428 protein-coding genes, 4 tRNA genes, 2 pseudogenes and 2 riboswitches (2 of these 436 cut by a window edge) are annotated in these 447,071 nt (G+C 69.6%); of the genes and pseudogenes, 181 read left to right on the forward strand and 253 right to left on the reverse strand.

From position 1 onward, the window contains the following. Nucleotides 1-474: the 5' portion of a hydroxyacylglutathione hydrolase gene (gene gloB / locus G537_RS0100590; protein ID WP_026868461.1), read on the reverse strand. It extends 297 nt beyond the left edge of the window; only the first 474 of its 771 coding nucleotides appear in the window; the start codon lies at nt 472-474; its stop codon lies off the left edge, out of view. Between the two features lie 171 nt (nt 475-645). Beyond that, entirely contained in the window at nt 646-2,532 is a 1,887-nt protein-coding gene (locus tag G537_RS35735) for a DNA/RNA non-specific endonuclease (RefSeq protein WP_064742049.1), read from the reverse strand. Nucleotides 2,533-2,641: 109 nt separating this feature from the next. Here G537_RS35735 and G537_RS0100600 point away from each other — a divergent pair, with 109 nt between their 5' ends. The 4 genes from G537_RS0100600 to G537_RS0100615 all read left to right on the forward strand — a co-directional run bounded on the left by G537_RS0100600 (nt 2,642) and on the right by G537_RS0100615 (nt 6,565). Beyond that, nucleotides 2,642-3,400 carry a class I SAM-dependent methyltransferase gene (locus G537_RS0100600; protein ID WP_026868462.1) on the forward strand — a complete coding sequence of 253 codons (759 nt, stop codon included), beginning with the start codon at nt 2,642-2,644 and terminating at the stop codon, nt 3,398-3,400. A gap of 245 nt (nt 3,401-3,645) precedes the next feature. After that, nucleotides 3,646-4,509 carry a chorismate mutase gene (locus tag G537_RS0100605; RefSeq protein ID WP_026868463.1) on the forward strand — a complete coding sequence of 288 codons (864 nt, stop codon included), beginning with the start codon at nt 3,646-3,648 and terminating at the stop codon, nt 4,507-4,509. Nucleotides 4,510-4,517: 8 nt separating this feature from the next. Further along, nucleotides 4,518-5,621: a histidinol-phosphate transaminase gene (gene hisC, locus G537_RS0100610; RefSeq protein ID WP_026868464.1), complete on the forward strand. Its 1,104-nt coding sequence runs from the start codon at nt 4,518-4,520 to the stop codon at nt 5,619-5,621. Beyond that, nucleotides 5,618-6,565, forward strand: a complete 948-nt coding sequence (locus tag G537_RS0100615; protein ID WP_034850306.1) for a prephenate/arogenate dehydrogenase family protein — start codon at nt 5,618-5,620, stop codon at nt 6,563-6,565. The genes hisC and G537_RS0100615 overlap by 4 nt, the downstream gene beginning before the upstream one ends. 169 nt (nt 6,566-6,734) lie before the next feature. Here G537_RS0100615 and G537_RS0100620 read toward each other — a convergent pair whose 3' ends face one another. Then, on the reverse strand, nt 6,735-7,745 hold the full coding sequence (locus tag G537_RS0100620; RefSeq protein WP_026868466.1) for a DUF2125 domain-containing protein: 1,011 nt from the start codon (nt 7,743-7,745) through the stop codon (nt 6,735-6,737). A 126-nt stretch (nt 7,746-7,871) separates the two neighbouring features. Here G537_RS0100620 and G537_RS0100625 point away from each other — a divergent pair, with 126 nt between their 5' ends. Next, complete coding sequence (locus tag G537_RS0100625) at nt 7,872-8,483, forward strand: gamma-glutamylcyclotransferase (protein ID WP_051247592.1); 612 nt, start codon at nt 7,872-7,874, stop codon at nt 8,481-8,483. A gap of 13 nt (nt 8,484-8,496) precedes the next feature. On the opposite strand, the gene G537_RS0100630 is transcribed toward G537_RS0100625, so the two are convergent. The 6 genes from G537_RS0100630 to G537_RS0100655 all read right to left on the reverse strand — a co-directional run bounded on the left by G537_RS0100630 (nt 8,497) and on the right by G537_RS0100655 (nt 15,535). Beyond that, entirely contained in the window at nt 8,497-10,746 is a 2,250-nt protein-coding gene (locus tag G537_RS0100630; RefSeq protein WP_026868468.1) for an adenosylcobalamin-dependent ribonucleoside-diphosphate reductase, read from the reverse strand. Nucleotides 10,747-10,837: 91 nt separating this feature from the next. Continuing rightward, nucleotides 10,838-12,013, reverse strand: a complete 1,176-nt coding sequence (locus G537_RS0100635; protein WP_026868469.1) for a serine hydrolase domain-containing protein — start codon at nt 12,011-12,013, stop codon at nt 10,838-10,840. A 104-nt stretch (nt 12,014-12,117) separates the two neighbouring features. Further along, entirely contained in the window at nt 12,118-12,531 is a 414-nt protein-coding gene (locus G537_RS0100640) for a DoxX family protein (RefSeq protein ID WP_026868470.1), read from the reverse strand. Nucleotides 12,532-12,587: 56 nt separating this feature from the next. Beyond that, nucleotides 12,588-14,144, reverse strand: a complete 1,557-nt coding sequence (locus G537_RS0100645; protein ID WP_026868471.1) for a hypothetical protein — start codon at nt 14,142-14,144, stop codon at nt 12,588-12,590. A gap of 5 nt (nt 14,145-14,149) precedes the next feature. Continuing rightward, nucleotides 14,150-14,905, reverse strand: a complete 756-nt coding sequence (locus tag G537_RS0100650) for a lysophospholipid acyltransferase family protein (protein WP_026868472.1) — start codon at nt 14,903-14,905, stop codon at nt 14,150-14,152. A 6-nt stretch (nt 14,906-14,911) separates the two neighbouring features. Further along, entirely contained in the window at nt 14,912-15,535 is a 624-nt protein-coding gene (locus tag G537_RS0100655; protein WP_245578837.1) for a YdcF family protein, read from the reverse strand. A 194-nt stretch (nt 15,536-15,729) separates the two neighbouring features. Here G537_RS0100655 and G537_RS0100660 point away from each other — a divergent pair, with 194 nt between their 5' ends. After that, complete coding sequence (locus G537_RS0100660) at nt 15,730-16,434, forward strand: DUF3426 domain-containing protein (RefSeq protein WP_026868474.1); 705 nt, start codon at nt 15,730-15,732, stop codon at nt 16,432-16,434. Between the two features lie 3 nt (nt 16,435-16,437). On the opposite strand, the gene G537_RS0100665 is transcribed toward G537_RS0100660, so the two are convergent. The 8 genes from G537_RS0100665 to argH (G537_RS0100700) form a co-directional block, all read right to left on the reverse strand. Further along, entirely contained in the window at nt 16,438-17,397 is a 960-nt protein-coding gene (locus tag G537_RS0100665) for an ABC transporter permease (protein ID WP_026868475.1), read from the reverse strand. Continuing rightward, nucleotides 17,381-18,328, reverse strand: a complete 948-nt coding sequence (locus G537_RS0100670) for an ABC transporter ATP-binding protein (protein ID WP_026868476.1) — start codon at nt 18,326-18,328, stop codon at nt 17,381-17,383. The genes G537_RS0100665 and G537_RS0100670 overlap by 17 nt, the downstream gene beginning before the upstream one ends. Before the next feature lie 7 nt (nt 18,329-18,335). Further along, entirely contained in the window at nt 18,336-19,508 is a 1,173-nt protein-coding gene (locus tag G537_RS0100675; protein WP_064742050.1) for a COG1470 family protein, read from the reverse strand. A gap of 193 nt (nt 19,509-19,701) precedes the next feature. Further along, nucleotides 19,702-20,670: a threonine ammonia-lyase gene (locus G537_RS0100680; RefSeq protein WP_211230253.1), complete on the reverse strand. Its 969-nt coding sequence runs from the start codon at nt 20,668-20,670 to the stop codon at nt 19,702-19,704. A 50-nt stretch (nt 20,671-20,720) separates the two neighbouring features. After that, complete coding sequence (locus tag G537_RS0100685; protein ID WP_051247596.1) at nt 20,721-23,213, reverse strand: TIGR02302 family protein; 2,493 nt, start codon at nt 23,211-23,213, stop codon at nt 20,721-20,723. Nucleotides 23,214-23,236: 23 nt separating this feature from the next. Further along, nucleotides 23,237-24,499: a diaminopimelate decarboxylase gene (lysA, locus tag G537_RS0100690; protein ID WP_026868480.1), complete on the reverse strand. Its 1,263-nt coding sequence runs from the start codon at nt 24,497-24,499 to the stop codon at nt 23,237-23,239. Next, on the reverse strand, nt 24,496-24,624 hold the full coding sequence (locus G537_RS45335) for a hypothetical protein (RefSeq protein ID WP_281171420.1): 129 nt from the start codon (nt 24,622-24,624) through the stop codon (nt 24,496-24,498). Before G537_RS45335 ends, lysA begins: the two co-directional genes overlap by 4 nt. Further along, nucleotides 24,621-26,015 carry an argininosuccinate lyase gene (gene argH, locus G537_RS0100700; RefSeq protein WP_026868481.1) on the reverse strand — a complete coding sequence of 465 codons (1,395 nt, stop codon included), beginning with the start codon at nt 26,013-26,015 and terminating at the stop codon, nt 24,621-24,623. The genes G537_RS45335 and argH (G537_RS0100700) overlap by 4 nt, the downstream gene beginning before the upstream one ends. Nucleotides 26,016-26,074: 59 nt before the next feature. On the opposite strand from argH (G537_RS0100700), the gene G537_RS35745 reads away from it, so the two are divergent. The 9 genes from G537_RS35745 to zapE all read left to right on the forward strand — a co-directional run bounded on the left by G537_RS35745 (nt 26,075) and on the right by zapE (nt 34,991). Then, nucleotides 26,075-26,662 carry a TlpA family protein disulfide reductase gene (locus G537_RS35745; protein ID WP_051247598.1) on the forward strand — a complete coding sequence of 196 codons (588 nt, stop codon included), beginning with the start codon at nt 26,075-26,077 and terminating at the stop codon, nt 26,660-26,662. Nucleotides 26,663-26,989: 327 nt separating this feature from the next. Further along, nucleotides 26,990-27,877 (forward strand): HpcH/HpaI aldolase/citrate lyase family protein, encoded by an 888-nt coding sequence (locus tag G537_RS0100715; protein ID WP_026868482.1) that lies wholly within the window; start codon nt 26,990-26,992, stop codon nt 27,875-27,877. Nucleotides 27,878-28,027: 150 nt separating this feature from the next. Then, nucleotides 28,028-28,435, forward strand: a complete 408-nt coding sequence (gene sdhC / locus G537_RS0100720; protein ID WP_051247600.1) for a succinate dehydrogenase, cytochrome b556 subunit — start codon at nt 28,028-28,030, stop codon at nt 28,433-28,435. After that, nucleotides 28,435-28,830 (forward strand): succinate dehydrogenase, hydrophobic membrane anchor protein, encoded by a 396-nt coding sequence (gene sdhD / locus G537_RS0100725; RefSeq protein WP_026868484.1) that lies wholly within the window; start codon nt 28,435-28,437, stop codon nt 28,828-28,830. The genes sdhC and sdhD overlap by 1 nt, the downstream gene beginning before the upstream one ends. Nucleotides 28,831-28,834: 4 nt before the next feature. After that, entirely contained in the window at nt 28,835-30,625 is a 1,791-nt protein-coding gene (gene sdhA / locus G537_RS0100730; RefSeq protein ID WP_026868485.1) for a succinate dehydrogenase flavoprotein subunit, read from the forward strand. A gap of 7 nt (nt 30,626-30,632) precedes the next feature. Then, the gene (locus tag G537_RS0100735) at nt 30,633-31,415 is read left to right on the forward strand and encodes a succinate dehydrogenase iron-sulfur subunit (protein ID WP_026868486.1); all 783 of its coding nucleotides are present in this window, start codon (nt 30,633-30,635) and stop codon (nt 31,413-31,415) included. A gap of 151 nt (nt 31,416-31,566) precedes the next feature. Next, nucleotides 31,567-32,979: a homospermidine synthase gene (locus tag G537_RS0100740; RefSeq protein WP_026868487.1), complete on the forward strand. Its 1,413-nt coding sequence runs from the start codon at nt 31,567-31,569 to the stop codon at nt 32,977-32,979. After that, nucleotides 32,976-33,749: a GNAT family N-acetyltransferase gene (locus G537_RS41775; RefSeq protein WP_051247602.1), complete on the forward strand. Its 774-nt coding sequence runs from the start codon at nt 32,976-32,978 to the stop codon at nt 33,747-33,749. Before G537_RS0100740 ends, G537_RS41775 begins: the two co-directional genes overlap by 4 nt. 75 nt (nt 33,750-33,824) lie before the next feature. Continuing rightward, entirely contained in the window at nt 33,825-34,991 is a 1,167-nt protein-coding gene (gene zapE / locus G537_RS0100750) for a cell division protein ZapE (RefSeq protein ID WP_026868488.1), read from the forward strand. Nucleotides 34,992-34,995: 4 nt separating this feature from the next. Here zapE and mntR read toward each other — a convergent pair whose 3' ends face one another. Next, the gene (gene mntR, locus G537_RS0100755) at nt 34,996-35,430 is read right to left on the reverse strand and encodes a manganese-binding transcriptional regulator MntR (RefSeq protein ID WP_026868489.1); all 435 of its coding nucleotides are present in this window, start codon (nt 35,428-35,430) and stop codon (nt 34,996-34,998) included. A gap of 246 nt (nt 35,431-35,676) precedes the next feature. Here mntR and G537_RS0100760 point away from each other — a divergent pair, with 246 nt between their 5' ends. Further along, on the forward strand, nt 35,677-37,050 hold the full coding sequence (locus tag G537_RS0100760; protein ID WP_051247604.1) for an Nramp family divalent metal transporter: 1,374 nt from the start codon (nt 35,677-35,679) through the stop codon (nt 37,048-37,050). Here G537_RS0100760 and G537_RS0100765 read toward each other — a convergent pair. Together G537_RS0100765 and cysE are read right to left on the reverse strand one after the other, a co-directional pair. Beyond that, nucleotides 37,037-37,852, reverse strand: a complete 816-nt coding sequence (locus G537_RS0100765) for an arylamine N-acetyltransferase family protein (RefSeq protein WP_026868491.1) — start codon at nt 37,850-37,852, stop codon at nt 37,037-37,039. The genes G537_RS0100760 and G537_RS0100765 overlap by 14 nt on opposite strands. 53 nt (nt 37,853-37,905) lie before the next feature. Beyond that, nucleotides 37,906-38,763, reverse strand: a complete 858-nt coding sequence (cysE, locus tag G537_RS0100770; protein WP_051247606.1) for a serine O-acetyltransferase — start codon at nt 38,761-38,763, stop codon at nt 37,906-37,908. Between the two features lie 244 nt (nt 38,764-39,007). Between cysE and G537_RS0100775 the strand changes: the two genes are divergently transcribed. Continuing rightward, entirely contained in the window at nt 39,008-39,940 is a 933-nt protein-coding gene (locus G537_RS0100775) for a 2-hydroxyacid dehydrogenase (protein WP_026868493.1), read from the forward strand. 11 nt (nt 39,941-39,951) lie between these two features. Here the strand turns inward: G537_RS0100775 and G537_RS35755 are convergent, their stop codons facing one another. Continuing rightward, nucleotides 39,952-41,136 carry an MFS transporter gene (locus G537_RS35755; RefSeq protein ID WP_034850314.1) on the reverse strand — a complete coding sequence of 395 codons (1,185 nt, stop codon included), beginning with the start codon at nt 41,134-41,136 and terminating at the stop codon, nt 39,952-39,954. A gap of 99 nt (nt 41,137-41,235) precedes the next feature. Between G537_RS35755 and G537_RS0100785 the strand changes: the two genes are divergently transcribed. Then, nucleotides 41,236-42,138, forward strand: coding sequence for a LysR family transcriptional regulator (locus G537_RS0100785; protein WP_342665184.1), 903 nt, complete (start codon nt 41,236-41,238; stop codon nt 42,136-42,138). Nucleotides 42,139-42,150: 12 nt separating this feature from the next. Here G537_RS0100785 and G537_RS0100790 read toward each other — a convergent pair whose 3' ends face one another. From G537_RS0100790 to G537_RS0100800, 3 genes are read right to left on the reverse strand one after another with little or no spacing between them, the layout of a single operon-like run. After that, the gene (locus G537_RS0100790) at nt 42,151-43,014 is read right to left on the reverse strand and encodes a C40 family peptidase (protein ID WP_026868495.1); all 864 of its coding nucleotides are present in this window, start codon (nt 43,012-43,014) and stop codon (nt 42,151-42,153) included. After that, nucleotides 43,011-43,367, reverse strand: a complete 357-nt coding sequence (locus tag G537_RS0100795) for a MarR family winged helix-turn-helix transcriptional regulator (protein ID WP_026868496.1) — start codon at nt 43,365-43,367, stop codon at nt 43,011-43,013. Before G537_RS0100795 ends, G537_RS0100790 begins: the two co-directional genes overlap by 4 nt. Nucleotides 43,368-43,407: 40 nt before the next feature. Then, the gene (locus G537_RS0100800; protein ID WP_026868497.1) at nt 43,408-44,793 is read right to left on the reverse strand and encodes a leucyl aminopeptidase family protein; all 1,386 of its coding nucleotides are present in this window, start codon (nt 44,791-44,793) and stop codon (nt 43,408-43,410) included. A gap of 91 nt (nt 44,794-44,884) precedes the next feature. On the opposite strand from G537_RS0100800, the gene G537_RS0100805 reads away from it, so the two are divergent. Further along, nucleotides 44,885-45,529, forward strand: coding sequence for a glutathione S-transferase family protein (locus tag G537_RS0100805; RefSeq protein ID WP_026868498.1), 645 nt, complete (start codon nt 44,885-44,887; stop codon nt 45,527-45,529). Nucleotides 45,530-45,682: 153 nt separating this feature from the next. Here the strand turns inward: G537_RS0100805 and metA are convergent, their stop codons facing one another. The 4 genes from metA to G537_RS0100825 form a co-directional block, all read right to left on the reverse strand. Continuing rightward, nucleotides 45,683-46,603: a homoserine O-acetyltransferase MetA gene (gene metA / locus G537_RS0100810; protein ID WP_026868499.1), complete on the reverse strand. Its 921-nt coding sequence runs from the start codon at nt 46,601-46,603 to the stop codon at nt 45,683-45,685. A gap of 46 nt (nt 46,604-46,649) precedes the next feature. Continuing rightward, a riboswitch (SAM-I-IV-variant riboswitch) is annotated at nt 46,650-46,756 on the reverse strand. 89 nt (nt 46,757-46,845) lie between these two features. Then, nucleotides 46,846-47,898, reverse strand: a complete 1,053-nt coding sequence (locus G537_RS35760) for a TAXI family TRAP transporter solute-binding subunit (protein WP_034850316.1) — start codon at nt 47,896-47,898, stop codon at nt 46,846-46,848. Between the two features lie 10 nt (nt 47,899-47,908). Beyond that, complete coding sequence (locus G537_RS35765) at nt 47,909-49,201, reverse strand: MFS transporter (RefSeq protein ID WP_064742051.1); 1,293 nt, start codon at nt 49,199-49,201, stop codon at nt 47,909-47,911. Between the two features lie 136 nt (nt 49,202-49,337). Further along, on the reverse strand, nt 49,338-50,963 hold the full coding sequence (locus G537_RS0100825) for a cell wall hydrolase (RefSeq protein ID WP_026868500.1): 1,626 nt from the start codon (nt 50,961-50,963) through the stop codon (nt 49,338-49,340). A 218-nt stretch (nt 50,964-51,181) separates the two neighbouring features. Between G537_RS0100825 and G537_RS0100830 the strand changes: the two genes are divergently transcribed. From G537_RS0100830 to G537_RS0100860, 7 genes are all read left to right on the forward strand, one after another. Further along, the gene (locus tag G537_RS0100830) at nt 51,182-51,661 is read left to right on the forward strand and encodes a hypothetical protein (RefSeq protein WP_051247608.1); all 480 of its coding nucleotides are present in this window, start codon (nt 51,182-51,184) and stop codon (nt 51,659-51,661) included. Between the two features lie 13 nt (nt 51,662-51,674). Then, nucleotides 51,675-52,631, forward strand: coding sequence for an alpha/beta hydrolase (locus G537_RS0100835; protein ID WP_026868502.1), 957 nt, complete (start codon nt 51,675-51,677; stop codon nt 52,629-52,631). Then, entirely contained in the window at nt 52,628-53,611 is a 984-nt protein-coding gene (locus tag G537_RS45535; protein WP_081688504.1) for a pseudouridine synthase, read from the forward strand. The genes G537_RS0100835 and G537_RS45535 overlap by 4 nt, the downstream gene beginning before the upstream one ends. 111 nt (nt 53,612-53,722) lie before the next feature. Continuing rightward, nucleotides 53,723-55,468 carry an ABC transporter ATP-binding protein/permease gene (locus G537_RS35775; RefSeq protein ID WP_034850320.1) on the forward strand — a complete coding sequence of 582 codons (1,746 nt, stop codon included), beginning with the start codon at nt 53,723-53,725 and terminating at the stop codon, nt 55,466-55,468. 160 nt (nt 55,469-55,628) lie between these two features. After that, nucleotides 55,629-55,952 carry an ArsR/SmtB family transcription factor gene (locus tag G537_RS0100850; RefSeq protein WP_026868503.1) on the forward strand — a complete coding sequence of 108 codons (324 nt, stop codon included), beginning with the start codon at nt 55,629-55,631 and terminating at the stop codon, nt 55,950-55,952. Next, a complete protein-coding gene (locus tag G537_RS0100855) occupies nt 55,949-56,488 on the forward strand; it encodes an SRPBCC family protein (protein ID WP_026868504.1) in 540 nt (179 codons plus the stop codon). The genes G537_RS0100850 and G537_RS0100855 overlap by 4 nt, the downstream gene beginning before the upstream one ends. A 23-nt stretch (nt 56,489-56,511) precedes the next feature. Beyond that, complete coding sequence (locus G537_RS0100860) at nt 56,512-56,877, forward strand: VOC family protein (protein WP_026868505.1); 366 nt, start codon at nt 56,512-56,514, stop codon at nt 56,875-56,877. Between the two features lie 198 nt (nt 56,878-57,075). On the opposite strand, the gene G537_RS0100865 is transcribed toward G537_RS0100860, so the two are convergent. After that, nucleotides 57,076-57,810 carry a FadR/GntR family transcriptional regulator gene (locus G537_RS0100865; RefSeq protein WP_026868506.1) on the reverse strand — a complete coding sequence of 245 codons (735 nt, stop codon included), beginning with the start codon at nt 57,808-57,810 and terminating at the stop codon, nt 57,076-57,078. 120 nt (nt 57,811-57,930) lie between these two features. Between G537_RS0100865 and G537_RS0100870 the strand changes: the two genes are divergently transcribed. The 7 genes from G537_RS0100870 (at nt 57,931) to G537_RS35780 (ending at nt 65,102) form a co-directional block, all read left to right on the forward strand. Further along, nucleotides 57,931-59,010, forward strand: a complete 1,080-nt coding sequence (locus G537_RS0100870; protein WP_026868507.1) for an ABC transporter ATP-binding protein — start codon at nt 57,931-57,933, stop codon at nt 59,008-59,010. An 8-nt stretch (nt 59,011-59,018) separates the two neighbouring features. Further along, nucleotides 59,019-59,951: a carbohydrate ABC transporter permease gene (locus G537_RS0100875; RefSeq protein WP_155888444.1), complete on the forward strand. Its 933-nt coding sequence runs from the start codon at nt 59,019-59,021 to the stop codon at nt 59,949-59,951. Between the two features lie 5 nt (nt 59,952-59,956). After that, entirely contained in the window at nt 59,957-60,808 is an 852-nt protein-coding gene (locus tag G537_RS0100880; RefSeq protein ID WP_026868509.1) for a carbohydrate ABC transporter permease, read from the forward strand. A 49-nt stretch (nt 60,809-60,857) separates the two neighbouring features. Then, nucleotides 60,858-62,177 (forward strand): extracellular solute-binding protein, encoded by a 1,320-nt coding sequence (locus G537_RS0100885; protein ID WP_051247610.1) that lies wholly within the window; start codon nt 60,858-60,860, stop codon nt 62,175-62,177. A 67-nt stretch (nt 62,178-62,244) separates the two neighbouring features. Further along, nucleotides 62,245-63,765 carry an arabinosylfuranosidase ArfA gene (gene arfA / locus G537_RS0100890; protein ID WP_026868511.1) on the forward strand — a complete coding sequence of 507 codons (1,521 nt, stop codon included), beginning with the start codon at nt 62,245-62,247 and terminating at the stop codon, nt 63,763-63,765. A gap of 255 nt (nt 63,766-64,020) precedes the next feature. Continuing rightward, nucleotides 64,021-64,314, forward strand: coding sequence for a 50S ribosomal protein L28 (gene rpmB / locus G537_RS0100895; RefSeq protein ID WP_026868512.1), 294 nt, complete (start codon nt 64,021-64,023; stop codon nt 64,312-64,314). A gap of 119 nt (nt 64,315-64,433) precedes the next feature. Then, nucleotides 64,434-65,102 (forward strand): glutathione S-transferase family protein, encoded by a 669-nt coding sequence (locus tag G537_RS35780; protein ID WP_034850325.1) that lies wholly within the window; start codon nt 64,434-64,436, stop codon nt 65,100-65,102. 132 nt (nt 65,103-65,234) lie between these two features. On the opposite strand, the gene G537_RS0100905 is transcribed toward G537_RS35780, so the two are convergent. From G537_RS0100905 to G537_RS0100915, 3 genes are all read right to left on the reverse strand, one after another. Continuing rightward, nucleotides 65,235-66,023: a carnitinyl-CoA dehydratase gene (locus tag G537_RS0100905; protein WP_026868513.1), complete on the reverse strand. Its 789-nt coding sequence runs from the start codon at nt 66,021-66,023 to the stop codon at nt 65,235-65,237. After that, on the reverse strand, nt 66,013-68,085 hold the full coding sequence (locus tag G537_RS0100910) for an acetate--CoA ligase family protein (RefSeq protein ID WP_026868514.1): 2,073 nt from the start codon (nt 68,083-68,085) through the stop codon (nt 66,013-66,015). The genes G537_RS0100905 and G537_RS0100910 overlap by 11 nt, the downstream gene beginning before the upstream one ends. Nucleotides 68,086-68,391: 306 nt before the next feature. Beyond that, nucleotides 68,392-69,543: an acyl-CoA dehydrogenase family protein gene (locus tag G537_RS0100915; protein ID WP_026868515.1), complete on the reverse strand. Its 1,152-nt coding sequence runs from the start codon at nt 69,541-69,543 to the stop codon at nt 68,392-68,394. Nucleotides 69,544-69,631: 88 nt separating this feature from the next. On the opposite strand from G537_RS0100915, the gene G537_RS35785 reads away from it, so the two are divergent. After that, nucleotides 69,632-70,621 carry a GlxA family transcriptional regulator gene (locus tag G537_RS35785; RefSeq protein WP_051247612.1) on the forward strand — a complete coding sequence of 330 codons (990 nt, stop codon included), beginning with the start codon at nt 69,632-69,634 and terminating at the stop codon, nt 70,619-70,621. On the opposite strand, the gene G537_RS0100925 is transcribed toward G537_RS35785, so the two are convergent. The 3 genes from G537_RS0100925 to G537_RS0100935 all read right to left on the reverse strand — a co-directional run bounded on the left by G537_RS0100925 (nt 70,545) and on the right by G537_RS0100935 (nt 73,294). Then, entirely contained in the window at nt 70,545-71,768 is a 1,224-nt protein-coding gene (locus G537_RS0100925) for an MFS transporter (RefSeq protein WP_026868516.1), read from the reverse strand. The two genes, G537_RS35785 and G537_RS0100925, sit on opposite strands and share 77 nt — an antisense overlap. A gap of 4 nt (nt 71,769-71,772) precedes the next feature. Next, nucleotides 71,773-72,258: a MarR family winged helix-turn-helix transcriptional regulator gene (locus G537_RS0100930; protein WP_155888445.1), complete on the reverse strand. Its 486-nt coding sequence runs from the start codon at nt 72,256-72,258 to the stop codon at nt 71,773-71,775. A gap of 61 nt (nt 72,259-72,319) precedes the next feature. Further along, on the reverse strand, nt 72,320-73,294 hold the full coding sequence (locus tag G537_RS0100935) for a nitrilase family protein (protein ID WP_034850326.1): 975 nt from the start codon (nt 73,292-73,294) through the stop codon (nt 72,320-72,322). A gap of 54 nt (nt 73,295-73,348) precedes the next feature. Between G537_RS0100935 and G537_RS0100940 the strand changes: the two genes are divergently transcribed. Further along, nucleotides 73,349-74,251, forward strand: coding sequence for a LysR family transcriptional regulator (locus G537_RS0100940; RefSeq protein ID WP_245578840.1), 903 nt, complete (start codon nt 73,349-73,351; stop codon nt 74,249-74,251). Here G537_RS0100940 and G537_RS0100945 read toward each other — a convergent pair. From G537_RS0100945 to G537_RS35790, 5 genes are all read right to left on the reverse strand, one after another. After that, a complete protein-coding gene (locus G537_RS0100945) occupies nt 74,248-75,444 on the reverse strand; it encodes an MFS transporter (protein WP_026868520.1) in 1,197 nt (398 codons plus the stop codon). The genes G537_RS0100940 and G537_RS0100945 overlap by 4 nt on opposite strands. Continuing rightward, a complete protein-coding gene (locus G537_RS0100950) occupies nt 75,441-76,025 on the reverse strand; it encodes an NADPH-dependent FMN reductase (protein WP_026868521.1) in 585 nt (194 codons plus the stop codon). Before G537_RS0100950 ends, G537_RS0100945 begins: the two co-directional genes overlap by 4 nt. Before the next feature lie 120 nt (nt 76,026-76,145). Next, nucleotides 76,146-77,033, reverse strand: a complete 888-nt coding sequence (locus G537_RS0100955; RefSeq protein ID WP_026868522.1) for a LysR family transcriptional regulator — start codon at nt 77,031-77,033, stop codon at nt 76,146-76,148. A gap of 147 nt (nt 77,034-77,180) precedes the next feature. Beyond that, nucleotides 77,181-78,221 carry an aldo/keto reductase gene (locus G537_RS0100960; RefSeq protein ID WP_026868523.1) on the reverse strand — a complete coding sequence of 347 codons (1,041 nt, stop codon included), beginning with the start codon at nt 78,219-78,221 and terminating at the stop codon, nt 77,181-77,183. Between the two features lie 83 nt (nt 78,222-78,304). Further along, on the reverse strand, nt 78,305-78,988 hold the full coding sequence (locus tag G537_RS35790) for an arylesterase (protein ID WP_051247615.1): 684 nt from the start codon (nt 78,986-78,988) through the stop codon (nt 78,305-78,307). Nucleotides 78,989-79,073: 85 nt separating this feature from the next. On the opposite strand from G537_RS35790, the gene G537_RS35795 reads away from it, so the two are divergent. The 6 genes from G537_RS35795 (at nt 79,074) to G537_RS0100995 (ending at nt 84,550) form a co-directional block, all read left to right on the forward strand. Further along, nucleotides 79,074-79,742, forward strand: coding sequence for an ABC transporter ATP-binding protein (locus G537_RS35795; RefSeq protein WP_342665185.1), 669 nt, complete (start codon nt 79,074-79,076; stop codon nt 79,740-79,742). Then, nucleotides 79,739-82,258, forward strand: a complete 2,520-nt coding sequence (locus tag G537_RS0100975) for an ABC transporter permease (protein ID WP_026868524.1) — start codon at nt 79,739-79,741, stop codon at nt 82,256-82,258. The genes G537_RS35795 and G537_RS0100975 overlap by 4 nt, the downstream gene beginning before the upstream one ends. 114 nt (nt 82,259-82,372) lie before the next feature. Next, the gene (locus G537_RS0100980; RefSeq protein ID WP_026868525.1) at nt 82,373-83,125 is read left to right on the forward strand and encodes a Bax inhibitor-1/YccA family protein; all 753 of its coding nucleotides are present in this window, start codon (nt 82,373-82,375) and stop codon (nt 83,123-83,125) included. A gap of 70 nt (nt 83,126-83,195) precedes the next feature. Next, entirely contained in the window at nt 83,196-83,873 is a 678-nt protein-coding gene (locus G537_RS0100985; RefSeq protein ID WP_051247619.1) for a protein tyrosine phosphatase family protein, read from the forward strand. 58 nt (nt 83,874-83,931) lie between these two features. Then, a complete protein-coding gene (locus tag G537_RS0100990) occupies nt 83,932-84,216 on the forward strand; it encodes a type II toxin-antitoxin system Phd/YefM family antitoxin (RefSeq protein ID WP_026868527.1) in 285 nt (94 codons plus the stop codon). Between the two features lie 4 nt (nt 84,217-84,220). Next, a complete protein-coding gene (locus G537_RS0100995) occupies nt 84,221-84,550 on the forward strand; it encodes a type II toxin-antitoxin system RelE/ParE family toxin (protein ID WP_026868528.1) in 330 nt (109 codons plus the stop codon). A gap of 66 nt (nt 84,551-84,616) precedes the next feature. Here G537_RS0100995 and G537_RS0101000 read toward each other — a convergent pair whose 3' ends face one another. Both G537_RS0101000 and G537_RS0101005 read right to left on the reverse strand, forming a co-directional pair. Further along, nucleotides 84,617-85,684, reverse strand: coding sequence for a saccharopine dehydrogenase family protein (locus G537_RS0101000; protein WP_026868529.1), 1,068 nt, complete (start codon nt 85,682-85,684; stop codon nt 84,617-84,619). Between the two features lie 368 nt (nt 85,685-86,052). Then, nucleotides 86,053-86,949: an aldose 1-epimerase gene (locus G537_RS0101005; RefSeq protein ID WP_034850328.1), complete on the reverse strand. Its 897-nt coding sequence runs from the start codon at nt 86,947-86,949 to the stop codon at nt 86,053-86,055. A gap of 143 nt (nt 86,950-87,092) precedes the next feature. Between G537_RS0101005 and G537_RS43380 the strand changes: the two genes are divergently transcribed. The 13 genes from G537_RS43380 to G537_RS0101060 all read left to right on the forward strand — a co-directional run bounded on the left by G537_RS43380 (nt 87,093) and on the right by G537_RS0101060 (nt 99,143). Further along, nucleotides 87,093-87,254 carry a hypothetical protein gene (locus G537_RS43380; RefSeq protein ID WP_155888446.1) on the forward strand — a complete coding sequence of 54 codons (162 nt, stop codon included), beginning with the start codon at nt 87,093-87,095 and terminating at the stop codon, nt 87,252-87,254. A gap of 24 nt (nt 87,255-87,278) precedes the next feature. Continuing rightward, complete coding sequence (locus G537_RS0101010) at nt 87,279-88,160, forward strand: FadR/GntR family transcriptional regulator (protein ID WP_245578841.1); 882 nt, start codon at nt 87,279-87,281, stop codon at nt 88,158-88,160. Nucleotides 88,161-88,191: 31 nt separating this feature from the next. Next, nucleotides 88,192-89,940 (forward strand): IlvD/Edd family dehydratase, encoded by a 1,749-nt coding sequence (locus G537_RS0101015; RefSeq protein ID WP_026868532.1) that lies wholly within the window; start codon nt 88,192-88,194, stop codon nt 89,938-89,940. A 55-nt stretch (nt 89,941-89,995) separates the two neighbouring features. Further along, nucleotides 89,996-90,772, forward strand: a complete 777-nt coding sequence (locus tag G537_RS0101020; RefSeq protein WP_026868533.1) for an SDR family NAD(P)-dependent oxidoreductase — start codon at nt 89,996-89,998, stop codon at nt 90,770-90,772. Nucleotides 90,773-90,779: 7 nt separating this feature from the next. Continuing rightward, nucleotides 90,780-91,781, forward strand: a complete 1,002-nt coding sequence (araD1, locus tag G537_RS0101025) for an AraD1 family protein (protein WP_026868534.1) — start codon at nt 90,780-90,782, stop codon at nt 91,779-91,781. 153 nt (nt 91,782-91,934) lie between these two features. Further along, nucleotides 91,935-92,663, forward strand: coding sequence for an SDR family NAD(P)-dependent oxidoreductase (locus G537_RS0101030; RefSeq protein WP_026868535.1), 729 nt, complete (start codon nt 91,935-91,937; stop codon nt 92,661-92,663). Nucleotides 92,664-92,670: 7 nt separating this feature from the next. Then, nucleotides 92,671-93,669 carry a phosphotransferase family protein gene (locus tag G537_RS0101035; protein WP_026868536.1) on the forward strand — a complete coding sequence of 333 codons (999 nt, stop codon included), beginning with the start codon at nt 92,671-92,673 and terminating at the stop codon, nt 93,667-93,669. 71 nt (nt 93,670-93,740) lie between these two features. Continuing rightward, nucleotides 93,741-93,983 (forward strand): type II toxin-antitoxin system Phd/YefM family antitoxin, encoded by a 243-nt coding sequence (locus G537_RS0101040; RefSeq protein WP_026868537.1) that lies wholly within the window; start codon nt 93,741-93,743, stop codon nt 93,981-93,983. 169 nt (nt 93,984-94,152) lie between these two features. Next, nucleotides 94,153-95,427 (forward strand): phosphopyruvate hydratase, encoded by a 1,275-nt coding sequence (gene eno, locus G537_RS0101045; protein ID WP_026868538.1) that lies wholly within the window; start codon nt 94,153-94,155, stop codon nt 95,425-95,427. 43 nt (nt 95,428-95,470) lie between these two features. Further along, nucleotides 95,471-96,823, forward strand: a complete 1,353-nt coding sequence (gene rmuC / locus G537_RS35800) for a DNA recombination protein RmuC (protein ID WP_051247620.1) — start codon at nt 95,471-95,473, stop codon at nt 96,821-96,823. A 74-nt stretch (nt 96,824-96,897) separates the two neighbouring features. Further along, complete coding sequence (locus G537_RS0101055; RefSeq protein WP_026868539.1) at nt 96,898-98,337, forward strand: aldehyde dehydrogenase family protein; 1,440 nt, start codon at nt 96,898-96,900, stop codon at nt 98,335-98,337. A 154-nt stretch (nt 98,338-98,491) separates the two neighbouring features. Continuing rightward, the gene (locus G537_RS42755) at nt 98,492-98,743 is read left to right on the forward strand and encodes a type II toxin-antitoxin system Phd/YefM family antitoxin (RefSeq protein ID WP_081688564.1); all 252 of its coding nucleotides are present in this window, start codon (nt 98,492-98,494) and stop codon (nt 98,741-98,743) included. Then, nucleotides 98,733-99,143, forward strand: coding sequence for a type II toxin-antitoxin system VapC family toxin (locus tag G537_RS0101060; RefSeq protein ID WP_034850329.1), 411 nt, complete (start codon nt 98,733-98,735; stop codon nt 99,141-99,143). Before G537_RS42755 ends, G537_RS0101060 begins: the two co-directional genes overlap by 11 nt. 12 nt (nt 99,144-99,155) lie before the next feature. Here the strand turns inward: G537_RS0101060 and rtcR are convergent, their stop codons facing one another. Next, nucleotides 99,156-100,757 (reverse strand): RNA repair transcriptional activator RtcR, encoded by a 1,602-nt coding sequence (rtcR, locus tag G537_RS0101065; protein WP_026868541.1) that lies wholly within the window; start codon nt 100,755-100,757, stop codon nt 99,156-99,158. 338 nt (nt 100,758-101,095) lie between these two features. On the opposite strand from rtcR, the gene G537_RS45340 reads away from it, so the two are divergent. The 5 genes from G537_RS45340 to G537_RS35805 all read left to right on the forward strand — a co-directional run bounded on the left by G537_RS45340 (nt 101,096) and on the right by G537_RS35805 (nt 108,819). Then, complete coding sequence (locus G537_RS45340) at nt 101,096-102,655, forward strand: vWA domain-containing protein (RefSeq protein ID WP_026868542.1); 1,560 nt, start codon at nt 101,096-101,098, stop codon at nt 102,653-102,655. A gap of 893 nt (nt 102,656-103,548) precedes the next feature. Next, nucleotides 103,549-104,772 carry an RtcB family protein gene (locus G537_RS0101080; protein ID WP_026868543.1) on the forward strand — a complete coding sequence of 408 codons (1,224 nt, stop codon included), beginning with the start codon at nt 103,549-103,551 and terminating at the stop codon, nt 104,770-104,772. 83 nt (nt 104,773-104,855) lie between these two features. Next, nucleotides 104,856-105,896, forward strand: coding sequence for an RNA 3'-terminal phosphate cyclase (gene rtcA, locus G537_RS0101085; protein WP_026868544.1), 1,041 nt, complete (start codon nt 104,856-104,858; stop codon nt 105,894-105,896). Next, complete coding sequence (locus tag G537_RS0101090) at nt 105,893-106,954, forward strand: ATP-binding protein (protein WP_026868545.1); 1,062 nt, start codon at nt 105,893-105,895, stop codon at nt 106,952-106,954. The genes rtcA and G537_RS0101090 overlap by 4 nt, the downstream gene beginning before the upstream one ends. After that, nucleotides 106,954-108,819, forward strand: coding sequence for a vWA domain-containing protein (locus G537_RS35805; protein WP_051247621.1), 1,866 nt, complete (start codon nt 106,954-106,956; stop codon nt 108,817-108,819). Before G537_RS0101090 ends, G537_RS35805 begins: the two co-directional genes overlap by 1 nt. A gap of 55 nt (nt 108,820-108,874) precedes the next feature. Here G537_RS35805 and G537_RS35810 read toward each other — a convergent pair whose 3' ends face one another. The 4 genes from G537_RS35810 to G537_RS35820 all read right to left on the reverse strand — a co-directional run bounded on the left by G537_RS35810 (nt 108,875) and on the right by G537_RS35820 (nt 113,683). After that, nucleotides 108,875-112,000 carry an efflux RND transporter permease subunit gene (locus G537_RS35810; protein ID WP_081688508.1) on the reverse strand — a complete coding sequence of 1,042 codons (3,126 nt, stop codon included), beginning with the start codon at nt 111,998-112,000 and terminating at the stop codon, nt 108,875-108,877. Further along, the gene (locus G537_RS35815; protein WP_245578842.1) at nt 111,997-112,764 is read right to left on the reverse strand and encodes an efflux RND transporter periplasmic adaptor subunit; all 768 of its coding nucleotides are present in this window, start codon (nt 112,762-112,764) and stop codon (nt 111,997-111,999) included. The genes G537_RS35810 and G537_RS35815 overlap by 4 nt, the downstream gene beginning before the upstream one ends. Before the next feature lie 17 nt (nt 112,765-112,781). Beyond that, nucleotides 112,782-113,108, reverse strand: coding sequence for a hypothetical protein (locus tag G537_RS44870; protein ID WP_245578846.1), 327 nt, complete (start codon nt 113,106-113,108; stop codon nt 112,782-112,784). Nucleotides 113,109-113,221: 113 nt separating this feature from the next. After that, nucleotides 113,222-113,683: a MarR family winged helix-turn-helix transcriptional regulator gene (locus G537_RS35820; RefSeq protein WP_034850330.1), complete on the reverse strand. Its 462-nt coding sequence runs from the start codon at nt 113,681-113,683 to the stop codon at nt 113,222-113,224. A 119-nt stretch (nt 113,684-113,802) separates the two neighbouring features. Beyond that, nucleotides 113,803-113,910, forward strand: a riboswitch (TPP riboswitch). Between the two features lie 58 nt (nt 113,911-113,968). On the opposite strand from G537_RS35820, the gene thiE reads away from it, so the two are divergent. Continuing rightward, the gene (gene thiE, locus G537_RS0101115) at nt 113,969-114,637 is read left to right on the forward strand and encodes a thiamine phosphate synthase (RefSeq protein WP_034850331.1); all 669 of its coding nucleotides are present in this window, start codon (nt 113,969-113,971) and stop codon (nt 114,635-114,637) included. Further along, nucleotides 114,634-115,434 carry a bifunctional hydroxymethylpyrimidine kinase/phosphomethylpyrimidine kinase gene (thiD, locus tag G537_RS0101120; protein WP_026868547.1) on the forward strand — a complete coding sequence of 267 codons (801 nt, stop codon included), beginning with the start codon at nt 114,634-114,636 and terminating at the stop codon, nt 115,432-115,434. Before thiE ends, thiD begins: the two co-directional genes overlap by 4 nt. A 53-nt stretch (nt 115,435-115,487) precedes the next feature. Here thiD and mmsB read toward each other — a convergent pair whose 3' ends face one another. From mmsB to chvE, 3 genes are all read right to left on the reverse strand, one after another. Next, nucleotides 115,488-116,711: a multiple monosaccharide ABC transporter permease gene (mmsB, locus tag G537_RS0101125; protein WP_026868548.1), complete on the reverse strand. Its 1,224-nt coding sequence runs from the start codon at nt 116,709-116,711 to the stop codon at nt 115,488-115,490. After that, nucleotides 116,708-118,240, reverse strand: a complete 1,533-nt coding sequence (mmsA, locus tag G537_RS0101130) for a multiple monosaccharide ABC transporter ATP-binding protein (protein WP_281171422.1) — start codon at nt 118,238-118,240, stop codon at nt 116,708-116,710. Before mmsA ends, mmsB begins: the two co-directional genes overlap by 4 nt. Nucleotides 118,241-118,383: 143 nt before the next feature. After that, a complete protein-coding gene (gene chvE, locus G537_RS0101135) occupies nt 118,384-119,445 on the reverse strand; it encodes a multiple monosaccharide ABC transporter substrate-binding protein (RefSeq protein WP_026868550.1) in 1,062 nt (353 codons plus the stop codon). 453 nt (nt 119,446-119,898) lie between these two features. Between chvE and murJ the strand changes: the two genes are divergently transcribed. The 3 genes from murJ (at nt 119,899) to G537_RS0101150 (ending at nt 122,758) form a co-directional block, all read left to right on the forward strand. Continuing rightward, the gene (gene murJ, locus G537_RS0101140) at nt 119,899-121,434 is read left to right on the forward strand and encodes a murein biosynthesis integral membrane protein MurJ (protein WP_026868551.1); all 1,536 of its coding nucleotides are present in this window, start codon (nt 119,899-119,901) and stop codon (nt 121,432-121,434) included. Nucleotides 121,435-121,496: 62 nt separating this feature from the next. Next, nucleotides 121,497-122,501, forward strand: a complete 1,005-nt coding sequence (trpS, locus tag G537_RS0101145; protein ID WP_026868552.1) for a tryptophan--tRNA ligase — start codon at nt 121,497-121,499, stop codon at nt 122,499-122,501. After that, nucleotides 122,498-122,758: a TfoX/Sxy family protein gene (locus tag G537_RS0101150; protein WP_026868553.1), complete on the forward strand. Its 261-nt coding sequence runs from the start codon at nt 122,498-122,500 to the stop codon at nt 122,756-122,758. Before trpS (G537_RS0101145) ends, G537_RS0101150 begins: the two co-directional genes overlap by 4 nt. A gap of 99 nt (nt 122,759-122,857) precedes the next feature. On the opposite strand, the gene cysC is transcribed toward G537_RS0101150, so the two are convergent. From cysC to G537_RS0101165, 3 genes are read right to left on the reverse strand one after another with little or no spacing between them, the layout of a single operon-like run. Then, a complete protein-coding gene (cysC, locus tag G537_RS0101155; protein WP_245578854.1) occupies nt 122,858-124,741 on the reverse strand; it encodes an adenylyl-sulfate kinase in 1,884 nt (627 codons plus the stop codon). Between the two features lie 13 nt (nt 124,742-124,754). Beyond that, nucleotides 124,755-125,549, reverse strand: coding sequence for a sulfate adenylyltransferase subunit CysD (gene cysD, locus G537_RS0101160; RefSeq protein WP_026868555.1), 795 nt, complete (start codon nt 125,547-125,549; stop codon nt 124,755-124,757). 3 nt (nt 125,550-125,552) lie between these two features. Continuing rightward, complete coding sequence (locus tag G537_RS0101165; RefSeq protein ID WP_026868556.1) at nt 125,553-126,284, reverse strand: phosphoadenylyl-sulfate reductase; 732 nt, start codon at nt 126,282-126,284, stop codon at nt 125,553-125,555. Nucleotides 126,285-126,405: 121 nt separating this feature from the next. On the opposite strand from G537_RS0101165, the gene G537_RS0101170 reads away from it, so the two are divergent. Continuing rightward, complete coding sequence (locus tag G537_RS0101170; protein WP_026868557.1) at nt 126,406-128,115, forward strand: NADPH-dependent assimilatory sulfite reductase hemoprotein subunit; 1,710 nt, start codon at nt 126,406-126,408, stop codon at nt 128,113-128,115. Continuing rightward, entirely contained in the window at nt 128,115-128,684 is a 570-nt protein-coding gene (locus G537_RS0101175; RefSeq protein ID WP_026868558.1) for a precorrin-2 dehydrogenase/sirohydrochlorin ferrochelatase family protein, read from the forward strand. Before G537_RS0101170 ends, G537_RS0101175 begins: the two co-directional genes overlap by 1 nt. 4 nt (nt 128,685-128,688) lie before the next feature. On the opposite strand, the gene G537_RS0101180 is transcribed toward G537_RS0101175, so the two are convergent. Further along, nucleotides 128,689-129,138: a DMT family transporter gene (locus G537_RS0101180; protein ID WP_026868559.1), complete on the reverse strand. Its 450-nt coding sequence runs from the start codon at nt 129,136-129,138 to the stop codon at nt 128,689-128,691. After that, the gene (locus G537_RS0101185) at nt 129,138-129,686 is read right to left on the reverse strand and encodes a GNAT family N-acetyltransferase (protein WP_281171423.1); all 549 of its coding nucleotides are present in this window, start codon (nt 129,684-129,686) and stop codon (nt 129,138-129,140) included. Before G537_RS0101185 ends, G537_RS0101180 begins: the two co-directional genes overlap by 1 nt. Before the next feature lie 84 nt (nt 129,687-129,770). On the opposite strand from G537_RS0101185, the gene G537_RS0101190 reads away from it, so the two are divergent. Then, nucleotides 129,771-130,337 carry a helix-turn-helix domain-containing protein gene (locus G537_RS0101190; protein WP_026868561.1) on the forward strand — a complete coding sequence of 189 codons (567 nt, stop codon included), beginning with the start codon at nt 129,771-129,773 and terminating at the stop codon, nt 130,335-130,337. A 22-nt stretch (nt 130,338-130,359) separates the two neighbouring features. On the opposite strand, the gene G537_RS0101195 is transcribed toward G537_RS0101190, so the two are convergent. Then, entirely contained in the window at nt 130,360-130,833 is a 474-nt protein-coding gene (locus G537_RS0101195) for an Lrp/AsnC family transcriptional regulator (RefSeq protein ID WP_026868562.1), read from the reverse strand. 128 nt (nt 130,834-130,961) lie between these two features. Here G537_RS0101195 and G537_RS0101200 point away from each other — a divergent pair, with 128 nt between their 5' ends. Next, nucleotides 130,962-131,378 carry a DUF2000 domain-containing protein gene (locus G537_RS0101200; protein ID WP_026868563.1) on the forward strand — a complete coding sequence of 139 codons (417 nt, stop codon included), beginning with the start codon at nt 130,962-130,964 and terminating at the stop codon, nt 131,376-131,378. Here G537_RS0101200 and G537_RS0101205 read toward each other — a convergent pair. Next, entirely contained in the window at nt 131,375-131,785 is a 411-nt protein-coding gene (locus G537_RS0101205) for a hypothetical protein (RefSeq protein WP_026868564.1), read from the reverse strand. The two genes, G537_RS0101200 and G537_RS0101205, sit on opposite strands and share 4 nt — an antisense overlap. A gap of 38 nt (nt 131,786-131,823) precedes the next feature. Here G537_RS0101205 and G537_RS44875 point away from each other — a divergent pair, with 38 nt between their 5' ends. Beyond that, complete coding sequence (locus G537_RS44875; protein WP_026868565.1) at nt 131,824-132,099, forward strand: GNAT family protein; 276 nt, start codon at nt 131,824-131,826, stop codon at nt 132,097-132,099. After that, complete coding sequence (locus tag G537_RS45575) at nt 132,063-132,284, forward strand: GNAT family N-acetyltransferase (protein ID WP_425402271.1); 222 nt, start codon at nt 132,063-132,065, stop codon at nt 132,282-132,284. The genes G537_RS44875 and G537_RS45575 overlap by 37 nt, the downstream gene beginning before the upstream one ends. Nucleotides 132,285-132,306: 22 nt before the next feature. Here the strand turns inward: G537_RS45575 and G537_RS0101215 are convergent, their stop codons facing one another. Beyond that, a complete protein-coding gene (locus G537_RS0101215; RefSeq protein WP_026868566.1) occupies nt 132,307-135,411 on the reverse strand; it encodes an efflux RND transporter permease subunit in 3,105 nt (1,034 codons plus the stop codon). A gap of 21 nt (nt 135,412-135,432) precedes the next feature. Then, on the reverse strand, nt 135,433-136,596 hold the full coding sequence (locus G537_RS0101220) for an efflux RND transporter periplasmic adaptor subunit (RefSeq protein WP_026868567.1): 1,164 nt from the start codon (nt 136,594-136,596) through the stop codon (nt 135,433-135,435). Nucleotides 136,597-136,835: 239 nt separating this feature from the next. Between G537_RS0101220 and G537_RS0101225 the strand changes: the two genes are divergently transcribed. The 5 genes from G537_RS0101225 to G537_RS0101245 all read left to right on the forward strand — a co-directional run bounded on the left by G537_RS0101225 (nt 136,836) and on the right by G537_RS0101245 (nt 141,406). Beyond that, nucleotides 136,836-137,756, forward strand: coding sequence for a sulfite exporter TauE/SafE family protein (locus G537_RS0101225; RefSeq protein ID WP_026868568.1), 921 nt, complete (start codon nt 136,836-136,838; stop codon nt 137,754-137,756). A gap of 2 nt (nt 137,757-137,758) precedes the next feature. Continuing rightward, a complete protein-coding gene (locus G537_RS0101230) occupies nt 137,759-138,511 on the forward strand; it encodes a TIGR02186 family protein (RefSeq protein WP_081688509.1) in 753 nt (250 codons plus the stop codon). Nucleotides 138,512-138,535: 24 nt separating this feature from the next. Then, nucleotides 138,536-139,039, forward strand: coding sequence for a universal stress protein (locus G537_RS0101235; protein WP_026868570.1), 504 nt, complete (start codon nt 138,536-138,538; stop codon nt 139,037-139,039). A gap of 273 nt (nt 139,040-139,312) precedes the next feature. Continuing rightward, a complete protein-coding gene (locus tag G537_RS0101240; RefSeq protein ID WP_026868571.1) occupies nt 139,313-140,293 on the forward strand; it encodes a magnesium transporter CorA family protein in 981 nt (326 codons plus the stop codon). A 207-nt stretch (nt 140,294-140,500) separates the two neighbouring features. Continuing rightward, nucleotides 140,501-141,406 (forward strand): LysR family transcriptional regulator, encoded by a 906-nt coding sequence (locus tag G537_RS0101245; protein ID WP_245578857.1) that lies wholly within the window; start codon nt 140,501-140,503, stop codon nt 141,404-141,406. On the opposite strand, the gene G537_RS0101250 is transcribed toward G537_RS0101245, so the two are convergent. Next, the gene (locus G537_RS0101250) at nt 141,403-142,278 is read right to left on the reverse strand and encodes a DMT family transporter (RefSeq protein ID WP_034850333.1); all 876 of its coding nucleotides are present in this window, start codon (nt 142,276-142,278) and stop codon (nt 141,403-141,405) included. The two genes, G537_RS0101245 and G537_RS0101250, sit on opposite strands and share 4 nt — an antisense overlap. 109 nt (nt 142,279-142,387) lie before the next feature. On the opposite strand from G537_RS0101250, the gene G537_RS0101255 reads away from it, so the two are divergent. Continuing rightward, nucleotides 142,388-143,797 carry an aminotransferase-like domain-containing protein gene (locus tag G537_RS0101255; protein ID WP_034850334.1) on the forward strand — a complete coding sequence of 470 codons (1,410 nt, stop codon included), beginning with the start codon at nt 142,388-142,390 and terminating at the stop codon, nt 143,795-143,797. A gap of 85 nt (nt 143,798-143,882) precedes the next feature. On the opposite strand, the gene clpA is transcribed toward G537_RS0101255, so the two are convergent. From clpA to G537_RS0101275, 3 genes are all read right to left on the reverse strand, one after another. After that, the gene (gene clpA, locus G537_RS0101260) at nt 143,883-146,213 is read right to left on the reverse strand and encodes an ATP-dependent Clp protease ATP-binding subunit ClpA (RefSeq protein WP_026868575.1); all 2,331 of its coding nucleotides are present in this window, start codon (nt 146,211-146,213) and stop codon (nt 143,883-143,885) included. 38 nt (nt 146,214-146,251) lie between these two features. Next, nucleotides 146,252-146,590: an ATP-dependent Clp protease adapter ClpS gene (gene clpS / locus G537_RS0101265; RefSeq protein WP_026868576.1), complete on the reverse strand. Its 339-nt coding sequence runs from the start codon at nt 146,588-146,590 to the stop codon at nt 146,252-146,254. A 172-nt stretch (nt 146,591-146,762) separates the two neighbouring features. Continuing rightward, on the reverse strand, nt 146,763-147,296 hold the full coding sequence (locus tag G537_RS0101275) for a phasin family protein (RefSeq protein ID WP_051247625.1): 534 nt from the start codon (nt 147,294-147,296) through the stop codon (nt 146,763-146,765). Nucleotides 147,297-147,645: 349 nt separating this feature from the next. On the opposite strand from G537_RS0101275, the gene G537_RS35825 reads away from it, so the two are divergent. Next, entirely contained in the window at nt 147,646-148,749 is a 1,104-nt protein-coding gene (locus tag G537_RS35825; protein WP_051247627.1) for a D-alanyl-D-alanine carboxypeptidase family protein, read from the forward strand. Between the two features lie 24 nt (nt 148,750-148,773). On the opposite strand, the gene G537_RS44585 is transcribed toward G537_RS35825, so the two are convergent. From G537_RS44585 to rpmI, 6 genes are all read right to left on the reverse strand, one after another. Next, nucleotides 148,774-148,968 (reverse strand): hypothetical protein, encoded by a 195-nt coding sequence (locus G537_RS44585; protein WP_051247629.1) that lies wholly within the window; start codon nt 148,966-148,968, stop codon nt 148,774-148,776. 216 nt (nt 148,969-149,184) lie between these two features. Next, nucleotides 149,185-149,442: a type II toxin-antitoxin system prevent-host-death family antitoxin gene (locus G537_RS0101295; protein ID WP_245578860.1), complete on the reverse strand. Its 258-nt coding sequence runs from the start codon at nt 149,440-149,442 to the stop codon at nt 149,185-149,187. A 63-nt stretch (nt 149,443-149,505) separates the two neighbouring features. Further along, nucleotides 149,506-151,908, reverse strand: a complete 2,403-nt coding sequence (pheT, locus tag G537_RS0101300) for a phenylalanine--tRNA ligase subunit beta (protein ID WP_026868579.1) — start codon at nt 151,906-151,908, stop codon at nt 149,506-149,508. Between the two features lie 28 nt (nt 151,909-151,936). Continuing rightward, nucleotides 151,937-153,013 (reverse strand): phenylalanine--tRNA ligase subunit alpha, encoded by a 1,077-nt coding sequence (gene pheS / locus G537_RS0101305; RefSeq protein WP_026868580.1) that lies wholly within the window; start codon nt 153,011-153,013, stop codon nt 151,937-151,939. A 121-nt stretch (nt 153,014-153,134) separates the two neighbouring features. Next, on the reverse strand, nt 153,135-153,500 hold the full coding sequence (gene rplT, locus G537_RS0101310; protein WP_026868581.1) for a 50S ribosomal protein L20: 366 nt from the start codon (nt 153,498-153,500) through the stop codon (nt 153,135-153,137). An 18-nt stretch (nt 153,501-153,518) separates the two neighbouring features. Then, nucleotides 153,519-153,719, reverse strand: a complete 201-nt coding sequence (gene rpmI, locus G537_RS0101315; RefSeq protein WP_026868582.1) for a 50S ribosomal protein L35 — start codon at nt 153,717-153,719, stop codon at nt 153,519-153,521. A 198-nt stretch (nt 153,720-153,917) separates the two neighbouring features. Between rpmI and G537_RS0101320 the strand changes: the two genes are divergently transcribed. From G537_RS0101320 to pgmG, 7 genes are all read left to right on the forward strand, one after another. Next, on the forward strand, nt 153,918-155,108 hold the full coding sequence (locus G537_RS0101320; RefSeq protein WP_026868583.1) for an aspartate aminotransferase family protein: 1,191 nt from the start codon (nt 153,918-153,920) through the stop codon (nt 155,106-155,108). A 257-nt stretch (nt 155,109-155,365) separates the two neighbouring features. Further along, complete coding sequence (gene argF / locus G537_RS0101325) at nt 155,366-156,286, forward strand: ornithine carbamoyltransferase (RefSeq protein WP_026868584.1); 921 nt, start codon at nt 155,366-155,368, stop codon at nt 156,284-156,286. 2 nt (nt 156,287-156,288) lie between these two features. Then, nucleotides 156,289-157,182 carry an Hsp33 family molecular chaperone HslO gene (gene hslO, locus G537_RS0101330; protein ID WP_034850335.1) on the forward strand — a complete coding sequence of 298 codons (894 nt, stop codon included), beginning with the start codon at nt 156,289-156,291 and terminating at the stop codon, nt 157,180-157,182. 32 nt (nt 157,183-157,214) lie between these two features. Continuing rightward, a complete protein-coding gene (locus tag G537_RS0101335; protein WP_026868586.1) occupies nt 157,215-157,787 on the forward strand; it encodes a hypothetical protein in 573 nt (190 codons plus the stop codon). Nucleotides 157,788-157,921: 134 nt separating this feature from the next. Further along, on the forward strand, nt 157,922-158,791 hold the full coding sequence (galU, locus tag G537_RS0101340; protein ID WP_026868587.1) for a UTP--glucose-1-phosphate uridylyltransferase GalU: 870 nt from the start codon (nt 157,922-157,924) through the stop codon (nt 158,789-158,791). A 42-nt stretch (nt 158,792-158,833) separates the two neighbouring features. Beyond that, nucleotides 158,834-160,156, forward strand: a complete 1,323-nt coding sequence (locus G537_RS0101345; RefSeq protein ID WP_026868588.1) for a UDP-glucose dehydrogenase family protein — start codon at nt 158,834-158,836, stop codon at nt 160,154-160,156. A gap of 35 nt (nt 160,157-160,191) precedes the next feature. Next, complete coding sequence (gene pgmG, locus G537_RS0101350; RefSeq protein ID WP_026868589.1) at nt 160,192-161,583, forward strand: phosphoglucomutase/phosphomannomutase PgmG; 1,392 nt, start codon at nt 160,192-160,194, stop codon at nt 161,581-161,583. A gap of 104 nt (nt 161,584-161,687) precedes the next feature. On the opposite strand, the gene G537_RS0101355 is transcribed toward pgmG, so the two are convergent. The 7 genes from G537_RS0101355 to G537_RS0101385 all read right to left on the reverse strand — a co-directional run bounded on the left by G537_RS0101355 (nt 161,688) and on the right by G537_RS0101385 (nt 167,695). After that, nucleotides 161,688-162,194, reverse strand: a complete 507-nt coding sequence (locus G537_RS0101355; RefSeq protein WP_026868590.1) for a GNAT family N-acetyltransferase — start codon at nt 162,192-162,194, stop codon at nt 161,688-161,690. Continuing rightward, nucleotides 162,191-162,823: a bifunctional 4-hydroxy-2-oxoglutarate aldolase/2-dehydro-3-deoxy-phosphogluconate aldolase gene (eda, locus tag G537_RS0101360; RefSeq protein WP_026868591.1), complete on the reverse strand. Its 633-nt coding sequence runs from the start codon at nt 162,821-162,823 to the stop codon at nt 162,191-162,193. The genes G537_RS0101355 and eda overlap by 4 nt, the downstream gene beginning before the upstream one ends. A gap of 172 nt (nt 162,824-162,995) precedes the next feature. Further along, complete coding sequence (locus G537_RS0101365; RefSeq protein ID WP_026868592.1) at nt 162,996-163,919, reverse strand: sugar kinase; 924 nt, start codon at nt 163,917-163,919, stop codon at nt 162,996-162,998. 36 nt (nt 163,920-163,955) lie between these two features. Continuing rightward, a complete protein-coding gene (locus tag G537_RS0101370) occupies nt 163,956-164,975 on the reverse strand; it encodes an aldo/keto reductase (RefSeq protein WP_026868593.1) in 1,020 nt (339 codons plus the stop codon). A 22-nt stretch (nt 164,976-164,997) separates the two neighbouring features. Next, on the reverse strand, nt 164,998-165,996 hold the full coding sequence (locus G537_RS0101375) for a Bug family tripartite tricarboxylate transporter substrate binding protein (RefSeq protein ID WP_026868594.1): 999 nt from the start codon (nt 165,994-165,996) through the stop codon (nt 164,998-165,000). Nucleotides 165,997-166,119: 123 nt separating this feature from the next. Next, complete coding sequence (locus G537_RS35835) at nt 166,120-166,893, reverse strand: FadR/GntR family transcriptional regulator (RefSeq protein WP_051247630.1); 774 nt, start codon at nt 166,891-166,893, stop codon at nt 166,120-166,122. Between the two features lie 49 nt (nt 166,894-166,942). Further along, complete coding sequence (locus G537_RS0101385) at nt 166,943-167,695, reverse strand: SDR family oxidoreductase (RefSeq protein WP_026868595.1); 753 nt, start codon at nt 167,693-167,695, stop codon at nt 166,943-166,945. Nucleotides 167,696-167,761: 66 nt separating this feature from the next. Between G537_RS0101385 and G537_RS0101390 the strand changes: the two genes are divergently transcribed. After that, complete coding sequence (locus G537_RS0101390; protein WP_026868596.1) at nt 167,762-168,541, forward strand: 2-keto-4-pentenoate hydratase; 780 nt, start codon at nt 167,762-167,764, stop codon at nt 168,539-168,541. A 4-nt stretch (nt 168,542-168,545) separates the two neighbouring features. Here G537_RS0101390 and G537_RS0101395 read toward each other — a convergent pair whose 3' ends face one another. After that, entirely contained in the window at nt 168,546-170,966 is a 2,421-nt protein-coding gene (locus G537_RS0101395) for a transketolase (RefSeq protein WP_081688510.1), read from the reverse strand. A gap of 177 nt (nt 170,967-171,143) precedes the next feature. Between G537_RS0101395 and G537_RS0101400 the strand changes: the two genes are divergently transcribed. Both G537_RS0101400 and G537_RS0101405 read left to right on the forward strand, forming a co-directional pair. Further along, entirely contained in the window at nt 171,144-172,463 is a 1,320-nt protein-coding gene (locus G537_RS0101400; RefSeq protein WP_026868598.1) for a DUF1800 domain-containing protein, read from the forward strand. Between the two features lie 4 nt (nt 172,464-172,467). Beyond that, the gene (locus tag G537_RS0101405) at nt 172,468-173,724 is read left to right on the forward strand and encodes a DUF1501 domain-containing protein (RefSeq protein ID WP_026868599.1); all 1,257 of its coding nucleotides are present in this window, start codon (nt 172,468-172,470) and stop codon (nt 173,722-173,724) included. A gap of 170 nt (nt 173,725-173,894) precedes the next feature. Here the strand turns inward: G537_RS0101405 and G537_RS0101410 are convergent, their stop codons facing one another. The 5 genes from G537_RS0101410 to G537_RS0101430 all read right to left on the reverse strand — a co-directional run bounded on the left by G537_RS0101410 (nt 173,895) and on the right by G537_RS0101430 (nt 178,577). Next, nucleotides 173,895-174,101 carry a hypothetical protein gene (locus G537_RS0101410; protein WP_026868600.1) on the reverse strand — a complete coding sequence of 69 codons (207 nt, stop codon included), beginning with the start codon at nt 174,099-174,101 and terminating at the stop codon, nt 173,895-173,897. A 105-nt stretch (nt 174,102-174,206) separates the two neighbouring features. Continuing rightward, the gene (gene leuA / locus G537_RS0101415; RefSeq protein ID WP_425402272.1) at nt 174,207-175,886 is read right to left on the reverse strand and encodes a 2-isopropylmalate synthase; all 1,680 of its coding nucleotides are present in this window, start codon (nt 175,884-175,886) and stop codon (nt 174,207-174,209) included. A gap of 305 nt (nt 175,887-176,191) precedes the next feature. Further along, entirely contained in the window at nt 176,192-177,094 is a 903-nt protein-coding gene (locus G537_RS41785) for a CE1 family esterase (RefSeq protein ID WP_026868602.1), read from the reverse strand. 5 nt (nt 177,095-177,099) lie between these two features. Beyond that, on the reverse strand, nt 177,100-177,633 hold the full coding sequence (gene moaB, locus G537_RS0101425; RefSeq protein WP_026868603.1) for a molybdenum cofactor biosynthesis protein B: 534 nt from the start codon (nt 177,631-177,633) through the stop codon (nt 177,100-177,102). Between the two features lie 74 nt (nt 177,634-177,707). Next, nucleotides 177,708-178,577, reverse strand: a complete 870-nt coding sequence (locus G537_RS0101430; RefSeq protein WP_051247635.1) for a uracil-DNA glycosylase — start codon at nt 178,575-178,577, stop codon at nt 177,708-177,710. Between the two features lie 174 nt (nt 178,578-178,751). On the opposite strand from G537_RS0101430, the gene G537_RS0101435 reads away from it, so the two are divergent. The 3 genes from G537_RS0101435 to G537_RS0101445 all read left to right on the forward strand — a co-directional run bounded on the left by G537_RS0101435 (nt 178,752) and on the right by G537_RS0101445 (nt 181,327). Further along, the gene (locus G537_RS0101435; protein WP_026868605.1) at nt 178,752-180,398 is read left to right on the forward strand and encodes an electron transfer flavoprotein-ubiquinone oxidoreductase; all 1,647 of its coding nucleotides are present in this window, start codon (nt 178,752-178,754) and stop codon (nt 180,396-180,398) included. Between the two features lie 79 nt (nt 180,399-180,477). After that, a complete protein-coding gene (gene irrA, locus G537_RS0101440) occupies nt 180,478-180,891 on the forward strand; it encodes an iron response transcriptional regulator IrrA (protein WP_026868606.1) in 414 nt (137 codons plus the stop codon). After that, on the forward strand, nt 180,884-181,327 hold the full coding sequence (locus G537_RS0101445; RefSeq protein WP_245578862.1) for a VOC family protein: 444 nt from the start codon (nt 180,884-180,886) through the stop codon (nt 181,325-181,327). The genes irrA and G537_RS0101445 overlap by 8 nt, the downstream gene beginning before the upstream one ends. Nucleotides 181,328-181,330: 3 nt before the next feature. Here G537_RS0101445 and G537_RS41790 read toward each other — a convergent pair whose 3' ends face one another. Beyond that, entirely contained in the window at nt 181,331-181,801 is a 471-nt protein-coding gene (locus G537_RS41790; protein ID WP_026868608.1) for a phosphatase PAP2 family protein, read from the reverse strand. Nucleotides 181,802-181,994: 193 nt separating this feature from the next. On the opposite strand from G537_RS41790, the gene G537_RS0101455 reads away from it, so the two are divergent. Continuing rightward, nucleotides 181,995-184,568, forward strand: a complete 2,574-nt coding sequence (locus G537_RS0101455) for a penicillin-binding protein 1A (protein WP_026868609.1) — start codon at nt 181,995-181,997, stop codon at nt 184,566-184,568. Nucleotides 184,569-184,571: 3 nt separating this feature from the next. On the opposite strand, the gene glcF is transcribed toward G537_RS0101455, so the two are convergent. Next, entirely contained in the window at nt 184,572-185,867 is a 1,296-nt protein-coding gene (gene glcF / locus G537_RS0101460) for a glycolate oxidase subunit GlcF (protein ID WP_026868610.1), read from the reverse strand. Between the two features lie 132 nt (nt 185,868-185,999). Here glcF and G537_RS0101465 point away from each other — a divergent pair, with 132 nt between their 5' ends. After that, nucleotides 186,000-186,662 carry a hypothetical protein gene (locus G537_RS0101465; protein ID WP_026868611.1) on the forward strand — a complete coding sequence of 221 codons (663 nt, stop codon included), beginning with the start codon at nt 186,000-186,002 and terminating at the stop codon, nt 186,660-186,662. Between the two features lie 37 nt (nt 186,663-186,699). Here the strand turns inward: G537_RS0101465 and G537_RS0101470 are convergent, their stop codons facing one another. The 4 genes from G537_RS0101470 to ykgO form a co-directional block, all read right to left on the reverse strand. Then, entirely contained in the window at nt 186,700-186,957 is a 258-nt protein-coding gene (locus tag G537_RS0101470; protein ID WP_026868612.1) for a GlsB/YeaQ/YmgE family stress response membrane protein, read from the reverse strand. Between the two features lie 71 nt (nt 186,958-187,028). Beyond that, nucleotides 187,029-188,210 (reverse strand): glycolate oxidase subunit GlcE, encoded by a 1,182-nt coding sequence (gene glcE / locus G537_RS0101475; protein WP_026868613.1) that lies wholly within the window; start codon nt 188,208-188,210, stop codon nt 187,029-187,031. A gap of 4 nt (nt 188,211-188,214) precedes the next feature. Next, complete coding sequence (locus tag G537_RS0101480) at nt 188,215-189,702, reverse strand: FAD-linked oxidase C-terminal domain-containing protein (RefSeq protein ID WP_026868614.1); 1,488 nt, start codon at nt 189,700-189,702, stop codon at nt 188,215-188,217. A gap of 125 nt (nt 189,703-189,827) precedes the next feature. Then, the gene (gene ykgO / locus G537_RS0101485; RefSeq protein ID WP_026868615.1) at nt 189,828-189,953 is read right to left on the reverse strand and encodes a type B 50S ribosomal protein L36; all 126 of its coding nucleotides are present in this window, start codon (nt 189,951-189,953) and stop codon (nt 189,828-189,830) included. Between the two features lie 248 nt (nt 189,954-190,201). Here ykgO and G537_RS41795 point away from each other — a divergent pair, with 248 nt between their 5' ends. Then, nucleotides 190,202-190,660 (forward strand): c-type cytochrome, encoded by a 459-nt coding sequence (locus tag G537_RS41795; RefSeq protein ID WP_081688512.1) that lies wholly within the window; start codon nt 190,202-190,204, stop codon nt 190,658-190,660. A gap of 101 nt (nt 190,661-190,761) precedes the next feature. On the opposite strand, the gene G537_RS0101495 is transcribed toward G537_RS41795, so the two are convergent. From G537_RS0101495 to G537_RS0101510, 4 genes are all read right to left on the reverse strand, one after another. Then, nucleotides 190,762-191,934 (reverse strand): serine hydrolase domain-containing protein, encoded by a 1,173-nt coding sequence (locus G537_RS0101495; protein WP_034850336.1) that lies wholly within the window; start codon nt 191,932-191,934, stop codon nt 190,762-190,764. Between the two features lie 98 nt (nt 191,935-192,032). Beyond that, the gene (locus G537_RS35855; RefSeq protein WP_051247645.1) at nt 192,033-192,932 is read right to left on the reverse strand and encodes a cytochrome c; all 900 of its coding nucleotides are present in this window, start codon (nt 192,930-192,932) and stop codon (nt 192,033-192,035) included. A gap of 75 nt (nt 192,933-193,007) precedes the next feature. Then, nucleotides 193,008-194,162, reverse strand: coding sequence for an alpha-D-ribose 1-methylphosphonate 5-triphosphate diphosphatase (locus G537_RS0101505; RefSeq protein WP_034850337.1), 1,155 nt, complete (start codon nt 194,160-194,162; stop codon nt 193,008-193,010). A 109-nt stretch (nt 194,163-194,271) separates the two neighbouring features. Then, nucleotides 194,272-195,534 carry a winged helix-turn-helix domain-containing protein gene (locus G537_RS0101510; protein ID WP_026868618.1) on the reverse strand — a complete coding sequence of 421 codons (1,263 nt, stop codon included), beginning with the start codon at nt 195,532-195,534 and terminating at the stop codon, nt 194,272-194,274. Nucleotides 195,535-195,638: 104 nt separating this feature from the next. Between G537_RS0101510 and G537_RS0101515 the strand changes: the two genes are divergently transcribed. Then, nucleotides 195,639-196,100 (forward strand): GNAT family N-acetyltransferase, encoded by a 462-nt coding sequence (locus G537_RS0101515; RefSeq protein WP_026868619.1) that lies wholly within the window; start codon nt 195,639-195,641, stop codon nt 196,098-196,100. A 42-nt stretch (nt 196,101-196,142) separates the two neighbouring features. Here the strand turns inward: G537_RS0101515 and aqpZ are convergent, their stop codons facing one another. Further along, complete coding sequence (gene aqpZ, locus G537_RS0101520; protein ID WP_026868620.1) at nt 196,143-196,868, reverse strand: aquaporin Z; 726 nt, start codon at nt 196,866-196,868, stop codon at nt 196,143-196,145. Nucleotides 196,869-197,496: 628 nt separating this feature from the next. On the opposite strand from aqpZ, the gene G537_RS0101525 reads away from it, so the two are divergent. Next, complete coding sequence (locus G537_RS0101525) at nt 197,497-198,276, forward strand: hypothetical protein (RefSeq protein ID WP_155888448.1); 780 nt, start codon at nt 197,497-197,499, stop codon at nt 198,274-198,276. Between the two features lie 209 nt (nt 198,277-198,485). Here G537_RS0101525 and G537_RS35860 read toward each other — a convergent pair whose 3' ends face one another. Next, on the reverse strand, nt 198,486-198,683 hold the full coding sequence (locus G537_RS35860; RefSeq protein WP_034850338.1) for a DUF4170 domain-containing protein: 198 nt from the start codon (nt 198,681-198,683) through the stop codon (nt 198,486-198,488). A gap of 29 nt (nt 198,684-198,712) precedes the next feature. Continuing rightward, a complete protein-coding gene (gene aceA, locus G537_RS0101535) occupies nt 198,713-199,990 on the reverse strand; it encodes an isocitrate lyase (protein ID WP_026868622.1) in 1,278 nt (425 codons plus the stop codon). Between the two features lie 163 nt (nt 199,991-200,153). Here aceA and G537_RS0101540 point away from each other — a divergent pair, with 163 nt between their 5' ends. From G537_RS0101540 to G537_RS0101550, 3 genes are all read left to right on the forward strand, one after another. Beyond that, complete coding sequence (locus G537_RS0101540) at nt 200,154-201,596, forward strand: helix-turn-helix transcriptional regulator (RefSeq protein WP_026868623.1); 1,443 nt, start codon at nt 200,154-200,156, stop codon at nt 201,594-201,596. Nucleotides 201,597-201,706: 110 nt separating this feature from the next. Continuing rightward, a complete protein-coding gene (locus tag G537_RS0101545; RefSeq protein ID WP_026868624.1) occupies nt 201,707-201,889 on the forward strand; it encodes a YegP family protein in 183 nt (60 codons plus the stop codon). Between the two features lie 114 nt (nt 201,890-202,003). Then, the gene (locus tag G537_RS0101550; RefSeq protein ID WP_026868625.1) at nt 202,004-203,959 is read left to right on the forward strand and encodes a bifunctional 2',3'-cyclic-nucleotide 2'-phosphodiesterase/3'-nucleotidase; all 1,956 of its coding nucleotides are present in this window, start codon (nt 202,004-202,006) and stop codon (nt 203,957-203,959) included. A 110-nt stretch (nt 203,960-204,069) separates the two neighbouring features. Here G537_RS0101550 and G537_RS43390 read toward each other — a convergent pair whose 3' ends face one another. The 16 genes from G537_RS43390 to G537_RS0101620 form a co-directional block, all read right to left on the reverse strand. After that, the gene (locus tag G537_RS43390) at nt 204,070-204,633 is read right to left on the reverse strand and encodes a hypothetical protein (protein ID WP_155888449.1); all 564 of its coding nucleotides are present in this window, start codon (nt 204,631-204,633) and stop codon (nt 204,070-204,072) included. After that, nucleotides 204,630-205,445: a hypothetical protein gene (locus G537_RS0101555; protein ID WP_026868626.1), complete on the reverse strand. Its 816-nt coding sequence runs from the start codon at nt 205,443-205,445 to the stop codon at nt 204,630-204,632. Before G537_RS0101555 ends, G537_RS43390 begins: the two co-directional genes overlap by 4 nt. An 86-nt stretch (nt 205,446-205,531) precedes the next feature. Then, the gene (locus G537_RS0101560; RefSeq protein WP_026868627.1) at nt 205,532-207,061 is read right to left on the reverse strand and encodes a DHA2 family efflux MFS transporter permease subunit; all 1,530 of its coding nucleotides are present in this window, start codon (nt 207,059-207,061) and stop codon (nt 205,532-205,534) included. A gap of 1 nt (nt 207,062) precedes the next feature. Continuing rightward, nucleotides 207,063-208,181 (reverse strand): HlyD family secretion protein, encoded by a 1,119-nt coding sequence (locus G537_RS0101565; protein ID WP_026868628.1) that lies wholly within the window; start codon nt 208,179-208,181, stop codon nt 207,063-207,065. Between the two features lies 1 nt (nt 208,182). Next, the gene (locus tag G537_RS0101570; RefSeq protein WP_026868629.1) at nt 208,183-208,659 is read right to left on the reverse strand and encodes a MarR family winged helix-turn-helix transcriptional regulator; all 477 of its coding nucleotides are present in this window, start codon (nt 208,657-208,659) and stop codon (nt 208,183-208,185) included. Between the two features lie 126 nt (nt 208,660-208,785). Beyond that, nucleotides 208,786-210,903, reverse strand: coding sequence for a penicillin-binding protein 1C (pbpC, locus tag G537_RS0101575; RefSeq protein WP_245578865.1), 2,118 nt, complete (start codon nt 210,901-210,903; stop codon nt 208,786-208,788). Nucleotides 210,904-211,356: 453 nt separating this feature from the next. After that, nucleotides 211,357-212,187, reverse strand: a complete 831-nt coding sequence (locus G537_RS0101580) for a hypothetical protein (protein ID WP_026868631.1) — start codon at nt 212,185-212,187, stop codon at nt 211,357-211,359. Between the two features lie 330 nt (nt 212,188-212,517). Beyond that, nucleotides 212,518-212,889, reverse strand: a complete 372-nt coding sequence (locus G537_RS43395) for a hypothetical protein (RefSeq protein WP_155888450.1) — start codon at nt 212,887-212,889, stop codon at nt 212,518-212,520. A gap of 19 nt (nt 212,890-212,908) precedes the next feature. After that, the gene (locus tag G537_RS43400; protein WP_155888451.1) at nt 212,909-213,385 is read right to left on the reverse strand and encodes a hypothetical protein; all 477 of its coding nucleotides are present in this window, start codon (nt 213,383-213,385) and stop codon (nt 212,909-212,911) included. Continuing rightward, entirely contained in the window at nt 213,385-214,317 is a 933-nt protein-coding gene (locus G537_RS35865; RefSeq protein ID WP_051247648.1) for a DUF4123 domain-containing protein, read from the reverse strand. The genes G537_RS43400 and G537_RS35865 overlap by 1 nt, the downstream gene beginning before the upstream one ends. A 31-nt stretch (nt 214,318-214,348) precedes the next feature. Further along, nucleotides 214,349-215,020 (reverse strand): GAD-like domain-containing protein, encoded by a 672-nt coding sequence (locus G537_RS0101595; RefSeq protein ID WP_026868632.1) that lies wholly within the window; start codon nt 215,018-215,020, stop codon nt 214,349-214,351. 38 nt (nt 215,021-215,058) lie between these two features. After that, nucleotides 215,059-215,730 (reverse strand): GAD-like domain-containing protein, encoded by a 672-nt coding sequence (locus tag G537_RS0101600; protein WP_026868633.1) that lies wholly within the window; start codon nt 215,728-215,730, stop codon nt 215,059-215,061. Between the two features lie 48 nt (nt 215,731-215,778). Further along, nucleotides 215,779-216,591: a polymorphic toxin type 15 domain-containing protein gene (locus G537_RS0101605; RefSeq protein ID WP_026868634.1), complete on the reverse strand. Its 813-nt coding sequence runs from the start codon at nt 216,589-216,591 to the stop codon at nt 215,779-215,781. After that, nucleotides 216,588-217,532, reverse strand: a complete 945-nt coding sequence (locus G537_RS0101610; RefSeq protein ID WP_155888452.1) for a DUF4123 domain-containing protein — start codon at nt 217,530-217,532, stop codon at nt 216,588-216,590. Before G537_RS0101610 ends, G537_RS0101605 begins: the two co-directional genes overlap by 4 nt. 5 nt (nt 217,533-217,537) lie before the next feature. Continuing rightward, nucleotides 217,538-219,958 carry a type VI secretion system Vgr family protein gene (locus G537_RS0101615; protein ID WP_026868636.1) on the reverse strand — a complete coding sequence of 807 codons (2,421 nt, stop codon included), beginning with the start codon at nt 219,956-219,958 and terminating at the stop codon, nt 217,538-217,540. A gap of 185 nt (nt 219,959-220,143) precedes the next feature. Beyond that, the gene (locus tag G537_RS0101620; protein ID WP_034850340.1) at nt 220,144-221,157 is read right to left on the reverse strand and encodes a zinc-dependent alcohol dehydrogenase family protein; all 1,014 of its coding nucleotides are present in this window, start codon (nt 221,155-221,157) and stop codon (nt 220,144-220,146) included. A 113-nt stretch (nt 221,158-221,270) separates the two neighbouring features. On the opposite strand from G537_RS0101620, the gene G537_RS0101625 reads away from it, so the two are divergent. Together G537_RS0101625 and G537_RS0101630 are read left to right on the forward strand one after the other, a co-directional pair. Beyond that, a complete protein-coding gene (locus G537_RS0101625; RefSeq protein ID WP_026868638.1) occupies nt 221,271-222,179 on the forward strand; it encodes a LysR family transcriptional regulator in 909 nt (302 codons plus the stop codon). Nucleotides 222,180-222,483: 304 nt separating this feature from the next. Beyond that, a complete protein-coding gene (locus G537_RS0101630) occupies nt 222,484-224,421 on the forward strand; it encodes a calcium-binding protein (RefSeq protein ID WP_026868639.1) in 1,938 nt (645 codons plus the stop codon). Nucleotides 224,422-224,503: 82 nt separating this feature from the next. Here the strand turns inward: G537_RS0101630 and G537_RS0101635 are convergent, their stop codons facing one another. The 4 genes from G537_RS0101635 to G537_RS41800 all read right to left on the reverse strand — a co-directional run bounded on the left by G537_RS0101635 (nt 224,504) and on the right by G537_RS41800 (nt 230,968). Further along, nucleotides 224,504-227,581, reverse strand: coding sequence for an efflux RND transporter permease subunit (locus G537_RS0101635; RefSeq protein WP_026868640.1), 3,078 nt, complete (start codon nt 227,579-227,581; stop codon nt 224,504-224,506). Between the two features lie 10 nt (nt 227,582-227,591). Further along, the gene (locus tag G537_RS0101640; protein WP_211230255.1) at nt 227,592-228,731 is read right to left on the reverse strand and encodes an efflux RND transporter periplasmic adaptor subunit; all 1,140 of its coding nucleotides are present in this window, start codon (nt 228,729-228,731) and stop codon (nt 227,592-227,594) included. 11 nt (nt 228,732-228,742) lie between these two features. Beyond that, nucleotides 228,743-230,269: an efflux transporter outer membrane subunit gene (locus G537_RS35870; protein ID WP_245578867.1), complete on the reverse strand. Its 1,527-nt coding sequence runs from the start codon at nt 230,267-230,269 to the stop codon at nt 228,743-228,745. Nucleotides 230,270-230,353: 84 nt separating this feature from the next. Next, nucleotides 230,354-230,968: a Spy/CpxP family protein refolding chaperone gene (locus G537_RS41800; RefSeq protein ID WP_051247652.1), complete on the reverse strand. Its 615-nt coding sequence runs from the start codon at nt 230,966-230,968 to the stop codon at nt 230,354-230,356. 215 nt (nt 230,969-231,183) lie between these two features. Between G537_RS41800 and G537_RS0101655 the strand changes: the two genes are divergently transcribed. From G537_RS0101655 to G537_RS35895, 7 genes are all read left to right on the forward strand, one after another. Beyond that, nucleotides 231,184-231,912: a response regulator gene (locus G537_RS0101655; RefSeq protein WP_026868642.1), complete on the forward strand. Its 729-nt coding sequence runs from the start codon at nt 231,184-231,186 to the stop codon at nt 231,910-231,912. Further along, entirely contained in the window at nt 231,909-233,198 is a 1,290-nt protein-coding gene (locus G537_RS0101660; RefSeq protein WP_026868643.1) for an ATP-binding protein, read from the forward strand. Before G537_RS0101655 ends, G537_RS0101660 begins: the two co-directional genes overlap by 4 nt. Before the next feature lie 238 nt (nt 233,199-233,436). Continuing rightward, nucleotides 233,437-234,423, forward strand: coding sequence for an acyl-CoA desaturase (locus tag G537_RS35880; protein ID WP_064742053.1), 987 nt, complete (start codon nt 233,437-233,439; stop codon nt 234,421-234,423). Next, nucleotides 234,420-234,671: an acyl carrier protein gene (locus tag G537_RS35885; protein WP_051247653.1), complete on the forward strand. Its 252-nt coding sequence runs from the start codon at nt 234,420-234,422 to the stop codon at nt 234,669-234,671. Before G537_RS35880 ends, G537_RS35885 begins: the two co-directional genes overlap by 4 nt. Further along, nucleotides 234,668-237,271, forward strand: a complete 2,604-nt coding sequence (locus G537_RS41805) for an AMP-binding protein (RefSeq protein WP_051247654.1) — start codon at nt 234,668-234,670, stop codon at nt 237,269-237,271. The genes G537_RS35885 and G537_RS41805 overlap by 4 nt, the downstream gene beginning before the upstream one ends. A gap of 11 nt (nt 237,272-237,282) precedes the next feature. Then, nucleotides 237,283-238,497 (forward strand): cytochrome P450, encoded by a 1,215-nt coding sequence (locus tag G537_RS0101680; protein WP_026868644.1) that lies wholly within the window; start codon nt 237,283-237,285, stop codon nt 238,495-238,497. Nucleotides 238,498-238,785: 288 nt separating this feature from the next. Continuing rightward, on the forward strand, nt 238,786-240,267 hold the full coding sequence (locus G537_RS35895) for an MDR family MFS transporter (RefSeq protein WP_051247656.1): 1,482 nt from the start codon (nt 238,786-238,788) through the stop codon (nt 240,265-240,267). A 78-nt stretch (nt 240,268-240,345) separates the two neighbouring features. On the opposite strand, the gene G537_RS0101690 is transcribed toward G537_RS35895, so the two are convergent. Then, on the reverse strand, nt 240,346-241,263 hold the full coding sequence (locus G537_RS0101690; protein ID WP_026868645.1) for a LysR family transcriptional regulator: 918 nt from the start codon (nt 241,261-241,263) through the stop codon (nt 240,346-240,348). Nucleotides 241,264-241,538: 275 nt separating this feature from the next. Between G537_RS0101690 and G537_RS0101695 the strand changes: the two genes are divergently transcribed. Next, nucleotides 241,539-242,039, forward strand: a complete 501-nt coding sequence (locus G537_RS0101695) for an Hsp20/alpha crystallin family protein (protein ID WP_034850341.1) — start codon at nt 241,539-241,541, stop codon at nt 242,037-242,039. A gap of 66 nt (nt 242,040-242,105) precedes the next feature. Here the strand turns inward: G537_RS0101695 and G537_RS0101700 are convergent, their stop codons facing one another. Then, entirely contained in the window at nt 242,106-242,990 is an 885-nt protein-coding gene (locus tag G537_RS0101700) for a LysR family transcriptional regulator (RefSeq protein ID WP_026868647.1), read from the reverse strand. A 72-nt stretch (nt 242,991-243,062) separates the two neighbouring features. Between G537_RS0101700 and G537_RS0101705 the strand changes: the two genes are divergently transcribed. Both G537_RS0101705 and G537_RS35900 read left to right on the forward strand, forming a co-directional pair. Then, on the forward strand, nt 243,063-243,854 hold the full coding sequence (locus tag G537_RS0101705; protein WP_211230256.1) for a GNAT family N-acetyltransferase: 792 nt from the start codon (nt 243,063-243,065) through the stop codon (nt 243,852-243,854). Continuing rightward, nucleotides 243,833-245,044 carry an MFS transporter gene (locus G537_RS35900; RefSeq protein WP_211230257.1) on the forward strand — a complete coding sequence of 404 codons (1,212 nt, stop codon included), beginning with the start codon at nt 243,833-243,835 and terminating at the stop codon, nt 245,042-245,044. Before G537_RS0101705 ends, G537_RS35900 begins: the two co-directional genes overlap by 22 nt. On the opposite strand, the gene G537_RS0101715 is transcribed toward G537_RS35900, so the two are convergent. The 4 genes from G537_RS0101715 to G537_RS0101730 all read right to left on the reverse strand — a co-directional run bounded on the left by G537_RS0101715 (nt 245,041) and on the right by G537_RS0101730 (nt 250,377). Beyond that, nucleotides 245,041-245,754, reverse strand: coding sequence for a DUF6683 family protein (locus G537_RS0101715; RefSeq protein WP_026868649.1), 714 nt, complete (start codon nt 245,752-245,754; stop codon nt 245,041-245,043). The two genes, G537_RS35900 and G537_RS0101715, sit on opposite strands and share 4 nt — an antisense overlap. Nucleotides 245,755-245,955: 201 nt before the next feature. Next, nucleotides 245,956-247,086, reverse strand: a complete 1,131-nt coding sequence (locus G537_RS0101720; protein ID WP_026868650.1) for a siderophore-interacting protein — start codon at nt 247,084-247,086, stop codon at nt 245,956-245,958. Nucleotides 247,087-247,096: 10 nt separating this feature from the next. Beyond that, a complete protein-coding gene (locus G537_RS0101725) occupies nt 247,097-248,119 on the reverse strand; it encodes an ABC transporter substrate-binding protein (protein ID WP_245578868.1) in 1,023 nt (340 codons plus the stop codon). Between the two features lie 101 nt (nt 248,120-248,220). Continuing rightward, nucleotides 248,221-250,377: a TonB-dependent siderophore receptor gene (locus tag G537_RS0101730; RefSeq protein ID WP_026868652.1), complete on the reverse strand. Its 2,157-nt coding sequence runs from the start codon at nt 250,375-250,377 to the stop codon at nt 248,221-248,223. Nucleotides 250,378-250,677: 300 nt separating this feature from the next. On the opposite strand from G537_RS0101730, the gene G537_RS0101735 reads away from it, so the two are divergent. Beyond that, the gene (locus G537_RS0101735; RefSeq protein WP_026868653.1) at nt 250,678-251,292 is read left to right on the forward strand and encodes a TetR/AcrR family transcriptional regulator; all 615 of its coding nucleotides are present in this window, start codon (nt 250,678-250,680) and stop codon (nt 251,290-251,292) included. A 290-nt stretch (nt 251,293-251,582) separates the two neighbouring features. Here the strand turns inward: G537_RS0101735 and G537_RS35905 are convergent. From G537_RS35905 to G537_RS0101760, 5 genes and pseudogenes are all read right to left on the reverse strand, one after another. After that, nucleotides 251,583-252,275, reverse strand: a pseudogene (locus G537_RS35905) (LysR family transcriptional regulator); the annotation flags it as partial. 70 nt (nt 252,276-252,345) lie between these two features. After that, complete coding sequence (gene paoC, locus G537_RS0101745) at nt 252,346-254,550, reverse strand: aldehyde oxidoreductase molybdenum-binding subunit PaoC (protein ID WP_026868654.1); 2,205 nt, start codon at nt 254,548-254,550, stop codon at nt 252,346-252,348. A gap of 3 nt (nt 254,551-254,553) precedes the next feature. Beyond that, nucleotides 254,554-255,504, reverse strand: coding sequence for an FAD binding domain-containing protein (locus G537_RS0101750; RefSeq protein ID WP_026868655.1), 951 nt, complete (start codon nt 255,502-255,504; stop codon nt 254,554-254,556). Then, a complete protein-coding gene (gene paoA, locus G537_RS0101755) occupies nt 255,501-256,136 on the reverse strand; it encodes an aldehyde dehydrogenase iron-sulfur subunit PaoA (RefSeq protein WP_026868656.1) in 636 nt (211 codons plus the stop codon). Before paoA ends, G537_RS0101750 begins: the two co-directional genes overlap by 4 nt. Before the next feature lie 166 nt (nt 256,137-256,302). Beyond that, on the reverse strand, nt 256,303-257,505 hold the full coding sequence (locus tag G537_RS0101760; protein ID WP_026868657.1) for an MFS transporter: 1,203 nt from the start codon (nt 257,503-257,505) through the stop codon (nt 256,303-256,305). On the opposite strand from G537_RS0101760, the gene G537_RS44200 reads away from it, so the two are divergent. Continuing rightward, nucleotides 257,393-257,632 carry a hypothetical protein gene (locus tag G537_RS44200; RefSeq protein WP_162146068.1) on the forward strand — a complete coding sequence of 80 codons (240 nt, stop codon included), beginning with the start codon at nt 257,393-257,395 and terminating at the stop codon, nt 257,630-257,632. The two genes, G537_RS0101760 and G537_RS44200, sit on opposite strands and share 113 nt — an antisense overlap. A 90-nt stretch (nt 257,633-257,722) precedes the next feature. Here G537_RS44200 and G537_RS0101765 read toward each other — a convergent pair whose 3' ends face one another. Both G537_RS0101765 and G537_RS0101770 read right to left on the reverse strand, forming a co-directional pair. After that, nucleotides 257,723-258,571 (reverse strand): hypothetical protein, encoded by an 849-nt coding sequence (locus tag G537_RS0101765; protein ID WP_155888453.1) that lies wholly within the window; start codon nt 258,569-258,571, stop codon nt 257,723-257,725. Nucleotides 258,572-258,758: 187 nt separating this feature from the next. Continuing rightward, nucleotides 258,759-259,088 (reverse strand): ArsR/SmtB family transcription factor, encoded by a 330-nt coding sequence (locus G537_RS0101770; protein WP_026868659.1) that lies wholly within the window; start codon nt 259,086-259,088, stop codon nt 258,759-258,761. 123 nt (nt 259,089-259,211) lie between these two features. On the opposite strand from G537_RS0101770, the gene G537_RS0101775 reads away from it, so the two are divergent. Continuing rightward, on the forward strand, nt 259,212-260,384 hold the full coding sequence (locus G537_RS0101775; protein ID WP_026868660.1) for an MFS transporter: 1,173 nt from the start codon (nt 259,212-259,214) through the stop codon (nt 260,382-260,384). A 7-nt stretch (nt 260,385-260,391) separates the two neighbouring features. On the opposite strand, the gene G537_RS0101780 is transcribed toward G537_RS0101775, so the two are convergent. Continuing rightward, complete coding sequence (locus tag G537_RS0101780; RefSeq protein WP_026868661.1) at nt 260,392-260,961, reverse strand: GNAT family N-acetyltransferase; 570 nt, start codon at nt 260,959-260,961, stop codon at nt 260,392-260,394. 141 nt (nt 260,962-261,102) lie between these two features. Here G537_RS0101780 and wrbA point away from each other — a divergent pair, with 141 nt between their 5' ends. Both wrbA and G537_RS0101790 read left to right on the forward strand, forming a co-directional pair. Then, nucleotides 261,103-261,702 (forward strand): NAD(P)H:quinone oxidoreductase, encoded by a 600-nt coding sequence (wrbA, locus tag G537_RS0101785; RefSeq protein WP_026868662.1) that lies wholly within the window; start codon nt 261,103-261,105, stop codon nt 261,700-261,702. Nucleotides 261,703-261,756: 54 nt separating this feature from the next. Then, entirely contained in the window at nt 261,757-262,746 is a 990-nt protein-coding gene (locus G537_RS0101790) for a glutathione S-transferase family protein (RefSeq protein ID WP_026868663.1), read from the forward strand. A gap of 6 nt (nt 262,747-262,752) precedes the next feature. Here the strand turns inward: G537_RS0101790 and G537_RS35910 are convergent, their stop codons facing one another. The 5 genes from G537_RS35910 to argH (G537_RS0101815) form a co-directional block, all read right to left on the reverse strand. Next, a complete protein-coding gene (locus G537_RS35910; RefSeq protein WP_034850342.1) occupies nt 262,753-263,151 on the reverse strand; it encodes a low affinity iron permease family protein in 399 nt (132 codons plus the stop codon). Nucleotides 263,152-263,364: 213 nt separating this feature from the next. Then, complete coding sequence (locus G537_RS0101800) at nt 263,365-264,195, reverse strand: ABC transporter substrate-binding protein (protein WP_034850343.1); 831 nt, start codon at nt 264,193-264,195, stop codon at nt 263,365-263,367. 34 nt (nt 264,196-264,229) lie between these two features. Further along, on the reverse strand, nt 264,230-264,994 hold the full coding sequence (locus tag G537_RS0101805) for an amino acid ABC transporter ATP-binding protein (RefSeq protein WP_026868665.1): 765 nt from the start codon (nt 264,992-264,994) through the stop codon (nt 264,230-264,232). A 3-nt stretch (nt 264,995-264,997) separates the two neighbouring features. Beyond that, nucleotides 264,998-265,870, reverse strand: coding sequence for an amino acid ABC transporter permease (locus G537_RS0101810; RefSeq protein ID WP_026868666.1), 873 nt, complete (start codon nt 265,868-265,870; stop codon nt 264,998-265,000). A gap of 16 nt (nt 265,871-265,886) precedes the next feature. After that, the gene (argH, locus tag G537_RS0101815) at nt 265,887-267,311 is read right to left on the reverse strand and encodes an argininosuccinate lyase (RefSeq protein ID WP_026868667.1); all 1,425 of its coding nucleotides are present in this window, start codon (nt 267,309-267,311) and stop codon (nt 265,887-265,889) included. A 126-nt stretch (nt 267,312-267,437) separates the two neighbouring features. On the opposite strand from argH (G537_RS0101815), the gene G537_RS0101820 reads away from it, so the two are divergent. From G537_RS0101820 to aroA, 3 genes are all read left to right on the forward strand, one after another. After that, on the forward strand, nt 267,438-268,343 hold the full coding sequence (locus G537_RS0101820) for a LysR substrate-binding domain-containing protein (RefSeq protein ID WP_026868668.1): 906 nt from the start codon (nt 267,438-267,440) through the stop codon (nt 268,341-268,343). A 183-nt stretch (nt 268,344-268,526) separates the two neighbouring features. Next, complete coding sequence (locus tag G537_RS0101825) at nt 268,527-268,871, forward strand: cupin domain-containing protein (protein WP_026868669.1); 345 nt, start codon at nt 268,527-268,529, stop codon at nt 268,869-268,871. A gap of 90 nt (nt 268,872-268,961) precedes the next feature. Then, nucleotides 268,962-270,206: a 3-phosphoshikimate 1-carboxyvinyltransferase gene (aroA, locus tag G537_RS0101830; RefSeq protein WP_245578870.1), complete on the forward strand. Its 1,245-nt coding sequence runs from the start codon at nt 268,962-268,964 to the stop codon at nt 270,204-270,206. Here aroA and G537_RS45540 read toward each other — a convergent pair. After that, nucleotides 270,188-270,664 (reverse strand): EamA family transporter, encoded by a 477-nt coding sequence (locus G537_RS45540; RefSeq protein ID WP_342665187.1) that lies wholly within the window; start codon nt 270,662-270,664, stop codon nt 270,188-270,190. The two genes, aroA and G537_RS45540, sit on opposite strands and share 19 nt — an antisense overlap. 91 nt (nt 270,665-270,755) lie before the next feature. Then, a pseudogene (locus G537_RS45545) lies at nt 270,756-271,154 on the reverse strand (EamA family transporter); the annotation flags it as partial. Between the two features lie 148 nt (nt 271,155-271,302). Here G537_RS45545 and G537_RS0101840 point away from each other — a divergent pair. Then, nucleotides 271,303-272,112, forward strand: coding sequence for a hypothetical protein (locus tag G537_RS0101840; RefSeq protein ID WP_026868671.1), 810 nt, complete (start codon nt 271,303-271,305; stop codon nt 272,110-272,112). Here G537_RS0101840 and G537_RS0101845 read toward each other — a convergent pair. The 4 genes from G537_RS0101845 to G537_RS0101860 are packed head-to-tail and all read right to left on the reverse strand — an operon-like array spanning nt 272,090 to nt 274,362. Further along, nucleotides 272,090-273,022, reverse strand: coding sequence for a GNAT family protein (locus G537_RS0101845; RefSeq protein ID WP_051247660.1), 933 nt, complete (start codon nt 273,020-273,022; stop codon nt 272,090-272,092). The genes G537_RS0101840 and G537_RS0101845 overlap by 23 nt on opposite strands. A 7-nt stretch (nt 273,023-273,029) precedes the next feature. Continuing rightward, the gene (locus tag G537_RS0101850; RefSeq protein WP_026868673.1) at nt 273,030-273,434 is read right to left on the reverse strand and encodes a VOC family protein; all 405 of its coding nucleotides are present in this window, start codon (nt 273,432-273,434) and stop codon (nt 273,030-273,032) included. Nucleotides 273,435-273,457: 23 nt separating this feature from the next. Beyond that, nucleotides 273,458-273,772 carry an antibiotic biosynthesis monooxygenase family protein gene (locus G537_RS0101855; protein ID WP_026868674.1) on the reverse strand — a complete coding sequence of 105 codons (315 nt, stop codon included), beginning with the start codon at nt 273,770-273,772 and terminating at the stop codon, nt 273,458-273,460. Next, nucleotides 273,769-274,362, reverse strand: coding sequence for a GNAT family N-acetyltransferase (locus G537_RS0101860; protein ID WP_026868675.1), 594 nt, complete (start codon nt 274,360-274,362; stop codon nt 273,769-273,771). The genes G537_RS0101855 and G537_RS0101860 overlap by 4 nt, the downstream gene beginning before the upstream one ends. Nucleotides 274,363-274,435: 73 nt before the next feature. Here G537_RS0101860 and G537_RS0101865 point away from each other — a divergent pair, with 73 nt between their 5' ends. After that, entirely contained in the window at nt 274,436-275,065 is a 630-nt protein-coding gene (locus tag G537_RS0101865; protein WP_034850344.1) for a CGNR zinc finger domain-containing protein, read from the forward strand. On the opposite strand, the gene G537_RS35920 is transcribed toward G537_RS0101865, so the two are convergent. After that, the gene (locus G537_RS35920; RefSeq protein ID WP_051247662.1) at nt 275,062-275,334 is read right to left on the reverse strand and encodes an I78 family peptidase inhibitor; all 273 of its coding nucleotides are present in this window, start codon (nt 275,332-275,334) and stop codon (nt 275,062-275,064) included. The genes G537_RS0101865 and G537_RS35920 overlap by 4 nt on opposite strands. 132 nt (nt 275,335-275,466) lie before the next feature. Between G537_RS35920 and G537_RS0101880 the strand changes: the two genes are divergently transcribed. Beyond that, a complete protein-coding gene (locus tag G537_RS0101880) occupies nt 275,467-276,972 on the forward strand; it encodes a multicopper oxidase family protein (protein WP_245578872.1) in 1,506 nt (501 codons plus the stop codon). A 138-nt stretch (nt 276,973-277,110) separates the two neighbouring features. Here G537_RS0101880 and gcvA read toward each other — a convergent pair whose 3' ends face one another. Continuing rightward, the gene (gene gcvA, locus G537_RS0101885) at nt 277,111-278,040 is read right to left on the reverse strand and encodes a transcriptional regulator GcvA (protein WP_051247666.1); all 930 of its coding nucleotides are present in this window, start codon (nt 278,038-278,040) and stop codon (nt 277,111-277,113) included. 95 nt (nt 278,041-278,135) lie between these two features. Between gcvA and G537_RS0101890 the strand changes: the two genes are divergently transcribed. Beyond that, nucleotides 278,136-278,567 carry a VOC family protein gene (locus G537_RS0101890; RefSeq protein ID WP_026868679.1) on the forward strand — a complete coding sequence of 144 codons (432 nt, stop codon included), beginning with the start codon at nt 278,136-278,138 and terminating at the stop codon, nt 278,565-278,567. An 8-nt stretch (nt 278,568-278,575) separates the two neighbouring features. On the opposite strand, the gene G537_RS0101895 is transcribed toward G537_RS0101890, so the two are convergent. From G537_RS0101895 to G537_RS0101920, 6 genes are all read right to left on the reverse strand, one after another. Further along, complete coding sequence (locus tag G537_RS0101895; RefSeq protein WP_026868680.1) at nt 278,576-279,253, reverse strand: phosphoribosyltransferase; 678 nt, start codon at nt 279,251-279,253, stop codon at nt 278,576-278,578. Continuing rightward, nucleotides 279,250-279,900 carry a dienelactone hydrolase family protein gene (locus G537_RS0101900; RefSeq protein WP_034850346.1) on the reverse strand — a complete coding sequence of 217 codons (651 nt, stop codon included), beginning with the start codon at nt 279,898-279,900 and terminating at the stop codon, nt 279,250-279,252. Before G537_RS0101900 ends, G537_RS0101895 begins: the two co-directional genes overlap by 4 nt. 2 nt (nt 279,901-279,902) lie before the next feature. After that, a complete protein-coding gene (locus G537_RS0101905; RefSeq protein ID WP_026868682.1) occupies nt 279,903-281,240 on the reverse strand; it encodes an erythromycin esterase family protein in 1,338 nt (445 codons plus the stop codon). Nucleotides 281,241-281,267: 27 nt separating this feature from the next. Beyond that, the gene (locus G537_RS44455; protein ID WP_169516716.1) at nt 281,268-281,432 is read right to left on the reverse strand and encodes a hypothetical protein; all 165 of its coding nucleotides are present in this window, start codon (nt 281,430-281,432) and stop codon (nt 281,268-281,270) included. 75 nt (nt 281,433-281,507) lie between these two features. Beyond that, complete coding sequence (locus tag G537_RS0101915; RefSeq protein WP_155888454.1) at nt 281,508-281,846, reverse strand: hypothetical protein; 339 nt, start codon at nt 281,844-281,846, stop codon at nt 281,508-281,510. 49 nt (nt 281,847-281,895) lie between these two features. Then, the gene (locus G537_RS0101920; RefSeq protein WP_026868684.1) at nt 281,896-282,801 is read right to left on the reverse strand and encodes a DMT family transporter; all 906 of its coding nucleotides are present in this window, start codon (nt 282,799-282,801) and stop codon (nt 281,896-281,898) included. A 102-nt stretch (nt 282,802-282,903) separates the two neighbouring features. Here G537_RS0101920 and G537_RS0101925 point away from each other — a divergent pair, with 102 nt between their 5' ends. Beyond that, complete coding sequence (locus G537_RS0101925) at nt 282,904-283,773, forward strand: LysR substrate-binding domain-containing protein (protein ID WP_026868685.1); 870 nt, start codon at nt 282,904-282,906, stop codon at nt 283,771-283,773. 8 nt (nt 283,774-283,781) lie between these two features. On the opposite strand, the gene G537_RS0101930 is transcribed toward G537_RS0101925, so the two are convergent. Then, on the reverse strand, nt 283,782-284,027 hold the full coding sequence (locus G537_RS0101930; protein ID WP_026868686.1) for a hypothetical protein: 246 nt from the start codon (nt 284,025-284,027) through the stop codon (nt 283,782-283,784). 145 nt (nt 284,028-284,172) lie between these two features. On the opposite strand from G537_RS0101930, the gene G537_RS0101935 reads away from it, so the two are divergent. The 8 genes from G537_RS0101935 to G537_RS0101970 all read left to right on the forward strand — a co-directional run bounded on the left by G537_RS0101935 (nt 284,173) and on the right by G537_RS0101970 (nt 290,622). Continuing rightward, nucleotides 284,173-284,793 (forward strand): LemA family protein, encoded by a 621-nt coding sequence (locus G537_RS0101935; protein WP_026868687.1) that lies wholly within the window; start codon nt 284,173-284,175, stop codon nt 284,791-284,793. Between the two features lie 17 nt (nt 284,794-284,810). Next, the gene (locus G537_RS0101940; RefSeq protein ID WP_034850347.1) at nt 284,811-285,725 is read left to right on the forward strand and encodes a TPM domain-containing protein; all 915 of its coding nucleotides are present in this window, start codon (nt 284,811-284,813) and stop codon (nt 285,723-285,725) included. Nucleotides 285,726-285,729: 4 nt separating this feature from the next. Beyond that, entirely contained in the window at nt 285,730-286,218 is a 489-nt protein-coding gene (locus G537_RS0101945; protein ID WP_051247668.1) for a TPM domain-containing protein, read from the forward strand. Between the two features lie 86 nt (nt 286,219-286,304). Continuing rightward, nucleotides 286,305-286,769 (forward strand): type II 3-dehydroquinate dehydratase, encoded by a 465-nt coding sequence (gene aroQ, locus G537_RS0101950; RefSeq protein WP_026868690.1) that lies wholly within the window; start codon nt 286,305-286,307, stop codon nt 286,767-286,769. 7 nt (nt 286,770-286,776) lie between these two features. After that, complete coding sequence (accB, locus tag G537_RS0101955) at nt 286,777-287,226, forward strand: acetyl-CoA carboxylase biotin carboxyl carrier protein (RefSeq protein ID WP_026868691.1); 450 nt, start codon at nt 286,777-286,779, stop codon at nt 287,224-287,226. Next, entirely contained in the window at nt 287,226-288,563 is a 1,338-nt protein-coding gene (gene accC, locus G537_RS0101960; RefSeq protein ID WP_026868692.1) for an acetyl-CoA carboxylase biotin carboxylase subunit, read from the forward strand. Before accB ends, accC begins: the two co-directional genes overlap by 1 nt. A 160-nt stretch (nt 288,564-288,723) precedes the next feature. Then, nucleotides 288,724-289,632 carry a hypothetical protein gene (locus G537_RS0101965; protein WP_155888455.1) on the forward strand — a complete coding sequence of 303 codons (909 nt, stop codon included), beginning with the start codon at nt 288,724-288,726 and terminating at the stop codon, nt 289,630-289,632. 72 nt (nt 289,633-289,704) lie between these two features. Beyond that, nucleotides 289,705-290,622: a hypothetical protein gene (locus G537_RS0101970; protein WP_155888456.1), complete on the forward strand. Its 918-nt coding sequence runs from the start codon at nt 289,705-289,707 to the stop codon at nt 290,620-290,622. A gap of 9 nt (nt 290,623-290,631) precedes the next feature. Here G537_RS0101970 and trpS (G537_RS35925) read toward each other — a convergent pair whose 3' ends face one another. Continuing rightward, complete coding sequence (trpS, locus tag G537_RS35925) at nt 290,632-291,675, reverse strand: tryptophan--tRNA ligase (RefSeq protein WP_051247670.1); 1,044 nt, start codon at nt 291,673-291,675, stop codon at nt 290,632-290,634. Nucleotides 291,676-291,976: 301 nt separating this feature from the next. Here trpS (G537_RS35925) and aat point away from each other — a divergent pair, with 301 nt between their 5' ends. Genes aat through G537_RS0101990 form a run of 3 tightly spaced genes read left to right on the forward strand, consistent with a single transcriptional unit; the run spans nt 291,977 to nt 293,972 of the window. Then, nucleotides 291,977-292,627, forward strand: coding sequence for a leucyl/phenylalanyl-tRNA--protein transferase (gene aat / locus G537_RS0101980; protein ID WP_026868695.1), 651 nt, complete (start codon nt 291,977-291,979; stop codon nt 292,625-292,627). Further along, entirely contained in the window at nt 292,624-293,538 is a 915-nt protein-coding gene (locus G537_RS41810) for a GNAT family N-acetyltransferase (RefSeq protein ID WP_051247672.1), read from the forward strand. Before aat ends, G537_RS41810 begins: the two co-directional genes overlap by 4 nt. A 59-nt stretch (nt 293,539-293,597) precedes the next feature. Then, the gene (locus G537_RS0101990; RefSeq protein WP_026868696.1) at nt 293,598-293,972 is read left to right on the forward strand and encodes an MAPEG family protein; all 375 of its coding nucleotides are present in this window, start codon (nt 293,598-293,600) and stop codon (nt 293,970-293,972) included. A 3-nt stretch (nt 293,973-293,975) separates the two neighbouring features. Here G537_RS0101990 and G537_RS35935 read toward each other — a convergent pair whose 3' ends face one another. The 4 genes from G537_RS35935 to G537_RS0102010 all read right to left on the reverse strand — a co-directional run bounded on the left by G537_RS35935 (nt 293,976) and on the right by G537_RS0102010 (nt 296,470). Next, entirely contained in the window at nt 293,976-294,470 is a 495-nt protein-coding gene (locus G537_RS35935) for a DUF2155 domain-containing protein (RefSeq protein WP_081688571.1), read from the reverse strand. 8 nt (nt 294,471-294,478) lie between these two features. Continuing rightward, nucleotides 294,479-295,018: an outer membrane lipid asymmetry maintenance protein MlaD gene (mlaD, locus tag G537_RS0102000; protein ID WP_026868697.1), complete on the reverse strand. Its 540-nt coding sequence runs from the start codon at nt 295,016-295,018 to the stop codon at nt 294,479-294,481. A gap of 24 nt (nt 295,019-295,042) precedes the next feature. Continuing rightward, nucleotides 295,043-295,429, reverse strand: coding sequence for an NADH:ubiquinone oxidoreductase subunit NDUFA12 (locus G537_RS0102005; protein ID WP_034850349.1), 387 nt, complete (start codon nt 295,427-295,429; stop codon nt 295,043-295,045). Between the two features lie 108 nt (nt 295,430-295,537). Beyond that, nucleotides 295,538-296,470, reverse strand: coding sequence for a DMT family transporter (locus G537_RS0102010; protein WP_026868699.1), 933 nt, complete (start codon nt 296,468-296,470; stop codon nt 295,538-295,540). 102 nt (nt 296,471-296,572) lie between these two features. Between G537_RS0102010 and G537_RS35940 the strand changes: the two genes are divergently transcribed. Together G537_RS35940 and G537_RS44205 are read left to right on the forward strand one after the other, a co-directional pair. Then, nucleotides 296,573-297,745 (forward strand): LysR family transcriptional regulator, encoded by a 1,173-nt coding sequence (locus tag G537_RS35940; protein WP_211230258.1) that lies wholly within the window; start codon nt 296,573-296,575, stop codon nt 297,743-297,745. Next, a complete protein-coding gene (locus tag G537_RS44205; RefSeq protein ID WP_026868700.1) occupies nt 297,742-297,975 on the forward strand; it encodes a DUF1127 domain-containing protein in 234 nt (77 codons plus the stop codon). The genes G537_RS35940 and G537_RS44205 overlap by 4 nt, the downstream gene beginning before the upstream one ends. 105 nt (nt 297,976-298,080) lie before the next feature. On the opposite strand, the gene G537_RS35945 is transcribed toward G537_RS44205, so the two are convergent. Further along, on the reverse strand, nt 298,081-298,557 hold the full coding sequence (locus tag G537_RS35945; RefSeq protein ID WP_245578874.1) for a winged helix-turn-helix transcriptional regulator: 477 nt from the start codon (nt 298,555-298,557) through the stop codon (nt 298,081-298,083). A 141-nt stretch (nt 298,558-298,698) separates the two neighbouring features. Here G537_RS35945 and G537_RS0102030 point away from each other — a divergent pair, with 141 nt between their 5' ends. After that, the gene (locus tag G537_RS0102030) at nt 298,699-299,319 is read left to right on the forward strand and encodes an FMN-dependent NADH-azoreductase (RefSeq protein WP_026868701.1); all 621 of its coding nucleotides are present in this window, start codon (nt 298,699-298,701) and stop codon (nt 299,317-299,319) included. On the opposite strand, the gene G537_RS44210 is transcribed toward G537_RS0102030, so the two are convergent. Both G537_RS44210 and G537_RS41815 read right to left on the reverse strand, forming a co-directional pair. After that, a complete protein-coding gene (locus G537_RS44210; RefSeq protein ID WP_026868702.1) occupies nt 299,300-299,698 on the reverse strand; it encodes a hypothetical protein in 399 nt (132 codons plus the stop codon). The two genes, G537_RS0102030 and G537_RS44210, sit on opposite strands and share 20 nt — an antisense overlap. After that, the gene (locus G537_RS41815) at nt 299,641-300,495 is read right to left on the reverse strand and encodes a protein-L-isoaspartate O-methyltransferase family protein (protein WP_051247674.1); all 855 of its coding nucleotides are present in this window, start codon (nt 300,493-300,495) and stop codon (nt 299,641-299,643) included. Before G537_RS41815 ends, G537_RS44210 begins: the two co-directional genes overlap by 58 nt. 206 nt (nt 300,496-300,701) lie before the next feature. Between G537_RS41815 and G537_RS35955 the strand changes: the two genes are divergently transcribed. From G537_RS35955 to G537_RS0102055, 3 genes are all read left to right on the forward strand, one after another. Then, nucleotides 300,702-301,283 (forward strand): RNA polymerase sigma factor, encoded by a 582-nt coding sequence (locus G537_RS35955; protein ID WP_211230259.1) that lies wholly within the window; start codon nt 300,702-300,704, stop codon nt 301,281-301,283. Next, nucleotides 301,280-301,513 (forward strand): hypothetical protein, encoded by a 234-nt coding sequence (locus G537_RS43405; protein WP_026868704.1) that lies wholly within the window; start codon nt 301,280-301,282, stop codon nt 301,511-301,513. The genes G537_RS35955 and G537_RS43405 overlap by 4 nt, the downstream gene beginning before the upstream one ends. Nucleotides 301,514-301,648: 135 nt before the next feature. Further along, nucleotides 301,649-302,695 (forward strand): aldo/keto reductase, encoded by a 1,047-nt coding sequence (locus tag G537_RS0102055; protein ID WP_026868705.1) that lies wholly within the window; start codon nt 301,649-301,651, stop codon nt 302,693-302,695. A gap of 144 nt (nt 302,696-302,839) precedes the next feature. Here the strand turns inward: G537_RS0102055 and ssuD are convergent, their stop codons facing one another. The 3 genes from ssuD to G537_RS0102070 form a co-directional block, all read right to left on the reverse strand. Beyond that, the gene (gene ssuD, locus G537_RS0102060; protein ID WP_026868706.1) at nt 302,840-304,003 is read right to left on the reverse strand and encodes an FMNH2-dependent alkanesulfonate monooxygenase; all 1,164 of its coding nucleotides are present in this window, start codon (nt 304,001-304,003) and stop codon (nt 302,840-302,842) included. Nucleotides 304,004-304,031: 28 nt separating this feature from the next. Next, entirely contained in the window at nt 304,032-304,982 is a 951-nt protein-coding gene (locus G537_RS0102065) for an aliphatic sulfonate ABC transporter substrate-binding protein (RefSeq protein ID WP_026868707.1), read from the reverse strand. Between the two features lie 124 nt (nt 304,983-305,106). Next, nucleotides 305,107-305,967, reverse strand: a complete 861-nt coding sequence (locus G537_RS0102070; RefSeq protein WP_026868708.1) for a LysR substrate-binding domain-containing protein — start codon at nt 305,965-305,967, stop codon at nt 305,107-305,109. A gap of 101 nt (nt 305,968-306,068) precedes the next feature. Between G537_RS0102070 and G537_RS0102075 the strand changes: the two genes are divergently transcribed. Beyond that, nucleotides 306,069-306,971 (forward strand): DMT family transporter, encoded by a 903-nt coding sequence (locus tag G537_RS0102075; protein WP_026868709.1) that lies wholly within the window; start codon nt 306,069-306,071, stop codon nt 306,969-306,971. Here the strand turns inward: G537_RS0102075 and G537_RS0102080 are convergent. Continuing rightward, nucleotides 306,968-308,269: an aspartate aminotransferase family protein gene (locus G537_RS0102080; RefSeq protein WP_245578876.1), complete on the reverse strand. Its 1,302-nt coding sequence runs from the start codon at nt 308,267-308,269 to the stop codon at nt 306,968-306,970. The genes G537_RS0102075 and G537_RS0102080 overlap by 4 nt on opposite strands. A gap of 110 nt (nt 308,270-308,379) precedes the next feature. Between G537_RS0102080 and G537_RS35960 the strand changes: the two genes are divergently transcribed. Beyond that, entirely contained in the window at nt 308,380-309,300 is a 921-nt protein-coding gene (locus G537_RS35960; protein ID WP_051247678.1) for a LysR substrate-binding domain-containing protein, read from the forward strand. A gap of 172 nt (nt 309,301-309,472) precedes the next feature. On the opposite strand, the gene melA is transcribed toward G537_RS35960, so the two are convergent. Genes melA through G537_RS0102105 form a run of 4 tightly spaced genes read right to left on the reverse strand, consistent with a single transcriptional unit; the run spans nt 309,473 to nt 314,050 of the window. Beyond that, nucleotides 309,473-310,816: an alpha-glucosidase/alpha-galactosidase gene (melA, locus tag G537_RS0102090; RefSeq protein WP_026868711.1), complete on the reverse strand. Its 1,344-nt coding sequence runs from the start codon at nt 310,814-310,816 to the stop codon at nt 309,473-309,475. 33 nt (nt 310,817-310,849) lie between these two features. Continuing rightward, complete coding sequence (locus tag G537_RS0102095; protein WP_026868712.1) at nt 310,850-312,169, reverse strand: ABC transporter substrate-binding protein; 1,320 nt, start codon at nt 312,167-312,169, stop codon at nt 310,850-310,852. A gap of 38 nt (nt 312,170-312,207) precedes the next feature. Next, nucleotides 312,208-313,104 (reverse strand): carbohydrate ABC transporter permease, encoded by an 897-nt coding sequence (locus tag G537_RS0102100; protein WP_051247680.1) that lies wholly within the window; start codon nt 313,102-313,104, stop codon nt 312,208-312,210. A 10-nt stretch (nt 313,105-313,114) separates the two neighbouring features. Continuing rightward, nucleotides 313,115-314,050: a carbohydrate ABC transporter permease gene (locus tag G537_RS0102105; RefSeq protein WP_026868714.1), complete on the reverse strand. Its 936-nt coding sequence runs from the start codon at nt 314,048-314,050 to the stop codon at nt 313,115-313,117. Nucleotides 314,051-314,250: 200 nt separating this feature from the next. On the opposite strand from G537_RS0102105, the gene G537_RS0102110 reads away from it, so the two are divergent. Next, nucleotides 314,251-315,297 carry a LacI family DNA-binding transcriptional regulator gene (locus G537_RS0102110; RefSeq protein WP_034850350.1) on the forward strand — a complete coding sequence of 349 codons (1,047 nt, stop codon included), beginning with the start codon at nt 314,251-314,253 and terminating at the stop codon, nt 315,295-315,297. On the opposite strand, the gene G537_RS35965 is transcribed toward G537_RS0102110, so the two are convergent. The 5 genes from G537_RS35965 to G537_RS0102135 form a co-directional block, all read right to left on the reverse strand. Next, a complete protein-coding gene (locus tag G537_RS35965; protein ID WP_051247682.1) occupies nt 315,287-316,246 on the reverse strand; it encodes a calcium-binding protein in 960 nt (319 codons plus the stop codon). The two genes, G537_RS0102110 and G537_RS35965, sit on opposite strands and share 11 nt — an antisense overlap. Before the next feature lie 366 nt (nt 316,247-316,612). Then, nucleotides 316,613-317,365, reverse strand: a complete 753-nt coding sequence (locus tag G537_RS0102120) for an SDR family NAD(P)-dependent oxidoreductase (RefSeq protein WP_026868716.1) — start codon at nt 317,363-317,365, stop codon at nt 316,613-316,615. Between the two features lie 219 nt (nt 317,366-317,584). Further along, the gene (locus G537_RS0102125) at nt 317,585-318,502 is read right to left on the reverse strand and encodes an MBL fold metallo-hydrolase (RefSeq protein WP_026868717.1); all 918 of its coding nucleotides are present in this window, start codon (nt 318,500-318,502) and stop codon (nt 317,585-317,587) included. A gap of 106 nt (nt 318,503-318,608) precedes the next feature. Then, nucleotides 318,609-319,049: a hypothetical protein gene (locus tag G537_RS0102130; protein WP_051247684.1), complete on the reverse strand. Its 441-nt coding sequence runs from the start codon at nt 319,047-319,049 to the stop codon at nt 318,609-318,611. Between the two features lie 182 nt (nt 319,050-319,231). Next, nucleotides 319,232-319,987 carry an SDR family oxidoreductase gene (locus tag G537_RS0102135; protein WP_026868719.1) on the reverse strand — a complete coding sequence of 252 codons (756 nt, stop codon included), beginning with the start codon at nt 319,985-319,987 and terminating at the stop codon, nt 319,232-319,234. A 414-nt stretch (nt 319,988-320,401) separates the two neighbouring features. On the opposite strand from G537_RS0102135, the gene G537_RS0102140 reads away from it, so the two are divergent. After that, complete coding sequence (locus tag G537_RS0102140) at nt 320,402-321,985, forward strand: winged helix-turn-helix domain-containing tetratricopeptide repeat protein (RefSeq protein WP_026868720.1); 1,584 nt, start codon at nt 320,402-320,404, stop codon at nt 321,983-321,985. 75 nt (nt 321,986-322,060) lie between these two features. Here G537_RS0102140 and G537_RS0102145 read toward each other — a convergent pair whose 3' ends face one another. From G537_RS0102145 to G537_RS35980, 10 genes are all read right to left on the reverse strand, one after another. Further along, nucleotides 322,061-323,383, reverse strand: coding sequence for a dicarboxylate/amino acid:cation symporter (locus tag G537_RS0102145; protein WP_026868721.1), 1,323 nt, complete (start codon nt 323,381-323,383; stop codon nt 322,061-322,063). 387 nt (nt 323,384-323,770) lie between these two features. Beyond that, nucleotides 323,771-324,091 carry a c-type cytochrome gene (locus G537_RS0102150; RefSeq protein ID WP_026868722.1) on the reverse strand — a complete coding sequence of 107 codons (321 nt, stop codon included), beginning with the start codon at nt 324,089-324,091 and terminating at the stop codon, nt 323,771-323,773. Nucleotides 324,092-324,119: 28 nt separating this feature from the next. Further along, nucleotides 324,120-325,493, reverse strand: a complete 1,374-nt coding sequence (locus tag G537_RS0102155) for a multicopper oxidase family protein (RefSeq protein ID WP_051247686.1) — start codon at nt 325,491-325,493, stop codon at nt 324,120-324,122. Nucleotide 325,494: 1 nt separating this feature from the next. Next, nucleotides 325,495-326,052, reverse strand: a complete 558-nt coding sequence (locus G537_RS41820) for a c-type cytochrome (protein ID WP_051247688.1) — start codon at nt 326,050-326,052, stop codon at nt 325,495-325,497. Between the two features lie 3 nt (nt 326,053-326,055). After that, a complete protein-coding gene (mauA, locus tag G537_RS0102165; protein WP_051247690.1) occupies nt 326,056-326,607 on the reverse strand; it encodes a methylamine dehydrogenase (amicyanin) small subunit in 552 nt (183 codons plus the stop codon). Nucleotides 326,608-326,618: 11 nt separating this feature from the next. Next, on the reverse strand, nt 326,619-327,251 hold the full coding sequence (gene mauD, locus G537_RS0102170) for a methylamine dehydrogenase accessory protein MauD (RefSeq protein ID WP_026868725.1): 633 nt from the start codon (nt 327,249-327,251) through the stop codon (nt 326,619-326,621). 15 nt (nt 327,252-327,266) lie between these two features. Continuing rightward, nucleotides 327,267-327,821, reverse strand: a complete 555-nt coding sequence (locus tag G537_RS35975; protein WP_051247692.1) for a MauE/DoxX family redox-associated membrane protein — start codon at nt 327,819-327,821, stop codon at nt 327,267-327,269. 29 nt (nt 327,822-327,850) lie between these two features. Then, nucleotides 327,851-329,020 (reverse strand): amine dehydrogenase large subunit, encoded by a 1,170-nt coding sequence (locus G537_RS0102180; protein ID WP_026868726.1) that lies wholly within the window; start codon nt 329,018-329,020, stop codon nt 327,851-327,853. 101 nt (nt 329,021-329,121) lie between these two features. Beyond that, nucleotides 329,122-329,517, reverse strand: a complete 396-nt coding sequence (locus tag G537_RS0102185) for a VOC family protein (RefSeq protein WP_026868727.1) — start codon at nt 329,515-329,517, stop codon at nt 329,122-329,124. Between the two features lie 113 nt (nt 329,518-329,630). After that, nucleotides 329,631-329,975 (reverse strand): ribbon-helix-helix domain-containing protein, encoded by a 345-nt coding sequence (locus G537_RS35980; protein WP_064742056.1) that lies wholly within the window; start codon nt 329,973-329,975, stop codon nt 329,631-329,633. Nucleotides 329,976-330,072: 97 nt separating this feature from the next. Here G537_RS35980 and G537_RS0102195 point away from each other — a divergent pair, with 97 nt between their 5' ends. From G537_RS0102195 to G537_RS0102230, 8 genes are all read left to right on the forward strand, one after another. Further along, nucleotides 330,073-331,941, forward strand: a complete 1,869-nt coding sequence (locus G537_RS0102195) for a sensor histidine kinase (protein ID WP_034850351.1) — start codon at nt 330,073-330,075, stop codon at nt 331,939-331,941. Further along, nucleotides 331,938-333,290, forward strand: a complete 1,353-nt coding sequence (locus G537_RS35985; RefSeq protein ID WP_034850352.1) for a sigma-54-dependent transcriptional regulator — start codon at nt 331,938-331,940, stop codon at nt 333,288-333,290. The genes G537_RS0102195 and G537_RS35985 overlap by 4 nt, the downstream gene beginning before the upstream one ends. 190 nt (nt 333,291-333,480) lie before the next feature. Continuing rightward, a complete protein-coding gene (locus G537_RS42775; protein WP_034850353.1) occupies nt 333,481-334,263 on the forward strand; it encodes an adenylyl-sulfate kinase in 783 nt (260 codons plus the stop codon). A 75-nt stretch (nt 334,264-334,338) separates the two neighbouring features. Then, complete coding sequence (locus G537_RS0102210) at nt 334,339-335,745, forward strand: arylsulfotransferase family protein (RefSeq protein WP_026868730.1); 1,407 nt, start codon at nt 334,339-334,341, stop codon at nt 335,743-335,745. Continuing rightward, the gene (locus G537_RS35990; RefSeq protein WP_051247693.1) at nt 335,742-335,981 is read left to right on the forward strand and encodes a hypothetical protein; all 240 of its coding nucleotides are present in this window, start codon (nt 335,742-335,744) and stop codon (nt 335,979-335,981) included. Before G537_RS0102210 ends, G537_RS35990 begins: the two co-directional genes overlap by 4 nt. A gap of 9 nt (nt 335,982-335,990) precedes the next feature. Further along, on the forward strand, nt 335,991-336,713 hold the full coding sequence (locus G537_RS0102220) for a hypothetical protein (RefSeq protein WP_026868731.1): 723 nt from the start codon (nt 335,991-335,993) through the stop codon (nt 336,711-336,713). Between the two features lie 17 nt (nt 336,714-336,730). Continuing rightward, entirely contained in the window at nt 336,731-337,891 is a 1,161-nt protein-coding gene (locus G537_RS35995) for a sulfotransferase family protein (RefSeq protein ID WP_051247695.1), read from the forward strand. A 45-nt stretch (nt 337,892-337,936) separates the two neighbouring features. Further along, nucleotides 337,937-339,463, forward strand: a complete 1,527-nt coding sequence (locus G537_RS0102230; RefSeq protein ID WP_026868732.1) for a sulfatase family protein — start codon at nt 337,937-337,939, stop codon at nt 339,461-339,463. Between the two features lie 13 nt (nt 339,464-339,476). Here the strand turns inward: G537_RS0102230 and G537_RS0102235 are convergent, their stop codons facing one another. The 3 genes from G537_RS0102235 to G537_RS0102245 form a co-directional block, all read right to left on the reverse strand. Continuing rightward, the gene (locus G537_RS0102235; protein ID WP_026868733.1) at nt 339,477-340,055 is read right to left on the reverse strand and encodes a hypothetical protein; all 579 of its coding nucleotides are present in this window, start codon (nt 340,053-340,055) and stop codon (nt 339,477-339,479) included. A 162-nt stretch (nt 340,056-340,217) separates the two neighbouring features. Beyond that, entirely contained in the window at nt 340,218-342,134 is a 1,917-nt protein-coding gene (gene dxs / locus G537_RS0102240) for a 1-deoxy-D-xylulose-5-phosphate synthase (protein WP_026868734.1), read from the reverse strand. 383 nt (nt 342,135-342,517) lie between these two features. Further along, nucleotides 342,518-342,609 (reverse strand) — tRNA-Ser (locus tag G537_RS0102245). 362 nt (nt 342,610-342,971) lie between these two features. Between G537_RS0102245 and G537_RS0102250 the strand changes: the two genes are divergently transcribed. Further along, on the forward strand, nt 342,972-346,019 hold the full coding sequence (locus tag G537_RS0102250; protein WP_026868735.1) for a calcium-binding protein: 3,048 nt from the start codon (nt 342,972-342,974) through the stop codon (nt 346,017-346,019). Nucleotides 346,020-346,073: 54 nt separating this feature from the next. Here G537_RS0102250 and G537_RS36000 read toward each other — a convergent pair whose 3' ends face one another. Continuing rightward, nucleotides 346,074-346,325: a DUF1127 domain-containing protein gene (locus G537_RS36000; protein ID WP_034850354.1), complete on the reverse strand. Its 252-nt coding sequence runs from the start codon at nt 346,323-346,325 to the stop codon at nt 346,074-346,076. 129 nt (nt 346,326-346,454) lie between these two features. Between G537_RS36000 and G537_RS0102260 the strand changes: the two genes are divergently transcribed. Together G537_RS0102260 and G537_RS42780 are read left to right on the forward strand one after the other, a co-directional pair. Beyond that, nucleotides 346,455-346,530 (forward strand) — tRNA-Thr (locus G537_RS0102260). A 95-nt stretch (nt 346,531-346,625) separates the two neighbouring features. Then, a complete protein-coding gene (locus G537_RS42780) occupies nt 346,626-347,867 on the forward strand; it encodes a DNA-methyltransferase (protein WP_211230261.1) in 1,242 nt (413 codons plus the stop codon). Here G537_RS42780 and G537_RS0102265 read toward each other — a convergent pair. Further along, entirely contained in the window at nt 347,765-350,086 is a 2,322-nt protein-coding gene (locus tag G537_RS0102265) for a hypothetical protein (RefSeq protein WP_026868736.1), read from the reverse strand. The genes G537_RS42780 and G537_RS0102265 overlap by 103 nt on opposite strands. A 525-nt stretch (nt 350,087-350,611) precedes the next feature. Here G537_RS0102265 and G537_RS0102270 point away from each other — a divergent pair. Further along, complete coding sequence (locus G537_RS0102270) at nt 350,612-351,781, forward strand: class I SAM-dependent methyltransferase (RefSeq protein WP_026868737.1); 1,170 nt, start codon at nt 350,612-350,614, stop codon at nt 351,779-351,781. A gap of 351 nt (nt 351,782-352,132) precedes the next feature. Further along, complete coding sequence (locus G537_RS36005; protein ID WP_051247697.1) at nt 352,133-352,849, forward strand: Crp/Fnr family transcriptional regulator; 717 nt, start codon at nt 352,133-352,135, stop codon at nt 352,847-352,849. Nucleotides 352,850-352,852: 3 nt separating this feature from the next. Here the strand turns inward: G537_RS36005 and G537_RS0102280 are convergent, their stop codons facing one another. Further along, nucleotides 352,853-353,314 (reverse strand): YaiI/YqxD family protein, encoded by a 462-nt coding sequence (locus G537_RS0102280; protein ID WP_425402273.1) that lies wholly within the window; start codon nt 353,312-353,314, stop codon nt 352,853-352,855. 107 nt (nt 353,315-353,421) lie between these two features. On the opposite strand from G537_RS0102280, the gene G537_RS36010 reads away from it, so the two are divergent. The 3 genes from G537_RS36010 to G537_RS0102295 all read left to right on the forward strand — a co-directional run bounded on the left by G537_RS36010 (nt 353,422) and on the right by G537_RS0102295 (nt 358,034). After that, on the forward strand, nt 353,422-354,492 hold the full coding sequence (locus G537_RS36010) for a DNA topoisomerase IB (RefSeq protein ID WP_081688525.1): 1,071 nt from the start codon (nt 353,422-353,424) through the stop codon (nt 354,490-354,492). Between the two features lie 393 nt (nt 354,493-354,885). Next, on the forward strand, nt 354,886-356,682 hold the full coding sequence (locus G537_RS0102290; protein WP_245578878.1) for an ABC transporter permease: 1,797 nt from the start codon (nt 354,886-354,888) through the stop codon (nt 356,680-356,682). An 11-nt stretch (nt 356,683-356,693) separates the two neighbouring features. Continuing rightward, nucleotides 356,694-358,034, forward strand: a complete 1,341-nt coding sequence (locus tag G537_RS0102295; protein ID WP_051247698.1) for an ABC transporter ATP-binding protein — start codon at nt 356,694-356,696, stop codon at nt 358,032-358,034. Between the two features lie 149 nt (nt 358,035-358,183). On the opposite strand, the gene G537_RS0102300 is transcribed toward G537_RS0102295, so the two are convergent. From G537_RS0102300 to G537_RS0102340, 9 genes are all read right to left on the reverse strand, one after another. Further along, nucleotides 358,184-359,416, reverse strand: coding sequence for an aminotransferase class V-fold PLP-dependent enzyme (locus tag G537_RS0102300; protein ID WP_026868741.1), 1,233 nt, complete (start codon nt 359,414-359,416; stop codon nt 358,184-358,186). Nucleotides 359,417-359,429: 13 nt separating this feature from the next. Beyond that, nucleotides 359,430-359,897, reverse strand: a complete 468-nt coding sequence (locus G537_RS0102305; RefSeq protein ID WP_034850356.1) for a RidA family protein — start codon at nt 359,895-359,897, stop codon at nt 359,430-359,432. Nucleotides 359,898-359,899: 2 nt separating this feature from the next. After that, nucleotides 359,900-360,913 (reverse strand): ABC transporter ATP-binding protein, encoded by a 1,014-nt coding sequence (locus tag G537_RS0102310; RefSeq protein ID WP_026868743.1) that lies wholly within the window; start codon nt 360,911-360,913, stop codon nt 359,900-359,902. Further along, a complete protein-coding gene (locus tag G537_RS0102315; RefSeq protein ID WP_026868744.1) occupies nt 360,910-361,923 on the reverse strand; it encodes an ABC transporter ATP-binding protein in 1,014 nt (337 codons plus the stop codon). The genes G537_RS0102310 and G537_RS0102315 overlap by 4 nt, the downstream gene beginning before the upstream one ends. After that, nucleotides 361,920-363,074, reverse strand: a complete 1,155-nt coding sequence (locus tag G537_RS36015) for an amidohydrolase/deacetylase family metallohydrolase (protein ID WP_034850357.1) — start codon at nt 363,072-363,074, stop codon at nt 361,920-361,922. Before G537_RS36015 ends, G537_RS0102315 begins: the two co-directional genes overlap by 4 nt. Further along, a complete protein-coding gene (locus tag G537_RS0102325) occupies nt 363,074-363,943 on the reverse strand; it encodes an ABC transporter permease (protein ID WP_026868745.1) in 870 nt (289 codons plus the stop codon). The genes G537_RS36015 and G537_RS0102325 overlap by 1 nt, the downstream gene beginning before the upstream one ends. Continuing rightward, nucleotides 363,943-364,884 carry an ABC transporter permease gene (locus G537_RS0102330; RefSeq protein ID WP_026868746.1) on the reverse strand — a complete coding sequence of 314 codons (942 nt, stop codon included), beginning with the start codon at nt 364,882-364,884 and terminating at the stop codon, nt 363,943-363,945. The genes G537_RS0102325 and G537_RS0102330 overlap by 1 nt, the downstream gene beginning before the upstream one ends. Nucleotides 364,885-365,085: 201 nt before the next feature. Further along, nucleotides 365,086-366,609 (reverse strand): ABC transporter substrate-binding protein, encoded by a 1,524-nt coding sequence (locus G537_RS0102335; RefSeq protein WP_026868747.1) that lies wholly within the window; start codon nt 366,607-366,609, stop codon nt 365,086-365,088. A 179-nt stretch (nt 366,610-366,788) separates the two neighbouring features. Then, the gene (locus tag G537_RS0102340) at nt 366,789-368,312 is read right to left on the reverse strand and encodes an ABC transporter substrate-binding protein (protein ID WP_026868748.1); all 1,524 of its coding nucleotides are present in this window, start codon (nt 368,310-368,312) and stop codon (nt 366,789-366,791) included. 226 nt (nt 368,313-368,538) lie between these two features. Between G537_RS0102340 and G537_RS0102345 the strand changes: the two genes are divergently transcribed. Further along, nucleotides 368,539-369,333 carry an IclR family transcriptional regulator gene (locus tag G537_RS0102345; RefSeq protein ID WP_034850358.1) on the forward strand — a complete coding sequence of 265 codons (795 nt, stop codon included), beginning with the start codon at nt 368,539-368,541 and terminating at the stop codon, nt 369,331-369,333. 20 nt (nt 369,334-369,353) lie between these two features. Here the strand turns inward: G537_RS0102345 and G537_RS0102350 are convergent, their stop codons facing one another. Further along, entirely contained in the window at nt 369,354-369,584 is a 231-nt protein-coding gene (locus tag G537_RS0102350) for a hypothetical protein (protein WP_155888457.1), read from the reverse strand. Nucleotides 369,585-370,055: 471 nt separating this feature from the next. Between G537_RS0102350 and G537_RS45345 the strand changes: the two genes are divergently transcribed. From G537_RS45345 to G537_RS0102370, 4 genes are all read left to right on the forward strand, one after another. Then, nucleotides 370,056-372,083: a calcium-binding protein gene (locus tag G537_RS45345; RefSeq protein ID WP_051247699.1), complete on the forward strand. Its 2,028-nt coding sequence runs from the start codon at nt 370,056-370,058 to the stop codon at nt 372,081-372,083. Between the two features lie 134 nt (nt 372,084-372,217). Further along, nucleotides 372,218-372,958 carry a trypsin-like serine peptidase gene (locus tag G537_RS43415; protein ID WP_051247700.1) on the forward strand — a complete coding sequence of 247 codons (741 nt, stop codon included), beginning with the start codon at nt 372,218-372,220 and terminating at the stop codon, nt 372,956-372,958. Nucleotides 372,959-373,008: 50 nt separating this feature from the next. Further along, entirely contained in the window at nt 373,009-374,385 is a 1,377-nt protein-coding gene (locus G537_RS0102365) for a 3' terminal RNA ribose 2'-O-methyltransferase Hen1 (RefSeq protein ID WP_026868751.1), read from the forward strand. Further along, on the forward strand, nt 374,382-376,961 hold the full coding sequence (locus tag G537_RS0102370; RefSeq protein WP_026868752.1) for a polynucleotide kinase-phosphatase: 2,580 nt from the start codon (nt 374,382-374,384) through the stop codon (nt 376,959-376,961). The genes G537_RS0102365 and G537_RS0102370 overlap by 4 nt, the downstream gene beginning before the upstream one ends. Before the next feature lie 18 nt (nt 376,962-376,979). Here G537_RS0102370 and G537_RS0102375 read toward each other — a convergent pair whose 3' ends face one another. After that, nucleotides 376,980-377,204, reverse strand: coding sequence for a hypothetical protein (locus G537_RS0102375; protein ID WP_026868753.1), 225 nt, complete (start codon nt 377,202-377,204; stop codon nt 376,980-376,982). A gap of 395 nt (nt 377,205-377,599) precedes the next feature. Between G537_RS0102375 and G537_RS0102380 the strand changes: the two genes are divergently transcribed. Continuing rightward, nucleotides 377,600-378,286, forward strand: coding sequence for a DUF6683 family protein (locus G537_RS0102380; protein ID WP_155888458.1), 687 nt, complete (start codon nt 377,600-377,602; stop codon nt 378,284-378,286). 18 nt (nt 378,287-378,304) lie between these two features. On the opposite strand, the gene G537_RS0102385 is transcribed toward G537_RS0102380, so the two are convergent. Both G537_RS0102385 and G537_RS0102390 read right to left on the reverse strand, forming a co-directional pair. Then, a complete protein-coding gene (locus tag G537_RS0102385; RefSeq protein WP_026868755.1) occupies nt 378,305-379,159 on the reverse strand; it encodes an NAD-dependent epimerase/dehydratase family protein in 855 nt (284 codons plus the stop codon). A gap of 37 nt (nt 379,160-379,196) precedes the next feature. Further along, a complete protein-coding gene (locus G537_RS0102390) occupies nt 379,197-379,916 on the reverse strand; it encodes a glutathione S-transferase (protein WP_026868756.1) in 720 nt (239 codons plus the stop codon). 280 nt (nt 379,917-380,196) lie between these two features. Here G537_RS0102390 and G537_RS0102395 point away from each other — a divergent pair, with 280 nt between their 5' ends. Continuing rightward, the gene (locus tag G537_RS0102395) at nt 380,197-381,924 is read left to right on the forward strand and encodes a peroxidase family protein (protein ID WP_026868757.1); all 1,728 of its coding nucleotides are present in this window, start codon (nt 380,197-380,199) and stop codon (nt 381,922-381,924) included. 63 nt (nt 381,925-381,987) lie between these two features. Further along, complete coding sequence (locus G537_RS0102400) at nt 381,988-382,383, forward strand: hypothetical protein (protein ID WP_026868758.1); 396 nt, start codon at nt 381,988-381,990, stop codon at nt 382,381-382,383. Here the strand turns inward: G537_RS0102400 and G537_RS0102405 are convergent. Beyond that, nucleotides 382,345-384,381 carry a BTAD domain-containing putative transcriptional regulator gene (locus G537_RS0102405; RefSeq protein ID WP_162146073.1) on the reverse strand — a complete coding sequence of 679 codons (2,037 nt, stop codon included), beginning with the start codon at nt 384,379-384,381 and terminating at the stop codon, nt 382,345-382,347. The genes G537_RS0102400 and G537_RS0102405 overlap by 39 nt on opposite strands. Before the next feature lie 236 nt (nt 384,382-384,617). Further along, complete coding sequence (locus G537_RS0102410) at nt 384,618-385,556, reverse strand: DMT family transporter (protein ID WP_026868760.1); 939 nt, start codon at nt 385,554-385,556, stop codon at nt 384,618-384,620. 173 nt (nt 385,557-385,729) lie between these two features. Here G537_RS0102410 and G537_RS0102415 point away from each other — a divergent pair, with 173 nt between their 5' ends. Further along, on the forward strand, nt 385,730-387,073 hold the full coding sequence (locus G537_RS0102415) for a YcaO-like family protein (protein ID WP_026868761.1): 1,344 nt from the start codon (nt 385,730-385,732) through the stop codon (nt 387,071-387,073). Nucleotides 387,074-387,303: 230 nt separating this feature from the next. Here G537_RS0102415 and G537_RS0102420 read toward each other — a convergent pair whose 3' ends face one another. The 3 genes from G537_RS0102420 to G537_RS0102430 form a co-directional block, all read right to left on the reverse strand. Further along, the gene (locus tag G537_RS0102420; protein WP_211230262.1) at nt 387,304-387,741 is read right to left on the reverse strand and encodes a VOC family protein; all 438 of its coding nucleotides are present in this window, start codon (nt 387,739-387,741) and stop codon (nt 387,304-387,306) included. 174 nt (nt 387,742-387,915) lie between these two features. After that, nucleotides 387,916-391,101, reverse strand: coding sequence for a UvrD-helicase domain-containing protein (locus tag G537_RS0102425; protein ID WP_026868763.1), 3,186 nt, complete (start codon nt 391,099-391,101; stop codon nt 387,916-387,918). Nucleotides 391,102-391,201: 100 nt separating this feature from the next. Next, on the reverse strand, nt 391,202-391,999 hold the full coding sequence (locus G537_RS0102430) for a helix-turn-helix domain-containing protein (protein WP_034850480.1): 798 nt from the start codon (nt 391,997-391,999) through the stop codon (nt 391,202-391,204). Between the two features lie 177 nt (nt 392,000-392,176). Here G537_RS0102430 and G537_RS36030 point away from each other — a divergent pair, with 177 nt between their 5' ends. Both G537_RS36030 and G537_RS36035 read left to right on the forward strand, forming a co-directional pair. Next, nucleotides 392,177-394,378 carry a marine proteobacterial sortase target protein gene (locus tag G537_RS36030; RefSeq protein WP_034850359.1) on the forward strand — a complete coding sequence of 734 codons (2,202 nt, stop codon included), beginning with the start codon at nt 392,177-392,179 and terminating at the stop codon, nt 394,376-394,378. A gap of 185 nt (nt 394,379-394,563) precedes the next feature. Further along, nucleotides 394,564-395,175, forward strand: a complete 612-nt coding sequence (locus G537_RS36035) for a class GN sortase (RefSeq protein WP_051247702.1) — start codon at nt 394,564-394,566, stop codon at nt 395,173-395,175. Here G537_RS36035 and G537_RS0102445 read toward each other — a convergent pair. Further along, nucleotides 395,156-395,881, reverse strand: a complete 726-nt coding sequence (locus tag G537_RS0102445) for a DUF72 domain-containing protein (RefSeq protein ID WP_026868765.1) — start codon at nt 395,879-395,881, stop codon at nt 395,156-395,158. The genes G537_RS36035 and G537_RS0102445 overlap by 20 nt on opposite strands. A gap of 73 nt (nt 395,882-395,954) precedes the next feature. Here G537_RS0102445 and G537_RS36040 point away from each other — a divergent pair, with 73 nt between their 5' ends. Then, nucleotides 395,955-397,805: an adenylate/guanylate cyclase domain-containing protein gene (locus G537_RS36040; protein ID WP_051247704.1), complete on the forward strand. Its 1,851-nt coding sequence runs from the start codon at nt 395,955-395,957 to the stop codon at nt 397,803-397,805. Continuing rightward, nucleotides 397,805-398,200: a VOC family protein gene (locus tag G537_RS0102455; RefSeq protein ID WP_026868766.1), complete on the forward strand. Its 396-nt coding sequence runs from the start codon at nt 397,805-397,807 to the stop codon at nt 398,198-398,200. The genes G537_RS36040 and G537_RS0102455 overlap by 1 nt, the downstream gene beginning before the upstream one ends. On the opposite strand, the gene G537_RS0102460 is transcribed toward G537_RS0102455, so the two are convergent. Together G537_RS0102460 and G537_RS0102465 are read right to left on the reverse strand one after the other, a co-directional pair. Continuing rightward, nucleotides 398,188-398,991 (reverse strand): GNAT family N-acetyltransferase, encoded by an 804-nt coding sequence (locus G537_RS0102460; protein ID WP_026868767.1) that lies wholly within the window; start codon nt 398,989-398,991, stop codon nt 398,188-398,190. The genes G537_RS0102455 and G537_RS0102460 overlap by 13 nt on opposite strands. Nucleotides 398,992-399,026: 35 nt before the next feature. Then, a complete protein-coding gene (locus tag G537_RS0102465) occupies nt 399,027-399,797 on the reverse strand; it encodes an IclR family transcriptional regulator (protein ID WP_026868768.1) in 771 nt (256 codons plus the stop codon). Between the two features lie 113 nt (nt 399,798-399,910). On the opposite strand from G537_RS0102465, the gene G537_RS0102470 reads away from it, so the two are divergent. From G537_RS0102470 to G537_RS43420, 8 genes are all read left to right on the forward strand, one after another. Beyond that, complete coding sequence (locus G537_RS0102470) at nt 399,911-400,753, forward strand: transporter substrate-binding protein (protein WP_026868769.1); 843 nt, start codon at nt 399,911-399,913, stop codon at nt 400,751-400,753. A 126-nt stretch (nt 400,754-400,879) separates the two neighbouring features. After that, nucleotides 400,880-401,539, forward strand: coding sequence for an amino acid ABC transporter permease (locus tag G537_RS0102475; protein WP_026868770.1), 660 nt, complete (start codon nt 400,880-400,882; stop codon nt 401,537-401,539). A 10-nt stretch (nt 401,540-401,549) separates the two neighbouring features. Beyond that, on the forward strand, nt 401,550-402,203 hold the full coding sequence (locus G537_RS0102480) for an amino acid ABC transporter permease (RefSeq protein ID WP_026868771.1): 654 nt from the start codon (nt 401,550-401,552) through the stop codon (nt 402,201-402,203). Nucleotides 402,204-402,559: 356 nt separating this feature from the next. Then, on the forward strand, nt 402,560-403,555 hold the full coding sequence (locus G537_RS45350; protein WP_051247706.1) for a calcium-binding protein: 996 nt from the start codon (nt 402,560-402,562) through the stop codon (nt 403,553-403,555). 89 nt (nt 403,556-403,644) lie between these two features. Continuing rightward, on the forward strand, nt 403,645-403,869 hold the full coding sequence (locus G537_RS0102490; RefSeq protein ID WP_026868772.1) for a hypothetical protein: 225 nt from the start codon (nt 403,645-403,647) through the stop codon (nt 403,867-403,869). Nucleotides 403,870-404,036: 167 nt separating this feature from the next. Beyond that, on the forward strand, nt 404,037-404,381 hold the full coding sequence (locus G537_RS36050) for a hypothetical protein (protein WP_051247708.1): 345 nt from the start codon (nt 404,037-404,039) through the stop codon (nt 404,379-404,381). Between the two features lie 11 nt (nt 404,382-404,392). Further along, a complete protein-coding gene (locus tag G537_RS0102500) occupies nt 404,393-404,617 on the forward strand; it encodes a hypothetical protein (RefSeq protein WP_026868773.1) in 225 nt (74 codons plus the stop codon). A 62-nt stretch (nt 404,618-404,679) separates the two neighbouring features. Then, on the forward strand, nt 404,680-404,850 hold the full coding sequence (locus G537_RS43420; RefSeq protein ID WP_155888459.1) for a hypothetical protein: 171 nt from the start codon (nt 404,680-404,682) through the stop codon (nt 404,848-404,850). A 304-nt stretch (nt 404,851-405,154) separates the two neighbouring features. Here G537_RS43420 and G537_RS0102510 read toward each other — a convergent pair whose 3' ends face one another. The 46 genes from G537_RS0102510 to G537_RS0102780 all read right to left on the reverse strand — a co-directional run. After that, nucleotides 405,155-406,246 carry a tyrosine-type recombinase/integrase gene (locus G537_RS0102510; protein ID WP_155888460.1) on the reverse strand — a complete coding sequence of 364 codons (1,092 nt, stop codon included), beginning with the start codon at nt 406,244-406,246 and terminating at the stop codon, nt 405,155-405,157. A gap of 259 nt (nt 406,247-406,505) precedes the next feature. Continuing rightward, a complete protein-coding gene (locus G537_RS0102515) occupies nt 406,506-406,865 on the reverse strand; it encodes a MarR family winged helix-turn-helix transcriptional regulator (protein ID WP_026868775.1) in 360 nt (119 codons plus the stop codon). A gap of 1,321 nt (nt 406,866-408,186) precedes the next feature. Beyond that, nucleotides 408,187-408,390, reverse strand: coding sequence for a hypothetical protein (locus G537_RS36055; protein ID WP_034850360.1), 204 nt, complete (start codon nt 408,388-408,390; stop codon nt 408,187-408,189). 113 nt (nt 408,391-408,503) lie between these two features. Then, entirely contained in the window at nt 408,504-409,046 is a 543-nt protein-coding gene (locus G537_RS41835) for a BRO-N domain-containing protein (protein ID WP_051247710.1), read from the reverse strand. Between the two features lie 555 nt (nt 409,047-409,601). Beyond that, nucleotides 409,602-409,745, reverse strand: a complete 144-nt coding sequence (locus G537_RS43425; protein ID WP_155888461.1) for a hypothetical protein — start codon at nt 409,743-409,745, stop codon at nt 409,602-409,604. A 444-nt stretch (nt 409,746-410,189) separates the two neighbouring features. Continuing rightward, nucleotides 410,190-410,420 carry a hypothetical protein gene (locus G537_RS0102555; RefSeq protein ID WP_026868777.1) on the reverse strand — a complete coding sequence of 77 codons (231 nt, stop codon included), beginning with the start codon at nt 410,418-410,420 and terminating at the stop codon, nt 410,190-410,192. A 1,328-nt stretch (nt 410,421-411,748) separates the two neighbouring features. Continuing rightward, nucleotides 411,749-413,458: a phage terminase large subunit gene (terL, locus tag G537_RS0102560; protein WP_026868778.1), complete on the reverse strand. Its 1,710-nt coding sequence runs from the start codon at nt 413,456-413,458 to the stop codon at nt 411,749-411,751. Between the two features lie 377 nt (nt 413,459-413,835). Continuing rightward, a complete protein-coding gene (locus G537_RS43430; RefSeq protein ID WP_155888462.1) occupies nt 413,836-414,483 on the reverse strand; it encodes a hypothetical protein in 648 nt (215 codons plus the stop codon). Nucleotide 414,484: 1 nt separating this feature from the next. Beyond that, the gene (locus G537_RS36070) at nt 414,485-414,763 is read right to left on the reverse strand and encodes a hypothetical protein (protein ID WP_051247711.1); all 279 of its coding nucleotides are present in this window, start codon (nt 414,761-414,763) and stop codon (nt 414,485-414,487) included. After that, entirely contained in the window at nt 414,760-414,978 is a 219-nt protein-coding gene (locus G537_RS0102585; protein WP_026868781.1) for a hypothetical protein, read from the reverse strand. The genes G537_RS36070 and G537_RS0102585 overlap by 4 nt, the downstream gene beginning before the upstream one ends. Before the next feature lie 49 nt (nt 414,979-415,027). Continuing rightward, the gene (locus tag G537_RS0102590) at nt 415,028-417,475 is read right to left on the reverse strand and encodes a phage tail fiber domain-containing protein (RefSeq protein ID WP_026868782.1); all 2,448 of its coding nucleotides are present in this window, start codon (nt 417,473-417,475) and stop codon (nt 415,028-415,030) included. 68 nt (nt 417,476-417,543) lie between these two features. Beyond that, complete coding sequence (locus G537_RS0102595; RefSeq protein ID WP_026868783.1) at nt 417,544-421,185, reverse strand: phage tail tip lysozyme; 3,642 nt, start codon at nt 421,183-421,185, stop codon at nt 417,544-417,546. Continuing rightward, nucleotides 421,182-423,284, reverse strand: coding sequence for a hypothetical protein (locus G537_RS0102600; RefSeq protein ID WP_155888463.1), 2,103 nt, complete (start codon nt 423,282-423,284; stop codon nt 421,182-421,184). The genes G537_RS0102595 and G537_RS0102600 overlap by 4 nt, the downstream gene beginning before the upstream one ends. Nucleotides 423,285-423,539: 255 nt before the next feature. Next, on the reverse strand, nt 423,540-424,076 hold the full coding sequence (locus tag G537_RS0102605) for a virion core protein, T7 gp14 family (RefSeq protein WP_155888464.1): 537 nt from the start codon (nt 424,074-424,076) through the stop codon (nt 423,540-423,542). Then, entirely contained in the window at nt 424,066-424,527 is a 462-nt protein-coding gene (locus tag G537_RS0102610; protein WP_026868786.1) for a hypothetical protein, read from the reverse strand. Before G537_RS0102610 ends, G537_RS0102605 begins: the two co-directional genes overlap by 11 nt. After that, the gene (locus G537_RS0102615) at nt 424,527-426,872 is read right to left on the reverse strand and encodes a phage nozzle protein (RefSeq protein WP_026868787.1); all 2,346 of its coding nucleotides are present in this window, start codon (nt 426,870-426,872) and stop codon (nt 424,527-424,529) included. The genes G537_RS0102610 and G537_RS0102615 overlap by 1 nt, the downstream gene beginning before the upstream one ends. Beyond that, nucleotides 426,869-427,459 (reverse strand): hypothetical protein, encoded by a 591-nt coding sequence (locus G537_RS0102620; RefSeq protein WP_026868788.1) that lies wholly within the window; start codon nt 427,457-427,459, stop codon nt 426,869-426,871. The genes G537_RS0102615 and G537_RS0102620 overlap by 4 nt, the downstream gene beginning before the upstream one ends. Nucleotides 427,460-427,540: 81 nt before the next feature. Further along, nucleotides 427,541-428,485, reverse strand: a complete 945-nt coding sequence (locus G537_RS0102625) for a phage capsid protein (protein ID WP_026868789.1) — start codon at nt 428,483-428,485, stop codon at nt 427,541-427,543. Nucleotides 428,486-428,701: 216 nt separating this feature from the next. After that, a tRNA-Trp gene (locus tag G537_RS0102630) sits at nt 428,702-428,778 on the reverse strand. Further along, a tRNA-Asn gene (locus G537_RS0102635) sits at nt 428,775-428,850 on the reverse strand. Before G537_RS0102635 ends, G537_RS0102630 begins: the two co-directional genes overlap by 4 nt. A 44-nt stretch (nt 428,851-428,894) precedes the next feature. Continuing rightward, nucleotides 428,895-429,134 (reverse strand): hypothetical protein, encoded by a 240-nt coding sequence (locus G537_RS0102640; RefSeq protein WP_026868790.1) that lies wholly within the window; start codon nt 429,132-429,134, stop codon nt 428,895-428,897. Between the two features lie 349 nt (nt 429,135-429,483). After that, nucleotides 429,484-429,672, reverse strand: coding sequence for a hypothetical protein (locus G537_RS0102650; RefSeq protein WP_026868791.1), 189 nt, complete (start codon nt 429,670-429,672; stop codon nt 429,484-429,486). A 3-nt stretch (nt 429,673-429,675) separates the two neighbouring features. Beyond that, nucleotides 429,676-430,515, reverse strand: coding sequence for a capsid assembly protein (locus G537_RS0102655; RefSeq protein ID WP_026868792.1), 840 nt, complete (start codon nt 430,513-430,515; stop codon nt 429,676-429,678). After that, nucleotides 430,512-430,760 (reverse strand): hypothetical protein, encoded by a 249-nt coding sequence (locus G537_RS0102660; protein WP_026868793.1) that lies wholly within the window; start codon nt 430,758-430,760, stop codon nt 430,512-430,514. The genes G537_RS0102655 and G537_RS0102660 overlap by 4 nt, the downstream gene beginning before the upstream one ends. Before the next feature lie 23 nt (nt 430,761-430,783). Next, on the reverse strand, nt 430,784-432,340 hold the full coding sequence (locus G537_RS36075; protein ID WP_281171428.1) for a portal protein: 1,557 nt from the start codon (nt 432,338-432,340) through the stop codon (nt 430,784-430,786). Nucleotides 432,341-432,792: 452 nt separating this feature from the next. Next, nucleotides 432,793-433,287, reverse strand: a complete 495-nt coding sequence (locus G537_RS44610) for a DUF3310 domain-containing protein (RefSeq protein WP_245578904.1) — start codon at nt 433,285-433,287, stop codon at nt 432,793-432,795. Continuing rightward, the gene (locus tag G537_RS0102680; RefSeq protein WP_026868796.1) at nt 433,284-434,138 is read right to left on the reverse strand and encodes a hypothetical protein; all 855 of its coding nucleotides are present in this window, start codon (nt 434,136-434,138) and stop codon (nt 433,284-433,286) included. The genes G537_RS44610 and G537_RS0102680 overlap by 4 nt, the downstream gene beginning before the upstream one ends. Further along, nucleotides 434,131-434,298, reverse strand: coding sequence for a hypothetical protein (locus G537_RS43435; RefSeq protein ID WP_155888465.1), 168 nt, complete (start codon nt 434,296-434,298; stop codon nt 434,131-434,133). The genes G537_RS0102680 and G537_RS43435 overlap by 8 nt, the downstream gene beginning before the upstream one ends. Next, nucleotides 434,291-434,518: a hypothetical protein gene (locus tag G537_RS36080; protein ID WP_064742059.1), complete on the reverse strand. Its 228-nt coding sequence runs from the start codon at nt 434,516-434,518 to the stop codon at nt 434,291-434,293. The genes G537_RS43435 and G537_RS36080 overlap by 8 nt, the downstream gene beginning before the upstream one ends. Next, nucleotides 434,505-436,598 carry a DNA polymerase gene (locus G537_RS36085; RefSeq protein ID WP_051247715.1) on the reverse strand — a complete coding sequence of 698 codons (2,094 nt, stop codon included), beginning with the start codon at nt 436,596-436,598 and terminating at the stop codon, nt 434,505-434,507. Before G537_RS36085 ends, G537_RS36080 begins: the two co-directional genes overlap by 14 nt. 272 nt (nt 436,599-436,870) lie before the next feature. After that, nucleotides 436,871-438,445, reverse strand: a complete 1,575-nt coding sequence (locus tag G537_RS0102700; protein ID WP_211230264.1) for a DnaB-like helicase C-terminal domain-containing protein — start codon at nt 438,443-438,445, stop codon at nt 436,871-436,873. 73 nt (nt 438,446-438,518) lie between these two features. Continuing rightward, nucleotides 438,519-438,725 carry a hypothetical protein gene (locus tag G537_RS0102705; protein WP_026868798.1) on the reverse strand — a complete coding sequence of 69 codons (207 nt, stop codon included), beginning with the start codon at nt 438,723-438,725 and terminating at the stop codon, nt 438,519-438,521. Nucleotides 438,726-438,795: 70 nt separating this feature from the next. After that, on the reverse strand, nt 438,796-438,933 hold the full coding sequence (locus G537_RS0102710; protein WP_155888466.1) for a hypothetical protein: 138 nt from the start codon (nt 438,931-438,933) through the stop codon (nt 438,796-438,798). Between the two features lie 53 nt (nt 438,934-438,986). Beyond that, nucleotides 438,987-439,217, reverse strand: a complete 231-nt coding sequence (locus G537_RS36090) for a helix-turn-helix domain-containing protein (RefSeq protein WP_034850366.1) — start codon at nt 439,215-439,217, stop codon at nt 438,987-438,989. A gap of 83 nt (nt 439,218-439,300) precedes the next feature. Beyond that, a complete protein-coding gene (locus tag G537_RS43440; protein WP_155888467.1) occupies nt 439,301-439,468 on the reverse strand; it encodes a hypothetical protein in 168 nt (55 codons plus the stop codon). 119 nt (nt 439,469-439,587) lie between these two features. Further along, nucleotides 439,588-440,079, reverse strand: a complete 492-nt coding sequence (locus G537_RS0102725) for an N-acetylmuramoyl-L-alanine amidase (RefSeq protein ID WP_026868800.1) — start codon at nt 440,077-440,079, stop codon at nt 439,588-439,590. Continuing rightward, nucleotides 440,076-440,549, reverse strand: a complete 474-nt coding sequence (locus G537_RS0102730; protein ID WP_051247721.1) for a PDDEXK family nuclease — start codon at nt 440,547-440,549, stop codon at nt 440,076-440,078. Before G537_RS0102730 ends, G537_RS0102725 begins: the two co-directional genes overlap by 4 nt. 2 nt (nt 440,550-440,551) lie before the next feature. Then, entirely contained in the window at nt 440,552-441,274 is a 723-nt protein-coding gene (locus tag G537_RS36095; protein ID WP_051247723.1) for a hypothetical protein, read from the reverse strand. A gap of 212 nt (nt 441,275-441,486) precedes the next feature. Next, nucleotides 441,487-441,738: a hypothetical protein gene (locus G537_RS0102740; RefSeq protein WP_026868802.1), complete on the reverse strand. Its 252-nt coding sequence runs from the start codon at nt 441,736-441,738 to the stop codon at nt 441,487-441,489. Then, nucleotides 441,738-442,373, reverse strand: a complete 636-nt coding sequence (locus tag G537_RS0102745) for a Gabija anti-defense Gad2 family protein (protein ID WP_026868803.1) — start codon at nt 442,371-442,373, stop codon at nt 441,738-441,740. Before G537_RS0102745 ends, G537_RS0102740 begins: the two co-directional genes overlap by 1 nt. Nucleotides 442,374-442,376: 3 nt before the next feature. Continuing rightward, entirely contained in the window at nt 442,377-442,652 is a 276-nt protein-coding gene (locus G537_RS0102750; protein ID WP_026868804.1) for a hypothetical protein, read from the reverse strand. Nucleotides 442,653-442,893: 241 nt separating this feature from the next. After that, nucleotides 442,894-443,061, reverse strand: coding sequence for a hypothetical protein (locus G537_RS43445; RefSeq protein ID WP_155888469.1), 168 nt, complete (start codon nt 443,059-443,061; stop codon nt 442,894-442,896). Next, a complete protein-coding gene (locus G537_RS41840) occupies nt 443,061-443,492 on the reverse strand; it encodes a hypothetical protein (RefSeq protein WP_026868806.1) in 432 nt (143 codons plus the stop codon). Before G537_RS41840 ends, G537_RS43445 begins: the two co-directional genes overlap by 1 nt. Nucleotides 443,493-443,588: 96 nt before the next feature. Then, a complete protein-coding gene (locus tag G537_RS0102770; RefSeq protein ID WP_026868807.1) occupies nt 443,589-444,689 on the reverse strand; it encodes a hypothetical protein in 1,101 nt (366 codons plus the stop codon). A 105-nt stretch (nt 444,690-444,794) separates the two neighbouring features. After that, a complete protein-coding gene (locus G537_RS0102775) occupies nt 444,795-445,454 on the reverse strand; it encodes a hypothetical protein (RefSeq protein ID WP_026868808.1) in 660 nt (219 codons plus the stop codon). 118 nt (nt 445,455-445,572) lie between these two features. Then, nucleotides 445,573-447,071, reverse strand: the 3' portion of a protein-coding gene (locus G537_RS0102780) for a DNA-directed RNA polymerase (protein ID WP_051247725.1). The gene runs 1,036 nt beyond the window's last position; 1,499 of the gene's 2,535 nt are visible here — the last part of the coding sequence; its start codon lies off the right edge, out of view — the gene reads right to left on this strand; its stop codon occupies nt 445,573-445,575.

Below are 447,071 nucleotides of genomic sequence, written 5' to 3' on the forward strand. Positions count from 1 at the left end.
CTTCAGGAGGCTGGACCACATCTGCTCGGCCGTGCCCTCCAAGAGACGGCCGCAGCCGAGCGCGAACAGGGTATCGCCGCAGAACAGCACGCCGGCCTCCTCGAACCAGAAGGCGATGTGGCCGGCGGTGTGGCCCGGCACCTCCAGCACCGAGCCCCGTGCCGCGCCGACCATGACGTGGTCGCCTTCGGCCACGCCACGGTCGAGATCGGGGATGCGATGCGATTCCGCCGCCGGGCCGACGATCGAGGCGCCGTAGCGCTTCGCCAGCTCGTGGTTGCCGCCGACATGGTCGCCGTGGTGGTGGGTGTTGAGGATCCAGTCCAGCCGGCCGCCCTTGGCCTCCAGCTTCGCCGCGACCGGGTCGGCCTCGCCGGGGTCGACCACGGCGACCATGCCGGTCGACTCGTCCTCCAGCAGATAGGCGTAGTTGTCCTTCAGGACGGGGATCAGCGTGACGCGGAGCGAGGCCATGCGTCCTCCTGGACAGCGGGGTCGGACGGGTCGGGGCAGCATAGCCCCTCCTGCCCGTTCCCAACACCGTCATTGCGAGCGCAGCGAAGCAATCCAGGGCTGTTTGGCGTGGCCCCTGGATTGCTTCGTCGGCTTCGCCTCCTTGCAGTGGCGATTAGGGGCAGGCGATGATCACAGCTCGATATCCGCAAGGCTTTCGATCAGCGTCACCCGCGGCAAGGATTCGATCGCGCCGCGGCGACCGCGCCGGCGAGCCGGCGCTGCCCGGTCATCGGCGGCCTTGAGATCTCCGAAATCGAGACCGGTCCGGCTTTCCAGCTCCGCGATCGGCAGCTGGTAGAGCCGGAATCTCTCCAGCCCCAGCGCCTCGATCCGGTTCAAGAGGTCCTCCTGGGTCAGGAGGAAGGCCTTGGCCTTGAGGGCGCCGGCCTCGACATAGGCCACGATCTTCCAGTAGTCGCGCGGGATGGCGACGCTGCGATAGACCGGGTCGTCGTCGCGGAACACCGGGCCGCCCAGCACCGAGACACGGAGACGCTCGACCTCCGCCTCCTCCAGGATCGCATTCTCCAGGAGGCCCCAGAGGCCGTTCAGCCCGGACTGATTGTAGGCCTCGTGCTGCGGCGCGATGTTGGTGAAGTAGAAGGATTCGCGGTTGGCCCGCGCCGCCTCCTCCGGCGGGCCCCAGACCAGGTCCTGGCGCCGGGCGATATGGCCGCGGTCCAGGCGGTTGTCGGCGTAGAGCGAATCATCGGTCTGCCACTTCGCGTCGACCAGCGGGTCGAGCGCGAATTTCAGCCCGCTGCGGCTGAGCAGCCGGATCTGGCCGCCATCGACGTTCCAGGCCACCCAGCGGGCCAGGCGGCGGGACTTGCTGAGCGCGAGCGAGAAGTGGGTGTGGCGGATGACAGGGGAGCCGCCGACCTTCGCCGCGTCCCTGTCCTGCGCCGGCGACAGCGCCGGCATCGGCACGGCTTTGCCCAGGAACTCGGGGTCGTAGCCGGCGGCGGCCGCCACCGGCTGGGCCAGCGCGGCCTCCGGCGGGGTCGGCTCGATCTCCAGCTTCTTGAACACGGCCTCGGCGGAGCAGGCGAGCGCGTAATCGCCCTCGCTGGCGTCGGCGCCGTCGGCCTCGCCGCCGAAATGCAGGCCGAGCATGACGTCGGTCGGGTCGCCCTTGTCGTCAAGGGCGAGCCAGACCGAGCCGGAATCGCCGCCCTTGCTGATCTCGTCCTCCGCCGCCGGGCGGTCCGGGTCGGGGCCGATCTCGAAGCCGCCGATCCGCTTGGTGCCGATCTCTTCGCCGTAGAACAGCTTCACCGTGGTCTCGATCCGGGTGACGATGCCCCAGGTGACGCCGGTGGTGCGGCCGGACTTCACCACCCGGTCGCCGAGCTCCGGCCGGCCCAGCCGGGCGACCTTGACCCCGAGATCGAGAATCTTCGGATCGACGCCGCGGCCCTCGATCCGGGCGATGGCACAGTCGCCCGCCAGGCCGAGATGGCTGCGCACCAGCACGCCGCACCGGTTGCTGTCGACCCGGTTGTCGTCGAACGGCCCCGGCTGGACGACGGTGTCGCCCAGCCGCCCCTCCTCGCCATGCAGCACATGCCAGTTCGACAGGATGTGCGGCCGGCCGTCCTGCCGGTCGTAGACGATGCAGCCCAGCGTGCCGGCCGTGCCCGAGGGATGGCTGACGCTGATGCCGGGCACCAGCGGGTCATGGCGCAGCTTGCGCGCATCCTTGATCACCTGCGGCACCAGCTGCCAGGACGGCTTGTAGCGCCGCTCGACCACGTCGGTCGGGATCTTGACGCCATCGACCGTAATGCTCTTCGGCAGCGGCGGAATGCCCTCCTCCACCAGCGCCTGGGGCGCGACCTTGCGGCCGACGGTGAACTGGATGCACAGCTCGCCGGTCGGCTTGCCGCCTTCGGTCTTCATGCCGATCCCGACCGAGGTGACGTTCGGATGGTCGAGATAGAGGTCCGCGGCCTCGCGGGCGGCCTGTTTCAGGCGCTCCGGGTCGATCCTGCGAGGCTCGGGCTTGCGGGCCATGAAGCGACTCCTGAATTATCCTGTTGTGCGGAAGCCGACACGGCGATGGGTCAAAGCCGGCCGCCGATGCGTTATCCTATCGTGAGCGAGGCCCTGGGACGACGGCCGGATGTACAGCGACGTCATCGATCTGCGTGAATTTTACGAGACAAGCCTGGGCCTCGTGGTGCGCCGCATGGTGCGCCGCCAGATCCGCACGCTGTGGCCGGACACGCACGGCCAGATCATCCTCGGCCTCGGCTACGCCACGCCGTTCCTGCGCCCCTTCCTGGGCGAGGCGGAGCGGGTGATCGCCTGCATGCCGGCCGAGCAGGGCGTGACCCACTGGCCGCCGGATGGCCGCGGCCTTGTGGCGCTGTGCGAGGAGACCGACCTGCCGCTGCCGGACATGTCGGTCGACCGGGTGCTGCTGGTGCACGGGCTGGAGGCGACCGAGCAGCTGGGCGAGCTGATGCGCGAGATCTGGCGCGTGCTGAACGGCAGTGGCCGGCTTCTGGTGGTGGTGCCGAACCGGCGCAGCCTGTGGGCACGGTCCGACCGCACCCCTTTCGGCCACGGCAAGCCCTATTCCGCCAACCAGCTGAACCAGGTGCTGCGCCAGCACCAGTTCGTGCCGGAGCGGGTGGCCCGCGCCTTGTGGCTGCCGCCGACCCGGTCCCGCTTCCTCCTGTCCACCGCCCCGGTGTGGGAGGAGATCGGCGCCCGCTGGTTCCAGCGCGTCGCCGGCACGGTGATGATCGAGGCGTCGAAGCAGATCTACCAGCTGTCGCGCGGCAAGAAGCTGCGCGCCCGGCGGCCGGTGCTGGTGCCGGTCGGCTCGCCGCAGCCGGTGCTGGGCGTGCAGCGCGAGGGCGAGGAACCGGGCTGAAACCGCTTCCGAACACAATGGTGTTTGGGCTTTGGCCATACCCGAATGAGAACAAAAGAAGAACGAAAGATCAATCAAAATCGCGCCGGCCCGCAAGCCGATCGCTCCATCCACCGCTCCGGGTCCAGGGCCCGAATGCGTCAATCCTACGATGCGTAAAACCCAAGATGTTTCCTTTGCTTTCACCCCTTCGCCGTTCTACATCTGATCGCCCTCGACCCGGCAGGTTCCAGCCCGCTCAGACGATGCCAGACACGCCCCAGACGCTCGACTCGTTGCGCCGGCGGATCGACGAGATCGACGACGCGATCCATGACCTGATCATGCAGCGGGCCGCGCTGGTGCACGACATCGCCGCCGCCAAGAACGGCGACCCGCTGGCGATGCGGCCGGGCCGAGAGGCCGCGATCCTGCGCCGGCTGGCGGCCCGCCACGCCGGTGGCTTTCCGCTGCCCGAGCTGACCCGGATCTGGCGCGAGCTGATCGCCGGCTGCACCCGCATGCAGGCCCCCTTCGCCGTCGCCGTGCACGCGCCGGAGAGCCGGGGCGAGCTGTGGGACCTGGCGCACGACCATTACGGCAGCCACACCCCGATGACCGCGGTGGCCGGGCCGATCCAGGCGATCCGGGCGGTCCATGACGGCAGCGCCGCGGTGGCCGTGGTGCCCTGGCCGGTCGAGTCCGACGCCGATCCCTGGTGGCAGGTGCTGCTGTCGGACGACCCGCGCACGCCGCGGGTCGTCGGCAGCCTGCCCTTCGTGGTCACCGAGCGGCACCGCGACGAGCCGCTGGCCCTGGCCGTCGCCCAGATCGACCCCGAACCGACCGGCGACGACCACGCCCTGATCGCGGTCGAGGTCACGGGCGACATCAGCCGCAGCCGGCTGAAGCAGACCTTCGAGGCCGCCGGCCTGCCGCCGGTGGCGTTCTGGACCCGGCCGGCCCGCACCCCCGAGGACTCCGCGATCCATCTGGTCGACGTCGCCGATTTCGTCGCCGCCGGCGACGGCCGGCTGGCCACCCTGGCCGGGCCGCTGGAGGAGCTGGCTCCCCGCATCCGCCTGATCGGCGGCTTCGCCACCCCGATCACCATCGGCCGCCGGAGCTGAGACTTCCGATGACTGCGATCCAAGCGCCCCGCCCCCGCCCCGGCCTGCTCGACATCGACCCCTATATCGGCGGCGAGGCCAAGACGGTGCCGCATCCGAAGCTGGGCCGGCCAATCCGGCTGGCTTCGAACGAGGGCGCCTTCGGCCCGAGCCCGAAGGCCATGGCGGCCTATCGCGAGCTGAGCGGCGAGATCCACCGCTACCCCGACGGCGGCTGCAGCGCGCTGCGCGAGGGGCTGGCCCGGCGCTACGGCCTGGACGCGGAGCGCATCGTCGCCGGCGCCGGATCGGACGAGCTGATCGCGCTCCTGGCCAAATGCTATGCCGGGCCGGGCGACGAGGTGCTGTACAGCCGGCACGGCTTCCTGATGTATCCGATCGCCGCCAAGGCGGTGGGCGCCACGCCGGTGGCGGCGCCGGAGGCTGACCGGAAGACCGATGTCGACGCGTTGCTGGCGCATGTCACGCCGCGCACCCGCATCCTGTTCCTCGCCAATCCGAACAACCCGACCGGCCATCTGCTGCCGAAGAGCGAGGTCGAGCGGCTGCACGCGGCGCTGCCGCCGGAGACCATCCTGGTGCTGGACGCGGCCTATGCCGAATACATCGACGACCCGGCCTACAGCCCCGGCGCCGATCTGGTCGACCGCGCCCAGAACGTCGTCATGCTGCGCACCTTCTCGAAGATCTACGGCATGGGCGCCCTCAGGCTCGGCTGGGCCTATGCTTCGGCCGCGATCACCGACGTGCTGAACCGGGCCCGCGGCCCGTTCAACGTCAGCGCCGCGGCGCAGGCCGCGGGCGTGGCGGCGCTGGCCGACCAGGAGTTCGTGGAGAAGAGCCGCGCCCACAACGCCGAATGGCGGCGATGGACTGCGGCGGAGCTGGAGGCGCTGGGCCTTTCCTCCCTGCCCTCGGCCGGCAACTTCCTGCTGGTCGATTTCGGCGGGCGCGATGCCGAGGCGGCGCGGCTGTTCCTGAAGGACAAAGGCATCCTGGTCCGCCAGATGGGTGCCTACGGCCTGCCGACCTGCCTGCGCATCACCATCGGCACCGGGGAGGAGATGCGGGCGGTGGTCGACGCCCTGGCCGAGCATCTGCGCGGCCGATGAACGCGGAGACGCCCGCTCCGGCGCCGATCTTTCGGCGCCTGGCGCTGCTGGGTATCGGCCTGATCGGGTCGTCCGTGGCGCGAGCCTGCCGCAAGCACGGGCTGGTCGGCGAGATCGTCGGCCATGCCCGGCGGCAGGAGACCCGCGACGAGGCGATGGCGCTGGGCTTCCTCGACCGGGTCGAGGCCGATCCGGCGGCGGCGGTGGCCGGCGCCGACGTCGTCATGATCTGCGCCCCGATGGGCGCTTACGAGTCGCTGGCACGGGCCATCGCTCCGGCCCTGGCGCCGGGCGCGGTCGTCAGCGATGTCGGCTCGGTCAAGGGGCTGGTGGCGAAGACTGTCGCGCCGCATCTGCCGAAGGGCGTGCATCTCGTGCCCGGCCACCCGATCGCCGGCACCGAGCATTCCGGCCCGTCCGCCGGCTTCGCCGAGCTGTTCATCGACCGCTGGTGCGTGCTGACGCCCGAGCCGGGCACCGATCCCGAGGCCGTCGCCAAGGTCGAGGCGCTGTGGCGCGGCATGGGCATGATGGTCGAGACCATGACCGCCGAGCACCATGACCGGGTGCTGGCCATCACCTCGCATATCCCGCATCTGATCGCCTACACCATCGTCGGCACCGCCTCGGACATGGAGGAGGCGACCAAGGCCGAGGTGATCCGCTTCTCCGCCGGCGGCTTCCGCGACTTCACCCGCATCGCCGGCTCCGACCCGGTGATGTGGCGCGACGTCTTCCTGACCAACCGGGAGGCGGTGCTGGAGGTGCTGCAGCAGTTCACCGAGGATCTGGTGCGGCTGCAGCGCGCCATCCGCCGCGGCGAGGGCGACACGCTGCAATCCTGGTTCACCCGCACCCGCGCCATCCGCCGCGGCGTCGTCGACGCCCATCAGGAGGAGATGGAGCCGGAGAAGGCGGCGCGCCTGACCAAGGAAGAGGACTGAGGGCGCCGCATCCACGAGTTGGATCGTCATCCCGTGCGCGCTGCGATGCGCAGTATCGCAGCGCAGACACGGGATCTCGGCGCAGTTGCCGAAGAGATCCCGGGCGCGGCGCATCACTCCGTGCTGCGCCGCGCCCGGGATGACGGGTCAGTGTTTCGAGCCGCTGCTATTACTGCGCCCAGCGGATCTCCGGCAGCTTCGCCACCTGCAGCGGGCCGAAGGAGACCTTGCCCTTCTCGATCGCGATCGGCGCGGTGACGGTGCGGGTTCCGTCCGCCGCCGGCTGGCCCGCCATGAGGTCGAGGCCGACCTTGGCGAAGCCGGCGTCGCGGTCCTTGACCAGGCCGGCCTTCTGCAGGTCGTCGATCACCGCACCGTAGCCGCGGATCTTCGCCGTCAGCGTGCCCTGGGGCTGCAGCTTGTCGTCGAGGTCGAGGGTGCCGTCGGCGTCGATCGTCAGCGGCCCCCAGCGCAGCGCCAGCCTGTCGACCCGCAGCTTGCCGCCGGCGGCGCGCCAGGCCGCCAGTTCAGGGGCGGTTGCCGCCTTGGGCGGCGTGCCCAGCACCGTCAGCCGCGCCGCCACCAGGTCGACTCGCCGGCCCATGGCTTCCAGGCCGAGATCCGGCGTCTCGATGCCTTCGATGTCCAGCGACGCGGCGGCGCCGGCCCCGGCCTCCTCCGGCGCCCGGTCGACGGAGCCGTTGACCCGGTCGACCGGCAGCGGCGCCTGCAGCAGGCCGCCCGTCAGCTCGACCTGGGACAAGGTCAGCAGGACCCGATTCGGCTTGCCGTCGGTGCCGATGCGGGCGGTGCCGCTGCCCGACCCCTTGACCTCGGCGATCAGGGCCGGGCTGCCCGGCAGGGTGACTCGCTGCGGCGGCGCGATGGTGAAGCCGATGTCCGGCAGGGTCCATGGCTTGGCGGTGGCGACCACCCCGGCGGCGGTCCAGGTGAGGCCGTCGACGCGGCGAAGGCTGGGCGCCTGCGATTCAATGGTGAAGGTGAGGGGGAAGCCCTCGACGCTCAGCGTGCCGGGGTCGACCGTCACCCCCGGCGGCGGATTGGCGGCGAAGGCCTGCGCCTGCGCCTGCACCTTGCCCGCAGCCCAGTACCAGCCGCCGGCCCAGCCGGCGGCGACGAGGACGAGGAGCGTGGCGGGGACGGCAACGATGCGGCGCATGGAGGATCCCGGGCAGTGGCACGAGGAGGGCACGTGGCCGCGACCGGCGCCCGGAGTCAAGCCGAAGCAGCGGAACGCGACACGACGCCCCTCCCCTTCGCAGCTGCGAAACGGTACATCTGGGGGATGGCCGATGGTCACCATGATTGGAAGACGCCGAACCTGAAGCTGACCCCGGGCGAGCCGCTCTGGGTGTTCGGCTACGGCTCGCTGATGTGGAATCCGGGCTTCCCCTTCCTCGAGCGGCAGCCGGCGGTGCTGCATGGCTATCACCGCCGCTTCTGTGTGCTGTCGCACCGCTACCGCGGCACGCCGGAGCGCCCGGGGCTGGTGCTGGGCCTCGACCGCGGCGGGTCCTGCCGCGGCATCGCCTTCAAGGTGGCGGCGGACGACGTCCAGGCGGTGGTCGCCTATCTCTGGGAGCGCGAGATGGTGACCGGTGTCTACCGACCGAGCCTGAAGCAGATCCGGTTGCCCTCCGGCCCCGTCACCGCCTGCTGCTTCCTGGCCGATCGCGGACACCGCCAGTATTGCGGTGCGCTGGACGTGGAGGAGACGCTGGCGATGATCCGCACCGGCGTCGGCAGCAGCGGACCGAACCGCGACTACCTCCTGAACACGGTCGAACATCTGCGCGAGCTCGGCATCCGCGACGGCGCCCTGTTCGCGCTGGCCAAGCGGGTGGCGGAGGCGGCGGAGCACGCCCCGGCATCGCAGCCCGCAGTCGAAGTCGCGTAGGACGCCCCGGCCGCTACCCGCAGCGCGAATAGCCGCAGTTGAGGCAGGTGTCGCAGCCCTCCTGCCGGATCAGGGTCGGATGGCCGCATTTCGGGCAGGATCGGCCCGGCGGCCGGCCCGGGTTGCCCGCCGGCTCGGCCGTCACCTCGACCGCCACCTCCGGCACGATGCCCTCCGGCTTCTTCAGGAAGCCGGTCGCCACCATGTGCCGCTCGATCGTCTCGCCGATCGCGGCCAGGAGCGAGGGCACGTAGCGGCCGCCCATCCACTGCCCGCCGCGCGGATCGAACACGGCCTTCAGCTCCTCGACCACGAAGGCGACGTCGCCGCCGCGCCGGAACACGGCGCTGATCATCCGGGTCAGCGCCACGGTCCAGGCGTAGTGCTCCATGTTCTTCGAGTTGATGAAGATCTCGAAGGGCCGACGCTGGCCGTCGATCATCGTGTCGTTGAGGGTGACATAGATGGCGTGGTCGCTGTCCGGCCAGCGCAGCTTGTAGGTCTCGCCCGGCAGCACCTCCGGCCGCGGCGAAGGCACGCTGAGACCGGGCGCCTCGGCCGCCTTCTGCGGCCGCGCCTCCAGCACCGCGCCGGTGATCGGGTTCGGCCGGTAGGTGGTGCAGCCTTTGCAGCCGAGGGCATAGGCCTGGGCGTAGACGTCCTTGAAGGCATCGAAGGACAGGTCCTCCGGGCAGTTGATGGTCTTGCTGATCGAGCTGTCGATGTGCTTCTGCGCCGCCGCCTGGATCGCCAGATGGTCGGCGGGCGCCAGCGTCTGGGCGTCAACGAAGTAATCCGGCAGCGGCGCGTCGGGGCCGTGGATCTCGCGGAACAGGCGGTAGGCGTGGTTCTCCACCGTCTCCGCCCGCCGGCTGCCGTCGGGCAGCAGCACGTTGCGGGTGTGGGTCCAGGCGAAGACCGGCTCGATGCCCGAGGCGACGTTGTCGGCGAAGAGCGAGATGGTGCCGGTCGGCGCGATCGAGGTCAGGAGCGCGTTGCGGATGCCGTGCCGGGCGATCAGGTCGCGGATCTCCTCCGGCAGCTCGGCGACGCCCGGCGCGGCGAGATACTGATCGCGGTCGAACAGCGGGAACGCCCCCTTCTCCGCCGCGATCTCGGCCGAGGCGCGGTAGGCGTGGCGCTTGATCGCGCCGAGCCAGTCCTCGACCAGCGCGACGGAGTCTGCCGAGCCGTAGCGCACCCCCAGCATCAGGAAGGCGTCGGCCAGGCCGGTGACGCCGAGGCCGATGCGCCGCTTGGCCCAGGCCTCGGCCTGCTGCTCCGGCAATGGGAAGCGCGACACGTCGACCACATTGTCCATCAGCCGGATCGCGACCGGCACGATCTCCGCCAGCGCCTCGTGGTCGAACCGGGCTTCGGGCGTGAACGGATCGACCACCAGCTTGGCCAGATTCACCGAGCCGAGCAGGCAGGCGCCGTAGGGGGGGAGGGGTTGTTCGCCACAGGGGTTAGTGCTTTGAATTTTTTCACAATATCTGAGATTATTCCGGGCGTTGATGCGGTCGATGAAGATCACGCCGGGCTCGGCCGAATCATAGGTCGAGCGCATGATCCGGTCCCACAGCTCGCGCGCCGGCACGGTGCGGAAGACGCGGCCGCCGAACACCAGGTCCCAGGGCGCGTCCGCCTCGACCGCCGCCATGAACGGGTCGGTGACCAGGACCGACAGGTTGAACATGCGCAGCCGCCCGGGGGTGCGCTTGGCTTCGATGAAATCGACGATGTCGGGATGGTCGCAGCGCAAGGTCGCCATCATTGCGCCGCGGCGGGAGCCGGCGGACATGATGGTCCGGCACATCGCGTCCCACACATCCATGAAGGAGAGCGGGCCGGAGGCGTCGGCCCCGACGCCGGCGACAGGCGCGCCCTTCGGCCGGATGGTGGAGAAATCGTAGCCGATGCCACCGCCCTGCTGCAGCGTCAGCGCCGCCTCGCGCAGATGGGCGAAGATGCCGGACATGCTGTCCGGCACCGTGCCCATGACGAAGCAGTTGAACAGGGTGACGTCGCGCCCGGTGCCGGCGCCGGCCAGGATGCGCCCGGCCGGCAGGTAGCGATGGCCGCGCAGGATGCCGAGGAACTTCCCGGTCCACAGCGCCGGGTCCGATTCGGCCGCGGCCACGGCGGTCGCGACGCGGCGCCAGCTGTCCTCGACCGTCTGGTCGACAGGCGTGCCGTCCGGCTGCTTCAGCCGGTACTTCATGTCCCAGATCTGGGTCGCGATATCGCCCGGCTCGGCCACGATGGACCTCCCGCAGACCGCCGCACCCCCAAAGGATGGGGGTGCGGCGGGGGCGGGTCAACCAGGGACAGTGGTTGGGTCCGCGGCCCCGCTATTCCAGCCCAGCATAGATCGCGCGGCGCAGATCGGCGACGAACGCGCCGTTCATGCCCTCGAGCGCGGTGTTGGTGAGGCCGACCACGGCCAGTCGCCGGGCCGGGTCGACGAACCAGGAATGGCCGTAGACGCCGCCCCAGCGCCAGGTGCCGGCCGTCATCGGCACTCCGGCCGCCGCCGGGTCGGTCACGATCACGAAGCCGTAGCCGAAGGTCGTGCCCGGCGTGTCCGGCATCGACAGGCCGGGGATCTGGCTGGTGGCCATGGCCTGCACCGTCTCGGCCTCGAGGATCGGTGCGCCGCCGCGGCGAAGGGCTTCGAGGAACACCAGGAAGTCGCCGGCCGTGCCCGCCATGCCGGCGCCGCCGGAGGGGTAGGAGGCGGGATCGAAGATGCGGCCGGGGGCATAGCTGAGCCCGGCGAAGGGCCGCGGCGCGGGGATGACGTAGCTCTCGCCCATCCGCACCGGCTCCGGCGCCGCATCGGCATAGGCGGCGGCCAGGCGCGCGCGGTCCGGCGGGGCGAAGCCGGTGTCCCGCATGCCGAGCGGATCGGTGACGCGGCGGCGCACGAGGTCCGGCAGGCTTTCGCCCGCCGCCTGCTCCAGCGCCGCGCCGAGCACGTCGAGCGCCACCGAGTAGGCCCAGGCAGAGCCCGGAGCGAAGGCGAGCGGCACCGAGGCGATGCGGCGCAGACCGTCCTCGAAGGACCGGCCCGGCGCGTCCAGCCCGTCGGAGACGCCGGCGCGGTGATAGGGGCCGTCCGCCGGTTCGGTGAAGCCGTAGATCAGGCCCGCGGTGTGGGTCAGCAGGTGACGGATGGTGATCACCGGCTCGCTGCCGTCGGCCAGCTTCGGCCGGAAGTCGGGCAGATACCTCGTGACCGGGTCGGCCAGGGCGATCCGCCCCTCCTCCACCAGCCGCAGGGCGGCGGCGGTGACGATCGGCTTGGTCAGGGAGGCGTAGAGGAACACCGTGTCCTCGCGCACCGGCCGGCCCGCCTCGCGGTCGGCCAGGCCGGCGGCGCGGCGGTAGACCAGTTGCCCGTCCCTCGCGACCAGCACCACGGTGCCGACGATGCGCTTGTCCGCGAGCGCCTTGTCGATCGCGGCGTCGATCCGCGGCGACAGGGCGGGATCGGCCGGCGTGGCATCCGGCAGAGCAATCGTCATCGGGAGGCTCCCTTCTCGAATCGGCATGCCGTCATCCAGGCATGCAGGTGTAGCCGCCGGACGGAGCCGGGCGCAACGCGCTGCCGAAGCCCGCCGGAGGACCGCTAGGCCCGGCCGATCAGCCTCCGCCGCAGCGTCAGGATCCGGCCGGGCCCGTGCGCCGCGGCGAAGAGCAGCCCGGCCAGGAAGGTGAAGTGGTCGACGAAGAAGCCGAACTCTGCCTGGTTCCCCTCCCAGCGCGCCGGACCATGGAAGGCGAAGGCCAGGAACACGACATAGACGCCGGCCAGCAGCGCCGCTTCCGAGAAATAGGCCCCGGTCAGGAAGCAGACCACCAGGAGGCATTCGAAGATCGCGGCCAGCCAGGCCAGGAGAAGCGGCGCCGGGAACCCCGCCATGGCGATGTAGCCGGCGGTGCTGTTCATATCCGTGACCTTGAAGGCGACGGCCATGAGGAAGACCGCGGCGAAGATCAGCCGGCCGACGAGAACGGCCACCAACTGCCAGGTTGTGTCCATCGTTTCCTCCCCCGAACAGGGCGAGCGTAACCGAGGCCGGGCAAGCGCCTCAATCGCTAGTCCGGCAAGGTCACCGGCCTGGCCGCGGCCAGGGGGCGGCGCAGCCGGTCGGGGTCGTGGTAGCGCCACAGCGGAATGCCGGCGCAGCGCTCCACCCGGTCCGGCATGCCGTAGCGGGCGATCACCGCGCGGGGCCTGAGGCCATCCATCAGGATGAACCCGAAGGGCGGCGCCCCGGCGCCGCCGGCCCAGTCCCGCCGGGCCCAGTCCTCATTGATGATCCAGTGATAGGGCGCGCCGTTGCGCGCCACCTGGGCGATCTGGACCCGGCGGCCGGAATGCAGCACCAGCGGCTTGGCCCACCAGTAGCCGGCGAGGCCGGCGACCGGCGCCTCATCCCCGAAGCAGGAGAGCGTTCGCGGCGGCTCGATCCGCCCCGCCAGCTGGTCCGGCCGGGCGCAGAGCGCGGCGCCGGCCACCAGCAGCGCCGCCGCGGCCGCCCCTACGGGCCAGCCGGGGACACGCAGCCGGTCGGCGGCGAGATGGGCGAGCCACAGCGCGGTCAGGAACAGCCAGGGCTGGAAATAGCGCAGGAAGGACTCGTCCCGGAAAATGCCGAACAGCACCACCGCCAGGAGCGTGGCCAGCGAGGACCCGGCGGCGAAGACGGCTATCCGGTCGGCCGGGGCGATCTCCCGCTCCCCGGCGGCGAGGCCGCGCAGCACAATGGCCGCCCGGACGACCGGCAGCAGGGCGAAGGCGATCAGGCCGAGATTGACCGCCAGTTCGGCCGCATCCGCCCGCCACAGCACGCTGCCGAGACGGGACAGGCCGTAGCCGATGCCGAGGTCGAGCTGCCGGCGATAGATCCCGTTCAGCGGGTTCGCCCAGCCCTGCAGCAGGAAGGCGGCCAGAGCCGCGGCGCCGATCGTCGCCGCAGCGGTCAGGGCGGCCGGTCGGATCCGGTGGACGAGGGCGCAGAGCAGCGACACCGCCAGGGCCGGGGCGGCGGCGTAGGGCAGGACGAAACTGTCGGACAGCACCCCGGCCAGGATCAGCCCGGCCAGCCCGATCAGGAATCCGGGGCTCGGCCGTTCCAGCTGGCGCAGCAGCAGGGCCAGGACCGCCGTTGCGATCAGGACCGCGCCGAAATGGAAGGTGACGACGAAGGGATAGACCAGCCAGTTCAGCGCGTAGAAGCCGGCCAACCCCCAGCCGAAGGCGAAGAGCAGCGCCGTCACCGCCGCCAGGGCGGCCACGGCCATGGCGGCGGACCGGCCGCCGGCGGCGCGATGCACCGCGGCGCCGAGCAGGAGGTAGAGCCCGAGCTGCAGCGCGGCGGCGACCGGCAGGGCCTGGCGGAAATCCGCCGTCGCCAGGTCGGCCAGGCCGTAGACCAGCATATCCGAAAAGACATAGGGCCCGGGTGTCAGGTGCCAGCCGCGCAGTGTGTCCAGCCCGCGGTGCAGGTCGTCGAACAGCGCCGGCAGGTAGAGCGCATCGGCATTGCCGATCGGCCCGGCGGCGCCCGGCAGGCGCAGCACCAGCCCCGTCGCCAGCAGCGACAGGCCGGCGACGGCGACGAGGAGCAGGAGCGGCTGGAGCCGACGCAATCCGCTCAGGCCGTGGCGGCGGTCCGGGCGGGACGCGGCGTCGGCGGCCCGCCGGCAGCGACCACCAGCCGCTCGGACGCCGTCTCCAGTTCCTCCTCCAGCCGCACCATCATCTCGTCGCGCGGCAGGCCGGGCGGGATCGGCGGCAGGAATTCGACCGTGATCGTCCCCGGCCGCTTGCGGAAGGCGCGGCGGCCCCAGAACACGCCGGAGTTCAGCGCCATCGGCACCACCGGCACGTTCAGCCCTTCATAGAGGGCGCCGACGCCGATGCGGTAGGGCCGCCAAGTGCCGGGCGCGGTGCGGGTGCCCTGGGGGAAGATCGCGATCGGCCGGCCTTCCGCCACCCGGACCTTGGCGTGGTCGATCATGCTGCGGATCGCCCGGCTGCCGGCGCCGCGGTCGACCGGGATCATGCCGGTCTTCAAGAGGTACTTGCCCCAGACCGGCACCTTCAGCAGCTCGGATTTCAGCACGATCGCCGGGTCGGGCAGCAGCAGGTGCAGCTTCAGCGTCTCCCAGGCCGACTGGTGCTTGGCGGCGACGATGCAGGCGCCGTCGGGCAGGTTCTCGCGCCCGACCACGCGGTAGTCGATGCCGAGGATGGTCTTCTCCAGCCAGTGCACCCCGCGCAGCCAGACGAAGATCCACGCCATCGTCGCGCGGTGCGGCAGGAACAGCGCCGGCAGCAGCGCGAAGCAGCACAGCGTGGTCCAGCCGAAGAACAGCAGGTTGAAGAGGGCCGAGCGCAGGATGGTCATGACGCCCTATATCCTGCCGAGCATGACACGCGCCAGCGCAACCAGGAATTTGTTGTATTCGGAGACGATCAGCCGCGCCGTGCCGGGCCAGGCCCACCAGCGGTCGAGATGCACCGTCCCCGGGTCGACCGGCTGCCGCCGGATCTCGATCTCCGGCATCGCCGCCCGGAACTCCAGCATGCTGCGCGGCATGTGGTAGTTCGAGGTGACGAGGCGCAGGCTGCGAAAGCCATGCGCCCGCATCCAGCCCGCCGCCTCCTGCGCGTTGCCGATGGTGTCGCTGGCAGCATAGCCGAGATCGACGCAGCAGCGCAGCGAATCGTCGGTCGGAGACAGGGCGAACAGCTCGTTCAGCTTGACGTCGCGATGCACGCCGCTGACCAGCAGGCGCTCGGCCGTGCCCCGCGCCAGCAGGTCGAGGCCGACGCGCAGCCTTTCGCTGCCGCCGGTCAGCACGACGATCGCGTCGGTGTGGTCGGGGTCGACCTCGCCGCCGCGCCCGGCCTGGGCCACGAACCACGCCAGGCCCGTTCCCCACGCCACCGCGAGGACGACGAACGCCAGCAACGCCCGACGCAGGCGGCGGCGCCAGGGGCGGGGTTTGGGGGACGGATCGGCGGTCATCGACATGAAGAACTGGTGTTGCGCCGCGGCCGCGGATCACGGCGCCCGGACAGGAAAGGGGCGGATCGTGGCAAGATTATGCGGCCGCGTCACGGCCCCGCTGCGCGACCGCCCGAGCCGCCGCCCCAACCCCTTCGCGCCGTTCACAAAATTGCCTCGGATGATATAGGCAGCGGCGGACCGGCATGCGATAACGCGCCATGATCGTCACCTGCCCCAGCTGTTCGACCCGTTATCTCGTCGACCCGGCGGCGATCGGCCCCGACGGCCGGCGCGTCAAATGCGCGCGCTGCGGCCATATCTGGCGCGAATCGTTGGTCGAGCCGGTGCCGCCGCCCCCGGCGGAGCCGCAGCCGGTGCTGGTGGGACCGGCGGCGACGCAGGCGGCGCCGTCGGCTGTGGGACACATCACCAACCTGCCGGTGGTGATCACACCTCGCCGGCGCGACGGGCCGGCGGTCGGCTTGGCGCTGGCGGTGCTGCTGATCGGCGGCCTGGCCGGGGTGGGGTATTTCGCGCGCGACTCGATCGTCCGCTTCTGGCCGCCGGCGATCCGCCTGTACGACACCATCGGCGTGCCGGTGACGGAACCGATCCAGACCGGCGCCCTGGGCCGCGGCCTGGTGCTGCGCGGGCTGGAGGTGCGGCGCGTCGCCGGCAACGGCGCAGAGCAGGTGGTGGTCACCGGCCGGGTCGAAAACCGGGCGCTGGTGACCCGGCCGGTGCCGCCGATCGAGGTGCGCCTGCTGGACGCCAGCCGCGCCGTGGTGGCCCGCACGCCGCTGGTCGTGACGACCGAGACGCTGGCGCCGGACCAGTCGGTGCAGGTGGCGGCGACGGTCGAAACCCCGCCCGACGCCGCCACGAGGCTGGAGATCGGCGCCCGGACGGGCGCCGCACCGTAGCCCCTATGCTCTGACCTCCTGGCGCAGGAACACCAGATAGGCCAGGACGAACAGCACGATCACCGCCGCGATCAGGGCCGTGAACTGCGGCCAGACCAGGAGGAAGCTCTGGCCCGCCGGCAGCGGCGCGCCGATCAGGGCGCCGTCGAGGTCGCTGTACAGCACCGGGCCGAGCGTCCGGGTGGCGGGGTTCAGAAGCGCCACCGTGATCTCGGCGAACAGGCCGTTCGGCGAGATCCGCGACAACGCCCGGGCGGTCTCGACATGCTCGATGTTCGGGCCCATCGGCCCCATCAGCGGCCCGGAGACGAGATCGGCGATCATCGAGGTGACCGGCGCCCAGAACATGCCCACGACCAGCCAGACCGCCAGCGCCGAGAGCGCCGCCGTGGCCGGCGACCGGAACAGCGTGGAGAACAGGAGGCCGACCGCCAGCCAGACGCCGCCGAAGACGATGGTGGCGAGGAGGAACCCCGCCATGCGCACGATCTCCTCCGTGCTCGGCGGCAGGCCGAGCAGCAGGATGCCGAGCCCGATCACCGCCAGCCACAGCGCCACCAGCGCGATCACCAGGGTCAGCAGGGCCGCGGCGAATTTGCCGAAGATCAGCCCGTCCCGGTAGATCGGCTGGGACAGCAGCCGCCCCAGCGTGCGCCGGCTGAACTCGCCGTTCACCGCGTCGAAGGACAGCGCGATCGCCACCAGCGGCACCAGGAAGCCGAGGATGGCGACGAAGGACGGCAGCGGCGCCTGCGACAGGGTGAAGAGGTTGAGGAACAGGAACGGATCCTGGCCGACCGTGTCGCGGATCGAGCGCAGCGCCGCGTAGGTGGCGCCGAGCGCGGTCAGGAACACCAGCGCCTCCAGGAGGCGCATGCGCACGCTGGTCAGGTGGTCGGCCGTCTCCTTCGCCAGCACCGTGCCGACGCCGGCCCAGGGGGAGCCTTCACGCCGCCGCCACATCGCCCGCCTCCTCGAATGTGCGCCGATAGATCTCGGCCAGACTGGGCTCGGCCAGGCCGAGCCGCTGCAGCGTGCCGCGGGCGCCGAGCACCGCGGCGGCCACGGCGTTGCGGATGTCGGTCCGGGCCTGGATCCGCCAGTGCCCGGGCTCGACCGGCGTGACCGCCTGCACCTCCGGCACGCCGCGCAGCAGCGTCTCTGCCCCCGGCAGGTCGGTCGCGACGTCGATCACCCAGCCGCCGCCCAGCACCCGGGCCGCCAGATCCTGCACCGTTCCGGACAGCACGATCCGGCCCCGATGGAACAGGGCGACGCGGTCGCAGACGCTCTGCACCTGGTCGAGATGATGCGAGGACAGCAGCACGGTGATGCCCGACTCCTTGAGGCCGCGGATCATCTCCAGGAACTCGTGCGTCGCATGCGGGTCGAGTGCCGCGGTCGGCTCGTCCAGGATCGCGATCTCCGCCCGCTTCATCAGGATCTCGGCGAGGCCGAGCCGCTGGCGCATGCCGCGGGAGAAGGTGGCGACCCGGCGGTCGGCGTGCCCAGCGAGGTCGACCTGGGTCAGCGCCTCGTCGATCCGGCCGCGGATCTCGGACCGGGGGATGCCGGCGAGCCGCGCTGTGTAGACCAGGTTGGTCGCGGCCGACAGCCCGTCATAGAAGCCGACCGCGTCGGGCAGGTAGCCGACGGCGCGCTTGACCGACAGCGGGTCGCGCATCGGGTCGCGGCCCAGCACCCGCGCCTCGCCCGAGGTCGCCTCGGTCAGGCCCAGCAGCATCAGGATGGTCGTGGTCTTGCCCGAGCCGTTGGGCCCGAGCAGGCCGACGATCTCGCCGCGCCGGATCTCGAGGTCGATGCCGTCCACGGCGGTGCGGTCGCCGTAGCGCTTGACCAGCCGGCGCGCGGACAGGACGACGTCCTCCGCCATGGCACGCCTACCGGCGCCCGAAGCGGAGGACCGTGGCGACCACGATCAGCACCGCGACGGCGATGATGGCGAGGCCGATCAGCCCCCAGCGGGTCGAGGTCTCGACCGTGATGCGGTAGTCGGCCGAGGCCGAGGCGGCGGGCTTGCCGCCGGCGCGGAAGGTGGCCTGGTAGTCGCCGGCGATCGCCTTCGCCGCCGGCGTGACCACGGCCTGCACCGGCTGCGACGCGCCCGCGGCCAGCGACGGGATCGACTTCGGATCGAACTCGATCTTCCAGCCGGCGGGCGGCGAGGCCGAGAGGTCGACGTCCTGCGCCGCCTCGCTGCCCGTGTTCCGCAGCACCAGGTTGAAGGTGGTGCCCTCGCCGGCGGTGGCGCTGCCGCTCAGCCGCCCGTCGTCGCCGACCAGGGACAGGCGCGGCTGGCCGGTGATGGTGGCGGCGAGGTTCAGCTGCGCCGTCGCCCCGTCGCCGCTGAAGCTGACATTGATCGGGTAGTTGCCGGCGGCGGCGTCGCGCGGCGGCGTGACCGAGAGCTGGACGTCCTTGCTCTTGCCCGCCTGGATCGGAATGGCCGTAATCTGCTGACTGCCATAGGCTTCGGTGAAGGAGGTCTCGAAGCCCTGCGGCGCGTCGGCCTGCAGGCTGACGGTGCTGTCGCGGCCGCTGTCGTTGGCGACGGTGATGCGGTACTGGAACGACGAGGTCGCGGTGCCGCGCAAGGCCGGCAGCTGGGTGGTCGCGGTCAGCTTCGCCGGCAGCTGTTCGCCGATGGTGACGGCGAGCGACAGGATCAGCGGGTCACCCTCGCCCGCCCCCTTCACGGTGATCGGATAGGTGCCCGGCTTGGCATCCGCCGCGGGCTCGAGCTTGAGCTGCAGCGGCACCTCGGCGTCGGGCAGCGCCGTCGCCGCGGCCACCGGTTGGCCGCCGCCCAGCACCGTGGCCTTCCAGCCCGCGGGCAGGCCTTCCACCGACAGCGGGATGGTCTGCGGCGGCCGGCCGTAGTCGTGCAGCGACAGGTCGATCGTGGTGGCTTCGCCCGCCCGGATGGTGAAGGACGGATAGCGTGTGGTCAGAAAGACGCCGGAGACGGGCGGCTTGGCCGTCTCCTGGGCCAGGACGGGAAGGGCGGATCCCGTCAGCAGCAGGAGGGCGGCGAACACAGCAGGGAAACGCATCGATGAAGCTCCGCGAGAGGATCTCGTGACCACTCGCCGGCATCACCGGCCGCGCCGCGCCATACGCCGCGTCGGGCCGGGATCGGACCGAGGCAGATCGATGGTTACGCCGCAGATTCTGTCGGAGATCTTTCCGAAAGATTAAACCGCGTTAAAGGACGGAACACCTATCGAACAGAGGCATTCTGTCCGCTCAGGCTAGGCCGAAGCGCGCCCGCCAGCGCTCGATATCGGCGATGGAGACGTTGCCGCCGCACAGGATCAGCGCCGGCCGGGCATCGCGCGGCAGCCGGTCCTTCAGCCTCAGCGCCGCGGCCAGGGTGCAGCCGGCGGCAGGCTCCGTCACCACCTTCGCCTGCTCGGCCAGGATCTGCACGCCGCGCACCGCCTCGGCGTCCGGCACCACCAGCACCTCCTCCACCGCGTCGCGTACGATCGCGAAGGTGCGCTCGGAGACCGAGGGCGCGCCGAGCGTGGTGGAGATCGAGGTGACGGCCGGCAGGCGCACCGGATGCCCGGCGGCGAACGCCTGGCTCATCGCGTCGGCGCCCTCGGTCTCGACACCCCAGATCCGGATCTCCGGCCGCAGCGCCTTCACCGCGGTGATCACGCCGGAAATCATGCCGCCGCCGCCGATCGAGGCGATGATGTCGGTGACCTCCGGCGCGTCCTCCAGCAGCTCCAGCCCCATCGTGCCCTGGCCGGAGATCACCCGCGGGTCGTCGAAGGGGTGGATCAGGGTGCGGCCGGACGCGGCCTGGCGCTCGGCTTCGGCGAAGGCGGCGGCGATGTCGGAGACCAGCACCACCTCGGCCCCCTCGGCGCGGGTGCCGGCGACGTAGTTCTCCGGCGTCGCATTCGGCATGATCAGCGTGGCCTTCAGCCCCAGCACCCGGGCGGCATAGGCGACGCCGAGCGCGTGGTTGCCGCCGGAGACCGCGACCACCCCGGCCACCCGCTCCGCCTCGCCCAGGCTGAGCATGGCGTTGAAGGCGCCCCGCGCCTTGAACGACCCGCCATGCTGCAGCAGCTCCAGCTTCGTCACCACCGGCAGGCCGAGCAGGCTGCGCAGCAGCTCCCGCGGCACGGTCGGGGTGCGCAGCACGTAAGGGGCGATGCGGGCGCGCGCCGCGCGGATCGTCTCGAGCGTGATCGCGGTCACGGGGGTGGTCCTCGCGTCCTGACGGGATCCGGGCAGGCGCCGGGCTGCGCTCAGAACTGGCGCAGCAGCCTTTCGATATAATCCCGTTCCGGCACCGGGCGCGAGCGGTCGTTCAGGCGCTGGCGCAGCTCGTCGAGGATGGCGCGGGCGCGTTCGGTGTCGAACTTGGTCGGCAGGCCGACATCACCGTCGGTGGTGCCGCCGTTGTTGGTCAGCGGCCGGCCCAGCGGATCCTGGTTCTCGAACATCTGCCCGTTCTGGGCCCGGCCGACCATGCCCGGCTGGCCGGCCATGTTCTCCATCATCTGCTGCGCCAGCCCCTGCAGCCCCTGCTGCAGCTGGTCCAGCGCCTCGGTCTGCGACGGCACGGCGCCGCCGGGATCGCCCTGGGCCAGGGCTTCGCCCGCCTGCTTCATCGACCGTTCGGCCCGGCCGAGCGGCATCGGGATGTCGCCGCTCATGTCGCCGAGCTCGCGCATCAGCTCGCCCAGCGCCCGGCGCAGCGCTTCCTGGGTCTGGGCGTTCTGCTCCGGCGTGCCCTGCGGCTGCTGCGAGGGGTCGCCCTGCTCGCCGCCCTCCTGGGCCTGCTGCTGGCGATAGGTCTGGTCGAGCAGCTGGCGCTGCGCATTGGTCAGATTCTGCAGGTCCTTCAGCAGATTCATGGCGCGCTGCTGGGCCTGGGCCTGCTGCTGGCTCATCATGCCCATGCGCATGTTTTCCATCATGTTCTGCATCTGGGACAGCAGCTGCCGCGCCTGGTCCTTGGCCCCGGATTCCGAGAGCTGCTGCATCCGGTCGATCATGTCCTGCAGCTGCTGCCGGTCCATGACCTGCGCATCGGGCGGGATCGGCGTCTCGGTCAGCTCGCCGCGCTGCATCCTCTCCCGCATCTGCTCGGCCATCGCCTGCAGGTAGCGGTCCATCGCCCGGCGCAGCTCGTCGGTCAGCTGGCGGATCTCCTCGTCGCTGGCGTTTCGCTCCAGCGCGTCGGCCAGGCGCTGCTGCGCCTCGCGCAGCGACCGCTCGGCCAGCGACATGTCGCCGTCCTCGATCCGGAGCGCGGTGTCCCACAGGAGGTCGCGCAGCGGCGCGACATGCGGCTTCGGATCCTGGGCGAAAAACAGCCGCCGGGCGGCGGTGCGCAGCGCCAGGAACACCACCCGGTCGTCATAGTAGCGGTCCGGCCGCTGCGACAGCATGTCCAGCGTCTCGGCCACGCTCTCGGCCTGGTCCGGCTGCAGCGTCAGGATCCGCCGCTGTTCGATGATGGCGCGGGCGACCGGGTGGTGGAACTCCCGCTCCGGCAGCGTCACCCGCTCCGGCGCCGTCCTGGTGGTCTGCCCCGCGGCGTCGGTCGCGGTCAGCACGATGTCGGCCGCCTGCCCGGCCCAGGCATGCGGCGTCAGGTCCTGGTAGGAGCTGGTCTTGACCTCGCGCGGCCAGCGCCCGGGCACCGACAGCGGGATGGTGATCGGCGTCGGGTCCAGCACCGCGGGCGCGGCCGGGGCCAGGGTGACGGTCGCGGTCAGCGTGGCGATGCCGTAGTCGTCGGTCGCGGTGGCGTCGAGCCGCAGCGCTTGGCGCTCGGTCGGCTTCGGCTTGTCGGTGAAGGCGACGGCGGGTGGCGCGTCGGGCAGCACCCTGACCGGCCAGTCGCCCAGCACCGTGCCGTCCTGGCTGACGGTCAGCCGGTCGCCGCCGGTCACCTTGCCCTGAAGCTCGTAGTTGCCGCCTTCGATCAATTTGAACTCGGTCTCGCTGCCGGCGAGGCTGAGGGTGGGGACGGCATCGCCGCCGGCGACCCGGCCGACCAGGGCACTACCGATCGGAATCTCGACCGGCCCAGGGGCCGGCTGGGCGGCGCCGGGATTGGCCATCTGCCCCGCGGTCAGATAGATCGGCGGGCGCCCGGTGTAGGATGGCGGCGTGACGAAGAGGTCGAGCCGCGGCGCCGTGGCCGCGGAGGCGCCGAGCAGCCCGGGCGATAGCGCCCGACCGATCCGCCCGCGCCAGTCGTCGCCGGCGGCGACGACGGCCAGGATCAGCCCGATCACCACCAGGCCGCGCAGGGCGAAGCGATCCGCCTCGGCATTGCGCGGCCGCGGCAGGCTGGGGCGCAGCAGGCGCAGCTGGGCCGCGCGCTGGGCCTGGTGCCGCTGCCACAGGGCGCGGCTGAGCGCGTCGGTGGTGCCGGTGGCCTGGGTGTCGCGCAGCCCGGTCAGCGGCCGGTGGGCGATGCCGCTGTCGCGCTCCAGCCGCCGCCGCGCGGCGAAGCCGTCCGGCAGCCGCAGCCGCCACAGCGGCCGGCTGACGACGACGAGCGCCGCCGCGAAGGCGACCAGGATCAGGGCATGCAGCCAGCCCGGCAGGTCGGGCAGCAGGTCGAAGCCGGCGAGGATGAGGAAGGTGCCGAGCACGGTGGCGACCGGCCAGGTGGCACGCCAGACCGCCTCCCAGGCCGCAGCGGTCCAGGCCAGCGCGATCTTGCCGCGCGGCTCGGCCGGTTCGGCGGGCCGGGGGGCATCGGTCGGGCTGCGGGCCACCTCTCCTCCTTCCTGTGCCTCCGTCAGTCCAGCCAGGGCGGCAGACTCTCCCCGGCAACCATCTCTTCAAATGTGGGCCGTTTTCTGACGATAGCAAATCGATCTTTGTCGACCAGCACCTCCGGCACCAGCGGCCGGGTGTTGTAGGTCGAGGCCATCACCGCGCCATAGGCCCCGGCACCGGTGAAGGCGACCAGGTCACCGGCGGCCAGGGGCGGCAGGGACCGCGCCCTGGCGAAGGTGTCGCTGCTCTCGCACACCGGCCCGACCACGTCGTATTCGGCCTCGGCCGCGCCTTCCGCCGGCTGCCGCAGCGGCACGATGCCGTGCCAGGCGTCGTACATCGCCGGGCGCACGAGGTCGTTCATCGCCGCATCCAGGATCACGAAGTTCCGCGTCCGGCCGGGCTTGATGAAGATCACCCGCGACAATAGGACGCCGGCATCGCCGCAGATCGACCGGCCCGGCTCGACCATCAGCCGGCAGCCGAGATCGCCCACCGTCTCGCGCACGATCAAGGCGTAGTCGGCCAGGGCCGGCGCCGGATCGCCCTTGTAGGAGATGCCGATGCCGCCGCCGAGATCGACCCGTTCGACCGCATGGCCGGCGGCACGCAGGTCGCGCACCAGCTCGGCCAGGCGGCGATAGGCGTCGCGATAGGGCGACAGGTCGAGCAGCTGGCTGCCGATATGGGCGGCGATGCCGACCGGGCGGATCCCCGGAAGCGCCCGCGCCCGCTCATAGGCCAAGGGCGCGTCCTCGAGCTCGATGCCGAACTTGTCGCCCTTGCGGCCCGTCGAGATCTTGGTGTGGGTCTTGGCGTCGACGTCGGGGTTGACCCGGAAGGCGACGACCGCGTCGCGCCGCAGCCGGACCGCCACCTGGGACAGCAGCTCCAGCTCCTGCAGTGACTCGACGTTGATCTGATGGATGCCGGCCAGGAGCGCCGCCTCCAGATCCTCCACCGTCTTGCCGACGCCGGAGAAGACGATGCGGTCGGCCGGGCAGCCGGCGGCCAGCGCCCGCTTCATCTCGCCGGTCGAGACCACGTCGATCCCGGCGCCCTGGCGCACCAGCGTGCGCAGCACCGCGAGGTTGGAGTTGGCCTTGGCGGCGAAGCAGACCGAGATCGGCAGCCCGGCCAGGGCGTCGACATAGGCGCGGTAGTTCGCGACCAGCGCCGCGGTCGAATAGACATAAGCCGGCGTGCCGACCTCCGCGGCCACGGCGGCGAGGTCGACGTCCTCGGCGAACAGGGCGCCGTGGCGGTAGGCGAAGGCGGTCATGAGCTCGGGTAGGCCCGCGGATAGGCGGAGGTCTTGGGGTCGGGCGGGCTGACCGAGGCCGCCTTCTTGCCGCAGGCGACGAGGCCGAAGGCGAGGGTCGCGGCGAGGAGGATGCGGAGAATCACAGGAAACGCTCCTTTGCGGCTTGGACGGCCTCGCGCACCCGGTCGGGGGCGGTGCCGCCGTAGCTCTGGCGGCTGGCGACCGACGCCTCGGCCGTCAGCACGGCGTAGACGGCATCGGTGATGCCGGCATGGACCGCCTGCATCTCGGCCAGCGGCAGGTCGGACAGGCGGCAGCCCTTGTCCTCCGCCAGCTTGACCAGGCGGCCGGTAATGTGATGCGCCTCGCGGAACGGCACGCCGAGCGTGCGCACCAGCCAGTCGGCGAGGTCGGTCGCGGTCGGGAAGCCGGCCTCGGTCGCCCGGCGCATCGCCTCGGCGTCGACCGTCCAGCTCTCGACCATGCCGGTCATGGCGGCGAGGCACAGCATCAGCGTGTCGTCGGCGTCGAAGACCGGCTCCTTATCCTCCTGCATGTCCTTCTGATAGGTCAGAGGCAGGCCCTTCATCATCGTCAGCAGGGCGCCGAGGCTGCCGAACACCCGGCCGGCCTTGCCGCGCACCAGCTCCGCCGCATCCGGGTTGCGCTTCTGCGGCATGATCGAGGAGCCGGTGGAGAAGCTGTCGGACAGGCGGATGAAGCGGAACTGCGGCGTCGACCACAGCACGATCTCCTCGGCCAGCCGCGACAGGTGCATGGCGCAGATGCCGGCGGCGGCGAGATAGTCGAGCGCGAAGTCGCGGTCGGAGACGCTGTCGAGCGAATTGGCGGTCGGCCGGTCGAAGCCCAGCGCCTCGGCGGTCCTGTGCCGGTCGATCGGGAAGGGCGTGCCGGCCAATGCCGCGGCGCCGAGCGGGCATTCATTGGCCCGGGCGCGGGCATCGGCGACGCGGCTGCGGTCGCGGCCCAGCATCTCGACATAGGCCAGGAGGTGGTGGCCGAAGGTGACCGGCTGCGCCACCTGCAGATGGGTGAAGCCGGGCAGGATGGTGTCGACATGCCGCTCGGCCTGGGCGATCAGCGCCGCCTGCAGCGCCTTGAGGCCCTGCTCCAGCCGGTCGAAGGCGTCGCGCACCCACAGGCGGAAATCGGTCGCCACCTGGTCGTTGCGGCTGCGCGCCGTATGCAGGCGCCCGGCGGCCGGCCCGATGATCTCGGCCAGCCGCGCCTCGACATTCATGTGGATGTCTTCGAGCGACGTCTTGAACTCGAACTTGCCCTCGGCGATCTCGCGCTCGACCTGGTCGAGGCCGTGGGTGATGGCCTCGGCGTCCTCGGCCGAGACGATGCCCTGGGCCGCCAGCATTGCGACATGAGCGCGCGATCCGGCGATGTCCTGCGCCCAGAGCTTGCGGTCGAAGCCGATCGAGGCGTTGATCCGCTCCATGATCGCGGCCGGGCCGGCGGCGAAGCGGCCGCCCCACATGGTGTTGGCGCCCCCAGGCTGAACCATTTGGTTCGGTGCGGCGCCGGTGGCAGGCTGGGTCGGATCTGACATGGGGTGCGGACCGGATGAGGAAGAGGGCAAGGATCGCCGCCGGCGTGGCCGGCCTGGTGGCGCTGCTGGCGGCGGGCGCGGCCTGGTGGACGCTGCGGACCCCGGAGGGCCGGCCGCCCTTGGGCGGCACCGTCGCCAGCTTCGTCCTGGCCGACCGGCCGGAGCCGGCACCGGAGATTACCTTCTCCGACGCCGCGGGCAACACCCTTCGTCTCGCCGATTTCCGCGGCAAGGTGGTGCTGGTCAATCTGTGGGCGACCTGGTGCGCCCCCTGCGTCAAGGAGATGCCGGCGCTGGACCGGCTGCAGGCGAAGCTGGGCGGCGCCGACTTCGCCGTGCTGGCGCTGTCGATCGACCGCGAGGGGCTGGCCAAGGTGCAGCCCTTCTTCGCCGCGAACAGGATCACGGCGCTGGCCGCCTATCTCGACCCCGGCGGCCGGTCGCCGGCCGCCTTCGGCGCCCGCGGCCTGCCGACGACGCTGCTGATCGACCGCGACGGCACGGTGGTCGGCCGCCAGGAGGGCGCCGCCGAGTGGGACGACGACAGCGCGGTCGACCTGCTGCGCTTCTATCTCGATCGCGGGAAGGCCGGGTCGGCGTAGGGCTGCGGCTCAGATGGGCATCGAGCCCATGTAAAAGCCGATCAGCACGAGAACGCCGTAAACCCAGATGATGGTGCGGAGCAACATGGTCCTGTCCTCGGGCTCTAGGCCCAGGGACATGTCTACGCCGTCTTCCGTGAATTGAATGTGATGGCGGTCACGGGTGCGATTTCACGCTGCACCGTTCCCGCAAACGGCCCCGTTTTTGGCCCCTTTTTTGTTGTCGTGCCCGGGCTTGACCCGGGCATCCAGAGAGCGTCGAAACCTTCTGGATTGCCGGGTCAAGCCCGGCAATGACAAATAGGGGTCGAGACCACGAGGCCGCCCATGACCATCCGCCCCCGCCGCTCGCTGCTCTACGTCCCCGGCTCGAACCCGCGCGCGCTGGACAAGGCGCGGATATTGGACGCGGACGGGCTGATCCTGGACCTGGAGGATGCGGTCGCGCCCGACGCCAAGATCGAGGCACGGGACCGGGTGGTCGCGGCCGTGCGGGCCGGCGGCTGGGGGCCGCGCGAGGTGCTGATCCGCGCCAACGCCGCCGACACGCCCTGGGGCGCGGACGACCTGGCCGCCATCGCCGGCAGCGGCGCCGACGGCGTCGTCCTGTCCAAGGTCGAGCGGCCCGAGACGGTGCACGCCGCCGAGGCGGCCCTGAAGGCTGCCGGCGCGCCCGGCACCCTGGCGCTGTGGTGCATGATCGAGACGCCGCTCGGCGTGCTCAACGCCGCCTCCATTGCGGGATCCTCACCCCGTCTCGCGGGGCTGATCCTCGGCACCTCGGATCTGGCCAAGGATCTGCGGGCGGCGCACGAACCCGGGCGGCAACCGCTGCTGACCGCGCTGGGCCTCTGCCTCCTGGCCGGCCGCGCCCACGGCCTTGCCGTGATCGACGGGGTGCATCTCGACCTCGAGGACGAGGCCGGCTTCGCCGAGTCGTGCCGCCAGGGCGCGGCGCTGGGCTTTGACGGCAAGTCCCTGATCCACCCAAAGACCATCGCCGCCGCCAACGCCGCCTTCGCCCCCAGCCCGGAGACGGTGGAGACCGCGCTGCGCGTGATCGCCGCCCATGCCGCGGCCATGGCCGCCGGCCGGGGCGTCACCGTCGTCGACGGCCGGCTGGTCGAGGCGCTGCACGTCAGCGAGGCGGAACGGGTGGTGGCGCTGCACCGTGCCATCGCCGAACGCAGCGGTGCGGAGCGGCCACCCGCCTAGTTGCGAATGGCTCTCATCTGCTTGAAATAATTGGCCTGTTCGTTGACTTGCTGCAGTGCGGCGCGTAAGTCACTCACGACCCTTTCAGGCTCGTTCGCGACAGGCCGCGCCCGCGCCTGATGCCCATTTGCGCATCGGAGTAAATTCCGCATGTCCGCCTCCGAGGCAGTTCCTCAGAAACGGCCGAGGCCGCTCTCGCCCCATCTGCAGATCTATCGCCCGCAGATCAGCAGCGCGCTGTCGATCTTCCACCGCGGCACCGGCATCGCCCTCACCATCGGCACCCTGCTGCTGGCCTGGTGGGTGATCGCCGCGGCCGTCGGGCCCGAGGCCTTCGCGGCGGCGCAGTGGTTCCTCGGCTCCTGGCTCGGCCTCCTGATGCTGTTCGGCTGGACAGTGGCGCTGTTCTATCATCTCTGCGCCGGCATCCGGCACCTGGCCTGGGATGCCGGCTGGGGCTACGACCTGCCGACCATGCACAAGACCGGCTACGCCGTGCTGATCGCCACCGCGGTGCTGACCGTGCTGGCCTGGATCATCGGCCTGGTGGTGTGGTGATGACGACCAAGAACACCTCGCTCCGCACTCCGCTGGCGCATGCCCGCGGCCTCGGCTCCGCCAAGTCCGGCTTCGCGCATTGGCGCGGCCTGCGCATGACCGCCCTGGCGCTGATCCCGCTGACCATCTGGTTCGTGATCGCGGTGATCGCCCATCTCGGGTCGCCGCTGCCGGAGCTGCGCGCCTGGCTGGCCCATCCGGTCAACGCCGCCCTGTTCATCCTGTTCGTCGTCCTCGGCCTGCATCACGGCGCCAACGGCATGACCGAGGTCTATGAGGACTACATCCACGGCCACTACACCAAGCTGATCGCCGATCTGGCGACCAAGGGCCTGGCCCTGTTCCTGGGGGCGGCGATGACCGTCTCCGTCCTCAAGATCGCCATCCTGGGGTAACCCCATGCCAGCCTCTTATACGTTCATCGATCACTACTACGACGTCGTCGTGGTGGGCGGCGGCGGCGCGGGCCTGCGCGCCACCTTCGGCATGGCCGAGAAGCGGCTGAAGACCGCCTGCATCACCAAGGTCTTCCCGACCCGCAGCCATACCGTCGCGGCCCAGGGCGGCGTCTCCGCCGCGCTGGGCAACATGGGGCCGGACGACTGGCGCTGGCACATGTACGACACCGTCAAGGGCTCCGACTGGCTCGGCGACCAGGACGCGATCGAGTACATGTGCCGCGAGGCGATCCCGGCGATCATCGAGCTCGAGCATTACGGCATGCCCTTCAGCCGCACAGCCGAGGGCAAGATCTACCAGCGCGCCTTCGGCGGCATGACCACCGAATACGGCAAGGGCCGCGCCTACCGCACCTGCGCCGCGGCCGACCGCACCGGCCACGCCATGCTGCACACCCTGTACCAACAGGCGCTGAAGCACGAGGCGGAGTTCTTCGTCGAGTACTTCGCCATCGACCTGATCATGGACGAGGAAGGCGCCTGCCGCGGCGTCGTCGCCTGGAACCTGGACGACGGCACGATCCACCGCTTCTTCGGCCATCAGACGGTGCTGGCGACCGGCGGCTACGGCCGCGCCTACTTCTCCTGCACCTCGGCCCACACCTGCACCGGCGACGGCGGCGGCATGGTGGCGCGCGCCGGCCTGCCGCTGCAGGATATGGAGTTCGTGCAGTTCCACCCGACCGGCATCTACGGCGCCGGCTGCCTGATCACCGAAGGCGTGCGCGGCGAGGGCGGGTACCTGACCAACAGCGAAGGCGAGCGCTTCATGGAGCGCTATGCCCCCTCGGCCAAGGACCTGGCCTCGCGCGACGTGGTCAGCCGGTCGATGACGATCGAGATCCGCGAGGGCCGCGGCGTCGGCCCGAACAAGGATCACATCCATCTGCATGTCGAGCATCTCGACGCCGACATCATCCACCAGCGCCTGCCCGGCATCGCCGAAAGCGCCAAGATCTTCGCCGGCGTCGACGTGACCAAGGAGCCGATCCCGGTCCTGCCGACGGTGCACTACAACATGGGCGGCGTGCCGACCAACGTGCATTGCGAGGTGGTCAACCCGACCGCGGACGACCCGAACCGCGTGGTGCCTGGGCTGATGGCGATCGGCGAGGCGGCCTGCGTCTCGGTGCACGGCGCCAACCGGCTGGGCTCGAACTCGCTGCTCGACCTCGTGGTCTTCGGCCGCGCCGCCGCGATCCGCTGCGCCGAGATCATCAAGCCCGGCCAGCCGCACAAGCCCGCGCCGGCCGATGCCGGCCAGTTCGCGCTCGACCGGCTCGACCGGCTGCGCCACGCCAAGCAGGAGATCCGCACCGCCGACCTGCGGCTGGAGATGCAGCGCACGATGCAGAACGACGCCGCCGTCTTCCGCACCGGCAAGACGCTGGCCGAGGGCTGCGAGAAGATGGACGTCACCTGGGACAAGCAGAAGGGCCTGGGCGTCGCCGACAAGTCGCTGATCTGGAACTCGGACCTGGTGGAGACGCTGGAGCTCGAGAATCTGATGATCAACGCCGTGACCACGATCCGGTCGGCGGTCAACCGCGAGGAGAGCCGCGGCGCTCATGCCCGCGAGGACTTCACCGAGCGCGACGACGTCAACTGGATGAAGCACAGCGTCATCTGGATCGACGAGGCCGGCAAGACCCGCATCGACTACCGTCCGGTCCATCTCCAGCCGATGACCAACGAAGTCCAGAGCTTCCCGCCGAAGGCGCGGGTGTACTGAGGACGACATGGCCGAATTCACCCTGCCCCGCAATTCCAAGGTCCAGCCCGGCAAGACCGTTCGCGTCACGGGCGAGGTCAAGAAGCCGCGGACCTTCAAGATCTATCGCTGGGATCCCGACACCGGCGAGAACCCGCGTCTCGACACCTATGAGATCGACCTCGCGCGCTGCGGGCCGATGGTCCTGGACGCGCTGATCCACATCAAGAACGACATCGACTCGACCCTGACCTTCCGGCGCTCCTGCCGCGAGGGCATCTGCGGGTCCTGCGCGATGAACATCGACGGCACCAACACGCTGGCCTGCCTCAAGCCGATCGAGGAGGTGCAGGGCGAGGTGAAGATCTACCCGCTGCCGCACATGCCGGTGGTGAAGGACCTGGTGCCGGAGCTGACCCACATCTACGCGCAATACGCGTCGATCAAGCCCTGGCTGCAGGCCGAGAGCCCGCCGCCGCCCGACCGCGAGCGCCGGCAGAGCCCGGAGGAGCGCGAGAAGCTGGACGGCCTCTACGAGTGCATCCTGTGCTTCTGCTGCACCACGAGCTGCCCGAGCTACTGGTGGAACGGCGACAAGTATCTGGGGCCGGCGGTGCTGCTGCAGGCCTATCGCTGGATCGCCGACAGCCGGGACGAGATGACCGGCGAGCGGCTGGACGCGCTGGAGGACCCGTTCCGCCTCTACCGCTGCCACACCATCATGAACTGCACCAAGACCTGCCCGAAGGGGCTGAACCCGGCCAAGGCGATCGGCGAGATCAAGAAGCTGATGCTGGAGCGCGCCGGCTGACCGGCCGGCCCGCTCGGCCCCGCCGAAAACCGTCACAAAAAAGCGCTGGTGACCCCGGCGCTTTTTTCATATCAACCGCGCAGCCTGACGAAGGCTTGCCCACCTCACGGAGCGATCCTGCACGCAACACACTCGAGGAGTGTCCCTGTAAATGGCAAAACCCGCGCGCACACCCTTTGCCGGCCGCATTCTCATGGTCGGCTTCGGCTCCATCGGCCAGGGCGTGCTGCCGCTGCTGCTGCGGCACCTGACCCTGACCTCCGACCGCGTCACCATCGTGACGGCGGAGACGAGAGGCCAGAAGGAGGCGGAGCTCTACGGCGTCCGCTTCATCCTGGAACCGGTGACCCGCAGCAACTTCCGGACACTGCTCGAACCGCTGCTCGGCCCGGGCGACGCCCTGGTCAACCTCTCGGTCGACGTCTCCTCGGTCGAACTGATCAAGCTGGCGCGGGAGCGCGGGGCGCTCTACCTCGACACCTGCATCGAGCCCTGGCTCGGCGGCTACACCGATCCGAATCTCGGCCCGGCCGACCGCTCCAACTACGCGCTGCGCGAGGCGGCGCTGGCGCTCGGCCGCAGCCCCGGCGCGCCGACCGCGGTGCTGACCCACGGCGCCAATCCCGGCCTGGTCTCGCATTTCGTCAAGCGCGCGCTGCTGGACATCGCCGCCGCGACCGGCTTCGAGCCGCCGGTACCGGCCGACCGCGCCGGCTGGGCCGGCCTGGCGAAGACGCTGGGGGTCAAGGTCATCCACATCGCCGAGCGCGACACCCAGGTGGCCCGCTTCCCGAAGAAGCCGGGCGAGTTCGTCAACACCTGGTCGATCGACGGCTTCGTCGGCGAGGGCTGCCAGCCGGCCGAGCTGGGCTGGGGCAGCCATGAGCGGCACTTCCCGGCCGACGGCAACCGGCACGTCGCGGGCTCGCAGGCGGCGATCTGGCTGGCCCGCCCCGGCGCCGCGACCCGGGTGCGGACCTGGACGCCGCTGGCCGGGCCGATCCACGGCTTCCTGATCACCCACAACGAGGCGATCTCGCTGGCCGACTACCTGACCGTCGGCTCGGGCGCCCAGCCGGAGTACCGGCCGACCGTGCACTACGCCTACCACCCGTCCGACGACGCGGTGCTGTCGGTGCACGAATTCGCCGGCCGCAACTATGAGCTGCAGCCGAACAAGCGGCTGATGATGGACGAGATCACCGAGGGCATGGACGAGCTGGGCGTGCTGCTGGCCGGCCATGCCAAGGGCGCCTATTGGTACGGCTCGCGCCTGACCATCGGCGAGGCGCGCGAGCTGGCGCCGCACAACAACGCCACCAGCCTGCAGGTGACCTCGGCGGTGCTGGCCGGCCTGGTCTGGGCGATCGAGAACCCGGATCGCGGCCTGATCGAGCCCGAGGACATGGACCACGAGCGGGTGCTGGCGGTGGCCGCCCCCTATCTCGGCGAGCTGGCCGGCGCCTTCACCGACTGGACCCCGCTCGAGGGCCGCGGGAAGCTGTTCCCCGAGGACATCGACCCCGAGGACCCCTGGCAGTTCAAGAACATCCGGGTGGTGTGACCGCCTTCCGGCCCGTGGCCGACCTGCCCCGCGACGAGCGGGCGCGGGTCGGCGCGCTGGTGGCCGGGCATCCGGTCTTCGCGCTCTACTGGGACGCGGCGCTCGACGCCGCGGCCGCGGGCGACCGCAGCCGGGCGGTGCGGCTGGAGCCTGAGGGCGTCATCCTGGGCATCGATTTCGACGGGCTGTCGATCTACACCCCGGTCGGCGCCGTCGGCGACGACGCCCTCCTGTCCCTGATATCCGATCCGCGGCCGCTGGAGCTGCATCTGACGCCCGAGCAGGCGGACCGCCTGCGCCCCGCCTGCCGCGACAGGCTGGCGCTGGAGGACGGGCTGCGCTTCTACGCCCGGCCGCTCGCCGACGTTTCGGAGCCCGATCCCGCCTGCCGGCGGATGGGACCGGCGGATCTCGAGCCGCTGCGCCGATTCTACGCCGCGCATTATCCGGCGACGGTGTTCTCCGCCTGGATGCTGGATCTGCCCTTCGTCGCCATCGTCGAGGAGGGCCGGCCGGTCGCCGCCGGTGGCGCCATCGCCCGCGCCGGCGGCCGGGTGATGATCGGCAACTTCCTGGTCGCCCCCGCCCGCCGCGGCGAAGGGCTGGCCGGGCGGGTCCTGGCCGGCCTGCTGGCGGCGCTGCGGGCAGAGGGCGTGACGACGGCGCTGCTGGCGACCAACGACGCCAATCCGGCCGCCTGCAGGGTCTATGAGCGCGCCGGCTTTGCCCTGATCGAGCGCCGGGTGCAGCTGGATCTGCGCGCGGCCTGACGCGCCGCTGCGGCAGGCCAGGGATGCGCCGCCCGGTCTGGCGTTTCGCCGGGGCTTGGGTTAAGCACGCTCGCCATGCCTGATGTTGCAGCGCAAGACGACGAGCCGCTTGCCCGCTATCGCCGCCGGATCGCCGAGGGCGTGCTGCGGCCCGACCCCGCCCAGGCCGCGGCGGTCGAGAAGCTGCAGCGGCTGCACCGGCAGCTCCGCAGCTATACGCCGCCCGATCCCGAGGCCAACGGCAACAGCCTGCTCTCCCGTCTCGGCTTCGGCCGGAAGAAGCAGCCGGCGATCGACCCGCCGCGCGGCCTCTACTTCTGGGGCGGCGTCGGGCGCGGCAAGTCGATGCTGATGGACCTGTTCTTCGACACCACGCCGGTGCCGAAGAAGCGCCGCGTGCATTTCAACGCCTTCATGCTGGAGGTGCATCAGCGCATCCATGAATGGCGCCAGTCGGGCGCGGCGGCCGAAGGCGAGAACGCCGACCCGATCCCGCCCCTGGCCCGCCGCATCGCCGCCGAGGCGTGGCTGCTGTGCTTCGACGAGTTCCACGTCGTCGACATCGCCGACGCCATGATCCTGGGCCGGCTGTTCCAGGCGCTGTTCGGCCTGGGCGTGATCGTGGTCGCCACTTCGAACTGGGCACCGGACGACCTGTACAGGGACGGGCTGCAGCGCGACCGCTTCCTGCCCTTCATCGCCATGATCAAGAAGAAGCTGGAGGTGGCGGAGCTGGACGGCGGCCGGGACTACCGCCTGGACCGGCTGCGCGGCCGGCCGGTCTACCACTCGCCGCTCGGCGCCATGGCGCACAAGGCGCTGGCCGGGCTGTTCGCCGACCTGACCGACGGCGCCGAGGGCGCGCCCGTCACCTTGTCCGTCCCCGGCAACCGCAAGCTCGAGGTGCCCCGCGCGGCCAAGGGCGTGGCCTGGTGCGACTTCGACGCGCTGTGCGCCCGGCCGCTCGGCGCCGCCGACTACCTCACCCTGGCCGAGGCCTTCCACACCGTGATCATCGATGGCGTGCCGCGCTTCACCGAGGCCAAGCGCCACGAAATGAAGCGCTTCATCGTGCTGATCGACAGCCTGTACGAAGCCCGCCGCCGGGTGGTGATCGCGGCCGAGGTGCCGGTCACCCAGCTCTATGCCGGCGAGAGCCAGGCGCTGGAATTCGCCCGCACCGAGAGCCGGCTGATGGAGATGCAGTCGGCCGAGTATGTCGAGGCGCGGAAGGCGGCTTAGGCCCTCACGCCTTCATCGTGACCAGCCGCTCGAAGGCGGCCAGGGTCTCGGCGCTGACATGGTGCTCGATGCCCTCGGCGTCGATCTCGGCCGCCTCGGCGCTGACCCCGATCGACTTCAGGAACTCGACCACGATGCGGTGGCGCCGACGGCAGGCATCGGCCATCTCCCGCCCGGCATCGGTCAGGAAGATCGAACGGTAGGGCCGGGCGCTCACCAGCCCCTCGCGCTGCAGCCGGGCGATGGTCTTGTTCACCGTGGCGTGGGCCACGCCGAACCGCTCCGCCAGCTCGACGATCCGCGCCTCGCCCTGGCTGTCGATCAGCTCGGCGATCATCTCGACATAGTCTTCCGCCGTCTCGGTCTGCCGGGCCTGGCGCACCCGGCTGAAACCCGCCGCCTGGAGCCCGGTGTCGGTGGGGCGATCCTGTTCGGTCATCTCGTCTGTCCTTCGGAGCCGAAACCCCTCCGGCTCCATTGCTGAATCGGGACCGCGGTGCTGCGGTCGTGGTGCTGCGGTCCCGGGGGCCGGCGCGGTTGCGGCGCATCATAGCGGCGGAACTGAAAATGACAAGGTGATGACGCTTGCCAAGAATTTAGCCATGGCTACATTATGCGGAGTGGGGAGATCGATCGAGCAGGAAGCTTCGGCCGCTGCGCGGCAGCGGAGAGGGAAAAAGTGCGCATGATGAGAAGCGACATCGCCGCCCAGGAGATTGCCCCCCAGGGCAGTGCCGCCGGATCCGGCTGGCGCACCGAACCGGCCGCCCCGAGCCTGCCCGAGGTCCACCGCAGCATCGCCGTGCCGCGGGGCGTGGGCTGGTTGCGCAAGCTGTTCGCCTTCGTCGGCCCCGGCTATCTCGTCGCCGTCGGCTACATGGACCCGGGCAACTGGGCGACCGACCTGGCCGGCGGCTCGGCCTTCGGCTACACGCTGCTGTCGGTCATCCTGTTGTCGAATGTGATGGCGATCCTGCTGCAGGCGCTGGCCGCCAAGCTGGGCATCGTCACCGGGCGCGACCTGGCCCAGGCCTGCCGCGACCACTATTCGCGGCCGGTCGCCGTGGCCCTGTGGCTGCTGTGCGAGATCGCGATCATCGCCTGCGACCTGGCCGAGGTGATCGGCACCGCGATCGCGCTGCAGCTGCTGTTCGGCATCCCGCTCTTGTGGGGCGTCGTGCTGACCGCGCTCGACGTCATGGTGGTGCTGTACCTGCAGAACCGCGGCTTCCGGCACTTGGAGGCTTTCATCGTCGGCCTGATGGTGATCATCGCCGGCTGCTTCCTGGTCGAGCTGATCCTGGCCCAGCCGGCGATCGCCGAAATCGCCCGCGGCTTCCTGCCCTCGCCCGAGATCGTCGCCAATCCGGAGATGCTGTACATCGCCATCGGCATCATCGGGGCGACGGTGATGCCGCACAATCTGTACCTGCACTCCTCGATCGTGCAGACCCGGGCCTATGACCGCGGCGAGACCGGAAAGCGCGAGGCGATCCGCTACGCCACCATCGATTCGACCGTGGCCTTGATGTTCGCCCTGTTCATCAATGCCGCGATCCTGATCCTGGCCGCCGCCGCCTTCCACACCACCGGCCGGACCGAGGTGGCCGAGATCCAGGACGCCTATCAGCTGCTGGCGCCGGTGCTGGGCGTCGGCATCGCCAGCACCCTGTTCGCGGTGGCGCTGCTGGCCTCCGGCCAGAACTCAACCCTGACCGCGACCCTGGCCGGGCAGATCGTGATGGAGGGTTTCCTGTCGATCCGGCTGAAGCCCTGGCTGCGGCGGCTGATCACCCGCGCCATCGCCATCGTGCCGACGGTGATCGTGACCGCGCTCTACGGCGAGAGCGGCACCGCCCAGCTGCTGGTGCTGAGCCAGGTGGTGCTGAGCCTGCAGCTGCCCTTCGCGGTGGTGCCGCTGGTCGCCTTCACCAGCGACCGCGCCAAGATGGGCGCCTTCGCCAACCCGGCCTGGCTGAAATGGACCGCCTGGGCGGTGTCGGCGGTGATCATCGTGCTCAACGTCAAGCTGCTGTTCGACTGGGTCACGGGGGCGTAAACAGCCGCGCCAGAGCCTGTTCGAGCCCATCCGGCAGGGTCAGGCCGAACACCTCCGCCAGCACCGCCCTCACCTCCGCCGCATCCCGCAGCGTGCGCCGCTCGGTGCCGCCATCGAGGCGATGCACCGCGTATTCGGTGTTGCGCAGGGCATGGCGGCGGCCCTCCTCCGGCCGGGCGGCGATCAGCCCGGTGACGAAATGCGAGGTCGGATGGGTGGCGAGGTACCAGTTGGCCGCCTCGTAATCGACCGGCCACTGCTCCTGCTGGTCGAAGCGGTACAGCGTCCGCCATTCCCCGCCGGTCTTCGCCTGCAGCTTGAGGTCGCGGTCGACCGGCACCAGCCGGAAGGGTTCATGTGGCGTCGGCTGCTCGATCCCGGGCTCGAGGCGCAGCACGCCGGTCAAGGTCTGGCCGCCGAAACCGACATCGACGATCCGGGCCCCGTCGTCGAGATCGACCCGCAGCAGCATATGGCCGCGCGGGGTGATCTGGTCCTCCGCCTGCCCCCACAGCACCCGGGCGGCATGGCCGGCGACGCGGAAGCCGATGGCGAGCAGCGCCTGGCGCAGCAGCAGGTTCTGCTCGAAGCAGTAGCCGCCACGGCCGCCAGCCACCAGCTTGCGCTGCAGCGCGGCCGGGTCGAGCAGCGGCGGCCGGCCCAGGAACGGGTCGAGATTCTCGAAGGGGATGGTGCAGGCGTGACGGAAGACCAGCGCCTGCAGGGTCGCGAGATCCGGCGCGACCGGGCCGTCATGGCCGATGCGGCGGAGATAGGCGTCGAGATCGAAACTGTCGGTCATGGCGGCTCCCCCTCCCCCGCGGCGCGCGAGAAGGGGAGCCTAACCCAAGGCGGTCAGATCACGAAGTCGATGCCGGGGGGCACCGGGATCGTGTGATCCATGGTCAGGGCGGGCAGTGGCTCCGTACACGAGCCGACGATGCGGGCGGGGACGCCCACTGCGGTCCGGTGCGGCGGCACCGGGGCCAGCACCACGCTGCCGGCGCCGATCTTGGCGCCCTCGCCGATCTCGATATTGCCGAGGATCTTGGCGCCGGCGCCGATCAGCACCCCGTCGCGCACCTTCGGGTGGCGGTCGCCGCTTTCCTTGCCGGTGCCGCCCAGGGTGACGCCGTGCAGGATCGAGACGTCGTTGCCGACCACCGCGGTCTCGCCGATGACGACGCCGGTGCCGTGGTCGATCAGCAGCCCCCAGCCGATGCGGGCGGCGGGATGGATGTCGACCCCCATGCTCTCCGACACCCGGCTCTGCAGGAAGCTGGCGAGGGCGTGGCGGCCCTGGCCGAGCAGCCAGTGGCCCACCCGGTACCATTGCAGCGCGTGGAAGCCCTTGAAGAACAGGAACGGCGTCAGGTGGTTGCGCGCCGCCGGGTCGCGGTCCTTGATGGCGTCGAGGTCGAGCACGGCGTGGGCGGCGATCGCCGGGTCGGCGCGCATCGCCTCGGTCGCCAGCGCCAGCAGCCGGTCATGGCAGGCGGTGTCGCATTCCAGCTTGGTGGCCAGCAGGCGGGCGAGCGCATCGCTGAAATCGGCGGCGCCCAGCACGATGCGTTCGACGACCGGGGCCAGGATCGGCTCCTGCCGCGCCAGGATCGCAGCGGAATCGCGCATCAGCGCGAAGACCTCGGCGCCCTTGTCGAATGCATACGGACCGGCGGCATCGGCCTTCCGCGCCAGGACAGTGTCGGGCATGGCCTCTTCCCCTTTGCCGGGCCGGGCGGCGGGGAGCTCCACCCGGCAACGATGACCTTCCGGATGAGATAGGCCTTCACCGGCCGCTTGTCATCAGCGGAGATAAATTCTTCTCCATATACAATTTTGTTGCGCAAATATAAGTGTCTCAACATATGTTTTTTGTAATCAGAAGATCTTGCCGGATCGTGCGGGATCGGGCATGCGCTGGGCCGATCTCGAATTGCAAGCCCCGGAGCGCGCCATGCCCGTCGCCGTCTTCGCCTCGGCCACCGACGATCCCGCCCAGTGGCTGCCGGCGCTGCGCGCGGCGATGCCGGCGCTGGAGGTCCGGGTCTGGCCCGAGATCGGCGATCCGGCCGAGATCGACTACGCCATCGTCTGGAAGCCGCCGGCCGGGATGCTGGCCGGGCTGCCGAACCTCAAGGTGATCTACTCCCTCGGCGCCGGCATCGACGCCATGCTGCGCGACCCGACCCTGCCGGCCGATGTGCCGCTGGTGCGGATGGTCGATCTCAGCCTCACCGAGGGGATGATCGAATATGTGGCGGAGCAGGTGCTGGCGATCCACCGCCAGGCCCGGACCTACCGCGCCCAGCAGGCGGCCGGGCTGTGGCGGCAGCACGACCAGCGGCTGGCCCGCGACGTCACCGTCGGCATTCTCGGCCTCGGCACTCTGGGCGGCGCCGCGGCCCGGGCGCTGAAGGCGCTGAACTTCCGGATCGTCGGCTGGAGCCGCACGCCGAAGGCGGTCGAGGGGGTGGAGGGCTTCGCCGGGGCGGCGCAGCTCGACGCCTTCCTGGCCCGGTCCGAGATCCTGGTCTGCCTGCTGCCGTTGACGGCGGAGACCGAGGACATCCTGGACCGGAAGCTGTTCGCCGCCCTGCCGCGCGGCGCCTGGGTGGTCAATGCCGGCCGCGGCCATCACCTGGTCGACGCCGACCTGATCGCGGCGCTCGATTCCGGCCATCTCGCCGGCGCCGTGCTGGACGTGTTCCGGACCGAGCCGCTGCCGCCGAACCACCCGTTCTGGACCCATCCGAAGGTGATGCTGACCCCGCACGTCGCCGCCAACAACAACGCGGCATACGCGACGCTGCGCCTCGCCGAGCAGATCGCCCGCTTCGAGCGCGGCGAGCCGATGGAGGACGTGGTCGACCGGTCACGGGGGTACTGACCCCCGGCCGGTCACGACGTCGCCCGGCGCAGCGTCGACAGCAGGGCGAGCGCGGCGCAGAGCGCCCCGGCGGCGAAGGCGGCGGAATAACCGAACCGCGCCACGACCAGCCCGATCATCGGCCCGGTGGCGGCCAGCCCGACGTCGAAGAAGGCGACATAGGCCCCCAGCGCGGCGCCGCGGCTGGCCGCCGGCACGCGCTTCACCGCCTCGACCCCGAAGGAGGGGAAGACCAGCGAGAAGCCCGCCCCGGTCAGGAAGGCACCGGCCAGGGCCACCTGCGGCACCGCGGCCGCCCACAGCAGCAGCAGGCCCAGGACCTGGACGGCCAGGGACCCGGCGGCGACCCGGGCGCCGCCGAACCGGTCGGGGAAATGCCCGAACAGCAGCCGCGCCAGGATGTAGGCGCCGCCGAAGGCGCTGAGGGCGAAGCCGGCGCCGCCCCATCCCTCCGCCTGGAAGTCCAGGGCGATAAACGCGGAGATCGCGCCGAAGCCGACCGAGGCCAGGGCCAGCCCGGCGCCCTGCCACCAGATCATCCCCACCACCCGCAGGAAGGGCAGGCGCCCCCCGCCCGTCCCGCGCACCGCCGGCAGCGGCATCGCGACCAGCGCGGCCAGCACCGCCGCGGCGACGACGGCGCCGGCCACCGCGCCGAAGCCGCCCCAGCCGCGCAGTGACAGTCCGGCCGGGCCGCCCGCGGCGACGGCGCCGTACATCGCGATGCCGACCCAGACCATGGCCCGCCCGGCCCGCGGCCCGCCGACCGCGGCGATGCTCCAGGCCAGCCCGCCCGTCATCATCAGCCCCTCGCCCAGGCCGGCCGCGGCCCGGCCGAGCAGCAGCAGCGCGAGGCCGATCCGCGGATCGGCCGCCAGCGCCGCGCCGGCGTAGAGCAGCCCGGACAAGGCGGCGCCGGCCACGCCGACCAGCACCGCGATCTTGCCGCCGTGCCGGTCGCACAGCCCGCCGGCCCAGGGCCGGCTCAGCAGCGTGACCGCCGGCTGCAGCGCCACGGCCAGGGCCACCGCGAGCGGGCCCTGGCCCAGCGTCTCATGGACGTGGACCGGCAGCGCCGCCAGCGGCAGGCCGATGGTGCCGTAGCCGAGGAAGATGATCAGGGCGAAGGGCAGCAGCTGCAGGGCCACACCGGACGGGGCGGCGGCAGCGTCAGGCGAAGCGGTGGAGGAGGACATGGCGGATCTCCTGTTCAACGGGTCGGGCCGAAGCTGGCCTCGCGGAGATATGCTTTCCAGTGCAATCATCTGACTTTATAGTTGCGCCTGATGCACTCCATGGATCTGAACCTGCTGGTCGCGCTCGATGCGCTGCTGGCCGAAGGCAGCGTCGCCGGTGCCGCCCGCCGGATGAATTTGAGCGCGCCGGCGATGAGCCGGACGCTGGCCCGCATCCGCCACGCGATCGGCGACCCCGTGCTGGTGCGCGCCGGCCGCCGGCTGGTGCCGACGCCGCGGGCGATCGAGCTGCAGGGCCGGGTGCGGGCGGTGGTGGAGGATGCGCAGACGCTGCTGCGGCCGGAGGGCGCCGCCGACCCGTCGATGCTGGAGCGGAGCTTCACCATCCGGGCCAGCGACTACGCCGCCGGCGTGTTCGCGGCCGGGCTGGCCGCGGCCGCGGCGCGGCAGGCGCCCGGCGTCACCCTGCGCTTCGCCGACCAGGGCCGGGAGGACGTCAACGCGCTGCGCGAAGGCCGCATCGACCTCGACATCGGCGTGCTGGGCGAGACCGGGCCCGAGATCCGTGTCCAGACCCTGCTGCAGGACCGGTTCGTCGGGGTGGTGCGGGAGGGCCATCCGCTGCTGCGGGGCGAGATGACGGCCGAGCGCTTCGCCGCCGCGCCCCATATCAGCGCGTCGCGGCGCGGACGCGCCCGCGGGCTGATCGACGACGCGCTGGAGCGGCTCGGCCTCTCGCGCCGGGTGACGCTGGTGATGCCGAGCTTCTACGCCGCCCTGTTCACCGCCGCCTCCTCCGACCTCGTCGCGGCGCTGCCGCTCGCCGTCGTCGCGCGCGCCGCGGCGCTGGGGCTGGCGGTCAGGGTCTTCGAGTTGCCGGTGACGGTGCCTGCGGTCACCATCACCCAGGCCTGGCATCCGCGCTTCGACAAGGATGCCGGCCACCGCTGGCTGCGCCAGCTGGTGCGGACGACGATCGCGGAGGCGGCGGAGCGGCGGTGACGCCCCGGCCAGCTACCCGAACCGCCGCACCGCGACGATGCCCCTGCCCTCCTCCACCGCGACGCGGGCGGCGACCTCGCGCACCGGGTCGAGCGAAACGGCCATGGCCCGGGCATTGGCGTGGATCAGGGTCTCGCCGTCGACCATCAGCCCGACATGGCCGGGGAAATAGACCAAGTCGCCGCGCCGCAGCCCGGCGCTCTCATCCGATCCCACCAGCGTCCCGGCGGTCTGCACCTGGCGGTAGGTGTCGCGCTCGATGGCGATGCCGGCCGCGGCGCAGGCGAGCTGGGCCAGGCCGGAGCAGTCGATGCCGAGGCTGGAGCGGCCGCCCCAGAGATAGGGCACGCCGAGGAAGCGCTGCGCCGTCGCCACCACGTCCGGCTCGACCGCGTCGAGCGGGCCCAGCGCCACCTCCGGCAGCCACCCGCCCGGCTCGCCGGCCTCGCGGATCCGGGCATAGCCCTTCACCGTCTCCACCACCTCGACCGGGCTGCGGAAGCTGAGGGCGCGGATCGGCGGGCGCTTGAAGTCCGGCGCGGGATAGAGGAAGGCGCGGAAGGCCCGGATCCGATGCGTCGGCGCGGCGATCCGGTCGGTCAGCGCCGCCGCCTCGACATAGCCGATATAGCCGTCGGCGGTCAGCTGGCCCCAGGCCCAGCCGTCCTTCACCTCATAGACCGTGATGGTCTCGCCGTAGAGCATCTCGGTCGCCTGGCCGAGCGCGGCGTCGGGCGCCGAGCGCATCGGCACGATGCCGCGGATCGCCTGATGCAGCGTGCCGGCGGCGTAGCGCTCCGCCGCATGGATGCCGCGCAGGCTCTCGGCCGCCAGGTCCGGCCGCCAGGGCACCAGGTTGCGGTCGGGCGTGCTCATGCCACCGCGCTGATCATGCTGGCCGCCTGCCGCACCAGATCGGCGAAGCCGTCGAGATAGGCCTGGCCGGCCTCGGTCCGCTCGATCAGCACGTTGCGCCGGTCCGCCGGGTCGACGGTGCGCCGGGTCAGGCCCAGCTCGCCCAGCCGGTCGAGCGCGCGGGTCACCGCGGGCTTGGAGATGTGCAGGGTCGAGGACAGGCCGCGCACCGTGTGCGGCGCCGGCGTCAGATAGATGGTGAGCAGCAGCGCGATCTGCCGCGACGACAGGTCCGGCGCCTCGCGCCGGACCGCCGCGGTCAGGGCATGGCGCCACAGCTCCAGCGCCTGGTGCGAGGTCAGCGCGACGGTCATGCCGTCCTCTCCCTCGGCAGCGACGGGACGATCGATCGGATCAGCGCCGGCCTCCAAAACGCTCCTCCAGCAGGGCGTAGACGGCCCGCATCGTCATCGCCTCGCCACCCTTCGGCCGGCCCGGGCGGTCGCTGCCGTTCCAGGCATAGAGGTCGATATGCACCCAGGGCACGCCCGGGGCCACGAAGCGCTCCAGGAACAGTGCCGCGGTGATGGCGCCGCCGAAGCGCGTGTCGGGCGCGTTGTTGACGTCGGCGATGCCGGATTTCAGCAGCCGGTTGTAGGGCTGCCACAGCGGCAGGCGCCACAGCGGATCGTCGACCCGGCGCGACGCCGCGGCCAGCGCGTCGGCGGTGGCGTCGTCGTTCGAGAACATCGCCGGCAGGTCGGTGCCGAGCGCGACCCGCGCGGCGCCGGTCAGGGTGGCGAAGTCGACGATGATCTCGGGCTTCTCCGACGACGCCTCCTCCAGCGCGTCGCACAGCACCAGGCGCCCCTCGGCGTCGGTGTTGCCGATCTCGACCGTCAGCCCCTTGCGGCTGCGATAGACGTCCATCGGCCGGAAGGCGTCGCCGGACACCGCGTTCTCGACTGCGGGCACCAGCACGCGCAGCCGCACCGGCAGCTGCGCCATCATCACCATTCGCGCCACGCCGAGGGCATGCGCGGCGCCGCCCATGTCCTTCTTCATGAGCAGCATGTTGCCGGCGTCCTTCAGGTCGAGGCCGCCCGAATCGAAGCACACGCCCTTGCCGACCAGCGTCACCTTCGGCGCCGACGGGTCGCCCCAGGTGATGTCGATCAGCCGCGGCGCCCGGCTGGAGGCGCGGCCGACGGCGTGGATCAGGGGATAGTTGCGGGTCAGGAGGTCGTCGCCGACGGTGACGCTGAACTGGGCGCCGAACTCCTTGGCCAGCGCCTCGGCCGCGGCGGCCAGCTCGGCCGGGCCGAGGTCGTTGGCCGGGGTGTTGACCAGGTCGCGCACCAGGGTGGTGGCGCTGGCCGCGCGCTCGACCGCCGGGCGGTCGGCCGCCTTCGGCCAGACCAGCCTGGCCGAGACGCGTTCCGGCCCCTTGTAGCGGCCGAAATGATAGCCGCCGAGCGCCCAGCCGAAGGCGGCGGCGGTCGCGGTCGCGGCTTCGGCCGAATCATCCAGCGCGTAGGTGCCGGCCGGCAGGGAGGTCGGCAGCTCGGCGAAGGCCCAGGGATCGGCCGCGGAATCGAGTCCGACCAGGATCGCGTCGACCCGGCCGCCCTCGACCGGCAGCGCCAGGGTGCGGCCCGATTCAGCGCCGAAGCCGTGCGCCTCGGCCCAGGCGCGGTGCGCCGGCGTCGCGGCGGCGCGCCAGCCCTCCAGAGTCGCCTTGGTGAGGGGAATCAGAGAGACGGTCTCTCCCTCGGCGGCATCGACCAGATTCGGCAGCACGGCGCAGGCCTTCTTGCGTTCGGAAACTCGGGGCGGCACACCATGCTCCAGCCCGTTTCCCTTGCCAACCCCTCAGCCGGAGCGGACCGCCATGCCCGACCTGCGCCTCGTCATCGGCAACAAGCGCTACTCCTCCTGGTCGCTGCGGCCCTGGCTGGCCCTGGCGCATCACGGCGTCCCGTTCGAGGAGATCCTGATCCCGCTGTACCGCGAGGGGTCGAAGGAGGCGATCCTGCGCCATTCGCCGAGCGGCAAGGTGCCGACCCTGATCGACGGCGGGACGACGGTCTGGGACAGCCTGGCGATCCTCGAACACCTGGCCGAGCGCTTCCCGGAACTGGCCCTGTGGCCGCAAGACCCGGCACGCCGGGCGCTGGCGCGGTCGATCTCGGCGGAGATGCACAGCGGCTTCGCGGCCCTGCGCAACGAGCTGCCGATGGACCTGGCGCCGCCTGACCCCGGCAAGACCCGCGGCGATGCCGCCGAGGCCGACATCGCCCGCGTCGCCGCGATCTGGCGGCAGTGCCGCGAGGCCGCCGGCGCCGAAGGCCCGTTCCTGTTCGGCGCCTTCGGCGCGGCCGACTGCATGTATGCGCCGGTGGTGCTGCGCCTCGACCGCTACCGGGTGCCGCTCGACCCGGCCTGCCGGGCCTATGCCGACGCGATCCTGGGCCTGCCGGCGATGCGGCGCTGGGTCGAGGCGGGGATGGCCGAGCCCTGGGTGCTGACGTTCTGATATGTCGCCCCTCCAATCGCCTTCGCAACCGTCATTGCGAGCGTAGCGAAGCAATCCAGGGGCCGCTCGCATCGGCCCTGGATTGCTTCGTCGGCTTCGCCTCCTCGCAATGACGATCAGAGGCGACGCTGCAAACCGCCGGTCGGCCCGGCCTCAGCCCCTGCCGATATCGCCGACGTCGAACGGCGTGGTCTGGTAGAGCTGGTTGATCCAGTTGCCGAACAGCAGATGCGCGTGGCTGCGCCACCGGTTCTGGGGCTTGCGCTCGGGGTCGTTCCCCGGGAAGTAGTCGTGCGGCAGGGCGATCGGCTTGCCGGCCGCGACGTCCCGGAAATACTCGTCGCCGAGCGTGTCGGTGTCGTATTCGACATGGTTGAACATGTGGAGCGACCGCCGGCCCGGATCCTCCAGCAGGCACAGCCCGGCCTCGTCCGACTCCATCAGCACCTTCATGCCGCTTTCCGGCGGGATGTCCTCGCGCCGCGTCTCGGTCCAGCGCGACACCGGGATGGTGAAATCGTCCGAGAAGCCGCGCAGATAGGGCGAGGCCGGTTCGACGATGCGGTGCCGGTAGACGCCGAACTTCTTCTGGGGCAGCGCATGCTTGGGCACGCCGTGGAAATGGTGCACGGCCGCCTGGGCGCCCCAGCAGATGTTGAAGCAGCCATGGACGTTGGTCTGCGTCCAGTCGAAGATCCGGCGCAGCTCGTCCCAGTAGGTCACCTGCTCGAACGGCATCGTCTCCACCGGCGCGCCGGTGACGATGAAGCCGTCGAACTTCTCGGTCCGGACGTCCTCCCAGTCGCGGTAGAAGGACAGGATGTGGTCGCTGGGCGTGTTGCGCGGGACGTGGCGGGTCATCTTGACCAGCGTCAGCTCGACCTGCAGCGGCGAGGCGCCGAGCAGCCGGGCGAACTGGGTCTCGGTCTTGACCTTGTTCGGCATCAGGTTCAGCAGGCCGATCCGCATCGGCCGGATGTCCTGGCGCACCGCATCGGCCTCGAGCATCACCATGACGCCTTCCGCTTCGAGGACGGAGCGGGCGGGCAGGTCGTTCGGGATCTTGATCGGCATTTGGCTTCGGTCTGTTCCACGTGTCGCGGGGCAGGACCGAGTGTGGAAGGACCCGTTTGGTTGTCGGTTCGACCACATCCTCCCTTGCGGGAGCGCCACCTTGCTCGGGGAAGCAGGTTGGCGTCGGGCAATGCCCAACTCCTGATGCATCACCCGTTGTAAGGGGTCGGCCGGATCTTTTCAATCGGCGAACCGAAGCCGTCTCCGGCGCGGAAGCGACCGCACGCCCGGCGCGCCGCCCGTCAGGGCGTGGCCCTGGCCGGCAGGCTCAGCATCGCGTGCTCGGCATAGTAGCGGGCGGCGCCCGGATGCAGCGGCACGCCCAGGCCACGGGTGGCGCCTTCGAGCGCGACCTCCTTGCCGCGCGGATGGCCCCCCGCCAGCAGCTCCAGCGTCGTCTTCTGCCACAGCGCCCGGGTGATCTCGTACACCGTGGCCTCGGCGATCCGGTCCGCGACCAGCCAGATCGCTCCGACCGACAGAGTCGGTACCGCGGCGGCGCTGCCCTCGTAGCTGCCCGCGGGAATCGGCTCCTGGGTGAAGAACGGCACCTTGGCGACCAGCGCCTCGGCCTCCGGCCCCTCGATCGGCAGCAGCCGGACCGGCCGCCGCCGGGCCAGGTCGGCGATCACCCCGAGCGGCGGGCCGCCGGTCATCACCATGGCGTCGAGCCCGCCCTCCGCCAGGAGGTCGGCGGACGGCTCCGGCCGTTCGTAGACCTCGGTCACATCCGTCTGCTTGAGGCCGTAGGCGGCCAGGATCAGGCGGATGTCGTAGATCGTGCCGGACCCTTCGGCGCCGACCGAGACGCGCTTGCCCTTGAGGTCCGCCACCGACCGCACCGGGCTGTCGGCCGGCACCACGATGTGGACGAATTCGGAGAAGAGATAGGCGATGGCGCGCAGGCCGGTCACCGGCGGCTGCCCGGCGAAGGGCCCCTCGCCGGTATAGGCGGCGAAGGCCACGTCGGCCTGGGCCAGGCCGGAATCGAACTCGCCGTCGCGGATCCGGCGGATGTTGTCGATCGAGCCGGCGCTGGCCTGGGCCACCGCGATCAGGCCGGAGACGCCGCAGCTGCCGCCGGCGCTGCCGCAGGGCGGCAGGCCGGGCGGGCCGGAGATGGCGCCGGCGAGGATGCCGCCGATCGGGAAATAGGTGCCGCCGGTGGTGCCGGTGCCGATCCGGAAGAAGACCGGGTCCTGCGCCCGCGCCGCCCCCGCCCCCCCGAACCCCGCCGCAGCCAGCCCGGCGGCGGGGAGGACCCTGGAAAGGAGACGGCGGCGGGTGAGCGGCATGGCGGGTCCCCTAGGCGGCGTCGCGCATGGTCGGTGGCGTCTCGTCCGGCGCGCGCGGGTCGAGCTCGACGGCGACCGGCGTGGTGGTCGGCACGGCGACGAAGCTGCCCTGCTCCTCGTTCGGCTTCGCCACCCGCCGGGTCATCCGGTAGATCGTGAACAGGGCCAGCACCGCCGCGACCGCGCCGGTCCAGGCGAACAGGCCGGCCGGGCCGAACAGGCCCATGACCCGGGACGCCGCGATCGGGCCGAGAACGGCGCCGGTGCCGTAGCACAGCAGCAGGCCGGCCGCTGCCGGCACCAGCTGCTCCGGCGTCATGAAGTCGTTGGCGTGGCTGAGGCTGAGCGGATAGATGGCGTAGGACAGGCCGCCGAAGGCCGCGAGCAGCACCAGCAGCAGGGTGAGCGACAGGCCGCCGAGGATCGCCAGGGCGGCACTGACCACGGCGAGGGCGAGGGCGATGCTGAGGATCACCTGGCGGCGATCGAACCGGTCGGACAGCCGGCCCACCGGGTATTGCAGCAGGAATCCGGCGAAGATCGCCGTCATCATGAAGCCGGCCACCCATTCCGCCGAGGGGTCGACGGTGCGGGCATAGACCGGCCCCATGCCGGAGAAGGCGGCGCTGATCAGCCCGACCGAGAAGCAGCCAGCGACGCCGAGCGGCGAGATCGCGGTCAGCCGGCGCAGGCCGAAGCGCTGGACCTTGATCACCGGCGGCGTCTCCACCGGGGTCAGCGACAGCGGCACCAGGGACAGCGACACCAGCATCGCCACCACCGAGAACAGGGCGAAGCCGGCCGGGTCCATCGCCGTCAGCCAGGGCTGCGACAGGCCGAAGGCGGTGTAGTTCACCGCCATGTAGGACGACATCACCCGGCCGCGCACCGCGTTCACCGCCCGGGCGTTCAGCCAGCTTTCGATGATCGTGAACAGCACCGCCATGCTGATGCCGGCGATCAGGCGCAGCGCCGCCCACACCACCGGGTCGACCCACAGCGCGTGGACGAGCGATGTCGCCGAGGCGATCGCGGCGAAGGCGGCGAAGGTGCGGATGTGGCCGACCAGCAGCACGATCCGGGGGCAGATCAGGGTGCCGAGGGCGAAGCCGGCGGAATAGAAGGCCAGGACCAGCCCAATGGTGCCGACGTCGAAGCCGTCGAGATCCATGCGCACCGCGACCAGCGTGCCGAACAGACCGTTGCCCATGATCATGATCGCGGCGCTGAGCAGCAGCGGCGCCACGGCTAGGAGGACCGAGCCGAGGGACGGCGTTGGAGAAGCGGAGTCGGTGGCGGCCATCACGTCCGTTCTAGGTCGGCCGAAGGGCCGGGGCCAGGGAAGATTCGTGACGATTTTGGGGCAGGCCGGCCCGTCGGCGCCGGCCTGCAGATAAGGTGGGGCGGAGGGGCGAACGGACCAGCCCCGCCGCCCGGGATCAGCCGCCGCGCTTCGGCCGGTAGAAGACGTGGTCGCCGATCGCGGCCGTGCGGCGGAAACGGTTGGTCCAGGCCGGCATGCCGCGGCCCAGCGCCCGCATGGCCGCCGGAGCCAGGAAGTACTGCGCGCCGTCGGTCGGGTCATCGGCGAAATAGCCGTCCAGCATCTGCCAGACCACGAGGCGCGCGGTGCGTTGCAGGATCTCGTCCTGGGCGCTCAGCGGCGCCGGAAACTGCGGCATGCCGCCGCTGCGCACCGCCTTGGCGAAGGCGCGGAAGCGCGGGCGCTGCAGCGGCTCGAACTGGCCGGGATCGGCCAGGACCTCGCAGGGCGAATCGCCGAAATCGTTCACCACGGCGATGCGGTTCATCACCACCCAGACCACCGCGGCCATGCCGCGCGTGCCCTGGTTGCCGGCCTCGGTATAAGCGGTGAAGGCGAGGCAGCGCAGCGCGCGCTCGGCCTCCTTCGGTTCGGCCGGCAGGGGCACGCCGCCGATCGACAGCGGCTGTTCCCCGTGGCGCCGCAGCAGCGGCGACGGCTGGTCGAGCGCGGTGCCGCGGCCGGAGACGAAGATGCTGCAGGCGAGGTCGCCCGGGCCGCAGCCGGTCAGGCGGCGGCCGGCGCCGTCGGCCTCGGCGCCGCGCAGCCAGGATGCGCCGCCCGGCTCGATCAGCGACACGGCGCGGGCCAGGGCGACATCCAGCCGCTCCGTTACATCCGGCTCGGGCCGATCGACCCGCAGCAGGGACGAGCGCGACCGGGCCCAGACCGGCGCGGCGCCCGGCATGGCGGGCTGCACCGCGGATACCGCATCGGCCGCCACCACCGCCTGCCCCGATCCGGAGGCCACGGCAGGCTGGGATGGAACGGGATCGGCAGTCGCCGGCGCCACCGCAGCCACCGGCGCGATCGACGAGGGCGGCGCGGCCGCGATCTCGGCCAGAAGATCCGCCGCCGGCGCCAGAGAGGCGACGACCACGGGTTTCGGCTCGCTCGGCGCGGCGTCGATCAGCGCCGCGGTGCCGGGGTGCACCGCCGCCGGAGGGGAGGCGGGCGCCACCGGCGTGGTTTCCGCCCGTCCCTCGGCCGAGGCGAGGGGCGGCTCGCTGGTCACCTGCACCGGCGGCACTGCGACCGGCAATCCGGCGGGGGGCGGCAGCGGGTCGGCCAGGCGCGCCGGCGCATCGAGGCGCTCGGCCTCGGCGCCCGGGCCCGGCAGGCTGACCGGCACCAGCACGGGCGCGGCCTCCTGCGGCTGCGGCGCCGGGCGCGTCACCTCCTGCAGGGCGCCGGCCCAGGGATCGAGCGGCGCCTGCGGCGGCTCGGCGAAGCGCGGCACCGCGGCGAAGGCGGAGCCGAACAGGACCTGCAGCGGACTGGGGTCCGGCGCCGGGGCCGGCGGGGGCGCGGCCTCGGCCAGACGCCGCGAGGTGGCGACCGCCGGCTGCGGCCGCGCCTCGGCCGGATCGACCAGGCGCGCGGGTTCGACCGCGATCCCGGCGAGATCGACGGCAACGACGGGCGGCGATGACAGATGCGCAGAGTCGATCGCGATGGCGCCGCCCAGGGCAATGACCCCGGTCAGAGCGATCGACAGAAGAAGGAGACCCTTCGACGTCATGCCCGCCTCCCCCACGGCTGCCGCGCGGGGCGGAGCCCGTCCGGGCGCAATCCGCCCGGCGTCGCCGGGAGACGGGGCAACGTTCTGCGCCGGCGATCGGGCCCGGGAACGTTCTCAACGAACCGCGGAACACCGACCGCCCAAGTGCATTTCATTGCGGTCACGAGGGGCGCGGGTATCATGGCGTGCCCTACGAGTCCAGACGTACGGAAGGCCATATGTCCCGCAAAACCGCTGAAAACCGCCGTTTCGCCTGGGTTCGCCCGGCACGCTTTTTCGCTTTTTTTGTCGCGATTGCCACCTTTCCGGCCCTGGCGCAGGACAAGCCCGCCGCCGAGTCGGCCCCGAAGGAGGCGATCGACATCGAGCTGAACAAGCTCGAACCCGGCAACAACGGCTGCCGGGCCTTCATGGTCATGCACAACGGCACCGCCCGCAGCTACAGCAATCTGCAGCTCGACCTCGTGATCTTCGATCCCAAGGGCATCATCGTCGACCAGCTGGCCGTGGACATGGCGCCGCTGAACGCGGGCAAGACCATGGTCAAGGTGTTCGAGATCGCCGGTCATGACTGTGGGAATTTCGGTCGTGTCCTGCTGAACGATGTGCTGACTTGCAAGGCGGGGGAGGCAGCGGTCGAACACTGCATCGATCTTTTGGTTCCCTCCAGCCGAGCGACGATCGGTTTCATCAAGTAAAGAAGGCCAGATCATGGCGGTGGATCCGCAGATCGCCCGCATGCTGGAGCGGATCGTCGCCATCACCGGCGACACGCCGCCGACCGAGCGGCTGTCCCCGGCCGAAGCGCGCCGCAGCATGGCCTCCGTCCTGCCGCTGCTGAACGAGCACGCGCCGCCGGTCTCGCGGGTCGAGAACCGCACCCTGCCCGGCCCGGCGGGACCGATTGCCGCACGGCTCTACGACCCCGGCACTTCCGGCACGAGGGGGTCGCCTTCGCCGGCGATCGTCTACATCCATGGCGGCGGCTGGGTGCTGTGCGACCTGGACAGCCATGACGGGGTCTGCCGCGAGCTGGCGCTGCGCTCCGGCCTGAATGTGGTCAGCATCGGTTACCGGCTGGCGCCGGAGCATCCGTTCCCGGCCCCGCTGGAGGATTGCGTCGCGGCGGTGCGCTGGCTCGCCGCCCAGGGCCGCGGCTGGGGCATCGACCCCGACCGGCTGGTGATCGCCGGCGATTCCGCTGGCGCCAACCTCTCGCTCGCCACCCTGCTGTCGCTGCGCGACGCCGGCGAGCGGCCGCTGCGCGCGGCGGCGCTGGTCTATGGCGTGTTCGCGCCCGACCACGACACGCCGTCACATCTCGCCTATGGCGGCGACGACCGCTACTTCCTGTCCACCGCCGAGATGGAGTGGTTCTGGCGCCACTACGTTCCGGCCGGCACCGACCGGCGCACGCCGCTGGCCGCGCCGCTCTACGCCGACCTCGCCGGCCTGCCGCCGCTGTACCTGACCGCGGCGGAGTACGACTGCCTGAGAAGCGACACCGAGCAGCTGGCCTACCGCCTGGCCGTCGCCGGGCAGCCGCACGAGTACCGGCTGTGGCGCGGCATGATCCACGCCTGCCTGCACATGGCCGGCAATGTCGAGGCGATGCGGGCCGAGATCGACCATCTGGCCGCCTTCCTGCGCCGCCAGGCCGCGGCATGAGCCGCCCCCCGCGTCCGCCGAAGGGCCGCGGCCGGCAGCCGGGCGGCCCGGCCGAACCGCGCTCCGGCAAGCCCCGCCGGGCCGGCGCCGCGAAGCGGGGTCAGGCGCCCCGCACCTCGGCCCCCGCCAAGGCAGGCAAGGCGCCGAAACCGCGGACCATCCGCCCGGCGCCGAAGGCCGATCCCTATGCCGATGTGCCGGAATGGCGCTGGACCGGCGACGAGCCGGAGGCCGACCGTCCACCGCGGCGCGGCCGCCCGCGGCAGGCCAAGGCCGCGGAGGAGCCGGCGCGTCCCCAGGCGCGCCCCGCCAGGCCGGCCGGACAGGCGCCCCGCCGAAGGGTGGATGCCGAGCCGCCGCCGCGCGAGCGCTGGCGCGAGGAGCGGCGCAAGCGCCCGACGCCGGAGCCGGACCAGTGCCGCTACGTCGCCTTCCACAAACCGTACGGCGTGCTGAGCCAGTTCACGCCGGAGGGGCGCTGGCGCGGCCTCGGCGAGTTCGGCCTGCCGCCAGGGGTCTATGCCGCCGGCCGGCTGGACGCCGACAGCGAGGGGCTGCTGCTGCTGACCGATGACGGGCCGCTGATCAAGCGCCTCCTGGACCCGAAGCACGGCCATCCGCGCACCTATCTGGCCCAGGTCGAAGGCGAGCCGGACGAGGCGGCGCTGGCCGCCCTGGCCGCCGGGCCGGTGCTGGCGGACGGTCCCACCCGCCCCTGCGAGGTCGAGCTTCTGGCGGAGGAACCCGAGCTGCCGCCGCGCGACCCGCCGATCCGGTTCCGCAAATCGGTCCCGACCGCCTGGCTGCGCCTGACCCTGACCGAAGGCCGCAACCGCCAGGTGCGGCGGATGACGGCGGCGGTCGGCCACCCGACCCTGCGGCTCGTCCGCGTCGCGATCGGCGACCTCACGCTGGGCGAGCTGGCGCCGGGGACCTGGACCGCGGTGGACCGGAACGAAATCCTGTCCGGCCTCCGCTGATAACGCCCGGATTACTGGAAACTTACGTGAAATTCACGGGTGCGGCCCGCCCCCGGGGGATATCACGGTTGCAGTCGCAGCCGAGGATCCGCCGGGCGGCGGATGCACCCGATGAAGCAGAGCACGCGCCGGTTCTGGAAGGACCTCTTCGCCCTCCTGATGCCGTTCTGGCGGTCGAAGGAGAAGTGGCCGGCGATCGGGCTGCTGGCCGCGGTCCTGGCCCTGACCTTCGGCACCGTCTACCTCAGCGTCCAGTTCAGCTACTGGCGGAACCGCTGGTACACGGCGCTGCAGAACTATGACGTCGCCACCTTCTGGCACGAGATCATGATCTTCGCCGGGCTGGCGACCGTCTGGGTCCTGGTCAACGTCTACAACGCCTATCTCAACCAGTGGCTGCAGATCCGCTGGCGCCGCTGGATGACCGACCACCTGATCGGCGAGTGGCTGCAGGACCAGGCCTATTACCGGCAGCAGCTGACCGGCAGCCCGACCGACAACCCGGACCAGCGCGTCTCCAGCGACATCCAGCTCTTCGTCGGCAGCACGCTCAGCCTGGGCATCGGCTTCCTCGGCAACTTCGTCAACCTGCTCTCCTTCCTGGCGATCCTGTGGGGCCTGTCCGGGACGCTCACCATCCCCCTGTTCGGCACGGAGATCGTGATCCCGCACTTCATGGTCTGGGCCGCGGTCGCCTACGCCGTGATCGGCACCGTGCTGACCCATTGGGTCGGCCGGCCGCTGATCGGCCTGAACTTCCAGCAGCAGAAGCGCGAGGCGGATTTCCGCTTCGGTCTGGTCCGGTTCCGCGAGAACACCGAGGCGGTCGCGCTCTATGGCGGCGAGGCCGGAGAGCGGCAGGGCCTGCTGCGGCTGTTCGGCAGCGTCATGGAGAACTACTACGCGCTGATGCGGCGGCAGAAGCTGCTGGGCTTCCTGACCTTCGGCTACAGCCAGGCCTCGGCCGTCTTCCCCGGCATCCTCGCCGCCCCGCAGTATTTCTCGCGGGCCTTCGAACTCGGCGGCTTCATCCAGACGGTCCAGGCCTTCGGCAACGTCCAGGATTCCCTGTCCTGGTTCGTCACCGCCTACACCGACCTGACCGAATGGAAGGCGACGGTGGACCGCCTCACCGGCTTCCGCCGCAGCATCCAGGAGGCGCAGGCCCAGGCCAGGACGACCGAGATCCGGGTGGCGGCCGAGCCGCGCGCCGACCTGGCCGTCGACTCCGTCCGGCTCACCCTCCCCGACGGCCAGCCGCTGATCGAGGGCCGGGGCCTGACCGTCCGCCCCGGCGACCGGCTGCTGCTGACCGGCCCGTCCGGCGCCGGCAAGAGCACGCTGTTCCGCGCCCTGGCGGGAATCTGGCCCTTTGGCCGGGCCAGCATCCGCATCCCGAAGGACGCGAAGGTGCTGTTCCTGCCGCAGCGCCCCTATCTGCCGCTGGGCACGCTGCACGCCGCCGTCGCCTACCCGGCCAGGCCCGAGGAGGTGTCCGCCGGGGCCGCGGCGGAGGCGCTGCGCGCGGTCGATCTCGGCCATCTGGTGCCGGCGCTGGAGCGAGAGGAATCCTGGGCCCGGCGCCTGTCGCCGGGCGAGCAGCAGCGCCTGGCGATGACCCGAGCAATCCTGATGAAGCCGGGCTGGCTGTTCCTCGACGAGGCGACCAGCGCGCTGGACGAGGCGACCGAGCAGCGGATGTTCGCGCTGCTGCGCGACCGGCTGCCCGGCACCACCTGGCTGACCATCTCGCACGACCCCAAGGTCGCCGCCTTCCACGACCGCCGCTGGCGGATCGAGACGGACGGCACGGCGCCCGCACGCCTGGTCGAGGTGCCCGCGGCCGCGGCGGCCTGAGGGGAACCTTCCCCGGACACCCTTTCGCCATTGCGAGGAGGCGAAGCCGACGAAGCGATCCAGGGGCCGGAGCGAGCGGCCCTGGATCGCTTCGCTGCGCTCGCGATGACGGAACTATTTAAGCGTTGACTTATTTAAGTGATACCTTCATAAAAGAGCCATGCACGCCTTCGCCGCCCTCGCCGACCCCACCCGGCTTCGGATCGTGGAGATGCTGGCGGCGGGGGAGCGCAGCGCCGGCGAGATCGCCGCCGAATTCGCGATGAGCGGGCCGGCGGTCTCCCAGCACCTCAAGGTGCTGCGCGAGGCCGGGCTGATCACCGTCCGGGTCGAGGCGCAGCGGCGCATCTATGCGCTCGACCCCAAGGGCTTCGACGCGCTGGACGAGTGGCTGCGCCGCATCCGCCGCTTCTGGGGCGGCCGGCTGGACGAGCTGGAGCGGCAGCTGCGCGCCGCCCCTTCCGACACGGGAGAGACGTCATGACCGATTACGGCACCATCACTGCCCCCGGCGAGGTCCGGTTCGAGCGGCTGCTGCCCGGCCCGATCGAGCGGGTCTGGGCCTATCTGACGGAGTCCGACAAGCGCGGCACCTGGCTCGCCCGCGGCGCCGTCGAGCTTCGCGTCGGCGGCCAGGTCGAGATGCACTTCCTGCATTCCGAGCTGTCGCCGCTGCCGGACGAGATCCCGGCCAAGTACAAGTCGCTGGAGAAGGGCGCCAGCTTCACCGCCCGGGTCACGCGCTGGGAGCCGCCGCGGCTGTTGAGCCACAGCTGGCCCGAGCCGTCCGGCGGCGAATCGGAGGTGACCTTCGAGCTGACGCCGCAGGGCGAGGACGTTCTGCTGGTGCTGACCCACCGCCGCATCACGCCGGAGAAGATGGTGAGCGTCGCCGGCGGCTGGCACACCCATCTCGGCATCCTGGTCGACCGGCTGCACGGCCGCGTGCCGCAGCCCTTCTTCATCACCCACACGCGGCTGGCGGGGGAATACGAGAAGCGCATCGCCGCGGCCAGCTGACAATCCCGATCGGAGGAACCGCCATGTCCCCGTCCTTCGCCGGCGGCCGCAACATCGCGCTGAAGGTGCCGCCGCACCAGTACGACGCCACCGTCCGCTTCTACCGCGACGTGATCGGCCTGAAGCCGCTGGACAACCATCCGCCGGCGGTCGGTTTCCAATTCGGCGCCAACCAGCTGTGGATCGACCGCGTCGACGCCCTGAGCCAAGCCGAGCTGTGGCTGGAGATCGTGGCCGACGACGTGCCGAAGGCGGCCGAGCATTTCGCCGCCTCCGGCGTCGCCCGTCGCGACGAGATCGAACGCCTGCCCGACGGCTTCGAAGGCTTCTGGATCTCGGATCCCGCCGGGATCATCCACATCGTCTCGGGAGAGCGCAGCCAGTATTGAAAGGCCAGCTTGCCGCCGGATCCGCCGGCGCGAGCCCCCTCACCCTCCCGTCGCTTCGCGCCGGGCCCCTCCCTCTCCCCAAGGAGAGGGAAAGGAAAAGCGCCGTTCCATCACCTCTCCTCGGGGAGAGGTCGAAATCGCGGCACGCGATTTCGGGTGAGGGGGCGGCGCCGGCCCATCCGCCTGAGCGCCCCTCCCTCACGCCCCCTTCGGCTCCGTCGTCAGCGGCAGCAGCCGGGCGTGCGACGCCTCCAGCAGCCGCGCCATCGCCGCCGCCGCCGCCTCCGGCTCCCTTCCGATGATCGCGGTGCGGACCGCGTCGTGCAGCGCCACGTCCTCGCTCGGCCGCGCGGCGTGGCGCTGCAGCATCTCCGACGACACCCGCAGCGCCGACTTCACCGCGGCGCCGATGGTCACGAACAGGCCGTTGTGCGAGGCGTTGATGATGGCGAGGTGGAACTCCAGCGCCGCTTCGGACGACACCTTCACCGGCTGCTTCTCCTCATAGGCGCGGGCCAGCTGCTGGAAGTGGTGCTCGATCGCCGCATGGTCCTCGGCGGTGCCGTCGCGCGCCGCCAGGTGCGAAGCCCGCGGCTCGAAGCACATCCGCATCTCGAAGATGTCCTCGACGATCTTGGCGTCGAACTGCGCCTGCAGCCGCCAGGCCAGCACGTCGCGGTCCAGGAGGTTCCATTCGCCGAAGGGCAGCACTCGGGTGCCGGTCTTCGGCGACACCTCGATCAGCCGCTTGCCCGCCAGGCTCTTGATCGCCTCGCGCAGGGTGGTGCGGCTGACGCCGTAGGTCTGGCACAGCTCGCTCTCGATCGGCAGGGAATCGTTCGGCCGGAACTCGCCGGAGACGATCCGCATCCCCAGGCTGTTCGCGACCTGGGAGCTCATCGTCCCGACCAGGACCATCTCTCGTTCCAGCATCCGACCGTCTCCGCCCATGCCCTCTTTTATCGAATAGGCCGGGGAAGCCCCGGTTGACAAAACCCGTCGATCGCCCCGATGATCGAATCATATGATAATACCATTGGGGAGGAAATGGGGGTGGCCGACATCGAGATCCGGGATGTCAGCAAGCGCTTCGGGCCGGTCACGGTGTTCGACGGCCTGTCGCTGTCGATCGCGTCCGGCGAGTTCATGGTCTTCCTGGGACCGTCCGGCTGCGGCAAGTCCACCCTGCTGCGCATGATCGCGGGGCTGGAGACGATCGATGGCGGCGAGATCCGCATCGCCGGCACCCGGGTCGACACCCTGCCGCCGGGCGCCCGCCGGGTGGCGATGGTGTTCCAGCACTACGCCCTGTACCCCCACATGACGATCTTCGAGAACATGGCGTTCGGGCTGCGCAACATCGGCCTGAAGCAGCCGGAGATCGAACGGCGCGTCCAGGACGCCGCCCGGACGCTGGAGATCGAGGCGCTATTGCAGCGCAAGCCCGGGCAGCTGTCCGGCGGCCAGCGCCAGCGCGTCGCCATCGGCCGCGCCATCGTCAAGGAGCCGCGGGCCTTCCTGTTCGACGAGCCGCTGTCGAACCTGGACGCGGCCCTGCGCGTCCGCACCCGGGTCGAGCTGGCGCGGCTGCACCGGCGCCTCAGCGCCACCATGATCTTCGTCACCCACGACCAGGTCGAGGCGATGACGCTGGCCGACCGGATCGTGGTGATGAACGAGGGCCGGGTCGAGCAGGTCGGCACGCCGATGGAGATCTACACCCGGCCGGCCACCAAATTCGTCGCCCGCTTCGTCGGCGTGCCGGCGATGACCTTCCTCGACGCCACCGTCGTGGGCGAGCAAGGCGGCGCCGTGCTGCGCCTGCCGGACGGGACCGAGCTGCGCACCCCGGTGCCGGCCGACGGGCTGCCGGCAAACCGGCCGATCACGCTGGGCCTGAGGGCCGAAGCGGTGCGGATCGACGGCCAGGGCGCCCTCCGCGGCACGGTCGAGGTGGTCGAACGGCTGGGCGACCGCACCCATCTGCATGTCCGGCTGCAGGACGGGTCGACCCTGATCGCGGAGGATGCGGGCTCGAGCGGCGTCGCGGTCGAGGACCGGGTGGCGCTGCGCATCGACCCCGCCGCCGTCCACCTGTTCGATGCCGACGGCGTCGGCCGCCACGCCGCCTGAGGGAGGGGATGGTGACCGACGCCGCCACCGCCGCCGGCCGCAGCATCGAACGGGCGCAGCGCGTGAGCGGGGCCCGCATCGGGCCGGACTGGCGCAACGCCGGCTTCGTCCTGCCCTTCCTGATCGTCTATCTGCTGCTGCTGGTCTGGCCGCTGTTCGACGGCATCTGGATCAGCCTGCAGAAGTTCGACATGTTCGACGGCACCGGCGCCTATGCCGGGCTCGTCAACTACAAGCGCCTGTTCGCCGACAAGGTCTTCCTCGGCGCCGTCTGGAACACGGCGCTGTTCGTGCTGATGACGGTGCCGGCCTTCGTCGCCATCGGCCTGGCCCTCGCCCTGGCGTTGAACCGGCCGGGCCGGACCGCCGCCGTCCTGCGCGCCACCTTCTTCGCCACCTCGGTGCTGTCGGTCACCATCGTCACCATCATCTGGAAGATGATGTACCTGCCGGACCGCGGCCTCCTGACCAATGTCCTGGCCGTGTTCGGGCAGGCGCCGATCCCGATCCTGAGCGACCCGGACCTCGCCCTGCCCGGCATCGCCGTCGCCACCGTGTGGTGGGGCATCGGCCTGCCGATGATGCTGTTCCTGGCGGCGCTGCAGCAGATCCCGCGCGAGCTGTACGAGGCCGCGGCGCTGGACAGCGCCGGCCGCTGGCGGTCGTTCCGCCACATCACCCTGCCATCGATCCGGCGGACCACGGTGCTCGTGGCGGTGGTCGAGATCGTCTACCAGTTCCAGCTCTTCGGGCAGTCCTACTTGCTGACCCGCGGCGGGCCGAACAACGCCTCGCGCCCGATCGTGCAGTTCATCTACGAGCAGGGCTTCCGCAACTGGGACCTGGGCTACGCCGCCGCGGCGTCGGAGGTGCTGTTCGGGCTGATGCTGATCGCCGCCATGGCGCAGTATCTGCTGACCCGCCGCCGGGCGGAGGGGTGACGGTCATGGCAGCGACGCAAGCGCAGGGCATGGTCGGACGGGGCCTCGGGGACAGGCTGATCCTCTGGGCCGTCATCCTGCTTGCCATCGTCTGGGTGGTCCCGGTCGCCTGGATCACCGGCCTGTCCTTCAAGCCGAACAGCGAGCTGATGACCGACACCGGCACGCTGTTCCGAGCGCCCTACACGCTGAAGAACTACACCGACATCCTCGCCAATTCCGGCGTGTTCCGCTGGGTGCTGAACAGCGTGATCGTGGCGCTGGGCCAGACGCTCGGCGTGCTGGTGCTGGCGTCGCTGGCCGGCTACGGCTTCGCCCGCGCCCAGTTCCCCGGCCGCGGCCTGGTCTTCGCGCTGGTGCTGATCGGCCTCGCCGTGCCGGAGCAGGCGGTGATCATCGCCCGCTTCCAGATGTTCAACGACCTCAAGATCCACAACTCCTATCTCGGCCTGATCCTGCCGCATCTGTCGGCGCCCTTCGGCGTCTTCCTGATGACGCAGTACTTCAAGGCCATCCCGCGCGAGCTGGACGAGGCGGCGCTGCTGGACAACGCCTCGCGCTTCAAGACCTTCTGGCGCGTGCTGCTGCCGCTGACCGTGCCGGCCCAGGCGACGCTGGGGATCTTCACCTTCCTCAGCTCCTGGAACGACTACCTCTGGCCGCTGATCTCCGCGACCAAGCCGGAGATGTTCACCCTGACCGTCGGCCTGGCCTCGACCCAGACCAACTTCGCCCAGTCCGAGGGGCTGGGCTACCTGATGGCGCAGTCGGTCTTCGCCGGGCTGCCCGTGCTGATCGTCTACCTGTTCTTCCAGAAATACATCGTCGCCGCCGTCGCCGGGGCCGCCGTCCGCTGAGGCGGCGGGCTTCGGCGGAACGGCGGGACCACACGAAGGGAGGAGAGCCATGAGAAGCAGCATTGCCCTGGCCCTGACCGGGCTGATCCTGGCCGCCGCCGCAGGCCCCGCCCCGGCGCAGGACAAGACCGAGATCTCGCTGTCGCGCTTCTTCGGCGCCTGCGAGGCCGACTACGCCAACGTCACCGACGTCTCCCAGGCGCATGGCGAGTGCGGCATCATCACGGCGCTGATCAACAAGTTCAACGCCGAGACCCCTGACGTCCACGTCAAGGTCGACATCGTCGAGTGGCCCGGCTACGACCAGCTCACCGCCCGCCTGCGCTCCGACGACCCGCCGACCATCTCGGTGATGCATGAGGCGGTGATCAGCGACTACGCCTCGCGCGACCTGCTGGAGCCGCTGGACGAGGACTTCAAGGCCGCCGGCATCGACCTCGACGACTTCACCGAGGCGGCCCGGACCGGGGTGACCAAGGACGGCAAGATCTACGCCCTGCCCTTCGACACCCACACTTGGCTCTGGCACATCAACCTGAACCTGTTCAAGCAGGCCGGCCTCGTCGGCGACGACGGCAAGCCGATCCTGCCGAAATCGCCGGAGGAGCTGCTGGCCCAGGCCAAGCAGTTCCGCGAGAAGACCGGCAAGCCCTATTTCGTCCAGGCGACGGTGAACGAGCAGGCGAATTACGCCCGCACCCTCTACACCCTCTTGTACCAGCAGAACTCCGACTTCTTCGCCGATCCGACGCAGATCAAGCTGCAGACCCAGGAGGCCCGCAACGCGGTCGAGCTGTTCAAGGCGATCTACCAGAACGGCGACACCACCAAGGACCAGGACTACGCCGCGGCGACCGCCGGCTTCGCCCAGGGCGACGGCGGCGTCTACATCATGGGCACCTGGCTGATCGACAGCTACAACGAGGAGGCGGCCAAGCCCGGCGGCGCGCTGAGCAACGGCTATGCCGTCGTGCCCTTCCCGCAGCTCTACGGCAATTCCAAGGTCTGGGCCGACGGCCACAGCTGGGTCGTGCCCAAGGCGGGGCTGGACGACGCCAAGCGCAAGGCCGCGGTCAAGCTGCTGAAGTTCCTGTGGGACAACGACTTCGAATGGGCGCGGACCGGCCACCTGCCGGTGCGCAAGTCGGTGGCGACGTCCCAGGCCTTCCTCGACCTGCCGCACCGCAAGGAGATCGTCAGCCTGACCAAGGACGGCACCGCCCTGCCGCAGGCGGTGAAGCGCCAGTTCGGGCTGCAGGAGATCCTGACTGAGGAGTTCAACGCCGCGGCCCAGAACCAGAAGACCGTCGACGAGGCCCTGGCCGACGCCGAAAGCCGCGTCAACGAGCTTCTGGCCAACGCCCGCTGATCCGTTCCCGGCCGCGCCGCCCGGGCGCGGCCGTTTCCGTCCACCACCCGACCGAGACCACCGACCCATGATCTCCGCACGGCTCACCGTCGATCGCGACTTCGTCCTCTCCGACCTCGACCGCCGCGTCTTCGGCGCCTTCGTCGAGCATATGGGCCGCTGCGTCTATGGCGGCATCTTCGAGCCCGGCCACCCGACCGCCGACGCCCGCGGCTTCCGCGGCGACGTGCTGGACCTGACCCGCGAGCTGGGCCCGACCATCATTCGCTATCCCGGCGGCAACTTCCTCTCGGGCTACAACTGGGAGGACGGGGTCGGGCCGGTGGAGCAGCGGCCGGTGCGGCGCGACCTGGCCTGGTTCTCGACCGAGACCAACCGCTTCGGCACCAACGAGTTCATCGACTGGGCCCGCGCTGCGGGGGTCGAGCCGATGCTGGGCGTCAATCTCGGCACCCGCGGGCCGGACGAGGCGCGCCGCTTCCTCGAATACTGCAACCACGCGGGCGGCTCGGCCCTGTCCGACCTGCGCCGGTCGCACGGCCACGAGGCGCCGCACGACGTGAAGTTCTGGTGCCTGGGCAACGAGATGGACGGGCCCTGGCAGATCGGCGCCAAGACCGCCGCGGAATACGGCCGCGCGGCGCTGGAGACGGCCAAGGTGATGCGCTGGGTCGACCCGACCATCCAGCTGGCCGCCTGCGGTTCGTCCCACCGCAACATGGCGACCTACGGCGCCTGGGAATACGAGGTGCTGGACCACTGCTACGACCAGGTCGACTTCATCTCGCTGCACACCTACTTCAACAACAACGCCGATTCCGCGCCGGAATATTTCGGCGTGATCGAGCTGATGGACGCCTTCATCAAGGAGGTGGCGGCGATCTGCGACGCGGTCGGGGCCAAGCGCCGGTCGCGCAAGAAGATCATGCTGTCCTTCGACGAGTGGAACGTCTGGTACAAGACCCACAAGATCGAGCACATGCGCAAGCCGGGCTGGCCCGAGGCGCCGCCGCTGATCGAGGAGATCTACAACGCCGAGGACGCGCTGATCGTTGGCGGCGCCCTGATCGCGCTGATGAACAACGCCGACCGGGTGAAGGCCGCCTGCATCGCCCAGCTGGTCAACGTCATCGGCCCGATCATGACCGAGACCGGCGGCGCGGCCTGGCGCCAGACCATCTTCCACCCCTTCGCCCTCGCCTCGCGCCACGGCCACGGCCGGGTGCTGCAGGCCAAGGTGGAATCGCCCGGCTACGACGCGGTGTCCTGGCCGGAGATCCCCTATCTCTACGCCACCGTGGTCGACAACCCGGCCGACGGCACCACCGCGGTCTTCGCGCTCAACCGCAGCCTGTCCGACCCGATGGACCTCGACGTCACGCTGCGCGGCCTGGGCGCCGACCGGCGGCTGGTGGAGGCGACCGAGATCCATCACGCCAACCTGAAGGCGGTCAACACCAAGGAGGCGCCGAACACCGTGGCGCCGAAGGCCAATCCCGACGTCACGGTCGACGGCGAGCGGCTGCGGGCGAAGCTGAAGCCCGCCTCCTGGAACGTGATCGTGACCCGGAGCGCGCCGCGGGCGTAGTTGACGCAAGACCCTGCGTTGGCTTTCCAGCCCTCACCGTCATTGCGAGGAGGCGAAGCCGACGAAGCAATCCAGGGGCCGGTGCGAGCCGCCCTGGATTGCTTCGCTGCGCTCGCAATGACGGTTTGGGATAAGGCGTTTAACGGAAGAGCCGACTCTCGGCTTGACGCCGGGCGTCCGGCCCCTTATACGAACGCCCTCGACCCGGCAGCGATGCCGGGCAATTCTTTTTGACCGTGCTTCGAGGATAGACCCATGGCGCGACGCTGCCAGGTGACCGGCAAGGGCGTGATGAGCGGCAACAATGTCAGCCACGCCAAGAACAGGACCCGCCGGCGGTTCCTGCCGAACCTGCAGACCACTTCGCTGGTCTCGGAGGTGCTCGGCGTGTCGGTACGCCTGCGCCTGACCACCAACGGCATCCGCACCATCGAGCATCGCGGCGGCCTCGACGGCTATCTGGCCAGCGTGCCGGATTCGGCCCTGGATGCCGAGCTGCGCGGCCTGAAGCACCGCATCCTCAAGGCCCAGGCCGCCCAGGCCGCCTGATCGGTTTCAGCACGGTTCACGACTGCGCCCGCGGCCCCGCCGCGGGCGTTTCGTTTGTCCGGTTGCCGGCCATGCAGGTGTTCGCGTAACGTTCTCCGATCGAATCGGGAGGCGGCGCGATGGCATTGACGCTCTATTCCGGGCCGCTGAGCCTGTTCTCGCGCAAGGTCGAGATCGCCCTGGCCGAGAAGGGCCTGGCCCATGAGCGGGTGATGGTGCCCTTCACCCAGACCGAAGGCTACCGCCCGAAGCATCCGGCGGTGCTGGCCGCCAACCCCAAGGGCCAGGTGCCGGTGCTGGTCGACGGCGACCTCACCCTGTTCGATTCGACCGTGATCCTCGAATATCTCGAGGACGCCTATCCGGCCCCGCCGCTGTATCCGCGAGACACCGCCGGCCGTGCCCGCTGCCGCCTGGCCGAGCTGGAGGCCGACGAGATCGTGATGCCGGACGTCCGGCCGCTGATGCATCGCAGCGAGCCGCCCGCCCCGACCCGGCGCGATGAGGAGGCCGACGCCCGCCAGGCCGAGGAGGCGCTGCGCGGCCATTGGCGCCGGCTGGATGACCGCCTCGCCGGCCGCGAATTCTTCTTCGACGCGCTCACCGTCGCCGACATCGCGATGTTCATGACCGTGCTGTTCGCCCAGCGGCTGCACGGTCCGCGGCTGGACGGTTTCCCGGCCCTGGCCGCCTGGAATGAGCGTCTCTCCACCCGCCCGGCCTTCGCCAAGGTCCTGGCCGAAGTGGCGGCCGCCGACCGCGAGCTGTCGCCGCATTTGTTTGGGTGACGCCCCATCCTCACATCCATCGTCATCCCGTGCGCGCTGCGGCGCGAAGTGCCGCGGCGCAGACACGGGATCTCTCTCCGACTCCGACGAGATCCCCGCTTTCGCGGGGATGACGACCAAGGGAAGGGTGCGTTACCGCCCCTTCCACACCGGCTTGCGCTTCTCGGCGAAGGCGCGGGCGCCTTCCAGCTGGTCCTCGCTGTCGTAGAGCGTCGCCACGGTGGGGAAGCCGCGGCGCATCACCCGGGCCAGCGCCGTCTGCACCGGCATCGCCTCGCTCTCCCGCGCCACCTCTTTGATCGCGGCGAAGACCAGAGGCGGGCCGTCGGCCAGGCGCCGGGCCAGGGCGCGGGCACGGTCCATCAGCTGCGCCGCCGGCACCACCTGGTTGACCAAGCCCCAGCGCACCGCCTCTTCCGCCTCCATCCAGCGGCCGGTGTAGAGCAGCTCCATCGCCACGTGATAGGGGATGCGGCGCGGCAGCTTGATCGTCGCGGCATCGGCCAGGGTGCCGGCGTTGATCTCGGGCAGCGAGAACTGGGCGTGATCGGCGGCCAGGATCAGGTCGGCGGACAGCGCCAGCTCGAATCCGCCGCCGACCGCCATGCCGTTGACCGCCGCGATTACCGGCTTGTTCAGGCCCGGCAGCTCCTGCAGCCCGCCGAAGCCGCCGATGCCGTAATCCTCGTCCGGCCGGATGCCGCCCGCCGCCACCGCCTTCAGGTCCCAGCCGGCGGAGAAGAACCGGTCGCCGCCGCCGGTGACGATGGCGACGCGCAGGGCCGGATCGTCGCGAAAGCCGGCGAAGACCTCGCCCATGCGGCGGCTGGTGGCGGCGTCGATCGCATTCGCCTTCGGCCGGTCCAGCACCACCTCGAGCACGGCGCCGTCGCGCGTCACGCGCAGGGCATCATCGGTCATCGGCTTCCTCCACCAGTCGCAGCAGGACATCGGCGGCCACGGCGCCGCGCGGCGTCACCATCAGCGGGTTGACATCGAGCTCGACGAGACGGTCGGCACAGGCCAGGGCGAAATCCTGGACCGCCAGCACAGCCTCGACCGCGGCGTCGAGATCGCCCGGTGGCCGGCCGCGATGGCCGTCGAGCAGCCGGGCGACCTTGAGCGAGCGGATCGCCGCCGCGACCTCCGCCCGTCCGGTCGGCAGCATCAGGATCCGCCGGTCGCCGACCAGCTCGACCAGGGTGCCGCCGGAGCCGAGCACGAGATGCAGCCCCAGCAGCGGGTCGCGGCCGATGCCGACGATCAGCTCAGCCACCGTGTCGCCGACCATGCGCTCGACCAGCAGCGCCTCGCCGAACCCGGCCAGCGCCCCGGCGGCCTCGCGCGCCGCCGCGGCATCGGCCAGGTTCAGGCGCACGGCGCCGAGTTCGGTCTTGTGCGCGAGACCGGCGCCGGTGGCCTTGAGCACGACCGGGAGGCCGATCGCCTCAGCCGCCGCCACCGCGTCTTCCGGCGACCGGACCAGCCGCCCCTCCGGCACCAGCACGCCCTGCGCGGCGAGGCGGCGCTTGCCCTCCCATTCCGACAGGGTGCGGACCGGGCCCGGCGCCAGCGGCACTGGCTCCGCCGGCAGCGGTGCGTCGGCCTCGCCCAGGATGTCGCCCGCCTCCGCCGCCGCGGCGACCGCGGCCAGCGCGTCCTCAATGCCGAGCAGCGGCGCGACACCGGTAGCGATCAGCGCCTCGGCCCGGTCCTCCGGCAGCCCCTCGGGCAGGGAGGCGATCACCGCTGCCTTGCGGCCGGTGCGCTGCGATGCCGCCACCAGCGCCTCCAGCGACGGCACCCATTCGGCGTCGCTACAGCGGTCGCCGCGCGGCAGGTCGAGCACCAGCAGCATGAGATCGAACCCCGCCGCCATCATTGCCGAGAAGGTCTCGGTCATGGCCGGGGCGTCCGCCCAGATGAAGGTGTGATAGTCGAAGGGGTTGGAGACGGTGACGAGCTCCGGCACCGTCGCCGCCACCCGCGCCGCCTGCTCCCGGTCCAGCGGCCGGAAGCGCAGCCCGGTGCCGAGCGCGGCATCGGCGATCAGCGCCGCCTCCCCGCCCGAGCAGCTCATCGAGGCGATGTCGCGGCCGGGCAGCGGGCCGGCGACATGCAGCAGCTTCAGCGCCTCCAGCAGCGCCGGCAGCGAGGCGACGCGGACCACGCCGATGCGGCGCAGGAAGGCGTCGGTCACGGCATCGGCCCCGGCCAGGGAGGCGGTGTGGCTGAGGGTCAGCCGCGCCCCTTCCGCCGACCGGCCGGTCTTCAGCGCCAGGATGGGTACGCCCTGCCGCCGCGCCCGCGCCGCGGCCCGGGCCAGGCCGGCCGGGTCGCCCAGGCCCTCGATATGCAGGCCGATGGCGGTGACGCGCGGATCGTCGAGGAAGGCCTCGATCACCTCCGCCGGCCCGGCCGCCGCCTGGTTGCCCAGAGTCGCGACATAGGCGATCGGCAGGCCGCGCCGCTGCATGGTCAGGTTGATGGCGATGTTGCTGGACTGGGTGACCAGCGCCACGCCGCGCTCCACCCGCTGCCCGCCATGCTGGTCGGGCCACAGCAGGACGCCGTCGAGATAGTTGATCACGCCGTAGCAGTTGGGGCCGAGCACCGGCATGGCCCCGGCCGCCTCGACCAGCCGGGCCTGGAGATCGGCGCCCTCCGCCCCGGTCTCGGCGAAGCCGGAGGCGTAGCAGACTGCCCCGCCGGCCCGGCGCTCGGCCAGGGCGGTCGTGACCTCGATCGCGGCGTGCCGGTTGATGCCGAGGAAGACGGCGTCCGGCGCGGCCGGCAGCTCGGCGACACTGCGGAAGGCGGGCAGGCCCTCGACCGTGTCGTGCTGCGGATGCACCGGCCAGATCTCGCCGGCGAAGCCCATGCGCCGGCACTGCCGGATCACCTCCACCATGCGCCGGCCAATCACCGCGATCGAACGGGGGCGGAGAAGGCGCGAGAGGTCGAAGCGTCGAGGTTGGGTCATGCCCGCGCCTCCCAGACCGCAAGGCTGTGAGGCCTACCCGTTCCACCATCGCAAAATTGAGTCCCCCCTCCCCTCGCGGGAGGGGGATAGGGGGAGGGGGTTCCCTCAGCAAGAAGAGGCCCGACCTGATGGCCGACCGCCACGTCCAGTTCCTGCGCCGGAACCTGACGGAGGCCGATTAACGCGGTTTGAGCTGGCGGCCAAAACCCCCTCCCCCTACCCCCCTCCCGCGAGAGGAGGGGGGACTCGGTTGGTTTGGAGCCCTTAAAGGCTCCTGCCGTGACAGTGCGGATCAACGCCATACCCTCACGCCCCCAGCGGCCGCAGCAGGTCGCGGGCGATGATGTGGCGCTGGATCTCGCTGGTGCCGTCCCAGATCCGCTCGACCCGCGCGTCGCGCCAGAAGCGCTCGATCGGGAGGTCGTCCATCAATCCCATGCCGCCATGGATCTGCAGCGCCGAATCGGTGACCCGGCCCAGCATCTCCGAGGCATAGAGTTTCGCCTGGCTGATCGCGCGGTTGGCGTCCTGCCCCTGGTCGAGCTGCCAGGCGGCGGCCAGCGTCAGCCAGTCGGCCGCGTCGATCTCGGTGATCATGTCGGCCAGCTTGAAGCCGGTGCCCTGGAACCGGCCGATCGGCTGGCCGAACTGCTTCCTCTGCGCGGCATAGGCGAGGGCCAGGTCGAAGGCACGGCGGGCGCGGCCGACGCACATCGCCGCCACGGTCAGACGGGTGGCGTGCAGCCAGGTGTTGGCCAGCTCGAAGCCCCGCCCCTCCTCCCCCAGCATCTGTGCGGCCGGCAGCCGGCAGTCGTCGAAGGTCAGCGTCGCGTTGTGGTAGCCGCGGTGCGAGACCGAGTTGTAGCCGGGCCGGATCTCGAAGCCTGGGGTGCCGCGATCGACCAGGAAGCAGGAGATGCGCCTGCGCCCGGCCTCGTCCTCGCCCGTCGCCGCGAACAGGATGACGAAATCGGCCACATCGGCGTGGCTGATGAAGTGCTTGGTGCCGTTGATCACCCAGTCGCCGCCGGCGCGCCGGGCGCTGCAGCTCATGCCCCTGAGGTCGGAGCCGGCATCGGGCTCGGTCATCGCCAGGGCGTCGATCGCTTCGCCGCGGACACAAGGCAGCAGGTACCGCTCGCGCTGCTCCGCCGTCCCGGCGCAGAGAATGTTGGAGGGCCGGCCCCAGAACACCGTCAGCGCCATGGAGGCGCGGCCGAGCTCGCGCTCCAGCAGGGTGAAGGTCAGGTGGTCGAGGCCGCCGCCGCCATACTCCTCCGGGATGTTGGGGGCATAGAAGCCGAGGTCGCGCACCTTGCGCTGGATCTCGCGGCCGAGCTCCCGCGGCACCCGGCCGGTGCGCTCCACCTCGCGCTCCAGCGGCTGCAGCTCGTGCTCGACGAAGCCGCGCACCGTGTCGACGACCAGCTGCTGCTCGTGGCTGAGCCCGAAATCCATCGCCGCCTCCCTGGCTTTCCCGAAGGCTATTGCGGCGCCGGGCGGACGGGCGATACCGTTTCGGATCCAGTCGATACGGAATCGGACCATGGCCGAACCCCGGCGGATCGACATCCTGGTGCTGGACGCCTTCTCCAACCTGACCCTGGCGGCGCTTGTCGAGCCGCTGCGCGCCGCCAACCGGATGGCGGGGCGGCGGCTGTTCGAGTGGTCGGTGCTGAGCGAGACCGGCGGCCCGGTTACCAGCAGCAGCGGGCTGCGGCTCGACGCCGACGCGGCGATGGCGGCCGGCGGCGCCGACGCGCTGTTCGTCGTCGCCAGCTACGAGGCCGAGGTGCGGGCCACGCCCGGGGTGCGCCGTTTCCTGCGGGCGGCGGCCCGGCGCGGCGCGGTGATCGCCGGGCTGGAATCGGCGCCCTATGTCCTGGCCCTGGCCGGGGTGCTGGACGGCCACCGCGCCACCACGCATTGGGAGGATCTGCGCGACTTTGCCGAGCGCTTCCCGGCGGTGACCGCCGTGCCGGACCGCTTCGTCGTCGACCGCCGCCGCATCACCGCCGGCGGGGCGCTGCCGACGCTGGACCTGGTGCTGGAGCTGCTGCGGCGGGAGCACGGGCTGAGCCTGGCCCTCGCCGTCTCCAGCACCTTCCTCTACGAGGGCGCCCATCCGGGCCATGATCCGCAGCACATGGTCGCCGCCGGCCGCCTGGCCTGGCAGGACCCGCTGCTGGTGCGGGCGATCCGGCTGATGGAGGCGAATATCGAGGCGCCGCTGCCGGTCGAGGCGATCGCCGCCGAGCTCGGCATCGGCCCGCGCGCTCTGCTGCAGCGCTTCCGGGCGACGCTCGGCACCGGCCCCAAGGCGTATTACGCCGAGCTGCGCCTGGCCCTGGCCCGGCGCCTGCTGGAAAACACTGACCGTCCGGTCAATGATATTGCCGCCGATTGCGGCTTCGCCTCCGGCTCCGCCCTCGCGCGCGCCTTCCGCAACCGCTACGGGATCAATCCGGCCGTGTCGCGGCGGCAGGGGACGGCACCGCGGCGTCCGGATCCTGCACTGCCCGCAGGTCGCGGATGAAGAGGCAGCCGAGCCCGGCAAGGATGCAGGCGGCGGCGCTGAGCCCGATCACCGCCGCCGGCGGCAGCACGGTCAGCATCGCCCCGCCGGCCCCGACCCCGAGCGGCGAGACCGTCAGCAGGATGGTGCGCCGGGCGGCGAAGGCGCCGGCCAGGCGGCGCGCCGGCACCCGCCGCTGGATCACCGAGGCCTCGAGCGCCATGTAGGGCCCCCAGGCGATGCCGCCGAGCAGCATGATCGCGATCGCCGCCGGCAGGCTGTCGACCAGCATCAGCGGCGCGATGACGAGGCCGAAGGCGACGACGGTGAGCGCGTTCATCAGCCCGGGCCCGCGGCGGGACAACGGCTTCACCAGCAGCAGCCCGGCCAGGGCGCCGACGCCGAAGGCGGTCCACAGCGCGCCGAAACCGGCGGCGCCGGTGTGCAGCCGGTCGCGCGCGAAGGCGGCCAGCGCCGGCTCCAGCGGACCGTAGGCGACGTAGTAGACGATGCCGAGAAACAGCAGCGCCCGCAGCGCCGGGTCGGTCAGCAACGGACGGAACCCCAGCCAGCCGCCGGCGTCGTCCGGCTCCACCGCCTCCACAGTCTCCGTTGCCGGCAGCCCGGCCGCGAGCAGCCCGGCGGCGAGCAGAAGCGCGACCGGTACAGCCACCGCAATCGCCCCACCCATCGCCGCGGCCAACACGCCGCCCAGCGCCGGCCCGAAGATGTAGGGCAGCTGGTCTCCGACCGACAGCAGGCCGTTGGCGCCGGCCAGGCCGCGGCCACCCGCCAGAGTCGGCAGCAGCGCCCGCGATCCGGCATAGGTGAAGGGCGACAGCGCCCCCGCCGCGGCGACGGCGAGGAAGATGACGGTCAGGTCCAGACCGCCTGCCAGCTGCAGCAACGGCACCGCCGACAGGCACAGGGCGCGGGCGAGATTATCCATCAGCATCAGCCGAGAGGCACCGAACCGGTCGAGCAGCCAGCCGGCCAGCGGCCCGGCCACGACCGCCGGGATCTGATGCACCAGCACCACCATCGCGGCCATCGCCGGCGCGCCCGATTCCTCCAGCACGAACCACAGCAGCGCGATCAGCATGAACTGGTCCGCCGTCGTCGCCAGCAGCAGCACCGCCGTCAGCCGGGTCACGCCGGAGATCGCCATGGCGTCACTCCGGCGGCGCGGTGCGGTCGATGGGGCAGTCGTGACCGCAGGCCGGCCAGTCGCACCATCGGCAGCCGCGGTCGGCCTCCGCCCGGCTGCGGCGCGGCGCGGCGAGCATCGCGTCCATCAGCCGCGCGAGATGATCGCGATCCTCAGGGGCGAGCGGGGCCATCAGGCCATCGAGGGCGCGGCGCCGGGCATAGAGCAGGCGTCGCACCGCGGCGTCACCCGCCGGGGTAAGGGCGAGCTCGACTTCCCGACCGGAGCGGGAGCGGAGCAGCAGCCCCTCCCGCTCTAGCCGGTCGGCCAGCCGCACCGCGCCGGAATGCGTCAGCGCCAGCCGCTGCCGCAGCCAGTCGAGGCTGCGCCCGGGATTGTGGGCGACCAGCACCAGCGCTTCGCAGGCGCGCTCATCGAGACCCAAGGCGGTCCGCGCCCCCGCCACCGCATCCGTCACGGCCAGCCCGAACGCGCCGAGGAGATTCGCCACGTATGATTCGCTCATATGAGCGGAACACAGATCGGCGAGATCCGGTTCCGCCCGGCCGGCCTCAGCGCGTAACCACCGGATCCGGCGAGAAGCGGGCTTGGCGGGGGTCGAGCTCGTGGCCCTGCCGCTCGGTCAGCAATCCGTACAGCTCCGGCCGCCTTCCGCGGATCCAGCGCCGGCCGGTCGAGAGCGGCAGCAGGTCGAGGTCGAGATCGGCGACGACCATGGCGTCGTCGGCGACGCCGGTCTCGGCCAGGATGCGGCCATAGGGGTCCAGCACCATGGCGTTGCCGGTGCGCACCTCGCCGTCGTCTTCGCCGACGCCGTTGCTGAACAGCAGGAACAGACCGTTGTCATGCGCCCGCGCCGGCAACCAGCGCATCAGCCAGCCGCGGCCCTTCGGCCCGGCGAACTCCGCCTCGATCGCCGCCGGGTCCGCATGCCGCCGGTGCCACAGCGCCGGGTCGATCAGCCCCATCGCATGCGGGCTGCGCGAGGCGCAGCCGCCGGTCTGGTGCGGCGCCAGCAGGATCTCGGCACCCAGCAGGGCCGTGGCCCGGGCATTCTCCACCAGGTTGTTGTCCCAGCAGATCAGCACGCCCAGCCGTACGCCCCAGGGCGTATCGAACACGGTGTAGCGGTTGCCGCTGGCGATATGGTCGCTCTCGAAGGCATGCAGCTTGCGGTGGCAATGCACCGACCCGTCCGGCAGGCAGACAGCGTAGGAATTGTAGAAGCGGTCGTCGCCGCCGGCCTCGATCAGCCCGGCACCAATCGCCATACCATGCTGCATCGCCAGTTCGCGCACCGCCTGCACCGACGGTCCGTCCGGCACCGGCTCGGCCAGAGCGGCGATGGCGTCTCGGCCGAGATTGCGGACGTGCCAGTAGCCGGTGATGCACATCTCCGGGAAGGCCAGGATCTTGACGCCTTCCGCCGCCGCGGCCGCGGTGAAGTGACGGATGCGGGAGAGGTTGTGGGGCTTGTCGTCGGCCTGGTGGCGGAACTGGACGGTGGCGGCGCGCAGCAGGGTCATCACGGCCTCGCAGGATGTCGATGCCCGCGACTCTAGCTGCCGGACGGCCTGTGCATGGACTATCATCCCTGCACCATGCCCGATCGAAACCGCACAGCCCTGGACTGGGACGATGTCCGCTACGCCGTCGCCTTGGCCCGGCACGGCAGCCTGTCCGCCACCGCCCGGGCGCTCGGCGTCAACCACGCCACCGTATCGCGCCGGCTGGACGGGCTGGAGAGGGCGCTGGGCCGGCCGCTGTTCGACCGCCGTCCCGACGGCTACCGGCCCAACGCGGCCGGCTCCGCCGTGCTGGCCGAGGCGCAGGCGATGGAGGCCGGGGCGCTGGCCCTGCTGCGCCGGCTGGACCACGCCGCCGACGGGCCAGCCGGCCCAGTGCGGCTGACCACCGCCCGGTCGCTGGCGCTGGGTTTCCTGATCGACCGGCTGGACGGGCTGCGCCGGCGCCATCCGGGCATCGAGCTGGAGCTGGTGCTGGAGACGCGGATCACCAGCCTGGCCCGGCGCGAGGCCGACATCGCCCTGCGCCTCGGCCGGCCGGCGGACAGCGCACTGGTCGGGAAGCGGGTGGCGACGATCGCCTATCGCGGCTATGCGGCGCCGGCGGTGGCCGCCGACATCGCCGCCGGCGGCATGCCGCCCCTGATCGGCGACGAGGAGGGCGAATCCGAGGCGACCTGGCTGGCCCGGCGTCATCCCGACCGTCGCATCGCCTTCCGCTGCGACAGCCAGATGGCCCAGGCCGCGGCCGCGCGCGCCGGCTGGGGCGTGGCGCTGCTGCCGCGCTTCCTGGGCGATCCGGATTCAGGGCTGGCGCCGGTCGACCTTCCCGCCTTGCCGCCGCCGCGCGAGGTCTGGCTGCTGATCCGCCCCGACCTGGCCGAGGTGCCGCGGGTGCGGGCGGTGGCCGACGCCCTGGCCGACCTGTTCCGGGAGAACCGGGCGCTGTTCGGCTAGGCCCGGAACACCGCCCGCAGCAGCGCCGCGACGGCCAGCGCCAGCACGCCCGCCACGGCGACCGGGATCGCCGCCGCCGGCCAGCCCGCGGCGTCGACCACTCCGCCGACCGCCACCGGGCCGATCACCTGGCCGAGATTGCTGCCCTGCATGGTCAGGCCGAGGGTCATCGGCCCCAGGCCCGGCTTCGGCGCGACCAGCGCCGCGGCGCCGAGCACCGTGGCCGGCAGCAGCCCGCCGACCCCGGAGAAGATGACGCAGAGCAGGAACACCACGGTGGGCGGCAAGGGCAGGGCGAAGACGGCGATGCCGGTCAGGGTCATGACGCCGGCGGCCGCGGCGATCAGCGCCCAGCGCGCCGCGCCACGCCCGAGCAACAGGCCGGCGGCCAGGTTGCCCAGGACATTGGCGCCGACCGCGACGGCGCTGAGCGCGCCGGCCGCGGCGACCGTCACGCCCATCCGGTCCATCAGCAGCACCGGCAGGAAGCTGGCGAGCGCGAAATACAGCAGGCTGTACAGAACGAAGGCGCAGGCCAGCAGCAGCGGCCCGCGCGAGGTCGCCGTCAGCGCCGCGTCACGGCCGATGGCGCGCCATGACAGGCCGTCTTCCGTCGCAGCCTGCGCCCGGACGGCGAGAAGCAGCAGCAGGACGAAGCCGCCGGCCAGAATGGCATTGGCGAGCCAGAACGGCCGCCAGCCCTGCAGCGAAGCGCCGAGCAGCAGCGCGATCGCCATGCCGGCCGGCATGAAGGCGCTCCAGATCCCGAAGGCGAGGTCACGGTCCGGCGCCGCGACGATGCGCTGCAGCAGCGCCGGCGCCGCGACCACGACCAGGAGGAAGCCCAGCCCCTCGAGGATTCGGGTGCCGAGCAGCAGCGGGAAGCTCCCCGCCGCCGATCCGACGACGCTGCCAAGCGCCAGGGCGGCGAGGCCGAGCGCCAGCAGCCGGCGATCGCCGAACCGGGCCACCGCCGCGCCGGCCGGGATGCCGCCGACCACGCCGAGCAGGGCGAAGACCGACATGATCCAGCCGGCCGCCTCGAGCCCCAGGCCGAATTCGGCGCGCAGGGCCGGCAGCGCGATGGCGCCCTTGCCGACCTGCAGCGCCGCGACCACGCCGGAGGCGACGACCACCGCCACGGCGGGCCAGCTGGTCGGCGCCGCCTCGGCCCGTGCGAGCGGTGCGGTCACGCCGCGGACTCCAGGAACGGACGACAGCTCTGGATCGCGCGGGTCCAGCCGACAAGGCGCTGCAGCATCCGGGCCACGATCGCCCGCGTCGGCTCGTCGACCAGCCGCAGTTGATCGTCGAATTTGGCGGCGGCGTTGCCGACGAAGATCTCCGGCTGGTTCAACACATGCAGGCCGGTGGTGATCGCCACGTCGCGCAGATGCAGCTGCGCCCGCACCGTGCCCATTCCGGCCGAGGCGCCGAAGATCGCCGCCGGCTTGCCCGCCAGCACCGACGCGCCATAGGGGCGCGACGCCCAGTCGATGGCGTTCTTCAGCGCCGGCGCGATCGAGTAGTTGTATTCCGGCACCGCCAGCAGCAGCGCGTCGGCCGCCGCGATCCTCGCGTGCAGGTCCTGCACCGAAGGCGGAAAGCCCTGCGCCTCGACATCCTCGTCGAAGAACGGCAGGTCGTTCAGCGGGCGGATCTCCAGCGTGGCCTCCGCCGGCAGCAATTCACCCGCCGCGCGCAGCAGCGCCGTGTTCAGCGACGCCCGCCGCAGGCTGCCCGACAGGCCGAGGATGTGGACCGGGTTCGACATGGCAAGCCCCTTCCGAGTTTGTCCGGGTGCCTTCGTGGCGCCGGATGGATCGGATTTGGGCAGGAAGCCGCCGATCGCACATCGGCCAGCTCCGTATGATCCCTATACGAATCCGTATAGCTAGGGATTCAGCTCGCGCGCCTGGGCCTTCAGCTCGGCCACGGTGAAGTCGATGAAGGCGCGGATACGGGGCGAGTCGCGGAGATCGGCATGCACCCCCATCCGCACCGCGTGCAGCGGCGCCGGCAGCGGCGGATCGAGGCGGCGGAGCCCCGGCCGGATGTCGCCCAGCAGGCGCGGCAGCACCGCCATCGCCACGCCGGCCTCGGCCGCCGCCATCTGCGAGGTGAGGCCGCTGGTGCGCAGGATCACCCGGGCTTCGGGCGCGATCGTCCGCAGCCAACTCGCCTGCACCGACTTGGCGGCGAAGTCGTACATCGTCACCACCGCATGCCCGGCGCAGCCGGCGGCGAAGTCCGGCCCGCCGTGCCGGTCGAGATAGGCGGGCGAGGCGTAGAGGCCGTAGCCGATCTCCGCCACCTTGCGCTCGATCAGGTCCTCCTGCTCGAAGGGGACGAAGCGGAAGGCGACGTCGGCCTCACGCCGGGACAGGTTGAACAGCCGCGGTTCGTTCAGCAGCTCCAGCGCCACCAGCGGGTGCAACGCCCCGAACCGGGCCATGATCGGGGCGATCACATAGTCGCCCAGCCAGTCCAGGCTGGTCACGGAGATCGGGCCCTGCAGGCCTGTGTCGCGCGCGGCGATCCGCCGCTCGACCGCCAGCGCCCCCTCCTCCATCCGCTGCAGCCCGTCGATCAGCGCGGCGCAGAGCGGCGTCGGCGACAGCCCGCCGGCCGAGCGCTCGAACAGCTTGACGCCGATCCGGCGCTCCAGCCCGTCCAGCCGCCGGCTGACCGTGGGCTGGGTGGTGCGCAACGCCCGCGCCGCGGCGCTGAGCGACCCGTGCCGGGCGACGGCGAAGGCGATCTTCAGATCATCCCAATCCATGCATGAACTATACGGAACTGCATGGATCATGGAACAGGCCACGCCGAATTGGCATGCCCGGGCTTGACCCGGGGCATCCAGACCCCGTCGACGCTCTCTGGATTGCCGGGTCAAGCCCGGCAATGACAGGGAAGAGCGGCTGTGCCCTTAGGGGCACGGATTGGGATACGCCGTGTGGATCTCCTCGATGCCCTGCACCACCTCGGGCGACAGCTTCACCTCGGCCGCGGCGATGTCGGTGCGCAGCTGCTCCATCGAGGTGGCGCCGATGATCACCGAAGTCATGAACGGCCGCGACAGGGCATAGGCGATCGCCATCTGCGCCGGGTCCAGCCCGTGCTCCCGCGCCAAAGCGAGGTAGCGCCTGGTCGCCGGCTCGGCGTTCGGCGTGTCGTAGCGCGACTTGCGCGCGTCGATCGAGCGGCGCGTGCCGGGCGGCACCTGGCCGTCGAGATACTTGCCGGTCAGCGTGCCGGCGGCGAGCGGCGCGTAGCCGAGCAGCCCGACCTGCTCGCGATGGGCGCATTCGGCGAGACCCACCTCGAAGCTGCGGTTCAAGAGGTTGTAGGGGTTCTGGATCGACACCGGGCGCGGCAGGCCGAGGCGGTCCGACGCCTCGACGAAGCGCATCAGGCCCCAGGGCGTCTCGTTCGACAGGCCGACGTGTCGGATGCGGCCGGCCTTCACCTCCTCGGCCAGCGCCGCCAGCGTCTCCTCCGGCGCGACGAAGTCCTCGCCGGGGTCATGGGCGTAGCCGAGCTTGCCGAAGCTGTTCACCGAACGGTTCGGCCAGTGCAGCTGGTAGAGGTCGATCCAGTCGGTGCGCAGCCGCTTCAGGCTGGCCTCGACCGCCGCCTTGACGTTCCTGGCGTCGAGCCGCGGCTTGCCGTCGCGGATGTAGCTCAGATGCGCACCCGGGCCGGCGATCTTGGAGGCGAGGACCACCTGGTTGCGCTTGCCGGTCTTCGCGAACCAGCTGCCGATGATCTCCTCGGTCCGGCCATAGGTCTCGGCCGTCGGCGGCACGGCGTACATCTCGGCCGTGTCCCAGAAGGTGACGCCGCGGTCGAGCGCGTAGTCCATCTGGGCGTGGCCCTCGGCCTCGGTGTTCTGCCGGCCCCAGGTCATGGTGCCGAGGCAGATCGCGGTGACGTCAAGGCCGGTGCGGCCGAGCGGACGCTGTTCCATCAGGGGCTCCGGGAGATCGGGTTTGTCTGACGATTTCCCGCTCTATAGCCGGAAACGGCGCCGGGCGGAACCGCGATGCGGCCTTATCCCGTCCGCGCCAGACCGCTCGACCGGATCAGCTCCACCACCGCCGGGGTGATGCGCTCGACGATCGCCTTCACGCCCGCGGCGTTGGGATGGATGCCGTCGCGCTGGTTCAGCGCCGCCATCGTCGCCACCCCGTCGAGGAAGAAGGGAAAGAGGGGCACGCCATGCGCCTTGGCCAGGTCGGGGAAGATCCGGTCGAAGGCCGCGGCATAGGCCGGGCCGAGATTGGGGGCGGCGCGCATGCCGGCGAGGAGAGTCGGGATCTTCTCCTGCCCCAGCCGGGCCAGGATCTTGTCGAGATTGGCCCGGGTCACCGCCGGGTCGACGCCGCGCAGCATGTCGTTGGCGCCGAGCTCGACGATCGCGAGGTCGGGCTTGTCGGCCAGCGCCCAGTCCAGCCGGTCCACCCCGCCCGCCGTGGTGTCGCCCGACACGCCGCCGTTCAGCACCTGCACGTCGTAGCCCTCGGCCCGCAGCGCCGCCTCGAGCTGCGGCACGAAACCGTCCGCCGGGTCCAGCCCGTAGCCGGCCGTCAGGCTGTCGCCGAAGGCGAGGATGCGGATCGTTCCCGCTTGCGCCGCGCCGGGCACCACGGCCAGGGTGCACAGGGCCAGGATCGCCGCATTGAAAAGGCGCCGCGCGGCGCCATCTGTCCGGGGTCGACGGAAAGGGATGCGCATGGACGGGACTTCTCCTGCACCGCAGGCCGGCTCCGGGGCCGGAGCCGCCCCGCCCACCATCCGGCTGACGGATGTGCATCTTGAATTGGCGAGCGCGGCCGGCCCCGTCAACATCCTGCGCGGAATCGACCTGTCCATCGGCGCCGGCGAGGTGGTGTCGATCGTCGGCCCCTCCGGCTCCGGCAAGTCGAGCCTGATGATGCTGATCGGCGGGCTGGAGCGGCCGACCCGCGGCACGGTCACGGTGGCCGGGCGCGAGCTGACGGCGCTGGGCGAGGACGCGCTGGCGCTGTTCCGGCGCGACCATGTCGGCATCGTGTTCCAGAACTTCCATCTGGTGCCGACCATGACGGCGCTGGAGAACGTCGCCATCCCGCTGGAATTCGCCGGCTTCGCCGACGCCTTCGACCGCGCGGCGGAGCGGCTGCGCGCCGTCGGCCTCGGCCATCGCCTGAGCCACTATCCCGGCCAGCTGTCGGGCGGCGAGCAGCAGCGCACCGCCCTGGCCCGCGCCTTCGCCACCGATCCCGACGTGATCCTGGCCGACGAGCCGACCGGCAATCTGGACGGCGAGACCGGCCGGCAGGTGATCGAGCTGATGTTCGATCTGACCCGCAGGCGCGGGGCCACGCTGCTGCTGATCACCCACGACCCGGCGCTGGCGGCGCGCTGCGACCGCGTCGTCCGGCTGGTCGACGGCCGCATCACCGATGCCGGCCTGGCCCCCGCCGCCGTGCTGGCCAAGCTGCGATGAGCTGGCGGATCGCCGCCCGCCTGGCCCGGCGCGAGCTGCGCGGCGGCCTGAAGGGCTTCCGCATCTTCCTGGCCTGCCTGGCGCTGGGCGTCGGCGCCATCGCCGCGGTGCAGTCGGTCGCCGACGGCATCCGCCGCAGCATCGCCGAGGACGGCCAGGCGATCCTGGGCGGCGACATCGAGCTGCACCGGCTGTACCAGCCGGCGACGCCGCAGGAGCGGGCGCAGTTCGAGGCCGCCGGCCGGGTGTCGGAGGTGGTCGAATCCCGCGGCATGGCCCGCAACCCGCGGGACGAGGCCACGACCCTGGTCGAGCTGAAGGCCGTGGACGGTGCCTATCCGCTGTACGGCCGGATGGAGCTGGAGGGCGGCGGCGCGCTGCAGGCGGCGCTGGCGCAGCGCGACGGCGTCTGGGGCGCGGTCGCCGACCCCGAGGTGGCGGCGAAGCTGGGCCTGCCGGCCGACGGCCGGATCGCGGTCGGCGACGCGGTGTTCGAGCTGCGCGGCACCATCGCGCGCGAGCCGGACAAGGCCGCCGGCGGCCTCGCCATCGGGCCGCGGCTGATGATCGCCCGCGCGGCGCTGGAGTCGACCGGGCTGGTCCAGCCCGGATCGATGCTGTCCTACGATTACCGCCTGGCGCTGCCGCCCGGCAGCGACGTCCGCGGTGTCGCCGAGCGGCTGAAGGCGCAGCATGCCGACGCCAACTGGCGGGTGCGCGACGACCGCGACGCGGCGCCGTCGCTGCGGCGGACGATCGACCAGCTGACCATGTACCTGACCCTGGTCGGGCTGACCGCCCTGCTGGTCGGCGGCGCAGGGGTCGGCAATGCCGTGCGCGCCTGGCTGGACGCGCGCTTGGCCACCATCGCCACGCTGAAATGCCTGGGCGCGCCCGGGCGGCTGATCTTCCAGACCTATCTGCTGCAGGTGCTGGTGCTGGCCGGCCTCGGCATCGCCATCGGCCTGGTGATCGGGATCGCGGCGCCCTCGGCCGTCGCCGCCCTGATCCAGGGGCTGCTGCCGGTCGAGGCCCGGATTGGGGTCTATCCCGGCGCCCTGCTGCTGGCCGCCGGCTTCGGCCTGCTGACCGCGCTGACCTTCTCGCTGTGGCCCCTGGCCCGCGCCGCCCGCATTCCGGCCGCGGCGCTGTTCCGTGACCGGGTGGCGCCGCGCCATATCCGCCCGGCGCCACCTTTCGTCGTCCTCACCGGCCTCTGCGCCGCGGCCCTGGCCGGGCTGGCCGTCGCCACGGCGGCGGATCCGAGGCTGGCGGCGATCTTCGTCGGCGGGGCCATTGCCGCCATCCTGCTGTTCACCGGCACCGCGCTCGGCGTCATGGCGCTGTCCCGCCGCGCCCCCCGCCCCCGCCGGCCGGGGCTGCGGCTGGCGCTGGCCAACCTGCACCGGCCGGGCGCGCCGACGCCGCAGATCGTGCTGTCGCTCGGGCTGGGACTGACCGTTCTGGCGGCGATCGCGCTGATCCAGGGCAATATGGACCGGCAGATCCGCGACAGCCTGCCCGACCAGGCTCCGTCCTTCTTCTTCGTCGACGTGCAGAAGTCGCAGAAGGAGCAGTTCGACGGCCTGATCCACGGCACGCCCGGCGCCGCCGATCTGAAAGAGGTGCCGAGCCTGCGCGGCCGCATCGTGGCGGTGAACGGCGTGCCGGCCGAGAAGGCCGTGGTCGATTCGGGCAAGGCCGGCTGGCTGCGTGGCGACCGCGGCGTCACCTACGCCACGGCGATGCCGGAGAAGGACAAGCTGCTGCAGGGCGAATGGTGGCCGGCCGGCTATGACGGCCCGCCGAAGGTCTCGGTCTACAAGGACATCGCCGACGCCCTCGGGCTGAAGCCGGGCGACCGGCTGACGGTGAACGTGCTGGGCCGCGACATCGAGGCCGAGGTCGCCAATATCCGCGACATCGACTGGAGCACGCTGGGCATCAACTTCACCCTGATCATGTCGCCGAGGCCGCTGTCGGCGGCGCCGCACACCTGGCTGGCCACGGTCAAGGTGCCGGCGGCCGAGGAGCTGGCGCTGCAGAAGGCCGTGGCCGAGGCCTTCCCCAATGTCACCGCGGTGCGCCTGAAGGACGCGCTGGAGACGGTGAACGCGCTTCTGTCCCAGATCGGGGCGGCGGTGCGGTCGACCGCCGGCGTCACGCTTCTGGCCGGCGCCCTGGTGCTGGCCGGGGCGGTGGTGGCGGGCCACCGCCGCCGGATCTATGACGCGGTGGTGCTGAAGGTGCTGGGCGCGACCCGCGGCGACGTGCTGCGCGCCTTCCTGATCGAATACGGCCTGCTGGGCCTGCTGACGGCGGTCATCGCCTGCGCGCTGGGCAGCGTCGCCGCCTGGGCGGTGCTGACCTTCGTGATGGAGATCGACTGGACCTTCCTGCCGCTGACCCTGCTGGGCACCGCCGCCCTCTGCGTCGCCATCACCCTCGGCTTCGGCTTTCTCGGCACCTGGGTGGCGCTCGGCCAGAAAGCGGCGCCGCTGCTGCGGAACGAGTGAGGCCTCGCCGGACGGGTGCGGAACCATTCGACGCGGGCCGGACATGTTGTATCCTGGCCCTACGCTGCCAATATTCCAGCTGCGTGGTTCTTCACCACCCTAGAGGACTTCGAGATGGCCTTCGATCCACAGGGCCGTTACGCAACACCGGGCGCCGGCGCGCGCACCATCGAGCGTGCGGCGTTCGACGAGGGTCTGCGGCAGTACATGCTGCGGATCTACTGGTACATGGCCGGCGGCCTGCTGGTCAGCGGCCTCACCGCCGCGCTGGTGATGTTCACCCCGCTCGGCGGCGCCTTCCTGGCGGTCAACGCCTTCGGGGGGATCGGCCTCACCGGGCTGGGCTGGGTGGCGCTGCTGGCGCCGATCGGCCTCATCCTCTGGATGAGCTTCGGCATCCGCTCGATGAGCGCATCGACGCTGCAGGCGCTGTACTGGGCGTTCGTGGCGCTGCAGGGCGTCGGCCTGGCGCCGGTGCTGCTGGCCTATACCGGCGAGAGCGTGGTCCGGGTGTTCTTCATCACCGCGGCCTCCTTCGCGGGCTTGAGCCTGTACGGCTACACCACCAAGCGCAGCCTGTCGGGCTTCGGCTCGTTCCTGGTGATGGGCCTGTTCGGCCTGATCATCGCCAGCCTGGTCAACATCTTCCTGGCCTCCAGCGGACTGTCCTTCGTCATCAGCGTCATCGGCGTCCTGGTCTTCGCCGGCCTGATCGCCTACGACACCCAGCGGCTGAAGGAGCAGTATGCCGACGGCCTCGGCCACGAGGTCGAGACCAAGACCGCGGTCTGGGGCGCGCTGAGCCTGTACCTGGACTTCCTGAACCTGTTCCTGTTCCTGCTGCGGCTGCTCGGCAACCGCAACTGACGGAGCCGGCACCATCATGCGAAGCCCGGCGGTTCCCGCCGGGCTTCGTCTTTCCGGACGCCCAACCTCCATGGACATGACCCAAGCCGTTCCCGACCAACCGCGAAAGGGCCGCGGCCGCCTGGCCGACGCGCTGGACAGCTGGATCGTCGACCATTGCGTGTTCCGGACCTTCGTCAACACCCGGGTCGAGATCGCGCCGGGCGTCTGGCGCTCGGGCCAGCCGCTGCCCTACCAGATCCGCGGCATGGCCCGCGACGGCATCCGCACCATCGTCAACCTGCGCGGCCCGCGCGACTGCGGCTCCTACCGCCGCGAGGCCGAGGCCTGCCGCCGTCACGGCATCACCCTGATCGACATCGCCACCAAATCGCGCGACGCGCCGAAGCTGAGCGTGCTGCGGCAGATCCGGCAGGCGCTGGAGACGGCGGAGCACCCGATCCTGTTCCACTGCAAGTCCGGCTCGGACCGCGCCGGGCTGATGGCGGCGCTGTACCTGATCACCCGCGGCAATCGCCCGGCGGCCGAGGCGCTGAAACAGCTGCACTGGCGCTACCTGCACTTCAAGAAGTCGCCGACCGGCGTGCTGGACCGCTTCATCGAGGCCTATGCCGAAGCCAATGCGCGCGAGCCGATCGGCTTCTGGGACTGGGTCGAGCAGGGCTACGACCGCAAGGCGGTGAAGGCCTCCTTCACCCCGAGCGGCATCGCCACCATCATCGTTGACGGGCTGTTGGGGCGGGAGTGAGGCGGCTTCCTGCAGGTCCGAATTCGGTCTATATTCGGGCCGAAGCAAGGAGGCCGCGATGAAGCTGTCCGACCGCATCAAGCCGATCAGTTACTTGAAGGCCCATGCCCCGGAGGTCATCCAAGGGCTGCGGGAGGGGCAGGAGCCCTTCATCATCACCGTCAACGGCGAGGCCAAGGCGGTGCTGCAGGACATCAACAGCTATGAGCAGACCCAGGAGACGCTGGCGCTGCTGAAGATTCTGGCGCTGGGCGAACGGGACTATGAAGCAGGCAAGTTCCGGCCGGCCGAGGATGTGTTTGCCGACCTGAGAGCCCGCCTCGAGGCCCGCCTCAAGGATTGATCCCGTGTCGTTGCCGGTCATCGTGCTGCGGGAAGCGGAACGGGACCTCGAAGACATCGTCGATTTTATCGCCGATCACGATTCGGCGGAGAATGCTCGCCATATCCTCCAATCGCTGGACGATGTGATCCGGCGGCTGGCGAATCTGCCGTCCCGTGGCAACATCTCGAAGGAACTGCGCGCCCTCGGACTGGTCCAGTTCCGCGAGGCACACTACAAGCCCTATCGTATCGTCTATCGGGTCCATGAAGACGCGGTGGTCGTCCATTGCGTCGCGGACGGACGTCGCGACATGCAGCGCCTGCTGCAACGCCGGCTGCTGGGCGAACCCTGACCTGAATCGAAAGGGCGCGGCCGAGACCTCGCCCTTTCCCGTTTCCGTCCCTAAACCCGGCTCTTCTTACGCGTAGTGCTGGCCGAAGCGGTTGGCCAGGAAGTCGGAGAGGTTCGCCTGCTCCTGCCGCACGAAGCCCTGCTGCGGCAGCTTGCCGGCGCGGTGCAGGTCGACCATGGCGCAGATGCCGGCCGCGGTCGTCACCTGGATCGCGCTCCACAGCTGGCCGCCGATCTCCTTGGCGTAGACCTTCTTGGCGTAGGTCTCCTGCATCAGCCGGCCTTCCTTCCTGCCCCAGGCGGTGACGAAGATCAGGACCACGTCCTGCTTGGTCATCGGGATCGACGCCTCGAGCACGTCCTTGAGGATGTCGCGGCGCTGCGACAGCTGCAGCTCGTTGACGAGCAGCTTGACGATGTCACGGTGCCCCGGATAGCGCACGGTCTTGTAGTTCAGGAACTTGACCTTGCCCTCCAGCGTCTCGCACAGCGTGCCGAGGCCGCCCGAGGTGTTGAACGCCTCGTAGTCGATGCCGTCGAGCGAGATGTGCTCCATGCCCTCGAGCGGCAGCACCTCGCGCAGCTCGCCCTCATGGATCGCCTCGCAGGGATTGCAGTACTCGTTGATCAGCCCGTCGGTCGACCAGGTCAGGTTGTACTTCAGCGCGTTCGACGGATAGACCGGCAGGGCGCCGACGCGCATGTGCAGCGTGTGCAGCTCGTCGAAACGCTTGGCCAAGTCGTAGCCGACGATCGAGATGAAGCCCGGCGCCAGGCCGCATTGCGGGGTGAAGGCCGTCTTCGCGCCTTCGGCCAGCGCCTTGACCCGGCGGGTGCTCTCGACGTCCTCGGTCAGGTCGAAGTAGTGAGCGCCACGGTCCCTCGCCGCCTCGGCGATCAGCGGCGTCAGGTGGAACGGCGCGGCCGAGATCACGACGTCGTGGCCGGACACGGCGTCGCGCAGCGCCTGCGGGTCGTCGAAGCGCAGCTGGCGCTTGGCGACCCCGGCGTCGAGCCGGTCGAGCGTGCCCTGGTCCTGGTCGCCGACGGTGAGATCGTAGTCGCCGGTGGCGGTCAGCAGGGCGGTGATGCAGGTGCCGATCTTGCCGCCGCCGAGCAGCAGAACCTTGGTCATGACGCCTCTCCTTCAGACGGACGCCCCGGCGGTCGGCGCCGGGGCGGTGCGGATGGCGCCGTCTCTACACCCGCCGAAAAGCCGCAGAAAGCCTTGTGTCCCGGCGTTCCGGAAGGTGCGCGGGACGGCCGGGCGACCTTCGAGTCGCCGGTGGATCGGAGGAAGCGAGCAAGTTAATTAGCCGGTCAAAATTCGGCTATCGGAGGGAACTGAACACTGATTCTCAGTGGAACCAGCACAACCACTTCAGCCATTCCGTTCAATGTCATGGCGAGCCCCGAAGGGGCGTGGCCATCCAGGACAGCTCGCATGGCCCTGGATGGCCGCGGCGCTGCGCGCCTCGCCATGACGAATGGGCGAAGATCCCGCTATGCCATCGCCTCCGGCCGCAGCCGGACGACGCCGCGCAGCACCTCTCCAGGCTGCAGCACCGCCATGCCGGTGTCGGTCCGGCCGGCCTCTGCCAGGTTGAAGGCGTCGGTCGCGTTGCTGACCGGCTCGACGCAGACATAGGGGTCGTCCGGGGAGTAGCAGACCAGGAAGTCGAAGGGCGGGTCGGCCTCCACCAGCAGCCGGGCGCGATGTTCCGGCCAGTCGATCACCGCCCTTCGGTCCCAGCCGGTGAAGACATTGTCCATCCGCACCGCGTCCGGCCGGACTCCGCGCCGGAAGTCCTTCTCCGCCGGCGGTTCGACCAGTTCCAGCGGCATCACCTCGGCGTCGTTCAGCCACATCCGCTCGATCCCGGCCCTGATGGTCGTCTCCGGCGTGCGCGGGAAGTAGAAATGCTGGCCCAGCCCCGCCGGCATTGGCTCGTCGCCGGTGTTCTCGATGGAGAGCACGACATCGAAGCCGGCCGGGGTCAGCTCGAACTCCTGCCGCGCCCGGTACGGGAACGGCCAAGCATCGGCGGCGTAGTCGTCGACCAGCACGCAGCGCGTCGCCGACCGCTCCAGCACCGTCCACGGCCGCTGCCAGCCATGGCCGTGCAGCTGGTGCCGCTCGCGCGTGTTCAGCGGCAGCACGACCTCGCGCCCGCGGAAGCGGAAGCGGCCCTCGCGGATCCGGTTCGAGAAGGGGGTCAGCGGGAAGTTGGCGAGGCCGAGCGGGTCGCTCGCCGCCAGCGCCGCGGCGCCGGCCGGCCGCAGCCAGTCGCGCCGGTCCGTGCCGCTGCCGGTCCAGTACCCGGCGATGCCGCCGCCGATCGCCGGCACGATATCGGCCCCGCTGTCCCCCGCCCGCAGTTGCACCGTCTCGACCGTCATTCCATCCTCCCGTTCCGGCTGCGCCCTTTCAGCAATGTTCGGCAATGCTTGACGCCGATCCGCCGAGGGCTCAATACTCCATTTGTATGATGAATAGTAAAGAGCGCGGTCGGCAAGCCAGATCGCGCCGCTGGGGAAAGGCCGTGGTCGAGAAGAGCGGTGAGACTGTCGTTCGCGCGGACGGCAAACGGATGGGCCGTGGCAATGGCCCCGACCTGCGCATCGGCCGGAACCACATCGACGGACCGACGGAACATGGCGGAGCCGGGGCGCTGCGGCGTCCGTGCGGCTTCGGCCGCGTCTGACCGGCAGCAGGAAAGGGGGAACAGATGTCCGACCCGGACAACCTCGTCGGGAAAGGATCGGTCGCGATGGCCGCGATGTCCGCCCATCCCGACACGGCGGCCGCGGTTCCGCCGCGCGCGGCGCAGCGGCGCAAGGAGCAGGAGCGGCGGTCCGCCGCCCGCGCCGGCGCCGCCGAACAGCCGCACGGCAGCAAGACCTTCTCCCGCCGGTCGCTGCACGGCCAGATCGCCTATGACATCGGCGTCCGGATCGTGCGCGGCGACATCCCGCCCGGCACCGTGCTGCCGAACGAATCCGACCTGTCGACCCAGTTCTCGGTCAGCCGCACCGCGCTGCGCGAGGCGATCAAGGTGCTGGCCGCCAAGGGGCTGGTCGAATCCCGGCCCAAGACCGGCACGCGGGTGCGGCCGCGCGGCGAATGGAACATGCTGGACCCGGACCTGCTGGCCTGGCAGTTCGCGACCCAGCCGATGGAGCGCCTGGCCAAGGATCTGTTCGAGATCCGCCAGATCATCGAGCCGGCGGCGGCCGCGATGGCGGCGGAGCGCGGCGACGACGGCCAGCGCGAGGCGATCAGCCGCGCCTTCGCCGACATGGAGGCGGCGCCGGACGGCGACGCCTCGGTCGAGCCCGACCTGCGCTTCCACCAGTCGATCCTGGCCGCGTCGAACAACGAGTTCCTGCAGCCGCTCGGCGCCCTGATCGAAACCGCCATGGCGTCGAGCTTCCGCATCACCAACAACGCGCCCGGGGCGTTGCAGGTGTCGCTGCCCCTTCACCGCGCGGTGCGCGACGCCATCCTGGCACGGGAGCCGGAGACGGCGCGCAAGGCGATGCGGGTCCTGCTCGAGGACGCGGCGCAGGACATGCGCCGCGCCCTGCCGCACATCGAACCGAATTCCTGATCACACAGCCTAGCCAACAAGGACCATCGTGATGGCTGACGACGCCGGCAGCGCCGACAAGAAGAAACGTTACCGTTCCTCCGCCTGGTTCGGCCCGCATGACAAGGACGGTTTCCTGCATCGCAGCTGGATGCGCAACCAGGGCCTGCCGGACCATCTGTTCGACGGCCGGCCGGTGATCGGCATCTGCCAGACCTTCTCCGAGCTGACGCCCTGCAACGCCCATTTCCGCAAGCTGGCCGAGTATGTGAAGCGCGGCGTCTGGGAGATGGGCGGCTTTCCGGTGGAGTTTCCGGTGTTCTCGACCGGCGAGACCAATCTGCGCCCGACCGCCATGCTGTACCGCAACCTGGCGGCGATGGACGTCGAGGAGGCGATCCGTGCCAACCCGATCGACGGCGTCGTGCTGCTGACCGGCTGCGACAAGACCACCCCATCGCTGCTGATGGGCGCCGCCAGCTGCGACATCCCGGCGATCGTCGTCTCCGGCGGCCCGATGCTGAACGGCCGCTACCAGGACCGGACCATCGGCTCCGGCACCGCCGTCTGGCAGTTCGACGCCGACGTCAAGGCCGGGGTGATGAGCCTGCAGCAGTTCATGGAGGCCGAGGCCGCGCAGTCCCGCTCCGCCGGGCACTGCATGACCATGGGCACGGCCAGCACCATGAACTCGATGGCCGAGGCGCTGGGCATGAGCCTGACCGGCTGCGCCGCGATCCCGGCGGTCGATTCCCGCCGCTACGTCATCGCCCATATGACCGGCCGGCGCATCGTCGAGATGGTGCATGAGGATCTGCGCATCTCGAAGGTCCTGACCCGCGAGAACTTCCTGAACGCGGTGCGCGTCAACGGCGCCATCGGCGGGTCGACCAACGCCGTCATCCACCTGCTGGCCCTGGCCGGCCGCGTCGGCGTCGACTTCAAGCTGAAGGACTGGGACGATTACGGCCGCGACGTGCCGACGCTGGTCGACCTGATGCCGTCCGGCCGCTTCCTGATGGAGGACTTCTACTACGCCGGCGGCATCCCGACGGTGACCCGGGCGCTGGGCGAGAACGGCATGCTGTTCAAGGACGCCCCGACCGTTACCGGCAAGACCATGTGGGAGAACGTCCAGAACGCCGCCAACTGGAACCCGGAGGTGATCCGCCCCTGGGACAATGCGCTGGTGAAGCAGGGCGGCATCGTCGTGCTGAAGGGCAACCTGGCGCCGGACGGCGCCGTCCTGAAGCCCTCCGCCGCCACGCCGGAGCTGATGCAGCACCGCGGCCGCGCCGTGGTGTTCGAGAACATCGAGCACTACAAGGCCCGCGTCGACGACCCGGATCTCGACATCGACGAGACCTGCGTCATGGTGCTGAAGAACTGCGGCCCGAAGGGCTATCCGGGCATGGCCGAGGTCGGCAACATGGCGCTGCCGCAGAAGGTGCTGAAGAAGGGCGTGCGCGACATGGTCCGCATCTCCGACGCCCGGATGAGCGGCACGGCCTACGGCACGGTGGTGCTGCACACGGCGCCGGAGGCGGCGGCCGGCGGGCCGCTGGCCCTGGTGCAGGACGGCGACATGATCGAGCTGGACGTCGCCGGCCGGCGGCTGCATCTCGACGTGCCCGAGGCCGAGCTGGCGGAGCGCCGCCGCCGCTGGTCGCCGCCGGAGCCGACGATGAAGGGCGGATACCAGGAGCTGTATGTCCGGCACGTGATGCAGGCCGACAAGGGCGCGGACCTGGACTTCCTGGTCGGCTGCCGCGGCCACGCCGTGCCGCGCGACAGCCACTGAGCACGATCCGGGCCCGTCCCGGCCGGGGCGGACCCTTTCCTTGCAGACAGGCATCATGACCGAATACGCGATCTATCCGTCGCTGCGCGACAAACCGGTCTTCGTGACCGGCGGCGGCAGCGGCATCGGCGAAAGCATCGTCGAGCATCTCTGCCGCCAGCAGGCGCGGGTGTTCTTCGTCGACATCAACGCGGAAGCGTCGACTGCCCTGGTCGACCGGCTGAAGGCCGAGGGGTTGGCGGTGCCGCGGTTCCGGCACTGCGACCTGCGCGACATCGCCGATTTGCGCGCCGCGGTGGCCGAGGCGCAGCAGGCGATCGGGCCGATCCGCGTCCTGATCAACAACGCGGCACACGACCAGCGCCACGCGCCCGAGACGGTCGAGCCCGACTATTGGGACGAGCGCATGGCGGTGAACCTGCGGCACCAGTTCTTCGCCGCCCAGGCGGTGCAGCCGGGGATGCGCGACGCCGGCGGCGGGTCGATCATCAATTTCGGCTCGGTGTCCTGGCGGTTGCGCCAGGGCGGCATGCCGGCCTACACCGCCGCCAAGGCGGGGGTCGAGGGGCTGACCCGCGGCCTGGCGCGCGACTGGGGCCCGCAATATATCCGGGTCAACACCGTGATGCCGGGCTGGGTCATCACCCAGCGCCAGAAGGATCTGTGGCTGACGCCGGAGGCGGATGAGGAGCGCCGGAAGGGGCAGTGCATCCCCGACCAGGTGCTGCCCGTGCATCTGGCGCAGATGACCCTGTGGCTGGCGGCGGACGACAGCGCCATGTGCACCGGCCAGACTTTCGTTGTGGACGCCGGCTGGGCGTCGGGACTGTGAGGCGGATATGAACCTGATCCAACTGCGCACCAAGGCCGGCGAGCGGCGCGTCGGCATCGTCTCGGGCGGAGACACGCTGAAGCTGCTGTCCGCCTTCGACACCACCTACGACCTGGCCCAGGCGGCGATCGCGGCGCGCAAGACCATCGCCGAGCTGGCCGCGGCCGATGACGGCGCCGACACCGACTCCTACGATGCGGTGATCGCCGAGGCGCGGCTGCTGCCGCCGCTGGACCATCCCGATCCGGCGCATTGCATTGTCACCGGCACCGGCCTCACCCATCTCGGCAGCGCCGACGCCCGCGACCAGATGCACAAAAATCTGGGCGAGGCCGAAAAGCTGACCGACAGCATGAAGATGTTCCGCGACGGCATCGCCGGCGGCAAGCCGGAGGGCGGCCGGGACGGCAGCAGGCCGGGCGTGGCGCCGGAGTGGTTCTACAAGGGCGACGGCTCGATCGTCGTCGCCGGCGAGCAGAAGCTGACGATGCCGGCCTTCGCGCTGGACGGCGGCGAGGAGCCGGAGATCACCGGCTGCTACCTGGTCGGGCCGGATGGCACGCCCTGGCGGGTCGGCTTCGCCATCGGCAACGAGTTCTCCGACCACATCCTGGAGCGGCAGAACTACCTGCTGCTGGCGCATTCCAAGCTGCGCCAGTGCTCGGTCGGGCCGGAGCTGCTGGTCGGGCCGCTGCCGGACGACGTGCGCGGCACCAGCCGGATCACCCGCGGCGGCAAGACGATCTGGGAGAAGCCGTTCCTGAGCGGCGAGGCCAATATGAGCCACTGGATCGCCAACCTCGAGCATCACCACTTCAAATACGGGCTGTTCCGGCGGCCGGGCGACGTGCATCTGCACTTCTTCGGCACCGCGACGCTGAGCGTCACCGACGGCATCAAGCCGGAGCCGGGCGACCGCTTCGAGATCGAGGCCGCCGCCTTCGGCCGGCCCTTGCGCAACCCTCTCGCGCGCGCGGAGGAGGAGACGGTGACGGTCCGGGCGCTGTAGGCTCGGGCAGGGCACAGGGGCCCGTCCTTCCTGTCATGCCCGGGCTTGACCCGGGCATCCAGAAACTGTCGACATCCTCTGGATCGCCGGGTCAAGCCCGGCGATGACAATGAGAGAAGAGCGAAGACGCAGGCGGAACACGGGGAAACGCGGATGAACAGGATCGATCTCGACGGCAAGCTGGCCGTGGTCACCGGCGGGGCGCAGGGCATCGGCCGGGCGGTGGCCGAGCGCTTCATCGCCTCGGGCGCCCAGGTCGTGCTGTGGGACCGCGACCAGGCCCTGGTCGAGGAGACGGCGAAGGCGATCGGCGCCAAGGGCGTCGCCATCGACGTCACCGACGCCGCAGCGGTTGCCGCCGCGGTGGAGGCGCAGGGCCGGATCGACATCCTGGTCAACAATGCCGGCATCGCCGGGCCCTCGGTGAAGACCTGGGACTATCCGATCGACACCTGGCGCCAGGTGATCGAGCTGGACCTGAACGCCGTCTACTACTGCTGCCGGGCGGTGGTGCCGGGCATGATCGCCCGCAACTACGGCCGCATCGTCAACGTCGCCTCGATCGCCGGCAAGGAGGGCAATCCCAACGCCAGCGCCTATTCCGCCGCCAAGTCGGGCGTCATTGCCCTGACCAAGTCGCTGGGCAAGGAGCTGGCGGGGTACGACATCGCGGTCAACTGCATCACCCCGGCCACCGCCAAGACCCGGATCCTGGAGCAGGTGAGCCAGGAGCATATCGACTACATGCTGTCGCGCATCCCGCGCGGCCGGTTCCTGAAGGTCGAGGAGGCGGCGTCGATGGTGGCCTGGCTGTGCTCGGCCGAGAACAGCTTCACCACCGGCTCGACCTTCGACCTGTCGGGCGGCCGCGCCACCTACTGAGCCGGCGATGGCCGACCCGGAGCTGCTTGCGGCGCTGCGTCGGATGGGGCTGGCCGGGCCGGACGAAACGCCGCGCTTCACCGCGCTGACCGGCGGCGTCTCCTCCGACATCTTCCGGGTCGATCTCGCCTCCGGCCCGATTTGCATCAAACGCGCCCTGGCGAAGCTGCGGGTGGCCGCCGACTGGCGGGCGCCGGTGGCGCGCAACCTCTATGAGGCGCGGTGGATGCGGGTCGCCGCCGGGATCGTGCCGTCGGCGGTGCCGCGGCTGCTGGGCCAGGACGAAGCGGCCGGGGCGCTGGCCATGGCCTATCTGGCGCCGGAGGACCATCCGGTGTGGAAGGCCGAGCTGCGCGACGGCCGCGCCGATCCGGCCTTCGCCGCCGAGGTCGGGCGACGCCTCGCCGCCATCCATGCCGCCACGGCGGCAGCCCCGGCCCTGGTGGCCGAGTTCCCGACCGACGCCATCTTCTACGACATCCGGCTGGAGCCCTATCTGGTGGCGACCGCCGCGGCGCATCCGGACTGCGCCGCGGCGCTGCACGCGCTGGTCGAGACCACGCGGACGACGAAGCGGGCGCTGGTGCATGGCGATGTCAGCCCGAAAAACATCCTGGTGGGGCCGAAAGGGCCGGTGTTCCTCGACGCCGAATGCGCCTGGTGGGGCGACCCGGCCTTCGACCTGGCCTTCTGCCTGAACCACCTGCTGCTGAAATGCCTGTGGCGGCCGGAGTCAGCGTCGGCGTTCCTGGGGTGCTTTGATGCGATGGCAACCGTCTATCTCGCCGGCGCGGATTGGGAGCCGGCCGACGCCTTCGAGATCCGCGCCGCCCGCCTGCTGCCCGGCCTGTTCCTGGCCCGGGTCGACGGCAAGTCGCCGGTCGAATACCTGACCGATGCGGCGCAGAAGGACCGGGTGCGGCGCGTCGCCCGGGTGCTGCTGCTGGATCCGCCGAGCCGGCTGGCGGAGATCCGGGAGGCCTGGGCAAAGGAGTTGGAGCCCTAGCGGTGCCTTGCGAGACGCGATGAGCCTGAACATCTATGTGACCAGCATATGGTCACGAGAGGAGGCTTATGATGAAGACGCTCCGTCTCCGCGACGCCCAGGCCCGCCTCTCCGCCATCGTGGAGGCGGCGGAGAACGGCGAAGCGACGATCATCACCAGGGACGGCCGGCCTGCCGCCATGGTCGTGCCGATCGAGGACGGCCGGCGCCTCTATGACGACGACAGGCCGAGCCTGGCGGACTATCTGCTCGACTTTCCAGGCCCGCTGGAGGTGAGCCGGGATCAGATACCCCTGCGCGCGGCCGATCTGTGACAGGGGGCCATCTTCCTGACATCTCGGCGAATCCACCATGGCGCCGGGCCGTCGCTTCCGTTCACCTGGCGCCGACGACGCGTGGTCTGCGCCATTTCAAGCCGCTCCGGCGTGCCAACGGCCGATCCCTTCGCACGCATCTCGCCCAATCAGTGGAAGGCGACCGACCATGACCCGCACCACCATCGCCGCGATCCGCGGCCGGCGCGTCTGGGACAGCCGGGGCCGGCCGACGGTCGAGGCCGAGATCCGCCTCGAGGGCGGTGCCACCGGCCGCGCCATCGCCCCGGCCGGCGCCTCCACCGGATCCGGCGAGGCGCTGGACCGGCGCGACGGCGGCGCGGCCTTCGGTGGCCATGACGTGCAGGGCGCGATCGCCGCGGTCAACGGCGAAATCGCCCGCGCCCTGACCGGGTTCGACGCCGCCGACCAGGCCGGGCTGGACCGGGTGCTGATCGATCTGGACGGCACCCCGGACAAGGCGCGGTTGGGCGGCAACGCCACCATCGCCGTGTCGATGGCCGCGGCCCACGCCGCCGCTTCCGCCGCCGGCCTGCCGCTGTGGCACCATCTCGGCGGCGAGGACGCCGCCCTGCTGCCGCTGCCCGAGATCCAGATCTTCGGCGGCGGCGCCCATGCCGGGCGGCGGCTGGACGTGCAGGACTTCCTGGTGGTCTGCCCCGGCGCCGGCAGCTTCGCCGAGGCGCTGGACTGGACCGCCGAGATCTACCGCGCCGCCGGATCGCTGATGGCCGAGGCCGGCAAGCTGCACGGCGTCGCCGACGAGGGCGGCTTCTGGCCCGATTTCGCCGATGCGGCCGAAGCGCTGGACATGCTGGTCCGCGCCGTCGAGAAGGCCGGCCGCCGTCCGGGCGAGGAGGTGGCGATCGCGCTCGATATCGCCGCCTCGGAATTCGGCCGCCACGGCCGCTACCGCTTCGAGGGTCGGGACCTGGACACCGGCCAGATGGTCGAGCTGGTGGCCGGCTGGACCCGGCGCTGGCCGATCGTCTCGGTCGAGGACCCGGTGGCGGAGGACGACGCCGCCGGCTTCCGTGCGATCACCGCGGCGATCGGCGACCGGGTGCAGGTGGTCGGCGACGACTTCCTGGTCACCGATGCCGGGCGTGTGCGCGACGCCGCCGTGGCCAAGGCCTGCACCACCGTGCTGATCAAGCCGAACCAGCGCGGCACCCTGACCGAGGCGAAGGCGGCCTGGGAGACGGCGCGGCTGGCCGGCCTGGGCGGCATCGTCTCCGCCCGTTCGGGCGAGAGCGAGGACACCACCATCGTCGACCTCGCCGTCGGCTGGGGCGTCGGCCAGCTCAAGGTCGGATCCTTCGCCCGGTCGGAGCGGATGGCGAAGTGGAACGCGGCGCTGAGGGTCGAGGAGGCGCTGGGCCTCCGCGCCCGCTTCGCCGGGCGAAGCGTCTTGCGCGGGTGACCCCTTCCGGGGTGTTCTGCCCGTCCCGTAACCGGATGAGTCCATGAGCTTCGACCTCGCCTCGATCGACCTGCGCATCCTCGGCCTCGTCATCCTCGGTCTCACCGCCCTGACCCTGCTGGTGGCGCTGTTCCGCCGGCCGAGGCCGGACTTCGCCCCCCTGACCGGCGCGATCGAGGACCTGCGCCGCGACCTGGCCCGGGTGGAGCAGGAGCTGCAGACCTCGGAGCGGCGCATCGAGGCCTCGGCCGAGGCGCGGGACAGCCGGCAGCGGCAGGAGATCGCGTCGTCGCTGCGCCACACTGGCGAGACCCTGGCCGGCGCCATGAAGGCGATCGGCGAGACGCAGCAGACCCGGCTCGACACCGTCGCCGCCCGGCTGCAGGCCCTGTCCGAGTCGATGGCGCAGAGCCAGGACCGGCTGCGCGAGCGGCTGGACCAGAACCTGCAGTCGCTGCGGAAGGAGAACGAGGCGAAGCTGGAGCAGATGCGCGCCACCGTCGACGAGAAGCTGCAGGCGACGCTGGAGGCGCGGCTGCAGTCCCAGTTCCAGACCGTCAGCGAGCGGCTGGAGCGGGTGCATCAGGGCCTGGGCGAGATGCAGGTTCTGGCCGGCGGCGTCGGCGACCTGAAGAAGATGCTGTCCGGCGTGAAGACCCGCGGCACCTTCGGCGAGGAGCAGTTGGACGCCTTGCTGGAGCAGGTGCTGACCGAGGACCAGCTGGTGCGCAACGCCCGGCCGCGGGCGGATTCGACCGAGACGGTGGAGTTCGCCATCCGCCTGCCCGAGGGCGTGCTGCTGCCGATCGACAGCAAGTTCCCGCAGGAGGATTACGAGCGGCTGATCCAGGCGGTCGAGGCCGGCGACGCCGAGGCCGCGGCCAAGGCCGGCACGGCGCTGGAGCGGCGGATGCGCGACGAGGCCAAGCGCATCGCCACCAAATACATCTGCCCGCCGACCACCACCGACTTCGCCGTGCTGTTCGTGCCGACCGAGGGGCTGTTCGCCGAGGTGCTGCGCCGCCCGGGCCTGCGCGAATCGATCCGCGAGCAGCACCGCGTCACCATCCTCGGGCCCACCACGCTGGGCGCCTTCCTGTCCAGCCTGCGCATGGGTTTCCGTACCCTGGCGATCCAGGAGAAATCGGCCGAGATCTGGCAGGTGCTGGGCGCGGTGAAGACCGAGTTCCGGACCTATGGCGAGCTGATGGCCAAGGTCGAGAAGAAGCTGCAGGAGGGGCAGAACGTGATCCACCAGATCGGCGTCCGCAGCCGCGCCATCCACCGCAAGCTGCGCGAGGTGGAGGAGCTGCCGATGGACCGGGCCGCGCCGATCCTGGAGCTCGACGCGCCCGAGGCGGAGATGCCCGCCCCGGCGGAAGAAGACACGCCATAGCCCTGTTGCATCGGAAGGCCGCGGGCCCTATCCAGTCATCATTCATCCGACAATAGGTCGAGAGAGGAAACCAGATGAGCGTCCACGCCAACTACATCGCCGGGTCCTGGGTCGAGGGCCCGGACGCGTCGAAGAACGTGAACCCGTCGGACCTGTCGGACGTGATCGGCGAATATGCCCGCGCCGACCGCGCCCAGGCGGAGCAGGCGATCGCCGCGGCCCGCGCCGCCTTTCCCAAGTGGTCGATGACCACGCTGCAGGAGCGGCACGACCTCCTGGACAAAATCGGCAACACCATCCTGGCGCGGAAGGAGGAGCTCGGCCGCCTGCTCTCCCGCGAGGAGGGCAAGACCCTGCCCGAGGGCATCGGCGAGGCCGCCCGCGCCGGCCAGATCTTCAAGTTCTTCGCCGGCGAGGTGCTGCGCATCCAGGGCGAGAAGCTGGCCTCGGTCCGCCCCGGCATCGATGTCGAGATCACGCGTGAGCCGATCGGCGTCATCGGCCTGATCACGCCCTGGAACTTCCCGATCGCGATCCCGGCCTGGAAGATCGCCCCGGCGCTGGCCTTCGGCAACTGCGTCGTGTTCAAGCCGGCCGATCTGGTGCCGGGCAGCGCCTGGGCCCTGTCGCAGATCATCGTCGACGCCGGCGTGCCGGAGGGCGTGTTCAACCTGGTGATGGGCCGCGGCTCGGTGGTCGGCGAGGCCTTCGTCGCCAGCAAGGACGTCGACGCCATCAGCTTTACCGGGTCGGTCGCGACCGGCCGCGGCATCGCCGTGCGCTGCGCCGAGATCGGCAAGAAGGTGCAGCTCGAGATGGGCGGCAAGAACCCGATGGTCGTGCTCGACGACGCGGACCTCAACACCGCCGTCGCCGCCGCGGCCAACAGCGCCTTCTTCTCCACCGGCCAGCGCTGCACCGCCTCCTCGCGCCTGATCGTGACCGAGGGCATCCATGACCGCTTCGTCGCGGCGATGGTCGAGAAGATCAAGGCGCTGAAGGTCGACCACGCGCTGAAGCAGGGCACCGACATCGGCCCGGTGGTGGACCAAAGCCAGCTGGACCAGGACCTGCGCTACATCGACATCGGCGTGAAGGAAGGCGCCAAGCTGGCGGTGGGCGGCGAGCGGTTGAACCGCGAGACCGAGGGCTACTTCCTGTCCCCGGCGCTGTTCACCGAGACCACCAACGACATGCGGATCAACCGCGAGGAGATCTTCGGGCCGGTCGCCACGGTGATCCGGGTCAAGGACTACGAGCAGGCGCTGGCGACGGCGAACGACACGGAGTTCGGCCTGTCCGCCGGCATCGCCACCTCGAGCCTGAAGCACGCCAGCCACTTCAAGCGGGCCAGCCAGGCCGGCATGGTGATGGTGAACCTGCCGACGGCGGGCGTGGACTACCACGTGCCGTTCGGCGGCCGGAAGGGCTCCAGCTACGGCCCGCGCGAGCAGGGCCGCTACGCCGCGGAGTTCTACACCGTGGTCAAGACCGCCTACACCTTCCCGGTCTGATCGGTCCAAAGCGAAGCGAGGAAGGGCCCGGCCGGCGACGGCCGGGCCTTTTCGTTGGATCGATGCATCGCATCGCGGGTCGACGCGCGTCCGGCTTGCCCCGGACAGAACCTGTACATATCTTATGGACAGGTGGCCAGAAAAGGCGTGCATCATGGCAAAGACGATCGGTGCGGCCGAGTTCAAGGCGGCGTGCCTGCGCGTGATCGACGACATGAACCGCGACCAGGAGCCGGTCGTGATCACGAAACGAGGCAAGCCGGTCGCTATGCTGACCCCCGTCAGGGAGCCGGGGGCGCGACGCAGCATCATTGGCGCGATGCGAGGCACTGTCCTGCGTTTCGACGATCCCTTCGGCCCGGCTGTGGATCCGGACGAGTGGAACGCGGCGCGCGATGCTGATTGACACGCATGTCCTGATCTGGGCGGTCCAGGACGACATCCGGCTGGGTAAGCAAGCCCGGCGGGCGATCGACGCGGCGGCCGAAGCCGATTCGCTTCATGTCTCCGCCATCACGCCCTGGGAGATCGCCATGCTGGCGCAGAAGGGCCGCGTGACGCTGGGCATGGAGGTTGGGGCGTGGGTCGATCAGGCTCTCGCCCTGCCGGGCGTGCGGCTGACGCCCCTGCTGCCGGCCATCGCGATCGACAGCGTCCGGCTTCCGGGTGATCTGCATGGAGACCCGGCCGACAGGATCATCATCGCGTCCGCACGACACGTCGGCGCGCCCGTGCTGACGGCCGACAAGGCCATTCTGCGCTATGGCGCGGCAGGTTTTGTGGGCGTGCAGGACGCGGCCGAGTAGCGATCCTTCCCGTCAGGACGTCCCGGCCACCATCCCCCAGTCCAGGCCGAAGCGGGCGAGGTACTTGCGCAGGCGGTCGGCGTCGTTGGCGCTGGTCTTCTGCGCCCGCGACGCGGCGAACAGGGTGCGGCCGGCGGCGCTGAGCGAGCTGCTGGCTCGGCACACGCCGATGACGGCCGCCAGCTGGATCCGGTCGAACAGGTCGATTTGCGCCAGCCTCTCGGCCCCGAGCAGCCCGGCCAGCAGCACCTCGCCCGCGTCCTCGCCGGCGCGCGACCAGGTCCGCTTCAGCCGCTCGATCTCCTCCGCCACCACCGCCTCGTTGATCCGGCCGGAGGGGGCCAGCGTGGCCATGCGCGTGATCGAGGCGCCGAGGTCGCGGAAATTCGCGCTCCACACCGCCTCGGGCGAGGTGGCGAAGGCGAGATAGCGGTCCCGCGCCTCGCGGTTGAAGGTGATCTGCACCCCTTCCCGCTCGGCGTAGCGCCGCAGCTCGAACTCCAAGTTCGGGGCGATGTCCTCGCGCCGGTCGCGCAGCCCCGGCAGCATGAAGGTCCACAGATTCAGGCGAGCCAGCAGGTCCTCGCGGAACCTGCCCTGGGCGACGTCGACCGAGAGGTCGCGATTGGTGCCGGCGATCAGCTGGAAGTCGCTCGTCACCTCCCGGTCGGCGCCGACCGGCGGGAACCGCTTCTCCTCCACCGCGCGCAGGATCATCGCCTGCTCGTCGGCCCCCAGCTCGCCGATCTCGTCGAGGAACAGGATGCCGCCATCGGCCGAGCGCAGCAGCCCGGCCCGGTCCTGCAGCGCGCCGGTGAAGGCGCCCTTGACGTGACCGAACAGCGCCGACATGGCGCCGTCGCCGCGCAGCGTGGCGCAGTTCACCTCGACGAACGGCCCCTCGACCTGGTGCCGTGCGCGCTTCAGGTCGTAGATCCGGCGCGCCAGCTGCGACTTGCCCGCCCCCGTCGGGCCGATCAGCAGCAAGGGCGCCTTCGACCGGATCGCCACCTGCTCGATCTGGTCGATCATCCGGTTGAAGGCGGCGTTGCGGGTGGCGATGCCCGATTTCAGGAAGGACGCCGCCTCCTCCCGCTCCGCCTCGAAGCGGGTGGCGATGCGGTCGTAGCGCGACAGGTCGAGGTCGATGACGTCGTAGCCGCCGGGGTGGCCCGCCTCCCACCGCTTCGGCGGGGTCAGCTGCAGCAGGCGCGCCGGCAGGTAGTGCGCCTCGGTCAGCAGGAACCAGCAGATCTGGATGACATGCGTGCCGGTGGTGATGTTGACCAGATACTCCTCGTCCTCGGTGTCGAAATCGTAGGCGCGGGCGAAGTCCAGCATCGCCGCATAGACCTCCTCGAAGTCCCAGGCGTTCCGCAGATTCATCACCGTGAAGCGGACGATCGTGTCCGGCGACACGGCCTGGATGTCCCCGGCGACGCGCTTGGCCAGAGCGGCGGAATGGGTGTCGTGGATCAGCTCCAGCCGGTCGACCAGCATGTCCTCGTGCTGGCACAGCGCCACAGTCGGCCGCCACCTCTCCCACCGGCTGTCCAGCTTGCCGGCATCCATGGTGGTGCCGATGAAGCCGATGACCACCCGCCGCTTCGGCATGATCTTTTCCTCGTTATTGAGGGCCCATGCCCCTTGTCGTCATGGCGAGGCGCACAGCGCCGTGGCCATCCAGGAGGCCGGTGCCGCTGGATGGCCACGCCCCTTCGGGGCTCGCCATGACGGGCCATTCTTGGGTCGTCGATCTTATCCTACAAGATAAACCTCGATCTTGTAGGATCGTCTTTCACCATCATGATCGATCGGACGAAGCGCGTAAATCGCAGCCTGAAAATTTTTTATCCTTCAATTTCAATACACTATCCGAATTCAGCCGATCGCCCGTCCGGAGTTGGCACGCGCTTCGCTTATGGAAGGGCGCACACCGAAGGATGACGATCATGGCAAACAAATCCGTGTTTGCTTCGCTGATGGGAAGGCTGCTTCCGCGCAGCGACGCCGTGAACCACGAGGGGGCCCAGGCCTACGCCCTGACGCCGCGCCACGCGCTGGCGCAGCTGGCGGCGACCGGGACGCTCCACCGGACGTTCTACGCCGATGCGCGGGAGCAGCTGGACCAGGTGCTCGCCCTCGCCCGCGAGGTCGAGCCCGGTTTCATCGCCCGCACCGCGGTCCATGCCCGCGAGCGGGGGCACATGAAGGACATGCCGGCTTTGCTGGTTGCCCTTCTGTCCACCCTCGAGACGCCCGATTTCGCGCCGGCCTTCCGGCGCGTGGTCGACAACGGCCGCATGCTGCGCAGCTTCGTGCAGATCATGCGGTCGGGCGCCGTGGGGCGGAAGTCGCTGGGCACCCGGCCGAAGCGGCTGGTGCAGGCGTGGCTGGAGCAGGCCTCGGACGTCGAGATCATGCGGGCGGCGGTGGGGCAGGCCCCCTCGCTGGCCGACGTGGTCAAGATGGTCCACCCGAAGCCGGCGGATCCGTCGCGCCAGGCGCTGTATGGCTGGCTGATCGGCCGGCCCTATGACGCCGCGGCGCTGCCGGAGGTCGTGCGGGCCTTCGAGGCCTTCAAGCGCGACCCGTCCGCGCCGGTGCCGGACGTGCCCTTCCAGATGCTGACGGCGCTGCCGCTGACGCGGGAGCACTGGGCGGCGATCGGGGAGAAGGCCGGCTGGCACATGCTGCGGATGAACCTGAACACCTTCGCGCGCCACGGCGTGTTCGAGGTGGACGGGTTCGCCGAGCGGGTGGCGGCGCGGCTGCGCGACCCGGAGGCGATCCGGCGGGCCCGGGTGTTCCCGTACCAGCTGATGGCGGCCTACGCCATGGCGGAGGCGGGAGTGCCGGCGGCGGTGCGCGAGGCGCTGCAGGACGCGATGGAGGTCGCGGTCGGCAACGTCCCGGCGCTGCCCGGCCGGGTGGTGGTCTGCCCCGACGTGTCGGGGTCGATGGGCTCCCCGGTCACCGGCTACCGCGGCGGCGGGACGACGGCGGTGCGCTGCATCGACGTCGCCGCGCTGGTGGCGGCGGCGGTGCTGCGGGCCAACCGGTCGGCCAGGGTCATCCCGTTCGAGCAGCGGGTGGTCGAGATCGACCTCAACCCGCGCGATTCGGTGATGACCAATGCGCGGAAGCTGGCCGCCATCGGCGGCGGCGGCACCAACTGCTCGGCCCCGGTCGAGCGGCTAGTGGCGGAGCGCGCTTCGGTCGATCTCGTCGTCTTCGTCTCGGACAACCAGTCCTGGGTCGATGCGGCGAAGCACCGGCACCAGGGCACCGGGCTGATGCAGGCCTGGGCCCGGCTGAAGGAGCGCAATCCGGAGGCCAGGCTGGTCTGCATCGACATCCAGCCCTACGCCACGACGCAGGCGCAGGAGCGGGCGGACATCCTCAACGTCGGGGGCTTCTCCGACGCGGTGTTCGACGCGATCGCCGCCTTCGCCGAGGCCGGGTCGGGCGCGGACCGCTGGGTCGACGAGATCGAGCGGATCGTGCTCTGACGGATCGGGGCCGGGCGTCCGGGAGACCGGGCGTCCGGCCTCGGCTGGGAGGAATGCCGTCGGGACTCCATCGGACCCCGCAGGCGGGCCGGGCAACCGGCTGCGCACGGGGCGCCGCTTCGGCGGCGTTGTCCCGGCACCCCTCGTCCTCCCGGTTGGATCCATGGCGAATGCAGTGCGGGAGTACATCCACCTCCAGAGCGTGGCGTGCCGGAAACACGCCTCCGACCCCGCGTCGGAAGCTCGCCTCTCGCACACCTTCGTCGCCATGGCCGATCGTGTTTCGTGACGAATGCCGGCGGAACTCCGTCTGTCGCGGGTTCGAGTCCCGTCGGGTCCACCATTCCACCGGGGGCCTGTAGCTCAGAGGTAGAGCAATGGGTTCGCCACCCCTCGTCGTCACACCCCTCGCGCGGCGAATGCTCGCGGGATTCCATGGTAGGAGCGCCCGCTGCAAGGCGGGAGGTCGGCGGTTCGAATCCGCCCCGGCCGCAAGGCCGGTAGCCCAGCAAGATGATCTCGCAAACCCTCGTCGCCGCACCCTCAACCGTTTGAAAGGACCACAGATCGCAGCGAATGCCGGCCGGGACTCCATTGGTGAACGGCAAAAAGCCGAGAGGTTCGAATCCTCCCCCGCATCGCGGCCCGCCGTGGCGCGGGAGACGTCCCGCCACCCCTTGTCGCTGCACCCGAACGCATGGCGAATGCCGATGGAACTCCATGGATTGTCACTCCCCTGGTCGCGGGTTCAAGTCCCGCCGGGGCATCGCCCTCACGGGAATGCTCCGTAGCTCAGTCGGTAGAGCAGGAGCCCGCCCGGGCCTCGGTCCGGTCGGGCAAAGTTTCATCCCCCTCGTCGCCATGCGTCCTTCTGGACTCGAGGATCGAACATCATGGACCGGACCTACGACCTTCTCACCGAGAGCTTCGCCCCGGCGCGCGAGACGCGCGCCAAGCCGGTCAAGATGTGGACCCGCGGCGTGCCGGTCGACGACGGCTCGCGCCAGCAGCTGCTGAACACGGCGACGCTGCCCTTCATCCACAAGCATGTCGCGGCGATGCCGGACGTGCATTACGGCAAGGGCGCGACCATCGGCTCGGTGATCCCGACCCGCGGGGCGATCATCCCGGCCGCGGTCGGCGTCGACATCGGCTGCGGCATGTGCGCCGTGCGCACGACCCTGACCAGCCACCAGCTGCCGGACAGCCTGGCCGGGCTGCGCTCCGCGCTCGAGGCGGTGATCCCGGTCGGGACGGCCGATCACGGGCAGGACGTGCCGCGTGCGGCGGAGAACGCCTGGTACTCGGGCTTCAAGCGCCGCTACGACGCGCTGCAGCAGAAGTACCCGGCGATCGCCACCCGGCATTCGCCGGCGCGGCAGATCGGCACGCTGGGCGGCGGCAACCACTTCATCGAGGTCTGCCTGGACCAGGACGACCGCGTGTGGGTGATGCTGCATTCCGGCTCGCGCGGGGTGGGCAACCGCATCGGCAGCTTCTTCATCGCCGCGGCGCGCCGCGAGATGGAGCGGCTGTTCGTCCACCTGCCGGATCGGGACCTGGCCTATCTGGCCGAGGGCTCGGAGCTGTTCGACGACTACATGGACGCGGTCGGCTGGGCGCAGGACTACGCCCGCGCCAACCGGGACGTGATGCTGAAGCAGGCGCTGGCGGCGATGGCCGCCGCCTTCACCGATTTCGGCGTCACCGACGAGGCGATCAACTGCCACCACAACTACGTGGAGCGGGAGCATCACTTCGGCGAGAACGTCTGGGTCACCCGCAAGGGCGCCGTGCGCGCCCGCGAAGGGGATCTCGGCATCATCCCGGGATCGATGGGGGCGCGGTCCTTCATCGTCCGCGGCAAGGGCAACCCCGACAGCTTCTGCTCCTGCTCCCACGGGGCCGGCCGGGTGATGTCGCGGACCGAGGCCAAGCGGCGGTTCACCGTCGCCGACCATGCCGCCGCCACCGCGGGGATCGAGTGCCGGAAGGACGAGGGCGTCATCGACGAGACGCCCAGGGCCTACAAGGACATCGACGCCGTGATGGCCGCCCAGGCGGATCTGGTGGAGGTGGTGCACACGCTGCGCCAGATCGTCTGCGTCAAGGGATAGGGAACGCCACGGGCAGCGGTCCGGGCAGCCGGACCGCTGCCTGCCGCCGCTCGTGGTCCCAACAAGAAACGAAAGAAACGACCATGATCACGATCGACGGATCCCTGGGCGAGGGCGGGGGGCAGATCCTGCGCTCGGCCCTGACCCTGTCCCTGGCGACCGGGACCCCGTTCCGGATCGAGTGGATCCGGGCGGGCCGCGCCAAGCCGGGCCTGCTGCGCCAGCACCTCACGGCCGTGAGGGCGGCGGCCGCGATCGGCCGGGCCGCGGTGACGGGGGCCGAGCTGGGCTCGACCGCGCTCAGCTTCGCGCCGGGGCCGGTCGTGGCCGGCGACTACGACTTCGTCATCGGCTCGGCCGGGTCGACGCTGCTGGTGCTGCAGACCGTGCTGCTGCCGCTGGCCCTGGCGGGTGCCCCGTCGCGGCTGCGGCTGCAGGGCGGCACCCATGCCATGGGCGCGCCGAGCTTCGACTTCGCCGACCGCGCCTTCCTGCCGCTGCTGCACCGCATGGGCTTTCACGCCCGGGCGGTGCTGCGCCGGCACGGCTTCTACCCGGCGGGCGGCGGCGTGATCGAGGTCGAGGTGATGCCGCGCGGCAAGCCGGCGCCGCTGCTGCTGGAGCGGCGCGGCGCCCTGCTGTCGCGGCAGGTGGAGGCGGTGGTCACCCACCTGCCGCTGCACATCGCGGCGCGGGAGACGGCGGCCTTCGCCAAGACCCTGCGCTGGCGGGACGACACGGTCGTTCCCGGCCGCGCCGTCGCCGCGGACGGGCCGGGCAACTGCCTGACCGTGACGGTGGCGCATGAGCACGCGACCGAGGTCTTCACCGGCCATGGCCAGCCCGGCCTGCCGGCGGAGGACGTCGCGGCCGCGACGGCAAAGGCGGTGCGGCTGTTCCTCGCCAGCCGCGCCCCGGTCGGCCCGCACCTGGCGGACCAGCTGCTGCTGCCCATGGCGCTGGGCGCGGGCGGCCGCTTCGTCACGGTCGCGCCGACGCCGCACACCCTGACCAACATCGCGGTGATCGAGGCCTTCCTCGGCACCCGGATCGCGGTGACCCGCCACACCGGACGCAGCGTGCTGGTCACGGTGGCGGGACGACAGAGCGAGGAGACGGCATGAACGCCGCGCAGACCCTGACGCCGAAGACGCTGGCCCCGTTCTTGCTGAACGTGGCCGGCGTCCTGCCGGTCTTCATCTGGGGACCGCCGGGCATCGGCAAATCGGCCCTGGTCCAGGCCTTCGCCGACTCCGTCGGCCTGCCCTGCGTATCCCTGCTCGGCTCTCAGCTGGCGCCGGAGGACATCATCGGCGTGCCGCAGATCGTCGACGGCAAGTCGCGCTTCTGCCCGCCGACCATCATCGCGCGGGACGAACCCTACTGCCTGTTCCTGGACGAGCTGAACGCCTGCTCGCATGAGGTGCAGAAGGCGTTCTATTCGCTGATCCTGGACCGGCGCGTCGGCGAGTTCCGCCTGCCCGAAGGCACCATCGTGATCGGCGCCGGCAACCGGACCGAGGATGCGGCGATCACGCGGCCGCTGTCGTCCGCCTTGATCAACCGCCTGGTCCATGTCCAGCTGCGCGCCTCGGCCCGCGACTGGCTGGACTGGGCCGGCGGCGCCGGAGTGCACGAGCTGGTCGTCTCCTATATCGAGCAGCGGTCGGACCACCTCTGGTCCAAGCCGCCGAAACATGAGGAGCCGTTCTCGACCCCGCGGGCCTGGGACATGCTGTCCCGCGCCCTGCACGCCTATGGCCCGGGCGTCACGCCGGAGGAGATCAAGGTGCTGGCCAGCGGCCTGCTGACCCCGGCGCATGCCCAGCAGTTCGCGGCCTTCGCCAAGCTGCGCGAGCGCGCACACGACCTGTCGGCGATCCTGAAGGGCGACCGCGGCTGGCCGGAGAAGCCGGAGGAGCGGGACATCCTGTACTTCCTGGTGCAGCAGCTGCGCGACCGGCTGATCAAGGAGCTGCCGGACGACGAAAGTGCCGCGGGGCGCGAGGTCCGGCACCTAGCCAACCGGTCGAAGGAGCTGATCGTGACCCTGGCGCGGATCTCCACCGAGCTGGCGCAGCTGGTGGTGACCGAGACCGAGAGCGGCGCCGCCCTGCCCGCCTGGTACACGATCGAGCTGGCGCGCGCCCTGCCGCGGCTGGCGGCGCTGCGGGCGAGCTGATGGCCAGGACACGGGAGCCGCCGAAGGAGAACCTGCGCGCCATCGCGGCCGCCTGCGGCCTGCTGCGCGGCCATGCGCTGTTCGGCGGGCTGGTCGGGCCGGGCTGGCGGCCGGCGCGGCCGTCCCGGCCGTTTCCGTCCGACGGTTTCGCCCGGCTGACCCTGTCGCGCCACCGCCACGACGGCAAGCCGGTGATCGCGATCGAGACCAATATCTGGCGGCGCGCCGACCCGGCCGAATGGGCCCATGTCCTGGCCCAGGCGCTGCTGCACGAGCACATGAACCATGTCGACCCGGCGCGGACCGACGACGACGCCTGGCGGATCGCCTGCGGGCTGGTCGCCGCCGAGTTCCTGCGCCCGCTGGGCATCGGCCGCCGCCCCGAAGCCCTGCCCTACCCGCTGCAGCCGCCGCCGGGCCGCGACGTGGCCGAGCTGGCGCGATGGCTGGCCGAGGACGCCGCCGCCATGGCGGCCCAGCCTCGGTTCGGCATCGCCGGCAAGGGGGAGCCGGCGTGGATCATCGCCGCCGACGCCCCGCCGCTGACGCCGGCGTTCCGGCGGGACCAGGAGGAAAAGCTGGCCGCCGCCATCCGCCACAGCGTCGCCCAGGCGATCGAGACGGCCGGCACCGCCGCGCGTGGCCCGGCCGGACCGAAGCGCAACCCCAATTCCCAAGCCGAGCGCGCCCGGGCCTGGTTCGTCGCCAGCTATCCCCTGCTGGCGGCACTGGCGGCGACCTTCGAGATCATCGAGGACGAGGCGCTGTGTCGGCAGCTGGACATCGCCGTCGCCGCCGTCGACACCGAGCTGCGGCGGATCTACCTGAACCCGAAGCTGCCCTGGACCTATGACGGGCTGAAATTCGTCATCGCCCATGAGTTGCTGCACGTCGGGCTGCGGCACGAGCCGCGCCGCCAGGGCCGCGATCCCTATCTCTGGAACGTCGCCTGCGACTACGTGATCAATGGCTGGCTGGTCGAGATGGGGGTCGGTGAGGTTCCCTTCGACACCCTGCTGCTGGATCCCGAGCTGGGCTTCGAGCGCGAGTCGGCGGAGGCGATCTACGACCGGATCACCCGCGACCTGCGCCTGATCCGGCGGCTGAACAAGGCCCGCACTCTGCGCGGCCAGGGCAAGGTCGACATGCTGGGCGACCGGCCGCCCGCCTGGTGGACCGGACCGGGCATCGATCTCGACAGCTTCTACCGGCGGGCCCTGGCCGAAGGGCTGGACCTGCATCTGGCGAGGGGCGGCCGCGGCCTGCTGCCGGGCGAGCTGGTCGAGGAGATCCGGGCGATCCAGCATCCGCCGATCCCCTGGGACGTCCGGCTGGGCCAGTGGCTCGACGCCTTCTTCCCGCCGCCGGACAGCCGGCGCAGCTTCGCCCGGGCTAGCCGGCGGCAGGCCGCGACGCCGGACATCCCCCGCCCGGCCTGGCTGCGCCCCGAGGAGCGGCTGGCCGCCCGCACCTTCGGCGCGGTGCTGGACACTTCGGGCTCGATGCCGCCTCGCCTCCTGGCCCGGGCACTGGGGGCCATCGCCAGCTATGCCATGAGCCGCGAGGTGCCGCTGGTGCGCGTCGTGCAATGCGACGCCGGCATCCACGACATGGGTTATGTGCCGCCGGAGACACTGCTGCAGCAGGTCGAGATCCGCGGCCGTGGTGGGACCGTGCTGCAGCCGGCGATCGCACGGCTGGAGAGCGATGACGGCTTTCCGCGCGACGCGCCGATCCTGGTCATCACCGACGGGGCCTGCGACGTGCTGTCGATCCGCCGTGACCATGCCTTCCTGATGCCCGAAGGCTCCCGCCTGCCCTTCCGCACCGCCGCGCCGCAGTTCCATTTCGAGCGGCCGGAGTGAGCCGGCCGGCCGCCGCGGCGGCATCTGACTGCGGTGGCCGCGGCGTTCGCTTCCCTCACTCGGCGCCGGCCGGAGCAGGCATCGCCTCCCGGTGTCCGTGATCGAGGCCGCCTCCCGCTTCCGGCGAGACGGCAGCCGCCGGCTTCACGCGGAACCATGTGGCGTAGAGCGCCGGCAGGAAGAGCAGGATGAGCACGGTGCCGATGGCCGTTCCGCCGATCAGCGTGTAGGCCATGGACCCCCAGAACACCGAATGGGTGAGCGGGACGAAGGCCAGCACGGCGGCGAGCGCTGTCAGGATGACGGGCCGGGCGCGCTGCACGGTCGCCTCGACCACGGCGTGGTAGTCGTCGAGCCCGGCATCCCTGTTCTCCTTGATCTGCCCGATCAGGATCAGCGTGTTGCGCATCAGGATGCCGGCAAGGCCGATCAGCCCCAGAATGGCGTTGAAGCCGAAGGGCTGGTTGAAGGCGAGCAGGATCGGCACGGCGCCGACGAGGCCGAGCGGGGCGGTCAGCATCACCATGGCAGTCGCCGAGAAGGAGCGGACCTGCAGCATGATGAAGACCAGCATCAGGGCGATCATGATCGGGAACACGGCGGCGAGCGCGGCATTCGCCTTGCCCGCCTCCTCGATCGAGCCGCCCATCTCGATGCGGTAGCCGTCCGGCAGCGAAGCGATCAGCGGCTGCAGGGCCTGCAGGACGCGCATCGAGACTTCGGGCGGCTGGGCGGCCTCGCCGATGTCGGAGCGGACGGCGATGGTGGGGGTGCGGTCGCGCCGCTTCATGATCGGCTCTTCCATGCGCACCTCGGCATGGCCGATCTGGTCGAGCGGGATCAGGCGCCCGTCGCGGCTGGTGAGCGAGAAGTCGGTGAGGCGGGCGGGATCGAGCCGCTCTCCGCCGGCGCTGCGGGCCACCACGTCGACGGTGCGGATGTCCTCGCGAACCTGCGTGACCGCGACGCCGGTGAGCAGGAACTGCAGCTGCTGCGCCGCTTCCGCCGGCGACAGGCCGATGAGGCGCAGCCGGTCCTGGTCGAGGACATAGCGCAGGGTCGGCGCGCGATGGCCCCAGTCGCGATTGGCCTGCTGCACGTCGGGGACGCCCCGCATGATGGCGAGGGCCTGCTCGGAGATCCGGCGCAGCTCGTCGGCATCCGGCCCCATGATCCGGAACTCGACCGGGAACGGCGTATAGGGGCCGAACACCAGCTGGGTGATGCGCAGATAGGCTTCGGGCGCGAGTCCTTCGGCCACGGCCGTGCGCAGCCGGCGCTTCAGGGCTTCGCGAGCCTCCGCGTCGGGTGTCAGGATGACGATCTTGGCGAAGGCGGGGTCGGGCAATTCCGGGGACATGGCCAGGAAGAAGCGCGGCGCACCCTGGCCGACATAGCTCGTGACGATCTGCGCCTCCGGCTGGTCCGCCAGCCAGCGCTCGACCGTCTCGACCGTCCTCTCCGTCGCCTCGATGCTCGTGCCCTCCGGCATGCGCACCTCGACCAGCACCTCGGGACGGTCGGAGGTCGGGAAGAACTGCTGCTTCACCGCGCCCATGCCGATGACGGAGAGCGCGAAGACCACGCCCACCGCGCCGCAGGTGAGGAACTTGTGGCGCACGGCGAAGGCGATGACCCGGCGCAGGCGACGGTAGTTCGGCGTATCGTAGATGGCGTGGTGCCCGCCTTCGACTGGCTTGATCTCGGGCAGCAGCTTCACGCCGAGATAGGGCGTGAAGGCGACGGCCACGACCCAGGAGGCGATCAGGGCGAAGCCCACGATCCAGAAGATGTTGCCGGTATATTCGCCGGCGGTCGAGCGCGCGAAGCCGACCGGCATGAGCCCGACCACCGTCACCAGCGTTCCCGACAGCATCGGCGCCGCCGTGTGGCTCCAGGCATAGGCTGCCGCCGCCATCCGGCCCATGCCCTCTTCCATCTTCACCACCATCACCTCGATGGCGATGATGGCGTCGTCGACCAGCAGCCCGAGCGCTAGGATCAGGGCGCCGAGCGTGATGCGGTCGAAGAACCGGCCGGTCTCCAGCATGATCAGGAAGACGACCGCGAGGGTGAGGGGAACCGCGGCCGCGACCACGATGCCGACCCGCCAGCCGAGGCTGAGCAGGCTGACCAGCAGCACGACCCCGAGCGCCATGAAGAACTTCAGCATGAACTCGTCGACGGCCTCCGTGATGTTCACGGCCTGGTCGGTGACCTTGGTCAGGCTGAGTCCGAGCGGCAGGGCGCCGGCGATCTTCGCCGTCTCCGCCTCCAGCGCACGGCCGAGGTCGAGGCCGTTCCAGCCGTCCTGCATCACCACGGACAGCATCAAGGCCGGCTCGCCCTGATGGCGGATGATGAAGGTCGCCGGGTCCTCGTATCCGCGCCGGACATCGGCGATGTCGGAGAGCTTGAGCGTGCGGCCGCCGGCGGCGATCGGCGTGTCGGCGATCTTCTGAAGGTCGTCATAGGCGCCGTCGAGACGGATGAAGACCTGCGGCCCCTCGGTGTCGATCGAACCTGCCGGCGTCACCGCGTTCTGCCGCTGGAGCGCGGCGAAGATGTCCTGCGCCGAGACGCCGAGCGTGACCAGCTTGGCATAGGAAAACTCGACGAAGATCCGTTCCGGCCGCTCGCCGAGAATGTTGATCTTCTTGACGCCGGGCACATGGAGGAGCTGCTGGCGGATCGCCTCGGCCTGCCGGACCAGCGCGCGCATCGGCATGCCTTTGGCCTTCAGCGCGTACAGCGCGAAGCTGACGTCCGAATACTCGTCGTTGACGAACGGGCCCATGGCCCCGGCGGGCAGGTTCCGGGCTTCGTCGCCCAGCTTCTTGCGGGCCTGGTAGAACTGCTCCTGCACCTCGGCCGGCGGGGTGCTGTCCTTCAGGGTGAGCGTCATGAAGGCGAGACCGGGCCGCGTCATGGTCTCGACCCGGTCGTACCATTGCAGCTCCTGGAGACGCTTCTCGAGCGGCTCGGCGACGAGGTCCTGCATCTCCTGCGCCGTCGCACCCGGCCAGGCGGTGGTGACGGTCAGCGTCTTCACGGTGAAGGCGGGATCCTCGGCGCGGCCGAGGTTGAGGAAGGCGAAGGCGCCGGCGATCGCGATCGCGATGATGAAGAACAGAGTCACCGAGCGCTCGCGGACGGCGAGCGCCGAGAGATTGAAGCTCATGGCGTATCCGCCTTTACGACAAGAGTGCGAACGGTCTCGCCCTCATGAAGGAGGTGGGCCCCTAGGGCCGCGATCCGCTCGCCAGGCTCGAGGCCCGACACGATCGCGGTCTCCTCGCCGAGCCGGCGTATCGTCACCGGCCTGAAGCCGACCGTGGACGTGGCCTGGTCGACGACCCAGACGCCGGTCTTGCGGCCGTCGTCCAGAATGGCGCCGATCGGGACCTCGACAGCCTCGGCGGCATCGGCATCCGCGATCCACAGCGTCACCGTCGCGCCCAGCGGCGCCGACGCCGCATCGCCATCCAGCACGTAGCGCGCTTCGTAGGTCCGGGTCTGCGGGTCGGCCGAATCCGACAATTGCCGCAGGCGAGCGGGCCAGCGCCGCGGGTCGGGACCGTAGACGCTCGCCTCCGCCCGCGAGCCGATGGTCGGCCGGACCGCCTCGGGAAGAGCGACGGTGGCCTCGCGCGGTCCGGCATGGGCGAGCCTCACCACCACCTGCCCGGCCGAGACGACCTGGCCGGGCTCCCCGAGTGTTTCGACGACGATGCCATCGGCGTCGGCCTCGAGGGTGGAATATTCCGCCTCGTTCTGCGCGACCCTGGCCTCGGCTTCGGCGGCGGCGAGCTGCGCCTCGGCGGAGTCCAGCGCCGCCCGGGCCTGCTCATGGCGCTGCTTCGTCGCCCATCCCTTCGCAACGAGATCGGCGTATCTCCTGTCGTCCGCGCGGGCCTGCACCGCGACCGCACGGGCGGCGGCCACCGCGTTCTGCTTGGCCGTCAGGGCAGGCGAAGATCATTCTCGTCGATCCGCATGAGGGGTTGGCCGGCGACGACGCGCTCGCCGACATTGACCAGGCGTTCGACGATCTTGCCGGGCACGCGGAAGCCGAGATTGCTCTGCACCCGCGCCGATATCGAGCCGGTGAACGCGCGCTCGACATGCCCGAGCGTCTTGGCCTCGGCGATCGCGACGACCGGCGGAGCGCTGCGCGGATCGTCCTGCGCCCTCCGCTCCTCGGCCGCTCCGGAGACCACGAGGAAGCTCACCGCACCTGCGGCCAGCAGCGGGAGAGCCACGAAGAGCAGAAGGTGCGTCTTTTTCATGAGCGAGCTTCCGAAGATTGGGGCGGGCGCCCCGGGAGGCCGGATCGGGTGCAGGTCCGCAGATCAGTGGATATGCACGTATATGCCAAACCTTCGAGTCGCGGGCCCATCGTTCAGCCCCTGCCCACGACCTGAAAACGCTCCAGCGAGGAGGTCAGCTGCGCGAGCTCTTCCGGCGCGATGCCCGCAGTGACCGCCCGCTGAGCCTGATGCCAACCTTCCTTGGCGCCGGCGAGGATCTCCTCGCCGGCCTCCGTCAGGGAGATGCGCCGCGCCCGCGCATCGTGCTCGTCGGTGGATACGCGCAGGAGCTCACGCCGGGACAGCGGCTTCAAGTTCTTGGTCAGGGTCGTGCGGTCCATCCCGAGCGTCTCCGCCAATTCGCTGATGGTCGGGGACCGAAGATGCTTGAGCGCGATGAGGACGGAGAACTGCCAGTTGTTGATCCCGAGCGACCGGAACGCTTCGTCGAAACGACGACCGATGATCCGCCCCGCCCGCTGGATGCGCTGGCACAGGCAGGTGCGGGCGATGAGGTCGGCGGTTTCGTCGTCGAGAGCCTGCGAGGGTGTCATGCCGGCTTAAATAGGTGTATATGAACCTATTGTCAAGGGGCACGAGCGGTCGAGATTTGGCCTGCCGCAGCTTCCCGCTGCGCTTGACACCCGGCCCCCGGCCCTGCCAGCCTCGGCGCGGAAGTGACACGGGGTGCCCGCCAAGGTTGGTCCGCGGGGGCTGAGATCATACCCGTCGAACCTGATCTGGGTCATGCCAGCGAAGGGAGCCGTCACGCGATGCCCGATCAGGGCCCGGTCCCTCGGGATCGATCGCCGACCGCCCTTCGCCGGAGGAGGAGCGGAATGGGTGCGGCTGTTGAGGCAACGAGACCGGGGCGGCGCTTCGACCTGTCGGTCTATCTCGTCACCGACACGCGGCTGAGCGGCCCGCGCGGCGTCGCCGAAGTGGCCGCGGCGGCGGCGCGGGGCGGCGTCACCCTGGTGCAGCTGCGCGACCCCGACGCCACCACCCGGGCGCTGATCGCCGCGGCCGGGGCGCTGCAGGCGGTGCTGGCGCCGCACGGCATCCCGCTGATCGTCAACGACCGGGTCGATGTCGCCCTGGCGGCCGGGGCCGACGGCGTCCATCTCGGCGACCGCGACATGCCGGCGGCGACGGCGCGGCGCCTGCTGGGCCCCGACCGCATCGTCGGCGTCACCGTGCACGACGCGGCCGAGGCGCGGGCGGTCGACCCCGCCGTGGCCGACTACGCCGGCATCGGCCCGGTCTTCGCCACCACGACCAAGGCCGGGGCGCGGCCGGCGATCGGCGTCGACGGGTTCCGGGCGCTGCGCCGGCTGGTGCCGCTGCCCGCGGTCGGCATCGGCGGCATCGATGCCGGGCGGGCCGCCGACGTGATCGCGGCCGGGGCCAACGGCGTCGCCGTGGTCTCCGCCATCTGCGCCGCGCCCGACCCGGAGGAAGCGGCCCGGTCCATCGCCGCGGCGGTGGCGGAAGGACGGACACGATGATCCCGAACATCCTCACCATCGCCGGCACCGACCCGTCCGCCGGCGCCGGCATCCAGGCGGACCTCAAGACCTTCGCCGCCCTCGGCACCTATGGCTGCGCGGTGATCACCGCCCTCGTCGCCCAGAACACGCGCGGGGTGCAGGCGGTGGAGCTGGTGCCGCCGTCCTTCGTCGCCCGGCAGATCGACTGCCTGCTGGCCGATGTCCGGATCGACGCGGTCAAGATCGGCATGCTGGCGACCGCCGAGATCGTGCGCACGGTGGCCGACGCGCTGCGCCGGCACGGGCTGACCCGGGTGGTGGTCGACCCGGTGATGGTGGCGAAGAGCGGCGACCGGCTGCTCGACCGCGACGCCGTGGCGGCGCTGCGCGAGGAGCTGCTGCCGCTGGCCACGGTGATCACCCCGAACCTGCCGGAAGCCGCCGACCTGCTGGGCCGCCCCGAGGCCGGAAGCCGGGCCGAGATGGCGGAGATCGCGGCCGGGCTGCTGGCGCTCGGCCCGCGCGCGGTGCTGCTGAAGGGCGGCCATCTGGCCGATGCCGAGAGCCCCGACCTGCTGCTGACCGCAGACGGCGCCGTCACCCTGTCGGCGCCGCGGATCGCCACCCGCAACACCCACGGCACCGGCTGCACCCTGTCCTCGGCCATCGCGGCCCTGCTGCCGCAGCGGCCGGACCTGGAGACGGCGGTGCGCGAGGCGAAGGCCTACCTGACCGGGGCGCTGGCCGCGGCCGACCGGCTGTCGGTGGGCGGCGGCCACGGGCCGCTGCACCATTTCCACCGCTGGTGGGGCTGACAAAAAAAGGGCGCCGGAAGCCGGCGCCCTTCTGCGGGTCGGTTCGCGGCCGCTCAGCCGACCTTGTTCTTGTTGTAGACGTCGAAGGCGACGGCGGCGAGCAGGACCAGGCCCTTGATCACCATCTGCAGGTCGATGCCGAGGCCGAGGATCGACATGCCGTTGTTCATCACGCCCATGATGAAGGCGCCGATCACCACGCCGGTGATCTTGCCGACGCCGCCCGAGGCCGAGGCGCCGCCGATGAAGCAGGCGGCGATGGCGTCGAGCTCGTACTGGTTGCCGGCCTGCGGCGTCGCCGAGGTCAGGCGCGCCGTGGTGATCAGCCCGGCCAGCGCCGCCAGCACGCCCATGTTGACGAAGGTCAGGAAGACCAGCCTCTCGGTGTTGATGCCGGACAGCTTGGCCGCCTTCTCGTTGCCGCCGACCGCGTAGATGCGGCGGCCGAGCGTGGTGCGGGTGGTGACGAAGGCGTAGAGGACGACCAGCACCCCCATCAGGATCAGGATGTTGGGCAGCCCGTTATAGGTGGCCAGCAGATAGCCGAGCCCGGCGAGGGCGGCGAAGGTCGCCACGTTCTTGATCACGAAGAACAGCAGCGGCTCCTGCTCCACCCCGTGCTGGATCTCGTTGCGCCGGTTGCGGATGTTGAACCACACCAGCACGGCCGGCACGGCCAGGCTGATCAGCAGCGTGGTGATCCAGACCTTGCCGGTGCCGGAGAACAGCTCCGGCATCGACCCGAACAGCTCGGCGATGAAGCCCGAGGACATCTTCTGGAAGTCGCTCGGCACCGGCCCGGCCCGCTCGCCGGCCAGGACCATCAGGCACAGGCCGCGGAAGGCCAGCATCCCGGCCAGGGTGACGATGAAGGACGGGATCTTGCGGTAGGCGATGAAATAACCCTGGGCCGACCCGATCACCGCGCCCAGCGCCAGGCAGGCGACGGTCGCGAGCCAGGGATTGACGCCCTGCCACACCATCAGGGCGCCGCCGACCGCGCCGACGAAGCCCGCGACCGACCCGACCGACAGGTCGATATGGCCGCTGACGATGACCAGCAGCATGCCCAGCGCCAGCACGATGACGTAGGCGTTCTGCTGGATCAGGTTGCTCAGATTCAGCGGGGTGAACAGCCGGCCGTCGGTCGCGATCTGGAAGATGATCATGATCGCGACGAGCGACAGCAGCATCGCGTATTCGCGGATGTTGTTCTTGAGGAACTCGCCGATCCGCTGGTTCGCGCGTGTCTGCAGGGCGGTCGTTTCGGTGGTCATTGCCGCGCCTCCCGGGGGCCAGTCTCTCTCGATCGCATGATCGCCCGCATGATGTTTTCCTGAGATGCTTCCTGGGCCGGCATCTCGGCGACGATGCGGCCCTCGTTCATGACGTAGATCCGGTCGGACATGCCCAGCAGCTCGGGCATCTCGGACGAGATCATGATGACGCCCTTCCCGGCGGCGACCAGCTGGTTGATGATCGTGTAGATCTCGTATTTGGCGCCGACATCGATGCCGCGGGTCGGCTCGTCGAGGATCAGCACCTCGGGCCCCGCGAACAGCCACTTGCTCAGCACCACCTTCTGCTGGTTGCCGCCCGACAGGTTGACCGTCTGCTGCTGCACGCCGGAGGAGCGGATGTTCAGCTTGCGCCGGTAGTCGACGGCGACGCCGAGCTCGCGCATCTCGTCGATGATGCCGCGGCGCGCCACGCCGGGAAGATGGGCCAGCGGGATGTTGTGCTGGATCGAGTCCCCCAGCACCAGCCCCAGCTGCTTGCGGTCCTCGGTGACATAGGCGAGGCCGGCGGCGATCGCCTTCGGCACCGTGGCGAGGTCGACCGGCTGGCCCCGCATCATGGCGGTGCCGGTGATCTTCTGGCCCCAGGACCGGCCGAACACGCTCATGGCGAACTCGGTCCGCCCCGCCCCCATCAGCCCGGCGATGCCCACCACCTCGCCGGCCCGGACATGCAGGTCGATGCCCTTGATCGCCTGCCGGTCGGAATGCAGCGGATGGTAGACGCTCCAGCCCTTCACCGCGAACAGGGTCTCGCCCAGCTTCGGCTCGCGCTCGGGATAGCGGTCGGTCAGGTCGCGGCCGACCATGCCTTTGATGATCCGGTCCTCGTTGACCTCGCCGCCCCGGGCGTCCAGCGTCTCGATCGTCGACCCGTCGCGCAGGATGGTGATCGAATCCGCGACCTTGGTGATCTCGTTCAGCTTGTGCGAGATCAGGATCGAGGAGATGCCCTGGCGCTTGAAGTCCAGCAGCAGCTCCAGCAGCGCGTCGCTGTCGCTCTCGTTCAGGCTGGCCGTCGGCTCGTCGAGGATCAGGAGCTTCACCTCCTTCGACAGCGCCTTGGCGATCTCGACCAGCTGCTGCTTGCCGACGCCGATATTGGTGACCAGCGTCGCCGGGTTCTCCTTCAGCCCGACCTTGGCCAGCAGCGCCCGGGCCCGGACCAGCGTCTCGTTCCAGTCGATGATGCCGCGGTTCGCCACCTCGTTGCCGAGGAACAGGTTCTCGGCGATCGACAGGAGCGGCACCAGCGCCAGCTCCTGATGGATGATGATGATCCCGGCTTCCTCGCTGTCCGAGATCGAGCGGAACTGCCGCTCCTTCCCCTCGAACCGGATCTCGCCCTCGTAGGAGCCGTGGGGGTAGACGCCGGACAGGACCTTCATCAGCGTCGACTTGCCGGCGCCGTTCTCACCGACCACGGCGTGGATCTCGCCGCGCTTGACCGCGAGGTTGACGTTGCTGAGCGCCTTCACGCCCGGGAACGTCTTGGTGATCCCTCGCATCTCCAGGATCGTATCGATCGCAGGGGTAACTGTATCCATAGGGCTCCGCTCACCTCGGGCGCCGCCGGCCTGCCGCCTGGCCGCGGCAGACGCAAGGGCAGGGCCCCGCGCCCGGGGACGCGGGGCCCTGCGGCACGGTCAGATTACTTCAGTTGGTCGGCGGTGTAGTAGCCGCTGTCGACCAAGGTCTTCTGGACGTTGTCCTTGGTCACCGGAACCGGCGTCAGCAGGTAGGACGGCACCACCTTGACCCCGTTGTTGTAGGTCTTGGTGTCGTTGACCTGGGGCTCCTTGCCGGCCATCAGGGCGTCGATCATGTCGACCGTGACCTTGGCGAGGTCGCGGGTGTCCTTGAACACGGTCGAGTACTGCTCGCCGGCGAGGATCGACTTGACCGACGGAACCTCGGCGTCCTGACCCGAGACATAGGGCAGCGGCCGGTCGCCCGAGCCGTAGCCCACCGCCTTCAGCGAGGCGATGATGCCCATCGACAGGCCGTCATAGGGCGACAGCACGGCATCGACCTTCTTGTCGCCGTAATAGGCGGACAGCAGGTTGTCCATGCGCGCCTGGGCCGTCGCCGCGTCCCAGCGCAGGATGCCGACCTTGTCCATGCCGAACTGGCCGCTCGGCACCTTCAGCTTGCCGGCGTCGATCAGCGGCTGCAGCACCGACATCGCGCCGTCGTAGAAGAAGAAGGCGTTGTTGTCGTCCGGCGAGCCGCCGAACAGCTCGATGTTGAACGGGCCCTTGCCGTCCTTGACGCCGAGCGCATCGACCAGCGAGGTCGCCTGCAGCACCCCGACCTGGAAGTTGTCGAAGGTGGTGTAGTAGTCGACATTCGGCGTGTCGCGGATCAGGCGGTCATAGGCGATGACCTTGATCCCCGCGTCATGCGCCTGCTGCAGCACCGAGGACAGAGTGGTGCCGTCGATCGAGGCGATCACCAGCACCTTGGCGCCCTTGGTGACCATGTTCTCGATCTGCGACAGCTGGGTCGGGATGTCGTCGCCGGCATATTGCAGGTCGGCCTCGTAGCCCTTGGCCTGCAGCGACTTGACCATGTTGTCGCCGTCGGCGATCCAGCGCGCCGACGTCTTGGTCGGCATCGAAACGCCGACGAGACCCTTCTCGGCAGCCTGTGCGGACAGCGCGAAGGCGGACAGCCCCAGCGCCAGCGCCGTGACGGATGTGATCAGCTTCACCGTTTTCTCCCTCTGACGTTCTGTTGTGCGCCCGGGCTGGCCGAACCGGCATGATCCCGCCGCGCTGTTGCCGCATGGCCGCTCATGATGCCGCAGCGATCCCGCCCCTTCCAGCCGGGTGGTCCGCGGTCACGAACCCCTGTGAATGCGATGACGGCGATCCCGCGGACCGCCGATCGGCGGGCGAGCCTCCGCGCACGCTCCTCCCGGAACGCCGGACAGCCAGCCGCCGGTGGATCAAGCGTGCCGCCTCTGCGATGTGATGAAATCCATGTGCTCCTCCCTCTGATCGCGACTGCGAAGCGCTTGTGCTGCTTGGGGTCGGCCCTGCCGATCCAATCCTCATACAATTTGGCGTAATCTCTCGCCGACCCGCCGCGCTGTCAAGCGCCGCCGGAATCGCGGCCCTCGGCGGCCTTTGCGCGGCCGCAAAACGCGGCTAAAGCAGGGCCCATGTCCCTGCTGCGCGGCATGGCGACGGTCGGAGGGTTGACGGCCGTCAGCCGGATCGCCGGATTCGCCCGCGATATCCTGACCGCCTCTCTGCTGGGCGCGGGGCCGATGGCCGACGCCTTCGTGATCGCGATCAAGCTGCCGAACCTGGCCCGTCGCCTGTTCGCCGACGGCGCCTTCATGGTCACCTTCGTGCCGCAATACGCGGCCGAACGGGGCGAGCGCGGGAGCAAGGCGGCGCTGGCCTTCGCCGGCGAGGTGCTGGCGGCGATGCTGACGGTGCTGATCCCCCTGACCCTGCTGGCCCTCCTGGCCATGCCCGGCATCCTGGCGGTGATCGCGCCCGGCTTCGTCGACGATCCGGTCCGCGGAGCCCTGGCCCTGGACTATGCCCGCCTGGCCTTCCCCTACCTCATGCTGATGTCGGTCGCAGCCCTGCTGGGCGGGGTGCTGAACGCTCATGAAAGGCTGGCCCCCTTCGCCGCGGCGCCGATCCTGTTCAACCTGGTGCTGATCACGGCCCTTCTGTTCGGCCCGCGCCTGGCCGGGTCGCCCGGCCGCGCCCTGGCGATCGGCGTCGCCCTGTCGGGCATCGTCCAGCTGCTCTGGCTGGCGTTGGCCTGCCGCCGCCACGGGCTGTCGATCCGCCTGATGCGGCCACGGATCGGGCCGCGGCTGAGGCGCCTGGTGGTGCTGATGGGGCCGGGCGCGATCGGCACCGGCATCATCCAGATCCAGATGGTGCTGAACACGCTGATCGCCAGCTTCCTGCCGGCCGGCGCGGTCAGCGCCCTGTACTACGCCGACCGGCTGACCCAGCTGCCGCTCGGCATCGTCGGCATCGCGCTCGGCACCGCACTTCTACCCACCCTCACCCGCCTCCTGGTCGAGGGCCGGACCGAGGCGGCGGCGGCGACCCAGAGCCGGGCGATCGAGATCGCGCTGCTGCTGGGTCTGCCGGCCGCGGCCGGGCTGATCCTGCTGGCCCAGCCGATCATTCAGGTGCTGTTCGAGCGCGGCGCCTTCGGGCCGCACGAGACCGCGGCCGTGGCCGGCGCGGTCGCCGCCTACGCCGCCGGCATCCCGGCCTACATCCTGATCCGGGTGTTCTCGACCCTGTGCTTCGCCCGGCAGGACACGGCGACGCCGATGCGCACCGCGCTGGTCGCCACGGTCCTGGCGGTGGCCGGCGCCGTCCTGCTGATGCGGCCGCTGGGGCATGTCGGCATCGCCCTCGCCACCGCCGTCTCGGCCTGGGCCAATGCCGGCCTGCTGGCCTGGTCGCTGCGCCGCCGCGGCGCCCTGCCGGCGGATGCCGGGTTGCGCCGGCGCGGCGGCCGGATCCTGCTGGCGGCGCTGGGCATGGCCGCCGGGCTGCTGCTGGCCCGGCAGGGGCTCGGCCCGATCGGCGGCGCGACTCTGGCGCTGCTGATCGCCGGCGGGGCGCTGCTCTACGCCGTCCTCTGCCTGCTGCTCGGCGCCGTCGATCGCGGCGAACTGGCCCGGTTCCGCGGCCGCGGGCATCTGCCGGGTTGACCCGGCGGCATGGGCCCGGCCATAAACCGAGCCTCCCCCACCCCTCTGCGGCACCGGCGGACATGAAGCGCATCTTCTCGGGCATCCAGCCCACCCACAACATGCACCTCGGCAACTATCTCGGCGCGGTGCGGAACTGGGTGGCGCTGCAGGACGGGGCGGAGTTCGAGACCATCTACTGCGTCGTCGACCTGCACGCGCTGACGGTGCCGCAGGTGCCAGACGAGCTGCGCGCTCATATCCGCGAGCTGACCGCGACGCTCCTGGCCGTCGGCATCGACCCGGAGCGCAGCATCCTGTTTGCGCAGAGCCAGGTGCCCGGCCACAGCGAGCTGGCCTGGCTGTTCTCCTGCGTCACGCCGCTGGGCTGGCTGCGCCGCATGACCCAGTTCAAGGACAAGGCCGGCAAGCAGCAGGACACGGCGATGCACGGCCTCCTGGCCTATCCCGTGCTGATGGCGGCGGACATCCTGCTCTACAAGGCGACGCATGTGCCGGTGGGCGAGGACCAGAAGCAGCATCTGGAGCTGACCCGCGACATCGCCCAGTCCTTCAACCAGCGCTACGGGGTCGAGTTCTTCCCGCTGCCCGAGCCGCAGATCCTGGGCACGGCCACCCGGGTGATGAGCCTGCGCGACGGCACCAAGAAGATGAGCAAGTCGGACAGCTCCGACTACAGCCGCATCAACATGACCGACGACGCGGACACGATCGCGCTGAAGTTCCGCAAGGCCAAGACCGACCCGGAGCCGCTGCCGACCGAACCGGCCGGCCTGGCCTCGCGCCCCGAGGCGGAGAACCTGGTCAACATCTATGCCGCCCTGGCCGGCAAGAGCATGGACGCGGTGCTGGCCGAGTTCGGCGGCGCTCCGTTCTCGGCCTTCAAGGGCGCCCTGACCGACATCGCGGTCTCGGTCCTGGCGCCGATCGGCGGCGAGATGCGCCGGCTGATGGCCGATCCCGGCCATGTCGACGCGGTGCTGCGCCGGGGCGGCGAGAAGGCGACCGCGCTGGCCGCGCCGGTGCTGGCCGAGGTGCAGGACATCATGGGGCTGCTGCGGCCGTGAGGGAGCGCCCGATCGCCGACCTGCCCAATCTCGGCCCCAAGACGGCGGAATGGCTGGCCGCCGTCGGCATCACCACCGAGGCGGAGCTGCGCGCGGTCGGCCCGGTCGCGGCCTGGCAGCGGCTGAAGGCGGCACAGCCCGACGTGATCACGGTCAACGCGCTCTACGCCCTGCACGGCGCCCTGACCAACCAGCACTGGGCCTCGCTGCCCCAGGAGCTGCGCGCCCTGCTGCGCCGCGACGCCGGGGTGGAGTGAGGGCGTTGAGCTGGGGCCCGTAGGGCGGGTTCGCCAAGGCGAACCCAACATTCCTGTTGGGTTGAGCGATGCTCAACCCAACCTACGCAGACTGCCTGCTCAGATCGACGGATCCTCGTCTTCCCCCGCCCGCTTGGCCGAGCCGGCGAAGCTGGTGATGGCGAAGGACTCGAGCAGGTCGATCGCGGCTTCCCGTGACAGGACCCCGGTGTCGATCGTCAGGTCTGGCGTTTCCGGCTCCTCGTAAGGGGCCGAGACCCCCGTGAAGCTCTGGATCTCGCCGCGGCGCGCCTTGGCGTAGAGGCCCTTGGGGTCGCGCTGCTCGCAGATCGCCAGGTCGGCCTTCACGAACACCTCGCGGAAGCCGTCGCCGATCACGTCGCCGGCCAGCGCCCGGTGCCAGCGCTCGGGCGAGATCAGCGCCACGATCGCGATCAGCCCGGCCTCGGCGAACAGCCGCGCCACCTCGGCCGCGCGGCGGACGTTCTCGGCCCGGTCCTCGGCCGAGAAGCCGAGGTCGCGGCCGAGGCCGGTGCGCAGCGAATCGCCGTCCAGCACCGTCGCGTGCCAGCCGCGGGCGAACAGGCGGGATTCCAGCGCCGTCGCCAGGGTCGACTTGCCGGCGCCGGACAGGCCGGTCAGCCAGACCACGCCGCCGGCATGGCCGTTGGCCAGGCGCCGGGCCGCGGCGTCGACCCGCCGCTCGGTCGGGAACAGGAGGCGGCTGTCCGACGTGGCGTCGAGGATGGTGACGCCGCCGACCACGTCGTAGCCGTCGACCAGCACGCCGCGGCCGGTCGCCGGCAGCTCGGCATGGCGGTCGAAGGCGATGGCGGTGCGGCCGACCACCTCGATCTCCGCCGTCTCGTTGCGCCGCACCAGCTCCGCGGTCCGGGTCTCCAGCGTGTGCACCTCGACCACATGGCCGATGCGCTCCACCGTCACCGTGTGCTCGGCGGTGGCCAGGCGCAGCGTCAGCCGGGCGCCGGGGCGCAGCGGCTCGCGCGCCAGCCAGAACAGGCGCAGCTTCAGCCGGGCCGCGGTCTCGGGCGCCTCCTCGACCAGGGTCGCGATCTGGCCGCGCTCGACGAAGACCGGCGGGTCGAGCGTCAGCCCAACCGCCTGGCCGGCCCGGGCGCCGGTGATCTCCGCCGCCGGCCAGCTCTCGATCGAGGCGATGCGCGCCACCTTGCCCGAAGGCGCGAAGCGCAGCGTCTGGCCGACCGCGAGCGCGCCGCTCTCGATCCGGCCCGCGACGATGCGCCGCTCGTCGAACTTGTAGACGTCCTGCACCGGCAGGCGCAGCGGCTGGTCGACCGGCGCCGGGGCCGCTTCCAGCCCGTCCAGCGCCTCGACCAGCGACGGCCCCTGGTGCCAGGGCATCAGGGCCGAGCGGGAGACGATGTTCTCGCCGTGCCGGGCGGCCACCGGCACCACCACCTTCGGGGTGATGCCGACGCTGTTCAGATAGGCCGAGATCTCGTCGGTCACGGCCTGGAAGCGAGTCTGGTCGTAATCGACCAGATCCATCTTGTTGATCGCCAGCACCACCTGGGTGATGCCGAGCAGGCCGAGGATCAGCGCGTGGCGGCGCGACTGCTCCAGCGTGCCCTCACGGGCGTCGACCAGCAGCAGCGCCGCATCGGCCCCGGCGGCGCCGGAGACCATGTTCTTGAGGAACTCGGCATGGCCCGGCGCGTCGATCAGCACGTAGCGCCGGCGCGCGGTGCGGAACTGCACCTCGGCCGTGTCGATGGTGATGCCCTGGTCGCGCTCGGACTGCAGCGCGTCGATCAGGAACGACCATTCGAACGGCATGCCTCGCTTCTTGCTCATCGCCTCGACCGCGGTGACGCGTTCGGGGCCGAGCGCGCCGGTGTCGTGCAGCAGGCGGCCGATCAGGGTCGATTTGCCGTGGTCGACATGGCCGGCGATGACGACGCGCAGGGTGCGGGCGGCGGCCAGCGCCGGATGCAGGGTCACGATCCCGTCCATCTCACATGTACCCCGCGCTGCGGAGGCGCTCGAAACCGTCCTCGGTCTCGTTGTCGATGATGCGGCCGGCGCGTTCGGACACCTTGGTGGTCTCGAGCTCGGCGATGATCGCCTCGATCGAATCCGCCTCGCTGGCCACCGGCAGGGTGATGTTCTTCTCGCCCAGCGAACGGTAGCGCAGCCCGTCCTTGGCCAGGTACAGCGGCACGATCGGGATGCCCTCGCGCTGGGTGTAGCGCCAGACGTCGATCTCGGTCCATTTCAGTATCGGGTGGACCCGGACATGGGTGCCGGGCTCGAACCTGGTCTTGTACTGGCCCCAGAACTCGGCCGGCTGGTCGGTGACGTCCCAGGCGCCCTCGAAGCTGCGCGGGCTGAACACCCGCTCCTTCGCCCGCGTGCCCTGCTCGTCGCGGCGGATGCCGACGATGATGCCCTCGAAGCCCTCGCGCTGGATCACCGCCTTCAGCCCCTCGGTCTTGCGCGCCGCCGCCCGGCCGCCGGGCGCCAGCGTCTGGTCCATCAGCTCCTCCGGCGGGCAGTCTTCGATGATCAGCGGGAGGTTCCACTCGCGCACTAGGCGGTCGCGGAACTCGTACACCTCCGGCAGCTCCATATGGGTGTCGAGCTGGATCAGCGGGAACGGGACGTGGCCGAAGAACGCCTTGCGCAGCAGCCACAGGATCAGGGTCGAATCCTTGCCGATGGACCAGAGCAGCGCCAGCCGATCGATACGGGCAAAGGCTTCGCGGAGAATCGTGATGCTCTCCGCTTCGAGTTCGTCGAGGTGATTCATTGTCTACAGGAAGGTGACCGGGGAGGTGGCGGGATCGGCGGAGCGATGGATACCGCATTCGGTCTTGGCCTGGCCAGACCAGCGGCCGGAGCGCGGGTCGGCGCCGGGCGCGACCCGCTCGGTACAGGGCATGCAGCCGATCGACAGGAAGCCGTCGGCCTCCAGCGGGTGATGCGGCAGCCCGCGGGAGTCGAACTCCGCCGCGATCCGGTCGGGCGACCAGCCGGCCAGCGGATTGATCTTGAAGCGGCCCTCCGCGGCCGCCCATTCGACCGCCGGCAGCACCGCGCGGGTGGCGGCCTGGAAGCGCTTGCGGCCGGTGATCCAGCCGCCGAACCCGGCCAGCGCGCGCTCCAGCGGCTCGACCTTGCGCAGGGCGCAGCAGGCGTCCGGGTCGCGCTGGAACAGCAGCAGGTCGGGATCTCGTTTGGCGATTTCAGCGGGGTCAGGCCTGACCGAGCGCACATCCTCCAGCCCGAGCTGCGCGACCAGCTTGTCGCGGTAACGCAGAGTCTCGCCGAAATGGCGGAGCGTGTCGAGGAAGATCACCGGCGTGGCCGGCGCGACCTCGGCCACCAGGGCCAGCAGCACCGCCGATTCGGCGCCGAAGGAAGAGACCAGGGCGACCGGCCCGAGCCGCGGATCCGCCAGCGCCCGTTCGATCAGGGCATGCCCCTCTAGCCCGTCGAATTCGGCGGCGATCAGCTCCTGAAAGACAGCAGCGGAGAGGGGCATCGGGCACTCATGGTCGGCAAACTGCTCCAATTTTGCTGTAAAATAGAGCACATTTGCTGATTGACTGTGTGTGAATCCGGGAGCTATTGTCAACACACAATTGTGGATATGAACGCCGCCGATGTCCGCCGACCTCCCCGCCGCCCCGCCGAAGCTTTCCGCCGTCGAAGGCGTGAAGGAACAGAGCCGATTCCTGCGCGGCGGCATCGCCGCCGACCTGGCCGCGCCCGGCATCTCGGTCACCGAGGAAAGCTATAACCTGCTGAAATTCCACGGCAGTTATGAGCAGTACGACCGCGACACCGCGACCGCGCGCAAGAAGCAGGGGCTGGAGAAGGAATACCAGTTCATGGTCCGCGCCCGCATCCCGGGCGGGCGGATCACGGCCGAGCAATATCTCGCCCTCGACGCCATTGCCGACCGGTACTCCAATGGATCGCTGCGGATTACCACCCGCCAGGGAATCCAATTCCACGGCGTATTGAAGGGAAATCTGAAGGCGACGATCGCCGACATCAACCATTCGATGCTGACCACCATGTCCGCCTGCGGCGACGTGGTGCGCAACGTCATGACCACCCCGGCGCCGATCCGCGACGCGGTGCATGCGCGGCTGGAGGCCGACGCCCGTTTCCTGTCGACGCGGCTGCTGCCGAAGAGCCGGGCCTATTACGAAATCTTCCTCGACGAGGAGAACCAGACTCCACCCGAATCGGTCGACGAACCGCTGTACGGCGCCACCTACCTGCCGCGGAAGTTCAAGATCGGCCTGGCGGCGCCCGAGGACAACACGGTCGACATCCTGACCCACGATCTCGGCATCCTCGCCGTGTTCGAGGGCGACCACCTGGTCGGCTACAACCTCAATCTCGGCGGCGGCCACGGCCTGACCCACACCAAGCCCGGCACCTATGCCCGCATGGGCTCGCCGATCGCCTCGGTCGGCCCGGGCGAGCTGCTGCAGGGCGCCGAGGCGGTGATCCGCCTGTACCGCGACCACGGCAACCGCGCCGACCGCAAGCGCGCCCGGCTGAAATACGTGCTGGACGACATGGGCCTCGACTGGACCCGCAAGGAACTGGAGCGCCAGTTCGGCCGGGTCCTGGCCGACCCGCTGCCGCACGCCCCGTTCCGGGTGCCCGACCATCTCGGCTGGCACGAGCAGGGCGACGGCCGCTTCTGGCTGGGCCTGCCGGTGGCCAGCGGCCGGATCCAGGACGGGCCGGCCGTGCGGCTGCGCACCGCGCTGCGCACCCTGTTCGAGAACTGGGCCAAGCCGGCGGTGCTGACGCCGCAGCAGGACATCCTGATCGCCGACATCGCGCCGGGCGAGCGCGACGAGATCACGGCGCATCTGCGCAGCCATGGCGTGGTCTTCGCCGAGGACCTGACCCAGGTGCGGCGCTGGGCCCTGGCCTGCCCCGCCCTGCCGACCTGCGGCCTGGCGCTGTCCGAGGCCGAGCGGATCCGCGAGCCGGTGGTCGACGCCTTCGAGGCGGTGCTGCGCCGGCACGGGCTGATCGAGGAGCGGATCAGCATCCGCATGACCGGCTGCCCGAACGGCTGCGCCCGGCCCTATGCCGGCGACATCGGCATCGTCGGCCGCACCCCGGGCACCTTCGCCCTGTTCGTCGGCGGCGATTTCGAGGGCACGCGGCTGAACACCAAGCTGGCCGAGAAGGTGCCGGAGGCGGCGATCGCCTCGACGCTGGAGCCGATCTTCGCCGCCTTCGCCCAGGAGCGGCTGCCCGGCGAGGGCTTCGGCGACTACTGCCACCGCCAGGGGCTGGAGCGGCTGACCGCCCTCATCTCCACCGCCGAGGCCGCCTGATGCTGCCGATCTCCCTGTGCCCGGAGGCGGTGCCGGTCGCCCTGGTCGGCCTGGGTGACAAGGCGGTCCGCCGCCTGGCCCAGCTGGACGAGGGCGGCTTCAGCGTCACGGTCTTCGCGGACGATCCCTCGCCCGACCTGGTCCTCGCCGCCGGCGACCGGCTGCGGCGCCGGCTCCCGACCGCTTCCGACCTCGGCACCCACCGCCTGCTGCTGGTGGCCGATCTGGACGAGGGCCGCGCCGCCGACCTCGCCCTCCTCGCCCGGCGCCTCGGCCTCCTGGTCAATGTCGAGGACCGGACGGCTTTGTGCGACTTCCACCTGCCGGCGATCGTGCGCCGCGGCGACCTCGTCGTCGCGATCTCGACCGGCGGGCACAGCCCGCGCCTGGCCGCCCGGCTGCGGATGGCGGCCGAGCGGCTGATCCATCGCGACTGGGGCGCCCGCCTGGCCCGGCTCGGCCTCCTGCGCTCCGAGCTCCGCGCCCAGGGCAAGGGCCCGGACGAGATCACCCGCGCCGTCGACGCGGTGATCGACCGCGAAGGCTGGTTGGGCCGGCCGGGAGCCTGAGCGCTCAGACGCCCCGCCGGGCGATCAGGAAGGCCCCGACCACCAGCAGGATCGCCCCGAGGATCGGCAGCCCCTGCGCCGAGAGGGCCTGGGCGCCGGGCTTCAGCTGGTCCGCCGCCAGCCCGGCCACCAGCTGGCTTGCCACCAGGATGGCGATGGTCGGGGCGGCGCCCAGCCGCTGATAGCCGAGGATCCCGGCGAAGACGAAGAAGGAGCCGAGCAGCCCCGGCAGCAGGGCCCAGGGGCGCAGGACCGCGGCCGCCTCGACGAGGCCGCCCGGGCCGTTGCGGAGCAGCAGCAGACCGAGCAGCACCGTCAGCCCGACGGCGGAGTTGATCACCAGCGCGATCAGCACGGTCGAAGCCGACAGCGTGATCCGGACCATCAGCAGGTTCTGCAGCACCAGGCAGATGCCCGCCGATATCAGCAGGACGATGGTGGAGGCGGCGCCCATCAGGCACAGCCGTCCGGATCGGTGCGCCCGTCGAGCCGCAACTGCAGGAAGGCGAGATCGAGCCATCGGCCGAACTTGGTTCCCACCTCCTTCAGCAGCCCGGCATGCTCGAAGCCGAGCTTCTCGTGCAGCCGGATGGAACCGGTGTTCGCCGCGTCGATGCCGGCGACCATGACATGCTTGCCGAGGGCCTTGGCCCGGAGGATGAGCTCCAGCATCAGGGCCCGGCCGACCCCGCCGCCGCGCCGGTCCCGGTGGACATAGACCGAATGCTCGACGGTGTGGCGGTAGCCGTCCCAGGCGCGCCAGTCGCCGAAGGAGGCGTAGCCCGCCACCCGGCTGTCATCGTCGACCGCCACCAGCACCGGATAGCCGAGGCGCCGGCGCTCCGCCATCCAGGCGGCGCGGTTCGCCGCATCGACCACGGTCTCGTTCCAGATCGCGGTCGTGTACAGCACGGCGTCGTTGTAGATCTCAAGGATGTCGGCGATGTCCCCGGCCTCGGCGCCGCGAATGCGCATTCCCGCCTCGCCCGCGTGTCGTTGCATCGAACCACTCGTTGATATCGCGCTTCGCGGAGCCGTGCACTTTAGTGATACGCACGCCTCGTATGATCCACTATAGTAGTACGCATGGTGAGCTCCGATGGCATTGATCGGCGCATCGGCGCCCGCCTCCGCATCGAGCGGGAGAGCCGCGGCTGGTCCCTCTCCGACCTGGCCGCGCGCGCCTCCGTCTCCCGCGCCATGATCTTCAAGGTGGAGCGGGGCGAGAGCAGCCCGACGGCCCATCTGCTGGGCAAGCTCTCCGGCGCCTTCGGCCTCAGCATGTCGACGCTGATGGCGCGGGCCGAGATGCAGCAGGGACGGCTGTCGCGGCGGGCCGACCAGCCGGTCTGGACCGACCCGCAGACCGGCTATGTGCGCCGGCACGTCTCGCCGCGCACGGACTTGCCGCTCGACCTCGTGCGCATCGAGCTGCCGGCCGGCCGGGAGGTGCCGATGCCGGCCTCGGCCTACGCCTTCCAGCGCCAGCTGATCTGGGTCCTCGAGGGCGCGCTGGTCTTCATCGAGGGGACTGCGCGGCACGAGATGCAGGCCGGCGACTGCCTCGAGCTCGGTCCGCCCGCCGACTGCGTCTTCCGGAACGAGGGCGGGCGCCCCTGCACCTACGCCGTGATGGTCCTGCGCCAGCCGTGACCCTGAGGGGTCCGCCCGGACCTCAGGCCGGCCCGAGCGGGAAGCCCCTGAACGGCTTGATCTCCTTGAGCACGAACATCGTCTGCATCTCCTTGATCCGGGGCAGGCGACGCACCACCGCCATGGCGAAATCCGCATAGCTGTCCAGGTCGGGCGAGACCACCTGCAGCAGGAAATCCGTGTCCCCGGCGATGCTGTAGCAGGCGACCACCTCCTTCAGCTTGCGGACATCCGCCGCGAAGGCTTCCGATTCCGTCTCGCTGTGGCTGTCGATCTTGACCCGGATGAAGGCGAGGACGCCGAGGCCGATCCGCCGCCGGTCCAGCACCGCCGTATAGCCCTGGATCACTCCGCCCTCCTCCAGCTGGCGCACCCGCCGCCAGCAGGGCGAGGTCGACAGCCCGACCTCGGCGGACAGCGCCTGGTTGGTCAGGCGGCCGTCCTCCTGCAGGGCGGCCAGGATCCGGATATCGACCGGCTCGAGCGGACTGGGCATGTTCTACCTTGGAGAACGCAGATCTGGGTAGAACCTACCGAAACTGCTTTCCCGGAAGCAATGATAGGCAGGATCGACCAGCGGCCGGGCGCTATCCTGCCGGCGGACACATCGCCGTGGAAGCCGCCATGAATCAGGATCTCCGCCTCGCCATCGTCGTGAACCCGGATCTGCCGCTCGGGCTGATCGCCAACACCGCCGGCGCCATCGCCATCGGCCTGGGCGCCCGGCTGCCGGCCCTGGCGGCACGGCAGCTGACCGACCGCCACGACCGCACCATCGACATCAGCTCGAACCGGCCGGTCCCGATCCTGCAGGCCGATGCGGCGACGATCCGGGCGCTGCTGCTGAAGGCGCTGCCGCAGCCGGGAGAGCGGGCGGTGGTGCCCTTCCCGTCCTTCGCCCGCTCGCTGCACGCCTATGCCGAGTACGAGGCGGCCTTCCCCGACCGCGACCTGAGCGAGGAGGACATCGATGGGCTGGGCGTCGCCGGCCCGGCGAAATGGGTCCGGTCGCTCACCGGCTCGCTCAAGCTGCTGCGCTAGAAGAAGTCGCCGAGGAACGCCGCCGCCTCGTCCGAGAGGCCGATGATCTTGTTCGTGGCCTGACGATAGAATTTGAAATTCAGCTCGGTCTCGGGCCGGCCGTCGTTCCAGTCGGCGAAGGGCTTGAGCTCTCTCCGCCCCAGCGGCCGCGCCGCCAGCGCGGTGCGCCTGACGGTGATGCTCACGCGCGGCGTCTGCCGGGCGAGGCCGGGCGTCTTCGCGACCGCGTCGGCGGCGGTGACGATGCCGCGCGCGACGAGGCCTTGCCCGCCCTCGTTCTCGCTGGCGAACAGGAAGAGCGTGTCGCCTGCGGCAATGCGCCTGCCGCCATACATGGTCTTCTGCGCGGGGAAGGCGAAGCTCTCCGCCCGCGGGTCCCGGATCTCGGCCTTGATCGCGAACGCCATGCTTCCCCTCCCCGCCCCGAACAGGATACAGCCTCCGCATGACATCCCGAATCCGCATCCGCGCCGCGCGGCCGGAGGACCGGGACGCGCTCGGCGCCCTCAAGCTGCGCGCGTCGCTGGCCTGGGGCGAACATGTCGAGGAACTGCAGGCCCTGCCCGAGGCGCGGCAGGTTCCGGCGGAGCACCTGCCCTCGGCCGTCGTCGCGGAGCTGGACGGCAGGGTCGTCGGCTTCGCCACGGTCCTGCCGCGCGACGATGGCGGGCCGAGCTGGAGGACCTGTTCGTCGACCCCGCCGCCTGGCGCCGGGGCGTAGGCGCCTGCCTGGCGGCCGAGGCGGAGCAGCGGGCCACGGCGCTCGGCGCCCGGTCGCTGCACGTCGTCGCCCATGAGCGCGCCCGCCCCTTCTACGAAAGCCGCGGGTTCCGGGTCGTCGGCATGGTGATGACTGACCTCGCCCCCGCCCCGGCCATGCGCAAGGATTTGGGCCAAGCCCGCTGAGGCGCGGGCCCTCGCTCCCGGGCTACTCCGCCGGCTTCGGCGTCGGATGACCCGGCTCGTCCTCCTCCGCGATGCGATGATGGTCGCGGGCGAGGTAGGTGTAGACCATCGGCACCACGAACAGGGTGAACAGCGTGCCGATCGACATGCCGGACGCGATCACCAGCCCGATCGAGAAACGCGCCGCGGCGCCGGCGCCGCTGGCATAGAGCAGCGGCACCACGCCCAGCACCATCGCCGCCGTGGTCATCAGGATCGGCCGCAGGCGGATCGCCGCCGCCTGCTCGATCGCGTCGCGTCGCGACAGCCTCTGCTCCTCCTGCAGCTTGTTGGCGAACTCCACCATCAGGATGCCGTGCTTGGTGATCAGCCCGACCAGGGTGATCAGCCCGATCTGGGTGTAGATGTTGATGCTGGCGCCGGTGAGCTGGAGGATCGAGCCGAGATTCAGCACCGCCAGCGCGCCGAAGATCGACAGCGGCACCGACATCATGATGATCAGCGGGTCGCGGAAGCTCTCGAACTGCGCCGCCAGCACCAGGAAGATCACGATCACCGCGAAGGCGAAGGCGATCATCACCGTGTTGCCCTCGGTGATGTATTGCCGCGAATCGCCCTCGTAGTCGTAGGTCACGCCGCGCGGCAGGATCCGGTCGGCCGTCTCCTGGAGGAAGGTCAGCGCCTGGCCCAGGGTGACGATCACCGGGGTCGGCACCCCCTGGATGGTCGAGCTGTTCAGCTGGTTGAACTGGGAGAAGGAGTTCGCCGTCGCCTGGGTCTTCAGCGTCACCACCGAGGACAGCGGGATCAGGTCGCCGCCGGCGGTGCGGACGAAGTACTTGTTCAGTTCCTCCGGGTTCAGCCGGCTTTCCTGCGCGACCTGCGGGATCACCTTGTAGCTGCGGTTGTCGCGGTCGAAGCGGCCGATATCGTTGCCGCCCAGCATGACGTTCAGCGTGACGCCGATGTCGTCCATGTTGACGCCCAGCGCCGCCGCCTTGTTGCGGTCGATCTCGACCGACAGCTCCGGCCGGTCGAAGGCCAGGGTGGCGTTGGCGAACAGGAACAGGCCGCTCTTGCGCGCCTCATTGGCGATCTGCTGCGCCATCTCGTAGACCAGCTCGGGCGAGCCGGGGGCCTTGATCACGAACTGCACCGGCGGGCCGCCGCTGGAGCCGGGCAGGGCCGGCGGAGTGATGGCGAAGCCTTCCACCCCGGCGATGCCGCTGACGATCTGCTGGACCTGGGCCTGAAGCTCGGCGCCGCTGCGGCTGCGCTCGCCCCACGGCTTGAAGGTCATGCCGCCGAAGCCGGAGGCCAGCGAGCCGGCACCGTTGACCGAGAAGATCGCGTCGTGCTCCGGGATCCCCTGCAGGTCCTTGATCAGCTTGTCGCTGAACCGGTTCATGTATTCCAGATTGGCGTAGCGCGGGCCTTCGAGGATCATGAACACGAAGCCCTGATCCTCCTCCGGCGCCAGCTCGCTCGGCGTCTTCACGAACAGGAAGGCGGAGGCGGCGAGCAGCACGATGGCGAGGAAGACGGTGACCGGCCGGTAGTTCAGCGAATTGTGCAGCCGCCGGTGGTACCAGCCCTGCAGCCCGGTGAAGAAGCGGTCGACCACCTGCTGGAACCGGCCGGCGCCCTGGCCGTGCGGCTTCAGCATCTTGCTGGTCATCATCGGCGACAGGGTCAGCGCGACGATGCCGGAGATGATGACGGCGCCGGCCAGGGTGAAGGCGAATTCGCGGAACAGGGCCCCGGTCAGGCCGGTGGCGAAGCCGATCGGGGCGTAGACGGCGGCCAGGGTGACGGTCATCGACACCACCGGCCCGGCGATCTCCGCCGCCCCCTTCAGCGCCGCCTGCCTCGGCGTCAGCCCCTCCTCGATATGGCGGTGGATGTTCTCGACCACCACGATGGCGTCGTCGACCACGAGGCCGATCGCCAGCACCATGGCGAGGAGCGTCAGCGTGTTGATCGAGTAGCCGAGCGCGTAGAGGCAGAACAGCACGCCGATCAGCGACAGCGGGATGGTGACGACCGGGATGACCACGGCGCGGAACGAGCCGAGGAACAGCAGGATGACGACGACGACGATCGCCACCGCCTCGGGGATGGTCTTGCCCACCTCCCAGATCGAGGCTTCGATGAACTCGGTCGCGTCGTAGACGATCTCGCCGCGCATGCCCTCCGGCATCTGGCGCACGATGTCTTCCATCGCCGCGCGCACATTGGCCGCCGTGGTCAGCGGATTGGCCGCAGGAGTCGGGTTGATGGCGACGAAGATCGCCTCGCGCCCGTTGAAGGTGACGCGCGAATCGTAGCTCTCGCTGCCCAGCTCCACCCGGGCCACGTCCTTCAGCCGGACGATGTTGGAGCCGTCGGAGCGCACCACCAGGTCGCCGAAGGCCTCGGCCGTGCGCAGCGTGGTGTCGGTGCGGATGGCGAAGGTGACCAGCTCGCCCTCGGTCCGCCCCGGCGCCGACTGGAAGTTGTTGGCCCGGATCGCCGCCACCACGTCGGCCGCCGTGACCTGGCGCGCGGCCAGCCGCATCGGGTCGACCCAGACCCGCATGGCGAAGCTCTTGGCGCCCAGGATCTTGGCCTCGGCCACGCCCTCGGTGGTCGACAGCTGCGGCTGCACCACCCGGGTGATGTATTCGGTCACCTCCTCGGGCGACATCCGGTCGCTGTCCAGCGCGATGTACTGGATCGCGATGTCCTGCCCGGTGCCCTTCACCACCACCGGGTCCTTCGATTCGTCCGGCAGGTCGTTGCGGACCTGCTGCACCTTGGTCAGCACCTCGGTCAGCGCCGCGTCGGGATCGGCGTTCAGCTTCATGTGCACCGACACGGTGCTGACGCCCTGGACCGAGGAGGAGGTGACGTAGTCCAGCCCTTCCGTGCTCGCCACCGCCTGGGCGATCGGGGTGGTGATGAACCCCTGCATCAGGTCGGCGCTGGCGCCCGGATAGGCGGTGGTGATGGTGATCACCGTCTCCTCGGTCTTCGGGAACTGGCGCACGGGCAGAGTCGCCAGGCCCTGGATGCCGAGCAGCAGGATGAGGAGGCTGATCACCGAGGCCAGCACCGGCCGGCGGATGAAGATCGAGGTGAAGTTCATGGTTCCCCCTTCCCGGCCGGGCTAGGAGCCGGCTTGCGGAGGACGGGTCGGGTCGACCGAGTTGTCGATTGCGACCGGGAACCCGTTCTGCAGCTTGAGCTGGCCGGAGGTGACGACCTGGTCGCCCGCCTTCACCCCTTCGACGATCTCGGCGACGCTGCCCTGGCGCTGGCCGACCCGGACGAAGACCTGCTCGACCGTCAGCTGCGGCCCGGCCGATGCCGGGCGCTCCGGCCCGTCGGCGGCCGGCTGCTGCTGGCCGGCCTCCGCCTTCTTCTCGCGGATCACGAACACGGTGTCGCCGTAGAGGCTGAAGGTGATCGCGGTCTGCGGCACGGTCACGACGTTCGGACGCTCCGGCAGGATCAGCCGGACATTGGCGAAGAAGCCGGGGCGCAGCTTGAGGCCGGGATTGTCGATGGTGGCCCGCACCCTGACCATGCGGCTGGCGGTGTCGACCACCGGCTCGATCCCGGTGACCTGGCCACGGAAGACCTCGTCCGGGAAGGCGTCGGCCCGCACCTCCACCTTCTGGCCGTGGCTGATGCGGCTGAACGCCTGCTCCGGCAGGGTGAAGTCGGCATAGACTTGGTCGAGGCGCTGCAGCGTGACCAGCGGGTCGCCGGCGGCGACGTAGCGGCCGATATCGACCTTGCGGATGCCGACGATGCCGGCGAAGGGTGCCGCCACCGCCTTCTTGTCGATCGTCGCCTGGGCGCGGGCGATCTGCGCCTGCGCCTTCAGAAGCTCGGCATTGGCGGCATCGAGATCGGATTGCGGGGCATTGCCGCGGGCCCGCAGCGACGAGACGCGGTCCAGGGTCCGCCGCGCCAGGTCCATCGCGGCCTGGTACAGGCGCAGATCCGCCTGGTCGATCGAATCGTCCAGCTGCACCAGCCGCTGCCCGGCCTGCACCGTGTCGTTGGCCTTGAAGTCGACCGACTTGACGGTGCCCGCGACTTCCGAGGCGACTTGGATGCCTTCGACCGCCGAGATGCTGCCGATGCCCTCGAGATAGTCGGTCCAGGTCTTCGCCTCGGCCTTGGCGGCGGAGACGGCGACCGGCGGGATCTGCGGGTTGGCGAACATGTCCGCCACCACCTTGTCGCGCATGACGTTCATGCCGACGAGCGCGCCGACGACGACGATCAGGGCGATCCCGACCAGGAAGAAGCGGAGGATCATGCGCGAATCCGTCCCCACCGCCCGTGATTGGACCTACGGGCTCGTGCTGTGAATCAAAAAGCGGAGCACCATACACTAGCGCCGATAAACGGCCTAATCGGAAACATACATGCATGTACGGCATGGGTAACCGGTCCGGCCATGCCGCCACCGCATCGCTTCGCCGCAGGCGCCATCGGCCTTCGCATCGGCCGCCGCAGCAACTATGGTGCCGCTAGGACTGGACGGGACCCCGCGCCATGCAAGTCTATCTGCCGATCGCCGAGGTCTCGGTGAACGCCCTGCTGATTCTCGGCATGGGCGGCCTGGTCGGGTTCCTGTCCGGCCTGTTCGGCGTCGGCGGCGGCTTCCTGATGACGCCGCTCCTGATCTTCATCGGCATCCCGCCGGCGGTCGCGGTCGGCACCCAGGCCAACCAGCTGGTCGCGGCCAGCGTCTCGGGCATGCTGGCGCATTGGCGGCGCGGCAATGTCGACCTGAAGATGGGGCTGGTGCTGCTGGCCGGCAGCGTCATCGGCAGCGTGCTGGGGGTCCGGCTGTTCAGCCTGCTGCAGCTGCTGGGCCAGATCGACCTCGCCATCAACCTGTTCTACCTGATCTTCCTGGGCACGGTCGGCGGGCTGATGCTGGTGGAGAGCCTGCGCTCGATGCTGCGCCGCCGCCGCGCTCCGGGTACGCGGCGCAAGCTGCACCAGCACGCCTGGTTCCACGGCCTGCCCTTCAAGACCCGGTTCCCGAAGTCGCGGCTCTATATCAGCGCGCTGGCGCCGATCGCGATCGGCGCGCTGGGCGGCTTCCTGACCGCGATCATGGGCATCGGCGGCGGCTTCATCCTGGTGCCGGCGATGATCTACCTGCTCGGCATGCCGGCCGCGCTGGTGGCCGGCACCTCGCTGTTCCAGATCATCTTCACCACCGCCCTGGTCTGCTTCCTGCAGGCCTTCCAGAACCAGACGGTCGACGTGCTGCTGGCGCTGCTGCTGCTGGCCGGCGGGGTGATCGGCGCCCAGTTCGGCACCCATGCCAGCGGCCGGCTGCGCGGCGACCAAGCCCGCGCCCTGCTGGCGACGCTGGTGCTGATCATCTGCGTCAAGGTCGGCTTCGACCTGATCGGCACGCCGGCCGACCTGTTCTCCGTCGCCATGCGCCGGGGGGGCTGAGCATGCGGCAGCTCGTCCTCGCCGTCGCCGTCTGGGCCGCGGCCATGGGTCTGTGCCGGCCCGGCGCCGCCCAGGACCTGGTGGCGGACCTGTCCGACCACGTCATCGCCATCAACACCGGCTTCACCGGCACGCGGGTCCTGCTGTTCGGCGCCACCGAAGGCGAGGGCGGGGTGGCGGTGGTGGTGCGCGGCCCGACCGACCGGGCCACGGTGCGCGAGAAAGACCGCGTCGCCGGCGTCTGGCTCAACCATGAGAGCATGAAGTTCAGCAACGTGCCCGGCTTCTACGCCGTGGCGTCGAGCAAGCCGCTGGAGGAGCTGGCGCCGCCCCCTGTGCTGGAGCGCGCCGGCATCGGGCTGAAATACCTGCAGCTGACCGTGAGCGACGACGACCGCGACGCCGGCCCCGAGGCGATCGGCGCCTTTCGCGACGCGCTGATCCGCGGCCTGCAGCGCCGCGGCCTGTACGTCACCGAGACCGGCCAGGTCAGCTTCCTCAGCGGCCGGCTGTTCCGGACGCGGATCGAGTTCCCGGCCAATGTCCCGACCGGCCAGTACCAGGTTGAGGTCTATCTGTTCCGCGGCGGCCAGGTGGTCGACGCCCAGACCACGCCGCTGATCGTCGGCAAGGTCGGGCTGGGGGCCGAGATCTACCAGTTCGCGCAGAGCGAGCCGGCGCTGTACGGGCTGGCCGCCATCATCGTCGCCGTCGCCTCCGGCTGGCTGGCGAGCGTCGTCTTCCGCCGCGTCTGATCCCTTCCCATCTTTGAGGGTGCCATGACCGACAACGCCCCAGAAACCCCGAAGCAGGAGCTGCCGCGCATCTTCCTCGTGGTCGTGGACGACACCGAGGAGTGGCGGGCGGCGCTGCGCTACGCCTGCCGGCGGGCGCAGCACACCGGGGGCCGGGTCGCCCTGCTGCACGTCATCAGCCCGAGCGAGATCCAGCACTGGGGCGCGATCGAGGACGTGCTGCGCGAGGAGGCGCGGCACGAGGCCGAGCAGCGGCTGCAGCGCGTGGCGCGCGAGGTCAACCAGCTGACCGGCACCATCCCGATCCTGCACATCCGCGAGGGCGCGCCGCGCGACGAGCTGATGGCGCTGATCGCCGAGGAGCCGTCGATCTCGGTGCTGGTGCTGGGCGCGGACACGGTCTCCTCCGCCGGCCCCGGCCCCCTGATCCAGTACCTGACCACCGGCCGCGCCATGGCCAGGCTGCGGATCCCCCTGACCATCGTGCCGGGCAACCTGTCGACCGAGGCGATCGACGCCCTGACCTGACGCACCCGGCGGCTTGACGGCGCCGGCCGGCGATGGCATCCGAGCCGGACGGGTGACGGGTGCCGGCAGGCCCTTCGCCGCCTTTCGACGAATCGAGACATGGACGAGCCAGACAGTCGTCCCGCGAGGGACGGAATCGAACCCAAGGGGCGCCTCCGCGGAGCCGTCCCGGGACAGGACGGACGGCCGGGCTCCGGGCCGGCCGGAGGCTTCCGCTAGACGATCGCGGGCCCCCGGCTCGCGCGGCATGCGGCCGAAAGGGGACAGACCGCGATGCTGCGCATCTACACGCTTTCCAACGCCCGTTTCGCGCCGGTCGAGCCCGTGGAGGGCTCCGGTTTCCCGCCGGACACGGTCTGGATCGACCTGTTCAACCCGACCGCCGAGGAGGAGCGGTTGGCCGAAAAGCAGCTCGGCCTGTTCCTGCCGACCCGCGAGGAGATGCAGGAGATCGAGGCGTCAAGCCGGCTGTACCAGGAAGACGGCGGCATGTTCATGACCGCCAGCGTGCTCTACGCCACCGAGACCGACGTGCCGGGCACCGCCCCGATCACCTTCGTGCTGAAGGGCCAGACCCTCGTCACCATCCGCTATGCCGAGCCGAAATCCCTCACCGGCTTCATCGCCCATGCCGAGCGCCAGCCGACGCTGTGCCCCTCGGGCTCGGCCACGCTGATCGGCCTGCTCGAGGCGATCGTCGACCGCACCGCCGACATCCTGGAGCGGGTGGCGGGCGAGGTCGACGCGCTGTCGCAGCGGATCTTCAAGGTGCATCCGGGGGCCGTGCACAAGCGCACCACGAACGAGGAGCTGGAGGCCAACCTCAAGCAGATCGGCCGCAGCCAGAACCTGGTGTCGAAGGCGCGCGAGAGCCTGGTCAGCCTGGCCCGGCTGCTGAGCTTCCTGGCCGTCGGCGACGCCACCAAGGACAAGGTGTTCCGCACCCATCTGAAGAGCCTGAGCCGGGACGTGGCGTCGCTGACCGACCACGCCACCTATATCGGCAACAACATCACCTTCCTGCTCGACGCCTCGATGGGGATGATCAATATCGAGCAGAACGCGATCATCAAGATCTTCTCGGTCGCCGCCGTCGTGTTCCTGCCGCCGACCCTGGTCGCCAGCATCTACGGCATGAACTTCGAGGTCATGCCCGAGCTGAAATGGGCGGTCGGCTATCCCTGGGCGCTCGGGCTGATGGTCCTGTCCGCCGTGCTGCCCTATCTCTGGTTCAAGCGGAAGGGGTGGCTGTAGGGGCGGTGTTGCCGTCGCCCGCACCGTCCCTCCATCGTCATGGCGAGCCCCGCAGGGGCGTGGCCATCCAGCGGTCCCGGCCCCTGGATCGCCACGGTGCTTCGCACCTCGCGATGACGGCTTGTGATTCCCTGAACAGACCCGACGCCTCTCGGCATAAGCATCCGCAGATGGCACCATAGCCATCCATATCGCCGGGATATGCCGATGATCGAGCTGCGCCATCTCCGCTACTTCGTCGCCGTCGCCGAGGAAGGCCATGTCACCCGGGCGGCCGAGCGGCTGGGGATGCAGCAGCCGCCGCTGAGCCAGCAGATCAAGGCGCTGGAGCAGGAACTGGGCGTGCCCCTCCTCCGCCGATTGCCGCGCGGCGTGCAGCCGACGGAGAGCGGCCTCGTCCTGCTGGCCGAGGCGCGCGCGATCCTGGCGCAGCTCGACCGCGCGCTCGAGACGGTACGGCGCACCGGGCGCGGCGAGCAGGGGCGGATCGCCGTCGGCTTCACCAGCTCCGCTGCCTTCCACCCCTTCGTCTCCGCCGCCATCCGCGGCTTCCGCGAGGCTGCGCCCCAGGTCGAGATGGCGATGGAGGAGAGCAGCACCGGCGAGCTGGTCGAGGCGCTGCGGCTGGGCCGGCTGGATGCCGCCTTCATCCGCTCGCCGGTCGGCGACGCGGCCGGCCTCGCGGTCGAGCCGCTGCTGGACGAGCCGATGGTCGCGGCGGTTCCGATCGGCCATCCTCTGGCCATCGGGAAGGCCCCGATCCCGCTGTCCGCTTTGGCCGAAGAGGCCTTCGTGCTGTACCGCCGCCCGAGCGGGCCGGGTCTCTACGATTCGATCATCGCCGCCTGCCGCGCCGCCGGCTTCAGCCCGCGCATCGCGCAGGAGGCGCCGCGGCTGGTGTCGACGCTGAGCCTGGTCGAGGCCGGGCTCGGCGTGTCGATCGTTCCGGCGTCGATGGCCCGGCTGGACACCGGCGGCGTCGCCTATCTGCCCCTGGCCGGCCGCCCGCCGCTGGCGGCGCCGCTGCACCTGGCCCGCCGCGACGCCGAACCGCTGGGCGCGACCCGGCGCTTCATGGAGCATGTCCGGCGGATGGCCGAGGGAGAGAGCTAGCGGGCGAAGCGCTTGGCCCCGGCCACGCACAGCACCACCGCGGTGGCGCAGCCCACCAGCCCCCAGCCGACCGGTTCGTGCAGCAGCGCCGCGGCCAGGGCGAAGCCGAAGAAGGGCTGCAGCAGCTGCAGCTGCCCGACCGCGGCGATGCCGCCCAGGGCGAGGCCGCGGTACCAGAAGACGAAGCCGATCAGCATCGAGAACAGCGAGACATAGGCGAGCGCGACCAGCGCCGGCCAGCCGACCCCGGCCCAGGAGGACGGCAGCGTCAGCAGCGACGCCGGCAGAGACAGCGGCAGCGAGAGCAGCAGCGCCCAGGAGATCACCTGCCAGCCGCCGAGCCGGCGCGACAGCCGGGCGCCTTCGGCATAGCCCAGGCCGCAGGCCAGGATCGCGGCCAACATCAGCCCGTCGCCGAGCAGCGAGGCCTCGCCCCCCTGGCGCAGGGCATAGGCGCCGACGATGGCGGCGCCGAGCACCGAGAAGGCCCAGAAGGCCGCGCGCGGCCGCTCGCCGCCGCGCAGCACGCCGAACACCGCCGTCGCGATCGGCAAGAGGCCGACGAAGACGATGGCGTGGGCCGCGGTGACGTAGCGCAGGGCCAGCGCCGTCAGCAGCGGGAAGCCGACCACGACGCCGAGCGCGACCACCACGAGCGGCGCGATATCCGCCCGCTCCGGCCGCTGCGGCCGCAGGACCAGCAGCATCGCCCCGCCGAGCAGCCCGGCGATCGCCGCCCGCGCCAGGGTCAGGAACAGCGGGTCGAGGTCGAGCACCGCCACCCGCGTCGCCGGCAGCGAGCCGCTGAAGATGAGCACGCCGAGCAGGCCGTTGATCCAGCCCGCCGCCGCCTCGTTCGAAGGTCCGTCCATGATCGTCCGTGTCGCCTGCATGCGCCGACCATGGCGCCCGGCGACGACGCCGGCCAGAGATGGTAGAGTACAGTTTGGCCGAACTGTCCTGGTCCGGAGTCCGGTACGGATGCTCGATCTGCTTCCCGCGCCGCGCAGCGGCACCACCCTCGTCACCGCCGTGATGGACGCCATCCGGCAGCGGATCGAGAGCCGTGCGCTGGCGCCGGGCGCCAAGGTGCCGTCGATCCGCCGCCTGGCGGAGTCGCTGGGCGTGTCGAAATCGACCGTGGTCGAGGCCTATGACCGGCTGGCGGCGGAGGGCGCGATCGCCGCCCGCCCCGGATCCGGCTTCTACGTCGCCCGGCGGGCGCAGCCCCTGACCCTGGCCGAGCCCGGCCGCCGGCTGGACCGCACGATCGACCCGCTGTGGATCGCCCGCCAGGCGCTGGAAACGGAGACCGAGGGCCGGGCGCTGAAGCCGGGCTGCGGCTGGCTGCCCGCCGACTGGATGCCCGACCCGGCGATCCGGCGGGCCCTGCGCGGCCTGGCCCGGTCGGAGGGCGAAGGCCTGGTCGAGTACGATTCGCCGCTCGGCTTCGCCCCTCTGCGCCGGCACCTGGCCGGACGGCTGGCGGAGCGCGGCATCGCCGCCGAGGCCGGGCAGATCCTGCTGACCGACGGCGGCACCCAGGCGATCGACCTGATCGGCCGCTTCCTGCTGGAGCCGGGCGACGCCGTGCTGGTCGACGACCCCTGCTACTTCAACTTCCTGGGCGTGCTGCGCGCCCATCGGGCCAAGGTGGTCGGCGTGCCGCGCACCCCGACGGGCCCCGACCTGGATGCTTTCGCCCGCGCCGCGGCGGAGCATCGGCCGCGGCTCTACGTCACCAACGCGGCCCTGCACAACCCGACCGGCGCCAGCCTGGCGCCGCAGGCCGCGCACCGGCTGCTGATGCTGGCCGAGGCCCATGATCTGGTCGTGGTCGAGGACGACATCTTCGCCGATTTCGAGACGGAGCCGTCGCCGCGCCTGGCCGCGCTGGACGGGCTGCAGCGGGTGATCCATATCGGCAGCTTCTCCAAGACCCTGTCGGCCGCGGTGCGCTGCGGCGTCATCGCCGCCCGGCCGGACTGGATCGAGGGGCTGACCGACCTGAAGCTGGCCACCAGCTTCTCCAACAGCGCGCTGGCGGCGCGGCTGCTGCACCGGCTGCTGACCGACGGCAGCTATCGCCGCCATGTCGAGGGGCTGCGCGGCCGGCTGGCCCGGGCGATGGGCGAGACGGCGCGGCGGCTCTGCGCCCTCGGCCTGACGCCCTGGGTCGAGCCGCGCGGCGGCATGTTCCTGTGGGCCGCCCTGCCCGATGGCCTCGATTCGGCCGAGGTGGCGCGCCGCGCCTTGGCCCGGGACGTGGTGCTGGCGCCGGGCGACGTGTTCAGCCCGTCGCGCAGCGCCGGCCGCTTCCTGCGCTTCAACGTCGCCCAATCCGCCAGCCCGCGCATCTTCGCGGTGCTGGAAGAGGCGATGCGATCGTAGGTTGGATTCGCCTCGGCGAACCCAACCTACGAAAAAGGAGCGCCCCCGCAGGGCGCCCCTTCGTCTCTTCGGCCGTGCCGGCGGGTCAGGCCAGCTCGGGTTCCTTGGTCGCGTCGTCGGAGGCCGGGGCCGAGGGGTTCTCGACATAGTCGAAGGCCAGGCTCTCGCCGTCCTCCGCCACGTCGACCCGGACCTGGCCGCCCTTGACCAGCTTGCCGAACAGGAGCTCGTTCGCCAGCGGCTTCTTGATGTGCTCCTGGATCACCCGGGCCATCGGCCGGGCGCCGTAGAGCTCGTCATAGCCGCGCTTGACCAGCCACTGCCGCGCCGCCGGCGACAGCTCGATGGTGACGTGGCGGTCGGCCAGCTGCGTCTCGAGCTGGATGATGAACTTGTCGACCACCTGCGAGACGATCTCCGGCGTCAGATGGCCGAAGGGGATGATCGCGTCGAGGCGGTTGCGGAACTCCGGCGTGAACATCCGGTTGATCGCCTCCTTGTCCGCATCCTCCTTGCGCGTCGCGCCGAAGCCGATCGACTGCTTGGTCAGCTCGGTCGCGCCGGCATTGGTGGTCATGATCAGGATGACGTTGCGGAAGTCGACAGACTTGCCGTTGTGGTCGGTCAGCTTCCCGTGATCCATGATCTGCAGCAGGATGTTGAAGACGTCCGGATGCGCCTTCTCGATCTCGTCCAGCAGCAGCACGCAATGCGGATGCTGGTCGACCGAATCGGTCATCAGCCCGCCCTGGTCGAAGCCGACATAGCCCGGAGGCGCGCCGATCAGCCGGCTGACCGAGTGCCGCTCCATGTATTCCGACATGTCGAAGCGGACCAGCTCGATGCCGAGCAGGCGGGAGAGCTGCCGTGCCACCTCGGTCTTGCCGACGCCGGTCGGGCCGGAGAACAGGTAGTTGCCGATCGGCTTCTCCGGCTCGCGCAGGCCGGCGCGGGCCAGCTTGATCGCCGCCGCCAGGGCGTCGATCGCCGGGTCCTGGCCGAACACCAGCGTCTTCAGGTCGCGGTCGAGGGTCTGCAGCAGCGCCTTGTCGTCGCGGCTGACGCTCTTCGGGGGGATCCGGGCGATCTTCGCCACCACGGCCTCGACGTCGCGCACGCCGATGGTCTTCTTCCGCCGCGACGGCGGCAGCAGCATCTGCGCGGCGCCGACCTCGTCGATCACGTCGATCGCCTTGTCCGGCAGCTTGCGGTCGCCGATGTAGCGGGCCGACAGCTCCACCGCCGTGCGGATGGCATCGGCCGTGTAGCGCACCTGGTGGTGCTTCTCGTAGTAGCTCTTCAGCCCTTGCAGGATCTTGACCGTATCCTCGACCGACGGCTCGTTGACGTCGATCTTCTGGAACCGGCGCACCAGGGCGCGGTCCTTCTCGAAGTAGTTCCGGTATTCCTTGTAGGTGGTCGAGCCGATGCACTTCAGCGCGCCCGAGGCCAGGGCCGGCTTCAGCAGGTTGGAGGCGTCCATCGCCCCGCCCGAGGTGGCGCCGGCGCCGATCACGGTGTGGATCTCGTCGATGAACAGCACCGCGCCGGGCAGGTTCTCCAGCTCCGACATCACCGCCTTCAGCCGCTCCTCGAAATCGCCCCGGTAGCGGGTGCCGGCGAGCAGCGCGCCCATGTCGAGGGCGAAGATGGTGGCGTCGGCCAGCACCGGCGGCACCTCGCCGTCGACGATGCGGCGGGCCAGCCCCTCGGCGATCGCGGTCTTGCCGACCCCGGGGTCGCCGACATAGAGCGGATTGTTCTTCGAGCGGCGGCAGAGGATCTGGATCGTGCGCTCGATCTCCGCCTCGCGGCCGATCAGCGGGTCGATCTTGCCCTTCGAGGCCTTCTCGTTGAGGTTGACGCAATAGGTCCTGAGCGCCTCCGAGCCCTTCTTCACGACCTTCTCCGCCTGCGCATCCTCGTCGGCGCCCGAGACCGGGCGCGATTCCCCTGCACCGGGCCGCGCCCCGCCCGAGGCGCCGGCCTTGGCGATGCCGTGGCTGATGTAGTTCACGGCGTCGAAGCGGGACATGTCCTGCTCCTGCAGGAAGTACACCGCATGGCTCTCGCGCTCGGAGAACAGGGCGACCAGCACGTTGGCGCCGGTCACCTCCTCGCGCCCCGAGGACTGGACGTGGATCGCGGCGCGCTGCAGCACGCGCTGAAAGCCGGCGGTCGGCTTCGCGTCCTCGATCCCGTCGATCTTCAGGGTCGCGAGCTCGGTGTCGATGTAGCCGACGAGGTCGCGGCGCAGCTTTTCGAGGTTGACGCCGCAGGCCCGCATCACCGCGACGGCGTCCTGATCCTCGGACAGCGCGAGCAGCAGGTGCTCGAGCGTCGCGTATTCGTGCCGTCGCTCATTGGCGAAAGCGAGGGCCCTGTGCAGCGTCTGCTCCAGATTCCGCGAGAGCATCGGTCGTCCCCATCCGGGAGGGCCCGCCAGACCTCTGGTCAGGCCTTCTCAAGTATACACTGTAGAGGATGCTGATTGCGGCGCGCGAAGTCCATCACCTGCGCCACCTTCGTCTCCGCCACCTCGTAGGTGAAAACGCCGCAGACGCCCACACCCCGACGGTGAACATGGAGCATGATGGTGGTGGCTTCCTCGCGGCTCTTCGCGAAGAAGCGTTCCAGGACATGGACGACGAACTCCATCGGCGTGTAGTCGTCATTCAGCATCAGGACCTTGTACATGGACGGCTTCTTCGTCCGCGGCCTGGTCTGAACGACGACCCCGGTGCCGGCGTCGTTGCCGCCTCCTCGATCATCCTTCCGTTCGATGTCGCTCATGGATATGGGATGCGCGCTGCCGGTTTTGAACCCGATCATGATGATAGTGCTGTGGGGGCCGGAGTTGTAGGCCCGCGATGCGGAAAGGATGCGGAAAAGCCGAAATGCGAACGGCCCCGGCGACGAGGGGTCGCCGGGGCCGTGGGGCCGCTGATCCGGGGAGGAGGTCGGATCAGGCGGCGATCGGCTTGGACAGGGTCTCGACCGCGACGTTGACGCGGGCCGCGATCGGCGCCACCGCCTCGTTGGTCACCTTCAGGCCCAGCTCCGACAGCTTGCTGCTCTCGGCGACGAAGCCGTCGAAGGCGGTCTTGGAATAGGTCGACTGCAGGTCGACGACCTCGCGCAGGGTCTTGGCCGCGAACAGCGACCGCGCCGCCTCGGCGGCCTGCTCGGCCGCGTTGTGCTGCAGGGCGAACCAGGCGCGGGTGATCTGCTCGGTGCCCTGGGCGACGACGGTGGCCGACGCGAAGACGGCGTCGACATTGCCCTTGGCCAGCGCGACCAGTTCGTCAAAGCTCTTGGTCGCGGCCTGGGCGGCCTTCTCGAACTGGTCCTTGGCCAGGGTCAGGCCCTGGGCGAAGTTCTTCTCGGCGGCGGCCTGGCCGGCCTTGACGGTGTCTGCCACGGTGTCCCTCACGGTCTCGGTGGTGGTCTCGACGGCGGCAAGCTTGCTCGCGCCGGCACGGCTCTTGGCGGTGGTCATGACGAACGGCTCCAGCGAAAATCGATCTTTGCAGCCGACCGTCGCCGCCGGGGGCGCCGCCCAGCCATGCTGCACTGCAACATGCCGCAAATATGGGCAGGTCGATTCGATCTGTCAACGAATTTTGTGCAGCGCAACATGACGGACATATCCCCGCTCTGCGACCCAAGGCGTTGCGCCGGGCCGGACGATGCTGTCAGACTGGCCGGCACTCGGGTGGACGCGACCGGGCAAGCATCTTTTTGCCGGCCCTGTCATTTGCTTTATGGACAAAAATCAACGGGTTAATTTAAAGTTCTGAAATCACGCCTGAACCAAGATCCGCAATCGGCGTGAGCGGGGGGTCGGCATGGCACGTTTCATAGCGCGATCGGCGGCAGTTCTTCTCGCCTGCTTCGCCCTGGCGCTTCTGCCCGCCCGGGCGGAGGCGGCGCCGCGCTATGCCGCCTATGTCATCGACGCGCGCACCGGCGAGGTGCTGCACGAGGAGAATGCCAACGCGCGGCTGTACCCGGCGTCGCTGACCAAGCTGATGACGCTGTATCTGACGTTCCGCAGCCTCGAGCGGGGCGACCTCGCGCTGGACACGCGGCTGCCCGTCTCGCCCTACGCCGCCTCCCAGTCGCCGACCAAGCTCGGCCTGCCGGCCGGCAGCCGGATCCGGGTCGAGGACGCGATCCTGGGCCTGGTCACGCAATCCGCCAACGACGCGTCGGTGGTGCTGGCCGAGGCGATCGGCGGCAGCGAGTCGCGCTTCACCCGGATGATGACCCAGCAGGCGCGGGCGCTGGGCATGAGCCGCACCACCTTCACCTCGACCAACGGCCTGCCGGACCCGGACAACGTCTCGACCGCGCATGACATGGCGGTGCTGGCCCGGGCGCTGATCAACGACTATCCGCAGTACTATCCCTATTTCGCGACCAAGAACTTCCGCTACCGCGGCCGGAACTTCCCGAACCACAACCGGCTGATGCAGACCTATTCCGGCATGGACGGGATGAAGACCGGCTACATCCGGGCCGCGGGCTACAACCTCGTGGCCTCGGCGGTGCGCGGCAGGACCCGGCTGATCGGTGTGATCTTCGGCGGCACCAGCCCGACCGCGCGCAACGCCCGGATGGCGGAGCTTCTCGACGACGGCTTCGAGTCGCATGAGGGCACCGGAACCTATGTCGCCGAGGCGCCCGCCGCGGCCGCGCCGCGGACGGCCAGCACGCCGTTCCAACCGCCGGTGCCGGACCGCCGGCCTGACATCGGCGAACCGCTTCTCGCTTCGGCCGAGGGCGAGGGCGACGCGGAGGATGACGCCGCCGTCGGCACCGACGGTATCGGCGCGATGATCGCGATGCACGCCGTGGCACCCCGCGCCCAGCGGGTGGCCTACGAACCGGTGCCGCGCGCCCTGGCCGACATCCCCCTGCCCAAGCCGCGGCCGCTGCGCCGTAGGTGAATTCGCCCGTCCGTCCGGCGACTGCTACTCGCGGGTGCGGTCGACCTTGCCTGACCGACGCTCGGTGAGGGAGGCCCGGAGTTCGGACACGACGAGCTTCAGGAATCTCTGGCTGAAAGCACCAATCGGCCCGGTGCCGGGCTCGTAGTAGAATGAGATCTCCGCAACGTCGTAGTTGAACTCGCTGACGTAGACCCAGCCCGATTTCCAGCCGGCCAACCAGCGCGACGACGCTCGATTTCCGGAATTGCTATGGCCTGCTGATCTGGCCCTGGCGCGAGCGTGCTCACCGGCAGGAGAATCAGAACGGTTTTCCCGCTCGCCGGGTCGAGGCGCGGCACGACCAAGCAGCAGGGACGATGCTTGCGACCTTCGGTTTCACCGGCGTCGCGCTGTCGGGCCCAGAGATACGGATACTGGATCAGTAGGCCGGATCTAAGGGCCGTCATCGTCCTTCCCCTCGAGGATCTCGTTCAGCGCGGGGAGCAGAAGGTCCCGGATTTCATCCGGGACCTGATCGGTCCGGTAGACGCGGCGCGGGTCCGCCGCGCGGACCAGCTTCTCGTAGTCCTCGATATTCATCAGGACGAGGCGCGGCTTGCTGCGCTGGGTGATCGTCACCGGGCGCCGCAGCGCCTCGGCGATGATGTCACCGGACTTGCGGGACAGATCACTGGTGGAATAGGACGACACGAAAGGCCTCATGCTGCGATTGCTGCAAAATACAGCAATAGCAGCAATCTCGCAATCCGCCCCCTACCCCCGCAGCGTGCCGCCCTGCTTCTCGACCGCGGCGACGATCTTCTGGCCCACCGCTTCGATCGCCTCGTCGGTCAGGGTCGACTCGACCGGCTGCAGCGTCACCGCCAAGGCCAGCGACTTGCGGCCTTCCGGCACGCCCGGGCCGCGATAGACGTCGAACAGGGCGACATCGGCGACCAGCGCCTTGTCCGCCCCCTTCGCCGCCTTGAGGATGCGGTCGGCCGGCACCGCCTCGTCGACGACGAAGGCGAAGTCCCGTACCACCGGCTGGAAGGCGGCCAGCTTCAGCAGCGGCTTGGCCGTGCCCGCCTTCTTCTTCGGCTGCGGCACGGCGTCGAGGAAGACCTCGCAGCCGACCACCGGCCCGTCAACCACCAGCGCCGCCAGCACCGCCGGGTGCAGTTCGCCGAAATGGGCCAGCACCGTCGGTCCCAGCCGCAGGCAGCCGGAGCGGCCCGGGTGGTACCAGTCCGGCGCGTCGGTCGAGACCTGGAGATTGGCCACCGGGGCGCCCGCCGCCTCCAGCGCCGCAATCGCATCGGCCTTGGCGTCGAACACGTCGACCGGCCGCGGCGGCTGCGCCCAGTGGCGCGGACCGCTGAGCCCCGCGCGAACCGCGGCGGCGACCATGGCCTGGCCGGTCTCGGTGGCGTCGCGATAGGCCGGGCCGATCTCGAACAGAGCCGCGTCGGGCAGGCCGCGCGCGGCGTTGCGGCCGGCGGCCCGGATCAGGTTCGGAAGCACCGAGGGCCGCATCGTGTCGAGGTCCGAGGCGATCGGGTTTAGCAGCTTCAGCCCGCTGTTCTGGAAGCCGAACCAGCCGGCGTCGCGCCCGTCCATGAAGGACCAGGTCACCGCCTCGTCCAGGCCGCGGGCGGCGAGGGTGCGCCGCACCAGCTCGCGCGCCTTCTGCGCCGGGCTGAGCGCCGGCTGGGTCAGCGCCGTCGGCTTCGGCAGCGGCACCGCCGGGATGGCGTCGTAGCCGTTGACCCGCAGCACCTCCTCCACCAGGTCGGCCTCGCCCTCCACGTCGCCGCGCCAGGACGGCACCGCCGCCTGGATCACATCATCGGCGCCGTCGGAGATGCCGAAGCCCAGCGCCGAGAGGATATCCTTCTGCCGGTCGCGCGGCACGGCGACGCCGCCCAGGCTCTCGACCCGGCCGGGCCGCAGCGTCAGGGTGCGGCGCCAATCCGGCTCGCGCCCGGCGACCACCAGCTGCGAGGCCTCGCCGCCGCAGAGATCCAGGATCATGCGGGTCGCCTGCTCGATCCCGGCGACCACCGCTGCCGGGTCGACGCCGCGCTCGAAGCGGTAGCGGGCATCGCTGCTGATGCCCAGCGACCGTCCGGACAGGGCGGTGCGCACCGGATCGAACAGAGCGGCCTCCAGGATCACCTCGGTGGTGTCGTCCCCCACGCCGGTGGACTTCCCGCCCATGATGCCGCCGAGGCTGAGCGGGCCGGTGTCGTCCTCGATCACGGTGACGCCGGCGCCGAGCGTGTAGGTCTTGTCGTTCAGCGCCTCCAGCGTCTCGCCGCCCCGCGACAGGCGCAGCCGCAGCCCGCCGTGGACCTTGCCGGCGTCGAAGACGTGCAGCGGCCGGTTGCGGTCGAAGGTGAAGAAGTTGGTGATGTCGACCAGCGTCGAGATCGGCCGGAGGCCGATCGCCTTCAGCCGCGCCTGCAGCCAGGCCGGGCTGGGGCCGTTCTTCACCCCGCGGAACACCCGGGCGACGAACATCGGACAGGCCGAGGCGGCCTCGGCCGGGAAGTCGAGGTCGACGGTCAGGTCGGTCTTGAAGCTGCCCGCCACCGGCACCTCGTCGAGCGGCTTCAGCGTGCCGAGCCCGGCGGCGGCGAGGTCGCGGGCGATGCCGCGGATGCCGGCGCAGTCGCCCCGGTCCGGGGTCAGGCCGATCTCGATCACCGGGTCGTCGAGGCCGCGCCAGGCGGCGAAGGAGGCGCCGAGCGGCGCGTCGTCCGGCAGCTCGATGATGCCGTCATGCTCGTCCGACAGGCCGAGCTCCCGCTCCGACACCAGCATGCCGTTCGAGGCCTCGCCGCGGATCGTCCCGGCCTTGAGATCGACCTTGGTGCCGGGGATGTAGGAGCCGGCCGGGGCGAACACGCCCTTCATGCCGGTACGGGCGTTGGGCGCGCCGCACACCACCTGCACCTCGCCCTTGCCGGTGTCGACGATGCAGACCCGCAGCCGGTCGGCGTTCGGGTGCTGCACCGCCGACTTCACATAGGCGATGGTGAAGGGCGCCAGGGCGGCGGCGGGGTCCTCGACGCCGTCGACCTCGAGGCCGAGGCTGGTCAGCGCGTCGGTGATCTCGCCCAGAGACGCCGTGGTGTCGAGATGGTCCTTGAGCCAGGACAGGGTCAGCTTCATGGTCGCGGTCTCGATGCGGCGGGCGGGACTAGCGGGTCAGGCCGGTGGCCAGCGAAGGTACGTCGAGCGGCACGAAGCCGTAATGCTTCAGCCAGCGCAGATCGGCCTCGAAGAAGGTGCGCAGGTCGGGGATGCCGTATTTCAGCATCGCCGGGCGCTCGATCCCCATGCCGAAGGCGAAGCCCTGGTAGCGGCTGGAATCGATGCCGCAGGCTTCCAGCACCTTCGGATGGACCATGCCGCAGCCCATGATCTCCAGCCAGTCGCCGTAGTTGCCCAGCTTCAGTTCCCCGCCCTTGCGCGAGCAGCCGATATCGACCTCGGCCGAGGGCTCGGTGAAGGGGAAGAAGCTGGGGCGGAAGCGCACCGGCAGGTCGGGCACGTCGAAGAAGGCGCGGCAGAATTCGAGGATGCAGCCGCGCAGATGGCCCATATGCGTGGACTCGTCGATCACCAGCCCCTCGATCTGATGGAACATCGGGGTGTGGGTCTGGTCGTAGTCCGAGCGGAAGGTGCGGCCCGGCGCGACGATCCGGATCGGCGGCTTCTGGGACAGCATGGTGCGGATCTGCACCGGCGAGGTGTGGGTGCGCAGCACCGCCGCCTTCCCGTCCGGCCGGTCCGGCAGATAGAAGGTGTCGTGCATCTGCCGCGCCGGATGCTCCGGCGGGATGTTGAGGGCGGTGAAGTTGTGCCAATCGTCCTCGATGTCCGGACCCTCGGCGACGGTGAAGCCCATCTCGGCGAAGATCGCCACCATCTCGTCCCGGGTCTGGCTGATCGGGTGGATCCGGCCGGTCCGCTCCGGCCGCACCGGCAGGGTGACGTCGACCGTCTCGCGCGCCAGGCGGGCGTCGAGCGCCGCCCGCTCCAGCTCCGCCTTGCGGGCGTCGAGCAGCGCGGTGATCTCGTCCTTCGCCACGTTCAGGGCCGCGCCGAAGGCCTTGCGCGCCTCGGGGTCGAGGTCGCGCAGCCCCGCCATCAGCGCGGTCAGGCTGCCCTTCTTGCCCAGCGCCGCGACCCGCACGGCGTCCAGGGCCGCCAGATCCTGGGCCTTGGCCACCGCCTCGGCCACCTCGCGCTTCAGCGTCTCTACCTGTTCCATCGCCGCAATTCCCCGATGGTCGTCCCGGTGGCCGTCCCACGGCCATGAAAAAAGGGGCCGAGCCACAGGCCCGACCCCCGCTTCTCTTCGCTCTGTCCAGTCCCGCCGGAGCGGGAGCGGATCAAGCGGCGTTCTTCAGCGCGGCCTGGGCCTGTTCGACCAAGGCCTTAAACGATTCCGGCTCGCGCGTGGCGATGTCGGACATGACCTTCCGGTCGATGTCGATGCCGGCCAGCTTGATGCCGTGCATGAACTTCGAATAGGTCAGGCCGTGCTCGCGCACGCCGGCGTTGATGCGCTGGATCCACAGGCCGCGGAAGTCGCGCTTCTTGTTGCGCCGGTCGCGATACGCATAGCGCAGCGCCTTCTCGACCTTCTCGATCGCGATGCGATAGTTGGTCGAAGCGCGGCCGCGATAGCCCTTGGCGAGCTTGAGGATCTTCTTGTGGCGGGCGTGGCTGGTGACGCCGCGGGAAACTCGTGCCATCTCTCAGCGCTCCTCTGCTCAGCCGTTGACCAGGAGATAGCGCTTCACCTTCGTCGCGTCGGCGTCGCACATGATCTTGGTGCCCTGGTTCCGCTCCTTGGCCGCCTTGGTCTTGGTCAGCAGGCGGTGGCGGCGATAGGCGGAGTTGAAGCGGACCTTGCCGGAGGCGGTCAGCCGGAAGCGCTTCTTGGCGCTCGAATGGGTCTTCATCTTGGGCATTTCGGGTCCTTCCGAAGGAAGACGATGAATGGGCGGTTGGGCATGCCCCGGGGTTCGGACCCCGGCCTCGCCGCCCGAAGGAGCGCGCGTTATAACGGCCCCCGCGCGCGTTGACAAGCGCCGCATAAACTGGGCTTAGTCGCCTCCTTCCCGCAACCACGAGACTCTGACCGAGACTCACTCTCAGCGAGCCTGTCCATGATTCCCGCTGTCATGCCGACCTATGCGCGTGCCGACCTCGCCTTCGAGCGGGGCGAAGGGGCGTATCTGTTCGGGACGGACGGGCGACGATACCTGGACTTCGCGGCGGGGATCGCGGTCGTGGCGCTGGGCCACTGCCACCCGCATCTGGTGAAGACCCTGCAGGAGCAGGGCGCCAGGCTGTGGCACACCTCGAACCTGTACCGGATCCCGGAGGGCGAGCGCCTGGCCCAGCGGCTGGTCGACGCCACCTTCGCCGACACGGTGTTCTTCACCAATTCCGGCGCCGAGGCCTGGGAAGGCGCGACCAAGCTGGTGCGCAAGTACCACTACACCCGCGGCAACCCGAAGCGCTGGCGGATCATCACCGTCACCAGCTCGTTCCACGGCCGCACGCTGGCCGCGATCTCGGCCGCCAAGGGCGAGAAGCTGATCAAGGGCTTCGGCCCCTTGGTCGAGGGCTTCGACCAGGTCGCCTGGGGCAACCTGAACGAGCTGCGCGCGGCGATCACCGACGAGACCGCGGCGATCTGCATCGAGCCGATCGTCGGCGAGGGCGGCATCAAGGCGGCGACGCCGGAGTATCTGCGCGAGCTGCGCCGCATCTGCGACGAGTTCGGCCTGCTGCTGTTCTTCGACGAGATCCAGTGCGGCTACGGCCGGACCGGCAAGTTCTTCGCCCATGAATGGGCCGGGATCACGCCGGATGTGATGTGCGTCGCCAAGGGCATCGGCGGCGGCTTCCCGCTCGGCGCCTTTCTGGCGACCGAGGAGGCGGCGTGCGGCATGACCCCGGGCACCCACGGCTCGACCTATGCCGGCAACCCGCTGGCCACGGCGGTGGGCAACGCGGTGCTCGACATCGTCCTGGCCGACGGCTTCTTCGAAGGGGTCGAGCGCACCGGCCGGCAGCTGAAGGCCGAGCTGGAGGCGCTGGTCGCCCGGCACCCGACGGTGCTGGAGGAGGTGCGCGGCATGGGGCTGATGCTGGGCCTGAAATGCGTGCAGCCGAGCGACGAGCTGGTCCCCGAGCTGCGCGCCGCCGGCCTGCTGACCGTCGGCGCCGGCGAGAACGTCATCCGCATCCTGCCGCCGCTGACGATCGGCGCGGCGGAGATCGCCGAGGCCATCGCGATCCTCGACAAGGTGTTCGCCGCCCGGGCGGTGAAGGCGGCGGCCCATGGTTAGCCCGCATTTCTCAGACTCGTTGTGCCCTGCGCCGTCGCCAGACGCCGACAGGGCAGGAGAGCGGCGCCGCGCGATGTGGGACATCGCGCAAGCCGCTCGACGCACCATGTCGGCGTCTGGCGACGGCCCGAAGGGTCGTCTTGCGGCGGCCGCCTGCGGGCGCGGGCCGCTCGACCGTATGTCCCGATACGCTCTTCGCGGCCCGCGCCCACATTCGACTCACCGCAAGACGACGCAGGGCGCAAGGAGTCTGAGAAATGCGGGCTAGCGTCCGGCACTTCACCGATCTGCATCACCTGTCGAAGGCGGACCTGCGGCAGATCATCGACCGGTCGATCGACCTCAAGCGCACCGACCCGCGCGGCGACCGGTCGAAGCCGCTGGCCGGGCGCACCCTGGCGCTGATCTTCGAGAAGCCGTCGACTCGCACCCGCGTCTCCTTCGAGGTCGGGATGCGCCAGCTCGGCGGCGAGGTGGTGATGCTGACCGGCACCGAGATCCAGCTCGGCCGCGGCGAGACCATCGGGGACACGGCGCGGGTGCTGTCGCGTTATGTCGATGTGATCATGCTGCGGACCTCGGACGAGGACCGGCTGCGCGAGATGGCCGAGAACGCGACGGTGCCGGTGATCAACGGCCTGACCGACGAGACCCATCCGTGCCAGCTGATGGCCGACGTGATGACCTTCGAGGAGAAGCGCGGGCCGATCGCCGGCCGCGTCGCCGCCTGGTCGGGCGACGGCAACAACGTCGCCCGGTCCTGGATCCGCGCCGCCGGCATGTTCGACTTCGAGCTGCGCCTCGCCTGCCCGGACGAGCTGTCGCCGCCGGCCGACCTGATCCAGTGGGCGCACCGCCAGGGCGCCCGCGTCTCGGTCGGCACCGATCCGGAGACCACGGTGCGCGGCGCCGACCTGGTGGTCACCGACACCTGGGTGTCGATGGGCGACAAGGACGCGCCGTCGCGCCACAACCTGCTGCGGCCCTATCAGGTCGACGAGCGGCTGATGGCGCAGGCCAAGCCGGACGCCCTGTTCATGCACTGCCTGCCGGCGCATCGCGGCGAGGAGGTGACGGACGGGGTGATCGACGGCCCGCAATCCGTGGTCTGGGACGAGGCGGAGAACCGCCTGCACGCCCAGAAGGGCATCCTCTTGTGGTGCCTGGGAGCGATGTGAGCATGGCATCGATGCAGATGGGGGGCGACGACCTCGTCCTCCCCTTCCAGATCGAGGCGTCGGGGCTGCGCGGTCGGCTGGTCCGGTTCGGCCCGCTGCTCGACGACATCCTCGGCCGCCACACCTATCCCGAACCAGTCGCCCATCTGCTGGCCGAGACGGTGGTGCTGACCGCCCTCCTGGCCAGCGCGCTCAAATACGACGGCGTCTTCACCCTGCAGGTGAAGGGCGACGGGCCGGTGCGGCTGGTGGTGGCCGATGTCACCACCGACGGCGCGGTCCGCGCCAACGCCATGTTCGACGAGGCCCGGCTGACCGGCACCGCCACCACGGTGCCTGCCCTGCTGGGCAAGGGCTATCTCGCCTTCACCGTCGACCAGGGCGGGAACACCGAGCGCTACCAGGGTATCGTCGAGCTGTCGGGTGAGACGCTGTGGGAATGCGCCCAGCACTATTTCCGACAGTCGGAGCAGTTGCAGGCCGGGCTGCGCTCCGCCGTCCGGCACGGCGAGAAGGGCTGGCGCGGCGGCGGCATCATGCTGCAGCGCCTGCCCGATCCCGAGAAGCAGGTTCCGACCGACCGCGAGGACGATTGGCGGCGGGCCATGGTGCTGCTCGGCTCCGCCACCGACGCCGAACTGACCGAGCCGGCCCTGTCCGGCGAGGCGCTGCTGTACCGCCTGTACAACGAGGATGGGGTGCGGGTCTTCCCGACCCAGCCGATGCGCTTCGCCTGCCGCTGCTCGCGCGAGCGGGTGGCGTCGATGCTGAAGTCCATGCCGAAGGCGGAGATCGAGAGCCTGGCCGTCGACGGCCGGGTCGAGGTCGCCTGCGAGTTCTGCAACACCCGGTACGATTTCGACCGGGAGCAGCTCGCGGCGCTCTACGCCGCCTGAGGGCCCAGGCTCTCACCCGACCGGAGGATCCGATGCCCACTTTCAATCGTCGCAGCCTGCTGGCCGGCGCCGCCCTTCTGCTGCTCGGCGCCTGCGGCGGCCCGGAGCTGGGCAATGTCGCGCCGGTGAGCTTCGCCGGCCGGTCGCCGATCCGGCTGAATGTCGCCCGCATCGACACGGTCGACCGCTCGGTGCCGTCTGCCGTTCAGGCAGCGCAGAGCCCGGCCGCGGCGATCCGCAGCTGGGGCGCCGCCCGGCTGCAGGCTGCCGGCGGCGCCGGCGCCGCGCAGCTGATCATCCAGGAGGCCAGCCTGACCCGCGAGACCCTGGCGACGCAGGGCGGGCTGACCTCGCTGTTCCGCGACCAGCCGGCGCTGAAGCTGACCCTGCGGCTGACCGCCCGGCTCGAGGTCGGCCCGGTCGGCAACACCACCGGCGGCTATGCCGATGTGAAGGTCGAGCGCTCGACCACCCTGACCGACGGCTCCAGCGTCGCCGACCAGGCCCGGGCCGAGGGCGCATTGCTGCAGGACGGGATGAACGACTTCGACCGTCAGTTCGAGGCCAATATCCGGCAGTATCTGGCGCCGCTGGTACTGCCCTAGTGACGCCCGACCGCCTCCTCCGACTGGGTGAACCGGCCTAGACTCTGGCTGATTTCCCTTTCGCTTCGCTCTGTGGCACAAGGCGGGACGTGAAGCGTTCATACCGGGTGTCCCGAGTTTCAGAGAAGGCATTCATGTCTGCATCTCTCAAGGTCGCCGTCTTCCCCGTCGCAGGCCTCGGCACCCGGTCGCTGCCCGCCACCAAGGCGGTGCCGAAGGAAATGCTCTGCGTCGTCGACAAGCCGGTGCTGCAATACGCCGTCGAGGAGGCCAAGGCCGCGGGGATCGAGGAGTTCATCTTCGTCTCCAGCCGCGGCAAGACGGCGCTGGAGGACCATTTCGACGAGCATGCCGAGCTGTACGCCACGCTGGAGGCGCGCAAGAAGCCGGAGCAGCTGAAGGCGGCGCGCGACGCCGAGCTGCCGCCCGGCCAGTTCAGCTTCGTCCGCCAGGCCCAGCCTCTGGGCCTCGGCCATGCCGTGTGGTGCGCCCGCCATCTGGTCGGCGACCGGCCCTTCGCCGTGCTGCTGCCGGACGAGATCTTCAAGTGCCGGACCCCGCTGCTGGCCCAGATGGTGAAGGCCTACGAGGCGCATGGCGGCAACATGATCGCGGTGCGCGAGGTGCCGAAGGAGCTGACCTCGCGCTATGGCATCCTGGCGATCGGCAAGGACGACGGCACGGTGGCCGAGGTCACCGGCCTGGTCGAGAAGCCGAAGCCGGAGGAGGCGCCGTCGGACCTGTCGATCGTCGGCCGCTACATCCTGCAGCCGGAGGTGTTCGGGCATCTCGACCGGCAGGAGCGCGGCGCCGGCGGCGAGATCCAGCTGACCGACGCGATGGCCCGGCTGATCGGCAGCCAGCCCTTCCATGGCGTGCGCTTCGAAGGTGACCGCTTCGATTGCGGCGACAAGGTCGGCTTCATCGCCGCCAACCTGGCCTATGGGCTCGACCGGCCGGACCTGTCCGCCGCGCTGCGCGAGGCCGTTTCCCGCTATCTGTGACCCGGCCGGCCCGACCGGCGGAACCTTGGAGTACGCGCCCCCATGCGCATCGCGATGATCGGAAGCGGTTATGTCGGCCTCGTCTCCGGCGCCTGCCTTTCCGAATTCGGCCATGACGTCATCTGCGTCGACAAGGACGCCGGCCGGGTCGAGCAGCTCAAGCGCAACGAGATGCCGATCTACGAGCCGGGCCTCGACGCGCTGGTGGCGAAGAATGCCGCGGCGGGGCGCCTTTCCTTCACCACCGACCTGGCGTCGGCGGTCGACGGCGCCGATGCGGTGTTCATCGCCGTCGGCACGCCGAGCCGGCGCGGCGACGGCCATGCCGACCTGTCCTACGTCTTCGCCGCGGCCGAGGAGATCGCCCGGGCGCTGACCGGCTATGCCGTCGTCGTCACCAAGTCGACGGTGCCGGTCGGCACCGGCCGCAAGGTCGCCGAGGTGATCCGCCGGGCCCGGCCGGACGCCGATTTCGACATCGCCTCCAACCCCGAATTCCTGCGCGAGGGCTCGGCGATCGGCGACTTCATGCTGCCCGACCGGGTGGTGATCGGCACCGATGGCGAGCGCGCCCGGAAGGTGCTGTCCGACATCTACCGGCCGCTGTACCTGATCGAGCGGCCGATCGTGACCACGGCGCTGGAGACGGCGGAGCTGATCAAATACGCCGCCAACAGCTTCCTGGCGATGAAGGTGACCTTCATCAACGAGGTCGCCAACCTGTGCGAGGAGGTCGGGGCCAACGTCCACGACGTCGCCCGGGCGATCGGCCTGGACAAGCGCATCGGGCCGAAGTTCCTGCATCCCGGGCCGGGCTATGGCGGGTCCTGCTTCCCGAAGGACACGCTGGCCTTCGTCCAGACCGCGCGCGAGGCCGGGGCGCGCCAGCGCCTGATCGAGACCGTGATCGACGTCAACGAGGCGCGCAAGGCCGAGATGGCGCAGCGCGTGGTCGCCGCCTTCGACGGCGACATCGCCGGCAAGACCGTCGCCGTCCTTGGCCTCGCCTTCAAGCAGAACACCGACGACATGCGCGACGCCCCCAGCCTGACCGTGGTGCCGGCGCTGCAGCAGGCCGGGGCCCGGATCCGCGCCTACGACCCGGCGGCGATGAAGGAGGCGCGCAAGCTGCTGACCGACATCGACTATGCGACCGGCGCCTATGAGGCGCTGCGCGGCGCCGACGGCGCCGTGGTACTGACCGAATGGAACGAGTTCCGCGCCCTCGACCCCGCGCGGATGTTCAAGCTGATGGGCGGCCCGGTCTTCGTCGACCTGCGCAACGTCTACAAGCCGGCGGATATGGAAGCGGCCGGCTTCCGTTATCACAGCATCGGCCGCCCGGTTCCGGGCTCGGCCGCCTGAGCTTTCAAGACCCGTCCGAGGAACACGCCCGTATCATGAGCCACAGCTTCCACCCCACGGTCCTGCGCGAATACGACATCCGCGGCGTCATCGGGAAGACGCTGGCCGCCGTCGACTACCAGGCGGTCGGCGCCGCCTTCGGCACCATCGTCCGGCGCAAGGGCGGCAGGCAGGTGGCGGTCGGCTATGACGGCCGGCTGAGCTCGCCGGAGCTGGAGGCGGCGCTGGTCCGGGGCCTGGCCTCGACCGGGCTCGAGGTGGTGCGCGTCGGCCTGGGCCCGACGCCGATGCTGTATTTCGCGCAGAAGCACCTGGACGCCGATGCCGGGGTGATGGTCACCGGGTCGCACAACCCGCCGGACTACAACGGCATCAAGATGGTGCTGCGCTCCGGCGCGGTCTATGGCGACCAGATCCAGGAGATCGGCCGCATCGCCGCGGCGGGCGACCTGGAGACGGGCGAGGGCACGGTCCGCGACCTCGACCTGCGCGACCTCTATGTCGAGCGGCTGCTGCGCGACTATGACGGGACCCGCGGGCTGACCGTGGTCTGGGACGCCGGCAACGGCGCCGCCGGCGAGGTGCTGCGCCGGCTGACGGCGAAGCTGCCGGGCCGGCATGTCCTGCTGTTCGACGAGATCGACGGCCGCTTCCCCAACCACCATCCGGATCCGACCATCCCGGAGAACCTGGTGGCGCTGCAGGCCAAGGTGGCCGAGGTCGGGGCCGATCTCGGCATCGCTTTCGACGGCGACGCCGACCGCATCGGCGCCATCGACGGCCAGGGCCGCATCATCCCCGGCGACATGCTGGTGGCGGTCTACGCCATCGACGTGCTGCCGCGGTACCCCGGCGGCACCGTGATCGCCGACGTCAAGACCAGCAAGACGGTGTTCGACGCGATCGCGAAGCTGGGCGGCACGCCGCTCATGTGGAAGACCGGCCATTCGCTGATCAAGGCGAAGATGGCGGAGGTGAAGTCGCCGCTGGCCGGCGAGATGTCGGGCCACATCTTCTTCGCCGACAAGTGGTACGGCTTCGACGACGCGCTCTATTGCGGCGTGCGCCTGGTGGCCCAGGTCAGCCGCAGCGGCGGCACGCTGGCGGCGCTGCGCGACAGCTTCCCGAGCACTGTCTCCACCCCCGAGGTGCGCTTCCAGGTCGATGAGAGCCGGAAATTCGCGGTGATCACCGAGGTGCTGGAGCGGCTGCGCAAGGCCGGCGCCGAGGTCAACGACATCGACGGCGCCCGGGTGACCACGCCGGACGGCTGGTGGCTGCTGCGCGCTTCGAACACCCAGGACGTGCTGGTGGCGCGGGCCGAGAGCGCCGACGAGGCCGGGCTGGAGCGGCTGAAGGCCCAGATCGTCGACCAGCTGAAGCAGAGCGGCCTGTCCGAGCCGAGCTTTACGGCTTCGGCCCACTGATCCCTACCCTGTCATTGCCGGGCTTGACCCGGCAATCCAGGAATGCCGACGCTCTCTGGATGCCCGGGTCAAGCCCGGGCATGACAGAAAGGGGTAGCGCCGAACTACCCGATTCCCCGCAGCCGGGCCATGGCCAGCGCGTCGACATAGGCGCCGTCGCGATAGGCATAGGCGCGCAGCCGGCCTTCCTCGACGAAGCCGAACTTCCGGTACAGCGCCAGCGCCGGCTCGTTGTCGGTCCAGACCGTGAGCTCGAGCCGCTTCAGGTCCAGCCAGTTGTCGGCCGTGTCGATCAGCGCCGCCATCAATGCCGAGCCGACGCCGCGGCCGGCGAAGTCGTCATGCACGCCCATGCCGATCGCCGCCGAATGGGCCCGACGGCCCTTGCCGCGGTGCAGCCCCGCATCGCCGATGATCCGGCCTTCCGCCTCGGCGACGATGTGCACGTCGTCGGGCGAGCGGTCGGCCAGCCACTTCTGCACCGTCTCCATAGTCGGAAAGGGCGGCCGCAGCGTGCCCCAGCGGAAGCGCGGCTGGTTGTGCAACTCGGCTATACCGGGCGCGTCTGTCGCCCGGCTGGCGCGCAGCGTGAAGGCCGGCCTCTCCGTCACGCCTCCTCCTCGCCGCGGGAGATGGCCACGGCGCGGCGGGCGCGGGCGGTGACCGCGGCCCAGTCGCCGGCCGCCACCTCGGCCTTGCCGGCGATCCAGGTGCCGCCGACCACGGCCACGTTCGGCAGCGCCAGATAGGCCCGCAGGTTCGATTCGCGGACGCCGCCGGTCGGGCAGAAGCGCATGCCGGCGAAGGGGCCGGCCAGCGCCGCCAGCGCCGACTGGCCGCCATAGATCTCGGCCGGGAAGAATTTGAGCACGCCGTAGCCGAGGTCGCGCGCCGCCATGATCTCCGACGGCGTCACCGCGCCGGGCAGGAAGGGAAAGCCCTCCGCCGCCCGCGCCAGGGCCGGGGTCAGGCCGGGGCTGACACCGAAGACGGCGCCGGCGCGGCGCGCGGCGTCGAGATCGGCGGGGGACAGCACCGTGCCGGCGCCGACGATCGCCTCCGGCACCTCCGCCGCCATGGCGGCGATGACGTCGATGGCGGCCTTGGTGCGCAGCGTCACCTCCAGCACCGGCAGGCCGCCATCGACCAGGGCGCGGGCCAGCGGCACCGCCGCCTCCACCGTCTCGACGGTCAGCACAGGGATGATCGGGGCGCGGGCGATGATGGCGTCGACGGTCATGGCAATCTCGATCGGTCAGCGGTCATTCGGTTGCGCCGCACCATAGCAAATTGCGGTGCCCGGACGAGAGTCATACGCCCCGAGTTGCGGAGAATCGCGAGCAATACGCGTTGCCTCTCCCGCCACGCGGGAGAGGCAAAAAGGAGGACGGTATCCACCCAGCGGCCCTTGGTCAGGCAGGGCCGCCCGCGAAATCCGGCATGGCGTCGCGCGGCACCACGGCGCCGCGATGGCCGATCACCGCGGCGGCCAGGCGGTGGCCGCGCAGCGCTGCCGCCGCCGGATCCAGCCCGGCGAAGCGGCCGGCCAGGTAGCCGGCGTTGAAGCTGTCGCCGGCCGCGGTGGTGTCGACCGGGGTCACCACCTGCGGCACCGGCACGGACACGATGCCCTCGGCCGTGGCGATATGGCAGCCGTCGCCGCCGCATTTCACCACGATCTCGCCGACGCCGGTGCCGCGCAGCCGGGCGATGGTGGCCTGCGGATCCGCGTCGCCGAACAGCGCCTGCTCGTCGTCGAAGGTCGGCAGGGCATGGGTGGCGAGCGCCAGGAACCGCTCGAACACGGCCTGCGCCTTGGCCTTGTCGGGCCAGCCGCGCGGCCGGTAGTTGCCGTCGAAGGCGATGCGGGCGCCCTTGGCCTTGGCCGCCGACAGCGCCGCGTGGAAGGCGTCGCGGCCGCGGTCGCTGTAGAGCGACAGGGTGATGCCGGAGAAGTAGAGCAGGTCGTAGCCGGCCAGCGTCTCGGCCAGCTCGCCCGCGCCGGGCAGCTCGAACACCTCGCGCGCCGGCGCCCGGTCGCGCCAGTAGTGGAAGCTGCGCTCGCCCTTGTCGTCGGTGCGGATCATGTAGAGGCCGGGCACCCGGCCGGGCAGGCGCGGCACCAGTTCGGTTCCCACCCCTTCCGCCTGCCAGCGGGCCAGCATCTCGTCGCTGTACGGGTCGTCGCCCAGGGCGGTGACGTAGTCGACCGCGACGCCCTGGCGGGCCAGGTAGACCGCGGTGTTCAGCGTGTCCCCGCCGCTGGAGAGCTGGGCGTCACCGCCCGGCTTCACCGCGATCTCGATCATGCACTCGCCGATCGATGCCACCCGCATGAACACAATCCCTTCCCGGCTTACCGCCGGGCCCGCTCAGGGCGTCGGCGCGTCGGCGCGAATCAAGTTTTCGGATTTCAGATCCGACCACAGCCCGGCGGGGATCGGGTAGCGGAAATTCTCGACGTTGCGCGTGACCTGGTCGGGCGACAGCGCCCCCGGGATCACCGAGGCGACGATCGGATGGCCGAGCGGGAACTGCAGCGCCGCCGCGGCCAGCGGCACGCCATGCGCGGTGCAGACCCGCTCGATCCGGCGGCAGCGCTCCAGCTCCTCCGGCGTCGCGTCGCGGTAGTTGTACTTGGCGCCGGCGACCGGACCGGTGGCGAGGAGGCCGGAGGCGAAGACGCCGCCGATGACGATGCCGACGCCGTGCCGCTCGCACAGCGGGAACTCCGCCTCCAGCGGCTCCTGGTCCATCAGCGTGTAGGGCATCGCCACCAGGAAGGCGTCGAGATCGGCGGCGTCGAGCAGCCGCGGGATCATGCCCATGACGTTGATGCCGGCGCCGACCGCGCCGACCACGCCGGCGGATTTCAGCTCCTCCAGCGCCCGCCAGCCGGAGGCGGAGAGCCGGTCGAGATGCGCCCGCACCCGGGCGTCGGTCTTGTGGTGCGGCAGGTCGAGGTCGTGGATCAGCAGCAGGTCGATCCGCGGCAGGGCCAGCCGCATCCAGATCTGCTCCATGGCCCGCATGATGCCGTCATAGCCGTAGTCGAAGACGACGTCGAAGGGCAGGCCGCCGGCCCATTTCTCGGAATGGAAGTTCTCCGGGTCGCGTGAGGGCTTGAGCCAGCGCCCGACCTTGCTGGAGACCCGGAACTCGCCGCGCGGCTGGCCGTGCAGGAAGCTGCCCAGCCGGTGCTCGGCCAGGCCGATCCCGTACCACGGCGCCGTGTCGAAATAGCGGATGCCGGCATCCCAGGCCGCCTGCAGCGTGGCATGGGCCTGCGGCTCCGGCACCTTGACGAAGAGCTCGCCGAGCGCCGCCGTGCCGAAGCCCAGCGTGGTCACCTCGAGATCGGTGCGTCCCAGGCGGCGGGTGTCGAGCGGCATCGGCGGAGCTCCTGTCGGTTCGTCACTGCGAATCGGCGGCGCCGGAGGCCTCGACGATCGGCGCCCATTTCGCCAGCTCGGCCGACACGTGCTGGGCCAGCTCGTGCGGGGTGGAGCCGACGACGGTGGCGCTGAGCTCGGCCAGGCGCGGCTGCATCGCCGGGTCCTTCACCGCCTTCAGCGCCGCGGCGTTCAGCCGGTCGATCACCGGCTGCGGCGTGCCGGCCGGGGCGAACAGCGCGTTCCAGGTGTAGGTCTCGTAGCCCGGCACGCCCGCCTCCTCCATCGTCGGCAGGTCGGGGAAGCTGGCGGAGCGCGTCTTGGTGGTGATCGCCAGCGCCCGCAGCGTGCCCGCCTTGATGAAGGAGGTGGAGGACGGCAGGTTGTCGAACATGATCGGCACCTGGCCCGCCACAACGTCGTTCAGCGCCGGCCCGGCGCCGCGATAGGGCACGTGCACCATGTCGACACCGGCGAGGCTCTTGAACAGCTCGCCCGACAGGTGCAGCGGCGTGCCGATGCCGGAGGAGGCGTAGCTGTACTCGCCCGGCTTGGACTTCAGCAGCGCGATCAGCTCCTGCACCGAGTTCACCGGCAGGCTCGGATGCACCTCGAGCACGTTGGGCACCAGCACCAGCAGCGACACCGGCGCGAAGTCCTTCACCGGATCGTAGGGCATCTCCTTCATGACCGCGGGGTTCAGCGCGTGGGTCGCGATGGTGCCCATCAGGATGGTGTAGCCGTCGGGGTCGGCCTTGGCGACGGCGGCGGCGCCGATGTTGCCGCCGGCCCCCGCCTTGTTCTCGACGATCACGGTCTGGCCGAGATCAGCGCCCATCTTCTCGGCGACGAGGCGGGCGATCAGGTCGGTCGAGCCGCCGGCCGCGAACGGCACCACCAGCGTGATCGGCCGCGACGGGAAGGCGTCGGCCGCCGGGGCCGTCCCGGCCGGCAGCGCCAGACAGGCCGCCAGGCCCGCCAACAGGACGGTTCGTCGGACCAGGCCGTGCAGCGTCGTCATGCGTCTCCCCCTACCTCGATCATGCGATGATGCGTTGTTATGACCCGGCGCGGCCGGGGCCGTGCGGCGGGCCGCGATTGTCGCGGAGGACGGCGGCGCTGGCAACCCGCGCCGCCGGTCGCGTCAAGCGGGAGCGTCGGCGGCGATCGTGGTCTCGGGGCTCGCCGCCTCCAGCTCGCGGGCGCTCTGGTTCATGATGAACTGCATCGCCTTGCGCGCTCCCCGGGCGTCGCCCGCGGCGATGCTCTCATAGACCGCCCGGTGGTCGCCGACCGCCAGGGGGAAGGCCCGGTTGCGCCGCGCCTGCGCCTGGAAGCTCATGGTCAGCAGCGGCCCCAGGATGGTGCTGAGCCGCTCGATCAGCGCGTTGCGGCTGGCGGCGAAGACCGCGAGGTGGAAGCGGACATCGGCGCTGTAGAAGGCGTTCGGGTCCTCCCCCGCCTTCTCCATCTCGTCGAGCGCCTCCTGGATCAGCGCCCGGTCCTCGGGCTGCGACCGGCGCGCCGCCAGCTCCGCCGCCGCCGGCTCGATCGCCCAGCGCAGCTCGACCAGGTCGCGGCGGAAGCTCGGGATCAGCGCCTCGGGCGAATGCCAGCCGAGGATGTCGGGGTCCAGCAGGTTCCAGGCCTCGCGCGGCCTGACCCGGGTGCCGGAGCGGCGGCGCGGCTCGACCAGCCCCTTGGCGGCCAGGACCTTGACCGCCTCGCGGATCGCCGAGCGGCTGGCGCCGTAGGTCTCGGCCAGTTCGCCTTCGCTCGGCAATGTATCTCCGGGAGGTATCTGGCCGGTGACGATCCGGGCTCCGATATCGTGGACCACCCGGCCGTGCAGGCCGGCGGAGGGATAACCGTTCTTCTTCATGCCGCGGTCGTCGACCTTCTTGGGATCCTGGGTCATTGTCGCCGAAATCTCCCGCGTTGCAATGATTTGACAAAAATATCGTTGCTCAGCGCCCTCCGGACACGTCGATCGTGGTCGCCGTCATGTAGGAGGCGGCGTCGGAGAGCAGGAACAGCACGGCCTCGGCGATCTCCTCCGGCCGGCCGATGCGGCCGATCGGGATGGTCGGCGCCACCGCGCCCAGCACCGTCTTGCCGCCGATATGGTCGTCGTTGATGTCGGTGTCGGTCAGGCCCGGGCGCAGGCCGACGACGCGGATGCCGTCGGCCGCCACCTCGCGCGCCAGGCCCGTGGTGAAGGAATCGACCGCGCCCTTGGAGGAGGCGTAGGCCACCTCCTGCGGCAGCCCGCCGTGCCGGGCCGCGACCGAGGAGATGTTGACGATCACGCCGCCCGGCCCGCCATGGCGCCGCGACATCCGGCGGATCGCCTCGCGGCTGCAGTAGAACATGCCGAAGACGTTGGTGGCGTAGAGCGCGGTGAGGGCCTGCGGGTCGTCCAGGCCGTCGACCCGGCTCACCGGGCCGATCACCCCGGCGTTGTTGACGAGCGCGGTGACCGGGCCGAGCGCCCGGTCGATCTCGGCGAACATGGCCGTCACTGCGGCGCTGTCGCCGACATCGGCGGCGAAGGAAGCGGCCTCGCCGCCCGCCGCCGCGATCTCCGCCACCAGCCGCTCCGCCGCGCCGCGCGACCGCCCGTAGTTGACGGCGACGCTCCAGCCGCGGGCTGCGCCCAGCCGGGCGATGGCGGCGCCGATTCCCCGTCCGGAGCCGGTGACGAGCAGCACCCCAGCCATGGCGTCCTCCGCTTGTCCGACGAATGAACGTAGCAGAGGATAATTGCCCGACCAATGGAGTGCGCGATGGCAATCGATCTCCAGACTGCCGCCGGGATCCTGGCCGGCCACCGGCTGCGGCCCGGTGCCTTTCCGGGCCTGCCGGAGGCGCTGCGCCCGGCCGACCTCGATGCCGCGCGCCGGCTGCAGGATGCGGTGCATGAGCGTCTGTCCGCCGATCTCGGGCCGCGGATCGGCTGGAAGATCGGCTGCACCACCCCGGTGATGCAGCGCTTCCTCGGCATCCCGGAGCCCTGCGAGGGCGGCATCTTCCGGGCCAATGCCCAGACGAGCCCCGGCCGCTTCCCGGCGGCGGCGCATCACCGGATCGGCGTCGAATGCGAGATCGCGGTCCGGATCGGGCGCGACCTGCCGCCGGGCGAGCCCGACCGCGCCGTCCTGGAGGCCGCGGTGGAGTCAGTGCTGCCGGCGATCGAGGTGGTCGACGACCGCTATGCCGATTTCGCCGCGCTCGGCGCGCCGACCCTGCTGGCCGACGACTTCTTCCAGGCCGGCTGCGTGCTGGGGCCGCCGCTCGCCGACTGGCGCGACCTGGACCTCGCGGCGCTGTCCGGCCGGATGCTGGTCGACGGGGTCGAGGCCGGCCAGGGCCACGGCCGCGACGTGCTGGGCCACCCGCTGAACGCCCTGGCCTGGCTGGCCGGGACGCTGGCCCGCCGCGGCCAGGGCCTCAAGGCCGGCGAGATCGTGCTGCTGGGCAGCCTGGTGCAGACCCAGTGGCTCGCCCCTGGCGCCCGGGTCGCCATCGAGATCGAGGCGCTGGGCCGGGTGGAGATGAAAGCGTAGAGCCCTATCGCCCCAGCAGGGCCGCGGCGCAGGCGTCGAGGATGGCGTCGGCGTCGAGGCCGTATTTGCGGTAGAGCTGCGGAATGGTGCCGGACTGGCCGAAATGCTCAACCCCGAGCGGCTTGACCCGGTGGCCATGCACGCCGCCGAGCCAGGACAGCGTCGCCGGATGCCCGTCCAGCACCGTCACCAGCGCCGCGTCCGGCGCCAGAGGCGCCAGGAGCTGCCGCGCCAGGCAGGGCTCGACCGCATGGCCGGCGCGCACCGCCGCCAGCTCGGCATGCCAGCCGGCGTTCAGACGGTCGGCCGAGGTCACGGCCAGGAGGCCGGCGCCGGGAATGTCCTCCAGCACCTGCTCGAAGGCGGCGATCGCCTCCGGCGCCACGGCCCCCGTGTAGACGATGGCCAGCGACGCGCCCGGCGCCGGCTCGCGCAGCCAATAGCCGCCGGCGATGATCGCCCGGCGCAGGTCGTCGGTCATCTCCCGCCGCGGCTGCTCCAGCGGCCGGGTCGACAGGCGCAGATAGACCGAGCCGCCGTCATGGTCGCGCACCCAGTCGCCCGCCGCCGGGTCCGACTTGTCGCGCTGCATGTAGTCGAAGCCCCAGGCCATGATCGCCGCCAGCTCGTCGACATAGGCCGGCTCGAAGCTGGCCAGGCCGTCCTGGGCCATGCCGATCAGCGGCGTGCCGATCGACTGGTGCGCCCCGCCTTCCGGCGCCAGGGTCAGGCCGGACGGCGTCGCCACCAGCATGAAGCGGGCATCCTGGTAGCAGGCGTAGTTCAGGGCATCGAGGCCGCGGGCGATGAACGGATCGTAGAGGGTGCCGACCGGCAGCAGCCGCTCGCCGAACAGCGAATGGGTCAGGCCCAGCGCGGCGAGGTTGATGAACAGGTTGTTCTCGGCGATGCCGAGCTCGACATGCTGGCCGTCCGGCGACATGCCCCAGCGCTGGGCCGAGACCACCTTCTGCTCCTTGAACACGTCGGCGCGGACGTGGCGGTCGAAGATACCGCGGCGGTTCACCCAGCCGCCGAGATTGGTGGAGACGGTGACGTCGGGAGAGGTGGTGACCACGCGCTCGGCCATCCTGTCCTCGCGCTTGGCGAGGTCGGCCATAATCCGGCCGAAGCCCTCCTGGGTCGACATGGTCTCGGCCCGGGTGAAGTCGAGGTCGCGCGGGACCGGGATCCGGTCGGCCCGGTAGCGCCGCCGCCCCTCGGCGACGAAGGGCGCGGCGGCGAGGAAGGCGCGGAGGTCCTCCGCCATCTCCTCCATGCCGGCGAAGGGCTCCCATTCCCGGTCCTCGGGCACGCCCTGGCTGGCCTGGAAGGCGGCCATCTGCTCCGGGTTCATCAGCCCGGCATGGTTGTCCTTGTGACCGGCGAAGGGCAGGCCGAAGCCCTTGATGGTGTAGGCGATGAACACCGTCGGCACGTCGTCGGCGATGCCGTGGAAGGCATCCAGCACCGTCTCCATGTCGTGGCCGGCGAGATTGGTCATCAGCGCGGCCAGCGCCGAGTCGTCATGATCCGCCAGGAGCTCGGGGATGCCCGGCTCGCCGCCGATATCGGCCAGCAGCTGGCGGCGCCAGGCCGCGCCGCCCTGATAGACCAGGGCGGAGTAGAGCGGGTTCGGGCATTCGTCGATCCAGCGCCGCAGAGCGTCCCCGCCCGGGCCGCGGAACGCGGCTTCCAGCAGCCGGCCGTATTTCAGGGTGACGACCCGCCAGCCCATGTTCTCGAACAGCTTGTCGATGCGGGCGAAGAGCCGCTCGGTGACGATCGAATCGAGGCTCTGGCGGTTGTAGTCGACCACCCACCAGACGTTGCGGACGTCGTGCTTCCAGCCCTCCAGCAGGGCCTCGTAGATGTTGCCCTCGTCCAGCTCGGCATCACCCAGGAGGGCCACCATGCGGCCGCCGGTCTTGGCCTCGCGGCCCCATTCCTTCAGCGCGACATAATCCTGCGCGATCGAGGCGAACAGCGTCATGGCGACGCCGAGCCCGACCGAGCCGGTGGAGAAGTCGACGTCGTCCGCGTCCTTGGTGCGCGACGGGTAGGACTGGGCCCCGCCGAGCGAGCGGAAGTTCTCCAGGTTCTCGCGCGTCTGCTGGCCCAGCAGGTACTGGATGGCGTGGAACACCGGGCTGGCATGCGGCTTCACCGCCACCCGGTCCCGCGGCCGCAGGACGTCGAGATAGAGCGCGGTCATCACCGTGACCAGCGACGCCGAGGAGGCCTGGTGCCCGCCGACCTTGAGCCCGTCCGGATTGGGCCGCAGGTGGTTGGCGTTGTGGATCGTCCAGGCGGACAGCCAGAGGATCTTCTTCTCCAGCGCCTTCAGCAGGCGCAGCCGATCGGCCTCCGCCGCGCCTTCGGCCTCGATGCGCGCATCCCGCACCCTGCGACCAACCGTCCCCATCGCCCGACGTCCTCGCCCTGCCACGGATCAGACCCTATACCTTAAGGAGCACGTCAGTGAGCCGGACGCAACGCCGGCGCGCTGCCCCCGCAACGACGCCGGCCGACGGAATCCCGCCGCCGCGCCGTGCAGGGGCCGGGAGGGGGTCGACCGTTCGGAAGCGGAGACGGAGAAGCCATGTCTCTCGTCGAAGCGGCGATCGCCGCCAACCGTTTCGGCTTCGGCGCCCGGCCGGGCGAGCTGGAGACCATCGCCGACAACCCGAAGGCCTGGCTGCGGGCGCAGATCCGCCAGCCGGCCGCGCCCGCCGGCGACCTGCCGATGACCCGGGCCGGGCTGGCCGTCCTGATCGCGGTGCGGACCGCGCCCGAGATGGACACCCGCAAGGCGCATCAGCAGGAGGCGATCGCGTTGCGCGACCGCGACCGCATCGCCCATATCCGCTCGGCGGTGGCCGCCGACACGCCGTTCCGCGAGCGGCTGGTCAAGTTCTGGACCAACCACTTCACCGTCTCCTATGCCCAGAACTACGTCGTCCCCTTCGCCGGCGCCTATGAGAACGAGGCGATCCGCCCCCATGCCACCGGCCGGTTCCGCGACCTGCTGGGCGCGGTGGTGAAGCACCCGGCGATGCTGTTCTATCTCGACAACGCCCGCTCGGTCGGGCCGAACTCGAAGGGCGGGAAGCAGGCCGGGCTGGGCCTGAACGAGAATCTGGGGCGGGAGCTGATGGAGCTGCACACGCTGGGCGTCGACGGCGGCTACACCCAGGCCGATGTGCGGGCGCTGGCGATGATCCTGACCGGCTGGACGCCCGGCCGCGCCAAGGACCCGCCCGGCACGGTCTTCGCCTTCCGCCCGACCGGCCACGAGCCCGGGCCGAAGACCTTCCTGGGCAAGACCTATCCGGAGGCCGGCCAGGACGAGGGCGAGGCGGCGCTCGACGCGCTGGCCGCCCATCCGGCCACCGCCCGGCATATCGCCACCCAGCTGGCCCGCCACTTCATCGCCGACGACCCGCCGGAGGCCGCGGTGGACCGCCTGGCCCGGACCTTCCAGGACACCGGCGGCGACCTGGCCGCGGTGTCCGAGGCGCTGGTCGACAGCCCGGAGGCCTGGGCGCCGGAGCCGCGGAAGTTCAAGACGCCGATGGAGCTGGTGGCCTCGGCCCTGCGCGGCTTCGGCGCCGACGACGCCGATGTCGCGGCGGTGAACTGGACCCGCCGGCTGGGGCAGCAGATCTACAACGCGCCGTCGCCGCAGGGCTGGTCGGACCATGAATCCGACTGGCTGGCGCCGGAGCTGGTGATGCAGCGGATCGAATGGAGCTATCAGGTGATCCCCCGCCTGGTGGCCGACCAGTCGCCCCTGCCCTTCGCCGAGGCGCTGCTGGGCCCGGGCCTGTCGGACAACACCAGGGGCGTGCTGATGGGCGCGCCGAGCCAGCGCGAGGGCATCGCCCTGGCGCTGCTGAGCCCCGAATTCCAGAGGAGATGAGAGGATGGAGCTGACCCGACGCCATCTTCTCGGCGGTTTCGCGGCCACCGCCGCGGCGACGGTGCTGCCGGCCAGGCTGCTGCTGGCCAAGGCGCCGATCGAGCAGCGCTTCGTGCTGGTGATCCTGCGCGGCGCCCTCGACGGCCTGGCCGCGGTGCCGCCCTATGCCGATCCGGACCATCGCGCGCTGCGCGGCGCCCTGGCTCCGCCCGACCCCGGCCAGGACGGTGGCATGGTCGACCTGGACGGGCGCTTCGCCCTGCATCCGGCGCTGGCGCCGCTGAAGGACTGGTACGCCGAGGGCAGCTTCCTGCCCCTGCACGCCGTGGCCTCGCCGTATCGCGAGCGGTCGCATTTCGACGGCCAGGACCTGCTGGAGACCGGCGCGCCGCGGCTGGACGGCACCCGCGACGGCTGGCTGAACCGCACGCTGGGCCTGATCGGCGCCACCGACCGGCGCTTCGGCATCGCCTTCACGGAGGAGATCCCGCTGGTGCTGCGGGGATCGACGCCGGTCACCTCCTGGCTGCCGGCCCGTCCGTCGGTGCTGCCGCCCGGCTTCCCCGACCTAGTCGCCAGCCTGTACGCCCGGGATCCGGCGCTGCACGCGGCCTATTCCGCCGGGCTGGACACCACCGCCTATGGCCGGCGGATCCAGGAGACGATGCGGACCAGCGGTTCAGCCGGGCCTGCCGGCGCCGCCATACCCGGCGACATGGCGGCGAAGGGCGGGACGGCGCGGGCCGCAGCCGGCGCCGACCTGCAGCTGGCCGAGGCCGCCGGCCGGTTCCTGGCCGACCCCAAGGGTTCGCGCATCGCGGTGATGGAGCTGTATGGCTGGGACACCCATGTGCAGCAGGCCAGGCGGCTGGACCGGCTGCTGGCCGCCTATGCCGCCACGCTGCAGGCGCTGCGCGACGGGCTGGGCGATGCCTGGCAGCAGACCGCGATCCTGACGGTGACGGAGTTCGGCCGCACCGCCGCGGTCAACGGCTCCGGCGGCACCGACCACGGCACCGCCTCGGTCGCCTTCCTGGCCGGCGGCGCGGTGCATGGCGGCCGGGTGCTGACCGACTGGCCCGGGCTGGCGACGGACAGGCTGTACCAGGGCCGCGACCTGGCCCCGACCACCGACCTGCGCGCCGTGGCCAAGGGCGTGTTCCGCGACCATCTCGGCCTGCCGGAGGACGCGCTGACCCGCGTCGTCTTCCCCGGCAGCGCCGAGGCGGCGCCGATGCGGGAGCTGGTCAGGCGGGCGTAGTGCCAGTTCCCGTTATGAGCGACCGATATTCATCATCGTCATGGCGAGCCCCGAAGGGGCGCGGCCATCCAGGGCTGCTCGCACCGGCCCTGGATGGCCACGGCGCTCCGCGCCTCGCCATGACGACAAGGGTCATGGGTTCTCAATAACGAGGGCTGGTGAAAGACCCGCTATTCATCCAGCTTGCCCAGCCCGATGGCGGCGAGGAGGACGCTGCCGTCATTGGTCAGCGCCCATTTGCCCTGCCGCTCCTCGACCAGGCCGCGGGCCTGCAGGGCCAGGCGCACATGGTCGGCGACGCCGGGCTCATGGCGGTGGATGCGTCCCAGCGCATCCTTCTCGTCGGCGGACAGGTCGTCGGGTCGAAGCTGCGGCATGGTTCCCTCCTCGGATCGCCGCGCCGGCGGGTTGCCGTCGCGTCTCGCAAAACGCCCGACGACCCGATCCGGGTCCGCTGGCCGCGGACCCGGCAGGCCCGAGCCTCAGACAGCGCCCTTGCGGACGCCTCGGTTCACCGCGCTGGCCACCGCCTTGAGCGATGCCATGACGATGTTGCTGTCGATGCCGACGCCGAACAGCGTCTTGCCGCCGATCCGCGCCTCGACATAGGTCGCGGCGCTGGAATCGGAGCCGCTGCGCAGCGCGTGCTCGCGGTAGTCGGCGATGTCGACATCGACCCCGATCTCGCGGCGGAGCGCATCGACGAAGGCGTTGAGCGGGCCGTTGCCCTCGCCCTGGATGGTCTTCTCCACCCCGTCGATCTTCACCTGCGCCTCAATGTGGCGCTCGCCGCGGCCGGTCGGCAGCGTGGTGTGACCGATCACCTCGACCCGGCCGGGGGTGAGGTACTCCTGCTCGAACTCCTGCCAGATCACCTGGGACGAGATCTCCTTGCCGGTCTCGTCGGCCAGCTTCTGGATCACCTGGCTGAACTCCACCTGCAGCTTGCGCGGCAGGTCGAGGCCGTGGTCGGTCAGCAGCAGATAGGCGACGCCGCCCTTGCCGGACTGGCTGTTGACCCGGATCACCGCCTCGTAGCTGCAGCCGATGTCCTGCGGATCGATCGGCAGATACGGCACCTCCCACAGCCCGCTGTTGCTCTTCTCCATGGCCGCGAAGCCCTTCTTGATCGCGTCCTGGTGCGAGCCGGAGAAGGCGGTGAACACCAGCTCGCCGCCATAGGGGTGGCGCGGATGCACCGGCAGCTGGTTGCAGTATTCGACCGTGCGCACGATCTCGCCGACATCGTGCAGGTCGAGCATCGGGTCCACGCCCTGGGTGAACATGTTCAGCCCCAGCGTGACGATGTCGACGTTGCCGGTGCGCTCGCCATTGCCGAACAGCGTGCCTTCGACCCGGTCGGCCCCGGCCATCAGCGCCAGCTCGGTCGCGGCGATGCCGGTGCCGCGGTCGTTGTGCGGGTGGACCGACAGGATGAAGCTGTCGCGCCGGGCGAAGTTGCGGTGGCACCATTCGATCTGGTCGGCATAGACGTTCGGTGTCGCCATCTCGACCGTCGCCGGCAGGTTCAGGATCGCCTTCCTCTCCGGCGTCGGCTGCCAAGCGTCCAGCACCGCGCCGCAGATGTCGCGGGCATAGTCCAGCTCGGTGCCGGTGAAGCTCTCCGGCGAGTACTGGAACACGATCTCGGTCTCCGGCACCGTCGGCACCAGCTCCTTGATCAGCTTGGTGCCGCGCACCGCGATCTCGGTGATGCCGTCGCGGTCGAGGCCGAACACGACCCGGCGCTGCAGCGTCGAGGTGGAGTTGTAGAGGTGGACGATCACCCGCTTGGCGCCGCGGATCGCGTCGAAGGTGCGGCGGATCAGCTCCTCCCGCGACTGGGTCAGCACCTGGATGGTGACGTCGTCGGGGATCAGGCCGTTGTCGATCAGGTGGCGGACGAAGTCGAAATCGGTCTGCGAGGCGGCGGGGAAGCCGACCTCGATCTCCTTGAAGCCCATGCGGACCAAGAGGTCCCACATGCGCTGCTTGCGGTCGGTCCCCATCGGCTCGATCAGCGCTTGGTTGCCGTCGCGGAGGTCGACCGAGCACCAGATCGGGGCGTGGTCGATGACGCGGTTCGGCCATTGCCGGTCGGGCAGCGGAACGGGCTGGACCGGGCGGTATTTCTCGACGGGCATTCCGGATTTGGACGGCATCACGGACATGGGATTTCTCTCTCGCACCGGCCGGGTCCGACCGGATTCAAAGGATAGGATGGAATGACGACGGGCGCATGACACGGATGCGCGAAGACGGCCGCCCGGCGCGCGATGCGCCGATCAGCGGCCGGTGATAAGTCGCAGCAGATCCCGGCGGGTGCGGGAAACGGCCTGTTTCGGCAATCGGTCGGGGGTCATGGTGATGGTCCGGAAGAGAGGTCGCAACGGCTTCGGTTCCGGCGCCCCTCGGGGCGCCGATCAGATAAGTCGAAGCGTGCGAAGTCGGAACACCATGCCCCCACCTAAGGGGCGGCTGGCCGCTCTGTCAACTGAATCCGTTGCTCGGTGACCCGGTCGAAGAAGCCGAGGATGGTCGGGCCGGTGCCCGCCGGCCAGCCATGCGAATACGGCTGCCGGCCGTTCATGGTCGAGGGCAGGTCGCAGAACACCACCGGGTCGGCGATGTCGCCCTTGCCCCAGCGCTTGCACCGGAAGGTGGCGCTTGCATCGACAGGCGTGGCGGCCAACCGGTTCTGGGCGATGCGCTTGTCGCGTTCGGTGATGCCCTGGCGGTAGGGCACCATATTGTCCTTCGGGTTGTGCAGCAGGATCGCCGCCACCTGGCCGCGGCAGGGACGGACGCTGCCGATGCCGCCGGCGACCACGGCGGTGGCGCGGAACAGGCCGGCGCGGCCGCAGGACAGGTCGTTGACGAAGCTGCCGCCCATGGAATGGCCGGCGGCGAAGATCTGGTTCTGGTCGACGCAGAGCGTCGCCTTCAGCCGGGCGAGCAGCGTGTCGACATAGGCCATGTCGCGGTCGGCCCTGGCGCCCCAGCCGCCCTGGGCCTGCGGATAGACCACGATCGCCGGCCGCGCCGCCGCCCCTTCCAGGTCGAAATAGGTGCGCACCTTCTCGGCCGTGCCGGTGCGGCCATGGAAGGCCAGGATCAGCCGATAGGGCTTCGACTTGTCGTAGCCGGGTGGCAGGTCGACGATGTAGCGCCAGGACGCGCCCTCGAATTTCAGCGTCTGCCGCCCGTCCGCCGCCGGGATGCCGCAGCCGCTGGTCGGCTGGGGCGGCAGCTCGGCCATGGTCTGGTTCGGCGCTGCGGGGCGGGGGCCGCCGCCCGGCGCCGCGCAGGCGGCGACGAGCAGCAGGCAGGCGAGAGCGGCCAGCGGGCCGGCGCGGAGGATCGAAGGCATGGCGGTTATTTCTCGCGCAGGCGCGGCATCAGCTCGACGAAGTTGCAGGGCCGGAACCGGTTGTCGAGCTGGTCTTTGAGGATCAGGTCCCAGGCGTCGCGGCAGGCGGAGGGAGAGCCCGGCAGCGCGAACAGATAGGTGCCGCCGGCGACCCCGGCGGTGGCCCGGCTCTGGATCGTCGAGGTGCCGATCTTGTCGTGGGACAGCCAGCGGAACAGCTCGCCGAAGCCGGGAATGTGCTTCTCGTAGACGGCGTGGAACGCCTCCGGCGTCACGTCGCGGCCGGTGACGCCGGTGCCGCCGGTGGCGATGACGACGTCGACCTCCGAATCGGCGATCCAGGCACGGAGCTGCGCCTCGATCGCGCCCTGGTCGTCCTTGACGATCCGCCGCTCGCGCACCGTGTGGCCGGCCGCAGCGATGCGCTCCGCCAGCGTGTCGCCGGACTTGTCGTCGGCGGCCGAGCGCGTGTCGGACACGGTCAGGAGGGCGATGTTGACGGCGATGAACGGACGCGACTCGTCGATCCGGCCCGGCATGTGCCCCCCAATGCTGTGGTCGAGACAGCGGCCAAGCTAGCCGAGGCGCCGCCGCCGGAAAAGTGAAACGAATGTCAGGCGTCGCTCTTGAAGGCGCAGCCCAGTTCGATCATCCGATGCTTCAGCACCAGCAGGTCGCGCCACACGTCGCGCTTCATGCCGGGTTGCCGCAGGATGAAGGCGGGATGGTAGATCGGCATGGTCGGCACCGGCGCCGGCAGGTCCGGGAAGGCCCGTTCGAACCAGCGGCCATGGATCCGGGTGATGCCCTCGCGCGTCGCCAGCAGCGCGGCGGCCGAGGTGCCGCCGGCGCAGAGCAGGATCTTCGGCTGCATCAGCGCGATGTGGCGCTCGATGAAGGGCAGCGAGATCGCGATCTCCGCCGCGTTGGGCTGGCGGTTGCCGGGGGGGCGCCAGTTGACGATGTTGGAGATGTAGACGGTGCTGCGGTCGAGCCCGATGGCCGCCAGCATGCGGTCCAGCAGCTTGCCCGACTGGCCGACGAAGGGCTTGCCCAGCCGGTCCTCCTCCGCCCCCGGCGCCTCGCCGACGATCATGATGTCGGCGTCGGGATTGCCGTCGGCGAAGACCATCTGGGTGGCGGTGGCCTTCAGCCCGCAGCCGTCGAAGGCGGCCAGCGCGGCCGCCAGCTCCTCCAGCGTGCTGCAGCCGGCGGCGATGCGGCGGGCGTCGCCGGTGGCGGCGTCGCTGCCCGGCAGCACCGCGGCGGCCTGCGGGCGCGGCGACGGCCTCGGCTCCGGCTGGACCGGCTGCGGCGGCGCCATCTGGACCGGCGCCGACGGCACGGCCGCCACACGCGGCCGGCCGAGCGCGCCCGGATCGTCGCCGATCGCCTCGTCGACGCCGGCGTCCTGGTACCATCTCAGCAGGGCAATGATCTCGGCGGGCTGCACGGCGGCGGCTGATTCGCTGAACCTGTCCATGCGCTAGAAGCGACCGGCCCAACCAGCCTGTCAACCCCGGCGGGCGACCTGACGCAGCGTCATCGGGGCCCGACGCGTCGCAAGCGGAGCCGAAGCCGACGCGACATGATCGGCCATTCGATTCCCGGGATGCATTTCTGTAGCATGCCGCCAACCGAACGACAGGGACGCGCGATGGAACGCGAATCGATGGAGTACGATGTCGTGATCGTGGGCGCGGGGCCGGCGGGCCTCGCGGCGGCGATCCGGCTGAAGCAGAAGGCGGCGGAGACCGGGCGCGAGGTCAGCGTCTGCGTGCTGGAGAAGGGGTCCGAGGTCGGCGCCCATATCCTGTCGGGCGCGGTGCTGGACCCGCGCGCCCTGAACGAGCTGATCCCCGACTGGAAGGAGAAGGGCGCGCCGCTGGACACCCCGGTGGCGACGGACGAGTTCCACTACTACACCGGGGTCAGCAGCTTCCGTTTCCCGAACTTCGCCCTGCCGAAGGAGCTGCACAACCACGGCAACTACATCGTCAGCATGGGCCTCGTGACCCGCTGGCTGGCGCAGCAGGCCGAGGCGCTGGGGGTGGAGATCTATCCCGGCTTCGCCGCGGCCGAGGTGCTGTACCACGAGGACGGCTCGGTCAAGGGCGTGGCCACCGGCGACATGGGCATCGGCAAGGACGGCCAGCCGACCGCCAACCACACGCCGGGGATGGAGCTGCACGCCAAGTACACGCTGATCGGCGAGGGCGTGCGTGGCTCGCTGGCCAAGCAGCTGATGGAGCGCTTCAACCTGCGCGCCGACTGCGACCCGCAGACCTTCGGCCTCGGCGTGAAGGAGCTGTGGGAGGTGAAGCCCGAGAACCACCGCCCCGGCCTGGTGCAGCACGGCTTCGGCTGGCCGCTGGACAACGAGACCTACGGCGGCAGTTGGGTCTACCATTTCGGCGAGAACCTGGTCTCGATCGGCTATGTCGTCGCGCTGGACTACAAGAACCCGTACCTGTCGCCCTTCGAGGAGTTCCAGCGCTTCAAGACCCACCCGCTGATCCGCCCGACGCTGGAGGGCGGCAAGCGCCTGGCCTATGGCGGCCGCGCCATCAACGAGGGCGGGCTGCAGTCGATCCCGAAGCTGACCTTCCCGGGCGGCTGCCTGATCGGCTGCTCCGCCGGCTTCGTCAACGTGCCGCGGATCAAGGGCAACCACACCGCGATGAAGAGCGGCATGGTCTGCGCCGAGGCCGTGTTCGACGCCCTGGCCGAGGGCCGCGAGGGCCATGACGAGGTGACGGCCTATCCGGAGCGGCTGCGCGCCAGCTGGCTGTGGCAGGAGCTGACGGTGGTGCGGAACTGCCGCCCGGCCTTCCGCTGGGGCACGATCCTGGGCACGCTCTATTCCGGCCTCGAGCTGTGGACCCGCGGCAAGCTGCCCTGGACCCTGCACCACAAGCATGGCGACCACGAGACGCTGCGCCCGGCCGCCCAGTCGAAGAAGATCGATTATCCGAAGCCGGACGGGGTGATCACCTTCGACCGCCTCTCCTCGGTGTATCTATCGAACACCAACCACGAGGAGAACCAGCCGTCGCATCTGAAGCTGAAGGACCCGTCGGTCCCGATCGCCTACACCTTGCCGCTCTATGATGAGCCGGCACAGCGCTACTGCCCGGCCGGGGTGTACGAGGTGGTGCGCAACGAGGACGGCAGCGATCCGCGCTTCGTGATCAACGCGCAGAACTGCGTGCACTGCAAGACCTGCGACATCAAGGATCCGAAGCAGAACATCGTCTGGGCCGTGCCGGAGGGCGGCGGCGGCCCGAACTACCAGATGATGTGAGGATCGGATCCCGGCGTCCGGGTGTTGTTCACCCGGCACGCGCGGATTATCGTGCGGACGGGATCATTGCGGGACCAGAATGACGGAAGCCGAGATCACCGACCCCGTCGACCGGCTGCTCGCGGCCGGGCTGCGGCCGACCCGCCAGCGCGTGGCGCTGGCGCGGCTGCTGTTCGGCGGCTGCGACCGCCACGTCACCGCCGAGGCGCTGCACGGCGAGGCGCTGTCTGCCGGCCAGGCCATGGCGCTGGCAACCGTCTACAACACCCTGCACCAGTTCACCGAGGCGGGGCTACTGCGCGAGGTGGTGATCGAAGCCGGGCGGTCCTATTTCGACACGAACACCCGCGACCACCATCATTTCTACCATGAGGCGACGGGCGAGCTGCGCGACGTCCATGGCGAATCGGTGGTGGTCTCGGCCCTGCCCGACCCGCCGGCCGGCACCCGCATCGCCCGGGTGGATGTGGTGATCCGCCTGGCCGATGAGTGACGGCGCCGGCGCCATGACCGCCGCGCCCCGCGTCGACGGCCTGCTCGAGACCTCGCTCTACGTCGCCGACCTCGACCGCTCCGCCGCCTTCTACGAGCGCGTCCTGGGCCTGCGCGTGATGCTGCGCAGCCCGCGGCTGGTGGCGCTGGACGCCGGCCGGCAGGGCGTGCTGCTGCTGTTCCTGGCCGGCGCCACCTCCGAGGACGTGGTCGAGGCCTCCGGCACCATCCCGGGGCACGAAGGCACGGGGCGGCTGCACATGGCCTTCGCCGTGCCGGCCGCGGACCTGGCCGCCTGGCGCGGCCGGCTGGCCGAGGCCGGCGTCCCCCTGACCGGGGAGATGGCCTGGCCGCGCGGCGGCACCAGCCTCTACTTCTCCGACCCCGACGGCCATGTCATCGAGCTGGCGACGCCCGGGCTGTGGCCGAACTATTGAGACTCAGGCCGGCGACGCCCGGCGGCGATGCCAGCGCAGGCGCGCCATGACGCCGGCGACGAAGACCGAGGCTCCGCCCAGCGCCAGGCCGACGAGGACGTCCCCGACCGTGTGGCCGCCCACGACCATGACGGCCCCGACGGCCAGGATCAGCGCCGCCGCCGCGGCAACGCGCCAGGGCGACCAGCGCGGCCAGGCCAGCGCCGCCAGCGTCGTCACCGCGACCACGACCAGGGCCGAATGGCCGCTGGGCAACACCACGCCGACCTGGCCGAACCCGTCCGGATGCCAGTCGACCAGCGCCCGCGCCGCCTGGACCGCGGCGACCGCCAGGGCCAGCGCCGTCAGGCTGAACAGGGACAGGCGCCACCGGCCGCGGGCGAAGGCGACCGCCGCGACGATCACCTGCAGAGGGATCACGACGTACCACCAGCCGAGCAGGCCGATCGACATCAGAAGGACGATCGGTTTCATGCCGCCATCATCCCATGCGCGACGCCTCGGGCGAAGCGGCATGGCGGCGCAGCCGATCGTCCGAACGGCCGGGCCGAGAGCGACTCCCGGCGGCCATGTTCCATTCCCGCATGGCTTCGCCCGGAAGAAGGCGTTTCCGATTCGCCGGCCGAACGTTTAGTAAGAACCGTCCCGGGACAGATGAACCGCCTGCATGTCCGCCAGCCTTTCCGTCGCCGCCGCCCTGCTGAAGCTCCTCGTCGCCACCGCCGGGCCCGAGCTGCACCTGCCTGACGCCGGCCAGCTCGCCAGTTACCAGCCGCCGGAGACCACGCGGATCTACGCCGCTGACGGGTCGCTGCTGCGCGAATACTATGTCGAGAACCGGGTGGTGGTGCCGCTCTCCGCCCTTCCGCCCTATCTGGTGCAGGCCTTCATCTCGGCCGAGGACCAGAACTTCCGGCGCCATCTTGGCGTCGACCCGTCCGGCCTGGCCCGCGCCATGGTGGCCAACATCCACAACCTGCGGAACGGCCGGCGGCTCGAAGGCGGCTCGACCATCACCCAGCAGGTGGCGAAGAACCTGCTGCTGACCAGCGAGGTCAGCGCGCTGCGCAAGCTGCGCGAGCTGATCCTGGCCTTCGAGATCGAGCACCACTTCTCCAAGGACCAGATCCTGGAGATGTATCTCAACGAGATCTATCTCGGCCGCGGCGCCTACGGCGTCGGCGCGGCCTCGGCCCGCTATTTCGGCAAGCCGCCGGCCGAGCTGTCGCTGTCCGAGGCGGCGTTCCTGGCGGCGCTGCCGAAGGCGCCGAACAACTACAACCCGATCACCCGGCCGGAGGCCGCCCGCTCCCGCCGCGACTACGTGCTGGACCGCATGGCGCAGGACGGCGCCATCACCGCCCAGCAGGCGGCGGCGGCCAAGGCCGAGCCGCTGGCGGTGCGCACCCAGGCACCGCTGGAGACCGTGTACGCGCCCTATTTCGCCGAGGAGGTGCGCCGGTCGCTGCGCCGGGCCTACGGCAACGACCAGCTCTACCGCGGCGGGCTGGCGGTGCGCACCACCCTCGACCCGCGGCTGCAGCGCCTGGCCGACCGGTCGCTGCGCGCCGGGCTCGAGCGCTTCGACCGCAACCGCGGCTGGCGCGGGCCGATCGCCAACATCTCGGCCATGCTCGACCTGCCGGCTTCGGCCGAGGAGGTGGCCCAGGCCGAGGCCGCCCAGGCGCCGGCCCAGCCAGCCGCCACGCCGCCGGCGCAGCAGGGACGGCTTCTCGGCGCGCTGTCGGCCATGGGCGTACGCCTGCCGGAGCAGGAGCAGAAGCCCGCGGTCGCCCCGACCGCCCCGCCGAAGGACGAGCGCCCGGTGTGGCAGCGCTTCCTCAACGGCATCGACCGGCCGGCCCAGATCGAGGGCTGGACCCTGGCCGTGGTGCTGGAGGTCGATCGCCAGGCCGCGATCATCGGGCTGGAGGACGGCAGCCGGGGCCGCATCGACCGCGGCGACCTGACCTGGGCCCGCCGCGTCGAGAACGGCCGCGTCGGCCGGCAGGTCAGCGGCGCCGACGACGTGCTGGCCAAGGGCGACGTGATCTGGGTGGAGCCGAATGAGAAGGGCGCGCCGGCGCCGCAGCTCGCCGCCTATTCGCTGCGCCAGGTGCCGGAGGTGTCGGGCGCGCTGGTCGCCATCGACCCCTTCACCGGCAAGGTGCTGGCGATGTCGGGCGGCTTCGACTTCTCGCTCAGCGAGTTCAACCGCGCCACCCAGGCGCAGCGCCAGCCCGGCTCGGCCTTCAAGCCCTTCGTCTACCTCTCGGCGCTGCAGCACGGCTACACCCCGTCCAGCCTGATCTACGACACGCCGATCTCGGTCGACCAGGGCCAGGGCGGCGGTCGCTACCGGCCGCGCAACTACGGCGGCGGCTTCATCGGCCTGGCCACGCTGCGCTCGGGCGTCGAGCGGTCGCGCAACGTCATGACCGTGCGCCTGCTGGTCGAGATGGGCCTGCAGCCGGTCAAGGAGACGGCGGAGGCGTTCGGCATCTACCAGAACATGTCGCTGTACCCGGCGATGGGCCTGGGCGCCGGCGAGACCACGCCGCTGAAGCTGACCACGGCCTATGCCACCATCGCCAATGGCGGCTACCAGATCAGCCCCTATCTGATCGAGCGGGTGCAGGACCGCGACGGCCGCAGCCTGCCGCAAGGCGCGGTGACTCCGGGCCGCGCCGATTGCGTGCCCTGCGCCGCCACCGCCTGGACCGGCCAGCCGGCGCCGGTGCGGCCGCTCGGGCCGCAGCTGGACGACCCGATCGCCAACTACCAGATGATCTCGATCCTGCAGGGCGTCACCCAGCGCGGCACCGCCGCCCGCCTCGCCGGCCTGGGCCTGCCGCTGGCCGGCAAGACCGGCACCACCAACGATTCGAACGACGTCTGGTTCGTCGGCTTCTCGCCGCGGCTCGCGGTCGGCATCTTCGTCGGCTACGACAAGCCGCGCAGCCTCGGCGCCGGCGCCACCGGCGGCTCGATCGCGGTGCCGATCTTCAGCGATTTCATCAAGGACGCGCTGGCCGGGCAGGACCCCGGCGCCTTCGCCGTGCCGCCCGGGGTCAGCTTCGCCTATGTCGACCGCCGCAGCGGCTATGCGGCCGAGCCGGGCGGGTCGGACGTGATCATGGAGGCGTTCCGCCCCGGCACCGAGCCGGGCCCGCCGCCGGTCGCCGACACCTTCGGCGAGACCAGCCAGGACGCCCTGACCGGCACCGGAGGCCTGTACTGACGGTCAGGCCGCGTCGGGAACCGCGGCCGGCTTCGGGCCGCCCGTGGCCCAGTCCAGCAGCTCGACCGTGTGCACCACCGGCAGGGCGGTGCCGAGGCCGATCTGGGTGATGCAGCCGATATTGCCGGCGGCGACGATCGCCGCGCCGGTGCTCTCCACCGCCCGCACCTTGCGCGCCCGCAGCTCGTCCGCGATCTCCGGCTGCAGCAGGTTGTAGGTGCCGGCGGAGCCGCAGCAGAGATGCCCGTCCGGCACCTCGCGCAGCTCGAACCCCGCGGCCGCCAGCAGCCGGCGCGGCGGCGCCGCGATGCGCTGGCCGTGCTGCATCGAGCAGGCGGAGTGATAGGCCACCGCCTGGCCGGTCGGCCTGGCCGGCGGGTTCAGCCCGATCTCGTCCATCAGTTCGGTGACGTCGCGCGCCAGGGCCGAGACCTTCGCCGCCCGCTCGGCCCAGGCCGGATCGGCACGGAACATGTGGCCGTAATCCTTGACCGTGGTGCCGCAGCCGGAGGTGTTGACGACGATGGCGTCGAGGCCGCCCTCCTCCGCCGCGCGGCCCCAGGCCCCGATATTGGCCCGGGCCGAGGCCAGAGCCGCCTCCTCCCGGCCCATATGGTGGGTCAGCGACCCGCAGCAGCCGGCGCCCGGCGCCACCACCACCTCGACCCCGTGGCGGGTCAGCAGGCGGACGGTCGCCTCGTTGATCGCCGGGTCCAGCACCGTCTGGGCGCAGCCGGACAGCAGCGCCACCCGGCGCTTCCGCGGCCCTTCCGCCGCGAAGACCTGCGGCCGGTCGACCGGGCTGGGCGGCGGCAGCCGGCGCGGCGCCAGGGCCAGCATGGCGCGCAGCCGCTTGGGCAGCAGCCGCGCCGCCGGCCGCGCCGCCATCGCCCCCATCAGCGCCAGCCGGAACAGCCGCGGCCGCGGCAGCACCGCCGCCAGCAGCGCCCGGATCGCGCGGTCGGGCAGCGGCCGGCGGTAGGTCTTCTCGACCACCGCGCGGCCGTGATCGACCAGATGCATGTAGTGCACGCCCGACGGGCAGGTGGTCATGCAGGACAGGCAGGACAGGCAGCGGTCGAGATGCTTGGCGACGCTGGCCGGCGCCGGGCCGCCCCCTTCCAGCATCGACTTGATCTGGTAGATGCGGCCGCGCGGGCTGTCGAGTTCGTCGCCCAGCACCTGATAGGTCGGGCAGGTGGCGAGGCAGAAGCCGCAATGCACGCAGGTGCGCAGGATCTGCTCCGAGACCGCGTTGTCCGGATCGGCCAGCTGCGCCAGCGAGAAATGAGTCTGCACCCGCATCCTCCCGTCTTTGCGCCAGACACTAGCCCGTGCCCCGGTGCGAAGGGAACCCCGACGGATGCGGCGATCCGCGTTGTCAACCGGCATGGGGGTTAGTACGCTGGCCGCAACGATCGGGAGGCCGAGATGACCGTGGTTCGGATACGCCGCGCCCTGCCCTTGGCCGTGTTGCTGGGCGGCCTGGCCGGATCAGGCGTGGCGGCGGCCGGAGGGCCGGTGGTTCAGGACATTGCGCTGGGCCGGACGCCGCAGCAGATGGCCGAGTTCGCCGGCCGGGCCGTGACCTTCGCCGGGCCGGGCGAGTCGCCCTGGACCGGCCTCGTCGCCGCGGCGCGGCCGGGCGACGGCGCGCTGCTGCTGCAGTTCACCCCGCCGGCCCAGGGCAACCGGCTGTATTCGGTGGCCGAGACCGTGCGCTTCGAGCCCGGCGGGCCGCGCAGCGCCGCGGACGCGCTGGCGCCGCTCGAGGCCCGCTTCGGCGAGCCGGCGGCGGTCTTCGATCAGACCGGCAAGCAGGTCGCGGTCTGGCGCTTCGTCGGCGGCAGGCCGGCGGCGGCGAGCGTCGACATCGCCTCGGACTGCTCGCCCTATGCCGCGGCCGAGGTATCGGGGCTGCGCCCGATCGGCTGGCCGGCGCCCTGCGGCGAGCTGGTGTTCGCGACGGTGGAGCTGGCGGCGGACGGGACCCCGACGCTGCTGCGGGTCACCCATGCCGACAGCGATGCCGCGCAGGCGCTGCAGCCGCGCCGCGGCGAGCCCTACGCGCATCTGGCGGGATCGGTACGGTAGAAGGCGCGGCCCGCGATTGGGCAGGCCGCGCCCTGGCCTAGGCCGCGCTCCTGCGGCCGACGATGATCCGATAGATGATCAGCAGCACGATCGCGCCGACCACCCCCAGCACGAAGCGGCCGAAGCCGGTCTCCGGCACGATGCCGAATTGCAGGCCGAGCCAGCCGCCGACGACCGAGCCGGCGATGCCCAGCAGGATGGTGATGATGAATCCGCCCGGGTCCCGCCCGGGCATCAGGAATTTGGCGACCAGACCGATGATGAAGCCGATGACGATGGTGCCGATGATGCCCATGGGCTCTCCCTCCGAGGCGAGTCGACCGCCCGATCATAACCCATGACGGGCCGGCGAGGTTTCCGGTCCTCTCAGGCGGCCGGGACCATTCTTCCCGGCGACAGGATGCTTTTGGGATCGAAGGCCTCGCGCACCCGGCGGCCCAGCGCCTCCAGCGCCGGCGGCTGCGGCTCGAACACCGGCACGGCGGCGCGCAGCCCCGCCGGCGCCCGCACCAGCGTGGCGTGCCCGCCGCCCGCGGCGGCGACCGCGCCCCGGATCGCGGCGGCGCCGGCATCGTCCGTGGCCGGCACGGCGATCCAGACCAGCCCGCCGCCCCAGTCGAAGTAATGCGCCCCGCCGGCGGCGGCCGCGACCCGCGGCCCGGCGGTCGGCGCCACCGAGACGCGCCACACCGCCCGGTCATCCCCGGTGAAGGGTGCGACGTCGCGGATCCGGCGCCAGAGATCGACCGATTCGTCCGGGCCGAGCACAGCGAGAGGCCCGGCGTCGCCGAGCAGCTGCGACAGCGCCGCGACCCGGCTGTCGACCGAAGGGCCGAAGCCCTCGACCCGGACCAGGCTGCGCGCGGTGTCGCCGAGGATGCCGGCCGGCAGATGGGCGGCGCCCGAGACCTCGTAGGGGCTGGTCAGCGCCCGGGTCAGCACGGCGACGCCGGCGGCATCGTCCAGTCCGGCGACGGCAAGCGTGCGCACCGTCTCCGGCGCCGGCAGCACCTTGACAGTGATCCGGGTCATGGCGGCCAGCGTTCCGAAGGCGCCCGTCAGCAGCTTCGGCAGGTCGTAGCCGGTGACGTTCTTGACCACCCGCCCGCCGGATTTGAAGGGCTGGCCGCGCCCGGACACCGCCTCGATGCCCAGCACGTGGTCCCGCGCGGCCCCGGCCTTCAGCCGCCGCGGCCCGGACAGGTTGCAGCCGACTGCGCCGCCCAGCGTGCCAGCCCCCGCCGGGCCGCCATAGAGAGGCCCGAGATCGGGCGGCTCGAAGGCCAGCGCCTGGCCGCGGGCGGCCAGCGCCGCCTCGATCTCCGCCATCTTCGTGCCCGGGCGGGCGGTCAGCACCAGCTCCTCCGGCTCGTAGACCTCGATCCCGGCCAAGCCGGAGAGGTCGAGCGCATGCGCCGCCTGCACCGGCCGGCCGAAGCCGCGCTTGCTGCCGCGGCCGACCAGCTCCAGCGGCACCTCGCCGGCCAGCGCCCAGCGGACGATCTCGAGCACCTGGTCGTCGGTCTCGGGCTTCAGGGTCTCGGTCATCGGGTCAGAAGCGCGGCAGGTCGGGGAAGCGCGTGGCGCCGTGGTGGATGTGCACCCGGCCGAGCTCGGCGCAGCGGTGCAGGGTCGGGAACACCTTGCCGGGGTTGAGCAGCCCGTCCGGATCGAAGGCACATTTCAGCCGCTGCTGCTGGGCCAGATCCTCCGGCCCGAACTGCACCTCCATCAGGTCGCGCTTCTCGACCCCGACGCCGTGCTCGCCGGTCAGCACCCCGCCGACCTCGACGCACAGCTTCAGGATGTCCGCCCCGAACTCCTCCGCCTTCTCCAGCTCGCCCGGGACATTGGCGTCGTACAGGATCAGCGGGTGCAGGTTGCCGTCGCCGGCATGGAAGACATTGGCGACGCGCAGCCCGTAATGCCGCGACATCTCCTGCATCCGCGCCAGCACCTCGGGCAGGCGCTTCCGGGGGATGGTGCCGTCCATGCAGTAGTAATCGGGGCTGATCCGGCCGACCGCCGGGAAGGCCGCCTTGCGCCCGGCCCAGAAGCGCAGCCGTTCCTCCTCGCTGCGGCTGACGACGCAGGCGGTGGCGCCGCAGTCGCGGCCGATCGCCTCGACCCGTTCGATCAGGTGGTCGACCTCGGCCTCCGGCCCATCCAGTTCGCAGATCAGCAGCGCCTCGACGTCGAGCGGGTACCCGGCCTTGACGAAGGCCTCGGCCGCATGGATGGCGGGCTTGTCCATCATCTCCAGCCCGCCGGGGATGATGCCGGCGGCGATGATCCGGGCGACGCAGTCGCCGCCGGCCTCCGACGACGGGAAGCCCATCAGCACGGCGCGCTGGGTGGCCGGCCGGCGCAGCAGGCGCACCGTCACCTCGGTGACGACACCCAGCAGCCCTTCCGATCCGGTGAGGACGCCGAGCAGGTCGTAGCCCGGCGAATCGAGGTGCTTGCCGCCGAGCCGCAGGATCGTGCCGTCGATCAGCACCACCTCCAGCCCCAGCACGTTGTTGGTGGTCAGCCCGTATTTCAGGCAGTGCACGCCGCCGGAATTCTCGGCGATGTTGCCGCCGATGGTGCAGGCGATCTGGCTGGACGGGTCGGGCGCGTAATAGAAGCCGGCATGGGCGACGGCGTTGGTGATGCCGAGATTGGTGACCCCCGGCTGCACCCGGACGCAGCGGTTGTCGAAGTCGATCTCCAGCACGCGGTTGAACTTGCCGAGGCCCAGCAGCACGCCGTCCTCGAGCGGCAGGGCGCCGCCGGACAGCGAGGTGCCGGCGCCGCGCGGCACCACCTTCACCCCCATCCGGTGGCAGGTGCGCAGCACCGCCGAGACCTGCTCGGTGGTCGAGGGCAGCACCACGATCATCGGCAGGGTGCGATAGGCGGTCAGCCCGTCGGATTCATAGGCACGGCGCTCGCTCTCCGCCGTGATCACGCCCTCCCCCGGCACGATGGCGCGCAGCGCCGCGGCGATCTCCTCGCGGCGCGCCAGGACGGCGGCATCGGGGGCTGGCATCTTCATCGGCGGAACCTCCGCCGCGGACGATAGGAAGCCCGGGCCGATCCGGCAAGCAGGCCGGCCCTTCCGCAACGAAAAAGGCCGCGTCCGGGGACGCGGCCTTCGATCGTCTGAAGGAGCGGCTGGGGTCAGCCCTGGCGCGCCTTGAAGCGCGGGTTCTCCTTGTTGATGACGTAGACACGGCCCTTGCGGCGGACGACGCGGCAAGCGCGGTGACGGCTCTTCAGGGTCTTCAGCGAGTTCGCGACTTTCATAATCCATATCCCATGCGGCAGCGCCGGCGCCGCCGGGAGCAGACACTCGCGGGCCGGAATTCGAGGCGCGGACCATAGTGGCCGGCCTGCATCCTGTCAACCACGCGCGTGGCGATTTGTGGCGTAACCCCGCGACATGTCGCAGCGAAACGAGGCCCGGAGCGCGACGGGGCTGGAGATCGTCACATCTCCTCCAGCATACTCGCGCCCGTCATCGCCGGACCGGCACCCACCCGAGGGGAGGCACCATGCGTTCAGTGAAGTTCGCCGTCATCACCGCCGCCATCGTCAGCTGCGGCGCCGTCGTCGCCTGGGCGGCCACGCCCGAGGAGGTGGTGACCCAGCGCGAGGATGCGATGAAGACCTTCGGCGCCAGCGTCAAGACCCTGACCGGCTTCGTGCGCGACAACCAGGGCTCGATCGACGACGTCAAGGCGGCGACCGCCAAGATGAAGGCGACCAGCGCCGACCTGCTGACGCTGTTCCCGGAAGGCACCGCGGTCGGCGTCGGCAAGAGCGCGGCCAAGCCGGAGATCTGGGCCAACTGGGCCGATTTCCAGACCAAGGTGAAGGCCAACCAGGACGCCATCGCGGCGCTGGACGCCGCCGCGCAGGAGGGCAACGCCGCCAAGGTGAAGGCCGCCTTCCCCGCGGTCGGCCAGTCCTGCGGCGCCTGCCACGAGACCTATCGGGTGAAGAAGAGCTAGCGAATCGCCGTGACACGTAGGTTGGGTTCGCCAATGGCGGACCCAACATTTGGCCGCGATCGATGCTGTTGGGTTCGCATCCGCGAACCCAACCTACCTGACTAACCCACAGCCTGCGCAATCGCCCGGAAGCCGGCCAGCAACCGGTGGTCGAGCGCGTCGTCGACCGCCACGGGCTGCGACGACATCTTGGCGATCACCAGCTCGGCGGCGCGGTCGACATAGATCCACTGGCCGTGGATGCCGATGCCGCAGACCACGTCGCGGCCGGGGCCCAGCACGTACCACTGGCTGCGATAGCGCCCCTGCGGCGCCAGATGCGCCAAGTCGCCCCGCGCCCAGGCCTGGCGGTCGCCGTTGTCGAGGATGTCGTCGACCCAGGCCTGCGGCACCACCTGGAGCCCCCCGGCGCGGCCGTCCCGCCGCATCAGCTCGCCGATCCGGGCCAGGTCGCGCAAGGTCATGCAGATGCCGCCGGCGGTGCGCGACGCGCCCAGCCGGTCGAGCGTGATATACGCATCCGCCTCCGTCCACATCGGCCGCCACAGCAGCTCGGACATCAGCGCGGCGAAGCGCATGCCGGCAGCACGCTCGCAGATCCAGCCCAGCATGTCGGAGTTGGGCGAGACGTAGTGGAAGGTCTCGCCGTGCCGGCTGCCGTCCGGCGGCAGGGCGGCGATGAAGCCGTGCAGATCGCCGCCCCGGGCGACCTCGCCGGGCGGGTTCCAGCCCATGGCGACGCGGTAGCGGGCGACGTCGCCGGCCGGGTCGACATAGTCCTCGACGAAGCGGATGCCGACCGTCATGTCCAGCACATGGCGCACCGTGGCGCCGGCATAGGCCGAACCCGCCGCCTCCGGCACATAGGCCGTCACCGGCGCATCGGGGTCGAGCTGGCCGCGGCCGGCCAGGATGCCGGCGATGAGGCCGGTGATCGACTTGCTGATCGAGAAGACGATGTGCTGGGCCTTCGGATTCAGCCCGTGGGCGTAATGCTCGGCCACCACCAGACCGCGATGCAGCACCAGGATGCCGTCAGTGTCGCTCTCGGCCATCAGCCGGGCCACCGACCCGTCGTGCCCCGGCACCGCGATGCGGTCCAGGTCCAGCGCCGGCCCGGGCTTCAGGCAGGCGGCAAATTCGCCGCGCGGAATCTCGGCCACCGGCACCAGCCGGCGGACATTGCGGAAGCCCCAGCGGCTGTAGGGCGCCTGGCGCCAATTGGCGAGCGTCGCCTCCGGCGCCGCCTCATTCGTCTCCAGCTCGATCGCCATCCCTGATCCTGCTTCTTCGCCCTGCGGGCGGCGCCGCCTTGTTGCGGCGCCGGCAGTCTAGGACAGGATCATCGGCGAGGCCCAGCCCCGATTCGCCGTCACGGGCCGGGCAGCGGCTTCAGGCTCTTCAGATAGGTCGCGATCGCCTCGCGGTCGGCGGCGGTCAGCTTGCTGGTGTTGTCCCGGATCACCTCGCTCATGGCGCCGCCGGCGAAGTCGCCGTCGGGCGTCATGCCCGCCTCGAGGTAATAGGCGATGTCCTTGTCGCTCCACTCCCCGATCCCGTGCTCCGGGTCCGGGGTGATGTTCGGGATCTTGCCCTGCCCTTCCGGCGCCTCGGGGTTGCCGGCGAAGGGGCTGTACCAGTTCAGCCCGCCCAGCATGTCGCGCGGCGTGTGGCATTCGCCGCAATGGCCGAGCACGCGGACGAGATAGGCGCCGCGATACCATTCGGCGGACTGGCCGGCCGGGACCAGGAACGGCCCCTCGGTGAAATTCAGCATCCGCCAGCCGGGCAGCAGCGAGCGCCAGGAATAGGGCCAGGCGAGCTCGTGCGGCTTGTTCGCCTGCCGCACCGGCGGGACGCTGCGCAGATAGGCCCAGAGATCGGCGAGGTCCCGGTCGGTCATGCCGGTATAGGCGGTGTAGGGGAAGGCCGGATAGAAATCCTCGCCCGACGGCGACACGCCTTCGCGCAGGGCCCGGCGGAAATCCTCCTCGCTCCACTGGCCGATGCCGGTCTCCGGGTCCGGGGTGATGTTCGGCGTGTAGAAGGTGCCGAACGCGGTCTTCAGCGCCCGGCCGCCGGCCAGCGGCTTGGCGTCCGGACCCGGCGCCGTATGGCAGGCGGCGCAGCCGCCGGCGGCGAAGACATAGGCGCCGCGCACCGCCGGGTCGGGTGAGGCCGGGTCGGGCGCCGGATCGGCGGTCTGGGCCGCGGCAGCCGACCCGAGGGCAAGCAACAGGCCCAGGGCCGTGAGAGCCGGGAACTGGCGCATGCTGGTCTCCGGAACGCGAACAGGCGAATCAGCTTCTTATAACCCGATCCTTCGCCCCGGCCTGTTATTCCGGGCTCATGCGACCCTTTCGCCCTCGCGCCAGACGGCCCGGATCACCGGCACGCCGTCGACCAGCCGGACGCGCAGCAGGTCGGCGCGCAGCCCGGGCGCGATCCGGCCGCGGTCCTCGAGGCCGGCGGCGCGGGCCGGGTTGACCGTCACCGTCGCCAGCGCCTGCGGCAGGCCGATGCCCTGCTCGCCCTCGGCCAGGGTGAAGGCGCCGTGCAGCAGGCTGACCGGGACGTAGTCGGAGGACAGGATGTCGACCAGCCCCTCGCGCGCCAGCTCACCGGCCGAGACGTTGCCGGAATGCGAGCCGCCGCGGACCAGGTTCGGCGCGCCCATCAGGATCCGCAGCCCGTGCTCGCGCGCGGCGCGGGCGGCGGCCAGGGTGGTCGGGAATTCCGACACCACCATGCCCAGCGCCGCCGCCTCCTCGACATGGGCCGGGGTCTCGTCGTCATGGCTCGCGATCGGCAGGCCGCGCCCACGGCCGATCGCGGCCAGCCTCTCGCGATTGGCGACGCCGTGGGTGCGCGAGGCGGCGATCCGCTCCGCCATCTGGGCGTCGATCTGCTCGTCGGTCAGGCCCAGCATGCCCTTGTAGATCTCGCGGTATTTGGCGAGGTCCGAAAACTGGCGATGGCCGGGCGCGTGGTCCATCACCGACATGAACTGCACCAGCGGGTCGTCCTGGAACGGCTCGAACAGGTCGAGCACATGCGCCTCGGTGACCTCGCAGCGCAGATGCAGGAAGTGCTCGGCCCGCAGCATGCCGCCGGCCTGGGCCTGGCGGATACCGTCGACCATCGGCCGCAGCGTCTCAAGCCGGTCCTCGCCGCTGCGGCCGCCGACCAGGGCCAGCGCGTCGAACACGGTGGTGATGCCGGCCGCCGCCACCTGGGCGTCATGCGCCATCACCGCCGTCACCGCCGGCCAGCGCACGCCGGGCCGCGGCGTGTAGTGCCGCTCGAGATGGTCGGTGTGCAGCTCGACCAGTCCCGGCAGCAGATAGTCGCCTTCGAAATCGACGGCGCCGGGCGGGCAGGCCGCGCCGGTGTCCAGATCGGTGATCCGCCCCTCCGCGACGGCGAGGCTGCCGGTCACGACGGCCTCCTCGGTCACGATCCGCGCATGGGCGACGATCAGATCCCTAGCCGGGCTCAGCATACCCAGTCCTTCTCTCCGCTTCCGCTACGATGGGTCCGGCGGGCGCGCCCGCGCGGCCTTGATATGGGCAGCCGCGCCGGTGGCGCAAAGCCGGGCCCCGCCGGGCCTCTTATGCCTCCATCTTTGCGACGAATTGATGACCCTCGGCATTCCGCGGCGATTTGACCCCGGCCGGGTCCGACCAGGTCACGCGCTCGACGCCGGCGAAGCGGCGGATGCGGTCGAGCTGCTTCTCCAGCCGGCGCAGCCGCGCCTTGCTGGTCCGGACCTTCGGCTCCCACCACAGCGCGGCGACGGCCAGGTCGCCGCTGTCGCGCCGGGCGCGCATGTCGATCCGGCCGACGAAGCGGTCGCCCTCGAGGAGCGGGAAGACGTAATAGCCCCAGCGGCGCTTCGCCTCCGGCACGAAGGCCTCGAAGCGGTAGTCGAAGCCGAACAGCCGCTCCAGCCGCTGGCGGTTGCGGATCACCGGATCGAAGGGGGACAGCACCCGCAGCACGTCCGGCGCGGAGGCCGCGGCGGCCAGCCGGTCCTCGATGTCGGCGAAGGCGAAGGCCGCGGTGGTCTTGCCGTCCGCGCCCTGGACATGGACCACGCGCAGATCGCCGCTGCGGGTCAGCCGGTCGCACCACTGCTCCGCCTCGCGGATGGTGATCAGGTCCCAGAAGCCGGCGATCTCGCCGGGCCGGGCGGCACCCAGCCGTTCCAGCGCCGAGCGGCAGGCCCAGTCGACCACCTCTTCCGGGTCGGGCGCCGGCCCGCGATATTGCTCCGGGATCACCCGCTCGGTCAGGTCGTAGACCTTCTGGAATCCCTCGCGCCGCGCCACCGCCAGCTCGCCGGTGCGCCACAGGAACTCCAGCGCCAGCTTCGACGGCGTCCAGTCCCACCAGCCGCCGGAGGGGCGCTGCCGCTCCTCCTCGAAGTGCCGGGTCAAAAGCGGGCCTTCCGCCGCGACGCGCGCCCGCACCTGCTCCAGCAGCTTCGGGAAGTCGGGGCCGGCCTGGGTCCACCAGCGGCTGGTGGCGGCACGCTGGCGCACATCGGCGAATCGCCGCGACCAGTAGGGGAAGAATCGGGTCGGGATCAGCGAGGCGTCGTGGGTCCAGCCCTCGAACAGCCCGCGCGTCTTCTCCACCAGCCGCGCAAGCTGGGTCTGGGCGTAGCCGTGGCGGCGGGCGAACAGGATCATGTGATGCGCCCGTTCGACCGTGTTGATGCTGTCGACCTGGACGAAGCCGATGCGGTCCACCACCGCCTGGCAGCCCTCGACCGTCAGCCGGCCGAGCGGCGGATCGGACAGGGCGTGGAGGTGGAGGAACAGCCGCCGGGCGTCGGCGTTGGCGATGGTGAGGGGAGCGGAGTCGGGCATGAACAATACAAGAACACAGCCACCGCGGGCCGGGCAAGAGGAAAGCCCTTCGCGCGCCGCCCGGCCCGGCTATAGTCGGGAGCGAAACGACCGAGGTTTCCATCGTGACCGCCACCATCATCGCCCCGGAGCCGCCGCGCCAGGACGCGGTGCTCGACCTGATCCGCCAGTCGGACGCCCTGATGGCGAGCCTGTATCCGGCCGAGAGCAACCATATGCTCGACATCGGGTCGCTGGAGCGGCCGGAGGTGCGCTTCTTCGTGGCCCGGCGGGAGGGCCGGGTGGTCGGTTGCGGCGCCATGGTGGTCGGGGCCGACGGGCAGGCCGAGCTGAAGCGGATGTTCGTCGATCCCGCCGCCCGGGGCTTGAAGGTGGGCCGCGACCTGCTGACCCGGATCGAGGACGAGGCCCGCGCCCTCGGCGTCCGGCTGATCCAGCTCGAGACCGGCATCCACCAGCCCGAGGCGATCGGGCTCTACCGCCGCTTCGGCTACCGGGACCGGGGGCCGTTCGGCGGCTACGGCCCCGACCCGCTCAGCCTGTTCATGGAAAAGGAACTGGGCTGACGCCCCGGCGGTCGGCCGCCGGGACGTCAGTCCAGCTTGGGTTCACTCCGCCGGGGCGCCCGGGGGCGTCGAGGCCGCGGTCGCCGAAGCTTCCGGCTCGGTCACGAAACGGCCGATCAGGCCGCCGATGACGCCGCCGATCACCGGCGCGACGATGAACAGCCAGAGCTGCCCCAGCGCCCAGCCGCCGACGAACACCGCCGGGCCCAGGCTGCGGGCCGGGTTGACCGAGGTGTTGGTGACCGGGATCGAGATCAGGTGGATCAGGGTCAGCGCCAGGCCGATCGCCAGCGGCGCGAACGGCGCCGTCGCCGGGCTGCCGGTGACGCCGACGATCACCACCAGGAACAGCGCGGTCAGCACCACCTCGGTGATCAGCCCGGCGGTCAGGCCGTAGCCGCCGGGCGAATGCTCGGCATAGCCGTTGGCGGCGAGCCCCTTGGCAAGGTCGTAGCCGCCGGACACATCGGACGCGATGAGATAGACGACGCCCGAGGCGATGATGGCGCCGACGGCCTGGGCGATGATGTAGGGCACGAGATCGGACACCGGCGTGCGGCCGGCGGCGACCAACCCGACCGTGACCGCCGGATTGAAGTGACCACCCGAAACGCGGCCGAGGGCATAGGCCCCGGTCACGACCGTCAGGCCGAAGGCCAGGGCGACGCCGTGAAAGCCGACATGCTGGCCGGCCAGGACCGCCGTGCCCGTACCGCCGAGAACGAGCCAGAACGTCCCCAGCGCCTCGGCAAGGACTCGTTTGAACATGGGTTCCCTCCATTCGACCTCCACTGCCGCTGGTGGCAAGGAGGATCGAAGAACCAACATATAGTATTGTGTAATTGCATGCAATAAAATGACTTTTAGGCAATGTCGAGCTTTCGTCTCAAAATCGGTTGCAATTGTCGGCAAGACGGATCACTGCCCGCCGCCGCGGCGAATATCCGCACAAGAATGCTGAGCCGACGGTCATCGGCACAGATCGAATTTTCGCTATTTGACCGACAAGTCGAATGGGCCGGACCGACGAGACGTCCAGGCCATGCAAGGCTGCCCACATTCTTCCAGGAATTGAACAATGCCAAATCAATGCCCGGATCACGCCGGCGCTTCAAGCCATTCCGGCGAGAAGGCTGCCCTTATCACTTCGGATGAGGCCAATCACAACGGCCGATCCCAGCCTCATTTGTAGGACAAAGACTTCCATCCTGATTGCAATCCGATGACATAAACGTTACGGAACAATTGCACTCTTGCGGGGTTGGTGCGGGGATCGGGGGAGAATCCGGAATTCAGTCCCAGCTTGGGCCGGAACACTCGCGTGCGGCCTGTCGGTCGGTGCCCGACGGTGCCGGAGCCTGCGCATGGCGGCGCCATAATTCTTTTGGAGGTGTCGATGTCGCTCACGGTCACCTACAAGGACAACAAGCTTTCGCTGGTGGGGAAGGACGGACGGACCCACGAGGTGTCCGCGGCCCAGCAGCAGCAATGGATGCAGACGCTGAACGGCCTGGCCCAGCGGCACGGCCTCAAGGACGCGCAGGAGCTGCTCAGCGAAGGCACCGTCCAGGTGCCGGAGCTCGGCGATTCGCAATGGCGCATGGGCACGGAAGCCGGCATCGCGCCCAAGGACATCAACGCGGGCGTCGTCGCGCTGAACGACCACATCGGCAATCCGGACCTGATTCAGGCCTACCACCAGGGTGACCTGACCCCCGACTTCATCATGCTTCCGGTCCCGCCGGAAGCCGGGCCGGGCCCGGAGACGCCGGCCGGCCCCAAGCCCGACACCTCGTCGCCCGAGAACTTCGCGGCCAGCCTCAAGAACGCGCCGAATCCCGAGACGCGCAACCAATGGATCAACGACTACGTCAACGGCGCCAAAGATCCGCTCGATGCCGTGACGAAGCTTCTGCCGCAGACCTTCGACGATAAGGACAACGGCCCCTGCCGGCAGCAGATCATCCACGCCTATGTCAACAGGGTCGCAGGGGACAACAAGGAACAGCAGAAGAACGTCCTCAAGACACTGGCCGAGAAGAACTGGACGGTCGGCGACAAGAACATCGACGTGGATATCGACTACGACATCTGGGCAGTGGGGAAGAAACTCGGCATCCCGCGCGATCAGCTTCCGATCAACGAGAAGGTCCCGATGGATGTCCGGGTTTATTGAGGCTCGGGGGACAGGCTCGGGGTTGATGGAAGGGCCGACCCATGCCCGAGGACGGCCGCCCCATCGGCGAGCGGCCTGAGCGGCCGCCATGAAAAAACGGCCCGGCCGAGGGGTTTGGCCGGGCCGGAGTGGGGTCTGCAGGATCGGTCTGCGGAAAGGGGCCGGACGGTGCGCCCGCGCCGCCCGGCCCGGCCGCGCATCAGGGAGCGTTAACGGGCGCCCTCATGCGCGATGGTGTAGCGCTGATGCGCATTGCTGGTGGTCGCCGAGGCCAGCTGCCGCCAGGCGTGCAGAGCCTCGTCGTAGCTGTCGAAAGGCCCCTGCAGGCTCTCGGTGCCGCCGATCAGCCGGTCGAAGCGGGTGTCGGCATATTCGCCGCCGATGATCCAGAAGCGGTTCGTGGTCATGGTTCTGTCCTCCGTTCGGGCGCAGATGGTCAGTGGAACTGGGCGGCTTCGGTCGACTCGCCGAGCGCGGTGGTCGAGGCCTTGCCGCCGGAGATGGCGAGGCTGACGGCGTCGAAATAGCCGGTGCCGACCTCGCGCTGGTGCTTGGTCGCGGTGTAGCCCTGGGCCTCGGCCGCGAACTCCGCCTGCTGCAGCTCGGAATAGGCGGCCATCTGCCGCTCCTTGTAGCCGCGCGCCAGCTCGAAGGTGGCGTAGTTCAGGCTGTGGAAGCCGGCCAGGGTGATGAACTGGAACTTGTAGCCCATCGCCCCCAGCTCGCGCTGGAACTTGGCGATGGTGGCGTCGTCGAGATTGGCCTTCCAGTTGAAGCTGGGCGAGCAGTTGTAGGCCAGGCGCTTGCCCGGGAACTGCTTGTGGATGCCCTCGGCGAAGCGCTTGGCCTGGCCGAGATCCGGCTTCGACGTCTCCATCCACAACAGGTCGGCATAGGGCGCGAAGGCCAGGCCGCGGGCGATGCAGTACTCCATCCGGTTCTCCGGCTTGATCGGATGGAAGCCCTCCTCGGTGCGCTGGCTGCGGTCGATGAAGGGATGGTCGCGCTCGTCGATGTCGCTGGTGATCAGCTTGGCGCTCTCGGCGTCGGTGCGGGCGACCAGCACGGTCGGCACGTCCATCACGTCGGCGGCGAGGCGCGCGGCGTTAAGGGTGCGGATGAAGCTGCGGATCGGCACCAGCACCTTGCCGCCGAGATGGCCGCACTTCTTCTCCGACGCCAGCTGGTCCTCGAAATGCACACCGGCGGCGCCGGCCTCGATCATCGCCTTCATCAGCTCGAAGGCGTTGAGCGGCCCGCCGAAGCCGGCCTCGGCATCGGCCACGATCGGCGCGAACCAGTGCCGCTTGGCGCCGCCCTCGGCATGCTCGATCTGGTCGGCGCGCTGCAGCGTGCGATTGATCCGGCGCACCGCCTCGGGCACCGAATCGGCGGGATAGAGGCTCTGGTCCGGATACATCTGGCCGGCGGTGTTGGCGTCGGCCGCCACCTGCCAGCCGGAGAGGTAGATCGCCTCCAGCCCAGCGCGCACCTGCTGCATCGCCTGGGTGCCGTTGGTGGCGCCGAGCGCGTTGACGAAGTCGCGCTTGTCCATCAGCTCCCACAGCCGCTCGGCGCCCAGCCGGGCCAGCGTGTGCTCGATCCGGACCGATCCGCGCAGCCGCTCGACATCGGCCGGGGCATAGTCCCGGACGATGCCGTCGAACCGGCCGGCAGCGCTTCGGGTCGGGGTCGGGGAGTCGAGGGGTGCCATCCTGTAAATCCTTTTCAAGTCCGACAAAGCGGCGCGTCATGTTGCGCTGCGAAGATGAAAAGGATGTTGGGTTGCGCTCCGCCCAGCGTCAACGCGGCATTGAGCGTGAAAGGGAAAGTTTGTAAAGTCCGTTGATGTGATTTTTGTAAATCGGAGAAGACCGATGGCCGTTCGCAAGGCGATGCTGGGGCACAAGATCCGGCGGCTGCGGCGCGACCGCGAGGTCACCCAGGCGCAGCTGGCGGAGCGGCTGGGCATCTCCGCCTCCTATCTCAACCTGATCGAGAGCAACCAGCGGCCGGTGACGGTCGAGATCCTGCTGAAGCTGGGCCAGATCTTCGACCTCGACCTCGCCAGCTTCGCCGAGGACGAGGGCGAGCGGCTGGTCGGCGGCCTCTCCGAGGTGTTCGGCGACCCGCTTTTCGCCACGCCGCGGCCGGGCACGGCCGGGCTGAAGCGGCAGGACATCATCGACTTGGCGGCCCAGGCCCCGGCGGCGGCCGAGGCGGTGCTGGCCCTCTACCAGGCCTATCGCGAGGGGCGGGAGACGCTGCGCCTGCTGGCCGAGCAGCAATCGGCGCCGGACATCGCCGAGGGCGCCTCGCCGCTGGACGAGGTGCGCGACTGGGTGCAGGCGCACGGCCATCATTTCCCGGAGCTGGAGACGGCGGCGGAGGAGATCTGGCAGGCCGGGGCGATCGAGCCCGGCGCCCTGTTCCCGGGGCTGATCCGTTATCTGGACGAGGAGCTGACGCTGCGGGTCAAGGTGATGCCGGTCGAGGTGATGGGGCCGGTGCGTCGCCGCTACGACCGGCACGGCCGCCGCATCCTGCTGTCCGAGATGCTGCCCCTGCCCAGCCGCAGCTTCCACCTGGCCGTGCAGATCGCGCTGATCAAGTACCGGGCGCTCCTGGACGAGATGGTGGCGCCGGTCGGCTTCTCCGGCCCCGAGGCGTCGCGGCTCGGCCGCATCGTGCTGGCCAACTATCTGGCCGGGGCGGTGATGATGCCCTATGACCGGTTCTGGCGGGCGGCGACGGCGCTGCGCTACGACATCGAGGTGCTGCAGAGCCGCTTCGAGGCCTCGTTCGAGCAGGTCTGCGTCCGCCTGACCACGCTGCAGCGCCAGGGCGCCAAGGGCGTGCCCTTCTTCCTGATCCGCAGCGACAAGGCGGGCAATGTTTCCAAGCGTCTCGGCGCCACCAATTCCGCCTTCGCCCGAATGGGCGGCGCCTGCCCGTTGTGGATCCTGCCCGACGCCTTCCGCTCGCCCGGCCGGATCCAGACCCAGGTGGCGGAGCTGCCGGACGGCAGCCGCTGGTTCACCATCGCCCGCACCGTGTCCAAGCCCGGCGCCGGCTTCCGCGCGCCGGGGCAGAGCTTCGCTTTGGCGCTGGGCTGCGAGATCGCCCATGCGGCGCAGCTGGTCTATGCCGACGGCATCGACCTCGCCGCCGACGAGGCGGCGGCACCGATCGGGCTGCATTGCCGGCTGTGCGAGCGGCCGGACTGCGACCAGCGCGCCTTCCCGCCGCTGAACCACGTGCTGTCGGTGGACGAGAATTTGCGCGGTGCCACGCCCTATCAGTTCACCCCGGCGGCCTGATCGCCCGGGCCGCGTCAGAATTCGTCCCCGATCAACAAAGCCGCTTGCGAATACTGGGATATCGCGATCAAACTGCCATGCGAACGTCTCAATCCCGGAGGGGAAACCCCATGGCGCACAAATTTGTCATCTACAAAGACAAGGCCGGCGAGTACCGGGTGCAGTTCAAGTACAACTCCGAGGTGATCTTCTCGACCGAAGGCTATGCCAGCAAGGCCTCGGCCAAGAACGCGATCGAGTCGATCAAGAAGAACGGCCCGGAGGCCCCGACCGAGGACAACAGCGCCGCCTGACCGCGGCCGCCGGGCGGGCCGCGGCCCGCCCGGTGCTCGACCCCCACGGCGATCGACTAGGAACCGTCATCGGCTTCGCTCTAGACTGCGGCGTCCCAGCCGCAGGAGCGCCGCATGACCGACCGCCTGACCCGCCGCACCACCCTGAAGGCGGGCGTCGCCGCCGCTGCCATCGGCCTGGCCCCTGCCCCGTTGCGCGCCGCGGCGCCGAAGCTGAAGCTGCGGATCCTCGAGACGACGGACCTGCACGTCGCCGTCTTCCCCTACGACTATTATCGCGACAAGGGCGACGACACGATGGGCCTGGCCCGCACCGCCGCGGTGCTGGCCGCCGCCCGGGCCGAGGCCGCGAACGTCCTGCTGTTCGACAATGGCGACGTGATCCAGGGCAACCCGATGGGCGACTACATGGCCTATCAGCGCGGCCTGGAGAACGGCGCGGTGCACCCGATCGTCAAGGCCATGAACCTGCTGGGCTACGACTGCGGGACCATGGGCAACCACGAGTTCAACTACGGGCTCGACTATCTCGGCAAGGCGATGATGCAGGGGGCCAACTTCCCCCTGGTCTGCGCCAACCTGCTGAAGACCGACGGCAGCCCCTATCTGCCGCCCACCAAGATCCTGGAGCGCACGCTGAAGGACGAGTCCGGCGCCGCGGTGCCGGTGAAGATCGGCGTCATCGGCTTCGTGCCGCCGCAGATCATGCAGTGGGACCAGGGCCATCTCGAAGGCCATGTCACCACCACCGACATCGTCGACGCGGCCCGCAAATACGTGCCCGAGCTGCGAAACGCGGGGGCCGAGCTGGTGGTGGCGCTGTGCCATTCCGGCATCGCCGGCGGCCCGCGCGCGGGCGGGGAGGAGAACGCGGCCCTGTTCCTGGCCGAGGTGCCGGGCATCGACGTGATCCTGACCGGCCACCAGCACCGGGTCTTCCCCGGCCCGGACTTCGCCGGCATCGACGGCGTCGACGCCGAGCGCGGCACGCTGCACGGCATCCCGGCGGTGATGGCCGGGTTCTGGGGCAGCCATCTCGGCGTCATCGACCTGGAGCTGGAGCGCGACGGCGCCGCCTGGAAGGTCGCGGCGTTCAAGTCGGAGGCCCGGCCGATCTACGAGCGCCGCGACCGCAAGGTGGTGCCGCTGGTCGAATCGCGGCCGGAGGTGCTCGCGGCAGCGCAGCCGGAGCACGACGCCACCCTGGCCTATGTGCGCCAGCCGGTCGGCGAGATCTCGGCGCCGATCACCAGCTACTTCGCCCTGGTGGCGGACGACCCGTCGGTGCAGATCGTCAGCCAGGCCCAGCTCTGGTACGTCGCGCCGCTCCTGGCCGGCACGCCGGCGGCGGGGCTGCCGCTGCTCTCGGCGGCCGCGCCCTTCAAGGCCGGCGGCCGCGGCGGGCCTGACTACTACACCAGCGTCCCGGCCGGGCCGATCGCGATCAAGAACGTCGCCGACCTGTATCTCTACCCGAACACGGTGCGGGCGGTGCGCGTCTCCGGCGCCATCGTGCGGGAGTGGCTGGAGCGCTCGGCCGGCATCTTCAACCGGATCGACCCGGCGAAGACCGAGGAGCAGCCGCTGATCGACCCCAGCTTCCCTTCCTACAATTTCGACGTGATCGACGGGGTGACCTACAAGATCGACCTGACCCAGGCCTCGCGCTACGACGGCGACGGCAAGCTGGCGGCGCCGGACTCGCACCGCATCGTCGACCTTCGATTCCAGGGCAAGCCGATCGACGAAAAGCAGGACTTCGTGGTCGTCACCAACAATTACCGCGCCGGGGGCGGCGGCAGCTTCCCGGGGCTCGACGGCAAGACCATCGTGCTCGAGGCGCCCGACACCAACCGCGACGTGCTGGTACGCTTCATCCACGAGCAGGGCCGGATCAACCCCACCGCCGACGGCAACTGGAGCTTCGTGCCGCTGCCGAAGACCGTGGTGGTGACCTTCCCCGGCTCCCCGGCCGCCGCCCAGGCGGCGGTGCCGCCCGGCCTGACCATCGAGCCCCTCGGCGACGCCGGCGACGGCTTCGCCAAGTACCGGCTGGTGTTCGCGGGGTAGGAACGCCTCTCAGGGCCGGAGCCGATCCAGGATCTGCCGCCTGTGGTCCGCGCCCCCGAAGAAGACGGCGCCAAGTGGGCATAGAGGCCGTCGCCGCTCACCATGAAATCTCACCCTGACGGCCGCGGGGTATCGAAGTCCCGCTCGATCCGGCTGCGCTTGAACCCGGCTTGACGACACAGATCCGCCGACAGCGCGTAGGTCGTGTAAGCGCGGCCGCGTTCCAGCCGGTCAAAGATTCCGTCGCATTCGATATAGCCGGCCGTCGCGGCTCGTTCTCGTAGAGAACCTCCGACGGCCCAACTGGCTATGAAAGACAGGGAAACCAAGACGATAAGGAATGCTCCCAGAATTCCCCACCACTGCGTCTCCCGTAACCCAAGCACCGACTTCCGTCGGCGTCGTCCCCAGTTGACGAGCACGCTAACTATATGTGTCGCCGGCAGAAAGAGGCCGGAGATCAGAAAGAAGCCTATGGGCGTCATAATCTTCACGATATCGGCGCGCATCGCCAATTGGCCATCGGCCCTTGGAAAATCGGAAATGACCCAGAAGAAAAGGCACAACCCTAATATGTCGATGAAAATCCATACAGGAATAATCCACCATAGTGGCTTCATACCAGGGCGGACATGAAGAGCCGTTAGGCGTGCCAGAAAGTTGTTGGATTTCACCAGCGTGGCCCCATCAGAAGGCCGTGCCACGGACTGTATCTGATACCCGGGTTGTCATGGTAATGCTGCCCCAAGATACGTTGACCTTGAGCTCTCCGCATCTCTTCTTCAGCCACACGCAGCACGGCCTGATCGAGGGCCATCGAGACAAGCCCTGAAATGGTGGATTTGAGGCCCAACTCTTGCAGCCCCACGTTGATCGCAATACCAACGATGATCGTGCCGCTGACGACCACCCAGGCTGGAAGAGTTACAGCTGCACCAAGCGCCAGGGCGCCAACTGCCACGGCACCGAAGGTCGCGGCACTGGCTAGTGCCGAGACCATGGTGCCGGCCAAGATGTCGCCGAAGGTCTGGCTGAGCGTCTGCTCGTCCATCACGTAGCTCATGATCTCCATCGGCACCATGACGACGAAGGTGATGACGAAATTCACCGCACCACCGGCCGCCCGCGCCGCTGAGGTCAGGCCATAGGCGATCACCTTCGGGTTCGTGGGCAGATATCGGCTGCCAGTGAGCACCTTGCGCAGCCCCGCATAGCCCCGCAGGATCACATAGGTCTGGCCGTTGATCTTTTTGGTGTAGTACGAGCCGTTCAGCCCCAGTTCCCGCAGCAGCTCCGCACCCGACTTGGCGTCCCGCAGCAGAGGGATGATTCCGGGGACGTCGAACGCGCCCCGGGTGCTGTCCCCGAGGAACTTGTCGGTCTCCAGCAGCGTCCGGGCGAGATCCTCGACGCTGATGACGACCGCCTCTTCCTCCTTGCGGTCGGCCGTGCGGATCGAATAGGCGCTCGGCGTGCCGGGTCCCATCAGCCCCCTCCATCATGATGTTGGCGACCGAACCTACACGCTCCGGCGCCGCGATGGGAGGCCAGTCCTGCCGAGGCGGCCCATCCTCAATCAGCATGCACCTGCACCGCCGGCCCGCTGCCGCCGCCCTTGGGCTTGCGCAGCAGGAGCAGCAGCGGGATGGCGGCGATCGCCAGCACCATCAGCAGCTTGAAGTCGTCGATATAGGCGATCAGCGCCGCCTGCTGGTTGACCAGCTGGTCGACCATGGCGCGGCCGGTCAGGGTGTCCGGCGACATCATCTCCGGCAGCTGCTGCACCGCCGGGCTGAAGGCGTTGACGTGCTCGCCCAGCAGCTGGTGGTTGGTCTGGGTGTTGCGGGTCAGGAGCGCGGTGACGATCGAGATGCCGATCGAGCTGCCGAGGTTGCGCGACACGCTGTAGATGCCGGCGCCCTCGTCGAGATACAGCCGCGGCAGGGTCGAGAAGGCCATGGTCGAGAGCGGCACGAAGACGAGGCCGAGGCCGGCGCCCTGCACCAGACCGTCGAGCATGAACTCGGTCGCGGAGATGTCGAGGTTGTAGCCGGTCATCCGCCACAACGAGCCGATGATCATGGCGAGGCCGGTCAGCAGCAGCAGGCGGGTGTCGACCTTGCCGATCAGCCGGCCAACCACCAGCATCGCCGCCATCGTGCCGACGCCGCGCGGACCCATCACCAGCCCGGCGGTGACCACCGGATAGCCCAGCATGGTCTGCAGGAACGGCGTCGCCAGGGCCATGATCGAGTAGTACAGCGACCCGACGATCGCCATCACCACCATGGCGACCACGAAGTTGCGGTCGGTGAACAGCGCCGGTCGGACGAAGGGCGCGTCGGCCGTCAGCAGATGCACGACGAAGAGGTAGAAGCCGAGCGCCGCCAGCACCAGCTCGATGATGATCTCGAGCGAGTTGAACCAGTCCTGGTCCTGGCCGCGGTCGAGCATCATCTGCAGCGCGCCGATGCCGAGGCTGAGGAAGGCGAAGCCGAGCCAGTCGAAGCGCTTGGCCGCCTGCCGGCCGCTGTCGGACATGAAGATCAGCATCCCGGCCAGCGCCAGGGCGCCGATCGGCACGTTGATGTAGAACACCCAGCGCCAGGAGTAATGGTCGGTCAGCCAGCCGCCGAGCACCGGGCCCAGGATCGGGCCGACCATGACGCCGACGCCCCAGATCGCCATGGCCTGGCCGCGCCGCTCCGGCGGGTTGATGTCGATCACCGTGGCCTGGGACAGCGGCACCAAAGGCGCGCCGAACACGCCCTGCAGCAGCCGGAAGCCGACGATCTCGGTGACGTTCTGGGCCAGGCCGCACAGCACCGAGGCGACGACGAAGCCGATCACCGAGACGATGAACAGGTTCTTGCGGCCGATCCGGCTGACCAGGGCGCCGGTCACCGGCGTCATGATCGCCGCGGCAACGATGTAGGAGGTCAGGACCCAGTTGATCTGGTCCTGGTTGGCGCCGAGATTGCCCTGCATGTAGGGCAGGGCGATGTTGGCGATGGTGGTGTCCAGCGCCTGCATGATGGTCGCCAGCATCACGCAGACCGTGATCATCCCCCGGTAGGGGACGGTTTCGCCTGGGGCCGCCATCTCACTGCGCTCCGAACGCCGTGCCTCCGAGGAAGGGCAGGCCGCGGGCATGGCCGGTGTCGATCGCGACCTCGGTGCTCATGCCCGCGCGCAGCTGCGGCTTGCCGGCGGTGTCGACCAGGATGCGGACCGGGATGCGCTGGGTGACCTTGACCCAGTTGCCGCTGGAGTTCTGCGGCGGCAGCAGCGAGAACTCGGCGCCGCTGGCCGGGCTGAGGCTGTCGACGCGGCCCTCCCAGGTGACGCCCGGATAGGTGTCGACCGTGACCTCGACCGGCTGGCCCACCTTGACGTTGGTCAGGTCGGTCTCGTTCAGGTTGGCGTCGATCCAGACCTTGTCGGTGCGCACCAGCGCCAGCACCGGCGACCCGGCGGTGACGTAGGCGCCGGGCAGCACCGCATCGGCCTTGGCGGCGATGCCGGGGAACGGCGCCTTGACCTGGGTGTGGTCGAGGTCGAGCTGCGCCTGGTCACGCCGCGCCTGAGCCTGGCGGTAGGGGGGATAGTCGTCCAGCGTCAGGTCGGGGTTGCCGCCCAGCTTGGCCAGGGTCATGCCGATCTGCGACTGGGCGACCTCGACATTGCTCCGCGCCACGTCCAGCGCCTGGCGGGCGTCGTCGAGCTGCGACTGCGAGGCGTTGCCGTTCTTCGCCAGGGCGGCGATGCGGTCGTGGTCCTTCTGCCGGTAGTCCTGGGTGGTGCGGGCCTGGTCCAGCGTCGCCTGCTGCTCCACCAGATTGGCCTTGATGCCCTGGAAGTCGAAGGCGGCCTGGCGCATGTCGGCCTCGGCCTGCTCCAGCGCGTAGCGCGGCGCCCGGTCGTCGATCCGGAACAGCACCTGGCCGGCCTGGACCGGCTGGTTGGTGGCGACGTCGACCGCGACCAGCCGGCCCGAGATCTCGGGCGCGATCGACACCGTGTCGGCATGGACATAGGCGTTGTCGGTCTCGGCGTAGCGGCCGCCCATGGCGTAGAGGGCGAGCCCACCGACGGCGATCAGCAGCGGCACCCCGACCAGCAGCACCAGGCGCAGGCCGCGCCGGCGCGGCCTGGCCGGCGGCGGCGTGTCGCTGGCCTGCTGCGAAGGCTTCAGGGTCGTGTCGTTGCTTCCATCCGGCATCTCAGCCCCGCCTGGCGGCATCGGCCGCCGGTTCGTCCGTCTCAGAGGTCAGCCTGGTCTTCAGGGTCTGCAGGTCGCCGATCAGCCGGGCCATCACCTCGGCCGGCAGCCGGGCGCTGTAATCCTCCTGCCACTGCGCGATCATCGCCTCGAGCTGCTCGACGATCGGCCGCGCCGGCGGCAGCAGGTGCAGCGCATGGGCGCGCCGGTCGCGCGGGTCGCGCCGGCGCTCGACCCAGCCGCGCTTCTCCATCCGGTCGAGGAGGCCGGTGACGGTCATCTTCTCGACGTCCAGCAGCTCCGCCAGCCGCGCCTGGGTGATGCCGGGGTTGCGGTCGATGAACAGCAGCACCCGGTATTGCGGCCGGGTGAGGTCCAGACCGGCCGCGCGCACCCGCTCCTCGAAGCGGCGGCGCAGCAGCTGATCGAGGTCCTTGATCAGGGTGTAGAGGCTGACGAGAGGCTTGGTCTCGCTCATCTATGAAACGACCTGACTGTAAACTGCCTTACTATATGGTCGCTGACCGACCCTCGCAAACGACGGACCTATCGCCGCAGCGCAGGGCTGCCGATAGGAATTCGCGCAGCAGTGCGGATCAGGCTCTCAGCGCAGCCAGACCCGGGCGGTGGCGGTGGCGCCGGTGGCGTCGATCACGGTGATCTGCGCCGCGCCCGGCCCCGGCGGCGTCCAGTCGGCGTCGCGCTTCAGCGGCGAGGACGGGATCGGCCTTCCGTCGACCATCCACAGGAACGGCCGGCGGCCGCCGGTGGCGACGAGGGACAGCGAGCCGAAGCGGTCGCCCTCCCGCGGCCGCTCCACCGCCGCGCCATCGGCCGGAAAGGCGATGGCCAGCGGCTCGATCCCGGCCAGGGACGGCAACGGCGCGACGGCGACCGGGCCGGCGGGCAGCCGCTTAAGCCTTGGCGGCAGGTCCTCCGACCGCAGCACCGGCGTGCCGGCGGGCGCCGGGCCGACCACGTCGCGGGCCGGCGGCGGCAGCAGGGCGAAGGCGCGGAACAGCAGCGGCGCCGCGGTGTTGCGGCCGAAGCGGTCGGGGCTGGGCGACCCGTCCGGCCGGCCGACCCAGACGCCGATCGTGTGGCCGGCATCGAAACCGATCGCCCAGGCGTCGCGGAAGCCGTAGGAGGTGCCGGTCTTGAAGGCGATGCGGCGGCCGTCGCGCATCAGCCCGGGATCGGCCATGGCCACCGGCGGCGGCGCCGAGGCCAGGATGTCGGTGACGTACCAGGCGGCCGAGGGGTCGAGGATGCGCGGCCCGTCGCCGCCGGAGGGCGGGGCGTCGGCGCGGAAGACGAGGTCCGGCACGGCGCCGCCGCGGGCGACGCCGGCATAGAGGCGGACGAGGTCGAGCAGCGTCGTGCCGCCGCCGCCCAGCGCTACGGCCAGGCTGGGCAGCACCGTCGGGTCGTCGAAACGCAGCGGCGCGCCGGCCTGGCGCAGCCTGGCGGCGAAGCGGGCCGGGCCGACATGGTCCAGCAGCTGCACCGCCGGGATGTTCAGGGACCGCTGCAGCGCCTCGCGCACCGAGACCTCGCCGGAGTAGCCGGGGTCGAAATTGGTCGGGGCGTAGTCGCCGAAGCGCATCGGCAGGTCCAGCACCACCGTCTCCGGCAGGATGATGCGGTCCTCGAAGCCCATGCCGAAGATGAAGGGCTTCAGCGCCGATCCGGGCGAGCGCACGGCGCGGGCGAGGTCCATCTGGCCGTCGCGCCGCTCCTCGAAGAAGGTGCCGGAGCCGAGATAGCCGACCACCCGGCCGGTGGCGTTCTCCACCGCCACCACGGCGATGTTGCTGCTGGCGTCGAGGCCGCGCAGTGAGCGCTGCGCCAGCTCCTCCAGCCCCGCCTGAAGCCGGCCGTCGATGGTGCTGCGCAGCACCTCCCGGCCGCGATCCTCCGCCACCAGCCGTTCGGCCAGATGCGGCGCCCGGAACGGCAGAGGCTGCCGGACGGAAGGCGTCGGCTGCTCCGTCGCCTCGCGCGCCGCCTCGGGGTCCAGCGCCCCGGCGGCGGCGACGCGCAGCAGCACCCGGTCGCGCGCCGCCCGTGCCGCCTGCGGGAAGCGGTCGGGCCGCAGCCGCGTCGGCGATTGCGGCAGCGCCACCAGGAGGGCCGCCTCGCCGGGGGTCAGCAGCTTCGGCTCCTTGCCGAAAAAGGCCAGCGAGGCGGCGCGCACGCCTTCGAGATTGCCGCCGAACGGGGCCAGGGTCAGGTAGATGCCGAGGATCTCGTCCTTCGAATAGCGCATCTCCAGCTGCAGCGCCCGGGCCATCTCGATCAGCTTCGAGCCGAGAGTGCGCGGCCGCGGCTCCAGGAGGCGCACCGCCTGCATGGTCAGGGTCGAGGCGCCGGAGACGACGCCGCCATGCCGCACCATCTGGCCGAAGGCGCGCGCCGTCGCCAGCGGGTCGACGCCGAGATGGCGGCGGAAGCGCTTGTCCTCATAGGCCTGCAGCAGAGCGAGGTAGAGCGGCGACACGTCCGCGACCGTCGCCTGCAGCCGCCAGGTGCCGTCGCGCGCGGTGAAGGCGCGCAGCAGCTGGCCGTCCCTGTCCAGCACGATGGCGGAGCGGTCGAGATAGCGGTCGAGCGCCGGCGGATAGCGGGCATCGAGCCACAGCGCGGCGCCGACGACCAGCGCGGCCAGGACGATGCACGCCCCCGCCCCGATCGCGATCCTCCGCCAGACTCCCCGTGCCATGCCCATCCGCATCCCTCCGCTCGGCATTCTAGCGCAGCCGGTGGCGGATTGATGGCCGGAGCGAGAGGAGGCGGAGCCGCCGCCTCATCCTTCCTCTCCCTGAGGAGCTACCGGATTCACACATCGTCTCGTTGGCTCTTTTCTAGTCCCCCTCCCCTTGCGGGAGGGGGGCAGGGGGAGGGGGCTGCGCGCGTCCGCGCGCGAATGCGCAAAGAGCCGAACTCGCCGTCCGGGCCGGTTGGCGACTGTCCAGGCCGGACCGGGCCGAGAGAACCCCTTCCCCATATCCCCCTCCCGCGAGGGGAGGGGGACTCAAAAGGCGATGTGTGAATCCAGTAGCCCCGAGGAGAGGGGAATGGGAGCGGCGCCCATGACACCTCTCCCCTGGGGAGAGGTCGAAATCGCGCAGCGATTTCGGGTGAGGAGGCGGCCCATCCGACCGGCCGCGGCCCGTCACCCGGTGTCGGGTTCGTCCGGGTCCTCGGGGAAGATGTAGGGGTCGAGGCCGAGCGACCGGCGGAGGCGGTCGGCGGCCCGCATCGGCGGTTCGGCCTCGACCAGCGCCGCGACATCGGGCTCCCCCAGCCGGGCCTCGATCCCGGCCTTCAGCGCGGGGGCCTGGCCGGGCTCGGCGAGGTCGACCGGCTGCTGCATCAGCTGGATCAGCCGGGCCCAGCGCCGCGTCTTGGTCTCGGCCACGGTGCCGGTCAGCGGCGGCGGATGGGGCGGGTCCGACCAGTCGGCGGCCCGGCGGCGCCATTGGTCGGAGATCTCGAGGCCGCAGGCCAGGCCGGCGATGACCGAGCCGACCGGCCGGTCCTCGACCCGGTTCTCCTCGTCCTCGTAGAGCGCGTCGAGCCGTTCGTTCAGGTCGTCGATGCGCTCCTCGGCCTTGTCGAGCTCCTCGGCCGGCTGGCGGGGATCCCAGATCAGGTCGTAGAGGGCCTCGGTGACATGGTTGCGCTGGCGGGCGCGGCGAGCGGCCCGGTCATGGGCGCAGAGCCGGTCGGCGGCGCGGGCACGCAGCGCCAGGGCGCGCTGCACCGTGCCGGAGAAGCGGGTGAAGGCCAGACCGGCCTCCTGCGCCTCGGCCCTGGCCGCCGCGACCGCGGCCCCGTCGGCCTCGGGCCCGGCGGCGCGGGCCTGGGCGGCGATGGCGCGGGCGCCCTCGGCCTCGACCATCCGCATGCCGAGCTCCGCGATCCGCGTGAGCATCTCGACCTGCTGCAGCGCGAGGCCGCGGCAATAGGCCGGGATGTCGAGATCGGGAGAGGCGGCGTTCATGGAACATATCATGAACTAGGTTCGCGGGTTAACGCAAGACGACATTGCGTCTGCCCTGCCACAGACTGGATCGCCACGCCCCTCCGGGGCTCGCGATGACGGTGGTGGGGTGTAGGAGGCGGCTTCCCCAAACAGTCATTGCGAGCGCAGCGAAGCAATCCAGTGCCGCCGCATGCGGCAACGTCAGACTGGGTAGCAAATTACGGATTGCGGTAGGTACGCCCATTGCTGGGCGTCACCACGCATAGAAAGTCACCGTGCCGTTTTCCCTACCCTTTACGACGAGAGGGGACCGCTTACGGCTCCAGCACGATATGCCGAGAATGTTCTCTATGTATTTGGTCCAAAGACATCCCGATCCCGCAGCGGACGAGAGATCGGATCGCTTCCCAAGCTTTGCCGCAATACCCCGGATCGCAGCTCTTCATCCGAGATACTGTCCCACATGATACTATAGCCGCCACTCTTTTGATGGAAGGAGATATTGAACTGCGTATCGTCATATTTGCCAAAATACTTTGACAATATCGCGGACGCAGCCTCATACACTTCCAGCAATTTCCGCTCGTCGTCTATCAGGAACCAAAAATAGACCTCGTCTCCATGATATTGAACCTCGGAGACCAGCTTCAGCCAGAGTCCCCGATTAGCCGCTTCCATTTCCGCCTGGATTGCTTCTCGCGATCTCTCGTCGATCTTCATAACCGTTCCTCACCCGCATTCAGCTTCCCGGAGACGGCCGGGTCGGAGGCTCCCGTGTGGCCCAGGACCAGGCATCGCCCTGGTCTCCGCATCCCCTGGCCGAAGCCTCGTTCAGGCTCTTTCTAAGATTGGCCTGCTTGTTTTCAAACTGCTGGATGTGACCGTCCCAAGAACCGACACCAGGAATCCCATCGGGGCGGAGGGCAAACAAGCCGTATTTGTCTTCAAGAAGATCGCTGTATCGCTTGGCGAGCTCGTTTCGTTTGCCTGTGATCTCCTGCCCCAAACGTTTGCACGGATCAGGATCGCAGGTGGAGCAGGCGTCGGTCGCCGCCCCCTCTCTCAACCCCTCGTCCGCCTTCCTGTCCGCGTCTTCCGAGGGGCTGGACTCGGACATCGCATAGGCACCAACGGCCAGCGTCCCGATCGCGAGCACGCCGAGAACCAGCCACCCAGGAGGGCCGGCGAAGGCGAGAGGGGCGGCGGCCGCGACCATCAGCGTTGCCCCTCGTCTCTCTCAGCCCGGGCCATGGCCTGGAGAAACACCCTGACCTTGGCGTCGGGCGGGCCGGCGCCGTCGGTGATCCATTCCCTCAGCCCCGGCTGCTCCAGGGCACGCCCGTTCGTCCGCACCATGATGTAGGCCCAACGTCCCCGCGCCCGTTCGCTCACAAGCCCGAGCGTCCGGCCCGTGCGCTCGCTTTCCAGGATGATTTCGTCCAGGCGGCGCTCGCCGAGAACACCGATCTCGCGCGGCGCGACATCGAGTAGATACCGCCGGATGCGTTGCCGCGATGCGTGCCGCATCGAGTCCTGCAGATCGTCCATCTGCTCCGCGGTCAGGCGAAGCGGTCCGCGGGGCGCAGACGGCAGGTCCGCGGGCCGCGGTGCCCGGCGGACGCCGCCGTGGTCCGGCGCGTTCAGGACGATCGCGCGGCCATGGCCGAGAACCCGCGCGAACTGCGCCGGGTCCAGCAGCGCCAGCACGCTCGCCAGGACGTTCGGATCCCAGTGCCGGAACAGCACGCGCTCGGTCCCCCGCGCGGCTCCGCCATTCTCCGGCGCGCCCTGGGCCGGGATCAGCACCTCGTTGATCGTCCGCAGATGCCGCCACAGCGCCATGTCGCCCCCGGCCCAGCACCAGAACGCCGCGCAGGGTTTGGCAACAGCCAGGTCCACCACATGCGCCCGGATGCGTTCATCCGCCAGGCGCACGAGCCATGGCCCGGCGCGCTCCACCTCCTTGTCGGCATGGTCGAGGAACAGCGACCGGCAGGCGATGCTCCGGCGCGTCAGATCGCCCGGCAGGTCGTCGAACAGGCCGCCATCCAGCACCGCGAAGAGCGGTGCCGGCAACTCGTCCAGAGCGGCGGCCAGCGCCGCGGCCGCCGTCGACGCATCCTGGCTGTCGGGTGGCGGGGCGTTCATGCGTGCCGCATCCGGACGAAGGGCATGCCGGTCATCCGATCTGCCGCACCGCCGGGACCTGCGGTGTCGAGGCGTCGTACAGGACGAACGGCCCGGTCTGGGCAGCGATCAGCAGGGCTTCGAAGGCGCTCACCGGACGGAAGGCCTCGGCCACGATAGGCCCGCCGAGCGCCGGGTGCAGCCGTGGCGCATAGATCTGGCCGTAGGACAGCGGACCGCAGGCCTTTCGGACGCGTTTGAACATCGGCTTGCCGTCCTGGTCCGGCGGATCATTGGCATTGTCATCGACATAGGCGACGGCTGTGCCAATTCTGATACCATTGGATATCTTGGGTTTCGGTGAGAACAACTCGCCGCACAACACGCGGTGGTAAAGCGTGTTGATATCCATCACTCGGTAGTCCTCGTTCCAGACCAACAGGTGTCCGAATGCGGAGAAGCCGACCAGATGGCTTCGGTCGGCCTTCAGTTGAGGGTCGCTCCCAAGGATGGCCTGTACCACCTGATGGTAGACATCCGGATTGCAGAACTGGAAATATCCATCGAGCCATACCCCGAAGCCGTAGCGCTCCCAAAAATCAAGCAAGCTGCCAGGTAGGCGCCCTTGATAAGCCTGAAGCATGGAAGCGGGAGCCGCTTCACCACCCTGCGGCTCTCCGAACTTTTCAAGGATGTATTTGAAGTCTTCCGAGAGGTCGGCCATGGGTGCGACTCTTGCTATCGAGTAGGCAAAGCGAGCAATCAGCCGATTGCCCGCACCGCCCGGACCTGCGGCGTCGAGGCGTCGTACAGGACGAACGGCCCGGTCTGGGCGGCGATCAGCAGGGCCTCGAAGGCGCTGACCGGACGGAAGGCTTCGACCACGATCGGCCCACCGAGCGCCGGGTGCAGCCGCGGCGCATAGATCTGGCCGTAGGACAGCGGACCGGAAGCTTTCCGGACGCGCTCGAAGAGCGGCTTGCCGTCCTGGTCTGGCGGGTCGTTGGCGCCCGCGTTGGCATTGGCGATTGAAATGCCGATTGCGATATCATCGTCTATATTGGGTGCTGGCGAGAATAACTCGTCGCACAAAACGCGGTGATACAAAGTGTCTATACGAGTCACCCGGTAGTCTTCGTTCCAGACCAGCAGGCGGCCGAACGCCGAGAAGCCAATTACGTGGCTTTCCTCGGCCTTGAGTTGGGGGTCGTTTCCGAGGATAGCCTGTATCACCTGATGGTAGGCATCTGGGTTGCAGAACTGGAAATACCCGTCCAGCCACACCCCGAAGCCATAGCGTTCCCAGAACTGGAGCAGACCGTCAGGCAAGCATCCGTGATAGGCCTGCAATACTGAAGAGGGCGCCGCTTCACCGCCCACAGGCTCTCCGAACTTCCCGAGAGCACGCTGAAAACTGCGAGGAAGATCGGCCATCAATCCAATCCTGTGGTTGTCAGTTAATCTTTGGGCGGCCCATCGACCTTAGCTGATCGGCACGCCAGGGTCACCCGCCCCCGATCCGGGCGCGCCCGAGCCGCCCGGCCCATCCGCAGGACGGCTTCCCTCGCCTTCGGACGGGCATTCCTTCAGCTCGGCATTCATTCTCTTGCCCTGCTTCCGCGCCTCTTCTGCATGTGCACGTAGCTGGGCGGCTCGTCGGCCCCGCCACTGTGTTCCCAGTGACTTGTTTACTGTGGCGTCCCCGAGCCCGGATATCGAGCCGTCTCCGCCAGCGATCAGATCCAGCGTGTGAGTCGCGTTCAGTTGGGCCAATTCTCTCGCGACTTCCCTGGCTGCTAAGCCTTCCGGATCGCTCTCGCCTTGCATTTCGTATTGTTGTGCCAGTTGCTCGGTCCGCCTTTCCCGGTAGTCCTCTCGCGCCAACTGACGATCAGCAGCGTCATTGGGCGGGCGACCATACCGGGCGTACCTGTCCATGTTTGCGATCAGGTCGTCCGGCTTCATGTTGTTGATGGTTTCCTGCTGCTCCCGAAGCTGCCGCCTGAACTCGTCCAGCTTCGACGGGTCGTCGGGCGGGTTGAAGCAGTCGATCTCGCCGCAGTCCTCGCAAACCTGCGTCGCCTCGCCGGGCCTGGTCTGGGTCTCGTTCGCGCCCTCCATCATATTGGCGATGGTCCCGGCCAGAGCCCGGCCCGCCATGGCGCCCGCCCGGCCGCCGAGGAAGCCGCCGACAACGCCGCAGATCGGGCCGCACAGCGCCGTGCCCGCGGCGGCGCCGATCCAGCGCCCCGCCGCCCCGCCGGCCGCCCCGCCGGCTACATCCACGGCCGTCATGCCGTCCGCCCCCCGGCGCCGTCATAGACGCGCAGCGCGTCCGCCGTGTGCTGGATCAGCGCCTTCACCTGCGCGTCGGGGCCGGCCTCGCCGCTGCCGATAAAGCCGCGCACCTCCGGCAGCGCCGCCGCCTGGCCGCCCGACAGCACCATCAGATAGGTCCAGCGTGCCCGGCCCTGTTCGGTGCGGATGTTCAGCTCGGCCGCGGACTTCTCGCTGGCCAGCGTCGCCCGCCACAGATACTCGTCCGTGATCCCGACCGCTTCGGAAGGCATCTGGCCCTTGAGGAACCGCGCGATGCGGAGCCGCGAGGCGTGCACCATCGCGTCCTGCAGCTCCATCATCTGGACGGCGCTCAGGCGCAGCGGACCGCGGGGCGGCGGCGGCAGGTCCGCGGAGCGCGGCGCCTCCTTCAGCCCGCCATAGTCCGGCGCGTGCATGACGACCGCGCAGGCATGGCCGAGCACGCGCGCGAACTGCGCCGGGTCCAGCAGCGGCAGCACGCTCGCCAGGACATTCGGGTCCCAATGCCGGAACAGCACCCGCTCCATCGGCGGGTCGCTGCCGGCCTCCGGTCCGGATTCGACCGGGATCAACACCTCGTTGATCGTCCGCAGATGGCGCCACAGCGCCATGTCGCCCGCGGGCCAGCGCCAGAACACCGCGCAGGGCCTGGCGGCGGCCAGATCCACGACATGCGCGCGAACGCGCTCGTCCGCCAGCGCCACCAGCCACGGCCCGGCCCGCTCCACCTCCTTGTCGGCATGGTCGAGGAACAGCGACCGGCAGGCGATGCCCTGGCGCATGAGATCGCCCGGCAGGTCGTCGAACAGGCCGCCGTCCAGCACCGCGAAGAGCGGCCCGGGACGGGCGTCCAGCGTGGCCGTCAGACTGCGCGCCACCTCCTCCGGCCGCGGCTGGTCGAGCGATGGGGCCGCCATGCCGGTCACATCCGCACGAAGGGCGTGGCGTTCGCCGCCATCCGCTTGAGGCACTGGGCCGGCGGCGACGGCGTCTTGCCCGGCACCATGGCCGGAACATAAAGGATCGGCCCCGGCCCGACGGTGATCTGGGCAGCGCCGCCCTTGACGATGGTGGTCTGCGGCGCCTCGATGGTGACGATGCCGGACTTGTCCATCTGGAAGCGCGTCTGGCCGACCGTGATCACGAACTTCTCGCCGGCGGTGATCTCGAAGGTCTCGCCGACATCGATGACGCTGGTCTTGCCGACCCGCGTCTCCGCGCTCTCACCGACCGAAAGCTGGTAGGCCTTGCCGACCGAGGTCAGGAACGTCGCCCCGACATTGGTCACCTTGCTGGTCCCGACCTGCTCCACCCGCGCAATCCCGACCGTGTCGGATTTGAAGCTGCCGACCACGGTGTTCATGATCCCGGGCAGCGGGAACAGCGAGCCGGCATCGGTGCCGACGCCGGCGCCGGAGGCGGCGAGGTTGGCGCCCTGGTCGGCGCGCGGGTTGGGGCCGGCGACCACGCCTTCGCGGCTGGCGAGCCCGATCGCGCCGAGGAAGCCGAGGGCCGAGGAGGCGAGCGTGGTGGCGAAGCTGGCCAGCCCCGTGCCGCTCACCCCCGCGATCTGCCCGGCCTGCTGCAAGAGGCCCGCGGTCTGGCCGGCCAGCCCGGCCACCGGCCCCAGCAGGGCGAGCGCCCCCGCCCCGGTGCCGCCGACCGTCAGGTTCATCGAGCCGCCGATCTCGTGCTTCTGGTTGCCGCCCACCTCCACCGCCCGGTGGGCGCCGATCGAGGCCACCTCGTTCGCATCGATCCGCTTGGTGCGGTTGTTCAGCACCCGCTCGGTCCGGTCGCGCTGCGCGTGCAGGAACAGGTTCTCGCGGCCGGCATCGTCCTCGAAGGAGATCTCGTTGAAGCCCGTGCCCTTGTGCGTGTTCGAGCGCAGCACGGTCTTGGTCTTGTTGTCCGGCAGCGCATAGGGGACATAGGTGTCCGGGTTCGGCACCACGCCGACCACCATCGGCTTGTCCGGATCGCCCTCGTAATAGGCGACCAGCACCTCCATGCCGATGCGCGGGATGGTCTGGGCGCCCCAGCTGCGGCCGCCCCAGGGCTGGCTGACCCGCAGCCAGCAGCTGTCGCCATCCCTCCCCTTGGCCCGCCGGTCCCAGGGGAAGCGCACCTGGATGCGGCCGTACTGGTCGGTCCAGATCTCCTCGCCCGGCGGCCCTACCACCACCGCCGACTGCACCCCGTCGATCCGCGGATGCGGCGTCGTCTGCTGCGGCACCCAGCGCGTCTTCGCCGGCACCACGACAAAGCCGTTCTCGTAGGTGGGCGCCCCCTGCTCGCCGCCGCCCTGGACATAGGTCGTGTCCTCCGCCCGGTGCCGCACCGACACCACCGCGTAATCCCCGTTCTCCGCCTTCAGCGGATGGCCGAACAGGCGGAAGCGCTGGCCCGGATGGATCCGCCGGTTGCCGCTTTCCGCCTCGATCGTCTCGAACCCGGCCTCGTGCGTCTCGATCCGCCGCCGGGTCACGTGGTCGGCCCGGTCACGCTCCAGGAACCGGCCGCCCCAGCGGTAGATCTCGAACGGCTCGTTGCTCGTGATCGGCGCGGTCGAGGGCTGGTCCCGGCTCACCGGCGCGCCCGGCGTCTCGAAGTTCCACTCGGCCTCGGCCACCCGCCCCGGCTTGAAGGCGTAGCGCCGGGTCCAGGCCTTGATGTCGTTCAGGTCCGTGCCGGTCGAGGTGTAGCGGATCTCCGGTTCCTCCCCCGGCGTCCAGGCATGGGCGCCGTCGGACACCACCAGCACCTGCCGCGGCGCGGCCCCGTCCTCGCCGGGCTCGTGCCGGAACCACCAGGCCCAGCCCTCCTCCTCCAGCAGCCGGAAGATGAAATCGAGGTCGGTCTCGTTGTACTGCACGCAGTAGCCGCGCACCGCCTTCGGTCCGGTGACCGGGGCGAAGTCCCAGTCGCGGATGCCGGCCTCCTGGAAGATCGTCTCCAGGATCTGCAGCGTGGTCTGGTTCTGGAAGATCCGGCAGTCGGCGGTGTGGCCGAACAGCCAGAGCCAGGGATGCGTGGTCAGGGTGTAGCTGCGCATCCCGTCGCCGAGGGCGTGCCCGACCTCCAGCGCCCCGACCACGCCGGACCAGCTGCGCCGCGCGCCGCCCGGCAGCTCGAGGGTCCAGGAGATCTGACGGCCGACCAGCTCGTCCGGCTTGACGTCCTGCCGCTTCGAGCGGACCCGCAATCGGAAGGTGAAGAGCGAGCAGACCGCCTCCTCCCCCTCCATCGCCTCGAGCAGGAACACATCCTCGCCGAGGGGCGTCCGGATCGCCAGCAGGCGCCCGGACTGGGTGAGAGAACCGACATAGTCGTAAGGCGACATCGGCCAGATCTTCCCAAATCCTTCCCAGGCTGGGACGGCCCGCTCAATTTGGAGCAAATTCCCAGCAACCGCATCATACCGAAGCGGCGCCGGATGACTATCGCGTTTCAATGAAAATGAAGGGGGCGATCCGGCCCACGCGGCGGCAGGCCGGATCGCCCCCTGTGCGGCGGCTGCGGGGCCGGTCACCCCATCCGCAGCACGATCTTGCCGAACGGCCCGCGGTCCAGGTGGTCGAGCGCGGCCGGCAGATCGGCGAAGCCGTATTCGGCGCCGATCGCGGGCTCAAGGCCGGTGCGGTCGACCGCGCGCACCAGATCCTCCAGCCCGCGGCGGTGGCCGACCGAGATGCCCTGGATCACCGCCTGCTTCATCATCATCGGGACGGTCGGGGCGGAGAAGGCGAAGCCCTCGAGCAGCCCGATCAGGGCGACGCGCCCGCCCTGGGCCACGGCTTCCGCCGTCTGCGCCATGTCGCCGCCGGCGATCTCCAGGACATGGTCGGCGCCGCGGCCGCCGGTCAGGTCGCGCACCACCCTCCCCCATTCCGGTGTCGCGCGGCGGTCGATGCCGTGGGCCGCGCCGAGCGCCCTGGCCCGCTCCAGCTTGGCGGCATCGCCGGAGATTACGATCGCCTCGGCGCCATGGGCGCGGGCCAACTGCAGCCCAAACAGCGCCACGCCGCCGGTGCCCTGCACCACCACCGTCTCGCCGGCGCGCAGGCGGCCGGTCTCGACCAGGGCGAACCAGGCGGTCAGCCCGGCGCAGGGCAGCGTGCTGGCGGCCGCGTCGTCCAGCGTCCGCGGCGCGGCCGCCGCCCACTCCTCCGGCAGCACCACGTATTCCGACAGGACGCCCGGCAGCGGCCCGCCCAGCGCCGCCCGCGGCCCGGCGGCGAGCCCGTCGATCCAGCCCGGCCAGAAGGTGCCGAGCACCCGGTCGCCCGCCGCGAAGCGGGTGGCGCCGGCCCCGGTCTCGACCACCGTTCCCGCCATGTCGGAGCCCGGCGTGAACGGGAAGTCCAGCGCCATCCCCATGCCGTCCGCGACGACCAGCCTGTCCCGATAGTTCAGCGACACCGCCCCGACCCTGACCAGGATCTCGCCTGGACCCGGCCGCGGCACCGCCACCTCGACCAGGCTCAGGCCGTCGCGCCCCGGCCGGGACATCTGCCACCGCTTCATGCTGTCGCTCGTCATTGCTGCAATCCCTTGCTCGCCTCGCGGGCAGGGCGACGATAATCGGGACCAGTGGTCCCTTGTGGCGACGAGTTTTCCCGTTACTGTAGAACCATGAGAACCAATCGGGCGCCATGATCGACCGGCTCGACGGCATCAGCCTGTTCGTCCAGGTCGCGGAGGCCGGCAGCTTCGCTCTGGCCGGCGACCGCATCGGCCTGTCCCGCTCGGCCGTCGGCAAGGGCATCGCCCGGCTGGAGGCCCGGCTGGGCACGCGGCTGTTCCACCGCACCACCCGCAGCCAGAGCCTGACCGAGGCGGGCCAGGCCTTCTACGAGCGCTGCCGCCGGATCCTCGCCGAGCTGGAGGCGGCGGAGGCCGATCTCGACGGCGGCCGGTCGGCCCCGTCCGGACGGCTGAAGGTGACGGCGCCCGTGCTCGTCGGCCGCCGCTGCGTCGCGCCGGTGCTGCTCGACCTCGTCCGCCGGCACCCGGTGCTGCGGCTGGAGATGTCGTTCACCGACCGTCCGGCGGACCTGGTGGAGGACGGCTTCGACCTCGCGGTCCGCGTCGGCCCGCTGCCGGATGTCGCCGGGCTCGCGGCGCGGCCGGTCGGGCGCATCACCGCGGCCATCTGCGCCGCGCCCGCCTATCTGGAACGGCACGGCACGCCGCGCACCCTGGAGGATCTGCCCGGCCACGCGCTTCTGGTCTACGGCCGGGCCGGAAGGCTGACGCCCTGGCGCTTCCCGGAGCCGGACGGCCGGCTGCGCGACCTGGCGGTGGACGGGCCGGTCCGCTTCGACGACCTGGAGGCGATCGCCGACGCGGCGGAGGCCGGCGCCGGCGTCACCTGGCTGCCCTGCTGGCTGATCGCCGACCGGCTGCGCGACGGCCGGCTGGTCCGCCTCTTCCCGGACCGGCCCGGCTTCACCTTCGACGTCCACGCGCTGTGGCCGCAGGGCCGATACCTGCCGTCGAAGACCCGCGCCGCCATCGACGCGCTGGCGGCGCGGCTGCCGGCGATGCTGGCGGCGGGGTGAAGGCGCGGCTCTCGGCCTGGATTTGGCTCTCCTTCCAGAGACCCGCATCCGTATTCCCTGTCTTATCGCGGGGGCTACGCCATCGTCCCCCGTTTCCTGGGGGGTTGAGGTGCCCACGCCGGTCCGAGACACTGTCCCGGCCCGAGACGACAGAACGTTCGGCCGCGGCAGCGCCTCCCTGCGGGGATCGCGCTGCACAACCGGATCGCAGCGGGCTGGCCGGATCTCGACGCTTCACGGAGTGGCCGTACCCCGCGGAGATCTGCGGCCAGCCACCTCCCCGGAAGGAATCAAGGAGTATTCCATGGCGATCATCAATGGCGACAGGGCCGGCATTCCGGTCAATGACATGCTGACTGGCACATCGGGCAGCGACACGATCAATGGCCTCCGCGCCAACGATACGCTGTCCGGTGCCGGCGGCGACGACATCCTGAACGGCGGTGACGGCAACGATCTGCTGCGCGGCGGCGCCGGCGCCGACACGCTGAATGGTGGCAACGGCATCGACACGGCCGACTATTCCGCCAGCACGACGGGCGTCATCATCAGGATCGGCGCAATCGGCGGAGGCAGCGGCGGCGAGGCGGATTTCGACACGGTCGGCTTCGACGTCGAGAACATCCGCGGCTCCGCCGCCTTCGCCGACCGGCTGACCGGCTCGGAAGCGGCCAATATCCTGTGGGGCTTCGAAGGCGGTGACGAACTGAACGGGTTGGACGGCAACGACACGCTCGACGGCGGCGGCGGCAACGACAAGCTCGACGGCGGGGTCGGGGCTGACCGGCTGATCGGCGGCAGCGGCGCCGACACCGCCATCTACTTCGGCGACCTCGGCGTCGAAGTCGATCTGCGCACCGGCATCGGCCGGGGCGGCGATGCCGAGGGCGACACCTTGTCCGGCATCGAGAATGTCGAGGGCACCGGCAACAACGACACCCTGGTCGGGTCGGACGTCGGCAACCGGCTTGTCGGGTTCCGAGGCGCCGACACCATCCTCGGCCATGGCGGAAACGATATCCTGATCGGCGGCTTCTCCGTGCTGATCAACCCCGACATCGCCGATCATCTGGACGGCGGCGCCGGCAATGATTTCCTGGATGGGAGCGACGGGGACGATGTGCTGATCGGCGGCTCAGAAGACGACCGGATCGTCTCCGGTTTCGGCGACGACCGGGCCCGCGGCGATTCCGGCGTGGACCAGATCTTCGGCGACGACGGCGACGACACCCTCTCCGGCGGCCTCGGCAACGACAGGCTCGAGGGCGGAGACGACGCCGACGTGCTGTCGGGTGACTCCGGCGCCGATACGCTCTCGGGCGGCGACGGCGACGACACGCTGTTCGGGGCCAGCGCCACCGGCGACGAAGCCGGCGGCGACTCGCTGGACGGCGGATTCGGCAACGACACGCTCCACGGTGGCGGCGGCAGCGACGTGCTGCGTGGTGGCGACGGGGCCGACCGCCTGGACGGCGGCGGCGGCATCGACACGGTGACCTACAGCGAGGACGAAGGCGGGGTGACGGTCAATCTGGCGACGCGGATCGGAGCCGGCGGCGCCCAGGGCGATACCTTCACCGGCATCGAGAACGTCTCGGGCGGGCAAGGCAGCGATAGCCTGATCGGCGACGCGGCCGCCAACACCCTGACCGGGCTGAACGGCAACGACACGCTCCGCGGCGGCGCCGGGGCCGACCGGCTGGACGGCGGCTCCGGCGTCGACGCGATCACCTACACCGACGGCAGTCTCGGCGTCACCGTCAACCTCAGCACGGCGCGGGGCGCGGGCGGTGCCGCCCAGGGCGACACCTATGCCGGGATCGAGAACGTCAACGGCTCGCTCGGCGCCGACACCATCGCGGGCAATGGCTTGGCCAATGTGCTGAACGGCTGGGCCGGCAAGGACGTGCTGAGCGGGCTGGCCGGCGCCGACCGCTTCGTGGTCTCGGCGGTCAGCCACAGCGCGGTCGGGGCCAATGCCGATCGGATCACCGACTTCTCCCATGCCCAGGCTGACCGTATCGATCTCTCGGCGATCGACGCCAGCACCGCCGCAGCCGGCAACCAGTCCTTCAAGTTCATCGGCACCGCGGCCTATCACCGGGTCGCCGGCGAGCTGCGCTTCGTCATCTCGGGTAACGACACGGTCATCGGCGGCGACATCAACGGCGACGGCGTATCGGACTTTCACCTGGTCCTGACTGGCCGCATCGCGCTCCAGGCCACCGACTTCATGCTCTGACGCGGGCTGTCACGGGCCCATGCGAGGACGCCCGGCAGTGAGCGTCCTCGCTTCGCGTTCGGCGCCCCGCCTGATTGACGGGTCACGCCTCCGTCGGCTTCGGCGCCACATCGGCCGCGCCCTCGGCATGGTGGTCGGCGGCGAGGACCATGTAGACCGCCGGCACGACGAACAGGGTGAAGATCGTGCCGATGGTCAGGCCGCTGGCGATCACCAGCCCCATGTTGAAGCGCGACACCGCGCCGGCGCCCGTCGCCAGGATCAGCGGCACCACGCCCAGCACCATCGCCCCGGTGGTCATCAGGATCGGGCGCAGGCGGATCGAGGCGGCGCCTTCGATCGCCTCGCGCTTGCTGCGGCCCGCCTTCTGCAGGCTGTTGGCGACCTCGACGATCAGGATGCCGTGCTTGCTGATCAGCCCCATCAGCGTGACCAGGCCGACCTGAGTGTAGATGTTCATGGTGGCGCCGCCGACGCCGACGCTGATGAAGGCCAGCGCGCCGGCGATCGACATCGGCACCGAGACCAGGATGATCAACGGGTCGCGGAAGCTGTTGAACTGGGCCGACAGCGCCAGGAAGATGATGACCAACGCCAGCGCGAACATCTGCACCAAGCCGCTCGATTCCTGCACCGCCTGGCGCGACTGGCCGCCATAGTCGACGGTGTAGCCCGGCGGCAGCGTCTTCGCCGCCAGCTCGTTCAGCGCCTGCAGCGCCTGGCCGGTCGAGACGCCCGGCGCCGGCACGCCGGAGATGGTGGCGGAGTTGAGCTGCTGGAAATGCGAGATCGAACGCGGCGCTGCCTCCCGCTCGATCGTGGCGATGGACGAGAGCGGGATCTGGGTGCCGTCCACCGCCGTGACCGGGTAATCCAGGATCTGGTCGGTGGTCAGGCGCGAGCGCTGCTGCACCTGCGGGATCACCTGGTAGGACCGGCCGTCGATGCTGAAATAGTTGACGTAGCCGCCGCCGAGGATGGCGGCCAACGCGTTGCCGACGTCGCTCATGGTCAGGCCCAGCTGGGCCGCCTTGTCGCGGTCGATCCTGATCTCGGCCTGCGGTTTGTCGATCTGCAGGTCGCGGGTCAGGAACACGAACAGGCCGGTCTTCTGCGCCGCCTGCTGGAAAGCGTTGGCGACGTCGTTCAGCTCCCGGAAGCCGCCGGTGGTGCCGATCGCGAACTGGATCGGCAGGCCGTTGCTGCCCGGCAGCGGCGCCGGCTGGAAGGCCACGCTCTGGGCCGCGGCGATCCTGGCGATGTCCTGCTGCAGCAGCGCCTGCAGGGTGTCCGCGGTGCGCTCGCGCTGGTCCCAGGGCTTCAGCACCTGGACGGCGATCGAGGTGGCGGCGGAATCGATGCCGAGGGTGTGGTCGGTCTCGGGATAGGCCCGCATCGCCTGGGCCACCTGGTCGGAGCTGGAGGCCTTCTGCGCCAGCGTCGCCTGCGGCGGGTTGGTGGTCGAGACCAGCACCGCGCCCTGGTCCTCGTTCGGCGCCAGCTCGGACTGGGCTTCGGCGTAGAGGAAATAGATGCTGCCGAGGACGATGGCGGCGAAGACCAGCGTCACCGGCACCGTGTTCAGGCTGCCGTGCAGCAGGCGCTGATAGGGCCGCCGGATGCTCTCGAAGCAGCGGTCGATGAAGTCCGACAGCCGCTCCTCCCAGCCGCTGCGGTCGGCGAGATGGGCCTTGAGGATGCGCGAGCACATCATCGGCGTCAGGGTCAGCGCCACGATCATCGAGACGGTGACGGCGCCGACCAGGGTGAAGGCGAATTCGGTGAACAGCGCGCCGGTCAGCCCGCCCTGGAAGCCGATGGGGACATAGACCGCGACCAGCACCACCGTCATGGCGATGATCGGCCCGACCAGCTCGCGCGCCGCGTCGATCGCCGCCTGCAGCGGCATCGCCCCCTCCTCGATATGCCGGTTGACGTTCTCGACCACGATGATGGCGTCGTCCACCACCAGGCCGATCGCCAGCACCAGCGCCAGCAAGGTCAAGAGGTTGATGGAGAAGCCGAAGACCAGCATCATCGCGAAGGTGCCGACCAGCGACAGCGGGATCGCCACCACCGGGATGAAGACCGAGCGAGGCGAGCCGAGGAAGGCGAAGACCACCAGCACCACGATCGCCAGCGCCTCGACCAGGCTGGCCACCACCTCCTCGATCGAGCTGGTGACGAAGGCGCTGGAATCATAGATCACGGTGGCGTGCAGCCCGTTCGGCAGCTGCGCCTCGATCCCCGGCAGGGCCGCCTTCACGCCGGCGACGACGTCGAGCAGGTTGGCCGTCGGCGCCACCTGGATGCCGATGAAGACGCCGGTGTTGCCGTCGACCGTGGACCGGCTCTCGTAATCCTGGGCGCCGAGCACGACCTGGCCGAGGTCCTTCAGCCGGATCACGGCGCCGCCCGACTGCTTCACCACCAGGTTCTTGAACTGCTCGACGTCGTGCAGATCGGTCGAGGCGGTGAGCGTGACCTGGGTCATCGTGCCCTTGGTGGTGCCGATGCCGGAGATGTAGTTGTTGTTGCTGAGCGCTGTGTAGACGTCGGTGGCCGTGAGGCCGTAGCCGGCCAGCTTGTCGGGGTCGAGCCAGACCCGGAGCGCGAACACCTTCGGGCCCAGCAGCTCCGCCGTCTGCACCCCCTGCACCGCCTGCAGCTTGGGCTGGACCACGCGGGTCAGGTAGTCGGTGATCTGGTTCGCCGCCAGCACGTCCGAGTAGAAGCCGATGTACATGGCGTCGATGGTCTGGCCGACCGAGAGCGTGATGGTCGGCTGCTGCGCGCCCGAGGGCAGCTGGTTCAGGACCGAGTTGACCTTGGTGTTGATCTCGGTCACCGCGGCGTCGGCGCTGTAGTTCAGCCGCAGGTTGACGGTGATGGTCGAGGTGCCGCTGGTCGAGGTCGAGGTCATGTAGTCGATGCCGTTCGCCTGGGCGATGGCATTCTCCAGCGGCGTGGTGATGAAGCCGGCGACCACGTCCGGGTCGGCGCCGTAATAGGTCGTGGTCACGGTCACGACCGCGTTCTCGGTCTTCGGATACTGCCGCACCGTCAGCGAGCGGTAGGACTGCCAGCCGATGACCACGATCAGGGCGCTGACCACCAGCGCCAGCACCGGGCGGCGGATGAAGATGTCGGTGACATTCATGGCGCCGCCCTCAGCTCGGATCCGCGACGGACGGGTTCGGGTCGTTCGGCGGGGTCACTGCATTGTTGATCACGATCGGCGAGCCGTTCTGCAGCTTGAGCTGGCCGGAGGTGACGACGGTGGCGCCCTCCTCCACCCCCTTGGCCACCGCGACCTGGTCGCCGCGGGTGCCGGCGGTGGTGACGAAGATCTGCTGCACGGTCTGGTTCGGCGCGGTGCCGGAGACGACATAGGCGATGTCGCCATAGGGGTTGGAGACGATCGCCGTCGCCGGCAGGGTGACGTAGCGCTGCGGCTGCCCGACCGCGACCGCGGCCTTGGCGAACATGCCCGGCGCCAGCATACGGTCCGGGTTGGCGAAGCTGGCCCGGACCGTCAGGCTGCGGGTGGTGCTGTCGACCAGCGGGCTGATCGCGGTGATCGTCCCGTCGAAGCTGCGGTCGGGATACGCGTCGACCGTCGCCGTCACCGGCTGCCCGACCTTGAGCCTGGCCAGCGCCTGCTGCGGCAGGGTGAAGTCGAACAGGATCGGGTCCTGCGACTGCAGGGTGACGATTTCAGTGCCAGCAGAGAGATACTGGCCGAGATCGACCTGGCGCACGCCGAGCCGACCGGCGAAGGGCGCCCTGACCGTCTTCTTGTCGATCAGCGCCTGCTGCGCCGCCACCTGGGCCTGCGCCTGCTTCAGCGTGGCGAGGTCGCTGTCGACCGTGGCCTGGCTGACGCCCTGGGCCCTGAGCTGGCGCAGGTCGCGGTCATAGGTGACCTGCGCGTTCTCCGCCGCCGCCTGGTACTGCCGCAGCGTCGCCAGGTCCTCCTCGGCGCGGAGCTGCAGCAGCGGCGTGCCGGCCGCGACCTCCTGGCCGTCCTGGAAGCTGATGGCCTCGACGATGCCCGAGACCTCGGAGGACAGCGAGGCGCCGTTCACCGCCCGGAAGCTGCCCACCGCCTCCAGCCGCTCCTGCCATTCGCTCGCCGTCGCGGTGGTGGTCGAGACGGTCTGGGGCGGGTTGCTGCGGGCGGCGATCGCCTGCGCGATCATCCGGCTCTTGAAGGCCTGGAATCCGAAGATCCCGCCCAGGATCGCGCCGATCGCGATCAGCATGACCACCATGCGGATGATCAGCGAAGCCGTTCTGCTCTTGGCCATGATGTCGTCCGTCAGTCGGGCAGGCTGGGGGTCGGCTGGAACTTCGCCGCGACCACGTCGGTGCGGTTCCACCAGCCGCCGCCGAGCGCCTGGTACAGCGCCGCGGTGTCGCTGAGCCGCGCCGCCTGCGCCTGGATGCGGCTGAGCCGGGCGTTCAGCAGGTTGGTCTGGGCGGTCAGGACCGTGGTGTAGGTGGTGGCGCCGGCCTGGTACTGGCTGCGCGCGATGTCGAGGCTGCGCTGGGCCGCCCGCTCCGCCGCCAGCTGCGCCTTCAGCGTGTCGGCGTCGTACTGGATGGCGTGCAGCGCGTCGGCCACGTCCTGGAACGCCGACAGCACGGTGCCGCGGTACTGCGCCGCCGCCTGGTCGAAGCCGGCCTCGGCGGCACGCTTGTCGTGCAGCAGCGTGCCACCGTCGAAGATCGTCTGCACGATCTTGCCGGCCAGGTTCCAGGCCACGGTGCCGGGCGAGAACAGGTCGCCGAAGCTGTTGGCGCCGCTGCCGTAGCTGGCGCTGAGCGTGATCTGCGGCAGCATGTTGGCGACGGCGACGCCAATCTTGGCGCTGGCCGCGTGCAGCTGCGCCTCGGAGGAGCGGATGTCCGGCCGCTGCTCGACCAGCTTCGATGGCAGGCTGAGCGGCAGGTCGGCCGGCAGGGTCAGCGAGGTCAGCTCGAAATCGTCGCCGGAGATCTCGCTGGGGAAGCGGCCGAGATAGACGGCCAGCTGGTTGCGCTGCTGCGCCAGCTGCTTCTGCAGCGGCGGCAGCAGCGCCTCGTCCTGCGCCACCGTGGCCTGCTGCGCCGCCACGTCGGCCTGCGAGACGCCGCCGAGCGCGAATTGCTGCTGCAGGATGGCGAGATAGGCGCGCTCGGTCCGGATGATCTCCTCGGTCGCCGCGATCTGGGCCCTGAGCGACGCTTCCTGGATCGCCGCCGTCACCACGTTGCTGGCGATGGTGAGGGTGCTGGCCTCGAGCTGGAAGCGCTGGTAGTCGGCCGTGGCCTGCAGCGATTCGATGTTGCGCCGGGTGCCGCCGAACACGTCGAGGTCGTAGGACACGTCGACCGACGCGTTGTAGAGGTTGTAGACCGAGGTCACGGTCCGGGACCCGCCGGTCGCGGTCGAGACGGTGGTGTTGCTCTGCTCCCGCGTGCCGGAGCCGGAGGCGCTGACAGTCGGGAACAGCCCACCCTGCCCGGCCGCCACATTCTCCTGCGCCTGGCGCAGCGCGGCCTGGGCCGACTGGATGTCGAGATTGGCCTTCAGCGCCTCGGCCACCAGCCGGTTCAGCGTGTCGGAGCGGAACACCCGCCACCAGTCGCCCGGGATGTCGCGGCCGTTGCGGATGGTCTGCGCCGCCCCGCCGGAGACATCGGCCGAGGCGGTCTGCGCCAGCGGCGTTCCGGGCGTGTACTGGCCGACGCCGGGCGCGTCCGGACGCTTGAAGTCGGGGCCGACCGCGCAGCCCGCCAGGATCAGGGCAGCCGTGGTCAGGGCGGGCAGCGGCGCGATGCCCCGCAGCAGATGGTTCTTCACGATGACCGGCAGTGTTGGGGAGGAGAGAAAACCATCGGGCCGGCCCGGGCGTGGGGGGAGAACCGGGCCGGCCCGACCGGTCCGTCAGCCGGCGTCGGGCGCCGGGCGCTCGGCCTCAGGCTCGAAGCGCTGGTCCTGCGGACCGGGACCAGGGAGGGGGCGCGGCGGCGGTCCCATGCGCCGCTCGGCCTGCTGCAGCAGGGCGATCTGCTCCGGCGTCAGCTTGCCGCGCAGGGTCTCGATCGCCGATTTCAGCCTCTCCGCCGCCTGGGCGCGGGCGATGGCGGAGTCGGCCAGGTGCTCGGCCCGGTCGAACGCCTCGGGGGCCTTGCCCGGGCCGTCGGCGGAAGGCCGGGGCGGCATCGGCGGCTCCAAGACGGCCAGGAGGGCGCTGGTGTAGTCGCGCCAGGCGTCGAGCTGGTCGGCACGGATGCCGATCAGGGTCTCGAGCCCCGCCAGGTCGCGCGCCAGCTTCATCTGGAAATCCGGCCGGCGGTGCCAGCCGGGGCCGGGCCGATCCGGACCGGGGCCGCCCATGCCGCCGAGGCCCGGCGGCATGGCGTTCGGCGCCGGGCCGTGGATCGCATTGGCGTTGCCGGGATCGGCCAGGGCGACGCCGCCCGGGCTCGCCACCGTGCCGAGGGTCAGGCCGATGACACCGGCCGTCGCGACACCGATGATGGCGACAGTGGACCTCATCGAGAGCCTCGCTCGTGGTTGCTGTGACGCGGCGAAGCTAGGCGCGGCGTGTTTCTGCCTTTCGTCCGCCTGTTGCCGAACGTGAACCGCCGGAGGAAATTGGTTTCCCAACATTGCCGGCCGGCGATCGGCAATACTCCGTTGCAGAAAATCCGTCGCGCCCCGTCATCCGCGCCGTAAAACCCCAGGCAACAAACTCGAAAACCGCGCCATCGATGCAGACGTCTCCCCATATCCTTGTCGTCGACGACGATCCCGAGATCCGTCGTCTGCTCGGCCGTTATCTCGACGGCCAGAACTTCCGCGTCAGCCTGGCCGCCGACCGGCGCGAATGCGAGGAGCGGCTGGCGGCGGGCCGGATCGACCTCCTGGTGCTCGACGTCATGCTGCCCGACGGCTCCGGCCTCGAGATCTGCCGCGAGCTGAGCCGACGCAAGCCGCATCTGCCGGTGATCCTCCTGACCGCGCTGAAGGAGGATGTCGACCGCATCATCGGCCTCGAGATCGGCGCCGACGACTATCTCGGCAAGCCGTTCAACCCGCGCGAGCTGGTGGCGCGGATCCGTGCCGTGCTGCGCCGGGCCGCGACGACCCTGCCGGAGGAAGCGCCGCCGCCCGGCCGCTACCGCTTCGCCGGCTTCACCGCCGATCCCGCCACCCGGCGCATCGTCGACGAGGCCGGCGAGGAGGTGATCCTGACCGGCGCCGAGTTCGAACTGCTGCTGGCCTTCCTGGAGCGGCCGGGCCGGATCCTGTCGCGCGACCAGCTGCTGGACCTGACCCAGGGCCGCGAGGCGGAGCCGCTGGACCGGTCGATCGACGTGCTGGTCAGTCGGCTGCGCCGCAAGCTGGGCGACGGCGGCCGGTTCCAGCTGTTCAAGACGGTGCGCAACGGCGGCTACCAGCTCGCCGTTCCGGTCGAGCAGATGGGAGGGCCGGCATGAACACGCTGCGCGCCCGCATCATCCTGCTGCTGGCGGTCGCCATCGTCGCGGTTGTCGGCATCGCCAGCTTCGTCGCCCTGCTGCTGCTGCGCGAGCCCTCGCCGTCCCGCACCGTCGAACCCTTCGCCCGGCAGATCCAGTTGATCGCCGACCTGGTCGAGAACGGCATCGGGCCGGCCGACAACCCCGGGCGGGCGGCCGATTTCGAGCTGCATCCGACGCGCGCGCCCGGCGAGCCGGATCCGCGCGGGAGCGAGCTGCTGCAGGACGCCATGCGCGCCACGGGCCCTGCCCTGCCGGTGCAGGTGACCCACGGTGCCCAGGACGGACGGGCGATCCTGTCGGTGCAGATCGACCCAAAGCGCTGGCTGTGGCTGCCGATGCCCGACCTGCCGATCCCGCAGGGCGTGCCGCTGGCCTTCGCCGGCTGGATGCTGCTGCTGGTGCTGGGGGCGATCGGCATCGCCGCGGTCGCCGCCGACCGGGTGGTCCGGCCCCTGGCCCTGCTGGAAGGCACCATCGCCCGGATCGGCCCGGACGGCACGCTGCCCGAGCTGCCGGAGACCGGATCGGCCGAGATGAAGACCACGGCGCGGACGCTGAACCGCCTGTCGGCCCGGCTGGGCGCGGCGATGGAGAGCCGGATGCGCCTGGTCGCCGCCGCCGGGCACGACCTGCGCACGCCGATGACCCGGATGCGGCTGCGCGCCGAGTTCCTCCCGGAGGAGGAGCGCGACGCCTGGCTGCGCGACCTCGACGAGCTCGACCGCATCGCCGACAGCGCCATCCGGCTGGTGCGTGAGGAGGTCGAGGGCGGCGATGCCGAGCCCGTGCGGCTCGACCGGCTGGTCGAGACCGTCTGCGCCGAGCTGGCCGAGCAGGGCCTGCCGGTGACGCTGCTGCGGACGGCGCCGGCCTCGGTCAAGGCCGGGCCGCTGGCGCTGAAGCGGGCACTGCGCAACCTGGTGATCAACGCCGCCACCCATGGCCAGGGGGCCGAGGTGGCGCTGGACGCGGTATTTGACGCGTCTGGGGGCGAGGGCGAAGGCGAGGCCCGCATCACCATCACCGACCGCGGCCCGGGCATCCCGGCGGAGCTGCTGGCCCAGGTGTTCGAGCCGTTCTTCCGGGTCGACCCGGCCCGGCGCCAGACCGTGCCGGGCGCCGGGCTGGGCCTCGCCATCGCCAAGGAGATCATCGACCGCAGCGGCGGCCGGATCGAGATCGCCAACCGCACCGGAGGCGGCCTGACCCAGATCGTGACGCTGCCGCGGGAGGAGGCTTGATCCGAATATGTCACGATCAGATCCATATTGCTGATCATCGAATTCTGATAAGCTTGTGATAAGTAATAAGAAAAATTTTATTGAGATTCCCATTTTATCTTCATCTGCTTTTCATTGATGCCCGACGCGGCTTATGCCTTAATTCCTATCATCGGTGCGGGCGGCGCCGGGAGCGTTCGAGGCCTGGCGTGCCGCTCCGACACACAATGCCGCCGTTCCAGAGCCCCGGGGGAATGGAATGACCGAGCCGCAGACGGTGAGCGCCGCCCCCGAGCCGCAGAGCTTCGCGGCTCGGGCACGTCTCGCCCTTGTCCGAAGCGAGCGGCCGGTCGCCTGGGTCACCGTCGCCATCCCGGCTCTGGGAGCCTGTTCGGCGTTGGGCCTGCTGCTGTCCGGCATCGCGCCGCCCACGCTGCTGGAGATCGGGGTGACGCTCGCTCTCTATCTGATCACCGGCCTCGGCATCACCGTCGGCTTCCACCGGCTCTTCACCCACCACGCCTTCGCGGCGCCGCCGGCGATCCGGCTGGTGCTCGGCATCCTCGGCTCGATGGCCGCGCAGGGACCGCTCTTCTTCTGGGCCGCCGCCCATCGCCGGCACCACACCGGCAGCGATCGGGCCGACGACCCGCATTCGCCGCACCGGAAGGGTGAAGCCCGGCTCTCCCGGATGCGCGGCCTGCTGCATGCCCATGTCGGCTGGATGCTCGTGCCGCGCGAGGCCACGGGCTGGGGCCAGATTCCCGACCTGCTGCGCGACCGGACGGCCTTCTTCGTCAACCGCTGGTATCTCGCCTGGGTCGGGCTCGGCCTGGCCCTTCCCGCCGCGATCTCCGGGATCTGGCACGGGACCGCCGTCGCCGCGGGGCCGGGACTGCTCTGGGGCGGCCTGGTCCGCATCTTCCTGGTCCAGCACGCGACCTGGAGCGTCAATTCGCTCGGCCATGTCGCGGGACGGAAGAGCTTCACGACGCGGGACGAGAGCCGGAACAACGCCCTCGTGGCGCTGATCACGCTCGGCGAGGGCTGGCACAACAACCATCACGCCTTCCCGGCCTCGGCGCGGCACGGGCTCGGCCGGTGGGAGATCGACCCGAGCTGGCTCGCGATCCGGCTGCTCTCCCGGTTCGGCCTCACCACCGACATCAGGCTTCCCAGGCCGGAGCAGATGGAGCATCGGCGCCACGGCCGATCGTCGGAGGTCAAGGAGGAGATGCAGCGATGACGGACGTCACCGAGACGATGGATTCGATCCAGCGATGGCTGGTCGACTATGTCGCGAGGCTCCTGAAGGTCCCCGCCGGCAGCATCGATGTCGACGAGCAGCTGGTCTATCTCGGCGTCTCCTCGAGCCAGGCCATGACCCTCACGGCCGATCTGGAGAAGCATCTCGCCCGCCCGATCGACCCGGCGCTGCTGTGGGAATTCCCGACCATCCGCCGGCTGGCGCAGCGCCTGGGGCAGGAAACGTGACGCCGCCGGACAGCGGGAGGACGGGCACGGAGCGCCGGACATCCTTCATCGCCCCGCCTGCGGACGGCGCCCGAGGGCTCCAGCACGTCCTGCGGGAACGGGCGCGGACGACGCCGGACGCCACCGCGGCCCTGTTCCTCAGCTACCCCGACGGGCGGGAGCGACCCGAATTCCTCAGCTATGGCCGGCTCGACCGCCGCGCCGGGGCCATCGCCGCCCGGCTGCTGGAGCGGGCCGAGCCCGGCGACAGGATCCTCCTGGCCCACGATCCCGGCCTGGCCTTCGTCGAGGCGTTCTTCGGCTGCCTCTACGCCGGCCTGGCCGCGGTCCCGCTCGCACCGTCCCAGGCCCGCGATCCGGCGCGAATGGCGGCCGTTGCCAAGGACGCCGGCGCACGCCTTCTTCTCGTCACCGGCGCCCAGATCGCCCGCGCCTCCCCGCCGGAAGACTCGCGTCTGACCGTGCTGGACAGCGAGAGCCTGGCGGAGACGGACGGCCGCGCCTTCCTGGACACGCATCCGGACCGGGATCCGCTGGCCTTCCTGCAGTACACCTCGGGCACCACGGGCGCCCCGAAGGGCGTGATGGTGCGCCAGAGCAGCCTCCTGGCCAATCTCGAGCAGATCTGTGCCGCGTTCGAGATCGATGCCCGGGCCGCGGGTGTCAGCTGGCTGCCGCATTATCACGACATGGGGCTGATCGGCGGAATCCTGACGCCGATCTACACCGGCTATCCGGTCGCCCTGATGTCGCCCCTGAGCTTCCTGCAGCATCCGATCCGCTGGCTGCGGGCCATCCACCATTACGGCCGCCGCTACGGCGAGATGATCTGCGGCGGGCCCAGCTTCGCCTACCAGCACTGCGTCGAGCGGGTGCCCGAGGAGCTGCGGAGCGGCCTGGACCTGTCCTGCTGGCGCATCGCCTTCTGCGGCGCCGAACCCGTCCGGGCCGAGGCGCTGGGCCGGTTCAGCGAGACCTTCGCCGCGAACGGCTTCCGCGCATCGAGCTTCTATCCCTGCTACGGCATGGCGGAGGCGACGCTGTTTCTCAGCGGCGGCCCACCGGGTCTGGGTGCGCGCGTCGGGGATTTCGATGCCGCCGCGCTGGAGCGGGGCCTGGCCCGGCTGCACGACCCCGCCGCGGCCTCGGCCCCGCGCCGCCTGGTGGGCTGCGGCGTTCCGTGCCGCGGGACGGAGATCCGCATCGTCGACGACCGCGGGCGGGAGGTGCCGGAGGGGCGGGTCGGCGAGATCTGGGCCAGCGGCCCCGGGATCGCCTCCGGCTATTGGGGCCGGGACGAGGCGACGCGCGAGACCTTCGCCGCCACCCTGCCCCAGGCGCCCGGCAGAGCCTTCCTGCGCACGGGGGACCTCGGCTTCCTCCAGGAGGGCGAGCTGTTCATCAGCGGCCGGACCAAGGACCTGATCATCATCGCCGGCCGCAACATCGCGCCGCAGGATCTGGAGTGGACCGCCCAGGCGAGCCATCCGGCCGTCGTCCAGGCCGCCGCCTTCCCCGTTCCCCTGGCGGGGACGGAGGGCGCCGCCATGGTGGCCGAGATCGAGCGCCGCGGGACCTCGGCGGATTTCGGGGAGATCAGCGCCGCGATCCGGCGGGCGGTCGCGGCGGCCCATGACGTGCCGCTGGCGGCGCTGGCCCTGGTCCGGCCCGGCCTGCTGCCGCGGACCACCAGCGGCAAGCTGGCGCGCGGCCAGTGCCAGCGCGCCTATGCCGAGGGCCGGCTCAGCCTGCTCCATCGCTGGCAGCCCGGCATCGCGGCGACCGGTACCGGCACGGCGCTGCCCGAGACGCCCTGGCTCCTGCGCCGGGCGCCCCATCCCGGCCCCGCCCTGCGGCTGTTCTGCTTTCCCTATGGCGGCGGCAGCGCCAGCGCCTATGCCCGCTGGTTCCGGCATTTCGGCGAGGATGTCGAGGTCTGCCCGATCCTGCTGCCGGGCTGGGAATCCCGTCTCACCGAGGAGCCGATCCGGCGGATCGCCCCTCTCCTCGAACTGTTCGAGGATCTCGCGCCGAAACAGGCCGGAATCCCCTTCGCCTTCTTCGGCTTCTGCCTGGGGGCACATCTGGCCTATGCCGTCGCCCGCCATCTGCGGCGCAAGGGCCTTCCGGGGCCGGCCAGCCTGATCGTCGCGGCGAAGCACGCGCCGTCCCGGCGTCCGCGCCCGGCGGTCCCGACCCACCGGCTCGACGACCAGGCGTTCCTGGATTTCAGCCTTCGGCTGATGCAGCTTCCATCCGCGATCCTCGACAAGCCCGACGCCCTGCGACGGACGCTGCATCTGCTCCGCGCATCGGCCGAAGTCGACGAGACGATGGCGTTCGCGGAGGGACCGCCGCTCGATTGTCCGATCACGGTCATCGGCGGCCGCGAGGACTGGTGGGTGCCGATCGAGGATCTCGTGCCGTGGATCGAGGCCAGCACCGGGCCCTTCACGCTGCAGATGGTCGATGGCCCGCACAACTTCTTCTACCAGCAGCAGGACGCGATCCTGGCGCAGGTGACGCATCAATTGGCGCTGCTGAAGGCGAGCCGCGACGGCACCGCCGCACGAGGCGATGCGTCGGGAACGCCGGCATAGGGGTGACGGGCATGCTGAAATACATGAAGCCGCTCTCGTCCGAGGACCTGCCCGAGAGCTTCTTCCGGACCTACGACCATCACGCGCCGGACTGCACGCGCGAGCTGCAGACCATGGCGCGGCAGTCGCACGAGACGTGCCCGGTCTTCCGTTCCGACAGCCACGGCGGCTTCCATGTCGTCACCCGCTACGACGACATCATGGAGGTCGTGCGCAACCCGGCGGTGTTCTCGTCCCGGCGCGGCTTCGAGATCCCGGAGCATCGCGCCCCCAGCCTGATCCCGTTCCACTACGACCCGCCGGAGGCGACGGAGTACAGGCGCCTCCTCAACCCGCATTTCTCGCCCAAGGCGGTCGCGGATCTCCGCGACACGGTGCGCGCGATAGCGCTGCGTCGGATCGACGAGAAACGGCACCTTGGCCGGCTCGACGTCATCGCCGACCTGGCCCGGCCGGTCACCGCTTCGATCATCCTGACGATCATCGGCTTCGACCCGGGGCTCTGGGCCGAATACGCGGTTCCCTATCACGATCTCGTCTTTCGTCTGGTGCCGCCGGATGTCGCCTATCGGCAGCTCTATGCTCTGTCCCAGCGCATCGCCGCAGATGTCCGGCGGTTCCGGAGGGAGCCCGTTCCGGGGACGCTCCTGGCGGATCTCCTGGTCAGGGAGTTCCAGGGGCGGCCCCTCACCGACGAAGAGCTCGGCTCCATCGTTGCGACCCTGCTCAGCGCCGGATCGGAAACGGCCCAGGCCTCGATCGGCACCGCGGTCGTCTATCTCGACGAGAATCCCGACCAGCGCCGCCGTCTGCTCGACGAGCCGACGCTGATCCCGGGCGCCGTCGAGGAGTTCCTGCGGGTCCTGGCGGCACAGCCCTGCATGGCCCGCACGGTGACCGCGGACACCACGCTCAACGGCGTCGAGCTGCGGAAAGGCGACAAGGTTCTCGTGTCCTGGGCCGCCGGCAATCTCGACGGCGCCAGGTTTCCCACCCCCTTCGAGGTCGATTTCCGCCGCCATCCCAATCCGCATCTCAGCTTCGGCGCGGGGATCCATAAATGCCTCGGCATGCACCTCGCACGCATGGAGATCGCCGTGTGCCTCCAGCTGCTCCTCGAGACGCTTCCGGGCTACCGGGTGCGGCATGACCAGCTGCGCCTCGCCCCGGACTGCTCGGTCGTCTTCGGCTTCGAGAGCGTCCCGATCGAGTTCGACGTTGCGTAATGCCAGTGGCCTTTGAGATCGACTCTTCGGTCCCTTCCCCGTCATGGCGAGGCGCGAAGCGCCGTGGCCATCCAGGGGGCCGTCCACATATGGATGGCCACGCCCCTTCGGGGCTTGCCATGACGGGTCAATGTTTCGGGCCATAGGTATAAGTCGTCGCCACGCACTGCGCAGCAACGCAGCGCCCGATCCGCAAGGCTGATCCCGGTCCTTCGCCGCCCTCCCCGCCTCCCCGAGCCGCTAGGATGGCGCGCCCCGACTCGCGCGGGGCGGGAGGAAGCGGCAACAATGAATCTGAGCCAGTCCGAGATCCACACCATCGTGCTCGGCGCCCTGCTGGCGCTGTTCCTGTCGGCGCTGGACCAGACCATCGTCGCCACCGCGCTGCCGTCGATCGGGCGCGAGCTCGGCGATTTCGAGCTGATCTCCTGGGTCGTCACCTCCTATCTGCTGACCTCGACCTGCGCCACGCCGATCCTCGGCAAGCTCAGCGACCTGTACGGCCGCCGGCTGATGCTGCTGGCGTGCCTGGTGGTGTTCCTGATCGCCTCGGCGCTGTGCGCCCTCTCCTCCTCCATGACCATGCTGATCGCCGCCCGGGCGCTGCAGGGGCTGGGCGGCGGCGGGCTGCTGACCCTGGCCCAGACCGTGATCGCCGACGTGGTGGCGCCGCGCGAGCGCGGCCGCTACGCCGCCTATTTCGCCACGGTCTGGGCCGGCTCCGCCCTGATCGGCCCGACGCTGGGCGGCGCCCTGACGCAATATGCCGGCTGGCCCTGGATCTTCTGGATCAACCTGCCGCTCGGCCTCGTGGCGCTCGCCATCGTCGAACGGTCGCTGCGCAAGCTGCCGGTGCCGCGGGTGCGGTCGCGGATCGACTTCACCTCGGTCGGCCTGCTCTCGCTCGGCACCGTGGCCCTGCTGCTGGGCCTGTCCTGGGGCGGCACGGCGTTCCCCTGGGCCTCGCCGCCGGTCATCGCCACGGCGGCGGTCGCGATCGCCGGAAGCTGGCTGTTCTTCCGCCGCCAGGCGCGGGTGGAGGAGCCGGTGCTGCCGCCGCGCTTCCTGGGCGACGCCGTGGTCGGGCCGGTGCTGCTGTCGGTCTTCCTGGCCTTCGGCGGCTATCTGGCGCTGGCGGTGCTGGCGCCGACCTATCTGCAGGTGGCGCTGCGGGCCGGGACCGGCGAGGTCGGGCTGATGATGATCCCGCTGATGGTCTCGACCACCGTCACCGCCTCGCTGTCCGGCCGCTACATCACCCGCACCGGCACCTATCGCCGGCCGCCGGTGATCGGGCTGCCGGTCGCGATCCTGGCGGTGCTGGCGCTGGCCGCGGTGGCGACCCATGCCACGCCGCTCGTCGCCTCCGGCCTCCTGATGATCGTCGGTCTCGGCGTCGGGCCGATCTTCCCGGCCAGCATGGTGGCGGCGCAGAACGCGGCGCCGGTGCGCGACCTGGGCGCGGTGACCGGCGCCATCGGCTTCTCCCGCGCCCTGGGCGGCGCCGTCCTGGTGGCCGCGGGGACGACCCTGGTGCTGGGCCTGATCGTGGCCTGGAGCCCGTCCGTCGCCTCGGTCTCCGGGCTGGAGGAGCTGGTGCGCCGGCCGCTGACCGAGGCCGAGCGCGGCGACGTGGCGCGCGCCTTCGCCGTGCTGTTCGCGGCGGTGGCGGCGGTCTTCGCCCTCAGCCTCCTGACCTATCTGCGGGTGGAGCACCGGCCGCTGCGGACCCAGACCCATGGCGGCGGCGATGGCGGCGGTGCTGGCTAGGATCGCCGGGTCGCCACGCCCCCATAGGCGTAAGGGGCTGAGCTCGTCATGACGGCTTTGGACGCGCAGGCCCGGGAATCAGGGAACCGGCCGTCTTTCCCAGATCGGCTGGACGGCGAAGCGCTCGACCAGGAAATCCACCACCGCGCGCACCTTGGGCGCCAGGTTGCGGTTGTGCGGCCAGACCGCGTAGATGGCGCCGAACGGGTTCTCGTAATCCGTGAGCAGCGGCACCAGGCGCCCGGCGGCGATGTCGGGGCCGACGATGAAGTCCGGCGACAGCGCCACCCCTGCGCCGGCCCGCAGCGCCGCCAGGGTCACCTCGGCGCTGTTGGCGCGCAGCCTGCCGTCGACCCGCACCGTCTCCAGCCGGCCGTCCGGGCCGACGAACTCCCACTCGTTCTGGTCCGTGGCGTAGCTGTAGAGGACGCAGTCGTGACGGGTCAGGTCGGCCGGATTCCGCGGTACGCCGTGGCGCTCGAGATAGGCCGGCGCGGCGCAGACCAGCCGGCGGCAGGGGGCGAGGCGGCGGGCCACCAGGCTCGAATCCTGCAGCCGGGTGATGCGGATCACCAGGTCGAAGCCTTCGGCCACGACGTCGACGAAACGGTCCTCGAAGATCGCCTCGACCCGCAGCTCGGGCCAGCGCGCCAGCATTTCCGGCACCAGCGGCGCGACGTATTCCCGGCCGAAGCTGGCGGGCGCGTTCAGCCGCAGCACGCCGCGCGGCTCGGCCGAGAGATGGGTGATCGCCCGCTCCGCCTCCTCCACCTCGCGGGCGACACGGAGGCAGCGCTCGTAGAAGTCCTGCCCGGCATCGGTCGGGCTCAGGGTGCGGGTGGTCCGGTTCAGCAGCCGGGCGCCCAGGCGGTCCTCGAGCTTCGCGACCTGCTTGCTGACCGCGGATTTCGACAGGCCGAGCCGCGCCGCCGCGGCCGAGAAGCTGCGGCAGTCGACGACCTGGGCGAAGACGATCATGGCGCCGGGCATGTCCATGGGGCGCAGGCTCCACGAGCCGCCGCCTCGGGTCAATGACGGAGCGGTGCGGTGGTGGTCAGCGCAGCGCGGCGAACCGGCGCGGCGCCGCAGCATTCCTCTCTAATCCATTGTTATTGCAAGATTCTTTCCTTGAAATTCGCCCGCGGCTTCCCACATGGAAGTTGCGCCGGTTGCCTGCCCTGCCGGGGACCGGCGGTCCTGAGGGAGCTCCGGCTCTCCCGGACCTTCCTCAGCCCATGTTGCTCACTTCGAGGATATGGAAGGAGGACCGAATGATGCGTGATCTGATCCCCTGGGCCCGCAGCCGCTCGGCGATGCCCTATCGCGACGAGGACAGCCCGCTGCTGTCGCTGCATCGCGAGATGAACCGCCTGTTCGACGAGGCGTTCCGCGGCTTCGGCTCGACCTCGCTGTTCGGCCGCGGCACCGGCTGGCCGAACCTGGAGCTGGCCGAGACCGACAAGGCGGTGACCGTGTCGGCCGAGATCCCCGGCCTGGACGAGAAGGATGTCGAGGTCACCCTGGCCGACGGCATCCTGACCATCCGCGGCGAGAAGAAGTCCGAGGTCGAGGACAAGCAGCGCCACTTCAGCGAGCGCAGCTATGGCCGCTTCGAGCGGCAGATCGCGATCGGCCACGAGGTCGACGAGGACAAGGTCGAGGCGTCGTTCAGGAACGGCGTCCTGACCGTCACCCTGCCGAAGACCGAGCGCGCGCAGAGCAAGGCGCGCCGCATCGCGATCAACGGCGGCGGCCAGAAGAAGGCGGCCTGACCGGCCGAATGCCGGAAGCGCCGGGGCGGTTCGCGCCGTCCCGGCGCTTTTTCATGCGCGGCCAGGTCATGCACGCTCCGCCGCCTGCTGCAGCGCCGCGACGGTCTCGCGCAGGCCGCGCGACAGCGGTTTGTCCCGGCGCAGCACCAGGCCGAGCCGGCGGTACAGCCGCGGCGACAGCGGATGGGTGACCAGCCCCGCCGCCTGCTCGACCGCCATGCTGGGCAGGACCGCGCAGCCCAGGCCGGCGCCGACCAGCTCCTTGATCGCCTCGACGCTGCCCAGCTCCATCACCGGCTTCGGGCTGATCCCGGCCCGCGCGAACCAGTCGTCGACGATGCGCCGCGTGTGCCCGCCCGGCTCGTACAGCACCACCGGCCGGGCGGCCAACGCCGCGGGCGTCACCGCCGGCGGCAGGTCGTCCGCCTCGGCCGGGGCGACGGCGACGAACTCCTCCTCCATCAGCGGCGTCACGGAAAAGGCACGGCCGGGCGCCGGCAGGGTGACGAGGCCGAGGTCGAGCGCGTTCTCCTCCAACAGGCGCAGGATGCCCGCCGTGTTGCCGGTGCTGACCACGATCTCCAGCGAGGGCAGCCGCCGGCGCAACGCCCGCAGCACCGGCGGCAGCAGATAGATGCAGGCGGTGGCGCCGGTGCCGAGCCGCACCCGCCCGGCGGCGCCGCCGGCATGCGCGGCCATGGCCTCGGCCGCCGCCGCGACCTCGGCCTCGATCCGCCCGGCATGGACCAGCAGCTCGCGCCCCGCCGCGGTCGGCGTGGCCCGCCGGCCGACCCGCTCCACCAGCCGGACACCGAGCCGGGTCTCGAGCTGCCGGACCTGCAGGCTGACGGCCGGCTGGGTCAGGTTCAGCCGGGCCGCGGCGCCCGAGAAGCTGCCGGCCCGGACCACCTCGGCGAAGGTGCGGAGCTGGTCGAGGTTGAGTCCGCGCATCCAAAGAAATCCTTATCCTCTGCATTGAATATCCAAATTTCCCTTATCCGTCACAAAGCTGCAATCTCGCCCGTGTCCGCCACCACGGCCGCCGCAGATGCTTCGCCCTGTTCCTTTGCTGTCGGAAATGCTGCACTGGCTCGCCGCCTCGCCGCCTCGCCGCAGTCGCGCCGGCGCCAGATCGAGATCCTGCGCGGGCTCGACGACCGGCGCCTCGCCGATCTCGGCATCAGCCGCGGCGAGGCGCTGCGCGGACGCCCCGACCCCGACCGAGAGACCGAAACGACCATGCCCGACCGTCACCTCGCCTCCCCGCCCGCCCCGATCACCGTCCGCGACGCGGCCGAGGCGGACCTGCCGGCGGTGCAGGCGATCTACGCCCGCCACGTGCTGCACGGCCTGGCCAGCTTCGAGGAGACGCCGCCGGATGTGGCCGAGCTGGCGGCGCGCCGGGCGGCGGTGCTGGCCCAGGGCCTGCCCTATCTGGCGGCGGAGATCGACGGAAGGCTGGTCGGCTACGCCTATGCCGGCGCCTACCGGCCGCGCCCGGCCTACCGCCACACGGTCGAGGATTCGGTCTATGTCGCCGACGGCCAGGCCGGCCGCGGCATCGGCCGGGCGCTCCTGGGCGCGCTGATCGAGCGCTGCGAGGCCGGCCCCTGGCGGCAGATGGTCGCCGTGATCGGCGACAGCGGCAACACCGCCTCGATCACGCTGCACGAGCGTCTCGGCTTCCAGCGGGTCGGCCTGCTGCAGTCGGTCGGCTTCAAGTTCGGCCGCTGGGTCGACAGCGTGCTGATGCAGCGGGCGCTCGGCCCCGGCGACGCCGTTCTGCCGGGACCATGGCCGGGCCGTGGGGCGTGATCCGCCGCGGCACCGTCTTCTGCCTCGGCCTGGCGCAGCTGATCAGTTGGGGCACCACCTACTACCTGATCGGCGGCTTCGGCCCGCGGATCATCGCCGAGACGGGCTGGAGCCACACCCTGGTGCATGGCGGCTTCTCCGCCGCCCTGCTGATGATGGGGCTGTCCTCCGCCCGGATCGGGCGGCTGATCGACCGCCTGGGCGGCCGGGCGGTGATGACGGCGGGGTCGGTGCTCTCGGCCCTCGGCTGCTTCGGCCTGGCCCTGGCGCGCGACCCGCTGCCCTATTACGCCGCCTGGCTGGTGCTGGGCCTGGCGATGCGCTGCACCCTCTACGACGCCGCCTTCGCCGCGCTGGCGCGGATCGGCGGGCCGGAGGCGCGCCGGCCGATGGCGCAGATCACCCTGCTGGGCGGCCTGGCGTCGACCGCGTTCTGGCCGATCGGCGAAAGCCTGGCCTCCGCCTTCGGCTGGCGCGGCGCGGTCTTCGCCTATGCCGGCTTCGCCCTGCTCACGGTGCCGCTGCACCTCGCCCTGCCCTCCGGCAGCGACAACGCGCGACCGCGGCATGCCGCGCCGGCGGCCGCCCCCCTGGCCGGAAGCCGGCGCGAGCACTGGGTCGCCGGCGCGCTCTACGCCCTGATCGTGACCCTGACCAACATCCTGAACGCCGGCATGTCGGCGCATATGATCGGCATCCTGGCCGGGCTGGGCCTGGCGGCACCGGTCGCGGTGTGGATCGCGACGCTGCGCGGCGTCGGCCAGTCCGGCGCGCGTCTGGCCGAGGTGCTGTTCGGCGGCGGGCTGTCGCCGCTGGCGCTGACCCTGGGCGCGTCGGCCGTGCTGCCGGTCTGCTTCCTGGCCGGGCTGTGGGGCGGGCAGGTGCCGGCGGCGGCGATCGCCTTCGCCTTCCTCTACGGCGCCGGCAACGGCCTCCTGACCATCACCCGCGGCACGCTGCCCCTGGTGCTGTTCGACCCGCGCCGCTACGGCGCCATCGCCGGCCGGCTGCTGGTGCCGGGCTTCCTGTGCTCCGCCGCCGCGCCGATCGCCTATGCCGCGCTGATCGAATGGGCGGGCGAGGCCGCGGCGCTGTGGCTCTCCGCCGCGCTGGCCGCCGTCACCCTGGCCGCCGCGGCGGGGTTGAGCGCCACCTTCCGCACCGGCCGGGCCGTCCGACGCCTGGGCTAATCGGGAACGAAGCCCGCCTCGGTCAGCGTCATCGCCGAGAGGTCGAGCCCCATGCCGCGCGCCCCCTGGACCGCGGCGCGACTGACCGCCGCCATCTGCTCGCGATCGCCCTTCGCCTGCTCGAGCGCGCCCGCCAGCAGCACCCCTTGGACGAGGAGCGCCTCCGCCATCTCCTGCTTGGCGGCGTCGCCTGCGGTCCTGAGCGCGGGCGTCGACGCCATCGACTGCACCACCTGGCGGCGGACCGCGGCGGCGGTCGCGGCGCTGACATCGTCGGTGCGCCCCTGGCTTGCCTGCCAGGCGCTGATCCACCAGACCGTGTAGGCATCGGCGAGGTTGTCGATGACGAGGCCGTATTTCGCCAGCTCCGGGCGCATGCGCTCGATCAGGTCGCCCTGGGCGAACAGCGCCGCGAGATTGTCCGCGCCCTGGGGATCGGCGGCCCTGCTGCGGTCGACGAACCGGGCGAGGTTGGCGCGCCGCCGCGCAAGGTCGGGGCGATAGCGGAACGACGCGGCGTCGACCTCCTGCCCGGGCCGGGGCTGCGCGGCAGACCGGCCCGCCGGCGCGGAGAGGCTTCGGCCGGCATGGTCCTGAAGGCTGATCCGCGGCCCCTCGAACAGCATGGGGCTGATCATCTGATACTGCGCATGGGCTGCGCCGGAAATGAGCAACGCGATGCAGACAGGCACGACCGTTCTGAGGGACATCGCAAATCTCCCGGTCCAAGAATCGCGGTCTAGGAATATTCTCGATGGATGACGTTTGATCGCGCGGCGCGGCTTCTCGCGCGGTGGTTCCGATGATGATGGGGTCGCGAAAACGAGTCTACCTCGGGCGAGCGGACGCGGCTGGCGCCTCTGGGGCTGAACTCGGAAGAAGAAAGAGCATCGGCAAGACGGACCGCCGTATCAGGGCAGATACGCTTCGGCGCCGACGGCGATGATGTCCTCCTCGCTGAGAGACCGATGCCAGTGCGAGTAGAGCGTCTGTCGGTCTGCCGGCAGTTGCACATCCTTCCGCAGGAAGCGATGGATCTCGCGGAACGCCCTGTGCTCGCAGCCGCCCCAGAAGAACGTGCGGCCGAGGTCCGGTGGCCACTCGACCGACCGCAGGGCATCCGGCAGCAAGGAGGTCGTGCCGGCCGGAGCGCCGCGGCGATGAAGCCAGCGCAGCTCGATCCCCGGAGGATGCTGCAACGGCTGCTCCTCGGCGGGACTGTCGATCTCCAGGAAGGCCACACCCCGGGCTCCGGGATCGAGCTGTTCGAGTATCCGGGCGATGCCCGGCAGGCCGGTCTCGTCGCCGGCGAGCACGTAGAAATCCGCCGGCCTTGCGCCATTGGCCGCCGGCCCGAGGATGCCGACGACGTCACCCGGCGCGGCCGCCAGGGCCCATCGTGTCGCGGGACCGGGCTTGTCGTGAAGGGCGAAATCGATCTGGATCTCGCCCTCGGCAGCGTCGATCCGGCGGATCGTGTAGACCCGGGTCGGAAGCCTCCGCCGCTCCGGCCACACCACATGGCCGCGGTCGTCGAGCACCGGCCATTCCGGCGAGGTGACGGCTTTCGGCTGAAAGATCAGCCTGCAATGGAGCTGGTCCGGCCGATCGAAGCGCTCGAGGTCGTCGCCATGAAAGGAGACGCGGAGCATCCGCGGCGTCAGCTGCGCCACGCGCGTGACGCGCAGGATACGCAGATCGTCCGGGAGGGCGGGCCCGGTTTCGTCTCCGGACCAAACGATTTCCGGCTTCTCGCTGGCGGCGATGAAGGTGATCGGCCCGACCAGAGCGTGTTTCAGCCGGTTGAGCGCGCTGCGGTCGGTGGTCTCCACCGCCAGGCTCAGCGTGCCGGGCCCGGCTTCGAGGCTCGCGCATCCGAACGGGGCGCGCACCTTGTAGAGGCCGTCCTCCCGAGCGACGATCGTCATGTCGTGCGTGGCGATCGAGTCCAGGATCGGGTCGAGGAACTCGGCCAGTCTCGGGAACGCGACGACCGCCGTCGCACGATAGACGCGCCGCCCGGGGGAGGTTCGTGTCGGCAATGGCGGCCTCCTACAATGAAACCCAGAGCGGGCCGTCGATGGGCGTCGCCAGGAATCGGGTGTTGATTTCAGCGAGGGTCACGGCCGGGTCGATGTCGCCGCAGCGGTCCGGATGCAGCCACTTCGCGGCGACCTCGAGGAAGAGGAGATTCAGCGGCGGTACTGCGATGAGCCCCGTCCATATGCCGTGGACGCGACGGTTGCGCACGCTCGGCAGCTGATCGAAGCCGGTCCTTTCGGTCAGGCGCTGGAGTCCCTTGCGGGCTTCCGCGGGATCGAGACCGGGCCCGATGGCCGGACGGCCGTTGGAAGCCCAACTGCCGCCCGATGCGATATAGACCTCCTGCGGGGTGACGAGGAGGTCTTCGAGCTGGAGCTTCTGGAACCAGGGCGCGGTCACCCCAGGCAGCACCTTGCCGCCCGCCAGCGCGAGCAATTCGCCCCAAATCCTGTTGCCGGCAGCCCAGCAGCAGTCGTCCACCGTGGACTGGATCTCGAGATAGGTGGCGACAGGCGCCGCGCCGGCCACCCGGGCAGCGACCCGACCGGCATGCTCGTCGAAGAGCTCGATGAAGGCGTGCGCCTTGCTTTGCGCGCCCAGAACCTCTCCCCACATCCGCATGTGCTGGCGCACATCGGCGAGGCGGGCACTCCGTCGTGGTTGCCCGGTCTCGTCGTTGCTCGAGATGTCGCTGAAGATGACTGGGACGCCGAAACGCTCGAGCTGCTCGACCAGGAGGCTCTGCCCGCCTTGCGGAGCCATATAGGCGTTTGCGACGACGAGATCGGGTCTCAGGCTCATCACGCCTTCGATGGAGATCGTGTCGGACGACTGCTTGCCGGCGACCGCGATCCGGCGCCCCTGCTCGAAGCGCTCCTGCAGGAGGTCGCTGTCGATGCGGTCGGTCGCCGCCCAGCCCACCACCAGCGAGGCGGGATCGGGATGCAGCAGCGCCATGCTGATGATGTCGCGCGCCTCCAACAGAACGATCCGCTTCGGCAGCGCCGGGAGACGCACGTCGCGGTCCGCCATGTCGGTCACCCGGAGAGTGCCATCCGAGCGGACGGGGGAAGCCGCAAGGACGCCGAGGGCTATCGCGCCGCAGAAGGTGCGTCGATCGAGGACCACGGAACTCACCACCTGTAGCGCAGGCCGGCCAGCACCTGCCGGCCGTCGCCGAACTGGCAGTAGATGTTGGAGCTGCAGCTCGAATAGTAGTCCTTGTCCAGGAGGTTCGTGACGTTGAGCGTGGCTTCGAGGCCCTCCAAATTCGGAATCTTCGCTCCGAAGTCATACCGGAGCGCGGTGTCGACGAGCGCGTATCCGTCGGTTTCCACCGTGTTCGCATCATCGGCGTAGCTGGAGCCGACGACGCGAACGCCACCTCCGATCGTCAAGCCCGCAAAGGCCCCGCTGTCGATCCTGTAGCTCGCCCAGATCGACCCGAAGTGGTTCGGCACGGCCTGGGGCCGTTTGCCGATATTCGCGGCGACGCTCGATTCGGAAATCTCGGTGTCGAGCAAGGTGAGAGCGGCAATGAGCTCCAGGTTGGCCGTGAGATTGCCCCTCGCCTCGAATTCCAGCCCACGCGAATGGACCTCGCCCTGCTGGGCGCTGAAGCCCGGGACAGCCCCCGGCGTCAGCACGTTCTGCTGGCGAATGTCGAAAGCGGAGAAAGTGAAGAGCGCGTCGAGACCGGACGGCTGATACTTCAGGCCGATTTCGTATTGCTGTGCCTTCGTGGGCTCGAAGGGGGCGCCGCCCGCATCGACGCCGATCACCGGCTCGAAGGACGTCGAATAGCTCGCATAGGGCGCCAAGCCGTTGTCGAACAGATAGAGCAGCCCCACCCGGTAGCTGGTCGCCTCGCTCGACTGGTCCGACGACGTTCCGGCCAGGCGGTTCGTCGTGTCCTGCTCCGTCCAGTCGCGCCGGACCCCCAGCACGGCCCGGAAGCCGCCGAAGCTCAGCTGGTCCTGCACGTAGACGCCCATCTGCCGCAGCGTCTGGTCATTGTCGATCACGGCTGAGAGCGGACCGACAGGTTGCCCATAGCGCGGGTTCGCGACATCGAGCGGCGTGGCCGCCCCCATCAGATAGCGCCAGCCGCTGCTCGAGTTCTGATAGTCGACGCCGGCGAGAATGGTGTGATGGACAGCGCCGGTATCGAAGTTGAATTCAGCCTGATTGTCGAAAGAGAGGCCGCCGACATCCTCGATCGACCGCAGTGCATGACGGGGGATCAGCCCGGCGGCCGTGATCGGCCCCGACATCTGGAGAGATTTGAAATCGATGTCGACGTGCGAATAGCGCAGGTTCGATCTGACGGTCACTCGTTCGCTGAAGCGATGCTCGAAACTGTAGCCGATCCCGTATTGCTCGCGCTCGAAGGAATCGAAGTCCGGGTCGCCGATGTTCAGATCGCGGTCCAGATCGGGCCGGTAGGCGGCGGGCGCCAGCGAACGGGGATAGAGCGAGTTGAAATAGCCGCCTTCCGGATCCCTCTGGTAGTAGCCGGATATGGTCAGCGTCGTGTCGGCGTCCGGTTGCCAGCGCAAGGCGGGAGCCACGCCGAAGCGCTGCTCGTCGACGTCCTCGTATCGTGTCCCGGACGAGCGGCCGATCATGCTGAACCCATATTGCCAGGCGCCGTCGGCCGTCAGCGCCCCTCTCGATGTCAGCCCACCTTGAATACGCCCGTGGGTTCCGCCTTCGATGCGGATCTCATTGTCGGGGACGTCGGATGGCGAACGGCTGATCTGGTTCACCAGCCCGCCAGGGCTGACCTGCCCGTAAAGCAGCGCCGACGGTCCCTTGAGCACATCGACGTGATCGAGCAGGAACGGATCGATGGATGTCTGGGCGAAGGCCTGCCCGCGCGGCAGCTTCAGCCCGTCGAGATAGCTCACGTAATTGGTGGAGGTCCCGAATGCGCCGAAGCCGCGGAGAAAGACCGAGTCGTAGCGGGTGTTCGTGTCGCGGTCGGAGAGGATGCCGGCGGTGTAGGCCAGGGCCTCGCCGACCGTCTGCGGGTTCTGTTCGTCGATCTGGCGGCGCGTGACCGTCGTCACGGACTGAGGCGTCTCCAGCACGGGGGTATCGGTCTTGGTGGCCGATGTCGTGCGGTCGAGAAGGATCCGGTCGCTGGTGTCCGAGGAAGCGGCGGCGCCTTCAACCACGATCGGGTCGAGCTGCAGGACGGGTTCCTGGGCCGACGCCGCCCCCGTCCCGACCGCGAGCGCACCGGCCGATGCGGCATGAAGAAACCCGAACCGAACCCGCGGCATCATCGCGCCTCTGTCTTGAAAGCGATTATCATTCCTAACAAAACGGGACGGTCCTGTCCATATTATAATTACGATTTATCAACATATTAGAATTGAATTTGATCGATGCTGCGGCTACAGGGGAAGGAGGATCGCCCAATGATGACGGGAAAGAAGGCCCCTGCCCCGCCGGGGTTCACGCATCCATACCGGACCTCGAATCCCGCTGGCGCGAAAGCAGAGGGCTGCATGATTGACCGCAGATCGGCGCGTTCGAGATCCAGAAGCGGACGCCCGCCGAAACAGGATGCCGAAGAACCTGCGATGCGGATCATCGAGACTGCGACCCGGCTCTTCGCCTCTCGAGGCTTTGCCGGAACGTCGGTCGAGCAGGTCGCGGCCGCATGCGGCGCTGGCAAGGACACGATCTATCGGCGGTTTCCATCGAAGGTCGCGCTGTTCGAAGGCGTCGTCGAACACGCGCGCAGCCGGGCCGTCGAGAGGCTGCAGGATCTGGTCCAAACCGACGGCGACGCGCTGGCGCGGTTGAGGAGCCTGCTCCGCTCCTTTCTGACGATCAATCTGGAGCCTGATCTGGTCGCGCTGAAGCGGATCACCTTCAGCGAGGCCGTCGTGTTCGAGAAGAAAGGCCCCATCCCCTCGCAACCGGATCCACTGATGGCGAGGCTCGTGGAGGCCGTCGAGGCAGCCCAGGCCGAGAGGCTCTTGCGCCCGGGCGACGCCTCCTCCATGGCAGCCCATCTCATCCACAGCGTGGTGGCCATTCCCACCACGCACGCCATGCTGGGAGGAGCCGATTACGAGGGGAAGGAGGCCCAGGACGCGCATTTTGAGCAGGTCTGGAACTGGCTGATGACAGGCGTCGCAGCACCGGCCGACCCGCGCACTGCAGCCACACGCGGAATTGACGTCGACTGAAATCGGGTCGGTGGGAAACGCGCCCGGCAGGCCTCCCGCCCGTCCACGATCAGGTCGTTGCGCAGGACCACCGCGACGGAGGACGCTGCGTCAGCCCCGGTGACGCAACGCCTCGACCAGCAGACCGAGCGCCGCCGAGGGCTGGCGCCGGCTCGGGTAGTACAGATGGTAGCCCGACCAGGGCGGCGACCAGTCGTCCAGCAGCCGTTCCAGACGGCCCGCGGCGAGATGGGCTGCGCCAGGTCCTCCGGCACAAAGGCGAGACCGAACCCCGAGACCGCGGCGTTCAGGACCTGGAAGATGGTGTTGAAGACCAGCTGGCCCTCCACGCGCACCCTGATCTCGCGGCCGTCGCGTTCGAACTCCCAGGCGTAGAGGCCGCCATAGGTGGGAAGGCGCTGGTTGATGCAGCTGTGCGCCAGCAGATCCTGCGGCGTCTGCGGCCGCGGCCGGCCCGCGAGATACGAGGTCGCGCCGACCACCGCAAAGCGGATATCGGGACCGATGCGCACCGCGATCATGTCGCGGGCGACCTGTTCGCCCAGGCGCACGCCGGCGTCGTAGCGCTCCGCGACGATGTCGGTGAGACCGTTTTCGACGGTGAGCTCGACCTTGATGTCGGGATAGTTCGGCAGGAACGTCTCCAGCTTCGGCCAGAGGATCGTTTCGGTCGGGTGGTCGCCGGCGGTGATGCGGATCGTGCCGGCGGGCCGTTCCCGGAGCTCGCTCACTGCGGCCAGCTCGGCATCGATCTCCTCCAGCCGCGGGGCGACGGCGTGCAGCAGCCGCTCGCCGGCTTCGGTCAGTCCGACGCTCCGGGTCGTCCGGGTCAGGAGCCGGACGCCGAGCCGGGCTTCGAGCTGGCGAACGGTCTGGCTCAGCGCCGATTGCGAGACGCCCAGCTTCGCGGCGGCGCTCGTGAAGCTCCGGTCCCGCGCCACCGCGACGAGAACCACCAGGTCATCCAGGCTTCCGCTCTGCATTCAACGCCGTCGCTTACAGGTCCAGATGACTTTATACCTCCCGCCCGCAGGGAACGCGCCCTTGTTCCGCTCAGGCCACCTCCGGCAGCCGGTCGAGGAACTTGTCGAGCGTGATCGGGTAATGGCGGACGCGCGCGCCGGTGGCGTTGTAGACCGCGTTGGCGACCGCCGCGCCGACCCCGCAGATGCCGAGCTCGCCGACGCCCTTGGCCTTCATCGGCGAGGCGATCGGGTCGGTCTCGTCGAGGAAGATCACCTCCTGGTGCGGGATGTCGGCATGGACCGGCACCTCGTAGCCGGCGAGGTCGTGGTTGACGAAGAAGCCGTGGCGCTTGTCGACCGCGAGCTCCTCCATCAGCGCCGCGCCGACGCCCATGGTCATGGCGCCGATCACCTGGCTGCGCGCCGATTTCGGGTTGAGGATGCGGCCCGCCGCGCACACCGCCAGCATGCGCCGGACCCGGATCTCGCCGGTGGCGGCGTCGACCGCCGCCTCGACGAAATGCGCCCCGAAGGTCGATTGCTGGTACCGCTTGTCGAGGTCGCCGTACTCGATCATGTCCTCGGCCACGAGCCCCTCCGCGCCGGCGGCTTCGGCGAGCGGCACGGTGCGGTTGCCGGCGCGGACCATGCCGTCGGCGAAGACCGCGTCGGCGGAGTTGAAGCCGAGCTTCGTCGCCACCGCCTGGCGCAGCTTGACGCAGGCCGCATAGACGCCGGAGGTCGAGTTGGCGGCGCCGAACTGCCCGCCCGAGCCGCACGAGACCGGGAAGCGGGAGTCCCCCAGCCGGACCACGACCTTGTGCAGCGGCACGCCCATCATCTCCGCCGCGGTCTGGGCGATGATCGTGTAGCTGCCGGTGCCGATGTCGGTCATGTCGGTCTCGACCGTCACATCCCCGCGATCGTCGAGGCGGACGCGGGCGCCCGACTTCATCAGCAGGTTGTTGCGGAAGGCGGCGGCCATGCCCATGCCGACCAGCCAGCGCCCCTCGCGGGTCCGGCCGGGCTGCGGGTTGCGCCGGTCCCAGCCGAAGCGCTCCGCCCCCATGCGCAGGCATTCGACGAGGCGGCGCTGCGAGAAGGGCCTGTCGGGGTTCTCGGGATCGACCTGGGTGTCGTTGAGGATGCGGAACTCGACCGGGTCGAGGCCGAGCTTCTCCGCCATCTCGTCGACCGCGATCTCCAGCGCCATCATGCCCGGCGCCTCGCCCGGCGCCCGCATGGCGTTGCCTTCGGGCAGGTCGAGGGCCGCGAGCCGCGTCGCCGTCATCCGGTTGGCGCCGGCATAGAGCAGCCGGGTCTGGTAGACCGCGGCCTCCGGACCGCCGCCCGGCAGGTCGCCCGACCAGCTCTCATGGCCGATGGCGGTGATCCTGCCGTCGCGGGTGGCGCCGATGCGGATGCGCTGGATCGTCGCCGGACGGTGCGTGGTGTTGTTCATCATGAACGGGCGCGGCAGCGCCACCTTCACCGGCCGCCGCGCGGCGCGGGCGCCGAGCGCCGCCAGCAGCGCATCGGACCGGACGAACAGCTTCCCGCCGAAGCCGCCGCCGATGAAGGGCGAAACCAGGCGGACATTCTCCTTCGGAATGCCGAGAGTCTTGGCCACGTCGCCCACGCCCCAGTCGATCATCTGGTTCGAGGTCCAGAGCGTCAGCCTGTCGCCGTCCCAGGCGGCGATCGAGGCATGCGGCTCCATCATCGCATGCGACTGGTCTGGCGTGGTGTAGGTCTCGTCGAGCTGGACCGGCGCCGCGGCGAAGGCGCCGGCGAAATCGCCGACGGCGGTATCCGCCGGGCCGCCGAACCCGGCCTTCTCGATGGCGGAGTCCTTCGCCGCCGCGAGGTCGAACGCGCCCTCGGCCCGGACATAGTCGACACGGACCAGCTGCGCCGCGGCGCGGGCCTGCTCGAAGGTCTCCGCGACGACCACCGCGATCGCCTGGTGATAGTGCTGGATCTCGGGGCCGCCGAAGAGCCTGGCGGTGTTGAAGTCGCCCTTGCCGAGGGTGCCGGCATCCTCCGCGGTGACGATGGCGATCACGCCGGGCGCGGCCTTCGCATCGCTGAGGTCGATCGAGGCGATCCGGCCCTTGGCGATGGCCGAGCCGACGACATAGCCGTAGGCCGGGTTGCGGACGACATCGTGCCGCTCATAGGCGTAGGGCGCCGTGCCCGTGGTCTTGAGCGGGCCGTCGATCCGGTCGGTCGGCCGGCCGACGACCTGGAGCCGGTCGATCGGATTGGTGGTGGCGGGGGTATCGAACTTCATGTCTCAGGCCCTCGCTTCGGCCAGCACCGCGGCGAGCGTGCGCTCGGCCAGCGGCAGCTTGAAGGCGTTCTCGGGGGTCGGCTTGGCGCCGGCCAGCAGCTGCTCCGTGACGGCCTTGGCGCTGCGCGGCAGCTCGGCCTCGGCGGCCTCGACACGCCACGGCTTGTGCGCCACCCCGCCCAGGGCGACGCGCCCGGTGCCGTCGGGCTGCACGATCGCGCCGACCGAGACCAGCGCAAAGGCATAGGACGCCCGGTCGCGCACCTTGTGGTAGATCTGCCTGCCGCCGACCGGCCTGGGCAGCGTGACCGTGGTGATCAGCTCCCCGGGCTCGAGCGCCGTCTCCACATGCGGCGTGTCGCCGGGCAGGCGGTGGAACTCGGCGATGGGGATGCTGCGTGCCGCGCCGTCGGCCTTCACGGTCTCGACCGTCGCGTCGAGCGTGCGCATCGCCACCGCCATGTCGCTGGGATTCGTCGCGATGCAGGCATCGCTTGTCCCCACCACCGCAAGCTGGCGGCTGAACCCGCCGATCGCGGCGCAGCCGCTGCCGGGCTGGCGTTTGTTGCAGGGCTGGTTGGTGTCGTAGAAATAGGGGCAGCGGGTCCGCTGCAGCAGATTGCCCGCGGTCGTCGCCTTGTTGCGCAGCTGGCCGGAGGCGCCGGCGAGCAGCGCCCGCGACAGCAGGCCGTAGTCGCTCCGCACCCGCTCATCGGCGGCGAGGTCGGTGTTGCGCACCAGCGCGCCGATGCGCAGGCCGCCTTCCGGCGTCTCCTCGATCTTGTCGAGCGCGAGGCCGTTGACGTCGATCAGATGCGTCGGCGTCTCGATCTCGAGCTTCATCAGGTCGAGCAGGTTGGTGCCGCCGGCGATGAATCTGGCGCCTTCGGTGCGCGCGGCCGCAGCGGCGGCCTCGGCGGGGGTGCGGGCGCGCTCGTAGGTGAAGGCCCTCATGCCTCCCTCCCCGCGACCTCGGTGATCGCCTCGACGATGTTGGAATAGGCGCCGCAACGGCAGATGTTGCCGCTCATCCGCTCGCGCAGCTCGGCCTCGGTGAATTGCGGCCGGGCGGTGAGGTCGGTGCTCACATGACTGGGGACGCCGGCCTTGATCTCGTCCAGCACCGCCACGGCCGAGCAGATCTGGCCCGGCGTGCAGTAGCCGCACTGGTAGCCGTCATGCTTGACGAAGGCGGCCTGCATCGGATGCAGGCTGTCGGGCATGCCCAGCCCCTCGATCGTGGTGACGCTGTCGCCGTCATGCATGATCGCCAGCGTCAGGCAGGCGTTGATCCGCCGGCCGTCGACCAGCACCGTGCAGGCGCCGCACTGGCCGTGATCGCAGCCCTTCTTGGTGCCGGTGAGGTGCAGGTGCTCGCGCAGCGCGTCGAGCAGCGTGGTCCGGGTGTCCAGATCGAGGTGACGGACCTGGCCGTTCACCGTGAAGGACACCTTCGACAGGGTCGGCGCGCCGGCGGCGCCGGCCTGCGCCTCGGCGACGGACGGCGCCGCCGTCATCGCCGCGGAGGCGGCGGTCCCGATCATCAGGTCGCGCCGCGTCATCGCGAGCTCTCCAGGGTTGTGCATGTGGCGTCCCAATCCGTTCTTGGTCAGCTGTTGGCGACCGGCCGGTCGCGAGCCTTGGCGGCAGTCCAGATGTCGCAGCGAGCTCGGGGCGCAATGGCCGCGGCCGCCCGTTCTGCGAATGTAGAGGGGAAACGGCACCGGATTAGGGGTCCGGATCCGAATGCGCTTATAAGCGGGTCTTCTTAATGGGCCCGCGCCGGCTCACGAACGCCAGGAACGCCGAGCCGCACAGCAGGGCGGCGCTGGCGCCGAAGGTGGCCTGATGGCCGCTCAGGTCGAACAGCAGCCCCCCAAACGCCGCGCCCGCCGTGATGGCCAGCTGGATGGTGGCGACCATCAGCCCGCCGCCGGCTTCCGCGTCGTCCGGCAGCGTCCGGCTCAGCCAGGTTCCCCAGCCGACGGGTGCCGATGTGCCGAGCAGGCCCCACCCGCCCAGCAGCACCGCGGCCCCCAGCGGCCAATGGCCCAGCGCGATCAGCGCGACGGCGATCGCGGCCATGCCCAGCGGGATCGCGACCAGGACGCCATGGAGATGCGCCTTCAGGGCGAAGCCGATCAGCCAGGTGCCGACCAGGCCCGCGACGCCCAGGACCAGCAGGATCAGGGACAGCGTCGAGACGTCCGCGCGCGTCACCGTCTCGAGGAACGGCCGCAGATAGGTGAACAGCGCGAACTGCCCCATGAACAGAAGCATGACCGCCGCCATGCCGGACGGGACCTGCGGGCGGCGCAGGACCCTGAACACGGCCCCGGCGTCGCGCCGCCGCTCCGACGGCATCGACGGCAGGCTCGCCATCTGCCAGGCGAAGGTCAGGGCGGCCAGGGGGACCACGCAGAAGAAGGCGCCCCGCCACCCGAGATGGGCGCCGAGGAAGCTGCCGAGCGGCGCCGCCACCGTCGTCGCCAGCGCGTTGCCTCCGTTCAGCACGGCCAGCGCCCGCGGGACGGCGTCGGTGGGAACGAGGCGCATGACCGTGGCCGTGGACATCGACCAGAAGCCGCCGATGGCGACCCCGAGAAGCGCGCGGCCGGCCATCAAGACGGCGAAGTTCGGCGCGAGCGCCACGATCGCGCCCGACGCGACCATCAGCATGGTGAAGGAGAGCAGCACGATCCGGCGGTCGACCCGGCGCGTGGCCGCCGACACGAAGAGGCTGGTCAGGACCGCGAAGATGCCCGATACGGAGATCGCTTGGCCCGCCTGCCCTTCGGTCATCCGAAGATCGGAAGCGATCGGGGTCAGGAGGCTGACCGGCATGAATTCCGATGCGATGAGCGCCGAGACGCAGAGCGTCATCGCGAAAACCGCCCCCCAGGCCGGGCGGCGCGAGGATGTGACGCCGCCTTCCGCGGCGATTGGCACGCTCATCGATGTCCTCGAGACTGCTGAACTGCTTGACGGCCGCGGCATGGGCGGACCGCCAGAGCCGGTCGGCCAACCCCTAACCGCGGGTGCGGTCGGTTCGAAGGCCCGCCGGATCAGCAGCAGGATATAGAGGGCGTGGGAGCACGCGATTAGCCGGCAGAATACGCATGGAGCTAGAAGCCGGTCTTATAAAAGGCAGCGATTGCGCGTACCGTCGCCGCTAGGCCGAGCGGGCCCAGTAGGCCTCGCGGCGATCCACCACCAGGTCGTTGCGCGGGCTGCGGCCGACATCCTTGCGGCCGCCCTTCACGTGGTCCATGAAGCGGCCGAGGCAGGAATTGATCAGCACGTGCTTGGCGCGCGCGCCGATGCCCTCGGCGATGTCGTGCGACCTGTGGCCGGCCTGCTCCACCTGGCGGCGCACCACGTCGAACAGATAGGCGTCGTGGAACTCGTACTGCCGGAACAGCTCGTCCTCGGTGTACAGCCGCTCGAAGGCCGCCAGCATCTGCCGCGTCGCCGGGTGGCGGAGGTTGTAGGCGATGAAGCCGCACTCCGAATAGGTCGGCCGCTTCAGACAGCCGACGAAGCAGTCCGGCGGGACGAAGCTCTCCAGCTCCTCCCGGCTCGGCGCGGCGAAGAACAGGCTGTCGGCGTCGACCCAGATCAGCACGTCGGTGTCGGTGTGGGCGGCGGCGTGGAAGATGGCGAAGGCCTTATGGGCGAAGCGCACCGCATCCCAGCGGAAGCCCGATCCCCAGTTCCGCTCGCCCAGCTTGATCCGGTTCTTGTAGGGGTTGCGCGACAGCCGGAAGCGGTAGCGCTGGGTCTGGCCGTGCGCCAGCGGGTTGTCGGCGTGCCGGCGCTTGAACGCGATCAAGTCCGGGCAGCTCTCGATCAGGTCGCGCACGATGATCCGGCTGCTCGGCACCTCCGGCTCGAAATTCTCCCGATAGAGGATCAGGGGGATCTCCTCCGGCCAATGCCGATCGAAGGTTTCGATCATGCGTCGGCCGTATTCGGCGTAGCCGGCAGCGTGGCAGGTCGTGACGACTGAGAATGTCCGCATGGGCTCGGGTCAAGGCGACGCTGGATCGCCATCAGCTGGATTGCGCAGGATCTTCGGGCTCGAAACGTTCGGGGGGACGCTGCGTTCCCGAAACCTCGCCATACGCGACCATAACGGGCCGGGTCGCCGCCGGTGAAATTACCCTTTGGTAATGGAGAAATGCGCGGCCCTCCGCCGACCGCGCCCGCTACGAGGCCGCGCCGGAGGCCTTCGCCCTGCGCGCATTTGTCACGACCGAGTCGAGCAGCCCGGGGAACTTCGCCTCGAGATCGTCCAGCCGCAGGGAGATGAAACGCTGCGTCCCTTCGATCCGCGTCCGGGTGACGCCGGCCTCGCGCAGCTTGGCGTAGTGGTAGGACAGAGCGGTCTTGGTGGCGGCGTCGCCGAAGCTGCTGCAGGAGACCTCGCCCACCTCGGACAGCGTGACCACGATCCCGAGCCGGGTCGGGTCGCTGAGCGCGGCCAGGATGGTGACGAGGTCGAGCTGGTCGCGGTCGGGATGGAAGGGCGGACGCATGCCGCAGATCTAGTCGATCCGTTCCGACCTTTCAATGTTCAACGACATTCGAACAATCCGCTTGACGGCCAGGCCGGGGGCGGCCGTATAGTTCAAATATCATTGAACAATGGAACCTGACCGATGCCCGCCTCCCTGGTCTGGCTCGCGATCGGCGCCTTCGCCATCGGCACCGAAGGCCTGATGATCGCCGGGCTGCTGCCCGCGATCGCCACGGATTTCCACAGCTCCGTCGCCGCGGCGGGGCAGCTGATCACGATCTTCGCCCTCGCCTATGCCGTCGGCTCGCCGATCCTGTCGGCGCTGTGCGGCGGCCTCGACCGGCGCCGGCTGCTGGTCTTCGCCCTGCTCGCCTTCGCCCTGGCCAACCTGCTGGCGGCGGTGAGCCAGAGCCTGTGGCAGCTGATCGCCGCCCGGGTGCTGCTGGCGCTCAGCGCCGGGCTGTTCATGCCCACAGCCTATGCCGTGGCCGCCTCCCTGGTTCCGCCGGAACGGCGCGGACGGGCGATCGCCACGGTGACCAGCGGCATGACCATCGCGACCGCGCTGGGCGTGCCGCTCGGCGCCTGGATCGGCGGCCATGCCGACTGGCGGTCGACCTTCCTGATCGTCGCCGGCCTCGGCCTGGCCGGGGTGGCGGGGCTGCGCTTCGGCCTGCCGGCAGCGCTGCCGCTCGGCGCCTCGACGCTGGCCGAACGGCTGGCCGTCGCCCGCCGGCCGGCGGTGCTGCAGGCCCTGCTGGTGACCTTCTTCTGGATCGCCGCGGCCTTCGCCCTCTACACCTTCATCGCGCCCTATCTGGAACGCACCGCCGGCCTCGGCCCCGACGGCATCAGCCTGATGCTGTTCCTGTTCGGCATCGGCTCCGCCATCGGCAACGCCGTCGGCGGCCAGCTGACCGACCGGATCGGCCCGACCCGGCTGCAGCTCGGCGCCCTCGCGATCCTCACGGTCGCCCTGGCCGGCCTGTCCGCCGCGACCGCCCTGCCGGCCGGCCAAGCGCTGGTCGCAGTGGTGCCGCTGATGCTGGCCTGGGCCGTCGCCGGCTGGGCCTTCCACCCGGCGCAGACGACGCGGCTGATCCGCCTGGCGCCGGAGGTCGGGATGATCGCGGCGTCGCTCAATTCGTCGGCGCTCTACGCCGGCATCGCCTTCGGCTCGGCCCTGGGGACCGCGGCCCTGGCCTGGGGCGGCGTCACCATCCTCGGCTGGGTCGGCGCCCTGTCCGCCGCCATCGCCCTCGCCCTGCTGGCGGCGACGGCACGGCGCCGGGCGATCGCGAGCCAGCCGGCGTGAGAAGGGCTCACGCTCCGGCCGCCTGCCTCCGGCGATAGGCCCGCCACTCCTCGCGGGTGATCTCCCACAGCTCGGAGGTCAGGCGGCCGGAGACATAGTCCTTCTCCGTCGTGGCGATCACGCGCATGCCGCATTTCTCCGAGATCCGGCGCGACGCCGCGTTCTCCACCGCCTTGGGCACCCGCAGCACAGGGAAGCCCAGATCCTCGAACCAGTAGTCGGTCACCCGGTCGCTGGCCTCGGTCATCAGGCCCTGGCCGTGCCAGGGCAGGCCGAGCCAGAAGCCGCGGTTTTCCGTCTCCCCGGCGATCAGGCCGATGCAGCCGATCAGCTCCTCCGGGGCGGTCCTGAGGCGCAGCGACCAGTGCCACGCCTCGCCCCGCGCCATGGCCGGCAGGAGGACGTCGCGCAGATGGCTCAGCGCCCCGTCCCGCGGATACGGCCAGGGGACCTGGGCATTGAGGTGGCGCACGATCTCCCAGTGCGGAAACAGCCGCTGTACCGCCGCGGCATCGGCCAGCTCCAGCGGGCGGAGGATCAGGCGGCGGGTCTCGAGGACGGGGATCGCGGTCGTCATCCCCGGACGATACCAGCCGCCGGACCCGATCGTCTCCTCCCAGGAAACAATCCTGTGCCGGATCGGCGGGTTATCCCGCCTCGCTCCGAGGGTTACCTTTCGCTCGCAGCAAAGGCTGCCTGCTCGAAGGGAAACCATCCGATGACGAAGGTCCTGGTCCTCTACTACAGCTCCTACGGCCATATCGAGACCATGGCGACGGCGGTGGCCGAAGGCGTCCGCGAGGCGGGCGGCGAGCCCACGATCAAGCGCGTGCCCGAGCTGGTGCCGGAGGAGGTCGCCCGCGCCTCCCATTTCAAGCTCGACCAGGCGGCGCCGATCGCCACCATCGACGAGCTGGCCGATTACGACGCCGTGATCTTCGGCGTGCCGACCCGCTTCGGCATGATGGCGTCGCAGATGAGGAACTTCCTCGACCAGGCCGGCGGCCTGTGGATGAAGGGCGCCCTGATCGGCAAGGTCGGCAGCGTCTTCGCTTCGAGCGCGACCCAGCATGGCGGTCAGGAGGCGACGATCCTGAGCTTCCACACCTTCCTGCTGCATCAGGGCATGGTGGTGGTCGGCCTGCCCTATTCCTTCCAGGGCCAGATGACGCTGGACGAGATCACCGGCGGGTCTCCCTACGGCGCCACCACCATCGCCGGCGGCCAGGGCCAGCGCCAGCCGAGCGCCAACGAGCTCGCCGGCGCCCGCTTCCAGGGCGCGCATGTGACCAAGATCGCCTCGAAGCTGAAAGGCTGAGAGGCTGCTAGTATGACGCCGCCGGGCCTCCCCCGGCGGCCGAAGGAGGAGACGATGGGTCTGCTGATCGAGGGCCGCTGGACCGACCAGTGGTACGACACGAAATCGACCGGCGGGCGCTTCGTGCGGCAGGAGAGCGCCTTCCGCGGCAAGGTGACGGCCGACGGCGGCTCCGGCTTCAGGGCCGAGCCCGGCCGCTATCACCTCTACGTCTCCTACGCCTGCCCCTGGGCGCACCGCACGCTGATCGTGCGGGCGCTGAAGAAGCTCGAGGACGTGATCTCGGTCGACGTGGTCGACCCGTTCATGGGCGCCCAGGGCTGGACCTTCGACGACATCCGCACCGGCGTCCGGTCGCCCGGCGCGACCGGCGACCGGGTGAACGGCAAGGCGGCGCTGCACGAGGTCTATACGCTGGCCAGGCCGGACTACACCGGCCGGGTCACGGTGCCGGTGCTGTGGGACAAGCAGACCCGGACGATCGTGAACAACGAGTCGGCCGAGATCATCCGGATGCTGAATTCGGAGTTCGACGAATGGGCCGAACGGTCGGTCGACCTGTCGCCGGCCGACCTGCTGCCCCAGATCGATGCGATCAACGCCGAGGTCTATGACCGCGTGAACAACGGGGTGTACAAGGCCGGCTTCGCCACCGACCAGGCGGTCTACGAGGAGGCGGTGACCGGGCTGTTCGAGATGCTGGACAGGCTGGAGGCCCATCTGTCGGCGCATCGCTGGCTGGTCGGCGACCAGCTGACCGAGGCCGACATCCGGCTGTTCACCACCCTGCTGCGCTTCGACCCGGTCTATCACGGCCACTTCAAGTGCAACCTGCGGGCGCTGCGGGAGTACCCGGCGCTGTGGGGCTTCACCCGAGAGATCGCGCAGCGGCCCGGCGTGGCCGCTACGATCGAGATGACCCACATCAAGCGGCACTATTACGAGAGCCACCGCACCATCAACCCGACCGGCATCGTGCCGAAGGGCCCTGTGCTGGACCTGGCGGCGCCGCACGGGCGGGAGCGGCTGCCGGAGATGCGGTGAGGGCGATCAGGCCGGCTCGGACCGGCTGGCGCCTTTCTCCCGGCGCTCCTTCTCCGCCAGCTGCTCATACTCCTCGCGGATCTTGCGGATCTCCTCCTCGGAATGCTCCTCGAGGTCGAGCAGCGAGTTGCGGGCCGTCTTGGTGGCGCGGATCAGCTCGTCCAGCTTGATCTGCAGCGCGGCGGTGTCGCGGTTCTGGGTGCTCTGGATCAGGAACACCATCAGGAAGGTGACGATCGTCGTGGCCGTGTTCACGGTGAGCTGCCAGGAATCGGAAAAGCCGACGAACGGCCCGATCGCGGCCCAGACGACTATCGCAGCCGCCGCCACGATGAACGTGGCGGGATGGCCGGCGAACTGCGCGATCCGGGTGGCGAAGCGGTCGAACCAGGGACTGTCCTTCACGGCATCCTCCGAACAATGGTGGATGCCGTGAAAACAGGACAACCGGACGGATCGTGCCGAGACGGGGCGGTGTTCAGAGGGCCTCCAGCCCTCCCCAAACTGTCATGCCCGGGCTTGACCCGGGCATCCAGCGGGTGTCGACGCTCTCTGGATTGCCGGGTCAAGCCCGGCAATGACAACAAGGGGATAGTGTGAGGCGGCAATGGCCTTGCTTCACTTCCCCTGGTTCAGCGCCACCGGCAGCTTGTTGGCCTGCAGGCCGTACTTGGCCAGGATCTGGTCGTAGGTGCCGTCGGCCTGCAGCTTCTCGACCGCCGCCTTCACCGCGTCGCGCAGCTGCGGCTCGCTCTTCAGCACCGGGATGCCGACCAGGGACTCCGTGAAAGCCTCGCCGATCGGCACGTAGGTGTCGGGCTCCAGCGTCTGGAAATAGGGCAGCGTCTCGTTGCCCTGGGCCGCGGCCTGCAGGCGCTGGGTCTTCAGCTGGGTGCGGGCGTCGGCCGAGCCTTCGGTGCCGACCACGGTGATCGCCGGCTTGCCCTTGGCGACGCAGTTGGCGTCGCTCCACTCGCCGATCTGCTGCGGCCAGTTGGTCGAGCGGCTGGCGCCCACCGTCTTGCCGCACAGATCGTCGGTCGACTTGATCTCACCGGCCAGGGCCGTGATCGTGTAGAACTGCGCGCCGGACTTCATGTAGTCGACGAAGTCGGCGATGTCGCGCCGCGCCGGCGTGTCGCTCATCCCCGCCATCACGATGTCGATGCGCCCGGTCTGCAGCGACGGCAGCATCTGGGCGAAGGCGATCTCCTGGAACTCGACCTCGACGCCCAGCTGCTTGGCGATCGCCCTGGCGAGGTCGATGTCGACGCCCTGCAGCTCGTTGGTCGCCGGGTCCTTGAAGATGATCGGCGGGTAGTTGTTGTTGGTGCCGACGATGATCTTGCCGGCCTGCTTGATCCGGGCCGGCAGGTCCTGGGCGTCGGCCGGCACCGCGGCCAGCGCTGTGGTGGCCGCGAGGGCGGCAAGCAGAGCGATACGGGTCATCTTGAGCCTCTCCTGTTGATATCTGGTCCGCCGGTCACGACAGGACGGCGGCGATGAAGTCGCGGGTGCGCGCCTCGCGCGGGCTGCCCAGCACCTGCTGCGGCGGCCCGATCTCGACGATCCGGCCGCGGTCCATGAACACGACGCGGTTCGCCACCTCGCGGGCGAAGCCCAGCTCGTGCGTCACCACGATCATGGTCATGCCGCTGGCGGCGAGGTCGCGCATCACCGCCAGAACCTCGCCCACCAGCTCGGGGTCGAGGGCCGAGGTCGGCTCGTCGAACAGCATCAGCTTCGGCTTCATCGCCAGGGCGCGGGCGATGGCGATGCGCTGCTGCTGGCCGCCGGACAGCTCGGCCGGATAGGCGTCGCGCTTGTCGGCCAGGCCGACGCGCCGCAGCAGGGCCATGGCCTCGGCGACCGCCTCGGTCTTCGGCCGCTTCTGCACCGTGACCGGGCCTTCGATGATGTTGGCCAGCACGGTCATATGCGCGAACAGGTTGAAGCGCTGGAACACCATGCCGCTGGCCAGGCGCTGGCGCGCCACCTCGCGGTCGGTCAGGGCGTAGAGGGCGTCGCCGTCGCGGCGGAAGCCGGCCAGCTCGCCATCGACCCAGACCGCGCCGCCGTCGACGCTCTCCAGCTGGTTGATGCAGCGCAACAGCGTGCTCTTGCCCGAGCCGGAGGGGCCGATGATGCACAACACCTCGCCGCGCTCGACCTGCAGCGACACGCCCTGCAGCGCGTGCAGCGACCCGAAATGCTTGTGGACATCGGCGGCGACCACCATCGGCGGCATGGCTCAGGCCTCCTTGGGCTGGTCGATGACGACGCGCTTGCCGTGCCGGTCGCCGCGGCCGCGGGCGAAATGCTTCTCCAGGAAATGCTGGCCGATGCTGAGCAGGGTGACCACGACCAGGTACCAGATCGCGGCGACGATCAGCAGCTCGATCACCCGGGCGTTGGCGTAGTAGATGGTCTGGGCGTTGCGCAGCATCTCGGCATACTGGATGACGCTGGCGACCGAGGTGAGCTTGACCATGCTGATCACCTCGTTGCCGACCGGCGGGATGATCACCCGCATCGCCTGCGGCAGCACGATCCGGCGCAGCGCCACCAGGCGGGTCATGCCGATCGCCTTGGCGGCCTCGGTCTGGCCGAGATCGACCGACAGGATGCCGCCGCGCACCACCTCGGCCGTGTAGGCGCCCTGGTTGATGCCGAGGCCCAGCAGCGTCGCCACGAAGGGGGTGATCAGGTCGACCGTCCGCCCCTCGAACAGGCCGGGGATGCCGATCACCGGGAACACCAGCGCCAGGTTGAACCACAGCAGCAGTTGCAGCAGCAGCGGCGTGCCGCGGAAAAACCAGATGTAGCCGACCGCCACGGTCTTCAGCACCGGGTTGGGCGACATCACCATGATCGCGAAGAGGACGCCGAGCGCGATGCCCAGCGCCATGGCGCAGACTGTCATCAGGATGGTGTTGGCCAGGCCCGACAGGATCGCCGGGGCGGTGAAGAACTGGCCGACCACGGCCCAGGCGATCTGGCCCTCGGCGAAGGCCTTCACGATCGCCGCCAGGGCCAGCAGGATCAGCGCCGCCGCGACCCAGCGGCCATAGTGCCGGCGCGGCACATGGCGCAGATGGGCGATGGAATAGGTCGTGTCGGTCATCCGCGCCCCTCCCCGTTCAGGCCCGTGGTCCGTCATAGGCCCGGGCCCAGCTGTCCTGCTCGACCAGCAGCTCGCGCAGCCGGGCCAGCTGCTCGCGCACCCGGTCCGGCGCGGTGCCGCCATGGCCCGACCGGGCGGCCACCGCCGCCTCCGGCGTCAGGCAGGACCGGATCTCCGGCGCCAGCCGCGGATCGACCGCCGCCAGGTCGGAATCCTCCAGCTCCTCCAGCCCGATGCCGCGGTCCTCGCAGCGGCGGACCAGGGCGCCGGTGATCTCATGCGCCTCGGAGAAGGGCACGCCGCGCCGGGCCAGCCAGTCCGCCACCTCGGTCGCAAGGGTGAAGCCCTCGACCGACTGGCGCCGCAGCGTCTCGACATTCACGCGCATGGTGCGGACCATCCCGGCCATGGCCGGCAGCACGGCGTCGAGCGTGTCGACCGCCTCGAAGGCCGCACGCTTGTCCTCGACCAGGTCGCGGTTGTAGGCGAAGGGCAGGCCCTTCAGCGCCGTCAGCATCGCGGTCAGCCCGCCGATCAGCCGGGACGCCCGGCCGCGCGTCAGCTCGGCGATGTCGGCGTTCTTCTTCTGCGGCATGATCGAGGAGCCGGTGGCGTAGGCATCGTCCAGCTCGACCCAGCGGAACTGGCGCGACGACCACAGGAACACCTCCTCCGCCAGCCGCGACAGGTGCACCGACAGCATCGCGGCGACGAACAGGAACTCCGCCACGTGGTCGCGGCTGCCGACCGCGTCGATCGAGTTCTCGCAGGGGCTGTCATAGCCTAGCTCCGCCGCCGACAGGTCGGGCCGCAGGGCGATGGCGGAGCCGGCCAGCGCGGCGGCGCCGAGCGGCGAGCGGGCGCTGCGCCGGTCCCAGTCCTGCAGCCGCTCGACGTCGCGGGCGAAGGTCTGGGCATGGGCCAGAAGCTGATGGGCGAAGGTGACCGGCTGGGCCGGCTGCAGATGGGTGAAGCCGGGCGCCAGCGTCTCGACATGCGCCTCGGCCTGCGCCACCAGCGCCTGCTGCAGCGCCATCACATGGCCGGCGAGGCGGCGGGCGACGTCGCGCAGATAGAGCTTCAGGTCGTTCGCCGCCTGGTCGTTGCGCGACCGGCCGGCGCGCAGCTTGCCGCCGAGGGGTCCGAGCCGTTCGGTCAGCGCGCGCTCGAGGAAGGTGTGGACGTCCTCGTCGCCCTCGTTCGGCCGCACGGTCCCAGCGGCGACGTCGCGCGCCAGATCGGACAGGGCCGCGGCGATCGTGCCGCCCTCGGCCTCGGTCAGGATACCGGCGCGAACCAGCTCGCGCGCATGGGCGGCCGAGGCCGCGAGGTCGTAGGGCGCGAGGCGGAAATGGCTGGGGTCGGAGCGCGACAGGGCCATCAGCTCCGGCGCGGGCGCGGCGCGGAAGCGGGCGCCCCAGAGACGGGTCGGTTCGGTCATGCTTGCCCCCTGTTCAGGGCCCGGATGCTGGCAACCTGCGGGGGAAGCCACAATGGAAATGATTTCCCCGGGATAGTCGGAATTGGAATATCGTGCGCGCCAGTCCAATCGGTCATATCGAGAGTCATGCCGCCGAGCCCCCTACCCTCCACCACCGCGCTGCGCGTCCTGGCCGCGCTGGTCGAGCACGGTTCGGCCTCCGAGGCGGCGAAGAGCGTGAACCTGACCCAGAGCGCGGTCAGCAAGCAGCTGCGCAGCCTGGAGGAGATCGCCGGCATGCCGCTGTTCACCCGCACCGGCCGCGGCCTGGTGCCGACCGAGGCCGGGCGGATCTTCGTCACCCAGGCGCGGATCGCGCTGGGGGCGCTGGAGACTGCGGCCGGGCGGATCGCGGCGCTGCGCGGGTCGCCCAACGCCATCCGGCTGCATGTCCTGCCGATCCTGGGCGACCGCTGGCTGGTGCCGCGGCTGTCGCTGCTGGCCAAGGCGAGGCCGGAGCTGGAGGTGCAGTTCACCACCCAGGCCACCGGCGACACGATCGAGGAGGCCGACGGCGTGTTCCGCTTCGGCGAGGGCGACTGGCCCGGCCAGCAGCGGGCGGACTACCTGTTCGGCCGTAACGTGGCGCTGGTCGGGGCGCCGTCGCTCTTGGCCCGGATGGGCGGCATCCGGACGGCGGAGGATGTGCGGCGCTACACCGTGCTGGACCACCGCCACACGCCGCTGCGCTGGAGCGAGTTCGCCGAGGCGCAGGGGCTGGCCGAGTTCGCCCCGGCGCATATGGTCCATTTCGGCTTCTACGCCCTGGTGATCCGCGCCGCCATCGCCGGCCAGGGCCTGGCCCTGGTGCCGCGCTGCCTGATCGAGGAGGAATTGCTGACCGGGCGCTTGGTCAATCCGGAAGGCCTCGGCTTCCACAGCCGCCACGGCTATTGGTTCACTGTGCCGGCGGACCGGACGCCGCGGCCCGGCCTGATCGCCTTCCGCGACTGGCTGCTGGACGAGGCACGGAGGCTGGGGGCTGGGATGTAAGGGTCGAGAGGGGTTAGTGCCTGTTTTGAATCCGTCATGGCGAGCCCCGCAGGGGCGTGGCCATCCAGGGCCGCTCGCATTGGCCCCTGGATGGCCACGTCGGCTTCGCCTCCTCGCCATGACGGTTCTGGATAACGGATGCTCAGAGCGCAACCGGCCCGAAACCAAAGGGAGAGAACCGCCATGAAGCCCGTCATCGACCGCCATGAATGGGCCGAGGATCCCGAGCGCTGGCACGGCGAGATCCAGCTCGGCTGCTACGGCGCGAACGTCTCGGTGATCTTCGTCGACCTCGCCGAGCCCGGCGGCGGGCCGAAGCTGCACCGCCACCCCTATCCCGAGACCTTCATCCTCCGCGCCGGCCGCACCCGGTTCACTCTCGGCGACCGGGAGATCCTGGCCGAAGCCGGGCAGATCGTGGTGGTGCCGCCTGACACGCCGCACAAATTCACCAATGCCGGCCCCGGCCCGCTGCAGACCATCGACATCCACGAGAACGGCACCTTCATCACCGAATGGCTCGAATGAGCCGATCGCGCTGGCTCAAGCCGGCCAGGGCCGCTAGGACAGACAGACGAGTGATCTGAGGCGACCGGCATGGATGCGCGGATACAGGGTTTGACGATCAAGGCGCCGGGCCGCCCGCTGACCGGTCGGGTCACCCCGCCGGGATCGAAGTCGATCACCAACCGCGTCCTGCTGCTGGCGGCGCTGGCCCGCGGCACCAGCCGCCTGACCGGCGCGCTGAAGAGCGACGACACCAAGCTGATGGCGGCGGCCCTGCGCGCCATGGGTGTGGCGGTCGAGGAGCCGGATGACACCAGCTTCACGGTCACCGGCACCGGCCGGCTGCAGGCCCCGGCCGGGCCGCTGTTCCTGGGCAATGCCGGCACCGCGACGCGCTTCCTGACCGCCGCCGTCACCATGGTCGACGGCACCGTGGTGGTGGATGGTGACGCGCATATGCGCAAGCGGCCGATCGGGCCGCTGGTCCAGGCGCTGCGTTCGCTCGGCATCGAAATCACCGACACCAATGGCTGCCCGCCGGTGACGGTGCGCGGCCGCGGCCCCTTTGCCGCCGGCCGGGTCGAGATCGACGGCGGCCTGTCCAGCCAGTACATCTCCGCCCTCCTCATGGCCGCCGCCTGCGGCACCGGCCCGGTCGAGGTGGCGCTGACCGGCAAGGAGATCGGCGCCCGCGGCTATGTCGACCTGACCGTCGCGGCGATGCTGGCCTTCGGGGCGGAGGTGGAGCAGCTGGACGAGGCGACCTGGCGGGTGCAGCCGACCGGCTACCGCGCCGCCGATCACCGGATCGAGCCCGACGCCTCGGCCGCGACCTATCTGTGGGGCGCCGAGGTGCTGACCGGCGGCGCCATCGACCTGGGCGTTCCGGCGGCCGCCTTCACCCAGCCGGACGCCAAGGCCCAGGCGCTGATCGCGCAGTTCCCTCACCTGCCGGCGGTGATCGACGGGTCGCAGATGCAGGACGCGGTGCCGACCCTGGCGGTGCTGGCGGCGTTCAACGAGACGCCGGTGCGCTTCACCGGCATCGCCAACCTCCGGGTCAAGGAATGCGACCGCGTCGCCGCGCTGGCGACCGAGCTGTCGCGCATCCGCCCGGGCCTCGGCCGCGAGGAGGGCAACGACCTGATCGTAGCCTCGGACCCCAGCCTGGCCGGCCAGGTGCTGCCGACCCGGATCGAGACCTATGCCGACCACCGCATCGCCATGAGCTTCGCCCTGGCCGGGCTGAAGATCGGCGGCATCACCATCCTCGACCCCGGCTGCGTCGCCAAGACCTATCCCGGCTATTGGGACGCCTTGGCCTCGCTCGGTGTCACTTACGACGAAGTGGCCTGACCGAACGATCGGTCAAAGATACGGCGCACCATCGCGACCAGCCGCCCGTCGAGGGCGATCAGGCCGAGCGCGATCAGCGCCATGCCGAGCCAGGCGCGCAGCGACAGGGCCTCGGCGAGCACGAGGTGGCCGAGCAGCATCGCGCTGGGCGGGATCAGCAGCGTCACCAGCGCCGTGCTGGTGGCGCCGACCCGGGCCAGCAGCTTGAAGTAGAGGACATAGGCCAGCGCGGTGCTGAGCAGCGCGAGCCCGACGAGCGACAGCAGCGTGGCCCAGCCCGGCACCGGCAACGACCATGGCTGGTCGACCAGGCAGACGAGGGGCAGCATCATCAGGCTGGTGGCGCTGACCTGGCCGGTGGCGGTGACCATCGGCGGCAGCGCCCGGAAGCGCCGGCCGAAGATGGTGGCGAAGCCGTAGGACAGGGCGGCGCCCAGCACCGCGAGCTGCGCCAGCACCTCGCCGCCGAGCCCGCCCAGCCTGCGGGCCGATCATCACCGCCACCCCGGCGAGGCCGAGCAGCACCCCGGCCAGACGCTTCGGCGTCAGCTTCTCGTCCGCGGTCAGGACATGGGCCACCAGCACGGTGAACAGCGGCGTGGTGGCGTTGAGGATGGCGGCGAGCCCGCTGCCGATCCGGATCTGGCCCCAGAAGATCAGGCTGAACGGGATCAGGTTGTTGAGCAGCCCCATGCCGAAGAAGGCGGCCCGGACCCGCCGGTCCCGCGGCATCGCCTGGCCGATCAGCCGCAGCACCAGCAGCAGCGCGACGGCCGCCAGCCCGACCCGGGCGAGGACGATGCTCAGCGGCGGCAGTTCGGCCACCGCCACCTTGGCGAAGAAGAACGACCCGCCCCAGACGAGCGACAGGGCGACCAGCAGCAGCCAGTCGGCGAAGCCCATGGGCGGCGGCGCCGCTGGACGAAGGTGCGGAGAGGTGGAGGCCATGCCCTGTTCTCGCCGGAGCGGCGGCCAGCTGCCATCCGGATCTTGCGATCGAATCCGTGTCGCGCAGGACTGGCCCGAGAAAGCATCGGAGCACGGGCGGCGCCGGATCGTCTAGCAAGGAATGAGGTCCGCCGCCCGGAGACATGCCGTGATCGACCCGTTCTGGCTCCTGTTCGCCGCCAAGCTGGCGCTGACCGCCGGGATCGTGGTCACCGCCTCGCTGCTGGTCGAGCGCAGCGGGCCGCTGCTCGGGGCGATGATCGCGACGCTGCCGATCTCTGCCGGTACGGCCTATGTCTTCCTGGCGATGGAACACGATGCGGCGTTCGTTTCGGGCAGCGCCCTGGCCAGCCTGGCGGTCAACGCCGCGACCGCCGTGTTCCTGACCCTCTATTCGCTGCTGGCCCGGTCGCGCGGCCTCGCGATCAGCCTCACGGTCGGGCTGCTGGGCTGGGCCGCGGCGGCAGCCGCGATCGGCCGGGTCGGCTGGATGCTTCCCGGCGCCGTGGCCCTGAACCTCGTCGTCTTCGCCGCCTGCCTGACGCTGGCGCTGCGGCGCCTGGCGGCGGCGCCGCCGGTCCGGGCGGCCGCCCGGCGCTGGGACATCCCGGTGCGGGCCGCCGCGGTGATGAGCCTGATCGCCGCGGTGCTGCTGATCGGCCGGGTCCTCGGGCCGACCGCCGCGGGCTTCGCCGCCCTGTTCCCGGTGGTCACCGGCAGCCTCGCCATGCTGCTGCATCCGCGCATCGGCGGCACGGCGACGGCCGCCGTCTTCGCCAATGCCCTGATCGGCATGGCCGGCTACATCCCGGCGCTGGCCCTGGTCCACATCGCCGCCCCGCCGCTCGGCTCCGCCGCGGCGCTGGGCCTGGGCCTGGCCGCCTGCGTGCTGTGGAACGCCGGCATGCTGGCGCTGCGCATGCGCCGACGGCCGCTCATTCCCCAGCCGCAGGACTGAGCGGCCGCTCGAACTCCGTACGGATCGCGAATTCACGCCAGCCGGCGCGGCGGAAGGCGTTGGCCATCGGGATGTTGCGGGTGTCGGTGTCGGCCCTGACCGGCCAGCGGCCGAAGCGGGCCAGCGTCGCCGTTCCGCGCGCCAGCAGCGCGTCGATATGGCCCCGCCCTCGCCTCTCCGGCGCCACGCCGACATAGCCGATCGTCGCCATGCTGGGCGCCAGCGCCGGCATCACCAGCCCGACCAGGGCGCCGTCGCGGTCATAGGCCAGCTCCCACCAGCCCGGCTCGTGCTCCAGCCCCTGCACGTCGGCGAAGATGTCCTCGTCGCCGATGCGGCGGTCGAGCGTCCCTTCCGTCACAAGGTCGGTCGCGGCGCGGAACGCCGCCTGCCCAACCTCCGCCATCGACCGGAAGACGAGGCCATCGGCCGCCGGCGGGACGGGCGTGCCGGGATCGAGCTCGAACCGGACGGTCTCGCGCCGGATCCCGAAGCCGTTGCTTGTCAGCAGCGCCCGGCGCCGCTCCGGCTCCGCCTGCCATTGCGGCGCCTGAAGCGGCGTGTCGAGGACATGGCCCAGCGCGCCGGCGCCGAGCGACCGAGCCCGGTCCGCCGCCTGCCGCAGCACCGCGGCGCCGATCGCCTCGGCCTCCGGCGCCGTCCAGGGCAGGTCGAACAGGACGATGTCGCTGGGTGCCGCCGCGCCCGGCAGGGTCCAGAAGGCGATGTGGCCGACAGCCTGCCCGTCCCGCTCGGCCAGGAAACACCAGTCCCGGCGCATCGCGCCCTTGCCCAGCAGGTCGTCGACATAGCGCCGCACGGCGTCGGCATGGGCCGGGTCGGTGGCGGTGGCGGCGAAGACGGCGAGCTCGTCCTCCGCGATCGGGCGCAGACGGATGTCGGAGATCACGTCGGGATCAGCCTCCGGCCGTGATCACCACGGATTCCGCCGAGCGCGCCGCCGGGCCGTGATACACCGCCTCGATGTTGTTGCCGTCGGGGTCGAGCGCGAAGGCGCCGTAATAGCCCGGATGGTAGTGCCGCTCGCCCGGCCCGCCATTGTCGCGGCCGCCGGCCTTGAGCGCCGCGGCGTGGAAGCGGTGGACGGTCTCGCGGTCCGCCGCCTGGAACGCCAGATGGACATGGCTGACGGCGTCGCCCTGGCTGACGTACAGCTCGTCCGAGGCGAAGAAATCCGGCCCCTCATGGGTGAGGCCGCGGCCGACCGCGGCCAGCGCGGCGGCGTAGAAGCGCTTGCTGGCTTCGAGATCGCGCACCACCAGATGGACATGGTCGATCAGCCGGCCCTGATGGAACTGCATCGTCTCCTCCCTCGGTATCGGCCCTAACGCGGCTCGGCGGCCTCGATCACCTCGAAATGCTCGACCTCCGGGTCGAAGCGGGTGAGGAAGTCGCGGTCGCGCGGGTAGTAGCGGGCCTTTTCATACTCCTCGCCGGCGAAGGCCTTGATCGACTCGACCGAGTCCCACATCGTCAGGGTCAGGAACTCCACCTCCTCGCCCTTGTCCTGGCACAGCAGCCAGACGCCGCGGTTGCCCGGCGTCTTCGCGTAGTCGCCGAGGCCGGTCTCCCGCAGATAGGCGACATAGGCGTCCTTCTTCGTCTTCGGCACCGGGCCGCGCCACATCCTGGCGATCATCTCCGTTCCTCCTTTGTCAGGTCGAGGCGGACGATCGGCCGGGTTGGGCTGCGCCGCGCCACCTCGCGGAAGCCGAGGTCGAGGAAGGGCTGCAGCACGCCGGTGTAGATCTCGCCCGACCCCAGCCGTCGGCCGGCATCGATCGGATAGGCCTCGAGCGCCGGGGCGCCGCGCGACCGCGCCAGCCGCGCCGCCGCCGCGACCAGCGGGCGCAGGAGGCCGGTGCGGCGATGCGACTTGGCGGTGACGAAGCAGGTGATCGACCAGACCGGCAGGCCGTCGACCGGCGCCAGGTTGCGCGAGCGGGCCAGCCGCGGCTGCGCCGCGCGCGGGGCGACGCCGCACCAGGCGACCGGACGGCCGTCGCGGTAGCCGACCAGCCCCAGCGTCTCGCCGGCCTCCACCAGATCACGGAACAGGGCGCGGTTGCTGCCGTCCCGCGTCCCGGCCCTGAAATCCCGGCGCTCACGGCGCCAGAAGGCGCACCAGCAGCGATCGGCATCGGCGCATTCGGCGAACACCGCCTCGACATCGCCGAGCCGCTGCGGCGTCACCGGCCGGCATTCGAGCGTCGCGTCGCGATCGGCCATCCCTAACCCCCGTACCGGTTGGCGGACGATGCCGGGCTTGCCCCGGGGGAGTCAACCGATAGGATATCAGGCGATGCAGACCCAGGCCCCCTCCTACGCGCTGCGGCCGCCGAAGCGGATCGGCGGCTCGCTCAGCCTCGACTTCGTCAACACCGAGATGTGGCGCGGCGACGTCCCGCAGCGCGGCGAGCGGCTGACCGGTTATGGCGAGCTGGCCCTGTGGGCCGGTCATCTCGGCATCCTGGACCGCGCCGGGGTCAGGCGGCTGGTGCAGGAGGCGGAGCAGCGCCCGGAGGCCGCGGCCGCGGTGCTGGCCACGGCGCTGCGCCTGCGCGCGGCGCTGGGCCGGATCCTGACCGCGCCGGACAGCGCCTCAGGCGACGATCTCGCGGTGCTGAACGCCCTGCTGGCCCGGGCCCCGACCCGGACCGGCCTGGTGCCGGCCAGGACCGGCTTCGCCTGGACCATGAGCGAGACCGACCCGCTGGAGCAGCCGCTGTGGCCGGTGGTCTGGGACGCGGCCGAGCTGCTGGTCTCCGGCCGCGCCGAACGGGTCGGCAGTTGCTCCGACCCCGACTGCGCCTGGGTGTTCCTCGACACCTCGCGCAACCGCAGCCGGCGCTGGTGCTCGATGGCCGATTGCGGCAACCGGCACAAGGCGCGCCGGCACTACGAGCGGACCCGCAGCCCGGCCGCGAGCTAGCCGATCGAGGCGCGCAGGATCTTGCCCTGGCCGTCGACCTCCACGGTCAGGCGGTCGGCGCGGTAGTCCATCGTCACCGCCTCGCCCGGCCGGACGACCCGCAGCATCAGGCCCTTCAGCTTGGCGAGCTCGGCCTCGGACACAGCCGGCTGCGGCTCGGTGCCGGCCGGCGCGGCCGCCTGGCTGCGGGCGCAGGCGGCGGCGAGGCCGCCGGCTGCACCGGCCACGGCGAGGCCGAGAAGATGACGGCGGGAGGATTCGGTGCTCATTGCTGCCTCGCATTCCTGATCCGATCGGCCGGTGATGGCGCGGAAAAAAGGCGACGTCGTGACGCGCTTTACGTTCCAGCAGGAGGAAGCTTCAGACTCGGTGTATGACGCCGCCCTGATGAGGTTCAGATCGTGATCTCCCGCCGCCGCTTCCTGTCCGGTGCCGCCACTGCCGTGCTGGCCGGCGCCCTGCCCCGCCTCGCCCGCGCCGCCGCGCCCACCGAGCTGACCATCGGCACCCGCAGCCTGGAGGTGGCGGGGCGATCGGCCACGGTGTTCGGCATTCTGCAGCCGGATGGCGCCCATGGCCTGCACGCCACCGCCGGCGACGCCTTCCGGGTGCGGCTGGCCAACGCGCTGTCCGAGCCGTCGCTGGTGCATTGGCACGGGCTGACGCCGCCCTGGCGCCAGGACGGCGTGCCGGGCGTGACCCAGGACCCGCTGCCGCCGGGCGCCGGCATCGACTACGATTTCCCGCTGACCCGCCCGGGCACCTACTGGATGCATTCCCATCTCGGGCTGCAGGAGCAGCTGCTGCTGGCGGCGCCGCTGATCATCGCCGACCCGGCCGAGGCCGGGCTGGACGAGCAGCAGGTGGTGCTGATGCTGCACGACTTCACCTTCCGCGACCCGGCCGAGATCATGGCCGGGCTGCGCGGCGGCCAGGGCCACGGCATGGCGGGGATGGATCACGGCGGCCATGGCGGCCACGGCAGCATGGCCGGGACGAATCAGGGCATGGCCGGGATGGACCACAGCGGCCACGGCATGGGCGCGGCCCAGCCCATGCCGGGGATGCAGCACGGCATGCCGGGCGGCATGGCCATGGACCTGAACGATGTCGAATACGACGCCTATCTGGCCAATGACCGCACCCTGGGCGACCCGGAGGTGGTGCGGGTGGAGCGCGGCGGCCGGGTGCGGCTGCGCATCATCAACGGCGCCGCGGCCACCAACTTCCACATCGACCTCGGCCCCGTGGAGGGCACGCTGGTGGCGGTGGACGGCCAGCCGGTCGCGCCGGTCACCGGCCGGCGCTTCCCGATCGCAATCGCCCAGCGCCTCGACATCCGCCTGACCGTCCCCGCCGGCCAGGCCCTGCCGGTGCTGGCGCTGCGCGAGGGCGACCGGCAGCGCACCGGCCTGGTGCTGGCCGCCCCCGGCGCCGCGGTGACGCGCATCGCCGATCTGGGCGAGGAGAGGACGCCGCCGCTCGACCTCGCGCTGGAGTCGCGGCTGCGGGCGACGCAGCCCCTGCCGGCGCGGCCGGCCGACCGGTCGATCCCGCTGGTGCTGGGCGGCGACATGGCGAGCTATGTCTGGACCCTGAACGGCAAGGTGCACGGCCAGGACACGCCGCTGCCGGTGCGGCGGGGCGAGCGGGTGGAGATCGTCATGACCAACCCGTCGATGATGGCGCATCCGATGCATCTGCACGGCCACCACTTCCAGGTGGTGGCGATCGACGGCGCGCCGCTGCCCGGAGCCCTGCGCGACACGGTGCTGGTGCCGCCGGGGAAGGCCGTCACCATCGCCTTCGACGCCGACAATCCCGGCCGCTGGGTCTTCCACTGCCACCACCTCTATCACATGGAGGGCGGCATGATGACGACAGTGGAGTACGAGGGGATCGGCTAAACCCATCCATACGCCGTCATCGCGAGGACCCCGACCTCGAGCCGGGAGCCGCGGCGATCCAACGGCTCGATTCCTGGATGGCCACGCCCCTTCGGGGCTCGCCATGACGGTTCAGAGGCGGAGCGGTCGTGGAGTCCTCTAGATCGCCTCGGCCTCCGCCACCTCGGCGATGAGCCAGTCGCGGAACAGGCGGATCTTGCGGATCGAGCCCTGCCCCGGCGCGTGCAGCAGGTAATAGGCGGTCGCCGGCCGCATGGTGTGGTCGAGCGGCTGCACCAGGCGGCCCGCGGCCACGTCGCCGCGCGTCAGGAACAGCGGCAGCAGCGCCAGCCCCATGCCGGCCGCCGCGGCCTCGGCCAGCATGAAGAAATGCTCGAAGCCGGGGGAGCCCGAGACATCGGGCGGCGCCAGGCCGAGCGAGGCGAAATACTCGGCCCAGGCGGCAGGCCGGGTGGTGTGCACCAGCAGGCGGTGGTCGCGCAGATCGGCCGGCCCGGCGATCGCGCCGCGCCGGCGCAGCAGCTCGGGCGCGCAGAACACGCCGACCGTCTCGTTCATCAGCAGCGTCGCCTCCGCCCCCGGCCAGCTGCCGGTGCCGTTGCGCAGCGCCAGGTCGATCGGGTCCGCGCCGAAATCGACGGTCTCCTCCGACGCCGACAGGTCGACCTGGATGTCCGGGTGGCGTACGTGGAAGCGCGGCAGGCGCGGCACCAGCCAGCGCAGGGCGAAGGTCGGCAGCACGCTGAGCGACAGGATGCCCTCGCGCTCCGGCCGCCGCAGGGCGCGGGTGGCGGCGGCGATCTGCGCCAGCGCATCCGTGACCCGGGCGTGATAGGCGGCGCCGGCAGGCGTCAGCTCGATGCCGCGGCCGGCCCGCCGGAACAGCGGCATGCCGAGCTCCGCCTCCAGCGCCTGCACCGCGCGGCTGACCGCACCCTGGGTCACCCCCAGCTCCTCCGCCGCCGCGGTCAGGTTCAGGTGCCGTCCCGCCGCGGCGAAGCTGCGGATCCCGCTCAGCGACGGCAGCCGGTCCGCCGCCGGCCGGCGATATCCATGAGCCCAGCTCATCGATCCGGGATCCTTTCTCGATTGTCGGACTGCGGACTCTCCGCTTAATTCCTGCCCCGGCGCAAGGGGCGCCCGACGACCTTCAGCAAGGATCCATGAGAATGGTGATGCCGTTCCATATCGCCTTCCCGGTGCGCGACCTGGCCGCCGCCCGCCATTTCTACGGCACCGTTCTCGGCTGTCCCGAGGGCCGCAGCTCCGACAGCTGGATCGACTTCGACCTCTACGGACACCAGATCGTGGCCCATCTGAAGCCGGCCCCCGAAGGCGATGGGGAGGCCCTGCACCACAACCCGGTCGACGGCCACGACGTGCCGGTGCCGCATTTCGGCGTGGTGCTGGAGATGGCGGATTGGGAGGCCCTGGCCGAGCGCCTGAGGGCGGCGGGCGTGCGCTTCGTGATCGAGCCCTATGTCCGCTTCAAGGGACAGGCGGGCGAGCAGGCGACGATGTTCTTCCTCGACCCGTCCGGCAACGCGCTGGAATTCAAGGCGTTTGCGGATATGGGCCAGCTTTTCGCGAAATAACGCGGCGGTCAGGCTGCGGGAGCAGCCGGCGGGGCCGCGGCCTCGGCCAGCAGCCGGATCACCTCCTCGTCGGTCGTCTGGCTGAAATCCTCATAGAATCGGCCGACCGCGCCGAAGAAATGCGGCGCGGAGAGGCAGACCACGTCGTCCGCCAGCTGGGACAGCGTCTGCAGCACGTCCGGCGGCGCCACCGGCACCGCGAGCACCAGCCGGGCCGGCTGCGCCGCCGCCAGCCCCTGCAGGGCCGCGGTCACGGTGCCGCCGGTGGCGATGCCGTCATCGACCAGGATCACGGTGCGGCCGGCGACGGACGGTGAGGGACGGCCGCCGCGGTAGAGGCGCCGGCGGCGTTCGATCTCGACCAGCTGACGCTCGGTCTCCGCCTCGACATAGCCGGGGGCGGGCGCGACTTCGCGCATCACCGAATCGTTCAGCACCACCCGCGGATCCTTGCCGTCGATCACCGCGCCGATCCCAAGCTCGGGATAGCCCGGCGCGCCGATCTTGCGCACGAGAAGGACGTCGAGCGGCGCCGCCAGCGCCCGCGCCACCTCGAACGCCACCGGCACGCCGCCGCGCGGCAGCGCCAGGACGATCGGGCGGGCGTCGCGATACCGGGCCAGCGCCTCGGCGAGCCGCCGCCCGGCCTCCGTCCTGTCCCGGAACCGCATTGCCGACATGATCATCGGTCGCCTCCCGTCAGATAGCGGCCGAACCACAGCGCGGCCTGCCGCACCACCTGGTCGAGCGTGCCCGGCTCCTCGAACAGATGGCCCGCGCCCGGCACCACGACCAGTTCCTTCTCCCCCGGCAGCCGTTCATAGGCCTCGCGGTTGAGGTCGAGCACCTGCTCGTCGAGGCTGCCGACCAGCAGCAGGGTCGGCGCCCGGACGCGGTCGAGCGCCTCGCCCGCCAGATCCGGCCGGCCGCCGCGCGACACCACGGCATGGATCCGGGCCGCGCCCTTGGCCGCCGCCACCAGCGCCGCGGCGGCCCCGGTGCTGGCGCCGAAATAGCCGACATGCAGCGCCGAGGTCTCGGCCGCCCGCGCCGCCCAGTCGGTGGCGAGGTCGAGCCGTTCCGCCAGCAGCGGGATGTCGAAGACATTGGCGCGGTCCCGCTCCTCCTCCGGGGTCAGCAGGTCGAGCAGCAGCGTAGCGAGGCCGGCGGAGCGCAGCCCGGCCGCGACATGGTTGTTGCGCGGGCTGTGCCGGCCGCTGCCGCTGCCATGGGCGAAGATGATCAGGCCCTCGGACCGGTTCTTCGGCATGCCGAGCAGCCCCTGCAGACGCCGGGGGCCGATCTCGACGGGATGGGTGATGTCGCGCGTCATGGTCAGAGCCCGAAGGGATAGGTGTCGGGAACGCCCTGTGGCCGGGCCGAGCCCAGGGGAGTCACGACCCGGGTCTGCTCGAACCAGACATAGGCGTCGAACTGTTCGGCCAGCACCGCCTGGAAGTAGTGGCTCAGCAGCTCCGTGTCCGGCCGGTAGACGACGCCGATCGCGCGTTCCAGCAGGGCGTCGGACAGTGCGGCCGTCAGAGCCGGGCGGTCGAAGCCGCGCCAGTCGGTCAGCGACCGGGAGAGGCCGGAGCGGCGGAAGGCGTGCTCCCAGCTGTCCGGCCGGGCCGGACGGACGGTCTTGATCTCCATCGGCGAGTCCCAGTCGGACGCCGCCGCCACCGTGCCGCGATCGGTGCCGAAGCCGATCAGCACCGCCTCGTCGCCATGGGCGGTGCGGCAGAGCTCGCCGATGTTGAACTCGCCCTGCCAGCCCATCGCCGTGGCCGCGGCGTTGCCGATATGCGAGTTGTGCGCCCAGGCCACGGCCTTGGCGCCCTCCCCGCCCGCGGCGAGCAGCGCCTGCAGCGTCTCGAACATGTGGCGGTCGCGCAGATTCCAGGATTCGGTCGAGCCGCGATACATCAGCCGGTAGTACTGCTCGGCCGCGCGCACGATCCGCGCGTTCTGCGCCGCGTCGAAATGGGCCTCGCCGTCGAGCGCCGCGAGGCGCCGGTCGAGCAGCGCGCCGAGCTGGGCCACCGCCTCGTCCTCGCAAGGCTCCTGCCGGCCCGACAGCACCGCCCGGCCGTAGCGCGCCGGCTCGCCCTGCCAGGGCGTCAGGCAGGCGTAGCGCCGCCGGGCCTCGGCCGCGGCTTCCGGATCGACCCGGTCGAGATAGCGCAGGACGGCGTCGATCGACGCGCCCAGACTGTAGACGTCGAGGCCGCGGAAGGCGGCGCGGCGCTCGGGCGGCTGCCCCTCATTGTGGGCGCGCAGCCATTCGACGAAGGCCAGCACCTCGGCGTTGCGCCACATCCAGGTCGGGAAGCGGGCGAAGGCTTGCTCCCGCGACGGCTCCTCCTCCCGGTGCCGGACATAGCGGTCGATGCGGGCGGCATCCGGCCAGTCCGCCTCGACCGCGACGATGGTGAAGCCGTGCTCGGCGATCAGCCTGCGCGTGATCGCGGCCCGGGCCTGGTAGAACTCGGATGTGCCGTGCGTCGCCTCGCCGAGCAGCACCACACGCGCGTCCGCGAAGCGGCTGAACAGGGCGCCGAACGCCGCCGCGTCCTCCGGCGGCGGCAGCGGCTCGCCGTACAGGCTCAGCTCGCCGACGATATCGGCCTGGGCCTCCACCCGGGCCCGTTCGGACACTCTCGGATCGGCCATCGCTGTCTCCGTTCGTCCGCCGGCCCGCTACAGGGGCCAGAACCGGACCAGCAGGATGATGAGAGCGAGGGCGACCAGGCCGCCGAGGAAGATCAGGCGCCGGGTCAGGCTGCGCAGGATGATCTCGCCCTGGCGTGCCTTCTCCGCCGGATAGGGCGGCGGCTCCCGCCTGCGGATGTCCGGCTCCGGCATGCGCTCCTCGCTCGCTCTCCTGGGCAACAGGAGGCGGCGGAGGAAGTTCCGACGGCCGAGACCCGGGGAGACGGCCTAGTGGCGGGAGCCTTCGGACGGCGAGCCGGCGGCCAGGAACTGGGAGCGGGCGGCGGCGATGCGCCGAGCCCGCTCCGCCTCCAGCTTCTCGCGCCGGCGCCGGTACTGCTGGCGCAGCCTGTGAGACTGGGCGATGGCCCGGAGCACCTCGTCGGAGAGCTGCGTGAAGCGGTCGAAGGTCTCCATCAGCTTGTCGGGCTCCTTCGACAGGGCCTTGGCCTCCGCCAAACACCTCTCCGCCAGCTCGTCCAGCGCCTGCATGCGTCGTTCGAGCCGGACCAGCTCCGGATCGGAGGCTATGGTCGGGGCTGCGGCGGGCGGCTTGGCTCGGGTCATGAACAAACCATGAACGAATCTCGTCCCAACGTCAAGCCTGCGCGTGCGGCTAGCCGACCGCCGCCGGCCGCCGGGCCGGCCACAGCCGCCAGCCGAGCGTCACCGCCAGGCTGGCCAGCGCGATCAGCCCCATGCCGGCCGCCTGCTCCGGCCCCAGGCGGTGGCCGTAGACCAGCCAGTCGCTGAGGATGGCGGAGGCCGGGTAGACGAAGGCGAGCACGGCGATCACCGGCGTCGGCAGCTTCGGATAGGCGGCGTACATCAGCACATAGACCAGGCCGGTGTGGACGGCGCCGAGCCCGACCAGCCAGCCCCAGGGGCCGGGCGTCGCCGGCATCTCGGAGACGCCGACGAAGGGCGCCAGCAGCAGGATGCCGGTGGCGGCGTGGATCATCGCGGTCAGGTGCGGCCGCACCCCGCGCAGCGCCTTGGTCGACAGCACCGTGCCGGTGTAGAGCAGCGAAGCGAGCACGGCGAGGCCAGCGCCGAGCAGCCGCCCCGGCTCCGCCCCCTCGCCGCCGATGCCGGTGGCCAGCGCCAGCCCGGCGAAGGCGATGCCGATCCAGCCCAGCTTCTGGCCGCTCAGCCGCTCGCCGAACAGCACGGCGCCCGCCAGCACCACCCAGAAGGGCTGGACGTGGTAGACGATGGTGGCGAAGGCGATCGAGGTGTGGCGGATCGCGGCGAAGAACGCGACCCAGTTCAGTACGATGCAGACGCCGCCGAACAGGATCAGGCCCCATTGCCGCGACGACAGCCGCAGGTCGCCCAGCCAGCCGCGGGCGGCGCAGAAGGCCGCCAGGGCGAGCGCGCCGAAGACGCAGCGGAAGAACACCGCGTTGATCGGCCCCTGCCCCGATTCCTCCATGAAGACGCCGACGGTGCCGACCACCGCCATGCCCAAAGCGAGCTGCAGGATCCCCGTCCGCCGCTCCGTCGCCGCCTCGATGCCCATCGTCGCCTCCAGCCTTTGCGCACGCAAAGGCTGGACCTGCAGAGGCCTTCACTCAAACGAATAGATTTGAAGCCGACCATCACATGGATTTATGATCCAGCCATGGACAGACGGCTCGATCTCGACGTGCTGCGCACCCTGGTGGCGATCGCCGAGGGCGGCAGCTTCAGCCTGGCCGCGTCGCGGGTCGGGCGCACCCAGTCGGCGGTCAGCATGCAGGTGCGGCGGCTGGAGGAGGCTGTCGGCAAGCGGCTGTTCGACCGCAGCAGCCGTCAAGTGCGCTTGACTCCGGCCGGCGAGAGCCTGCTCGGCCACGCCCGACGCATGCTGCGGCTGGAGGAAGAGGCCTGGGCCGCGCTGGTCGAGCCCGACCTGCGCGGCCGGGTCCAGTTCGGCATTCCCGACGACTACGCCTATTCGCTGCTGCCGCCGGTGCTGTCGCGCTTCGCCGCCAGCCATCCCCAGGTCGAGGTCGAGTTGATCTGCGAGCAGACCACCTTCCTGGACGGGCGCCTCGCGAACGGCGAGATCGACCTCGCCGTCATCACCCGAGGGCCGGGCCGCGACGGCGAGCTGCTGCGGCGCGAGCCGCTGGTCTGGTTCGGGTCACCGGACCACGATCCGCATCTGGAGGACCCGCTGCCGGTGGCGCTCTACGAGCCCGGCTGCGTCGCCCGCGGCGTGACGCTGGAGGCGCTGGCGGCCACGCAGCGGCGCTTTCGCATCGCCTATTCCAGCCCCAGCCTGGTCGGCCTGATGGCTGTGGTCCGCGCCGGGCTGGCCGTGGCGGTGGTGGTGGAGTGCAGCCTGCCGGCCGGGATGCGGGTGCTGGGCCAGCGCGACGGGCTGCCGCCCCTGCCGGCGCTGGAGATCGGGCTGGCCTGGGGCGCCCGGCCGCGGACACCCGCGGTGACGCGGCTGGCGGAGCAGATCCACACGGCAATTGGCCGGCCCGAGGCCATCGCAGCGTGAATGCCGGGTCAGGGCACCGCCCAGGCCTTGCCGTCCGCCGCCTGGCAGCCATGGGGCGGCAGGCCGCTGCCGAAACGAGTCTTGAGCTGGGCGCAGCCCCAGTCGCGCAGCGTCGCCGGCATGTGGCTGTTCAGCGCGATCCCGATCTCGTCATAGGGACTCTCGGTGTTGGTGACGTAGCGGTACCAGGTGAAGCCAGACACGACGGCGGCGCCGATCACGACGCCGATCAGCACGCTGAAAAGCTTGCCCATTCTCGATTTCCTGTTGCGAAGCGAAGCGATTCGGGAGTCTCTCTGATGGGACGCGAGTCCCGTGGCGGCCGCAAGGCACGATTGTCGCGGCCGCGGGTTGATGCTGCAATCCGCGCGGGCTCGCCCCGCTGATCGAGGGGATCGGATGCGTCGTTTCACCGGACTGATCGTGGTCGTCGTCCTGGTCATGCTGGTCGCCCTGTGGGGCGGCAGCGCCTACAATCGCTTCCTGGCCGGCGACGAGACCGTCAAGGCCGCCTGGTCCGAGGTGCTGAACCAGTACCAGCGCCGGGCCGACCTGGTGCCGAACCTGGTCGAATCCGTCAAGGGCTACGCCGGCCAGGAAAGGGACGTGCTGACGCAGGTGACGGAGGCGCGGGCCAAGGTGGGCAGCATCCAGGTGACGCCGGAGACGCTGAACGACCCGGCGGCGCTGCAGAAGTTCCAGGCGGCGCAGGGCGAACTGTCCTCCGCCCTGTCGCGCCTGCTGGTGGTCACCGAGAACTATCCGCAGCTGAAGTCCGACGCCCTGTTCCGGGACCTGATGACCCAGTTGGAAGGCACGGAGAACCGGATCACCACGGCGCGCAACCGCTCGATCCAGGCGGTGCAGGAGTACAACGTCAGCGTCCGCCGCTTCCCGGGCAACCTGATCGCCGGCGTCCTCGGCTTCTCCGCCAAGCCGAATTTCAGCGTCGAGAACGAGGCGGCGATCTCGACCGCGCCCAAGGTCGATTTCGGGACCTCGCCGGCCCCGAAGCCTTGAGGCTCACAGCCCTGAGCATGGCCGCGATGCTGCGCCGGCTGGCCCTGGCGGGCTGGCTGCTGGTCCTCGCCGTGGTCCCGGCGCCGGCGCAGCAGCCAGTGGCGGTGCCGCAGCTGAGCGAACGCGTCACCGACCTGACCCGCACCCTGTCCGCCGCCGAACGGCAGGCGCTGGAGACGAAGCTGGCGGAGGTCGAGCGGCGCAAGGGCGCGCAGATCGCGATCCTGATCGTGCCGACCACCGGCGCCGACACGGTCGAGCAGTATGCCCGGCGTGTCTTCGACCAGTGGCGGCTGGGCCGCAAGGGCGTCGACGACGGGGTGCTGCTGCTGGTCGCCAAGGACGACCGCACCATGCGGATCGAGCCGGGCTACGGCCTGGAAGGCGCGATCCCGGACATCACCGCCGGCCGCATCATCCGCGAGCAGATCGCGCCGGCGTTCCGCCAGGGGGACTATGCGGGCGGCCTGGGCACCGCGGTCGACAGCCTGATCCGGCTGATCGACGGCGAGCCGCTGCCGCCGCCCCCGCCGGAGAGCCGGAGCGAGGCCCCGCAGGACATCTTCCAGATCGTCATCCTGGCGATCATCGCCGGCGTCGTGATCCGCGGCTTTCTCCGCGCCGCCGGGCTGCCGATGCCGCTGCCCGTCGGCGGCAGCGCCCTTGTCGCCGGCGGCCTGGGCTGGGCGCTGTCCGGCCTGATCTTCTTCGGCGCGTTCTGCGCCATCGGCGCGGTGATCCTGGGCGGGATCGGCGGCAGCTTCGGCGGGCCGGGCGGCACCTACAGCTCGCGCCGCGGATCCGGCGGGTTCGGTGGAGGATTCGGCGGCGGCTCGCATGGAGGCGGCTTCGGCGGTGGCGGCTCGGGCGGAGGCGGCTTCAGCGGCGGCGGCGGATCGAGCGGAGGCGGCGGTGCATCCGGGAGTTGGTAGAGCCTTGAGGCGGCTGCGGCCGATCGCCGAATGGCACGGCCAGCGGCTGCTGCGCCGGCATTTCGGGCCGGCGGTGATGGCCCGGCTGCACGAGGCGATCCGCAGCAGCGAGCGCGGGCACCTGGGCGAGATCGTGGTCGCGGTCGAGGCCGCCGCCCCGCCGCACATCCGCGACAGCCGCGAGCGGGCGCTGGAGGTGTTCGGCCGCCTCAGGGTCTGGGACACGGCGCAGGCGACCGGCGTGCTGCTGTACCTGCTGCTGGCCGACCACAGGATCGAGATCGTCGCCGACCGCGGCGTCACCGCCCGGATCGACGACGCGGTCTGGCCGCGGATCTGCGCCGTGCTGCGCGAGCGGTTCCAGGCCGGGCGGTACGAGGAGGGCGTGCTGGAGGCGCTGGCCGCGATCGAGGCCGAGCTGCTGCGGGCCTGGCCGGCGCCGACCGGCGAAACCAATGCCGAGGAGCTGCCGGACGGGCCCGTCATCCTGTGAAGCGTTACAGGATTTCGCGACGGCGCTTGTGAAAGCCGCATCGCCTATGATACCCCCGGCGCTATTGACTCCGGGAGCAGCGACGCGTGACGGCGATCCAGTCGGACCGGCCGACGGTCCTCATCCTCAACGGCCCCAATCTCAACATGCTGGGCGTGCGCCAGCCCGAGATCTATGGCCGCGACACGCTCGCCGACATCGAGCAGGCCTGCGCCGACGAGGCCGAGCAGCTCGAGCTCGAGATCGACTTCCGGCAATCCAACCATGAGGGAGAGCTGGTCACCTGGATCCAGGAGGCCCGCACCGCCCATGACGGCATCATCGTCAATGCCGGCGCCTACAGCCACACCTCGGTCGCCATCCTCGACGCGCTGAACGCCGCGGAACTTCCGGTGATCGAGGTCCATCTTTCCAATATCTTCCGCCGCGACGCGTTCCGGCACCATTCCTATGTCTCGCTGGCGGCGACCGGGGTGGTGTGCGGGTTGGGCGTGCACGGCTACCTTCTGGCCCTGCAGGCGATGGCGCGGCTCCTCGAAACCGACCGGTGAAGACCAGATGAGCACCTTCAACCTCGATCCCGAATTCGTGCGTGGCCTGGCCAAGCTTCTCGACGAGACGGGCCTGACCGAGATCGAGTTCTCGGAAGGCGACCGCCGCATCCGGCTGAACCGCCAGCCGGCGCCGGTGACGGCCTATGCGCCCGCCCCCGCGGCGGCCCCGGTCGTCGCCGCGGCGCCGGCCGCCGCCCCTGCTGTCCCGGCCGGCCCACCGAAGAACGCCGTGACCTCGCCGATGGTCGGCACCGTCTACCTGGCGCCCGAGCCCGGCGCCGCGCCCTTCGTCAAGGTCGGCGACAAGGTGGCCGAGGGCGCCACGCTCTTGATCGTCGAGGCGATGAAGGTGATGAACCCGATCCGCAGCCCGCGCGCCGGCACCGTCAGCGCCGTGCTGGTCGAGGACTCCCAGCCGGTCGAGTTCGGCGAACCGCTGGTCGTGATCGACTGATGTTCGAGAAGGTCCTCATCGCCAATCGCGGCGAGATCGCGCTGCGCATCCATCGCGCCTGCCGCGAGATGGGCATCCGCACCGTGGTCGTGCATTCGACCGCCGACAGCGACGCCATGGCCGTTCGCCTGGCCGACGAGGCGGTCTGCATCGGCCCGCCGGCGGCGCGCGACAGCTATCTCAACATCCCGGCCCTGCTCTCCGCCGCCACCATCACCGGCTGCGACGCGATCCATCCGGGCATCGGCTTCCTGGCCGAGAACGCCCGCTTCGCCGAGATGGTGGAGGAGCACGGCTTCGTCTTCATCGGCCCGACTGCGCAGCACATCCGGGTGATGGGCGACAAGATCGCCGCCAAGGACGCGGTCAAGGCCGCCGGCCTGCCGGTCGTCCCCGGCTCCGACGGCGCCGTCGATACGGTCGACGAGGCGATGGCCCTGGCCAAGGACATGGGCTTCCCGGTGCTGATCAAGGCCACTGCCGGCGGCGGCGGCAAGGGCATGAAGGTGGCCCGCAGCGAGTCCGAGCTGGCCGAGGCCTACAGCATGGCCCGCAACGAGGCCCGCGCCGCCTTCGGCAACGACAGCGTCTATGTCGAAAAGTATCTCGACCACCCGCGCCACATCGAGATCCAGCTGCTGGCCGACACCCATGGCAACGTGGTGCATTTCGGCGAGCGCGACTGCTCGATCCAGCGCCGCCACCAGAAGGTGATCGAGGAGGCGCCCTCGCCCGCGCTCAACGCCGAGGAGCGCGCCTTCATCGGCGGCCTGGCGGCGGAGACCGCGCGCAAGCTGGGCTATCGCGGCGTCGGCACGATGGAGTTCCTGTACCAGGACGGGCAGTTCTACTTCATCGAGATGAACACCCGGCTGCAGGTCGAGCACCCGATCACCGAGGAGATCTCGGGCATCGACCTGGTGCGCGAGCAGATCCGCGTCGCCACCGGCGCGCCGCTCGGCTACGGCCAGCAGGACATCGAGTTCCACGGCCACGCCATCGAGTGCCGGATCAACGCCGAGGACCCGGAGACCTTCACCCCCTCCCCCGGGCGGATCGACGGCTATCACGCGCCGGGCGGGCTGGGCGTGCGGGTCGACAGCGCCATCTATGACGGCTACCGCATCCCGCCGCACTACGACAGCCTGGTGGCCAAGCTGATCGTGCGCGGCACCACCCGCAACGAGTGCCTGATGCGGCTGCGCCGGGCGCTGGAGGAATACGTCATCGACGGGGTGAAGACGACCCTGCCGCTGCACGCCCGGCTGATCGCCGAGCCGGACTTCATCAACGGCGACTACGACATCCGCTGGCTCGAGCGGCTGATGGCGAAGTGACGGCCACCGGCCTGAATTCAGCCCAATTCTGAGAATAGACATTGGACGAGCGTCCCGGGCGCTTAGGCCCGGGACCGGCGATCGAGGGGAAGCGATCGCCGTCGCACGCCCGAGGCCGGGCTGCGGGTCCGGTGCCGCCCCGTTTTGCGAGGAGATGCTGATGAGCGTGTTTCGTGCTTCGACGGCGGCGGCGCTGGTGGCGCTGATCACCGCGCCGGCCTTCGCGGCCGAGGTCCCGTCCGACCCGGTCGAGCGCTGCAAGGGCCTCCTGACCATCGCCCCCGACGACTCGCCGATGCACAACGCCCAGGCCGGCTCGATCGAATCCTACGGCGAGTCCGGCTGCAAGTTCACCGACCTGAAGATGACCGAGCCGGCCGACAAGGTGGCGGCGGGCGCGACGCCGACGACCATCTCGATCGCCGAGGTCACGCTCGACAAGCTCGACTTCGCCAAGGCCTATGACGGCAAGCCGTCGGACACGCTGGTGGCCCAGGCCAAGGGCATCTCGATCGACAACCCGGAGGCGCAGAAGTTCTTCGGCGACGCCAAGTCCTTCGACATGGCGGTCGACTATGCGCTCGACGCCGCCAGCAAGCAGTTCACGCTGAACCAGTTCGAGCTCAGCGGCGACGCGCTCGGCCAGCTGGCGCTGACCGGCGCGCTGGACGGCGTCAGCGCGGACGACCCGGCGGCCGCTGCCGACCCGAGCCAGATGCTGGGCGCCGCCTCGCTGCGCAAGATCAAGCTGCATTTCGAGAACAAGGGCATCATCGACAAGGTCATGGCCTTCGCCGCGGCCCAGGGGCAGGACCCGAAGGCCGCGGTCGAGCAGGGCAAGAGCCAAGCCGTGCTGGGCATGGCGGCGCTGTCGGCCTTCGGCGTGCCGGAGGTCGCGGTGAAGAGCCTGATGGCCTTCGTCCAGGACTTCCCGGCGCCGAAGGGGCCGCTGACCATCTCGGTCGACCCGGCCGCGCCGGTGCCGCTGGCGCAGTTCGCCACGATCAAGCCGGGCGATGCCAAGTCGATGGACCTGGTGAAGAGCCTGAACGTCGCCGTCAGCTACTGACCGGCGTTCGGAACCAGAACTGAAGCGATGGCCGGGGCGGCGACTCCCCGGCCATCGCCATTGAGGGAAGTCGTGAAGCCGCTTCATATCCTCGCATTGGCTGGTGCCGCCCTCGGCATCGCCCTGCCCGCCCGGGCCGCCCCGGTTCCGGCCGACCCGATGCAGCGCTGCCGGGACCTGATCCCGATGATGGCGAAGGCGACTCCCGAGGCGCCCACGGCCGGCACCGTGACGCCGGTCGGCGAAGCCGGCTGCCGCTACACCGACCTGAAGCTGGTGATGAGCCAGTACCAGGGCTGGGTGATCGGAACCCTGACCATCGACCGCATCGATTTCGAGCGCTTCTACGCGGACCGGCCGCCGCTCACCCTCGCGCTCCGCGCCGAAGACATCCGGTTCGAAGCGCCGGCGCTGCCGCCGCCGAGCGTGTACCAGATGAAGCTGCTGCACAGGCCGATCGAGATCACCCTCGACTACGACTACGACGAACCGGCCGATCTCCTGACCCTGAGGGATTTCACGTTCCGCGGCGATCATATCGGCCATCTCTCCGTCAGCGCGGCCATGCGCGGCCTCGACATGGACAGGATCGATCCCCGAAACCCGCTCGGCGACGGGGCCCTGGCCGCGCTGTCGCTGCACTCCCTGACCGTGGACTTCGACAACCAGGGCATGTTCGAGGGCTATGCCCTGCTGCCGGCGCTGTACGCCCTGCCGAACGGCGAGACCGACCCGGAGGGCGCGGTCGCCGCGGCCAAGGCGCAGGCCATGGCCGGGCTGGCCGTCCTGACCGCGGCGGGGGTCCCGGAGGACTCGGTCGCAGCGCTCGGCCGCTTCATCCAGGCCATGCCGCAGCCGCGGGGGCCCTTCCGGCTGTCCATCGCGCCGCAGCCGCCCCTCGCCCTTGCCGAGCTGGAGACGGCCGAACCCGGCGATCCCGCCAAGCTGACCGCGCTGGTGAAGCGCCTGAACCTGACCGCGAGCTACTGAGCCGCGGCCTCACGGCCGGACCAGCCCGAACACGCCGCGCACCGCCTCCAGCGTCCGCGCCGCCTGCTCCCGCGCCGCTTCCGTGCCGCGGCGCAGGATGGCGCGGACCTCACCCGGATCACGCGCGAAGGCGGCGCGGCGCTGGCGGATCGGCACCAGCAGCGCCTGCAGCACCTCCTCCAGCCGCCGCTTCACCGCCATGTCCGGCAGCCCGCCGGCGCGGTAGCGGCGCTTCAGCTCCGCCACCGCCGCGGGTTCGGGGTCGAAGGCATCGAGATAGGCGAAGACGACATTGCCTTCGACCTGTCCCGGATCCTCGACCCGGAGATGGCCGGGATCGGTGCACATACGGCGGATCTTGGTGCGGACCGTGTCGGCGTCGTCGCGCAGGTCGATGGCGTTGCCGGCCGATTTGCTGGCTTTGCCCTGGCCGTCGAGGCCCGGCAGCCGCGGCGTGGTCGACAGCAGGATGCGCGGCTCCGGCAGCACGGTGGCGCCGGCCAGGCGGTTGAGCGCCCGCACGATCTCGACCGTCTGCTCCAGCATCGGCGCCTGGTCGGCCCCGACCGGGACCAGCGTCGCCGCCACCGCGGTGATGTCGGCCGCCTGGCTGACCGGATAGCACAGGAAGCCGGCCGGCAGGTCGCGGGCGAAGCCGCGCTGGCGGATCTCGTCGCGCACCGTCGGGTTTCGCTCCAGCCGCGCCACGGTGACGAGGTTGAGGTACAGCATGGTCAACTCGGCCATCTCCGGCACCGCAGACTGCAGCACGATGGCGCTGCGGGCCGGATCGAGGCCGATGGCAAGGTAGTCGAGCGCCACCTCCATCACGTTGCGGGCGACCCGGCCGGGATCGTCCGCATTGTCGGTCAGCGCCTGCAGGTCGGCGATCAGCACGAACTGCCGGCACAGGCGCTGCAGCCGCAGCCGGTTGGCCAGCGAGCCGGCGTAGTGGCCGAGATGCAGCGGCCCGGTCGGTCGGTCGCCGGTCAGGACGATATCGGCCCCGGTGACCTCAGGCGCCCGAGGATGCGCAGGAAGAGCGAGAGACATGAGACGAATCCTTTCGAGCAGGGAAGAAGGGCCGCTCGGATGGATCGCCGTCTCTCGGACATGAAAAAGGCCGCCTCCATCGGAGCGGCCCGGGGTGCAGGACGAAGCACGCGCAGCCGCCGTCAGGCGCTGCGCCACCAATTCCGGAACAGGGTCGCGGGCTTCGTCATGGCCGGCACCATACAGCAGCCGGACAGCGGCGGGAAGCCGCGAGGGTGGACGCGGCCCCTCCCCTCCGCTATCGACGGGACATGTGCGCTGCGCCGTCCCATATCCTTGGGATCATGATCCGGTCCCGGCCATGACCCGCGTCACGCCCCAGCTGCTGCTGCGCGCCTATGCCGCCGGGCTGTTCCCGATGGCGGAATCGGCAGACAGCCCGGAGCTGCACTGGTTCGACCCGCCGCGCCGGGGCATCCTGCCGCTCGACGGCGTGCATGTGCCGCGCCGCCTGGCCCGCACGGTCAAGGCCGGCCGCTTCCGCGTCACCGCCGACCATGCCTTCGCCGCGGTGATCGCCGGCTGCGCCGCGCCGGCGCCCGCCCGGTCGAACACCTGGATCAACGACGAGATCGTCGCCCTCTACACCGCGCTGCACCGGGCCGGCTTCGCCCACAGCGTCGAATGCTGGGACGGCGATATGCTGGCCGGCGGGCTCTACGGCGTGGCCCTGGGCGGCGCCTTCTTCGGCGAGAGCATGTTCAGCCGCGCCACGGACGCCAGCAAGGTGGCGCTGATTCATCTCGTCGCCCGGCTGCGCGCCGCCGGCTTCGTGCTGCTGGACACCCAGTTCGTCACCGACCACCTGGCCCGTTTCGGCACGATCGAGATCGAGCGCGCCGACTACCGCCGCCGCCTCGAGGAGGCGCTGCTGCTGCAGCCGGACTGGACCGGAGCGGATCCGGAACCGGAGCTGGACCGGCTGCTGCACCAGCGGCGAGGAGAGACATGACCGCCCTGCCCCTGCACCGGCGTCCGGTTCCGGAGGGCCCGGTCGACGACGCGCTGATCAGCTTCATCGAGGCGCATCCGCTGCCCTCGCCGCCCTTCGAGCCGCGCTGGGGCCTGGACCGCCTGGTCCTCGGCCCCGGCAGCATCATCGACGCAGTCGATGCCGAAGGCCGCCGGATCGCCATCGCCGCCGTGGTCGACGCCTGCAGCAATGCCGGCAACGCGGCCTCGCTGGTGGTGCTGTGCTTCCGTCCGCAGAGCGACCACGACGCCCTCGCCCGCTTTCTGCTGGAGGAGGCCGAGGCGATCACCGCCGCCGGGCCCCGCGACCGGCTGGAGGTCGAGGCCGAGGACCTGTTCCTCGGCCGCGGGCCCGAGCTGGAGGCGCGCGGCTATCGCGAGGCCTACCGCATGCATCTGATGCGCCGGCCCCTGGACACGGCCCCGCCGCCCGTGCCGCCCCTGCCCGAGGGGCTGCGCTGGGCGCCGCCGACCGAGGCGACGATGCGCAGCCAGCACGACGCCGTCTGCCGCGCCATGGCCCCTGTTCCCGGCGCCAGCATCCCGGATTTCGAGAGCTTCGCCGCCCGCGCCCGGGCGATGCCCGACCAGCACGGGCTGATCCTGCGCGGCGACGACGTCGTCGGCTTCCTGCGCGTGCATCCGCCCAAGGCCGCCGGCGGCGAGGGCGACGTCGCCCTGATCGGCCGGCATCCGGACCATCGCGGCGGCGGGCTGGGCGACATCCTGGTGGCCGAGAGCCTGCGCCGGCTGCACGCGGCCGGGGCCGGCAGCGCCGCGCTGACCGTGGCGGCGGCGAACGACGCGGCCCTGGCGCTGTACCGGCGCCACGGCTTCACCGTCGCCGAAACCGTTCCGGTCTACGTCAAGGAGTGTCCGGCCAACCCGTAGCGCTTCCCCGCCGGGTGCTCGGCGGCGACAATGCGGCACACCCTGCCGGAGTCGCCGCGATGACTTTCGCCCTCTGGATGGTCCTGGCCGCCATCCTGCTGCCCTATCTGACCGTCATGCCGGCGAAGGTGACGTCGCGGATCGACAACCACGCCCCGCGCCGGGACATGGAGCGGATGACCGGCTGGCAGCAGCGGATGGATTGGGCGCACCGCAATCATTTCGAGACGTTCCCGGCCTTCGCTGCGGCGGTGATCATCGCCCAGATGCAGGGCGCGCCGCAGGGCTGGGTCGACCTGCTGGCGGGGCTGTTCGTGCTGGTCCGGCTCGCCTACACCGCCTGCTACGCCGCGGACCTGCCGAGCCTGCGCTCCGGCATCTGGTCGCTGGGCTTCCTCTGCGTCCTCGGCCTGTTCGCGCTGGCGGCGCTGTAGCCCTTACTGCCGGCCCGGCGGCAGCGCCGGCGGGATGATCTTCATCTCCGGCAACGGCAGCGGCGAGGCCTCCGGCACGTTCTCGTCCACCTCCTGCTGGGCCGCGGCGGCGGCCGGCGAGGTGTCGGTGCAGCTGACCACCCAGACGTCGTAGACGGGATGGTCGAGCGCCGAGACGCCGGGCGAGGAGGCGAACATCCAGCCGGTGAACACCGTGGCGGTCTGCTTGCCCGGCGGCGTGTCGGTGATCTCGAGGAAGGCCGCGCTTTCCGGCGGGTCCTCCGGCGGCGCCTTGCGGCAGGCGCGCACGGTGATGCCGAGCGTGCCGAACTGCACCGTCTCGCCGACCTTGGCCTCGAGCGGCTGGGTCCGCGCCGTGATCTTGTCGAGGCCGCGCAGCTCGGCGATCGGCTGGTCGATGGTGGCCGCGGCCTGCGCTGCGGCCGGGAGCACCGTGGCGGCGAGCGCCGCCAGGGCGGGAAGCACGGGGAGACGCATGATCCGGCTCAATTCCCCATCATGCCGCCGGGCTTGCCCTGCGGCGGCTGATCCGGCGCGCCGCCGGCCCCGCCGGCGCTGGCGCGGTCGCCGAGCTGGCCGATGCTGAAGATCACCTGGCCGAGCAGCTGCTCCAGGCTCGGATTCGACTGGGTGTGGTCGATGGTGTCGCCGTCCTTCAGCCAGCCGTTCGCGTCGTCTGGCCGGGCGCCGGGGCTGAGCGAGAGGCTGCGGCCGCCGAGCAGCCCGTCGCTGCTGATCGCCGCCGCCGTGTCCTGGGACAGCTTGATCGAGGGATCGATCGAGAGCTCGACATCCGCCAGATAGGTCTCGGGGTCCAGGGTCACGCTGGTGACGGTGCCGACCTTGACGCCGCCGATCCGCACATCGGTGCCGGCGTTGACGCCGTCGGCCTGGTCGAACTGGGCCTTCAGCCGGTAGCCCGAGGCGGAGCTGAGATTGGCGCTGGTGTAGGCGAATCCCAGGAAGACCAGGGCGACGGCCAGCACGACCGCGCCCATGACCGTCTCGATGACGTTCCTGTGCATCGATTCTCCCTCAGACAGATCCGGTCACGCCGGCGTCCAGGGCTCGTAGTCGCCGGTCGCCTTGGCGCGGTGGCTGCCGCGCAGCGGATGGCCGGGCGGCAGATAGGCGTGGCCGGTCCCGGTCGGGTTGGTCTCGGGCGGCTGCTGCCAGGGCCGACGGAACGGGCTGCTGTCGCCCGGCGGCTCCTTAAAGGTGTAGTGCAGCCAGCCATGCCATTCCGGCGGCACGCGGGTCGCCTCGGACTCGCCGCCGTTGAACACCACCCAGCGCTTTTCGCGCCCGCCCGGGGCGACCTTGCGGCTGCGGTAGTAGCGGTTGCCGAAGGCATCCTTGCCGACAAGCTCGCCGCGCCGCCAGGTGACGAAGCGGAGGTAAGCGCGAAGCCCGAATTCGGTCAGATCGAAGGCCATGGATCCGTGGACGTGCCGAGTGACGGCCCCCGGCCGCCGAACGGCGCGGACTATGGCACCGCCGGCCGCGCCCGTCCAGTGCGCGTGCGGCCGCGCCGCGGGGCAATTTCAAGGCAGGCCGGCGGACCCCGGCGAAGCGGCGGCCGAAGCGGGTTCCGGCGGAGCCCGATGCCGTCCGTCCGTCGCCGCCAGCGCGATACCGGCGGCCACCGCGGCCAGCCCCGCCAGCAGCGGCCAGCCGAGCGGCTCGCCCAGCGCCAGCGTGCCGAACAGCGCCGCCACGACCGGGTTGACCGCGACCGAAACCGCCACCCGGGTCGGGGTGGTGCGGCCGAGGGCAAAGGCCCATAGGAAGAAGGTGACGGCGCCGCCGACGATACCGAGGTAGAGCACCGCGGCCCAGCCCGCCGGATCCAGCACCGGCAGCACGGCCGGCCGGGACCACAGCGCCAGCGCCGCCAGGCCCAGGCTGCCCGAGGCCATGCCCAGCGCGCTGAAGGACAGGGCCGAGCCGCGCCGGATGAAGGGCCGCGACCAGATGTTGTAGAGGGCACCGCAGCCGGCCGCCCCGACCATCAGCAGGTCGCCCAGCCAGGCCCGCGGCGGCGCCGCTTCGAGCCCGGCGCCGAGCGCCAGCGCCACCCCCGCCATCGCCAGCAGCACGCCGGCCGTCTTGCGCAGGGTCAGCCGCTCGATTCCCAGCGCCGCACCGGCGGTCAGGGTGAGCAGCGGCTGGGTCGACAGTGCCAGCGCCCCGCGCGCGGCCGTCGTATGGGCCAGCGCCGCGTTGAACAGGAAGGGAAAGGCGGCGAAGAACAGCAGCCCCAGCAGCGCCACCGCCGGCAGGTCACGGCGCGGCGGCCAGGGCGAGCGCAGCGCCAGCACCACCGGCACCAACAGCGCGCAACCGATGCCGAAGCGGAACACGCCCAGCGTGGCCGGATCGAGGCCGCCCATCAGGGAGCGCGTCGCCACCACCGAGGTGCCGCCGAGCGTGCTCGACGCCAGCGCCGCCGCCACACCGAGTCCCTCGCGCGCCATTCCGCTCCCTCCATCCTGTGACGGCAGGATAGGAAGGGCCACCGACTTCACGGAAACGCATAACTATGATGCTCTGCATCATAAACCGTGATGGAGAGGCGGATGCTCGACCCGGACCTGCTGCGCGCCTTCGTCGCCGTCGCCGACCACGGCTCCTTCACCCGCGGCGCGGCGGCGCTGAACCGGACCCAGTCGGCGGTGAGCATGCAGATCCGGCGGCTGGAGGATGCCGTCGGCGCCCCGGTGCTGGACCGCAGCCGCCGCGGCCTGCGCCTGACCCCGGCCGGCGAGGTGCTGCTGGGCTATGCCCGCAGGATCCTGGCGGTCTCGGCCGAGGCGATGGGCCGGCTGCGCGACCTGCGGGTCGAGGGGACGGTGCGGCTCGGCGTGATGGAGGATTACGGCACCCGGCTGGTGCCGCCGCTGCTGGGCGGCTTCGCTGCCGCGCACCCCCGGATCCAGGTCGAGATGGTGACCGGCCTGACCGGACCGATGCTGCCGCGGCTGGGCGAGCGCTTCGACCTGGTGCTGGCGATGCATCCGGCGGGCGACGGCGGCGGCATCCTCCTGCGGCGGGAACAGGCGGTCTGGGTGGCCGGCCGGGATGCCGACGCCCTTGGAGCCGCCGCGGATCGCGCGCCCCTGCCCCTCGCCCTCTATCCGCAGGGCTGCCTGTTCCGGGCCTGGGCGATGGCCGCACTCGACGCCGCCGGCCTGCCCTGGCGCCTCGCCTTCGTCAGCCACAGCCTGGCGGCGGTGACCGCGATCGCGGCGCAGAGCCTCGCCGTCACCGTGGTCAAGGCCGGGCTGCTGCCGCCGGAGCTGCCCCCCTGGGCGAGCGCGACGGCCTGCCGCCGCTGCCGCAGGCGGATATCCGGCTGCATCGCGCCCCCGGCCTGCCGCCGGCCGGCGAGCTGCTGGCCCGGCATCTCGTCGACGGCCTGGCCGTGCCGGAGCTCGCGGCCGGGGTGGGATGGTAACCACACTTATCATAGGCCGGCCGCCCATCCGCGATGCAGCCCTCGCCCAATCGGTTTGCACTGCAGCGAGGGCCTTTGCGGCGGAATTGCGGCGGATTCTCTCCGTCAAGGCGGAAGCTGGGCAGAGACGGCGCCTAAATGTCAGGCAATGCAGGCCATGCATTGCTGCGGTGCGATAAGCAGGGGTACATGCATGGCAAAGGTAAGCGCATATATCGGGCCGTGCGATGCAACGCACACCGCGCCGCGAACACCTCGCTGGACGCGGCACGTGAAGAAGGAAATGCTGAAGTGAACCTGATCAACAAGCTTGTCGCCGCCTGGGAACGTCGTCGCGCCTATGCTGCCCTGATGCAGCTCGATGACCGCCTGCTGGCCGATATCGGCATGAACCGCGGCACCATCATGGAGCGCCTGGTCCGTGCCTCGCGCGACACCAATGCCGCCCCGGCCAACGTCGCCGTGCTGCGCCCGACCGTGGCCGCTGCCGCGAACGAAGATTCGGTCATCCGTCGCGCCGCGTGAACGGCCTGACCGGAGGCACCCGGTCCGCTTCCTCCCCCGGAGCCGGGTCGCGAAAACCCCGCCGAGCGTAAGCCGGCGGGGTTTTCTTTTGCCGATTCGTCGAGCTCAGCGGCCGCCCCGTCCGTTCGCGCCGAAATCGGACATCGCCGCCGGCCGCGGCCGGACCAGAGGAGGAATCTTCCTTGGCGGATGCGGCACCTCGGCGCCCGGCTTTTCCGCGTCGAACGCCTGCCGCGACTGCTCGATTGCGGGGTGGTGTTCGGTCGCCCAGGCGAACAGGGCCTTCAGCGGCTCGATCAGGGTGCGGCCGCGATCGGTCAGCGCGTAGTCCACCCGCGGCGGGATCGTCGGGAATACGGTGCGGGTCACCAGCCCGTCCCGCTCCAACCCCCGCAGGGTCAGCGTCAGCATCCGCTGCGAGACGCCGCCGATGGTCCGGCGCAGCTCGTTGAAGCGCATCGGCCCGTCCGACAGCAGGCCGACCACCATCACCGTCCATTTGTCGCCGACCCGGGCCAGCACGTCGCTGATCACCCGGCACTGGTCGTGCCCGTCACGCACATCGCTGTTGCTCGGTTCCAAAAATGTGCCTCCTTGCGCGGCTCTCGGTCGGTCATCAATTTAGCCCCAGTCACAAAATGTGACCACCCCCTGGTCTGATCAACCCGGGATCGCTTCGGCCGGCCCTTCTCTTCGAGCCCCGACCATGAGGACCCGTTCCCGATGAGCCGAATCCTGTTCGTCACCTCGAGCCCGCGCGGCGCCGCCTCGCTGTCGACCAAGGTCGCCACCGCGCTGGTCGACCGGCTGCAGGCGCAGTCCCCGGACGCCGTGGTTGTCCGCCGCGACCTGGCCGCGCAGCCGCTGCCGCATATCGGCGAGGATTTCCTGGCCGCCCAGGCGCTGCCCGCCGAAGCCCGAAGCCCGGCGCAGCAGGCGGCGCTGGCCCTGTCCGACACGCTGGTGCAGGAGCTGTTCGCTGCCGACATCATCGTCATCGCCTCGGCGATGATCAATTTCGGCCTCGCCTCGACGCTGAAGAGCTGGTTCGACTACCTGCTGCGCGCCGGCGTCACCTTCCGCTACGGCGAGACGGGCGCCGAAGGCCTGGTCACCGGCAAGAAGGTGTACCTGGTCCAGGCTCGCGGCGGCGTCTATTCCGAGGGCCCCTACAAGCCTTTCGACTTCCAGGAGCCCTTTCTGCGGCACCTGCTCGGCTTCATCGGCCTGACCGATGTCAAGGCGATCGCCGTCGAAGGCGTCGCCTTCGGCCCGGAGGCCGCGGAGAAGGCCGTCGCCGGCGCGCTCGACCGGGTCTCGACGATCACGGCCCGGGCGGCGTGATCCCGGCCCCGGGACCGGCCGGGGACGGCCGGTCCCGGAGGGTCGGCGCCGGTTTTCGCCGCTTCGGCCGAGGCGGCGAGGCCACGCCGGGCAGCCGCCAGACCAGCGTGCTGGCGCCGCGCGTCTCGACCCAGAGCCCCGGCCCGGGCCGCGGCGCCTCCGCGGCCCGCACCACCTCCAGCTCGAAGTCGGCTGGGCCGAGCATGCCGAGTTCGGTCCAGCAGCGATAAGCGGCATCGACCCGCCGCACAGCCGCGGCGGAGCCGTAGCCGAGCAGCATCCCGGGCCGGCAGATCGCGACCGACTTCGCCGCCGCATCGATCAGGCCGAAGGGCGAGACCGACAGCTCCTCGGTCTCCGCCGCCCCGTCGTCGAACACCGCGAAGCCGGGCTCGGTCTGGCCGAGGAACAGGCGGAAGGCATAGGCCGCGCCGCCGAAACGGGCCGGATCGCGGAGACCGAGCGAGAGCGGCCGGTGCAGCGCCGGCTTCGCGTTGATCTCCGGCCAGAACGGCAATGCATCGAGCCGCCGGCGCTCCGATCCCCGCTCCTGCCGGTGAAGCGGACGAAGCGGCCGGGGACCGCCTCCAGCGCCCGGAACCGGTCGCCCTCCCGGCGCAGAACCGAGACATGGCAGTCGCGGCCAGCGCCGCCCGCCAGTGCGATCGGCAGCAGCAGACGGCCGCCCTCGGCGACCTGGTCGAACAAGGCCGCCGGCAGGTCCCAGACCGCGGCGGTGATCATGGCCCGGTCGTAAGGCGTCCCGGCGGCGTGGCCGGCGGCGCCGTCGCCTTCGACGATGTCGACATTGCGGATCCCGAGCGCCGCCAGGTCGGCCCGGCTGCGCCGCGCGAGCTCGCCCAGGATCTCGACCCCGACCACACTCCCCTCCCCGACCAGCCGGCCCATCACCGCGGCCAGCCATCCAGAGCCGGAGCCGATCTCGAGCACCCGGTGACCGGGGTCCAGCCCCAGCCGGTGCAGCAGCCACAGCACGTAGCTGGGCTGGGAGTTGGTCGAGTCGAGCGCGGCGTCGTCGGGCCCGAGATGGGTCAGCACCCGGTCGCTGTAGACGACGGCGAGATGACGCTGCGGCTCGGCGTCGAAATCCTCGACCGGCCGGTCCCGGTCGGCGCGGAACCGATGCACGAAGCGATGGCGCGGCGCCTCCTGCACAGCCCGGCGAACCGCTCCGGCAGCCCCTCGGCCTCGCCGCGGCGGCGGAAGGCCGTATCGAGCATGCCGAGGAAGCGGGTGATGTGCTCTTCGATATCCGGTTCCATGATCCCTCCGGCTGGAGTGTCTGCCGGGAAATGCGCAGGACCCGCCCGGTCGCGGACCGGGAATATTTTTCGCGATGCCTGTCCGCACCCGGCCGCGGCATGCGCATAGTGCTGCGGATGCAGGACACCTCTCCCCTCAAGCCGCGGATCGCGATTCAGGTGGGCCGGACCGAGAAGGACGTCCGGCGCGCGCTCGCGGCGTTGTCCGAGCCGGACCTGCTGCGGCTGCAGGCGATCGCGCGGCTGCGCTGCCGCGGCCTGCCGGGACTGGACTGGCAGGAGCTGCTGCACGAAGCCGTCCTGCGCGCTCTCGACGGCTCCCGCCCCTGGCCGCGCGACGTGCCGCTGATCGCCTTCCTGGCCGGCATCATGCGCAGCCTGCGCAGCGACCATTGGCGCCGCCAACGAGGCGCGACGATGACCCTGTCGGCGCAGGCGGCGGAGGTCGCCGACCAGGCGCCCGACCCGGAACGCATCGCCGCCGCCAGCCAAGCCCTGGCGGCGATCGACCGGCTGTTCGCCGACGATCCGGCGGCGCTGGCCGTGATCCTGGGCCTGAGCCAGGGCCTGTCGGCCGAGGAGATCCGGCGGCGCACGGGCCTGTCCGAGACCGAATACGAGTCCACGCGCAAGAGGATGAGGCGGGCGCTGCTGCGCCACGGCCTCATAGGGTCGCCATGACGCACCGCCCCGACCGGGCGCTGGAACGCCTGCTGGACGCGCTGGAGGCCGAGCTCACCGCCGCCCCGGACGACGAGATCCGGCAGGCCGCCGCCGAGGCCCGACACAAGGTCTCCTACGCCGCCTGGGATGTCCGCGGCGTGATCCGGCGCGCCGAAGCGGCCGCGTCCCCAGCCGCTCCCGCCGCCCCCGTTCCACGGCCCTGGCTGCCGCCGCCGCGCTGGCATTGACAGCCGGTTCAAGGCAAAACTTCGCAGGCCTGCCCCGCGGCGACAGGCCGCCCGGCAGAGCCGGCGCAACCTGCTAGCCTGTCGCGGCACGTTACAACCGTCACCAATCCATGACCGTCACCAACGGAGAGATGCATGGAACACCGTCTGCTCGGCGGGTCCGGCCTCAAGGTCCCCGTGCTCAGCTTCGGCACCGCCACCTTCGGCGGCACCAACGAGTTCTTCCAGCGCTGGGGCAGCACCGACGTCGCCCAGGCCAGCCGCATGGTCGATCTGTGCCTGGAGGCCGGCGTCAACTTCTTCGACACCGCCGACGTCTACAGCCAGGGCGCGTCGGAGGAGATCCTGGGCCAGGCGCTGAAGGGCCGGCGCGATCGGGTGCTGATCTCGACCAAGGCCACCTTCGGGATGGGCGACGGCCCGAACGACAAGGGGTCGTCGCGCTACCACCTGATCCGGGCCTGCGAGGCCAGCCTGAAGCGGCTCGGCACCGACCATATCGACCTCTACTTCATGCACGGCTTCGACGCGCTGACGCCGGTCGAGGAGACGCTGCGCGCGCTCGACGACCTGACCCGCAGCGGCAAGATCGGCTATATCGGCGCCTCCAACTTCTCCGGCTGGCAGCTGATGAAGGCGCTGGCGACCTCGGAGAAATACGGCCTCGCCCGCTATGTCGCCTATCAGGGCTACTATTCGCTGGTCGGCCGCGACTACGAGTGGGAGTTGATGCCGCTCGGCCTCGACCAGAAGGTCGGGCTGATGGTGTGGAGCCCGCTCGGCTGGGGCCGACTGACCGGCAAGATCCGGCGCGGCCAGCCGGCCGGCCAGGGCCGCATCGCCGCCGGCGGCGCCGAAGGCGGGCCGGTGGTCGACGACGAGTATCTCTACGATGTCGTCGACGCGCTCGACCGGGTGGCGCAGGAGACCGGCAAGACCGTCCCGCAGGTGGCGCTGAACTGGCTGCTGCAGCGGCCGACCGTCGCCAACATCGTGATCGGCGCCCGCAACGAGGAGCAGCTGAGACAAAATCTCGGGGCCGTCGGCTGGAACCTGACGCCGGAGCAGGTGGCGCTGCTGGACGACGCCAGCCACCGCACGCCGGCCTATCCCTACTGGCATCAGACCGGCTTCGACGAGCGCAATCCGAAGCCGACCCGCTGGGTGAAGCGGGGGGCGTAGGCCACTCCCCTCATCGTCATTGCGAGGAGGCGAAGCCGACGAAGCAATCCAGGGGCCGGTGCGAGCCGCTCTGGATTGCTTCGCTACGCTCGCAATGACGATTTGGGGAAAGGCGAACGGCCTCCGCCTACGGCCCGTCGCCCCTCATGACACCGCGGTCAGCTTCGGCCTCCCCGCGGCGGTGCCGAACTCGCCGGGATGGGTCTCGTGCGCCCCGGCACTCTGGCCGTCGGCATCGATGCCGAGCGCCGGGAACAGCAGCTCGGCGACGTTGTAGGCCTCCTCCAGATGCGGGTAGCCGGAGGCGATGACCGTCTCGACGCCCAGCGCCTGGTATTCGCGCAGCCGCGCCGCCACGGTCTGCGGGTCGCCGACCAGAGCGGTGCCGGCGCCGCGGCGGACCAGGCCGATGCCGGCCCAGAGATTGGGGCCGACCAGCAGCCTGTCGCGCTTGCCGCCGTGCAGCGCCGTCATCCGCTGCTGGCCGACCGAATCCGAGCCCTCGGCCAGCTTCTTCTGGGCCTCGGCGATGGCCTCGTCGGAGACGTCGCGGATCAGCCGCTCGGCCACCCGCCAGGCCTCCTCCTCGGTCTCGCGGACGATCAGGTGGATGCGCAGGCCGAAGCGCAGAGTGCGGCCGCGCGCCGCCGCCCGGGCCCGCGCCGCCTCGATCTTCTCCGCCACCTGCTCCAGCGGCTCGCCCCAGGTCAGGTAGGTCTCGACCTGGTCGGCGGCGAGGTCGAGCGCCGCGTCGGAGGAGCCGCCGAACCACAGCGGCGGATGCGGCCGCTGCACCGGCGGGAAGGACAGCCTGCCGCCCTTCACCTCGAGGAAGTCGCCGTCGAAATCCACCGTCTCGCCGGCCAGAAGGCGGCGCCAGATGGTCAGGAACTCCGCCGCCTGGGCATAGCGGGCGTCGTGGTCGAGGAAGACGCCGTCTCCGGCCAGCTCCGCCGGGTCGCCGCCGACCACGACGTTGAGCAGCAGCCGGCCCTGGCTGATCCGGTCCAGCGCCGCCGCCTGGCGGGCAAAGAAGGCGGGGGTCGCCACGCCGGGGCGCAGCGCCACCAGGAAGCGCAGCCGCTCGGTCGCCGTCGCCAGCGCCGTGGCGGTGATCCAGGCATCCTCGCAGCCGCGGCCAGTGGGCAGCAGAACGCCCTTGAAGCCGAGCCGGTCGACCGCGGTCGCGATCTCGCGCAGATAGCGGAACTCCGCCGGGCGGTGCCGGTCCTGGGTGCCGAGATAGGGGCCGTCGCCGCTGGTCGGGATGAACCAGAACAGGTCGAGGGGCTTCTGCGAAGCGGACATGGGGCTGTTCCTGTCGGTTTCGGTGCGGTCAGGCGCCAGTCCAGACGATGTCGCGGATCGCGATCGGCGCCGGGATCAGGCCGAGCGCGGCGAAGCGGTCGGCGATCCGCTGCTGCTGCGCCACGATCTCTCCGGTCAGCGGACCGATCCGGAAGCCGGCGCGGTCGACCGCGCGCCGCTCCGCCGCCAGGCTGATGCCGGTATCGTCGGCGAACAGCTTCGCCACCTCGGCGCGGTGCGCCTCGGCCCAGGCGCCGACCTGGCCCAGCGCCGCGACCAGGCTGCGCAGGGTGGCGGGATGCGCCGCGGCGAAGGCCCGGCCGGCCAGGAAGAAGGAGTTCTGCGGCTCGACCCGGGCCGAGGTCGTCAGCACCCGTGCCCCCTCCTCCAGCTCGGCGATGGCGAGATAGGGGTCCCAGATCGCCCAGGCGTCGATGCTGCCGCCGGCGAAGGCGGCGCGGGCGTCGGCCGGGGCGAGATAGACAGGGATGATGTCCTGCCAGCCGAGCCCCGCCTGCTGCAGCGCCGCGACCAGGAAGTTGTGGGCGCTGGAGCCCTTGGCCACGCCGACGCGCAGCCCCTTCACATCCGCCGGGCTCTGCGCCGGCGACGCCGTCGGCACCAGCAGAGCCTGCCCGTCCCCGGCGGCCGGCTGGGCCGCGGCATAGACCAGATCGGCCTGGGCCGCCTGGGCGAAGATGGGCGGCGTGTCGCCGGTGGCGCCGAAATCGACGCTGCCGGCATTCAGCGCCTCCAGCAGCGGCGGGCCGAAGGCGAACTCGACCCATTCGACCCCGACGCCCTGCGGGTCGAAGTGCTCCTCCAGCGACCGGCGGGTCTTGGCGACCAGCAGGATGCCGTTCCTCTGATAGCCGATGCGCAGGACCTTCGGCGCGTCCTCCGCCCAGGCCCGGCCGGCGAGCGGCGCGGCCGCCGCGAGGGCGAGGCTGGTCGACAGCAGGGTGCGGCGGGACAGCATGCTCCATTCTCCCGAGAGGTCGATCCGGCGCCCGCCAGAAATCTCTCAGTCCGAACTGGAGTATGTCAACATCATTATAGTCTTGTTATGTTAATTTAGAATTAAATAACACACTTACTAAGTACTACGCCGCCTCCGGCCGAGCCTCGGCGCAGCTCTCGGCCAGCTGTTCCGCCACCAGCCGGACCGCCGGGGCGGCGCCGGGCTGCAGCATGACGGCGAGCTCGCTGGGCGGCACCGGCGGAAAGCCCTCCTCCGGGCGCAGGATGCGCAGGTCGTCGCGCACCGAGCGCTCGACCAGGATGCCGATGCCGAAGCCGCAGGCGATCGCGGCCTGCACCGCCGAGAGGTTCGAGCCGGTGAAGGCGATGCGCCAGCGCCGCCCGGCGCTCTCCAGTGCATGGATCGCCCGGGCCCGGTAGATGCAGCCCTGGGCATAGGCCACCAGCGGCACGGGGTCGCCCTCCGGCACGCCGTGGCGGCGGCTGGCGACCCAGACCAGCCGCTCGGGCCAGGCGGCGAAGGCGAGGCCGATGCCGGCGTCGCGCTTGATCACGGCGATGTCCAGCTCGCCCTGGGCGAAGGCGCGGCGCAGCTCCGGCCCCGCATCGCAGCGGACGTCGAGCCGCAGGGCCGGGCGCAGCCGGGCCAGGCCGGACAGCGCCTCCGTCAGCCGTTCGGCGGCGAAATCCTCGCCCAAGCCTACCCGCACCACGGTCATCCCGTCCGGCCGGCGCAGCGCGTCCTCGGCCTCCTCGCTCAGCGCCAGCAGGCGGCGGGCATAGCCGAGCAGCCGCTCGCCCTCCTCCGTCGGCGCCACGCCCCGCCCCTGCCGGTGCAGCAGCGGACAGCCGACCGCCTCCTTGAGCTTGCGGATCTGCTGGCTGACGGTGGACTGGGTGCGGTGCACCCGCTGGCCAGCGCGGGTAAAGCCGCCGGCATCGACCACGGAGACGAAGCTGCGCAGCAGGTCGAGGTCGAGCATGGGACCTCCTATCGGCTTTTCCACTGACCTGCATTTAACCATTGAATTTCCCAATAGTCACGCCGGCGTCTATGGTGCGGCCGATCCGAAGGAGATCCGCCATGGACGCCGTCTCGGTTCCGGCTTCCGACCGCAGCGCCCTGGTGCGCTGGGGTTTCCCCGCCCTGTTCGTGGTGCTGTGGGCCTCGGCCTTCACCGCCGGCAAGGTGGCGGTGACCTACGCCCCACCCTTCCTGCTGCTGTCGACGCGCTTCCTGCTGGCCGGTCTGGTGCTGGCGGTGCTCGCCCGGCTGTCGGGCCGCAGATGGAGCTTCGGCCGCGGCGCGGTGGCGCGCTTCGCCCTGCTCGGCATCGTCACCATGGCGGTCTATCTGGCCCTGTCCTATTTCGGGATGCAGAGCGTGACCTCCGGCTTCGCGGCGCTGATCATCAGCATGAACCCGGTGCTGACCGCGGTTCTGGCCGCGCCGCTGCTGGGCGAACGGCTGACCGGAGCCAAGCTGGCCGGGCTGGCGCTCGGCGTCGCCGGCGTTGCCATTGTGCTGCAGAGCCGCCTCAGCGGCGGCATCGAGGGTCCGGTCGGCATCGCCTTCACCTTCGGCGCGCTGATCGCGCTGTCGGCCAGCACCATCCTGTACAAGCGGATCGTGCCGTCGGGCGACCTCTGGTACGGCACCGCGATCCAGACCCTGGCCGCCGGCGTCGCGCTGCTGCCACTAGGCTTGGCGCTGGAGCCGGTCTCGGCGATCCGCTGGACGCCGGAGCTGCTGGCCGGCTTCCTCTGGCTCGCCCTCGCCGTCTCGCTGTGCAGCTATCTGCTGTGGTTCGACATGCTCGACCGGCTCGGCGCCTCGGCGGCCAGCGCGCTGCACTTCCTGGTGCCGCCGATCGGCCTGCTGCTCGGCTGGGCGGTGCTGGGCGAGCATGTGCCGCCGCTCGACCTGCTCGGCGTGGTGCCGATCGCGCTCGGCATCCGCCTGGTCACACGCCCCGCCGGCCGCTAGCTGCCGGCCATAACCCGCGCGATCGCCGCATCCAGCAGCTCGACGCCGAGGTCGATTTCAGGGTCGCTCACCGTCAGCGGCGGGGCGATGCGCATGGTGCCGCCGGAGGAGCCGGCGCGGACGATGTTGGCGGACAGGCCGAGCTCCAGCGCCGTGTCGGTCACGGCATCGGAGATCCAGGCCGCGTCGCGGCCGCCGGCATCGGCGAATTCCAGCCCCAGCAGCAGGCCGCGGCCGCGGACATCGCCGATGCAGGGGTGACGCCGCTGCAGCCCGCGCAGCCCTTCCGTCAGCCGTGCCCCGGCCGCGGCGGCCCGCGCCGCCAGCCCGTCGCGGACCACGATCTCCAGCACCTTGAGGCCGACCGCAGCGGGGAGCGGGTCGTTGACGTGGGTGGTGTAGAACAGGAAGTCGCGCGCCTCGGCCTCGGCGGCGATCGCCTCGCTGGTCATCACCGCGGCCAGCGGCAGCCCGGCGCCCAGCGTCTTCGACAGGGTCAGGATGTCCGGCACCACGCCGTCGCGCTCGAAGGCGAACATCAGCCCGGTGCGGCCGATGCCGGTCTGCGCTTCGTCCAGGATCAGCAGCATGCCGCGCGCCCGGCAATGCGCCTGCAGAGCCGCCAGATAGCCCGGCGGCAAGTCCAGCACGCCGCCACTGCTGAGGATCGGCTCGGCGATGAAGGCGGCCAGGTTGCCCGTGCACTGCCGGTCCAGCAGGGCGAAAGAATCGTCCAGCTCCTGCCGCCAGTGCACGCCGGCGAAGCGCGGGCGGTAGGCGTTCGGCGCCGGGATGCCGAACTGCCCGGGCATCAGCGGGCCGATGCCGCGCCGACCCGCCTTGTAGGTGGCCGCCGCCGCGCCGCCGGTCATGCCGTGCCAGGACTGGGTGAAACCTACGATCTCCCATTTTCCGGTGACCAGCTTGGCCAGCCGGATCGCCGCCTCGTTCGACTCGCCGCCGGTCGACAGCAGCATCACCTTCGGCAGGCCGGGCACCAGCCCGGCCAGGGCTTCGGCCAGGTCGACCACGGGCGCCGACAGCATCGACGAGAACAGGTGGTCGAGCCGCCCGACCGCGTCGCGCACCGTGGCCACGATCTCGGGCTGGGAATGGCCGAGGATGGCGCTCATCTGGCCGGAGGTGAAGTCGAGCACCCGGCGGCCGGCGGCGTCGGTCAGGAACGCGCCCTCGGCCCGCACCGGGACGAAGGGCACGAAGTCGCCGCCATAGCGCAGCAGGTGGCGGCGGGCACGGGTCCAGAAGGCGGGGTCGAGATCGGAGGAAATGGCGTCCATGGCAACTGGCCCTCCTGGTGAGGCATACGCCATCCTCCGCCCCGCCCTCCTCGGCCGCAAACGCAGAGAATTCGCTGGACTCGTGAGAGGAATTCACCATTCATCGGGCGATGAAGCGGTCCAACCTGCCGCTGCGCGCACTCGCGGCCTTCGAGGCCGCCGCCCGTCTGGAAAGCTTCCGGGCGGCGGCGGAGGAGCTGGCGCTGACCTCGTCGGCGGTGAGCCATCAGGTCCGGAGCCTGGAGGCGCGTCTCGGCGTGCGGCTGTTCGACCGGGTCGGCCGCGGCGTCGTGCTGTCGCCCGACGGGGCGGAACTGTTCGGCCGGATCCGCGACAGCTTCGACGCCCTGGCCGAGGCGGTCGAGACCGCCGCGCGGCGCGGCCGCCGCGCCCGCCGGGCGGAGGTGGTGCTGCTGCGCACCCCGCCGTCCCTGGCCGGATGCTGGCTTCTGCCCCGCCTGCCCGCCTTCCTGGCCGAACACCCGGAGATCGACATCCGCGTCCATGCCGACCTGCGGCTCGCGACCGAGAGCGGCAACCGGTCGGAAGCCGAGGGCGTGGATCTGGCGATCTGGTATAACGACCACGCGCCCGCGGCGGCCGTGCCGCTGCTGACGGAGACGGTCCAGCCGCTCTGCGCCCCGGCCCTGGCCGCCCGCGGCGATCTGCAGTCGCCGCGCGACCTGCCGGCGCTGCCGCTGATCGTCACCCGCGACAACCGCCTGTCCTGGGAGGGCTGGTTCCGGCGCCAGGGCGTCGAGCTGGACGACGGCTTCACCCGCACCGTCCAGCTCGACCCGTCGCATGTCGCGATCGAGGCGGCGGTGAAGGGCCTCGGCATGGTGCTGGAGAGCGACGTGCTGGCCGAGGACGCGCTGCGCAGCGGCCGGCTGGTCGCCCCGTTCCCCGGGCTGGGGGTGTCGTGGACCGCCTACTGGCTCGCCATCGCCCGCGGCTCGGCGGGGCGGGAGAGCGTTGAGACGGTGCGCGCCTGGCTGATGGAGAGCGCGGCGCGCACGGCCGGGGGTTAGAGGAGGCGTCAGCTATTTTCGTAACCTCTCCCGCATGGCGGGAGAGGTCGGGCTCGCGCAGCGAGACCGGGTGAGGGCTGGCTCGGGCTTCGACGAACTCCCCTCACCCGGAGCCGCTTCGCGTCTCCGACCTCTCCCGCAAGCGGGAGAGGCAATGCATTACGCTCTATGTCTACGCCACCCGCGGCAGCGGCTGCGGCTTGGCCGGCGGCCGCAGGGCCTCCGGGATCCAGTCGCCATGCGCGGCCAGCAGGTCGTCGACCAGCTTCCAGATCTGGTCGAGGTCCAGCTCAGCCGCCGTGTGCGGGTCCAGCATGGCGGCGTGGTAGATGTGGTCGCGGTTGCCGGTCAGCAGCGCCTCGACCGTCAGCGACTGGACGTTGATGTTGGTCTGCATCAGCGCCGCCAGATGCGGCGGCAGCCGGCCGATGCCGATCGGCTGCACGCCGTTGCGGTCGACCAGGCACGGCACCTCGACCGTGCAGTCCGCCGGCAGGTTGTCGATCAGCCCGTGGTTCTGCACGTTGCCGTAGATCACCGCCGGCTGGCCCGTCTCCTTCGCGTGGATGATGGTCGAGCCGTATTCGACGCTGCGCTTGATCTCCAGCGGCACGGTCGGGTCCTGCAGCTGTTCCCGCAGCGCGCCCCACTTGTCGATCTGGCGCTCGCAGCGGGTGATGTACTCGTCGAGCGGGATGTTGAAGCGGTCGACGATCTCCTCGCGCCCGCGCTTGATGTACCAGGGCACGTATTCGCTGAAATGCTCGCTGGATTCGGTGACGAAGTAGCCGAGCCGCAGGAACATGTCATAGCGGACACGGTTCCACTCCGGCACCCGCCCTTCCTCCACCACCTTGCGGATCAGCGGCGTCAGGTCCTGCCCGTCGCGCTCGAACTTCAGGTAGAAGGCCATGTGGTTGATGCCACCGCAGAGATAGCTGATCTCCTCGACCGGCACGCCGATGTCCTCGGCGATCTCCGCCGCGGTGCCCTGCACGCTGTGGCACAGGCCGACGGTCCTGATCTTCGTCGCCCGGTTCAGCGCCCAGCAGTTCATCGCCATCGGGTTGGCGTATTGCAGATGGGTCACGTCGGGACACAGCCGCTCCATGTCCCGGGCATAGTCCAGCAATACCGGCACGGTGCGCAGCGCCCGCATGATGCCGCCGATGCCGAGCGTGTCGGCGATGGTCTGGCGCAGCCCGTAGGTCTTCGGCACCTCGAAGTCGGTCACGGTGCAGGGCTTGTAGCCGCCGACCTGGATCATGGTGATGGCGTAGTCGGCGCCGTCGAGCGCGCGGCTGCGGTCCAGCGTCGCCTCGATCGTGGCCGGCGCCTTCAGCGTCTCGGCGATGCGCCGGGCCACGATCTCTGAGGTTGCGAGCCGTTCCGGGTCGATGTCGAACAGGGTGATGCGGGCATCCGCCAGCTCCGGATAGGACAGGATGTCGCCGATCAGGTTCTTGGCGAAGACCGTGCTGCCGGCGCCGATGAAGGTGATCTTGGGAGAGCTCATGGTCGGGTTCCGGTTGGCGGATGGTTGAGGGCGCTATTCGAACAATGCGTTGACCTGGTCGTTCGCCTCCTTGAGCAGCGGCGCGACCGGCACGTCCTCGAGGAAGATCCGGTCGAAGGCCACGTTCATGGTCGACACGACCTGCGGCGAATAGTCGGTGATCGGGTAGAGGAAGGTCTGGTCCGGCGTCGCCTCGCTGGTGAAGGCGGTGACGTCCTGGCCACGGGCGGCGAAGGCGTCCTGCGCCATCTTCGCCGCCTCCGGGATCGCCGGGAAGACGACGCCCGCCTTGCCGATGATGCCCTGACACTCCATCGATCCCAGGAACTTGACCCATTCCCAGGCCTCGTCCGGATGCTGGGTGCCGGTCCAGATCGAATCCCCCAGGCCGTTGAACATGCTCTTGCGGCCCTGCGGCCCCTTCGGCAGCGGCACGAAGCCGTAGGGGAAGGACACGTTCTGGGCATACCAAGTCGCGTTCCACGACCCGTCGGGGACGATCGCGCCCTTGCCGGCGCCGAGCAGCGCGGTGCCGCCGAGGCCGCCGACATCCTTCTGCGGCAGGGCGTAGCCCTTCTTCAGCCACAGGTCGCGCAGCCAGGTCAGGGTCTCGGCCAGCACCGGGTCGTCGTAGTAATACCTGGTGCTCCAGGGCCCGTCGGTGAACTTGAAGCCGGCGGACACCGCCAGCCAGCTCCATTGCGTCTGGCCATAGGCGTCGGGCCCGATCTTGGGGGCGATCAGCCCGTACTGCACCACGCGCTTCGGGTCGAAGCCGGGCTCGTCGCCGCGCTTGCCGTCGGCGTCGAGCGACAGCCGGGCCAGGATCTTCTCGAAGCTGCCGCCGTCCTTCGGGTTCCAGGTGGCCTGGCGCAGCTCCTCGACCGTCACCCCGGCCTTGTCCAGCATCGCCTTGTTGTAGACGAGGGCGACCGTATCCCAGTCCTTGGGCATGCCGTAAAGCTTGCCGTCGCGGGTCCAGAGGTCGACCAGCCCCGGGCTGTAGATGTCGGTGTCGACCTTGTCGCGCTCGACCAGCGGCGTCAGGTCCATGATCTGCTCGTTGGCGACGAATTCGGGGTAGGAGCGCAGATGGTCGGCAAAGACGTCCGGCGCCTCGCCCGAGACGAAGCCGGTCGACAGCGTGGTCCAGTAGTCGGTCCAGGCGTACTGCGTCACCTTGACGGTGATGTCGGGATGCTTGGCGTGGAAGGCGTCGGCGCATTGCTGGTAGTGCGGCGCCTGCAGCGCGTCCCACAGCCAGTAGTTCAGCGTGGTCTCGGCCCGGGCGGCGCCGGTCGCAGCCAGGGCCGCCACGGACAGCAGCAGGGTCTTCGGCAGACTCACACGCATCTCAAGCCTCCTCCGATCTCGTTTGTGGACGCCGCGGGTCACTTCAGCCCGCTGAACTGCAGGGATTCGACGACGCGCCGGCCGAACAGCACGAGCAGGGCGATCACCGGCACGATCGACAGCACGGTGGCGGCCGTCATCCCGGTCCAGTCCGGGTTGCCACTCTGCTGCTGCGACTTGAAGGCGGACAGCGCCACCGAGATGACCCGGACCTCGGCATCGCGCCCGACCAGGAACGGCCAGAAGAAGTCGTTCCAGGCGTTGATCGACAGCAGGATCGCCAGCGTCGCGATGGCGCTCTTGTGCACCGGCAGCACCACGCTCCAGAACGTCCGGAACGGCGTGGCGCCGTCGATCCGCGCCGCCTCCTCCAGCTCGCGCGGGGTCGACAGGAAGAACTGGCGCAGGAAGAACACGGCGAAGGGCGACATCAGCAGGGTCGGCGCCACCATGCCCTGGAAGGTGTTCAGCCAGCCCAGCTGCCGGATCAGCACGAAGTTCGGGATGAACAGCACGATCGCCGGGATCATGGTGGCGGCGATGAACAGGTAGAAGATCACCGACGACCCGACGAAGCGGATGCGGGCGAAGGCATAGGCGGCCAGCGCCGAGAAGAAGATCTGCCCGCCCACCGTCAGCAGCGTGAAGATCAGGCTGTTGCGCAGCGCCAGGGCGAAGTTGATCGGCGTCGACGGAGTCGCGGGATTGATCGGCGCCAGCCCCAGCACGCGGCGGACATTGTCGAGGGTGACGTCGACCGGCACCAGCAGCGTCGCCTGATCGAACAGGGTCGAGCTCGGCACCAGCGCCGTCTTCAGCGTGATCCAGAGCGGGAACAGCGAGCACACGATGAACGCGCCCAGCACTGCCCAGGCGAAGATGCGGCCGAAGGACAGGCGCTGAAGGGAGGCGTGCGGCAGGGCGATCGCGGTCATGGCGCGTCCCTCACTCGAGATCCGAGCTGCCGGCGCGCAGCGCCCGCATCTGCAGCAGGGTGACCAGGATCAGCACCGCGAACAGCGCCACCGACATCGCCGAGGCGTAGCCCATCTTCGAGAAGCGGAAGGCGCTTTCGTAGACGTACCAGATGATCGCGCTGGTCGAGTTCGCCGGCCCGCCCTGGGTGGTGACGGCGATGGTGTCGAACACCTGGAACGACCCGATCACGCTGGTCACCAGCACGAAGACCAGCACCGGTCGCAGCAGCGGCAGGGTGATGCGCCGGAACACCGTCCATTCCCCCGCCCCTTCCAGCCGTGCCGCCTCGTACAGTGAGCGCGGGATCGCCTGCAGCCCGGCGTAGAACAGCAGCGCCGTCAGCCCGACATGGCGCCAGATGTTGATCCCGGCGATCGACATGATGGCGAGGTCCGGCGTCGCCAGGAAGGATTGTCGCGGCACCCCGATCATCCCGAGGAAGGCGTTAGTCATGCCAAGCAGCGGGTCCAAGAGCCACAGCCAGATCAGCGCGGCGATGACGTTGGACAGGAGATAGGGCGCGATCACCGCCGCCCGCACCGCCACCGACCGGCTGAGCCGGTCCATCAGCACGGCGAGGGCGAGGCCCAGCACCGTCTGCAGCGGGATGTTGTAGAGGACGTAGGCGACGGTGATGCGCACCGATTGCCAGAAGCGCGGGTCGTCGGCCAGCTTCAGGTAGTTGTCGAAGCCGACGAATTTCGGCGCCCGCATCAGGTTCCAGTCGGTCAGGCTGATCTCGATCGCCCGCAGCGTCGGGAAGAGATAGAAGATGCCGAAGCCGACCAGCGCCGGCAGGATGAACAGCCAGCCGGTCACGTTGCGCTGCAGCGCCGCCCGCAGCTTCGGGCGGGACCGCAGCCAGCCGGCGGCGGCCGGCCTGCTCCATTCCGCTGCCACCATCCTCGACACTCCTCCCCGGACCGGGCCTCGACATCCTGTGGAAACGAGGCTTCTGTCGACGAATGACACGTGTCACTATCGTTACTAACACGTGTTAGTCATAGTCAATCGAGATCCGGCCGGCTTGTCAAGCACCGACCGGCATGGCACAGGGGACGAGGCGTTCCCGATCGGCCGGGCGCCACGTGAAGCGGATGGATATGGAACGACGCAGGATCACCAGCCACGATGTCGCCCGCCGGGCCGGGGTGTCGCGCGCCACCGTCTCGATGGTGCTGAACCGGTCGGAGGCGGTGGCAATCAGCGCCGAGACCCGGCAGCGCGTGCTGGAGGCCGCGGCGGCGCTGGGCTACCGGCCGAACTCGGCGGCCCGCATGCTGGTGCGCGGCGACACCGAGACCATCGGCCTGGTGGTCACCGACCCGCAGGTGCTGACCGTCGACGGCTTCGTGCCGCAGCTGCTCTACGGCATCAGCCAGGCCACGAGCGAGAGCGGCTACCGCATCCTGCTGGAGGGGGTGGAGCCCGGCGCCGGCCCGCACGCCTATGCCGAGCTTGTCGAGGGCCGCCGGATCGACGGGCTGATCGTGCTGAACCCGCCGACCGCGGCGCCGCAGATCCATGCGCTGATCGACCAGGGCTTCCCGCTGGTGCTGCTGGGATCGGTCCGCCATCCGCGGGAGCATGCGGTCAATTTCTCCACCCGCCGCGCCATCCGCCGTGCGGTCGACCATCTGGTCGGGCTCGGCCACGGCGCCATCGCCCATATCGGCTTCTCGCCGCCCGGCTTCGTCGCCACCGACGCACGGCTGAACGCCTACCGCGAATCCCTGCGCGCCCATGACATCGAGCCGGACGACCGGCTGGTCGCCTATGGCGCCTTCAGCGCCGAGAGCGGCCACCGGGCGATGCGCGAGCTGCTGGACCGCGCCGGCGCGCGACCGACCGCCCTGCTCGCCGGCAACGACACCATCGCCCTCGGCGCGATGGCTGCGCTGGCCGATGCCGGGCTGTCGGTGCCGGACGACATCGCCGTGGTCGGCTTCGACGACCTGCCCTTCGCCGCCCTGCTGCGCCCGGCCCTGACCACGGTGCGCAACCCGGGCATCGAGCAGGGCCGCCAGGCGGCGCAGCTGCTGATCCGCCTCCTGAAGGGCGAGACGCCGGAGCAGCGCCGCGTCGTGCTGCCGACCGAGCTGGTGGTCCGCGATTCCTGCGGCGCCCGGCGGCGGGAGGTCAGAGGATGAAGTCCGCTGCGGTCAGCTCCGTCAGGTCCAGGGCCTTGACCGCGAGATCGGCGACCCGGTCGCCATCGGCATCCGCCGAGACCAGAAGGTCGGCCCCCTGGACCTCGTAGCGCAGTTCGCCGGCCGCGCCGCTGAAGGCCGCGGTGCCGACGAAGGTGAAGGCCTGGTTGCCGGCCGTCGTCAGATCGGCGTCGATGCGCGAGAGGTCGATCGTGTCGCGGAAGGTGAAGTCGAGGATGGTGTCTTCCTGGCCCGGCAGGCTCTCCACCAGCCGGTCGATCCGGATGATGTCCGCTCCCGGGCCGCTCGAAAGTCCGTCGGCGCCGAGCCCTCCGACCAGGACGTCGTCGCCGGCACTTCCCTCCAGGCGATCCGTGCCGCCACGGCCGGAGAGAAGGTCGTCTCCGCTCCAGCCTTGCAGAAGATTTCCTCCGCCCGTCCCGACCAGGATGTCGTGCCCGCCGGTGCCGCTCGCATCCTCGAAGTTCAGCACGGGCGTCTCGTAGAACACATCCGGCTGATCCTTGGGCCCGATCAGAGCGGTCCCGTTCTCCAGATGGACGAAGACGCCCCGGCCGAAGAAAGAGACCTCGTCCTTGCCATCGCCGCCATCCAGCACATTGCCCGGCCCCAGCCCGAGAATGCCGAGGGAGACGGAATCGTCCCCGGCCCCTCCGGTGAACATCAGATGCCCGATCCTCGCCTCATCCCACAGGCTTACATGCTCCGATCCGGGCCCTCCATGGATCGTGTCTCCGCCGTCACCGAGTTGAATGCTGACATTCCCCGTATTCCCCGGATCCACCTCGATCAGATCCGATCCCGTGTAGGCCTCGACGTAATTCCAATAGTCGTTGGCGGGCACGACAAGATGATCGTCGCCGTCGGTTCCGTAGATGTTGAGGTAATCCCAATCGCCAGAGGCGGCCGTTCCATGGATCTCGGTCATCTCGCACCCCCATGATTGACATCCGCTCAGGCAACATTACATGCGAGAGACCGAGTGTAAATATTTGCATTTTAAATAACTTACAGAATAATATTTGCCAATCAAGATAATACGAAACTGGCCGATCATGGTGAAGAACAGCCCGGCCGATCGAACAGGCAGCCAGGCCGCAGGCCGAGGTCAGCATGCGGTCGCCGTCAGGCGCAGGTCGGCCACCTCCCTGACCGGCTTCTCGGGCGAGCTCCCGCCGGCCGCCGCAGCGAGGACACCGTTGTTGCGAGCGGTTCCCCGAGGCAGCCGTTAGCGCCGAGCGATCAATAGCGCGGGGTAAGGCCCAATAGTCGCTGCCGGGCTTTCGCAATGCAGTTATGCGAGCCCCAAGCCGCCATCGACGGCGATGACCTGCCCCGTCACCCATTCCGACGCCGGGTCGGCCAGCGCCACGATCCAGCGCGCCACGTCGTCCGGCTTGCCGCGCCGCCTGAGGGGGATTGCCTCGCGCTCCTGCGCCTCGACGGCCGCGGCCTGCTCCGCCGAAAGCCCCATCATGCCGGTCAGGGCGCCGGACTCGGTCGGCCCCGCCGCCACGGCGTTGACGCGCACGCCCTGCTGAGCCAACTCCAGCGCCCAGCAGCGGGTCAAATGCTCCAGCGCCGCCTTGCTGGCGGCGTAGTGCGACAGCCCCGCCGCCGCCTTGTGGCCGTAGGTGCTGGAGACGTTGACGATGGCGCCCTTCGCAGCGGCCAGATGGGGCAAGGCGGCCGTGGCGAGCAGGCTCGCCCCGACCACGTTGACTGCAAAGATGCTCTCGACCCTGTCAGCCGTGGCCTCGGCCAGGGGAAGGATGGCGCCCGCCCCGGCATTGTTGACCAGCACATCGAAGCGTCCATAGGCTTCGACGGCATGCGCGACCGTCCGCGCCGCGTCCTGCGGCGCGGCGGCGTCGGCCACGACCGCGGAGATGCCGGGGTGATCGCTGGCGGCTTCCTCGAGGGCCGCCGCACGGCGGCCGGTGATGATGACCTTCGCTCCCGCCTCGGCGAAGCGCCGCGCCGCGGCCCGGCCGATGCCGGAGCTGCCGCCAGTGACGATGACGACTCTGTCTTTCAACGTGGACATGATGTTCCTGGTGCTGGGCTGAATCCTGTCGTTGCCGGAGCGGGTCACGCCGACGGCTGTCGAAAGCGCGATGAGTTCCGCGTCGGAGAACTCACGGCACGCCACCTCGTAGACGTCGTCCGGCGCGTGACCCTTCGTGATCCGGGCTTCCCGTCCAGGCCAAGGCAGCTCGCTCGCGCGGGTGCAGAGGCCGGATGGAGGCACCGACCCGACAAGCGGTCAGTAGTCCCAGAAGGCCGGCACCCAACGGAAGGCGTCGCCAGCAGCCGCCACCCGGCCGACGGACGGGAACGGCAGGTGGGTGGCCACCAGCAGCTCGCCGGTCCCCGCCAGCTCCTGCAACAGGCGGGTCCGGACGCGGGCCGCCTCCTCGGGGTCATGCTCGAAGCCGTTGTACCACTCGGGGTGGTCGAACCCGACCGCGAATACGAGGTCCCCGGCGAAGGTCAGCCGGTCGCCGCCGGACGCCACGCGGACCACGCTGTGCCCGGGGGTGTGGCCGCCGGTGCGATGGGCGACCACCCCCGGCGCCACCTCACGCTCCTCCTCGAACGTCCGCAGATGGCTGCCATACTCCTTCATGAACCGCTTGGCGGCCGACCGAAGCGCGTCCGGGAACCCCGGCGGCATGGAGACGTGGGAGAAATCGGGCGCCTCCCAGAACTCGACCTCGGCGGCCGCCACATGGATCCGCAGGTCCGGGCGCAGCCGGTCCTTCACCCCGTCGACGAGCAGCCCGCCGACATGGTCCATGTGCATATGGGTCAGCACCAGATCGGTCACGGAGGCGAGATCGATACCGGCGGCCTCCAGCCGCTTGATCAGCTGCCCGGCCCGCGGCAGGTGCAGGTCCGGGTCGAACCCGAGCCCGGCGTCGACCAGTATGGTCTGATCGCCGCTGCGCACCACGACCACGTTCAGCGCCCAATCGAACGCGTCCGGCGGCAGGAACATGTCCTTCAGCCAGGCCGCCCGGACGGCCGGGTCGACGTTGTGCGCCAACATCGCGGTCGGCAGCGGCAGCACCCCATCGCTGACCACCAGCACGTCAATCTCGCCGATCCGCAGCGCGTAGCGCGACGGAACCAACTCTTCGGGCCCCGATCGACCGGGGTGCGAGATGCTGTCCGGGCTCATGTCTGTCTCCTGCTGACCGCCCCTTTCCTGATGTATTTCATTCTTTTGGGCGAGGTCGCTCATATGCTTTGTCATGGTCGTTCTCCTATTGATTGAGTCTGGAATCTCAGGCGAAAGCCGCTCTTCCGGCGCGAGAGCGACGGATCGCCCAGAGGGTGAGCGCGATGCCGATGAGCGCGGGCAGGGTGACGGCGGGAAAATCGCGCGGGATGACGGAGGGCGCGCAGATGCCGACGGCGACCTCACACAGGTGGAACAGGGCGTGCGCGATCAGCCACAGCGTTGCGGCGGCCCAGAGGCCGATGCGGCGCTCGGGTCGCAGCAGGCCAATGATGAACGCGACGCCGAGGAACAGCTGAATGATGCCGATATCCCGGACGAAATGCTGATTGAAGAAGCCGGTATCGGTCACCCCAGGCACCAGCTCGTACCACGTCAGGGGCGCGACGAGCATGAAGATCCCGTTGGCGGAGAGGAACAGGCCGTTGAAGGCGACCATGATGAGCACGGCGGCCAGCACCGCGCGGTTGTCTTCGATGGTCCTCATGATCTTGCTTCCTTTCGCGGTGAGGTTGCCCAGTGGGGCGGCCCCTCGCAGACTCGCCCGGCGGCAAGGCGCCGAGCGCCTCGAAGGTGAGCTGGTCAGCTCACAGGCGATGCCTCGCCGGCAGGCGCGCGCTGTGCAGATCGATCATCGTCTCGCTCCTCGCCCCGAAGCCGCCGTGCAGCCTATCGCTGCGATGATGTCCGACTGAGCCAGTCGTCGAAGCGTGTCGCGCCGATGCGCGGGTTGTCGCCGGGCGTAAGCGACTGATCGTTCACCGCGATGCCGAAATAGCCCGCCTTGGCATCCGCGATCACCGTGCGCGGATCATGCGTCGCGCTCAGGAACCGACCCACGAGTTCGTCTATGGGCGCGCGCTCCGGGCCTGCGATCTCGATCGTACCGTTCACTGGGGCATCGAGCGCGACGTCGGTCACCGCGTCGGCGACGTCATCGGCCGCGATGGGCTGGAACAGGACAGGCGACAGATGAGCCGTTTGCCCGACCGTGCCCGATTGGGCGATCCCGGCCATGAACTCGAAGAATTGCGTCGCGCGGACGATCGTGTAGGGAATCCTCGAGGCCTTGATCAGGTCTTCCTGGGCCAACTTCGCGCGGAAGTAGCCCATCTCAAGAAGGCGTTCGGTCCCGACCACCGAGAGCGCAACATGATGCGTCGCTCCGGCGGCGGCCTCTGCCGCCAGGAGGTTTCGGCCCGAGGTCTCGAAGAAGTCGATCGCGGCCTTCTCCTCGAACGAAGGCGAGTTCGCCAGGTCGACGACGACCCTCGCCCCATCAAGGGCTTCGGCCAGTCCCTCGCCGGTCACGGTGTTGACGCCCGAGCTGAGCGATGCCGCAACAACCTCGTGGCCCTTCTGACGAAGCCGGCTCACGACCTTCGATCCGATGAGGCCGCTGCCTCCGATAACTGTGATCTTCACTGGGATCTCCATTGATGACGAGCAGGTTTCGGCGTTGAGCGGCCAGCCGCGCGAGAAGGTTACGACCGGGCTCTCGCTCAGTCCTCGTAGTAGATTTCCGCGCCATCCTTGGTCGCGATCATGCTCATTGTCGGACTTCCTTCTCCGGCGCGCGGTTTATTGGAGTGGCAGGAGAATTTTCGGCCCTAAATTCGATCCGGCCACATCCATCGCCATCGATGAGCGGAAGATGCGTGAAACCCGCCACGAAGACTTCGCGGCGACCTTGAATTGCCGTTGCGTCTGGCTTGGATTTTTGTCCAAGAGCCAATGCCGCGACCGTGCTATCAATGGCCTTTTCCGCGTTGCCGTCGGCCGCTCGGTCGGCTCGGCTACGTGCTCGACTCTAGCGCACGGCGGTGAAGGGAGTGCCGAATGCCGTTCGTGTTCGGAGATTGCGTGCTCGACCCCGACCGGCGGGAGCTCTGCCGCGGGTCCAAGGTGATTGCAACTGGTCCGCAAGTCTTCGACCTACTGCTCCACCTGGTCGAGAATCGCGAGCGCGTCGTCAGCAGGGACAGCCTACTCGATACGGTGTGGAACGGGCGGATCGTCTCAGAATCAACCCTGGCCAGTCATATCAATGCGGCGCGCAAGGCGATCGGCGACAGCGGCAAGGAGCAGCGGCTGATCCGAACGGTCGCCCGCAAGGGCTTTCGCTTCGTCGGCGAGGTCAAGGAAGCACCGGCATCGGACGGCCCTGATTCCTTGAAATCCGGGACCACCACATCGGAGGAGGTCGCTGCACAGGCTCTGGTCCTTCCCGACAAGCCCTCCATCGCTGTCTTGCCGTTCCTGAACCTGAGCGGAGACCCCGCACAAGACTACTTCATCGACGGCGTGGTCGAGGACATCGTCTCGGCACTGTCACGCATTCGCTGGATGTTCGTCATCGCGCGCAATTCGAGCTTCACCTACAAGGGCCGGGCGATCGACGTGAAGCAGGTGGGCCGCGACCTCGGCGTGCGCTACGTGCTGGAAGGCAGCATGCGCAAAGCCGCGAACCGCGTGCGCATCACAGGACAGCTCATCGACGCGACGACCGGGGTGCATATCTGGGCAGAGCGCTTCGAAGGCACCCTCGACGACATCTTCGATCTGCAGGATCAAATCTCGGCGAGCGTCGTTGGCGCGATCGCGCGGCAGCTCGAGCAGGCGGAGATCGAACGCGCGAAGCGGAAGCCGACCGATAGCCTCGACGCCTACGACTACTATCTGCGCGGACGGGCGGACCTGAACCTGGGAACCAGGGAGGCCGTCGACGAAGGGCTGCCCTTGTTCTATCGAGCGATCGAGCTCGATCCGGATTTCGCGTCGGCCCATGCGATGGCGGCCTGGTGTCATTTCTGGCGCAAGGTCAACGGCTGGATGACGGATCGCCCGCGAGAGATCGCGGAAGGCACGCGCCTCGCCCGCCGGGCCGTCGAGCTGGGCAGGGACGACGCGGTCGCGCTCACCAGAGCCGGTCATGCGCTCGCGCATTTCGTGGGCGACCTCGATACGAGCATTGCCTTGGTCGACAGGGCGCTTGCGCTCGACCCGAACCTGGCAGCCGCCTGGTTCCTCGGCGGCTTCCTGAGAACCGAGCGCGGCGATCCGGACAGTGCCATAGATTATTTTTCGCGCGCCATGCGCTTCAGTCCGCTGGATCCGGAGATGTTTCGCATGCAGGCGGGCATGGCGCTGGCTCATTTGCTCGCGGGACGCTTCGACGCCGCTTCGTCATGGGCGGAGAAGGCATACAGGGAGTTGCCGAGCTTCCTGATGGTCGTCGGCATCATCGCAGCGAGCCACGCGCTTGCGGGCCGATCGGACGAGGCGCAGCGGGCGATGAGCCACTTGCGCCAGCTCGATCCCACGTTCCGCGTCTCCAGTCTTACGGATTGGCTCCCGATCCGCCGACCGGAGGATCTCGCGACGTTTTCCGAGGGCCTGCGAAGGGCAGGGCTACCGGAGTGACGGCTGGATAACCGCTTCTGGCGCTCCCTGCTCCTTCTGGTGAGCGGCAAGAAGGGCGACAGTCCGCCCTTCGCCTCACTCCGCCGGGGCGGGGGCCGGGACCTCCTCCGGGGCCGGCAGCGGCTCGCCGGCCAGGGCCGCCTTCAGCCGGGTCTCGTCGAGCGCGCCTTCCCAGCGGGCGACGACGACGGCGGCGACGGCGTTGCCGATGAAGTTGGTCAGCGCCCGGCATTCCGACATGAAGCGGTCGATGCCGAGGATCAGCGCCATGCCGGCGACCGGCACCGTCGGCACCACCGACAGCGTCGCCGCCAGGGTGATGAAGCCCGAGCCGGTGACGCCGGCGGCGCCCTTGGAGCTGAGCATCGCCACCAGCAGCAGCAGGATCTCGTCGCCGAGCGACAGATGCGTGTCCGTCGCCTGGGCGATGAACAGCGCCGCCATGGTCATGTAGATGTTGGTGCCGTCGAGGTTGAAGGAATAACCGGTCGGGATCACGAGGCCGACCACCGGCTTGGCGCAGCCCGCCCGCTCCATCTTCTCCATCACCGCCGGCAGCGCGGCCTCCGACGAGCTGGTGCCGAGCACCAGCAGCAGCTCGGCCTTGATGTAGCGGATCAGGGCGATGATCGAGAAGCCGTTGTACCGGGCGACGGCGCCCAGCACGACCAGCACGAAGACCAGCGCCGTGGCGTAGAAGGTGCCGACCAGGAAGGCCAGGTTGGCGATCGAGCCGATGCCGAACTTGCCGATGGTGAAGGCCATGGCGCCGAAGGCGCCGATCGGCGCCACCTTCATCAGGATGGCGACGACCTTGAACACCGCGCCCGACACCGACTTCAGCATGTTCAGCACCGGCGCGCCCTTCTCGCCGGTCATGGCGAGGCCGACGCCGAACAGCACCGAGACGAACAGCACCTGCAGGATGTCGCCGCCGGTGAAGGGGCTGAGCATCGTGGTCGGGATGATGTTGGTCAGGAACCCGACGATCGATTGCTCGTGCGCCTGGGTCGCGTATTTCTCCACCGCCTTCGCATCGAGCGTCGCCGGGTCGATATGCAGGCCGGCGCCCGGCTGCACCAGGTTGGCGATCACCAGGCCCACGACCAGCGCCAGGGTGGAGAAGACCAGGAAGTAGATCATCGCCTTGGCGCCGACCCGCCCGACCTTCTCCAGGTCGTGCATGCCGGCGATGCCGGTGACCACGGTCAGGAAGATCACCGGCGCGATGATCATCTTCACCAGCTTGATGAAGGCGTCGCCGAGCGGCTTCAGTGATGCGCCGAGGTCCGGGTAGAAATGGCCGAGCAGGATGCCGATCGCGACGGCGATCAGCACCTGGACGTAGAGATGGCGGTAGAAGGGGATGGGACGCGGGGCGGCGTCGGCAGTGGCCATGGCACACACTCCTCGGGGCGCGGACCGCGATGACCGCGGCGACGCCGGCATGGGGTTTCCTGCCGCCCCGGGGATGCCCCTTCTTGCGGACGGCGCCGAGAAGGGTGCAATCGCCGTGCCAGCCGGCACGGCTGCGAAGAACTTTCGCTATGTCATTGATCGGAAACGGCCGTTTCCCGCCGGACCACGGTCAGCTGGACGCCGCCCGGGCGGAATTCCGCACACCTGCCGGCCGAGGCGTGCGGGGATCCGCACGCCTCATGCCCACGATCTATGGATGAATCATCGTCATTGCGAGCGTAGCGAAGCAATCCAGGGCAGCTCGCGCGGAAGCATGGATTGCTTCGTCGGCTTCGCCTCCTCGCAATGACGATTGGGGGCTTCTCCCTAATCCGGCTTGCCCAGCGCCGCCACATAGGCGGCGACGTCGGCGATCTCCTGGTCGGACAGGCCCTTCGCCGTCGCCGCCATCATCGCCGCGTAGGTGCCCTGCCGCTTGCCGTCGCGATAGGCCTTCAGCGCAATGACCAGATAGGCCTGGTTCTGGCCGCCGATCTTCGGGTATTGCGGCAGGGTGGTGGCGCGGCCGTCGCCGCCATGGCAGGAGGCGCAGACGGTGTAGATCTGCTGCCCTTTGGCGGCGTCCTGCGCCACCGCCGGCGCCGCGGCGGCCAGCAATGCGAGACCGGCGATCCAGGCTGGCTTCATTGTTGCTTTCGTCCTTGGTTGCGGGAATTCACGCGGCCTCGACGACCGCCATCATGCCCTGATCGGCATGCTCGACGATGTGGCAGTGGAACAGGGAGCGGCCGCGGAAGCGGTCGAAGCGGATGCCGATGTCGAGCGCGTCGCCGGGCCGGAGATTGTGGGTGTCGAGCCGCGCCCGCCGCGCCACGGGCGCGCCGTTCAGCGCCAGCGCCTCGAAGCGCCAGGTGTGGAGATGGACCGGATGGTCCATCAGGTCGACATTGCGCAGCGTCCAGATCTCCGACGACCCCGCCGCCACCGGAAGATCCACCCGGCCGCCGTCGTAGAGCCGACCGCAGATGGTCAGGAGGGCGATCGGGATCTCGCGCCGCCGCGCCACGGCCGCCGGATCGAAGCGCGGCCAGTCCGCCAGCCGCGACGGCAGGTCCGGCACGGCCGTCTCGGCGGTGTCGGGCCGGATCCGGATCAGCGGCAGCTCGCCGGTGTGGACGCTGCCCATCCGGTCATAGGGCCGGATCAGCAGATCGAAGCCGGGGCGGCCGGCCACCGGGATCATCACCTCGGCCCGGGCGCCGGGCGGCAGGAAGATCTCCGGGACAGCCTCCGGCGCGGCCAGCAGCGCCCCGTCCTGCGCCACGAGAAACAGCGGACCGCCGTCGGACGGCGCCAGGCGCCAGTACCGGGCATTGGCAGCAGCGACCAGGCGCAGCCGCAGCCAGGCGCGGCACGCGGTGATCCGCGGCCGTTCGACGCCGTTGACCAGAAGCCGCGTGCCCTCGTGCCCGACCGCCCAGTCGGTCAGCCGCGGCCAGCGGACCTGGCCATCCACGATCGCCATATCGTGCAGCACCAGGATCCGGTCGTCGGCCGGCGGCAGGCCGTCCGGCTCCCCCCGCTCGACCAGGATCGGCCCGATCAGGCCGCGCATCTGGGCGAAGCCGCTGAGGCCGACCCGCCCGTGCAGATGCGGGTGATACCAGTGCAGCCCGGCATTGCCCGGCGGCACGTCGAACTCGTAGCGGAACCGCTCGCCCTGCGGCACCACGATCCAGGGATTGTCGCCGGAGCCGCCCGGCTCGACCGAAAGCCCGTGGAAATGCAGGTTGGTCGCCATGCCGGTGCGGTTCTCGAGGATCAGCTGCAGCCGCTCGCCCTCGCGCAGGCGCAGCAGCGGACCGGGATACCGGCCGGCATAGCCCAGCAGGTTGCCGGCGAGGTCGCCGGCGATCGGCGCCGCGGTCAGATGCGCCCGCGCCAGCCCCGGCTCGCTGCGGTCGACCGGCAGCTCGGGCAGGGCCGGCAGTTCCGGCCCCTCGCCGCCCAGGGCGAGGCGGCCGAGGCCGAACGCCCCGACGCCGAGCCCGGCGGCGATCAGGCCGCGACGAGTCAGGGACAGCGCCATGTCAGTAGTTCCGGAACGGCTTGAGGGCCAGCCGCGCGCCGTCGTCCAGCTCGCCGCGCTCGACCAGCATGGCGATGATCCTCTGCCGCTCGACGAAGGGGTTGATCCGGGCGCGCCGCAGCCGCTCCACCTCCTCCGCCGTATAGGGCTCGAAATCCGCGGGCAGCTGCGCCGCGCCGAAGGTGCGCAGCACCCAGGTCATCAGCGCGGCGATGCGGGCGCTGTCGAGCTGGGACTGGGCCACGTTCGGCACCTCGATCAGATAGGCCCGCCCCTCCGGGATGCGGGCGAAGTAGCCGACCCGGCCGGCGAGCGCCGGGATCTCGTCGACCGAGACCCCGGCCGGGCCGTGGCAGCCCTGGCAGTTGTTGGCGAAGTCCTGCGCCGGGCCGAGGATCCGGGCCAGGCGCAGCCTGCTGTCGCGCAGCTGGACGTCCGGCACGGTCCGGGCCGCGACCGCATCGGGCGTGATCGGCGGCGGATCGCCGGCCAGGGCGGCGGCGGCCAGGCCGCCGATGCCCAGCAGGGCCGCCCCGAGGGACAGGAGCCGGCCCCGCATCGCCTATTCGGCGAGGCCGACCAGGATGGCGCTGGAGCAGTGGTACACCATGCTCGAAGCGCCGAAGCACCAGACGATGTCGTTGTTCACCTGCGGCCGGTAGGTCGGGAAGTCCCCCTCCTGCCCCAGGCAGGCGCAGCGGCCGCAGGAATCCTGACCGCAGCAGTCCTGATAGGCGATCAGGTAGGTCTTGCCGTCGTCCGGATTGATGCAGCTGCCGACCCAGGAGGTCGGCGACGGCGCGGTTCCCGGCGGGCAGGTCGACGGCGAGCCGCCGCAGCAGGAGCAGAGATAGCCGTCGCTGGCGCAGTAGCGCCAGTAGTTGCAGGCGGTCGGGTCGTCGGTCTGCGCCGACTGGGCGAAGCGCGAGGCCAGGGTCGCCTTGTCCGGCGGCGCGGCCTGGACCTTGCGGCTGACCGGCAGGATCGGCACCGCCCCGGCGCCGACCAGGAGGGTGCCGATCCCGGCCAGCGCGCTGCGCCGGGACAGGCGCTGGGCGGCCCGGCGCGACAGCCGCTCGATGCCGCCGTCGAGGATGTCGAACATGCGTCCCATCTGAACCTCCCTCAATGCCGGGTGTTTTCTTCGGCGGCGGCTTCGCCGACATAGCCGCGGGCCTTGAGATAGGCCTGGATCGTGCCGTAGCCCGACTCCTTGGCGATCACGAGGCTCTCCAGATGCTCCCGGCTGTTGACCAGCCCTTTGGCCCGGATCACGCCCTCCTCGTCGATCAGCACCGCATAGGGCAGCTTGCCGACGCGGAAGGCCATGCCGAGCTGGGGCGAGTTGACATAGGGCACGTGCTCGATGCCGTGCTCGGCCCGCATCCGGGCCTGGTCGGCGGGGTCGCCGTCGCCCACCAGCAGGACGTCGAGCCGTTCGCTGCCGACGAAGGACCGGGCGATCGGCAGCAGCTTCTTGCAGATCGGGCAGCTGGGCGAGACGAAGAAGATCAGCCGCATCCGGCCGGAGGCGCTGGGCCCACCGATCCGCACCTCCTGGCCGGCCAGCGTGGTCACCCGCAGGTCCGGCGCCATCTCGCCGACCTCGGGGCCGCGGTCGTTGACCATGGCGCCCATCGGCGCGATGCGCTCGTGCAGCAGGCCGATCTGCCGGGCCAGCCCCGCCAGCATGACGGCCAGCACGACCACGACGCCGGCGAGGAGGATGACGGCCCAGGTGAGAGCGGTGGTGTCCATGGCGCGATCCTTCCGTCAGGCCCGCCGCAGCGAGGCGCGGTAGTTATCCTCGTAGCGCGGCGGCGGCGCCTTGGTGACAAGGCCGACCGCCAGCGAGAGGGTGAACAGGGCGGCGGCGCCGAGCGCGGCCATGGCAACGTCGCCGACACCCAGCGCGCGCGCCGAAGCCGGAACCAGGCAGGGCAGCGCCGCCGCCATCAGCACGAGGTTGCGCAGCACGATCCACCAGGAGATCGGCTGGCGCAGCGTGTCGCTGAAACAGCCGCAGTCGATCGCGGTCCGGCCGCGGCGGACATTGACCGCGATCGCCGCCGCGAAGGCGGCCAGCAGCAGCAGCGCCGCCAGGGCCGCCGCCGCGCGGGTCGCCGGCACCAGCACGGCGGCGGCGAGTGCCGCCTCGGCCACCGGCAGGGCATAGGCGAAGGGCCGGATCAGGGGGCGCGGCAGGATCCGATAGTTCTGCACCACGCCTTCGAAGGTTTCGAGATGCCCGAGCTTCGCGGCCGCCGCCGCGCCGAAGACGAGCGCCAGCAGCAGGGCGGAGGTGAGCTGCAGCAACGGGTCGATCATGGGTCCGCGCCTCCCGCGCCGGGTCGCCGTCAGTACTCGCCGTCGACGTAGATGACCTGGGGCGAGAAGCCGAGCTTCTCCTGCTTGGCGACCTCGTGCCCCCGGGCGTCGTAGGTGATGATGTCGGTCGTTTCCGCGACCGTGAAGATCAGCGGGTCGGCCTCCTGCGACACGGCGGCGGAGATCGTCTTGTCGGCCAGCTTGATCCGGTTCTCGACCTTCCTGCCGGCCACGTCGACGACCCAGAGCTCGGTCGCCGCGTCCTTGTGGGTCCATTCCGGCCCCTGGTGCATCAGCACATAGAGCCGCCCGGTGGCCTGGTTGAAGCTCGCCACCTGCCAGCCGCCCGGGCGCCACTGCTCCTGCTTCGCCGCATCGTCAAGCAGCGACCAGGACGGCTCCGGCTGCGCCACGGTCCCCGACAGGTCGACCGGATAGACGGTGCCGCCATAGGAGACGAAGTAGACCTTGCGGTTGCGGCGATCGAAACCGGCGTGCTCGAAGACCGGGTCCTTCTCGGCGTCGAACACCGGCGCCTTGGTCCGTTCCATCGTGCTGGTGATCGCGTCGCCTTCGACCTTGAAGGTGACGGTCTGCAGCGTGCCGTCGGAGCAGACATTGGTGAAGCGGTCGGGCGCCGAGGCGAAGATCAGGCCGCAGCCCGGGATCTGGATCTCGCCCTTGTAGGCCTTGGCCTTGAGGTCGACGACGCTGACCTCGGTCGCCGGGGCGAGGTTGAAGGACAGGCCGTAGCCGCCGTCCGGGGTGACGTCGTAATTCGGCTTCTTGGTGACCACGAGGAAGCGGCCCTTGGGCAGCTCGACCTCGCTCTTGATCTCCAGCGTCGCGGCGTCGCGCGTGGTCAGGTAGTCGTGGCGGGCGCCGCGGGTGTGCTTCTCCCAGAAGCTGTCGAGGGAATAGACCTCCGACTTGTCGGGCGAGAAGCCCATATTGGGCCAGTAGCCCATGTTGAACATGCCCTCGATCTTCCCGCTGGCGCCATCGAGGATCCAGACCTTGGCGGCCTCCGCCGCCGGGAAGGCCGTGTCCACCACCCAGATGCGCCGCGGGTTGGGCTTCAGCGCGGTGACGCCGTGCGTCTCGGTGACCGGAACGGCGCCGGGCTGCGCCTGATCCTGCGCCAGGGCCGGCTGCAGCAGGAACGGGACGGCGCAGAGAGCTGCGATGCGCTTGACCATTGCTTGCCTCCCATCGGCGGGCACGCCCCGGTCCTGGTGTGTTCAGCGCACCGGCCGGAGCTTCGGTGCGCCTTGCCGCCGGGTCGTGGCCCGGCGGTGAGTCAGCGATAGCGGCCCCGGCGCTGCAGGACCTCGATCTTGTAGCCGTCCGGATCGGTGATGAAGAAGAACCGGGCCAGCGGCTTGCCGTCGTGCTGCATCTCGCGGATCGGGTTCGGCGCCAGCCCGGCCTCGGTGACCCGGCGGTGCTCGGCGTCGAGATCGTCGACCGCGACCGCGAGATGGCCGTAGCCGTCGCCGAGCGCATAGGGTTCGGTGCGGCCGTGATTGACCGTCAGCTCGACCTCGAAATCGGCCTCGGCGTTGCGCAGATAGATCAGCGTGAAGCCGTCGAAGACGAAGCGGTCGGCGACCTCGAGGCCGAAGGCGTCGCGATAGAAGGCGACCGAACGGGCCTCGTCGAGGACGCGGATCATGGTGTGGATGGCTTTCGCCATGGATCTCCCCCGGGGAACCGGCCGGCGGCCCGACGGCCACCGTTCCCGTCACTGTAGCGGGCCGAGGCCCGGCCGGGGTGTTAGCGGCATACTACAAGGGAGATTTTTTGCGCTCAGCCGACGGCGACGCGGGGGTGAACGAATTCCGTGCCGGCGAGCGGCCGCGTCCTCGGCTCGGGCTGCGCCGCGACCGCCTCTCGCCCCTCGCTCATATAGGTCAGGCAGGCGCATCGCAGCAGCGAGGCGAAGTTCGGCACCTCGCCGCGGAACTCCAGTACCTCGTCGTGCAGCGTGGTCAGCAGCTTCGGCAGGCTGGTGCCCTGCAGCTCCGCGATCTCCTCCAGGATGCGCCAGAACGCGGCCTCGAGGCGGATCGAGGTGGCCTGGCCGCCGAGCCGGACCGACCGGGTCTGGAAGGCGTAGGTCTCGGGGGGCTGGCAGGCGAAGATACGGCACATGGCGGCGGCTCCTCTGTTCCAGGGAAGCAAACGATCGCGGCGCCGGCCTGTCAACCTGACGCAGCCATCCCGGCCCCGGGATGCTAGACTCGCGGGCATGACCGCCCTCGACCGTCCCGTGACCGCCGCCGCGCCGGCCAGGCCCACCCTGCCGAGCCGGCGCAGCTGGGCGGTGTTCGCGGCGATCGGCGTCGTGCTGTTCGCCGGCGTCGTCTGGCTGGCCGGGCCGATCGGGCGCGACCGGGCGCTGGGCGAGATCGCGCGCTCGGCCGAGGCGGCGCTGGGCCTGCATGTCGCCATGCTGCGCAGCGAGCTGGAGAAGCAGCGCTCCCTGCCCTTCGTCCTGGCCCAGGACCCGGATGTCCGCGCCGCGCTGACGGCATCCAACGACCGGCAGCGGCTGGACGGGATCAACGCCAAGTTCGAGGCGCTGAGCCGGGGCACGCGGGCGGCGGTGATCTATCTGCTCGACCGCAGCGGCACCGCGATCGCCGCCAGCAACTGGCGCGAGCCGATCAGCTTCGTCGGCCAGCACTACGCCTTCCGCGCCTATTACCAGCGCGCGGTCGAGACCGGATCGGCCGAGTTCTTCGCCATGGGCACGATGAGCCGACAGCCGGGCTCGTACCTGTCGCGCCGGATCGACGGGCCGAACGGCCTGCTCGGCGTGATCGTGGTCAAGGTCGAGTTCGACGAGATGGAGGAGGCTTGGGGCCGCTTCGCCGAGACCGCCTTCGTCACCGACGAGCGCAACGTGGTGCTGCTGACCGACGTGCCGGACTGGCGCTTCCGCAGCTTCGGCCCGCTGCCGGAGGCGGAGCGCGCGGCGGTGCGCGAAAGCCTGCAATATGGCGAAGCACCGCTCGACCCGCTGCCGATCGCGCCCGATGCGGCTTCGCCCCGGCCCGACGCGGTGACCGCGACCTTGCCCGGCGTGCGCCAGCCCGGACGCTTCCTGGCCCTCTCCGCCCCGGTGCCGACCACCGGCTGGACCCTGCACCTGCTGGCGCCGACCTCGCCGGCCGTCAGCCGCGCCGTGATGGACACGCGGCTGATCGCCGGGCTGGTGACGCTGCTGGCGCTGGCCGCCGCGGCCGCCCTGCTCTACCGCCGCAACCGCGCGCTCGGCCGGGCCGCGCAGCAGGCGGCGGCACGGGTGGAGCTGGAGCGCCGGGTCGCCGAGCGCACCCGGGCCCTCAACGACGCCAACCGGCGCCTGACCAAGGAGATGGAGGAGCGGCGCCGCGCCGACCTGCGGCGACAGCAGTTGCAGGAGGAGCTGACCCAGGCCAACCGCCTGGCCATCCTCGGCCAGGTCGCGGCCAGCGTGGCGCATGAGATCAACCAGCCGGTGGCGGCGATCCGCGCCTATGCGGACAACGCGTCGGTGTTCCTCGACCGCGACAAGCGGGAGGCGGTGCGCGAGAACCTGTCGACCATCGCCGGGCTGACCGAGCGGGTCGGCACCATCACCCAGCATCTGCGCGCCTTCTCGCGCAAGGCGACCAACCGGATCGAGGCGACCTCCTGCGCCGACGCGGTCGAGGGCGCGCTGATCCTCACCCGGCCACGCATCCGCCGCCAGGCGGTGCGACTTGTGCAGGACCTGCCGCCGGAGGACGTCCGGGTGGTGGCGGAGCGGGTGCGGCTGGAGCAGATCCTGGTCAACCTGCTGCAGAACGCGCTGGACGCCGTCGCCGGCCTGCCCGACCCGGAGATCCGGATCGCGGTGGACGCGGTTGATGGTGAGGTTAGGATCGCCGTCTCCGACACCGGCAAGGGCCTCGACCCCGACACGATGAAGGCGCTGTTCATCCCCTTCGCCACCTCGAAGCCGGCCGGGCTCGGCCTCGGCCTGGTGATCTGCCAGGACATCGCGCGGGACTTCGGCGGCAGCATCGCCGCCGCCAACCGCGAGGACGGCGGCGGGGCCGTGTTCACCGTGACTCTCAAGCGGGCGCCATGAACGCGGGACAGGTCGTCTTCGTCGACGACGAGGCCGAGATCCGGCACGCCAATGTGCAGAGCCTGGAGCTGGCCGGGTTCGAGGTCACGGCGCTGGACTCCGCCCGCGCCGCTCTGGCGGCGGTCGACCGCGATTTCCCGGGCGCGGTGGTCACCGATATCCGCATGCCGGAGACCGACGGGCTCGAGCTGTTCCGGCGGCTGCGCGAGATCGACCCCGACCTGCCGGTGATCCTGATCACCGGCCACGGCGACATCGCCATGGCGGTGGCGGCGATGCGCGACGGCGCCTACGACTTCCTGGCCAAGCCCTACCCGGCCGACCGGCTGGTCGACAGCGTCCGCCGGGCGGTGGAGAAGCGGCGGCTGGTGATCGAGAACCGCCGGCTGAAGGCGCAGCTGGAGGCCGCCGACGACGTGGCCTTCCTGGGCGACACGCCGGAGATGGAGCGGCTGCGCGATACCGTCCGCAACGTCGCCGACGCCGATGTCGACGTGCTGGTGCTGGGCGAGACCGGATCGGGCAAGGAGGTGGTGGCCGAGGCGCTGCACCGCTGGAGCCGCCGCCGCGCCCGCCCGCTGGTGGCGCTGAACTGCGGCGCGCTGCCGGAGAGCGTGATCGAGAGCGAGCTGTTCGGGCACGAGGCCGGCGCCTTCACCGGGGCGCAGAAGCGCCGCATCGGCCGGATCGAGCATGCCGACGGCGGCACCCTGTTCCTGGACGAGGTCGAGAGCATGCCGGCGGCGCTGCAGGTGAAGCTGCTGCGGGTGCTGGAGGAGCGGGCCGTGGAGCCGCTCGGCACCAATGAGCGCCGGCCGGTCGACCTGCGCGTCGTCGCCGCGACCAAGGTCGACCTGGCCGCGGCGTCGCAGGAGGGCAGGTTCCGCGCCGACCTCTACTACCGGCTCAATGTGGTGACCTTGCGGATCCCGCCTTTGCGCGAGCGCCGGGCCGACATCCCGCTGCTGTTCGCGCATTTCCTGGCCCGCGCCGCCGAACGCTTCCGCCGCGACCCTTCGCCGCTGAGCGACGCGGTGCGGCGGCACCTGCTGGACCACGACTGGCCGGGCAATGTCCGCGAGCTGGCGCATTTCGCCGACCGGGTCGCGCTCGGCCTCGGCGAGATCGACGCCCCCTCTGCGCCGGAGACACCGGCCAGCCTGCCGGAGCGGGTCGAGCGCTACGAGGCGGCGCTGCTGCGCGAGGCGCTGGCGGCGCACAAGGGCGATGTGCGGGCAACGGTCGAGGCGCTCCGCCTGCCGCGCAAGACCTTCTACGACAAGCTGGCCCGCCACGGCATCGACCCGAACGAGTATCGGGCGGAGCCGATCGGGAGACGGGCGGGGTAAGGTCTCCGAGACCGCCGACGAGATGCGAGCGCCCGCGGCGATCGGCCGAACAAGGCACCCCGTCTGGCTGCGGCCTTCCGGCACGCGCCGTCGCTAGAAACAAATGCCTCTTTGAACGGTTGATAAATCGGAACCTGCGACGGAACGGGAAGGCCAGGCGACCTCCCGCGGGCAACCGAAGGGCTGAGGCATGCTCGTCGCGACCAGGAAGATTCTCGTCATGGGATTGCCCGGCGCCGGCAAGACGACGCTGGCCGAGCGGCTGGTGCGGCGTCTCAACGCCGTCCATTTCAACGCCGACGAGGTCCGATCCCGGATCAACAAGGATCTCGGCTTTTCCGTCGAGGACCGGATCGAGCACGCGCGGCGCATGGGCTGGCTGTGCGATCAGGTGGTGAAGACGGGCGGCTTCGCGGTCGCCGACTTCATCTGCCCGACGCCGGAGACTCGCGCCGCTTTCGGCGACGCCTTCATCGTCTGGGTCGACCGCATCGCGGAGAGCCGCTTCGAGGACACCAACCGGATCTTCGTGCCGCCCGAGCGGTGGGACGTGCGCGTGACAGCGGAGGGCACGCCGGAATACTGGGCCGAGACGATCGCCCGCAAGCTTCAGCCGGTCTTCGACCCCAAGCGCCCGACGGCGCTGTTCGTCGGGCGATGGCAGCCGTTTCACGACGGCCACGAGGCGCTGATCGCAGAGGGCATCCGCCGGGTCGGCCAGGCGTGCATCGCCGTCCGCGATACCCATGGCCGGGACGGGCACAATCCCTTCCCCTTCGAGGCGGTCAAGGACCGGATCGAAAAGAGGCTCACGCGGCATGCAGGGCGTTTCATCGTGCTGCCCCTGCCGAACGTGACCCACATCTTCTATGGCCGCGACGTCGGCTATTCGATCGAGCGCATCGAGCTGAAGGACGGCCTGGAGGCGATCTCGGCCACCGAGATCAGGCGGAAGATCACGCTCGAGGCCTGAACGGCGGAGGAACCATCATCCAGGCACTGTTCGTTCTCGGTTACGGAGAAGACGCGCGGGAGTGATGTGGTCGAGATGATCAAGAGGGAGCAAGAAGAGGGCCGCCCGGGAGAGAATGACGGCAAATCCCTGGCCGATATGTTTTTCCGTCTCGCCTTCTTCATGTCGGCGGCGCTGCTGATCTTCGTGCTCGGGGCGATCCTGACGGCGGCGGACACCTTTCCCGGCCCGCAGATCGCCAGGGCCTACGAGGGCGGCAAGGCGTTCTATGCCAAGGTCGTCGCCAACCGGCAGATCTATTCCTCCGATCTCTGGCAGCCCGAACGGCGGGCCGAGAAGGGCGTGATCACCAATCTGCCGGCCCGGGTGCAGAACGGCGTGACGCTCTACACCTCGGGGCATGAAGCGGCGGCCTTTCTCATCGGAATGGACGGGCAGGTTCTGCATGAATGGCGGCGGCCCTTCAGCACGGTCTGGCACGAGGGTGCCCCCATCAAGCAGCCGCAGCCCGATGTGCGCGTCTATTTCAAGGAAGCCCGGGTCTATCCGAACGGGGATCTCGTCGCGGTCTACGAGGGCAACGGCGACACCCCCTACGGCTACGGCGTCGTCAAGCTCGACCGCGATTCCAACCTGATCTGGAGCTATTTCGGCCGCGCCCATCACGATCTCGACATCGGACCGGACGGCCGGATCTATACCCTGACCAATGAGATCGCCAAGCAACCGCTGCAGGGTTTCGAGAATATCAAGTCGCCGCGTCTCGATGACTTCCTCGTCGTCCTCTCGCCGGACGGCGCGCAGCTGAAGAAGCTGTCGCTCATCCGCCTGGTCGAGAAGTCGCGATACCGGCAGCTGCTCAAGACGGTGTCCTGGTTCGCGGTCCAAGACCCGCTGCACACCAACAACGTCGACTACATCACCGAAGACATGGCGGCGAAGCTGCCCTTCGCGCGGCCGGGTCAGATTCTCGTCTCGTTCCGGGAACTCGATGCGATCGGCATCGTCGATCCCGATACGGAGGAGCTCGTCTGGGCGACGCGCGGCCCGTGGATCGGGCAGCACGACCCCGACATCCTGCCGAACGGCCACATGCTGCTGTTCGACAATTACGGCAATTTCGACAGCCCCAAGGGGGGATCGCGGGTCATCGAGTTCGATCCCCGGACGATGAAGATCGCCTGGCAGTACGGCGGCACGGCCGATCGCCCGCTGGACAGCTCGATCCGCTCCTCGCAGCAGCGCCTCCCGAACGGCAACACCTTCATCAACGAGTCGAATGGCGGGCGGCTCCTCGAGGTGACGCCGGAGGGAGAGGTCGCCTGGGAATTCGTCAATCCGGTGCGCAGCCCTCCGGTGAACGGGCAGACCCTGACCCCCGTCATCGCCTCGGCGCATCGCCTGGATCCGAAGGATCTCGACCCGTCTCTGCTGCAGCCGAAGCCGCAGAGCGACATGCAAGCCAAGGAGCCCCGGTCATGAAGCGCTTCGCCTTCGCGGCAACGCTGATCTCGACCCTCACGCTTCCGGTGGCGGCCTTCGCCTATGTCGGCCCGGGCGCCGGCATCAGCCTGCTCGGAGCGCTGTGGGCGCTTCTCCTCGCGGTGGGAACGGCGATCCTATTCGTGGTGGCGTGGCCGGTGCGGAAGATGGTTCGCCGGAGGCGCCAGGCGGGGATGCGCAGCCGGGAGGCTCCTCGGGAACACCGCGATTCCTGAGGCGAGGCCATGGGACTCTTCGGGCTGCCTTCGCCTCTCCTGACCTGGGCCGACGAATGGCTGGGCGCGGTGCTGCCGCCGGCTGCGAGGCTCGTGCTGTGGGCGGCCCTCGGCGCGATCCTGTCGATGGAGCTGTATCGCCTGCTGTCGCCGCAACGCCGGATCACGGCACTGAAGGGCGAGCTCGAGGACGCCAAGCGGCGTCTTTCCGAGCATGACGGCGATCTCGACGGCGCCTGGCCGCTGATCGGCCGCATGCTGTCCCTCGCGCTCCGCCGCGTCGGGGCGGTGTTCCCCGCGACGATCGCCGCCTCGCTGCCGCTCCTGGCCGTCATCATCTGGATCGACTCCTCCTATGGCCGGATCTTCCCCCGGTCCGGGGAGCCGATGGCGGTCGAGGTCAGCGAACCCTATTCGGGCCGGTGGATCGGCTCCGACGCGGTCAAGCCGCCGCGGGTCCAGATCCTGAACGGCGACGGCGCGGTCCTCGACGATGTCGCCGTGATGGCGCCGATCCCGGTTCTGCACAAGCAGCATTGGTGGAACCTGCTGATCGGCAACCCCGCCGGCTATCTCGACGACGCCTCTCCGGTCGACCTGGTCCGGCTCGACCTCCCGCGGCAGGAGGTCCTGTCCCTGGGCCCGCCATGGATGCGCGGCTGGGAGTTCATCTTCTTCCTCGCCCTTCTCGGCACGGCACTGACCTTCAAGACTGTCCGACGCATCGAATGAGGCCTTCGGAGGACGCGATGGCGCAGCAGCACGCCGCCGACGGCGCGGAACCGCATGTCGCCGGATGGACCGACATCCTCGGCGGTTGGGCCGAGCGCCACCCGCGAGCCCTCGTCCGGCTCGGGAACTGGGAGAGCCGCCTGCTTGAGGACCGGATCCGCGACCGGCCGATCCGCGGCCCGATCTACATCGCGGGGCTCGCCCGGTCCGGCAGCACGATCCTGCTCGAACTGCTGAGCCGGCATCCGGATCTGGCGACCCACCGCTACCGGGATTTCCCGCTCGTCCTCACGCCCTGGATCTGGAACTGGTTCGTCGACCGCGCCGCGACCAGGCCCCATGCGCCGCGCGAGCGCGCGCACAGGGACCGCATCGCCGTCACGGCGGAGAGCCCGGAGGCCTTCGAAGAGGTCGTCTGGATGACCTTCTTCCGCCACCTGCACGATCCCGCGGCGAACGCGGCCCTCGACGATGCCGACAACCCGGCCTTCGAGGCCTTCTACCGGGACCACATCCGCAAGATGCTGCTCATTCGCGGCGGCACGCGCTATCTCGCCAAGGGCAACTACAATGTCACGCGGCTTCCCTATCTGCTGAAGCTGTTCCCCGATGCCCGCTTCATCGTGCCGATCCGCGATCCCGTGTGGCACATCGCCTCGCTGATAAAGCAGCACGCCCTCTTCTGCCGGGAGGAACGGCGGAACCCGCGCATCCTGCGGCACATGCGCCGCAGCGGCCATTTCGAGTTCGGCCTCGACCGCCGGGCGACCCATGTCGGCGACGCCGCGGCGACGGCCCGGATCGAGCGGCTGTGGCGGAACGGCCGGGAGGTCGCCGGCTGGGCCGAGCACTGGAGGCTGGTCTACGGCCATCTCGCCCGCACGCTCGAGGACCGGCCGGATCTCCGCGCCGCGACCGTCATCGTCCGCTACGAGGATCTCTGCGCGCGCCCCGCCGAGGTGCTGGCCGGGATTCTCGCCCGATGCGGCCTGCCGCCCCACGACCTGCCGGCCGAGGCGCAGGCCCGTGTCGCCCCGCCCGCCTACTACGAGCCGAGCTTCACCGCGGAGGAGCGCGGCCTCATCCGCGAGATCACCGGCGATGCCGCACGCCGCTTCGGCTACGAGACGCCCGGTCCGGACGACCGGCTGCCGGCCGCCTCTCCGGACGCCGCCTGACGGCATCGTCCCCACGCCCACGACCGGAACAGCGAGGAGACCGAAATGACCGATCGGCCCAACATCCTGTTCATCATGGCGGACGACCATGCGGCGAGGGCGATCGGCTGCTACGGGGCGGGGATCGCCCGGACGTCCCATCTCGACCGGATCGCCGCCGGCGGCATGCGGTTCGACCACTGCTACGTGACCAACTCGATCTGCACGCCGAGCCGCGCCGCGATCCTGACCGGCACCTACAACCACGTGAACGGGGTGACCGTGCTGGACATGTGGATCGACAACCGCCTGCCCAACGTGGCCAAGCATCTGCGCACCGGCGGCTACCAGACGGCGATCATCGGCAAATGGCATCTCGGCGAAGGCAAGGCGCACGAGCCGACGGGATTCGACTTCTGGTCGGTGCTGCCTGGCCAGGGCGAGTATTTCGATCCCTATCTGATCGAGATGGGCCGCGAGATCGAGGTGCCCGGCTATGTCACCGACATCATCACCGACAAGTGCCTGTCCTGGCTCGATCGCCGCGACCCCGGCCGGCCCTTCTTCCTGATGTGCCACCACAAGGCGCCGCACCGCGAGTGGGAGCCGCATCCGAGGCACAGGGCCCTCTACCAGGATGACATCCGCATGCCGGACAGCTTCGACGACGACTACAAGAACCGCGCCCGGGCCGCGTCCGAAGCGAGGATGCGGATCAAGGACGACATGAAGTACCGCGATCTCGGCCTGGTGCAGCCGGAGGGCGGCGCGGAGGTCGGCGAACGGGTGCGGGCGTACAGCCACGAGCGCAAGATCCCCAATCCGGACGATGTCTCCGGCCTGCGGCTGATCGACCGGGACACCGGCGCGGTCTTCACCTTCAAGGACAAGGACGAGCTCGGGCGCTTCAAGTATCAGCGCTATCTGAAGCGGTATCTGAGGACCATCGCCTCGATCGACGAGAGCGTCGGCCGGCTGCTCGACTATCTCGACCGGAACGGGCTCTCCGACGACACGATCGTCATCTACACCTCCGACCAGGGTTTCTTCCTCGGCGAGCACGGCTGGTTCGACAAGCGCTTCATGTACGAGGAATCCTTCCAGATGCCGCTCTTGATCCGCTATCCGCGCGCGGTCGCGAAAGGCACCGTCTGCGACGACATTGTCTGCAATGTCGATTTCGCGCCGACCTTCCTCGACCTCGCGGGGCTCACGGTCCCGTCCTACATGCAGGGGCGCAGCATCCGGCCGCTGCTGCGGGGCGAACGGCCGAAGGACTGGCCGGATGTCGCCTATCACCGCTATTGGATGCACCGCGACCCCGACCACAACGCCTTCGCCCACTACGGCGTCCGCGACCAGCGCTACAAGCTGATCTACTGGTACAATGAGGGGTTCGATCTTCCCGGCACCAACCAGGGCGGCGAGGACCGGGAATGGGAGCTGTTCGACTGCGAGAAGGACCCACTCGAGCTCTTCAACGTCTATGCCGATCCGGCCTATGCCGGGGTCGTCCGGTCCCTGAGGGAGAAGCTCGACCGGAAGATGGAGGAAATCGGCGACGAGCCGGCGCACCTCACGGATGCAGGATGAGCGGGAGGGATCCTCACGCCGGCCCGGCCCCCATCGGCAGCTTGACGAACTCCGCGTCTATCGTGCTTTCGACCTTGCCGGCCACGGCCCGGGTGTAACGCAGGGACATCCTGTCCGGCGCGGTCAGGGTGCGGCGATAGGTCTGCACCTCGGTCCTGCCGTTCGTCTTCGCGGCCAGCTCCACGGTCAGGGTCGCCCCTTCCAGCCGAGCCTTGGCCTGGGCGCCGCTGTCCAGACGTGTCGACCAGACGTTCGGCGTCTTGCCCGGCGGGAACAGCGCCGTTTCCTCCCGCATCTTGAGCGGGTCGTCCGCCGCGCCGTCGTGCGGCCCCTCGGCGTTGCGCCACTGCAGGTAGAGTCCGCCATCGGCCGAGGCGTCGATCACCAGGCCGGCGGCGCGGCGGGTATCACCCTCGCCCTCGGTGGCGCCGATCCAGGAGCCGCGGAACGCCGCGATCCCCGACGCGGCGGCCGGCTTCGCCGCCGCGGGGGCCGCCTGAGCCGCCGGCGCCTTGGTCTCCCCGGACGCCGGAACACAGGCGCCCAGCGCCGTGATCGCAGCCATCCCCAGGATGGCGTGCCGCAGCCTCATCTTGTCCCCCTTCCCGTCCCCTCGGGATCGATCCACGTGATCGATTCGGGGACCATCATCGCCGATGCGGCACGCCGACCGCACGGGAAATCGGGCCCGACCAAAGGAAAACGGCCGCCCCGACGGATCGGGACGGCCGCTCGCCGAAGGACGGGCGGAGTATCAGGCCCGGATCACCTCGCTGGCCGGGGCGTCGAGGCCGAGGGCCGCGGCGGCGGTGGCGACGATGTGCTGCGCCGACAGCGCCGCCTCGACATATTGCTGCTCCGGCTTGTCATGGTCCTGGAACCGGTCCGGCAGCGTCATCGGCCGGATCTTCAGCCCCTGGTCCAGGAGGCCGGTGCGGGCCAGGTGGTGCAGCACGATGCTGCCGAAGCCGCCCTCGGCCCCCTCCTCCACCGTGATCAGCACGGCGTGGTGGCGGGCCAGCTGGTTGACCAGCTCGGTGTCCAGCGGCTTGGCAAAACGGGCGTCGGCGACGGTGGTCGACAGGCCCATGCCGCCCAGAGTCTCGGCCGCCGCCAGGCATTCCTGCAGCCGGGTGCCGTAGCTGAGCAGGGCGATCGTCGTGCCCTCGCGCAGCACCCGGCCCTTGCCGATCGGCAGGGGCTTGCCACGGGCCGGCAGCTCGACCCCGACGCCGTCGCCGCGCGGATAGCGGAAGGCCGAGGGCTGGTCGTCGAGCGCGGCGGCGGTGGCCACCATGTGCACCAGCTCCGCCTCGTCCGCCGCCGCCATCAGCACCATGCCGGGCAGCATGCCGAGATAGCCGATGTCGAAGCTGCCGGCATGGGTGGCGCCGTCGGCGCCGACCAGCCCGGCGCGATCGATGGCGAAGCGCACCGGCAGCGACTGGATGGCGACGTCGTGCACCACCTGATCGTAGGCGCGCTGCAGGAAGGTGGAGTAGATCGCGCAGAACGGCTTGAAGCCTTCCGTCGCCATGCCCGCCGCGAAGGTCACCGCATGCTGCTCGGCGATGCCGACGTCGAAGCTGCGGTTCGGGAAGCGCTGGGCGAACTTGTCGAGGCCGGTGCCCGAGGGCATGGCGGCGGTGACGGCGACGATGCGCTCGTCCTCCTCCGCCTCCTGGATCAGCGCCTGGGCGAAGACGCCGGTGTAGCTGGGCGCGTTGCTCTTCGGCTTGGCCTGGGCGCCGGTGATGACGTCGAAGCGGCTGACGCCGTGATACTTGTCCGGCGCCGCCTCGGCCGGGCCGTAGCCCTTGCCCTTCTGGGTGACGACATGGACCAGCACCGGCCCCTCGTCGGCGTCGCGGACATTCTCGAGCACCGGCAGCAGGTGGTCGAGATTGTGCCCGTCGATCGGGCCGACATAGTAGAAGCCCAGCTCCTCGAACAGCGTGCCGCCGGTGACGAAGCCGCGGGCGTATTCCTCGGCACGCTTGGCGGCGCGGGCCACCGGCCGCGGGAAGATGGCGGTGACGTCGCGCATCAGGTGCCGCAGCGAACGGTAGGAGCGCGAGGAGATCAGCCGCGACAGATAGGCGCTCATGGCGCCGACCGGCGGCGCGATCGACATGTCGTTGTCGTTGAGGATGACGACCAGGCGGCTCTTCAGCGCGCCGGCGTTGTTCATCGCCTCATAGGCCATGCCGGCGCTCATCGCGCCGTCGCCGATCACGGCCACGACTCGGAAATCGTCGCCCTTCAGGTCGCGCGCCACGGCCATGCCGAGGCCGGCCGAGATCGAGGTCGAGCTGTGCGCCGCGCCGAACGGGTCGTATTCGCTCTCCGACCGCTTGGTGAAGCCGGACAGGCCGCCGCCCTGGCGCAGGGTGCGGATGCGGTCGCGCCGCCCGGTCAGGATCTTGTGCGGATAGGCCTGGTGGCCGACGTCCCAGATCAGCTTGTCGCGCGGCGTGTCGAACACCCGGTGCAAGGCGACGGTCAGCTCGACCACGCCGAGCCCGGCGCCGAGATGGCCGCCCGTCGTCGAGACGGCGTCGATGGTCTCGGCCCTCAGCTCGTCGGCGACCTGCTTCACGTCGGAAGCCGGCAGGAGTCGAAGGTCCTCGGGGGTGCGGATGGTGTCGAGCAGCGGCGTGACTGGCTTCATTCAGCTTCGCTTTCGGCAGGCTTGATCCAGCAATTCGGGCGGCATCGGCGTCGGTCTCTCTGGCACCGTGACGGCAGACATTCGGCCGAAGCACCCCATAATTTCCTGCCCGGTACTCTTCCCAGCACTATAGGGGAGCGATGGCCCGATCAAGAGAATCCGGCGACGATGCCGCAGCTGGATGCAGATTTGCCACAGGCTGATGCGCCCGTGCCACGGGTGGCGGCGGAGCAAGCCAAGACGGCGGAAGCGCTGGCTTCGAAGCGAATTCTGTCGACTGTGCCGGGAGGCGAAACAGGCTCTCCGTCAAGGCTGCGGGAGGCCTCCTGCTTCGCGATCGCGCGGCTCTATGAGTCTGCGAGATGCGTCGGCGCGAAGCAGGATGGCGGAGGGACCGGGATTCGAACCCGGGCACGGGGTTTCCCCCGTGGACGGTTTAGCAAACCGCTGCCTTCAGCCACTCGGCCACCCCTCCGTCCAGCGGCGGTGCCGCTCGGTCCGGGGTTCTTAAGGGGGCGGAGAGGGCTTGTCAATCGCGGGCCGCGGCACGATCCGCCCGGCATGTCTCCTCATCCCACGCGGACGGGTTGCGGCCCATCCCCTAACCGCCCAGAAAGTTAGATCGTCCCCTCCATTCGGGGGGTGACGGGCCTCGGCCCCCGATGATCTATGGCGGCGCCCGGCCAGGACGAAGCGTCACGGCGCGGGCCGCGCCCACTCCCGGATGCGCATGCATCAACCGGGCTCTACAGGAGCCCGGGGCAGCTGCACGCGTCATTTGCGGGCCGGGGGTGGGCGTCGATCGTCTCGCGATTTCAAACGGAACGGATTTCATCCATGGCCATCCATACCGGCACCGAAGGCGCCGACATTCTCGTCGGCGACCGCCCCCTCCCCGACAGCGACACTCTCTACGGCCTCGGCGGCAACGACACGCTCTCGGGCGGCCTCGCGACGGACATCGCCGTCGGCGGCGACGGCGCCGACAGGATCGACGGCGGCTTCCAGGGCGACATGCTGATGGGCGACGACGGCAACGACGTCCTCCAGGGCGGGTCTGGCGCCGACAACCTCACCGGCGGCGCGGGGGCCGACTACATCCGGGCCGGCACCGGCGACGACATCATCGTGATCCAGGATCCGGCCGAGGCGGCCGGCGACCAGATCGACGGCGGCCTCGGCTTCGACATGCTGATGCTCGACTATTCCAGCCAGTCGGCCGGGGTCTCCTTCACCGCCGCCGACCCGATCGCCGCGCGGACGCTGCCCGGCGGCGCCGTGGTCGTCGGCATCGAGCAGCACTTCATCACCGGCACGGATCTCGCCGATTCGATGACCGGCGGCCGCTGGACCGACCTCCTGATCGGCGGCGAGGGCAACGATGCGCTGCGCGGTGGCGGCGGCAGCGACCAGCTCAATGGCGACGGCGGCAACGACATCCTCGACGGCGGCGCCGGCTTCGACGCGCTGAACGGCGGGGACGGCGCCGATTCCGTCCGCGGCGGCTTCGGCTGGGACTTCATCCAGGGCGAAGCCGGGGCCGACCGGCTCTACGGCGAGGCGGGGAACGACGTGATCGACGGCGGCGACGATGCCGACGTGATCGACGGCGGCGACCAGGACGACATCCTCTCCGGCGATGCCGGCGACGACCGGCTGATCGGCGGCAACGGCAACGACGGCCTGAAGGGGGGCCTCGGCGCCGACGTGATCTATGGCGGGGCCGGGGACGACACGGCGACCGTGGCGATCGGCCAGGGCGCCGACCAGATCGACGGCGGCGCCGGCATCGACCGGCTGGTGGTGACCGGCGTGACCGGCAACTTCACCGCGGAAGCCTCCACCGTGCTCCACCGGCTGTCCGACGGCACGCGGTTCATCGGCTTCGAGGCCTATACGATCAGCGGGTCCGCTGCCGCCAACGTCTTCCGCGGCCACGACCGGGACGATGTGCTGAACGGGCTGGGCGGCAACGACACCCTCAGCGGCCGCGGCGGCGACGACGTGCTCGACGGCGGCACCGGCATCGACGTGCTCGACGGCGGCGACGGCAACGACCGGCTGATCGCCGGGAGCGGCGGCAAGGACACGGTCTATGCCGGGGCCGGCACCGACACGGTCGAGCTGAACCGGGGCGACGCCACCGCCGGCCTGACCTTCAGCTTCGCCGGCCGCACCGCCACCCTGTCGGACGGCACCGTGATCACCGATGCGGAGATCATCCGGATCACCACCGGTTCCGGCGCCGACAGGCTGCATGCCGGGGTGGCGCAGCAGGTCAGCTTCAGCGCCGGTGCCGGGAACGACGCGCTCACCGGCAGCGCCGGCGGCGACACGCTCGACGGCGGCGCCGGCAACGATTCGATCAGCGGCAAGGACGGCGACGACGCCATCCGCGACGCCGGCGGCAACAACACCATCGATGCCGGCAACGGCAACGACCGCGTCGAGATCGAGGTCCAGAATGCCAGTTCGGGCGGCGACAGCAGCTATGTCTGGCTCGGCGCCGGCGACGACGCGGCCTATCTCAACCCGGAGGGCGGCGCCGTCCACGGCACCTTCAAGGTCGACGGCGGCGCCGGCACGGACCTGGCCTGGGTCAACCGCTCCGACGCCACGGCCAACCTGGCCTTCACGCTGTCGGCGGCCGCGGGGCTGGTCAATGGCGGCGTCACCCTGCTCAACATCGAGCGCGTCCATATCGAGACCGGGTCCGGCGCCGACAAGCTCACCGGCGGCGCGCTGGACGACGAGTTCATCAGCGGCGGCGGCAACGACATCCTCATCGGCCTCGGGGGCAACGACACGCTCGAGGGCGGCGACGGCGCCGACACGCTGCAGGGCGGCGACGGCGACGACGTGATCTGGGGCCGGGACGAGCTGAGCGATACCGTCGCCGATACGCTCGACGGCGGCGCCGGCAACGATGCGCTGCACATCAACAAGGGCGACTACGCCACCGGCGGCGCCGGGGTCGACCGCGTCTTCGTCGACCTCGCCGACCAGGCCGCGGGGGTGACCTTCACCTTCTCGAACGGCCTGGTGAATGTCGACGCCACGACCCGCTTCGCCGCGATGGAATCGCTGGAGTTCCAGGGCGGCAGCGGCAACGACACGGTGACCGCCGACACCCTGGACGACCGGCTCGAGGGCAATGCCGGAAACGACGTGCTGCGCGGAGGCGCCGGCCACGACACGCTGCTGGACGGCGCCGGCAGCGACCAGCTGTTCGGCGACGCCGGCAACGACAGCTTCACCCGCGACTACGGCGACGGCCGGGGGACGGACCGGTTCACCGGCGGCGACGGGTTCGACACCCTGTCCTTCCTGGAGAACGACCTCGGCCTGTCCGCGATCGTCGACCTGGCCGACAGCAGCCGGAACAACGGGCTGGCGAAGGGTCTCACCCTGTCCGGCTTCGAGGCGGTGGTCGGCACCGATAGCGACGACGACATCCGCGGCGCCACGGCCGGAGAGACGCTGTCCGGCGGCGCGGCCGACGACACGCTGGACGGCCGCGCCGGCGACGACACCCTCGAAGGCGGCTCCGGCGGCGACCTGCTGACCGGCGGCGCCGGCCGCGACCGGTTCGTCTTCGGCGAGGACGCGGTGGGCTCGGGCGACCAGATCACCGACTTCACCCGCGGCACCGACCGGCTGGTGATCGATCGGGCCGGCTTCGGGCTGGAGACGGGGTACCAGCCGTCGCTGATCACCGGCGCCGATCCGCAGGCCACCGGCAGTGGCCCGCAATTCCTGTTCGAGACCGATTGCGGCCGGCTCTGGTTCGATGCCGACGGCGCCGGCAACGAGGCCGAGGCGCAGTTGATCGTCACCCTGACCGGCGTGACGACGCTGGCCGTGTCGGACCTGCTGCTGGTGTAGGCGCAACCGCCGGGGCCGCTGCGCAGGCGGCCCCGGCTTTGCTCGACGAAGCGGCTATCGCCAGAACGGCTTCGACAGCTCGGCCAGCGCGTCGCAGCGGGTCCAGCCGAGATCCTTCAGCTCCGGCTCCGACAGCCGGGCCAGCTCGCGGCGCTGGCGGGCCCGTTCCATCGCGTCCTCCAGCGCCAGCAGCAGGCGCCAGGCCGGCGAAACGGCCGGCGCCGGGCCCGGCCGCCCGGTTCCGGGCCAATTGTCGTTGGCGCTCCGCCCGGCCAGGTCGCGCCATATCGCCGACCCCGCAGACAAGACCCGCCTCCATCCCCACATGAACGGAGACGGAAATCATACGGCCTGCGGCCGCGGCGCCGCCAGCGCGTCGCGCGCCTCTCCTCCCCGCTGGACAGCGGCGGCGGGACTCGATAGGGATGGGCCTGCGCCGGATTAGCTCAGCTGGCAGAGCAGCGGTTTTGTAAACCGAAGGTCGCGGGTTCGACCCCTGCATCCGGCACCATCGCTTGCTACACTGCGCATACAGGCTAGGTGCGTACCTTTTCACCCTCTGGCCAGATTTAGGCATATACGGAAATTTCGGGCCAAGATATTGTGGTGCAACGGGAATCGATACAGGCAGGACAGAGATACAGAGATATGCCGGGCTGGGGGACAACGCACCATGCACAGATCGCTGATGCGCTGAGGCCAGGGCGCCGCGCGTCGATTCCGATCTACAACACCGACCTTGGGGCGGCCTACTGTGGCGATTCCCTCAAAGTTCTCAATAGCAAGCCGTTCAAGGATCTCAGGAACAAAGTTCAACTCGCCTTTACATCCCCACCATTCCCATTAAATACTAAAAAGAGCTACGGCAACCTGCAGGGTGACGACTACATCCGCTGGTTCGCAAAATTCGCGCCACTGCTCCGGGACATGGTCACCGATGATGGCTCGATTGTGATTGAGATCGGCAATGCCTGGATGCCTGGCGAGCCGACAATGTCTACCCATGTGATTGAGGCCTTTCTCCGTTTCCTGAAGAAGGGCAACCTACACCTCTGCCAGGAGTTCATCTGGTACAATCCCGCGAGGCTCCCTTCGCCGATTGAGTGGGTCAACAAAGAGAGGGTGAGGGTAAAAGACGCGTTCACACGCATTTGGTGGATGTCACCCACGACCCGACCCAAGGCCGACAACCGGAAGGTGCTCCGCGAATACAGTCCCAGTATGAAGCGGCTGCTTCAAACCGGAAAGTACAACGCCGGTCCACGCCCGTCGGAGTATCACATCGGCGCCGAAAGCTTCAAATCCGATAATAATGGGGCAATTCCCCCTAACGTCGGCGGAGCGGAAGCGATACCAGCGCTGGACAGTATGGTGACGCCGCAGGGCTTCGCGGAGTATCTTGAGGAGACCACTAACCTACTTAAGGTGGCAAATACACTTTCCAGCGACGACTATCGGAAGTTCTGCGTCGAGCATGGCGTTCCGGTGCATCCCGCGCGAATGCCATCCACTCTCGTCGAGTTCTTCGTGAAGTTTCTAACAGACGAAGGAGATATTGTCCTGGATCCATTCGCCGGCAGCAACACGACAGGCGCCGTGGCTCAAACGCTTCATAGGCGCTGGCTATCAGTAGAGGCCGAGTGGCGGTACGCTGCCCACTCTATAAGCCGCTTTGATCCCAGGGATATAGCCTCAACTTGCGACGAAATCGTCATCACCAAACGAGATGAGCCGGAGCAGAGGCATCATGCCACGGCTACCTCGTCCTCCTCCGAGTCAGAAATGCCGCTCTTCACCTCCTGGGAAGCAACCATAACCGCGATGACCGCAAGACGGGCGCGCTCCTGACGCCCCATCTCCTCGACGGCATCTTCGGGGATCTCCGTTGCGCCCTTGCGTTGAGTCTCTTGGTACATCAGTAGCGAGTGCACTGCGAGCCACATCTCGTAGCGGGAGCGGAAGGACGCCGCCAACGCCTCGTTCTGCTGCTCGAAGCGCCGGACCTCGGTCGAGAAGCGAGGGAAGGCCTCAGAGTAGTAGACGTAAAGTTTGCCACCGGACATGACGAACTTGCTGGCGTGGCGAGCCACATCGATATCATTTGGATCTTCGCAGATATTTTCCCAACGATCATCGTCAGGCCCTGAAACCGCGATGACTTCAAAGTCCGGAAGGGTGCTCTGGCGCTCCTGGTCTTTCGGCTCCGGCGGCTCCACGATTCCATACCCACATTCGTCACTCAAAGCGGGCAGGCCCTTGCGGTACAGCTCGACCCTGATGGAACCCGTTGAACCTACGACCACACTCTCTTGGCACTCAACGCCAATCCGCATCCTCCCACCTTTGAGCGGACTCGTACCGAACACTCGCAGGTCGTCTCCCACAGCTATATTGAGACGCGACGCGTCCGGATTGTCCGCATCGTGGTAATCAGAATTCGCGTCGGTCTCGACCCTGACGTAGCGGCGCTGACCGGCGTAAAAGGGCATATCTTTGTCGTCGTCCCAGACGATGCGGACGAACGTGGGTGGGTCCTTCGGCTCGATTGGCAGGGGCTTGACTCTCGGTGGTCTGGGTTTGATCTCCCTGTCCCCATCTTTTGAGGCTTTGGTTCCGCCGACCTCCTGAAGCGCCGCTCCCGATATGCGGAGCAACTTGGCGACCTGACGGCGCATATGTTTCTGCGCGTCCTCATCCTTCTCCTTCAGACTTTGCTCACGGGCCTCCGCGTTGAGGCGCACGAGTTCGTCATCCGCGCGAAGAGCACCGACAAGCTCGGACTTGATGCGCTCCAGCATATAACCTTCGCGCGACTGCTCCCGGGTGCTTGCAAACAGCAGTCGCTTCGCGTTCGGAGAAAGGCGGTCGCAGTTGATATGGCAAATCAGCCGCCCCTGCGTCTGGAGAAACGGCAGATCGGCACCGTCCTTGTCGTCTTTAATTATCCGGCCGGTGATCTCGCCCTGGTTCTGACCATTATGAGTGAGGACCACGGGCCTCGTCGCGTCCACGAAGTTCTCCGCGGGTTTGGTCCGCTTCTTCCCCTTAGCCACGTCGGGCCTTGCCAGAACCCAGTACTCGATACCGATGGAGCCGTAGTCGCCGAGGTCGACGTTGAACATCGGGACATGGTGATCGAGTGTAGGTCCCTTGGCGTCGTCGTCCCCTTCGTCAACCGCTCCGTTCAGAGCGTTTCGAGCGCCTTTTATGGTGCGGTTCCAGTCGTGGACCCGATTCTCGAACCTGATCGCCGAGACGGGATCGAACATGATACGGCCGAGAATGCCGTACACGCTCTTGGAGCCGAGCGCAGAGGTGTAGGCAGTCAGGTCATAGCCGAAGTGACGAACGATCGTGCCATGCTGGATATCGTCTTCCGCAGCCGGGACTTCCAGCGGCGCATCGTGGTTCACAAGAAACACATATCGACCGGTCTTGAAGTCCTCGGCGGGCAAGTCCTCGTACTTAACCAGCGTGAACCCCACTATATCCACATCGCTCCGTCGCGAGACGATGACAGCATATTTGCAAAAGGCGAACGTGCTGGAGCCACCTTGGCCATAGGTTCCGGCCAAGTAGTGCTTTTGAATCTTGTTGCTCTCGTTGAGGCTAAGAATCGTGCCTTCGAGCCTGTTGGGCTCGATCCCTATCCCCTGATCGACTACGGTTACGAGTCTGGACTGCGAACCCTCGCCGGGCTCCAGACGGATAATCGCCCTCGCAGCTAGGTCCTGGCGTTGCTTGTTCGTGAGGGCAGAGAGCCCATCCTTCTCCGGCACGCCGAGCCAAGCGCTAGCAGCCTCACGAGGAGAGCGGCACGTCGGGACACCACCGTGCCGCTCATGCTCCAGATCCAGGACCGCGTCAAGCATATTGGTTACCCGCTCGATCATCGAGCGACCCGCGTCCGACGCGACTTCGATTGCACCTCGGTTATTCGGCCGGCGCCCTATCGGCTGGAACCTGGCGGTACCGGGGTGCGCCGCCAAGTACACCGCAAGGGCTACCTCGACCTGCTGGGTACTAGTGGCGGTGAGAAGGACGGTGAGGAGTTCGCGTTCGTTCATCAGTCGGTCCCATCAAAGCTCGAACTTCACGCTGACATTGTTCCTCGGCGAGGCGAAATGCACCCTCAACTCGGACCCTGCGATCTCCAGCGCCTTTGTCACATTGCTCCTGCGTTCCGTTCGCGGAAGGGCCGGTTGAAGAGAGTACCGACGCACTCGGCGGTCGAATTTGTCATACTTTATGCGGCTATCCTTCGACATATGGCCTTCCCGTCCACGTAATCCCTTCGAATATTCTGTCGCGCGCTGCCGGTCGGTGCGGCGTCCGCTCTCCTAGGCAATACGGAGCGCAGCGAGAGAAAGTCAAGATACCAGTAAATGTCTGGTGAATATGATGAATGGAAAAATGGAATATCTTCAGATTTTTCGTGGAATAGTAGACTATCTATGATCCCATCGACGCGTCCGGCATCGCGTGTGCCCACCGCCCCTCACCACGCGTGACATAGCGGGATAGGCCCCCTATCCTGCGTTCGCGTTTCCGGATGTTTCCCGGCGTATCCGCGCGTTTCCGAGGGGTATTTGATGCAGAATTCGACGATCCGCCGCGCCTGCTTTGTCTGCGGCTCGACCGAAGGCGAGACGGTGTTCGAAACGGCGATGGATGTCTGCGGCCTCGGCCGCGTCACCTACGCCCTGCGCTGCTGCTCCGGCTGCGGCCTGACGCTGCAGGACCCCGCGGTCTCGCCCGAGACCATGCTGCGCCAGTATCAGACCTTCTCGAACTACACCGCCTTCGGCAGCGGCGAGCCGCCGCTGATCGACACCGCTCGCCGGATGATCACCATGGTCCAGGCCGAGGGCGTGCGGCCGGGCCGGATGTACGATGTCGGCGCGTCGAGCGGGTCGATGCTGTGGCATTTCCGCAAGCTGGGCTGGACCGTGGCCGGCTGCGATCTGTCGCCGAAGGCGTGCGAGCAGGCGCGCGAGCGCAACGGCATCGATGTCGACCTGGGCGGCGACGAGGAAACGCTGCCGCATCGCGGCGGCCAGGACCTGATCACCTTCTCGCATGTGCTGGAGCACGTCTACGATCCGTCGGCGACGCTGCGACGCGTCCACGCCGCGCTGGCGCCCGAGGGCCTGCTGCTGCTCGAGGTGCCCTGCCTGGCCGCGCCGGAGGTCAACCCGCCGGGCCTGTTCATGATGGAGCACGTCAACTATTTCGACGAGACCTCACTGGCCAACCTGCTGACCCGCACGGGCTTCGGCATCCTGCAGGCGCCGGTCACGGTCGACCACTACCCCTACCCCGTGATCACGGTCCTGGCCCGCAAGCAGACGCCGCAGCCCGACGCGCCGCTGATCGACGGCGTCGCCAAGAACCGCGCCTTCTGCCGGGCCTACGGCGATGTCGAGAAGAAGCGCTGGGGCGCGGTCGAGGAGCGGATTCGGGCCGGGATCCGGCCGGGCGAGGAGGTCTATGTCTGGGGCGCCGGGCTGCACACCTCGACCATGCTGGAGCGGACCTCGCTCGAGAGCCATGCCCGGATCCTCGGGATCACCGACCGCGATCCGCAGAAGCACGGGCACGGCCTGGGCTCCCATGTCGTGATCCCGCCCGACGACGTGCTGCGCAGCGGCCGCAAGGTCGTGATCTCCAGCTTCCCGTCGGAGCGGCAGATCGGCGAGGGGCTGCTGCAGGCCGGCGTTCCCCGCGACATGATCGTGTCGCCGCACGGCCAGTTCGCCTGATGCAGCCGGGGCGGAGCGATCCCGAGGGCGTCAGCTGGATTGCTTCGCCCGCCCTGCCTTCCGCAATGTCGACTTCTATCGAAATTCAATAGCAGCCGCGTCAAAACGACCACCCCCAAAATTATCTTAAGTTAATTTCTGAAAATATACGACTGAGCACCACGGCTGCCCCTTTATAGTTGCCGCGAATAGCGGCTTCAACAACATACCTGCCATCGCTCTCCCGCGAATCCGAAACAATGCGGCCCCGGAAGCGATGACGGTATTGTGACGCCCTCGAATCAGGAATTCGCAGCGGATGCTCTGCGCCGGCTGGCGATTTCAGGACCTGCAAGCCGCAACGGGGCGTTCGTGGAGAATAGTCTGGGGTCGCGGGGTCCAGGTTCGTCCGGGCCGTCGCAGAATCTGATCTCGCTGCTGCACCTTTCCTCGGCCGATCTGCGGCAGACGACCGCGAAGGCCGGCCAGGAGATCTGGCCGCAGGACCGGCCGGACCCGCCGGTCGTCCACGTCACCGCAGGCTGGTCCGCCCGCACTCGGCAACTGCCCGGCGGGGCGCGGCAGATCGTCCGCTTCCTGCTGCCCGGCGACGTCGCGGGCCTGCACTCCCAGTTCCTCGGCGCCTCGATCAGCGCGCTCCAGGCCATCACCGACGTGTCGCTGGTGGAGATCCGCCCCGGCCGGCTGCGCGACCGGATCCGGCAGGCGCCCGAGCTCGGCTACGAGATCGGCCTTCTGGCGGCGCGCGAGAAGCGTGACCTCGAAGACCTTCTGCTGGCCATGGGCCAGGACAGCGGCCTGGGCAAGGTGGCGTTCCTGCTGACCGCCCTGTTCCAGCGCGGAATGCGCGCCGGGCTGGTCTCCGGCTCGGTCCTGTCCTTCCCCCTGACCCAACGGCATATCGGCGACGCGCTGGGGCTGTCCGTGGTCCACGTCAACCGGATGCTGCAGCAGCTGCAGCGCGAGGGGCTGATCCGGCTGAAGCGCGGCCGTCTGGAGATGCTGGACGAACGGGCGCTGGCGGCACTGGGCCATGTGCCCGCGCGTCGGGACGAGGCAGGCTCCTGAGCCTCAGGCCGGCCGCGGAGGGCTGCGCCTGAGGCGCACCACGGCGGCGTCGAGCGCCGACAGGAACGCCGATTTGTCCCTGGCCGACATCGGCCTGTTGCCGCCGCCGACCGCGCCCATGGCGCGCAGATCCGCCATCAGCGCCCGGCTGGCCAGGGCCATGCCGATCGAATCCTTGGTGAAGGGCCGGCCGGTCGGGCCGATCACCATCGCCCCCGCCTTCAGGCATCGGTCGGCCAGCGGGATATCGGCGGTGACGACGATGTCCGCCGGCCCGGCGCGCTCGGCGATCCAGTCGTCGGCCGCGTCGAAGCCCTCGCCGACGATCACCAGCCGGATGCGCGGGTCGCGCGGCACCATCACCCCGCCATTGGTGACGACGAAGACGTCCAGCCCATAGCGCTCGGCGACGCGGTAGATCTCCGCCTTCACCGGGCAGGCATCGGCGTCGACGAGGATGCGGATCGGGTCGGTCACGGGCGGCGGCGCGGCTGCGGGTCGGGACCGGAACCATAGCGGCGGCGGTGCCGTTGGTCCAAGCGCCGTTCCCTGCCGAGAACCAGCTTCCCCGCATGGCCGACACCGCAGCACTGCCGGGCACGCTGCCCGACCCGTCCCCGCCCGCGCAGGCGAAGGCCCATGGGCTGCGTTACGTCTCCGACACGGAACCCGGCATCCGGCGGCGCCGGTCGGGCAAGGGATTCGCCTACCGGATGCCCGACGGGCAGCCGGTGCGGGACAAGGCGACACTGAAGCGCATCGCTAGGCTCGCCATCCCGCCCGCCTACACCGATGTCTGGATCTGCCTCGACCCGCAGGGCCATCTGCAGGCCACCGGGCGCGACCAGCGCGGCCGCAAGCAGTACCGCTACCATCCGCGCTGGAAGGAGGTGCGGTCAGAGACGAAGTACAACCGCATGGTCGCCTTCGGCCGCGCCCTGCCCCGCATCCGCAAGCGCGTCGATGCCGACCTGGCGCAGCGCGGCCTGACCCGGACCAAGGTCCTGGCGGCGATCGTGCGGTTGCTGGAAACGACGCTGATCCGCGTCGGCAACGACGAATACGCCAAGGCGAACAAGAGCTTCGGCCTGACCACGCTGCACAAGCGGCATGCCGATGTCGAGGGCGGCGCCGTGTATTTCGAGTTCCACGGCAAGGGCGGCCGGCTGCACCGCACCGGCTTCCGCGACCGCCGCGTCGCCCGCATCGTCCGCTCCTGCCAGGACCTGCCCGGCCACCGGCTGTTCCAGTATGTCGACGAAACGGGCGAGCGGCATTCGGTCGGCTCGGACGATGTGAACGACTATCTGCGCGAGATCACCGGCCAGGACTTCACCGCCAAGGACTTCCGCACCTGGGCCGGCACGCTATTCGCCGCCCGGCTGCTGTCGGCCGCCGATCCCGAGGCGCCGCCGACCAAGGCCGAGGTGGTGCGCTGCATCAAGCAGGTGGCCGAGCAGCTGGGCAACACGCCGGCGGTGTGCCGCGCCTGCTATGTCCACCCGGAGATCGTCGAGGCCTATCTCGACGGCCGCCTGGCCACGACCCTGCGCTGGCCGCCCGGCGACGACACGGACGGCCGCCGCGGCGAGGCCGCGCTGCTGCGCTTCCTGAAGCGGCTGGAGGCCGGGCCGGCCGGCTGATCCCGGCCCCTTCCTTACAAATCGTTCAGGCGCGGAAAACGGCTTGACCGCTGCGCTTCGCGGCGCGATATCGCCCGTGTCGAGGCCAGTTCCCGATGCAATCAAGGATCCGCCGCTCCGATGAGCACGCCCAGTCGACCTAGCGCGACTCTGCCGGCGCCGACGCAGCGAGCCTGACCCCCGGGTCCGGTTCACCTCGTCGCGGCCGGGCCGCGCCGGTGCGAGGTGAACCATGAAGCACCAGTCTTTCGATCTCCGTCGACGCTATCGGCGCCTCTCTCTGGAGGGCGACGACCGAAGGCGAGGCTGACGCCGGCGCTCACCGGCCGTTCCGCGCCGCACATCCCCACGGATGCGCGGTGATTGCGACCGCCTGCCTTCCGGACGGACATCATGACCTTGCACCACCCCGCCCGCGTGGATCGGATGATCCACGCTTCAATAGCCCGTGGTTCGACTTGGGTCGAACCACGGGCGGAGCGTCCGCGCTATCTGCCCAATCTCTGGGACCTGGTGGCGTTCTCCCTCGTCTTCGGCGCCATCGTGCTGGTCGCGCATGGCGGCCGCGCCACCCTGGCGCCGCTGGCCGGTCTCGAGCAGACGCCGATCTCGCTCGACCCGCTGGCCCTGCCCGACTACGCGCTGCGCACCACCCTGCGCATGCTGGCGGCGATCGTCGCCTCGCTGGTCTTCACCTTCGTGACCGCCACCGCCGCGGCCAAGAGCCGGCGGGCGGAGATGGTGCTGATCCCGCTGCTGGACATCCTGCAGTCGGTGCCGGTGCTGGGCTTCCTGTCCTTCACCGTCGCCGGCTTCATGGCCCTGTTCCCGGGCCAGGTGCTGGGCGTCGAATGCGCCGCGGTCTTCGCCATCTTCACCTCCCAGGCCTGGAACATGACCTTCAGCTTCTACCAGTCGCTGAAGACGGTGCCGCGCGACCTGGACGAGGCCAGCCGCAGCTTCCGCCTGTCGCCCTGGCAGCGCTTCTGGCGCCTGGAGGTGCCCTTCGCCATGCCCGGCCTGGTGTGGAACACGATGATGTCGATGTCGGGCGGCTGGTTCTTCGTGGTGGCGTCGGAGGCGATCTCGGTCGGCGACACCACCATCACCCTGCCCGGCGTCGGCTCCTATGTCGCCGCGGCGATCGACCGGCGCGACCTGGCCGCCGTCGGCTGGGCGGTGCTGGTGATGGGCGCGGTGATCCTGGCCTATGACCAGCTGCTGTTCCGGCCGCTGGTGGCCTGGGCCGAGAAGTTCCGCTTCGAGCAGTCGGCCGGCACCAGCGCCCCGCGCTCCTGGCTGCTGGACCTGGCGCAGCGGACCCGGCTGTTCCAGCTGGCGCTGTCGCCGATCGGCCTCCTGGTCCGCACCGTGTCGCGCCGGCGCTTCGCCTTCATCCCGGCCGGGACCGCCGGCGACGGCGTGGTGGCGCGGGTCTGGTCCAGCCGCTGGGCCGACTGGGGCTTCATCGCCCTGCTGCTGGCGGCGATCGCCTATGCCCTGTGGCAGATCATCGGCTTCGTGGCGACGGAGCTGAGCTGGAGCGATGCCGCCGAGGCGGTGCTGCTGGGCGTCTTCACCCTGATCCGGGTGGTGGTGCTGATCGCGCTGGCGACGCTGGTCTGGGTGCCCGTCGGCGTCTGGGTCGGGCTGCGCCCGCGCGTGGCCGAGCGGGTGCAGCCGCTGGCCCAGTTCCTGGCCGCCTTCCCGGCCAACATCGCCTTTCCCTTCGCGGTGGTGGCGATCGTCCGGCTGGGCCTGGACCCGGACGTCTGGCTGGCGCCGCTGATGGTGCTGGGCACCCAGTGGTACATCCTGTTCAACGTCATCGCCGGCGCCAGCGCCTTCCCGACCGACCTGAGGGAGGCCGCGTCCAGCTTCCGCATCCGCGGCTGGAACTGGTGGCGGAAGGTGATCCTGCCCGGGATCTTCCCCTACTACGTCACCGGGGCGCTCACGGCCAGCGGCGGGTCCTGGAACGCCAGCATCGTCGCCGAGGTGGCGAGCTGGGGTGACACCACCCTGACCGCCCATGGCCTCGGCGCCTACATCGCCCAGGCCACCGCCGCCGGCGACTATCCGCGCATCGTGCTCGGCATCGCCGTGATGTCGGTCTTCGTCACCCTGTTCAACCGGCTGCTGTGGCGGCCGCTCTTCACCTTCGCCGCCCGCCGGCTGCGCCTCGACTGAGGGCCACGACCATGTTCGACACCACTCTTCTTCGTCCGACCGCCAAGCCCGCCAACGACAATCCGATCCTGATCGACGTCGCCGGCGTCCGGCAGGCCTATCACAAGAGCGACAACGCCGACCTGCTGGTGCTGGACGACGTCTCGCTGACCATCCGCGAGGGCGAGATCGTCGGGCTGCTCGGCCGCTCCGGCTCCGGCAAGTCCTCGCTGCTGCGGATCATCGCCGGGCTGGTGCCGCCGACCGCCGGCGCCGTCACCTGGTGCGGCCGCCCGGTCGCCGGCCCGTCCGACGGCCTGTCGATGGTGTTCCAGAGCTTCGCCCTGTTCCCCTGGCTGACCGTGCTGCAGAACGTCGAGATCGGGCTGGAGGCCCAGGGCATCCCGGCGGCGGAGCGGCGGCGCCGGGCGCTGGAGGCGATCGACCTGATCGGCCTCGACGGCTTCGAGAGCGCCTATCCGAAGGAGCTGTCGGGCGGCATGCGCCAGCGCGTCGGTTTCGCCCGCGCCCTGGTCGTGCATCCGCGCCTCATGCTGATGGACGAGCCGTTTTCGGCCCTCGACGTGCTGACGGCGGAGACGCTGCGCACCGACCTGATCGACCTGTGGATGGAGGGCCGGCTGCCGATCAAGTCGATCCTGATGGTCACGCACAACATCGAGGAGGCGATCCTGATGTGCGACCGCGTCCTGATCTTCTCCTCCAACCCCGGCCGGGTGGCGGCAGAGATCAGGATCGACCTGCCGCATCCGCGCAACCGCCTGGACCCGGAGTTCCGGCGGATGGTCGACGACATCTACGCGCGCATGACCAACCGCGAGCCGGAGAAGGCCGGGCCGAAGGCGGGCTTCCACGGCACCGGCATCGGCATGGAGCTGCCGCATGTCTCGACCAACCTGATGTCGGGCCTGATGGAGGCGCTGGCCGCCCCGCCCTACAACGGCCGGGCCGACCTGCCGGACCTGGCGGCGACACTCCAGATGGAGGCGGACGAGTTGTTCCCGATCGCCGAAGCCCTGCAGCTCATGCGCTTCGCCGAACTGGCGGACGGCGACATCCACCTGACCGACCATGGACGACTGTTCGTCGAGTCCGACGTCGACCAGCGCAAGCGGCTGTTCGCGGCGCATCTGCTGGCGCATGTGCCGATCGCGGCCCTGATCCGGCGGGTGCTGGACGAGCGGCCGAGCCACCGCGCGCCGCGGCTGCGCTTCACCGAGGAGCTGGAGGATTTCATGTCCGAAGACAGGGCGGAGGAAACCCTTCGCGCCGCTGTCTCCTGGGGCCGCTACGCCGAACTCTTCGCCTATGACGGCGAGAGCGGTCAGTTCAGCCTGGAGGATCCGGCCTAAGGGAGGACCGCTCTTGTGTTGCCTCTCCCGCTTGCGGGAGAGGTCGGAGACGCGAAGCGGCTCCGGGTGAGGGCCCTTTGTCGAGGCCGGTGCCAGCCCTCACCCGGACGTCCTGCGGACGCCCGACCTCTCCCGCCACGCGGGAGAGGTTATGGGTTATCCGTCTCTGACGACTTCGGAAACCGCAGCAGCGACTCCAGCCCCTTCCGGCTGCGGGCCAGCAGGCGCTCGCGGGCATCGCCCTGCGGCGGATCCCCCGCGGCGCCGCGCAGCGCCGCCAGCAGCCGGTCGAGCACGATCTGCGCCTCGCCGTCATGCAGGTTGCAGGGGTCGAGGTAGAAATAGCCGTGCTCGACCTCGTGGTCGCGGACGATCACCGGCGGGTCGCCGGCGGCCAGCCGGTCGGCCACGTCCCAGGCGCCGAGGCCGGCCCCGGCCGGGTCGATCGTCACCCGCAGGCGGTCGAGCGGGTTGTCGGTCGGGTCGGGCTCGATCACCGCGGTTACGCCCGGCAGGCCGGCCAGCCCCTCGTGCCACAGCTTGAGATGGCCGTCCTCCCGCGCCCGCACCGCCGCATGGTCGCGCTTCTCCCAGGCGTCGAGCGCGGCGATGGTGCCGACCACGCCCTCCTTGCCGACCTTCATGCCGCGGCCGATGCCGCGGTTCTGCAGGAAGGCGGCGCGCACCAGGTCCTCGCGGCCGGCGACGATGCCGGCGGTCGGGCCGCCCAGGAACTTGTGCGAGCTGTAGATGGCAAGATCGGCGCCGCGGGCCAGGAAGCCGGTCAGATCGTATTCCGAGGCGGCGTCGACGATCACCGGCACGCCCTTGGCCCGGCAGATCTCGGCGAACTCCTCGAGCGGGATCTGGCCGTACTGCACCACATGGTGGGAGACGACATAGAGCGCCGCGGCCGTGCGCTCGGTGATGGCGCCCTCCAGCTGATAGCCCTGGGCCAGGGTGGCGGTGCCGACCGGCACGACCTTGGCGCCGGCCAGGCGCACCGCCTGGTCGACCGGGGCGCCGTAGCTGACAATGTGGCCGACCTGCAGCAGCACCTCGGTCTTGGTGAGGCCGGTCGTATCGGGCAGCCGCTCGATCGCCAGCAGGTCGTCGCCGGTCATGGCGCCGGCCACGGCCAGGCTGATCCCGGCCGAAGCCGAGGCGGTGACGAAGCCGGCGTCCGCGCCGCAGGACCTGGCGATCCGGGCGCTGGCCTTGCGCTGCAGGTCGGTGATCTCGACGAATTGCGGCAGGATCTCGGACACGGCCTGCACCGCCTCCGGCACCACGATCGAGGCGCCCAGCGAGGTCATGGTGCCGGAGACGTTGATCACCGGGCGCAGGCCCAGGCGGCGGCGGATATCCTCGTTTGGCTTCATGGGCGTGCCTCCCTCAGCGCGCGAACTCGACGACGGCTTCGATCTCGACGGTGATCTGCCGCGGCAGCGACCCCATGCCGACGGCCGAGCGGGCATGGCGGCCGATCTCGGGCCCGAACAGCTCGACGAACAGGTCGGAGCAGCCGTTGATCACCTCCGGATGATGCTCGAACTCCGGCACCGCATTGACCATGCCGAGCAGCTTGACGATGCCGGTGATGCGGTTCAGGTCGCCCAGCGCCTGATGCATCACCGCCAGCAGGTTGACGCCGGTCAGCCGGGCATGGCGGTAAGCGACCTCGCGATCGACCGTGGCGCCCACCTTGCCGCGATGCAGGGTGCCGTCGGCCTCCAGCGGCCCCTGCCCCGACAGGAACAGGAGTTGGCCGGAGACGCGGTGCGTCTCGAAATTGGCGACCGGCGGCGGCGCCTTGGGCAGGGTGATGCCGAGCGCGGCGAGGCGGTCGTAAACATTGGGCATGATCAGTCCGTGGTCGGTTGGTCGTTCAGTTCGGCATCGCGGATGCAGGCGACGAAGCGCCCCGGCTCCCGCTCCTCGAGCGGCGGCACCGCCCGAGCACAGGCGTCGGTCGCGGCCGGGCAGCGGGTGCGGAACACGCAGCCGGAGGGCGGCGCAATCGGGCTCGGGATGTCGCCCTTCAGGATGATGCGGTCGCGCTTGGCCCGCGGGTCCGGCACCGGCGCGGCCGAGAGCAGCGCCTTGGTGTAGGGATGGCGCGGCCGGTCGTAGACCAGCCGGGTCGGCCCCTTCTCCATGATCCGGCCGAGATACATCACTACGATCTCGTCGCAGAGATAGTCGACCACGGCGAGGTCGTGGGCGACGAACAGCAGGGTCAGGCCGAGATCGCGCTGGATGTCCTGGATCAGGTTCAGCACCTGGGCCTGGACCGAGACGTCGAGGGCCGAGACCGGCTCGTCCGCGACGATGAAGTCGGGCTCCACCGCCAGCGCCCGGGCGATGCCGATGCGCTGGCGCTGGCCGCCGGAGAACTCGTGCGGGAAACGGCGCTGATGGTCGGCGTTGAGGCCGACGCGCTCCAGGAGCTCGCCGATGCGCTGGCTGCGGCGGCCCTTCGCCAGCCCGTGCGTGTCCAGCGCCTCGCCCAGGATCTCGGCCACGCTCATCCGCGGGTTCAGGCTGGCATAAGGGTCCTGGAACACGATCTGCATCCGCCGGCGCCAGGGGCGGAACGCCTTCTCCGGCAGGGCGGTGACGTCGGTGCCGTCGAACAGCACGCGGCCGCCGGTCGGCTCGATCAGCCGCAGCACGGCGCGGCCCGTCGTGGTCTTGCCGGAGCCGGATTCGCCGACGAGGCCGACGATGCTGCCGCGCCGGATCGACAGGCTGACGCCGTCGACCGCGCGGACGACGCGGCCACCGCCGATCGGGAAATGCACCGACAGGTTCTGCACGTCGAGCAGCGGCGCGGCGGGATCGGACTGGGGAGCTACGCGAAGGGCGGCGGCGGTCACAGCTGGTCGGTCCTCCGGCAGCGGGAGCGGTGGCCCGGCTGCACCGCGGCGAGGTCCGGCACCGCGGCCTCGCAGAGGCCCTCGGTCAGCGGGCAGCGCGGGGCGAAGGCGCAGCCGGACGGCAGGGCCATGACGCTGGGCACGGTGCCCGGGATCGGCTGCAGACGGGCATCGTCATGCCTTCCGCCGGTGCGGGCATTCGGGATGCAGGACAGGAGGCCGCTTGTGTAGGGGTGGCGCGGCCGGTCGAACAGCTCCAAGACCGGCGCCTCCTCCACCACCCGGCCGGCATACATCACGGCGACGCGGTGCGCGATCTCCGCCACCACGCCCATATTATGGGTGACGAACAGGATCGACATGCCGATCTCGGCCTGCAGCCGACGCAGCAGGTCCAGGATCTGCGCCTGGATGGTGACGTCCAGCGCCGTGGTCGGCTCGTCCGCGATCAGCACCGACGGGTTGCAGGACAGGGCCAGCGCGATCATCACCCGCTGGCGCATGCCGCCCGACATCTGGTGCGGATAGTCGTTCAGCCGCGACGCCGCCGCCGGGATCTCCACCAGCTCCAGCATCTCCCGGGCGCGGGCCATCGCCTTCGCTCGACCGACACCTTCATGCAGTTGCACCGCCTCGGCGATCTGGTCGCCAACGGTGAACAGCGGGTTCAGGCTGGTCATCGGCTCCTGGAAGATCATCGCGATCTCGGCGCCGCGCAGGCGGCGCAGCAGCGCCTGGGAGGCATGGGCCAGGTCGTGCGTCGTGCCCTTGCGGTCGCGGAAGCGGATGGCGCCGCTCTCGATCCGGCCGGCCGGCTTCGGCAGCAGCCCCATGATTGACAGGCTGGTGACCGACTTGCCGGAGCCGGATTCGCCGACGATCGCCAGCGTCTCGCCGCGCGCCAGATCGAAGGACACGCCGTCGACCGATTTGGCGATGCCGTCCCGGCTGTGGAACCAGGTCCGCAGATCCTCGACCGCGAGGACGATATCGCGGGTGGACGCACTCATGTATGGACCGCCGGGTCGAACAGCCGGGTCGCCTTGACCGACTTGGTGCCCAGCACCGCATGGCGCGGCGCGAACAGCCGGTCCAGCGTGGCGCTGTCGCCGGAGGAATCCGGCAGCGTCACCGACGCCTCCTCCAGGCCGAAGATGGTGAAATCCGCCTCCGCCCCCACCCGCAGGTTACCCTCGGCCGGCAGCCCGACCACCGAGCGCGGGCGGGTGCTGGCGGCGGCCACCACCTCGGCGAACGGCATGCCGACGGCCAGCAGCTTCGACATGGTCGTCGCCATGTCCCAGACCGGGCCTTCGATCGACCGCAGATGCAGGTCGGTGGAGATCGAGAAGGGATGGAGGCCACGCTCGATCCCGGCGCGCGCCACCTTGAAGGAGAAGGAGGCGCCGCCGTGCCCGACGTCGAGCCGCACCCCGGCCTCGGCCACCTGTTTGGCGATGCCGAACAGCTCCTCATCCTCCAGGATGTTGCCGCCCGGCTTGCCGTGGAAGCAGTGGGTCAGGACGTCGCCGGGGGTCAGCACCTCCAGCACCTCCTCCAAGAGCGGCGGCGGCTCGCCGACATGCACCATCAGCGGCAGGCCGCTGATCTTCGCCACCTTCTTGGCGATCTTCACCGGGGTGATACCCCAGGCGGCTGTCACCGTGCTGCAGGCCCGGCATTTGATGCCGCGGATGATGTCGCGGTTGGCTTCGATCACCTTCAGCGTGCGGGTGATGTCGATCGAGCGCTGGTCGATCAGTTCGCTGACCCGGTTGCAGGCGACGAGGCCGATCGAGCCGATGTTGAGGAAGGCGACCACCCGCTCCGCCGCCGGCTCGACGATGAACTCGCGGAAGCCGACGAAGTTGCCCTCGCCGGAGGAGCCGGCGTCGACGATGGTGGTGACGCCATGCGCCAGCCCGCCTTGGGACGGGCGGATCGAGATGTCGGTGCCGCCGTGATAGACATGGGCGTGCAGGTCGGCCCAGCCGGGCGATACCCAGCCGCCCTGGGCGTCGACGATCTCGGCCTCGGCGGGGGCGTCGATCCCCTGCCCCACGGCGGCGACGCGGCCATCGGCGATGAGGATGTCGATCGGGTGGTCATCCGGGTGGTCGGGGAAGCCGGCTGGTCGGGCGGCGCGGATCAGGACGGGCATCACAGTTCCTTGCGCAGGCGGGGGTCGAGGATGTCGCGCAGGCCGTCGCCGACCATCTGCAGCGACACCACCGACAGCACGATGGCGAGGCCGGGGAAGACCATCATCCAGTCGGCCGAGCCCATGTATTGCTGGCCGGCATTGATCATGGTCCCCCAGGTGGGGATCTCGGGCGAGACGCCGACGCCGAGGAAGGACAGGCCGGCCTCGGCCAGGATGGCATAGGCGAAGATGAAGGTGCCCTGCACCAGGATCGGCGACCACAGGTTGCGCAGGACATGGGCGGTGACGATCCGCCAGGTGGAGACGCCGAGCGCCCGCGCCGCCTCGACGAAGGGCAGCTCGCGGATCACCAGGGTCGAGGCGCGGACGATGCGGGCCAGCCGCGGCGTGTAGACGATGCCGAGCGCCAGGATGACATTGACCAGCGACGGCCCCAGCGCCGCGACCAGCGAGATCGCCAGCAGGATGTCCGGGAAGGCCATCATCGCGTCGATCACCCGGGCCACCACCTTGTCGGCCGGCCGGAAGAAGCCGGCGACGAGGCCCAGCACGATGCCCAGCAGCGAGGACAGAATCACCACGGCGAAACCGACGAACAGCGACAGCCGGCCGCCATAGATCACCCGGGTGAAGACGTCGCGGCCGAACTCGTCGGTGCCGAACCAGTGCGCCAGATCCGGCGGCTTCAGCCTGTTGACGATCGACAGCTTCTGCGGGGCGTAACCGGTGATGTATGGCGCCAGGGCCGCGGCCAGGATCAGCACCGCCAGGATCACCAGGCCGATCAGCGCGGTCTTGCGGCGGACCAGCAGCCGGGCCAGCTTCAGACGTTCGCCCGCAACGGAAACGGTAGCGGTGGCGGCCATCAGGTGCGTACCCTCGGGTCGACGAAGAGGTAGAGGAGATCGATGGCGAGGTTGATCAGCACGTAGAGCGCCGCGATCACCAGCAGCGCCCCCTGGATCACCGGGTAGTCGCGCCGCAGCACGCCGTTGACCACGAGGTTGCCGACGCCCGGCAGGCCGAACACGGTCTCGGTCACGACGGCGCCGGAGACCAGCAGCGCCGTGGTCAGGCCGATCACCGTCAGGATCGGGATCAGCGCGTTCTTCAGCGCGTGCTTCAGCACCACCCGCCGCTCCGGCAGGCCCTTGGCCCGGGCGGTGCGGACATAGTCGTCGTTCAGCACGTCGAGCATGCTGGCCCGGGTGAAGCGGGTGATGAGGGCGGAGTTGACGAGGCCCAGCACGATCGCCGGCAGCACCAGGTGACTCATCCGATCGAGGAAGGTCGCGCCCGGCCCGCCATAGCCCGCCACCGGAAACCAGCCGAGCTTGACCGAGAAGATCTGCATCAGGATCAGGCCCAGCCAGAAGCTGGGGATGCTGGCGGTGAACATCGACACGGTCAGCACCGACTGGTCGAGCAGCGATCCTCGCCACACCGCCGAGGCGATGCCGACCGGCAGCGCGATGGCGACCGCGATCAGGATCGACAGGATGGTCAGCATCAGCGTCGGCTCGGCCCGGTCGCCGATGGCGCTCAAGACCGGCTGGTTCAGGAAGATCGACTGGCCGAGGTCGCCGACCGCGATCTGGCCGAGCCAGCCGACATACTGCACCGGCAGCGGCTGGTCGAGGCCGAGCTTGGACCGCAGCTCGACCACGTCCTCCGGCCGCGCGTCGGGGCCGAGCATCACCGCGGCGGGGTCGCCCGGCGTCACCCGGATGATGACGAAGACGACCGTCGCCACGATGAACATCACCGCGACCATGCCGATCAGGCGATTGACGATGTAGGAGAGCATGGCTTCAGCGCGCTCCGGGACCACACTCTGTGAGTCCCCCCTCCCCTCGCGGGAGGGGGCTAGGGGGAGGGGGTTGTCGAGCGAAGAGAACGAAGGCGCCTGCTCCGGCGGCACGACCCCCCTCCCCCTGCCCCCCTCCCGCAGGGGGAGGGGGGACTAGAGAAAGCTGGCCGGCAGTGGCGCGTGTCGGCACCATTCTCCTCACTTCTCCACCCAGGTGTTCCAGAAGGACGGCCAGGGCGACGGCTCGTAGCCCTTCAGCTTCGGCGACTTGGCCGACAGGGCGTTGAAGTCGCCGACCTTGATGAACGGCACCTCCTCCATGATCGCGGCCTGGACGTCGGCGTAGAGCTTCGCCCGCTGCTCCGGGTCCGAGGCCGCGTTGAAGGCGTCGAAGGCGGCGCGGCGGCGCTCGGTCGACCACCAGCCCGGGCCGCTCTCGGACATGCCGAGGTTCAGCGCCGGCTCCGGCAGGAACGGGCTGTGGGTGAAGAAGATCTCCCACAGCGCCGGGTCGTTGCGCCGCTGGGTCAGCGTCGCCCAGTCCGACACCTGCAGGTCGACCTTGAAGCCTGCCGCCTTCAGATACTCCGCGGCGACCAGCGCCATCTTGTAGTGGAACTCGTATTGCTGGCTGGTCAGGATCCGGATCGGCTCGCCGGCATAGCCGGCCTTCTCCATCAGTTCCTGCGCCTTCTCCGGATTGCCCTGGTCGTAGGTGTCGACCCCGGCGTCGTTGCGCCACGGGAAGCCCTCCGGATACATGGCGCCATCGACCGTGAAGAACTCCGGCTTGCCGAAGGCGGCCAGCATCATGTCGCTCTCGCTCAGCGCCGCCTGCACCGCTTGGCGCAGCTCCAGCTTCGCCAGCGGCCCCTGCTTGGTGTTGAGCATCATGATCGGATAGCCGAAGGACTTCAGGATCACCGGCTCGGTGGTCGAGAGCCCGGTCAGCCGATCGTAGGATTCGACCGGCAGCAGGTCGGAGAGGTCGTACTGGCCGGAGATCGCGCCCTCGATCCGGGTGTTGGCGTTCGGCACCGGGATGAAGCGGATCTCGTCGAGATACGCGGTGCGCCGGCCGGCATAGCGGCTCGGCTTCTCGCCCCGGGCGGCGTAGCCGTCGAAGCGGGTCAGCAGGATGTACTGGTCGGGCTTGCGCTCGGCCAGCTTGTAGGGGCCGGTGCCGACCACCTCGGTCAGCGGCTCATCCATATGCGCCTTCGGCATGATCACCGCGGCGCTGTTGTTGAAGGCCAGCAGCGACAGCAGCGGCGCATAGGCCTGCTTCAGCTTCATCCGGACCGACAGGTCGCCGGTCGCCGCGACGCTCTCGATCATCGGCGCCGCCTGCTTGCCGCGCGAGGCGACCCGCATCCAGCGCTCAAGCGAGGCGACGACATCGGCCGCGGTCAGAGGCTCGCCATCGTGGAAGGTGACGCCCGGCCGGATCTTGATGTCGTAGGTTCGGCCGTCGTCAGAGATCGCCGGCATCGCCTCGGCCAGCAGCGGCTGCAGCCGCCACTCGCCGTCGAAGGTGAACAGCGTCTCGTAGACATGCTGCGTGATCATGCCCAAGAGGTCGCCGGTGTTCGCCATCGGGTCGAGCGTCGGCGGCTCGCCGATGGTGGCGACATCGATCTTGCCGCCCTTCACCGGGTCGGCGACCGCCGCGCCCGGCACCAGGGCGGCGGCAACGAGGAGGGAGAGCAGCAGGCGGCGCATGGGCTGGCTTTCGGTTCCTTCGATCGACGGCGGGGCCATCCCCTCACCCGAAATCGCTGCGCGATTTCGACCTCTCCCCAAGGAGAGGTGTATCGGCTCGGCCCCCTACCCTCTCCCCAGGGGAGAGGGAGGGGCCCGACGCCGAAGGCGGCGGGAGGGGGAGGGGGTTGTCCCGGCGGTCACTTCTCCACGTAGGCGTTCCAGAAATACGGCCAGGGGGCCGAGGTCACGCCCTGCAGCGCCTTGGCCTTGGCCGAGAGGGCGTTGAAGTCGCCGACCTTGATCAGCGGCACTTCCTCGGCCATCACCTGCTGCACGCCGGCCCAGAGTTTCACCCGCTCCTCCTGCGTCAGCGCCTGGTTGAAGGCGCCGACCGCCTTCTCCTTGGCCGGGGTGTCCCACCAGCCGGGCGAACCCTTGGCCAGGGCGCCGATCAGCGCCGGCTCAGGCAGGAACGGGCTGTGGCTGATGTAGATCTCCCACAGGGCCGGGTCGGTCCGGCGCTGGGTCAGCGTCGCCCAGTCGGTGACGTCGAGCTGGACCTGGAAGCCGGCGGCCTTCAGGTATTCCGCCGCGACCAGCGCCATCTTGTAGTGGAACTCGTATTGCCGGCTGGTCAGGATCCGGATCGGCTTCTGGCCGTCATAGCCGGCCTCCTCCAGCAGCTTCTGCGCGCCCTCGGCATCGCCCTTGTTGTAGACCTCGGTGCCGACCTCGGTCCGCCACGGATAGCCTTCGGGATACATGGCGCCGTCGAGGGCGTAGAAGTCGGTGCTGCCGAAGGCGGCCGCGAGCATGTCCTCCTCGTTCAGCGCCAGCTGCACCGCCTTGCGCAGGCGGACGTCGCTGAGCAGCCCCTCCTTCGTGTTCATGACGAAGACCGGCCAGCCGAAGGGCTTCAGGATGATCGGCTCGGACGCGCCTGCCTTGATCTTGTCGAAGGATTCGACCGGCAGGGAATCCGTGTAGTCGAACTGGCCGGCCACCGCGCCCTCGACCCGGGTGTTGGCGTTCGGCACCGGGGTGAAGCGGATCTCGTCGAGATACTGCTTGCGGACGCCGCCATAGCCGTCCGGCTCGCCATCGCGCGGCTTGTAGCCGTCGAAGCGGACCAGCTGGATGTACTGATCGGGCACCCGCGCTTTCAGCATGTAGGGGCCGCTGCCGACCGGGTCCTTCATCTCCGGCGCGATCTTCTCCGACGGCACGATCACGGCGGCGCTGTTGTTGAAGGCCAGCAGGGCCAGCAGCGGCGCGAAGGGCTGCTTCAGCGTGATGCGGATCGTGAAGCCGTCGACCTTCTCGATCTTGTCGATGTTGGCGGCGGCCAGTTTCCCGCGCGACGCCACTTCGGTCCAGCGCTTCAGCGAGGCGACGACGTCGTCGGCGTCCAGCGCCGAGCCGTCATGGAAGGTCAGGCCCTGGCGGATCTTGATGGTGTAGGTGCGGCCGTCGGCGCTGATCTCCGGCATCGACTCGGCGATCAGCGGCGTGACGGTCCAGTTGCCGTCGAAGGTGTAGAGCGTCTCGAAGATGTGCTGGGTGATGATGCCGACGAGATCGGCGGTGCTGACCATCGGGTCCAGCGTCGGCGGCTCGCCGATCGTCGCCACGGTGATCGACCCGCCCTTGGCCGGCGCGGCCATGGCACCCGAGGATATCGGCAGGATCGCCAGAGCGACCAGGCACAGGATGCGCAGCATTGACTCCCCCTGTCGTGAGCCTCTAGTATTCCGTTATTAGGAAGTAACATCTTCCGTTGCGGAATACGCTAGAACCGATGCGGCGGGGGCGTCAACCCCATCCAAGCGGGCTGAACGGCGGAATCGCTCGGCGATTGACCGCAATGCAAGACAAAGCCTAGCTTCGGAGGAGCGCGGCCTATACCACTCGGCCGGAGCAGCGGCCGGGAGCAGACGGGACAGGATCATGGCGGAAGCAGCGGCGACGAAGGCCGAGAAGGCGGGAGAGCGCAGCCGGGTCAGCGGCATCGAGCGCGCCGTGCAGATCTGCGACCATCTCCTGGCCGTGGGCCGCCCCCTCACCGCCTATGACGTGTCGAAGGCGCTGGGCGCGCCGATGTCGACGATCTACGGCGTGGTGGATTCGCTGCTGCGGCAGGATCTGCTGTCGCGCGACGGCGACGGGCTGCTCTGGTTCGGCCCCCGCCTCTACCACTACGGCTTGGCCTATGGCCGCAGCCTGAGCCTCCTGGAGACGGCGTCGCAGGAGATGCGGGAGTTGAGCCGCCTGCTGGGCGAGACGGTTCAGGTCTGCGGCCGCGACGAGGGCCATATGGTGGTCCTGGCGATGGCCGAGCCGCCCGGGCATTTCCGGGTCTCGTCCAAGGTCGGCACGCGGGTGCCGCTGAACTGGACCGCCTCCGGCCGACTCCTGATCGGACACCTGCCCTGGCCGGAGCGGATCGAACTGATGCGCCGGGCCGCCCAGCCCTCCCCCACCGGCATGGCCGAGACCGACCCGGAGGCGCTGTGCCGGGCAGCGGAGACGGCGTTGGCCGAGAAGCTGGCGATCCAGCTCAGCGAATCCGACTTCGCGGTCGCCTGCATCGCCGCCCCGATCTGCAACCCGAACGGCGATTGCGACGCCACGATCAGCGTCGTCCTGCCCGAACAGAAGGCGCGCGAGCGCGAGCGGACCTACAGCGTCGCCGTCCAGGAGGCGGCGAGCCGGATCGAGCGGCTCCTGGGCTGGCGGGCGTGAGCAGCCTCTGAGGCCGCCCTCTACCGGTCCCGCGCAGCCAGGTCTCGGACCACCGGATCCACCGCGTAATCGAAGGCGGCGGCCTCCGCCACCGCGAAGCGGAGCGCGCGCCGCTTTTCCACGACATAGGCCGCGCCGGCGATGCCGGACAGGTTCGACGGGTCGGTGTGGCGGAAGGCACGCTGCGCCCGGTTCATCGCCTGCGCCGCCTGCTTGGCCCGCGCCACCTGGCGCGTGAAGTCGCGATCCATGGCGATTCTCCATCGTTCGGGATGCGGCCGCAGCCGCATCTGCTTCTGCTCGATATCGGTGCCGGAAAAACGCATGCATCGACACCGGTGTTCCCCGGGAGGACGTGCGGCCCGAAGAACTCGGCCATGGTCACGCCGCCCCCGAATGATTCGCATGAAGACACAAAGCCGGGGAAACCGCCAACAGATATCCCAGATATCGGAGACAGGTCAAATCGACCTGACCTTCTCATGATTCAAGTCTTGAAATACAATACATCATACAAATACACGAATGTTGTCATACATATGATTGCATATGGATGACTGAAATCAATTTGCATATCTTTTTATGATAATGCTTCACATCGAATCCGAATCTGAACTCAGATTTCACATTAGTGTGCTTTTTTGTTGATAGATGCGAGAATAAATGCCCAACTACGGCGCCCTCTTTATATCGGGCGTCGTTCATATTGGGGAGGAATATTCATGGCCACTTTCACGGGCGACAACAGCGCCCAGATCATACCCAACCTCGTTATCGGGCCCGTCCAGGCCATCGGAAACGACTTCGTCGACGCGTTGGGCGGCGACGATGTCGCCATCGGCTGGTCTGGCGACGACGTCATCCGCGGCGGCGCCGGGGCGGACGTGATCATCGGCGGCCTGCTGAACGCAGCCGGCGTCATCACCTTGTCGGGCATCGATGCGGCGGACTACACGACATCCGCCGAAGGCGTGACGGTCGACCTCTCGGTCATCGTCGATCTCACCCTTCCGATCCTCGGCATCAACATCCAGCTCACCGGCGCCTCCCAGGGCTTCGGCGGCGATGCCCAGGGCGACTACCTGGTCGGCATCGTCAACCTGATCGGCTCCAACACCGGTGGCGACGATCTCAGCGGCAGCGCCGCCGCCAATACCTTGAACGGCCAGGGCGGCAACGACACCCTCGACGGTCAGGGCGGGAATGACATCCTGCTCGGCGGAGAAGGCGATGACCTGCTGACCGGCGGGGCCGGCGCCGATTCGCTGCAGGGCGGCGCCGGCACGGACACGGCGGACTATTCCGGCTCCGCCACGCCCGTGACCGTCAACCTCACCACCGGCACCGGCAGCGGCGGCGATGCGCAGGGCGACACCCTGACCGGCATCGAGCGGGTGATCGGCACCGCCGGGGACGACAACCTCACCGGAACGGCCGGAAACGACACGCTGATCGGTGGAGCCGGCGCCGACACCATCACTGGCGGCGGCGGCGTCGACACGGTCGATTATTCCGGCTCCGGCTCCGGGGTCGATGTCGACCTGCAGAACGGCACCGCCAGCGGCGGCGACGCCGAAGGCGACACGCTGAACGGCATCAGCAATCTTACCGGCACCAACTTCGTCGACCACCTGTACGGCAACGCCTCGGCCAACACCATCATCGGTCTGGACGGCAACGACACGATCCGCGGCGGTGGCGGGGCCGACGCCATCGATGGCGGCGCCGGGTCGGACTTCGCCAACTATCAGGGCTCGGCGGCCGGGGTCACGGTCAACCTGGCGACCGGCGCCACCAGCGGCGGGGATGCCGCGGGCGATACCCTGACCAGCATCGAGAACCTGTACGGGTCGAGCTTCGACGACAACCTGACCGGGGACGACAACCGCAACATCATCGGCGGCGAGCTCGGCAACGACACGATCGTCGGCAATGCCGGCGACGACGCCCTCTCCGGCGAGGACGGCAACGACAATCTCGACGGCGGCGACGGCGCCGACCGGCTCGTCGGCGGGGCCGGCGACGACATCGCCAATGGCGGGGCCAACAACGACTCCGTCGACGGCGGCGCCGGCGACGACACGATCAACGGCGGCGCCGGAGACGATATCCTCACCGCCGGCGACGGGACCGACACGATCAACGGCAATGACGGCAACGACATCATCAATGGCGGGGCCGGCCCCGATGCGATCGACGGCGGGCTCGGCACCGACACGGCCTACTACATCAACAGCACGGCCGGGGTAACCGTCAACCTCGCCACCGGCAGCGTCTCCGGAGGCGACGCCGTCGGCGACACGCTGACCAGCATCGAGCAGCTCTACGGCTCGAACTTCGTCGACACCCTGATCGGCGACACCGGGAACAACCGGCTATGGGGCAATGGCGGCGACGACGTGCTCACCGGCGGCGCCGGGGCCGACACGCTCAAGGGTGGCGCCGGCAGCGACAGCTTCGTCTACACCGCCGTCGGCGACAGCACCGTGGCCGCGGCCGGGCGCGACACGATCGAGGACTTCGCGACCGGCGACCGGATCGACCTGTCCGCGATCGACGCCAACGGCTCCGGCGGCGCCTTCGCCTTCGGCACCGGCGCCTTCACCGGCGTGGCCGGCGAGCTGCGGGTGGTGGCTCTGTCCAACGGCTACCAGGCGGTCTATGGCGATACCACCGGCGACAAGAATCCCGACTTCGCCATCGTGGTGCTGTCCGACCACGCGCTGACCGCCAGCGACTTCGTGCTCTGAGTCCCCTCCCGCACGCCCCACCCTGCCGCCGTGCGGGGTGGGGTTCCTTTTTGGGTGCTTGGCCCGGGCGAGTGCTGCGGCGATACTCGCAACCGGAAGGCCGGAACGGCCCGGTCCGGAGGGACGGAACAGGGATGCGGCTCACATCAGCTCTGCTCGCGGGTGCGCTCCTCGTCCTCGCCGCCGTCGCCGCTCCGGCGGCCACGCCGCTGCTGCTGCCCGGCCTCGGCCCCGATGACCGGCGCGTGCCGGTGGACGGCACGACCGCCCCCTGGAGCAGCCTGGCCAAGGTGCAGACCGGCATCGGCGGCCGCTGCACCGGCGCCCTGATCGGTCCCCGCCGGGTGCTGACCGCGGCGCACTGCCTGTTCAACCCGCGGACCCGCCGCTTCCTGTCCGCCCCCTCGCTGCATGTCCTGTTCGGCTACGACCGCGGCGAGTTCATCGAGCACGCCCAGGTTGCCGAGGTGGTCCATGCCGAAGCCTACGACCCCCTGCGGCCGCGGGAGGAGTATGCGGTGGACTGGGCGATTCTGGTGCTGGCCGCGGACGCCCCGCCGCAGGCTCCGCCGCTGCTGGTCGCGGAATCGGTGCCGCCGCCGGGCACGGCCGTCGTGCTCGGCGGCTACAGCCAGGACAAGGCGCAGATCATCACCGCCGACACCGCCTGCATGGTGCTGGGCACCGACCGGACGGCGCGCGGCCCGGTGCTGATCCACGACTGCAACGGCACGCGCGGCACCAGCGGCAGTCCGCTGCTGACGCTGCAGGACGGCGAGTGGCGGGTGGTGGGCGTCGCCGTCGCCGGCTCGACCGACCGGCTGACCCTGAACTTCGCCGTCCCATCCACCGCCTTCGCCGCGGCGCTGCGGTAGGACGCGGATCTCAGCTTTTCCCGCATCGTCCCTTCGGCTACAGGAACCCGATGTTCCTCTCGATTTCCACGACGCATCGTCCGGCGACCGATCTCGGCTTTCTGCTGCACAAGCACCCCGACCGCGTGCACGAGACGGAGCTTCCGTTCGGCAAGGCCCATCTGTTCTATCCGGAGGCCGCGGAAGCGCGCTGCGAGGCCGCGCTGCTGCTGGAGGTTGACCCGGTCGGACTGGTGCGCGGCCGCGGCTCCGGCGAGGGCATGATCGACCAGTACGTCAATGATCGCCCCTATGCCGCCTCCTCGTTCCTCTCCGTCGCCCTGATCCGCACCTTGAAGACGGCGATGGCCGGCGTCTCGAAGGGCCGGCCGGAGCTTGCCGCGGCGCCGATGCCGCTCGAAGCGCGGATCAGCCCGCTGCCGGCGCGCGGCGGCGAGACGCTGGTGCGCCAGCTGTTCGAACCGCTCGGCTGGTCCGTTCATGTCGAACCCGTCGGTGGGCCGGATGGCGGCACTGCGCCTCGCTATCTGACCCTCACCCTGTCGGGCACCGCCCGGCTGAGCGCGCTGCTGAACCACCTCTATGTGCTGATCCCGGTGCTCGACGACGACAAGCACTACTGGGTCGGCGAGGACGAGGTCGCCAAGCTCCTGGCCCGGGGCGAAGGCTGGCTGGAAGACCATCCGGCGCGGGAGCTGATCGTGCGCCGTTACCTGGTCCACCGCCGGTCGCTTGCCCGCCTCGCCCTGGCGCGGCTGGTGCCGGAGGCCGCGGCAGAGGACGCCGGAGAGAGCGCCGGAAGCCGCGAAGAGGCGCTGGAGACGCCGATCCGGCTGCACGACCAGAGGCTGGCGACAGTGACGGCGGTCCTGAAAGCGAAGGGCGCCAAGGTCGTCGCCGATCTGGGCTGCGGCGAAGGCAAGCTCCTGGCCCTGCTGGCGCGGGAACGCTGGGTCGACCGCCTGATCGGCGTCGACGCTTCCACCCGCGATCTCGAGCGGGCGCAGCGCCACCTCAAGCTCGGGCAGCCCGGAGGGCCGCCCGAAGGGCGGATCACGCTGCTGCACGGCGCCCTCACCTATCGCGACCGGCGCTGGAGTGAGGCCGACGCCGCCGCGCTGATCGAGGTGATTGAGCACCTCGACCCCGACCGTCTGCCGGCGCTGACCCGTGTCGTGTTCGGCGAGGCCAGGCCGAGGATCGTCGTCGTGACCACGCCGAACGCCGACTACAACGTGCTGTTCCCGACCCTGGGCACCGGGTCCTTCCGTCATGCCGACCACCGCTTCGAATGGGGACGGGCCGAGTTCCGCGCCTGGGCCGAGGCCGTCGCCGGTGCCCATGGCTACGCCGCCGAGATCGACGGGATCGGCCCCGCCGATGCCGTACACGGGGCGCCGACCCAGATGGCGGTGTTCACGCGATGAAGGCCGCTGATCCCTCCCGCATCGACATCCCCGATTTCGCCCTGGTCGTGCTGATCGGCGCCACCGGGTCGGGCAAGTCGACCTCCGCCACGCGCCACTTCCGGCCGACCGAGATCATCTCCTCGGATCGCTGCCGGGGCCTGGTGTCGGATGACGAGACCGACCAGTCGGCGACCGCGGACGCCTTCGATCTGGTCCGCACTATTGCCGAGAAGCGCCTGAAGAACCGGCGGCTGACGGTGATCGACGCCACCAATGTCCGCGCCGCCGACCGCAAGGACTGGGTCGCGCTGGCCCGGCGCTGGCATGCCTTGCCGGTCGCCATCGTGCTCGACCCCGGCGTGGACGTCTGCATCGCGCGCAACAAGGAGCGGCCCGACCGTCCCTTCGGGCCGCAGGTGGCGGTGCGGATGGTGTCCGAGATCCGTCGTGGTCTGGGCGGCCTGCAGCGCGAGGGCTTCCGCCAGGTGTGGCGGCTGACCACGGCCGAGGGGATCGACGCCGCAACGGTCGAGCGCCGGCCGCTCTGGATCGACAAGCGCGACGATGCCGGTCCGTTCGACATCATCGGCGACGTCCATGGCTGCGCCGACGAGCTCGAGACGCTGCTGCGCCGCCTCGGCTACACCGTGGACTGGCAGGACACGGAGGGCGCGCGCCAGGTCACGGTCACCCCGCCCGCGGGCCGCAAGGCGGTGTTCGTCGGCGACCTGGTCGACCGCGGCCCGCGCACGCCCGACGTGCTGCGCATCGCCATGAGCATGGCCGCGGTCGGCACCGGCTATGTCGTCAACGGCAATCATGACCGCAAGCTGGCGCGGTGGCTGGAGGGCCGCGACGTCAAGATCGCGCACGGGCTGCAGCAGTCGATCGACCAGATCGAGGCCGAGGGGCCTGCCTTCAAGGCGGCCATCAAGCCGTTCCTGGACGGGCTGCTGAGCCATCTTTGGCTGGACGGCGGCAAGCTGGCCGTCGCGCATGCCGGGCTGAAGCCGGAGATGATCGGCCGCGCGTCGCCCGCCGTGCGCGAATTCGCGCTCTATGGCGAGACCACGGGAGAGACGGACGAGTTCGGGCTGCCGGTGCGGCTCGACTGGGCGGCGGCCCATCGCGGGAATACGACGATTGTCTACGGCCACACGCCGGTGATCGAGCCGGAATGGGTCAACAACACGATCTGCCTCGACACGGGCTGCGTCTTCGGCGGCAGGCTGACGGCGCTGCGCTGGCCGGAGAAGGAGCTGGTGTCCGTGCCGGCCGAACGGGTGTGGAGCGAGCCGATCCGCCCGCTGGCGCCCCGCGACGGGAAGCGCAGCGCCCAGGCCGAAGCCGACGACCTGCTCGACATGGAGGATGTCCTCGGGCGGCGCTGGATCGGGACGGAACTGCGCGGCCGGATCGAGGTGGCGGCCGAAAACGCGGCCGCGGCGCTGGAGGTGATGAGCCGCTTCGCCATCGCACCGCAATGGCTCGTCTATCTGCCGCCGACGATGTCGCCGGTCGAAACCAGCACGCGGGAGGACTGGCTGGAGCGGCCCGAAGAAGCGTTCGAGCATTTCCGCGGGCGTGGCGTCGCCGCGGTCGTGTGCCAGGAGAAGCACATGGGCTCGCGCGCGGTGATCGCCCTGTGCCGCGACGCCGCCACGGCGCGCGCCCGGTTCGGCGTGACCGGAGACGAGACCGGGGCGATCTGGACCCGGACCGGCCGGTCCTTCTTCGCCGACACGGCAACCACGGAAGCTTTGCTCGCGCGCTTGCGGGCGGCGGCGGATGCGGCCGGGCTGTGGTCGGAGCTGGAGACCGGCTGGCTGCTGTTCGACGCCGAGATCATGCCCTGGTCGGCCAAGGCCGGCGCCCTGATCGAGAGCCAGTATGCGCCCGTCGCCGCCTCCAGCGTGGCCGGCCTCGCGGCCGCCGGCGCCGCGCTGGCCAGGGCCGTGGACCGCGGGCTGCCCCTGGCGGAGCTGCACCGGCGGTTTGCCGAGCGGCGCGATCGGGCCGAGGCCTATGGCCGCGCCTGGGCGCCCTATGTCTGGCCGGTCTCCGGGATCGACGACCTGCGCGTTGCGCCGTTCCATCTTCTGGCTGCCGAAGGCCGCGTCTGCTTCGACCGCGATCACATATGGCACATGGACGTGGCCGACCGGCTGGCGGATGCCGGAGGGCCGACCGTGGCCGCGACGCGCTGGCGGCTGGTCGATCTGGCCGACGACGCCGCCGGCGCCGACGCCGTCGCCTGGTGGGAAGCGATGACCGCGGCGGGCGGGGAAGGCATGGTGGTGAAGCCGCGCGACTTCGTGGCCCGCGGCCCGAAGGGCCTGATCCAGCCGGCGGTCAAGGTGCGCGGCCGGGAATATCTGCGGATCATCTACGGCCCGGAATACGATCTGCCGGAGAATCTGGTCCGCCTGCGCGACCGCAAGCTCGGCGGCAAGCGTAACCTGGCCCTGCGCGAATTCGCCCTCGGGCACGAGGCGCTGCAGCGCTTCATCGCCCGCGAGCCGCTGCGCCGGGTCCATGAATGCGTCTTCGGCGTGCTCGCGCTGGAGAGCGAACCGATCGACCCGAGGCTGTGACCGCCTCGGGCCGGCCGGTCAGCCCTTCTCGCTCCGCCGGTCGCAGACGACCTTGAGATAGCGCCCCTCACCCAGCTTCGGCCCGAGCGCGGTGTTGGCCAGCATCGCCTGGCCGGAGACGCCGCAGCCGAGCGGCGAGCTCGCCACGGGCCCGGCGACGACGTCGACCGCGGTCTCCCGGTTGCAGTCGCGCTGCGGCATCGCCGTCGCGCAGACGAGGATGAGGGTGGTGAACAAGTCCATGATGCTGCCGCTCCCTGGGTTGTGCACCACCCGGGGGCTTCCTCCTGGAGAGTCTTTCCGGATCGACAACCGATCCTGCGCCGGCCGGCTTCCATGGCTGCGACGCAACGTCACCGGCCCTGCCGCGGCCTGCTGTCGACATCGCTCCAGCGGCCGCTCCGGCCATTGTGCACGGCAACATGAACGGAGACAAGCCTGGCCGGCAGCGCGGGGTCATGCCTCAGAAGTGCCATGGGACGATGGTAAGTAGATTGAGCCGGCAAGGAGTCGACGCGGATCTGCCGCAATGGTGGAACGCCCGTCGGGCCTGTGCAGGCGGTCGTTCGTCCTGATCGGGGGGAGCTATGCGACGGACCCTACTGTGCGCCTTCATCTGGACGGCCACGGCCTGGCCGATGGCGGGTCACGCCCAGGACATGTTCTGGTCGACGACGCTGCCCGCGATCACCGGCACCGACACGCTCGGCCTTCACCTGCGCAATCTGCGGGAGCAGCAGCAAGACCAGGGACAGCCGCGCGCGCAGCCGAACCCGGCGCCCGGGAACGCCGCCTCTTCCGCTGCGACGTTCCGGTATACCCCTTCGCTCCAGCGCCGCGCCGCCAACCTGGCGCAGTTCGTGGCCAAGAGCCGGCAGAACGATCCCAAGGGTGCCGACGATCTCGCCAGGACGTTCGCCTCGATCGATGTGATCGAGGCGATGAAGGCCCCGCTCGCCGAGGCCGGGCTGCGGATCGACGACGTCGCCGATGCCTATGCCGTGTACTGGATCAATGCCTGGCAGGCGAGCCGCGGCGTCGACGACGATGTCAGCCGCCGCATGGCGACGGCGGTCAGGAACCAGGTGGCCGGCGTGATGGCGTCCACCGGGGCGGTGCGCGGAGCGAGCGATGCCGCCAAGCAGGAGATGGCCGAGAGCCTGCTGATCCAGGCGGCGCTGATCGCGGAAGCGATGAAGCAGAGCCAGGGCAACCCCGCGCTCGGCCGCCAGCTCGCCGCGGCCGTGTCGCAGGGCGCCCGTGGGATGAACCTGGATCTCGCCGCCATGACCTTGACCGAGGACGGATTCGTCCCTGCCGATTGAGGCAAAGGCCTCGCGCCTCTAGGCCGGGCGCGGGTCGCGCCAGCTGTAACGGGGCTCGTAGCCGAGCACCCGGCGCGCCTTTTCGATCGACAGCAGGGTCTCGTTCGGGCCGAAGGCGCGCTTGCGCGGCACGCCTGGATAGACGGCGTCGAGCAGCGCGTCGTTCGGCTGGCTCATCACCGTATCGGCATTGGCGATGACGAAGACCTCGGCCCCGGTCAGCGTCGATTCCAGCGCCAGCCGGATCGCCTGGGCGGCGTCGCGCGCATCGATATAGGCCCAGAGGTTCCAGTTCCGCTTGCGCGGGTCGTCGTCGAAGCCCGGGAACTCCGCATAGCGCTCCGGGTCCATCACGTTGGACAGGCGCAGGCCGATGATCTTGGTCTCGGGGTCCCAGCGGCAGAACTGCTTGGCCATCTCCTCGCCCATCAGCTTGGACAGGGAATAGGCCGTCTCCGGCCGGCCGGGATACTCCTCGTCCACCGGCACATAGGGCGGCGGGTTGGCGAAGGGCAGGCCCAGCACGGTCTCGCTCGACGCCCAGACGATGTTGCGGATCCTCAGCTGCCGCGCCGCCTCGAACACGTTGTAGGTGCTGACCGTGTTGGTGGCGAAGGTGACGTGGTTCGGCGCTAGGCCGGGGGCGCGGATCGCCGCCAGATGGACGATGCCGGTGACCTGCGACACCCGGTCGTCGATCGCCGAGAAGGCGGCGATGGTCTGGCCGAAATCGGTCAGGTCGACGCGGCTGTGCCGGACCGACGGGTCGGCCGGCGGCGCCAGGTCCACCGAGCAGACGTCGTAGCCATGCGCGATCAGGTCCGTCAGGCAGGCGCGCCCCGCCTGGCCGCTGCCGCCGGTGACGATGATCATCCGCTCCTCCCTCGCCGCTATTGTCTGACAAGATAGGTCAGGGATCGAGCTCGGGATAGTGGCGGAAGATGCCCATCTGGTTGAACGGAATGCGCCGCGGCGAGGCGAGATAGGTCCTGATGCGCGGCAGCGCCGCCACGCGGTCGTGCAGCGCGGCCAGGCGCGGATGCTTCGGCTCGATCCGCGCCATCGCCTTGGGGAAGGCGTAGCGCAGCCCGGCGATCATCTGGAACATCGACAGGTCGGCCGTGGTCACCTTGTTCCCGACCATATGCGCGTCGCCGGCCGGGTTGCGCGCCAGCACCCGCTCGAAATAACCGAGATATTTCGGCAGGCGGTGGGCCAGGAAATCCTCGGCCCGGCGCTTCGCCTCCGGCTTCTGGTCCTCGTAGTACAGGCCGCTGCCGATCGGGTGGTGGGTGTCGTGCGCCTCGACCAGGAAGTCGGCGATGGTGAGCTGCAGCTGATGGGTCCACAGCCGCCCGCCCTCCTCCGCCGGCGCCAGGCCGTGGCGGTCGCCGAGGAACAGCAGGATGTTGGCGGTCTGGCCGATCAGCAGGTCGCCGGCCTTGAGGTAGGGCGGCGCGAAGGGCGGCTCCGCCACCGACGGGTCCTCCATGAAATGCATCAGCCCGGGCAGATCGTCGCCCTCGCCGCGGGCGACGTCGACATAGTCCGCGCCGGCCTGCTCGAGCGCGAGCCGGACGAACTCGCCGCGCCCCTGGATCTCGGGCCAGTAGTAGAGCTCATAGGTCATTCCGCCGGATCCTTTCGTGACTGCCCGGCCGGGATGTCCCCGGCCATCGCCATTTCACGCTGGGTTCACGTCGCTCCGCTAGCGTGGTCCATGCCGTCTCGCCCGGATGGTCGTCCCATCGAGCCCCCTGCTTCGCCACTTATTTCATGCTCCGTCATATTCAATCGCATCCGATAGTCGAACCGGCATATTCAAACCGAAGCCGCTGGCTCGATGGGCTCCGGCACGCTATGTGCGGACGACGGCACGTGTCGGAACCAAGTCGAGGAAAGGGAGGATAATGGGGCAACACGGAGGGCTGGACTGCCCGTCTTTCGCGGCGCGGTCCGGCAAGCGGCCCGGCGCGGGAGCGCTGGCGGGCGCGACGACGCAGGCCGGCACGGCGCAGGCCTTCCGCAACTTCGGATCGGGCGATCCCCCGTCGGCGGCGGAGGTCCATCGCCGCGCGGAAGAGCCGCTGGCGGCGCAGACGCTGATCTGCAAGCTGATCCGGCGGATGCAGGAGCCGCATCGCTACGCGGATGAGGGCAAGGCGCATGCCGATCCGACCGACAACGGGCGGATTCCGGCGGGCTACACCTATTTCGCCCAGCTCGCCGGGCACGACATCGTCCATGGCGCCATGACCACCATCAGCCTGGCCGACGGCTCCCTGCCACGGGTCAATCTGCGGTCCCGGCCGCTGGTGCTGGACACCGTCTATGGCCGCGGCCCGACCGACGATCCGATCAGCTACGAGATGCCGGAAGCTCCCGGCGAACTCCGGGAGAAGCTGCGCCTCGGCCATATCCGCATGACCGAGCCGGGCAAGCCGAACGCCGCCTGCCCGGTGTACACCGCCCGCGACGTGCCGCGGGCGCGCATCGAGGGGCTGAGCGACCCGGCGAACGAGGGCGCCGCCGACACCCTGCTGACCGATCCGCGCAACGACGACAGCGTGAACCTGTCCCAGCTGACCACGCTGTTCCTGATGTTCCACAACGCGGTCATCGACACCCTGCGCAGCCGCAGCCCGTTCCCGGACGATGTCTCGGCCTCGCCCGAGCTGCTCAGCTTCGCCCGCTTCTCGCTGGCCCGGCAGATCACCGCCGCGGTCTATCGCGGCATCGTGGTCAAGGACCTGCTGCCCCGCCTGATCCGGCCGGAGATCTGGAAGCTGTACAACCAGGCCCGGCCCCGGCCGCTGGCCGACACGCCCGACGGCCGCATGCCGATCGAGTTCTGCGACGCCGCCTACCGCCTCGGCCACGCCATGGTGCGGGCGAGCTACCGGATGAGCCGGCAGACCGAGACCTTCGGCGTGCGCGACATGATCGAGACCTCCTCGGCCCGGCGTGCGCGGGAGACGCCGATCCGCGACATCTGGGTCTGGGAGTGGTCGCGCTTCTTCTCGATCGACGGGTCGAGGCCGCAGCTCAGCCGGCGCATCGGCCCCTCCTACAACGCCGTCATGCTCTATGACAGCCTGTTCCGGAACGCCTATGCCCCCGGATCCGGCGACGCCGTCGACCCGACGATGTCGGGGCTGCTCTACCGCGACCTGGTCCGCGGCTCGCTGAGCGGGCTGCGGAGCGTCAACGCGCTGGCCGAGCTTATGCCGGCCGCTGTGCTCGACCAGTCGCGGCTGCTCGCCGACCGCGAGCATCGCATCGCGACGCTGCGCGCCTGGCTCGACGCCGGGGACACCGTGGCCTTCGAGCCCGGTGAGCGCGACGCCATCGCCGCCGACCCGCCGCTGCTGTTCTACTTGCTGTTCGAGGCCGCCCAGGAGGAGGACGGCAAGAGCTTCGGCACGCTCGCCTCGGTGATCACCGCCGATGTCTTCGCCGGGGCGCTGGAGCAGAGCCGCGATCTGGTCGAGGAGGCGCGGGATCCGGTGGCCGGGATCACCACCGAAGAGGCGGTCGCCCATGTCTTCGGCCGGTCCGTGCCCGAGACGATGAGCGAGCTGATCACCTTCGTGGCCAAGGCGCTGAAGCTCGAATCCGTCGAGCCGCCGTTCATCTGAGTCACGTCACCATCGCCGCGCCCCGCCCGGGGGCGCCGATACCCAAGAAGAGAGGGGAAGGTCATGAGCGAGAAAGACGAGCTGAAGCCGATGAAGATCCTCGACTACGAGGCGGCTGGGCGGAAGGTGGTGATGTGGGCGCAGAAGCCCGAGACCCGGCCGAAGGACATGGCCGAATTCCGCGCGCAGCTCAAGGGGCTGGTCGACATCCCGGAACGGTACGAGACGCTGGAGATCTGCCAGGGCGACGACCACCACTTCATCCTGCGCCTGCCGCCCAAGCGCCAAGTCACGGAATCCGAGCGCCGGGCGCATAAGCAGGCCAAGGAGAACCCGGGCGTCGCCTCCTACGATCCGCCGCACTTCTACATGGACATGCTGACCGGCCAGAAACCGTTCGACAACGTCGAGTTCTACTACTCACGCATCTCGGATTACACCATCCGAGGCTGCCGCTGAACGCAGCGCGGGCGCGAACGGGACGTTCGCCGCCCCCTGCGGCAGCAGGCCGGCGACGACGAGCCCGTTCCGCAACGCCTCCCACACCTTGCGGTCGGCGATCGGGAAGCAATGCAGCAGCCATCTCGCGACGTCGGTCTCGTCGGGATCGGGGTTGCCGAACCAGACCGCCCGCACCGTTTCGACGAAGCGCGTCCCTTCGGCGCGGGCCGCCTCGGTGTCGCCGACAAGGGCATGGGCGGCCGCCTTCCAGCCGCCGAGATAGTAGAGGATGTCTCCGGCGTTCTCCGCCGCTGCGATGGCACCCGGATAATCACCGAGAATGAACCGGACACCGGCCTGGTAACCCCAATGGAGGCGGGAAATGCCGAGGCCGAGGTCCAGCGCCATGTCGGCGGTCGCTGCCGCCTGGGCCGTGTCGCCGCAATAGGCGAAGCCGAGGGACGAGGACACCAACGTCAACGGATCGTTGGGATTGAGGTCGCAGGCGAGCTGATAGCTCAGCGGCGCCTTGTCGAAATGCGAGCTCATCGCGTAGGCCCAGGCCAGGCAGAGATGAGACCGCGTGTCGAGCGGATCCAACTGGACCGCCATCTTGGCGAATTGCAGCGCCTCCCGATGCCAGTCCGACGTCCGGTATGTTCCGGGGAAGATCAGATGGCGTGAATTGAGGATCTGTGACAGGGCGGTGTAGGCCGGAGCGAAGTTCGGCGCCTCCTCGACCAGGGAACGGAAGATCGATTCGGCCCGCGCCTCGTCCTCCGGGCGCCATTGCAGCATCATCGCATGGCCCTGCAGCCAGCGGTCATGGTGCGACAGCGACAGCTCCGGGCTGCCGGAGATCTGGGTCAGCCGCTCGGTCGACAGGTTGATGTCGAGCGCCCCGGCGATGCGGCGGATGATGCGCTGCTGCGCCGGCCGCCAGCCGTGCTCGACGATGGTGAAGCGCTCGCTCCAGACGAAGCGGCCGCCGACGGCATCCTTGAGCGTCAGGATGAAGCGGGTGCCGGATTCGTCCGGCAGGGCGGTGCCGTCGATGCGGTAGGCGTTCGGCATCTGGGTCTGGGTCACCGCCTCGCTGCCGTCGATGATGCTCCAGTCGCGGAACCGGACCAGCGAGGCGATCAGCTCGTGCCGGAAGGCACGGATCATGCCGCGCTGCTCCGGCGCGATGTCGGCGATGTCGAACTCGGTGACCACGATGGCCTGGCCCCGGCCGGCCAGGGCCGGCAGGGAGGCGGGAACGGCGGGCTGAGGTGCCGCCGCGGCGGCCTGGGCGGCCTTCGGATCGCCGAACTCGCCCGCCTTGACCTTGAGGATCAGCTCCTGGGTCTCCGGCGAGGGTTCCATGCCGAACTCCTGGTCCAGCAGGTCCCACAGGTCGCGATAGGCGCGCAGCGCCCCGCCCAGGTCGCCCAGCCGGGCCGAGGCCTCGATCACCGCCCGGCAGCCGACCTCGTGAGTCGGGTCGAGATTGACGATGGCGGTGCCGATCCGCTTCGCCAGGCGCGGATCGGCCGCCCCCGGCAGCCGGTCCTCCAGCTCGCGCAGCATGCGCTCCTGCAGGATCTGGCGCTGCACCAGCAGCCAGGCGCGGAAGGCCGGATCGATATCGTCGAGCCCGGCCAGGAAGCTGTCCGGCAGGCGCTTCTCGGCCAGCAGGACGGCCGGCACCTCCCCGGCCTCGAGGTCCCGGAGGATGGCGAGGCAGTCGACATGGAGCTGGGCCAGGTCGATGCAGACGGTCAGCCGGTCGGCCGAGAAGACGGTGGGGCCCTGAGGGGCCGTGGCGCGCCGCAGATCCGCGATCGTCTGGCGCAGCGAGGCCCGGGCCTTCTCCTCCTCGTATTCGCTCCACAGCAGGCCGGCGACCCGTTCCCGGCTCTCCCGGCCGTTCAGGGTCGTCGCCAGATAGGCCAGCAGCGCCTGCGACTTGCGGTTCGCGATCGGGATCGGCGTGCCGTCGGCCCGCAACGACACCTGCCCCAACGTGGTCAAGCTTACCCTGGCACCTGTCACCGGCCCGATCGGCTGTATTTCCATCACCCGCCCACACAACAACCCGCGCCCGACGCGGTTTCCTATCCGAAAATGGCTCGATCCAGAAACATTCAGAAAAGATCGATACCACGTTCCCCGGGCGGATTGTCCCAGTTCTTTTCCGCCGATCCGGCCCGGGACGGTGCGCGCCGGCTCCCTCTTCAGCCCGACGGCGCCTTGCGAAGGCGGCCGCGCTATTGGGCGGAGGGCTGCAAACTCCGGCCCCGCGGCCGAGCCGCCAGCTTCGAGCTCGCCCCGGCGCCGGAGCGCCGCCACTTGTGGAAGGCGCTGTAGGCGCCGCTGCCGACGATCAGGCCCGCGCCGAGCAGGCTGGCCGCCGAGACCGGCTCCCGGAAGACCAGGATGCCGAAGGCCGCCGCCCAGGCGAAGCTCGTGTAGTCCATCACCGCGACGTCCGAGACGCGGCTGCGCCTCAGCCCGACGATGTACAGGATGTTGGCCAGGCCGCCGGCCAGCCCCATGCCGAGAACCGGCAGCCAATCGCCCTCGACCGGCCAGGTCCAGCCGGTCAGCCCGACCAGCGCGGCCGCACCGGCCAGCATGGTGGTGTTGCCCCAGAGGGCGGTCACGATCGAAGGATCCGACTGCCCGAGCTTGCGCGTCGTGACGGCCGCCAGCGCATAGAAGATCGCCGACAGGCAGGCCACCAGGACATAGACGCTCAGGTCGGCGAGATAGGGATGAACGATCAGCAGGGCGCCCGCGATCGCGACGGCGATGGTGAGGGACAGCTGCCGGCTCGACGGCTCGCGCAGGACATACACGCCGAACACGGCCATGAGCAGCGGCGCGATGAGAGAGAGCGCCGTCGCATCGGCCAGCGTCAGCCGCGACAGGCTTAGGAGGAAGGTGGCGGCGGAGGCCAGCATCAGCCCGCCGCGCAGCAGCTGCAGGCCGGGGGTCTGGGAGCGGACGGCCTGCCAGCCCTGTTCCGGGCCCAGCTGATACTGGATCAGGATCGGCAGGTAGCCGACGATGACCCGCAGCAGGACCAGCTCGAAGACCGGGTAGTCCCGGCTGAGATGCTTGGCCAAGGCGTCCATCGTCGCGAAGGCGCCGATCCCGAGCGCGTAGATCAGGATGCCTTGGATCTGCGGTCGCGACGTCGACAAGGCGGCTTCCCCAAAAGAACCGGGCCGGCGGCAGACGCCGCCGGCCCTCGGTCGCTGCCGACCGAACAGAAGACCACAGAGTGCACCCGCACCATGGCTGTACTTCAGCCGAATTGCGGTGCATCTGTGCCGAATTGCGGCTTGGATGTGGCCGGCAGCCGAGAGGTGTTCCGTTGCAGATTGAACCGGATGGTCTTCCGTTCCGCGAGGCGGCCGAGCTCCTGGCCCGCGGCGAATCGACCGGCGCGGGCGAAGGCGCGGTCCGGTTCCTGGAGATGCTGGGTTACTCCGGACCGCCACCGTCGGCGGAGGTGACCGCCAACCGGGCCAGCCTGCTGCGCTTCGCCGCCCGGATGCGCACCGTGATGCCGTACCGCATGGCGGAAGCGCCGGGGCTCCTCTACTTCCTCGGCATGTTCGACACCGGGGCCTTCCTCGATTCCGGCGACGGCGAGGCGGTCAGCACCATCGGCGCGGCCGTGAGCCCGGACCGGGCCTTCGAGGCCAGCATCGGCGAGGCGGTGGAATACACGTCCCAGCTCGAGCGGCGGGACGACCCGCTGTTCCGCCCCGGGGCGGAGATCGACGGCATGCTCTCTCCGTCCGAACGCGCGGCGCTGGCCGCCGTGCTGGGGCTCGGCGACCCCGCGGGCCTGCAGGCGCTGGACTGGCTGCCGGCCCGGCGGCTGGCCGACGGGGCCGCGAGCATCCTGCCGGCCGATCTCTGCCTGCGCCGCCCGGCATCGACCGTCGGCGCCACGGCCCTGGCGCCCTTGAGCATCGGCTGCGCCGCCGCCCCCAGCCGGGACGAGGCGGTGCTGCGCGGCCTGCTGGAGCTGATCGAGCGTGACGCCGCGGCGCTGTGGTGGCGCGGCGGGCGGAAGGCAGCGGCCCTGCCGCTGGACGGCGCCGCGGCGCGGCAGGCCGCGGACCTGCTGCAGGACATCCGCGCCGGGTCGGACCGGCGGGCGACCTGGCTGCTCGACATCACCACCGAATTCGGCATCCCCTGCGTGGCGGCGCTGTCGGTCGACGCCGGCGGCGGCCGGATCGCCTGCGGCCTCGCCGCCGGGCTGTCGCAGGGCGACGCCGCGGCCTCCGCCATCCGCGAGATGTGCCAATACGAGCTCGGCTATCATCTGATCGACGTCAAGCGTCGCGCCAATCCCGACCACGCGCTGACCGCGATCGAGCTGGCGCAGCTGCGGCGGGGCGCCGAGATCCGTCCCGACGAGCAGCCGCTGCTGCATCCGGCCTTCGGCCCGCGGCGCCATGACGTGCCCGGCGACCTCGCCCCCGCCGAGGCGGTGGCATGGATCGCCGATCGCCTTCAGGCTTCGGGCTTCCGCGCCCATGCCGTGGACCTGACCCGCAGCGATTTCGGCATCCCCGTGGTCAAGGTGGTGGTGCCGGGGCTGCAGCTGGACCCTTCCGACGCGATCATGCCGCGGCTGTCGGGATGCTTTTCCGGCACCGCGGAGGCCGATCAGGCCCTCTCCCGACAGCCGCTGCATTGACGACGCGGGGCGGCGCCTCGCCCGCTTGGCGATCGTGTCCCTGGTGATGGTGTAGCTGCTGGACGGTAGCGGAGCCGCTCGCGCCGCCGCCCATCCTGGCCGCCTGACCGACCCGGCTCCGGCCGGAGATCGCGGTGATCACGCCGCCGAAGCTACATCACGGGATGGACACGATCCTCCCTTCCCATGCGCGCACAAACCCCACCCGCTGACGCGGGCGGGGTTCTCTCTTAACCGTTACCGATTCCACCGAGTGGTTCTGCCAGTCCGATGAGAAGTCCTTCGGGGCCGCGGATGTAGCAGAGCCGATACGAGTCCTCGTACTGAACCACGTCGCCGACGAGCTGCGCACCGTGCTTGCGGAGTCTGGTGAGTGTTTCGTCGATGTCGCTCACTGTGAACATGGCACGCAGGTAGCCGAGGGCGTTCACCGGGGCGTTGCGGTGATCGGCGACGACAGACGGGGTGAGAAAACGCGAGAGCTCGAGGCGGCTGTGGCCGTCGGGAGTGACCATCATGGCGATCTCGACGCGCTGATTACCCAGTCCAGTGACGCGTCCGGCCCATTCTCCTTCAATCATGGCTCGCCCCTCGAGCGTCAGGCCGAGCTCGGTGAAAAAGGAGATGGCATCATCGAGGGATTCCACCACGATGCCGATATTGTCCATTCGTAGCAATTTACTTTTAGTCATGGATTTCGTCGTGTCCCTGGTGATGGTGTAGCTGCAAGGCGGTGAGTTGTTGCCTCTCCCGCGTCCGGCGGGAGAGGCAACGCAGGACGCTCGACATCCTGTCAGCTCCCTGCCCGAATGCATTGACGTGACCGAACCTTAATTCCCGATCTAAAACAGGCTCAGCTGCCGTTCGGCCGGGCGCCTCGTCGCCGGGTTCGGGTGGCGATGGGCCAGCAGCTCGGCCTCGATCTCGCCGAGGAAGGGCGACGGTTCGAGCCGGACCGTGCCGCCGCGCCAGCGCCGCTCGCGCGCCCGGCACAGGAACAGCCGGTCCATCGCCCGGGTCATGCCGACATAGAACAGCCGCCGCTCCTCGGCCAGCGCCGCCGGATCCGCCTCACCGCCGAAGCGCAGCGGCAGCACCCCGTCCTCGAGGCCGAGGATGAAGACCACCGGGAACTCCAGCCCCTTGGCGGCGTGCAGGGTCAGGAGCGAGACCCGGTCGGCGCGCGGGTCCCAGAAATCGGCCTCGGTCGCCAGCGCCACCGCCGCCAGGAAACCGGCGCGATCGTCTCCGTCCTGGCGGGACGCGATCAGCGTCAGGCGCTGCAGTGCCGCCGTGGTCGAGGCCGGGTCAGCGCCGTCGCGGCGCAGCCCTTCCGCCGCGCGCTGCAGTTGCAGCGGGAGGGATCCCTCCTCCTGCTCCAGCGCCGAGAGCAGCGCCCGCACCGCCGGATCCTCGGCCAGCGGCGCCAGCGAGCTTGTCTTGACCGGCATGCCGGCGCGGCCCAAGGCCTCCGCCACTGCTTCGGCCTGCGCTTCGGTGCGGTACAGCACGGCGATGTCGCCGAAGCCGAGTTGGTCGTTCGCGCGGCCGTCCGACCGGCCGCTGTCGATCGAAAAGAAGCTGTGGCCGCCCAGCAGAGCCTCGATCTCCGCCACCACGAACTCGGCCTCGGCCTTGTCGCTGGCGGCGGCATGGACCGAGATCCGGTCCTGCATCGCCCGCACGATCTCCGCCGCCGGCTCCTCCCGCCCGTCCGCGCCGATGAAGCGCGCGGCGGCGGTGACGATGGTGCCGGTGGAGCGGTAGTTGCGCCGCAGCCGGATCACCGCGGCGCCGGGGTGGTCGCGGTGGAACCGGTCGAAACAGGAGGCGTCGGCGCCGCGGAAGCCGTAGATCGCCTGGTCCGGGTCGCCGATGACGCAGAGATTGCCGCCGGACGGCACCAGCAGCGACAGCAGGCGCACTTGGCTGTCGTCGACATCCTGGAACTCGTCGACCGACACGTGGCGGAACCGGTCGCGGCACAAAGCGACCAGGCCGGGATCGCCTTCCAGCGCCGCGATGCTGCGGCCGACCAGGTCGTCGAAATCGATCCAGTTGCGCAGCGCCAGCGCCTCGTCATAGCGGGCCAGAGCCTCGGCGAGGTCGAGATCGGCCGGCACCCCGGTGCGCTTGGCGCGGGAGATGGCACGCAGCAGCCGCTCCGCCCTGGTGCGCGACACCTCCAGCACCTCCTGCAGCAGGGCCGCGCGCTCCGTTTCTCCCGCCACTCGGAAGTCGCGGTGCAGCCCGGCGGCCTCGCCGTGCTCGCGCAGGAGCGCGAGGCCAAGGGAATGGAAGGTGTGGATCGGCATCCGCGCCGCGGCCCCGGGCAGCAGGATCTCCAGCCGCTCGCGCATCTCCGCGGCCGCCCGGCGGGTGAAGGTGATGGCGAGGCAGGATTCAGGCGCGGCGCCGCCGGCGACCAGATGGGCGATGCGGTGGGTCAGCGTCCGGGTCTTGCCCGATCCCGGCCCGGCGACGATCAGCAGCGGCCCCTCGATCCGCTCCGCCGCCGCCTGCTGGTCGGGGTCGAGGAGGCCGGTGGAGCCGGCTGTTTGTGTGCCTCTCCCGCTTGCGGGAGAGGTCGGAGCCGCGCGAGCGGCTCCGGGTGAGGGCATTTCGTCGAGACCGGTGCCCGCCCTCACCCGGTCGTCCTGCGGACGCCCGACCTCTCCCGCCGGGCGGGAGAGGTCACGCTCTGGTCCTGCAACATCAGCTGTTGCCCGCCTCTGCGGCAGGTCGAACAGCAGCCCACCCGCGGTGCGGCTCTTCAGCTCCTGCGGCTCGAACAGGCGGATCACGCCGTATTCGCCGTCATAGCCGGCGTCGCGGATCACCTGCCCCCGGCGCAGCCGGGTCACCGCCTCGGCCAGCAGCTCGGACTCGGCGCGGGCGATGTCCTCGACCGGGATCTCGCCGAGGATCCCCAGCTCCGATCCCAGCGTGCCGACCAGCCGGTCGTAGCTGCGCTCCACCGCCTTGCTGGCCGGGCCGCTCGCCAGCAGCTCGGACAGGATCTCCGGCAGCGGCACCAGGCTGGCGATCTCGCCGGCCGTCGGCGGCGGCATCGCCTCTTCCTCGCTGCGGTCGGCCAGCTTCTCCACCCGATGCAGCACGCCGACCGTGACCGGCTGGCCGCAGACCGGGCAGCGCCCGTCCAGCGCCAGCGTCTCCTTCGGATCCAGCCGGACGCCGCATTTGCGGTGGCCGTCGGCGTGGTACTTGCCCTCCTCCGGGAAGAACTCGACGGTGCCGACATAGCCCTCGCCGGTCTCCAGCGCCCGGCGGATGGCGAAATAATCCGGGTCGCAGTCGAAGGCCGTGGCCTCGCGCCCCAGCTTGCCCGGCGAATGCGCGTCGGAATTCGAGGTCAGCCGATAGCGGTCGAGGAAGGAGATCCGCCAGTTCATCGCCGGGTCGGAGGACAGGCCGGTCTCGACCGCGAAGATGTGGTCCGACAGGTCGCCATAGCATTCGGCGATGGAGTCGAAGCCGGATTGCGAGCCGAGCGCCGCGAACCACGGCGTCCAGATATGGGCCGGCACCAGATAGGCGTCGGGACCTGAGGCCAGCGTGATCTCCAGGAGGTCGCGGGAATCGAGGCCGAGGATCGGCCGCCCGTCCGAGGCGATGTTGCCGATCCGCGCCAGGCTGGCCTGCAGCCGGTCGATCGTGTCGAAATCCGGCCCGTAGATCAGGTGGTGGATCTTCCGGGTGCGGTCGCCCTTCTTGTAGATGGTCGAGATCTCGGTCGACAGCATGAAGCGCACCGGCATCCGGCACGGCGCGGGCAGCGTCGCCATCACCGCGGCCTCGAGGTCCGGCCGCAGCCGGAACAGGCCCGGCGTGTCCGGCACCAGCTTGTCCTTCAGCTCGGCCAGCCAGACCGGGTGCACGCAGTCCCCGGTGCCGACCACACCGATGCCCTTGCGCGCCGCCCAATGCGCCAGATGCTCCAGGTCGAGGTCCCGGCTGGTCGCCCGCGAATGCTTGGAATGGACGTGCAGATCGGCGTGAAAGCGCATGGCGGTCCCGTGTCCTTCCGCGCCCGCGGATCGCCGTGAAGACTCGGGCGCTGATCGGGCGATGATAGGACGCGGGGACGCGGCGGCAAACGCCGCGGTGCTAATCCGCCGTCACCGGCAGGAACCGGGCGAACGGCTCTTCCACCGTCCGCCGCAGGATGTCGCGGTAGCGGGCGTGGCAGGGGTGATCGGCCGGGATGCGGCCGAACTCCGCCGCGGCGCCCGCCGCCGCCATCGGCACCAGCGCGATCGGCGCCGCCACCGGCGTCAGCTGCGATCCGGGCCCGGCCTGCAGCGTGGTCAGGATGCCGTGCATCTCGCCGGTGATGGTCGGCCGGCCCAGGATCGCGATCCGGTACTGCCCGTGGGTGTTGGTCACCAGGTAGATGTGGCCGGACTGGTTCGGCAGCGAGACCGAGCCGTGCTGGGTGAAGGCGGCGTCGACCCGCTCAGATTCCCGGAAGGCCAGGCGCGAGCCCGCCTCGTCCCAATGGATCTCGGTGCGGTAGGCGTAGATCGCCCGCCGGTCGCCGAAGGACGGCCGCAGCGTCAGGTAGACGCCCTCGATCCAGGACACGGCCGGGCGGGCGTAGGAGCCGAGCTCCGCCGGCGCGACCCCGATCGGCAGGGCCGGCGCGGCTGCGGCGGGTGCCGCCGGCCGCGGCTCCGGATGGCGCAGCCTGACGCCCAGCGCCTCCTCCAGCCGGATCAGCGTCGCCAGGGTGAAGGGACGGCGCCCGGACAGCGCCTTTTCCAACGTCGACAGGCTGATCTTCGCCTGGTCGGCCAGGAACTGGCGGGAGATGCGGCGGCGCGCCAGCTCCTCCCGCACCAGCCCAGCGACGGCGTGGCTCTGCTCCTCCGACAGCTCGTGCTCGGCTGGGTGCGTGCCCCCCACCAAGGCGCCCTCCTGCGCACAGATCCGCACCGATCCGCACAGGCCGGTGCGCAGCAAGACCTATCGCGGCCGCCGCCTGCCGAACAAGCCGGATCATCACCGTGGCCGGACAGATCCCCTCGGACCGACAAGAAACCAGGGCCGGACGGACGCCGGCCGAGGTCTACGGAGGGTTCGATGACATTCATGATACGGGGGGCGCCGCTCCTGCTGCTGTCGCTGCTGCTGGCCGTTCTGGCCCTGGCCGCCACCGGCCGCGCCGCCCGGGCCGACACCGGCCCGGCGCTGGTGACGCCCGGCGAGATGCAGTCCGGCGCGCTGCTGTTCCGCGCCAATGAGAAGGGCCGCTATGTCGAGGCGCCGCGGCTCGGCACCGATGTCGACCTCACGGTCAGCGGGCCGACGGCGCGGGCCCGGGTCACCCAGGTGTTCCAGAACCCGACCGACCGGTGGGTCGAGGCCGTCTATGTCTATCCGCTGCCGGAAGACGGCGCGGTGGACACGCTGAAGATGGTGGTCGGCGACCGCGTCATCACCGGCGACATAGTCCCCCGCGAGGAGGCGCGCCGCACCTATGAGGCGGCGAAGCAGGCCGGGCAGACGGCGGGGCTGGTGGAGCAGGAGCGGCCGAACCTGTTCACCACTTCGGTCGCCAATGTCGGCCCGGGCGAGACCGTGCTGATCCAGATCGAGTATCAGGAGAGCGTGCGCCAGTCCGGCGACCGCTTCTCGCTGCGCGTGCCGCTGGTGGTGGCGCCGCGCTATAACCCGGCGCCGGTGGCGCAGTCGGTCGACTTCGCACCCGGCGAGGGCGGCTGGGGCCGGACGACCGCGGACCCGGTGCCGGACCGCGACCGCATCACCCCGCCGGTGCAGGACCCGCGCGAACACGCCCCGGTCAACCCGGTGACGTTGACGGTCAGGCTGCAGGCCGGCTTCCCGCTGGGCGAGGTGGTCAGCACCAACCATGCCGCCGACATCGAGGCGCAGGGGCCGGACAGCCGCGTGATCACGATGAAGGGTCCGGTCCCGGCCAACCGCGACTTCGAGCTGAGCTGGACGCCGGGGGCCGGCGCCGCGCCCTCGGTCGGGCTGTTCCGCGAGAGGGTGGCCGGCGAGGACTACGTCCTGGCCTTCGTCACCCCGCCTGCCCTGCAGCAGGCCGAGGACAAGCGGCCGCGCGACGTGGTCTTCGTGATCGACAATTCCGGTTCGATGGGCGGAGCCTCGATGGACCAGGCCAAGGCCAGCCTGCTCTACGCCCTCGGCCGCCTGTCGCCGGCCGACCGCTTCAACGTGGTGCGCTTCGACGACACGCTGGACGTGCTGTTCCCCGATGTGGTGCCGGCCGATGCCGAGCATCTCGGCGAGGCGAAGGCCTTCGTTTCCGCGCTCGAGGCGTCGGGCGGGACCGAGATGGTGCCGGCGATGAAGGCGGCGCTGACGGACCGTGGCACCGAGGGTGCGCCGCGGCTGCGCCAGGTGGTGTTCCTGACCGACGGCGCCATCGGCAACGAGCAGCAGCTGTTCGACACCATCGCCGCGATGCGCGGCCGGTCACGGGTGTTCATGGTCGGCATCGGCTCCGCCCCCAACACCTTCCTGATGAGCCGCGCCGCCGAGCTCGGCCGCGGCACCTTCACCCAGATCGGCGCGCCCGAGCAGGTGGAGGAGCGGATGCGCAGCCTGTTCGAGAAGCTGGAGAGCCCGGTCGTCACCAACCTCTCGGCCCGCTTCTCGGCCGGCGGGGCGGATGCGACGCCGGAAACGCTGCCCGACCTGTATCGCGGCGAGCCGGTGGTGCTGGCGGCGAAGCTGGCCTCGCTGTCCGGCACGATCGAGGTCAAGGGCATGATCGGCGACCGACCCTGGATCGTCACCCTGCCGGTGGCGCAGGCGGCCGAAGGCCAGGGGCTGTCCAAGCTGTGGGCCCGGCGCCGGATCGCCGATGCCGAGGTGGCGCAGACGCTGGGCCAGATCACGCCGGAGCAGGCCGACCAGCGCATCCTGTCGCTGGCGCTGCAGCACCATCTGGTGACGCGGCTGACCAGCCTCGTTGCGGTCGACAGGACGCCGCGCCGGCCGGAGGGGACGACGCTGAGCCGCGCCGACATCCCGCTGAACCTCCCCGCCGGCTGGGATTTCGACAAGGTGTTCGGCGCCACGCCCAAGCCGGAGTTCCGCGAGGCCGGCCTGCTGCTGCCCGCCGCCGCCCGCTCCGACGCCCCGGCCGCCGCGGACAAGCCGCAGCCGATCGACGACGTGGTGCTGCCGCAGACCGCGACCGACGCCGAGCTGCGGATCATCGCCGGTCTTCTGCTGCTGCTCGCCGGCCTCGGCCTGGCGCTGGCCCGCCGGACGGGCGGGAGGGCCGCATGAGCCTCTTAACTGGATGGGCCGGAGCCGCCCCCTCACCCGAGATCGCTGACGCGATTTCGACCTCTCCCCGAGGAGAGGTGAATGGAGCGGCTCCCCTTCCCTCTCCCCGGGGAGAGGGAGGGGCCCGACGCCGCGGGCGGCGGGAGGGTGAGGGGGAACGGACCGCGCCGCAGTCGCGGCTGCGGATGGCCGCCGCCCTCCTCCTGACCCTGGCCGGCCTGGTGCTGGCCGGCCAGGGCGCCTGGATCCATGCGAAGGCGATGCTGGCGCAGGTCCTCCTGGACCGCGCCTTCGCCGAGACGCTGGCGACAGGCCGCTCGGTGAAGCCCTGGCCCTGGGCCGACACCTGGCCGGTGGCGCGGATCGAGCTGCCGCGGCTGGGCGAGAGCGCGATCGCCCTGGCCGGCGCCAGCGGCCAGGCGCTGGCTTTCGGCCCCGGCCATGTCCAGGACACGCCGGAGGCCGGCGATCCCGGCACCGCGGTCTACGCCGCCCATCGCGACACCCATTTCCGGGTCCTGCGCGACGTCAAGCCGGGCGACAAGATCGCCGTCACCCGCCGCGACGGGCGCCGCGTCATCTTCCGGGTGACCGGCACCCGGGTCGTCACCTGGGACGTCTCCGGCATCGACCCGCGGGCGCCGGGCCGCAACCTGGTCCTGGCCACCTGCTGGCCCTTCGACGCCACCACCCGCGGCCCCTACCGCTACTTGGTGGAGGCGGAGGAGGTCCGGCCGGCGCAGACCGGCCCGGCGGGCGCGTTGGTCGCCGATGCGGCTACAGCCCCGCGACGGTGAGGGCGTTGCCGAGCGCGGCGAAGGCGGCGGTGTTGTCGAAGATGCACCAGGCCGGAACGCCCTCCGCCCGGTGCGCCTGCAGCCGCCGCCGCATCCCGGCCAGCACGCTGTCGTCATAATCGGAATAGTAGATCCGCGGCGAGCCGTGCAGCCGGTAGTAGACCAGCCCGCCCCAGCCGCCCGGTTCCCCTGCCCCCGGCGCGCGGACCGGATCGGCGGCGACGCGGGCGACCCGCAGCGCTCTGAGCAGCCCCTCCGCCTCCGGCCCGAACCAGCCGGCATGGCGCGGCTCGCAGGCGGCCGGCGCATCGATCCGGCGGCGCAGCTCGGCGAAGAACGCCTCCACCGCCTCGGCCTCGAAGGCCAGGCTCGGCGGCAGCTGCACCAGCAGCACCCCGAGCTTCGGCCCCAGCCCCGCCACCTCGCCGGCGAAGCGGTCCAGCAGGTCGCCGCAATCCTCCAGGCGCCGCCCCTGCGTGACGGTCCGCGGCAGCTTCACCGCGAAGCGGAAATCCGCTGGCACGCTGGCCGCCCAGCGCTCATAGGTCTCGCGGCGATGCGGGCGGTAGAAGGAGGTGTTGATCTCGGCCGCGTTCAGCCGCTGCGCATAGCGCCGGAGATGCGTGCCTTCGGCCGGGAACCGGTCGGCATAGCGCGACGGCACGCTCCAGCCGGCGGTGCCTATATAGGTCGGGGCGTCGGTCATCCTGCAGACAACACCGCGGCGGGGATTTCCGTCGACGTGGTGTAGAGTGCCGCCAGCGCAGGGAGACGACGGTTTGGCGACGGAGCTGGAGATCACGACGGATCGGCGCGCCGCGTCCGCCCGGCGCCGCACCATCCCGCTGTCCGGCACGCTGGCCGCGGTGATGGCCGGGCTGGTGGCGCTGACCGCGATCGACGTGCTGGCCGTGTTCTGGTTCATGACCGCCGGCACCACGCGCGACCTGCTGGCCCGGGCGGCGCAGCTCGGGCTCGACTCGCTCCAGACGCGGATCGCCGACCGCTTCACCCCGGTCGAAGACCAGCTGGCCTTCCTGGCGCGGGAGATCGCGGCCGGGCGTACGGATGACGGCGCCGCGCTGGACCGGCTGATGACCGGCGCGCTGGCCGGGACGCCGCAGGTCCGCGTTCTGTCCCTGACCACGCCGGACGGCGCGATCCGCGGCGTCACCCAGGGCCCGAAGGGTGTCTTCGCCTTCACCGACGCGATCCACACCGACGAGGAGCGGCGGGAGATCGAGGAGGCCCGCGGCCGCGACGACGCCGTCTGGGGCCCGGTCTATTTCGTGCCGGCGGAGCCGATGCGCACCTCGGTGGCCAATCTGCGCCGGCCGGTCCATGCCGACGGCCGCTTCGTCGGGGTGCTCAGCGCCACGATCACGGTCGACGCCCTGTCGGACCATCTGCGGACGCAGGCCAAGCCCGGCACCACGCCCTTCATCCTCTATGGCCGCGACCGGGTGCTGGCGCATCCCAATATGGCGGTGAACCGCCCGGCCCTGTCGCGCGAGCACCCCCTGCCCCTGCTGGGCGAGGTCGGCGACCCGTTCCTGGCGGCGCTGTGGGCCGAAGGCCGGCCCGAGACCGTCGGCGAGGCCGATCTGGAGGCCCGTGTGGTCCGCCTGGGCAACGACGGCCGCGTCATCCTGACCCGCACCGTCACAGGCTATGCCCCGGCACCGCTGATCGTCGGCGTCGAGGTCCCGGTCGAAGTCCTCGACAAGCCGACCGACGACCTGCTGCGTGCCGCCCTGGCCGGGCTCGCCGTGCTGCTGATCGCCATCCTGGTCGCGATCGCCGTCAGCCGCGCCATTGCCCGCCCGGTCGGCGCCATGGCGCGGGAGGTGCGGGCCGTCGGCTCGCTCGATTTCTCCTCCTTGCGCCCCCTGCCCGGCAGCCTGTTCTCGGAGCTGGACGAGCAGGCCCGCGCCTACAACACCATGCTGACCGGGCTGCGCTGGCTCGAGACCTATGTGCCGAAGGCGCTGGTGCGGCGCCTGCTGCGCAGCGGCGGCGCCGTGCCGTCGGCGGAGCGGATGGTGACGGTGATGTTCACCGACATCGTCGACTTCACCGCCGCGGCCGAGCGGATGCCGGCGGCCGAGGTCGCGGCCATGCTGAACGCGCATTTCGACCTGCTGGGCCGTTGCGTCGAGGCCGAGGGCGGCACCATCGACAAGTTCATCGGCGACTGCGTCATGGCTTTCTGGGGCGCACCGGACGACCAGCCGGACCATGCCGACCGCGCCCTGCGCGCCGCCCGCGCCATCGCCGCGGCGGTGGCGGCGGACAACGCCGCCCGGCGCAGCCGTGGCCTGGCCCCGCTGCGCGTCCGCATCGGCCTGCACAGCGGCCCGGTGGTGGCCGGCAATATCGGCATGAGCGGCCGGTCGGGCTACACCATCGTCGGCGACGCGGTGAATCTCGGCAACCGGCTGGAGCAACTGGGCAAGGCCGTGGCCCCGGCGGACGAGATCGTGGTGCTGGTCAGCGGCGAGACCGTCGATCGGATGGCCGGCGACCGCTCCGGCCTGCGCGGCCTCGGCCCCCAGGCTGTTCCAGGACGCCGGACCACGATCGAGATCTTCCGGCTGGTGGCTCCGCCCAGCCGTCCTGGAGGCGCATGATGCTGGATCACGTCTCGATCACCGTCTCCGACCTCGCCGCGGCCGAGCGTTTCTACGACGCGGTGCTGGCGGCGCTCGGCGTGGCCAAGGTCGGCGTCCTTCCCGCCGAGGCCTGGATCGGCTATGGCGAGCGCAGCGACGCCGATCATCCGGAGCGCAGCTACCTGTCGATCCGCCTCGGCCCGGAGCCGGAGGACGCGCCGCGCCGCCACTGGTGCTTCAAGGCGCCGAGCCGGGCGGCGGTGGACGCGTTCTGGCGGGCCGGCCTGGCCCATGGCGGCCGCGACAACGGCGCCCCGGGCCTGCGGCCGGAATACCACCCCAGCTACTACGCCGCCTTCCTGCTCGACCCCGACGGCAACCGGATCGAGGCGGTGTGCCATCACGCCGGATGACCGCCGGTCCCTGCTAGGCCGGCGCCCGTGGGTGTGTGAACGAAATGAGTCGTGGTCAGGAAGCGCCTCAGGCCGACGGCTTCTGCCAGGCGGATCGACGGCTCGTTCCCCTCATGCACCTGATAGCGCGGAACCCGGCGATGCCGAGCAAGCTCGGCCAGGGCCGCGCGGACCACGCGTGTCGCATGGCCCTGCCGGCGGAACTCCGGCGGCGTGCAGACGCCCCCGACCTCCCACACGTTGCCGTGGTTCCGGAACGCGAAACATGCGGCCAGCACTCGTCCGCCTTGTTCCAGCACCGAGGCGAAGGCCCGGCTGGAGTCGAGCAGCGGCCGCAGCCAGTCCCGGGCATGACCCTGAGCCTCGAAGAGACCGAGCGTCGCTTCGTCGGGCCGGGTCGTGATCCGGACCTCCCGGTCCGGGCCGAACGCCGCCTCGGCCGTGAAGGACAGGAAGCTCGTTGCCCGCCGCAGCGGATACGCCGCTTCGACCACGGCCCGGTCGGCGTCGTTCATCAGCTTGAACACCAGGCCGGCGCCGCGAGGCACATGCCGCAGCAGATCGACCGTCAGGCCGGGATGATCGCTCGAGATCAGCGCCATGAGCTCCGCCTCCGGATAGGCTTGGCGGTCATAGGCGCTCGCGGCGGTCCTCAGCAGCACAAGCGTCGCCGTTCCCGCCACACTCCGCACCTGATACGCGTGCGTCGCCTCCGGAAACGCCTCCAGATGCTTCAGCAGCACGATGTTGCGCAGCGTATCGCGCGCCAGAATCTCGATCACATCGTCCATGATGATCCGACATCTTCCACCGAGAGCCCTCAGCCCTACAGCCCCATTCCCCCCGGCGGTGCCAGGGACAGGCGCCGGGCGGCGGCGATCAGGGTGTCGAGCAGGTCGCGCTGCCGCTCCTCCGGCGTGTCCAGCGGGGTGACCAGGCACAAGGTCGCGACCGCCCGGGCGTCGCGGTCCACCACCGGTGCCGCCAGGCAGCAGGTGAAGCGGTCGACCAGCTCCTGGGTCACGGCATAGCCGCGCGCCCGCGCCGCCTCGGTCTCGGCGACGAAATCCGCCGGCTCGATCCGCTTGCCTGACGGCAGCGTGAAATCCTCGGCCGGGATGAACGCCGCGATCTCGGCCGCGCTCATATGGGCCACCAACAGCCGCCCGGAAGCGGTCCAGGGGATCGGCAGGCGGATCCCGACCTCGGAGGTGATGCGGAAGGTGCGGCGCCCGGGCTCGTTCAGCATCACCACATATTTGGCGCCGTCGAGCATGCAGAACTGCGCCGTCTCGCCGGTCTCGGTCGCCAGCCCCAGCACCTCGCGCCGGGCCCGGCTCAGCAGGTCGACGCCGGCGACATAGCTCTGGGCGTAGTAGTGCACGGCGCGGCCGAAGAACACCGCGCCGCCCTCCCCCGCCGGCTCCAGGATCCTGGCCGCGGTCAGCCGCCCGACGATCTCGTAGAGGGTCGAGCGCGGCGCGCCGATCGCCTTCGCCAGCTCGCCCATCCGCACCGGCGCCCGCCGCGCCTGCAGATGCTCCAGGATCGCCACCGCCCGGTCGATGCCCCGCTCCCGCCCGGTGTCCTTCGCCATGCTCTCCCCTTCGCCGCGCTCGGTTGCGTTCGCCCGGAGACGAGCTTATCGTGCTGATTGTCCGACATACAAGATGATTGTCCAATATATCGGACAACAAACAGGAGGCTGAGATGCAATCCATTGCCCGGATCTTGCTGTCCGTCAGCGCCGCCGCCCTGCTGCTGGGCACCGCCGGCGGCGCCCTGGCGGCCGACAAGCTTCAGGAGGTGCTGAGCCGCGGCAAGCTGATCGTCGGCACCGGCAGCACCAACCCGCCCTGGCACTTCAAGACCGAGCAGGGCGACCTGGCCGGCTTCGACATCGATATCGCGAAGATCATTGCCAAGGGGCTGTTCAACGACCCGAGCAAGGTCGAGTTCGTGGTCCAGTCCTCCGACGCCCGGATCCCCAACCTGACCACCGACAAGGTCGACATCACCTGCCAGTTCATCACCGTCACCGCCGCCCGGGCGCAGCAGGTGAACTTCACCATCCCCTATTACCGCGAGGGCGTCGGCCTGCTGCTGATGAAGGACGGCCGCTACAAGAGCTATGACGAGCTGAAGGCGGCGGGCAGCGGCGTCACCGTTTCCGTGCTGCAGAACGTCTATGCCGAGGACATGGTGCACGCGGCCCTGCCCGAGGCGACGGTCGACCAGTACGAGAGCACCGACCTGATGTACGAGGCGCTGAACTCCGGCCGCGCCGACGCCGCCGCCACCGACATGTCGTCGCTGCGCTGGTTCATGAAGCAGAACCCGGACCGCTATCTCGACGCCGGCTACGGCTGGAACCCGCAGACCTATGCCTGCGCCGTGAAGAAGGGCGACCAGGACTGGCTGAACTTCGTCGACACCGCGCTGCACGAGGCGATGACCGGGGTCGAGTTCGACAGCTACGCGGCGTCCTTCGAGCAGTGGTTCGGCCAGCGCCCGCCGGCCCCGGCGATCGGTTTTCCCTCCGAGATGCGGTGAGGCTTCCCGCAAACCCTTCCTCGTCATTCCCGCGAAAGCGGGAATCTCGCACCGCCTGGATGCTGAGGAGATCCCCGCTTTCGCGAGGATGACGAGGGTGGGGAGTGGATCGGCGGAGGACACGGGGTGACCTACCAGTTCAATTTCGGCGTGGTCTGGGCCAGCCGTGACCTGTTGCTGAGCGGCCTCGCGCTGGGGCTTGGCCTCGCGGTGCTGTCGATCCTGATCGGCTGCGTCATCGGCCTGATCGGTGCCTTCGCTGCCACATCTCGCAGCCGGGTCGCCCGCGGCCTCGCCTCCGGCTACGTCACCTTCTTCCGCAACCTGCCGATCCTGGTGATCCTGCTGTTCGTGTTCTTCGCCCTGCCGCGGGCCGGGATCCGCCTCGACAAGATCGACAGCTTCGTCGCCTCGCTGTCCGTCTATGCCGGGGCCTATCTGGTCGAGGTGTTCCGCGCCGGCATCCTGTCGGTGCCGAAGGGCGTGCACGAGGCCGGTACGGCGCTCGGCCTCAAGCCGATGCAGATCCGCCGGCTGCTGGTCTTCCCGCTGATGCTGCGCAACATCCTGCCGGCGCTGGGCAGCAATTTCATCTCGCTGTTCAAGGACACCTCGCTGGCCGCCGCCATCGCGGTGCCGGAGCTGACCTTCTACGCCCGCAAGATCAACACCGAGAGCTTCCGCGTGATCGAGACCTGGCTGGTGACCAGCCTGCTCTATGTCTGCGCCTGCACCCTGATCGCCTTCCTGCTGCGCCGGCTCGAGGCGCGGCTGCGGCTGCCCTGAGGTCCCGCCGATGGACGCCTTCCTGCAGCAGCTCTGGGTCGCCCGCTGGGCCCTGCTCGACGGAGCCTGGCTGACGGTGCAGATCTCGGTCGTATCGATCGCCGCCGGCACCGTCTTCGGCGTGCTGGTCGGCCTGGCCCTGACCTATGGCGGCCGCGCCCTGCGCTGGCCGGCCCGGCTGTTCGTCGACTTCATCCGCGGCACGCCGGTGCTGGTCCTGGTGCTGGCCGCCTTCTACGTCCTCTCCGTCGTCGGCATCCAGCTGACCGCGGTGCAGGCCGGCGTCTTCGCGCTGGCCGTGTTCTGCAGCGCCCATGTCGGCGAGATCGTGCGCGGCGCGCTGCAGGCGATCCCGCAGGGCCAGATCGAGGCGGCGAAGTCGCTCGGCCTCAGCTTTCGCCTGACGATGCTCCTCGTCCTGCTGCCGCAGGCACTGCGCCAGATCCTGCCGAGCTGGGTCAACACCGGGACCGAGATGGTCAAGGCCTCGACCCTGCTGTCGGTGATCGGCGTCACCGAGCTGCTGCTGGCGACCAAAGAGGTGATCAGCCGCAACTACATGAGCCTGCAGTTCTACCTGCTGGCCGCGGCGGTCTATTTCCTCGTCAATTATGCCATCGAACGCCTCGGCAAGTCCCTGGGCCGCCGCGCTGCGCTGAAGTGAGGCTGCGGGCAGGAAGAAGCCACCCAAGTCTTCCCGCAATTGCCTCAAATAAATATTACCGCATTATGCAGATGCGGACACGAGGCCGATTCATATCATTCGCTTAAATTTTGATGATTTAAACAAGAAAGCGCGACGACAGAATCCGTCTTCTTGATCATTGAGAATGAGTCTATATAGATTTCGCTTCGGCCCGAAACCAGCCAGCGCCCAGACGAAACCTTCCAGGCCGTGCGGCCAGGGCTTCCCGGCGCCAGCTTTCGCGGCTTTTTGGTGGCCACCGCCTCCGGCGGGGCATGCGCTGCGGCGGGCATCGTCTTCGGAACATCGCTTCTGACGGGAAGGGGGAAACGGACATGACTGCGACCACCGAGACCAACGGCTCCGACATCATCATCGGCACGCCGGGCGACGATATCATCGATGCAGGCAACGGCAATGACGTGGTGAGCGGCGGCGCCGGCGACGACATCATCGACGGCGGCACCGGCTTCGACGTCATCACCGGAGGCTCCGGGGACGACGTCATCGACGGCAGCGAGGGCTTCGACGTCATCGACGGCGGCGGCGACAACGACTGGCTCCGCGGCGGCAATGGAGCCGACGTCGTCACAGGCGGCGACGGCCGGGACAAGATTGCCGGCGGCAACGGCGCCGACGTGCTGGACGGCGGTGCCGGCAACGACCTGCTGCGCGGTGGCGCCGGCGCCGACATCCTGAGCGGCGGCGACGGCATCGATATCGCCAGCTACGCCGAGAGCGACGCCGCGGTCTCGATCAACCTGGCCACGCACGAGGCCCATGGCGGCACGGCCGAGGGCGACGTCATCGCCGGCGACATCGAGACGATCCACGGCAGCCGCTTCGGCGATACGCTGACCGGCGGCGACGGCGACGACATCCTGCGCGGCCTGGGTGGCGACGATGCGCTGGCCGGCGGTGCCGGCGACGACCGTCTGGTCGGCGGCGACGGCGCCGACCGGATCGAGGGCGGTGCCGGCGCCGACACGCTGATCGGCGGCAGCGGTGCCGACAGCTTCGTCTATGCCGCCGCCGGCGACACCGGCACCGGCTTCGACACCCGTGACGTCATCGCCGACTTCTCCTCGGCCGATGGCGACAGGATCGATCTCAGCGGCATCGACGCCGACGGCGACGCCGGCAACGGCGACACCGCCTTCAGCTTCATCGGCGGCGACGCCTTCTCCGGCCAGGCCGGCGAGATGCGCGTCGTCAACGACGGCGTGGTCTCCGTGGTCAGCGCCGATATCGACGGTGACCGTCAGGCCGACCTGTCGATCGCGTTGATCGGCAGCGGCCTGGCCCTGACCGCCGGGGATTTCGTGCTCTAGCAGCGGTGGCCGGCGGCGGGGCGAAACGGAACAAAGCGCGGCGATACGGGTTTCCTGGCGTTCGATCGTTCCGTCCTCGTGAGCACCAGATGACCCGCCGTCTCCTGCCGATCGCCCTCGCCGCCGCCCTGCTCGCCGCCGGCTGCACCAACATGAACCGCGAGGCCCAGGGCACGCTGAGCGGCGGCGCACTCGGCGCCGCCGGCGGCGTCGGCCTGGCCGCGCTGACCGGCGGCAGCCTGCTGGCCGGCGGCGTGATCGGCGGTGCCGCGGGTGCCGTCGCCGGCAACCTGAAGAGCAAGGGCTACTGGTAAGGGATGCGGCCGGGCGGGACGGCCTCCGCCCCGCCCGGCCAGTAACCTGCCCGAAGCGTCGATCTATCATTTGATTATCCTCCCGAAAGGCGGAAGAATAGTTCCGTCGTTTCAGCCGGGAGGAAATAATGGTCGCAATATCCATTAGACCCCTGCTTGTAGGGGCCATGCTGATCGCCGCCGCGGCGGCGATGCCGGCCCGGGCGGGCGATGTCCCGCTGGTCACCGGCGAGCACTGGACCAAGGCCTCCGACTCCGAGAAGAAGGCCTTCCTGGTCGGCGCCGCCAACGTCATCTCGGTCGAATACGAGCTGCGGAAGGAAGACCGCCGCCACCGGCCGGGCATGGTCGACGCGCTGGTCACCAAGCTGCAGCCGATGTCGCTGAGCGACATTTCCAAGGGGATCGACGACTACTACACCGCGCATCCGGACCAGCTCTCGAGGGCGGTGGTCGAGGTGATCGTCACCGACATCGCCAGGATCGAACCCGGCCGACAGGCCGGGAAGTGAGGGAGGTCGCTATGAAGAAGCTTCTCCTGCCCGTGGCGCTGTGCGGCGCGCTGCTCGTCGGCGCCTGCGCGAACATGACCCGAGAGGAACAGGCGACGCTGAGCGGCGGCGCGATCGGCGCCGCCGGCGGCGCCGCGATCAGCGCTCTCGCGGGCGGCAATGCCGGCGTCGGCGCCCTGATCGGCGGCGCGGCCGGTGCCGTCGCCGGCAATCTGAAGGGCAAGGGCTACTGGTGATGTCCCGGCACGATCAGCTCCGGCAGATCGCGCCGTTCCATTCAGCCGATGGGAGGGGATCGATGCGCAAGAGTCTCGTGCTGGCGGCGCTCGCTGGGATCGGCCTCGCGGCGGGCGCCGCGGATGCCGGCAACAGAAAGCCCGAAGGCGTTTCGGACCAGGACACAGGCGCCGGGACCGTTTTCGTCCCGGCCGCCGACCCAGCCAAAGGCAAGGGAAAGGGCAAAGGCTAGCTCCTGGGAATCATTCTTGACGCGGCGCTCGCCGCCCGCGATAGAGAAGGCATGTCCGTGATCGTCCCCCGCCTCGTCGTCAGACGCAGCCGCATCGCCGCCGGCGGGACGCCCGGACTCTGTGTGTGCTGACCCCTCGGTCGGCATTCGCACTCGCGCAGCCCCGCCGGAAACGGACGGGGCTTTTTCATGGCCACCGCGCACCCCGTCCGACCGTTTCTCAGATCGTTCAGATGGAGTTCGCCGGATGACGCATCCCATTATTGGGACGGTGCCCTAGGATTTCTGCGGTGTTAAGGGCCGGTTACTCGGCCGCCTGTGCCGGTACGGGCACACCGTGTTCCTGTGCCCAGGCCGTATACTCCTCATAGGTCATGGCCCGCGGAGGGGCGACCACCGCCGGGGCCTTCGGACCTTCCAGGGCCGCCAGCGCCGCGGTCATGTTCTCGGGGGCGAGGTGGGCGTAGCGCAGCGTCGTCTTGATGTTGGCGTGCCCCATCAGTTCCTTGATCACCGCCAGCGCCACCCCACGCTGCACCAGCCGGCTTGCGTAGGTGTGTCGGACGCAGTGCAGCACGTAGTCCTCATCGTGCTCGTGCCCCGTGTGCCGCCGCATGAGCTTCCACAGGTACTCGACTTGGCTTTCTCCCAGGGGCTCGAACAGGCGATCCTTGGGGCCACAGTTCCGCGCGCGGTTGACCAGGATCTCCTTAGCGCGCTCCGTAAGGGGCACCAGACGCGGCTTGCGAACGCCGCCGCCCTTGTAGGTGATCAGCCGCACCCGTGAGGCATTGTCCACGATGTCGCCCGGCCGCAGCTCCAACAGCTCGTTCCGGCGCGCGCCTGTGTCATAGTTCACGGCCACCATATCGGCCATGGCGTGTTCCTCGATCCGGCGCCAGAAGGCGATTTGCTCCGCCTCCTCCTCCGGGGTGTAGTAGCGATCCCGCTGCCGCGCGTCGGGCTGCCACGGCATGTCCGGGACGGCCACCAAGAGGCGCTTGCGGCGCGCCTTATCGAGGATCTTGGACAGGGCCGCGAGCTTCCGGTTGATCGTGCCGCCGCAGTTGCCCCGCTTGTAGCACTCGGCCACGAAGTCGTCCAAGGCGTCCTCCGTGACCATCCGGGGGCGCGGGTTGCCCAGCGACCGGACCACGTCCTCGGCGCGCTTCACGAGCCCGTAACGGGTGCGCTTCTGCGCCCAGTCGGTGCGCTCCACGAGCCTCAGAACGTCCATGAGGGTGGCCTCGGTGGGGAGCGCGTCCCCGGCCATCTGGACGCCTGCCCAGGGCGGCGCCTTGCCGGCCTTCGCCGCCTCCTTCGCCTCCTCCTCCGCGGTCTCGGCCTGAACCTTGGTCGGGAAGTCCTTGCGGTAGCGGGTGCCGTTGATGGTCACGGACACCTGCCAGGACTGCCCCCGTTGACGGACAGCCATTCTGCTACTCCTTGTTCCCGAAACACCATGCTCCCACAATACCGCCGGGACCATGGATGACAGCCCCTGCCGTGGACGCCTGTGGGTGGCACTTCTCAACTTCCTCAGCCACTGCTCGCAGAATGGCGGCGATCTGCGCCGGGTGGCTGTTCTGGTCCGCGAAGCTTCGCAGTTTAATCGCCACTTGGAATGAACTTGGGTAATCCGGCATGGTCCCTCCTCACGAGTTGATGATGCGAACCAAGAGGTTCATCAGATCGCGCCCCTTAGGGGTCAGCCTAAGGCGCACGGTACGGCGGTCCAGCGGATCGGTGTGTTGCTCGATCAGCCCGTGGCCGGGGATCGGCTCACGTATTCCCTTGACCACTTTCCAGCCCCGAACTACGCCCAACTCCTGGATGTATCGGTACGCAGTCGAGCGCGAAGTGTTGACAGCGGCGGCAATCTCCACTGAAGACGGCTCTCCGAGGTACGCTATCGTCAGGAACACGTCGGCACAGGCCACCGTCATGGACGGGTGAATCCTCTGCAATTCGTCGGCCACCCGCATCAGTTTTTGCAGGGCCCTGAGATTGTTCATTTCGGATTGGCTCCGTGATCGTGGCACGGCTGATATCGCCCATATCCGGGACGATTGCAACGCCGAGAGTATCGATGCTCAGGCTTCCGCAACGTAGCATGTCAAACCCACCCCTTGGTTCAACCCGATGGCGTAGAACCGTTCTAAGCCCTTCGGATGCAGGACATTCCCCGATATGGGACGGTCTGACAAGGAGACGAATTGTGACCCATTCGAGGGATGCTTATTTCAAATTTGGCTGGAAACCTGGGGGCCGCGCCTAAGCTATGCGTGAGACGCGGAGCGCCATGCAGGGAACACATTCCCGTTTCGGGTGTTCGTAACGCCCCTCTTAGGGGCCCTTCACAGGCTCATCAGGCGGCGCCGTTACGCCGCGACCATCCCAGGGGCCGGCCGTTGGGCCACTCCCCTGGTAGGTTTCGCCTTGTCACGCCCTGCGGATGCCCCACACAAGGGCACCTAGGGCGCCCAGGTACACCAGAGGCCCCGCGCCGCCGTGAGCGCCCTCAGGCCCAACCGCGGCGATAGCTAGGGCGCAGGCGCCCCCGGCCAGATAGATAGCTAGGTCAAGCTTGGTCATGTTTAGGGTTCTCCTCTATCAGGGTGCCGGTGACGGCGCGCAGATGACCACCACCAAGACGGCGGCGGCGCCCACAAGGACGCCCCCAATGAATGCCAGGGCGATAGCCACTATGCTCCCTCCAATATGTATAAAATCCAAGGGAGCGATATTAGCCCGACCAGAAGCCACAGCACCAGTCCCAAAGCGCGCGCCACGTGGCCGATAGGCCGCACCTGAACGGGCGCTGAACGCGGCTGTGGGGGAGCACGAAGCTTCTCCTCCAGGGACCGTGCGGCTGCCTCTAGGCGCCCGCCTGGGATGAAGATGGACCGGGGCGCTGTCATAGGGCCACCTCCGGTTCGTCCACAGGGGCCGGGATAGGTTCCAGCGTGTACGGGCAGAGGCGGCCCACGCGAACGGCTTCGGTGGGGAGGTAAATTGCTTGCCGGTCGCCCACGCAATAGGCACCGTCCGTCACCTCAAGGACAGACAGGACCAGCCCCCACCGCCGCGCCGCTTCGCGGTTGGGTTCCCGGAACCATGCGCGGTACTGGTCCAGCGACCCGAAGCCGAAATGGGCGACCCACTGCCACCCCTCTTTTAGCCACTGATCACTGAAGTGTTCGGCTTCCTGGGCGGGCGTTGGGTGCCCGTTCTCGGCGTCGTAGCATCCGGAGGTGACTTGGCCTTTCCCAGGGTAATCGCCATAGGCGCCCTGGCCAGACCACGTCTCTAGCCTGTATATGGTGGCCATTGGTGTTAGCCTCCCACACGGGACAGCAGGAAGGTCCCGAAGCGGCTTTCAGTGAACGAGCGTTGCTCCACGTCCTCCGCGCAGTCGGCCAGGGCGGTTGAAATCGCCCGTGCCTGGGCCGCGGTCAGGTAGACCGTCTCGCCCCCCTGGAGGTAGATGGCGACATGCTCCCGGAAGCGGTGGACTTGGGCTTCGGAAATGGCCTTCATCGTGATTGCTCCTAAATGTGGGATGGAGCGGGCACAGGAAAGGCCCGGCGGGTTGGTCAGCTACCGCTACAGGGCGCGCTAGGCGCCCCGTTTCGACCCGGCTAAGGGTCTCGTCAGGCGGCTTGGAGAGCGGAGACGCGGCGGAGGGCCTTGAGGGCGGAATTGCACTCCTCGATTTCCCGCCGGGCGCGCTTGATGCGGGCCTGAAGGTCAGCCGCAGCGCAGGCAATCGGGTTGTGATCGGGAAGGGTATCAAAAGTTTTGAGACCCTTATCCGCAGGGGTGTCAAAAGTTTTGAGACCCCCGGCGGCGACCGTGTAAGACCCGGTCTTGCGGATAGTTGGGATCACGTCCCGTGCCACCCAATCCTGGAAGACGCGCGCGGCGGGGCTGAACGAACGCATGGCCAGCCGGTACAGCCCGCTTTCGTTGACCATCAGCATGGGTTGCGCTCCCCCCGGCGTGACAACGCGGTGCATTGCCTTTTCATCGCTGGGGATGGCTTTCAGGAACTGCGAAGCGCCGCCCGCATTCAGCCCCAGGGCAGCGAGCACGTCCCTGGCGACAAACCACGGGTCGCCCCCAAGGATCACGATACGGATGCCCTGAGAGATGGCGCCGTAGGAGAAGCGCGCGACGGGGTTGGAAGGTGACATTGACGGTCCTCCTATGAGGTTGTTGCGGAAACAGCTACCGCTACGGCCCTTTGAGGGGGCCGTTTCGACCCGGCTAAGGGTCTCGTCAGGCGGCGGGTGTGATGCTGTCCAAGGTGAAGGGGATCACGTACCCGCTTCGCTCCATGCGGACGTGTACCCAACGGCCCCTTTCGGGGAATACCTCAATCGTCCCGTACTTGTCCCCGCGCCGCCAACTGGCGGTTGCCGGATGAACTTCAACGCGCTGTCCCACTTGGAAATCCCCCTTCTTGGCCACGTCTCGATCCTCCTATGGGGTTGTTGCGGGGCGATCAGCTACCGCTATAGGGCGCCCAGGGGTGACCCAGGCGCTCCCATTTCGGCCTTGCTTAAGGGCCATCGTCAGGCGGCGGGAATGGTTCTTTGTGGGTCACGTCAGATACCCCGCGCGGTCAATCGCCTTCTGGGCTAGTGCTCTTGTCGCGTACCATCCCACCAACTCACCGTCCTGCCGGCGAATACGCCACACGCCATCAACCTTGACCGGTGTACTCGTCTTCCAAGTTTGCGTTGCCATCACTCGTCCTCCCCCGGCAGGGTCTCGACCACGGGACACTCGGCCGCTTCCTCCGCCGCGACACGCTCAAGGAAGGCGTCATAGGCGCTAAGGAACGCCTCGCTTTTGAAGTCCCAAGGCAGGGTCACGCTATACTCGTCCATGGCTCACGATCCATCCTGAATGTGGGACTGAAAGGGCGCAAAAAGAGCCTCATCAGGCACCGCCTTACGGTGCGACCATCGGGGCGCGCGCGGCTCGCCCCTAGGTTTCGGCCTTAACTCTCCATCACGCGGCACGTCACACCACGCCGCTCTAGATCCTCGCGAAGGCCCGCGATGAAGCCCGCCGATCCGGCGCAATAGAGAGACCAGCCCGCAGCGGTCATGGTGTACAGACGATGCATGGTGATAACCCCTCCCCTCTCTTAGGCGAACAGGGCGTGGGCAATGAGCCCGCCCAAGGTGCCGACCACAGCGCCCGTGAGGAACGCCACAGTGTACAGGTGATTGAGCATGTCAGGTGCTCCAGTGTGGTGACCAAGGGTGCCCCCTCAAGGCTCGCCCTGCGGGCTGCGCAAGGTGCTCTTGAAGGGGAACCTAGGGGCATCACTCCACCGCGGCCTCGATATCGCTTACCGCGTCGTTCAGATTGTCTATGGCGTTGTCCAGATTGCTGATGTTGTCCTGGAGCGCGTCGCCCCGCGCACTCATCTGGAGACCTTCGGGCATGTTGTCGAATGCCTCTTGCTCATCGTCCCGCTGCGTCTCCAGTTCCGAGACCAGCGCCTCGATACGGGACTTGATATCGTCCAAGGCCGCTCTACGCTTCGCGTTCATGTGTCAAGTCTCCTTTACGTGTCAGCGGGGCTCATGCTCCGCATTCGCGTTTCGGCCCCCTTAGGGCCATCATCAGGCGGGCTGTATGTGCTCCCGCGACGCTAGGTCTTCACCGCTGGTCTAGTGCAAGGCCCGTCTCCAGGCCGCTAGGGCGATTACTGAGGGCTCCGTGTCAGCCCCGGCGGGTCTGTTATGCTTGGCCAGTCCCGCTTGCCGTGAGGCTCTTGCCGAGCCCCGTGAGCCAATTGATCCCATATCCAGGACGAGTATGTCAATCGAAAAAATGCATCCCCCTGAAAATTCCTCCAGAGCCCAGGATTTCTGCGGGGTTCAGCCCCATGGTCCCTTCATGTGCCCTGATAAGGCAGCCTCAATGTGTCCGTATATGGGATGGCGCAGGCCCGTGCCGAGCCCAGGTCAAGTGCGCTTGACGCATGGTGCGCAATGTGGTGCCCTGGTGGCGGCTCTGAACGGGTGCCTTGAAGGGGCTTCTTGAGGGGCGCTGGTCTGACTGATTGCAGATTGCAACCGGATAAAAAACTCCAGAGCACTCCATCTAACAAGCGCGCAATTCAATCGCATACGATCTAATCGAAAAAATAAGGCCCAGCCCCCTCAGGGCGGACCTTAGTGCGATGGCGTATCCACCTGACAGCCTAGGCGCACTGCGGGTTTAGGCCCGGATGTGCCCGGATGGTGTGCCCCCAGACGTAAAGGAACGCGCGCGAAACGACGCGGTGCGCGCGGCGCGCTGCGAAAGAGGGGGCAAGGGGGGAACGCGTCGCGAGCAATATATCCGATTGACCGCTCAGATTTTTGCCCAGATTTAAGCCGCGGGTACGGGGAAGACCACAATGGCCCAAGAACCCCTTACGGGGCCCCTTCAGGCAGCCCATGACGGGCTCCATGGGGTTCCCTGCTAGGGTAGGAGCCATGATGAAGGGATGCCCCTGTAGGGCCTCCTGAGGGGCGCCTAGGGGGCACTGCCTCGGGAACCCATCGCACAGCCCTCCAGGGCGAGCTTCGAACCAACATCAAACCAGTGATGAAGGGGGACCTTCAGGGGCTCTTAGGGTAACCCCCGTAGGGGGAGGTCATTCATCAACCTCCCCCTCCAAGGATCATCACCACCACACACTCTCTAAGGGTATAACCATGATAATGGGAACACCCTAAGAGGACCATCCAATGGACCTTAAGCCATACCCTATAAACACTATATCAACCCTGGGGGAGGGTCGATCGGGGGGCTAACGGTAGGGTTTGGAAAATCTAAGGCGTTTTTATCTTTCGTTTCATGGGGTTAGGCAGCGATCTTAACCTTGGTCTCAGACCATCCCGTTCAGCCAAGCCGGACGGGGCTGCGGTCCACCGAACTCCTCCACGAACTGGGCGAACATGGCGTCCAGGGCGGCCTCCTTGGCCTCCTCCGCGCCCTTCTCGCTGTCCTTGGCCATGACCTCCAGGAAGTACGCACAGGCCCCCGCAAGGGCGTCCAGGCGGTCGTCATGGGCCAGGGCGCCTCGCTCCTTGGTGATGTGCGTGAGCTGGTAGGTCAGGCAGTAGTCCCGCCACCGGTCCCCGCCGTAGGCCATGGCCGAACGGGCGTCCATCTCGATCACCTTGGGATCAACGATGAGCTTATGCTGGGCCAGCAAGGGCTCCAGCGTATCGATGATGCGGACCTCCTTCTGATTGGAGGCGCGCTCGTCGATGATCTCCACCGGGTACTCGTTCTGGACGAACACGGGTTGGAGGAGCCGGGAGAACATGCCGTCCCCGAAGTTGCTCTCAATGCGAACCGTGTTGACCTTGTGCAGCTTGGCCAGGGCGACGATCTTCTGGAGCGTCGCGGTCCCGTAGCCGTCCTTGAAGCCCCCTGAGGCGACCAGAAAGAGGCGCCCGTTGGAGTGCTTCACGATGGCGTACCCGGTCTCGTCCTGGCCCCGTCCGGAGGGGTCGAGCTGCATCACCGTGTGGGTGTAGGGGAGGTATTCCCGGACCACGTCCATGGGCCTGTAGAGGCGATCCCCACGGAGCCCGTAGGCGTACTCGGAGAGGTCCTTTAGGTGCTGATCGGGACCGGCCGCCCAGACGTACTTGACCGGGGCCATGTCCGGATCGATGTCCGCCACAACCAGGTCTCCCAGGCGGAGGGGGAACTTGTCCATGTCCGACAGGGAGGTGTCGAGCATGAACTGAAGGGCGTAGCCGGTGCGCCCATACAGGTGCGCTTCAGAGGCCAGCTTCTCGCGGCTGAAGCGGGTGCATACGGGGGTGCCGGGGGGGACGCCACGCTCCACCAGGGTTTGGACGAAGGGCGCAAGCTTGTCCCCGTACTTGGATGGGTCGGCTGGAACCTCGGCCGGCCAGATGCGCATTCTGAAGCCGCCCAGCTCGTCCCCGGCGGTCTGGTCCACCAGCCACGAGTAGAGGCTGTCCTCCACCTGGGGCGTGCCCAGGAAGCGGATGTAGCCGGTCTCGGGCTTGGCGATGGCGCCGAACTCCTTGACCAGCTCCCGCAACTTCTCCCGCTGCATTTGCGTGCCGGAGTTGTTCGGGACCTCCACGTCATCGGCCAGGATCTCGTCCGCACGGGAACCGGTGATCTGGCCGGTGATACCCACGCTCTTGACGCTCGGGTCTTTCGAGGCGCGCGCAGGCCCAACGTCGAATTGGAGGTTGCTGTCGCGCTGGTCCTTGCCGGGCTGGAGGTGCTGTAGCTCGGGCATCTCCCGGATGAGCCGCTTGACGAACGTGCTGATGCTGTCCGCCAGGGTCTTGGAGGCCGAGACAATCTCGATCTTCCAATCGGGGTCTACATAGAGCCGCCAGCAGATGAAGGCGGAGAACATCCAGCTCTTACCAACGCCGCGGAACGCTTCGATGATCGCGCGCTTCGGGCCGTGCTGCATGTAGTGGGCGATGTCGAGCTGCACGGGGGTCGGGTCGGGGAGCCCGAGGTGCCGCCAGACGAGCGTCAGGAAGACCCTGAAATCGCGCGCTAGGGGGTCGTGAAGGGGATTGGGCTTGGTCACCCTACCTCACTCCTCCCCGTCCAATTCTACCCCTGCATTTCGCGGGGTTCCCTTTCCCCTGAAGGGGCTTGAGCCCATGCGGAACGCCCAGAGCGCGCACCCGGTTGCGGTGCACTTACGCGCCTCGGCGGCGTTCCCCCCGGAGCACTCGATACAGAACGCCCGGATGGCCTTTGTCGGGCTCGTCGGGCGACCGTCGCTCAGGACGGACAGTGGGACCTTCTTGGGATGCTGCCCGATAAGGGCCCCTTCATCGGTGGCATAGGGGGATCGCGTCAGGAACGGGTTGTCCTTGTTCATTGGATTGCCTCTAGAAAATGAAAAACCCCGCATTTCGCGGGGCTACGTTTGGATGCGGGGTTTCTCGGTAGGGTGGGCTAGCTGGTGATCCCGGCCGCGTCGGTGGCGGCGATAATCTCGTTCACCTTGTTCCCCAGAGAGGTCAGGGAGTTCTTTACGGCGTTGCTCTGGTTCGCCAGCCCGTTTGCCTTGTCACCCAAGGAGGTGATGGAGTTCTTCACCACGGCGTAGTTGGCCAGGAGCGTGTTCAGCTTCGCCGCCAGTGTTGCGATGGCGTTAGCCGCGCTCGCGATGTCGGTAACCGCCGCGATGGTGTTCGTACCTGACGTGCCTCCGGAGTTGTCCGTGACGGTGGAAATGCTCTGGAGCGCCGCCAAGGACGTTGAAGACGACGTACCACCCGTTGAGTTCGTGAAGGTGGTCTGAGTGGACATGGCCCCCAGGGTGTTCCCTGTGGAGCCCCCTACAGAGACCGTGAGGGGATTGATCGGCGTGCGTGGGGCCGATGCCGACTGGGTGGCCGCTTCCGTGATGCCCGAGATGGTAATCGTCGCTGCGCTCACCAAGGGCGCATTCAGGAGGACGGTGTACCGGTCCGGTTGGGTGAAGGCCCTGGCGGAGCCGTTGGCCTTAACCGTCACGGTGCCCTGAATGGCGACCGGAATGGAGAACGTGTCGTCCCCCGGCCGGCCCGCGTAGGAGATGGAAAAGGATCGGGTCGCCATGTCAGTTCACCACGGGGTGCCCGTCCTCACCGATGTTGGTGAAGTCAGGGAGCTGCTTATGGGCCGCCTGAGCGAGCCTCTGAAGGGCCGGGTCGGTCTCGGCGTCCGCGGTGATGTTGTTCAGCTTGAGGAACGCGATCGCCTGGGCCATGACGGCAGCGGACGGCTTCTCCACCGCGCCCGTCTCGGGATCGGTGGTGGGCGTCAGGGCGTCGGCCAGGGCCTCGGCGAGCTGGGCGTGCAGTGCCGCCAGCTTGTCCAGGGATGCCTTCTTGCTCATTTCAGGGAGAGAACCTTTGTAATGTCTACATATTGCAGAGCGAAGCTAATGGCCGCCGCCGCGCCAATGACGTAATAGCGCCAGCGTTCAAGGGCCGTTACACGGGTCTCCAGCTCAGAGTGCTGTCCGGCCATCTTGCGGACATCTGCAATGAGCATGTCGAGCTTGCCTTCTACCCTGCCCAGTAAGAGGGTGTGATTTTGGTCTTCAGCCATTGTTCTTTCACAGGGTAAGAAGGGAGCCCCCTAAGGGGCCCCCTGAGAGTTACACCCGCTGGACCGCCGTCCGTCGTATGGCCATGCTCGGCTGGGCGCCTTGGACGGCCTGGAGGAGGGTTCCGTTAAGGGTGACGTTGACGGTGTTGTTGTAGACCTGATGCCAATGGAACGTCCCCGTTGCGGACATGCTCAGGAAGCCGTAGGCGAGCACAGCGGGGAACCCCGGGGCGTTGACGTGGATCTCCCACACCTTGCCCTCGGGGACTAGGTTCTCTGGCGCCGCCTGAGACGCTACATCCCAGATGGTCAGGGGCGTTCCGGACGTTGCTGTTCCCTGGAACTGCGGCCCGAACAGCTTGTTGCCGTTCAGCAGGAGGTCGCGCCGTGGCCGGAAGTAGCCCTTATCGGTCCCCGTCCGCCGCCCGACCTCAAGGAACGGATCGGTGTCCCCGTTGTCATCGAACACGGCATAGGCGGTGAGCTGGCTACCCGTGGACAGGAAACGCCACCCGTGGGTGTCGTTGTACATGTTCACGTTTTCGCCACCGTTGCCACCCTGATTTCCGCCGTAGATGTTCAGGGTGTGCATGGCGTTGCCAATGACGCCGCCCAGCCACGGGCCGGTGATGCTGATCCGGTGGAACGGGGTGCTCGGATCGGCCGCGATCACGTCATAGAAGAAGCGGTTCGCAACGATGCCCGGCCGAGGAGAGGAATTCGGGTCGCCATTATCGGTCGTTTGGATTGCCGCGATTGTGGCCGCGATTCGTCCGGGGTCGCCCACCGGCAGCCCGTTGGACACCACTTCGCCGACCGCGAACGGAGAGCCGTTGTTGACCACCGACGTGTTGTGCATCACCAGGAGATAGTTTCGGTTCCGCCACGAATACCGAGACAGAACCTCTCCGGTCGCCCCGGAGGTCTCTCCGGTCACATTCTTGAAGAACTCGAATCCTGGCAGCGTACCCGTGCCGATGTCCAGCTTCGAGATGTACTGACCGTTCGCGTCGATGTCGCCCGAGACCATCGAATAGCGCGACTTGCGCAGGAAGACGACGCCGCCCCACCAGCACGAGGCGATGCGGCCGAAATGGATGTACTGGGCTTCCACGATGGGGACGCCAAGCTGGCCCGTGATTGTCGGACCGTCAAACAGCAGGCCCAGGTTACAGCCTGAGATAATCCCGCCACGCCACCAGTTCTCGGTGCAGCTGAAGTTGGCGGCCGTGCAACGGACGGCCATGTTCAGATCGTAGGCGTAGCCCAGTTCCAGTTGGAAGCCCGCCGCACCGTTCTGCATGGAGAGGGGAGCGGTCGGGTGTCCGGAACCAATTCCGATGCCGTCCGCATTTCGGCCTGAGCCGATCATGAACCCGACTTTGACGCGGACGTTCTGCTGCTGCCCGGTCGAGTTTCGACCCACGCCGATCAGCGGTTGCTTGCCCATGAGGCCGGGAACTCCCGGCGTGAAGCTAGGAAGCGCCAATAGGGTGGCGTTCGAGAAATCCACTACGAAGCCCCTGCGCCCCTCGGCAACCGTGCTGTAGAGGTTGTCCAGGTCCAGCGTGGAGGCGAACCCAATCGTTCCGGCCCCGCGCATGCCGCTAAGGCCCAGCTTCAGGCAGAAGTCCAAGCACGCCCGAGCGGCGGGGGCGTCATCCGCCACACCATCGCACACGGCCCCGAACATGCGAATGTCGGGGTACTTCTCCGCCAGCTCCCACCAGTTGCCCAAGGCGTCCTGGATCTTGCCGGCGTGGTTCGGCTCCGTGCCGACGCGCTTGTACACCGCCCCGCCCCCGTCACCCGCAGCGAGATAGCCACCCGTACGGATCACGGACCGGACCGGGGAGACCTGGGCGAGCTGCACAGCCCCCGCGGTGGAATAGTCGTAGGCCACCTCGCCGGGCATCGGTGCGGTCCGGTTGATGGCCTCCTGAAGGAGGTCCCGGCCGGACGTGAGGGTCATCCCGTCCGCCTCCTCCACAGGGTAACCGAGCATGGTCACCCGCTTCAGGCGGCCCTTCCAGCTCGTCTTGTCCTCTGTAAGGATCAGCGCATTGTCGTCAAAGTAGCCCTTCGGGACCACATCGCCGGTCCCCACAGGCGCCGCCGCGTTGACGATACGGCTCCCCCGAGCATCCCAGGTGAGACCCGGAACGGTCAGCTTCATGGACAGGCCGTCGCTGTACTGGCCTTCCTGGGCGAGATGGAGGAGCTGGGCGAATTCGACGTTCAGGTCAGCAGCAGCCAGGGTGCTGTCGTCCTGAACCTCTGTGACCGGCTGGGAGTTATCGGTGATCCGCCTGATGATCAGGACATCGCCCACCTGGGTTGGCACCGAAACGTAGTTGTCCGCGGTCCAGACGAGCGGGACCTCGGCCCCGTTAAGATACCCGTGGACGTAGGCTTTGGAGATGTACTCGAAGGGCACCTGCCACGGGCCGGAAGTGCCGTTGCCCGTATAGATGACCTCGGTATGGATGTCAGCCAAGGTGTCTCCTAGAAAAGCGAAGGGGCCGCACTAGGCGACCCCTGAAGTTGATCTCTATGGTTGCTTGCTCACTCATCTCGTGGCGCTCTCTGCGGTGCCCCACTGATGAGGGCGTTGAGCGGCACGGTGAGGAACATTGAGTTCCCGAACGGGAGTGCTCGGGTTGCCTGCCGGTACTCCTGTTGGGACGGCTGCCGGCCGTGGAAGATCGGCTGAACGATGGAGCCGAGCGCGGATGAGAGGTCCCCGTAAAGGGCCACTGTTGGGTTCCCGAAGAACGGATCGTTCTGGAGCCCCGTGGTGCGCCCGGAGAACATCGGATCGAAGCCGGAACTGAACCGGGCCGTGTCCACTAACATGGGGATGATCGACGCCATCCCGGTGCGCTGGAACGCCGCCAGGGCGATGTTCTTTTCAGACAGGCGCTCCTTCAGGTACTTCTCCCTGTCCGGCCGCCCGATGGACTGGACCGAGGTCTGGGCCGCGTAGATGGTTCCCCCGAGCATCATCGTGAACATGGCGGTAGCCAGGGCTTCCCGGTCCCGCATGTTCATGTGCCACAGCGTTTGCTTGAAGAAGGAGCCGATCATGAAGGTACGGAATTGGAAGGCTGCCTTCATGAACCGGTTCTGCATCCAGTACGGCAGCGCGCCGGGATCGTTCTCCTGGACGATACGTCTCGCCCAGCGGAATACGGCGCCCTCGAAGGCGGCCCGGGCCTCTACGTCTTCCCACTGGTCTAGGTTCAGGCGGGTCACCTTCCCGAACTCCCCACTGGCCCTTGAAGCGTTGGCCTTGAACTGCTCCAGAACACGCCCGAGCATCTTCTCGTCCAGCCCCAGTGACGCCATCCGCCGGAGGTTCGCCTTGGTGGGGTTGCGGGCGAGGTCTGCAAACTTGTAGACGATACCGCGCATGGCGGTCGTCTGAAGAAAGCGGTTGATGTAGCGCATGCCTGAGATGGTACTGACCACACGGGCTCCCTCACGAAGCCCCTGATCGACCCTCGCCCAGGCCGGGCTCATGCTGTCGCCGAAGTAGTCGTCGTCCCAGCGGTAGGGCATGGCACCCTTCAGGTCATCTGCACCAATCCCAAAGACAGCCTCCAGTTCGTTCCCCAGATCGTCCCCCAGGGAGCCCGTCTTGGCGTCCCTGATGAGCGCCCGGAACGAGGGGACGCCCTGGATCGTGGCCCGGAGGCCAAGGTTGCCGATGATGCTCCCCAGCTCCACCGCCTGCGCCCAGCCCATGTTGTTCATGAGGCGGACGAAGTTGAATAGCATGATGGTTCGGGTGAGCTGGGCTAACTCCCCGCTGTCGCTCGGGTCGGGTGTGCCTATGATGGCCCGGTAGATGGTCTGGAGCTGTTTGACGCCCTTCTCGGTGTCCTTCAGCCCTTTGAACTCCCCGTAGGCCCTGGCCGCATCGATCAGCGACCCGAACTCGTTATCCGAGGTGATCCCGTCCACCACCGTGTTCCCGTCCGCATCCCGAACCCTGATACGGCCGAGCGCAATCCGCCCGCTCATGTCCCGGCTGTAGGCATGGAACAGGTCCATGGCGTTGTTGTGGAGGAGTTCATCGAACCGGATCACCCGACCGTTCGGCGCAGTGATCGTGGCGTGCTCGTTCAGGAGGGCGCGGAACTTGCCCCTTGAAGGGTTCGCGCTGTCCTCCTGGGGACGGAGTTGCTTGGCGAGAGACTGGGCGTCCAGCTCATCCACCCCAAGGTCCTTGAGGCTCTGGACAAGGTAATCTTGATCGTCGCTCCCGAGGGGTCGGTCAAGTCTACTTGACAGGCCAGCGTCACGTTGGCGCAGTTTCTTGACCATGCCCTCGGCGACGCGGTGGGCGACCTCGTCTTCAAGATTGGGCTGTTTGTCCAACAGGGCCTTCTTGTACAACTGGACCACGCCCGTCTGCCCGATCTCAAGGAACAGCTTGTTCAGCTTGTTGAAGTCGTAGAGTCGGGGGACGTAGTTGTCGTTCGGATCTAGTTTCTCGTAGCCCTTAATGGCCCTCCGGATACTCCCGTCCTGTAGCCCTGGGTTCTGCGCCATCTTCACGAAGTCGGCGTAGGCCGCTCGGAATGCTTCGCCCGCCTTGACCACGTTCGGATCAAAGGTGACGGACGGATCAGTGTTCCGCATGAACGCGGACACCTGATCGTTGAATTCATCCCAGGCCGGCCCCCACTGCTTCTTCACGAAGCCCAGGTTCCGCTCCTTGGCCCAGGCGTTCCAGGCCGGGAGGACCGACCGCTGCACCCGGACGCTCATCCGATGGTGCAGCCGCGCTGCGTCCTCAGAGGCCCCGAAGGCGGTCGCTATGGTCCCGTTACGGTTCCCCACGGCGTCCTCGGCCAGGACATTGCCCAGCGCCCGGAAGACGGCGTTATCGCTGGACTTCAGCCACCCGGTAAGGTCTTGCCTGAGGCGTCCCGCAAAGGCCGTCTGGGGGACGCTCACGTTCTCCCATATGCGCACGTCATCCCTCAGGGGGAACGTTGCGTTGGCTTGCATCGCGCCCGCTGTGGAGCCCGGAGCGGGGGTCAGGGAGGTGGTCTCCCTGAGTTCCTTACCGATGCGCATAACGGGCTCGGCGAGGTCCGGGGCGGTTCGTGACAGGGCGCCGAAGCCGGCCCCGAGGATCATCCCAGCGCCGGCCGCCATGAGCACGTCCCGCTCCCCCACGCCGGGGGTGATAGAGGCGTCCACCGCTTCGAGGCCGCCAGCAGCGGCGCCTTCGACGCCAGCGAACACGCCCGCCCGGCCTAAGGCACTCAGGCCCCGACCGGCAACGGCCAGCTCCCCCAGGCCCCCCGAGGCAATCGCGAGGGCCAGAGACGCGGGGTCGAGCATGTTCACCGCCAGCCGGGTCACCATTCCGGTGACGCCAGCCTGCGCCAACGTCTCCTCACGGTCTTGCCGGTCCCGGAGCTGCTGTGCCAACCAGTCGGCGTGTTCCGAGGACATGGCCTCATCAAGGCCCGCTAGGCTGTCCTCAGTGAGCCCGTATTGCTTCTGTAGGTCTTTCAGGCGTTGCTCATCCAGCCTGAAGTTCAGGTCAGGCGCGAACTCGGGCCGTTCCTGGATGAAGTGGGCGGTGACGCTATCTTGGTTCACCGCTGCCGTTAGGGTGTTCCACAGGCCCGGACCTTCGGCCTCCTGCCTCAGTTCCTCTTGGCGCTGTTCGAGCCGAGGAACCGGGGCGGGATCAACGGCGCCGCCGAGGTCCGGATTGGAAGGGAGGGGGGCGGCGCTGCCATCCCCCTCCATGATCTGCCGGGCGTAGTTCAACCGGTTCTGCCACCCGTCGCCCCCTCGGGGGTTCTCCTTGGTCCACCCGCGGGGACGCTCAAAGCCGATGAAGATGTCATTGGCTTCCTCCAGCGTCTTTGCGTTCCGGAGGCGCTGGCCGATGCCGGCCTCACTCGTCTCCAGCTCGTGGGCCAGGAAGGCGAACTGGGTTGTCAAATCGTTTGGCGTCTTCCCGCGTTCGGTGGCGAACTGGATCAGCGCCGTCTTGCGGCCCTTTCCGGGCTCCGGATCGCGCCACCCGGCGATGCCCAGACCGGTCCCATTGTCGTGTACGGCGTCCGGGTTCAGGTTGCTTTCTTGGACCAAGTTTCCCACAATGGCCGCAGCGGCAACATCGGGATACCCCTTGGCCTTGAAATAGGCGTATGCCGCCTGTGCCCTTTCGTTCATTCCGTCTCCTGCTGTTCGCGCATCTGGCGGAGGTGTCCTCGAAGACCGCCTCGTGGGGTTCTCAACATCTCCTGCCGGGCGTTCTGGTCCTGTATGATCCGCTGGCGCTCCTCGGCCAGCTCCTTCTCACGCTCCTCAGCGTCCCTCTGCATCTGCTCCCAGATGTCCTCCATGGTGATGTAGAGGGGCCCCTTACCGGGGACGGCCACAGGTAGGCCGCTGCTATCGACCACCTGCCAGCGCCCCGCAGAGGTCCCATCAGGGACCACCTTCAGGTCCCCGAATTCCGGCACGTAGTCCTTAGCACCACCGTCATAGAGGTCGCGCATCTTCCGGGTGATCCTGGCCCCGATATCCGGCGGGTAGGCTCGGGCATTGGCCATGACCGCGTACCCGTTCACGTTGATGTGAGACGCGGTGTACTGCTCAGTGGCGGCCTCAACCGCCCGCTGCGGGGACAGGCCAAGGTCCATGTTGCGGTAGGCCAGGGTCTCGATCTGGGATCGAACCTCTCCGGTATTCTCGACCGGCCCAACGATCCCCTCAGAGCCCCACCAGAGGCGCCCAAGGGAGGTCGTGGGGTCAGCCCTCAAGACCACGTCATCGGCCGCCTGACGGATAGCTTCCCGCTCCGTGGAGGAGAGGTTCACCGAGGCGCGGCGCGCGACGCCGGAAAGCTGAATGGCCTGCCCGGCCGCCTGCTCGAAGGTCAGGCCGGCGTACTCCATGCCGATCCGGATGTCCTCGTAGAAGGTCCGGTCACGGTCATCCTTGAGGAGGTTCTGGCGGGCGTACATGGGGAGCTGGGCGTAGACCCCACGCCAGCTCTCGTAGGCGTCCTGGAGATTGCCCAGCGGGGGAAGCCCCTTCTGGACATCCACCCCACGGACACTCGCAGCGGCCCCCGCAAGGGTGTTCTGGAGGGGCACGTCATCGAACTGGTTCGGAGCGTAGAACTGGACGCTGTCGTAGACGGCTTTCTGGGCCGGCGTCATGTTCTCCGCCTGGGCCTTCCGGTTGCTCTCCTCAGTCCACCTCTGGATGGCGTTCTGGATCTGATCGGAGCGCGACAGGGTGGTCTCCTCGCCGCTCTCGTTCAGAACCTTGGTGTCCCGGATCAGGGCGCCGCGCTTGTCCACGGCGATGTCCCAGGCGGTGTTATACGCCTGCTCCTTGGACTTCTGCGAGGCTGCGGCTAGGGCGGCCTTCTCCTGCTGCTTTGCGAGGGCGGCACGGTTGCGCTCAAGCGCCTCTAGGTTCTGGACCTTGAGGCGCGTCCACTCCTCCTCACCGTACAGGCCATCCCGCAGGCCCGCGTCCAGCTCCTCGTCCGTGGCCCGGCCATCGTTGACCTTGGACCGGATGTCCACCACGCGGGGGGCCTGGGCACGCTGGGCAAGCTCGAACTGCCGGGACCGCGCCCGTTCGATGTACTTGGTGGCGTCCGCGGCGAACTCGCGCTTGTTGCCGAGCGACCCTACCCCGCCACGGTCATCCGTGAGGATGTACTGGACGGTGTCCAGGTCGCCCTCATCGGCCAGCCGCGAGACCACGCCCATAAGGACGCGATCCTGATCCGCCATGGACATCACGTTGAGAGCGGCATTGGACTTCATGTCCGCCCGGATGCGCTCGTAATAGGCTTGCGGGGAGTAGGTCCCATCAAGCTGCATCTGCGTCCGGGTGTTGATGAACTGCCCCGTGATCTGGTCCCCGGCCTGCGTCTTGTAGAACTCGGTCTTGTCCTGGACGTTCTGGGGGCGAAGCTTGCTCGCGATGGCCTCGAAGGACCGGGCGGCCTGACGCTGCGCGAAGGGATCGTCCCCCACCGCAGCTACGGCGGCGCGCTGGCCCTGGGCAATGAACTCGTCCAGGTTCCCGTTGTTCTTGTCGAAGCCAGTTTCGTATTGCTTGACCAGCTCAAGGGCGGCCTGGGTGCCCGCGTTCCCGCCGTATATCTGCATGAACTTGGCTCGGGCGAAGGGCCCTTCCCAGTTCTTGATAGCGCCGCTCTTGATGAACTCGTGCTGTTCCTGGAGGGTCATCCCTCCGATGCGGGCCTCAGCACGGGCCTCCTGGGCCTGACGCTCCTTGTCCATCTGGTCATCGGCGAACCGGGCCAGGACGGGCGAGAAGTCGCGGAGACCCTGGGCCAGCGCAAGCCACCCATCACCAGCCCCTCGGGGGGCCGGCGGGGGCGCGTAGGTGTCCACAGGTGCCGCGGCAGGGGTGCTGATCTGGCGGGGCGTGAGCTGGGGCTGCGGGGTGCGGACTAGGCGCGGTTCACGGCGTCCGCCGCCGGCAACGGTGCTGTCCCGCTGCGGTGTAAGTCCGGGCAGAAGCCGGGCCATGCGTTACTCCTTGGGTTTGTATCGGTAGTAGGCGTCGTAGCCGGACACGGCCGACTTCCCGATGGCCAGGCCATAGTCGAGAAGGGTTGGTCCCTCGGCGCGCTGGTAGGTTCCCCTTGCGATGGCCTGGGCGTTGATGCCCTGACGCTGCACCTGGAACTGGTCCGTGGTGTTGGTGAGGCTCCGGTCAATGGTGGCGAGGTTCCGCCCATAGACGGCCTCAAGGTCCCCTAGAAGGACCTCCACGCCGGTCCCCGCAAGGCCACTCTCCATGGCCCTGAGGGAGGCCGTAGCAGCGGCCTGACGGTACTGGGAGCCCTCCTGGATGCGTTGCTCGGTGGCCGCCTGCTCCTCCTGGATCTGGCGGCGGTTGAGCTGTGCCTGTTCCTCACCAGCGGCCCTGACGGCCTCTTGGCGCTGGGCTCGGGCGTACTGGTTTTGGGCGTCAGCCTGGGCCTGCTGGCCCATGAGCGAGGCGCCCTGGGAAAGTGCGGTGACGCCTCCGGTGATGAGTCCAATGGTCAGCGGATCAAAGCACACGGGACCTCCTAAACTGGGCCATGGGGAGGCCGTGGGCCTCATAAGGAACGTCCAGCTCGAACCCCAGCTTTTCAAGCCAACGAACGAGCGGGACATTGTCGGTTCGGACGATACAGATCAGTTCCGCATAGAGCCGTTCAAACACCTGAAGCCATGCTCGGGCACCCTTGTGGATGGCCCTGAAGTGCTTCTCGAAGGCGTCATCCTGGCAGATGAACCAGACGTTCCCGGTGTCGCTAATCCCCGCGTCCGAAACCCCAAAGAGGCAGAACGCTTCTCCATTCGCGAACGCTGCGCGCGCGCGCTTTGAGCGCTGGACAGCAATCCGCACGATTGGATAAGGGGCCGAGAAGCCGGCCCTCTCCAGGAACTCCTTGTCGCTTCGGTGGAGGCGGAGGGAGACGGCCTGGATGGCGCTGGCGCTGGGCGCCCCTGTTGAATAGGTGGTCATCACATTCCCTTGTTGATGGCGTAGCCGTCCCAGCGGCCACTCAGGAAGTAGGCAGGGAACGCGCTGTCGTTGATGATGCGGATGCGGACCTCATCATTCCGGCCCTTCACGGGCACCCCAAGCTCCCCATCCTGGAAATTGAGTTGCCCCACCCGGTAGTCCGGATTGGTGGCGAGACGGGCCGTGAAGGGGGTCTTGCTAACGCGCCCGTTGGGGGCGGTCACCTCAACCCGGAAATAGCCGGCCTTCTGGAAGGACAGGAAGAAGCGGTTGATCTGCGTCCTGTCGGCGGTGACGGAGTTTCCGTTCTGGTCCCTGAAGAACAGCCTGGAAGGCTCGAACACCTGGGGAGCCTGAAGGCCCGCATAGAGGGTGACGTTGCGTAGGTCGCCCTCCGTCCACACGCTGCGCCCATCGGCGCCGTTGTGTAGCTTCACCTTCCGGCCGGGCCTGTAGCTGCCCCACCCGCCTGCCGTAACGCTGCCCTCTAGGGGCCTGAACTCGGTGTACGGAAGCGTCCACCCGGTGTTGTTGTTGACCGGGTCGTAGGTTGCGATGGCCGGATAGAGGAGACAGCGCCTGTCCAGGTAGGCCCCTATCTGGTCCTGGAAGGTCGCCGGACGGAGGTAGATTTGCTCGAAGGTTACTCCGTCGTTCGGGTGTTCCATTACGATGTGGAGGACACCTTCGATCCAGTTGACCGCACGAACCGATGTCCCTTCCGCGAACACCCAACGGTTCCACGCCGCCTGTATCTTCTCCTGGCCGCGCCAGTAGTAGGTGTAGGTGTAGATGACGTTGGGCGTGCTGGTGGCGTGGAGGACCACCATGTTGTTCGGCTCACTCGCTGCCATTCGCCGGACATCAGCCGGGAGGAGCGATTGAACGGCCTCGGATACCTCGGTGGCGTCGTTGGTGAGCGTATCGCCTTCCCGGTAGTACTCCTGAAGGGACGCGAACGAGCCCTTGGTGTTCGTGAAGAAGATCGTATTCCCCGACGCCACAGGCCGCACGAGACGGGACATGGCGAACGAGGTAGAGGTGTTGATGGAGACCGTCTTGGGGGACAGGAGGTCCGATCCCTTGACCACGTACTGGGCCGCTTCCGAGAACAGCAACAGGTCCTCGTTCTGCTCCAAGGCGTGCCAGAAGTCGGAGACCTTCCCCGAACCCGCCGCGTAGTCGATAGGGTCGGTGTCAACCTGCTCCATGTTGCTGTCCTTGAAGAAGTCAAAGAACTCCCCCGCCTTGGACATCACCACGTTCTCTCCTGAGAGGACCACGAGCCGGTTTCTGTAGAAGGTCACGTAGGAGACGGTACGGCCAACGAATGAGGGCCACGGGTTCGTGTCCTCATCGCCGCACTGACGCTGAACCCACCCAAGCTCCTTGAAGGTGAACGTCCCGTCCGCCTCCCGGACCAGCGCATGGGGCATCGTTGATGGGTTCATTCCGAGCCCCGTATTGGGGGCTACCGTTTCCCGCCAGACGCCCGTGGCGCCCGTGGAGGTGTCAAAGCGAACCCAGTACTTCTCGAACTTGCGATCATCGCTCGCGGCCACCTCAACCACCAGGTCTGGGCGGCCCTTGGCGGGCAGGTCGGAGAAGTTCTGAACGCGGCCCTTAATGAGGACCATATCGCTGTCGCCGCCCGAGGCGTAGTGGGAGGCCGTGAAGTTGACCCCTTCGGGGGCCACGAAGCGGATCGTGGAGCCCAGCTTCTCAATGACCCACCCGCTGAACGCCGCGTCTCCAATGAAGTCGTCGGCCAGTGATGAAGCCACCCAAACGGTGGTTACCGTCTCTGCGCTCTCGCCGTCCAGGTTGTCCGTGGTCCGGTTGTGCTCCACCCCGTTTACGGTCAGGGAGTACTTGGTGGTCGGCGCCACGTTCCTCACCCACACGAACAGCTCGTTCGGGGCAACGGGGCTGCGCGCGGAGGACTTCTGTACGGTCACCGTGCGGTTGGCCACGAATGTGTAGTCCGCGTTGGTAAAGGCAGACAGCATGTCCGCGGGAGAGCTGGCAAACAGGTAGGCATTGCCGTTCGGGTAGTTGACCGTCTTCTCGACGCCGTTCACGTCCCACACCCGGACGAAGCCCGAACCGAAGGCCACCAAGTATCGTTCGTTCTCGTCCCGGTCAATGAGGTGCCAGAGGACATTGCCCAAGGCTGTGTCACTGACCTTCGCCACGAACTCGCTCGGAGGGCGCCTACCGAGCCCGTCAAGTGGACTTGACAGGACATTGTCGCCGACCTCCAGTTGCGTGGCCGAACGGAGGATCTGGGGCTGCTGGGATATCCCCGAGATGAAGTTGGGTATCTGCTGTTGACGCAGTCTCATCGGAAAGCCCCGCGGAAGTCAGCGCGGACGCTGTGCCAGCCCCCGACCACGTTCGCCTGGATCACCTCCGCGTGCTCGTTCAGGACCGCGGCAAAGGCCCTCAGCTCGTCCTCATCGGGGCGCGAAATGGTGGCGTTATTGCCCTGCTCATTCGCCTGGAACACGCGCTTGGCCTTCAGGGCCACGAATTCGCGCGCAGCGTTGGGCATGTCCTCGAACCCCAAGAGGAACGTGAGGGTGACCGTTACGGCCCTCCCAATGGCGTAGGTATGGTCCTTGGTGTCGTAGAGCCGGTTCCCTCGGGCCACGTAGCGGGGATCACAGGCGGCCACCTTGAGGGTGTTCAGGGGTATCAGGACCTCACCGCTCGGAACGGCCGGCTGAAGGTCCATCGTTTCAGTGTTCCAGTACCAACCCTCAGGGGAGTTCTGGAAGGAGCGCATCGTGTCCAGGAGGACCTTGTGCGCGGCAGTCGCATCGGGCGGAACTTCATCGCCCACCAGCCGATCCACAGGGGACGAGCTGATTGAGGCGAGCATTTCGTTTACCGCCCCAAGCTCGGTCTGCAAGTCGTAAAGAAGGGCCATTCAGCCTCCGTTGTTGGGGACGAAAAAAAGGGGGAGCGGAGCGATTGCTCACACTCCCCCAAGGGTCAGTTCAGGCTGGCCTTACGCCACGCCATCGTCCGTGGTCAGCTCGACCGCGGCTTCCGGACGAAGCACGCCATGGCCCACGGCGGTCTTCGCCAGCATCAGCCAGCTCTGCCGGCGGGTCTCCCAGACGGCCTCGGACTTCACGTCCAGCAGCTTCAGGGTGCCGGCAGCCGACTTGTGCCAGACGATACCGGCGGTGTTGCTGAAGTCGCCGTTGTAGATCGACTGGGCACCACCGGTGACGTTGGTGCTCGGGACCGCGTTGGACTTCACGATGCTGATGCCCGCGGCCTTCAGCACCTTGCCCTCGGCGTACATGCCCGAGCCGCCGAAGTCGCGGTTGATCATCTTGTCCGTCTTGGACACCAGACCGTAGTACTGGACCGGGCGGAAGGCCGCGTAGCGGTCGTCCTCCGGAACGTTCTTGCTGTCCAGAACGGCAGCCGCATCGAAGATGCCGGCCGCCAGGGCCTCGCTGTCGGTCAGATAGGTGGCGTCCTCGATCTGGGCGCCGCCCGGCTGGCCGGTGATGACGGCCGCGGCGCGGGCCGTGTTGACCAGCACGCGGGCCTTGGTGTCGTCCAGATCACGCGCCAGACGTGCGCCCAGCTCCTGCGAGAACTGGCCCCGGACATCGTAGTGGTTCATCAGCTCATCGATCTCGGCGATCGTGACGTGCGAGATGAGCATGCCGTCCAGGTTGATGACCCTCTCGGACACCGGGATGGCGCTACCGGTCAGCTCGGCGCCCGGAGTGTGGTAGCCCGAGGTGGCCTGACCGATGACCGGGAACGTGGCGCTCTTGCCCGAGGCGATGGAGCGGACGTAGGTCAGCGGCATGAAGACGTTGGTGCGGTTGAAGGTCGCCAGGACTTCGCCCGAGAAGACCTTCAGGAACAGCGCCAGCGGATCGCCCGAGCCGTTGTTCTGGCCAAGGCGGGTAACGGTATTGTCAGCCATTTTGCTGAATTTCCTTGCAGAGATTGGGAGGGTGTACGGTCCTCACGCTCTCCACACGGCCGAACGAGGTTGTCCCATAAGGGCACCCCTCAGGGCACCCTTGCGGGGCCAAGTCGTTCGTGTAGATAGACGGTTTCCCGTGATTGCCGCGTATGGCCCTGTTCCGGGCGCTAAGAACGCAGCGCAATGTCACTCTCTCAGGATCTCAACAAGGGTTGGCACCACCGCCGGGACTTGAACCCGGATCGCACGGTTTTGGAGACCGGCATGTTACCTTACACCACGGGGATGGCTCCCCCGCCAGGGCTCGAACCTGGGACCTTCCGATTAACAGTCGGGTGCTCTACCAACTGAGCTACGGGGGAAAACGGGCATCCTGTAACGTCGGATGCCCAGCTACGATCTCATGTCAAGTTGGCTTGACAGCAAGCCCGACCACCGCGCCGTGCTTGGACTTGCAGTCCGCCCACGCTTCACGGTAGTCGAGCAAGAGGTGCGCGACGGACTTGTCATCAACAAGGCCAGGGATGACAGGCTCCTCGGCGCAGTATCTAAGGCTGTCCGGGATCACCACCACCGGCTCGGAGGCGGCGCAAGCCGTCAACAGCAGCGCGAGTAGCGGGACCAACAGCGCCACCTTCAGGGGCACGGTTGATCTCCTCTCTAAGGGGTTGCAGGGACGCGGCCCGTTCAGCGGCCTCTTGGGCCACCTTCTCGACAGCCGCGAGGGCTTCATCTCGCGCAATTAGCGCGGCCTCCTTGACGGCCAGCTCGGCCTTCAGATCGGCGTTCCTGTCCCAGAGGATCTTCACGGCCCCTCCAAGGGCCACGAAAAGGGCCACCACAACGATGGCCCCATAGAGCTTGAACTGGTCCAGCATCAGCGGGGCACCTCCCGAAGCTTCTCCGGGTCAGGGATGAACCTGTGGCCCATGCGCCGGGCCAGCCGGTCAGCGGTCTTGATTACTTCCGCCAACCATTTTTCCTTATCCATTGGCTCACCCCGTGATCAAAGACAGGAGGGATATCAGGACGTTGTCGCGCCCTGACAGGACGGAGTAGATGACCAGAGCGAGGATCACCCACTCTCCGATCTTCTTGGGGGACAGGCGGAGGCGGCGGTCCTCAAGGACGTTGACGAACAGCAGCCAGCCCACCAGCGTCCATGCACGGAACCGCCGGGCCATCGATCAGTACTTCCCGGCGGCGATGCTCCGCTCGATCTTCGCGATGACCTGGGCCTGATAGGCCGGATCGGTCGCGTAGCGCGGATCGGACTGAGCAACGACCTGTTCCTGGAGGGAGTTAAACACGTCCCCCGCAGCGGTGGTTGGCTGCTTCCCGCCCAGGAGCTTCGGGTTGCTCCCTTCGGCGGCCGTCATGCGGGCCTTGAGGGCGTCCAGAGCAAGCTTCGCCTGGGCGCCGCCGGCCTGGAGCGCCTTGTTCACGGCCTCGATCTCGGCATCGGTGACACCGCTTTCCTCGGACGTGGCCCAGGCGTTCAGGGCGTTGAAGGCTTCCTCGCCGCCAATGTGGTTCAGGATCTCCTGCGCGCGCGCCGTGGCGACGGCCTTGCGGCCCTCGATATAGGCGTCCACGGTCTCCTGCGAGAGGCCCTTGGCCTTCAGCTCAGCGTAGTCGGCCTCGGTGAACTTGCCGCCCTGCTCACGGAACTTGGCCTCATAGTGGGCCATGTCCACGCCCGCATCCTGGGCGGCCTTCTCCTGGGCCTTGATGGCCTCCTCAGCCGGCTCCTGGGACTGCTCCTTCTGGGCCACCTGGGGGGTAACCCCATCGTCGGCCTTGGGGGCCGGCTGGGCGCCCTGCTTCTTCTCCAGCTCCGCGTATGCCTTGATCAGGTCATCCACGGTCTTGAACTTCTCCGGGAGGCCGGCCGGGCGCTCTGCCGCGGGGGCCTGCTGGTTCTCCGGGGGGGCGGCCTTGAAGCTGCCGTCCGGGTTCTGGCCGGGTGCAAGCTGGATGCCTGCCGCCGCGACCTGTTCTGCGGTGATTGCGGCGGTATCGGTCACGACTGGCGCACCTTACCACCGCCCGGAAGGACGGTCCCGGTCGGGATGTAGCCCGCGATTTCGGCGGGGGAAACCGCCCGGTGGACGTTCACGCCCGCCACCGAAATGCTGCCGTCATCGTTCAGGGTTACGGCGCCATTCATGTTGAACGGGGTCGGATCGGCCGGCTGGACGACGTTCGCCTGGAACTCGGGAAGGCTCCCCTCGACCAGCTCCGGGGTCTTGGAGCGTGGGGCTCTCGCCATGGGTTCTCCTGTGTGTGTGGTGGTTACTGAGGCGCAGTGGCGTCCGGGGCCATCTGGTCCCGAGCGATCTGCATCGCCCCCGGTACCGCGGCTTGCGCGGCTTCCTGGAGCTGCTGTTGCTGCATGGCGGCCTGGATTTGCTCTTGGGTGTTGATCAGCCCGCCCGTGTCGATCCCGATGCCTGCCGCGCCTCGGTTGAGCGCGTCAGGGACGTTCAGGTACAGCGGGAGCTGGTCCGGCGGGACCACCTTCGCAGCGAAGTCAAGGAACTCGTTCAGGCGGATGAAGTCCGCGCTTCGACCAAGGGCGTCAAGGCCGGTCACGATGAGCGGCTTAACGAGGCCCTTAGGGAGCCGCGGGAAGTCCCCCTTGGACTTCATCCTGCGGATCACAACGTTGACCAGCGGCAGCTGGAACTCCGTGGCCAGCATGGAGTAGGCGCCGCCTTGGGCCTGCTCCAACTCGCCGGCCATGAACCGGATCTCCTCGGCCGTGACGCGCTCCCCACTACGCTGGATCGCGCTGTTGAGGAGGAAGGCGTAGGCGAGGCGGTTCTCGATCTCTCCGGCCAGCTCCTTGGCCACCCGGAAGTCTACGGCCTTCCCATCGGCCTGGACCATGGACACGTCGTCAGCGCGGCCAGAGCGGACATCGCCGTTCTTGGCGTCCTTGATGGTCTTGACCGTGGTGACCCCCGAGGGGTTCACGAGGATGATCAGCTTTGCCAGGGCCGCGACGCCCTCCACGATGGCCTTGCTCAGGTTCTCCAGCGAGCGGAGGTCACCGAGGTATTCCTCGACATGGGAGCGGGAATAGTCCTCACCGTCCACCTTAACGAGGCGGAGCGGGAACCACGGGAGGGCGTCCAACGGATAGCTCCCTCGGGAGCTTTCGATGATATGGCCATTGACCTCCTGCTCCACCCGGTAGTGATTGCCGTTGCGCCATACGCGGGTGTAGAGGTCGAGCTGTTCCGTCTTGCCAGCCTTGGGCTTGGCCGAGGACAGGGGCATCACGGGGGCCGCCTTCCGGATCTCCGGAGGGACCACTTCGGGTGCGACCGTCTCCTTGACGATCAGCTCCAGCAGGTTGCCCATATCATCACGACGGACCACGTACCGGTCCAGTCGGAAACCTTTCAGGCCCCCTTCAGGAGGCGCGTAACAGAGGAAGTTGCCGGCCACCAGGAGATGCTTCATCGCCTCCAAGGCGGTCCCGCGGACCTCCGCTCCTTCGATATTGTCCTTCACCCGCTGTTCCAGAACCGAGAGGGCCTTCTCAACTTCAGCCTTGGCGCGCTCGTCTGGGGTCATTCGCTCGACCCGGCCCATGTCCGGCTTGAGCCGGAAGAAGGGGGCGTTAGCGGGGAGGACGACGGTATGGAACCGATTGGCGAGATGATTGACGCCACGCGCGCCAACGCTCTGCCAGGGTTCGTACAATGTGGCCCCTGCCGTGGTGCCGGCTCGCGGCAGCAGGGAGGGGATGGTCAGCTCGGCACAGGTGTAGGCACGCTCCAAGAAGGGGAGCCTGTCAGCTTCCAGTGTGCCGTAGCGACCAGCAATGGTTTCCGGGTTCACTATTGGGGAATTTGAAGGCCCGGTCGGGTGCCCGGATTGGGCCGCGTAAGGTCGATCCTGAGGGACGCCCGACCGCGCCGATTGGCGTCAGCCGTTCGGTTCTGCGGGGACTGGTCCACCTCAAGGTTCTTGGCGGTCTCCTCAGGGGCCGGAAGTGGCTTCACGTCCGGCTTCTTCACCTGGGGGCTAGGAAAGCACATGATCCGCCTCCTGGATCTTCTGGATCTCGGAGAGCTGGTCGATCAGTCTGCGCCTTCCAGCATCGTACATGATCTGGTCCAAAGGGGTTCCCGGTTCGGGCGCCCTCAATGGGAAGACCTTATTCAACCAGTTGATAAGGTTCTTATCGATGAGGGGACAATCGTCCATTCACCCTCCTAAGATAATTGATGAAGGGAACCCCGGCGGGGGCTAACGGTAGGGTTTGGAAAATTCCCCGCCGGGACAGTGGGTTAGGCGACCGGCGCGCCCTTCTTCTCCTCGAAGGCAATCAGCTTATCGAGCATGTCGCGCGCCTTCTTGAGGTCCTGGATGCCGCCCTTCTTGCGCCACCTGGACACGTACTTGATGACGTTGCCCTCGGGGAACGGGATGCCGTTGGCCATGATGTAGTCGAGCGGCTGGATCGGCATGTCGGTGTAGTGAGAGCCACCCACCTGGGTTGCCATAGGAGCAACCTGGGGGACGGCCTGACGTTCGCCGGGTACGTAACGGGAGGCTTGCTCACGGTTTCCGGGAGGGATCTTGTCCACCGCCCCAGGGCCGGCCTTCACAAAGCGATCCGCATCCGGGTTGATATCCATGCCGCGGTCAGCAATAACCTTGATCCGGTTTTCCCGGGGGTACGTCTTTAAGACATAGTAGATGTGCCCCTCAGTCAGATCGCGCTCCCATATGCCTCTGGCCACGCAACGAACAAGGTCGCCCCGCCGGAACGGGAAAGTCACGGGTTCCAAAGTTTCACCTCCTTGCGTTCGTAGTCGTAATCCGTGTTCCGGCAGATGCGGGCCACACGGGCCTGCACTAGGGCGTCCTCCTCGGTCAGCCCGGCCGCCTCGTAGTGAGACACCACAATGCTCCAGAGAGGCACGGACGGGTCGGCGTAGACGATCTGGGGTTCGGTAACTACCTGCCCCTTACGGGGGCCCCTTGTGATCTCCCTGGGGAGAAGCGTGGCCATGGCCCGCTCCCGCACGTACTTCTGGGCCTTCTCCATGCCGACCCCCGGGCAGCCCGAGTAGCCGTCCGTCTGGTCCCCCGCGAGGGTCTGGATCATGTGCCACTCATCGGCCTCCTTAGGGGTCACCTCGAAGATCCCGAGATGCGACTTCCCTTGGTTGTAGTGGAGGCCGGGAATGGTCTTCATGTCCTTGTCAAGGGACACGATGATCTTCTCGCCGGGGATGGCCTTCTTGTGCGTCGCCAGGATGCCCAGCACGTCGTCCCCTTCAAGGGTCGGCTTGCGGTACACCTTGGCGCCCTTGAACTCGGGGCTCTCCAGGTAGGCGCGAAGGGCCGGGATCAGCATCGGCTTCCGCTTGTCCGCCCGGTTGCTCTTGTAGGTGGGCAGGATGGCCTTCCGCCAGTTCACCTCATCGGTCAGCGCAATGGCCACCTCATCGGCCCCAAGCTTCTCCTGGAGGCCGAAGATCTGCGAGTTGAGCATGTCCACCGCGGGGTGCTCCTCGCCGTGCAGCGTCCAAAGCCCGTCACCCCAGTGTATGGGGTGCTCGTTCTGCTGGGCGGACTGGTACACAAGTATGTCGCCGTCCACGAGGATGGTACGCTTTTCAGGCATGGCCCCCCACCATCATGTCGTAGAGGTCCAGCTTCCGCCCCGCCTCCTTTACCGCCTCCTCGGCTTCCCGGATCTCGGCCGGGCTGCCCCCTAGGCGGGCCTCATAGAGGTCGTCCAGGGCGGCGGAATAGTCCCTGTAGAGGGCGTTCCGATCACGCACGGTTGGCCTCCTTCATGCGCCTCCAGTGCTTGACGCCCTCGGAGGTGATCATCCATTGACGGGTGTAGAGGCCGGTGGCCTCGCGGGTGGTGAGGTATCCTTCGCTCGCACAGGCCGCGACCGTGGCGGCGTTGGCTCGCGCGAAGTCGGACTTCACGGAGAAGCTGGCCTTGATGGCCCGGTCAAGAACCGCGACAATGGACACCTCAGTGCGTGTCAAGCCACGACCTCCCGACCTTGAATTCCCCATCGATCCGGACGCGGAACCGGAAGTGATCGCCGGCCTCGGATAGGGCTTGTACTGCTGCTTTACCGACACGATCGGCAATCTCCTCTGTACGGGCCTCAAATTGCATCTCGTCATGAATGTGCGCGACCATGGCGAAGTCTTCCCCACGGACGAGCCCTTCTTGGGCGAGGATGCGGTGGACGATGACGGTGGCCTTCTTGACCACCAGCGCCCCTGCGGATTGCAGAAGCGTGTTCAGTGCGGCATGCGCCGAGCGGATCTTCAGGGCCTGCCCATCAAGGGCCATGATGTAGCCCTGTGCCTTGGCCTTGCTCTGGACAGCTTCGATGAGCTTCTTCAGAGCCGGCGTCTTGGACAGGAAGTTCCGCTTAAGTTTCCCTCCGACCTTCTTCAGAAGCTCCTCTCCGGGCACCTCAACGTCCCCGAAGAACTTCTCCTTCAGGTCCTCGTAAGGCAGCCCGAACTTCTTCAGGTCGGTCAGGATGTCTTGTAGGATCTTGCCGGCCTTCAGGTCCCCAGAGCCGTACAGGAACCCATAGAACCACCTCTTGACACCCTCGCGGATGATCTTGTGGCGCTTGTTCTCGGGGTCTCTATCGCCGCTCACTAGGCCCATGGCACAGGCGTTCGCCCAGTGGACATCGCCCTCTAACAGGATCTTCCCGTACACACCGCCGTCGTAGCGGTGTAGGAAGTGGGCGAGGCACCGCAGCTCCAGCCCGGAGGCGTCAGCGCCTACCTGGAACCACCCCTCAGTCGGGATGAACAGGGCTCGGCACTCGGCGCCGTAGGGAGCCGTAACGCTCGGCACCTGAGCCACGTTGGGATTGCTATGGGTGCAGCGCCGGGTAACCGCTCCGATGGTGTTGACGGAGCCGTAGATGCGCCCGTTGCGAACCAGACGGAGCCACGCTTGCTCCCCTTCCGCGAGCTGGCCAATGCGCTTCTCGACCGTGAAGAACTCGGTCAGCAGCGGCGCCAGATCGTAGGGCAGCTTTTCGAGAACCGTTTCGTCAACCTTAGGGTGCCCGTCTGGGGTGAACTCATCGGGCTCCCAGCCGTACAGCGTGATCAGCCTATCGGCGACTTGCTGGCGGGACGACGGGTTGAACTCGCGGAGGGAAACCTTGGTGTAGGGGACGCCCTCGGTGTACTCCTCGGTGACCGGCTGGGCCTCCCAGGCGACCTTCCCACGCTTCTTCACGGGGACCATGCGGGTGCCCAGATCGGGACGCTTGACGCGGCGGGACTTCTTCGGGGTGACCTCGCCCTCGCTCACGTACCAAGGGCGGATAGCGCCCTCCAGCTCCCGCTTCAGCTCGGAGCGGCGGCGCACAAGGGTAGCGTAAAGCTCCTGGGCCTTGGCCTCATCGAACCGGAAGCCTCGGCGCTCCTGATAGGCCAGGATCTCCGCGAACTCGTGTTCCATCTCGACCGCGGCCAGGGACGGCTTGCGGGAGATGATGAGGTTCCAGAACTTTTCGGTGACCCTCACGTCGCCCACACAGTAGGTCTGCATGGCCTCGTTCCAGGTCTCCCAGGCGTTCTCTTGCTTCCCGTAATCGCCCTTCCGGAGCCCCAGGCGGTATCCCCAGGCTTCCAGTCCGTGCTGCCCTGTGAGGGGGCCGGGGAGCGCGTAGACGGCGCCTCGGGCCAGGGCCTTCTTCCGGTTCGTCGCGTCGATCTCCCGGAGGTCGCCCCAGATGAGGCGTGAGAGAACGAGGGTGTCCCGGACCACCGCCTGGGTGTCCCATTCGGGGTACAGCTTGCGGATGACCGGGTCGTCATACCGTATCCAGTTCTGGCCGACGATCAGCTTCGCCTTGGCCAGCATGTCCAGGCCCGTCCGGATCGGGACGTAGCCCGGCTGGTCAGCGCAAGAGATGACAGCCCCGTTCACCATGTCGATCAGGACCAAGCTGTGCATCTTGGTCACGGTGTCGTAGAGGCCGTTCGTCTCGGTGTCCGCGAAGAACGCCTCGCCTGGGGAGTAGTCTTCCAGGTTGAACGTCAGGTGCTGCGGGAGGGGACGTAGAGGAACGCTCGTCACCGCACCGCCCTCAGGGGCGGCATGGTCCCCCGCAGTTCGGCCCGCTGGGTTTGTAGCCGCTGGATCTCCAGGGCGGTATCCGGGCTCGGGTTCTTGGCGAGCCGTTCCTTTGCCCGCTGAATGGCATCGCTAAGGGATCGTATGGATGCCATCTTGCCGAAGTGTTCCGGCGGTGGTTGGGATGCTTGCATTCGTCCTCTCGTGGGAGTGACAGAAAAGGGGCGCCCGAAGACGCCCCTTAAGGGTCATGTCAAGTTGACTTGACAGGTGGATCAGAAGGGCATCTCGCCCTCGAAAGTGTCGCCGTTCGCGTCCGTGAAGGTCGGGCCTTCCGCCAGCTCGGGCGGGATGGCTACGAGGCGGCCGGTCTCCCGGTCGTAGTTCAGGTGCCCGGCGATGCCCGTCTCGCCCGTCCAGCGGTTCTTCAAGATCCGCAGCACGGACACGTTTGGGTTCTCGCCTTGCTGGTTCCGCTCCACGCCGATGACCATGTCCGATAGCTGGGCGATGGCATGGCTACCGCGAAGCTGGGACAGGCTGGTGACGGCGCCCTCCTCATGCCCCTTATCGCCGCTCGGACGCTTCAGGTGACTGATGAGGATCAGGCCGATGTTCAGCTCCTTGGCCAGCGTGACCAGGGCCGTCATCGCGTTGTCTATCAAGCGGCGTTCGTCGCCGTCCTCCATGCCTGATATGAGGATCGACAGGTGGTCGAGAATGATCCACCCACAACCGCAGCTCACGGCCATGAACCGGATGCGTGCCAGGATGTTGTCCAGCTCGGTTGAGCCGAAGTGGTCATAGAGGTACATCCGGCCGGTGCCGAGGGTGGCATCGTAGGCGCGGCGTAGGTCCACCTGAGAGACCCCTTCACGGGACAGGTGAACGGGCTTGTTGAGGTGCAGCCCTAGGATGCCCAGGGCCGTCCGCTTGACCGGCTCCTCCAGCTTCAGCCATCCGACCGTCTCGCCGAGGCTGTGAAGGTGGTAGCCAATCTCCGTGGCTATGGCGCTCTTGCCGATGCCCGAGCCTGCGGTCAGGGTGACCAACTCCCCGCGGCGGAGGCCTAGGGTCATGTTGTTCAACGGGAGGTCCCATGGGTACGGGACGCTCGGGGTGTTGTCCTCGGCGGACACCAGCTCCCACAGCTCGTTCCCGTTCAGGATACCATCGGGGCGGTACGGCTTGGCGTTCCAGATGGCCTTGATAATCTCGTCATCGCGGCCCGCCTGGAGCATGTCCGAGGCGTCCTTGAGCGGCAGAATGGCGATCTTCGCCTTGCCGGGCGAGAGAAGCTGGGCGCACTCAGCGGCGGCGCCCTGACCGTGCTCGTCCTGGTCGAACATCAGGACGACTTCATCGAAGCTCTCCAGCCATTGGATCTGCTTCCGGAATACCTTGGCGGCCCCCTTTGCGCCGCTCGGTACACTCACCACCGGCCACTTATTGCCCTGGGCCTGGGAAACGGACAGGGCGTCTAGCTCTCCCTCGGTGACCGTCACCCGCTTTCCACCACCACCCCAGAGGTGCTGTCCGTAGAAGCGGTCGGTGTAGGCGCCGAGGCTCTCGAATGTCTTGTCAGCGAACCGGATCTTCTGCCCGATGGGGCGGCCGGTGTCGTCGCGGCTGGTGGCGATCTGGACGATCTGCCCGCGGTACTCCCCGACCGTGTAGCCCCACTTGCGGCAGGTCTCCTCGGTCAGGCGCCGCTTACCTAGCGGCTGATACTCGCCCCGCACAGGGCGGAATTCACCCTTTGCGGGCTCCCGCGGGGCGGCATCTCGCGCGCCCTCTCCGGGGGTGTAGGTGTCGCAGGAGAAGCAATAGCTGTGGCCGTCCGAGTACACGGCACAGGCGTCAGAGGAGCCGCACGCATCGCACGGCCCCTTGCTGATCAGGGTGCTCTCCTCCCGGCTCTGCTCAGTCACGCAGTAGGCGGTAGCGGCGAATGTCGCGCGCCCAGAAATTGCTCCAGACCATTGCCGTCTCGACAGTTTGGAGCCATGCGTAGCGGCCGTTGGTGAGTTGAACCGGCCGCCATGCGAACCAAGAGCGCCACTTCCTCCGCTGCTGCCTGCGGAGCTGCTCCCGGTATGACCGCTCGGTATTCGTCATTCCGAAGATCATGGGGATCTCCTAGATGAGGGTGATGAGGAGGACGAAAAGGGCCACCCAAAGGGCAGCCCCAGAGAAGTACTCACGCCACAGCATCGGCGGTCATTTCGTGGAGGAGTGCCGTGGTGACGATGAAGTCCTCGCCGTGTGTTGCTCGGATCACCTCCACCGCCTTGAGCGCGGCCTCCTCATCCTCGAACGGGATTTGGGTGGTGGTCATGGCGGCCTTGTTGGCCTTCAGGACCAGCGTAAGGAGGACCGTAACGGGGACCATCAGGCCACCTTACGGCGCTGTCCGTGCTTGCCCCGCTTCACGAGCGAGTATTCGGCGTAGCGGTGGCCCGTCTCATCGGTCTTCATGACCGCAACGATGTCGTGGCCATCCTTGCGCAGCTCCTCCACGCGGGAGGCCAGCCGTTCGATGCGGTAAACCTGCCGGGCTTCGAGCTGGGTGATCGTCTTTCCGGCGAGGAAGTGGGAAAGGAGGGAGGCTTTCTGGGCCATAGGGGTTCCTTGTCTCTTGGAGAGGCGCGCATTGGCCCCCGAGGGGTGAACCTCAGGGGCCGCGCAAGGAGTGGGTTAGAGGGTCAGTCGCGCGTCATTGCGGCAACGGTCCCGAGCATCCCCACCACAGTGATAGGGACGCCAATGAGGACCATGGCCGGGTGGGTCGCAGCGGCCACGGCTGTGGTCACGACACTGCCGACCACGCCCGCAGAGAACACGGCTAAAACGGTCAGGATGAAGTGCATCATCGGGTGGCTGCCCAGTAAGACAGTCCAAAGAGGAACGCCCCTGCGACCATCCCCACGAGGAAGCCGAGGGAGAAAGCGTTACCAAGCATCTCTTGGGTGATCACGGGGGTCTCCTGTGGTTACTTGAACGGCACCACCTCGCCGGTCTCCCACCAGTGGCGGAAGACGAACGAAGGGCATGCCTTCGCGGGGGCCATGACGCGCTTGCCCCAGTGCCCGAGGCGGGCGAGGCGGATCACGTCGTTGTGGCCCATGATGTTGTCGTCGGAGATGCCGTAGCGGCGCGCCAGCTCCTTCAGGTGCCACCGAAGGCTGTCGAACTGGGCCTCCGTGAAGTTGGCCGCGGGGGCGCCTCGGCTGTCCACGCCGCCCACCATGCAGACGCCGATTGACCGGGCGTTCATGCCGGGACCGCAGTCGCCAATGTGGGCAGGGACCTTGTCGATGGGCCGCCCGTCCTCGATCACGCCATTGCGGCGGATGACGAAGTTATAGCCGATGTCGAACCAGCCCAGCTTCCGGTGCATCGCGCGGATCTCCTCGGCGCCGATGTCCTGGGCGGGCTTGGTGGCGCTGCAATGGGCCACCAGAAGGTCAATCTTACGGCTCACTTCCGGCCCCCCTTGGAGGGCTTCAGCAGCTCCATAATGACAGCCAGGGACTTCTTGTTCGGGGGCTCCTTAAGCCACGCCAGAGGGGGCTTCTTGGCCGCGAACGGGATGCCCAGCTTCATGCAGACCATCGCATAGGTGGTCTGGGATGCCTTGCTGATGCGAGCGTTGGGGTTGGAGAACACCATCCGGATATCGAGTTCGGGGTACTGGGACTTGACCAGCGCCATCTTCTGACGATCATCAGTCGTCCACCGACCCTTGCTCTCAAGGATGATGCCGTTGTGAAGGAACCAATCCGGCGTGTACTTGTGCTTTTTCTCCGGCTTGGTGTACGGGATTACGACGGCCTCGTAGTCGAACGCAACGCCTTCCTGTTTCAGGAAAGCGGCAATATCTTCTTCGAGGCCGCTACGGAAGCCATGCAGGAGCGCCGCCTCCTGCTGGGTGAGCTTCTTGGCGGCGGGCATCTTTAGAAATCGCCCGAGGACGCATCATCGGTGGCGCCGGTCTCGTCGCCGAAGCCCTCCTCGGGGGCCTCATCCTCGACCGCGCTGTCATCATGTGTATAGCCGTCCTCCTCGCCGAAGCCGAAGGACTTGGCCGAGCGTTCGCCGCCCTGCACCAGCTCGATAAGCTGCGCCGCTTCGAGGCCCAGGCGGAGCCCGCAGGCGCCCGTTCCGGGGATGAAGTAGGGCTCGGCGGTGAACTGGACCTTGATGATGGAGCCGGACCAGATTTCCGGGACCTTGACCATCAGCTTGCCGCGGGCGTCGAAGACCGCGAGCTTGTGGTTCCACCGCTGGCCGGCTCGGGGGCCCTTCTTGAACTCGCCCGAGGCCCGGCGGGAGAACGAGAACTCGATTTCGCCCGTGGGCTCCTCGGTCTCGGGATCGTAGATGGTCGAGTAGAGCGGGTTGACGGTGATCTTCCCGAGCTTCTTCCGGGTCTCGACCTTGAGCTGCTTGAACGCCTCCTCGGCGGCCTCCACGGCCTGCGCGTGCAGGGGTTCCAGCTTCTTGATCATGGCCTGGATGTTCGGGTCATCCAGCCGGCCCCGGCCGCGGGTCTTGAACTTGCCGTCCGCGTCCGGGAACTGTTTCGTGCCGTAGTCCGGCTTGTCCAGCTTCGGCCAGACAGCGGTCAGACGGCAGGAGTTGAACTTGGGGAGGGACTTCTTGTCAGCGTATGCCAAGTGGGGGATATCTTTCGGTGGAAACGCTGGAGCTGGCCGGGGTCGTAGCCCTCCTCCACCAGCTCCTGAGCGAGGGTGAGTGGGATGGAGCGGCCCGCCTGCCAGTGGTCCAAGGCGCGGGAAAGCGCGGACATTCGTATGATCCTCTCGGATGTGGGACGATAGGGAGACGGGCCGCCCGTTTAGGGGATCTTCAGGCGGCCCTTAGGGGGTCAGTTGATGGGCCGGCCGTGCTCGTCGTAGAGAAGGCCCCGGCCGTCGTTCAGGCGATCCCATTGAGCGCGCAGCGCGCGATGCCGGACATGCTCGTCAAGGGCCTGCTGCGCGGAGGCAAGGGTTGATCGGTACTCCACGGTGTGCCACTCGATCTCGCCAAAGAAGCGCCCAAGGCTGCGCTGGACGCAAAAGCCTTCTTTGTACCGGACGATGCGGTACTTCGGGTCGGACTTGCGGCGGCCGAACATCAGCCGATCTCCTCCGGGTCAGGCTCACCGACCAGCGTATAGGTCGGGTACTTCTCCCGAAGGCGCTTCCATCGGCGCTCTGAACGGGGCCACTGATCGGCATCCTTGAGGAACGTGAAGGTGCTGTTCGCCACGTCCTTGTCGAAGGCCGGGGTCTGGAACGCCCATCGGATGTCAAGTGCGACTTGACAGATACCGAAGTCGTTCCGCTCGGCCATGGACTGCGGGGATGGGACTTCGCGGGTGAAGATCAGGTTGAGTGGTTCCTGCGTGGGGGCCGTCCGGGTGACCTCCAGGGTGTCCAGATCGACGATGCTACCCGCGTACAGCTCGGCAATAGCGACCAGGGCGCCCTTGGCCCACGCCATGTACTCCTCGCCGTGGAGGACTACGCCGAGTTCATAGCCCAGCGTCTCCGCGACCGCTTCGGCCACTCTCATAGCCTCGTCCGGTCCCCCTTCCGGGGCCTTCATGAACACGTCCAGGTCCTTGACCTCGCGGCCCAGGATCAGGTCACGGAGGGCGCCCCCGGACAACACTGCCGGGCTGCCGACGATCCCCTCCAGCCGCGCCAGTAGGCGCAGCCATTCGGGGCGCTCGTTCGAGACGGCGCCCATGATGGTGGGTAGGTGCATGGATCAGCCTCCCAGAAGCTCGTTGCGGACGTACAGCCGAAGGCCCTCGAAGGCCACGTTCGGCTTGAACAGGGTGGTGGCGGTGACGTTGGCCGCCATGGTCATCACGTCCGGGCCGTCAATGCGGTATTCCTCGGTGATGATCTTGAACAGCGCCGCCACGATGAGCGGTTGGTGCTCCTTGGGGAGACCCTGAAGGTGGTTCGCGAGGAGCATTGCCCCGGAGGCGATGTCCTTGCTCGGGGCGTTGACCATGCGGTCACGGTTGAATGCGCTCATCTCTTCATCGCCTCCCCTGTTGCCGACAGACCGGAGAAGTCCTCGATGTGGCGGGGGATGCCCAGGTCATCACAGTAGACAGCCAGCTTGTCCCAAACCTCATACGGACAGGCCGGGGTGTCGGGTCTGGTTGCGCGCCCCAGGAGGGCCGTTATGAGCCCGAGCTGGGCATCCGTCAGGCCCCCCAGGGTGTGCGTCCGGGGCGGCTGGGGGACCGGGGGCGGGGCCTGGGTGGTGATCTTCACTTGGTGGTCTCCTTCTTGGGCTCCGGCCAGGGCGCGTTGGCGACCATGCGGCGGGCGGTTGCGTATCGGTGTTGTAGCGCCGTTCCCGGCTCCTCCCTGCGGATCAGCTCGGCCAGGGCCGGTAGCCAGGGACTCCGGAATTCCTCAAAGTTCCGTTCGGGCATCAGCCGATATCCTTCACGATGGTCTTGTGGGTGGTCTCGAAGGTCACCTCGGCGGCCACCTTGAGGACCACGTACTTGCGGTCGTGAAGGTTCATGGCCTTGGCGTTCCTCTCGGCCACGGCGATGGCTTCTGCCTTGGTCATCGGGCCGAGAGGGCACATGCCGAAGCCCTTCCCGCTGGGCCGGCAGCGCGCGACGAAGTACACCTTCGGCTCCTCCTTCGGGGCCTCGGAAGGGCGCGCGGCGAGGGTCAGGTGCTCGGGACCGGCGCCGACCACGCGGCCCTCGAAAAAGATCGATGTTCCCGACACCTTCGAGACGAACAGGCGATCATCACGGGCCACGTCTGGGAACCACCGACGCCGCCAGTCCTGGGCCTCCTTGGTGCGCTTGAACTTGACGATGTCTCCGGGCTTGAACGGGTTGCACATAAGGCTCTCCTCAAAGGGACCATACGGCGCTCGGCTTTGTAAGGTCCTGGAAATGGGACGATTGGGGCGCACTAAGGCGCCCCTCTCGCGGGTTGATCAGAACCGCTTCTTCTGGATCGGCGGGAACTTGGCCGGGGGCTGCGCCGTGGACGAGACCGCGGCGAACACCACGAACCGCTTGCCGGGGTGCTTCTTGGCCAGACGCTCGGCCTCGGCTTCCGCGTCGGCCTTGCTCGGGTGGACCACCGGACTGGTAGCCGGCGCCAGCTTCATCTCCTCACCCTCCGCGGCCACATCCAGGATCACGATATGGGGCACCTCGGCGGGCTGCGTGTAGAACCGCGCGGCGCTCTTGGCCCACCCCTCATATAGAGTTTTGCCGCCACGGCGGCCCGGAGCATAGATGAGGGTGGTGGGCTTCAGAAGATCCTTCTCCGGGAACCACTGATCGGTCTCCTGGATGCGGACCATGGGGGTTCCCCGGTAGGCCAGGGCGCCCACGGTGTTGGCGCGCTGCCCATTCGAGAACGGGCCGAAGTCCTTCAGGAACACCGTGTCGCCCACCTTCAGGGTGTGCGGATCGTCCACCGCGGAGATCAGCTCGAAGCGGGAGGGAGAGTGGCCCCGCTTGTCCGGGTGCTCCACGAAGGTCAGGTGGTTATCAGCCGTGCCCTCGACCGTGAAGATGTCCCCAGGGCGGCCCGGGTGGTCCCAGTCACTGACCTTGATGCAGCGGACCTTGTCGCCGGCCTTGAAGGGTCGCGGGGTGCCCGCCTTCGGGGCCTCCTCGGTGATCAGCTCGATATGCTCGGGATTGACGTGGGCGGGGTTCTTGTACGCGCCGCCGTCCACCTCCACATCGAACGCGTACACATCGAACGCGTAGCGGCCCGTGTGGTTTTTCGCGACGATGGTCCCGGTCTGGCCCTTCTTGAACCACCAGTGCGGATTGACCTTGTCCGTGAAGCGAACCCGGTCACCGACCTTGAACTCATGGACCAGCTCGAAGCGATCCGCACGCCAGCCGCCGGAGCGGCCCAGATCGTCCGCCCTGACGCTGATCAGCGCGGGGCCCACGTGGGTAACCTCGTAGACCTTCCCGCGAGTCAGCGCTGCGCGCGCCAGATCTGCACCGTAGAAGGCATGCTCGGCGTCAATGCAGCGAACACGGTCACCGACCTTGAACAAGACACTCATGTGTTCTCTCCTTAGAGGCCCGAGGCGCGTAGCTTTTCGGGCAATGAAAAAGGGCGCCTGGAGGCGCCCCTTTAGGGTGTCTGTAAAGTTGACTTGACGGGTGCGCTAGGCGGCGGCCTTCTCGGCCTCCTCCGGGCTGATGCCGTGCCGTTCCAGAAGGTCCAGCAGGCGCCCGATGCGGTCACCCATTTCACCGAGCTGGGTCGTGAGGCGGGCGATGGTGTCCTCGGGCTTCTCCTTCGGGGCGTTCCGCTTCGCGCGGATCTCCGTGAGCTTGTCCAGGAACTCCTCGGGGTCGGTGTTGTGAGCCTTCGCCGCCCGGTTCAGCTTCTTGGTCGCCGCCTCGGCGCCTTCCCCGCCCTCCTCGGCGATGGCCAGGAGCTTCAGAAGGTCGTCCTGCTCATCCTTCTTGATGGGCTGCGGCTTCACCAGCCGGACGGCGACCTCCACGCTCTTGACAGGGCCGGTCTTCTCCATGGCCTTCGAGATGGCCTTCCAGTTGGCGGCCAGCGACATGAGCTGCGCGCGCCACTGACGGGAGAAGCCGAAGCCCTGGGCCTCGCACCACTCCCCGAAAGCGCCCTTCTTGACCTTGCCGCCCTCGTCCACGGCCTGATCCAGCATGGCCTTCGCGGCAATCAGCTTCTCGCCGATCTTCCGGTTGGCCTCCAGGTTGTCCGTCATGGTCTCGGCGACCTTCGCCTTCAGCTCGGCGATCTCGGCGGCCAGGGTGTCCAGCGGATTGGTGACGTTCGAGATGGTCATGATGGTGATCTCCTAGGGGTTTCCTGGGGTTCGCCCCCAGGGATCTAACGGTAGGGTTTAGAACGTTGCGCAGAAACTTATCGCTTTTTCAAGGAGTTAGTCCCAGATATGGGACGATCTAGGCAAAGAAAAACGGACTGTGGAGCACGTCTTGGAGATTGAGGTTCCCCTTCTCAGGGACCGGAGGGAGCGCCCCCGGCTGTCCCATCTGTTCTTCCATCTCCTCCTTGAAGGCCCCGAGCACGCATTTCTCGCTGTACATCCGGACGAACTCCGCCCGGAGATGATCCGCGAGCCGTTGACTGTTCGCGGCGTGGGTGCCGTAGCTGTCATGGATCAGGGCGAAGTGCCTGACCCCGTCCCGCTCCGCCGCCACAACGGTACGCTGCATGTGGGCAGCATCTAGGGAGTGAACGAAGTTGGGTGGGAGGGTGGACGCCTGCTTGCGAGGATCAAGCTCCCCGGTAGGCTCTTGTACCCACATCTGAAGGCGCGCACCTCCAAAGGTCGTTTCGACATGTTGTTTGTTCGTCTTCTGATAAAGCTGCTGAACGACAAGCCCGCACGGGGTCGTCCAGCGAACCGGCAGGCCGCCCTTCGATGCCGCCTGCGCAACCTTGCGGAGCCAGTCCATCGCCTCCACGGCCTTCGGGACCACGTCCTGGGCCGCATCCCACACCAGCTTGCCCATGTACTGGGCCGGCCCGAAGGTCTTCTCCCAGGGGAAAGCGTCCTGCCCCTGGTCCGCGGCGTGCTTCCAGGGCTCAACGGTGTCTTCCAGGATGTGGTCCGTGAAACCGAACCGCTCCGAGCCGTAGGGCAGCGTCATGACCGGCCGCTTGGTCACCGACCGGGTGACCCGGCCGCGCCATCCGCGGGCGTAGTAGGCGTCATCACCCTCGCCCTCGAAAGCGTCAATCTCAACCTGCTGGTTAACTTTGTCCGCAACCATCTGGTAGATGTCGCTCGGGCGCTCGTTCGGGATCATGTTAACGGCCGCCCCGCCTTGCTCGTCCAGGAGCATGGCCGAGAAGTTCTGGATGCCGTTGCACGTTCCGTCCTGGGCCACGGCTAGGGTACTCTGATACCCGAACCCAACGCGCTTAAAGCCGGCCCACTCGAAGCAGAAGGCCAGGGCCTGCCACTTGCTCTTGGTGTCGCCCTTCTCGGCCCAGAAGCGGCACCTGAAGGGATCTTCGGCGCTGGCCAGGATTTCCGCCTCGTGGTCCTTCACCCACTGGATGCGCTCGGCGAACGGGACCTTGTCCTGGCCGAAGGTGCCGGCACCGTGGATAGCCAACCAGTCGGCCGCCGTCTGGTCCATGATCGGGAGCGGATCAGCGAAGCGCAGAAGCGCCTTGCCGATGTCCTCACCCTGCGGCGACAGACCCGTGGGAATGGCGTACATGCGCCCCCGGAAGTCCAGGTTGTAGGGCATGTAGAAGCGCCCTTCGGGAAGCATGATGTCGGCGGCACGCATGGTCAGCCATAGCGCGGTCAGCTTGCCATAGGACTTGGCGTTGGCCTTGTGGACCTTCCGGGCCTCGTGGTTCCGGGCCTTGATGCGCGCCTGCTGTTCCTCGGTGCGGTCCTTCGGGTCAATCCCTTCGAGGTCGT

This window comes from Inquilinus limosus DSM 16000, from assembly GCF_000423185.1.
In the GTDB taxonomy this organism is placed as follows: domain Bacteria; phylum Pseudomonadota; class Alphaproteobacteria; order DSM-16000; family Inquilinaceae; genus Inquilinus; species Inquilinus limosus.

Excerpts from the sequence above, each read along its gene's own strand:
- G537_RS0102390 (WP_026868756.1), bottom strand. The coding sequence starts at position 379,916 with ATGACCTATGAGCTCTACTACTGGCCCGAGATCCAGGGGCGCGGCGAG.
- G537_RS0100605 (WP_026868463.1), top strand. The coding sequence starts at position 3,646 with ATGCCAGACACGCCCCAGACGCTCGACTCGTTGCGCCGGCGGATCGAC.
- G537_RS0102010 (WP_026868699.1), bottom strand. The coding sequence starts at position 296,470 with ATGGCGCGCGAGGGACTCGGTGTGGCGGCGGCGCTGGCGTCGAGCACG.
- G537_RS0102730 (WP_051247721.1), bottom strand. The coding sequence starts at position 440,549 with ATGCCCGCCGCCAAGAAGCTCACCCAGCAGGAGGCGGCGCTCCTGCAT.
- G537_RS0102650 (WP_026868791.1), bottom strand. The coding sequence starts at position 429,672 with ATGGCCCGGCGGTTCCGTGCATGGACGCTGGTGGGCTGGCTGCTGTTC.
- G537_RS0101560 (WP_026868627.1), bottom strand. The coding sequence starts at position 207,061 with ATGGCGGCCCCAGGCGAAACCGTCCCCTACCGGGGGATGATCACGGTC.
- G537_RS35880 (WP_064742053.1), top strand. The coding sequence starts at position 233,437 with ATGACCGAGCCGCAGACGGTGAGCGCCGCCCCCGAGCCGCAGAGCTTC.
- G537_RS0101020 (WP_026868533.1), top strand. The coding sequence starts at position 89,996 with ATGACCGAATACGCGATCTATCCGTCGCTGCGCGACAAACCGGTCTTC.
- G537_RS0100925 (WP_026868516.1), bottom strand. The coding sequence starts at position 71,768 with ATGGCGATCTCCGGCGTGACCCGGCTGACGGCGGTGCTGCTGCTGGCG.
- G537_RS36050 (WP_051247708.1), top strand. The coding sequence starts at position 404,037 with ATGCTGATCGCCGCCGCGGCGGCGATGCCGGCCCGGGCGGGCGATGTC.
- G537_RS0100735 (WP_026868486.1), top strand. The coding sequence starts at position 30,633 with ATGGCCGAATTCACCCTGCCCCGCAATTCCAAGGTCCAGCCCGGCAAG.
- G537_RS0100740 (WP_026868487.1), top strand. The coding sequence starts at position 31,567 with ATGGCAAAACCCGCGCGCACACCCTTTGCCGGCCGCATTCTCATGGTC.
- G537_RS0102500 (WP_026868773.1), top strand. The coding sequence starts at position 404,393 with ATGAAGAAGCTTCTCCTGCCCGTGGCGCTGTGCGGCGCGCTGCTCGTC.
- sdhC (WP_051247600.1), top strand. The coding sequence starts at position 28,028 with ATGTCCGCCTCCGAGGCAGTTCCTCAGAAACGGCCGAGGCCGCTCTCG.
- G537_RS0101915 (WP_155888454.1), bottom strand. The coding sequence starts at position 281,846 with ATGACCCGAGCCAAGCCGCCCGCCGCAGCCCCGACCATAGCCTCCGAT.
- G537_RS0100715 (WP_026868482.1), top strand. The coding sequence starts at position 26,990 with ATGACCATCCGCCCCCGCCGCTCGCTGCTCTACGTCCCCGGCTCGAAC.
- G537_RS0102515 (WP_026868775.1), bottom strand. The coding sequence starts at position 406,865 with ATGAACAATCTCAGGGCCCTGCAAAAACTGATGCGGGTGGCCGACGAA.
- G537_RS0102210 (WP_026868730.1), top strand. The coding sequence starts at position 334,339 with ATGATCAAGAGGGAGCAAGAAGAGGGCCGCCCGGGAGAGAATGACGGC.
- G537_RS0102455 (WP_026868766.1), top strand. The coding sequence starts at position 397,805 with ATGCTGGATCACGTCTCGATCACCGTCTCCGACCTCGCCGCGGCCGAG.
- G537_RS41795 (WP_081688512.1), top strand. The coding sequence starts at position 190,202 with ATGCGTTCAGTGAAGTTCGCCGTCATCACCGCCGCCATCGTCAGCTGC.
- G537_RS0102235 (WP_026868733.1), bottom strand. The coding sequence starts at position 340,055 with ATGAGGCTGCGGCACGCCATCCTGGGGATGGCTGCGATCACGGCGCTG.
- G537_RS0102625 (WP_026868789.1), bottom strand. The coding sequence starts at position 428,485 with ATGGCTGACAATACCGTTACCCGCCTTGGCCAGAACAACGGCTCGGGC.
- G537_RS0101445 (WP_245578862.1), top strand. The coding sequence starts at position 180,884 with ATGAGTGACGGCGCCGGCGCCATGACCGCCGCGCCCCGCGTCGACGGC.
- G537_RS0101345 (WP_026868588.1), top strand. The coding sequence starts at position 158,834 with ATGCGCATCGCGATGATCGGAAGCGGTTATGTCGGCCTCGTCTCCGGC.
- G537_RS45340 (WP_026868542.1), top strand. The coding sequence starts at position 101,096 with ATGGCAAACAAATCCGTGTTTGCTTCGCTGATGGGAAGGCTGCTTCCG.
- G537_RS0102110 (WP_034850350.1), top strand. The coding sequence starts at position 314,251 with ATGGAACGACGCAGGATCACCAGCCACGATGTCGCCCGCCGGGCCGGG.
- mmsA (WP_281171422.1), bottom strand. The coding sequence starts at position 118,240 with ATGCGAGGGATCACCAAGACGTTCCCGGGCGTGAAGGCGCTCAGCAAC.
- G537_RS0101225 (WP_026868568.1), top strand. The coding sequence starts at position 136,836 with ATGCAAGTCTATCTGCCGATCGCCGAGGTCTCGGTGAACGCCCTGCTG.
- G537_RS0102770 (WP_026868807.1), bottom strand. The coding sequence starts at position 444,689 with ATGAGTGTCTTGTTCAAGGTCGGTGACCGTGTTCGCTGCATTGACGCC.
- G537_RS0101890 (WP_026868679.1), top strand. The coding sequence starts at position 278,136 with ATGAGAATGGTGATGCCGTTCCATATCGCCTTCCCGGTGCGCGACCTG.
- G537_RS0102460 (WP_026868767.1), bottom strand. The coding sequence starts at position 398,991 with ATGGACGATGTGATCGAGATTCTGGCGCGCGATACGCTGCGCAACATC.
- G537_RS0101615 (WP_026868636.1), bottom strand. The coding sequence starts at position 219,958 with ATGTCGCCTTACGACTATGTCGGTTCTCTCACCCAGTCCGGGCGCCTG.
- G537_RS0101565 (WP_026868628.1), bottom strand. The coding sequence starts at position 208,181 with ATGCCGGATGGAAGCAACGACACGACCCTGAAGCCTTCGCAGCAGGCC.
- pbpC (WP_245578865.1), bottom strand. The coding sequence starts at position 210,903 with ATGGCACGGGGAGTCTGGCGGAGGATCGCGATCGGGGCGGGGGCGTGC.
- G537_RS0101465 (WP_026868611.1), top strand. The coding sequence starts at position 186,000 with ATGACCGTGGTTCGGATACGCCGCGCCCTGCCCTTGGCCGTGTTGCTG.
- G537_RS0101205 (WP_026868564.1), bottom strand. The coding sequence starts at position 131,785 with ATGGCGTTCGCGATCAAGGCCGAGATCCGGGACCCGCGGGCGGAGAGC.
- G537_RS0102740 (WP_026868802.1), bottom strand. The coding sequence starts at position 441,738 with ATGTTCGGCCGCCGCAAGTCCGACCCGAAGTACCGCATCGTCCGGTAC.
- G537_RS0102100 (WP_051247680.1), bottom strand. The coding sequence starts at position 313,104 with ATGACCGCGATCGCCCTGCCGCACGCCTCCCTTCAGCGCCTGTCCTTC.
- G537_RS35810 (WP_081688508.1), bottom strand. The coding sequence starts at position 112,000 with ATGAGCTTCAATCTCTCGGCGCTCGCCGTCCGCGAGCGCTCGGTGACT.
- pheS (WP_026868580.1), bottom strand. The coding sequence starts at position 153,013 with ATGGAACAGGTAGAGACGCTGAAGCGCGAGGTGGCCGAGGCGGTGGCC.
- G537_RS44875 (WP_026868565.1), top strand. The coding sequence starts at position 131,824 with ATGACATCCCGAATCCGCATCCGCGCCGCGCGGCCGGAGGACCGGGAC.
- G537_RS41790 (WP_026868608.1), bottom strand. The coding sequence starts at position 181,801 with ATGAAACCGATCGTCCTTCTGATGTCGATCGGCCTGCTCGGCTGGTGG.
- pheT (WP_026868579.1), bottom strand. The coding sequence starts at position 151,908 with ATGAAGCTGACCCTGTCCTGGCTCAAGGACCATCTCGACACCACGGCG.
- G537_RS0102270 (WP_026868737.1), top strand. The coding sequence starts at position 350,612 with ATGCAGAATTCGACGATCCGCCGCGCCTGCTTTGTCTGCGGCTCGACC.
- G537_RS36015 (WP_034850357.1), bottom strand. The coding sequence starts at position 363,074 with ATGCCCGTCCTGATCCGCGCCGCCCGACCAGCCGGCTTCCCCGACCAC.
- G537_RS0101940 (WP_034850347.1), top strand. The coding sequence starts at position 284,811 with ATGGCCGCGATGCTGCGCCGGCTGGCCCTGGCGGGCTGGCTGCTGGTC.
- G537_RS0100865 (WP_026868506.1), bottom strand. The coding sequence starts at position 57,810 with ATGCTGGAACGAGAGATGGTCCTGGTCGGGACGATGAGCTCCCAGGTC.
- mauA (WP_051247690.1), bottom strand. The coding sequence starts at position 326,607 with ATGGGACGCATGTTCGACATCCTCGACGGCGGCATCGAGCGGCTGTCG.
- irrA (WP_026868606.1), top strand. The coding sequence starts at position 180,478 with ATGACGGAAGCCGAGATCACCGACCCCGTCGACCGGCTGCTCGCGGCC.
- clpS (WP_026868576.1), bottom strand. The coding sequence starts at position 146,590 with ATGAGCGACATCGAACGGAAGGATGATCGAGGAGGCGGCAACGACGCC.
- G537_RS35835 (WP_051247630.1), bottom strand. The coding sequence starts at position 166,893 with ATGACCCAGGATCCCAAGAAGGTCGACGACCGCGGCATGAAGAAGAAC.
- G537_RS0101060 (WP_034850329.1), top strand. The coding sequence starts at position 98,733 with ATGCTGATTGACACGCATGTCCTGATCTGGGCGGTCCAGGACGACATC.
- G537_RS0101200 (WP_026868563.1), top strand. The coding sequence starts at position 130,962 with ATGAATCAGGATCTCCGCCTCGCCATCGTCGTGAACCCGGATCTGCCG.
- G537_RS0102030 (WP_026868701.1), top strand. The coding sequence starts at position 298,699 with ATGAGCCGAATCCTGTTCGTCACCTCGAGCCCGCGCGGCGCCGCCTCG.
- G537_RS0101605 (WP_026868634.1), bottom strand. The coding sequence starts at position 216,591 with ATGACGGCCGTGGATGTAGCCGGCGGGGCGGCCGGCGGGGCGGCGGGG.
- G537_RS35860 (WP_034850338.1), bottom strand. The coding sequence starts at position 198,683 with ATGACCACGAACCGCTTCTGGATCATCGGCGGCGAATATGCCGACACC.
- G537_RS41810 (WP_051247672.1), top strand. The coding sequence starts at position 292,624 with ATGACCGCCCTGCCCCTGCACCGGCGTCCGGTTCCGGAGGGCCCGGTC.
- G537_RS35885 (WP_051247653.1), top strand. The coding sequence starts at position 234,420 with ATGACGGACGTCACCGAGACGATGGATTCGATCCAGCGATGGCTGGTC.
- eno (WP_026868538.1), top strand. The coding sequence starts at position 94,153 with ATGACCCGCACCACCATCGCCGCGATCCGCGGCCGGCGCGTCTGGGAC.
- G537_RS0102140 (WP_026868720.1), top strand. The coding sequence starts at position 320,402 with ATGCCGTTCGTGTTCGGAGATTGCGTGCTCGACCCCGACCGGCGGGAG.
- G537_RS0102145 (WP_026868721.1), bottom strand. The coding sequence starts at position 323,383 with ATGGCCACTGCCGACGCCGCCCCGCGTCCCATCCCCTTCTACCGCCAT.
- G537_RS0101990 (WP_026868696.1), top strand. The coding sequence starts at position 293,598 with ATGACTTTCGCCCTCTGGATGGTCCTGGCCGCCATCCTGCTGCCCTAT.
- G537_RS0101220 (WP_026868567.1), bottom strand. The coding sequence starts at position 136,596 with ATGATCCTCCGCTTCTTCCTGGTCGGGATCGCCCTGATCGTCGTCGTC.
- G537_RS0100915 (WP_026868515.1), bottom strand. The coding sequence starts at position 69,543 with ATGGATTTCGGGCTCAGCCACGAGCAGCAGCTGGTCGTCGACACGGTG.
- G537_RS0100905 (WP_026868513.1), bottom strand. The coding sequence starts at position 66,023 with ATGACCGATGATGCCCTGCGCGTGACGCGCGACGGCGCCGTGCTCGAG.
- G537_RS0101555 (WP_026868626.1), bottom strand. The coding sequence starts at position 205,445 with ATGGGACCCGGCACGCCGAGCGCCTATTCGATCCGCACGGCCGACCGC.
- G537_RS0100660 (WP_026868474.1), top strand. The coding sequence starts at position 15,730 with ATGATCGTCACCTGCCCCAGCTGTTCGACCCGTTATCTCGTCGACCCG.
- G537_RS0101610 (WP_155888452.1), bottom strand. The coding sequence starts at position 217,532 with ATGGCGGCCCCATCGCTCGACCAGCCGCGGCCGGAGGAGGTGGCGCGC.
- G537_RS35940 (WP_211230258.1), top strand. The coding sequence starts at position 296,573 with ATGCTCGACCCGGACCTGCTGCGCGCCTTCGTCGCCGTCGCCGACCAC.
- G537_RS0100975 (WP_026868524.1), top strand. The coding sequence starts at position 79,739 with ATGAGCTGGCGGATCGCCGCCCGCCTGGCCCGGCGCGAGCTGCGCGGC.
- G537_RS41840 (WP_026868806.1), bottom strand. The coding sequence starts at position 443,492 with ATGTGCAACCCGTTCAAGCCCGGAGACATCGTCAAGTTCAAGCGCACC.
- G537_RS0100955 (WP_026868522.1), bottom strand. The coding sequence starts at position 77,033 with ATGGATTGGGATGATCTGAAGATCGCCTTCGCCGTCGCCCGGCACGGG.
- G537_RS0102180 (WP_026868726.1), bottom strand. The coding sequence starts at position 329,020 with ATGGTCAAGCGCATCGCAGCTCTCTGCGCCGTCCCGTTCCTGCTGCAG.
- G537_RS0102775 (WP_026868808.1), bottom strand. The coding sequence starts at position 445,454 with ATGACCATCTCGAACGTCACCAATCCGCTGGACACCCTGGCCGCCGAG.
- G537_RS0101245 (WP_245578857.1), top strand. The coding sequence starts at position 140,501 with ATGATCGAGCTGCGCCATCTCCGCTACTTCGTCGCCGTCGCCGAGGAA.
- G537_RS0100655 (WP_245578837.1), bottom strand. The coding sequence starts at position 15,535 with ATGTCGATGACCGCCGATCCGTCCCCCAAACCCCGCCCCTGGCGCCGC.
- G537_RS35955 (WP_211230259.1), top strand. The coding sequence starts at position 300,702 with ATGCGCATAGTGCTGCGGATGCAGGACACCTCTCCCCTCAAGCCGCGG.
- rmuC (WP_051247620.1), top strand. The coding sequence starts at position 95,471 with ATGAGCTTCGACCTCGCCTCGATCGACCTGCGCATCCTCGGCCTCGTC.
- G537_RS35735 (WP_064742049.1), bottom strand. The coding sequence starts at position 2,532 with ATGGCCCGCAAGCCCGAGCCTCGCAGGATCGACCCGGAGCGCCTGAAA.
- G537_RS0101730 (WP_026868652.1), bottom strand. The coding sequence starts at position 250,377 with ATGATGCCGCGGGTTCGGTTCGGGTTTCTTCATGCCGCATCGGCCGGT.
- G537_RS35765 (WP_064742051.1), bottom strand. The coding sequence starts at position 49,201 with ATGGCCGCCACCGACTCCGCTTCTCCAACGCCGTCCCTCGGCTCGGTC.
- G537_RS0100860 (WP_026868505.1), top strand. The coding sequence starts at position 56,512 with ATGTCCCCGTCCTTCGCCGGCGGCCGCAACATCGCGCTGAAGGTGCCG.
- G537_RS0101965 (WP_155888455.1), top strand. The coding sequence starts at position 288,724 with ATGAGCGTGTTTCGTGCTTCGACGGCGGCGGCGCTGGTGGCGCTGATC.
- G537_RS41835 (WP_051247710.1), bottom strand. The coding sequence starts at position 409,046 with ATGTCACCTTCCAACCCCGTCGCGCGCTTCTCCTACGGCGCCATCTCT.
- G537_RS0102005 (WP_034850349.1), bottom strand. The coding sequence starts at position 295,429 with ATGGCCTTCGATCTGACCGAATTCGGGCTTCGCGCTTACCTCCGCTTC.
- G537_RS0102120 (WP_026868716.1), bottom strand. The coding sequence starts at position 317,365 with ATGTCCACGTTGAAAGACAGAGTCGTCATCGTCACTGGCGGCAGCTCC.
- G537_RS0101195 (WP_026868562.1), bottom strand. The coding sequence starts at position 130,833 with ATGCCCAGTCCGCTCGAGCCGGTCGATATCCGGATCCTGGCCGCCCTG.
- G537_RS0102585 (WP_026868781.1), bottom strand. The coding sequence starts at position 414,978 with ATGGCTGAAGACCAAAATCACACCCTCTTACTGGGCAGGGTAGAAGGC.
- G537_RS35965 (WP_051247682.1), bottom strand. The coding sequence starts at position 316,246 with ATGACCGAGATCCATGGAACGGCCGCCTCTGGCGATTGGGATTACCTC.
- G537_RS0102055 (WP_026868705.1), top strand. The coding sequence starts at position 301,649 with ATGGAACACCGTCTGCTCGGCGGGTCCGGCCTCAAGGTCCCCGTGCTC.
- G537_RS0102490 (WP_026868772.1), top strand. The coding sequence starts at position 403,645 with ATGACCCGCCGTCTCCTGCCGATCGCCCTCGCCGCCGCCCTGCTCGCC.
- G537_RS0100670 (WP_026868476.1), bottom strand. The coding sequence starts at position 18,328 with ATGGCGGAGGACGTCGTCCTGTCCGCGCGCCGGCTGGTCAAGCGCTAC.
- G537_RS0100640 (WP_026868470.1), bottom strand. The coding sequence starts at position 12,531 with ATGGACACAACCTGGCAGTTGGTGGCCGTTCTCGTCGGCCGGCTGATC.
- G537_RS0102070 (WP_026868708.1), bottom strand. The coding sequence starts at position 305,967 with ATGCTCGACCTCGACCTGCTGCGCAGCTTCGTCTCCGTGGTCGATGCC.
- G537_RS0102615 (WP_026868787.1), bottom strand. The coding sequence starts at position 426,872 with ATGAGACTGCGTCAACAGCAGATACCCAACTTCATCTCGGGGATATCC.
- G537_RS0100675 (WP_064742050.1), bottom strand. The coding sequence starts at position 19,508 with ATGCGTTTCCCTGCTGTGTTCGCCGCCCTCCTGCTGCTGACGGGATCC.
- G537_RS36010 (WP_081688525.1), top strand. The coding sequence starts at position 353,422 with ATGGCCGACACCGCAGCACTGCCGGGCACGCTGCCCGACCCGTCCCCG.
- G537_RS35785 (WP_051247612.1), top strand. The coding sequence starts at position 69,632 with ATGGCCGAACCCCGGCGGATCGACATCCTGGTGCTGGACGCCTTCTCC.
- G537_RS0101390 (WP_026868596.1), top strand. The coding sequence starts at position 167,762 with ATGGCAATCGATCTCCAGACTGCCGCCGGGATCCTGGCCGGCCACCGG.
- G537_RS35920 (WP_051247662.1), bottom strand. The coding sequence starts at position 275,334 with ATGAGCACCGAATCCTCCCGCCGTCATCTTCTCGGCCTCGCCGTGGCC.
- rpmB (WP_026868512.1), top strand. The coding sequence starts at position 64,021 with ATGGCGCGACGCTGCCAGGTGACCGGCAAGGGCGTGATGAGCGGCAAC.
- glcE (WP_026868613.1), bottom strand. The coding sequence starts at position 188,210 with ATGACCGAGACCCTGAAGCCCGAGACCGACGACCAGGTGCTCGAGATC.
- G537_RS0101715 (WP_026868649.1), bottom strand. The coding sequence starts at position 245,754 with ATGTCCCTCAGAACGGTCGTGCCTGTCTGCATCGCGTTGCTCATTTCC.
- dxs (WP_026868734.1), bottom strand. The coding sequence starts at position 342,134 with ATGAAGCCAGTCACGCCGCTGCTCGACACCATCCGCACCCCCGAGGAC.
- G537_RS0101680 (WP_026868644.1), top strand. The coding sequence starts at position 237,283 with ATGCTGAAATACATGAAGCCGCTCTCGTCCGAGGACCTGCCCGAGAGC.
- trpS (WP_051247670.1), bottom strand. The coding sequence starts at position 291,675 with ATGTCTCTCGCTCTTCCTGCGCATCCTCGGGCGCCTGAGGTCACCGGG.
- G537_RS0102305 (WP_034850356.1), bottom strand. The coding sequence starts at position 359,897 with ATGCCCAATGTTTACGACCGCCTCGCCGCGCTCGGCATCACCCTGCCC.
- G537_RS35935 (WP_081688571.1), bottom strand. The coding sequence starts at position 294,470 with ATGCGTCTCCCCGTGCTTCCCGCCCTGGCGGCGCTCGCCGCCACGGTG.
- G537_RS0100885 (WP_051247610.1), top strand. The coding sequence starts at position 60,858 with ATGAGAAGCAGCATTGCCCTGGCCCTGACCGGGCTGATCCTGGCCGCC.
- G537_RS0101410 (WP_026868600.1), bottom strand. The coding sequence starts at position 174,101 with ATGCCGCAGCTTCGACCCGACGACCTGTCCGCCGACGAGAAGGATGCG.
- G537_RS0102380 (WP_155888458.1), top strand. The coding sequence starts at position 377,600 with ATGGCGGGTCACGCCCAGGACATGTTCTGGTCGACGACGCTGCCCGCG.
- G537_RS35900 (WP_211230257.1), top strand. The coding sequence starts at position 243,833 with ATGGCCGGGCCGTGGGGCGTGATCCGCCGCGGCACCGTCTTCTGCCTC.
- G537_RS0101775 (WP_026868660.1), top strand. The coding sequence starts at position 259,212 with ATGCCCGCCTCCCTGGTCTGGCTCGCGATCGGCGCCTTCGCCATCGGC.
- accB (WP_026868691.1), top strand. The coding sequence starts at position 286,777 with ATGAGCACCTTCAACCTCGATCCCGAATTCGTGCGTGGCCTGGCCAAG.
- G537_RS0100625 (WP_051247592.1), top strand. The coding sequence starts at position 7,872 with ATGGCCGATGGTCACCATGATTGGAAGACGCCGAACCTGAAGCTGACC.
- G537_RS0102130 (WP_051247684.1), bottom strand. The coding sequence starts at position 319,049 with ATGAGGACCATCGAAGACAACCGCGCGGTGCTGGCCGCCGTGCTCATC.
- argH (WP_026868481.1), bottom strand. The coding sequence starts at position 26,015 with ATGGTTCAGCCTGGGGGCGCCAACACCATGTGGGGCGGCCGCTTCGCC.
- rpmI (WP_026868582.1), bottom strand. The coding sequence starts at position 153,719 with ATGCCCAAGATGAAGACCCATTCGAGCGCCAAGAAGCGCTTCCGGCTG.
- G537_RS0101925 (WP_026868685.1), top strand. The coding sequence starts at position 282,904 with ATGGACAGACGGCTCGATCTCGACGTGCTGCGCACCCTGGTGGCGATC.
- G537_RS0101165 (WP_026868556.1), bottom strand. The coding sequence starts at position 126,284 with ATGCCCCTCTCCGCTGCTGTCTTTCAGGAGCTGATCGCCGCCGAATTC.
- G537_RS0101255 (WP_034850334.1), top strand. The coding sequence starts at position 142,388 with ATGCTCGATCTGCTTCCCGCGCCGCGCAGCGGCACCACCCTCGTCACC.
- wrbA (WP_026868662.1), top strand. The coding sequence starts at position 261,103 with ATGACGAAGGTCCTGGTCCTCTACTACAGCTCCTACGGCCATATCGAG.
- G537_RS0101010 (WP_245578841.1), top strand. The coding sequence starts at position 87,279 with ATGTCCGACCCGGACAACCTCGTCGGGAAAGGATCGGTCGCGATGGCC.
- G537_RS0101505 (WP_034850337.1), bottom strand. The coding sequence starts at position 194,162 with ATGCTGAGCCCGGCTAGGGATCTGATCGTCGCCCATGCGCGGATCGTG.
- G537_RS0101215 (WP_026868566.1), bottom strand. The coding sequence starts at position 135,411 with ATGAACTTCACCTCGATCTTCATCCGCCGGCCGGTGCTGGCCTCGGTG.
- G537_RS0101660 (WP_026868643.1), top strand. The coding sequence starts at position 231,909 with ATGAACACGCTGCGCGCCCGCATCATCCTGCTGCTGGCGGTCGCCATC.
- G537_RS0102195 (WP_034850351.1), top strand. The coding sequence starts at position 330,073 with ATGACCGCCCTCGACCGTCCCGTGACCGCCGCCGCGCCGGCCAGGCCC.
- G537_RS35820 (WP_034850330.1), bottom strand. The coding sequence starts at position 113,683 with ATGACACCCTCGCAGGCTCTCGACGACGAAACCGCCGACCTCATCGCC.
- G537_RS0100775 (WP_026868493.1), top strand. The coding sequence starts at position 39,008 with ATGCCCGTCGCCGTCTTCGCCTCGGCCACCGACGATCCCGCCCAGTGG.
- G537_RS0101655 (WP_026868642.1), top strand. The coding sequence starts at position 231,184 with ATGCAGACGTCTCCCCATATCCTTGTCGTCGACGACGATCCCGAGATC.
- metA (WP_026868499.1), bottom strand. The coding sequence starts at position 46,603 with ATGCCGATCAAGATCCCGAACGACCTGCCCGCCCGCTCCGTCCTCGAA.
- G537_RS0102445 (WP_026868765.1), bottom strand. The coding sequence starts at position 395,881 with ATGACCGACGCCCCGACCTATATAGGCACCGCCGGCTGGAGCGTGCCG.
- G537_RS0101180 (WP_026868559.1), bottom strand. The coding sequence starts at position 129,138 with ATGGGCGCCGCCTCCACCATCGTCCTGCTGATATCGGCGGGCATCTGC.
- G537_RS0100620 (WP_026868466.1), bottom strand. The coding sequence starts at position 7,745 with ATGCGCCGCATCGTTGCCGTCCCCGCCACGCTCCTCGTCCTCGTCGCC.
- G537_RS0101430 (WP_051247635.1), bottom strand. The coding sequence starts at position 178,577 with ATGGACAGGTTCAGCGAATCAGCCGCCGCCGTGCAGCCCGCCGAGATC.
- G537_RS0100980 (WP_026868525.1), top strand. The coding sequence starts at position 82,373 with ATGGCCTTCGATCCACAGGGCCGTTACGCAACACCGGGCGCCGGCGCG.
- G537_RS0100875 (WP_155888444.1), top strand. The coding sequence starts at position 59,019 with ATGGTGACCGACGCCGCCACCGCCGCCGGCCGCAGCATCGAACGGGCG.
- sdhA (WP_026868485.1), top strand. The coding sequence starts at position 28,835 with ATGCCAGCCTCTTATACGTTCATCGATCACTACTACGACGTCGTCGTG.
- G537_RS0100665 (WP_026868475.1), bottom strand. The coding sequence starts at position 17,397 with ATGTGGCGGCGGCGTGAAGGCTCCCCCTGGGCCGGCGTCGGCACGGTG.
- araD1 (WP_026868534.1), top strand. The coding sequence starts at position 90,780 with ATGAACCTGATCCAACTGCGCACCAAGGCCGGCGAGCGGCGCGTCGGC.
- clpA (WP_026868575.1), bottom strand. The coding sequence starts at position 146,213 with ATGCTCTCGCGGAATCTGGAGCAGACGCTGCACAGGGCCCTCGCTTTC.
- G537_RS35985 (WP_034850352.1), top strand. The coding sequence starts at position 331,938 with ATGAACGCGGGACAGGTCGTCTTCGTCGACGACGAGGCCGAGATCCGG.
- mntR (WP_026868489.1), bottom strand. The coding sequence starts at position 35,430 with ATGACCGAACAGGATCGCCCCACCGACACCGGGCTCCAGGCGGCGGGT.
- G537_RS35745 (WP_051247598.1), top strand. The coding sequence starts at position 26,075 with ATGAGGAAGAGGGCAAGGATCGCCGCCGGCGTGGCCGGCCTGGTGGCG.
- G537_RS0101850 (WP_026868673.1), bottom strand. The coding sequence starts at position 273,434 with ATGCAGTTCCATCAGGGCCGGCTGATCGACCATGTCCATCTGGTGGTG.
- aceA (WP_026868622.1), bottom strand. The coding sequence starts at position 199,990 with ATGGCACCCCTCGACTCCCCGACCCCGACCCGAAGCGCTGCCGGCCGG.
- G537_RS0101375 (WP_026868594.1), bottom strand. The coding sequence starts at position 165,996 with ATGACGACGCTGCACGGCCTGGTCCGACGAACCGTCCTGTTGGCGGGC.
- G537_RS35855 (WP_051247645.1), bottom strand. The coding sequence starts at position 192,932 with ATGCGCCAGTTCCCGGCTCTCACGGCCCTGGGCCTGTTGCTTGCCCTC.
- G537_RS0100805 (WP_026868498.1), top strand. The coding sequence starts at position 44,885 with ATGCCCGACCTGCGCCTCGTCATCGGCAACAAGCGCTACTCCTCCTGG.
- G537_RS0102365 (WP_026868751.1), top strand. The coding sequence starts at position 373,009 with ATGTTCCTCTCGATTTCCACGACGCATCGTCCGGCGACCGATCTCGGC.
- G537_RS0100615 (WP_034850306.1), top strand. The coding sequence starts at position 5,618 with ATGAACGCGGAGACGCCCGCTCCGGCGCCGATCTTTCGGCGCCTGGCG.
- G537_RS0102345 (WP_034850358.1), top strand. The coding sequence starts at position 368,539 with ATGGCGGAAGCAGCGGCGACGAAGGCCGAGAAGGCGGGAGAGCGCAGC.
- G537_RS0102335 (WP_026868747.1), bottom strand. The coding sequence starts at position 366,609 with ATGCGCCGCCTGCTGCTCTCCCTCCTCGTTGCCGCCGCCCTGGTGCCG.
- G537_RS0101000 (WP_026868529.1), bottom strand. The coding sequence starts at position 85,684 with ATGACCAAGGTTCTGCTGCTCGGCGGCGGCAAGATCGGCACCTGCATC.
- cysE (WP_051247606.1), bottom strand. The coding sequence starts at position 38,763 with ATGCCCGACACTGTCCTGGCGCGGAAGGCCGATGCCGCCGGTCCGTAT.
- thiE (WP_034850331.1), top strand. The coding sequence starts at position 113,969 with ATGGGTGCGGCTGTTGAGGCAACGAGACCGGGGCGGCGCTTCGACCTG.
- G537_RS0101700 (WP_026868647.1), bottom strand. The coding sequence starts at position 242,990 with ATGCGCGGACTCAACCTCGACCAGCTCCGCACCTTCGCCGAGGTGGTC.
- G537_RS0102125 (WP_026868717.1), bottom strand. The coding sequence starts at position 318,502 with ATGAGCCCGGACAGCATCTCGCACCCCGGTCGATCGGGGCCCGAAGAG.
- G537_RS0101805 (WP_026868665.1), bottom strand. The coding sequence starts at position 264,994 with ATGCCGCCGATGGTGGTCGCCGCCGATGTCCACAAGCATTTCGGGTCG.
- G537_RS0101865 (WP_034850344.1), top strand. The coding sequence starts at position 274,436 with ATGCAGACCCAGGCCCCCTCCTACGCGCTGCGGCCGCCGAAGCGGATC.
- G537_RS45350 (WP_051247706.1), top strand. The coding sequence starts at position 402,560 with ATGACTGCGACCACCGAGACCAACGGCTCCGACATCATCATCGGCACG.
- G537_RS0101385 (WP_026868595.1), bottom strand. The coding sequence starts at position 167,695 with ATGGCTGGGGTGCTGCTCGTCACCGGCTCCGGACGGGGAATCGGCGCC.
- G537_RS36035 (WP_051247702.1), top strand. The coding sequence starts at position 394,564 with ATGGCCGCCGCCCTCCTCCTGACCCTGGCCGGCCTGGTGCTGGCCGGC.
- G537_RS0100985 (WP_051247619.1), top strand. The coding sequence starts at position 83,196 with ATGGACATGACCCAAGCCGTTCCCGACCAACCGCGAAAGGGCCGCGGC.
- arfA (WP_026868511.1), top strand. The coding sequence starts at position 62,245 with ATGATCTCCGCACGGCTCACCGTCGATCGCGACTTCGTCCTCTCCGAC.
- gcvA (WP_051247666.1), bottom strand. The coding sequence starts at position 278,040 with ATGAGCTGGGCTCATGGATATCGCCGGCCGGCGGCGGACCGGCTGCCG.
- G537_RS0101760 (WP_026868657.1), bottom strand. The coding sequence starts at position 257,505 with ATGAGCGTGCCAATCGCCGCGGAAGGCGGCGTCACATCCTCGCGCCGC.
- G537_RS0100835 (WP_026868502.1), top strand. The coding sequence starts at position 51,675 with ATGGCGGTGGATCCGCAGATCGCCCGCATGCTGGAGCGGATCGTCGCC.
- G537_RS35790 (WP_051247615.1), bottom strand. The coding sequence starts at position 78,988 with ATGCGCATCCCTTTCCGTCGACCCCGGACAGATGGCGCCGCGCGGCGC.
- G537_RS0100600 (WP_026868462.1), top strand. The coding sequence starts at position 2,642 with ATGTACAGCGACGTCATCGATCTGCGTGAATTTTACGAGACAAGCCTG.
- G537_RS0102385 (WP_026868755.1), bottom strand. The coding sequence starts at position 379,159 with ATGATCATCGTCACCGGCGGCAGCGGCCAGGCGGGGCGCGCCTGCCTG.
- G537_RS0101230 (WP_081688509.1), top strand. The coding sequence starts at position 137,759 with ATGCGGCAGCTCGTCCTCGCCGTCGCCGTCTGGGCCGCGGCCATGGGT.
- G537_RS0101395 (WP_081688510.1), bottom strand. The coding sequence starts at position 170,966 with ATGGGGACGGTTGGTCGCAGGGTGCGGGATGCGCGCATCGAGGCCGAA.
- G537_RS0101905 (WP_026868682.1), bottom strand. The coding sequence starts at position 281,240 with ATGGCCGATCCGAGAGTGTCCGAACGGGCCCGGGTGGAGGCCCAGGCC.
- G537_RS43445 (WP_155888469.1), bottom strand. The coding sequence starts at position 443,061 with ATGCCCGAACGGAACTTTGAGGAATTCCGGAGTCCCTGGCTACCGGCC.
- G537_RS0101855 (WP_026868674.1), bottom strand. The coding sequence starts at position 273,772 with ATGATCGCCAGGATGTGGCGCGGCCCGGTGCCGAAGACGAAGAAGGAC.
- G537_RS0101015 (WP_026868532.1), top strand. The coding sequence starts at position 88,192 with ATGGCTGACGACGCCGGCAGCGCCGACAAGAAGAAACGTTACCGTTCC.
- G537_RS35760 (WP_034850316.1), bottom strand. The coding sequence starts at position 47,898 with ATGCCGCTCACCCGCCGCCGTCTCCTTTCCAGGGTCCTCCCCGCCGCC.
- G537_RS0100765 (WP_026868491.1), bottom strand. The coding sequence starts at position 37,852 with ATGACCGACAGTTTCGATCTCGACGCCTATCTCCGCCGCATCGGCCAT.
- mlaD (WP_026868697.1), bottom strand. The coding sequence starts at position 295,018 with ATGCACAGGAACGTCATCGAGACGGTCATGGGCGCGGTCGTGCTGGCC.
- eda (WP_026868591.1), bottom strand. The coding sequence starts at position 162,823 with ATGACCGTCGACGCCATCATCGCCCGCGCCCCGATCATCCCTGTGCTG.
- G537_RS0100940 (WP_245578840.1), top strand. The coding sequence starts at position 73,349 with ATGGACTATCATCCCTGCACCATGCCCGATCGAAACCGCACAGCCCTG.
- hslO (WP_034850335.1), top strand. The coding sequence starts at position 156,289 with ATGGCATCGATGCAGATGGGGGGCGACGACCTCGTCCTCCCCTTCCAG.
- G537_RS35755 (WP_034850314.1), bottom strand. The coding sequence starts at position 41,136 with ATGTCCTCCTCCACCGCTTCGCCTGACGCTGCCGCCGCCCCGTCCGGT.
- G537_RS0102325 (WP_026868745.1), bottom strand. The coding sequence starts at position 363,943 with ATGGCCGCCACCGCTACCGTTTCCGTTGCGGGCGAACGTCTGAAGCTG.
- moaB (WP_026868603.1), bottom strand. The coding sequence starts at position 177,633 with ATGCCGGGCCGGATCGACGAGTCGCGTCCGTTCATCGCCGTCAACATC.
- G537_RS0102315 (WP_026868744.1), bottom strand. The coding sequence starts at position 361,923 with ATGAGTGCGTCCACCCGCGATATCGTCCTCGCGGTCGAGGATCTGCGG.
- G537_RS0101320 (WP_026868583.1), top strand. The coding sequence starts at position 153,918 with ATGATTCCCGCTGTCATGCCGACCTATGCGCGTGCCGACCTCGCCTTC.
- G537_RS0100855 (WP_026868504.1), top strand. The coding sequence starts at position 55,949 with ATGACCGATTACGGCACCATCACTGCCCCCGGCGAGGTCCGGTTCGAG.
- G537_RS0100990 (WP_026868527.1), top strand. The coding sequence starts at position 83,932 with ATGAAGCTGTCCGACCGCATCAAGCCGATCAGTTACTTGAAGGCCCAT.
- G537_RS0101625 (WP_026868638.1), top strand. The coding sequence starts at position 221,271 with ATGATCGACCGGCTCGACGGCATCAGCCTGTTCGTCCAGGTCGCGGAG.
- G537_RS35895 (WP_051247656.1), top strand. The coding sequence starts at position 238,786 with ATGAATCTGAGCCAGTCCGAGATCCACACCATCGTGCTCGGCGCCCTG.
- G537_RS0101275 (WP_051247625.1), bottom strand. The coding sequence starts at position 147,296 with ATGACCACCGCCAAGAGCCGTGCCGGCGCGAGCAAGCTTGCCGCCGTC.
- G537_RS0101920 (WP_026868684.1), bottom strand. The coding sequence starts at position 282,801 with ATGGGCATCGAGGCGGCGACGGAGCGGCGGACGGGGATCCTGCAGCTC.
- G537_RS0102350 (WP_155888457.1), bottom strand. The coding sequence starts at position 369,584 with ATGGATCGCGACTTCACGCGCCAGGTGGCGCGGGCCAAGCAGGCGGCG.
- G537_RS0101435 (WP_026868605.1), top strand. The coding sequence starts at position 178,752 with ATGGAACGCGAATCGATGGAGTACGATGTCGTGATCGTGGGCGCGGGG.
- G537_RS0101545 (WP_026868624.1), top strand. The coding sequence starts at position 201,707 with ATGGCGCACAAATTTGTCATCTACAAAGACAAGGCCGGCGAGTACCGG.
- G537_RS35975 (WP_051247692.1), bottom strand. The coding sequence starts at position 327,821 with ATGATCGACCCGTTGCTGCAGCTCACCTCCGCCCTGCTGCTGGCGCTC.
- G537_RS0101405 (WP_026868599.1), top strand. The coding sequence starts at position 172,468 with ATGGAGCTGACCCGACGCCATCTTCTCGGCGGTTTCGCGGCCACCGCC.
- G537_RS0101090 (WP_026868545.1), top strand. The coding sequence starts at position 105,893 with ATGAACGCCGCGCAGACCCTGACGCCGAAGACGCTGGCCCCGTTCTTG.
- G537_RS43395 (WP_155888450.1), bottom strand. The coding sequence starts at position 212,889 with ATGAAGATCGACGAGAGATCGCGAGAAGCAATCCAGGCGGAAATGGAA.
- G537_RS0102340 (WP_026868748.1), bottom strand. The coding sequence starts at position 368,312 with ATGCTGCGCATCCTGTGCCTGGTCGCTCTGGCGATCCTGCCGATATCC.
- aqpZ (WP_026868620.1), bottom strand. The coding sequence starts at position 196,868 with ATGTTCAAACGAGTCCTTGCCGAGGCGCTGGGGACGTTCTGGCTCGTT.
- G537_RS0101640 (WP_211230255.1), bottom strand. The coding sequence starts at position 228,731 with ATGGCCAAGAGCAGAACGGCTTCGCTGATCATCCGCATGGTGGTCATG.
- hisC (WP_026868464.1), top strand. The coding sequence starts at position 4,518 with ATGACTGCGATCCAAGCGCCCCGCCCCCGCCCCGGCCTGCTCGACATC.
- G537_RS43415 (WP_051247700.1), top strand. The coding sequence starts at position 372,218 with ATGCGGCTCACATCAGCTCTGCTCGCGGGTGCGCTCCTCGTCCTCGCC.
- G537_RS0102745 (WP_026868803.1), bottom strand. The coding sequence starts at position 442,373 with ATGCACCTACCCACCATCATGGGCGCCGTCTCGAACGAGCGCCCCGAA.
- G537_RS43430 (WP_155888462.1), bottom strand. The coding sequence starts at position 414,483 with ATGGCGACCCGATCCTTTTCCATCTCCTACGCGGGCCGGCCGGGGGAC.
- G537_RS0101895 (WP_026868680.1), bottom strand. The coding sequence starts at position 279,253 with ATGATCATGTCGGCAATGCGGTTCCGGGACAGGACGGAGGCCGGGCGG.
- G537_RS41800 (WP_051247652.1), bottom strand. The coding sequence starts at position 230,968 with ATGAGGTCCACTGTCGCCATCATCGGTGTCGCGACGGCCGGTGTCATC.
- G537_RS0102065 (WP_026868707.1), bottom strand. The coding sequence starts at position 304,982 with ATGCTGTCCCGCCGCACCCTGCTGTCGACCAGCCTCGCCCTCGCGGCG.
- G537_RS0102105 (WP_026868714.1), bottom strand. The coding sequence starts at position 314,050 with ATGGTGGCAGCGGAATGGAGCAGGCCGGCCGCCGCCGGCTGGCTGCGG.
- mauD (WP_026868725.1), bottom strand. The coding sequence starts at position 327,251 with ATGGACACCACCGCTCTCACCTGGGCCGTCATCCTCCTCGCCGGCGTC.
- G537_RS0102220 (WP_026868731.1), top strand. The coding sequence starts at position 335,991 with ATGGGACTCTTCGGGCTGCCTTCGCCTCTCCTGACCTGGGCCGACGAA.
- G537_RS0101620 (WP_034850340.1), bottom strand. The coding sequence starts at position 221,157 with ATGACGAGCGACAGCATGAAGCGGTGGCAGATGTCCCGGCCGGGGCGC.
- G537_RS0102470 (WP_026868769.1), top strand. The coding sequence starts at position 399,911 with ATGCAATCCATTGCCCGGATCTTGCTGTCCGTCAGCGCCGCCGCCCTG.
- rtcA (WP_026868544.1), top strand. The coding sequence starts at position 104,856 with ATGATCACGATCGACGGATCCCTGGGCGAGGGCGGGGGGCAGATCCTG.
- G537_RS0102680 (WP_026868796.1), bottom strand. The coding sequence starts at position 434,138 with ATGCCTGAAAAGCGTACCATCCTCGTGGACGGCGACATACTTGTGTAC.
- G537_RS0101630 (WP_026868639.1), top strand. The coding sequence starts at position 222,484 with ATGGCGATCATCAATGGCGACAGGGCCGGCATTCCGGTCAATGACATG.
- G537_RS0101235 (WP_026868570.1), top strand. The coding sequence starts at position 138,536 with ATGACCGACAACGCCCCAGAAACCCCGAAGCAGGAGCTGCCGCGCATC.
- melA (WP_026868711.1), bottom strand. The coding sequence starts at position 310,816 with ATGAGCTCTCCCAAGATCACCTTCATCGGCGCCGGCAGCACGGTCTTC.
- G537_RS0101825 (WP_026868669.1), top strand. The coding sequence starts at position 268,527 with ATGAAGCCCGTCATCGACCGCCATGAATGGGCCGAGGATCCCGAGCGC.
- G537_RS0100910 (WP_026868514.1), bottom strand. The coding sequence starts at position 68,085 with ATGACCCAACCTCGACGCTTCGACCTCTCGCGCCTTCTCCGCCCCCGT.
- G537_RS44870 (WP_245578846.1), bottom strand. The coding sequence starts at position 113,108 with ATGAAAAAGACGCACCTTCTGCTCTTCGTGGCTCTCCCGCTGCTGGCC.
- trpS (WP_026868552.1), top strand. The coding sequence starts at position 121,497 with ATGAAGCGCATCTTCTCGGGCATCCAGCCCACCCACAACATGCACCTC.
- G537_RS43420 (WP_155888459.1), top strand. The coding sequence starts at position 404,680 with ATGCGCAAGAGTCTCGTGCTGGCGGCGCTCGCTGGGATCGGCCTCGCG.
- G537_RS35825 (WP_051247627.1), top strand. The coding sequence starts at position 147,646 with ATGGCACGTTTCATAGCGCGATCGGCGGCAGTTCTTCTCGCCTGCTTC.
- sdhD (WP_026868484.1), top strand. The coding sequence starts at position 28,435 with ATGACGACCAAGAACACCTCGCTCCGCACTCCGCTGGCGCATGCCCGC.
- aat (WP_026868695.1), top strand. The coding sequence starts at position 291,977 with ATGACCCGCGTCACGCCCCAGCTGCTGCTGCGCGCCTATGCCGCCGGG.
- lysA (WP_026868480.1), bottom strand. The coding sequence starts at position 24,499 with ATGACCGCCTTCGCCTACCGCCACGGCGCCCTGTTCGCCGAGGACGTC.
- G537_RS0100760 (WP_051247604.1), top strand. The coding sequence starts at position 35,677 with ATGATGAGAAGCGACATCGCCGCCCAGGAGATTGCCCCCCAGGGCAGT.
- G537_RS36030 (WP_034850359.1), top strand. The coding sequence starts at position 392,177 with ATGACATTCATGATACGGGGGGCGCCGCTCCTGCTGCTGTCGCTGCTG.
- G537_RS0102370 (WP_026868752.1), top strand. The coding sequence starts at position 374,382 with ATGAAGGCCGCTGATCCCTCCCGCATCGACATCCCCGATTTCGCCCTG.
- mmsB (WP_026868548.1), bottom strand. The coding sequence starts at position 116,711 with ATGACCACCGAAACGACCGCCCTGCAGACACGCGCGAACCAGCGGATC.
- G537_RS0102600 (WP_155888463.1), bottom strand. The coding sequence starts at position 423,284 with ATGGACAAGGAGCGTCAGGCCCAGGAGGCCCGTGCTGAGGCCCGCATC.
- G537_RS0101185 (WP_281171423.1), bottom strand. The coding sequence starts at position 129,686 with ATGCAACGACACGCGGGCGAGGCGGGAATGCGCATTCGCGGCGCCGAG.
- G537_RS42755 (WP_081688564.1), top strand. The coding sequence starts at position 98,492 with ATGGCAAAGACGATCGGTGCGGCCGAGTTCAAGGCGGCGTGCCTGCGC.
- G537_RS0102620 (WP_026868788.1), bottom strand. The coding sequence starts at position 427,459 with ATGGCCCTTCTTTACGACTTGCAGACCGAGCTTGGGGCGGTAAACGAA.
- G537_RS0101035 (WP_026868536.1), top strand. The coding sequence starts at position 92,671 with ATGGCCGACCCGGAGCTGCTTGCGGCGCTGCGTCGGATGGGGCTGGCC.
- G537_RS0102610 (WP_026868786.1), bottom strand. The coding sequence starts at position 424,527 with ATGACCACCTATTCAACAGGGGCGCCCAGCGCCAGCGCCATCCAGGCC.
- G537_RS0101370 (WP_026868593.1), bottom strand. The coding sequence starts at position 164,975 with ATGCCGCTCGACACCCGCCGCCTGGGACGCACCGATCTCGAGGTGACC.
- G537_RS0102595 (WP_026868783.1), bottom strand. The coding sequence starts at position 421,185 with ATGAACGAAAGGGCACAGGCGGCATACGCCTATTTCAAGGCCAAGGGG.
- G537_RS0101365 (WP_026868592.1), bottom strand. The coding sequence starts at position 163,919 with ATGCGGGTGGCATCGATCGGCGAGTGCATGATCGAGATCGCGGTGAAG.
- murJ (WP_026868551.1), top strand. The coding sequence starts at position 119,899 with ATGTCCCTGCTGCGCGGCATGGCGACGGTCGGAGGGTTGACGGCCGTC.
- G537_RS0101935 (WP_026868687.1), top strand. The coding sequence starts at position 284,173 with ATGCGTCGTTTCACCGGACTGATCGTGGTCGTCGTCCTGGTCATGCTG.
- G537_RS0100880 (WP_026868509.1), top strand. The coding sequence starts at position 59,957 with ATGGCAGCGACGCAAGCGCAGGGCATGGTCGGACGGGGCCTCGGGGAC.
- leuA (WP_425402272.1), bottom strand. The coding sequence starts at position 175,886 with ATGCCGTCCAAATCCGGAATGCCCGTCGAGAAATACCGCCCGGTCCAG.
- G537_RS0101550 (WP_026868625.1), top strand. The coding sequence starts at position 202,004 with ATGACCGACCGCCTGACCCGCCGCACCACCCTGAAGGCGGGCGTCGCC.
- G537_RS0102400 (WP_026868758.1), top strand. The coding sequence starts at position 381,988 with ATGAGCGAGAAAGACGAGCTGAAGCCGATGAAGATCCTCGACTACGAG.
- G537_RS0102660 (WP_026868793.1), bottom strand. The coding sequence starts at position 430,760 with ATGGCGAGAGCCCCACGCTCCAAGACCCCGGAGCTGGTCGAGGGGAGC.
- G537_RS0102300 (WP_026868741.1), bottom strand. The coding sequence starts at position 359,416 with ATGAAGCCAAACGAGGATATCCGCCGCCGCCTGGGCCTGCGCCCGGTG.
- G537_RS45345 (WP_051247699.1), top strand. The coding sequence starts at position 370,056 with ATGGCCACTTTCACGGGCGACAACAGCGCCCAGATCATACCCAACCTC.
- G537_RS0101570 (WP_026868629.1), bottom strand. The coding sequence starts at position 208,659 with ATGAGCGAGACCAAGCCTCTCGTCAGCCTCTACACCCTGATCAAGGAC.
- paoC (WP_026868654.1), bottom strand. The coding sequence starts at position 254,550 with ATGAAGTTCGATACCCCCGCCACCACCAATCCGATCGACCGGCTCCAG.
- G537_RS0101770 (WP_026868659.1), bottom strand. The coding sequence starts at position 259,088 with ATGCGTCCGCCCTTCCATCCCGACCGCGACCAGCTCGACCTCGTCACC.
- G537_RS0100850 (WP_026868503.1), top strand. The coding sequence starts at position 55,629 with ATGCACGCCTTCGCCGCCCTCGCCGACCCCACCCGGCTTCGGATCGTG.
- paoA (WP_026868656.1), bottom strand. The coding sequence starts at position 256,136 with ATGCACAACCCTGGAGAGCTCGCGATGACGCGGCGCGACCTGATGATC.
- G537_RS0101055 (WP_026868539.1), top strand. The coding sequence starts at position 96,898 with ATGAGCGTCCACGCCAACTACATCGCCGGGTCCTGGGTCGAGGGCCCG.
- rtcR (WP_026868541.1), bottom strand. The coding sequence starts at position 100,757 with ATGCCGAAGCGGCGGGTGGTCATCGGCTTCATCGGCACCACCATGGAT.
- G537_RS36055 (WP_034850360.1), bottom strand. The coding sequence starts at position 408,390 with ATGAAGGCCATTTCCGAAGCCCAAGTCCACCGCTTCCGGGAGCATGTC.
- G537_RS0101525 (WP_155888448.1), top strand. The coding sequence starts at position 197,497 with ATGTCGCTCACGGTCACCTACAAGGACAACAAGCTTTCGCTGGTGGGG.
- G537_RS0101735 (WP_026868653.1), top strand. The coding sequence starts at position 250,678 with ATGCGGATCATCGAGACTGCGACCCGGCTCTTCGCCTCTCGAGGCTTT.
- G537_RS0101790 (WP_026868663.1), top strand. The coding sequence starts at position 261,757 with ATGGGTCTGCTGATCGAGGGCCGCTGGACCGACCAGTGGTACGACACG.
- G537_RS43425 (WP_155888461.1), bottom strand. The coding sequence starts at position 409,745 with ATGGACGAGTATAGCGTGACCCTGCCTTGGGACTTCAAAAGCGAGGCG.
- G537_RS0102330 (WP_026868746.1), bottom strand. The coding sequence starts at position 364,884 with ATGCTCTCCTACATCGTCAATCGCCTGATCGGCATGGTCGCGGTGATG.
- G537_RS0101030 (WP_026868535.1), top strand. The coding sequence starts at position 91,935 with ATGAACAGGATCGATCTCGACGGCAAGCTGGCCGTGGTCACCGGCGGG.
- G537_RS0101600 (WP_026868633.1), bottom strand. The coding sequence starts at position 215,730 with ATGGCCGATCTTCCTCGCAGTTTTCAGCGTGCTCTCGGGAAGTTCGGA.
- thiD (WP_026868547.1), top strand. The coding sequence starts at position 114,634 with ATGATCCCGAACATCCTCACCATCGCCGGCACCGACCCGTCCGCCGGC.
- G537_RS35805 (WP_051247621.1), top strand. The coding sequence starts at position 106,954 with ATGGCCAGGACACGGGAGCCGCCGAAGGAGAACCTGCGCGCCATCGCG.
- G537_RS35865 (WP_051247648.1), bottom strand. The coding sequence starts at position 214,317 with ATGAACGCCCCGCCACCCGACAGCCAGGATGCGTCGACGGCGGCCGCG.
- G537_RS44455 (WP_169516716.1), bottom strand. The coding sequence starts at position 281,432 with ATGCCGGAGCCGGACATCCGCAGGCGGGAGCCGCCGCCCTATCCGGCG.
- G537_RS0102395 (WP_026868757.1), top strand. The coding sequence starts at position 380,197 with ATGGGGCAACACGGAGGGCTGGACTGCCCGTCTTTCGCGGCGCGGTCC.
- G537_RS0102095 (WP_026868712.1), bottom strand. The coding sequence starts at position 312,169 with ATGCGTGTGAGTCTGCCGAAGACCCTGCTGCTGTCCGTGGCGGCCCTG.
- G537_RS0101820 (WP_026868668.1), top strand. The coding sequence starts at position 267,438 with ATGCCGCCGAGCCCCCTACCCTCCACCACCGCGCTGCGCGTCCTGGCC.
- G537_RS0102425 (WP_026868763.1), bottom strand. The coding sequence starts at position 391,101 with ATGCGCTTTCACGCCGATCTGCACGTCCATTCCAAGCATTCGCGGGCG.
- G537_RS0101170 (WP_026868557.1), top strand. The coding sequence starts at position 126,406 with ATGTCCGCCGACCTCCCCGCCGCCCCGCCGAAGCTTTCCGCCGTCGAA.
- G537_RS0101810 (WP_026868666.1), bottom strand. The coding sequence starts at position 265,870 with ATGACCGACACGACCTATTCCATCGCCCATCTGCGCCATGTGCCGCGC.
- G537_RS0101175 (WP_026868558.1), top strand. The coding sequence starts at position 128,115 with ATGCTGCCGATCTCCCTGTGCCCGGAGGCGGTGCCGGTCGCCCTGGTC.
- G537_RS0101690 (WP_026868645.1), bottom strand. The coding sequence starts at position 241,263 with ATGGACATGCCCGGCGCCATGATCGTCTTCGCCCAGGTCGTCGACTGC.
- G537_RS0102480 (WP_026868771.1), top strand. The coding sequence starts at position 401,550 with ATGGACGCCTTCCTGCAGCAGCTCTGGGTCGCCCGCTGGGCCCTGCTC.
- G537_RS0101750 (WP_026868655.1), bottom strand. The coding sequence starts at position 255,504 with ATGAGGGCCTTCACCTACGAGCGCGCCCGCACCCCCGCCGAGGCCGCC.
- G537_RS0101510 (WP_026868618.1), bottom strand. The coding sequence starts at position 195,534 with ATGCCCGACTCCGCTCCCCTCACCATCGCCAACGCCGACGCCCGGCGG.
- G537_RS41785 (WP_026868602.1), bottom strand. The coding sequence starts at position 177,094 with ATGCCTTCGATCCTCCGCGCCGGCCCGCTGGCCGCTCTCGCCTGCCTG.
- G537_RS0101860 (WP_026868675.1), bottom strand. The coding sequence starts at position 274,362 with ATGGCCGATCGCGACGCGACGCTCGAATGCCGGCCGGTGACGCCGCAG.
- G537_RS0101780 (WP_026868661.1), bottom strand. The coding sequence starts at position 260,961 with ATGACGACCGCGATCCCCGTCCTCGAGACCCGCCGCCTGATCCTCCGC.
- G537_RS0100785 (WP_342665184.1), top strand. The coding sequence starts at position 41,236 with ATGGATCTGAACCTGCTGGTCGCGCTCGATGCGCTGCTGGCCGAAGGC.
- pgmG (WP_026868589.1), top strand. The coding sequence starts at position 160,192 with ATGAGCCACAGCTTCCACCCCACGGTCCTGCGCGAATACGACATCCGC.
- G537_RS0101005 (WP_034850328.1), bottom strand. The coding sequence starts at position 86,949 with ATGACGGTCGAGACGGTGCAACTGCGGGCGGGGGACAGCGGGGCCGAT.
- G537_RS0101240 (WP_026868571.1), top strand. The coding sequence starts at position 139,313 with ATGCTGCGCATCTACACGCTTTCCAACGCCCGTTTCGCGCCGGTCGAG.
- G537_RS0100635 (WP_026868469.1), bottom strand. The coding sequence starts at position 12,013 with ATGACGATTGCTCTGCCGGATGCCACGCCGGCCGATCCCGCCCTGTCG.
- G537_RS0101540 (WP_026868623.1), top strand. The coding sequence starts at position 200,154 with ATGGCCGTTCGCAAGGCGATGCTGGGGCACAAGATCCGGCGGCTGCGG.
- G537_RS0102290 (WP_245578878.1), top strand. The coding sequence starts at position 354,886 with ATGACCTTGCACCACCCCGCCCGCGTGGATCGGATGATCCACGCTTCA.
- G537_RS45535 (WP_081688504.1), top strand. The coding sequence starts at position 52,628 with ATGAGCCGCCCCCCGCGTCCGCCGAAGGGCCGCGGCCGGCAGCCGGGC.
- G537_RS0102185 (WP_026868727.1), bottom strand. The coding sequence starts at position 329,517 with ATGGCGAAAGCCATCCACACCATGATCCGCGTCCTCGACGAGGCCCGT.
- G537_RS0101695 (WP_034850341.1), top strand. The coding sequence starts at position 241,539 with ATGATGCGTGATCTGATCCCCTGGGCCCGCAGCCGCTCGGCGATGCCC.
- G537_RS0100650 (WP_026868472.1), bottom strand. The coding sequence starts at position 14,905 with ATGACCATCCTGCGCTCGGCCCTCTTCAACCTGCTGTTCTTCGGCTGG.
- G537_RS0101765 (WP_155888453.1), bottom strand. The coding sequence starts at position 258,571 with ATGCGGACATTCTCAGTCGTCACGACCTGCCACGCTGCCGGCTACGCC.
- G537_RS0102555 (WP_026868777.1), bottom strand. The coding sequence starts at position 410,420 with ATGAACGCGAAGCGTAGAGCGGCCTTGGACGATATCAAGTCCCGTATC.
- G537_RS0102750 (WP_026868804.1), bottom strand. The coding sequence starts at position 442,652 with ATGAGCGCATTCAACCGTGACCGCATGGTCAACGCCCCGAGCAAGGAC.
- G537_RS0101480 (WP_026868614.1), bottom strand. The coding sequence starts at position 189,702 with ATGAAGATGCCAGCCCCCGATGCCGCCGTCCTGGCGCGCCGCGAGGAG.
- G537_RS36070 (WP_051247711.1), bottom strand. The coding sequence starts at position 414,763 with ATGAGCAAGAAGGCATCCCTGGACAAGCTGGCGGCACTGCACGCCCAG.
- G537_RS35780 (WP_034850325.1), top strand. The coding sequence starts at position 64,434 with ATGGCATTGACGCTCTATTCCGGGCCGCTGAGCCTGTTCTCGCGCAAG.
- G537_RS0101725 (WP_245578868.1), bottom strand. The coding sequence starts at position 248,119 with ATGGCGGACCGCGACGTGCGTCTCCCGGCGCTGCCGAAGCGGATCGTT.
- ssuD (WP_026868706.1), bottom strand. The coding sequence starts at position 304,003 with ATGTCCGCTTCGCAGAAGCCCCTCGACCTGTTCTGGTTCATCCCGACC.
- G537_RS35980 (WP_064742056.1), bottom strand. The coding sequence starts at position 329,975 with ATGTGCCGTATCTTCGCCTGCCAGCCCCCCGAGACCTACGCCTTCCAG.
- G537_RS0102150 (WP_026868722.1), bottom strand. The coding sequence starts at position 324,091 with ATGAAGCCAGCCTGGATCGCCGGTCTCGCATTGCTGGCCGCCGCGGCG.
- G537_RS41820 (WP_051247688.1), bottom strand. The coding sequence starts at position 326,052 with ATGCGGGGCCGGCTCCTGTCCCTCGGGGCGGCCCTGCTGGGCATCGGC.
- accC (WP_026868692.1), top strand. The coding sequence starts at position 287,226 with ATGTTCGAGAAGGTCCTCATCGCCAATCGCGGCGAGATCGCGCTGCGC.
- G537_RS0102705 (WP_026868798.1), bottom strand. The coding sequence starts at position 438,725 with ATGATCTTCGGAATGACGAATACCGAGCGGTCATACCGGGAGCAGCTC.
- G537_RS35990 (WP_051247693.1), top strand. The coding sequence starts at position 335,742 with ATGAAGCGCTTCGCCTTCGCGGCAACGCTGATCTCGACCCTCACGCTT.
- G537_RS0101800 (WP_034850343.1), bottom strand. The coding sequence starts at position 264,195 with ATGACCCGTATCGCTCTGCTTGCCGCCCTCGCGGCCACCACAGCGCTG.
- G537_RS0101335 (WP_026868586.1), top strand. The coding sequence starts at position 157,215 with ATGCCCACTTTCAATCGTCGCAGCCTGCTGGCCGGCGCCGCCCTTCTG.
- G537_RS0101250 (WP_034850333.1), bottom strand. The coding sequence starts at position 142,278 with ATGGACGGACCTTCGAACGAGGCGGCGGCGGGCTGGATCAACGGCCTG.
- G537_RS0100960 (WP_026868523.1), bottom strand. The coding sequence starts at position 78,221 with ATGGAACAGCGTCCGCTCGGCCGCACCGGCCTTGACGTCACCGCGATC.
- G537_RS0100830 (WP_051247608.1), top strand. The coding sequence starts at position 51,182 with ATGTCCCGCAAAACCGCTGAAAACCGCCGTTTCGCCTGGGTTCGCCCG.
- G537_RS0102080 (WP_245578876.1), bottom strand. The coding sequence starts at position 308,269 with ATGGACGCCATTTCCTCCGATCTCGACCCCGCCTTCTGGACCCGTGCC.
- zapE (WP_026868488.1), top strand. The coding sequence starts at position 33,825 with ATGCCTGATGTTGCAGCGCAAGACGACGAGCCGCTTGCCCGCTATCGC.
- G537_RS0102155 (WP_051247686.1), bottom strand. The coding sequence starts at position 325,493 with ATGGCGCTGTCCCTGACTCGTCGCGGCCTGATCGCCGCCGGGCTCGGC.
- G537_RS43400 (WP_155888451.1), bottom strand. The coding sequence starts at position 213,385 with ATGGTCGCGGCCGCCGCCCCTCTCGCCTTCGCCGGCCCTCCTGGGTGG.
- G537_RS0101595 (WP_026868632.1), bottom strand. The coding sequence starts at position 215,020 with ATGGCCGACCTCTCGGAAGACTTCAAATACATCCTTGAAAAGTTCGGA.
- G537_RS0101495 (WP_034850336.1), bottom strand. The coding sequence starts at position 191,934 with ATGGCGATCGAGCTGGAGACGAATGAGGCGGCGCCGGAGGCGACGCTC.
- galU (WP_026868587.1), top strand. The coding sequence starts at position 157,922 with ATGTCTGCATCTCTCAAGGTCGCCGTCTTCCCCGTCGCAGGCCTCGGC.
- G537_RS44200 (WP_162146068.1), top strand. The coding sequence starts at position 257,393 with ATGAATTCCGATGCGATGAGCGCCGAGACGCAGAGCGTCATCGCGAAA.
- G537_RS0100950 (WP_026868521.1), bottom strand. The coding sequence starts at position 76,025 with ATGTCGAACCCGGTCCACATCCTCGGCCTGTCGGGCAGCCTGCGGCGG.
- G537_RS0102295 (WP_051247698.1), top strand. The coding sequence starts at position 356,694 with ATGTTCGACACCACTCTTCTTCGTCCGACCGCCAAGCCCGCCAACGAC.
- G537_RS35995 (WP_051247695.1), top strand. The coding sequence starts at position 336,731 with ATGGCGCAGCAGCACGCCGCCGACGGCGCGGAACCGCATGTCGCCGGA.
- ykgO (WP_026868615.1), bottom strand. The coding sequence starts at position 189,953 with ATGAAAGTCGCGAACTCGCTGAAGACCCTGAAGAGCCGTCACCGCGCT.
- G537_RS0102420 (WP_211230262.1), bottom strand. The coding sequence starts at position 387,741 with ATGGACAATATCGGCATCGTGGTGGAATCCCTCGATGATGCCATCTCC.
- G537_RS35775 (WP_034850320.1), top strand. The coding sequence starts at position 53,723 with ATGAAGCAGAGCACGCGCCGGTTCTGGAAGGACCTCTTCGCCCTCCTG.
- G537_RS0101900 (WP_034850346.1), bottom strand. The coding sequence starts at position 279,900 with ATGACGCGCGACATCACCCATCCCGTCGAGATCGGCCCCCGGCGTCTG.
- argH (WP_026868667.1), bottom strand. The coding sequence starts at position 267,311 with ATGACCGAACCGACCCGTCTCTGGGGCGCCCGCTTCCGCGCCGCGCCC.
- G537_RS0101455 (WP_026868609.1), top strand. The coding sequence starts at position 181,995 with ATGTCCGCCAGCCTTTCCGTCGCCGCCGCCCTGCTGAAGCTCCTCGTC.
- rplT (WP_026868581.1), bottom strand. The coding sequence starts at position 153,500 with ATGGCACGAGTTTCCCGCGGCGTCACCAGCCACGCCCGCCACAAGAAG.
- G537_RS0102265 (WP_026868736.1), bottom strand. The coding sequence starts at position 350,086 with ATGAACGAACGCGAACTCCTCACCGTCCTTCTCACCGCCACTAGTACC.
- G537_RS43405 (WP_026868704.1), top strand. The coding sequence starts at position 301,280 with ATGACGCACCGCCCCGACCGGGCGCTGGAACGCCTGCTGGACGCGCTG.
- G537_RS35960 (WP_051247678.1), top strand. The coding sequence starts at position 308,380 with ATGAAGCGGTCCAACCTGCCGCTGCGCGCACTCGCGGCCTTCGAGGCC.
- G537_RS0101635 (WP_026868640.1), bottom strand. The coding sequence starts at position 227,581 with ATGAATGTCACCGACATCTTCATCCGCCGCCCGGTGCTGGCGCTGGTG.
- G537_RS36090 (WP_034850366.1), bottom strand. The coding sequence starts at position 439,217 with ATGGCCCAGAAAGCCTCCCTCCTTTCCCACTTCCTCGCCGGAAAGACG.
- G537_RS0101080 (WP_026868543.1), top strand. The coding sequence starts at position 103,549 with ATGGACCGGACCTACGACCTTCTCACCGAGAGCTTCGCCCCGGCGCGC.
- G537_RS0102230 (WP_026868732.1), top strand. The coding sequence starts at position 337,937 with ATGACCGATCGGCCCAACATCCTGTTCATCATGGCGGACGACCATGCG.
- G537_RS0102375 (WP_026868753.1), bottom strand. The coding sequence starts at position 377,204 with ATGGACTTGTTCACCACCCTCATCCTCGTCTGCGCGACGGCGATGCCG.
- G537_RS42775 (WP_034850353.1), top strand. The coding sequence starts at position 333,481 with ATGCTCGTCGCGACCAGGAAGATTCTCGTCATGGGATTGCCCGGCGCC.
- G537_RS0101470 (WP_026868612.1), bottom strand. The coding sequence starts at position 186,957 with ATGGGCATCATCGGCACCATCGTCATCGGCTTCATCATCGGTCTGGTC.
- G537_RS0101580 (WP_026868631.1), bottom strand. The coding sequence starts at position 212,187 with ATGAACGCCGCCTCTCCCGATCTCGACATCCCGGCCTATTGCCGCGGC.
- G537_RS0102710 (WP_155888466.1), bottom strand. The coding sequence starts at position 438,933 with ATGACCACCACCCAAATCCCGTTCGAGGATGAGGAGGCCGCGCTCAAG.
- G537_RS0101040 (WP_026868537.1), top strand. The coding sequence starts at position 93,741 with ATGAAGACGCTCCGTCTCCGCGACGCCCAGGCCCGCCTCTCCGCCATC.
- G537_RS0100935 (WP_034850326.1), bottom strand. The coding sequence starts at position 73,294 with ATGACCCTGCTGCGCGCCGCCACCGTCCAGTTCCGCCACCAGGCCGAC.
- G537_RS0101400 (WP_026868598.1), top strand. The coding sequence starts at position 171,144 with ATGTCTCTCGTCGAAGCGGCGATCGCCGCCAACCGTTTCGGCTTCGGC.
- G537_RS0101190 (WP_026868561.1), top strand. The coding sequence starts at position 129,771 with ATGGTGAGCTCCGATGGCATTGATCGGCGCATCGGCGCCCGCCTCCGC.
- G537_RS0101930 (WP_026868686.1), bottom strand. The coding sequence starts at position 284,027 with ATGGGCAAGCTTTTCAGCGTGCTGATCGGCGTCGTGATCGGCGCCGCC.
- G537_RS0100825 (WP_026868500.1), bottom strand. The coding sequence starts at position 50,963 with ATGACGTCGAAGGGTCTCCTTCTTCTGTCGATCGCTCTGACCGGGGTC.
- G537_RS0100795 (WP_026868496.1), bottom strand. The coding sequence starts at position 43,367 with ATGACCGTCGCGCTGACCTCGCACCAGGCGCTGGAGCTGTGGCGCCAT.
- G537_RS43440 (WP_155888467.1), bottom strand. The coding sequence starts at position 439,468 with ATGATGCACTTCATCCTGACCGTTTTAGCCGTGTTCTCTGCGGGCGTG.
- argF (WP_026868584.1), top strand. The coding sequence starts at position 155,366 with ATGCGGGCTAGCGTCCGGCACTTCACCGATCTGCATCACCTGTCGAAG.
- G537_RS0102250 (WP_026868735.1), top strand. The coding sequence starts at position 342,972 with ATGGCCATCCATACCGGCACCGAAGGCGCCGACATTCTCGTCGGCGAC.
- cysD (WP_026868555.1), bottom strand. The coding sequence starts at position 125,549 with ATGAATCACCTCGACGAACTCGAAGCGGAGAGCATCACGATTCTCCGC.
- G537_RS0102465 (WP_026868768.1), bottom strand. The coding sequence starts at position 399,797 with ATGGCGAAGGACACCGGGCGGGAGCGGGGCATCGACCGGGCGGTGGCG.
- G537_RS0100790 (WP_026868495.1), bottom strand. The coding sequence starts at position 43,014 with ATGAGCACGCCCGACCGCAACCTGGTGCCCTGGCGGCCGGACCTGGCG.
- G537_RS0102075 (WP_026868709.1), top strand. The coding sequence starts at position 306,069 with ATGGACGCCGTCTCGGTTCCGGCTTCCGACCGCAGCGCCCTGGTGCGC.